Here is a 461,373-nt window from a genome sequence, read left to right on the forward strand (position 1 = left end):
CAGCTTCAGCCGTTATTGGTGCGATTGTCGTGCTATTTATCTACAGGAAGATTAAAAGTTAACGCTTAAATTGCACAAAGGCTGCACACAGGCAGCCTTTGCTATTTTTTAGAGGTGACGTTACCACCATCCCAGCTCAGTGCCGAGTACGACAATAATCGCCACACCCATCATAATAATCGTTGTTTTTTTCATCTTTATGCTCCCGGGGCAGCATAGCAGCCAATAAAAAACCATGCTAAAAATACGACCGCTGTAATGAAGATTACAACCGGAAAAATAATACCGATTCGCATGTTATCACCAATCAAAAGGATGTGAATACGCCTCAGGAATGTAGCGCTGGATGCGCGACAAAAGGTGTTTTCTGTTTGTGTTTTTTCTCCTGATACATCGCAATATCGGCAGCATGCAGGGCACTGTCTGCATCGGTTGTTTCAGGATCGACTTCTACTATGCCAAGACTGGCACCGGGATAATACAAATCAACATCACCTAAGTGATATTCTCCACGTATTTGCTGTTGAATACGTTCTCGCAGCGACGAAATATCCGCATTCTCGTTGTTTAGTGAAACAACCAAAAACTCATCACCACCGAGACGACCAATAACTTCGCCATTTTGCTGGAGCGTATTAAGGCGCTCGCCAACCTGAATGAGAAACAGATCGCCACTATTATGACCAAAACGATCATTGATTAATTTGAAGTTATCCAGATCGATAAACGCGATCATTATCTTATGGTTAAGATGCCGGGCGAGGGAAAACAGCGTCGTCAGATTTTCAAAAATCGCCCGCCGATTCGGTAGCCCGGTTAACGAGTCGGTATACGATTGCGCAATCAGCGCAGCATTGGCTTCGTGCAGCTGTTCAACCAGTGCCTCTTTTTGAATATATTGTGCAATCAGTCCGGCGAATAACTGTAAAACCTGTTCCGCGCGTTCACTCCACTGGCGCTTCTCACTGCTGGCGGCGCAAAGCGTGCCATAGAATGATCCATCCGGTAAGTGAATTGGCGTGCTCAGAAATGTGGTGATGCCAAGATTGCGTGCCGCAATACAGTCGCCCCAACGGTCAGGGACTTCATCGCTGAAAAAGCAGTTTTCATCAATGGCGCGTTTGCATAACGAGTAATCCCACAAGACGGTAAAATTCTCCGGGATGTGCATTTTCTGGCTGTTACGGGCAAACATAATATGCTGCAGGCGCGCTTCGACATCCACTTTGGTCAGGTAGGTTGATTCCATATCAGTGACCATTTCCAGCATCTCCAGAAGCTGTCGGACCAGACTTTCCAGTGACTGTTCTTTGGCAAGGGATTGCGAGACGCGGGCGATAATCTGATCTGACACGGAACAACTCCAGGATACGGCGGGTAAGTGCTGATTATTTAATCTTTGCAGGCATGATAAAACATCATCAACAAAGATGAAACAAGACGTAATATGTTTTGAGTGAATGTAATAAAAATAGTGCTGCAAAACAAAACGATACCGCGATACTCTAAGCTTGGATAAATATGTGAGATCAATAAATGAAAATTATCAGTTTTGTTCTGCCTTGCTTGCTGGTCCTGGCTGGTTGTTCAACCCCTTCTCAGCCAGAAGCACCTAAACCGCCGCAGATTGGTATGGCAAATCCGGCGTCGGTCTATTGCCAGCAGAAGGGCGGGACGCTCATTCCAGTGCAGACAGCGCAAGGGGTCAGCAACAATTGCAAATTACCGGGCGGTGAAACGATTGATGAATGGGCATTGTGGCGACGGGACCATCCGGCTGGTGAAAAATAACCGCCGGATGCCGTACTAAAATCACAAGCTACGTAGCCAGTCGGCCAGCACCAGCGCATGGTTCTGCGTGGTGTTTTTTGCTGCGTAGAGCAGGGTCAGCGGCTGTTTTTTGGCGATGTCCGCCAGCCGCTTTCCTTCTTGCTCGTGTTGCGCCAGTTCTGCGCGATATTGCTCGCGAAAGGTTGCAAAATCGACGACTTCGCCGTGAAAGGCTTTGCGCAGTTCCGTTGACGGCGTGATTTCTTTATCCCACTCATCAAGGGCTAAATCGGTTTTTTTGATACCGCGCGGCCAGAGGCGGTCGACCAGTACGCGATAACCATCGCTCTGTTCAGCCGGATCATAAACGCGTTTGCACTGAATATTCATCGTGTTTGTTCTCCCTTTCACGCAAGATTTGTCACGTCACTATAGCACCGGATATTAGCGAATTTCTTTGTCTCTCCCGGCGCAAAGTCCGAAAATCGCCATCAGTAGTGAAAGTATTGCAACACCCATCAGTGGTACGGACCAGTTACCGTTAGCATCGTGTATTTTACCCATTAGCGGCGGCCCACAGGCTGCCAGCAAATACCCGACGGATTGTGCCATCCCCGAGAGTGCCGCCGCCTGATGCGCAGAACTTGCCGAAGACCAATGAACGTCAACCCCAGTATCATTGTTGCGCCGGAACCAAAACCGAAAAGCAGAGTCCAGGTGATCGCGTGCGCTGGCATAAAGCAGAGCCCAACCGCGCCCACTGCGCACATCAAGGCAACGAACGCTGCAATACCACGCTGGTCTTTCACATGATGTAAGAAAAGTGCGATCAGCAAACCGGGAGCTGCTGTGGCTAGTTGCAGCAAACCATGCAGTGAACCCGCCTGTGCTTCGCTATAGCCGTGACTGATGAGGATCGCCGGAAGCCAGCCAATAATCACGTAATAGACCAGTGAGTTGATCCCAAGAAACAATGTTACCTGCCAGGCAAGTGGCGAACGCCAGATACCCCGAGTATGTAAGGCGCGTGAGGTACTCAAATTTGCATGTTGCTGACTTCGCCACTGTGGCAGCCATAAAAAAAGAGCCAGCAGAGGAAAACACATCAGCATGAACAACGCGCCTTGCCAGCCAAAACCGTTCAAAGCCAGCGGCACGACCATAGCCGATCCCAGTGCCGCTGCAGCTCCCATTGTCAGGGAATATGCGCCGGTAAGTCTGGCGACGGAATGAGGGAAATCGCGTTTAATTAATCCTGGCAGTAAGACATTGCCTAATGCAATCCCACCGCCAATGACCGCTGTACCGCCAAATAATAAGTAAGGCGAAGGGAGAGAACGAATTGCGATACCTGCACAGATCAAAAGTAACGCGGCAAACAGGCTACGTTCCATACCAAAACGTCGCGCCACCGGGGCAGCCAGAGGTGAGATTAGCGCAAAGGCCAATAATGGCAGGGTGGTTAATAAGCCGGTTTGCGCTGTCGTCAGCGAGTAAGCGGAACGAATCGTATCCAGTAACGGCGCTGCGCCGGTAAAGGTGACGCGTAATGTTGTGGCAATCATCAGAATGCCAGCGATAAGGACAATCCTGTTTTTGCCGCTTAATGAAGTTGAACAGGTCATATGCTTCTCATTGTTACAAACGAGGCTGTACCTTACCGTTTTTATTGTTATGTTGAATCAAGCTAAAATGACAAATTATCGCTAAGTTCGGACAAAATGATGCACAGGTTGAATCTCAATGGCTATGAACCCACCGACACCATGAAGCCGCGGTCGCATTTTGTATTCACGCCGGAACGGATGAGTTAACCAGTCCTGTACATCAGCACCGCAAAGGACAGCTGATACTGGCATTACATGGTGCAATTACCTGTACGGTGGAAAATGCTTTGTGGATGGTGCCGCCACAATATGCGGTTTGGATACCGGGCGGGGTGAAGCATAGCAATCAAGTGACAGCTAACGCTGAACTCTGTTTTCTGTTTATCGAACCCAGCGCAGTGACAATGCCGACCATGTTGCACATTGAAAATATCGCCCTTATGCCGGGAATTGATTTTAACCCTGGCAAACAGGACGACGACTCAGCGTGCTGAGCCGATGACCCGCAGATTAATTCAGGTCCTGTTTGATGAACTCCCTCAGCAGCCACAACAACAGCTGCACCTGCCCGTTTCTTCTCATCCTAAAATCCGCACGATGGTGGAGATGATGGCGAAAGGGCCCGTCGAGTGGGGGGCATTGGGGCAATGGGCTGGCTTTTTTGCGATGAGTGAACGCAATCTTGCCCGCCTGATAGTGAAAGAGACGGGGTTGAGTTTTCGCCAGTGGCGTCAGCAGTTACAGCTGATTATGGCGCTTCAGGGATTAGTGAAAGGCGATACTGTACAGAAAGTTGCTCATACGCTGGGGTATGATTCAACAACGGCCTTTATTACTATGTTTAAGAAAGGCTTGGGGCAAACGCCAGGCCGATATATTGCGGGATTAACTACTGTTTCCCCACAATCAGCGAAACCAGACCCGCGGCAATAAGCGGGCCAACCGGTACGCCGCGAAACAGCGCTACGCCTAAAACAGTGCCCACCAGCAGCCCAGCAACCAGTTGCGGCTGGCTGCCCATTAACGTCACGCCGCGCCCACCCAGCCAGGAGACAATAACGCCTACTGCAATTGCCACCAGCGATTTCCAGTTCAGAAACGAGTGAATCAAGGTTGAGGGCGGTAGCGTCCCGCTGGCGATGGGGGCCATAACGCCAATCGTCAGAATGATTATCCCGATACTTAGCCCCTGTTTTTCAATCCACGGGAAAAAGGTGCTTAACGGTGTGACGCGGACAATGATCAACACCAGAATTGAAACGGCGACAGTGGTGTTATGACTGATAAAGCCCAGCGCAGCTAACCCGAGCAGGATCAGCAAAGTGACATCAAACATCGTGGTTTCCTTGCCAAAAAATAATAAGCCTGCTTACTTTATGCTTGCTGCAGGAAGGAAGTAGAAAATCTTTACGTTTTTTGCATAAAAAATCAGGCGAACTGTCATCAAACTGCCATTTGTGCACGCTAACAATAACGTGAAAACAGCTATCTCCCGGGGGCATGCTATGAACGATCAAATGTTCGTCGAGACACTGATTATCACATCATCGTTTTTTGCTATTGCTGTTGTGCTGGTTTTGTCCGTTCTGCTTATTGAACGGATAGGCTAGCTACGCAGTGCGGCGGAAATTGACCAGTTCTGGTTGCGCAATGCGCAAATAATCCGCGGTTTTCAAAATAACGGATTTATCCAGCATCCCTGCATTGAAGGCGATTTCATCAAATCGTTCGAAGAGTAGAGGGTCGGCAACCAGTTTGAGTTTTGGATGGAAGCTGAAAGGGGGGATCGCGCCGAAGACACAGCCTGTGAGTTCATCAACTTCCGCCGGGCTGGCCAACGAAGCGCGTAATCCGCCTATATGGCTGGCGAGTTGGCTCAGATCGGCCTGTTGATCGGCTGCGAGGATCGCCAGAACATGTTGATTTACGCCATTGCCTTTGACTTTACATACCAGTGCCTTAGCACCCTGGCCTAGAGCGGTACCACGAATTTCTGACACCGCTTCACATTTACCTACCGCTTCATGGGTAACGACGCGGAAGTTAGCACCTTCTTGTGATAATAAAGCGATTAACTGCTGATGCGTCACGCTTCCTTTAGCCATTTCAGTCATTTCACGCTCCTGAGATTACAAGCAAACAACCACAGAAGGTTATCATGAACGGCTGTTTTTGTTCTGCTTATTGACATATAAACGCTCATCGGAAGCTTTATACGCATCATGTAACGTAATCGCTAAATCCCCCTCCTGATGACCGAGGGTGTCATTTATTTGCTTTAACTTGTCCATGTCAATTGCAATAAACATCACCGAAGAACCGGATTGCACCAGTTTCTGCAACCGCTGCTCCAGTTCAGGGGTTAAAATTTTGCGATTATACAGTCCAGTCATCGCATCACTAATATTTTCTCGCGACACATTTTGGTATAAACGGAAGTGCATCCGGACCATATTCAGCAAAATTAACGCCGTCAAAATCCAGAACAGAACGCTTTTCCTCGAAGACGTGATAAAGTAAAGAATATCAATGGATAACGAGACACGAATGCCGCCCGGTAAGTCATGGACGTAACTGACATACTGGAACAGATTATCTTCGCTCTGGTTGATGATAATGTCGCGCCCCGAATCGGTATCGGTTAGCGTGACATTGAGAAAACGCCAGAGGAGAGGGCGGTCATGAGTGTAAAAGATATTCCGCAAATTGTTTTTGTTAATATCCAGCAGCACAATCCCTTTTAGCTGCCCTGCGACATATACCGGCGTCAGCAAACTCATCACGTTCTGTTTAGTACGCTGATCCTGGTAAATGCTCGACAATACGGTACGCCCGGTAAATACCTTTTCAATATCTTTGCGATCGATGCCAATACTTCCTGACTGCAGGAAGGACCAGTTATTCATCGCAAAGTATTCAACATTAACCGGCTCATAAAAATAGACATAGCGGTCATTGAGATCGAGATAATAGTGAAATTTCTCTTCGGCCATCCCAAGACCTGAACCGTAATCATCCTGGTGGCGGTTGCCTTCCACTGCCTGATCAAAAGCGGGTAATAGTGCTGCAGCTTCCACAATTGTGTCGCAGTCAGTGGATGCGGTTTGTAGTGTGCCGCGTAAGCCCGGGTATTTATGGGCAGTCAGGTTTAAGCCATGGGTATTATTGGCAGACTCAAAAGCCTCGCAGATGGCGCGCCGCTGTTCTGGCGACACTTCCGACTGCTCAGCAGCGTGAGGTAGCCTGAGTTTAACGGACACTCCTTCCTGAAATAGAATGGCATCAGAAGGAGCTAATAATGAGCAGAAAAACCCAACGTTACTCTAAAGAGTTCAAAGCCGAAGCTGTCAGAACGGTTCTTGAAAATCAACTTTCGATCAGTGAAGGCGCTTCCCGATTATCTCTTCCTGAAGGCACTTTAGGACAATGGGTTACCGCCGCCAGAAAAGGGCTCGGTACTCCTGGTTCCCGCACGGTGGCTGAACTGGAATCTGAAATTCTGCAACTGCGTAAGGCGTTAAATGAAGCTCGCCTTGAGCGAGATATATTAAAAAAAGCAACAGTGTATTTTGCACAGGAGTCGCTGAAAAATACGCGTTAATCGAACAATGGCGACAACAATTTCCCATTGAAGCGATGTGTCAGGTATTTGGTGTATCCAGGAGCGGTTATTACAACTGGGTACAGCATGAACCCTCAGACAGAAAACAAAGTGATGAGCGGCTAAAACTGGAGATTAAGGTGGCACATATCCGCACTCGCGAAACATATGGAACCCGGCGGCTCCAGACGGAGCTGGCAGAGAATGGCATCATCGTTGGTCGTGACCGACTGGCACGTCTTCGTAAGGAGCTGAGGCTACGCTGTAAGCAGAAACGCAAGTTCAGAGCGACTACGAACCCGAACCACAATCTGCCAGTTGCGCCAAATCTGCTGAACCAGACGTTCGCTCCTACAGCACCAAATCAGGTCTGGGTGGCGGACCTGACGTATGTTGCCACACAGGAGGGATGGTTGTACCTCGCTGGCATCAAAGATGTTTATACGTGCGAAATTGTCGGCTACGCCATGGGAGAGCGCATGACAAAAGAGCTGACAGGTAAAGCCCTGTTTATGGCGCTCAGGAGCCAGCGCCCACCTGCCGGGCTAATCCACTACTCTGATCGAGGTTCACAGTACTGCGCATACGATTACCGGGTCATACAGGAGCAGTCTGGTCTGAAAACATCAATGTCGCGTAAAGGTAACTGTTACGACAACGCTCCGATGGAAAGCTTCTGGGGAACGCTGAAAAATGAGAGCCTGAGCCACTATCGTTTTAATAACCGGGATGAAGCCATCTCAGTAATACGGGAATACATTGAGATTTTCTACAATCGTCAGCGTCGTCACTCTCGTCTGGGGAATATCTCCCCGGCAGCCTTCAGGGAAAAATATCATCAGATGGCTGCTTAAAAAAAGAACAAATGGTAGTGTCCGCTATTGCCAGTACACCTCAGTAAACTGAACGACGTCTCTTGCTAAAACACAGCAACTCTCATGCCATTTTATCGACGATGAGAACAACGTGCCCGGTGATACACCTTCAAAATTAAGCGTAGATGGCAAATGGAAAACTTGCCTGCACGGCTTTCTTAATTTCAATGGCATATCAACAACTCATCCATAAATTTTGCATAATTAATGTAAAGACCAGGCTCGCCAGTAACGCTAAATCCATTTGGCTGTAAGCGCGGTGTCATCCGCGGCAGGAAAATTAAACAGTTACTTTAAAAAATGAAAACGTAAAAAGGTTGGGTTTCGATGTATTGACGGGTAAACTTTGTCGCCCGCTAAACATTTGTTTAAGGAATGATTAATTGTGACCAAACTCAAACTTCTGGCACTTGGAGTGCTTATCGCAACGTCTGCAGGCGTAGCGCACGCTGAAGGTAAATTTTCCCTGGGCGCAGGCGTAGGTGTCGTTGAGCACCCATATAAAGATTACGATACCGATGTTTACCCAGTACCGGTAATCAACTATGAAGGCGATAACTTCTGGTTCCGTGGCTTAGGTGGTGGTTACTACCTGTGGAATGACGCAACGGATAAACTTTCAATTACCGCTTACTGGTCGCCGCTTTACTTCAAAGCGAAAGACAGTGGCGATCACCAAATGCGTCACCTGGATGACCGTAAGAGCACCATGATGGCTGGTCTGTCTTATGCTCACTTTACCCAGTACGGTTACCTGCGTACCACCCTGGCTGGCGATACCCTGGATAACAGCAACGGCATTGTCTGGGATATGGCCTGGTTGTATCGTTACACCAACGGTGGCCTGACCGTGACTCCGGGTATTGGTGTGCAGTGGAACAGCGAAAACCAGAACGAATACTATTATGGCGTATCGCGCAAAGAGTCCGCTCGCAGCGGTCTGCGTGGCTATAACCCGAATGACAGCTGGAGCCCTTACCTTGAGCTGAGCGCCAGCTACAACTTCCTCGGCGACTGGAGTGTTTACGGTACCGCGCGCTACACCCGTCTGTCTGATGAAGTTACTGACAGCCCGATGGTGGATAAATCCTGGACTGGCCTGATTTCTACCGGGATCACCTACAAATTCTGATAATGCATCTTTCCAGGGCATTTTGTGCATAAAAACAGGGCGTCACGCCCTGTTTTGCATTACGGTGGTGCAATACCTGGGAGGAAACAATGCAACAAAAAATGATTCAATTTAGTGGCGATGTCTCACTGCCAGCCATAGGGCAGGGAACATGGTATATGGGCGAAGATGCCAGTCAGCGCAAAACAGAAGTTGCTGCACTACGCGCAGGCATTGAACTCGGTTTAACCCTCATTGATACCGCCGAAATGTATGCCGATGGCGGTGCCGAAAAGGTGGTTGGGGAAGCATTAACCGGTCTGCGAGAGAAGGTCTTTCTCGTCTCTAAAGTCTATCCGTGGAATGCTGGCGGGCAAAAAGCGATAAATGCATGCGAAGCCAGTTTACGCCGTCTCAATACTGACTATCTCGATCTCTACTTATTACACTGGTCTGGCAGTTTCGCTTTTGAAGAGACTGTTGCTGCGATGGAAAAATTGATCGCCCAGGGAAAAATCCGTCGCTGGGGCGTTTCTAACCTTGGTTATGCCGATATGCAGGAACTCTGGCAGCTGCCGGGGGGAAATCAGTGTGCCACTAATCAGGTGCTTTACCATCTCGGTTCACGAGGGATTGAGTACGATCTACTCCCCTGGTGCCAGCAACAGCAGATGCCGGTGATGGCTTACAGTCCATTAGCCCAGGCCGGGCGGTTGCGCAATGGACTGTTAAAAAACGCGGTAGTCAACGAAATTGCACATGTCCAACAACATGCAGCTGCGCTTGAGGTCGAACTTTCGTCAGCGGAATTAGCTATGCTGGATAAGGCATATCCGGTACCAAAAGGAAAAACTGCGCTGGATATGGTGTGATGTTGATACGTGCCGGATGCATCGCACCCGGCACACAACATTAACGCAAATTAACGTTTGGCAACGCGAATGGATTGCGCCAGATGTGCAGGTTTCTCTTTGGTGACTTTTTGCGTTTCTGAAGCGTAAGCCGTTTCTACACAAACAAAGGTCTTGTAGCCATCGTCCGGCATGTCGCCCATGCTAACTGAAAGCGCCGGTCCCGGGTTCCAGCCGACAACGTTCAGATGATGCTGGTGGCCTACGGCGATAATACGATTCAGCGCTTCATCATTAATCACGCTGCAATCTTGCGGATTCAGATACACGCGATCGGTACGGTCAGGGAAGGTCTGAATACCGTCGGTCAGTACATCTTCTTTCGCGTCATTCACTTTATCAATGAAGCGATCGCCCAGCCCACTGACGCTTACCTTAGCGATATCACCCACGTTAAAGTAGGTATGCAGGGCAGAGGTGGTTTCAAATTCGCCATGTGATTCAAGATCGATTTCACAGGTTTTACCCACGCGGAAATGCGCTAACAGCGTAAAGTCGTGCGGCCAGAATTTTTTCGTCTCTTCGCTTTGTGTCAATTCAAAAGTCAGCGCTACGCCATCAGCATCTTCATGATGTGATTTCAGCGTCCACGGCAGGTTGCGGGCAAAACCGTGCGCAGGCAGACCTTGTTGTGCCGCCGGACCAAACCACGGCCAGCAAACCGGTACGCCACCGCGAATAGCGACGCCATTTTTGAACGGTGTGTTGTTGCTCAACCACAGAACTTCTTCTTCACCCGCAGGTTTCCACGAGAGAAGGTGTGCGCCCTGTAATGCAAAAGAGGCTTTTACCTGGGGATGATCGACCACAATGAGGTCCAGTTCATCCAGTTTACGACGGGAGAGGACAGGGGAGATTTGTTCGATGACCGGAAGGGCAAAAATTTTCTTAATCATGACGCAGTCCTTTAACTTCATTTTATCAGGTAAAAAAAAGAGCGACCGAAGTCGCTCTTTTTAGATCACAGTGTCATCTCAACTTATTTGGAGATGTGAGCGATCAGGTCCAGAACTTTGTTGGAGTAACCGGTTTCGTTGTCGTACCAGGATACCAGTTTCACGAAGTTGTCGTTCAGAGCGATACCAGCTTTAGCATCGAACACGGAAGTGCAAACTTCGCCGTTGAAATCGGTAGATACTACGTCATCTTCGGTGTAGCCCAGAACGCCTTTCATTTCGCCTTCAGCAGCAGCTTTAACGGCAGCTTTGATCTGCTCGTAAGTTGCAGCTTTTTCCAGACGAACGGTCAGGTCAACTACGGATACGTTCGGGGTCGGAACGCGGAACGCCATACCAGTCAGTTTGCCATTCAGTTCTGGCAGTACTTTACCTACAGCTTTAGCAGCACCGGTAGAGGACGGGATGATGTTCTGGGAAGCGCCGCGGCCGCCGCGCCAGTCTTTGTGAGACGGGCCATCAACGGTTTTCTGAGTAGCGGTAGTAGCGTGAACGGTGGTCATCAGACCTTCGATGATGCCGAAGTTATCGTTGATAACTTTAGCCAGCGGAGCCAGGCAGTTGGTGGTGCAGGAAGCGTTGGAAACGATGTCCTGGCCAGCATATTTGTCGAAGTTAGCGCCTTTAACGAACATCGGAGTGTTGTCTTTAGACGGACCAGTCATAACCACTTTCTTCGCACCAGCGGTGATGTGTTTACGAGCAGTTTCGTCAGTCAGGAACAGACCAGTTGCTTCAGCGACAACGTCAACACCCACTTCGTCCCATTTCAGGTTAGCCGGATCACGTTCAGCGGTAACACGGATTTTTTTACCGTTAACGATCAGATGACCGTCTTTCACTTCAACGGTACCGTCGAAACGGCCGTGAGTGGAGTCATATTTCAGCATGTATGCCATGTAATCAGCGTCTAACAGGTCGTTGATTGCAACGATCTCGATGTCAGAACGTTTCTGAGCAGCACGGAAAACAATGCGACCGATACGGCCAAAACCGTTGATACCTACTTTGATAGTCATATATTCCACCAGCTATTTGTTAGTGAATAAAAGGTTGCCTGTAAAATTACAAAAACCTTACGCAGCGTCAAGCGGAATCGTGTCAATCATTGCGACAAATCAATCCTGTGCCTAAGCATTACGCGACTGACTCGCCTCACTTTTCCTTTGGGCTTGAGACCACATGGGGTCGGCGCCCCGAATTTTAAAGGGCAATTACGATAAAAATGTGATTTTCATCACGATTTAGGTGCAGCCATTTCGTCGAGATCAAGTTTAGGACAAAATTTTGCCAGTTGGTGTTAATGTTTTGTTAGAATCAGTCACGTAATGTGAGCACGATTAAAGTGAGATGTGAGTAAATGGCGAATAAACCTTCGGCAGAAGAACTGAAAAAAAATTTGTCCGAGATGCAGTTTTACGTGACGCAGAATCATGGGACAGAACCGCCATTTACGGGTCGTTTACTGCATAACAAGCGTGACGGCGTATATCACTGTTTGATCTGCGATGCCCCGCTGTTTCATTCCGAAACCAAGTATGATTCCGGCTGTGGCTGGCCCAGTTTCTACGAACCGGTGAGTGAAGAATCCATTCGTTATATCAAAGACTTGTCACATGGAATGCAGCGCATAGAAATTCGTTGCGGTAACTGTGATGCCCATCTGGGGCATGTCTTTCCCGACGGGCCGCAACCAACAGGCGAACGTTATTGTGTTAACTCTGCTTCTTTACGCTTCACTGATGGCGAAAACGGCGAAGAAATCAACGGTTGAAAAAACGATTCAGCAACTTATTCCACAGGAGCGGAAAAATTATGAATCTTGATGACATTATCAACAGCATGACGCCTGAGGTATACCAGCGTTTGTCGACCGCCGTTGAACTGGGGAAATGGCCTGATGGCGTTGCGTTGACCGAGGAACAAAAAGAGAATTGCCTGCAACTGGTGATGCTGTGGCAAGCCCGCCATAATACCGAAGCACAGCATATGACAATTGACACAAATGGTCAGATGGTCATGAAGAGCAAACAGCAGTTAAAAGAAGATTTTGGTATCTCAGCAAAGCCTATTGCCATGTTTAAGTAAGTGGTTCATCCCCTTTTTGCCGCGGCTATGAAGGGGATAGCCAACAATGACCCCACGACTCGTCTCAATTATCTCGACCCGACCTGGCTAAGTCCCAGTCCGATCTCTTGCAGTCGCGTTCACGCCTGAATGACTTCTCCTGAACTTAAGTCTCAGACCTATTTGGCCGGTAATCCCTCTCGAATTTGCTCTTTTTGCGTCCCGCCTTCCACCAACCTGTAACAGACCCAGCCATTTTCTGCGTAATTGTGATTTGAGTTGTAAAATGCAGGTCATTATCTGTGTTGTGCAGATTTAATATTGACCTCAAAAATCATGTGGGTAAGTATGATGGCCATCTAAGCAAAACAAAACACAGAGGATGACGCAATGAAAGCACTGGCTCGGTTTGGCAAGGCCTTTGGCGGCTACAAGATGATTCATGTCCCACAACCCATTTGTGGCCCGGAAGACGTAGTGACTGAAATTAAAGCCGCGGCAATCTGCGGCGCAGACATGAAGCACTACAATGTCGATAGCGGTTCTGATGAGTTTAACTCTATCCGCGGCCATGAGTTCGCAGGTTGTATTGCGCAGGTTGGTGAAAAAGTCAAAGACTGGAAAGTGGGGCAACGCGTCGTGTCGGATAACAGCGGTCACGTTTGCGGCGTTTGTCCGGCCTGTGAACAGGGTGATTTTCTGTGTTGTACAGAAAAAGTAAACCTTGGTCTGGATAACAATACCTGGGGCGGTGGTTTTTCCAAATATTGTCTGGTTCCTGGTGAAATTCTCAAAATTCATCGTCATGCGTTGTGGGAAATCCCTGATGGTGTTGATTATGAGGACGCAGCCGTACTTGACCCTATCTGTAATGCCTATAAATCCATCGCGCAGCAATCGAAATTCCTTCCTGGTCAGGATGTTGTCGTCATTGGCACTGGCCCACTCGGGCTGTTTTCCGTACAAATGGCGCGGATTATGGGGGCGGTAAATATCGTCGTCGTTGGTCTGCAAGAAGATGTGGCGGTCCGCTTCCCGGTTGCAAAAGAACTGGGGGCGACGGCAGTAGTAAATGGTTCTACCGAAGATGTGGTGGCGCGCTGCCAGCAAATTTGTGGCAAAGATAATCTGGGACTGGTGATTGAATGCTCCGGTGCCAATATCGCACTGAAACAAGCCATCGAAATGCTCCGCCCGAATGGGGAAGTGGTACGCGTTGGAATGGGCTTCAAACCTCTTGATTTCTCGATTAATGACATTACCGCCTGGAATAAAAGCATCATTGGGCATATGGCCTATGACTCCACCTCATGGCGTAACGCTATCCGGCTATTAGCCAGCGGCGCTATCAAAGTCAAACCGATGATCACGCATCGTATCGGCCTGTCGCAATGGCGCGAAGGGTTTGATGCGATGGTCGATAAAACCGCAATCAAAGTGATCATGACTTACGACTTTGATGAATAACTACTCTCCTGAAGGAACGTTATCGCATGGAACAGATAACAAAACCGCATTGTGGTGCACGGCTGGATCGCTTACCGGATTGCCGCTGGCATTCGTCAATGTTTGCCATCGTCGCGTTTGGCTTGCTTGTCTGCTGGAGTAATGCCGTTGGTGGCTTGATCCTCGCGCAGCTGAAAGCGTTGGGCTGGACAGATAATTCCACTACAGCCACATTCTCAGCAATCACGACCGCCGGAATGTTTCTCGGTGCGCTGGTGGGCGGCATCATTGGCGACAAAACCGGTCGCAGAAATGCGTTCATCCTCTATGAGGCCATTCATATTGCCTCGATGGTTGTCGGTGCTTTCTCACCGAATATGGATTTTCTTATTGCCTGCCGTTTTGTGATGGACGTTGGGCTGGGAGCTTTACTGGTTACACTGTTTGCTGGTTTCACCGAATATATGCCCGGTAGAAATCGCGGAACGTGGTCCAGTCGGGTTTCCTTTATTGGCAACTGGTCATATCCGCTCTGCTCACTGATTGCGATGGGACTCACGCCGCTGATTAGTGCAGAGTGGAACTGGCGGGTACAACTGCTTATTCCTGCAATATTGTCGCTTATCGCTACGGCGCTGGCCTGGCGCTACTTTCCTGAATCCCCGCGCTGGCTGGAATCGCGCGGACGGTATCAGGAAGCCGAGAAAGTCATGCGGAGTATAGAAGAAGGCGTCATACGCCAGACGGGTAAACCTTTGCCGCCTGTGGTTATTGCTGATGACGGTAAAGCGCCACAAGCGGTGCCGTATTCAGCCTTACTGACAGGAGTATTACTGAAACGCGTGATATTAGGCTCTTGTGTGCTGATTACCATGAACGTTGTGCAGTACACACTAATTAACTGGTTGCCAACAATATTCATGACCCAGGGGATTAATTTAAAAGACTCGATTGTTTTAAATACCATGAGTATGTTTGGCGCGCCATTTGGTATTTTTATTGCCATGCTGGTGATGGATAAAATTCCGCGTAAAACAATGGGTGTGGGGCTATTAATCCTGATTGCGGTGCTCGGATATATCTATTCACTGCAAACCAGTATGTTGCTCATAACGCTGATTGGTTTCTTCCTGATTACTTTCGTCTATATGTACGTTTGCTATGCCTCGGCAGTGTATGTCCCTGAAATCTGGCCGACAGAGGCCAAACTCCGTGGCTCCGGTCTGGCGAATGCGGTAGGGCGAATCAGTGGTATTGCCGCACCTTATGCCGTTGCAGTGCTGCTCAGTAGTTATGGTGTAACGGGAGTCTTTATTCTTCTGGGGGCTGTTTCAAATATTGTCGCAATTGCTATCGCCACCATTGGAATTGAAACCAAAGGTGTCTCCGTTGAAAGTTTAAGTATTGATGCAGTAGCCAATAAATAATACGGGTGGATTCAAAATGAAAAATTCAAAAGCAATATTGCAGGTGCCGGGCACAATGAAAATTATTTCAGCAGAAATACCAGTGCCTAAAGAAGATGAAGTTTTGATTAAAGTAGAATATGTCGGTATTTGTGGTTCAGATGTACATGGTTTTGAATCAGGCCCGTTTATTCCGCCTAAAGACCCAAATCAAGAAATTGGCCTGGGTCATGAATGCGCCGGGACGGTTGTGGCTGTGGGAAGCCGCGTGCGCAAATTTAAACCGGGGGATCGGGTAAATATCGAACCTGGCGTTCCTTGCGGTCACTGTCGTTACTGTCTGGAAGGCAAATATAACATCTGCCCGGACGTTGATTTTATGGCGACACAACCCAACTACCGCGGCGCATTAACGCACTATCTGTGTCATCCGGAGAGCTTTACTTACAAACTGCCCGACAATATGGACACGATGGAAGGGGCGCTGGTGGAGCCTGCCGCAGTCGGGATGCATGCCGCGATGCTGGCAGATGTTAAACCGGGTAAGAAGATAATTATTCTGGGAGCAGGTTGTATTGGTTTGATGACGTTGCAAGCGTGCAAATGCCTGGGCGCAACGGAAATTGCCGTCGTTGATGTACTGGAAAAACGTCTGGCAATAGGGGAACAGCCTGGTGCGACAGTGGTTATTAATGGCGCAAAAGAGGACACTATTGCACGCTGTCAGCAATTTACCGAAGACATGGGCGCAGATATTGTTTTCGAAACAGCGGGTTCTGCGGTCACCGTTAAACAGGCACCTTTAATCTGGTAATGCGCGGCGGTAAAATTATGATTGTTGGTACTGTACCCGGCGATTCGGCAATCAATTTCCTCAAAATCAATCGCGAAGTCACTATCCAGACGGTATTCCGCTATGCCAATCGTTATCCGGTCACGATTGAAGCTATTTCTTCAGGGCGATTCGATGTGAAATCGATGGTGACGCATATTTACGATTATCGGGATGTACAACAGGCATTTGAAGAGTCAGTTAACAACAAACGCGACATTATTAAAGGCGTTATTAAAATTAGCGATTAATTAATACGGGAGAACAGAACATGCTCGCAGATATCAGATATTGGGAAAACGATGCCACAAATAAATATTATGCAATTGCCCATTTTAACGTATGGAATGCAGAAATGTTGATGGGCGTTAAAGACGCAGCCGAAGAAGCGAAATCCCCGGTTATTATTTCTTTTAGTACAGGTTTTGTCGGTAACACCTCATTTGAAGATTTCTCTCACATGATGGTATCAATGGCACAAAAAGCAACGGTGCCGGTAATAACTCATTGGGATCATGGTCGGAGTATTGAGATTATTCATAACGCCTGGACTCATGGTATGAATTCATTAATGCGTGATGCTTCTGCATTTGATTTCGAAGAAAATATTCGTTTAACCAAAGAGGCTGTTGATTTCTTTCATCCGCTGGGTATTCCGGTAGAGGCGGAATTAGGGCATGTCGGTAATGAAACCGTTTATGAGGAAGCGCTGGCGGGCTATCACTATACCGATCCTGACCAGGCGGCTGAATTTGTTGAACGTACGGGCTGTGACTCATTGGCTGTCGCCATCGGCAACCAGCATGGGGTTTATACGTCAGAGCCGCAATTGAACTTTGAGGTCGTCAAACGCGTACGCGATGCTGTTTCTGTTCCGCTGGTTTTGCATGGCGCATCGGGGATCAGTGATGCCGACATTAAAACTGCAATTTCGTTGGGTATTGCGAAAATCAACATTCATACGGAGCTCTGTCAGGCCGCAATGGTAGCAGTGAAAGAAAACCAGGATCAGCCTTTCCTGCATTTAGAACGTGAAGTACGTAAAGCTGTAAAAGAACGGGCATTGGAAAAAATTGAACTGTTCGGTTCTGATGGCAAAGCGGAATAATGATATGGATAATCTCGACGTTATTTGTATAGGTGCCGCTATTGTTGATATTCCATTACAACCGGTCAGTAAAAATATCTTTGATGTAGATTCTTATCCTCTTGAAAGAATCGCAATGAGCACCGGGGGCGATGCAATAAATGAAGCAACAATTATTTCTCGTCTGGGGCATCGTACCGCATTAATGAGCCGCATTGGTAAAGATGCCTCAGGGCAATTTATTCTCGACCATTGTCGCAAAGAGAATATTGATATTCAAAGCCTGAAACAGGACGTCAGCATAGATACATCTATTAACGTTGGACTGGTGACGGAGGATGGCGAGCGGACGTTTGTCACGAACCGTAACGGCAGTTTGTGGAAATTAAATATTGACGATGTTGATTTTGCGCGGTTTCCTCAGGCGAAATTATTATCACTGGCCAGTATTTTCAACAGTCCTCTATTGGATGGTAAAGCGCTAACAGAAATTTTTACGCAAGCGAAAGCCCGGCAGATGATCATTTGTGCCGATATGATCAAACCGCGGTTGAATGAAACGCTGGATGATATTTGCGAAGCATTGAGTTATGTCGATTATCTGTTTCCAAATTTTGCCGAGGAAAAATTACTCACAGGGAAAGAGACACTGGATGAAATTGCTGACTGCTTTCTTGCGTGCGGCGTAAAAACGGTGGTGATTAAAACGGGTAAAGACGGCTGCTTTATCAAGCGTGGTGACATGACGATGAAGGTGCCGGCGGTCGCAGGAATAACCGCCATCGACACCATTGGCGCGGGCGATAACTTTGCTTCAGGTTTTATTGCGGCACTGTTAGAAGGCAAAAATCTGCGTGAATGCGCACGCTTTGCCAATGCAACGGCGGCTATCTCGGTTCTAAGCGTCGGTGCCACCACCGGCGTAAAAAACAGAAAGCTGGTCGAACAATTGCTGGAAGAATACGAAGGATAATGAAGGCAAATGAAAAAGATACCTTTAGGCACGACGGATATAACGCTTTCGCGAATGGGGTTGGGGACATGGGCCATTGGCGGCGGTCCTGCATGGAATGGCGATCTCGATCGGCAAATATGTATTGATACGATTCTTGAAGCCCATCGTTGTGGCATTAATCTGATTGATACTGCGCTAGGATATAACTTTGGCAATAGTGAAGTTATCGTCGGTCAGGCGTTAAAAAAACTGCCCCGTGAACAGGTTGTAGTAGAAACCAAATGCGGCATTGTCTGGGAACGAAAAGGAAGTTTATTCAACAAAGTTGGCGATCGGCAGTTGTATAAAAACCTTTCCCCGGAATCTATCCGCGAAGAGGTAGAAGCCAGCTTGCAACGTCTGGGTATTGATTACATCGATATCTATATGACGCACTGGCAGTCGGTGCCGCCATTTTTTACGCCGATAGCTGAAACTGTCGCAGTGCTTAATGAGTTAAAGGCTGAAGGGAAAATTCGCGCTATAGGCGCTGCTAACGTCGATGCTGACCATATCCGCGAGTATCTGCAATATGGTGAACTGGATATTATTCAGGCGAAATACAGTATTCTCGACCGGGCAATGGAAAACGAACTGCTGCCGCTATGTCGTGATAATGGCATTGTGGTTCAGGTTTATTCCCCGCTAGAGCAGGGATTGTTGACCGGCACTATCACTCGTGATTACGTTCCGGGCGGCGCTCGGGCAAATAAAGTCTGGTTCCAGCGTGAAAACATGCTGAAAGTGATTGATATGCTTGAACAGTGGCAGCCACTTTGTGCTCGTTATCAGTGCACAATTCCCACTCTGGCACTGGCGTGGATATTAAAACAGAGTGATTTAATCTCCATTCTTAGTGGGGCTACTGCACCGGAACAGGTACGCGAAAATGTCGCGGCACTGAATATCAACTTATCGGATGCAGACGCAACATTGATGAGGGAAATGGCAGAGGCCCTGGAGCGTTAAATACTCAACACGATTCACCTCTGTTTCTGTGAAAACTGTGATGAAAATCTGTGATTCAAATAGGTTATTTTGAAAGTAAACATCGGTTATGCGATAATCGCGCTAATGTGATGTAAAAAGATACAGGGGTGTAATCGTGGCGGCAAAAGACAGGATTCAGGCAATTAAGCAAATGGTTGCCAACGATAAAAAGGTGACAGTCTCAAATTTGAGTGGGATTTTTCAGGTAACCGAAGAAACCATTCGCCGCGATCTTGAGAAGCTGGAAGATGAAGGCTTTTTGACCAGAACCTATGGTGGTGCTGTTTTAAATACAGCGGTGTTGACGGAGAATATCCATTTTTATAAGCGCGCTTCATCGTTTTATGAAGAGAAGCTGCTTATTGCACGCAAGGCACTACCCTTTATCGACAATAAAACCACCATGGCAGCCGATTCCAGTAGTACCGTAATGGAATTGCTCAAATTGTTACAGGACCGTAGTGACCTGACGTTGCTAACCAACTCGGCGGAAGCGATTCATGTTCTGGCTCAGTCAGAAATTAAAGTCGTTTCAACGGGTGGGGAACTAAACAAAAATACACTTTCCCTGCAAGGAAGAATTACTAAAGAGATCATCAGCCGCTACCATGTCGATATCATGGTAATGAGTTGTAAAGGTCTTGATATTAACAGCGGCGCGCTGGACTCTAATGAAGCGGAAGCTGAAATCAAAAAGACAATGATCCGTCAGGCGACAGAAGTTGCGTTATTGGTTGATCACTCTAAGTTTGATCGTAAAGCTTTTGTCCAGTTAGCTGACTTTAGTCATATTAATTATATAATAACTGATAAATCACCGGGTGCAGAGTGGATAGCATTTTGCAAAGACAATAATATCCAGCTGGTGTGGTAATTTAAGCACACGTTGTCAATATTATTTGTTCCTGCGACTGGAAATAAAATGATGATAAAGATGCGGCAAGTGAATTTGCCGCAATTGCTACCTTTTATAGCAAATCCGAGGCACCCAATGGAACAATATGATCAAATTGGCGCAAGACTGGACCGCTTGCCTTTGGCCCGGTTTCATTATCGTATATTTGGTATAATAAGCTTTAGTCTGTTATTAACGGGGTTTTTGAGTTACTCAGGTAATGTCGTCTTAGCAAAGCTGGTAAGCAATGGATGGTCAAATAATTTCCTCTATGCCGCCTTTACCTCGGCATTAATGTTTGGTTATTTCATCGGCTCACTTACTGGTGGGTTTATTGGTGACTACTTTGGGCGGCGCAGGGCGTTTCGCATAAATCTTCTCATCGTCGGTATTGCTGCAACAGGGGCCGCTTTTGTCCCTGATATGTACTGGCTCATTTTCTTTCGCTTCCTGATGGGAACAGGAATGGGGGCGCTGATTATGGTTGGCTATGCCTCATTTACGGAGTTTATCCCCGCGACGGTGCGTGGAAAATGGTCCGCGCGGCTCTCATTTGTTGGTAACTGGTCGCCCATGCTGTCTGCGGCGATAGGCGTGGTGGTTATCGCTTTTTTTAGTTGGCGAATAATGTTTCTTCTGGGTGGTATTGGCATACTGTTAGCCTGGTTTCTCTCAGGTAAATACTTTATCGAGTCGCCACGATGGCTGGAAGGGAAAGGGCAAATCGCCGGTGCAGAAAGCCAACTTCGTGAAGTAGAGCAGCAAATTGAAAGGGAGAAGAGTATTCGTTTACCCCAGCTTACTTTGAACCAGAGCAACAGCAAGGTTAAGGTAATCAAGGGTACCTTCAGGCTCCTGTTTAAAGGGGAAATGTTACGACGTACATTAGTTGCGATAACTGTTTTAATTGCAATGAACATTTCGCTTTATACCATTACCGTATGGATACCGACCATATTTGTTAACTCCGGCATTGATGTCGATAAATCAATATTAATGACCGCTGTTATTATGATTGGTGCTCCGGTAGGAATATTTATTGCGGCATTAATTATTGATCATTTTCCTCGTCGATTATTTGGCTCCGCCTTACTTATTATTATTGCCGTGTTAGGCTATATCTATTCAAGTCAGACTACAGAGTGGGCGATTTTAATCTATGGTCTGGTGATGATCTTCTTTTTATACATGTATGTTTGCTTCGCGTCGGCGGTTTATATCCCGGAGCTTTGGCCAACGCATTTACGCCTGCGCGGTTCGGGTTTCGTTAATGCCGTCGGACGGATCGTCGCAGTTTTCACGCCCTATGGCGTTGCGGCATTATTAACACATTATGGGTCGATCACGGTGTTTATGGTGCTTGGTGTCATGTTAGTGCTCTGTGCGCTGGTTCTCTCCATTTTTGGCATCGAAACGCGGAAGGTGTCGCTGGAAGAGATTTCTGAGGTGAATTAAATCTTTCGTTGATGGCATCAATTGCCAGATGTACCACTGACGTGTTTTATTTGGCCTACAATGCCAGTACAGAATTGTAGGCCAGCGTAAAATTACCCCTGCGTCTCTTCCCAGTCTGCCAGCGTATATAGCGTTGCCCCAGCTGCTGACATCTCCATAAACGCGTGTGCACTGTCCTGGGGCTGGATATTCACGCCACGACAGCCATCGGTAATCACGTTTACCTTATAACCTAACTGTAACGCGTCCAGCACGGTAAACTTCACGCAATAGTCAGTAGCCAGGCCCATAACGATCAATTCATCGATTTCATGATCGCGCAACCAGTCATCAAGCGCGGTTTTCTGCCGACGTCCGTTATCAAAAAAGGCACTGTAACTGTCAACTAAAGGATTTTCGCCTTTATGGAACACCGCTGCGATCTCTTTTTGATTCAGTAACGGATGTAATTGTGCGCCTTCACTGTTCTGCACACAGTGTTCAGGCCAGAAAGTTTGCCGCAGGCCGCCGAGTTGGCCTGGCGTATAAGGCTCTACGCCGTGCTGGCTGGCAAAGCTGCCGTGATTCGCCGGATGCCAGTCCTGGCTGGCGATAACCGCTTCTCCGCGCGACTGGCACCAGTCAATAAGGCGGTTAGCAACCTCCACCGTACTGTCACCTTCCGGTACGGCGAGCGCGCCACCAGCACAGAAATCATTTTGTAAATCGACCAGTAACAGGGCGCGATGGGGCATTGCAGTCTCCTTAATCATCCGGCGTCAGTTCGCCGCGCAGGTTTTGGCTCATGGCCTTGCGAATGGTTTCAGTATCCAGTTCCTGGCTCAGCAGGTAATGCAGTTTGGTTAGCGTGGCTTCTACAGTCATATCTGCACCGTCAATAACGCCGGCATGGGCGAGGGCGTTACCGGTGGCATAACCACTCATATTCACTTTACCGGACATACATTGTGTCAGGTTGACCACCACAATACCGCGATCGCTGGCTTCTTGTAATTCCTGCAGGAAGGCTTTGTTTTGTGGCGCATTACCCACGCCATAGGAGCGCAGAATCAATGCTTTCACCGGTTGGCGCAGAAAATTGCGCACGACGTCAGCAGAAATCCCTGGATAAATCGTCACCACGCCAATTGGTTGTGGCGTGATTGGATGAACGATTAATTCCCCTTCACCGTGCGGGGCGGGTGGCGTATTCAAACGACGAATATGGATACCAGCTTCCAGTAACGGAGGAAGGTTTGGAGAGGCAAACGCATCAAAACCATCGGCATGGGCTTTGGTAGTGCGGTTGCCGCGATACAATCGGTTATTGAAAAAGAGCGTTACTTCGTTGATCGGATAATTCGGCGCAACGTACAACGCATTCAGCAGATTAATTTGTCCGTCAGAGCGTAACTCAGCCAGCGGGATTTGTGACCCTGTCACAATGACCGGTTTACCGAGATTCTCGAGCATGAACGACAGCGCAGAGGCGGTATACGCCATCGTGTCGGTACCGTGTAGAATGACAAAACCATCATAGTCGTCATAGTGCGCTTTAATATCTTCAGCAATATGCTGCCAGTCTTCCGGCGTCATATCAGAAGAATCCATCAACGGCGTATATTCATGAATGGTGAAATCTGGCATCTCCGGGCGATGGAATTCCGGCATCAGCGCCAGTTGGCGTTGTAGATGACCTGACACCGGAATATAACCCTGCTCGGAACGCTGCATCCCGATGGTCCCGCCCGTGTAGGCGACGTAAATTGATTTCTTTTGCATGATATTGATATGAATGATATCGAAAGAGCAAAAGTATATACGTGAGGCAGGAGGAGCGCACCTGATACTATGCGGATAAGGAAATATGGGGCGAGACAGCGGGAAGAGGATTCGTCGAGGTAAAAAATAATGTGGCCGACGATCTGTCGGCCACTCAGTACAAGACTTAACGCACGTTGGCGCAGGTCAGGCAAAACGCATAACGGTTTTGTGGGTCGTTAAACGCGGCCAGCTTGTCGCTTTCACTTTTAACGGTAGAGGCTACCGAGGCAAGCGGTGCAGGTAACATGGCCTGGAACGCATCTGGCAACATTGCCCGGACAGAACCAGACATGTTGTCCATCACTTTGTCGAAGAAGGTCGGTTCATCAACGTAGTATTCCAGATGCCACTGTTTCACTTTTGCGAGCTCTGCTGCTTTGGCAACCGCATCATCGAAATCCCCGAGACTATCGACCAGCCCGTTAGCTTTTGCATCCTGACCGGTCCAGACGTGGCCCTGGGCGATTTTATCAATTTGCTCCGGCGTCGAATGACGCGCATCAGCAACCAGCGTGATAAAGCGTTTATAGCCATTCTCAATGCTTAATTGCATCATCTGCTGCGCTTCCGGCGGCAGTGCCCTGGTGATAGAAACATCCGCCAGCGGTGAAGTTGAGACACCATCAGTATGAACACCAATCGAATCCAGACTATTTTCTACGGTGGTGATCACGCCGAAGATACCGATAGAACCGGTCAGGGTGCTGGGGTTAGCCACAATGTAATTAGCTGGCGTGGAAATCCAGTAACCACCAGATGCCGCCATGCCGCCCATCGATACAACCACAGACTTACCCGCTGCCCGGGCTGCTGCCAGTTCAGCGCGAATCACTTCAGACGCGGTAACGCTGCCGCCTGGGCTATTAACACGCAGGACAATCGCTTTCACTTTCGGGTCAAGGCGAGCGTCGCGGATTTGTGCCGCAGTGGTATCACCGCCAACATTCCCCTGAGTTTCCTCGCCATCCATAATTGCGCCATTAGCGAAGACGACACCGATGCTGTCACCGGTATCTGCCGGCGTTTTCAATGCGTAATCGTAATAACTGATGGCGCGATAATTTTTATCAGTCTTACTCCAGCCGAACTCTTTGGTCAGAGCTTTTTCGATTTCGGCACTCGATGCCAGTGCATCGACCAGCTTGTTTTCCAGTGCATATTTCGCGGTATCGCCACCGGTTTTGGTTAAACCCTCAAGCAACCCTTGCGCGCCAGGGAATACCTGCTGAGCAGGGATCTGCCGGTTAGCGGCAACAGTATTCAGATAGTTTTGCCACAGCTCACCAATCCAGCGGCTGTCAGCTTCGCGGGCTGCCGGTGACATATCATCACGAATAAACGGTTCAACGGCAGATTTATACGTACCCACGCGGAACACATGGGTGGAAACTTTCAGCTTATCCAGCAACGATTTGTAGTACAGACCGTTGGTAGCAAAACCGTGCAGATCAACCACGCCTTGCGGTGACAGCCAAATTTTATTGGCGAAACTGGCGAGATAATATTGCCCCTGGCTGTAGTTCTCGCCAACGGCATAAACCGGTTTCCCGCTGTCACGAAACTCTTTCAGGGCTTTGCCGATGTACTGCATAGACGGCTGGTCGCCGCCTGCGAAGTTTTTCAGATCCATCACGATACCGGTGATATTGCGGTCGTCCTTCGCCTGGCGAATGGTGTTGACGATATCAAACAGTGAGTTTTCCTGCAGACGATCGGAACTGGCACCAAGCAGCTGGCGGCTTAATTTACTAAACCGCTGAGAACTGTCTGGTTTATCGACGATCACACCAGAAATGTCCAGCAGCAGTGCGCCACGACTGGCCGTTTCTTTCGAATCACCACCACTGACCTGCATCCAGATCCCCACACCAACCAGTACGAGGAAAATAAAGAACAGGTTAAGTACCATTTCACGGACGAAATTCAGCAGACGCCACGTCCATTTAAAAAATCCGGCAATAAATCGCCAAAGGGTTCGCATGTATTCTCCCAACTTAAGGTCACACCTGTCACAGGCGCAATAGATGTGGTTATCGTAATGACCCAACCGGCACTTGTCAGCAGGAATTGCGGACTGTGCTGTAACAAAATCCACTCTCGTGTTAATTTTGTGAATAAATATCACGACAGGAGTTAATCAAATGGATGCACTCTAACTATTGATCAATCGCCGTAGCGCCTCCCGCCTGGCTGAACCCGCGCCAACGGGTGAACAACTGCAAAACATCCTGCGTGCGGGTATGCGTGCGCCGGACCATAAGTCCATGCAACCGTGGCATTTTTTTGTGATTGAAGGGGAAGGGTGCGAGCGTTTCAGCGCCGTACTGGAACAGGGGGCGATTGCTGCCGGTAGTGATGATAAAGCTATCGACAAAGCCCGTAATGCGCCGTTCCGCGCACCGCTCATCATCACGGTGGTGGCGAAATGCAAAGAAAATCATAAAGTCCCGCGATGGGAACAGGAAATGTCTGCCGGATGCGCGGTCATGGCGATGCAAATGGCAGCCGTTGCCCAGGGATTTGGCGGCATCTGGCGCAGTGGCGCATTAACTGAAAGTCCGGTAGTGCGTGAAGCATTCGGTTGCCGTGAGCAGGATAAAATTGTCGGTTTTCTCTACCTCGGCACGCCGCAGTTGAAAGCATCTACGTCGATTAACGTCCCGGACCCGACGCCGTTTGTAACTTATTTCTGATAATTGTCGCGAAACTGTCTGGATTGTGAGCAAAGGCGCAGGAATTCAGACACTCTCACTTATCACTTCACGGAATGAGGGTTACCATACCCGGATTGCATTGACAGGAGATGTCCATGAGCGAGAACTCGATTCGTTTGACCCAATACAGCCACGGAGCTGGTTGCGGCTGTAAAATTTCCCCAAAAGTGTTGGAAACCATCCTGCACAGTGAGCAGGCGAAGTTTGTTGATCCGAATTTGCTTGTGGGTAATGAAACCCGCGACGATGCGGCGGTGTACGATCTGGGCAATGGCACCAGCGTTATCAGTACCACCGACTTCTTTATGCCGATCGTTGATAATCCTTTCGATTTTGGCCGCATTGCGGCGACTAACGCCATCAGCGATATCTTCGCGATGGGGGGCAAACCGATTATGGCGATTGCGATCCTCGGCTGGCCGATTAACAAACTTTCCCCGGAAATTGCCCGCGAAGTAACCGAAGGTGGACGCTATGCATGCCGTCAGGCGGGTATTGCGCTGGCTGGCGGTCACTCCATCGATGCGCCGGAGCCGATTTTTGGTCTGGCGGTAACGGGGATCGTACCGACCGAGCGGGTGAAGAAAAACAGTACCGCACAAGCCGGATGCAAACTGTTCCTGACGAAACCGCTGGGGATCGGCGTTCTTACCACGGCTGAGAAAAAATCACTGTTGAAACCAGAACATCAGGGACTGGCGACGGAAGTGATGTGCCGGATGAACATCGCAGGCGCGTCCTTTGCCAACATCGAAGGCGTAAAAGCGATGACCGACGTTACGGGCTTTGGTCTGCTGGGCCACTTGAGCGAAATGTGTCAGGGGGCTGGTGTGCAGGCACGCGTCGACTATGAAGCGATCCCGAAACTCCCCGGTGTTGAAGAGTACATTAAGTTGGGCGCAGTACCTGGCGGCACTGAACGTAACTTTGCCAGCTACGGTCATCTGATGGGTGAAATGCCGCGTGAAGTGCGCGATCTGCTGTGCGATCCGCAAACTTCTGGCGGTTTGCTGCTGGCGGTCATGCCGGAAGCAGAAAATGAGGTTAAAACTACAGCCGCCGAGTTTGGCATTGAACTGACGGCGATTGGCGAACTGGTGCCAGCGCGCGGCGGTCGTGCCATGGTTGAGATCCGTTAATTTAATGCGGTTGTTTATTGCCGAAAAACCGAGTCTGGCGCGCGCCATTGCTGATGTCCTGCCCAAACCGCACCGGAAAGGCGATGGCTTTATCGAGTGCGGTAATGGTCAGGTGGTGACTTGGTGTATCGGTCACCTGCTTGAGCAGGCGCAGCCAGACGCCTACGACAGCCGCTATGCGCGCTGGAATCTTGCGGATTTGCCGATTGTCCCGGAAAAGTGGCAATTACAGCCACGACCCTCCGTGACCAAACAACTTAACGTCATCAAACGCTTCCTGCATGAAGCCAGCGAAATCGTTCACGCCGGGGACCCGGATCGTGAAGGGCAATTGCTGGTGGATGAAGTGCTGGACTATCTGCAACTGGCACCGGAAAAGCGCCAGCAGGTGCAGCGTTGCTTGATAAACGACCTGAACCCGCAGGCGGTTGAGCGGGCGATCGACCGTCTTCGTTCCAACAGTGAGTTTGTGCCATTGTGCGTTTCTGCGCTGGCGCGAGCGCGTGCCGACTGGCTGTACGGCATCAATATGACCCGTGCGTATACCATTCTCGGTCGCAATGCCGGTTATCAGGGCGTACTTTCCGTGGGGCGCGTGCAGACACCCGTGCTCGGGCTGGTGGTGCGCCGCGATGAAGAGATTGAAAACTTCGTGGCGAAAGACTTCTTTGAAGTCAAAGCACATATCGTGACACCTGCCGATGAGCGGTTTACCGCTATCTGGCAACCGAGCGAAGCGTGTGAACCGTACCAGGATGAAGAAGGGCGCTTGTTACATCGTCCACTGGCGGAGCATGTGGTTAACCGCATTAGTGGTCAACCGGCTATTGTCACCAGCTATAACGATAAACGGGAATCAGAATCCGCGCCGCTGCCGTTTTCGCTTTCGGCGTTGCAGATTGAAGCGGCAAAACGCTTCGGTCTGAGCGCGCAGAACGTGCTTGATATCTGCCAGAAGCTGTACGAAACGCACAAGCTAATCACTTATCCGCGTTCCGATTGTCGCTATTTGCCAGAAGAACATTTTGCCGGACGCCACGCGGTGATGAATGCCATCAGCGTTCATGCACCGGATCTGTTGCCGCAGCCAGTGGTAGATCCAGATATACGCAACCGCTGTTGGGATGACAAAAAGGTCGATGCGCACCACGCCATCATCCCGACCGCACGGAGTTCTGCGATCAACCTGACGGAGAACGAAGCGAAGGTCTATAACCTGATTGCCCGTCAATACCTGATGCAGTTCTGCCCGGATGCGGTGTTCCGCAAGTGTGTTATCGAACTGGACATTGCCAAAGGCAAATTTGTCGCTAAAGCCCGTTTTCTTGCTGAAGCAGGCTGGCGCACGCTGTTAGGCAGCAAAGAGCGCGATGAAGAAAACGACGGCACGCCATTGCCTGTGGTGGCGAAAGGCGATGAGTTGCTGTGTGAAAAAGGTGAAGTGGTAGAGCGGCAAACCCAGCCGCCGCGCCATTTTACCGATGCAACACTGCTTTCGGCGATGACCGGGATCGCGCGCTTTGTGCAGGACAAAGATCTGAAAAAGGTCCTTCGTGCGACCGATGGTCTGGGGACAGAAGCAACCCGTGCCGGGATTATTGAACTGCTGTTCAAGCGTGGTTTTCTGACCAAAAAAGGGCGCTATATCCACTCCACCGACGCCGGAAAAGCGTTATTCCATTCGCTGCCAGAAATGGCGACGCGACCGGACATGACCGCGCACTGGGAATCGGTGCTGACGCAAATCAGCGAAAAGCAGTGTCGCTATCAGGACTTTATGCAGCCGCTGGTGGGGACGCTATATCAGCTTATTGATCAAGCCAAACGTACGCCGGTGCGGCAGTTTCGCGGCATTGTGGCTCCGGGCAGTGGTGGCAGTGCTGATAAGAAAAAGGCTGCACCGCGTAAACGTAGTGCGAAAAAAAGTCCGCCAGCAGATGAAGCCGGAAGCGGGGCGATAGCGTAAGCGAGCGAATCTTTCGTGCTATTCGAGTCATATTCTGAAATATCCAGCGGATCAAGAAAGTTCGTTGGATATTTTTTTGCATGGATAAAATTATCGCCTCTAAAGTATGTAATAACAGGGAATGTGATGAAAAAAGTTTTATTGCAAAACCATCCTGGGAGCGAGAAGTATTCTTTTAATGGCTGGGGAATATTTAATAGTAATTTTGAACGGGTGATTAAAGAAAATAAGGCCATGCTGCTTTGTAAGTGGGGGTTTTATTTAACATGTGTTGTCGCTGTAATGTTTGTATTCGCAGCGATAACATCCAACGGTTTGAATGAAAGAGGCCTGATTACCGCGGGATGCTCTTTTCTTTATCTATTAATTATGATGGGGCTTATTGTTCGGGCCGGTTTTAAAGCAAAAAAAGAACAACTGCATTATTATCAGGCTAAAGGTATTGAGCCGCTCAGTATCGAGAAGTTACAGGCGCTACAATTGATCGCACCTTATCGATTCTATCATAAGCAATGGTCTGAAACGCTAGAGTTCTGGCCGCGAAAGCCTGAACCTGGCAAAGATACCTTCCAATATCATGTGCTTCCTTTTGACTCGATCGATATCATCAGTAAAAGACGCGAGTCTTTAGAGAATCAATGGGGTATCGAAGATAGCGAAAGTTATTGTGCCTTAATGGAGCATTTTCTTTCTGGCGACCATGGAGCCAATACCTTTAAAGCAAACATGGAGGAAGCCCCAGAGCAGGTTATCGCCTTGTTGAATAAATTTGCTGTTTTTCCCTCAGACTATATCTCTGATTGCGCTAATAATCGCTCCGGTAAATCCTCGGCGAAGCTAATATGGGCGGCGGAATTATCATGGATGATCTCGATATCAAGCACAGCTTTTCAAAACGGGACAATTGAAGAAGAACTGGCCTGGCATTATATAATGCTTGCTTCTCGAAAGGCGCACGAGTTGTTCGAAAGCGAAGAAGATTATCAAAAAAATAGTCTAATGGGATTTCTTTACTGGCATATCTGCTGCTATCGCAGAAAGTTAACGGATGCTGAACTTGAAGCGTGTTATCGTTACGACAAGCAGTTTTGGGAGCACTACAGTAAGAAATGCCGTTGGCCCATAAGAAATGTTCCCTGGGGAGCATCATCCGTTAAATACTCATAAACGCCTGAAATTTTGCCGGGGGCGCTGCGCTTGACCGGCCTACATTAGAGCGTAACTGCAATGAATTGTGCCCATTTGTAGGCCTGATAAGCGTAGCGCCATCAGGCATTTACAACTTAAATCACACCCTGCGCCAGCATCGCATCGGCAACCTTCACAAAACCGGCAATGTTCGCGCCCTGCACGTAGTTGGTTTGCTCACCTTCACCACCATGCTCAACACAGGCATGGTGGATATCCAGCATGATGTGATGCAAACGTGCGTCAACTTTCTCGGCTTTCCAGCCCAGGCGCGCAGCGTTTTGTGCCATTTCCAGGCCCGACGTTGCTACACCGCCAGCATTAGCCGCTTTACCCGGTGCAAACAGTACGCCTGCCTGCTGGAACAGTTCAGTCGCTTCGATGGTGGTCGGCATATTTGCCCCTTCAGCGACGGCTTTAACGCCATTGGCGATAAGCTGATGCGCGGCGTCAACATCCAGTTCGTTCTGGGTGGCGCAAGGCAGGGCGATATCAACCGGTACAGACCACGGCTGTTGGCCTTCGAGATAGACCAGACCAAATTCTTTGGCGTAATCTGCCGCTCGACCATCGCGGCTGGCTTTGATTTCGATAAGACGTGCCAGTTTCTCTTTCGTGAATCCGCTTTCATCAACTACAGTGCCGCTGGAGTCTGACGCAGTGATCACACGAGCACCAAATTCCATCGCTTTTTCGATAGCGTACTGGGCGACGTTGCCGGAGCCAGAAACGGAAACGCTCATCCCTTCAAAACCCATACCGTGGCGTTTTAACATTGCTTCTGTGAAATAAACCAGACCGTAGCCGGTAGCTTCCGGGCGAATAAGACTACCGCCAAATGAAAGGCCCTTACCGGTGAAGACGCAGGCGGTATTGTTGGAGAGCTTTTTCATCATCCCCGCCATAAAGCCGACTTCACGACCACCAACGCCGATATCACCTGCCGGAACGTCGGTATCCGCGCCCAGGTGGCGATACAGTTCAGTCATCAGCGTCTGGCAAAAACGCATCACTTTACCTTCGCTTTTTCCTTTCGGATCGAAATCGCTGCCGCCTTTACCACCGCCCATCGGCAGGGTAGTCAGGGCATTTTTGAAGGTTTGTTCAAAGCCGAGGAATTTGAGAATGGAAAGGTTAACTGACGGATGGAAGCGCATACCGCCTTTGTACGGGCCGATGGCAGAGCTGAACTGCACACGCCATGCACGGTTGACCTGTATCTGGTTGCGATCATCAACCCATACCACGCGAAACTGGATCACGCGCTCCGGTTCAACCAGACGCTCCAGTAATGACTAGACTGGCCCCCTGAATCTCCAGACAACCAGTATCACTTATTTAAGTGATAGTCTTAATACTAGTTTTTAGACTAGTCATTGGAGAACAGATGATTGATGTCTTAGGGCCGGAGAAACGCAGACGGCGTACCACACAGGAAAAGATCGCAATTGTTCAGCAGAGCTTTGAACCGGGGATGACGGTCTCCCTCGTTGCCCGGCAACATGGTGTAGCAGCCAGCCAGTTATTTCTCTGGCGTAAGCAATACCAGGAAGGAAGTCTTACTGCTGTGGCCGCCGGAGAACAGGTTGTTCCTGCCTCTGAACTTGCTGCCGCCATGAAGCAGATTAAAGAACTCCAGCGCCTGCTCGGCAAGAAAACGATGGAAAATGAACTCCTCAAAGAAGCCGTTGAATATGGACGGGCAAAAAAGTGGATAGCGCACGCGCCCTTATTGCCCGGGGATGGGGAGTAAGCTTAGTCAGCCGTTGTCTCCGGGTGTCGCGTGCGCAGTTGCACGTCATTCTCAGACGAACCGATGACTGGATGGATGGCCGCCGCAGTCGTCACACTGATGATACGGATGTGCTTCTCCGTATACACCATGTTATCGGAGAGCTGCCCACGTATGGTTATCGTCGGGTATGGGCGCTGCTTCGCAGACAGGCAGAACTTGATGGTATGCCTGCGATCAATGCCAAACGTGTTTACCGGCTCATGCGCCAGAATGCGCTGTTGCTTGAGCGAAAACCTGCTGTACCGCCATCGAAACGGGCACATACAGGCAGAGTAGCCGTGAAAGAAAGCAATCAGCGATGGTGCTCTGACGGGTTCGAGTTCTGCTGTGATAACGGAGAGAGACTGCGTGTCACGTTCGCGCTGGACTGCTGTGATCGTGAGGCACTGCACTGGGCGGTGACTACCGGCGGCTTCAACAGTGAAACAGTACAGGACGTCATGCTGGGAGCGGTGGAACGCCGCTTCGGCAACGATCTTCCGTCGTCTCCAGTGGAGTGGCTGACGGATAATGGTTCATGCTACCGGGCTAATGAAACACGCCAGTTCGCCCGGATGTTGGGACTTGAACCGAAGAACACGGCGGTGCGGAGTCCGGAGAGTAACGGAATAGCAGAGAGCTTCGTTAAAACGATAAAGCGTGACTACATCAGTATCATGCCCAAACCAGACGGGTTAACGGCAGCAAAGAACCTTGCAGAGGCGTTCGAGCATTATAACGAATGGCATCCGCATAGTGCGCTGGGTTATCGCTCGCCACGGGAATATCTGCGGCAGCGGGCTTGTAATGGGTTAAGTGATAACAGATGTCTGGAAATATAGGGGCAAATCCAATGACATCTGGCGATATTTTGGATTTTGTTCAAGAAAAGGCCAGAGTGTGGTCATTACTTCACGAACGGCTTGCGCGAACTCGGTTTGATTCGGGTCGCGCTTTTGGACATGGTTGAGGAATGACTCCAGAGAATATGTCTGATCCATAGATATAAAAACCTTATATATTAATACGATTGTGCTTATGTTGTTTATGTCATGTGCTTTTGCAGTTTTCGACTATACCATCAAGAATGTGACGGTAAGCAAGAAAAAAATGACCCAGGAAAGCAAATTAATAACGAGAGTAATCTCATAACCAAATGCGATAACTCAGACGCTAAAGTTTTGCCACCCGGCTACCGTTATCAGTAGCAGAGACAATAACGTTAAGGAGTTCCCTGTGAGTCGAGCATTGTTCGCCGTAGTATTAGCATTTCCATTAATTGCACTGGCTAACCCGCATTATCGTCCGGACGTGGAGGTAAACGTACCGCCAGAAGTGTTCAGTTCAGGCGGGCAGTCAGCGCAGCCCTGTACTCAGTGCTGCGTTTATCAGGATCAAAATTATTCTGAAGGGGCGGTAATTAAAGCCGAAGGAATACTGCTGCAATGCCAGCGTGATGACAAAACCCTTAGCACTAATCCGCTGCTCTGGCGGCGCGTAAAGCCATAAACGCCTCTAATAATGGAATGTCAGCAGGGGCCAGCGGATATTGCAGCGCCTCTTCAGGTGAGCACCAGACCAGCGCCTGATGTTCATGTGCCTGTAACGTCCCGTGGAAGTCGGGTACGTGCCAGGCATGAAGATGGATAATCCGGCCCGAAACTTCTCGCTGATGGCTGGCAACATACTCACCCACAGTTGCTTCGATGTCCAATTCTTCGTTTAACTCACGCACCAGCGCCTGCTGCTGGCTTTCATCCAGCTCGACTTTACCTCCGGCAAACTCCCATAATCCCGCCTGATCGCTCTGGGCGGGGCGTTGCGCGAGTAAAATTTTGCCATCACGTTCAATGATGGCGGCAACAACTTCAATCATTTTCATAAATTACACACGGGCAGATAAGCGAAAAATGCCATAATATCCGCACTGTTGCTCAATCAGAAAGGCTTTATATTTAAGGAGTGCCTGTGCTAGACCGCCATCTTCATCCCCGGATTAAACCGTTGTTGCATCAGTGCGTGCGGGTTCTTGATAAACCGGGCATTACGCCAGATGGTTTAACATTAGTGGGATTTGCCATCGGCGTGCTGGCTCTGCCGTTTCTGGCGCTGGGCTGGTATCTGGCGGCGCTAGTCGTCATTTTGTTGAACAGGCTGCTTGATGGTCTGGACGGTGCGCTGGCGCGGCGCAGAGGGCTTACCGACGCGGGCGGCTTTCTTGATATTTCTCTCGATTTTCTCTTTTACGCGCTGGTGCCGTTTGGCTTTATTCTTGCTGCACCGGAGCAAAATGCGCTGGCAGGCGGCTGGTTGTTGTTTGCGTTTATCGGCACGGGCAGCAGTTTTCTCGCCTTTGCTGCACTGGCAGCAAAACATCAGATTGATAACCCCGGTTATGCACATAAGTCGTTTTACTATCTGGGGGGATTAACCGAAGGCACAGAAACGATCTTACTGTTTGTGCTGGGATGTTTATTCCCTGCATGGTTTGCGTGGTTTGCGTGGATCTTCGGTGCGTTGTGCTGGATGACGACCTTTACGCGGGTGTGGAGTGGGTATCTGACGCTGAAGTCGCTCCAGCGTCAGTAATTGCAATGTTATTTGCTACTGCCCGGGCCGCGTTCACCGGTTGCAACCGGATTTTTTGGATCGCTGCTCCATTCGTACCAGCCGCCGTCATACACGGAAACATTCTTCCAACCCATGGCGCGTGCGTACATAAAGGTTTCGGACGCGCGCCAGCCGGTGCCGCAGTAGAATGAAACTTGCTGATCTGGTTTGATATTCCATGCTTTCCACATAGCGGTAATATCATCGGCGCTACGCATGGTGCCATCCGGGTTATAGAAATCTTCCATATGCGTCGAGTCGCTACCAGCGTGTCCCCAACGTGCTCCGGCTATTTCACCTTTTGGTTTAATATAGCTGTAACCGCTGGTCGTACCGATAAATTCTGGCCACGAACGAATGCTCACCAGCGATGCATCCTGGCGATGCAGCAGTCCACGGGCCTGTTCCATATCGAGCATCAACTGCGGTTGTGCCGGGATCTTCACGCCGAAATCCGGTTCCGCTTTCACTTTCGGTGGCGTTCCTCGCTCAACAGGCAGTCCCGCGTCGGACCAGGTTTGCCAGCCGCCATCCAGCAGACGCACATCTTTCACGCCTGCGTAGAGCATAATTTGCGCCACACGCGCTCCAGCGTATACGTCACGCCCGTACAGAATGACCGTGGTGTCATGGCGAATGCCGTGTTTTGCCAGCATCGCTTTTAGTTGTTCATCAGAAACTTTGTTCCACAGCGGTTCGCTTTCCACTTCGTTGGTATCGATGTAGTCAGCGCCAGGAATATGGCTGATAAGGTAAAGCTTAGGAGCGCCCTAGGCCGCTTCAATGACTTTCCAGTCACCGACAGGTTTCGCCGTAACCTCTTTACCTTGTTGCAGGTCATGCAGCCATTGCGGATAAACCAGCTGCTCAAAGTGCGGCAGTTTTTGTAGACGGGAAGGTTCGCTTAGCGCGTCACTCAGAATGGAGATATGCGTAAAACCTGCTTTTTGCAGTCGCGTTTTGACGGCGTCAACATCTTTGCCATTACCGTACAGCGCCACCGGGGCATCGGCTTTCAGGTTATGTTGCTTGATCCACGCGTTGAGCTGTTCGGTGCTCATTTTGTCGAGCCAGCTAGCAGAGAGGTTTAAGGCGGCAGGTTCATGACCAGAAGGGCCATTTAAGGTTTGTGGCCAGCCGTTATAAAACGCGCTGGGGCGAGTATCTATCGCTTTGCCATTTTGTTGCTGAAGTTGGTCAAGTGTAAGAGGCTTCGCCAGTTCAGCGGCCCACGAAGAAGCGCAAGCCAGCCCTAAAGCCATTGCCAGCGCGGTCATTTGAGAAACACGTTTCATCGAAAATCCCGACATTGTAGTTTTGAGTGCGCCATTCTGAACTGACGCATTGAGAAAAACTTTGCGTTATCGCAGTTTGTTGTAATTTTCTGACCACTGCGCCATATCCAGAACAGAACTATCAGCAGGAACATCCTGGAGATCGTGCGTTACCTGAACGACGGGGATCGCCAGGGCGCGAACTTCGCTGAACACCCACTGGCGAAAATTATCGCGCAGAGCCACATCAAGACGGCTGAATGGCTCATCCAGGAGTAACGCTTTTGGCTGGGCGAGAAGGGCGCGTAGTAGAGCAACGCGCGCTCGCTGACCGCCAGACAAAGTGGCAGGATCCTGATGGAAAGCTCCGTCAAGGCCTGAACGCTCAAGTGCATCATTCACGGCATTACGTCGGGCATTCCCCTTAAGTGTCGCCGGTAGCGCCAGCAGTAAATTTTGCCCGACGCTGAACTGGTCAAATAACAGTGCATCCTGAAAAAGAATGCCAATCTGACGCTGTGCGGTGGGTAGCATGTCAATCCGTTGCTCATTGAGCCATAGCTCACCTGTACAAGAAAACTGTCCGGCCAGTGCACCAATCATCCATGAAAACAGAGTGGATTTTCCACAGCCAGACGGCCCCATTAACGTGACGATGTCACCTTTATCAACCGTAAAGTTAACGTTTGTCAGCAAGCGGCTTTCTGGTAAACGTAGCGAAACATTTTTCACGCAGAGCATTAGCGGATTCCTTGTCTGACATAACCTACCCATTTTGCGACTAACGCGGTCAGGGCAAAAATAATAAGCGGTAACAACAGTTGCCATAACGCCTGGGCGGCGAGAATACCGTTGCTGCCGCCGCTGCTTAATGCCACCGCCTCAGTGGTGAGCGTCGGAAAACGCCCCGCGCCCAGCCACAGCGTCGGCATATACTGCGCAATACTGACTGAAAATCCCACCGCGAAGGCAATCAGCACAGGGCGCAACATGAGTGGGCATTTCACGTAAAAGAAGATTTTGGCCCGCGACCAGCCCAGTGTTTGCGCAATCAAAATTAACCGTGAATCAATGCGCTGCCAGGCGGGTTGCAGGATAAACAGCATCCACGGCATTACCCACAGCAGATGCCCCCAGACCACCGCCGTCCAGCTTCCATCCAGGTTCAGCCATAGCGCCAGCGTGTACTGGCCCGCCACCAGTGGCAGAGCGGGCAATAGAATGGGCAACCATAGCCACAACTGGCGACGCTGTGCCCCCCATTCCAGCCACAGCAGTAACAGGAGCAAAGCGATGAATGTTGCTACCAGCCCCATTGTCAGACTGTTGATGAGTGCTTCACTATTGATCGTCGACTGATCCGCGAGGATCGCCAGCAGAACCACACACAGCACACCGGTTAAGGGTAAAAAACTCGCCAGCGTAGTGCCTGGTAATAAAGGTGTGGCAGGCTTGCGAATGCCATCTACGCGGGGAATAGTGCGCCGCCAGCTGCGCCAAAACGTAGGCGGCGAGTAACAGCATCAGCAGCAGACTGGCGAGTGCGCCTTTCGTTTGTTGATCCGCGTCGCCCTGAGTTAACCACTGCCAGCTAATTACTGCCAGCGTCGGTGGATTACCTGGCCCAAGAATAATCGCCACATCCACGACCGAAAGCGACCAGGCAACAATCGCCAGCATCGCCATTGCCAGCGGCTGTAGCCCAGCGAATCCAGCACAATGACCTGCTGCAACAGCCGTTTTTCGCTCAATACTGCCACTAAGATCCACAGCAGAAATGCGCTTTCTTTCACTGCAAGGGTGAGGCCCAGACCGATCCAAATCGGTCCATTGGCGGAGTGAAATACGGGAAATAGTCATATAGCAGCCCTCCGTCAGCAAAGAGCAGCAGGGCGCTGGTGGCAAAAGCCACATGGGGAATGGCGAGCAGCCACGGCAGACGGGCGCACATACGCTGCCATTTCGGCCCAGGCCATAGCGCCACAATCACCAGCAGGGCAATCAACAATGCCCCGACCGCCGCGATGGTTGTCGACACCAGCGTTGCCAGTAATGCCTGCGGTAACTGTGGATCGGCAAATAACGCCTGCCAGCGTGTCAACGACAACGCAGGCGATATCAGCGTGAGAGCTGCCGGGATCAGCGGTGCATAAATCACCGCCACCATCGCCCACAGCAAAAAGATTAATGCGTACCGTAACGGCGTAACCATTCTTGTTCCAGTGCATTCACCCATCCTGCGTGCGGTTCAGCCAGTACCGGCGGCAGATCCTGCGGCATTCTTGATTGCAATATTTCGCGCTGCCCGTCAGGCAGTTTTTGCGGATCGAGAACAGAAGGATCGCCCCAGACAACGGGATCTGCTTTACGCAGTTGCGCATCGGGTGAGAGCAGGAAATTGGCAACTACCTTCGCCGCAGCACTGGCATTCGCGTTGGCTGGAATGGTGACGAAATGCACGTTGCCAATCATCCCCTCGCGAAAGCCAAAACTGTAACTGCTTGCCGGCAAATCGCCGCTGGCGATTTTTTGCTGCGCATGTGCGGGGTTAAAGGTCAGCGACAGGCGCAATGTGCCGGCTTTCAGCAGAGCATCCATCCGCGCGGGCGAAGGCGGGAAATCCTTTCCTTCGCGCCACAAATACGGATGCAGTGCATCAAGATATTGCTACAAGGGCGCAGTGACACGGGCGAAAGTCGCATCGTCCGGCGCTTCTTTTAATGCGGCGGGATCTGGCGTCAGCATAATCAGCAACTGTTCAAGAAACGCCGTGCCGGTAAAGTCCGGTGGGCGCGGATAAGTAACCGTGCCGGGATTGGCTTTAGCAAACTCCAGTAAGGCTTGCGGCGTTTGTGGTGGCTGTGGCGTAACATCGCGGCGGGCGATAAACGTCAGTTGTGCGCCGCCCCAGGGCGATTCCGCACCTTGTGTCGGCACTGAAAAATCTCCCCGCACCGGCAGCTGTGTGTCGACATAGCGCCAGTTGGGCAGAGTCTCCGCCCAGCCCGTTTGTAATAAATTGGCCTCTTTTAAGGTGTAATGCCGATCAGTTAAGGATCAGTTGACCGATCCAGTGGCTGTGTAAGAATCCGGAAACGCTCACTTGTTTCCGGATTCTTTTATGCACATTGGACAGGCTCTTGATCTGGTATCCCGTTACGATTCTCTGCGTAACCCACTGACTTCTCTGGGGGATTACCTCGACCCCGAACTCATCTCTCGTTGCCTTGCCGAATCAGGTACTGTAACGCTACGCAAGCGCCGTCTTCCCCTCGAAATGATGGTCTGGTGTATTGTTGGCATGGCGCTTGAGCGTAAAGAACCTCTTCACCAGATTGTGAATCGCCTGGACATCATGCTGCCGGGCAATCGCCCCTTCGTTGCCCCCAGTGCTGTTATTCAGGCCCGCCAGCGCCTGGGAAGTGAGGCTGTCCGCCGCGTGTTCACGAAAACAGCGCAGCTCTGGCATAACGCCACGCCGCATCCGCACTGGTGCGGCCTGACCCTGCTGGCCATCGATGGTGTGTTCTGGCGCACACCGGATACACCAGAGAACGATGCAGCCTTCCCCCGCCAGACACATGCCGGGAACCCGGCGCTCTACCCGCAGGTCAAAATGGTCTGCCAGATGGAACTGACCAGCCATCTGCTGACGGCTGCAGCCTTCGGCACGATGAAGAACAGCGAAAATGAGCTTGCTGAGCAACTTATAGAACAAACCGGCGATAACACTCTGACGTTAATGGATAAAGGTTATTACTCACTGGGACTGTTAAATGGCTGGAGCCTGGCGGGAGAACACCGCCACTGGATGATACCTCTCAGAAAGGGAGCGCAATATGAAGAGCTCAGAAAACTGGGTAAAGGCGATCATCTGGTGAAGCTGAAAACCAGCCCGCAGGCACGAAAAAAGTGGCCGGGACTGGGAAATGAAGTGACAGCCCGCCTGCTGACCGTGACGCGCAAAGGAAAAGTCTGCCATCTGCTGACGTCGATGACGGACGCCATGCGCTTCCCCGGAGGAGAAATGGCGGATCTGTACAGTAATCGCTGGGAAATCGAACTGGGATACAGGGAGATAAAACAGACGATGCAACTGAGCAGGCTGACGCTGAGAAGTAAAAAGCCGGAGCTTGTGGAGCAAGAGCTGTGGGGTGTCTTACTGGCTTATAATCTGGTGAGATATCAGATGATTAAAATGGCGGAACATCTGAAAGGTTACTGGCCGAATCAACTGAGTTTCTCAGAATCATGCGGAATGGTGATGAGAATGCTGATGACATTGCAGGGCGCTTCACCGGGACGTATACCGGAGCTGATGCGCGATCTTGCAAGTATGGGACAACTTGTGAAATTACCGACGAGAAGGGGAAGGGCCTTCCCGAGAGTGGTAAAGGAGAGGCCCTGGAAATACCCCACAGCCCCGAAAAAGAGCCAGTCAGTTGCTTAACTGACTGGCATTACTCTTTTAAGGTGCGGAAGTTTTCGCCGTTCACCCAGAGCAGATCCACCGAGCCGCCCGTTTTACGACCGGCAGCAGCTTCGGTCTGAATGCGCTTCACCGCGTCTGCGGCATCCGCGAGACGAACAATCTTCAGGTTTATAGCGTAATGGGTTTTCATCTCGCCGCTAACCCAGTCGAGATAGCGGTTAATTGCGGTATCGCCGCCCCAGGCGTTAAACCAGACGGTTTGCCCTTTGGCCTCATTTTTAATTTCCTGCCAGTCACTGGCATGTGTTGCCAAAGAAAACAGCGATAACAATCCCAGCAACCACCCACAATGGCGCATCTTCCCTCCTTAAGAACGTTTTTCCGGAATACGGCACAGCCCCTGAGCGGGAATGTCCATGGCAGAATTAAAACGAGCCGACAGGTTTTGCAGGCCGATCAATGCCGTCAGTTCGGTGAGCGCCTGAGCGTCAAAATGCGCAGCCAGTCGGGTACGCAGGGCATCATCGACTGTTGGCGGTGTGACGCTTGCGGCTTCGGCGTACTCCAGCGCCAGCCGTTCTTCATCGCTAAAGAGCGGGCTTTGCCGCCAGTCAGCCACTGCCAGCAGTTTATCGGTGCTGCCGGTACGCTCGGCGACTTTCATACTGGTGATATCCACGCAAAACTCACACAGGCACATTTGCGCAATGCGCGCGCTGACAAGCGATCGCACTACCGGATCGAGCGGTGAGCGTTTGCGCTCCAGCCACCCACAAACATTGACACCAAATAAAAGATAAACGGGATCCGCCCCCACCAGCGAATCGGGCTTAGCACCTCGCCGTAATGGCGACGATGCAGCCACGCCTGCGGACGTAAAATGAAAGGAATTTTGCTAAGCGGCGGTAAACCCATCAGTCATTCCTCTTCTGGCGCTCAAGCCATATTTTCTTCGCCATAAAAATCACCACGGTCAGGGCAAACAGAATAAACAGTTCGGTGACAAACCAGAAAGTACCGCCTGTTAACATGCTGCCTGCCCAGGAATAAACAATAGTCGCCGGTAATTGACCAAGCCCGGTGGCGATAAAAAACGAGCGAAAACGTATTGAAGTCAGACCGGCAGCATAGCTGATTGGATCGAAAGGGACAAAAGGCAATAACCGACAGACCAGGATGGTGTGTTTGCCGTAGCGAGTGAAAAAGCCGTCCATACTGTCAAGCACGGTTTTGCCGGTTAATTTTTCCACCACTTCGCGGCCCATCACTCTGGCGATAAAAAAGCACAGCGCCGCGCCGGCCATCGAACTGGTCCACGACAGCAAGCCGCCCCAGAACGCGCCAAACAGCGACGCATTGGCAAAGGTGATCAAAAACGCAGGTAGCGGTGCAGCAATGGCCTGTAAAATCATCAACAAGAACGAGACAACTGCCGCCAGTGCGCCGTAAGACTGAATAAAGCGTTCTATACCCTGTTGGTCCACGGCGGCAAACGCCGCAACGCTGCGATTGATAAACTCATGGACGCCGGGAAGCAGCGCCCATGCGAGCAGCATAGCGAACAACAGGATGATGAGGGTTATACGGTAGTACCAGATTTTACGCGATTGTATCTTCATCATCCTTTATCTTGGCTTTATTCGGTGATTTTAAAGGTAACCGTTGCCAGCGTGTTATCCGCCGGGAGAACTGAGGCATTGCCTTTGAATTTCACTTCGCCGTGTTTTTCCACCGCACCATAAGTGTATGTTGCATTGCTGACGATGCCGACCGGGCAGCTATCCAGACACACCAGGCAACCCGTTTTCTTCTCTTCTGCTGCCGTTAAATTACCGCCAAAGCGCATGTCCAGTTTCTTGCCATTACTGTCAACAATCACTTCATCGAAGGAATACGCTTTTGCCGCCCCTTGCCAGTTGACCGAAATATCCAGTTTGCTGCCTGTGACATGAGTCGTTTCTTTATTATCCATCGTCATGTTTTCGCCCGGCGTACCACCTGCCTCTTTCAGGGCTTCATAAAATGCTTTCGGGGGCGCATAAGCCATAAACAGCGATTTATGTCCGTTGGAGCCATCTTTAAACACAATACCGTGACGAGTGTCGTCGGTGAGGAAACGACCATTAATTTGCACCAGCATGGTTACCGTATGGTTATTGGCATCGACGCGCAGCGGTTGGCTGTTCGAAAGTCCGTCGTATTCCACTTTTGCCGCCGCATTCTCTTTTTGATCGCAGCCGCTAAGCCCGGCAACAGCCAGTAAGCAGAGTGCAGCCAGTCCTTTTTTCCATGACACTGAATAATGTTGCGACATCGTTCTATCCTTCATTTTTTGGGTGAGTAAGTGGGCTGCGGCGCGAAGCAGACAGATCCACATGTTTGTGTCGGGCGTAGAGTTTTGCGAGCTGGATGAGAATAAACAGCGCCAGGCCCGCCAGACAGAGTTGTAAAATAAAGCGCAGCGTAATGCCTTCATTGGCGAGATCGCTTGCCATCACGGTATAAATAACAATACCGGGCAGGGTCGTGAGTGCCGAAATAAGGGTATAAGGCCAGAAGGCGATGGTGGTGAATCCGTAAGCGTAATTTTGAATATTGTAAGGAAACAACGGGATTAAGCGGGTCAGAATAAGAAAATCAATACCGTTACGCGCAATGCCTTTTTCAATGGCCTGGAAGGTATGGCTATGGCCCACGTATTTCAGCAGTAAATCACGTCCCAGCCAGCGCGCCAGCAGGAATGAGCACGAGGAGGCCAGCGTTGCGGCAATTAATGAGAGTTGTGTCCCTAAGAGCGGGCCAAAAACTATTCCTCCAGCGATCACCAGTATGCTTCCTGGTAACAGAAAGAGGGGGGCATTGATGAATAACAGAATATAGAGGCTATAACCGAACAATCCGCTCTGGCGAATGAGTGTCTGTAAGTGGGGTAAATCGGTGAGCAGATCGAATAAACCGAAAGCGTGGATAGCGTAAATGACCAGCGCAAAAATAAGACAGGCAAACAGAAAGTTACGCTCAGCGTTCATCGTGGAGTTTCCTATATCAAACTTGATAATAGAGAAGTGGTCAGACAACTAAAAACGCAGTGACGGTATAACAAAGGACGGCAGGCAACAAATCATTACTGACAGTTTGTTGATTTTTCTCAAGGTTAATTCTCCTGACCCAGTTTGAGCCAGGAGAGCTGCTAAATTAGCGGCGGAAGGTCGCCCAGACGGGGGCGTGATCGGACGGTTTTTCCATGCTGCGAATTTCATAGTCGATGCCGGTTTCTACGCAACATTCTGCCAGCGGTTGGCTGGCGAGCAGCAGGTCGATGCGCAGACCACGGTTATCGTCAAAACCTTTTGAGCGGTAATCAAACCATGAGAAACGATCTGCTGTTTGCGGATTAGCATGGCGGAAGGTATCGACCACCCCCCAGCTCATCAGCCTGTCCATCCATTCGCGCTCTTCCGGCAGGAAAGAGCATTTACCGGTACGCAGCCAGCGCTTACGGTTTTCTTCGCCAATGCCGATATCCAGATCTGTAGGGCTGATATTCATATCGCCCATAATCAGTACCGGATTATCACGTTTGAGTTCGGTTTCCAGGTAGTTTTGCAGATTCTGATAAAACTGCGCTTTTGCCGGGAATTTTATCGGATGGTCGCGGCTTTCACCCTGCGGGAAGTAACCGTTGATCACGGTGACATTACCCAGCAGTGAGGGGATTTCCGCCATAATAATCCGCCGCTGCGTCTCTTCGTCGTCACCGGGAAAGCCGCGACGCACGGCAATCGGCGTCTCTTTGGTCAGCAGCGCCACGCCATAATGGCCTTTCTGCCCGTGATAAAACACGTTGTAGCCGAGCTTCGCCACCTCTTCGAGCGGAAACATATCGTCATGAACTTTTGTCTCCTGCAGGCCAATCACATCCGGTTGGTGCTTTTCGACGATGGCTTCAAGCTGGTGAGGTCTGGCGCGCAGGCCGTTGATATTAAAAGAGACAAATTTCATAGTCGCTGCCATTTATTCAGATAAAGAGTGCGTGGATGGTAGCAGAATTTCGCGTTGCTTACCGCCTGTTGTTAAGTGATTTGATCGATGGTTGTTAATGATGTCAACGATGGCGCAAAAAATGCCCGCTTTTGGTGCGCGCTGCGTCAGAATGGCGCAGTAATTTCCAGTAAATTTCGTCAATGATCACAATTCTAGAATTATATTTTACTTCTGCATAACATTGCGTTTTTTATTCTTTTTATTCACCCACATCGCAAACGTATTCACTTTATATGCACTTTAAATGCATATGGTTTGGTTATAACTCCTTGATTTCCAGTTAGCCTCCGCCGTTTATGCACTTTTATCACTGGCTGGCACGAACCCTGCAATCTACATTTACAGCGCAAACATTACTTATTGTTAACATACAAATAACGAATTATTTACTGTAGAGGTCGCTATGTCTCAGCCAATTACGCGTGAAAACTTTGATGAATGGATGATACCTGTTTACGCTCCGGCACCCTTTATACCGGTACGTGGCGAAGGTTCGCGCTTGTGGGATCAGCAGGGGAAAGAGTATATCGACTTCGCGGGTGGCATTGCGGTGAACGCGCTGGGCCATGCGCATCCGGAACTGCGTGAAGCGCTGAACGAACAGGCGAGTAAGTTCTGGCATACCGGCAACGGTTACACCAACGAGCCGGTACTGCGACTGGCGAAAAAATTGATCGACGCCACGTTTGCCGATCGCGTCTTCTTTTGTAACTCCGGTGCGGAAGCCAACGAAGCGGCGCTAAAACTGGCGCGTAAATTCGCTCACGACCGCTACGGCAGCCATAAGAGTGGCATCGTGGCGTTCAAAAATGCGTTTCATGGTCGCACGCTGTTTACTGTCAGTGCGGGTGGGCAGCCAGCCTATTCACAGGATTTTGCGCCACTGCCGGCGGATATTCGTCATGCTGCATATAACGATATTAACTCTGCCAGCGCGCTGATTGACGACGCCACCTGTGCGGTGATTGTCGAGCCCATCTAGGGCGAAGGCGGTGTGGTGCCAGCCAGCAACGCGTTTTTACAAGGTCTGCGTGAATTGTGTGACCGCCACAATGCCTTGCTGATTTTTGATGAGGTACAAACCGGCGTCGGGCGCACTGGTGAGCTGTATGCCTATATGCACTACGGCGTGACGCCCGATCTGTTAACCACCGCCAAAGCGCTGGGCGGCGGTTTCCCGGTCGGTGCGTTGTTGGCAACCGAAGAGTGCGCCCGCGTGATGACCGTTGGCACTCATGGCACCACCTATGGCGGTAATCCGCTGGCCTCGGCGGTAGCAGGCAAAGTGCTGGAGCTCATCAACACACCAGAGATGCTTAATGGCGTTAAACAGCGTCACGACTGGTTTGTTGAGCGTCTTAATACTATTAATCACCGCTATGGTTTGTTCAGTGAAGTTCGCGGCTTAGGTTTGTTGATTGGCTGTGTACTGAATGCCGATTACGCCGGGCAAGCGAAACAGATCTCTCTGGAAGCGGCGAAAGCAGGCGTGATGGTACTGATTGCGGGTGGCAACGTGGTGCGTTTTGCGCCTGCGCTCAATGTCAGCGAAGAAGAGGTGACGACCGGACTGGATCGCTTTGCAGCTGCTTGCGAACACTTTGTTAGCCGAGGTTCATCATGATGGTCATCCGTCCCGTTGAGCGCTCAGATGTCTCGGCGCTGATGCAGCTTGCCAGCAAAACGGGCGGCGGCCTGACGTCGCTTCCCGCCAATGAAGCCACGCTTTCGGCGCGTATCGAAAGGGCAATCAAAACCTGGCAAGGTGAACTGCCCAAAAGCGAGCAGGGCTATGTGTTCGTGCTGGAAGATAGCGAGACAGGCACCGTGGCGGGGATTTGCGCTATTGAGGTGGCGGTTGGGCTGAACGATCCCTGGTACAACTATCGCGTCGGCACGTTGGTTCACGCCTCAAAAGAGCTGAATGTCTATAACGCATTGCCGACGCTGTTTCTTAGTAACGATCACACCGGCAGCAGCGAGCTGTGCACGCTGTTTCTCGACCCGGACTGGCGCAAAGAGGGCAACGGCTATTTGCTGTCGAAATCGCGCTTTATGTTTATGGCGGCTTTTCGCGACAAGTTTAATGACAAAGTGGTTGCTGAAATGCGCGGGGTGATTGACGAACACGGCTATTCACCGTTCTGGCAAAGCCTCGGTAAACGCTTCTTTTCGATGGATTTTAGCCGCGCCGATTTTCTCTGCGGCACCGGGCAAAAGGCATTTATTGCAGAACTGATGCCGAAACATCCGATCTATACCCACTTTTTATCCCAGGAAGCCCAGGACGTCATCGGTCAGGTACATCCGCAAACCGCGCCTGCCCGCGCGGTGCTGGAGAAAGAAGGTTTTCGTTACCGCAACTATATCGACATCTTCGACGGCGGGCCAACGCTTGAGTGTGACATCGACCGCGTGCGCGCCATCCGTAAAAGTCGGCTGGTGGAAGTGGCAGAAGGGCAGCCTGCGCAGGGCGATTTTCCGGCCTGCCTGGTCGCCAATGAAAATTATCACCATTTCCGCGTGGTGCTGGCGCGTACCGATCCGGCAACCGAGCGTTTGATTTTAACCGCCGCACAACTGGATGCCCTCAAATGCCACGCAGGGGATCGCGTTCGTCTGGTGCGCCTGTGCGCAGAGGAGAAAACAGCATGACTTTATGGATTAACGGTGACTGGATAACGGGCCAGGGCGCATCGCGTGTGAAGCGTAATCCGGTATCGGGCGAGGTGTTATGGCAAGGCAATGATGCCGATGCCGCTCAGGTCGAACAGGCTTGTCGGGCAGCCCGTGCGGCGTTTCCGCGCTGGGCGCGGCTCTCATTGGCTGAACGTCAGGTCGTTGTCGAACGCTTTGCCGGATTGCTGGAAAGCAATAAAGCCGAATTAACCGCGATTATTGCCAGAGAAACGGGTAAGCCGCGCTGGGAAGCGGCAACCGAAGTGACGGCGATGATCAATAAAATCGCGATATCAATTAAGGCGTATCACGTTCGTACCGGCGAGCAGCGTAGTGAAATGCCGGACGGTGCGGCGAGCCTGCGACATCGCCCGCACGGCGTGCTGGCGGTGTTTGGGCCGTATAATTTCCCTGGTCATTTGCCGAACGGACATATCGTTCCGGCATTGCTGGCAGGTAACACCATTATCTTTAAACCCAGCGAACTGACACCGTGGAGTGGCGAAGCGGTAATGCGTTTATGGCAGCAGGCTGGCTTGCCGCCGGGCGTGCTGAACCTGGTGCAGGGCGGGCGTGAAACGGGTCAGGCGCTGAGTGCGCTGGAGGATCTCGACGGTTTGCTGTTTACCGGTAGCGCCAATACCGGCTACCAGCTGCATCGCCAGCTCTCCGGTCAGCCGGAGAAAATTCTCGCCCTTGAGATGGGCGGTAATAATCCGCTAATTATCGATGAGGTGGCGGATATCGACGCGGCTGTCCATCTGACCATTCAGTCGGCGTTTGTCACAGCCGGGCAACGCTGCACCTGCGCCCGCCGTTTATTGCTCAAAAGCGGAGCGCAGGGCGATGCGTTTCTTGCTAGTCTGGTTGCCGTCAGCCAGCGATTAACGCCGGGCAACTGGGATGACGAACCGCAGCCGTTTATTGGCGGGCTGATTTCTGAACAGGCCGCACAGCAGGTGGTTACTGCCTGGCAGCAACTGGAAGCGATGGGCGGACGAACCCTGCTTGCGCCGCGCTTATTACAAGCAGGGACATCGTTGCTGACACCAGGGATCATTGAAATGACGGGCGTTGGCGGTGTGCCGGATGAAGAGGTGTTCGGGCCGTTTTTGCGCGTCTGGCGTTATGATACTTTTGATGAGGCGATTCGGATGGCGAACAACACTCGCTTCGGACTCTTTTGCGGTCTGGTTTCCCCCGAGCGGGAAAAATTCGATCAACTGTTGCTGGAGGCGCGGGCGGGGATTGTTAACTGGAACAAACCGCTTACTGGTGCTGCCAGTACCGCCCCATTCGGCGGCATTGGTGCTTCCGGTAACCATCGCCCCAGCGCCTGTATGCCGCAGATTACTGCGCATGGCCTATGGCGAGCCTGGAGTCGGACTCGTTAACATTGCCCGCCACGCTTAACCCCGGGCTGGATTTTTCCGATGAGGTGGTGCGATGAACGCCTGGGAAGTTAATTTCGACGGGCTGGTAGGGCTGACGCATCATTACGCGGGCCTGTCGTTTGGTAATGAAGCCTCTACCCGTCACCGTTTTCAGGTGTCTAACCCGCGACTGGCGGCAAAACAGGGCTTACTGAAAATGAAAGCCCTTGCCGATGCGGGATTCCCCCAGGCCGTGATTCCGCCGCACGAGCGTCCGTTTATTCCGGTGCTGCGTCAGTTGGGATTCAGTGGTAGCGATGAGCAGGTACTGGAAAAAGTTGCACGCCAGGCACCGCACTGGCTTTCCAGCGTCAGTTCCGCTTCGCCAATGTGGGTAGCCAATGCGGCAACGATCGCGCCATCTGCCGATACGCTGGATGGCAAAGTGCATCTCACCGTTGCCAACCTGAACAATAAATTTCACCGTTCGCTGGAAGCGCCCGTCACTGAATCGCTGTTAAAAGCGATTTTTAAGGACGAAGAGAAATTTAGCGTCCATTCGGCGTTGCCGCAGGTAGCGTTGCTCGGTGATGAGGGGGCGGCAAACCACAATCGTCTCGGCGGTCATTACGGTGAACCGGGTATGCTACTTTTTGTCTACGGGCGAGAAGAAGGCAATGATACCCGGCCTTCCCGTTATCCGGCGCGACAGACTCGCGAAGCCAGCGAGGCGGTGGCAAGGCTTAATCAGGTGAATCCCCAACAGGTGATTTTCGCCCAGCAAAACCCGGACGTTATCGACCAGAGCGTTTTTCATAATGACGTGATTGCCGTGAGTAACCGCCAGGTGCTGTTTTGCCACCAACAGGCGTTCGCTCGCCAGTCACAGTTACTGGCACGCGGGTGAACGGTTTTATGGCGATAGAAGTTCCGGCAACTCAGGTTTCCGTGTCGGATGCGGTGTCTACCTATCTGTTTAACAGCCAACTGTTGAGCCGCGATGATGGTTCCATGATGTTGGTGCTGCCTCAGGAGTGTCGGGAACACGCCGGAGTATGGGGTTATCTCAATGAACTCCTTGCCGCTGACAACCCGATTAGCGAACTAAAAGTCTTTGACTTACGTGAAAGCATGGCGAATGGCGGCGGCCCGGCGTGCCTGCGGTTGCGGGTGGTATTGACAGAAGAAGAACGCCGGGCGGTGAATCCGGCGGTGATGATGAACGATACCTTGTTTAATGCGCTCAATGACTGGGTGGATCGTTACTACCGCGATCGTCTTACTGCTGCCGATCTGGCCGACCCGCAATTGCTGCGCGAAGGGCGGGAAGCACTGGATGTATTGAGCCAATTACTGAATCTCGGTTCGGTTTATCCGTTCCAGCGCGAGGGAGGGGGCAATGGATAATTTTCTTGCTCTGACCTTAACGGGTAAAAAACCGGTTATCACCGAGCGAGAAATCAACGGCGTTCGCTGGCGCTGGCTGGGCGATGGTGTGCTGGAACTGACGCCATTAACGCCACCGCAAGGCGCGCTGGTGATTTCTGCGGGGATCCACGGTAATGAGACGGCACCTGTGGAAATGCTGGACGCGTTGCTTGGCGCGATATCTCACGGCGAGATCCCGTTACGTTGGCGGTTGCTGGTGATCCTCGGGAATCCTCCTGCGCTGAAGCAAGGGAAACGTTATTGCCATAGCGATATGAACCGAATGTTTGGCGGTCGTTGGCAGCTATTTGCTGAAAGCGGAGAAACCTGTCGGGCGCGCGAACTGGAACAGTGCCTGGAAGATTTTTATGACCAGGGCAAAGAATCTGTGCGTTGGCACCTTGATCTACATACCGCAATTCGTGGCTCCTTGCATCCGCAGTTCGGTGTATTACCGCAACGCGACATTCCCTGGGACGAGAAATTTCTGACGTGGCTGGGTGCGGCGGGGCTGGAGGCGCTGGTGTTCCATCAGGAGCCTGGTGGTACGTTTACCCATTTCAGCGTCAGACATTTTGGCGCGCTGGCCTGTACGTTGGAACTTGGCAAAGCGTTGCCCTTTGGGCAAAACGATCTTCGCCAGTTTGCAGTAACTGCCAGCGCAATTGCTGCGCTGCTATCTGGTGAGAGTGTCGGTATCGTGAGAACACCGCCGCTCCGTTATCGGGTGGTTTCGCAAATTACTCGCCACTCGCCGTCCTTCGAAATGCATATGGCAAGTGACACGCTGAATTTTATGCCGTTTGAGAAAGGAACATTGCTGGCGCAGGACGGAGAGGAACGTTTTACCGTAACCCATGATGTAGAGTATGTGTTATTCCCTAATCCGTTGGTAGCGTTGGGATTACGCGCGGGATTAATGCTCGAAAAAATAAGCTAATACTTACCCGCAGAAATCATTCTGCGGGTATTAAGTTGCTTTCTTATAAATTAATACAGATTAATCCTGGTTATTTGCTTTATTTATCACCAGTCATCCGGTATAGTTCTTCATAATCTCTGCAAAATCATCGTGTTGTAATATTCTCTCATCACTCTCCATCAAATTTTCTTTTTTTCTCCATAATTGGCGCAAAAGTGTTTTTTACACTTTCATTGTTTTACCGTTGCTCTGATTAATTGACGCTAAAGTCAGTAAAGTTAATCTCGTCAACACGGCACGCTACTTAAGAAAGCCGTAATAAATAACTGAAAGGAAGGATATAGAATATGCGTAAATTAACTGCACTGTTTGTTGCCTCTACCCTGGCTCTTGGCGCGGCTAACCTGGCCCATGCCGCAGACACCACTACCGCAGCACCGGCTGACGCGAAGCCGATGATGCACCACAAAGGCAAGTTCGGTCCGCATCAGGACATGATGTTCAAAGACCTGAACCTGACCGACGCGCAGAAACAGCAGATCCACGAAATCATGAAAGGCCAGCGTGACCAGATGAAACGTCCGCCGCTGGAAGAACGCCGCGCAATGCATGACATCATTGCCAGCGATACCTTCGATAAAGCAAAAGCTGAAGCGCAGATCGCAAAAATGGAAGAACAGCGCAAAGCTAACATGCTGGCGCACATGGAAACCCAGAACAAAATTTACAACATCCTGACGCCGGAACAGAAAAAGCAATTTAATGCTAATTTTGAGAAGCGTCTGACAGAACGTCCAGCGGCAAAAGGTAAAATGCCTGCAACTGCTGAATAATCTTTCAGCCAAAAAACTTAAGACCGCCGGTCTTGTCCACTACCTTGCAGTAATGCGGTGGACAGGATCGGCGGTTTTCTTTTCTCTTCTCAAACAGTTGTAAAAAAAGCCTGATCACCACTAACGTAAATCACCCGAGTTGCCGATAACCATCCACGGTTACCTGAACGATAACAATGAAAAGAACGGGCCGGGAGCGAGTATGGAATACTTTGATATGCGTAAAATGTCGGTGAATCTGTGGCGAAACGCTGCCGGTGAAACGCGCGAAATTTGCACTTTCCCACCGGCAAAACGTGATTTTTACTGGCGTGCCAGCATTGCATCCATCGCGGCGAATGGGGAGTTTTCTTTGTTTCCCGGCATGGAAAGGATAGTGACGTTGCTGGAAGGCGGCGAGATGCTCCTTGAAAGCGCAGACCGCTTTAACCATACCTTAAAACCGTTACAGCCTTTTGCCTTTACGGCGGACCAGGTGGTAAAAGCGAAACTGACGGCAGGGCAGATGTCGATGGATTTCAATATTATGACGCGCCTGGATGTCTGTAAGGCGAAAGTCAGAATTGCCGAACGTACGTTTACTACCTTTGGCTCACGCGGCGGGGTGGTGTTTGTGATTAACGGGGCGTGGCAACTGGGCGACAAACTGCTCACTACCGACCAGGGCGTGTGCTGGTTCGATGGCAGGCACACCCTGCGGCTTTTACAACCGCAAGGTAAACTGTTGTTCAGTGAAATCAACTGGCTCGCTGGTCATTCGCCGGATCAAGTTCAGTAATTTCATAGTTACCGGAAAGCAGCGGCTTACAAAGAATTTTATAACCGTCGTGATCAAACCCGGCGGGTGTCCGAATTAACGTTGTCGCTTCTTCCAGCGAATTAACCGCCCCCAGCCACAGCCAGTTTTGAATAATATGATATTGAGTCATTTCCGGGTGCTGTTCTTTCAGTGCCACCGCACCTTGCCAAGGCCAACACACCACTCGCAAACGCTCCAGAGACTGGCGCAAGCGTAGCGCATGTTCCTCATGGCTCTCTTTACCGCAGCATGCTCCGGCGCAACGTTTTAGCGCTGAACGAAAACATGCACGACCGCGACTTAACGGTTCCAGTCCCAACAGGCCATAACAAAGTTTTTGTTCATCAGCGATGCTCTGCAATGCTTGCAAAGCTGCGCGCCTATTGGCAAACAGGCCAAACAGGTTGGGGGCTCGTGAAAAATCCACCTCTTTGGCATACACCACATCGACGCGCTTTTCATTTAATTGCAGGGCACAGAGCTGGCGATTGCGGCGCAACCGTTTATTAAACAGCGGCTGTTGTTCTTTGATTAATCGCGCTTCAAGGAGCAGAGCGCCGATTTCGCCTGCGGTGCAGATCCAGCTAATTCGCCGGGATTGCCGTAGCATGGCGGCTTCATCCGGGGTGCGTAAATGAGAAAGCACCCGACTGCGGATATTAACGCTTTTGCCGATATAGAGCGGCATGGTGTCACTTTCGCCATGAAACAGATACACCCCTGGTCGGGTGGGTAAGTCATTAAGGAATGAATGTAAATGTTCGGGATATTCATAAATTGCCGCAGCTTCAAATTCGAGCCGCGGAGAAGTTAAACGCCGTACCACTGTTGACTCCGAATGCTGGTTATCTATCCAGTGTAACAGGCGGGAGGCGATTAAAAAAGAGGCGGGTTGATGACAAAGGTTACACCGTCTGACGTGCTACGCCTGTCAGGCCTATTCGACTCCTGCAATGTATTGAATTTGCATAGTTTTGTAGGTAGAATAAGGCGTTCACGCCGCATCCGGCGTGAACAAATTACTCTTTTTCGCACAATCCAATAGGTGCAAATTATTACTTTTTCCAGAAATCATCGAAAACGTTAATTGGCGGACGGCGTTTATGTTCGGTTTTCAGATACCAGTTCTCTATTGTTCTGGCGACCTGTTCAGGTAGGTTTTTCCCTTCCAGATAGTCGTCGATATTGTCATAGGTCACGCCGAGTGCCACTTCATCTGGCAGAGAAGGGCGATCATCTTCAAGATCGGCAGTTGGGGCTTTCTTATAAAGGTGTTCCGGGCAACCTAATGCCGTCAGTAACTGTTTACCCTGGCGTTTGTTGAGACGATACAGCGGATTAATATCCGTACCGCCGTCACCATATTTAGTGAAGAATCCGGTAATGGCTTCTGCTGCATGATCGGTGCCCACCACGACACCGCTGGTCATACCCGCAATGCTATATTGTGCTTTCATCCGCTCACGCGCTTTTTCATTGCCACGGACAAAATCGCTCAGTTCAATGCCTGCTTCCCGCAATGCCTGCTCGCTAGCCAATACCGCGCCCTTGATATTAACGGTTAATACGCGATCCGGTTGAATAAAGGCAATGGCATCCTGGCAATCTTGTTCGTCAGCCTGAACACCATAGGGCAGGCGTACGGCAATAAATTGCAGTGATTCGTTGCGAGTTTCCTGGCGCAGCTCATTAATCGCCATCTGGCACAGCTTTCCGGCAAGCGTGGAGTCCTGACCGCCGCTGATCCCGAGCACCAGTGATTTAATGAACGGATAAGTTTGCAGGTAGCTTTTCAGAAAATCGACACTACGACGAATTTCCTCTTCAGCATTAATCTGCGGTTTTGCGCCCAGCGCCTTTATTATTTGTTGTTGCAATGTCATTGAACCCCTCCAGACAGAAAAGACAAAACTTCCTTAAAGCTAACCCGTTGCTACTGAAACGACAAGCGACAGCGGGCTGAATGGTGGTTAAAACGTCATACAGGAATCCTCTGAAAGCGGAGCCGTTTCGTTCACGGGCTTGAAAAAGCGCCCAATGTATTCCAGGCTTATCTAACACGCTGATAAACAAGAGGACGGAATATGAACAAGAATATGGCAGGAATTCTGAGTGCAGCGGCGGTATTAACCATGCTGGCGGGTTGTACAGCTTATGATCGTACCAAAGACCAGTTTGTACAGCCTGTGGTGAAAGACGTCAAAAAAGGCATGAGCCGGGCGCAGGTTGCACAAATTGCGGGTAAACCTTCGTCTGAAGTGAGCATGATCCATGCTCGCGGTACTTGCCAGACCTACATCCTGGGTCAACGTGATGGTAAAGCAGAAACCTACTTTGTCGCGTTAGATGATACCGGACATGTCATCAACTCCGGTTATCAGACCTGTGCTGAATACGACACTGATCCACAGGCTGCGAAGTAATCAATTCGTCTGAAAGCTTGAGTAACAACGGAAACCGGCCATTGCGCCGGTTTTTTTTGGCCTGAGTTCTTAATTATCTTCGCGAATTATTTGCCCGAAATGTGAAGAGGGTCATAACCACAGGTCAAGGAGAAACAATTTATAAGGTCAAAGAAATACTATTGCTCAGGTCTATACCGTATACTCCTTTCAGCCACAAAAAAAGTCATGTTGGTTTCGCAAGTTACCCAGAGCATGGAAGCAGGTCAAGGCTTGCGGAGTGTCTGGCTGACAGATAATCGTCGATGAGGGCAGTTTTATGGAAAAGAAACACATTTATCTGTTTTGTTCTGCGGGCATGTCTATCTCTTTACTGGTATCAAAAATGCGCGCACAGGCAGAAAAATATGAAGTTCCGGTCATTATTGAAGCATTTCCGGAAACACTGGCTGGTGAAAAAGGTCAGAATGCCGATGTCGTGTTATTAGGGCCGCAGATTGCTTATATGTTGCCCGAAATCCAGCGTTTGTTACCCAACAAACCGGTTGAAGTAATTGACTCGCTGCTTTATGGCAAAGTCGATGGTTTAGGCGTGCTTAAGGCTGCGGTTGCAGCGATTAAAAAAGCCGCAGCAAATTAATTTATTTTAAATTTTCCCGTCAAAGAGTTATTTCATAAATCAATACCGTAATATTTAAATTGCGGTTTTTAAGGGTATTTTTCTATGAGTAATGTTATTGCATCGCTTGAAAAGGTACTCCTCCCTTTTGCAGTTAAAATAGGAAAGCAGCCACACGTTAATGCAATCAAAAATGACTTTATTCGCTTAATGCCGTTAACCCTTGCGGGGGCCATGTTTGTATTAATTAACAACGTTTTTCTAAGCTTTGGGGAGGGGTCGTTTTTTTATTCCTTAGGTATTCGCCTCGACGCCTCAACCATTGAAACACTTAATGGTCTGAAAGGTATTGGCGGCAACGTATATAACGGAACATTAGGAATAATGTCTTTAATGGCACCGTTCTTTATTGGCATGGCGCTGGCAGAAGAGCGTAAAGTCGATGCGCTGGCGGCTGGGTTGTTATCCGTTGCAGCATTTATGACCGTCACCCCATATAGTGTCGGTGAGGCCTATGCGGTTGGCGCAAACTGGTTAGGTGGGGCGAATATCATCTCCGGGATTATTATTGGCCTGGTGGTGGCAGAAATGTTTACCTTTATTGTCCGCCGCAATTGGGTCATTAAACTGCCCGACAGCGTACCTGCTTCAGTATCGCGTTCTTTCTCGGCATTAATTCCCGGCTTTATTATTCTTTCCGTGATGGGGATTATTGCCTGGGCGTTGAATACCTGGGGCACCAACTTCCATCAGATCATTATGGATACCATCTCAACCCCACTGGCATCGTTGGGTAGCGTGGTGGGCTGGGCCTATGTGATCTTTGTTCCACTGCTCTGGTTCTTCGGTATTCATGGCGCGCTGGCGCTGACCGCACTGGACAACGGCATTATGACGCCGTGGGCGCTGGAAAATATCGCGACCTATCAGCAATATGGTTCCGTCGAAGCGGCGCTGGCAGCCGGTAAGACCTTCCATATCTGGGCCAAGCCGATGCTGGACTCCTTTATTTTCCTTGGGGGCAGTGGTGCGACTTTAGGCCTGATCCTGGCTATCTTTATCGCCTCTCGCCGTGCTGATTATCGTCAGGTGGCAAAACTGGCGCTGCCGTCCGGCATCTTCCAGATTAACGAACCGATTCTGTTTGGTCTGCCAATTATCATGAACCCGGTGATGTTTATCCCGTTTGTACTGGTACAACCGATTCTGGCGGCAATCACCCTCGCAGCGTACTACATGGGCATCATTCCTCCGGTGACCAATATTGCACCGTGGACCATGCCAACCGGTCTGGGAGCCTTCTTTAACACCAACGGTAGCGTCGCCGCATTGCTGGTCGCACTCTTCAACCTTGGCATCGCAACGTTAATTTATCTGCCCTTTGTTGTGGTGGCTAACAAAGCACAAAATGCGATTGATAAAGAAGAGAGCGAAGAAGATATCGCTAACCCCTGAAATTTTAATCGATGCCGGTACGGGTAATCTTGCCGGTAAGAAGAGAGAGGAACGATGTATGATGGATCTCGATAATATTCCTGATACGCAAACAGAAGCTGAAGAGCTGGAAGAAGTGGTGATGGGGCTTATCATCAACTCTGGACAAGCGCGTAGCCTGGCGTATGCCGCATTGAAACAGGCGAAGCAGGGCGATTTTGCCGCAGCGAAAGCCATGATGGATCAGTCACGGATGGCATTGAATGAAGCGCATCTGGTACAGACGAAACTGATTGAAGGCGATGCGGGCGAAGGTAAGATGAAAGTGAGTCTGGTGCTGGTCCACGCTCAGGATCATTTAATGACGTCCATGCTTGCGCGTGAACTGATTACTGAATTAATTGAGCTTCATGAAAAACTGAAGGCATAAGGAGTCGATGATGCAGCCAGTGATTAACGCGCCGGAAATTGCCACTGCCCGAGAACAGCAGTTGTTTAATGGCAAAAACTTCCATGTGTTTATCTATAACAAAACTGAGAGTATCAGCGGACTGCATCAGCACGACTATTATGAATTTACTCTGGTATTAACCGGGCGTTATTTCCAGGAGATTAACGGTAAGCGCGTGTTACTGGAACGGGGCGATTTTGTTTTTATTCCGTTAGGTTCGCACCATCAAAGTTTTTATGAGTTTGGTGCCACGCGCATATTGAACGTTGGGATCAGTAAACGCTTTTTTGAGCAGCATTACCTGCCGTTGTTGCCTTATTGCTTTGTTGCTTCGCAGGTATACCGGACCAATAACGCTTTTCTCACCTATGTGGAAACAGTGATTTCTTCATTAAATTTCCGCGAAACAGGGCTGGAAGAGTTTGTTGAGATGGTTACTTTTTATGTCATTAACCGTTTACGTCATTACCGCGAAGAACAGGTGATTGATGATGTACCGTAGTGGCTGAAAAGTACGGTAGAAAAGATGCATGATAAAGAGCAGTTTAGTGAATCGGCGCTGGAGAATATGGTGACGTTGTCAGCCAAATCACAGGAATATTTGACGCGAGCGACTCAACGATATTATGGCAAAACACCAATGCAGATTATTAATGAGATCCGGGTAATGACTCCAACTTACTGATAGTGTTTTATGTTCAGATAATGCCCGATGACCTTGTCATGCAGCTCCACCGATTTTGAGAACGACAGTGACTTCCGTCCCAGCCTTGCCAGATGTTGTCTCAGATTCAGATTATGTCGCTCAATGCGCTGAGTGTAACGCTTGCTGATAACGTGCAGCTTTCCCTTCAGGCGTGATTCATACAGCGGCCAGCCATCCGTCATCCATACCACGACCTCAAAGGCCGACAGCAGGCTCAGAAGACGCTCCAGTGTGGCCAGAGTGCGTTCCCCGAAGACGTGCGCCACAACCGTCCTCCGTATCCTGTCATACGCGTAAAACAGCCAGCGCTGACGTGATTTAGCACCGACGTAGCCCCAATGTTCGTCCATTTCAGCGCAGACAATCACATCACTGCCCGGTTGTATGCGCGAGGTTACCGACTGCGGCCTGAGTTTTTTAAGTGACGTAAAACCGTGTTGAGGCCAACGCCCATAATGCGTGCACTGGCGCGACATCCGACGCCATTCATGGCCATATCAATGATTTTCTGGTGCGTACCGGGCTGAGAGGCGGTGTAAGTGAACTGTAGTTGCCATGTTTTACGGCAATGAGAGCAGAGATAGCGCTGATGTCCGGCAGTGCTTTTGCCGTTACGCACCACGCCTTCAGTAGCGGAGCAGGAAGGACATCTGATGGAAATGGAAGCCACGCAAGCACCTTAAAATCACCATCATACACTAAATCAGTAAGTTGGCAGCATTACCTGAGATCCGTATTAATTTTGCAAAAAAACAACTGGAAATGACCAACTATTCCGTGACGGATATTGCGTTTGAGGCCGGTTATAGTAGCCCGAGTTTGTTTATTAAAACGTTTAAGAAATTAACGTCCTTTACGCCTAAGAGATATCGTAAGAAATTGACTGAATTTAATCAGTAAGTCGTTATACCTGACAATTCACATATCTGTCCTGTTGCTGGATTATTTATGTCCGGGGGGGCAGATATGCCAGATATCAGTATTCTGTACTGAAGGGAGAAATTATGAGCCAGAAATTAAAAGTCGTCACTATTGGTGGCGGGAGCAGCTATACCCCGGAGTTACTGGAAGGATTTATTAAGCGTTATCACGAATTGCCGGTCAGCGAATTATGGCTGGTGGATGTCGAGGGTGGCAAAGCTAAACTGGATATTATTTTCGATCTCTGCCAACGGATGATTGATAACGCTGGCGTCCCGATGAAGCTTTATAAAACGCTGGATTGCCGCGAAGCATTGAAAGATGCTGATTTCGTTACTACCCAACTGCGCGTTGGCCAATTACCGGCGCGTGAACTGGATGAACGTATTCCATTAAGTCATGGTTATCTTGGTCAGGAAACCAACGGCGCGGGCGGTTTGTTTAAAGGTCTGCGTACCATTCCGGTGATTTTTGACATCGTAAAAGATGTCGAAGAACTTTGTCCGAATGCATGGGTGATTAACTTCACTAACCCGGCGGGAATGGTTACTGAAGCCGTTTATCGTCATACCGGATTTAAACGCTTTATCGGCGTGTGTAATATTCCGATCGGCATGAAGATGTTTATTCACGATGTTCTGATGCTGAAAGACAGCGATGATTTATCTATCGATTTGTTTGGCCTCAACCATATGGTGTTCATTAAGGATGTGCTGGTAAATGGCAAGTCGCGCTTTGCCGAATTGCTTGATGGTGTGGCATCCGGGCAGTTAAAAGTATCTGGCGTTAAAAATATTTTCGATCTGCCATTTAGCGAAGGCTTAATTCGTTCTCTGAATCTGTTGCCGTGTTCTTATTTGCTTTATTACTTCAAGCAAAAAGAGATGCTGGCTATTGAAATGGGCGAATACTACAAAGGCGGCGCACGAGCGCAGGTAGTACAGAAAGTCGAGAAACAACTTTTTGAGCTGTATAAAAACCCGGAGTTGAAAGTTAAGCCGAAAGAACTGGAACAGCGCGGTGGGGCTTATTACTCTGATGCAGCGTGCGAAGTGATCAACGCTATCTACAACGACAAGCAAGCTGAACATTACGTTAATATCCCGCATCATGGGCATATTGATAATATTCCGGCAGACTGGGCGGTAGAAATGACCTGTAAGCTGGGGCGCGATGGCGCGACGCCACATCCGCGCATTACGCATTTCGATGATAAAGTGATGGGGCTGATTCACACCATTAAAGGCTTCGAGATTGCTGCCAGCAACGCCGCACTTAGCGGAGAATTTAACGATGTGTTACTGGCGCTAAACCTTAGTCCGTTGGTGCATTCCGATCGCGATGCTGAGCTGCTGGCACGCGAGATGATTCTGGCGCACGAGAAATGGCTGCCAAATTTTGCCGACTGCATCGCAGAGCTTAAAAAAGCACATTAACCGAGGCTGATTATGGAACGCTTACTGATTGTTAATGCCGATGATTTTGGCTTAAGCAAAGGTCAGAACTACGGCATTATCGAGGCCTGTCGCAATGGGATTGTCACATCGACGACGGCGCTGGTGAATGGGCAGGCTATTGACCATGCGGTGCAGTTGAGTCGTGATGAACCGAGTCTGGCCATAGGGATGCACTTTGTCCTTACTATGGGCAAGCCACTGACAGCTATGCCGGGGTTAACCCGCGATGGTGTGCTGGGAAAATGGATCTGGCAGTTGGCAGAAGAAGATGCTTTACCGCTGGAAGAAATTACTCAGGAGCTTGCCAGTCAGTATTTGCGTTTCATTGAGCTATTTGGACGCAAACCTACGCATCTTGATAGCCATCATCATGTGCATATGTTCCCGCAGATTTTCCCGATTGTTGCCAGGTTTGCGGCTGAAGAGGGGATTGCGTTGCGCATCGACCGTCAGCCGCTATCTAACGCTGGTGATTTACCGGCTAATCTGCGCAGTTCGCAGGGATTCAGTAGCGCGTTTTATGGTGAAGAGATTAGCGAGGCACTGTTCCTGCAAGTGCTGGATGACGCAAGCCATCGGGGTGATCCTTCGCTGGAGGTGATGTGTCATCCGGCGTTTATCGATAATACTATCCGTCAGAGTGCTTACTGTTTCCCACGGTTAACGGAGCTGGAAGTGCTGACATCAGCGTCGTTGAAATATGCAATTGCTGAGCGTGGTTATCGGTTGGGTAGTTATCTTGATGTGTAAGTAAGGTGGTAAGGTCACTCCCCAGGGGACGTGACCTTATCCATATTTACGCCGGAATTTTGTCAATCTTAGGAATGCGTGACCACACGCGGTGTTCTGCCATCAGCGTTAACAGTTCATCCATAAAACTACCGTCGGTGCTGTCAGCTTCCACAATCCCTTCTTCACCCTGGTCAGCTACCTTGATTGTTGCTTTAAACTTGCGCGCGTCTCCCGCCAGCGCAATCGGTTTAAGGTGTTTGTAGGCTTCCATCAGATAGTAGTTGGCATCGCCGTTGTCAGCGATATCCGCGATATTGCCGCAAGGGACAATGACCGCATCGACCGTCAGCGAAGGTGCACCGGCAAAGGTAGCGGCTATAGGCAACACCGTACCGTCATCCGCAGTCACTTCACCCATTCGGGAGTAGAGCAGTTTGGCATGAACGCCTTTGGCCTTCATGGCCTTGAGAATGGCCAGAAGGTCTGCCGATCTCACTTCATCATTAAGTAAAATCGCTACCACGCGACCTTTCACATCACCGTCAGGAATGGCGTACAAACTTAAGGATGGATCCTTTTTCAGACCGTTGACGTCCGGAGGTGGGGTGATATTCAGCTGGTCGTCAGTCAGTTCGATACCGAGATTTTTCGCCACCGCCTGGGCCAGAGTGAGATCAATATGCGCCAGCTGGTCAACAACGCGCTCACGAATATACGGACGAACGACTTTGCTTAACTCAAAACTGAAACCATCGACAATATGGCGCTGCTCGAATGGCGTCTGACTTAGCCAGAACAGACGCGGATGGGAATAATATTCGCCAAACGATGGGCTGCGCTCGCGAACTTTATTGCCTTCCACGCGCTCTTGGTATGATTCAAAACCGCCGCGTTTCGGCCCCGGTGGTGTTTCGCGCGGCCAGTTATCGTTGATCGAGTTCGGTTCATAATTCGCCGGGTTAGTGTCGATCCCCATACGATGCATGCCGTCACGCTGGAAATTATGGTAAGGGCAGGTCGGGCGGTTAATCGGAATCTCATGGAAATTCGGCCCACCAAGACGACTGATTTGTGTATCGGTATAGGAGAACAAACGTCCCTGCAACAGGGGATCGTTGGTGAAGTCCAGACCAGGAACAATATGACCTGGATGGAATGCTGCTTGTTCGTTTTCGGCAAAGAAGTTATCCGGATTGCGATTGAGCACCATTTTGCCGACACGCTGAACGGGCACCAGTTCTTCCGGGATCAGTTTGGTTGGATCGAGAAGATCGAAGTCGAACTTGAATTCATCTTCTTCAGGAATCAACTGGAAGCCCAGTTCGTATTCCGGAAAATCGCCTGCTTCAATGGCTTCCCACAACTCGCGGCGGTGGAAGTCCGGGTCACGTCCGGTGAGTTTTTGTGCTTCATCCCAAACGAGTGAGGCTTTACCTGCCAGTGGTTTCCAGTGGAAACGTACAAACGTTGCCTTCCCTTCGGCATTAATCAGGCGGAAGGTGTGAATACCGAAGCCTTCCATGGTGCGGTAACTGCGGGGGATGCCGCGATCCGACATCGCCCACATCACGTTGTGCAGAGTTTCAGGTTGCAGAGAAACATAATCCCAGAAAGTATCGTGGGCACTTTGCCCTTGTGGAATTGCCCAGTGCGGTTCTGGTTTTACCGCATGAACAAAATCGGGGAATTTATGCGCATCCTGGATAAAGAAGATTGGCGTGTTATTGCCAACGAGGTCAAAAATACCCTCTTCAGTATAGAACTTGGTGGCAAAACCACGGATATCACGCACGGTATCGGCAGAGCCAGCGCCACCCTGAACGGTAGAGAACCTAACAAATACTGGGGTGATTTTGTTCGGATCTGAGAGGAAATCCGCTTTGGTGATATCGCTTAAGCTTTTATATGGCTGGAAATAACCGTGAGCTGCTGAGCCGCGTGCATGAACAATACGTTCCGGGATGCGCTCATGGTCAAAGTGGGTGATTTTCTCGCGCAGAATAAAATCTTCCAGCAGCGTTGGACCACGGTTACCGGCACGCAGTGAGTTTTGATCATCGGCGATGCGCACGCCCTGATTAGTGGTCAGCGCATAATTTTCACTGCCTTTGCGTACGTCTTCCAGAGAATTAAGTTTTTCGTTACGTGTATCAGGGGCTTTCAGGCTCCCAGGGGCGGTAGGTTGTGCACCTGGCGGTGTTGGTTCAGCCGCTGGACGATGAGATCCGTCCTCAGGTGCCAGTGAGTCCATCCCCGGTTTCGCTTCGCTGGAATCGTGTAGTGGTGACTGGTGCTGATGTGGGTTCTTTTCGTTATGTTGCGACATTGAACTCGTCTCCTTAATTTATTACTGAAAGGGCCGCTGTTTTGGTCAAAAAACTCTCTAACTATAGACCACCAGCCAGATCCCGCTTCGGAGACTATTCTGGAAACGGTGTTATGAAATACACGCAAAGCGGGACGTACAGGGGCTAAATCGGCTAAACTACAGTTTTTCTAATTTTTAATATGCGTTTAGTGAAGCCAGTAATGAAGAAACCGCTCCGCCAGCAAAACCGCCAGATTATTAGCTATGTCCCACGCACGGAACCCGCGCCGCCAGAACATGCGATAAAGATGGATTCGTTTCGTGATGTCTGGATGCTGCGTGGCAAATATGTTGCGTTTGTACTGATGGGAGAGTCATTTCTGCGCTCACCGGCGTTTACTGTGCCTGAATCTGCCCAACGTTGGGCAAATCAGATCCGCCAGGAAGGGGAAGTGACTGAGTAAGGATTACATACCTCCCGGTTTTGCCGGGAGTTACAGGACCTGAAATTCTGCATTTCGTTGCTACATTCATTCAAACCACCTGTAACAAAAAGCTGCCTTTGACGAGCTATTGCTATAAATAAGAGATCTTTTTTCTTTAATTATTTATTTATTTTAAAATGGTTAAGTTTTGCTAATCATGATGAGTTATTTTTGATAGTTCATCCTGTGGCGTCGCTCTTAAACTTATATTGTAAATGACTTAGATTTAAATAAGATAATAATTTTGTTAACAATATGAGGCGGGAGATGTTTTCTACAAACTTAATACAGAGTAATTATGGTGATTTAAATATTAAAAGCCTGGCTTTCGACTCTTTTAAAGAAAGGCTTGAGTCTACCATGGCGGCACTCACTTTCTTTATATCAACGGGTCAATGTGACTGCGATGAAATAGCAGAGTCGAACTTCAATCGTATGATTGCCTATATGTCTAACATTAACTATGATGCCTCAAAGCTAGGAGCGCCAGCACTTAGTTTTGATACGTATCTGCAGGACAATGTTAAATATAGAGTGATAATTAATAATCTTTATGGCAGTGAGTTTCGGATAAGAGATATTAATGAGAATTTTGTTGGGATGGATTTTACCTGTGAATTCCGACCCGAAAAAATGACGAATTTGATCAATATAAAAAATAGGTTGGTTATTCATTATTTAAGGACTATATACTATGAAAAAAATTATATACATCCTGCCGGGAGCATTTTTGCTGCGATTCAAAAAAATGAGAGTCTCCTAAAGTTTCCTTCGATAATATCAATGCTTAATATCAATCTTCTTTTTAATCCACTAAATCTTCCGGGAATGGGAAGTGGTGTGCTTGAAGATATTATGAGTATTCCAGATAGTTCACTTAGAAAACGTCTCGGGTATGAGGTTTTAAGCTTCTCACTACAGGCACATTCATTGAGCCAGGAATGTATTGATAAGTTGGACATTTTTTTCGCTGACGATCTGTTTAAATATGGGTAATGACTCCAACTTACTGATAGTGTTTTATGTTCAGATAATGCCCGATGACCTTGTCATGCAGCTCCACCGATTTTGAGAACGACAGTGACTTCCGTCCCAGCCTTGCCAGATGTTGTCTCAGATTCAGATTATGTCGCTCAATGCGCTGAGTGTAACGCTTGCTGATAACGTGCAGCTTTCCCTTCAGGCGTGATTCATACAGCGGCCAGCCATCCGGCATCCATACCACGACCTCAAAGGCCGACAGCAGGCTCAGAAGACGCTCCAGTGTGGCCAGAGTGCGTTCACCGAAGACGTGCGCCACAACCGTCCTCCGTATCCTGTCATACGCGTAAAACAGCCAGCGCTGACGTGATTTAGCACCGACGTAGCCCCAATGTTCGTCCATTTCAGCGCAGACAATCACATCACTGCCCGGTTGTATGCGCGAGGTTACCGACTGCGGCCTGAGTTTTTTAAGTGACGTAAAACCGTGTTGAGGCCAACGCCCATAATGCGTGCACTGGCGCGACATCCGACGCCATTCATGGCCATATCAATGATTTTCTGGTGCGTACCGGGCTGAGAGGCGGTGTAAGTGAACTGTAGTTGCCATGTTTTACGGCAATGAGAGCAGAGATAGCGCTGATGTCCGGCAGTGCTTTTGCCGTTACGCACCACGCCTTCAGTAGCGGAGCAGGAAGGACATCTGATGGAAATGGAAGCCACGCAAGCACCTTAAAATCACCATCATACACTAAATCAGTAAGTTGGCAGCATTACCTAAATATGAGTCAGTATGCATCGCCGCGATGGAACATTTAAAAAGTAAAGCAACGGCCCCTATACAAAACGGACCGTTGCCAGCATAAGAATTAACGGTGTGCCAGTTCGGCGTCGTCTTCGCTATCCAGAATGGCTTTATCGGTTTGCTTCAGCCACTGGCTGGTCAGCGTGCCAGCTGTCATCGAGCCACTAACGTTTAGCGCCGTACGGCCCATGTCGATAAGCGGTTCAACGGAGATTAACAGCGCCACCAGGGTTACTGGCAGGCCCATCGCAGGCAGCACAATCAGTGCGGCGAAAGTTGCACCACCACCGACACCGGCAACGCCTGCGGAACTAACGGTAACAATACCGACCAGCGTCGCAATCCACATCGGGTCCAGCGGGTTAATGCCAACCGTAGGCGCAACCATCACCGCAGCATTGCCGGATACAAACCGGCGCAGCCGTTCTGACCAATGGTTGCACCGAAAGAGGCGGCGAAACTGGCGATGGATTCAGGAACGCCCAGACGACGCGTTTGTGCTTCCACATTCAGTGGGATAGACGCAGCACTGGAACGGCTGGTAAAGGCAAACGTCAGCACAGGCCATACCTTACGGAAGTACTTCAGCGGACTCACGCCATTAATGCCCAGCAGAATGCCATGCACAGCAAACATAATCAGCAGACCGAGGTAGGACGCGACAACGAAACTTCCCAGTTTGATGATGTCTTGCAAGTTAGAACCTGCAACCACTTTGGTCATTAGAGCCAGAACGCCGTAAGGGGTCAACTGCATGACAAGGCGAACCAGTTTCATCACCCAGCTTTGTAGGGTATCGATAGCGGTTAAGACGCGTTCCCCTTTCGGCGCATCATCCTTCAGCAGTTTCAATGCAGCTACGCCGAGGAATGCGGCAAAAATTACCACGCTGATAATTGACGTCGGATTGGCTCCGGTAAGATCGGCAAACGGGTTTTTCGGGATAAAGGACAAGACCAGCTGCGGAACGCTCTGATCAGAGACTTTACCAACATAGTTACTTTCAATGGCGTTCAGACGTGCAGTTTCTGCACCACCCTGAACCAGACCTTCAGCCGTCAAACCAAACAGGTTGGTGACCAGCACACCGACCAGCGCCGCAATCAGCGTGGTAAACAAAAGCGTACCGATGGTCAGAAAACTGATTTTGCCTAACTGAGATGCGTTATGCAGACGGGCAACCGCGCTCAGAATAGAGGCGAAGACTAACGGCATAACGATCATTTGCAGCAGTTGAACATAGCCGTTACCAACGATGTTAAACCACTGTACAGAATCTTTAAGTACCTGGCTGTCAGAACCATAAATGGTATGCAGGGCAAGGCCAAAAACCACACCCATCACCAGACCCACCAGCACTTTTTTCGCCAGACTCCACTGTTTATGGCGGGTCTGAGCCAGCGCAAACAGCAGTACAACGAACACCACGATGTTCGCAATTAATGGAAAGTTCATCCCCGTTCTCCTGATCTTATTATTTCTATCACTGCGTAGCAGTCATAGTGTTGGCGCAAGATTAACAGAACTGTGAGCTGGCTCTTATATTCAAATGGAATTGCTTATTCCAGAAAGGTGATTTTTGCCTTTTTAGTATTCAACCTGATGCTTAATAAGCCGATGAAACTGGATCTGCAAGGTATTGATCATTTGCGATGACCAACGAACAGCGCTGTTCTCGGGTAATGAATGGGGCATCCATACCGACCAGACAAATAATGCCATGCAGATAAAACGTTCCAGTTGGTTGCCCTTTTGGGGAACCAGGATAGGCAAGCGGAAACGCCAGCGGCATGGCCAGAGCAGGGGAACACCGGCGGGTGTCAGCATATCGGCAAGTATGTGGCTCAAATAACCCAGCACCATTCCTTGTAGCGCATCAGCCGGAATGAACCAGCCTTCCGGAACCTTAAGGTAAAAGGTTGCCAGCAGCGCAAATACCGCCAGCAGACTGTGGGTAAAACCACGATGCCCAAAAGCGCGGGCGATCGGTTTTGATATCCATTTTAATCGCTGCCCAAGAAACGACTTTGGGTGATCGATGTCCGGTAACAAACACGTCAGGATTGCGGAAGGGACAATATGCCACCAGTCACCCTGTGCCAGCACGGGCGTCAGCTCGGCATTTTTGGCAAATACCGCACAAGCAATAGAAAAGAGAAGGTGACCTTCCGCCGTCATGATAAAACTCACTAAACTGTCGATACGTACAGTATAGGATTTTTATACAGTGCACGGAAGTGGTGACGGTGTAACTCTTTCTCTTAAATTGACGATTAATCCGTCAGTTGAATGCAAATTCAGATAAAGAACCAGGGGCAGCGTGATCACTGCCCCTGGTCATTAACCGAGAAGGTCTTTTGCGGTGAGTTCTGTCAGCGATGAGAGTTTGACGTTTGCTAATACAAAACGTGGATCATTTTGCGCTTCTGGCGCAGGAACGACGATGGAACGCATGCGGGCTGCTTTAGAAGCGATCATGCCATTTACCGAGTCTTCCAGCGCCACGCAGGTCAGTGGGTCAACGCCCAGTTTTGCTGCGCAGTCGAGATATACTTGCGGATGCGGCTTGCTGTAAGGCAGTTTTTCAGCCGAGGCGAGGGCATCGAAACTGTCGCGTAAGTCAAACATGGTCAACACTTTTTCCAGCATATGTAGTGGTGACGCGGAGGCCAGTCCCACCAATAAACCTTGTTCTTTGCATAACGCAACAGCTTCGCGCACGCCTGGTAATAATGGACGTGTCTCTTCAACCAGTGAAATGGCACGGGCAATAACCCGTTCTACTACTTCCTGACGGCTTGGCCCATTCCACGGTTGCCGGGCGTACCAAAGATCGACCACCATATCGATGCGTAAACCTAAGGTGTCCGGCAGCTCGTTACGACGGGAGATATCTACCCCCAGGCTTGCCATCACATCCAGTTCGGCTCGATCCCATAAAGGTTCTGAGTCGATAAGTAATCCATCCATATCAAAAATTGCAGCAAGAATCTGACGCGGGGTTGACATTACAACCTCTCCTTTAGAGCATTATGTGTAAGGTATTAAGCCGTGCTTATGATTAAGCGCCTATCATATCGCCTTTAAAGAATGGGCGAAAACAGATATCTACAGGTAAACTAAGTGAAACGACGCGTCTTAATCAAGGAGAACTCATGACGTATCAACAAGCTGGACGCATTGCTGTTTTGAAAAGGATTTTGGGTTGGGTGATTTTTATACCTGCATTGATCTCTACATTGATTTCTTTGCTGAAATTTATGAATACCCGGCAGGAAAACCAGGAAGGCATTAATGCGGTCATGCTCGACTTTGCTCATGTCATGATCGATATGATGCAGGCGAATACGCCTTTTTTGAATCTGTTCTGGTATAACTCCCCGACCCCTAATTTTAATGGTGGTGTGAACGTTATGTTCTGGGTGATTTTCATCCTGATTTTTGTCGGACTGGCGTTGCAGGATTCCGGTGCCCGGATGAGTCGCCAGGCGCGCTTCTTGCGGGAAGGTGTTGAAGATCAACTCATTCTGGAAAAAGCCAAAGGGGAAGAGGGGCTAACGCGTGAACAAATTGAGTCCCGTATTGTTGTTCCGCACCATACTATTTTCCTGCAGTTTTTCTCACTATATATCCTGCCGGTTATTTGTATTGCTGCAGGTTATGTGTTCTTTTCTCTGCTTGGGTTTATTTAATCAAAAGGCCGCACGGAGCGGCCATTATCCTCAACCCATATCATGCTGCTAATAATCTATCCAATGACTGCTGAGCAATAACCAAATGCTGACCGCCAAATAATCTTGCACGATTTAACAGCGTGTAGAGTTGGTAAACCGGTTGACGTTCAAGGAAATCGGCAGGTAGCGGGGATACTGACTGATAGCCGTCATAGATTTGTGGCGGCTGTTCAGTATGCAGCGGTAACATCGCTAGGTCGCACTCTCGGTCACCCCAGTCGCAGGCAGGGTCGAAAATGTACGGGCCATCCGGACCCAGCGCACAGTTGCCGGACCATAAATCGCCGTGCAACAGAGAAGGCTGCGGTTGATGCGAGGCCAGACGCTGCTGAATATGCTCGACGATGGCGTCGATATTGCCGAAAGCGATCCCTTTCTCTGCTGCCAGTTCCAACTGCCAGCCAATCCGTTGTTCAGCAAAAAACGTTGACCAGCGACGTTGCCAGGTGTTGGGCTGTGGAGTTGTGGAGAGCGAGTTATCAAAATCGAGGCCAAATTGTGGTTGGTCACTCCATTGATGTAAACGCGCAATTTGCTGACCAAGAATAAATGCGCTATGCGCATCCAGCGGACGAGGTGGGAGATAATCCATCACCAGAAAACTGTAGTCACGGTCAGCGCCTACTGCCCAAACCTTAGGCACGGTGACGGTTTTACTACGCGACAGTAACTCCAGTTGGTCGGCTTCGGCGGTAAAACCGGGAAGCAGTTCCCTTTCATCACATTTGACGAAAAAGTCATGTCCTGCATAGCGCAAATGCCATGCGGCATGGACTTCTCCGCCAGGCAGTTCATTACGCAGTTCGATTTCGCCTTCACCTAACTGCTCGCTCAAAAGACGACTGATTGCCTGCCACATGATGTCTCTCCCATGTTGTCTGCCAGATCATAAGGTTAGCGCAAGAATGCGGTGTAAAAACACGAGCTAACGCACACCACAGACTGATTATTGCCCAAAAACCATTTATTTTCTGTTGCTATTCCATTCCTCCCAGGTCGTGATGGTGATTTCAGGATCTTTGCCGGTTGCACTTTGGGTAAGCCCCGAAACCAGTTCTCTAATTTCTTCTTCACTTTGGGTACTGATAAGTCCAAAAGTGTTAGTCCCCAGCTCATGGATATTTCCCTCATCATCCGTCATGGTGAGCAAAAAACCGTCGCGAGTCAGGTAATTATTCAACTCGTTAATTTCAGTCAATGTATCCTCATGCAACATGACGGTTATGACATAATGGACAAGATCGCCACTGGCCATAGTTCACCCCTTTGTTATCACATGACTTTTGAGCATAGTCGGAGAAACGCGTTGCCGACAGGTTGGTGGTGATTCCCCCAATGCTGGGGGAATGTTTTTGTTAGCGGGAAAGGTAAGCGTAAATTTTTTGCGTATCGTCATGGGAGCACAGACGTGTTCCCTGATTGAGTGTGGCTGCACTCCCCGCAGCTACGCCAAAACGGACCATCTCTTCAAGAGAGGCATTTTCTGCCAGTTTCAGTGTCATCGCGCCGACCATGCTGTCACCAGCGCCAACGGTACTCTGGCTTTTCACCGGTGGTGGCACCACCTGAATGCAGTTTTCACTATCGACACCCAGCGCTCCTTGTGGACCAAGGGAAACGACAACCCGTTTGGCCTTGCCGCTATTAACGATTTCCTGCGCGGCTTTGCGGACATCGTCTGGCTGGGTGAGTTCGCGATTCACCAGCGCACTGAGTTCTTTTTGGTTAGGCTTAACCAACTCGATGTTACCAATCGCCAGTGCTGCACTTAACGCTTCGCCAGAACTGTCGATGATGCAGCGGATCCCTTGGTTTTGCGCAGCGGAAATCAGTTGGGTTAATTTTTCCAGCTTCACACCTGGCGGCAGGCTTCCGCTTATGACCAGGATGGCCCCGGATTCAATTTCCAGAACTTGCTCTTCAAGCTGGCGAAACTCATCTTCATTTAATGCCGCGCCTGGCATAACAAAACGATACTGTTCACCGCTTGCTTCCACATGTACGTGTAAATTCTGCCGGGTCCAGTCTTTGGCTTCTACAGTAGCGACGGGGACATTTTCATCCGCCAACAGTGAAACCAGGTGTTCGCCGGTCGCGCCACCCGCCGGGAAGATCGCTGTGGCACTGCCTCCAAGATGGGCAATGGCGCGGGCGACGTTGATGCCGCCGCCCCCGGGTTCGAACACCGGTGCGGTACAGCGCAGTTTTCCTTCGGGATAAATTTGCGGGGTAATTGTTGCGCTATCGAGAGAGGGCGCAAGTGTCAACGTATAGATACGTACCATCATTTCCTCCTATAGGCTGATTTCAGTCTGGCACCGAATCAGCGGAAAGTGAAGAAATTAACAATATGATTTATTAGAGCTTTATTTAAAATTTTGCAGATAAATATATATAAATAAAAATCTGTTTTCGCCACATGCTTATTCAAAAAATGAAATAAGAATACATTGCTAAGTTATTCGCGCCTTTTTATAATTCGTTACCTTTCCAGGGACGCTAATCTTTGATCCTTAAGAAAGTTTCCGGGACCGCGATGGTCTCTTTTTTTGTTGTACGGACTCTTGATAAATGAAGCTTTTGAAGACAGTTCCTGCCATCGTTATGTTGGCGGGGGGCATGTTTGCGTCACTGAATGCAGCTGCCGATGATTCCGTTTTTACTGTCATGGACGATCCTGCCAGCGCTAAAAAACCTTTCGAAGGTAATCTGAACGCAGGATATCTTGCACAATCAGGCAATACGAAAAGCTCCTCACTTACGGCTGACACCACCATGACCTGGTATGGACAAACCACTGCCTGGTCGCTGTGGGGGAACGCCAGTAATACTTCTTCTAATGATGAGCGTTCTTCAGAAAAATATGCGGCGGGCGGGCGTAGCCGCTTTAATTTAACTGATTATGACTATTTATTTGGTCAGGCAAGCTGGCTGACAGACCGTTATAACGGCTATCGAGAGCGCGATGTGTTGACCGCGGGTTATGGTCGTCAGTTTTTGAATGGCCCGGTACACAGTTTCCGCTTTGAATTCGGTCCAGGTGTGCGTTACGACAAATATACCGACAATGCCAGTGAAACCCAGCCGCTGGGCTATGCCTCCGGGGCTTATGCATGGCAGTTGACTGACAACGCTAAATTTACGCAGGGTGTTTCGGTCTTTGGCGCGGAAGACACAACGCTGAACTCCGAAAGCGCATTAAATGTTGCTATTAATGAACATTTTGGACTGAAGGTGGCTTACAACGTCACATGGAACTCTGAACCTCCAGAGTCTGCACCGGAACATACCGACCGTCGGACAACCTTATCGCTGGGCTACAGCATGTAAAATTATCTGCCGGACCGTGTTATGCGGTCTGGCTGTCTTCGTTTGTCACTGCTCAGCCCCAAATCATTGCTGCCCAACGTAGCAACAACATAGCGCCACAGATTGCCAGTAGCACCACCACCATCTTCCAGTGTTTTTTATCAAAGCGTTTAGTCGGCATACCAGTGTCCTGCATATCTCTTGTGCGTGATAACGGAGTGTAACAAAAGGGACAGGCATCAAGGGATTTTTTGTTATTACAGCCGTCGGGTGGCGTTGTGCACATGGTCACTGTTTCTGCGTTTTATGAAAAAAATAAAATTATGTATCGATATATATCGTAAATAGCTGGTTATAAATACGTCTTTATTTCATCAGCACTAAAACTCAGGCTTTGGCTGATGACATTTATAGCAGCATAATATGTTTCTACAGTTTTATAATGCTTATGATGAATGGCTATATGAACAGCTGACATGTTGTCATGATTTTTAGCGGCCAATAGTGTAAATAACTGATGTTGACTAAAAGAATGTTTTTTTGCAAAAGCACCCAGCGTCGATATATAAGATAACACGACGTCTTCATTACCCTTGCTCATGGCGATGTATAATGCAGGGGTTCCCTGTGCTGTAGCTCCTTTTAATAAATCCATGATGTTAGCTTTGCTCAACTTGTATTTAAAGGCGATGCCATTAATTTTAGAGAGGAACCGTGTGACACACAAAGGGTGATTATTTTCCATTGCGGCGTATAATCCTGGCTCACCATCATGTATTTTCATGGCTAAAATACTCATCACCAGTTTTTTGTTTAAAAGCTCTTAGTGCTATTGGAGTGGTTAATGTATTCAGAAAGATATCGATTATTTCATCGAATCCATACAACATGGAGATATAAAGTCCAGGTGTTTCGTTAGCACTTTTAGTTTGCAGTAATTTAACCAGATTATCTTCATGAATGATGTGATTATCTACCAGTGACTGAATTTCTTGCATAAATATTTTCACGTTGTCAGTATGTCCGTTCATCATAGCCAAAAATAAAGCAGGTGTACCAACGCTATTCTGCGCAGTTATTATTTCAATGATTTCTTTTTCAGGGAGTATGGGCAACTGTTTGAATAATGTAATAAGCTGTTGAGTCTGGCCTGTAGCCATTATTAACAACATTGCCGATGGATGTATAGGGGCAAATGGCATTCGTGATGCAATACCCGCGAAAATAGCCCCTAGAACTCCCACAGGTAATAGGGGCAGAATAGCAATTGCACAGTTGCGAACATACCTATCAGCCCAGGTCTGAGCATCGGGGTAATGACTCCAACTTACTGATAGTGTTTTATGTTCAGATAATGCCCGATGACCTTGTCATGCAGCTCCACCGATTTTGAGAACGACAGTGACTTCCGTCCCAGCCTTGCCAGATGTTGTCTCAGATTCAGATTATGTCGCTCAATGCGCTGAGTGTAACGCTTGCTGATAACGTGCAGCTTTCCCTTCAGGCGTGATTCATACAGCGGCCAGCCATCCGTCATCCATACCACGACCTCAAAGGCCGACAGCAGGCTCAGAAGACGCTCCAGTGTGGCCAGAGTGCGTTCACCGAAGACGTGCGCCACAACCGTCCTCCGTATCCTGTCATACGCGTAAAACAGCCAGCGCTGACGTGATTTGGCACCGACGTAGCCCCAATGTTCGTCCATTTCAGCGCAGACAATCACATCACTGCCCGGTTGTATGCGCGAGGTTACCGACTGCGGCCTGAGTTTTTTAAGTGACGTAAAACCGTGTTGAGGCCAACGCCCATAATGCGTGCACTGGCGCGACATCCGACGCCATTCATGGCCATATCAATGATTTTCTGGTGCGTACCGGGCTGAGAGGCGGTGTAAGTGAACTGTAGTTGCCATGTTTTACGGCAATGAGAGCAGAGATAGCGCTGATGTCCGGCAGTGCTTTTGCCGTTACGCACCACGCCTTCAGTAGCGGAGCAGGAAGGACATCTGATGGAAATGGAAGCCACGCAAGCACCTTAAAATCACCATCATACACTAAATCAGTAAGTTGGCAGTATTACCCTGTTCCTGTTCAATATAATCCAGTATGCTTCGCAAATGGTTAGCTTTAATAGGCGTGGTTTCTAGTAATAAGGAAATGATTTCTTTTTTATAGTGTAATGTAATGAGTATATTTTCTGCATGGATGGGTGAAGTGGCAAAGTTAATGGTAAAAAGGGCAGTGGAATAACAATTTTGTGATATTTTCGACAGTTTGCGGTAAATTCCTGAGTAACACAGTATGACAGCATCGAACTTAAGTCAGAGGTATCAAGTAGGGTGATGAGCTGGCGCGCAAATTTATTAATAGGCTCTGATGAAGGTGTTGGTATGTCGCTATCGATGTGCAATCTATGAGGAGACTTATAATGAGTTCTGATAATGATATCGTTTTGACTCATAATCTATTCGCCTTATATATATCTGGAGGTTTTGAGGATGATGATTAATTATTATCGCCAGAACGAAATGTGCACGAAAAATTGTTATAAGAATTGTGTCACTTTTATCATTGTGATATGACCACTTCGTCATTAATCTCATGAGCGTTTAAAATACTACCGCCAAATCACGCAACGAACTTTGCTGGATTCAGTTTATGCTGCTGTAAATCCGCTCGCAGTAAACCTTTCAGACGCACCGTGATGTTATCAGTGGTTCTTTAAGCGTTTTGCTGGTGTACTCACTACAAACGAATTGCGAATCGAATCAATGTGAAACGGAAAGGTACAATCTCCCTTTTTTTAGTGTTAACATCGTTCAACCGGGTGGAAGGTGAGAGGTTAATGTCTTTCATTTGTGTACCTGATTGCGAACCAATTTAGCATTTGTTGGCTAGATGGTTTCGCAATGAACTGTTAATAAACAAATTTTTCTTTGTATGTGATCTTTCGTGTGGGTCACCACTGCAAATAAGGATATAAAATGCCTGTTATAACTCTTCCTGATGGCAGCCAACGCCATTACGACCACGCTGTAAGCCCCATGGATGTTGCGCTGGACATTGGTCCAGGTCTGGCGAAAGCCTGTATCGCAGGGCGCGTTAATGGCGAACTGGTTGATGCTTGCGATCTGATTGAAAACGACGCACAACTGTCGATCATTACCGCCAAAGACGAAGAAGGTCTGGAGATCATTCGTCACTCCTGTGCGCACCTGTTAGGGCATGCGATTAAACAACTTTGGCCGCATACCAAAATGGCAATCGGCCCGGTTATTGACAACGGTTTTTATTACGACGTTGATCTTGACCGCACGTTAACCCAGGAAGATGTCGAAGCACTCGAGAAGCGGATGCATGAGCTTGCTGAGAAAAACTACGACGTCATTAAGAAGAAAGTCAGCTGGCACGAAGCGCGTGAAACTTTCGCCAACCGTGGGGAGAGCTACAAAGTTTCCATTCTTGACGAAAACATCGCCCATGATGACAAGCCAGGTCTGTACTTCCATGAAGAATATGTCGATATGTGCCGCGGTCCGCACGTACCGAACATGCGTTTCTGCCATCATTTCAAACTAATGAAAACGGCAGGGGCTTACTGGCGTGGCGACAGCAACAACAAAATGTTGCAACGTATTTACGGTACGGCGTGGGCAGACAAAAAAGCACTTAACGCTTACCTGCAGCGCCTGGAAGAAGCCGCGAAACGCGACCACCGTAAAATCGGTAAACAGCTCGACCTGTACCATATGCAGGAAGAAGCGCCGGGTATGGTATTCTGGCACAACGACGGCTGGACCATCTTCCGTGAACTGGAAGTGTTTGTTCGTTCTAAACTGAAAGAGTACCAGTATCAGGAAGTTAAAGGTCCGTTCATGATGGACCGTGTCCTGTGGGAAAAAACCGGTCACTGGGACAACTACAAAGATGCAATGTTCACCACATCTTCTGAGAACCGTGAATACTGCATTAAGCCGATGAACTGCCCGGGTCACGTACAAATTTTCAACCAGGGGCTGAAGTCTTATCGCGATCTGCCGCTGCGTATGGCCGAGTTTGGTAGCTGCCACCGTAACGAGCCGTCAGGTTCGCTGCATGGCCTGATGCGCGTGCGTGGATTTACCCAGGATGACGCGCATATCTTCTGTACTGAAGAACAAATTCGCGATGAAGTTAACGGATGTATCCGTTTAGTCTATGATATGTACAGCACTTTTGGCTTCGAGAAGATCGTCGTCAAACTCTCCACTCGTCCTGAAAAACGTATTGGCAGCGACGAAATGTGGGATCGTGCTGAGGCGGACCTGGCGGTTGCGCTGGAAGAAAACAACATCCCGTTTGAATATCAACTGGGTGAAGGCGCTTTCTACGGTCCGAAAATTGAATTTACCCTGTATGACTGCCTCGATCGTGCATGGCAGTGCGGTACAGTACAGCTGGACTTCTCCTTGCCGTCTCGTCTGAGCGCCTCCTATGTGGGCGAAGACAACGAGCGTAAGGTACCGGTAATGATTCACCGCGCAATTCTGGGGTCGATGGAGCGTTTCATCGGTATCCTGACCGAAGAATTCGCTGGTTTCTTCCCGACCTGGCTTGCGCCAGTTCAGGTTGTTATCATGAATATTACCGATTCACAGTCTGAATACGTTAACGAATTGACGCAAAAACTATCAAATGCGGGCATTCGTGTTAAAGCAGACTTGAGAAATGAGAAGATTGGCTTTAAAATCCGCGAGCACACTTTGCGTCGCGTCCCATATATGCTGGTCTGTGGTGATAAAGAGGTGGAATCAGGCAAAGTTGCCGTTCGCACCCGCCGTGGTAAAGACCTGGGAAGCATGGACGTAAATGAAGTGATCGAGAAGCTGCAACAAGAGATTCGCAGCCGCAGTCTTAAACAATTGGAGGAATAAGGTATTAAAGGCGGAAAACGAGTTCAAACGGCGCGCCCTAACCGTATCAATGGCGAAATTCGCGCCCAGGAAGTTCGCTTAACAGGTCTGGAAGGCGAGCAGCTTGGTATTGTGAGTCTGAGAGAAGCTCTGGAGAAAGCAGAAGAAGCCGGAGTAGACTTAGTCGAGATCAGCCCTAACGCCGAGCCGCCGGTTTGTCGTATAATGGATTACGGCAAATTCCTCTATGAAAAGAGCAAGTCTTCTAAGGAACAGAAGAAAAAGCAAAAAGTTATCCAGGTTAAGGAAATTAAATTCCGTCCTAGTACAGATGAAGGCGACTATCAGGTAAAACTCCGCAGCCTGATTCGCTTTCTCGAAGAGGGTGATAAAGCCAAAATCACGCTGCGTTTCCGCGGTCGTGAGATGGCGCACCAGCAAATCGGTATGGAAGTGCTTAATCGCGTGAAAGACGATTTGCAAGAACTGGCAGTAGTCGAATCCTTCCCAACGAAGATCGAAGGCCGCCAGATGATCATGGTGCTCGCTCCTAAGAAGAAACAGTAAGGCCTTCAAGTAGCACTATCTGTGGAGCCTTTGGGCTTCACAGGCATTGTTCGCCTTTGTTTCGTTTATTAACAATGCGAAGTGGAAGTTATTAAAATGCCAAAAATTAAGACCGTACGCGGTGCTGCTAAGCGCTTCAAAAAAACCGGTAAAGGTGGTTTTAAGCACAAGCACGCTAACCTGCGTCACATTCTGACTAAAAAAGCGACCAAACGTAAACGTCACCTGCGTCCGAAAGCCATGGTTTCCAAAGGCGATCTGGGCCTGGTAATCGCGTGCCTGCCGTACGCATAAGCCGTTAACGTTTTTAACTTTTTAATTAGAATATAGATACAGGAGAGCACATATGGCTCGCGTAAAACGTGGTGTTATTGCACGCGCACGTCACAAGAAAATTTTGAAACAAGCTAAAGGCTACTACGGTGCGCGTTCTCGCGTATACCGCGTTGCCTTCCAGGCTGTTATCAAAGCTGGTCAGTATGCTTACCGTGACCGTCGTCAACGTAAGCGTCAGTTCCGTCAACTGTGGATTGCGCGTATCAACGCAGCAGCACGTCAGAACGGTATTTCTTACAGCAAATTCATCAATGGCCTGAAAAAAGCCTCTGTTGAAATCGACCGTAAGATCCTGGCTGATATCGCAGTATTCGACAAAGTAGCGTTCACCACTCTGGTTGAAAAAGCGAAAGCAGCTCTGGCATAAGCCAGTTGAAAGAGGGAGCTAGTCTCCCTCTTTTCGTTTCAACGCCATCAAAACATTGACTTTTATCGCCGTAGCCTTTTCAATAAAGGTCTTTTGAAGAGTACCAAAAGGTAACGCAAGCAATGAATGCTGCTATTTTCCGCTTCTTTTTTTACTTTAGCACCTGAATCCAGGAGGCTAGCGCGTGAGAAGAGAAACGGAAAACAGCGCCTGAAAGCCTCCCAGTGGAGGCTTTTTTTGTATGCGCGTTTTGAAAAATAAAAAGCCAGTCTATCAGGCGTAATTGTCGCAGCCAGTCTGGACACGGCCAGTGCGGAGAAACCGGAGCGTACTTAAGTACGTGAGGATTTCGAGCACTGCCCGGGACCAAAATGGCAAGTAAAATAGCCTGATGGGATAGGCTCTAAGTCCAACGAACCAGTGTCACCACTGACACAATGAGGAAAACCATGTCACATCTCGCAGAACTGGTTGCCAGTGCGAAGGCGGCCATTAGCCAGGCGTCAGATGTTGCCGCGTTAGATAATGTGCGCGTCGAATATTTGGGTAAAAAAGGGCACTTAACCCTTCAGATGACGACCCTGCGTGAGCTGCCGCCAGAAGAGCGTCCGGCAGCTGGTGCGGTTATCAACGAAGCGAAAGAGCAGGTTCAGCAGGCGCTGAATGCGCGTAAAGCGGAACTGGAAAGCGCTGCACTGAATGCGCGTCTGGCGGCGGAAACGATTGATGTCTCTCTGCCAGGTCGTCGCATTGAAAACGGCGGTCTGCATCCGGTTACCCGTACCATCGACCGTATCGAAAGTTTCTTCGGTGAGCTTGGCTTTACCGTGGCAACCGGGCCGGAAATCGAAGACGATTATCATAACTTCGATGCTCTGAACATTCCTGGTCACCACCCGGCGCGCGCTGACCACGACACTTTCTGGTTTGACGCTACCCGCCTGCTGCGTACCCAGACCTCTGGCGTACAGATCCGCACCATGAAAGCCCAGCAGCCACCGATTCGTATCATCGCGCCTGGCCGTGTTTATCGTAACGACTACGACCAGACTCACACGCCGATGTTCCATCAGATGGAAGGTCTGATTGTTGATACCAACATCAGCTTTACCAACCTGAAAGGCACGCTGCACGACTTCCTGCGTAACTTCTTTGAGGAAGATTTGCAGATTCGCTTCCGTCCTTCCTACTTCCCGTTTACCGAGCCTTCTGCAGAAGTTGACGTCATGGGTAAAAACGGTAAATGGCTGGAAGTGCTGGGCTGCGGGATGGTGCATCCGAACGTGCTGCGTAACGTTAGCATCGACCCGGAAGTTTACTCTGGTTTCGCCTTCGGGATGGGGATGGAGCGTCTGACTATGTTGCGTTACGGCGTCACCGACCTGCGTTCATTCTTCGAAAACGATCTGCGTTTCCTCAAACAGTTTAAATAAGGCAGGAATAGATTATGAAATTCAGTGAACTGTGGTTACGCGAATGGGTGAACCCGGCGATCGATAGCGATACGCTGGCGAATCAAATCACTATGGCGGGCCTGGAAGTTGACGGTGTAGAACCGGTTGCCGGTAGCTTCCACGGCGTGGTCGTTGGTGAAGTGGTTGAGTGTGCGCAGCATCCGAACGCTGACAAACTGCGTGTGACAAAAGTGAATGTCGGCGGCGATCGCCTGCTGGACATCGTCTGCGGTGCGCCAAACTGCCGTCAGGGCCTGCGTGTGGCGGTAGCTACCATTGGTGCTGTTCTGCCGGGTGATTTCAAAATTAAAGCGGCGAAACTGCGTGGCGAACCGTCTGAAGGGATGCTGTGCTCCTTTTCTGAGCTGGGAATTTCTGACGATCACAGTGGCATTATCGAACTGCCTGCGGATGCGCCGATTGGCACCGACATCCGCGAATACCTGAAACTCGATGATAACACCATCGAAATCAGCGTGACACCAAACCGTGCCGACTGCTTAGGTATCATTGGTGTTGCGCGTGACGTTGCCGTGCTGAATCAGCTGCCGCTGGTTGAACCGGAAATCGTTCCGGTTGGTGCGACTATCGACGACACGTTGCCGATTACAGTCGAAGCGCCGGAAGCCTGCCCGCGCTATCTTGGCCGTGTGGTAAAAGGCATTAACGTTAAAGCGCCAACTCCGCTGTGGATGAAAGAAAAACTGCGTCGTTGCGGGATCCGTTCTATCGATGCAGTTGTTGACGTCACCAACTATGTACTGCTCGAACTGGGCCAGCCGATGCACGCTTTCGATAAAGATCGCATTGAAGGCGGCATTGTGGTGCGGATGGCAAAAGAGGGCGAAACGCTGGTGCTGCTTGATGGCACTGAAGCGAAGCTGAATGCTGACACTCTGGTCATCGCCGACCACAACAAGGCGCTGGCGATGGGCGGCATCTTTGGTGGCGAACACTCTGGCGTGAATGACGAAACGCAAAACGTCTTGCTGGAATGCGCTTTCTTCAGCCCGCTGTCTATCACCGGTCGTGCTCGTCGTCATGGCCTGCATACTGATGCGTCTCACCGTTATGAGCGTGGCGTTGATCCGGTACTGCAGCACAAAGCGATGGAACGTGCGACCCGTCTGCTGATCGACATCTGCGGTGGTGAGGCTGGCCCGGTAATTGATATCACCAACGAAGCAACGCTGCCGAAGCGTGCAACCATCACTCTACGTCGTAGCAAACTGGATCGCCTGATAGGCCATCATATTGCTGATGAGCAGGTAACTGACATTCTGCGTCGTCTCGGCTGCGAAGTGACCGAAGGCAAAGACGAATGGCAGGCAGTTGCGCCGAGCTGGCGTTTCGATATGGAGATTGAAGAAGATCTGGTCGAAGAAGTCGCGCGTGTTTACGGCTACAACAACATCCCGGATGAGCCGGTACAGGCAAGCCTGATTATGGGTACTCACCGTGAAGCTGACCTGTCGCTCAAGCGCGTGAAAACGCTGCTCAACGACAAAGGCTATCAGGAAGTGATCACCTACAGCTTCGTTGATCCGAAAGTGCAGCAGATGATCCATCCAGGCGTTGAAGCCTTACTGCTGGCAAGCCCGATCTCTGTTGAAATGTCAGCAATGCGTCTTTCTCTGTGGACCGGCCTGCTGGCAACCGTGGTGTACAACCAGAACCGTCAGCAGAACCGTGTGCGCATTTTCGAAAGCGGTCTGCGTTTCGTACCAGATACTCAGGCACCGTTGGGCATTCGTCAGGATCTGATGTTAGCCGGTGTGATTTGCGGTAACCGTTACGAAGAGCACTGGAACCTGGCAAAAGAGACCGTTGATTTCTATGATTTGAAAGGCGACCTTGAATCCGTTCTCGACCTGACCGGTAAACTGAATGAGGTTGAGTTCCGTGCAGAAGCGAATCCGGCACTGCATCCGGGGCAATCCGCAGCGATTTATCTGAAAGGTGAACGTATTGGTTTTGTTGGAGTTGTTCATCCTGAACTGGAACGTAAACTGGATCTTAACGGTCGCACTCTGGTGTTCGAACTGGAGTGGAACAAGCTCGCAGACCGCGTGGTGCCTCAGGCGCGCGAGATTTCTCGCTTCCCGGCGAACCGTCGTGACATCGCGGTGGTGGTCGCAGAAAACGTTCCCGCAGCGGATATTTTATCCGAATGTAAGAAAGTTGGCGTAAATCAGGTAGTTGGCGTAAACTTATTTGACGTGTACCGCGGTAAGGGTGTTGCGGAGGGGTATAAGAGCCTCGCCATAAGCCTGATCCTGCAAGATACCAGCCGTACACTCGAAGAAGAGGAGATTGCCGCTACCGTCGCCAAATGTGTAGAGGCATTAAAAGAGCGATTCCAGGCATCATTGAGGGATTGAACCTATGGCGCTTACAAAAGCTGAAATGTCAGAATATCTGTTTGATAAGCTTGGGCTTAGCAAGCGGGATGCCAAAGAACTGGTTGAACTGTTTTTCGAAGAGATCCGTCGCGCTCTGGAAAACGGCGAACAGGTGAAACTCTCTGGTTTTGGTAACTTCGATCTGCGTGATAAGAATCAACGCCCGGGACGTAACCCGAAAACGGGCGAGGATATTCCCATTACAGCACGGCGCGTGGTGACCTTCAGACCCGGGCAGAAGTTAAAAAGCCGGGTCGAAAACGCTTCGCCCAAAGACGAGTAATCTGATCTAACTAAAAAGGCCGCTATGCGGCCTTTTTTCTTTTCACTGTCGAAGAGTCACCGTAAAATCAACGCCATGACACTTCAGCAGAACGGATACCATGCTGACACTTGCCCGCCAACAACAGCGACAAAATATTCGCTGGTTATTATGCCTGTCAGTTTTGATGCTGCTGGCGCTTCTCTTAAGCCTTTGCGCCGGTGAACAATGGATTTCGCCAGGTGACTGGTTTACTCCTCGTGGCGAACTGTTCGTCTGGCAAATTCGCCTGCCACGTACGCTGGCTGTATTGCTGGTTGGTGCGGCGCTGGCTATATCCGGCGCTGTAATGCAGGCGTTGTTTGAAAATCCTCTGGCAGAACCTGGACTACTTGGCGTCTCTAACGGCGCAGGCGTGGGGCTTATCGCCGCGGTATTGCTTGGGCAAGGGCAACTCCCCAACTGGGCGCTAGGGCTGTGTGCGATTGCTGGCGCGCTTATCATCACTTTAATACTCTTACGTTTCGCCCGTCGTCATCTTTCGACCAGTCGGTTATTGCTGGCTGGCGTTGCATTAGGGATTATCTGCAGCGCACTAATGACGTGGGCTATCTACTTTTCCACCTCTGTTGATTTACGTCAGCTGATGTACTGGATGATGGGCGGTTTTGGCGGCGTAGACTGGCGGCAAAGCTGGCTGATGCTGGCATTGATCCCCGTGTTGTTGTGGATCTGTTGTCAGTCCAGGCCGATGAATATGTTAGCGCTTGGCGAGATCTCGGCGCGGCAACTGGGTTTACCCATGTGGTTCTGGCGCAATGTGCTGGTGGCAGCGACCGGCTGGATGGTTGGCGTCAGTGTGGCGCTGGCGGGTGCTATCGGCTTTATTGGTCTGGTGATCCCACATATTCTTCGGTTGTGTGGTTTAACCGATCATCGCGTATTACTTCCCGGCTGCGCGCTGGCAGGGGCGAGCGCATTGCTGCTGGCCGATATTGTAGCGCGCCTGGCATTAGCTGCCGCAGAGCTGCCTATTGGCGTGGTCACCGCAACGTTGGGTGCGCCGGTGTTTATCTGGTTATTGTTAAAAGCAGGACGTTAGCCGCAAAAAGACGGTCTATGATTAAAAGCTAAGATTTTTACTGACCACACCTAGGAGAAACGATGCAAGATTCCATTCTGACGACCGTAGTGAAAGATATCGACGGTGAAGTGACCACGCTGGAGAAGTACGCCGGTAATGTGCTGTTAATTGTCAATGTCGCCTCAAAGTGTGGCTTAACGCCGCAATATGAGCAGTTGGAGAATATTCAAAAAGCCTGGGCCGATCGAGGTTTTGTGGTGCTGGGATTCCCGTGCAACCAGTTTCTGGAACAAGAACCGGGCAGCGATGAAGAGATTAAAACTTACTGTACCACCACATGGGGGGTGACGTTCCCGATGTTCAGTAAGATTGAAGTTAATGGCGAAGGACGCCATCCGCTGTATCAAAAATTGATTGCCGCAGCGCCGACCACAGTCGCGCCGGAAGAGAGCGGATTCTATGCCCGTATGGTCAGCAAAGGCCGTGCACCGCTGTACCCGGATGATATTTTATGGAATTTTGAAAAATTCCTGGTTGGCAGGGACGGAAAAGTCATCCAGCGTTTTTCCCCGGATATGACGCCGGAAGATCCCATTGTGATGGAAAGCATTAAACTGGCGTTGGCAAAATAATGTCTATTGTGATGCAGTTACAGGATGTTGCGGAATCTACCCGCCTGGGGCCGCTTTCAGGCGAGGTTCGGGCTGGGGAAATCCTGCACCTGGTGGGGCCGAATGGCGCGGGTAAGAGTACCTTACTGGCGCGAATGGCCGGAATGACCAGCGGTAAGGGAAGCATTCAGTTCGCGGGGCAACCACTGGAAGCATGGTCCGCAACAAAACTCGCGCTGCATCGCGCCTATCTTTCACAACAGCAGACGCCGCCGTTTGCAATGCCGGTCTGGCACTACCTGACACTGCATCAGCACGATAAAACGCGTACCGAACTACTGAATGATGTCGCAGGGGCGCTGGCTCTTGATGACAAACTCGGTCGTAGCACCAATCAACTTTCCGGCGGTGAATGGCAACGCGTACGTCTTGCTGCGGTGGTGTTGCAAATCACACCACAAGCCAATCCCGCAGGCCAATTGCTGCTTCTTGATGAGCCGATGAACAGTCTTGATGTTGCGCAACAAAGTGCGTTAGACAAAATTCTGAGCGCGCTGTGTCAGCAAGGACTGGCGATTGTGATGAGCAGTCACGATCTCAACCACACGTTGCGTCATGCGCATCGGGCGTGGTTGCTAAAAGGTGGAAAAATGCTGGCCAGTGGACGCAGAGAAGAGGTGCTCACGCCGCCAAATCTGGCGCAGGCCTATGGGATGAATTTTCGCCGTCTGGATATCGAAGGTCACAGAATGCTGATTTCGACCATCTGATTTCATTAGTATCCCGAAAATCGGGTAATTACGACGCTAAATTAATGCAAGAATAAAAAACAGAGGAACCGTACGGAATGCGTTTCTGCCTTATTTTGATCACAGCACTGTTTCTGGCCGGGTGTAGCCACCATAAAGCACCGCCGCCAAATGCCAGACTTTCTGATTCGATTACCGTTATTGCCGGTTTGAACGACCAGCTACAAAGCTGGCATGGCACGCCGTATCGTTATGGTGGCATGACGCGGCGCGGTGTGGACTGTTCGGGATTTGTGGTTGTGACGATGCGCGATCGTTTCGATTTGCATCTGCCCCGTGAAACCAAACAACAAGCCTCTATTGGCACGCAAATTGATAAAGACGAGTTGCTGCCTGGTGACCTGGTCTTTTTCAAAACGGGTTCCGGACAAAATGGTTTGCATGTAGGTATTTACGATACCAACAACCAATTTATCCACGCCTCTACCAGCAAGGGAGTGATGCGTTCCTCACTTGATAATGTCTATTGGCAGAAAAATTTCTGGCAGGCGAGACGAATCTAGTATGTCGAAAAATTGACGGCGATGATACATCGCCGTCAATTTACTCCTGAATACAGTAGTATTTTGCAGACAAAAATTCCGTAAATGGATTATTCGTTTATAATCAGGATAATCTAAAAAAAGGCCCCCTGAAAAAGTGGTTAACATGGAACAAATGAAAGTTACTCCTTCTGTAATTGTTATGTCTTATGGCCTCATCCCTTTTAGCCGGATACTGAAAAACATCCTTCGAGAGGGACGGTTACCATGAAGATTTTTTTGGAGAATCTTTATCATTCTGATTGCTATTTCCTGCCGATAAGAGATAACCAGCAACTCCTTGTCGGCGTTGAGTTAATTACCCATTTCTCCAGTGAAGATGGCACGGTTCGTATCCCGACGAGTCGGGTTATAGCGCAACTTACCGAGGAGCAACATTGGCAATTATTTTCAGAGCAGTTGGAATTACTAAAATCATGCCAACACTTTTTTATTCAACATAAACTCTTTGCCTGGCTTAATTTAACGCCACAAGTGGCTACATTATTATTAGACAGGGATAATTACGCAGGCGAACTATTAAAATATCCGTTTATTGAGCTGTTGATTAATGAGAATTACCCGCATCTCAATGAAGGAAAAGATAATCGCGATCTTTTGTCCTTATCGCAAATGTATCCCCTTGTGTTAGGCAATTTGGGAGCAGGTAATAGCACAATGAAAGCGGTTTTTGATGGTCTTTTCACCCGCGTAATGCTGGAGAAAGGTTTTATTCAGCAACAAATCACGCATCGCTCCTTCGAACCGTTTATTCGTGCGATCCAGGCGCAAATTTCCCCTTGTTGCAATTGCATCATCGCGGGGGGCATTGATACGCCAGAAATATTGGCACAGATTACCCCCTTCGATTTCCATGCTCTCCAGGGATGCCTGTGGCCTGCCGTTCCTATAAATCAGATAACGACGTTGGTTCAGCGATAACCCTCCTGTTTGCTGGTGTTTAAGACGAGAGTAACCGTCTACACTATCAAACAGATAGGATCTATGACCCTGTCTTTTATTACCCGCTGGCGCGATGAATTGCCAGAAACCTATACAGCACTTTCCCCTACGCCTTTAAATAATGCCCGGCTGATTTGGCATAATACCGAACTCGCTAACACGCTGAGTATTCCATCGTCGCTGTTTAAAAATGCCGCAGGTGTCTGGGGCGGCGAAACCCTACTGCCTGGTATGTCACCACTGGCACAGGTTTACAGTGGTCATCAGTTCGTCGTCTGGGCGGGCCAACTGGGTGATGGGCGCGGCATTTTACTTGGCGAACAACTGCTTGCTGATGGCACTACAATGGACTGGCATCTGAAAGGTGCTGGCCTGACGCCTTATTCGCGAATGGGTGATGGACGGGCGGTTTTACGTTCGACGATACGAGAAAGTCTCGCCAGTGAGGCGATGCATTATCTGGGCATTCCGACGACCCGCGCGTTAAGTATCGTCACCAGCGATTCGCCAGTGTATCGGGAAACGGTGGAGCCAGGCGCGATGCTGATGCGTGTGGCACCAAGTCATCTGCGCTTTGGTCATTTCGAACATTTTTACTATCGCCGCGAGCCGGAAAAGGTTCGTCAGTTGGCTGACTTTGCCATTCGTCATTACTGGTCACATCTTGAAGACGATGAGGACAAATACCGTCTCTGGTTTAACGATGTTGTCGCACGTACCGCGTCGTTAATTGCCCAATGGCAGACGGTCGGCTTTGCACATGGGGTGATGAATACCGACAACATGTCGCTGCTGGGACTGACGCTTGATTACGGGCCGTTTGGTTTTCTTGATGATTACGAACCCGGTTTTATTTGTAATCACTCGGATCATCAAGGGCGTTATAGCTTTGATAATCAACCTGCTGTCGCGTTGTGGAATTTACAGCGTCTGGCGCAGACATTGTCACCATTTGTTGCCGTAGATGCCCTGAATGAGGCCCTGGACAGCTATCAGCAGGTTTTGTTGACGCATTATGGACAACGGATGCGGCAGAAACTGGGCTTCATGACGGAGCAAAAAGAGGATAACGCGCTACTGAATGAATTATTCAGTCTGATGGCGCGAGAGCGCAGCGATTATACCCGCACATTCCGCATGCTGAGTCTGACCGAGCAGCACAGCGCGGCGTCACCGCTACGTGAGGAGTTTATTGATCGTGCGGCATTTGATGACTGGTTTGCCCGTTATCGGGGGCGTTTGCAACAAGACGAGGTTAGCGATAGTGAGCGTCAGCAACTGATGCAAAGCGTTAACCCAGCTCTGGTATTGCGCAACTGGTTGGCGCAACGGGCGATTGAAGCGGCAGAAAAGGGTGATATGATGGAATTGCACCGCCTGCATGAGGCGTTGCGAAATCCTTTCAGCGACAGAGATGATGACTATGTCAGTCGTCCACCTGACTGGGGTAAACGGCTGGAAGTCAGCTGCTCGAGTTAAAGGCTACTTAGTTAACAGCAGCTTGCCAGCCTGAGTTTTACGGAGCAGATATTCTTGCCCGTCATGATCGATAATCAGTTTGCCATCCGGACCTAACAGTGTCTGGCTGGTAATTCGCCGGATGGGCTGCGGGGAAGCGGTCTTGTGATTGGCATCCGTTTCAGGCGTGAGTTTTCTGCTATCCGTATAACGCATAAAAATTAATAATAATTGATATAACAATGATTCCTATTATCAATATTATGGCAGACCAGAGCAAGCAGTAATGTGTTGAGAAGACAACAAGTTGCGCAGAAATGCCCATCCCATCAGGAATGGGCACGCATTCAGAAGCGGGTATCTACCGCAAAGGCGAGTTTTTCGACCAGGCGTTCGGTATCTTCCCAGCCCAGACACGGGTCGGTAATGGATTGACCGTAAGTGAGCGGCTGACCGCCGACGATTTTTTGCGTTCCTTCGCGCAGGAAACTTTCCGCCATAATTCCAGCAATCTCCGTAGAGCCATTGCGGATTTGCTGACAAATATCCTCACAAACTTCTAACTGGCGACGGTGCTGCTTCTGGCAGTTACCGTGGCTGAAATCCACCACCAGATGTTCAGGTAAATCAAACTCGTGCAGCGTATCGCAGGCTGCGGCGATATCATCGGCATGATAATTCGGTTTTTTGCCGCCACGCATAATAATGTGGCCATACGGGTTGCCGCTGGTCTGATAGATGGTCATCTGACCATTTTTGTCTGGCGAGAGGAACATATGGCTGGCGCGGGCTGCGCGGATAGCATCCACGGCAATCCGCGTGTTGCCATCGGTACCATTTTTAAAACCTACCGGACAGGAGAGTGCTGAAGCCATTTCGCGGTGGATCTGACTTTCGGTAGTACGAGCGCCAATCGCGCCCCAACTGATTAAATCAGCAATAAACTGACCGGTTACCATATCGAGGAACTCAGTCGCGGTAGGGACACCCAGCTCATTTACCTGTAAAAGTAATTTGCGCGCCAGCTCCAGACCGTGATTTACCCGATAGCTGCCGTTTAAATCCGGATCGGAGATTAGCCCTTTCCAGCCGACAACAGTTCGTGGTTTTTCAAAATAGGTGCGCATTACGATTTCCAGCCGTGACTGGTACTGGTTGCGCAGCGACTGCAGACGGGTGGCGTACTCCATTGCAGCGGTGAGATCGTGGATCGAGCAGGGGCCAATAATGACCAACAGTCGCTTATCTTCACCATTCAGTATTTTTTCAATTCTGCGGCGGGAGTCGGTGACATGGGTGGCGACGCCAGGCGTTACGGGATACCGTAGCGCGAGTTCGGCGGGCGTTACCAGGCTCTCAATACGCGCAGTACGGAGTTCGTCAGTTCTGTTCATTACAAGTCTCAGAAATTTGTTGCTTCTACGGCAGGACTACCGGAAAGTGATGCGCATCACGATAAACCAATCGCAGCTGATTTCAAGTGCGAGGTGTGTCACACCTCGCCGGGTGGTTAGCATGATAACAAAAAAACAAACCAATGCACTAGTTCTCTAGTACATTCGGCGACTAAGGCCCATGATATCGAGGATCTTGGTGGCAATCTCTTCTACCGAATAATTGGTACTGTTAATCCACGGGATCTGATTTTTACGGTACAAGGCTTCCACTTCCGCGACTTCCATCCTGCACTGACGAAGCGAGGCATAGCGACTGTTCTCCCGACGTTCCTCGCGAATCGCCGCCAGACGTTCCGGGTCGATAGTCAGGCCGAACAATTTATGCTGAAGCGGTTTGAGCGACGCGGGTAGCACCAGATTATCCATATCGTCGGCAATAAAGGGGTAGTTTGCCGCGCGGATACCAAATTGCATTGCCAGATACAGACTGGTGGGGGTTTTACCACAGCGAGAAACACCGAGCAGGATCACCTGAGCCTGATCCAGATTGCGCAACGAAATGCCGTCATCGTGGGCGAGGGTGTAATCAATCGCCGCAATGCGCGCATCATATTTATTGAGATTATTAGGGTTAAGGCCATGGGTACGATGAGCAATCGGCGTTGGATCCAGTTTCATCTCTTGTTGTAGCGGGGCAACCAGCGCCTGAACGATATCCTGGCAAAAGCCTTCACTTTGCAAGATGATGGCGCGAATCTCCGGCAACACGATGGAGTAGAAGACCAGCGGGCGCACGCCTGTCTGGTGATAAATTGCGTCAATCTGATCCTTCACTGCCCGTGCACGGCTCTCATTTTCGACAAACGGCAGCGTGATGCTGCTGATAGTGACGGGAAATTGTGACATTACTGCGTGTCCTAATACCTCCGCAGTTATTGCCGTACCATCAGAAATATAAAAAACGTGGCGATCAACAGCATTATCCATTTTGTTCTTCCCGTGAAGCAGACATAATTCTATGAAAGCATAAATTAAAAGCGCACAGAAGCGTAGGACGTAATGTCTGGTTTATAAAATGAACCTTCATTTTATTTTTTATAAAAACAGCATTTCATTTTTATGGTTTCGTTTATACCGATGGTTTATGTGGAAATTGTCGAATAGAGCAGGTTTGCGCAACGCTGGGATCAGTCTTAAAAAGTAAAAAAATATATTTGCTTGAACGATTCACCGTTTTTTTCATCCGGTTAAATATGCAAAGATAAATGCGCAGAAATGTGTTTCTCAAACCGTTCATTTATCACAAAAGGATTGTTCGATGTCCAACAATGGCTCGTCACCGCTGGTGCTTTGGTATAACCAACTCGGCATGAATGATGTAGACAGGGTTGGGGGCAAAAATGCCTCCCTGGGTGAAATGATTACTAATCTTTCCGGAATGGGTGTTTCCGTTCCGAATGGTTTCGCCACAACCGCCGACGCGTTTAACCAGTTTCTGGACCAAAGCGGCGTAAACCAGCGCATTTATGAACTGCTGGATAAAACGGATATTGACGATGTTACTCAGCTTGCGAAAGCGGGCGCGCAAATCCGCCAGTGGATTATCGACACTCCCTTCCAGCCTGAGCTGGAAAACGCCATACGCGAAGCCTATGCACAGCTTTCCGCCGATGACGAAAACGCCTCTTTTGCGGTACGCTCCTCCGCCACCGCAGAAGACATGCCGGACGCTTCCTTTGCCGGTCAGCAGGAAACCTTCCTCAACGTTCAGGGTTTTGACGCCGTTCTCGTGGCAGTGAAACATGTATTTGCTTCTCTGTTTAACGATCGCGCCATCTCTTATCGTGTGCACCAGGGTTACGATCACCGTGGCGTGGCGCTCTCCGCCGGTGTTCAGCGGATGGTGCGCTCCGACCTCGCATCTTCTGGCGTGATGTTCTCCATTGATACCGAATCCGGCTTTGACCAGGTGGTGTTTATCACTTCCGCATGGGGCCTTGGGGAAATGGTCGTGCAGGGTGCGGTTAACCCGGATGAGTTTTACGTGCATAAACCGACACTGGCGGCGAATCGCCCGGCTATCGTGCGCCGCACCATGGGGTCGAAAAAAATCCGCATGGTTTACGCGCCGACCCAGGAGCACGGCAAGCAGGTTAAAATCGAAGACGTACCGCAGGAACAGCGTGACATCTTCTCGCTGACCAACGAAGAAGTGCAGGAACTGGCAAAACAGGCCGTACAAATTGAGAAACACTACGGTCGCCCAATGGATATTGAGTGGGCGAAAGATGGCCACACCGGCAAACTGTTCATTGTGCAGGCGCGTCCGGAAACCGTGCGCTCACGCGGTCAGGTCATGGAGCGTTATACGCTGCATTCACAGGGTAAGATTATCGCCGAAGGCCGTGCTATCGGTCATCGCATCGGCGCGGGTCCGGTGAAAGTCATCCATGACATCAGCGAAATGAACCGCATCGAACCTGGCGACGTGCTGGTTACTGACATGACCGACCCGGACTGGGAACCGATCATGAAGAAAGCATCTGCCATCGTCACCAACCGTGGCGGTCGTACCTGTCACGCGGCGATCATCGCTCGTGAACTGGGCATTCCGGCGGTAGTGGGCTGTGGAGATGCAACAGAACGGATGAAAGACGGTGAGAACGTCACTGTTTCTTGTGCCGAAGGTGATACCGGTTACGTCTATGCGGAGTTGCTGGAATTTAGCGTGAAAAGCTCCAGCGTAGAAACGATGCCGGATCTGCCGTTGAAAGTGATGATGAACGTCGGTAACCCGGACCGTGCTTTCGACTTCGCCTGCCTGCCGAGCGAAGGCGTGGGCCTTGCGCGTCTGGAATTTATCATCAACCGTATGATTGGCGTCCACCCACGCGCACTGCTTGAGTTTGACGATCAGGAACCGCAGTTGCAAAACGAAATCCGCGAGATGATGAAAGGTTTTGATTCTCCGCGTGAATTTTACGTTGGTCGTCTGACTGAAGGGATCGCGACGCTGGGTGCCGCGTTTTATCCGAAGCGCGTCATTGTCCGTCTCTCTGATTTTAAATCGAACGAATATGCCAACCTGGTCGGTGGTGAGCGTTACGAGCCAGATGAAGAGAACCCGATGCTCGGCTTCCGTGGTGCGGGCCGCTATGTTTCCGACAGCTTCCGCGACTGCTTCGCACTGGAGTGTGAAGCAGTGAAACGTGTGCGCAACGACATGGGGCTGACCAACGTTGAGATCATGATCCCGTTCGTGCGTACCGTAGATCAGGCGAAAGCGGTGGTTGAAGAACTGGCGCGTCAGGGGCTGAAACGTGGCGAGAACGGGCTGAAAATCATCATGATGTGTGAAATCCCGTCCAACGCCTTGCTGGCCGAGCAGTTCCTCGAATATTTCGACGGCTTCTCAATTGGCTCAAACGATATGACGCAGCTGGCGCTCGGTCTGGACCGTGACTCCGGCGTGGTGTCTGAATTGTTCGATGAGCGCAACGATGCGGTGAAAGCACTGCTGTCGATGGCTATCCGTGCCGCGAAGAAACAGGGCAAATATGTCGGGATTTGCGGTCAGGGTCCGTCCGACCACGAAGACTTTGCCGCATGGTTGATGGAAGAGGGGATCGATAGCCTGTCTCTGAACCCGGACACCGTGGTGCAAACCTGGTTAAGCCTGGCTGAACTGAAGAAATAAAATAAATCCCCGGCGGCGTTCAGTCGCCGGGGTTATGTGATCCCCGAAGATGAAACTTATTCAATCTCTTCACAGACATCCTGCGTTAATCGCCGTATAATATCTTTTCTTAACAAAAACTTTTGTATTTTATCTGAGGCAGTGCGCGGTAGTTTTTCGATTACCACGATATGTTCAGGATATTTATATTTTGCGACCCGTTTACGGCTAAAAAAAGCCGCCATCTCTTCCAGCGATAATGAATGATGCGGCGCTTTCAGCACGACATAAGCGCATGATCGTTCACCTAAACGTTCATCGGGCATTGCAACCACACAGGCATCGTGAATTTTAGGATGCTGCAATAAAATATCTTCCACTTCACGGCTGCTAATATTTTCGCCGCCGCGGACAATAATATCTTTTTTGCGTCCGGTAATTTTTATATAGCCAGCCTCATCCATACGGCAGAGATCGCCGCTGTAATACCAGCCTTCTTCATCCAGCGCACGGGCGGTTAATTCAGGTTCATCAAAATACCCCATAAACACATTGGGGCCACGCGATGCTTCTTCACCTTCGCAACCTGGCGGTAAGGTCTTGCGTGCGTCATCGACCACTTTAATCTCTACACCTGCGGCAGCGTAACCATCGGTATGCATAAAGCGCGACAAAGAATTATCGAGATTCACCACCGCATGCGGCGAACTTTCTGTGGAACCATAAACACTTAATAATTTAATGCTGCGCTGCTGGCATTCGCGCGCCACTTTTTTGGGGATTGTGGTACCGCCGCAAAGAAAGAAGCGCAGCGCTGAAAGGTCTGCGGGTTGTTTCTCTAGTAAATTCAAAAGATCATAGACAAACGGCGTTGCGCCTAGCATACAGGTGCAACGCTGCTGCTCAAGCAGCGCGAGACACGCATCAGGAGTGAAAATATCTAACAACACGCTGCGAGCGCCAATTAAGAATGGTGCCGTTACGCCATGCAGAAAGCCCGTTGCGTGACCAAGTGGCGCAGGCATCATAAAGACATCCAGCCAGGTCAGATTCAGCCGCGCGCAATAAGCCCGCTCACTGGCGAGAATATTGTTATGCGTTAGCATCACGCCCTTTGGCAGACCCTCGGTTCCGGAGGTAAACAGCACCGCAGCTAATTCATCGCCGTGGGTCGTTATCGCCGTGGTCAGTGGGATATTGTCGGCGATAATCTGACTTAATGAGAGGGAAGAGGTGGCGGGAGCCAGTTTGTCCACGCCGACAATTTGTTGTAGTTGTGGAAGCTGATTTTGCAGCGGCAGGATTAAATCTACCGGACGCGTTTGTTTAAACAACGTCGGTGCAAAGAACATTTTTGCCTGACACTTATTGAGCACCCACACCAGTTCTGCTTCCCGCCAGGAAGGCAACAGCGGCACGGAAACCGCACCGATTTTCAGGCAGGCAAGATAGATAACGGTAAATTCACACCAGCCAGGCAGTTGAAATGCGATGCGATCGCCTGATTCAATACCCTTCGCTAACATCCAGTTTGCCAGACAGCTCGCGGCGTGATCGAGCGCGCTATAGGTGTACGATGCACCATGATTATCGACCACGGCAATTTTGTCTGGCATCGCACGAGCGGTCTGCTGCCAGTAATCGGCCAGTGAAGCATCGCCCCATAGCCCTTGCTGACGATACGCCGCACGACGTTGTTCGTTAAACGTTAATGTCACTTTCATTTTGGACTCTCGAAACAGAACATCAGGCCCGAGTTGCGGGCCTGTGGGATGCATGATTAGCCGTAGCGAAAATCAATACCGAAGGTGCCTGCGGGATATTGCCACTGTTCGAGAATAGTGTTACCGCACAGCACCCGACAGGTGCCGCACTCCAGACAACCGGCGGGATCAAAATGAATGTTTCCTACGTCATCCTGCTTATAAAGTCCGGCAGGGCAGGCTTTCATTAATTTACGGAATTCATTGATATCGGGATTTTCCGTCAGAATGATATGCGGGTGGCCCTCATCAACATGGAATTTATTGACGCCTAATTTGATGTCGACGTTAACCGTAGCGTTCTGGCTCATAGCGCGGTTGCTCCCTTAATGCCATCTTTCAGCAAGTTGATCAGCCCAATTTTCTTCGCGTGTCCCATGATCATTTTGCGTACCGGCTGGTTTGGTTTGCCGTCAATGGTGAACATCTCGTTCATGATGTCGGCTACCATTCGTGGGTATTGGCTAAACAGGCGCGGGTTTTCCATCAGCGCCGGGATCTTGCGAAAATGCTGCATATCACGCATGACGCAGCTTTGTTCCAGCTCACGTTTGTATTGCGCCAGACTGTTGGCGGAGAAATCCGCGCGTTCTTTGGCGGCGATCACCGTTGTGGCGGCAGCCTGAGCCGATGCAATGGCTAAATCCATGCCGCGGACCGTAAAACCCAAATTCAGGCAGAAGCCTGCGGCGTCACCAACGATCATCACGCCCTCGTTAACCAGTTGCGGCACCATTGCCAGACCGCCTTCCGGCACCATATGCGCGGAATATTCAAGCAGTTTGCCGCCGCTAATCAGCGGGCGAATGGCGGGGTGTTGTTTAAAATCTTCCAGCATTTGCGGCACGCTTTTTTGCGCATGGGCGATATCACCCAATCCACAAACCAGCCCCAAGGATATGGAATCCTTGTTGGTATAGAGAAATCCCCCGCCCATCAGGCCGTCAGAAGGGGAACCGGCAAACAGCCAGGCGGCACCTTCCTCGCCCGTAATATTAAAGCGATCGTTGATCTGTTCTGGTGTGAGGCCAATAACCTCTTTAACACCAACAGCGTAATGATGCGGATCGGAAGCGGGAACCATTCCCAGCGAGCGGCCAAGCATCGAGTTAACGCCATCAGCCAGAATCACCACATTCGCTTCGAGAATATCATCCCCAGCCTGCACGCCAGTGACCTTGTTTCCTTCACGAACCAGCGCGTCGACGCGAACGCCTGGGATAAACTGCGCGCCCGCCTGCTCGGCTTGTTCCATCAACCACGGGTCCAGACGATTACGCAATACGGTATAAGATGCGTGTTGAGGAACATCTGGTTGCTCGCGGTGAAAATCGAGGGTAACGGCGCTTTCTTCGGTTAAGAAGGAGATTTTCTCGCGTGTGACCTTGCGTTCTACCGGCGCTGATACTGCAAAGCCTGGAATGATTGCTTCAAGTGTGTGGGCATAAAGACGCCCGCCGGTCATGTTTTTACATCCGGCACTGTCGCCGCGTTCTATCACCAGGACATCCAGCCCGGCTCGTGCCATGACCAGTGCGGCAACGCTACCAGCAACGCCCGCACCGACCACAATGGCATCAAATTTGTCATCCGACATGCGTTATGCTCCCTTCCTGCTGCGTTTACAGCGGGAGATGTGGTTGAAAGGGGAATTAGCGGCTCAACTGGCTAATCAGGGCAGGGACGACTTTGTAGATATCGCCCACCAGACCGTAGTCGGCATAGTTGAAGATTGGCGCATTTTTATCTTTATTGATGGCGACAATCACTTTTACGCCGTTGCCGCCAACCATATGTTGGATCTGCCCGGAGATCCCCAGCGTCAGGTAGAGATCGGATTTCAGCAACACGCCGGAGACACCGATATAACGTTCACGCTCCATCCAGTTCTCGCCTTCGGCAATTGGACGTGAACAGCCGACTTCAGCATTCAGCACCGCCGCCAGTTCGTGGACCATTTTCAGGTCATCCTGCGCCGCCAGACCACGACCGACGCCAACCACACGTTTTGCTTTGCTCAGGTCCACGCTGCTTGCGGCTTTCGCACGGCGTTCGCGACAGAGAATTTCATGACGCGGAGCAACATAAGGTACCGTTTCTGTCGGGCACTGATGAGAGGTATCACTGGTGCACGGTTCCTGAACACCGGGTGCAAGGGTAATGATCGCCAGCGGGCTGTTGATCTTTTCCTGAGCGAACGCTAACCCGCCATACATCCGGTGTTCGGCGCAAATGTGACCATCGACAATATCCACCGCCGTGGCATCGTTCACCAGCGCCGCATTCAGTTGCACACTTAACCGTGCTGCCAGAGCTTTACCACGTTTCGTCGCGGCCAACAGCAACATAGCGGGGTGTTTATCTTTCAGCAGGGCAGCAATGCTTTCGGCGTAATTTTCAGTGCGTTGCAGCGCGTCGTTTTGCTCAAGAACATAAATACATTTTGGACCATAAGGCATAACTGCCTGCGCCTGGTCGGTATTTTGTACAATGGCATACACCTGTTGGCCCCATTGCTGAGCGCCGCCAAACAGTTCAGCATAACGTTCAGGATTATCGCTAAAGACCCAGACGCTGTTTAATTGACTCATCGTTTCTTCTCCGTAGGCTTCAGTTCAGGGCTTTCTTCAGATGTTCCGCCAGCTCGGCAATGGCCTCCGGCGAATCGTTATCGAGAATGATGTGCTTACGTTCTGTTTGCGGCGGTACGCGAATGCCGACCAGTTCAGCAAGTGGCGCGCTCTGGCTCCAGTCAATATCACTTGCCTGCCACTGATTTACCGGTTTTTTACCCGCGCCGAGAATGGCTTTCATCGAAGGAATGCGTGGCACGTTAATATCGGAGGTGACGCAGAGCACGGCTGGAACAGAGAGTTCAATAACTTCAACATCATCTTCAAGCGTGCGTTCAATCACCAGTGTATTGCCCTGACGCTGAATAGCACTCACTGCATTAATCACCGGAAGTTGCAGAATTTCTCCGACCAGCAAGCCAACCTGCTGGGCATAAAGGTCGCCGGAACCTTCACCAAAGATCAGTAAATCGAAGCCGATCTTTTCAATTGCTGCCGCCAGCGCTTTTGCGGTATCGAGAGGCAGTGCATGTTCAAGTTGCGCATCCTGCACCAAATACAGGCTGTGCGGCCCGCGGGATAGCACGTCTTTGCGCACTTTCGAGTTCTGCAACAATGAGCCGGCAACGGTCAGCGCGGCTATCTCATCGTCATCTGTTGCGAGCTGGCTTGCAGCTTCAATGGCATTGAGATCGAACTGGCTGATTTTGGCGTCGGCATTGTCGAAATTCAGGGTGTATTCTGGAGTGACAACAATGTCCTGTTCTTCAGGCACCAGCTTAAAGCAGGTTATTATTTTCATGATTTCTCCTGTGAGTCGCATACGGAACCATCTCCGATGGAAGGTAAAAATGGCCTGAAAATAGTGTGCGATAGCGGTGCGGGGGGGGGGGGGGCGACGGAGCAAGCTGTTTTCCTTGCCAACAATCTTGCAAAAAAAATGCGATTGCTAAAACAAAAGTGCAATTTGCGGCAATATAGTTATTCCATGACCGTACAATCTTGCATTCAGTGTAAATAATCTTGTTTAGCTCTCGCTAAACGCGGTTGTATAACCGCAATACACGCCGTATTTTATCCGGCATATATTGTTTTTGCTTGCTCATGGAATAGGGAGGTTGTCATGTATCAACGCTGTTTTGATAATGCCAGTGAAACGCTGTTTGTCGCCGGTAAAACGCCACGGCTTTCACGTTTTGCATTTAGCGATGATCCAAAATGGGAGTCTGGACATCACGTTCATGACAATGAAACCGAGCTGATTTACGTCAAGAAAGGGGTTGCAAGGTTTACCATCGATTCTTCGTTATATGTCGCACATGCGGATGACATTGTGGTGATAGAACGCGGCAGGCTGCATGCGGTGGCCTCTGACGTTAACGATCCGGCAACGACGTGTACCTGTGCGCTGTACGGCTTTCAGTTTCAGGGGGCTGAGGAAAATCAGTTACTGCAACCGCATTCTTGTCCGGTAATTGCCGCGGGGCAGGGAAAAGAAGTCATAAAAACCTTATTTAATGAGCTAAGTGTGATTTTGCCGCAAAGTAAAAATAGCCAAACATCTTCGTTATGGGATGCATTAGCCTATACATTAGCAATTCTGGTAATGCTGCCAACTTACTGATTTAGTGTATGATGGTGATTTTAAGGTGCTTGCGTGGCTTCCATTTCCATCAGATGTCCTTCCTGCTCCGCTACTGAAGGCGTGGTGCGTAACGGCAAAAGCACTGCCGGACATCAGCGCTATCTCTGCTCTCATTGCCGTAAAACATGGCAACTACAGTTCACTTACACCGCCTCTCAGCCCGGTAAGCACCAGAAAATCATTGATATGGCCATGAATGGCGTCGGATGTCGCGCCAGTGCACGCATTATGGGCGTTGGCCTCAACACGGTTTTACGTCACTTAAAAAACTCAGGCCGCAGTCGGTAACCTCGCGCATACAACCGGGCAGTGATGTGATTGTCTGCGCTGAAATGGACGAACATTGGGGCTACGTCGGTGCTAAATCACGTCAGCGCTGGCTGTTTTACGCGTATGACAGGATACGGAGGACGGTTGTGGCGCACGTCTTCGGTGAACGCACTCTGGCCACACTGGAGCGTCTTCTGAGCCTGCTGTCGGCCTTTGAGGTCGTGGTATGGATGACGGATGGCTGTCCGCTGTATGAATCACGCCTGAAGGGAAAGCTGCACGTTATCAGCAAGCGTTACACTCAGCGCATTGAGCGACATAATCTGAATCTGAGACAACATCTGGCAAGGCTGGTACGGAAGTCACTGTCGTTCTCAAAATCGGTGGAGCTGCATGACAAGGTCATCGGGCATTATCTGAACATAAAACACTATCAGTAAGTTGGAGTCATTACCGGCGTAAAGTCTGAGAAAGCAACGTTTGTTTTGGTTGCTTTCAGCTTTACATCATCTGCCGCATGAGCAGCAAATGCAGCCATACCAGATGCCAGTATCAAAGATATCGAGGTACTTACGACACTTTTCTTTAATGCAGACTTCATAAATGTTCCTCTTCTTATTGTACTTAATTCCGAAGTAATTTTACGAAGAGAAATAAGTGGATGTAAGTGAAGTTAGTCACATAAAGAGATAGCAGATTTAGCTAAAAAAAGGGAAATAACAGTCCATAAAGCGTTGACATTACTTTCTGTTCTATTAAGTAATTTCTCGCCGATAAACAACTAATTTATTGATATTTAATAAATTATTGCATTTTACTGACAAAATGCCGAATTGAGATCATAAATAATCATGCAACAGGTTATGCAAGTGCATAAATATGTGATGGATGTCACTTATTTATTTCAATAAATATATCGCCTAAAAACAACGCGGGGCAGGGAATGGCTGCCCCATATAATTCTTACGTAGCGTGCGTGGTTGACTACTCGTTAGCAAATAATCAAATAGCTAAAGCACTCATCGTGTTGCCCGTATTCATACCCGTGTGCCTTTGACAACGGTACTCCTTAGAAACTCTCTTCGGACTGTTGCCGAAATGTTTGCGGAACGCATAAATAAAATAAGATGTACTGGCATAACCACATTGTTCGGCAATTTTATTGACTGAACCTTCTACGCGTATCAAATTTTTTGCGTGCTGCATTCTGGCATCTAATAGAATCTGTGAGAATGTCGTTTGCTCTTGCTTTAGTTTTTTCTTCAACAGGCTTTCACTGATGTACAGGCAGTCACAAATATCTTTCAGCTTCCATGGGTGCGCCAGCTTCATGTTGACAATATTTCTCACTTTCCCGGAAACGGATAGCACACCGTTAGTTAATAGTGTAATGAAACCTTTGCATGCGGCAAAAATAGACAGGCAAGAAAAAAGCAAAAGTTCTGAAAAATTATGATGATTGCGTTCTTCCGAGTTGAGATAAGCAATCATTTCATTAAGCAATCCAGTCGGTACATTTGAAGCACGTAAAAACTTCGCAGGAACAGGCACCGTCACTGTCTGGATGTTAGTGCATTGTAGATATTTTTTAATGGTATTTTCATTAAATCCGATTTCTTTAAAATGCCGCTCATAAGGTTCAAAATGTGTACGAACAGCGTTATCTACCATCAGGATCTCGCCGTCGGAGAAGGCGTAATCTTTATCTAAAATGTTAGCGTTGAAAGCATGATGAATAAATATAACAGAACAAACGAGCGACATTTTATCTCCTTAAAACAATAAAGTTTTATCGATACCTTTTAAACATTTCACATTTATAATTTGCTGTTTATTTCCAGTCTTGCAAACTATTGATAATGAAATGTGTAAGATCTCTTGCAATGCGACCCATTTCTGAAATACTCAGCTGATCAATTGCCGAAAAAATGGCTATCAACGTAAGTGTCAGTAATAAGACAACCACAATTACAGACATGATTTCTTTATAGTTATCTCTTTGCGTGATTTTGTTTTTCACTGTGGTCGCATGCATTTCAAATATGTTTATTTAGCGGATAACGTTAAAAGTCGTTAATCAGTATGCTTAATATAACAGGCTGGAGAAAAGAAGAAATAGGACTGGTGCTTCAGTACTGAGCGGAGTTTCTTACAGCTGTAGGCAGAAGTTTATATCTTATAGTATGTAGTTTAATTTAATCCATGTGAGCAAATTGCGCAATAATAGTCAATGAGGAATTCTTCTGCTGTGCGGATGACAGCAGAAGAAATGAGAAGAGGCATTAATTTGATGGTTCTAATTCAACCGGAATACTTTTATAGCCAGGAATACCACTTAATGGATCGTGGTTATCAAGTGTTAGCATGTGATTCGATTCTGGAAAATAGGTCACCAGTGAGCGGTCAGCCATAGGGTAAATGACCACTTTTAATCTATCCATGCGGCGTGAGCTGCGCTTACCGTCTGGCGTAAGCGCAATAAGATTAACTCTTTCGCCGTTTTTTACACGGCAAATTTTAGCTTGTTTAGCACTCATAAAGACCACATCTCGTTGACCGAATACCCCTCGATAGCGATCATCCATACCATAAATCGTCGTGTTGTACTGATCGTGGCTGCGTACTGTCGCCATGACCAGCTTACTGTTAAACGCTGAAGAGGGATCTTCTAACAGCCCTTTGCTGGTAATGAAATTAGCCTTACCTGACGGCGTCATCCAGCGCCTTTCAGCAGCTGCATTTATCAGGTGAAAACCACCGGGATGACGGATGCGCTGGTTATAGTCGGCGAACTCTGGCAGCACAGCTTCAATGTCATTGCGAATGCGATCATAATCTTCCACCAGATACTCCCAGGCTACCACGCTCTGGGGTAGTGCTGCCTGCGCGATTCCCGCGACCACTGCACACTCTGATTTCAGCATTACACCGGCGGGTTTTAACACGCCACGCGAGGCATGAATCATCGACATTGAATCCTCAACGGTTACCGCCTGCGCACCGCTTTTTTGCATATCAATCTCGCTACGCCCCAGAACCGGCAGAATATAGCTATGCCGTGCGGTCAGCAGATGAGAGCGGTTAAGCTTAGTGGCTACGTGTACCGCCAAATCTAATTGCGTTAACGGTACAGCGCTCGCTTCCCGATCTGGCATTGCCAGTGCAAAGTTGCCCCCCATGCAGATCAATGCTCGAGCCTGCCCCGTACATATTGCTTGCATGCTGGCAATTGCAGCATGTCCAGGTGCATGAGGTGGGGGGAAGCCATAGCGCTCACCCAGGCGAGCCAGAAACTCTGCAGACGGTTTCTCGGTGATACCGACGGTTCGGTCGCCCTGTACATTAGAGTGACCACGTAGTGGGCAGATACCCGCACCAGGCTTGCCAATGTTACCTTTCATCAACAGCAAATTGACCAGTTGCTGCACGTTCTGGGTACCATGTTCGTGCTGAGTGATCCCCATTCCGTAACAGATAATGGTGCGTTCGGCAGCGGCATATGCGTCAGCCAGTTCGGCGATTTGTGTCTGACTTAGTCCAGAAATACGTTCGATATCTTTCCACTCGGAATTGAGAACGTCACGGCGTAGCTCGTCAAAGCCGACGGTATGCGTTTGAATAAATTCGTCATCAAGCAATGAGGGCCGACCTGCGGCACTTGCAGCATCATCGCGCTCAATTAACAGGCGCATCATCCCCTTGAGCAACGCCATATCGCCACCAATGCGCACGTTGTAGTAGGCACTGGCCAACTGAGTCTCAGAGTTCGTCAGCATTTCAAACGGGTTTTGCGGTGCGGTAAATCGCTCCAGGCCACGTTCCTGTAGAGGATTGATGGCGATCATTTTCGCTCCCCGTTTCACTAAAGCGCGCAACGAAGTCAGCATGCGAGGGTGGTTTGTACCAGGGTTATGCCCAATGCAAATGACTAAATCGCACTTCTCAAAGTCTTCCAGCAACACGGTCCCTTTACCTACACCGATACTCGCTGCCAAACCCACGCTTGTCGGTTCATGGCACATGTTGGAGCAGTCGGGAAAGTTATTGCTCCCGTATTCACGGGCAAAAAGCTGATAAAGAAAGGCAGCTTCATTGGAAGTGCGGCCCGAAGTATAGAATTCAACCTGATTGGGATCACTATAGCTTTGAAGGCGTGCGCCAATTTCGTCGAAAGCTTGTTGCCAGCTTAATGGCTTGTAACAGTCGCTGACGGCATCATATTTCAAAGGCTGAGTGAGACGCCCCGCAGCCTCAAGCTCGTGATCTCCCCAGGTAAGTAATGATTGAACCGTATTCTCAGCAAAGAAAGAGGCATTTACCTGCTTATCCGTGACTTCCCAAGCGATTGCTTTTGCGCCGTTTTCACAAATGTCGAATGACGCACTGTTCTTAGGATCTGGCCATGCACAACCCGGACAGTCAAAGCCCTCTGGCTTATTCATGTCAAACATGGCAATAACATCATGGCGTATATCCATCTGCTTACGTACTGCATTCGCTACGGATTTAACAGCACCCCAACCACCTGCAGCACCCTGGTAGGATTCAATTTTTTTCTTCATCTACTTATCCTGTGTGGAAATGAATTATTAGGATTTGTAATAGCGATGATGCACAGTACATACAAAGGGATTATCGCCAACATGGATATATAAGAGTAAGGGACTACTCTCTTTCTATTTTTAATCTATTATCGTTAAACAATAGATTAAATACGATAAGTTAAGCATCATCTCTCATAGTGTTTAAATTAACATATTTTCCAATATAAAAAATAAGACTCTGGCTTCAATTGTGCGCGGATTTTCTTACAGGTGTAGGATAATAGCCTTCACAAAATAATTATCCGCGCAATTTTCGTGAATGGAGCGCATAGACTAAGGTCAAAATCACAATTATTCATAGATAAAAGTGACACCAATGACTGACTGGACGGTTCCGGCTGAAACCTTGTTTCCTGTTTGTCCATAGGTTGCGCTTAAACCCAGAGGTACTTTGCTTTTATTTACTGTCCCCAGGGAGACATTTTCTCCCGTAGCCAGTATTTTTCCATTACGCATTAGAGTGACACCCACTCCCGATGCTTTTGTTGCATCAGGTGCTGTGTTAGCAAACACTTGTCGGCTACTGTCAGTGGTGGCACCCGAAAGATAAAATGAGAGCTTTTGTTCGCTTGAGCAATATACGCCAAGGGGTATTTCTGCGCTTCCAGGAAAGTCCGGGAGATCCACGGTGACATTACGACTATCAACGGTGCAGCCGCCTGTTAGCATAACAACACTGTTATTTGAAATAATATTCCACGTAAAATTACGCGGATTTCCGCTTCCTAATGTTGCAATTTTATACATATGAATACGGGCAATGACTTCCCCCGCTTTTATGACAACTCCACCGGCCGCCCCAACTGGGGTAATATAGAGTTTTAACGGTAATGGCATCGGTGTCTTATCACCAATATCCAATACGTTGGTATTTGTCGTCAACGGGAAGGGGTAGGTCACATTATTCCAGTACAGCGATCCTTTATATGACTGTAGGGAGCCTGCGAAAGCTGAGCCTTGTACCAGGTTTATATGATCAGTGTCGTACCAGCCGCCGTAATCATTCCAGCAACTTATATGCTGAGACAAGTCTACAACCAGGGTAATGCTGCCAACTTACTGATTTAGTGTATGATGGTGATTTTAAGGTGCTTGCGTGGCTTCCATTTCCATCAGATGTCCTTCCTGCTCCGCTACTGAAGGCGTGGTGCGTAACGGCAAAAGCACTGCCGGACATCAGCGCTATCTCTGCTCTCATTGCCGTAAAACATGGCAACTACAGTTCACTTACACCGCCTCTCAGCCCGGTACGCACCAGAAAATCATTGATATGGCCATGAATGGCGTCGGATGTCGCGCCAGTGCACGCATTATGGGCGTTGGCCTCAACACGGTTTTACGTCACTTAAAAAACTCAGGCCGCAGTCGGTAACCTCGCGCATACAACCGGGCAGTGATGTGATTGTCTGCGCTGAAATGGACGAACATTGGGGCTACGTCGGTGCTAAATCACGTCAGCGCTGGCTGTTTTACGCGTATGACAGGATACGGAGGACGGTTGTGGCGCACGTCTTCGGTGAACGCACTCTGGCCACACTGGAGCGTCTTCTGAGCCTGCTGTCGGCCTTTGAGGTCGTGGTATGGATGACGGATGGCTGGCCGCTGTATGAATCACGCCTGAAGGGAAAGCTGCACGTTATCAGCAAGCGTTACACTCAGCGCATTGAGCGACATAATCTGAATCTGAGACAACATCTGGCAAGGCTGGTACGGAAGTCACTGTCGTTCTCAAAATCGGTGGAGCTGCATGACAAGGTCATCGGGCATTATCTGAACATAAAACACTATCAGTAAGTTGGAGTCATTACCCAGGAGTCGCTGAAAAATACGCGTTAATCGAACAATGGCGACAACAATTTCCCATTGAAGCGATGTGTCAGGTATTTGGTGTATCCAGGAGCGGTTATTACAACTGGGTACAGCATGAACCCTCAGACAGAAAACAAAGTGATGAGCGGCTAAAACCGGAGATTAAGGTGGCACATATCCGCACTCGCGAAACATATGGAACCCGGCGGCTCCAGACGGAGCTGGCAGAGAATGGCATCATCGTTGGTCGTGACCGACTGGCACGTCTTCGTAAGGAGCTAAGGCTACGCTGTAAGCAGAAACGCAAGTTCAGAGCGACTACGAACCCGAACCACAATCTGCCAGTTGCGCCAAATCTGCTGAACCAGACGTTCGCTCCTACAGCACCAAATCAGGTCTGGGTGGCGGACCTGACGTATGTTGCCACACAGGAGGGATGGTTGTACCTCGCTGGCATCAAAGATGTTTATACGTGTGAAATTGTCGGCTACGCCATGGGAGAGCGCATGACAAAAGAGCTGACAGGTAAAGCCCTGTTTATGGCGCTCAGGAGCCAGCGCCCACCTGCCGGGCTAATCCACCACTCTGATCGAGGTTCACAGTACTGCGCATACGATTACCGGGTCATACAGGAGCAGTCTGGTCTGAAAACATCAATGTCGCGTAAAGGTAACTGTTACGACAATGCTCCGATGGAAAGCTTCTGGGGAACGCTGAAAAATGAGAGCCTGAGCCACTATCGTTTTAATAACCGGGATGAAGCCATCTCAGTAATACGGGAATACATTGAGATTTTCTACAATCGTCAGCGTCGTCACTCTCGTCTGGGGAATATCTCCCCGGCAGCCTTCAGGGAAAAATATCATCAGATGGCTGCTTAAAAAAAGAACAAATGGTAGTGTCCGCTATTGCCAGTACACCTCAGTCAGATATGTCAGCAGCCCAAACAGCAGACTCCCCAGCACGCCTATTGCCGCCCACTGAGACGGGGAAACCCTGTCCAGCAACTGCAGGAACCAGTAGCCCGTTCCCACCGCTGACGTGGTGTATGACACACCTGTTGTGATTTTTTCCATCTGGTCCATACCCCGTCTCCCGTTATCCGGAAGCTGACAACAATAAAAAAGCCACCAGTTAACTACTGATGGCTCTGATAACTCATGCAAGCGTCTCAGACGACCCACTGACACTACCGGTGAGTTTAACGATACCTTCCATTTGACTGGCTCACTTTTTATGATGATGCCGGTGCATTTATCTCCAGCACCAGACTTTCTATCTCAACGCCATACGTTGCATTTTTGGTAATATCCGTCAGCGTCAGTGCATTTAGTCCCACTGCCAGACTGTCTTTTATGGCCTGGAATGCCGGGCCAGTACGATGACGTAGTATCACTCCGGCTCAGTTGCACCACTGACCACCACATCACCTTCTGCTGCAATCGCCTGCATCAGGGTATAAGGGGTTATGGCCACCGGACTACCAAACGGCTGCCAGCCCTCTTTCAGTTTATGTGTCAGCTTTTCCGCAAGATCTGACGGCGGCGCCGCCCTGACAACATCATAGTGTTTAAATGCCATGGTTCTTTCCAACATCTGAAAAATAATTCTTTAAAATACCTGACATGTAATACAGAAAAAACACAAAACCATACCTTAAATAAAAACCTGATTATCAAGCAGATATGCATGGATAAACTACAAGACGAGATATAAACCACCCTGCATTTAAATAAACAATAAACAACATCAGAAAAATAATTCTGTTCTATGGTTTAATTCAAAAATATCATTTATACTTTTCAGAACATCACCAGCAAGGCATAAACAAGGAAACTAAATGAAGTGGATTGTGATTGATACAGTTATCCAGCCATCATGCGGAATATCTTTTTCAGTCATATGGAGTAAAATAAAATTAATAATCTGGTATCAATCGGATGCTTTCTTACCTCCTGAAAGTATATTTACACTGACTCACACAGGCATCATGCTCAATAACAAAGTGCTACCTGTAACCATTTACAACGTAGTACCATTCAATAAAACATTCTGGAATTTAATCAAAAACAGCCAGGAATGCCCTACAAATACAGATAACGTATTGAATGAATGCTTTAATAACCGTTGCACTCTGCAAATATGCCCTTATGGACTAAAACAACAAAGTCCATAAGGAGTTTACTCACATCTGACAAAATCAATATAAACAGCCCCTCCGGAGAGGGGCTGGAGAGTGGCGCTATGTGCCATTCCATGGTGCCGGGTGCCTCCCGGTGAATTCAGTACCAGCACCTGAATCCGCGATTATCCCATATACCTACTCGCTGATTGCCCCTCCGCACAGGGGGATTCACCATGCCAGTTTCTTTTAACAAACTCCCCGCAAACCAGACAACAGTCAACCGCCTGAATTGTGAAGTATTTAAAAATTTCTCCCGCTAACTGATACCCGGCTAACAGTCTGGCGTTTTCTTTTTCAGCAACGGGAAAGCAACAACCACCACACCCGCCACCAGCACACCGTCAGCCGGCACTGACATTATCCGGCTGCTGCAATGCCATTAACAAAAACAGTAAGCAATCACTTTTTACCGTAACAGGTGATAATCCAGATATGTATCTACCCCAGATGAGTAATCCGAAGTTCATCCATACCACAGGTCCTGGCTATTCTGTTGTACTCCTGAACAAGAGCAAATAATTCTGAATTAGCAACCATGAACTCATCGCAAACCCTCTGTATAGCATCACTATTCAGAATAATAACGTCTCTTCCCGAAAGACGATCAGGAGTACAGAACAAAACTGTCAAACGGCTGAAGGCCTTTGCTCGTGCTGCATTGACTATATCAATACGCTGCCTAAGGATGAAACACCCCGACGCCTCATCAATATTCACTCTACCCACACCATATGAATGATAAATACTTAATGCTGAAAAAACCATTAGACCGTATAACAAATACTCAATCAATACTTAACAGAACTTTTATTTTTGACAAATATATAATATTTTCAACAATATCCTGAGCCAGGTATATTTCAGTATAAGGCTCTGCCGGAAGGAATCTGGAAGAATGAATATGGCGCGCTGTACTGGATTCGAACCAGTGACCGATTGCTTAGAAGGCAATTGCTCTGTCCGGCTGAGCTAACAACGCTGAATACCGATAATGGACCGCCATCGGGGACCCGCCCCCCGCACCAACAACCCTGTTATCGTGTCGTCTGCTCTTCCTGATAAGCTAATGGCGGTTTGTGATGGTGGCCCTTGCTGGATTTGAACCAGCGACCTGGCGATTATGAGTCGCTCGCTCTCACCACTGAGCTAAAGGGCCGGGAGCAGAATAATAACGGTCCGTAATTAATTTCGCAATAAAAAAACCCGCTCAGCGGCGGGTTGTAGAAACTCTTCTAACGCCAGGCATAAAACGCCCATCATTATGACGAATTTACCACAGATTCCGGAAAAATCAACCTTGTTACCTAGTTACCTTTTTTAACTGCCGCTCAGCCCATGCTTCTTCAATATCAAACCGGGTCACCAGCGCATCATAAAATTTCTTAACTGTTTTTTCCCATGACGCGCGTGTTATCTGGTTTGTCACCTCGCATATAGCATTAAATGCCTCCGTTGATGGTAGTCTTTCATAGCCACGACCACCACAACGCTGGCAGTCTCTGATAACAGGCATACCACGTTTTACCGACTCTTCACGATGAATGGCGACACCACGCCCACGGCAATCCTTACAGGCGGTGGAAACCTCACCCTTTCCGCCACACTCCGGACAGGCAACTTTTACCACCTCCCTGACTTTTTTCCATTCTTCCCAGTAAAACGGATACACACCTTTCGTACACTTTGCCCATACCGGCGGCTTACCATCCGGATACTGGATCTTGTTTGTAAAAACTATGCTTTCAATAAATTTTTCCCCATAGCAACAAGGGCACTGCTTTTTACTCGCTGCGCTGCGGGCATAATCCTCAAAAGCGTACGAAGCCATAATGCGCATCACTACCGGTTTTATTTCTGCCGGAAGTTTTCTCAACGCCGCCACACGATCGCACCGACTGAGTGCATAATCTGCCAGTAATTCTGTTGCCCGCGCCCTGTCATTCATACTGATGCCCATTTTCCCCAGGAACGCAGAAAAACCCATCTCAGCCCGATTCTGTGTCATGCCCTGCGCGGCCATCACATCAGTGATACTCAGCGCATCTTTTGACGTTGAGGCCGATGCATCGGTCAGGCCAGGGGATTTTGGGGAGTAGTATTTCGGTAAATCTTCCAGTTTCATTTTTTGACCTGCTCTTAATGCATTATGGGGTAAATCTTCACCCCCAGACGTCCACCAGATACTGGCTGACCACGAACGATATTGATTTCATCAAACTGCTCATCGTCCATTAACACTCCCGCATGCGTCAGCGCATCCAGCGGTGCTTTCAGGATATTGTCCAGGTCGCGACGACGCTTATCCGGTGGCTCTGCAATCACCTTTATCGCCAGCCTTCCGGACAGGCTTAATTTCAGCCGCTGCTGGCGAACAATAAGCGCCACAGCCCGGCGATAACGCTTTCCCTCCTCCGAGATAAAATATGTGCTGCCACGGCGTCGCCAGTAAGTGTTCACCGTCGGCGGGTAAGGTAAAACCAAATCTATGAGCATCAGTCACCTCTTTTACCCAGGCACGCCAGTTGCAAAGGCGTGATCAAGAAAACGAAAAATTAAATCAACCTGAGAACCATGCTTTTCTTCGAACGCCAGAGGATCCGCATGAAGCTCGTTGTGATGCTCCCGACACAGCGGTAGCGTGAAAATATCGTGAGATTTGGTCCCCATTCCGCCCTGACCATGACCAATCAGGTGATGGGGATCGTCGGCTGGCTTACCACAACACGCACACGGCTGTGTCTTCACCCAGCGTTTGTATTTCTCGTTAACCCAGCGGCGACGTTTAGGTCGTTTCATGAAAGATTCCGGAGACTCAGGATCAACGGCAATGCTGACCACCGTCTTTTCCTGTTGTGGGTTCTGTTGCTGGTGGGCGTGAGGCAGCGGCGCAAGATTTTTTGTGCGCTGCTTCAGTATGCTGGTGGCGGTCTGCTCTCCCGGCACGATGTCGCTTTCACGGTACATTGAGCGGATTTTTTCCGCACGCAACCCCAGCGAACGACGTAATACCGCTTCCGGTAGCGCGTCCGCCACCTGATTGCGGACCGCCCACCAGGATAATTCAGCCAGAGATAATTCACGCTCCTGCGTACCGCTTATTGCGTGACCGATGACGTCAATCATCCATGCTGACAGGTTTTGATGAGCAAGTTGCTCGAGTGATTCGGATGTCTGGTCACGCAGCTGGTTGTCGCAGTGCCAGCACAATACCATTGCGCCGGTACCATAACGGTGAATGACGGTTTCGCTGTGATGATAATCGCCGTGTGGCCACTGGCAGGATTTAATATGGCGCAACAGCCAGTCAGACAATGCGCCAGCACCACCAGCAGCACGAATCACCCGTGCGTTACTGAAAAACGGCAGCAATGTTTTGTCTTCCACTAGCGGCTGGCGAACGGCAGGAACGACCCCGGACGGCAGATTACGCATGCTTTTCGGTTCCGGCTCCACCAGTACCCGGGTATTGTGGAATACCGGCATGGATTCACGACCGGGCTTAAGGACCACCAGCCCGAGTTCCGGAACCAGAACAGGTCGAAGTAATACCCGCACGTTACCTCCAGATCCGTTGCTGGAATGTGCGGGACGGACGCGGTGGCTGTTCGGAGTAAGGGAGCCTGACGGAGATTATCTAGTGACGGTAGTCGAGGCTAAGGGCTTTTTTAACCTCGCATCCGCGCCTGCGGTAACACTGAATAAGCCATTCGGCCTGTTCTTCAGTGCATGAGGGATGCTGGTACCAGTCTGACTTAAATGCGTGAGAATACCGCTCGTGCGTGTGGGCAAGAACGGTCGAATTATCATGATTGTAATATTTTGCGTTGCGTGCCATCGGTTTTCTCCGGTGGCACGGTGTTACTCAGCGGGAGTTCAGCCCCGCGCAAGATTGTAGATGAGTTTATTCTTCTGAAAAAGCAGAAAAGCCAGCTTTTATTCCGATCTCTTTCAATGCCTGTAATGAAGTGACAAACTCACCGTCGCGCAAGATAAATCCGTCCGTCACTCGGGCATCCACAAAATTAATTAACGCAGCCCCATTTTTTTGCAAACACACAATGCGGTAATGACTAACAATATTTCCATTTTCAACGCACACAGCATAGAGGCCATCTTCACAAAAAATTTTACGCAGTTCTTCGATGTTCATCATCAGAATCCTTCCAGATAAGTAGCACTCCCCTGTTCGGGGTCCATCCCTTTTATCCCTGCGCGCTACTTAAGTATTTTTGATTCTATTCCGGCACCATCCAGAACTTCAAATGCGTTGAAAATAAAAACAAAAACCCGCCGAAGCGGGTTAAGTGCGGGTGCGTTGAGGATGCCTGCCACATCAGAGGTGGCGAGGGATTTCTCACTCGCCGGGTCTCTTACTCCTCAGGTTCGTAAGCTGTGAAGACAGCGACCTCCGTCTGGCCGGTTCGGATTCGTACCTCGCAGAGGTCTTTCCTCGTTACCAGTGCCGTCACTATGACGGTTAAACAGATGACGATCAGGGCGATTAACATCGCCTTTTGCTGCTTCATAGCCTGCTTCTCCTGTCAACGCAAAGCAGAAGTGTCACCTTCGGTGCGAAACAGAGATGTCATGCTTTGGTTCAGAGAATGCGTTTGACCGCCTCGCTATATACTTCCGAGCGTTCTCTTTTCCCAACAGAAATCACGAAAACGACAACTTTCTCGTCTATAACCTGGTATACAAGGCGATAGCCTGAAGACCGGAGCTTAATCTTGTAACAATCAGGCATACCACGGAGCTTGTTTGCTTCAATCCGGGGTGACTCAAGTACTTCAACCAGCTTCTTTTTCAACTGTTCACGTACCGTCGAGCCCAGCTTTCGCCATTCCTTTAGTGCCCGCTCGTCAAAATCCAGAAAATACGCCATCAGAGTTCATCCAGCGTCACACGTACTGGCTTAGGATTACGAAGCCGTTCTTTCACTATCTCCACAAGTTCAGCATCTTCATCACTCAGGAGTGTCTGTTTGAACGGCAAGCGTTCATTGTCAGCGATATACTCGAGCATGAGACGAAGCGCTTCAGAAGGAGTTACACCCATTTTTTCAAGCGCGGCGTAAGAACGCGCTTTAAGTTCATCGTCAATACGCAGGTTAATGCTACCCATGTCTTACACCTCTTGTAATTACAAATGTCATTACAAGTATCGCACTACAACATGCTTAGGGCAAGTCACGAAGGAAGTCAGAAAGTAGTCGTAAGAACGGTGATCACTGTCCGCTTTGTGCCAGGAGCAGCCATTGCTAAGTCCATCCTGTATTGTGCAGGTCAGCTCTTTTTTAAAGAGTCCGGCCATCATCTTACTGGTACAGACACCATATACTTTGTGACGGTCAGGCTACATATGCACAACTCAACTTATTCATCTATTTTTTGCTTTAGCATGTCAGTGAGGTGTACTGGCAATAGCGGACACTACCATTTGTTCTTTTTTTAAGCAGCCATCTGATGATATTTTTCCCTGAAGGTTGCCGGGGAGATATTCCCCAGACGAGAGTGACGACGCTGACGATTGTAGAAAATCTCAATGTATTCCCGTATTACTGAGATGGCTTCATCCCGGTTATTAAAACGATAGTGGCTCAGGCTCTCATTTTTCAGCGTTCCCCAGAAGCTTTCCATCGGAGCGTTGTCGTAACAGTTACCTTTACGCGACATTGATGTTTTCAGACCAGACTGCTCCTGTATGACCCGGTAATCGTATGCGCAGTACTGTGAACCTCGATCAGAGTGGTGGATTAGCCCGGCAGGTGGGCGCTGGCTCCTGAGCGCCATAAACAGGGCTTTACCTGTCAGCTCTTTTGTCATGCGCTCTCCCATGGCGTAGCCGACAATTTCGCACGTATAAACATCTTTGATGCCAGCGAGGTACAACCATCCCTCCTGTGTGGCAACATACGTCAGGTCCGCCACCCAGACCTGATTTGGTGCTGTAGGAGCGAACGTCTGGTTCAGCAGATTTGGCGCAACTGGCAGATTGTGGTTCGGGTTCGTAGTCGCTCTGAACTTGCGTTTCTGCTTACAGCGTAGCCTCAGCTCCTTACGAAGACGTGCCAGTCGGTCACGACCAACGATGATGCCATTCTCTGCCAGCTCCGTCTGGAGCCGCCGGGTTCCATATGTTTCGCGAGTGCGGATATGTGCCACCTTAATCTCCAGTTTTAGCCGCTCATCACTTTGTTTTCTGTCTGAGGGTTCATGCTGTACCCAGTTGTAATAACCGCTCCTGGATACACCAAATACCTGACACATCACTTCAATGGGAAATTGTTGTCGCCATTGTTCGATTAACGCGTATTTTTCAGTGACTCCTGTGCAAAATACGCTGTTGCTTTTTTTAATATATCTCGCTCAAGGCGAGCTTCATTTAACGCCTTACGCAGTTGCAGAATTTCAGATTCCAGTTCAGCCAGCGTGCGGGAACCAGGAGTACCGAGCCCTTTTCTGGCGGCGGTAACCCATTGTCCTAAAGTGCCTTCAGGAAGAGATAATCGGGAAGCGCCTTCACTGATCGAAAGTTGATTTTCAAGAACCGTTCTGACAGCTTCGGCTTTGAACTCTTTAGAGTAACGTTGGGTTTTTCTGCTCATTATTAGCTCCTTCTGATGCCATTCTATTTCAGGAAGGAGTGTCCGTTAAACTCAGGCTACCTCACCCATCTTGCTGGTGACGCTGCGTATTATTCAGGGATTGGGTGCAGGTGCGGAAATTTCCGGTGCCGGTACGATGCTGGCGGAATATGCGCCAAAAGGTAAGCGCGGAATTATCTCCTCATTTGTGGCTATGGGAACTAACTGCGGCACCTTAAGCGCAACGGCAATCTGGGCCTTTATGTTCTTCATTCTCAGTAAAGAGGAACTGCTGGCGTGGGGATGGCGTATACCGTTCCTGGCGAGCGTTGTCGTGATGGTCTTTGCTATCTGGTTGCGTATGAATCTGAAAGAAAGCCCGGTCTTTGAGAAGGTTAACGACAGCAACCAACCGACAGCAAAACCTGCACCTGCTGGTAGCATGTTCCAGAGCAAATCCTTCTGGCTGGCAACAGGGCTGCGTTTTGGTCAGGCGGGTAACTCCGGTTTAATTCAGACTTTCCTTGCAGGCTATTTAGTACAGACGTTATTGTTTAACAAAGCAATTCCAACAGATGCATTGATGATCAGTTCGATTCTCGGCTTTATGACCATTCCGTTCCTTGGTTGGTTATCCGATAAAATTGGTCGCCGGATCCCGTATATTATTATGAATACCTCTGCGATTGTGCTGGCGTGGCCAATGCTTTCTATCATCGTAGATAAAAGCTATGCCCCGAGCACCATTATGGTTGCACTGATTGTGATTCATAACTGTGCGGTGCTGGGATTATTTGCTCTGGAAAACATTACCATGGCAGAAATGTTCGGCTGTAAAAACCGCTTCACCCGGATGGCTATTTCAAAAGAAATTGGTGGTCTTATCGCTTCCGGTTTTGGTCCTATCCTGGCGGGTATTTTCTGCACCATGACGGAATCCTGGTATCCGATCGCCATTATGATCATGGCATATTCAGTGATTGGTTTAATCTCTGCGCTGAAAATGCCAGAGGTGAAAGACCGTGATTTAAGTGCGCTGGAAGACGCTGCGGAAGATCAACCGCGTGTTGTAAGAGCTGCGCAACCTTCCAGAAGTCTGTAAACCCTCAATCCCTTCTCTTACCGGAGAGGGGATTTTTATTCATATAACAAAACATATAGCTTGCCATATTTAAATTTAAGGAATTGTTATGGGAAATAATTTGTTATCAGCAAAAGCGACACTCCCTGTTTATGATCGTAATAACCTGGCCCCAAGAATTGTTCATTTAGGCTTTGGTGCATTTCACCGTGCGCATCAGGGCGTGTATGCCGATATTCTTGCTACAGAACATTTCAGTGACTGGGGATATTATGAGGTCAACTTAATCGGCGGCGAACAGCAAATTGCCGATTTACAACAGCAAGATAATCTTTATACCGTTGCGGAAATGTCGGCCGATGCGTGGACGGCTCGCGTCGTTGGCGTCGTTAAAAAAGCCTTGCACGTACAGATGGATGGCTTAGAAACCGTGTTGGCTGCGATGTGTGAACCGCAAATCGCGATTGTCTCTCTGACAATCACCGAAAAAGGGTATTTCCACTCTCCGGCGACCGGACAGTTAATGCTCGAGCACCCGATGGTCGCTGCCGACGTGCAAAATCCCCACCAGCCGAAAACAGCAACAGGGGTGATTGTTGAGGCGCTGGCTCGCCGTAAAGCGGCAGGACTTCCCGCATTTACCGTCATGTCATGTGACAACATGCCAGAAAACGGTCATGTTATGCGTGACGTTGTCACTTCCTACGCGCAAGCCGTTGATGTAAAACTGGCACAATGGATCGAAGATAACGTGACTTTCCCATCAACAATGGTGGACCGTATTGTGCCCGCAGTGACAGAGGATACGCTGGCGAAAATCGAACAACTTACCGGTGTGCGCGATCCTGCTGGCGTTGCCTGTGAACCTTTCCGCCAGTGGGTTATCGAAGATAACTTTGTAGCCGGACGTCCGGAATGGGAAAAAGCGGGAGCCGAACTGGTTAGTGATGTGCTGCCTTATGAAGAGATGAAGTTGCGCATGCTCAACGGCAGTCATTCATTCCTGGCATATCTGGGTTATCTTGCTGGATATCAGCACATTAATGACTGTATGGAAGATGAACATTATCGTCATGCGGCGTATGGCATGATGTTGCAGGAACAAGCGCCGACGCTGAAAGTGCAGGGCGTTGATTTGCAAGATTACGCTAACCGATTAATTGCACGCTATAGCAACCCGGCGTTACGTCATCGAACCTGGCAGATTGCGATGGATGGCAGCCAGAAATTGCCACAGCGGATGTTGGATTCTGTTCGCTGGCATCTGGCGCATGACAGCAAGTTCGATCTGCTGGCGCTGGGCGTCGCGGGTTGGATGCGTTATGTCGGTGGTGTTGATGAACAGGGAAATCCGATAGAAATCAGTGACCCACTGTTACCTGTTATTCAGAAGGCTGTACAAAGTAGTGCCGAAGGGAAAGCGCGCGTCCAGTCATTGCTGGCGATTAAGGCAATCTTTGGTGATGATTTGCCAGACAATAGCTTGTTTACTGCAAAAGTGACGGAAGCGTACTTGTCTTTATTAGCGCATGGCGCGAAAGCGACCGTGGCGAAATATTCCGTGAAGTAAAAAAAGCAATGCCGCCATCGGCGGCATTCACACACTTAGTTCATGCCGAGACGAATCAGGTCCAGAGGTGCCAGTTTCTCTTCACAACCTTCAACAACTACGGTTTTTCCGCGGCGGATTTGCTCAGCGGTCAGACCTTCAGTATCAATCGACAGGATCTTGCCAGTGTGACCGGTGCCGCTAACCATAACACGGCTGCCAGTGGTGATTGCGTTACGGTTACGATCGTAGGTCGTCATAGGTGTTTTCTCCTTTCTGATTTACAGTCGAAGCCCACGTAACGGGCGCAATATAAATACTCCTGTCGAGTGAAATATTTTTTGTTTTTGATCAAGCTCACATCTTTTTTGATGCATGCATGAGCCGTAAGGCGGGGGGAAAAGCCTCTCATCCCGGATGGGATGAGAGTAAATGAATTACTCTTCGCTAAACCAGTCGCTGTTTTCCTGGCGGATCTGGCGCACGGATTCGCTGATTTCCTGCAAATGTTGCGTCATTGCACGTTCTACCGCATCGCCATCACGTTTTTGCAGGGCAGAGAAAATATCAAGATGCTGGCGTAACAGCATTTCTGGTGGAGAAACATGGTCGAAACTCATATAGCGCACGCGATCAACGGTCGCTTTCAGGTTCTCAATGGTATCCCACGCCAGTTGACAGTCGGCAATCTGCGTCAGGAGTTGATGGAAGTTGTCATCAAGTTCAAAAAAATCATCCAGTTGCTTGCGCTCAATGGCAATGCGTTGCTGGTGAAGATTTTGTTCCAGTTGGTAGCACTGGCTTTCGGTAATCATGCTCGCCGCCCGACGCGCCACCGCGCACTCAATGGCCTGACGGATAAAACTGCCGTTGCGCACCTGGGCCATGGAAATTTTGTTGACGTAGCTGCCACGCTGCGGACGAATTTGAATCAGGCCGTTTTCCGCCAGTTTAATAAAGGCTTCACGAACCGGCTGGCGTGACACATTGAAACGAACAGAAACTTCTTTTTCCGACAACGGTGTGCCTGGTGCAATCAGGCAATGGACAATGTCGCGACTAAGAATACTATACATCTGATGATTGACATGCTGAGTCGGATTAAGTTGCGTCTACACGGTCATTCGTTCTTGCTTGAGAGTGAGTTAACTGCATGAGTCTACCACTTTTTTGTGACAAGCAATAACCCGGCAGTTACGCCGGGTATAAAAATTACTGACGGTGGACATTCAGTCCGGCATAGCTTTGGGTAACCGGCATCATTTCCAGGGTATTGATATTGACGTGAGCAGGCAGCGTTGACACCCACCAGACGGCTTCGCTGACATCTTCTGGCGTCAATGCAACGGTATTTTGATAGGTTTTTTCCGCTTTACCGTCATCGCCTTTAAAGCGGACATTGGAAAACTCGGTGCCACCCACCAGACCCGGTTCGATGTCGGTGACGCGCACCGTCGTACCATGCAGATCCGTACGCAGATTCAGGCTAAACTGACGAACAAACGCTTTCGTCGCACCGTAAACGTTACCACCGGCATACGGCCAGCTGCCTGCCGTTGAGCCAATGTTAATAATATGACCATGATTACGTTCAACCATACCCGGTAAGACGGCGCGCGTCATATATACTAGGCCTTTGTTGTTGGTATCAATCATCGTTTCCCAGTCTTCAACGCTGGCTTTATGCGCAGGCTCCATGCCCAACGCCAGGCCGGCATTATTTACCAGGATATCAATATTGCTCCACTCGGCAGGGAGCGATGCCAGCATCTCTTCAATAGCGGCGCGGTTGCGAACGTCCAGTTGGGCGATATACAGATTATCTCCCAGTTCGTCTGTTAACTCCTGCAACCGCTCCTGGCGACGGCCAGTGGCGATAACTTTATGCCCTTGTTGAATAAAACGACGAGTAATGCATTCACCAAAACCTGCCGTTGCTCCAGTTACTAAAACGATCATCTCACTGTTCCTCAACGCTTTTGTGTGTCAATAACATAGCACGTGATGCTTAAGAGCGGGTAATACTGGTTTGCAAGATTGCACTCCGTTATCAGTAAGCCTACGCTATGGAACACCTCGCGTTCAGGAGAAGAAAATGACAACAATGAATCCTTTCCTTGTGCAAAGCACACTGCCGTATCTGGCTCCTCATTTTGATCAAATTGCCAATCATCACTATCGCCCGGCATTCGATGAGGGAATGCAACAAAAGCGGGCAGAAATTGCTGCCATCGCGCTTAACCCGCAAACGCCTGATTTCAACAATACTATTCTGGCACTGGAACAAAGCGGAGAATTAATTACCCGCGTTACCAGCGTCTTTTTTGCGATGACTGCGGCGCATACCAATGATGAATTACAGCGTCTTGATGAACAGTTTTCCGCTGAACTGGCGGAACTGGCTAATGATATCTATCTGAACGGTGAATTATTCGCGCGGGTAGATGCTGTCTGGCAGCGCCGTGAATCCCTGGGGCTTGATAGTGAATCCATCCGCCTGGTGGAGGTTATTCATCAACGTTTTGTCCTTGCCGGAGCCAAACTTGCACAAGCTGATAAAGCAAAATTAAAAGTACTGAATACAGAAGCTGCGACCCTGACCAGCCAGTTTAACCAGCGGTTACTTGCAGCAAATAAATCCGGCGGTCTGGTTGTGAACGATATCGCGCAGCTGGCAGGAATGAGTGAGCAAGAGATTGCGCTGGCGGCAGAGGCGGCTCGCGAGAAAGGTCTGGATAACAAATGGCTGATTCCGCTGCTGAATACCACCCAACAACCGGCGCTTGCCGAAATGCGCGATCGTGCGACGCGTGAAAAACTGTTTATTGCGGGCTGGACGCGAGCGGAAAAAAATGATGCCAATGATACCCGCGCTATCATTCAACGTCTGGTAGAGATTCGCGCACAGCAGGCGAAACTGCTTGGTTTTCCTCATTATGCCGCATGGAAAATCGCCGATCAGATGGCAAAAACGCCAGAAGCAGCACTCAACTTTATGCGGGAAATTGTTCCAGCGGCGCGTCAACGTGCGAGCGATGAATTAGCCTCCATACAGGCGGTTATCGATAAGCAGCAGGGCGGGTTTAGCGCGCAGCCGTGGGACTGGGCATTTTATGCGGAACAGGTACGGCGGGAGAAATTTGATCTTGATGAGGCGCAGCTCAAGCCATATTTTGAATTAAACACGGTGTTAAATGAAGGTGTATTCTGGACCGCGAATCAGCTCTTCGGTATTAAGTTTGTCGAACGTTTTGATATTCCGGTCTACCATCCTGACGTTCGTGTGTGGGAAATTTTTGATCATAATGGCGTGGGACTGGCGTTATTTTACGGTGATTTCTTCGCCCGTGATTCAAAAAGCGGCGGTGCATGGATGGGCAATTTTGTTGAGCAATCAACGCTTAATGAAACGCATCCGGTAATTTATAACGTCTGCAATTATCAGAAACCCGCTGCCGGTGAGCCTGCGTTGTTACTCTGGGATGATGTAATAACCTTATTCCATGAATTTGGTCATACGCTGCACGGCCTTTTTGCCCGCCAGCGTTATGCCACGCTTTCCGGCACCAACACGCCGCGTGATTTTGTCGAATTTCCGTCGCAAATCAACGAACACTGGGCAACGCATCCGCAGGTATTCGCTCGCTACGCCCGGCATTATCAGAGCGGGGCAGCAATGCCTGACGAACTGCAACAGAAAATGCGTAATGCCAGCCTGTTCAACAAAGGGTATGAGATGAGCGAACTGCTTAGCGCCGCACTTCTCGATATGCGCTGGCATTGCCTGGAAGAAAACGAAGCAATGCAGGATGTCGATGATTTTGAATTGCGGGCGCTGGTGGCGGAAAATATGGATCTTCCTGCTATACCGCCACGCTATCGCAGCAGTTATTTCGCCCATATTTTTGGTGGCGGATATGCTGCAGGTTATTACGCTTATCTGTGGACGCAAATGTTGGCCGATGATGGTTACCAGTGGTTTGTTGAGCAGGGCGGATTAACGCGTGAAAATGGGCAGCGTTTTCGCGAGGCGATCCTTTCCAGAGGTAACAGCGAAGATCTGGAACGCCTGCATCGACAATGGCGTGGTAAGGCTCCTCAGATTATGCCGATGCTGCAACATCGTGGCTTGAACATATAAACACCACCAATGGCTGGCCTGGAGATATCGCCAGGCCAGCCTGGTTATAGCAGTAATTGCAGCAGCTGGGCGAGGGCAAACCTCACCGCTAAAGCTAATACCGTTTCGCAGTCGCCAGCAAAATGCATAACCGCAGTGTAGTTCTGGCCTTTAATATGCCACGCGAACCAGACGGTACCCGCTGGCGTACCATCTTCACCGCCCTCCGGTCCGCCGTAGCCGGTAATGGCAATACTGACATCAGCATCCGCACGCTCTATGGCACCTGTTGCCATTTCTGCTGCCACTTTCTCACTCACCGCAGAATATCGTTCAAGAGACTGCTGGCTTACGCTGAGGATTTTCATCTTTGCCTGATCGGTGAAAGTAACAAAGCCTGCACCGTAAAATTTGGGTGTATCTTCAGCTGCACACAGGGCGCTAGCCAACTTACCGCCGGTGCATGATTCGGCGGTAGTTAAGCGTAATTGATCCGCGATAAGTCTTTGACTCAACGCGGATGTCAGGTTTTCAATAGTGTCGGTATCTGCGAGTTGTACAATTTTATCTTTATTAATGTTCACTGTTTTTTGTCCACGCTATTATATGTAAAGGTGATTTGCTTTTTCTGTATGCTCGTCCAATATAATAATTTTCAAACATATAAATCCGATTATTCTGAAAACATGTTTAAGACTCTTCAATCTTCTTAACTTTAGTGAGTCAAATTCTCTGAATATTTGACAGCTAGTGGGCTGATTTTAAATGCCTTATAACAATTGGCAGTATTCTTATTTGGCAATTATAAAAATAGCAACCAGACTTAATAAGTCAAACCAAACGCAATTAAGGAGTTAGTATGAAATTTCAGTCCATTGTATTAGCAAGTTTTCTTGTCATGCCTTATGCGTTGGCAGATGACCAGGGCGGTTTAAAACAGGATGCAGCGCCACCGCCGCCTCATGCAATAGAAGATGGCTATCGCGGAACCGATGATGCAAAAAAAATGACCGTTGATTTCGCAAAAAACATGCACGATGGCGCTTCGGTTTCACTACGCGGTAATTTGATTTCTCACAAAGGAGTGAGGTAGCCTGAGTTTAACGGACACTCCTTCCTGAAATAGAATGGCATCAGAAGGAGCTAATAATGAGCAGAAAAACCCAACGTTACTCTAAATAGTTCAAAGCCGAAGCTGTCAGAACGGTTCTTGAAAATCAACTTTCGATCAGTGAAGGCGCTTCCCGATTATCTCTTCCTGAAGGCACTTTAGGACAATGGGTTACCGCCGCCAGAAAAGGGCTCGGTACTCCTGGTTCCCGCACGGTGGCTGAACTGGAATCTGAAATTCTGCAACTGCGTAAGGCGTTAAATGAAGCTCGCCTTGAGCGAGATATATTAAAAAAAACAACAGCGTATTTTGCACAGGAGTCGCTGAAAAATACGCGTTAATCGAACAATGGCGACAACAATTTCCCATTGAAGCGATGTGTCAGGTATTTGGTGTATCCAGGAGCGGTTATTACAACTGGGTACAGCATGAACCCTCAGACAGAAAACAAAGTGATGAGCGGCTAAAACTGGAGATTAAGGTGGCACATATCCGCACTCGCGAAACATATGGAACCCGGCGGCTCCAGACGGAGCTGGCAGAGAATGGCATCATCGTTGGTCGTGACCGACTGGCACGTCTTCGTAAGGAGCTGAGGCTACGCTGTAAGCAGAAACGCAAGTTCAGAGCAACTACGAACCCGAACCACAATCTGCCAGTTGCGCCAAATCTGCTGAACCAGACGTTCGCTCCTACAGCACCAAATCAGGTCTGGGTGGCGGACCTGACGTATGTTGCCACACAGGAGGGATGGTTGTACCTCGCTGGCATCAAAGATGTTTATACGTGCGAAATTGTCGGCTACGCCATGGGAGAGCGCATGACAAAAGAGCTGACAGGTAAAGCCCTGTTTATGGCGCTCAGGAGCCAGCGCCCACCTGCCGGGCTAATCCACCACTCTGATCGAGGTTCACAGTACTGCGCATACGATTACCGGGTCATACAGGAGCAGTCTGGTCTGAAAACATCAATGTCGCGTAAAGGTAACTGTTACGACAACGCTCCGATGGAAAGCTTCTGGGGAACGCTGAAAAATGAGAGCCTGAGCCACTATCGTTTTAATAACCGGGATGAAGCCATCTCAGTAATACGGGAATACATTGAGATTTTCTACAATCGTCAGCGTCGTCACTCTCGTCTGGGGAATATCTCCCCGGCAGCCTTCAGGGAAAAATATCATCAGATGGCTGCTTAAAAAAAGAACAAATGGTAGTGTCCGCTATTGCCAGTACACCTTTCATTGAGAAAACTGATGCTACTGTGTCAACGATCCGTTATCAGTGCAGGAAAATGCCTGTTAGCGTAAAAGCAAAACACAAATCTATCCATGCAAGCATTCACCGCCGGTTTACTGGCGGTTTTTTTCGCCGTCATAAAAATCAGGCCCCTTGTACACAACTGTAACAAGGGGCCGGTTAGGTGAGGGATTATCTCCGTTCATTAGTCATCCCATTTGTGGCTGAAATACGCGGCCAGAAAACCAGAAAATAAAATTATTCCCAGTACGGCCATAAAAACATTCATATTACCCAGCATTATTTGCCTCCGTTTATGGTGTGGTGTGTTTCCTCGCTTACCTTAATTTTCATCTCAATGAGAAAGATATTAGCAGAGATAACCTAAACGAAGGCTGAATTAAATTTTTATTGTGTTCGACTTAAATCAACAAAGCGCGGGCTGCCCCCACGGTCTTGCACGAATCCCTTTTAACATCAGCACCCACGCAGCAATGATCACCAACGCTAAGATGACAAACAGCGAGGAAGGCGGCAGGCTGGTTAGCACTACGCCACTCACTAATGGGTTAATCGCGGCACCAAGCCAGCCTAAAGACTGGGCGGAAAAATAGCTGGCTTTCATTCCTGGCGGCGCAATATGGTCAATCAACATATACTCGCCCGGCGCATAAATGATTTCACCGACAGTAAATACCGCAGCTGACATACCCCACAATAGCAGGTTGTTGCCGGAAAAAATAAAACCGACCAGTCCGATGACGAAACAGAGGGTGCCTGCTGTCATCAGCGCGCGGATGTTAGCTGGGTTAAGTCGGCGGCCCACGGAATATTGCAACGTAACCACCATGGCAGCATTCACCGGAAGAACAACCGCGACCACCTTTTCGGCAAAATCCCCATCAGCAATCACCATCACATATTGTGAAATGCATGAAGCAAATGCGCCGCTTACAAAAGAAGCCAGAAAACCAGAGCAGGTAAACCACAACAGTGCTTTATCTTGTAATAAAACTTTCGGCGACCAGACACTGCCTGTTTCCGTGGCGATGATTTTCTCGCTGCGCTTTACCCATATTTGAATGAAAAGCATGGGAAACGCGGAACAGATAGCTGCCAGCCAAAAGGGCAGATTGATGCTCTGCATCACCAACAGCGTGCCGAGCGGCGGACCGATGGTCCAGCCAATGTTTAGCATGGTGTAGTTGATTGAGAAGATTTTCGTTTTGCTGGTGGACGAAAGATTGTCGGCAAACCAGGCTTTCAGCACGGTAGCAAAAACAGAATAGGCGCAGTTAATGAGGGCAAAAAAGAGCACAACCAGCGTCACGTTATTCACTAAAGGAATGGCAATAAAACCGCTGGCGAAGGCGGTAATTGCCAGTAACATATAGCGTTTCTTGTCGAACTTATCCGCCAGGATACCAAAACCGAGGCTAAAAACGACGCCAATAGTGAGCGCAATTGTCATCGCATAACCGATTAGATCGACACTCAGGCTGTACTGGCGACTCAAGTAAATGGTCATAAATGGCAGCGTAGCCATGCTATTTCTTTACATCTCTAAAATAAAACATAACGAAACGCACTGCCGGACAGACAAATGAACTTATCCCTACGACGCTCTACCAGCGCCCTTCTTGCCTCGTCGTTGTTATTAACCATCGGACGCATGGCAAAAATCCGAAGTATAGCGACTTATTTGCGCATTAATGCCGTCGTAACCGGCGACTAACGAATCAACTGTTAAAGAAAAGTAAATTCAGCTAAGTTGATTGCTTACAAAAGATGAAATTCAGAGGCGGTAGAATGTCGCGAAAAGATGGGGTGTTGGCGCTACTGGTAGTGGTCGTATGGGGGCTAAATTTTGTGGTCATCAAAGTGGGGCTTCATAACATGCCACCGCTGATGCTGGCCGGTTTGCGCTTTATGCTGGTCGCTTTTCCGGCCATCTTTTTTGTTGCACGACCGAAAGTACCACTGAATTTGCTCTTGGGGTATGGATTAACCATCAGTTTTGCGCAGTTTGCCTTTCTGTTCTGCGCCATTAACTTTGGTATGCCTGCTGGACTGGCTTCGCTGGTGTTACAGGCACAGGCGTTTTTTACTATCGTGCTTGGCGCGTTTACTTTCGGGGAGCGACTGCATGGCAAACAATTGGCGGGGATCGCCTTAGCGATTTTTGGCGTACTGGTGTTAATCGAAGATAGTCTGAACGGTCAGCATGTGGCGATGCTCGGCTTTATGTTGACCCTGGCTGCAGCATTTAGTTGGGCGTGTGGCAACATCTTCAATAAAAAGATCATGTCGCACTCAACGCGTCCGGCGGTGATGTCGCTGGTAATCTGGAGCGCTTTAATCCCAATCATTCCCTTCTTTGTTGTCTCGCTGATTCTCGATGGTTCCGCATCCATGATTCACAGTCTGGTTACTATTGATATGACCACCATCTTGTCGCTGATGTATCTGGCGTTTGTGGCGACAATTGTTGGTTATGGGATCTGGGGGACGTTACTGGGACGCTATGAAACCTGGCGGGTTGCACCGTTATCGTTACTGGTGCCCGTAGTCGGACTGGCAAGTGCGGCACTATTGTTGGATGAACGCTTAACGGGTCTGCAATTTTTAGGTGCGGTGCTCATTATGACCGGGCTGTATATCAATGTATTTGGCTTGCGGTGGCGTAAAGCGGTAAAGGTGGGAAGTTAATAAGCCCCGAGATGTCGGGGCCAGAACAAACTACATAGCGTGTTGATTATAATAGGGCACGCCGAGCGCATCCGACTTATCACTGCCAGTACCCATGTGATTTAAATCAAACGGTGGTTGTTCCTGCGATGGGGGAACAACCACGACATTGGCACAAGAAGTAACAACTGGCTGCGTGGTTTGTTCCGCAACGCTCTGCGCGGAAAAGAGAATAAGCGCAGCTGCTATTGCGGATGAAAGTGGTTTCATGATTGCCTCAGTGACGTTGTCACGTTATCAACTAGCTGTTGTAATGATTTAATGGATGTAAAAAGCGCGATTCGCCCTGCATATTGGTCATCCGGTATTTATGCGGCGGAACATCAAAGTAATTTTTGAAGGTTCGGGTCAGAGTTTGTTGCGACTCGAAGCCATATCGTTCTGCCAGATAGAGTATCGGCTCGTTACTTTCCTTCAGCTTTTGCGCGATTTCCGTCATCTTACGGCTGCGGATGTATTGGCCTAATGAATGACCGGTTTCTTTTTTAAACATCCGTTGCAGGTGCCATTTGGAGTAACCCGAACGCTCTGACACTTTCTCCAGTGACAGTGGCGATTCCAGGTTGTCCTCGATCCAGTCCAAAATGCTATGAATGGTAATAGCGTCAGTATTGCGTCTGGACATCGTCATACCTCTTTTTTGTTTACGGCAGGACTTTCTTAAGCAAATGCTCAAGTGTTGCAACTTCGTCCGCCGTCAGGTTTTTTGTTAATTCTTGATGCAGGTCCTGGCCAACTAATTGATGGCATTGTTCGCATATTGCCGCGCCGCTGGTGGTAAGTTTTACCAGTACGCCGCGCTTATCATTCGGGTTCGGCAACCTTTCAACCCAGCCTTTACAGACCAGGCGATCCAGCATACGGGTCAGTGCTCCCAGGTCGACCGACAACACTTTTTTCAGTTCAACCGGAGTAATACACGCCGCGCAGCGGATAGAGCAGAGCACCTTAAACTGTGCCGCGGTAATATCCATCGGAGACAGATACTCGTTAAGCAGACGATCTTTCTTCTGATTAACCATATGGATTAAGCGACCCAATGGAATAATTTCATTGAACAGATCGCTGGTACTTTTCACATTAGTTGCCTTGGCAAGTAATTAGTTGTAGGGGGTAATATTGCCCAGGCAAGTATAAGTCAAATGAATGAATTGACCGATGCCACGTTTTGCTAAATCGGTTCAAGTTTTGGTCAATGCGATGCAAGGTTAGCTAAAGAGTGACACTTTATCCTTGTTTACCCCTTATACTTTTCGCTGATAACCCAGATACACAGGATAACAACCACCAATGTTAGATTTGTTTAAAGCAATTGGCCTGGGGCTGGTGGTGTTGCTGCCGTTAGCTAACCCATTAACAACTGTCGCGCTATTTCTTGGCCTGGCAGGCAACATGAACAGTGCCGAACGTAATCGTCAGTCGTTGATGGCCTCGGTGTACGTATTTGCCATCATGATGGTGGCGTATTACGCTGGGCAACTGGTGATGGATACATTTGGCATTTCGATTCCCGGTCTGCGAATTGCAGGCGGCTTAATCGTCGCGTTTATCGGTTTTCGGATGCTTTTTCCGCAACAGAAAGCGATTGATTCACCGGAGGCGAAAAGCAAGTCGGAAGAGCTGGAAGATGAACCCAGTGCCAATATTGCCTTTGTACCACTGGCAATGCCAAGTACCGCCGGTCCGGGAACCATAGCGATGATTATTAGCTCGGCGTCCACAGTGCGTCAGAGTTCAACCTTCGCTGATTGGGTACTGATGGTTGCGCCGCCGCTGATCTTTTTCCTGGTGGCGGTTATTTTGTGGGGAAGCCTACGCAGCTCCGGCGCAATTATGCGGCTGGTGGGCAAGGGTGGCATTGAAGCGATCTCCCGCCTGATGGGGTTCCTGCTGGTATGTATGGGTGTGCAGTTTATTATTAACGGCATCCTGGAAATCATTAAAACGTACCATTAAAAAAGGCCCGAATGGGCCTTTCAACTATTGCGTCTGTTCTTCGAGTGTCACTGGCCAGCGGCGAAATATAATGATTGACCATATTAACGCAGCAAAAGCAGGCACCGCGCCCACATAACCAATCATCTACATTGACCAGGGCAAACTCACCTGATTACCTACCAACGCACCCGCCCCGATTCCAATATTAAATATGCCGGAGAATAGCGCCATCGCGACGTCGGTAGCATCTGGTGCCAGCGCCAGCACTTTAACCTGCATACCAAGCCCGATGATCATCATCGCGATCCCCCAGAAAATACTCAGCACCCCGAGGTGTATTTCACTGTTCGCCGCAGGTAGCAGCAGTGCCAGACACACCAGCAACAGCGCAATCGCCGTACTTACCAACGCAGACGCATATTGATTACCCAGTTTACCGAAAATCACGCTGCCAATAATGCCCGCACCACCGAGTAATAACAGTAATGCCGTGGCAAAGTTGGCGCTGAATCCCGCAATGTTTTGCACAAAAGGCTCGATATAGCTGTATGCCGTGTAATGGGCGGTGACAACCACCACAGTTAACAAATAAATGCTCATCAATGCCGGGCGGCGGAACAATAGCGGGAGGCTTTTCAATGAACCGGAATGCTCACTAGGCAGTAAGGGAAGTAACTTAATCAGGCACAAAAGGGTAACAAGCGCCCCAATACCAATCGCGAAGAAGGTCATTCGCCAGCCGAAATACTGCCCCACAATGCGCCCGAGCGGTAAACCTAAGACCATCGCCAGTGCTGTACCGGTGGCAATTAAACTCAAGGCCTGTGCCCGCTTCCCGGCCGGAGCCATACGGATCGCCAGAGACGCCGTAATCGACCAGAAAATCGCATGTGCAAAAGCCACACCAATGCGACTGATCACCAGAACGGTAAAGCTCCACGATAAAAACGACAGTACGTGGCTGGCAATAAACACCACAAACAGGCAGATCAGTAATTTGCGCCGTTCAACCTGACTGGTCATTAACATAAAAGGCAATGACATTAGCGCTACTACCCATGCGTAAATGGTCAACATGATGCCGACCTGAGCGGTTTGCATGTGAAAACTTTGCGCAATGTCAGAGAGCAGGCCAACAGGGACAAATTCGGTGGTGTTGAAGATGAAGGCGGCGACTGCCAGCGTAACGACCCGTAGCCACGCCACTTTGCGGGAAACAGTGTTTGTTGTCATAACAGATTATCGGGTGAGTTGCGAAAAAGTGATGAAATGATCTTAAAACGGTTAATGATGTGAATACAATGCATTTGTGATCTGGATCGCGTTTTCCGTTTCTCTGACGCTGATTCTGTTCCGAGTCAGAGAGTCGGTAACATCACGGTTTAATGACGTTCAGGGAGGTCTGGCGTTTTGGCGGTTGCGGGTATAGGTGGTCTGACAGGGGAGCGAGGCCTGTTTTTCACCAGGTCTTCGTGAGTAACTTTTGGCGGCGTTTCATTTTTTACAAACAGTTTGAGGGTCCTGCGCGCCATATGTTTGATAATTTTATCATCACTTAATGATGCTGGCATCAACACGTCATTCAGATCACTTTCATTGGGATTCATAAATTGGTGATAGTGCAATAACATATTGGCGAAAAATAAAAACAAGTCCTGAAAATGAGGAGATTCTTGTTCTGCTAAAAGGGATAAGAAGCAGATGCAGACTTCGGGTTGTACATGTTTGTTAGAACCTAATGAATCCATCAGGCTTTGCAATAAATCCTCTTTTAATTCGCTGTCCGTTATGTCGAGAATGGCGGTGATCAAGTTAGGATCTTTATTGACGAACCATCTGTGAACCTCAGAGTTATTCCATAATCGGGGGAGTATGACAAAATTACCGCGAGAGATAAAATTCAGGACAAGCAAATCAAACTGGCGTAAGTAATCTGCAGCGGTATGGTGATCCGGAGGCAGGGGTTCAATATGTGGTGTATGCGCTCTTTTGATGGGGGCGCCAAGGTTGATCATTGGAAATTGTTCAATAAAATCATTCATAAACAGAAAGAGCACACGCTCGACGCCGGTCTGAAATACGCGCCCCATAGTGACAGGCTTTGGGTTGGGAGCGCAAAAAATATTAATTTCTCCATCATGGCGAAAATTATCTAAATAAATAGGGCTTAAATTTATTACTACCTGAAATTCAATATTTTCTTTGTGTCTTCCATTCTTGACAGGATAAGTGAGTTTAAACTGAACCTTTTCATTGTATAGTGTGTCGTTACCCCGAAAAGAAGTCCTCTGAATATATGATAAGTTATCAAGGTTGTTAAATATCTTTTTTGTGGCTGAGTTGGTGTTTAAAGACGTGCGCCACTCTTCATCACATATTATGGTACTGAGTGCATCAATAAAATCCTTTAAAACTTCTTTTACTTGAGGTGCAATATTACGAGCGGGAAAATCATCAGGAAGAGATATGTAATTGCAGATGCTTACTGGCGTAACCATATTTGCCCCATATAGTCATAAGTCATCGGAACATCACTATATAGGGCATTTGAGCTGCAAGAACTATCAAAGGCAGGTGATGCGTGGCGCTGTTCCCATCATTCTTGCAGGTAACGGCTACTTACTTAAACATGCGCCGAATGTGATGGGCTGTGCTCAGCTCATTGCCCAAGTGTTTAAAGATGCGGGAATCCCGCAAGGCGTATATGGCTGGCTGAATGCCGACAACGACGGTGTCAGTCAGATGATTAAAGACTCGCGCATTGCTGCTGTCACGGTGACCGGAAGTGTTCGTGCTGGAGCGGCACTGAAAAAATGCGTACTGGAACTGGGCGGTTCGGATCCATTTATTGTGCTTAACGATGCCGATCTGGAACTGGCGGTTAAAGCGGCGGTAGCCGGACGTTATCAGAATACCGGACAGGTTTGTGCAGCGGCAAAACGCTTTATTATCGAAGAGGGAATTGCTTCGGCATTTACCGAACGTTTTGTGTCAGCTGCGGCAGCCTTGAAAATGGGCGATCCCCGTGATGAAGAGAACGCTCTCGGACCAATGGCTCGTTTTGATTTACGTGATGAGCTGCATCATCAGGTGGAGAAAACCCTGGCGCAGGGTGCGCGTTTGTTACTGGGCGGGGAAAAGATGGCTGGAGCAGGTAACTACTATCCGCCAACGGTTCTGGCGAATGTTACCCCAGAAATGACCGCGTTTCGGGAAGAAATGTTTGGCCCCGTTGCTGCAATCACCATTGCGAAAGATGCAGAACATGCGCTGGAACTGGCTAATGATAGTGAGTTCGGCCTTTCAGCGACCATTTTTACCACCGACGAAACACAGGCCAGACAGATGGCGGCACGTCTGGAATGCGGTGGGGTGTTTATCAATGGTTATTGTGCCAGCGACGCGCGAGTGGCCTTTGGTGGCGTGAAAAAGAGTGGCTTTGGTCGTGAGCTTTCCCATTTCGGCTTACACGAATTCTGTAATATCCAGACAGTGTGGAAAGACCGGATCTGACGCGACATATTCAGCTCTGATATACTCGCAGGTCTTTTCAGACCTGCGGTCCAGGAGTAGAAAGTGGCAGTCGCCATGGATAATGCAATTTTAGAAAACATCTTGCGGCAAGTGCGGCCGCTCATTGGTCAGGGTAAAGTCGCGGATTATATTCCGGCGCTGGCTACAGTAGACGGTTCCCGATTGGGGATTGCTATCTGTACCGTTGACGGACAGCTTTTTCAGGCCGGAGACGCGCAAGAACGTTTTTCCATTCAGTCTATTTCCAAAGTGCTGAGTCTCGTTGTCGCCATGCGTCATTACTCCGAAGAGGAAATCTGGCAACGCGTCGGCAAAGATCCGTCTGGATCACCGTTCAATTCTTTAGTGCAACTGGAAATGGAACAGGGTATTCCGCGTAATCCGTTCATTAATACCGGTGCGCTGGTGGTCTGCGATATGTTGCAAGGGCGACTAAGCGCACCACGGCAACGTATGCTGGAAGTCGTGCGCGGCTTAAGCGGTGTGTCTGATATTTCATACGATACGGTGGTAGCGCGTTCCGAATTTGAACATTCCGCGCGAAATGCGGCTATCGCCTGGCTGATGAAGTCGTTTGGCAATTTCCATCATGACGTGACAACCGTTCTGCAAAACTACTTTCATTACTGCGCTCTGAAAATGAGCTGTGTAGAGCTGGCCCGGACGTTTGTCTTTCTGGCTAATCAGGGGAAAGCTATTCATATTGATGAACCTGTGGTGACGCCAATGCAGGCGCGGCAAATTAACGCGCTGATGGCGACCAGTGGTATGTACCAGAACGCGGGGGAGTTTGCCTGGCGGGTGGGACTACCGGCGAAATCTGGCGTTGGTGGCGGTATTGTGGCGATTGTTCCGCATGAAATGGCCATCGCAGTCTGGAGTCCGGAACTGGATGATGCAGGTAACTCGCTTGCGGGTATCGCCGTCCTTGAACAATTGACGAAACAGTTAGGGCGTTCGGTTTATTAATGCAGTCTCTCGATCCACTCTTCGCGCGTTTATCCCGTTCAAAATTTCGCTCTCGCTTTCGTCTGGGCATGAAAGAGCGTCAGTATTGCCTGGAGAAAGGCGCGCCAGTCATCGAACAACATGCGGCGGATTTTGTCGCTAAACGTCTTGCTCCGGCATTACCGGCTAATGACGGTAAGCAAACCCCCATGCGCGGGCATCCGGTGTTTATCGCTCAGCACGCCACCGCGACCTGCTGTCGCGGTTGTCTGGCTAAGTGGCATAACATTCCGCAGGGTGTTTCGTTAAGCGAAGAACAACAACGTTATATCGTGGCGGTAATCTATCACTGGCTGGTTGTATAGATGAATCAGCCATGAGAATTGCGGAAAACGATAAAATAGCATTCCCAGGGTACCTTTATTTGCCGCCGCTGTTAGCGAACATGCTATCCTTTATGAGAATTTACTTATCACGTTGAGATAATTGCCACCCGCAATTGTATGGACAGATAATTAATGCATGTACACCCCATTTCAACTTTCCGTTTGTTCCAGGAAGGTCATCTGCTACGTAATAGCATCGCTATTTTTGCGCTAACCACGCTGTTCTATTTTATTGGTGCAGAGTTACGGCTGGTTCACGAACTTTCTCTTTTCTGGCCGCTGAATGGCGTAATGGCGGGGGTGTTTGCCCGCTATGTCTGGCTTAATCGACTGCATTACTATGCGATCAGTTATGTGGCGATGCTGGTTTATGATGCCATAACCACCGAATGGGGACTGGTTTCACTGGTTATCAATTTCTCCAATATGATGTTTATTGTTACCGTCGCCTTACTGGTCGTGCGGGATAAGCGTCTGGGGAAAAATAAGTATGAGCCAGTAAGTGCTTTACGGCTATTTAATTACTGTCTGATTGCCGCATTATTATGCGCTATTGTCGGGGCGATTGGTTCGGTCAGTATTGATAGTCTGGATTTCTGGCCTTTGCTTGCGGACTGGTTCAGTGAGCAATTCTCAACGGGCGTGTTGATCGTGCCTTGTATGCTGACGTTGGCTATTCCTGGAGTGCTGCCGCGCTTTAAAGCAGAACAGATGATGCCCGCCATCGCGTTTATTGTGTCGGTTATTGCCTCGGTAGTCATTGGCGGAGCGGGGAGTCTGGCGTTCCCGCTGCCTGCATTAATCTGGTGTGCAGTGCGCTATACGCCGCAGGTAACATGTCTGTTGACCTTTGTCACCGGTGCGGTGGAAATCGTACTGGTGGCAAATTCGGTGATTGATATCTCGGTCGGTTCGCCGTTCTCCATTCCGGAAATGTTCTCCGCACGTCTCGGTATTGCCACGATGGCGATATGCCCAATTATGGTTTCTTTTAGCGTGGCAGCGATCAATTTGCTAATGAAGCAAGTTGCGCTGCGAGCCGACTTTGATTTTCTGACTCAGGTTTACTCACGGTCCGGTCTTTATGAGGCGCTGAAAAGTCCATCGCTGAAACAGACACAACATCTGACGGTCATGCTGCTTGATATCGACTATTTCAAAAGCATTAACGATAACTATGGACATGAATGTGGCGATAAAGTGTTAAGCGTGTTTGCCCGGCATATTCAGAAGATTGTCGGTGATAAGGGGCTGGTGGCGCGCATGGGCGGCGAAGAATTTGCTGTTGCAGTGCCGTCGGTGAATCCTGTCGATGGTCTGCTAATGGCGGAAAAAATCCGTAAAGGCGTTGAACTGCAACCATTCACCTGGCAACAAAAAACGCTTTATCTCACGGTAAGTATTGGCGTCGGTAGTGGTCGCGCATCGTACCGAACGCTGACCGATGATTTTAATAAATTGATGGTCGAAGCCGATACGTGTCTGTATCGCTCGAAGAAAGATGGGCGCAACCGTACCAGCACTATGCGTTACGGTGAGGAAGTTGTCTGACATCTTTATTCATTCCGCGCGATTTGAATGCAATGTGTTCTACCACTTTATGATCCAGGAAAAGGCGTATTTCCTCGATTAAACCATGATCCGCGCCACACTTTTCTCATAAAACTGCTCATTAATCATCAGGAGTTGATCAAAACAGGGGTTCGGCGTATTAAAGTTTGCTAACCTGTCGCACCAATTCAAACGGGTTGTATGACTAATCAGAAGGGAACCCATTGTGAAAACACTAAATCGTCGCGATTTTCCCGGTGCACAGTATCCAGAACGTATCATTCAGTTTGGTGAAGGTAACTTCCTGCGCGCCTTTGTTGACTGGCAAATCGATCTCCTGAATGAGCACACCGATCTGAATTCTGGCGTGGTCGTTGTTCGTCCGATTGAAACTTCATTCCCGCCGTCACTGAGCACGCAGGATGGTCTGTACACCACCATTATCCGTGGCCTGAATGAGAAGGGGGAAGCGGTCAGCGACGCGCGTCTGATTCGCTCGGTTAATCGTGAAATCAGCGTCTACAGTGAATACGATGAATTCCTGAAACTGGCGCACAACCCGGAAATGCGCTTTGTTTTCTCTAACACCACCGAAGCGGGTATCAGCTACCATGCGGGCGATAAATTCGATGACGCGCCAGCGGTAAGCTATCCGGCAAAACTGACCCGTCTGCTGTTCGAACGCTTTAGCCATTTCAACGGTGCGCTGGATAAAGGTTGGATCATCATTCCGTGTGAGTTGATTGACTACAATGGCGACGCGTTGCGTGAACTGGTGCTGCGCTATGCGCAAGAGTGGGCACTGCCAGAAGCATTTATTCAATGGCTGGATCAGGCTAACAGCTTCTGTTCTACGCTGGTGGACCGTATCGTTACCGGTTATCCGCGCGATGAAGTGGCTAAACTGGAAGAAGAACTGGGTTATCACGATGATTTCCTCGACACCGCTGAACACTTTTACCTGTTTGTGATTCAGGGGCCGAAATCCTTAGCGACTGAGCTGCGCCTGGACAAATATCCGCTCAACGTGCTGATTGTTGACGATATTAAACCGTATAAAGAACGCAAAGTGGCAATCCTCAACGGTGCGCACACCGCGCTGGTGCCGGTGGCGTTCCAGGCAGGGCTGGATACCGTAGGTGAAGCGATGAACGATGCTGAAATTTGCGCATTCGTTGAAAAAGCCATCTACGAAGAAATTATTCCGGTACTGGATTTGCCTCGTGATGAACTGGAATCTTTCGCCAGTGCAGTCACCGGGCGTTTCCGTAACCCGTACATTAAGCATCAGCTGCTGTCTATCGCGCTCAACGGTATGACCAAGTTCCGCACCCGCATCCTGCCGCAGCTGCTGGCAGGGCAGAAGGCAAATGGCACACTTCCGGCGCGCCTTACTTTCGCATTAGCGGCATTGATTGCGTTCTATCGTGGTGAGCGTAACGGAGAAACATATCCGGTACAGGACGATGCACACTGGCTGGAACGTTATCAGCAACTCTGGAGCCAGCATCGTGACCGTGTTATCGGTACCCAGGAACTGGTAGCGATTGTGTTGGCAGAAAAAGACCACTGGGAGCAGGACCTGACGCAAGTGCCTGGTCTGGTCGAGCAGGTTGCTAATGACCTGGATGCGATTCTTGAAAAAGGGATGCGCGAAGCTGTACGTCCGTTGTGCTAATAACACCGTTACTTCTGAACCCGGTTTCGACCGGGTTTCTTATTTCACTATGTTAGTTACAACATCCTATATTCCTTTATCATTAACAGGTGTCACATGCAGCGCCTGTTAATGTTGTAAGCTTGACATATAGGAAATTGAAAAACCAGACGATACCGCTGTCCACGCCTTATGCCACGTGAGCTTTTCTGCTTTTCCCTCCACTCCGGTGTTTTCTCTCTCTGCATGGTCGATTCTTATACCGCAACAGGCTGTTTTTTATACTTGCACCGATTCCCGGGCACACTTAGCCTGTGTCAGGCCGGCATATACCTCAGCAGACTGATATCCCGCGCGTTTTTCTTCAGCCCCTCCACATTCAGTCCCGCGATGGCCCGGCGGTATACCATCCGGCCGCCACACAGCACGCATTCGAACGGGTCACGACTCAAGAACTGTTGACCATTTGTGCATAGCACACTTTCGCCACTGGTTCCGGTTTATCCATCCCCAGAGCACGGTACACCTGCCGCAGCTTCTCTTCACACACCCGGTTGGCAAGGAACCCGAAGTACCTCACCATCTTAAAAAACTTCTACGGCATGTGCTGTTTCAGCCTCGCGACCAGCTCACGCTGTGTCAGCGTTTCCGTCGCCGTTTCTCCCGTTTTGTGGTCCAGGTAACGGAAGCTCAGGCTCGCCCCTCCGTTGTAATGTGCCAGCCGGGAGGCCGCTATCGGCGGCTTCTTCAGATAACGACCCAGGTAGCGCGCCGTATTCCTCCCGCCGGCCGTTTTTTTCGACATGTACACATGCCAGTATTTTCCTCCGGCTTTCAGCACCAGGCTTCTCCTCTGTGATTCCGTCGTGATATGTGACAACGACTCCGGCATCGCCAGCCCCTCTGACCACGCTTTCAGAAGCCGTTGCCGCATATTCCACATCCACCGCGAACGCATCGCGTCTTTCAGGAAGCTCAGCTTTTTCCACTGACCATGCTTATTCAGACCTCCACAGGTTACAGACACATGTACATGCGGATGCCAGTTGAGACGACGGCCATACGTGTGGATGGCGCAGAAGATACCGGGTTCCTGCCCCCGTTTCCGGGCGGCATACAGCAGATTCTCCACCGCCAGACGGCACACGTCATTCAGCAGCCACCGGTTGCTTTCGAACACCGGCCACTGCGTGTCCGGCAGGGTGAAGACCAGGTGTACCCAGTCGCAGTCAGGAAGACGATTCAGCTGTGTCGCTATCCACAGGTCTGTGGCCTTTTTTCCGCAGGACGGGCAGGCACGGCTGCCGCATGAGTTAGTGACGTATCTGACGTGGGGGCACTCAGGTTTATCGCAGATGTATTCCTTCACGCCCAGTATCCGCGTGCCGCAGGCCAGCATTTTTGTGACAGCCTCAACCTCGATATCGCGCAGACCGCCCGCATCCAGGAAGGATGTCCAGCACTGGTTGGTTGTGAACAGGCGTTTCAGCGGTCGGGGAGTAAAAGCGGACAACATGAGGACGGATTAACCCCCGGTATGCTGTAGCCGGGTAAGGGCTGCTGTGTCGCCACGGCGCTCCAGGATGGAGGCCGCGACCATCGCAGGTGGTGGGTCCATGGGTTTGAGCATCTTCATCCAGTCCCATTCACGTTGTGAGAGCTTCTCAGCACCAACAGAGAGCAGAACGGTATCTATACTTTTGCGGGTCAACATAAGAGGATGAGTCCTTAATAAAACAGGTCCTCAGAGCATACATATTCTGCGGAGCGTGCGGCAACACCAGGACGAACAGGGGCAGTTTTCAATTTGCAGCCGTCAGGCTGCCGTGGTTCTAGGTAATTTGTAAGTAGCGTCTTGAGAATGTGATCGTAATCACGTTTAATAGGGCGACTTTTCCACGCCTGAAGATAACCATGATTGTTCGTCCACAACAACACTGGCTGCGCCGTATTTTTGTCTGGCACGGCTCAGTATTATCCAAGATATCCTCGCGCTTACTACTCAATTTTCTCTTTTCTATTGCTGTTATATTCATGCTGCCCTGGTACACGCATCTGGGCATCAAATTCACCCTCGCACCGTTCAGCATTCTCGGTGTCGCCATCGCCATTTTTCTTGGTTTTCGTAATAATGCCGGGTACGCCCGTTACGTTGAAGCGCGAAAACTTTGGGGGCAGTTGATGATTGCCTCACGGTCGTTACTGCGAGAGGTAAAAACGACATTGCCGGATTCGGCAAGTGTAAGGGAGTTTGCCAGGCTGCAAATCGCCTTCGCCCACTGTTTACGCATGACATTACGCAAACAGCCACAGGCGGAAGTGCTGGCTCATTATCTCAAGACTGGAGATCTTCAGCGTGTACTGGCTTCGAACTCTCCAGCTAACCGTATCTTGTTAATAATGGGAGAATGGTTGGCGGTTCAGCGCCGCAATGGACAGCTTTCAGATATCCTGTTTATTAGCCTCAACGATCGGCTTAATGATATTTCAGCGGTTCTGGCAGGCTGTGAGCGCATTGCCTACACGCCAATTCCCTTTGCCTACACCCTGATTTTGCATCGTACCGTTTATCTGTTTTGTATCATGCTGCCGTTCGCGCTGGTCGTGGACCTGCATTACATGACGCCTTTTATCTCTGTGCTGATTTCCTACACTTTTATTTCGCTGGATTGTCTGGCGGAAGAACTGGAAGATCCGTTCGGTACTGAAAACAATGATTTACCGCTGGATGCCATCTGCAACGCTATTGAAATTGACCTGTTACAGATGAACGATGAAGCAGAAATTCCAGCAAAAATTCTTCCCGATCGTCATTACCAGCTGACGTGATAATTACTCCGTACGGCGGGCAACAATAAACAGACGCGGAAATGCCAGCAGTATCTGTCCGTTCTCTTGCAGTGGATACTGCTCTTCCAGCATCTGATGGTAGCGCGTAAGAAAAAGCTGCTGTTCGCTCTCGGTCAGATCCTGTAACCACGGACGTAATCCAGTGGCGGTCACCCAATCGATAATCGCCTGGTGCGACGGCATCTGGTGATAGTAAGTGGTTCGCCAGATATCGACCTCACATCCGGCTTCGCTCAAAATATCGTAGTAAGCATGAACGCCAGCCAACGGCTCACGCCCGCGATCCGGGTAGTTTTGTTCCCAAGCAACTTCGCGCATGAGCACATGGGTCGGCTCCAGCCAGTTATCTGGCATCTGTACTGCCAGCACGCCCTGCGGATTAAGTAAAGAAACCAAGTGAGGAAACAATTCGTAGTGGTCGGGCAGCCATTGCAGTGAGGCATTAGCAAAAATCAGATCGAGTGCCTGTTCCGGTTGCCAGTTGCGGATGTCTGCTTCCACGAACTGGCAGTCTGGCAAAGCACTGCGCGCTTCAGCAATCATCGCCGGAGACGAGTCGATGCCTGTTATCCTGGCCGCAGGCCAACGTTGATGCAGCAGGGCGGTGCTGTTACCTGGGCCACAGCCAAGATCGGCAACATATTCGACATTCTCCAGCGGCACTCTGGCAAGCAGCTCCACCGCCGGACGCGATCGTTCAGCGGAAAAGTGCAGATATAAAGAGGGGTTCCAGTCAGACATTTTTTTTACTCCCGTCAGCGCGTTACCCCAATTGTAGCCTCACGGCATCAACCCATTGAACAGACGTTTTTTACGCGGCCCGGTCATTAAAGATTCCAGTTTCGCGACACAGGTTTTGTAGTGAGGCGTGGTTTTATGGAATGCCACTGTGTCTTCATCTTTATAGGCTTCGTAAATATAAAAGCGCGAATTCACTTCCGGGTCCTGTAAGACATCGAAGCGCAAATTACCTTCTTCCTGTACAGAGCCCAGGTGGTTCTGGCGAAAAACTTCGATAAACTCGTCAACCTTGTCTTCATGAACGTTAATTTCAACCAGTGTGACGTGCATAATTCTTCTCCTTAAATCCGCAGTTACTGTTTTTCACTCAGATAGAGTTCATATGCCCGATCAGCCGTTTCGTTATGGTGAACCACCGCCTGTACGGCTTTCATCATCGCCACCGGATGGTCAGACTGGAAAATATTACGCCCCATATCCACACCAGAAGCGCCCTGATCGATAGCCTGCCAGCACATTTCCAGCGTCTCGCGCTCCGGTAATTTTTTACCGCCAGCAATAACAATGGGTACCGGACATCCGGCAACAATCCGTTCAAAACCTTTTTCGACATAATAGGTTTTGATAATTTGCGCCCCCATTTCAGCGGCGATTCGAGTCGCGAGCGAGAAATAACGCTGATCGCGCACCATATCTTTGCCCACGCCAGTCACGGCCATGGTCGGCATTCCCACTTTCATTCCGGCATCGACCAGCTGAATAATATTTTTGATCGACTGATGTTCATATTCGCTGCCGATATAAACCTGCGCCGCCACCGCGCAACTGTTCAGGCGCACGGCATCATCCATCGATAACGCCACGGCTTCATTACTTAATTCCGCCAGAATAGAGTTCGCACCTGACGCCCGCAGTACCACCGGCTTATTGGTCGCCGGGGGAACTACGCTGCGCAAAATGCCGCGCGTACACATTAATACATCGGCATGTTCAAACAGCGGGGCGATATTTATATCAATGCGTTCAAGTCCGATAGTCGGCCCCTGAAAATAACCATGGTCAAAGGCCAGCATCACAGTTTTACCCGTTTTCGGATTAAATATCCACGATAAGCGTGACTGCATTCCCCAATCCAGCTGGATTTGCCCCTATATTTCCAGACATCTGTTATCACTTAACCCATTACAAGCCCGCTGCCGCAGATATTCCCGTGGCGAGCGATAACCCAGCGCACTATGCGGATGCCATTCGTTATAATGCTCGAACGCCTCTGCAAGGTTCTTTGCTGCCGTTAACCCGTCTGGTTTGGGCATGATACTGATGTAGTCACGCTTTATCGTTTTCACGAAGCTCTCTGCTATTCCGTTACTCTCCGGACTCCGCACCGCCGTGTTCTTCGGTTCAAGTCCCAACATCCGGGCGAACTGGCGTGTTTCATTAGCCCGGTAGCATGAACCATTATCCGTCAGCCACTCCACTGGAGACGACGGAAGATCGTTGCCGAAGCGGCGTTCCACCGCTCCCAGCATGACGTCCTGTACTGTTTCACTGTTGAAGCCGCCGGTAGTCACCGCCCAGTGCAGTACCTCACGATCACAGCAGTCCAGCGCGAACGTGACACGCAGTCTCTCTCCGTTATCACAGCAGAACTCGAACCCGTCAGAGCACCATCGCTGATTGCTTTCTTTCACGGCCACTCTGCCTGTATGTGCCCGTTTCGATGGCGGTACAGCAGGTTTTCGCTCAAGCAACAGCGCATTCTGGCGCATGAGCCGGTAAACACGTTTGGCATTGATCGCAGGCATACCATCAAGTTCTGCCTGTCTGCGAAGCAGCGCCCATACCCGACGATAACCATACGTGGGCAGCTCTCCGATAACATGGTGTATACGGAGAAGCACATCCGTATCATCAGTGTGACGACTGCGGCGGCCATCCATCCAGTCATCGGTTCGTCTGAGAATGACGTGCAACTGCGCACGCGACACCCGGAGACAACGGCTGACTAAGCTTACTCCCCATCCCCGGGCAATAAGGGCGCGTGCGCTATCCACTTTTTTGCCCGTCCATATTCAACGGCTTCTTTGAGGAGTTCATTTTCCATCGTTTTCTTGCCGAGCAGGCGCTGGAGTTCTTTAATCTGCTTCATGGCGGCAGCAAGTTCAGAGGCAGGAACAACCTGTTCTCCGGCGGCCACAGCAGTAAGACTTCCTTCCTGGTATTGCTTACGCCAGAGAAATAGCTGGCTGGCTGCCACACCGTGTTGCCGGTTTTCGTATGCAGTGTCTATGCGACAGACACTGCGCTCTTAGCATGGGGCAGGGAATAACCAGGCTATTTCTCCATGCACAGGCCAATTATGAAAGAGGAGAGGCTTAAGTTCTTGAACCCTGAACGAATAACGACTACCAGAAAAGCACTTCGCATCACTCAGACATAATTTAACATAATATACATTATGCGTAGTAATATTGTAGTAGCTAAATTGAGATGTCCGTCTCTGACTAAATAGACATGTCCGCGCTACAGTCTCACCACAGCGATCACTGCTTTCAAAGGATGGGACTCATGACGGCATACGGAACGGAGTAATCGGCAACTGATGCCGGGCCTCGCTGAGCGTGCACTGCTTATTATCCGTGAACGTGCCGCCAAGAACCGCGGTTTGTGCCGGACGCACAACGCCTAACCCAAGGCAACCAAGCTGCACGTCGCCTCCTCCAACGACCACCAGAGTGCCCGCCTTCAGACCGCAGAGTTCCGCCGCTTGTGAACTTACCACGCCCAGCAATGTGCCGGTTTCTTTGACAGGAGAAAGAATATCGGCACGCAGGCCAGCCATATCCAGCAATGCAGGTTTCCAGGCACGGGTGGTTAGATCAAGAAGTCCCGTGGTGCCAGCGTTAGAGGGATCCACCGCCAGTTCGCCGCTGAGCATATAGGCCAGCCAGTCGCTGATCATGGTGATGGTTGATGCCTGACGGTAAATATCGGAACGATGGTGCGCCAGCCAAAGTAATCTGGGGATGGCACTTAAAGCCAGTGTTTGTCCGGTCGCTCGATAAACTTCGTTTTCAAAGGTATTGTTGTGCAGTTCTTTAAGTTCGCTAACTTCGCGTGCCGCTCTGGCATCCACATTGGCGCAGGCCCAGATCGGTGTTCCTTCATTGTTATATAAAACAATGCCTTCACGCATAGAACATGCCGAAACGGCAGCGATATACTCCGGGTCTATGCCGGCGTTGTGCAGCGCCTGGCGCATACACTCACACGCCAGTTGCCAGTTTTTGTTGAGATCAAATTCCATAGAACCAGGAACGTCCGGTACTGCCAGATGCCGCCACTCCGCCTGTCCCACTGCTATTTGATTGCCTTCCAGGTCGAATATCACAGCCCGAATACTTCCGGTGCCTGCATCCAGCGCCATCAGGTAGTACTTTGATTCTGAAGGGGTAAAGAGTCGAGCCATTAGATTATCCTCGGCTTATGCGTTCTGTCTGTTCCTCTATACGTTCTCCATCATTCCCGGTAATAAGGTCATGCAAATTTAACTACGTAAAATCGCCGCTGCTGTGTCCTGATCGGTAACCAGTGCGTTGATATAACCGCCTTTCATTGCAGCGGCAATTGCTTCAGCTTTATTTTCTCCCCCTGCCACGCCAACCCGGACGGGTATGGTCTTCAGCGCGCTTAAAGGTAAGCCAATCAGTTCGTTATGTATTTTGATATCCGTGACAACGTCACCTTTTGCATCAAAAAAGTAGCCTAAAATGTCGCCAACCGCCCCTTTTCGGCCAATCATTAACTGTTCGCCCTGGCTGATATAACCGGAGCGAATGATTGTCGCGTCGTCTTGTTGACTCACGGCTCCAATGCCGACAATCGCCACATCCGCTGCTTGCGCGGCTAGCAGAACATCTTTGACGCAATTTTCATTTTTTAGCGTACGGGCAATGTCAGCGGAGGATGCCCGCAACGGAGCCGGAATAATATTCACACTGCACGCCGCGTTAAGCTGCCCGATACCCGTCATATAAGAACCGACGCCACCGGAGAGCGTGACCAGGCGAATTTGCTGTGACGAAATAAAACCACTTAAGCGTTGCAGCGTATTCATGGTTGCCTCGCCAAAACCAATCGCCAGCATCTGTTGTGGTTGAAGTAAACTCATCAACATATGCGCCGCGCCTATCCCTAGTCGCCCGCCGACATCAGCATCCGCAAGCCCAGGGATCACCCGGACATGTTGCAGCGAAAACTGACGACGTAATTGAGTTTCATATTCCAGACAGCCTTCAAAGCGAGAATTAATCTGTACGCGAATAATGCCGGACTGATGCCCTTTCTCCAGCAAGCGCGACACTTTCAAACGGGTCAGGCCGAGACGATCGCTGATCTCGCTCTGGGTCAGCCCGTCGTGATAGTAAAACCACGCGATCCGCGCGACCTGTTCTTCTTCACACATTCCCTGTTCTGAAATTGCCGAATCGTTGATTGTCATAATTCATTCTTCACTTTGAACATATTTAAATCTTTAATGCAATTGTTCAGTTCTTGCGCATTTATATCTGTGATGGCAACCACAGTTTGACTCTACGAGCATGAACAAACGCAACCGTGAAAATCAAAATAGCATAAATTGTGATCTATTCGTCGGAAATATGTGCAATGTCCACCTAAGGTTATGAACAAATTAAAAGTAGAAATACATTTGTTCAAAACTCACCTGCAAAACTGAACGGGGGAAATATGCAAACGAGTGATACCCGCGCGTTACCGCTACTTTGCGCCCGCTCGGTTTATAAACAGTATTCAGGGGTCAATGTCCTGAAAGGCATCGATTTTACGTTGCATCAGGGGGAGGTCCACGCCCTGCTCGGCGGCAATGGTGCCGGTAAATCGACGTTAATGAAGATTATTGCCGGTATTACCCCTGCTGATAGCGGTACGCTGGAGATTGGGGGCAACAACTACGCCAGATTAACGCCAGTTCATGCTCATCAGCTGGGCATTTATCTCGTTCCCCAGGAACCGCTGCTTTTCCCAAGCCTGTCGATAAAAGAAAACATCCTGTTTGGGCTGGCAAAAAAACAGCTCTCCATGCAGAAAATGAAGAACTTGCTGGCGGCGCTGGGCTGCCAGTTTGATCTGCATAGTCTGGCAGGATCGCTGGATGTCGCCGATCGCCAAATGGTGGAAATCCTCCGCGGGCTGATGCGCGACTCGCGGATTCTGATCCTCGATGAACCTACCGCCTCGCTTACCCCTGCGGAAACCGAACGCTTGTTTAGTCGCTTGCAAGAGCTGCTTGCTACTGGCGTGGGTATTGTTTTTATCTCGCATAAGCTGCCGGAAATTCGCCAGATTGCCGATCGAATTAGCGTGATGCGCGACGGAACCATCGCCTTAAGCGGCAAAACCAGCGAACTGTCTACCGACGACATTATTCAGGCCATCACCCCAGCGGTACGGGAAAAATCGCTCTCTGCCAGCCAAAAATTATGGCTGGAGTTACCTGGTAACCGCCCACAACATGCCGTCGGAACGCCGGTGCTGACACTGGAAAATCTGACTGGCGAAGGCTTCAGGAATGTCAGCCTGACGCTCAATGCCGGAGAAATTCTGGGCCTGGCTGGGCTGGTGGGAGCCGGACGCACAGAACTGGCCGAGACGCTCTATGGTCTGCGTACTTTGCGTGGCGGACGCATTATGCTGAATGGTAAAGAGATCAATAAATTATCCACTGGAGAACGTTTACTGCGCGGTCTGGTTTATCTGCCGGAAGATCGCCAGTCATCCGGACTGAATCTCGATGCTTCGCTGGCCTGGAACGTCTGCGCCCTTACTCATAACCTTCGTGGATTCTGGGCGAAAACCGCGAAAGATAATGCCACCCTGGAACGTTATCGTCGGGCGCTGAATATTAAATTTAACCAACCGGAACAAGCTGCACGGACATTATCCGGTAGCAACCAGCAAAAAATCCTCATTGCCAAATGCCTGGAAGCTTCGCCGCAAGCATTGATTGTCGATGAGCCGACGCGCGGCGTGGATGTCTCGGCCCGTAATGATATCTACCAGCTGTTGCGCAGCATCGCCGCACAGAATGTGGCTGTGCTGTTTATCTCCTCTGATATGGAAGAGATCGAACTGATGGCAGATCGTGTGTATGTGATGCATCAGGGCGAAATTACCCACTCTGCACTGACCGGGCGCGATATTAATGTCGAGACTATTATGCGCGTTGCCTTCGGCGATAGTCAGCGTCAGGAGGCATCATGCTGAAGTTTATTCAGAACAACCGTGAAATCACGGCATTGCTGGCGGTGGTGCTGCTGTTTGTATTACCCGGTTTTCTCGACCGCCAGTATTTAAGTGTGCAAACGCTGACCATGGTTTATAGCAGCGCGCAAATCCTGATCCTGCTGGCAATGGGCGCGACGCTGGTAATGCTTACGCGCAATATTGATGTTTCAGTGGGTTCGATTACCGGAATGTGCGCGGTGCTGTTGGGGATGTTACTGAACGCAGGATATTCACTACCTGTTGCCTGTGTCGCGACTTTACTGCTTGGTTTGCTCGCGGGATTTTTCAACGGTGCCCTGGTCGCGTGGCTAAAGATCCCTGCCATTGTTGCCACCCTTGGCACGTTAGGGTTGTACAGAGGCATCATGTTGCTGTGGACTGGCGGTAAATGGATTGAAGGGTTACCCGCCGAACTGAAACAGCTCTCCGCCCCGCTGCTGCTTGGCATTTCAGCAATTGGTTGGTTGACGATAATTCTGGTGGCATTTATGGCCTGGCTGCTGGCGAAGACGGCGTTTGGACGCAGTTTTTATGCCACGGGCGATAATTTACAGGGCGCTCGTCAACTGGGCGTTCGTACGGAAGCCATTCGCATTGTGGCATTTTCGTTGAACGGCTGCATGGCGGCACTGGCGGGAATTGTGTTTGCTTCGCAGATTGGTTTTATCCTCAACCAGACCGGTACCGGGCTGGAGATGAAAGCAATTGCAGCCTGCGTGCTGGGCGGCATTAGTTTGCTCGGTGGTTCCGGTGCGATCATCGGTGCGGTACTCGGCGCATGGTTCCTGACGCAGATCGATAGCGTACTGGTGCTGTTGCGCATTCCGGCATGGTGGAATGATTTTATCGCGGGTCTGGTTCTGCTGGCGGTGCTGGTGTTTGATGGACGCCTGCGTTGTGCGCTGGAACGTAATCTACGGCGGCAAAAATATGCCCGCTTTATGACGCCACCGCCATCCGTTAAACCCGCTTCGTCAGGTAAAAAACGGGAGGCCGCATAATGCGTATTCGCTACGGTTGGGAACTGGCTCTTGCCGCACTGCTCGTTATTGAGATTGTCGCATTTGGTGCAATTAACCCGCGAATGTTAGATCTCAATATGTTGCTGTTCAGCACCAGTGACTTTATCTGCATTGGCATTGTCGCTCTACCGCTGACGATGGTGATTGTCAGTGGCGGGATCGATATTTCGTTTGGTTCGACCATCGGCCTCTGCGCCATTGCATTGGGCGTACTGTTTCAAAGTGGTGTGCCGATGCCGCTGGCGATACTCCTGACCTTACTGCTCGGCGCATTGTGCGGGCTGATCAACGCCGGATTAATTATCTATACCAAAGTTAACCCGCTGGTGATTACGCTTGGCACGCTGTATCTGTTTGCCGGAAGCGCTCTGCTGCTTTCCGGTATGGCCGGAGCGACGGGGTACGAAGGTATTGGTGGATTCCCGATGGCGTTTACAGATTTCGCTAACCTGGATGTGCTGGGACTCCCCGTTCCGCTGATTATCTTCCTGATATGTCTCCTCGTTTTCTGGCTCTGGCTGCATAAAACCCATGCCGGACGTAATGTGTTTTTGATTGGGCAAAGCCCGCGCGTGGCGCTTTATAGCGCGATTCCAGTTAACCGCACCTTATGTGCGCTCTATGCCATGACGGGGCTGGCGTCTGCGGTCGCCGCTGTGCTGCTGGTATCGTATTTTGGTTCAGCACGTTCCGATCTCGGTGCGTCGTTTCTGATGCCCGCCATCACCGCCGTGGTGCTTGGCGGGGCCAATATTTATGGTGGTTCCGGTTCCATTATCGGCACCGCCATTGCGGTTTTATTAGTGGGATATTTGCAGCAAGGTTTGCAAATGGCAGGAGTGCCAAATCAGGTGTCCAGCGCCCTTTCCGGTGCGCTGCTTATCGTCGTTGTCGTAGGTCGTTCCGTTAGCCTGCATCGCCAGCAAATTAAAGAGTGGCTGGCGCGTCGGGCCAATAACCCATTGCCATAAAGGATATCTTCATGACACTTCATCGCTTTAAGAAAATCGCCTTACTTAGCGCTCTTGGCATTGCCGCAATCTCTATGAATGTGCAGGCCGCAGAGCGTATTGCATTTATTCCCAAACTGGTTGGCGTGGGATTTTTTACCAGCGGTGGCAACGGCGCACAACAAGCGGGTAAAGAGCTGAGCGTTGATGTGACCTACGACGGGCCGACAGAACCCAGTGTTTCTGGTCAGGTACAGTTGATTAATAACTTCGTCAATCAAGGTTATAACGCCATTATTCGTTTCTGCGGTTTCGCCTGATGGCTTGTGTCCGGCACTGAAACGCGCCATGCAACGTGGTGTGAGAGTGCTGACCTGGGACTCTGATACTAAACCGGAGTGCCGCTCTTACTACATTAATCAGGGAACGCCCGCCCAGTTGGGAGGTATGTTGGTGGATATGGCGGCGCGTCAGGTGAATAAAGACAAAGCCAAAGTCGCGTTTTTCTACTCAAGCCCCACCGTTACGGACCAAAACCAGTGGGTGAAAGAAGCGAAAGCGAAAATCGCCAAAGAGCATCCAGGCTGGGAAATTGTCACTACGCAGTTTGGCTATAACGATGCCACTAAATCGTTACAAACCGCAGAAGGAATATTAAAAGCGTATAGCGATCTCGACGCCATTATCGCCCCCGATGCCAACGCCCTGCCCGCTGCCGCACAAGCCGCAGAAAACCTGAAAAATGACAAAGTAGCGATTGTCGGATTCAGTACGCCAAATGTGATGCGCCCGTATGTAGAGCGCGGCACGGTGAAAGAATTTGGACTGTGGGATGTGGTTCAGCAAGGCAAAATTTCAGTGTATGTCGCGGATGTATTATTGAAAAAAGGATCAATGAAAACGGGCGACAAGCTGGATATCCAGGGCGTAGGTCAGGTTGAAGTCTCGCCAAACAGCGTTCAGGGCTATGACTACGAAGCGGATGGTAATGGCATCGTACTGTTACCGGAGCGCGTGATATTCAACAAAGAGAATATCGGCAAATACGATTTCTGATGTGCATTACTTAACCGGAGTAAGTTATGGCAGATTTAGACGATATTAAAGATGGTAAAGATTTTCGTACCGTTCAACCGCAACAAAATATCCCTTTTACCCTGAAAGGTTGCGGTGCGCTGGTAGACTGGCCCCCTGAATCTCCAGACAACCAGTATCACTTATTTAAGTGATAGTCTTAATACTAGTTTTTAGACTAGTCATTGGAGAACAGATGATTGATGTCTTAGGGCCGGAGAAACGCAGACGGCGTACCACACAGGAAAAGATCGCAATTGTTCAGCAGAGCTTTGAACCGGGGATGACGGTCTCCCTCGTTGCCCGGCAACATGGTGTAGCAGCCAGCCAGTTATTTCTCTGGCGTAAGCAATACCAGGAAGGAAGTCTTACTGCTGTGGCCGCCGGAGAACAGGTTGTTCCTGCCTCTGAACTTGCTGCCGCCATGAAGCAGATTAAAGAACTCCAGCGCCTGCTCGGCAAGAAAACGATGGAAAATGAACTCCTCAAAGAAGCCGTTGAATATGGACGGGCAAAAAAGTGGATAGCGCACGCGCCCTTATTGCCCGGGGATGGGGAGTAAGCTTAGTCAAGCTTAGTCAGCCGTTGTCTCCGGGTGTCGCGTGCGCAGTTGCACGTCATTCTCAGACGAACCGATGACTGGAAAGATGGTCGCCGCAGCCGTCACTCAGATGATACGGATGTGCTTCTCCGTATACACCATGTTATCGGAGAGCTGCCCACATATGGTTATCGTCGGGTATGGGCGCTGCTTCGCAGACAGGCCGAACTTGATGGTATGCCTGCGATCAATGCCAAACGTATTTACCGGCTCATGCGCCAGAATGCGCTGTTGCTTGAGCGAAAACTCGCTGTACCGCCATCGAAACGGGCACATACCGGCAGAGTGGCTGTGAAAGAAAGTAATCAGCGATGGTGCTCTGACGGGTTCGAGTTCCGCTGTGATAACGGAGAAAAACTGCGAGTCACGTTCGCGCTGGACTGCTGTGACCGTAAGGCACTGCACTGGGCGGTCACTACGGGCGGCTTCAACAGTGAAACAGTACAGGACGTCATGCTGGGAGCGGTGGAACGCCGCTTCGGCAACGATCTTCCGTCGTCTCCAGTGGAGTGGCTGACGGATAATGGTTCATGCTACCGGGCTAATGAAACACGCCAGTTCGCCCGGATGTTGGGACTTGAACCGAAGAACACGGCGGTGCGGAGTCCGGAGAGTAACGGAATAGCAGAGAGCTTCGTGAAAACGATAAAGCGTGACTACATCAGTATCATGCCCAAACCAGACGGGTTAACGGCAGCAAAGAACCTTGCAGAGGCGTTCGAGCATTATAACGAATGGCATCCGCATAGTGCGCTGGGTTATCGCTCGCCACGGGAATATCTGCGGCAGCGGGCTTGTAATGGGTTAAGTGATAACAGATGTCTGGAAATATAGGGGCAAATCCAGTCCTTGTGATTTAAAGATGTGAATCGCCACGGATAATCTAGACACTTCCGAGCCGTTGATAATACTGGTTTTCATATTCTGTCGGTGACATCTGTTCGCTAGAACCATGCCGACGCTTACTGTTATAAAACATTTCGATGTAATCAAAAATATCACTGCGGGCTTCTTCCCGCGTTCCGTAGATCTTTTTCTTTATCCGTTCACGTTTCAACAACTGGAAAAAACTTTCTGCAACCGCATTATCATGGCAGTTACCGCGACGGCTCATGCTACCCTCCAGGCCGTGTGATTTCAGGAACGACTGCCACTCATGGCTTGTGTACTGACTGCCCTGATCCGAATGAACCAGCACCTGTTTTTCGGGATTACGCCACCATACAGCCATCAGCAGTGCGTTCAGGACAATGTCCTTTGTCATCCGGGATTGCATGGACCAGCCGATAATTTTGCGTGAGAACAGATCAACAACAACGGCAAGATACAGCCAGCCTTCGTGGGTCCTGATGTAGGTTATGTCCGTTACCCAACGCTCATCAGGAGCATCCGGATTGAACTGTCGCTGGAGCCTGTTGGGTGACACGATACTGGCCTCGCCTTTACGTGCCCGCGGGCTTCGGTATCCGACCTGAGCCTTTATTCCGACACGTTTCATCAGTCTCCAGACTCTGTTTACTCCGCACTGTTGCCCGCTGTCACGCAGATCCAGATGGATTTTGCGATAACCATAGACGCATCCCGATTCCAGCCAGAACTGTTTAATCTGTCCTGTCAGTCTCAGGTCTGCCTGATGGCGTTGTGAATGCGGCTGCTGAAGCCAGGCGTAAAAACCACTGGGATGAACATCCAGCACCCGACAGAGCAGGCGAACAGGCCAGCAACAGGAGTTGTCACGGATAAAGGCGTACCTCAGTCGGACAGCTTTGCGAAGTACGCCGCGGCTTTTTTTAATATGTCCCGTTCGTCGGTAACCCGTTTCAGCTCTTTCTGGAGACGGCGGATCTCGGCCTGAGCATCTGACTGTTCTTTATTAGTGGAAGAATCCGGACCGTACTTCTTTATCCAGGCATAAAGGCTGTGGGTGGTGATATCGAGACGTGTTGCAACGCTGGCAACAGAATAACCGCGATCAACAACCTGTTTGACTGCTTCAGTTTTAAACTCTTCGGGATAACGCTTACCGCTCATGGGCACCTCTCTTTAAGCCATCTTAAATGACTCTGAGGTGTCTGTTAAACCCGTGGCGATTCAATTATCTTACTCCTTACCTGTTCCACAGCGTGCCATCTTCCAGACGTGCGACTGGTAGATAAGCAGGTTCATAGGGATATTTCGCCGCCAGCTTTTCATCGAATTCGATACCAAGACCCGGTTTGTCTCCCGGATGCATATAGCCGTTATCGAAAGTCCAGTTGTGCGGGAAGACTTCGAGCATTTGTTCGGAATAACCCATGTATTCCTGGACACCGAAATTGGGGACCCACAGATCAAAGTGCAGCGCCGCAGCCATGCAGACTGGTGACAAATCGGAAGGACCGTGTGAGCCAGTACGTACCTGATACAGCGAAGCAAAATCGGCAATCCGGCGCATACCGGTAATTCCGCCTGCATGGGTCAGCGTGGTGCGGATATAATCGATGAGTTGCTCTTCAATCAGTTGTTTGCAGTCCCAGATGCTGTTGAAGACTTCACCCACTGCGATGGGTGTGACGGTATGTTGGCGAATGAGACGGAAGCATTCTTGGTTTTCCGCTGGCGTCGGGTCTTCCATCCAGAACATGCGATAATCTTCAATGCTTTTACCAAAGCGCGCCGCTTCAATAGGCGTTAAGCGATGGTGCATGTCATGCAGCAAATGTTCATTAAAACCAAACTTGTTACGTACCGCGTCAAACAATTTCGGCATGAAATCGAGGTATTTCTCCGTCGACCACAGCTGCTCTTCCGGCCACTGTCCTTTGGTTGCGGGTTCATAAGCCAGACCTTTACCTTTCGACATGCCGTAGGTGGTTTTCATACCAGGGATTCCGCACTGCACGCGGATGGCTTTGAATCCCAGCTCCTGATGACGGGCATAATCATCCAGAGCTTCATCAATACTGTGACCGGTGGTATGGCAATAAACCATCACCCCTTCACGAGACGCGCCGCCGAGTAACTGGTAAAGCGGCATGTTGGCAGCTTTGGCTTTAATATCCCACAGCGCCATATCAACCGCTGAAATGGCCGACATCGTAACCGGACCGCGACGCCAGTAAGCACCTTTATAGAAAAACTGCCAGATATCTTCGATACGGTGCGCATCGCGACCAATAAGCCGCGGACAAAGATGATCCTGCAAATAAGAGGCCACGGAAAGCTCACGTCCATTGAGGGTGGCATCCCCAAGGCCCGTAATACCGTCCTCAGTGGTGATTTTTAATGTGACGAAATTACGCCCCGGACAGGTAACAAAAACTTCAGCCTTTACGATCTTCATGTTCGATTCCTTGCATCGCTTGTCGTGATGCATGAAATCTACGCAACTGAGCTACTGCCATACAAGTATGAAGATCGAAAAAAGCCGGAGTGATCACAAAAAAAGGCGTATATTTGCGCTGTGAATGGTTGACAAAAGATGAAATAGAATACCTTTTGTCAGCTGACACTTCCTCGTATCTTATTGATAAAATGGATTTATGTTCCTACGTGCGCCCCCAGCCCGCAACAATGATCAACATTCCGCAAAGCGCAATCAACGCACCCGTCCAGTCATAAAGACTTAGTTTCACGCCATCCACAACGCGCAGCCACATCAATGCCGTGCAGACATAAACGCCACCATAAGCCGCGTAAACACGCCCACTCGCCGCAGGATGCAACGTTAACAACCAGACAAACAGCGCCAGTGAAATCCCCGCCGGAAGCAACAGCCAGATACTGGCGTTTCGTTTTAACCACAACCAGGGCAGAAAGCATCCAATAATTTCACACAGCGCAGTAGCAAAAAATAGTAACGTTGTTTTAATCATCTTTGTCACTTATTGACATCATGTATAGTTATAGGGCGACATAATATCATCAATATAAACATCCTCCTGGTACGTTTTGCGTTCGCAGTGGATGGTGTAGAATCACCTTTAATCATTCATACAGGGAATGAATTATGAAAATCACTCTCAGCAAACGAATCGGCCTGCTCGCTTTTCTGCTGCCTTGCGCACTGGCATTGAGCACAACTGTTCATGCCGAAACTAACAAACTGGTGATTGAGTCTGGCGACAGTGCACAAAGCCGCCAGCACGCCGCTATGGAAAAAGAGCAATGGAATGACACGCGCAATCTGCGCCAGAAAGTGAATAAACGCACTGAAAAAGAGTGGGATAAAGCCGACGCCGCTTTTGATAACCGCGATAAATGTGAGCAAAGCGCCAACATCAATGCCTACTGGGAGCCCAATACTTTGCGCTGCCTGGACCGTCGAACTGGCCGCGTTATTACCCCCTAACCTGTTATTGATTTAAGGAATGTAAGGACACGTTATGCCAAGCGCCCACAGTTAAGCTACGCCCGCTGGAGCGTGAAGATTTACGCTATGTACATCAACTCGACAATAACGCCAGTGTGATGCGTTACTGGTTTGAGGAACCCTACGAAGCCTTTGTTGAACTCTCTGATCTGTATGATAAGCGCATATTCACGATCAGAGCGAACGGCGCTTTGTGGTGGAATGTGACGGCGAAAAAGCCGGTCTGGTGGAGCTGGTGGAAATTAACCATGTTCATCGCCGGGCAGAATTTCAGATAATTATCTCCCCGGAGTATCAGGGGAAAGGTCTGGCAACCCGTGCCGCCAAATTAGCAATGGACTATGGCTTCACCGTTCTCAATCTCTATAAGCTGTATCTGATCGTCGATAAAGAGAATGAAAAAGCGATTCACATTTACCGCAAGCTTGGCTTTACGGTTGAAGGTGAATTGATGCATGAGTTTTTTATTAATGGTCAATATCGTAATGCCATTCGCATGTGTATATTCCAGCATCAGTATCTGGCAGAGCACAAAACACCGGGTCAGACTCTCCTGAAGCCGACCGCACAATAGCATTAATAATAATCGATCGTATTTTTGATGGTGTAAACCCGTTCGACGGCGGGTTTTACTCCTTCATCAACAATGATCAGCTGACAGTCCACTGGATTGGCGTGACTGTCATATTCACAGCTCTGTTTTACATTACCAACTCGTTGATTATTTAGTAAAGTAACCGCTGTGTAATCTAATTTTTTGATCGGATCCGTTGATGGCGTGGCGCTGACAGATAATGTTTTGTCGTTACTTTTCGTGGTTTTACCCAGCGGATACCCCTGATCATCATAGCGATATTCCATCTGCATTTGTTTGCTGCTGGCTTTAATCACGAAGCCATTATCATCGGTTTCCCAACTCACCCCGGCAGAAGGTAATTCTGCTAGCTGGCATTTTCCCTGTAAACGTACTCTCTTCTCCAGCGTCTCGGCATCACGGTAATAATTGGCGTCCAGTACCAGAGCGACCACGGTATTATTTTCCAGATCCAGTAATTCGAGTGAATCAAAACAGCCTTCTTCCGACAAAGTCCCAGAAACACGTTTCGTCACTTCACCTTGCTCATCCATTAATGTCTGAGTGAAATCTTTTACCGGACCACGCAGCGGATCAAAATCGAATTCATTAGAGAAACTGGCCATCTCAGGGGTAAATGAAAGTGTTACCTCTGTGCGGTCACATCCTGTGAGGAATATCGCGAGTAAGCATGGTAGTAATTTGTATTTCACAACAGTCACCAGAGAGTAGAGATGATTCTCAATCATAGTAGCAAATACAGTACTTTACACGTTAAATGCTATGCTTAAAGAAGTTATCTTCGCGTAAGGAGCTTATGATGAAACTCTCAACCTGCTGTGCCGCGCTTCTGCTCGCCCTCGCCTCACCCGCGGTACTCGCCGCGCCGGGATCTTGTGAGCGCATACAGAGCGATATATCACAGCGCATTATCAATAATGGCGTACCCGAAAGCAGCTTCACGTTAAGTATTGTACCCAATGACCAGGTTGATCAGCCTGATTCCCAGGTCGTCGGGCATTGCGCTAATGATACGCATAAAATTCTCTACAACCGCACCACCAGCGGTAACGTCTCTGCTCCCGCGCAGTCTACCCAGGATGGCGCGCCTGCCGAACCGCAGTAACACATTATCGACTGAACGCCGGATATGACACATCCGGCGATTTGAACATACAACATAATCTCACCTTATTACTCATACCCTTCTATTGATGTGGATTAATAATTCTTAACCCAAAATGGGTAGACTCCCTCTATTGTTAGCGCGCTAAATATTCAATGTATAAACATTTATATAACAATAAAGAACAGGGAGTGAGTTATGTCCAAAAATGACCGAATGGTGGGCATCAGCCGCAGAACACTCGTTAAATCAACCGCGACAGGTTCTCTGGCGCTGGCTGCAGGCGGTTTTTCTTTACCGTTCACCCTGCGCAGTGCAGCGGCAGCGGTACAACAGGCCAGCGAAAAAGTGATCTGGGGTTCCTGTTCCGTCAACTGTGGTAGCCGCTGTGCACTTCGTCTACATGTTAAAGATAATGAAGTGACCTGGGTGGAAACTGACAATACCGGCAGCGATGAGTACGGCAACCATCAGGGTACGCGCCTGTTTGCGCGGTCGCTCCATCCGCCGGCGTATTAATCATCCCGATCGCTTGAATGACCCAATGAAACGCGTGGGTAAACGCGGTGAAGGCAAATTCGAACGGATTAGCTGGGATGAAGCCCTGGATACTATCGCCAGTAGCCTGAAAAAAACCGTCGAACAATATGGCAATGAAGCTGTATATATTCAGTACTCTTCGGGGATTGTTGGCGGCAATATGACCCGCTCTTCGCCATCAGCCTCGGCGGTCAAACGCCTGATGAACTGCTACGGCGGTTCACTCAATCAGTATGGCTCCTACAGCACCGCGCAAATTTCCTGTGCCATGCCCTACACCTACGGCAGTAATGATGGCAACAGCACCACGGATATTGAAAACAGCAAGCTGGTCGTGATGTTTGGTAACAACCCGGCAGAAACCCGCATGAGCGGTGGTGGCATCACTTATCTTCTTGAAAAAGCGCGCGAGAAATCGAACGCCAAAATGATTGTTATCGATCCGCGATATACCGATACGGCTGCCGGTCGTGAAGAGGAATGGCTCCCTATTCGCCCGGGCACCGATGCCGCGCTGGTTGCGGGTATTGCCTGGGTATTGATTAACGAAAATCTCGTTGATCAACCTTTTCTCGATAAATACTGCGTCGGCTATGACGAAAAAACCTTACCCGCAGATGCACCCAAAAATGGTCACTATAAAGCCTATATTCTTGGTGAAGGTGACGATAAAACAGCAAAAACGCCGCAGTGGGCTTCGCAAATTACCGGTATCCCGGTAGACCGTATCATCAAACTGGCGCGTGAAATTGGCACAACAAAACCCGCTTATATCTGCTAGGGCTGGGGGCCGCAACGCCAGGCAAACGGCGAGCTGACTGCACGCGCTATTGCTATGTTACCTATTTTGACGGGCAATGTCGGCATCAGCGGCGGAAATAGTGGCGCGCGTGAATCGACCTATACCATTACGATAGAACGCCTACCGGTGCTGGATAATCCGGTCAAAACGTCAATCTCCTGCTTCAGCTGGACGGATGCTATCGATCATGGCCCGCAAATGACGGCACTCCGCGACGGTGTCCGGGGCAAAGATAAACTGGATGTGCCCATTAAGTTCATCTGGAACTACAAGGACTTGAAGCGGACCCTTAGTAGGCCTGAGGTCCTGCATTGAGTCAAGACCTTGTGTCATTCTTTGTGCCAGACTTGTGTCATTAGACGGGATGTCTAGACGGCTGGTCAGGACCCTCCGGTGGCCTCGGTCTGGACTTGAGGCGGGCTATGGGGGAAGTCTGCTGGCTTAATGTATTAGATGGTCATTCACATTTTTCTGTCAGAAACCATCGGTCCCACTGTGAGTACAAACCTAAGCCCCCAGAAGCCCACCCACAGCCTTAGACAGAGTGTCGAATACATTCACACCGAGTCGACCGGAGAGGACCATATAGAGGCCCACAGAGAGGAACACGAGTTTATAGACCAGAGTCAGGAGGGACCTTATGTCTTCGGAAGTCATGGACATAAAGCCCCCCCCTATCTTCTATTGCACTACCGCACTAGACAACTAGTACAAAACAAAGGCCCAGACCATTGGTCCAGACCGTAGTTAGTTAATCACAGTGACAAGCCACCACCTGAAGTCCTGCTGATATTCAGTCCAGACTTACCTCTGCTCATGGTCTTACCTCCCTCGGTCTCCTGACCTTGGGTATCGACTACAGCTTGCTGAGCGTCATCTGGAGGAGCTACAGGAGGAGCTACAGGAGGCGGGACCGAAGCCCCACCTTGAGTCCCACCACCACCTGTCAGGCCCTTGGCGATGGACCTGAAGCCTTTACTAATGCTCTTACCCATTGGTCTTACGCTTCGGTCTTGGTGAACTTCAGGCGTTTGACTACAGGCAGGACGGCAGTAGCTGAGCCAGTGCCCATCTTGATGGTCGTAGCAGCTTCAGCGACAACGAACACTTTACCGAGGATTTCCAAGTCGTGGGACTGAGAGTCGCCATCACGTGAAAGGACGACCGTAATATTCTCACCGTCGTGACGGAAGCAGCCGAAGCTCAGGGCCGTGAAGCGTTTAGCCAGCATGAATACACCCTTGTCTTCACCGTTGTAATAGGCGATGTCTGTCCCCAGCATATCGACGATAGCGTCTTCACCGGAGAAGCCTTGCTTAGCAGCCAGACGGGACAGTGCTTTCAGTTGGCTCTCATGAGCGATAATACCGTAGTCAGACACCTCAGAACCGAAAGAAGACTCTGTGTTCTCATACAGAGCGTCCATGATAGCGTCTGCCTTAGCGGTCAGGCTACCAGTCAGGACAGGAAGCTCTACGGTCTTCAGCAGCTTAGAGGATTCCAGAACGTCGACCATGCGAGCGTTGATGGTACGGACCACATTCTCACAGATGTTCATAGCGTCCTGCTGAAGTGTGCCCTGAGTGAATCCGGTGGATGACTTGGCGTCCCAGAGCTTGGTCTGCTCAGAGATGAGAATAGCCTGCTCGATTGGTTCGACCACGATTTCTTGTCCAGACGGAACGGTCACGACTTCAGGTCGCTTGCCACCACGGACAGGAACGACCACAGAGCGGTCAGCCAGAGTGTGAGCAATGATTGGGGTCGGTAAGCTGTTACGGGTCGGCAGGACTTCTACAGGGAACGGGATGTTCTCTTGAGCGTCTTTAAGTACACCGTTCAGCATAGCCTTAACCGTCTTAGCTAACTGGAGGGCATAGACCTGCGGGTCAGCGTTAGTCGGCAGACCTTCATTGACCTGAATGTTGTCGGTATCGGTGATGCGTACTGGCTCAATGCCAAACTGGAAAGCGTCTTTAATCGTAGTCATAATAATCAATCTCCTAAATTAGTTTAAATACTGTGAGTCCTCAAAACTGAGGAGTCCCTAACATCGGGTCAGGGACTGTGTGTTTTACAAGCTGTCCATCCAGTTACCGCCTGACTCAAGGTCAGCGACAATAGCGGCACGGGAGCGACCAGCGGAATGGGTAGCACTGCGGAGGCTCTCACCATAGGTCCGGCGTTCAGCTTTGACCTGTTCGCGGCGCTGTAGCTCTTTCTGCCACTCTGCATCGGTCATGTTCTCTTCACGCATACGCTCAGCCTGAAGTCGTTGCTCTTTAGCGATACGCTCAGCTTCAGCTCGTTTGTTCATCTGGCGGCGACCATAGGCGGTCATCAAGTCATTACTGAAGAAGTTGCCAATGGTCACGCCAGCTTCAGCCAGAGCTTCCAGTAACTCCATTGCCTCGCGGCTGGTAGACGGCAGGCCTGACAGGTAGCCCGGAATGAGGGTCTTGATAGCGAGCGACAGCGGATAGGGCTGACCGTCCAGACTCACAGTGTTTTCATAAAGGTTGATGTCGGTGACTGACAGCTTCCAGTTGTTGTTGTTGAACATCATAGGTAATTCTCCTCTTGAGAGTTGAGACTATCGGTATCGCAGACGCAGTAGCGCCTACGGGTCTCCCCGCATCGGTCATCTCAAAAGGTTTAAAATTAGGTTTGGTATGGTCAGGACTGCTTAGCAAAGGCTCGGCGTAACTGATTGTCTAAATCACGGTCCACCAGCATAGCTATCAGCTCGTCTCGACTGTAGTAAGGGCGCTCAGGGTCTTCGACTCCAAGTCTCAGCAGAGACAGCAGATGACGTGTGGGCAGGCCACGGTAACGAAGGGTCGCTTTGCCGATAGGTGTACGAGGGTCAATCATAGCCATGATTACTTACCTCCACTCACAGCGACCAGCGGTCACAGCTTGATAGTCTGAATACTCAGCCTGTGAGACTTCACGTCCGGCGATGTAGAGGCCTGTGCCATGACGCTGGATGAATTCCTTGGTCTCCGGCTTGATGTCCTCAGCAGACGCTACAGCAGACTGCACGGTGGCGCTGGAGGTCATAGACACGAAGGCTCGGGTTACTGCCAGTCCGTACCCAAGGTCCAACCACCGACCGAACTCTATAGCGGCTACTGGGTCAGCCAGCCACGAGGTCCCTAAGTGACCCATGTTAATCTTTTTAACAAACCCGTTTTCTGGGTTGGTTAGACTTCTACCAGCCTTGGTCCTCATGAAGCGAGCAACCTCGGTACTACGGTTATCTTCTACCTTACCAATCTGAATGCCTACCCGGCGTATCTCATCCAGTCGAAACAATCCGTCCTGACTGGTGATGTCCTGACCGAAGATATGAATGGTGTATTCCTGCTTATTGTCAGAAGTCATAAGAGGCACCTCCCGCCAGAGCTTCGGCAAAGGACTTGAAGCGCTGTTCTTGGTCAGCTTTCGCCTGAAGGCGTTCGGCATCAGGTGGGACCAGCTTATCAAAGGTGCCGTTTTCGTAATCTTCAGTTAGGACCTGAAGGCGGCGGGACCATTTGCTCTCCACCTGCATCATCGCGTTAGAGATGTGCTTCAAGTCGGCATCAGAGCGTGACGCTATCCAATCCATCTCTTCTGAGTCACCCTCACAGGTGTAAGGATTGTTGAAATAGAAGATGTCCTGCAGGCCACGCTTCAGCTCTTCCTCGGTGTGTGTCTGGAGGTATGACTGGATAGGCTCCGCGTACATCTCCCGGATTTTCTCATAGTCCCAGTCTTCCGCCTGGGCATACCATCGGGATAACTTCAGCAGGTCTAAGTTATAGCGACAGCAATCGACACTGGACTCTGCATTGGTCAGCAGGATGATTAAGAACTGGCGGTTAGTTACTGGTAATTCGGTATTCATACAAAGATGCTCCTTTGGTAAAGCACTTTCTGTCTCCACATGGAGTCCGCACCATTCAGACGCATCCTAAACGGACCCATCAGAAAGTGCTTAACGAAAGTGAATGGTTAAATGTTGACGGTCTGGAGTGACCATGTTCTCCATGTACGTATAAAGGTGCGACCGCATGTCAGGACGAGCTGTAAGGACTCCAGATGGTGAGCGGTGATAGACTTAAGCCAATGTAGTGAGTAGACGAGCTACTAACCGAGACGACTAAAGAACGCTAACGAGCTGGAGGTCGATACAGGAGGTCTGTCAGAGGCGGTCACGGGCCTTGATTACTTAGGAGAGATACTTAATGTCGGTTGACCAGATGCTCGCATGTTCTGACGCATCAGACTCAGAGGCGGAGGCTGGTCTCCCTATAGTGATAGTTTAGGGTCCGTAATCATGAACCAGCTTTACTGGCGTGGTACTGGACGGATTTACTGGCGCTGACGACGGTAGCATAGACGTAGCGAGCGTAGCGAGTTGAAACCATAGGTTCACCCAAGGCAACACGCTTACGGCTCAGGGACTCCTGCACAGCGCTTACAGTTAATGTGTCGTGCGTTAGTAGTTGGGTCAGAATCAAGTATGGGCTGACAGGCTTGGTATTGCTTGCCATTGATTCGTTCAGGCGACCAGCACCAGTAAGGACATCATCCAGCCAACCACTCAGGTCGCCCTGACCATCGAATGACAGCAGGTCCCCGCAGTGCTGCTGCAAGTAGGCTTTGGTGAACGTGTTGTCGTGAGTTGCGATTGGTCGTGCCATAGAGTATCTCCTGTAGTTGAATTAGTTGGTTCCCCTATAGTGATAATCAAGTCCATCACTGGTGATGCATACAGTAGCGCGACAGGATGTGACTCACAGGTTGAACCGAATGTCAAGGACTAAAGACGCCTCAGGAATTAAGGAAGTATATATAAAGAGAGACCAGAGGCGACTCACAGTTAAACAGGAATGTCAAGAGGAGACCATAGGGATTTGGAGGGACTGGAGTTTAGGACGCAGTTTAAATAAGACCACAGACAGACTTAGAGTCGGACAGCCGAAGGCGGACCAGTGGGCCTATAGTCAGGAGGGATTATGATTATTATCACCCTCCCTAACTTCAGTCAGACTTCAGTGACCCAAGGTCTCAACCATCAAGCCGTATATGGTCTCCACCTTGGGTCTCCCTACTTAAAGTAAAGCTGTCTTAAGCACATCAGCCAGCCTACCCACAGCGTGTCCTTTCCCGTACAGGTCATACGTAATTGACTGACTGCTGTGACCTAAGATGCCTTGAGCGTCCACCAGATTGACTCCACGCTCTTTCATTCGGGTCGCCAGCCAATGTCTCAGACTGTGGAGAGAGACATCCTGAGAGTCTCCTAGGGCCTCAGTCAGGACCCTTGAGTTAAACCAGCTAGAGTAGGCGCTCGGAGTCATCCCGAAGAGAGGACCCTCATCAGGCTGCATGTCTACCCACGACAGGAAGGACGTCAGGTCAAACCCATAAGCGCCATCGGTTAACGGCACAAGTCGGACTGAATGTTTGTTCTTCACAGACTTCCCGTCCCCATCTTCATTGATGTCGATACAGACCAGTCCATTGTCCAAGGTTACAATGTCACGTTTAGTCAGGTGGCAGACCTCAGCAGACCGAGCGCCAGTGACCACAGACACCAGAGACGCCCATCTACGGGCCTCAGAGGTCGTGTGAGCCGTGTGTCGTGTGAACTGATACTCTGAAGTGGTCAACAAAAACTGGCCACCGAGTTAGAGTTTTTCCAGTATCGATTTTCCGATTCGTTTGGGGGTAACCCACCGTTATATTCGTGCGGTCTTAGTGCACTGTAATATCCAACGATATAGTCCGTTATGGCGTGAGCTGCCTCGCTGAAGCTTACGTAACCCACCACCGGCATCCATTCGTTCTTCAGACTCCTGAAGAAGCGTTCCATTGGGCTGTTATCCCAGCAGTTTCCGCGCCGGCTCATACTCTGTCTGATCTGGTATCGCCACAATAACTGCCGGAACTGCCTGCTCGTATAATGACTGCCCTGATCGCTGTGGAACATCACCCCGCCGGGCTTACCACGGGTTTCCCATGCCATTTCCAGCGCTTTCATGGTGAGCCTGCTGTCCGGCGAGAACGACATGGCCCAGCCCACTGGTTTTCTTGCGAACAGGTCGAGAACAACGGCGAGGTACGCCCAGCGCTTACCCGTCCAGATATAGGTCACATCACCGCACCACACCTGATTTGGCTCGGTCACGGCGAACTGCCTTTCAAGGTAGTTAGGGATAGCAACATGTTCATGACCACCACGTTTATACCGGTGAGTCGGCTGCTGACAGCTGACCAGCCCCAGCTCTTTCATGAGCCTGCCAGCAAGCCAGCGTCCCATCTGGTAGCCTCTCCGGGTTGCCATTGTGGCGATGCTTCTTGCTCCGGCCGAACCGTGGCTGATGCCATGTAGCTCAAGTACCTGACTGCGTAATACAGCCCGTCTGCCGTCTGGTTTTTCAGGACGGTTTTTCCAGTATCTGTAGCTGCTGCGATGAACCCCGAACACATGGCAGAGTGTGACCACAGGATAATGCGCTCTGAGTTTCCCGATTATCGAGAACTGTTCAGGGAGTCTGACATCAAGAGCGCGGTAGCCTTTTTTAATATTTCATTCTCCATTTCAATGCGTTGTAGCTTTTTCCTGAGCTCACGGATTTCAATTTGTTCCGGGGTAATGGGGGAGGCTTTTGGTGTTTTGCCCTGACGCTCATCACGCAGTTGTTTGACCCATCTTGTCATTGTGGAAAGGCCAACATCCATAGCTTTGGCGGCATCTGCCACCGTGTATTTCTGGTCAACAACCAGTTGAGCGGATTCGCGTTTAAACTCTGCGCTAAAATTTCTTTTTTTCATTGGAGCACCTGTGTTGTTCTGAGGTGAGCATATCACCTCTGTTCAGGTGGCCAAATTCAGTGTGCCACTTCACTCAGACTCAACACGGACCAGAAGTCTCTCCAGCTCCTCGTCTGTGAACGCTCTGCGCTTGGAGTCGATATCCTTGGTCAGCTTCATCCGTTCAATAGGGTTGCGGCCCTCAAGTTGCCCATTCATCAGGCCATAATCGAGACACATCTTCGCTTTGGTCAGCAGCTTGTTGATTGTCGATGGTCTCACCTCAGAAGCCAGCATAGAGTCCCTGACAGCCAGCCACCCAGAGCGGGACATCAGGTCCATGTCTTCAGGCAGGAACCGGGAGACAGTATTGAGTGAGGACGAGAGGTCCTTGTAGCTGGATGTCTTCAGGGTCTGGACCTTCTCAGCCAGCAGCGAGGACACTAGGCTTGAAAAAACTACAGATGACTGGCGCTCCTGTGTGAAAACTGCCGGTCTATCCCCCTGCTCATTATTCAGAATTGACGTAGAGTCGCCTATAGTTGAGTCATCAGTAAGGTTATTATCATCAATCAGCTTAATCAGACCAGAGGTATCACCAGTGTCGACTCTCTGCTGTGCTGCGGTCAGGACTTCCAGCGCTAACCTTATGCCCTTCTGCTGGTCCAGACTCAAGGCTTGCGTAGCGGCTAGCTCCTTCAGGTTGGACTTCTCGTCGACCAGAGTAGCGACCTCAAGTCCATTCCAGTAATCGTCACTAGCGTCTGTCAGGAACTGCTCAGCCATAGACCGGAGATGCTCTGTAAGCTCCTGTAGTGAGACTTCAGGCCTATCCAACATGAAGGCCTTAGCGGTGGCTGCAAGCTCTCTCTGACGCATTGTGGCTACTCTCCTGTCTGTGCTGCGGGTCGATACTGAAAGAAACGGTGTGGTCTGTCCCTTGAGTCTGAAGCGGATAGTATATCGACCATTGGCTCTGCGGACTAACTGAGGCTTAGCTACGCTGAGTAGATTGATTTGTGTCAGCCTTGTGTCAGGGCTTGAGGTGTAGACTTGCTGATACCGATAGGGAGACCCAGAGAAAGAACTGGATGGATATACAGTGTTATCATGATTAATGTCAGTCATATCAGGACCTTAAGTAGCATTGAGTCAACTACTTCAAGTCCATCCATCCGTCTGGCAATGGAGTCCATCTGGAACTACGCGGGAAATACCCTCGTTAATCAGCATTCTGACATCAACAAAACGCATGAAATTCTGCAGGACGAATCGAAATGCGAAATGATTGTGGTCATCGAAAACTTTATGACCTCATCGGCAAAATATGCCGACATTCTGCTGGAAGACCTGATGACCGTTGAGCAGGAAGATATTATTCCTAACGACTACGCCGGTAACATGGGATATCTCATTTTCCTCCAGCCAGTCACCAGCGAAAAATTCGAACGTAAACCGATTTACTGGATCCTGAGTGAAGTCGCGAAACGTCTTGGACCTGACGTCTATCAAAAGTTCACAGAAGGTCGCACGCAGGAACAATGGTTACAACATCTGTACGCCAAAATGCTTGCCAAAGATCCGGCGTTACCGTCTTACGACGAACTGAAAAAAATGGGTATCTATAAGCGTAAAGATCCCAATGGCCATTTTGTCGCCTACAAAGCATTTCGTGACGACCCCGAGGCAAATCCACTTAAAACGCCTTCCGGTAAGATTGAAATTTATTCCAGCAAGCTGGCGGAAATTGCCCGTACCTGGGAACTGGAAAAAGATGAAGTGATAAGCCCACTGCCAGTTTATGCCTCAACCTTTGAAGGCTGGGACTCCCCTGAACGTAGAACCTTCCCACTGCAACTGTTTGGTTTCCATTACAAATCCCGTACTCACTCGACCTACGGCAACATTGATGTCCTGAAGGCAGCCTGCCGTCAGGAGGTGTGGATCAACCCTATAGATGCACAGAAACGTGGGATTGCCAACGGCGATATGGTGCGGGTGTTTAACCATCGTGGCGAAGTTCGGCTACCAGCCAAAGTAACACCACGCATTCTCCCTGGAGTTAGCGCTATGGGCCAGGGAGCCTGGCACGAGCCCAATATGTCTGGCGATAAAATCGACCATGGCGGATGTGTGAATACGCTAACCACTCTGCGCCCTTCACCACTGGCGAAGGGAAACCCGCAGCACACTAATCTGGTCGAGATCGAAAAAATATAACCCACTACAACCATAAATTCTGGCATGACATTTTGTTTGAAAAGCAATAAGTGAGTAATGATGAAAATCCATACCACAGAGGCGCTCATGAAGGCTGAAATCAGCCATAGAAGTCTGATGAAAACCTCCGCACTTGGCAGTCTCGCGCTGGCAAGCAGTGCTTTCACTCTGCCATTTTCCCAAATGGTCCGGGCGGCAGAGGCTCCGGTAGAAGAGAAAACGGTCTGGAGTTCCTGCACCGTTAACTGCGGGAGCCGCTGTCTGCTACGTTTGCATGTGAAAGATGACACCGTGTACTGGGTGGAGTCTGATACGACAGGTGACGACGTTTACGGTAATCATCAGGTTCGGGCATGTTTACGCGGGCGCTCTATCCGCCGACGGATGAATCATCCTGACAGGTTGAAATATCCCATGAAGCGCGTCGGCGAGCGCGGTGAAGGTAAATTTGAACGGATAAGTTGGGACGAAGCCCTGGATACCATCAGTGATAATCTTCGGCGGATCCTGAAAGATTACGGCAATGAGGCTGTACATGTCCTGTACGGAACAGGCGTAGATGGCGGAAATATCACCAACTCGAACGTCCCGTACCGTCTGATGAACTCTTGCGGGGGTTTTCTCAGTCGCTATGGCAGCTACAGTACCGCACAGATCAGTGCCGCAATGAGTTATATGTTCGGTGCCAATGATGGCAACAGCCCGGATGATATCGCCAATACGAAACTGGTCGTTATGTTCGGAAATAACCCGGCAGAAACGCGGATGAGCGGCGGTGGTGTCACTTACTACGTCGAGCAAGCCCGCGAACGTTCAAACGCACGCATGATCGTCATCGATCCACGCTATAACGACACAGCTGCCGGGCGTGAAGATGAATGGCTGCCCATTCGCCCTGGCACCGATGGCGCACTGGCCTGTGCGATTGCCTGGGTACTGATTACTGAAAACATGGTCGATCAGCCATTTCTCGACAAATATTGTGTTGGTTACGATGAAAAAACGCTGCCCGCCAACGCACCACGTAACGCGCATTATAAAGCCTATATTCTGGGCGAAGGGCCTGACGGCATAGCTAAAACGCCGGAATGGGCAGCAAAAATCACCAGCATCCCGGCAGAAAAAATTATCCAGTTGGCACGAGAGATCGGTTCAGCAAAACCTGCTTATATTTGTCAGGGTTGGGGGCCACAACGACACTCCAACGGCGAACAAACGTCCCGCGCTATTGCCATGCTTTCCGTTCTTACCGGTAACGTCGGCATAAACGGCGGCAACTCAGGTGTACGCGAAGGTAGCTGGGATCTGGGGGTAGAATGGTTCCCGATGCTCGAGAATCCTGTTAAAACGCAGATTTCCGTTTTTACATGGACAGATGCCATCGACCATGGTACGAAAATGACCGCGACCCGTGATGGTGTTCGTGGAAAAGAAAAACTGGATGTCCCCATCAAGTTTTTATGGTGCTACGCCAGTAACACATTGATCAATCAACATGGCGACATCAATCACACCCATGAGGTGCTTCAGGATGACAGCAAGTGCGAGATGATTGTTGGCATTGACCACTTCATGACGGCCTCGGCTAAGTATTGCGATATCCTGTTGCCTGACCTGATGCCAACAGAGCAAGAAGACCTTATCTCTCATGAATCTGCAGGGAATATGGGCTATGTGATCCTCGCCCAACCCGCAACCTCAGCAAAATTTGAACGCAAACCCATCTACTGGATGCTGAGTGAAGTCGCCAAACCAAAGCGCGTACCCACTCCAGCTACGGCAATATTGATGTGTTACAGCAGGCCTGCCCACAAGAGGTGTGGATCAACCCCATTGATGCTCAGGCACGCGGTATCCGTCATGGCGATACCGTGCGGGTATTTAACAATAATGGAGAAATGCTGATTGCCGCAAAAGTGACTCCGCGTATTCTGCCTGGCGTTACCGCCATCGGGCAAGGTGCGTGGCTTAAAGCGGATATGTTTGGTGACCGGGTCGATCACGGCGGCAGTATCAATATTCTGACCTCTCACCGCCCTTCACCGCTGGCAAAGGGAAACCCGTCGCACAGCAATCTTGTCCAGATCGAAAAGGTTTAAGGAGTAGCCCATGACCACACAATATGGATTTTTTATCGATTCCAGCCGCTGTACTGGCTGTAAAACCTGCGAACTGGCGTGCAAAGATTTTAAAGATCTTGGCCCGGAAGTCAGTTTCCGCCGTATTTATGAATATGCTGGCTGCGACTGGCAGGAAGATAATGGCATCTGGCACCAGAACGTGTTCGCTTATTATCTCTCCATCTCCTGTAACCATTGCGATGACCCCGCATGTACAAAAGTCTGCCCCAGCGGCGCAATGCATAAGCGTGAAGATGGCTTTGTGGTGGTTGATGAAGATGTTTGTATCGGCTGCCGCTACTGCCACATGGCTTGTCCGTACGGCGCACCACAGTACAATGCTGAAAAAGGGCACATGACGAAGTGCGATGGTTGTTATTCGCGCGTCGCCGAGGGGAAACAACCCATATGCGTCGAATCCTGCCCGCTGCGTGCACTTGAGTTCGGTCCAATTGAAGAGCTGCGCCAGAAGCACGGCACTCTGGCTGCCGTCGCGCCACTGCCGCGCGCGCATTTCACAAAACCCAATATCGTTATCAAACCTAACGCCAACAGCCGCCCGACCGGCGATACCACTGGTTATCTGGCTAATCCGGAGGAAGTGTAAAATGGGAAATGGATGGCATGAATGGCCACTGGTTATCTTTACCGTATTGGGTCAATGCGTAGTAGGCGCGCTGATTGTTAGCGGAATTGGCTGGTTCGCCGCCAAAAATGACGCAGACCGTCAGCACATTGTTCGTGGCATGTTTTTCCTCTGGCTGTTGATGGGCATCGGGTTTATTGCCTCTGTCATGCACCTGGGATCGCCACTGCGAGCGTTTAACTCGCTGAATCGAATCGGAGCTTCTGGTCTGAGTAACGAGATTGCTGCCGGTTCCATATTTTTTGCCGTTGGCGGACTATGGTGGCTGGTGGCGGTCATCGGTAAAATGCCGCAAGCGTTGGGGAAACTCTGGTTACTTGTCAGCATGGCGCTCGGCGTCATTTTCGTCTGGATGATGACCTGCGTGTATCAAATCGACACCGTGCCAACCTGGCATAACGGTTACACTACGCTGGCTTTCTTCCTGACGGTATTGTTGAGCGGTCCAATACTTGCTGCCGCAATTCTGCGGGCAGCCCGCGTTACATTTAATACCACACCATTTGCCATCATTAGCGTTCTGGCGCTGATCGCTTGTGCCGAGGTGATTGTGCTGCAAGGTTTGTCTCTGGCGTCTATTCACTCATCCGTGCAACAAGCCAGCGCACTGGTACCAGATTACGCCTCCTTACAGGTCTGGCGTGTGGTATTGTTATGCGCAGGTCTTGGATGCTGGCTTTGTCCGCTCATTCGTCGCCGTGAACCTCACGTTGCCGGACTTGTTCTGGGGCTAATCCTCATACTTGTTGGTGAGATGATCGGGCGTGTGCTCTTTTATGGCCTGCACATGACAGTAGGAATGGCTATTGCAGGTTAACAAATTGGTGCGGGGCAACCCGCACATTTCAGGATGTTAGGAATGACCCATTTTTCACAGCAAGATAATTTTTCTGTCGCGGCGCGCGTGTTGGGCGCGCTGTTTTATTACGCTCCAGAGAGTGCGGAAGCCGCACCTCTGGTTGCGGTACTCACCAGTGACGGCTGGGAAACTCAGTGGCCTCTACCAGAAGCGTCATTAGCGCCGCTGGTGACGGCTTTTCAGACACAGTGTGAAGAGACTCACGCCCAGGCCTGGCAGCGTTTGTTTGTCGGCCCGTGGGCACTGCCGTCTCCGCCGTGGGGGTCGGTCTGGCTGGATCGCGAATCTGTGCTGTTTGGCGATTCAACATTGGCACTTCGTCAGTGGATGCGCGAGAAAGGCATTCAGTTTGAAATGAAGCAAAACGAACCGGAAGATCATTTTGGTTCACTGCTGTTGATGGCTGCGTGGTTGGCGGAGAATGGTCGCCAGACAGAATGCGAAGAATTGCTGGCATGGCACCTTTTTCCGTGGTCAACACGTTTTCTTGATGTTTTTATCGAAAAAGCAGAACACCCTTTCTACCGTGCACTGGGTGAACTGGCTCGCTTAACGCTGGCGCAATGGCAATCACAACTGTTGATTCCTGTCGCGGTTAAACCACTCTTTCGATAGGATCACCGTAATATTGCCGGATGGTGACGATTACGCGCGATTCGGCAATAATACGTTACAATGTCACGTTTTTTTATCTCTTAAAGCACGCACTGCTTTTGCGGTTGGCCTCTTTTGCCGCAAAATAGTCGCCCGTGTTTCATTGCCCATTTCTGCTCATGCATCATCTACACATCTATCCGGATCTGCGCACTATGTTCCGCCGTCTGCTTATCGCAACAGTCGTCGGTATTCTCGCTGTCTTTGCCGTTGCCGGGTTTCGTCATGCGATGCTGCTACTGGAGTGGTTGTTCCTCAATAATGACTCCGGCAGTCTGGTCAATGCAGCGACAAACCTTTCCTCCTGGCGACGGCTGCTAACTCCGGCGCTCGGCGGACTGGCGGCGGGTTTGTTGCTGATGGGCTGGCAGAAATTTACCCAACAACGCCCTCATGCGCCGACCGATTACATGGAAGCGTTGCAAACCGATGGACAGTTCGATTACGCAGCAAGCCTGGTTAAATCGCTTGCCTCGCTGCTGGTAGTAACCAGCGGCAGTGCAATTGGTCGCGAAGGTGCGATGATTCTTTTAGCTGCCCTTGCCGCCTCCTGTTTTGCCCAACGTTTTACGCCACGCCAGGAATGGAAATTATGGATCGCCTGTGGGGCCGCGGCGGGAATGGCTGCGGCCTATCGTGCCCCGCTTGCTGGCAGTTTATTTATAGCCGAAGTGCTGTTTGGCACTATGATGTTGGCCTCTCTCGGCCCGGTGATTATTTCCGCCATCGTGGCATGGCTGGTTAGCAATCTGATTAATCATAGCGACGCGTTACTCTACAACGTACAACTCTCAGTGACGGTTCAGGCTCGTGACTATGCGCTGATTATCAGTACAGGTGTGCTGGCAGGTCTGTGCGGACCACTGTTGTTAACGTTAATGAACGCCTGTCATCGTGGATTTGTGAGTCTCAAACTTGCGCCGCCCTGGCAACTGGCACTAGGCGGGTTGATCGTGGGTCTGCTTTCCCTGTTCACACCTGCAGTGTGGGGCAACGGCTATAGCACCGTACAATCCTTTTTAACCGCCCCACCACTGTTAATGATCATTGCCGGGATCTTCCTTTGTAAACTGTGTGCCGTGCTGGCGAGTAGCGGTTCCGGCGCACCCGGTGGTGTCTTTACACCGACGCTATTTATCGGTCTTGCCATTGGCATGTTGTATGGTCGTAGCCTGGGATTATGGTTCCCTGATGGCGAAGAAATTACGCTTTTACTCGGATTGACCGGGATGGCGACACTGTTGGCGGCAACCACGCACGCGCCGATTATGTCGACGTTGATGATATGTGAAATGACCGGGGAGTATCAGCTACTCCCCGGTTTATTGATTGCCTGCGTAATTGCGTCGGTAATTTCGCGGACGTTACACCGTGACTCTATCTACCGCCAGCACACTGCGCAGCATAGCTAAGCGGATGTATTGCCCCAGTTCACGCTGTTCGGCGCGCGGCAGATAAGGCAGTTCACCAATGAGCGGTGCCGGAAGTTTTTTACCCAGCACATCAATGATTTCCGCATAATGCGCCAGTCCTGGGTTGATTCGGTTAGCCACCCAGCCAATGAGCGGCAGCCCGTCGTTGGCGATCGCCTGAGCTGTTAGCAGTGCATGGTTAATGCAACCTTCCTGAATACCGACAACCATCAACACCGGCAGTTGTTCCTGCACTACCCATTCAGAGAGTGGACGCAAATCATTCATCAGACTGCGCCAGCCGCCAGTCCCTTCTACCACGACATGATCGACTTTATCGGTCAGGTTTGCCAGGCCGTTTGAAATGAGGGTGTAATTGATTGGGCAACTGTGCGCCACGCTACTTTCTTCTTCGCTTAACGCGATAGGATTAACTGCTTCATAAGGCAGTTCGATGGTTGAAACACTCTGCAACACCAAGGCATCTTTATTACGCAGCCCTTCGGGTGTCTCTTTGCTCCCCTTCGCTACGGGTTTATATCCCGCAACCCTTTTTCCCTGGGAGGCTAACGCTTGTAGCAATGCGCGGGAAACCACCGTTTTCCCTACAGAAGTGTCTGTACCGGTAATAAAGAAACGCTTCAGCATCACTAACTCCACCGTTATGCTTCACAAATATAAACTAGGAAAATAATTAACCTTGAAAGTCTAAGTTATGCTTTCCTGGCCCAAATTGAGATAGCGCAAATTTTGGTAGAACAGTTAAAAAATGTTAACCCTGCAACAGACGAATCAACAAAGAACCGTTATACATCGCGTCTTTTACCAGTGCAGCGCCTGCCATCGTGCCCTGGTTAGAAAACTGAGTACTCTCAACGCTAATGTGCTGACTATACGCAGGAAGGGCCTGCTGACGGATGCTGTCTGAGATGACCGGGAAGAGGATATCTGCCGCTTTACTTAACGGTGAGCCAATCAGTATTTTTTGTGGGTTAAATAAATTCACCATGATGGCAAGAATGCGCCCTACATGCGCGCCCACCCCGATAATGATGTCTTTTGCCAGTAGATCGCCGCGCAATGCCGCCTGACACAATGAGTCCACGGTTAACGGTTGCCCATGTAACATCGAGCTCATGGATTGATTGAGACGCAGCTGTGCCAGCTCAAGAATACTGTCCACACTGGCGATGGTTTCGAGGCAGCCGTGGTTCCCGCAATAACAGCGTTTACCATATGGGTCGACCTGTGTGTGGCCTATTTCCACGAGACTACTGCTGCCTGCGTGTAGCAGATGACCATCGGTAATGACGCCCACCCCCACGTTGTGATCGATAACCACCTGAATCACATCGCGCGCCCCGCGTGAGGCACCAAACAAGGCCTCTGCCATCGTCCATGCGCTGATATCATGCTGAATATAAACCGGTACGCCGGTATGCTGCTCCAGCGCCTCGCCGAGCGGCATTTCTTTTACATCCTCGTAGAACGGCATGCGATGTACAATACCATTTTCCGTATCAATAATTCCCGGCAGGGTTATGGCAATCGAAGTTAGACGCTCAAGTTTTTTCTGGTGGCGGATAAAAAACTGATCGATATGGGAAATGATACGATCCAGCAATGGCAAGTCATCTTTTAACGCCAGTTCCTGCGACTCTTCCACCACCAGTTTGCTGCTCAGATCGCGCAGAGCAAGGAAAATCTCCCCGCGACTAATGCGCAGAGAAAGATAGTGCCAGGCTTCAGTTTCAACCACCAGCCCCACCGCCGGACGGCCACGGTTCCCCGCTTCTTTGATTTCCAGCTCTCGCACCAGGTGTGCTTCGAGCATCTCACGGACAATTTTAGTGATACTGGCAGGAGCCAGCTGCGCCAGACGGGAAAGATCGATACGCGAGACTGGACCAAGCTGATCAATCAGGCGATAAACCGCGCCCGCGTTGGTCTGCTTTATTTGATCAATGTGCCCAGGCTGGTTTTCAGCAACCACCGCATACTCCCTATATTTTCGCGCTCCGAAATAATCTGTAGGCTATGGTGAAGCACTTCAATACGTGTCGTCAAATTTTTACTTAGGCATGTGATTAACAGCACATTTTTCGGGCTTTTTCGCTGAAATTTCCCTCACCTGAGAGCATTCAGCAGATGAATACGAAAGTTACGCGCAGCTGGACTTTGTTCATGATGTTTCGGCCAGACCAACCACATTTCAGAAACCGCATCCTCTTCAGCAATCGGCACCCAGCGCATTTCGTTGAGCTGAACACGTTTAAATGACGCAGGCAAAATTGAAACACCCAGACCGGCGGAAACCAGACCGATGATGGTCATTGCCTCGCCCACCTCCTGAGTGATGACGGGCGTCAAATGGTAACGTCGCATCAGTCCGAGAATATCGTCATACAGCCCAGTCCCGACGTGCGGATCAAAAAAGACAAAGGGTTCTTTCGCCAGTTCAGCCAGTTCAGCCAGTGTTACACTCGGATTATTTGCCAGGGGATGATCGTACGGGATCATCGCCATAAGCGGTTCATGGACGATGACTGCGTGTTCAAGCGTCTCCGGTAACGCTGTGTTACGCAGCAATCCCATATCCAGCGTTCCTTCAATGAGCGGAGCGATTTGCTCGCGAGTGTTCATTTCGCGGGTTTGTAAATGGACATCAGGATAATCACGGCGAAACAGCGATAACGTATCGGACACCGCCCGAATAAAAGGAGCGGACGAAGTAAAACCAATACGCAACTCCCCCGCTTCACCCTGATGCAGTCTTTCAGCGCGAGCGGCAGCGTCATCCACCATAGACAGGATTTGCCGACTATCTGCAAGAAACTGTTTTCCTGCTGCCGTCAGCAATACACTGCGATTAGTTCGTGCCAGCAGTCGGGCACCGATTTGTTGCTCCAGTGCCTGAATCTGCTGACTTAGCGGCGGTTGCGAAATATTCAGGCGGGCAGCCGCGCGCCCAAAATGCAGCTCTTCCGCAACAGCAACAAAGTAACGCAGATGACGAAGTTCAATATTCATATTTAAAACATCTTATTTGAGATTATTAATATATTAGACAGAACAATTCGATTTTCCTACCCTATGTATAAGCCTGATCCACAGGCATATTTAGCAAGGATTTCAAGTGAGCCGTACTACAACTGTTGATGGCGCTCCGGCAAGCGACACTGACAAGCAAAGCATTTCTCAGCCAAATCAATTTATTAAACGCGGTACGCCGCAATTTATGCGCGTCACCCTGGCGCTGTTCTCTGCCGGACTGGCAACCTTTGCACTTCTCTATTGTGTGCAGCCTATCCTTCCGGTGCTTTCGCAGGAGTTTGGCTTAACGCCCGCGAACAGTAGTATTTCACTGTCCATTTCCACGGCGATGTTGGCTATCGGTTTGCTATTTACTGGCCCGCTATCCGATGCCATTGGTCGCAAACCAGTGATGGTCACGGCGCTACTGTTGGCCTCCATTTGTACGTTACTTTCGACAATGATGACCAGCTGGCACGGCATTTTGATTATGCGCGCCTTGATTGGGCTTTCGTTAAGTGGCGTGGCAGCTGTTGGCATGACTTATCTTAGCGAGGAAATCCACCCCAGTTTCGTGGCCTTTTCGATGGGGTTGTATATCAGCGGCAACTCAATTGGCGGCATGAGCGGACGCTTAATTAGTGGTGTCTTCACGGACTTTTTCAACTGGCGAATTGCTCTGGCGGCAATCGGTTGTTTCGCGCTGGCCTCGGCGTTGATGTTCTGGAAAATCCTCCCTGAATCACGCCATTTTTGCCCGACTTCGCTGCGCCCTAAGACGTTATTTATCAACTTTCGTCTGCACTGGCGTGACCGGGGATTACCGTTATTGTTCGCAGAAGGCTTTTTGCTGATGGGGTCGTTCGTCACGCTGTTTAATTACATCGGCTATCGGTTGATGCTTTCCCCCTAGCATGTCAGTCAGGCCGTGGTTGGCTTATTATCGCTGGCTTATTTGACCGGTACATGGAGCTCACCCAAAGCCGGAACCATGACCACCCGCTATGGGCGCGGTCCGGTGATGTTGTTTTCGACGGGAGTTATGCCGTTTGGTTTACTGATGACCTTATTTAGCTCGCTGTGGCTGATCTTTGCCGGAATGTTACTCTTCTCAGCCGGATTCTTCGCAGCCCACTCAGTAGCCAGCAGCTGGATCGGCCCCCGCGCAAAACGCGCTAAAGGCCAGGCCTCCTCGCTGTATCTGTTCAGTTACTATCTGGGGTCGAGTATTGCCGGGACGCTGGGTGGTGTTTTCTGGCATAACTATGGCTGGAACGGCGTCGGCGCATTTATTGCTCTGATGCTGGTCATTGCTCTGCTGGTCGGGACGCGTTTGCATCGTCGTCTGCACGCCTGAAAAATAAGTCCGGACTGCGGTAAATACCCGTCCGGACTTATTGCCTGCTCAAACCAACGTTAATAGCCATCCTAAAATAGACGAAGCGCCAGCCAATTCCCGCAGCGCATCTAGCGTCATCAGGATTATAAGTACCCAAATAAACGGATTCATTTTGCTGTGTGTCATTTATTACTGATGCGCAGTTATTCTACCGCTTTGTAAGTAGTATAATAGTTAACCCGATCAAGACTACTATTATTGGTAGCTAAATTTTCCTTAAGTCACAATACGTTATTATCAACGCTGTAATTTATTCAGCGTTTGTACATATCGTTACACGCTGAAACCAACCACTCACGGAAGTCTGCCATTCCCAGGGATATAGTTATTTCAACGGCCCCGCAGTGGGGTTAAATGAAAAAACAAATTGAGGGTATGACAATGAAAAAAGTATTAGCTCTGGTTGTTGCCGCTGCTATGGGTCTGTCTTCTGCCGCCTTTGCTGCAGAGACTGCGACCACACCTGCTCCGACTGCGACGACCACCAAAGCAGCGCCAGCGAAAACTACACATCATAAAAAACAGCATAAAGCAGCACCTGCCCAGAAAGCGCAGGCGGCTAAAAAGCATCATAAAAATACGAAAGCTGAACAGAAAGCCCCTGAACAAAAAGCGCAGGCAGCGAAGAAACACGCCGGGAAACACGGCCATCAGCAACCGGCAAAACCTGCTGCACAACCCGCAGCGTAAGTTTTCAACAGTAATGCTGGCGCGCCCCCTCGCGCCTGAAAATTACGGTGCTAAGCGGGTAACGTTTAGCACCGCCTTTAGCGGAGGGTAGTATGGTGGGCCGTTATCGCTTTGAGTTCATTCTTATCATCCTTATTTTATGCGCACTGATTGCCGCCCGTTTTTATCTTTCCTGACTGTAGTTATCTGATTTTACTCCCACTTTCATCCCGTCCCGTCTATAGTATTTATGAGGGTTTGCTTTTAATAATCATAATTACCCACCAGAGTGTGATATGCGTACAACCATTGCTGTAGTGTTGGGTGCAATTAGTTTGACGTCTGCTTTTGTGTTTGCAGATAAACCAGACGTTGCCAAATCGGCAAACGATGAGGTCAGCACCCTGTTTTTTGGTCATGATGATCGTGTGCCAGTGAATGACACGACCCAATCACCGTGGGATGCGGTTGGGCAACTGGAAACGGCCAGCGGCAATTTATGTACGGCGACGCTGATTGCACCCAATCTGGCATTAACGGCAGGACACTGTTTATTGACGCCGCCTAAGGGTAAAGCGGATAAGGCGGTAGCGCTGCGTTTTGTGTCAAATAAAGGTCTTTGGCGCTATGAGATCCACGACATAGAAGGCCGCGTTGATCCGACACTGGGAAAGCGGTTAAAAGCAGATGGGGATGGTTGGATTGTTCCTCCCGCAGCTGCACCGTGGGACTTCGGATTGATTGTGCTACGTAATCCCCCTTCTGGCATTACACCGTTGCCGTTATTTGAGGGAGATAAAGCCGCGCTTACTGCCGCATTAAAATCGGCTGGTCGTAAAGTGACTCAGGCGGGATACCCTGAAGATCATCTCGATACGTTATACAGTCATCAAAACTGTGAAGTGACTGGCTGGGCGCAAACGTCGGTGATGTCACATCAGTGCGATACCTTGCCGGGTGACAGCGGTTCGCCTCTGATGTTGCATACCGATGACGGCTGGCAATTAATTGGGGTGCAAAGTTCGGCTCCTGCCGCGAAAGATCGCTGGCGCGCCGATAACCGGGCCATTTCTGTTACCGGTTTTCGCGACAAGCTGGATCAACTGTCGCAAAAATAATGTTCAAACGCTGCCCGACAGCGCGGGCAGCGTCTTCATCAGGCAAGTTTCACCATGATCATTCCAGCCAACAGCAAGACCAGGCCAATCCAGCCTTTACGATTTAACCGTTGACCAAACAAGATCCAACCTGCGGCTAACGTGGCGGCAATACCAAACCCGCCCCACAATGCATAAACGACAGACAAGTCGATCCCTTTAACGGCCTGAGAAAGCGCACTAAAGGCCGCCAGCACCGCCGCCAGGGAGAGCAAGCCAAATATTTTGCGACGAAAGCCGTCAGAAAATTTCAAAAAGACGTTAGCAACGATTTCCAGCACGATTGCCAATGCCAGCCAGGCGGCGTGAACCCATTCAAACTGCGCCATGGTTCACCTCCAGTTCAGGTTTACGCGCTTTACGGGTACCTGATTTGATCAACACTATCCCGGCGACCAGGGTGGTTAACCCGGCAATTTTCATCAGCGATAAACTTTCGTCGAATAACAAAACGCTAAACAAGGTAATAAATAAAATACCGATACCTTCCCACAGCGCATAAGCTACGCCTAAGGCGATTTTTTTAACGGCGAAAGAGAGAAATATATACGACAGAGAAATCATCACCAGCATTAAAATAAAGCCGCCATTTCCCTCACTGACGCTCGCCCATTTCATTGACAGCGTACCGGTAATTTCTGTAGCAATAGCCAGACCTAATAAAATCCAATAAATATACATTGTCCTTCTCCTGCAAGAGAACTATTTTAATTTTCGCTTAATTCAGCGAAACCAAAGTAAAGTGGTCAAGCCCTGCGCATAGGGCAAGCTTAGGCAGAAGAAAGGACTAAAGCGCGTTGCGCCAGTGCTGCTCACCTACGAGCAAGATAGTGGATGAGGTACGAAGATGGGTAAATGTAGAAAATAACGTCCTGAACAAATTGTCCATAATATTACAATTATCCGCAGTGTTGCTTCTCGTCATCGCAGATGATAATTGTCCTCGGTAGTTGAACACGCCTGATTTGTATCATAGCTTAAGAATTAACTCAAAATATTTTCACTTCTTTACCTGAGCGGTTTGATTTTCGTTATGATGACGGAGCGAAAAAGACATTATTATTAGCAAAGGAAGAAAAACGGGGACAAGCATGGCAAAGCCGATCATCACGCTCAATGGCCTAAAAATCGTCATTATGTTGGGAATGCTGGTCATTATTCTCTGCGGTATCCGTTTTGCCGCCGAGATCATCGTGCCGTTTATTCTCGCATTATTTATTGCTGTTATTCTTAACCCGCTGGTGCAACATATGGTCCGCTGGCGTGTACCGCGTGTACTGGCAGTGTCGATTTTGATGACAATCATCGTGATGGCGATGGTGTTGCTATTAGCTTATCTGGGTTCCGCGCTCAACGAGTTGACGCGGACGTTACCGCAATATCGCAACTCTATTATGACGCCGCTGCAAGCTCTTGAGCCGTTGTTGCAACGCGTAGGGATTGACGTCTCAGTTGACCAACTGGCGCATTACATTGATCCGAACGCGGCGATGACGTTGCTCACCAACTTATTGACGCAGTTATCTAATGCCATGTCATCAATATTTTTATTGCTGCTGACGGTGCTGTTTATGCTGCTCGAAGTGCCACAATTGCCCGGAAAATTTCAGCAAATGATGGCGCGTCCGGTTGAAGGGATGGCGGCGATTCAACGTGCGATTGACAGTGTTTCTCATTATCTGGTGCTGAAAACAGCCATCAGCATCATCACCGGCCTGGTCGCCTGGGCGATGCTCGCCGCACTCGATGTTCGCTTCGCTTTTGTCTGGGGATTGCTGGCCTTTGCGCTTAATTACATCCCTAATATTGGTTCAGTTCTCGCGGCAATCCCCCCTATCGCTCAGGTACTGGTGTTTAATGGCTTCTACGAAGCGTTGCTGGTGCTGGCGGGATATCTGCTGATTAATCTGGTCTTCGGCAATATTCTGGAGCCGCGCATCATGGGACGTGGGCTGGGGCTTTCGACATTGGTGGTATTTTTGTCGTTGATTTTTTGGGGATGGTTGTTAGGACCGGTGGGTATGCTGCTTTCCGTGCCGTTGACAATTATTGTCAAAATTGCGCTTGAACAAACAGCGGGAGGTCAAAGCATCGCCGTTCTGTTAAGCGATCTCAATAAAGAGTGACGGCCTCCGCAGAGGCCGTCAGGGTTACAGAGCTTTCAGGATTGCATCCACGCTGGCTTTGGCGTCACCAAACAGCATGTGGGTGTTTTCCTTGAAGAACAGCGGGTTTTGCACACCAGCATAGCCAGTGTTCATCGAACGTTTAAAGACAATCACGTTCTGCGCTTTCCACACTTCCAGCACAGGCATACCAGCAATCGGACTCTTCGGATCATCCTGCGCCGCCGGGTTAACCGTATCGTTAGCACCAATCACCAGTACGGTATCGGTATCAGCAAAGTCATCGTTGATCTCGTCCATTTCCAGCACGATGTCATACGGTACTTTTGCTTCAGCCAGCAATACGTTCATATGTCCAGGCAAACGCCCCGCAACCGGGTGGATACCGAAACGCACATTAATACCACGAGCGCGGAGTTTCTCGGTAATTTCAGCGACAGGATATTGCGCCTGCGCGACTGCCATGCCGTACCCCGGAGTAATGATCACTGAATGGGAGTTTTTCAGCAGTTCCGCTGTCTCTTCTGCGGTGATTTCGCGGTGCTCACCCACTTCCTGATCATCGCCAGTAGAAGAGCCGTCGGTGCCGAAACCACCCGCAATAACGCTGATAAAGGAACGGTTCATCGCCTTACACATAATGTAAGAAAGGATAGCCCCCGAAGAACCGACCAGCGCACCGGTCACAATCAGCAGGTCGTTGCTGAGCATAAAGCCCGCAGCCGCAGCCGCCCAGCCGGAGTACGAGTTCAGCATCGACACCACCACCGGCATATCTGCACCACCGATGGAGGCGACTAAATGCCAGCCGAATACCAGCGCAATGGCGGTCATTATCAGCAATGCCAGCACTTGCAGGCCGACGCTGTCCGTGCGAACAAATACAATCAGCAGCAAGAAGGAAACGACCAGAGCCGCCAGGTTCATTTTGTGACGGTTTGGCAGCATCAACGGTTTAGACGAAATCTTGCCACACAGTTTGCCGAACGCCACCACCGAGCCCGTGAACGTTACCGCCCCGATGAAGATACCGAGGAACACTTCCGTCAGGTGAATATTGACCAGAATCGGTGCCATTCCCGCGTCATGATGCAGATAACTGTTAAAGCCAACCAGCACTGCCGCCAGACCCACGAAGCTGTGCAGGATCGCCACCAGTTCTGGCATTTCGGTCATTTCAACTTTCTTCGCCAGCCGGATACCAATTGCCCCACCAATGACCATCGCCAGCAAGATCCAGCCAACATTACCCGTATCCGGTCCAAAAATGGTTGCGATTAACGCAATCGCCATCCCGGCGATACCGAAGTTGTTACCCTGGCGAGACGTTTCATGTTTCGAAAGACCGGCCAGACTGAAGATAAACAGGATCGCGGCAACAATGTATGCAGCTGTAACTAATCCTCCAGACATATGTTACCCCTTAATTTTTGCGGAACATTTTCAGCATGCGCTGAGTCACGGTGAAGCCACCGAAAATATTAATGCTGGCTATAAGCACCGCGATAAAACTAAGGAAGCTAACCCAGCCTCCCTGGCCAATCTGCAACAGTGCTCCGACAACAATAATCCCTGAAATCGCGTTGGTAACCGACATCAACGGTGTATGCAGCGCGTGCGATACATTCCACACCACGTAATAACCGACAACGCAGGCCAGCGCGAAAACGGTGAAGTGCCCAAGAAACTCTTTCGGCGCAACGCTTGACAGCCAACCGAACAGGATGATTGCCAGCGCCATCAACGCGTATTTACGCCACGGTGAGCAGGCACATTTTTCCTCAGTTTTCACTTCCGGTGCCGCTTTTTGTGCCGCCTGCGGCTGAGCTGATACCTGAATCGGCGGTGCCGGCCAGGTAATTTCGCCCGCACGGATCACGGTCACGCCGCGAATCACCACATCATCAAAATCAACAGTGATATTGCCGTCTTTCTCTTTGCACAACAGTTTCAGCAGATTAACGAGGTTAGTACCGTAAAGCTGTGAGGATTGCGTCGGCAGACGGCCCGGAAGATCGGTATAACCAATCACTTTGACACCATTTTCCGTACTGAAGATTTCACCCGGCACGATGTATTCACAGTTGCCACCGTTTTGGGCTGCCAGGTCGACAATCACACTGCCCGCCTTCATGGAGTCAACCATTTCACGGGTAATTAGCTTCGGCGCTGGTTTGCCTGGAATAAGCGCGGTGGTGACAATGATATCGACCTCTTTTGCCTGGGCGGCAAAGAGTTCCATTTCCGCTTTGATGAACGCGTCCGACATCACTTTGGCATAGCCATCGCCGCTGCCCGCTTCCTCTTTAAAATCCAGCTCGAGGAATTCCGCGCCCATACTTTGAACTTGTTCTTTCACTTCCGGGCGGGTGTCGAATGCACGCACAATCGCGCCGAGACTGTTTGCTGCGCCAATGGCGGCCAAACCTGCAACACCGGCACCAATCACCATCACTTTTGCCGGTGGCACTTTCCCGGCCGCAGTGATTTGCCCGGTAAAGAAGCGCCCAAATTCATGTGCCGCTTCAACAATGGCGCGATAACCGGCGATATTCGCCATCGAGCTTAGTGCGTCCAGCGATTGTGCGCGTGAGATACGCGGCACAGAGTCCATCGCCATCACGGTCACGTTACGTTCCGCAAGTTTTTGCATTAATTCCGGATTCTGCGCAGGCCAGATAAAACTCACCAGCGTTGTCCCGGGATTCAGTAACGCAATTTCATCATCTAACGGCGCATTGACCTTCAGAATGATCTCTGACTGCCAGACGCTATTCCCTTCTACAATTTCAGCGCCCGCTTGCACAAACGCTTTATCGTCAAAACTTGCCAGTTGACCCGCGCCGCTCTCTACCGCGACGGTAAAACCCAGTTTCAGCAGCTGTTCCACTGTTTTTGGCGTTGCTGCAACACGGGTTTCATTGGTTAACCGTTCTCTTGGTATGCCAATTCGCATGATATTCCCTTCCATCGGTTTTATTGATGATGGTTTGCCTGTGTCAGGAGCCACACAAGCTGCTCATGTACGAGCTAAATGTTACTCCGTTAAAATAAATTAGTAACAAACGCCCTATAACGTACTGAAAATTATGCCTGTGATCTAGCGCCAAAAATCAGTATTTCGGCGTGAACTCGCAAAATATTAACGATTCAGCCGTGATAGTGGGATAAACACCTTAGAACGCCGGATAAAGACTGATAATTGTCTTCGACGGTCGGGTAAAACGAGACATCGCCCCGGCACGAATCACTACTTAACATTAAATTAACTTATACAATTCAGTTGCTTCAGTAGTAATGATGCTGATACGGCTGTTTTTTAAGCATAGACGGTCATTTGAGCAGGATTAAAATTGGTTTAAGGAATGTGATATGAAAAATGACGCAGACAGTTACACCGTTTAAATGCAATAATCAGCCACGTTTCTCGTTAATAACAATACCAGTACCTGGTTTGCGCAAGGCGAAGGATTATTTTTATGAAGCTTAAGAACACCCTCCTGGCGTCGGCACTGCTTTCTGCTACGGCATTCTCCGTTAACGCAGCAACAGAACTGACACCGGAGCAAGCGGCAGCGGTTAAACCTTTTGACCGTGTAGTGGTTACCGGTCGTTTTAATGCTATTGGCGAAGCGGTGAAAGCCGTTTCTCGTCGCGCAGATAAAGAAGGTGCCGCCTCTTTTTATGTTGTCGACACTTCTGATTTTGGTAACAGCGGTAACTGGCGTGTGGTCGCTGACCTCTATAAAGCCGATGCTGAAAAAGCAGAAGAAACAAGTAATCGCGTAATTAACGGTGTTGTCGAACTGCCGAAAGATCAGGCTGTTCTGATTGAACCGTTTGACACGGTCACCGTCCAGGGCTTCTATCGTAGCCAGCCAGAAGTCAATGATGCCATCACCAAAGCGGCAAAAGCGAAAGGTGCCTACTCTTTCTACATCGTTCGTCAAATCGATGCCAACCAGGGCGGCAACCAGCGTATTACTGCATTCATCTATAAAAAAGATGCTAAGAAACGTATCGTCCAGAGCCCGGATGTGATCCCGGCAGATTCCGAAGCAGGACGTGCAGCTCTGGCTGCCGGTGGCGAAGCCGCGAAGAAAGTTGAGATCCCGGGTGTTGCGACTACCGCATCACCAAGTTCTGAAGTCGGTCGCTTCTTTGAAACCCAGTCATCAAAAGGCGGGCGTTACACCGTCACGCTCCCGGATGGCACTAAAGTCGAAGAACTGAACAAAGCGACAGCAGCGATGATGGTCCCGTTCGACAGCATCAAATTCTCTGGCAACTACGGCAACATGACCGAAGTCTCCTATCAGGTTGCGAAACGTGCCGCGAAGAAAGGTGCTAAGTATTACCACATCACCCGCCAGTGGCAGAAACGTGGTAATAACCTGACCGTCAGCGCAGATCTGTATAAATAACTATTCAGTTACTCCTATAAGGCGGCTTGATGCCGCCTTTCGCATTTTTAGTCACAAATTTCCCCGCGACCATTGCATGCAGACACATCTCTTCGTAAAATCCCGCGCTTCAGTGGCAAACTCCATTTTTATGCGTTTTGCCCTAATATTTATTCTTCTTATCACGTTTTAATCACTGGATATCGATGGAAAAGAAACTGGGACTGAGCGCACTCACCGCGCTGGTATTAAGCTCAATGCTGGGCGCGGGTGTTTTCAGTCTGCCGCAAAATATGGCGGCAGTTGCCAGCCCGGCAGCACTGCTCATCGGCTGGGGTATTACTGGCGCTGGCATTTTATTGCTGGCCTTTGCCATGCTGATCCTCACGCGCATTCGTCCCGAACTTGATGGCGGTATCTTTACCTATGCCCGCGAAGGGTTTGGCGAGCTAATCGGCTTTTGTTCCGCATGGGGATACTGGCTGTGCGCGGTCATCGCCAACGTCTCCTATCTGGTGATCGTTTTTTCCGCGTTAAGCTTTTTTACGGACACGCCGGAATTGCGCCTGTTTGGCGATGGTAATACCTGGCAATCGATAGTCGGTGCATCGGCTTTATTGTGGATTGTTCACTTTTTGATCCTGCGCGGGGTGCAAACCGCTGCCAGCATTAACCTGGTGGCGACACTGGCAAAATTGTTGCCGCTGGGTCTGTTTGTTGTGCTGGCGATGATGATGTTCAAACTGGATACCTTCAAGCTCGACTTCACCGGACTTGCACTTGGCGTACCTGTTTGGGAACAGGTGAAAAACACCATGCTGATCACCCTGTGGGTTTTCATTGGTGTGGAAGGTGCCGTGGTTGTTTCTGCGCGTGCGCGTAATAAACGTGATGTTGGCAAAGCGACACTGCTGGCGGTTCTCTCCGCTCTGGGCGTTTACTTGCTGGTAACGCTGCTTTCGCTGGGTGTGGTGGCACGTCCTGAACTGGCTGAAATTCGTAACCCGTCAATGGCCGGTCTGATGGTGGAAATGATGGGACCATGGGGCGAAATCATCATCGCTGCCGGTTTGATCGTTTCCGTTTGCGGCGCGTACTTAAGCTGGACCATCATGGCGGCAGAAGTTCCGTTCCTGGCTGCCACTCATAAAGCATTCCCACGCATTTTTGCGCGCCAGAACGCACAAGCTGCGCCATCCGCCTCACTGTGGTTGACCAACATCTGCGTGCAAATTTGTCTGGTACTCATCTGGCTGACCGGTTCCGATTACAACACGTTGCTGACCATCGCCTCAGAAATGATTCTGGTGCCCTATTTCCTGGTCGGCGCGTTCTTGCTGAAAATCGCAACCCGTCCACTGCATAAAGCGGTAGGTGTCGGTGCCTGCATTTATGGCTTATGGTTATTGTACGCCTCTGGTCCAATGCACTTGCTGTTATCCGTTGTTCTGTATGCACCGGGGCTGCTGGTTTTCCTGTATGCGCGCAAAACGCATACACATGATAATGTACTGAACCGTCAGGAAATGGTGCTGATTGGCATGCTGTTAATTGCCTCAGTTCCGGCGACCTGGATGCTGGTGGGATAACGTTCATCCCATCGTTGGATAGCAAAGGAGATAACGATGGGTAAAACCCAGCCCTTGCCAATATTAATTACTGGCGGAGGTCGTCGCATCGGCCTCGCCCTCGCATGGCATTTCATTAATCAAAAGCAACCGGTGATTGTCAGCTATCGGACACACTATCCAGCCATTGATGGACTGATTAATGCAGGTGCGCAGTGTATTCAGGCTGATTTTTCGACCAACGACGGTGTGATGGCGTTTGCCGATGAAGTACTAAAAACCACCCATGGTCTGCGTGCTATTTTGCATAACGCCAGTGCGTGGATTGCGGAAAAACCGGGTGCGCCACTGGCCGACGTACTGGCTTGCATGATGCAGATCCACGTTAATACCCCATACCTGCTCAACCATGCGCTGGAAAGATTACTGCGTGGGCACGGACACGCCGCCAGCGATATCATTCACTTTACCGATTATGTGGTGGAGCGCGGTAGCGACAAACATGTTGCGTATGCTGCAAGCAAAGCGGCACTGGATAATATGACCCGCTCGTTTGCCCGCAAGCTGGCACCGGAAGTGAAAGTGAATTCTATTGCGCCATCGCTGATCCTGTTTAATGAACATGATGATGCCGAATATCGACAACAGGCGCTGAATAAATCACTGATGAAAACCGCGCCTGGCGAGAAAGAAGTGATCGACCTGGTCGATTACTTACTTACCAGTTGCTTTGTCACCGGACGCAGTTTCCCACTTGATGGCGGTCGTCATCTGCGTTAATGCAGCTTTATCCAGCATATAATCAACACCCATGCGCTTATCCCCCAACACGCAACAGAACCAACAAAAGCGGCGGGCAAGCGCATCATTCCGGTGAAATACCACAGCGACACCAGGTAAACAAAATAGGGAATAATCGACCACATACTAAAAATGATGGTTGCGCGTAAGGCTTCAATGCCGCGTTCGCTGGCAACAATATAATGCGCGATAAGCGCAAAGGTCGGGAAAAGTGGAATCAGCCCGGCGATATAATAATTTTTCGTTTTTGCTAAAACACCAATCAACAGCACTACCAGCGCACCGAGCGCGGCTTTGATTACCAGCCCCATCTTTTTACCTTAACACTTCCATAACAAGTCATCAGTAGAATACCTGATGAAAACTTGTTTAGAAACGATTGATAGTAAGTAAAAACAGCGCGGTGTATTGTGACGTTTTTATATCTACCGTGAATGTTATGAACACTATCGTATTTGTGGAAGATGATGCGGAAGTCGGTTCACTGATTGCCGCGTACCTGGCAAAACATGATATGCAGGTTACCGTAGAACCGCGCGGCGACCAGGCCGAAGAAACCATTTTGCGAGAAAATCCGGATTTGGTGTTACTCGACATCATGCTACCAGGCAAGGACGGCATGACCATTTGTCGTGATTTACGCGCAAAGTGGTCTGGACCGATTGTTCTTCTAACCTCTCTCGATAGCGATATGAACCACATCCTGGCACTGGAAATGGGTGCCTGCGACTATATTCTCAAAACGACGCCCCCTGCTGTTTTGCTAGCGCGTTTACGTTTGCATTTGCGTCAGAATGAGCAAGCCACACTGACCAAAGGTCTTCAGGAAACGTCTCTTACTCCCTACAAAGCCCTGCATTTCGGCACGTTAACTATCGACCCCATCAACCGCGTAGTCACCCTGGCTAACACTGAAATCTCGCTCTCGACAGCTGATTTCGAATTATTGTGGGAACTAGCTACGCATGCCGGGCAAATCATGGACCGCGATGCATTGCTGAAAAATTTACGCGGCGTCAGTTATGACGGACTGGATCGTAGCGTGGACGTGGCTATTTCGCGGTTAAGAAAAAAACTGCTCGATAACGCCGCAGAACCTTATCGCATTAAAACTGTGCGTAACAAAGGCTATCTTTTTGCGCCTCATGCATGGGATAGTGACAATAAACAATCAGATGACTAATATTTGTTCATCTGAAAAAGAGAACAATTAACGAATTCAATTAATAAGAGCTTATTCAAATTCCAAACCCCCTACATTTGATATGAAAATGAGAAAAAATTTCTCTATAATCGCCTCGTCCCTGCGTCTTATGGCGCAGATTTTTTACAACAAACTCTTTCCGGCATTTCAGGTGCTGAATGAGGCAAGAGGCTTAAAAAACGGTTACAACTTTCACATATATTGTGCTTTTTTTGATCTGCTCATGGGGGATTTTCAAAACGGATCAAAAGAGCGAATCCCTTTCCAAAAGTGTTTTTATCGCGATTTTCCTGGGGGCTATCATTGGTATCTCCCTGCATTTCATTCCTGAGACAAGCAGTGAAACCGTTATCGAATGGTATAATATTGCTGGTAACGGTTATGTTAATTTATTAAAACTTGTTGCCGTTCCACTCATATTCATTTCGATTCTTTCAGCGATTAATAAGCTCGAAAATAGCGCTGGTATTGGCAAGATGTCTTTAACTATTGTTGCCTGTATGTTGTGTTTAGTCATGATTGCAGGTTTAGTTGGCCTGGCTATTGCCAGTGCAATTGGCCTTGATGCCAGCGCCTTTGGTCATATGCAATCCTCTTTAACCAGCGATGACGTCTCGAAAACAGCTGCGGTATCTTTACCGCGACTCATTACGTCATTGATCCCAACCAACCTCTTCCTTGATCTGACCGGGGCAAGAAGTGTTTCGGTTATTGGCATCGTCATCTTTACAATTCTTGCTGGTATTGCGCTGTTAAAAGTAAAGAAAGATGCACCAGCAGAGGGCGAAAAATTGAGCGCGGGGATCAACGCGATTCAAATATGGGTAATGAAAATGGTCCGTATTGTCATTGCGCTGACGCCTTATGGGGTAATGGCACTAATGGCGAAAGTCTTCTCAACGTATCAGCTTTCACAGTTTACCAATTTGCTCGGGTTCATCGTCGCCTGTTATCTGGCCGTTTTTGTGATGTTTATTGTTCACTCGGGCATTTTGCTGTTAATAGGTAAAAACCCCGTTAACTATTACAAGACCGTCTGGCAAGTACTTACCTTTGCGTTTGTTTCTCGCAGTAGTGCGGCTTCAATTCCTCTGGCTATTTCTGCATTGGAAAAATTGGGGGTTCCAAATACGATTGCTAATATTGCAGCGTCTTTTGGTTCCAGCATGGGACAAAATGGCTGCGCTGGGATTTATCCTGCCGTGATGGTGGCGATGATTGCTCCAACAATGGGTATCGATCCCTTCTCATTGCAATTCCTCGCAACTCTTTTACCTGCCATCGCGCTTGGCTCAATAGGGGTAGCAGGCGTAGGTAGTGGTGGGACATTCGCGGCGCTGATTGTCCTTTCAACACTTAATTTCCCTGTCGCATTAGTAGTTATTTTTATTGCCATAGAGCCGATCGTTGATATGGCAAGAACAGCGCTTAATGTGAATGGTTCAATAATGTCCGGTGTAATATCAGCCCGTCTTCTTAAGGATAGAGAGACTAAAGAACAACAAAGCGTCACGTTAAATTAAACCTTAGCATAATAAACAAGCCCCGGTGGAAAATTGAATTTACTGAATATGAATACACCGGGGATACATCCGTCTGTTCCGGACATTATCTTCCAAACAAGGTCTTATCCAGTTGGCGGTTTACATTGCTCCACAGTCGTGAATTAATACGAATAGTATTCTGTTGCGGGCGATGCCAATGAAAAAATTGTTTATCCAGTTTTACCTGTTATTGTTTGTCTGCTTCCTTGTGATGTCTCTGCTGGTTGGGCTGGTGTACAAATTTACCGCCGAACGCGCGGGCAAACAGTCGCTGGATGATTTGATGAACAGTTCGCTGTATCTGATGCGCAGCGAATTGCGAGAGATCCCCCCACACGACTGGGGTAAGACGCTGAAAGAGATGGATTTAAATCTCTCTTTCGATCTGCGTGTCGAGCCACTGAGTAAATACCATCTTGATGATATTTCCATGCACCGACTGCGTGGCGGCGAAATTGTCGCCCTGGACGATCAGTACACGTTTTTGCAGCGTATCCCGCGCAGCCACTACGTGCTGGCAGTTGGTCCTGTTCCTTATCTTTATTACCTCCATCAAATGCGATTGCTGGATATCGCCCTGATCGCTTTTATTGCTATTTCCCTCGCCTTTCCGGTGTTTATCTGGATGCGTCCGCACTGGCAGGATATGTTAAAACTGGAAGCAGCGGCGCAACGATTTGGCGATGGGCATCTCAATGAACGTATCCACTTTGATGAGGGTTCGAGCTTTGAACGACTTGGTATCGCATTTAACCAGATGGCGGACAATATCAACGCCTTAATTGCCAGCAAAAAACAGCTTATTGACGGTATCGCTCACGAACTGCGAACACCGTTAGTGCGCCTGCGTTATCGACTGGAGATGAGCGATAACCTGAGCGCCGCCGAATCCCAGGCGTTGAATCGTGATATCAGTCAACTTGAAGCTTTAATTGAAGAGCTGCTGACTTATGCCCGACTCGATCGCCCACAAAACGAGCTTCATCTTAGCGAACCAGACCTGCCGTTGTGGCTGTCAACGCATCTGGCAGATATTCAGGCAGTAACGCCCGATAAAACGGTACGGATAAAAACGCTCATGCAAGGCCATTATGCGGCGTTGGATATGCGCTTAATGGAGCGCGTGCTGGATAATTTGCTCAATAACGCCCTGCGCTACTGCCATTCAACGGTTGAAACCAGCCTGCTACTGTCGGGGAATAGAGCGACATTAATTGTTGAGGATGATGGCCCAGGGATTGCCCCAGAAAACCGCGAACATATCTTTGAACCTTTTGTTCGCCTCGATCCCAGCCGGGATCGCTCAACCGGCGGCTGCGGGCTGGGGCTGGCAATTGTCCACTCAATAGCACTGACAATGGGCGGTACGGTTAATTGTGACATCAGCGAACTGGGTGGTGCTCGCTTCTCGTTTAGCTGGCCGTTATGGCATAACATCCCGCAATTTACCTCTGCCTGACACTACGCGCACGATGGTCAAGTCACCACGACTGTGCTATAAAATAAGTATGTTGTAACTAAAGTGGTTAATATTATGGCGCGTTACGATCTCGTAGACCGACTCAACACTACCTTTCGCCAGATGGAACAAGAGCTGGCTACATTTGCCGCTCATCTTGAGCAACACAAGCTATTGGTTGCCCGCGTGTTCTCTTTGCCGGAGGTAAAAAAAGAGGATGAGCATAATCCGCTTAATCGTATTGAGGTAAAACAACATCTCGGCAACGACGCGCAGTCGCTGGCGTTGCGTCATTTCCGCCATTTATTTATTCAACAACAGTCCGAAAATCGCAGCAGCAAGGCCGCTGTCCGTCTGCCTGGCGTGTTGTGTTACCAGGTCGATAACCTTTCGCAAGCAGCGTTGGTCAGTCATATTCAGCACATCAATAAACTCAAGACCACGTTCGAGCATATCGTCACGGTTGAATCAGAACTCCCCACCGCGGCACGTTTTGAATGGGTGCATCGTCATTTGCCGGGGCTGATCACCCTTAATGCTTACCGCACGCTCACCGTTCTGCACGACCCCGCCACTTTACGCTTTGGTTGGGCTAATAAACATATCATTAAGAATTTGCATCGTGATGAAGTCCTGGCACAGCTGGAAAAAAGCCTGAAATCACCACGCAGTGTCGCACCGTGGACGCGCGAGGAGTGGCAAAGAAAACTGGAGCGAGAGTATCAGGATATCGCTGCCCTGCCACAGAACGCGAAGTTAAAAATCAAACGTCCAGTGAAGGTGCAGCCGATTGCCCGCGTCTGGTACAAAGGAGATCAAAAACAAGTCCAACACGCCTGCCCTACACCACTGATTGCACTGATTAATCGGGATAATGGCGCGGGCGTGCCGGACGTTGGTGAGTTGTTAAATTACGATGCCGACAATGTGCAGCACCGTTATAAACCTCAGGCGCAGCCGCTTCGTTTGATCATTCCACGGCTGCACCTGTATGTTGCAGATTAACGCCCGGCTTTCATACTGCCGACCATCTGTTCTGGCCGTACCCAGCTGTCAAACTCGGCTTCGCTAAGATACCCCAGCGCAAGGGCCGCAGCTTTTAAGGTCAGCCCTTCTTTATGCGCTTTTTTGGCGATCTCCGCGGCTTTGTCATAACCAATGTGGGTGTTAAGCGCAGTCACCAGCATCAGCGATTCATTGAGTAATTGATTGATTCGCTCACGATTCGGTTCAATACCCACTGCGCAGTGTTTGTTAAAACTTTCCATGCCATCTGCCAGCAAGCGCACCGATTGCAGGAAATTATGGATCACCATCGGACGGAAGACGTTCAGTTCAAAGTTACCGGAAGCGCCACCCATGTTGATCGCCACGTCGTTCCCCATTACCTGACAGCAGAGCATGGTTAATGCTTCACACTGGGTTGGGTTCACTTTCCCCGGCATGATTGAGCTGCCCGGCTCATTTTCCGGGATTGAGATTTCACCAATTCCGCAGCGCGGGCCAGAGGCCAGCCAGCGGACATCATTGGCGATTTTCATCAGTGACGCAGCCAACCCTTTCAACGCGCCGTGCGCCTGAACCAGGGCATCACAGGTCGCAAGCGCTTCAAATTTGTTCGGCGCGGTAACAAACGGTGCACAGGTAATGACTGCCAGTTCATCTGCTACGCGACGCGCATACTCCGGATGGGTATTTAGTCCAGTACCCACCGCTGTACCGCCAAGAGCCAGTTCCGCTACGTGAGGCAGGCTGTATTCGATATGTTTGAGATTATGCTCGAGCATCGCTACCCAGCCGGAAATCTCCTGCCCTAGTGTTAGCGGCGTGGCGTCCTGCAAGTGGGTTCGACCGATTTTGACGATATCGGCAAATGCACGCGATTTTTCACTCAGCGTCTGTGTCAGGGTTTTAAGCTGCGGAATGAGTTGCTTGCGCAGTGCCAGCAGCGCCGCAACGTGCATCGCCGTCGGAAAGACATCGTTGGAACTTTGGCTTTTGTTCACGTCGTCGTTAGGGTGAACTTTACGTTCCATCCCGCGCACACCGCCGAGTAATTCACTGGCCCGGTTAGCCAGCACTTCGTTCATGTTCATGTTACTTTGCGTGCCGGAGCCGGTCTGCCAGATAGCCAGCGGGAATTCGTCGTCATGCTGTCCTGCCAGTACTTCATCCGCCGCCTGCCGAATGGCGCTCGCTTTCTCTTCAGACAACAAGTCTAAATCTTCATTAACTTTTGCCGCTGCGCGCTTGGTTAGCGCCAGCGCATGAATCAGTGAGGTGGGCATTTTCTCCGTCGAAATGCGGAAATGCTCCAGCGAGCGTTGAGTTTGTGCGCCCCACAGCTTATCTGCCGGGACATCAATCGCCCCCATCGAATCTTTTTCGCTGCGTACTGTATTCATGGCCTGCTCCTCACCTGATTAATTTTTTCTTTCTGTTTTGCTTTCGTTAAGCAACTTTTAGCTCACTCATTATTTACTATTTGATAACAAATGTTTGGTCTTTCGTGCCATGTAAAAAAACCGCCCCGAAGGGCGGCTCTGTTTATTTCACACAGCGAGTGCACTGTGTGAGTTGTATCTGCTGGAAGAAGTCATTTCCTTTATCATCCACAAGGATAAACGCCGGGAAATCTTCCACTTCAATTTTCCAGATGGCTTCCATTCCCAGTTCCGGATATTCAACACATTCCAGGCTCTTAATACTTCCCTGCGCCAATACAGCGGCCGGACCACCGATACTGCCAAGGTAGAAGCCGCCGTGTTTTTTACAGGCATCCGTCACCTGCTGGCTGCGGTTGCCTTTCGCCAGCATGATCATACTTCCGCCCTGCGCTTGCAGTTGATCGACATAAGAATCCATCCGTCCGGCGGTCGTTGGGCCAAGAGAACCGGAGGCATAACCTTCCGGCGTTTTGGCCGGACCCGCGTAGTAAATCGGATGATCTTTAATGTATTGCGGCAGCCCTTCACCGTTATCCATCCGCTCTTTCAGTTTGGCGTGAGCAATATCACGACCAACGATAATCGTGCCGTTAAGCGATAAGCGTGTAGAAACGGGATACTGCGACAACTGTGCGAGGATCTCTTTCATCGGACGGTTAAGGTCAACGCGCACCGCTTCGCCTTCTCCCGCTTTACGCAGCTCTTCAGGGATATATTTACCTGGATTATGTTCCAGTTTTTCGATCCAGATCCCCTGACGGTTGATCTTCGCTTTGATATTACGGTCAGCAGAGCAGGAAACACCCATACCAACCGGACAGGATGCGCCGTGACGTGGCAGGCGAATCACGCGGATGTCGTGAGCGAAGTATTTACCACCAAACTGCGCACCCAGACCGAGATTTTGCGCTTCGATCAGTAATTCTTTTTCCAGTTCCACATCGCGGAACGCCTGACCGTGCTCATTCCCTTCCGTTGGCAGTTCATCATAGTATTTCGCGGAAGCCAGTTTCACCGTTTTAAGGTTCGTTTCTGCAGAAGTTCCACCAATAACGAACGCAATATGATACGGAGGACAGGCCGCGGTACCCAGCGTGCGCATCTTCTCAACCAGGTAATTTTTCAGTTTCCCCGGCGTCAGTAACGCTTTGGTTTCCTGATAGAGATACGTCTTGTTTGCCGAACCACCACCTTTTGCGATACAGAGGAATTTGTATTCGTCGCCATCAACGGCATAAAGATCGATCTGCGCTGGCAGATTGGTGCCGGTATTCACTTCTTTATACATATCCAGCGGCGCGTTTTGCGAGTAGCGCAGATTATCTTCGATATAAGTGTTATAGACACCGCGCGCCAGCGCCGCTTCATCACCACCACCGGTCCATACACGCTGCCCTTTTTTACCAACAATAATCGCGGTGCCGGTATCCTGACAGGTTGGCAGAACGCCTTTCGCCGCGATGTCGGAGTTACGCAGGAATTGCAGCGCCACATATTTATCATTTTCGCTGGCCTCCGGGTCACGCAGAATGTCGGCCACCTGTTGTTGGTGAGCCGGACGCAGCATAAACGACGCATCATGAAACGCCTGACGCGCCAACAGAGTTAACGCTTCGGGTGCGACTTTCAAAATCTCCTGCCCTTCAAATTCAGATACGCTAACGTGTTCACTGGTTAGCAGGTAATACTCAGTATCATTTTTTTTGAGTGGAAAAGGAGACTGATAATGAAAGGGTTTGTTTGACATTGTTCTCTCACTTACTGCCTGGTTTGGTTATGCTCTGGGCGGGTGTTCCGTTGCCCTGTTAAAAGCGAGTAACAATATCCTACACAGTTTTTTAACAAAAACTGAGACTAGTACGACTTTTTGCGGCTCCAGGTTACTTCCCGTAGGATTCTTGCTTTAATAGCGGGATTAATTTCCACATTAAAACAGGGATTGATCATGCAAAAACTCATTAACTCAGTGCAAAACTATGCCTGGGGTAGCAAAACGGCGTTGACTGAACTTTATGGTATGGAAAATCCGTCCAGCCAGCCGATGGCCGAGCTGTGGATGGGCGCACATCCGAAAAGCAGTTCACGAGTGCAGAATGCCGCCGGAGATATCGTTTCACTGCGTGATGTGATTGAGAGTGATAAATCGACTCTGCTCGGAGAGGCCGTTGCCAAACGCTTTGGCGAACTGCCTTTCCTGTTCAAAGTATTATGCGCAGCACAGCCACTCTCCATTCAGGTTCATCCAAACAAACACAATTCTGAAATCGGTTTTGCCAAAGAAAATGCCGCAGGTATCCCGATGGATGCCGCCGAGCGTAACTATAAAGATCCTAACCACAAGCCGGAGCTGGTTTTTGCGCTGACGCCTTTCCTTGCGATGAACGCGTTTCGTGAATTTTCCGAGATTGTCTCCCTACTCCAGCCGGTCGCCGGTGCACATCCGGCGATTGCTCACTTTTTACAACAGCCACATGCCGAACGTTTAAGCGAACTGTTCGCCAACCTGTTGAATATGCAGGGTGAAGAAAAATCCCGCGCGCTGGCGATTTTAAAATCGGCGCTCGACAGTCAGCAGGGTGAACCGTGGCAAACGATTCGTTTAATTTCTGAATTTTACCCGGAAGACAGCGGCCTGTTCTCCCCGCTGTTACTGAATGTGGTGAAATTGAATCCTGGCGAAGCGATGTTCCTGTTCGCTGAAACACCGCACGCTTACCTGCAAGGCGTGGCGCTGGAAGTGATGGCGAACTCCGATAACGTGCTGCGTGCAGGTCTGACGCCTAAATACATTGATATTCCGGAACTGGTTGCCAATGTGAAATTCGAAGCCAAACCGGCTAACCAGTTGTTGACCCAGCCGGTGAAACAAGGTGCAGAACTGGACTTCCCGATTCCTGTGGATGATTTTGCCTTCTCGCTGCATGACCTTAGTGATAAAGAAACCACCATCAGCCAGCAGAGTGCCGCCATTTTGTTCTGCGTCGAAGGCGATGCAACGTTGTGGAAAGGTTCTCAGCAGTTACAGCTTAAACCGGGTGAATCAGCGTTTATTGCCGCCAACGAATCACCGGTGACTGTCAAAGGCCACGGCCGTTTAGCGCGTGTTTACAACAAGCTGTAAGAGCTTACTGAAAAAATTAACATCTCTTGCTAAGCTTATTAAAGGCTTATAACACCTTCAGGCGGCCAGTCCGCCTGATTTCATTTTATGGATAATCATTATGAATAAATCGCTGGTAGCGGTAGGCGTCATTGTTGCGCTAGGCGTAGTCTGGACAGGCGGCGCATGGTATACAGGCAAGAAGATTGAAACCCATCTCGAAGACATGGTCGCGCAGGCGAACGCGCAACTCAAACTGACAGCTCCTGAATCCAACCTGGAAGTGAGTTATCAAAACTATCATCGCGGCGTATTCAGCAGCCAGTTGCAACTGTTGGTGAAACCCATTGCCGGGAAAGAAAATCCGTGGATTAAAAGCGGTCAGAGCGTCATCTTCAACGAATCGGTTGATCATGGTCCCTTCCCGCTTGCCCAGCTTAAAAAACTGAACCTGATCCCGTCGATGGCATCAATTCAAACCACGCTGGTTAATAACGAAGTAAGCAAACCACTGTTTGATATGGCAAAAGGTGAAACGCCTTTTGAGATTAACTCGCGCATTGGTTACAGCGGTGATTCCAGTTCCGATATTTCGCTCAATCCACTGAATTACGAGCAAAAGGATGAAAAAGTCGCCTTTAGCGGCGGCGAGTTCCAGTTAAATGCTGACAGAGACGGCAAAGCCATCTCCCTTTCCGGAGAGGCGCAAAGTGGTCGGATAGACGCAGTTAACGAATACAACCAGAAAGTGCAGTTGACCTTTAATAATCTGAAAACCGACGGTTCCAGCACGCTGGGAAGTTTTGGTGAGCGCGTAGGAAACCAAAAACTGTCACTGGAAAAAATGACCATTTCAGTGGAAGGCAAAGAACTGGCACTGCTGGAAGGCATGGAGATCAGCGGTAAATCGGATCTGGTCAATGACGGTAAAACGATCAATAGCCAACTGGATTACTCGCTAAACAGCCTGAAGGTACAGAATCAGGATCTGGGCAGCGGCAAGCTGACTTTAAAAGTCGGCCAGATTGATGGTGAAGCCTGGCATCAGTTTAGCCAGCAATATAACGCGCAAACTCAGGCGCTGCTGGCACAGCCAGAAATTGCCAACAATCCCGAACTTTATCAGGAGAAAGTGACGGAAGCCTTCTTTAGCGCCCTGCCGCTGATGTTGAAAGGCGATCCGGTGATTACTATCGCGCCGCTAAGCTGGAAAAACAGTCAGGGTGAAAGTGCGCTGAATCTGTCGCTGTTCCTGAAAGATCCGGCAACGACTAAAGAAGCGCCGCAAACGCTGGCGCAGGAAGTAGATCGTTCGGTTAAATCTCTGGATGCGAAACTGACCATTCCGGTGGATATGGCAACTGAGTTGATGACTCAGGTAGCGAAGCTGGAAGGTTATCAGGAAGATCAAGCGAAAAAACTGGCGAAACAGCAAGTTGAAGGTGCATCAGCAATGGGGCAGATGTTCCGTCTGACCACCTTGCAGGACAATACCATCACCACCAGCCTGCAATATGCTAACGGTCAGATAACGTTAAATGGGCAGAAAATGTCGTTAGAAGATTTTGTTGGCATGTTTGCGATGCCAGCTCTTAACGTTCCGGCTGTACCGGCAATTCCGCAGCAGTAATTCACGGCCAAAACGCCGGAGAATTTTCACTCCGGCGTTTTCATCTGAAAACAAACCAGAGATTGCCTGATGCGCTACGCTTATCAGGCCTACCTTTTCCTGCAACACTTTGAATTTATGAGTTTTTGTAGGCTGGATAAGGCGTTTACGCCGCATCCGGCATAAAAAACGCGCACTTTGTCAACAATCTGAAACGCCGGAGGTTTTTCTCTCCGGCGTTATTTCTTACTTCAGCATAAAGTCATACTGAATACTCATTTTCACATCCCAGTAATTCAGGCGATCGCCCAGCGTACTGCCATCGCGCTTTTCCCGCCCTTTATCGGCAGCAAGAAAGAAATTCATCCCTTGTAACGGCCCTTCGCTGACCCGATAGGTTCATACCACCTAAGATACCCGCGCCTTCAATCCGCACATCTCGTTTACTGGATTCATAGCCGCGAGTCACAATCGGTGCAAATGTCAGCGTAAATTGCGGAGTTACACGGTAGTTGGCACCTAATTGCCAGGACTGCATTCCTTCACGGTTACGATCAAGACTTAATGAAAAGGGATAGCCAATGTCGGTATCCACCACGGCACCATTCATTGCATGGCGCAAATAACCACCACTGCCAAATACGCTTCCCCACGGCGCATTCCAGGTCAATTGTCCACTAACCAACGCCGTTTCATTGGGCTGGCTGGTATTACGACTTAAACCTTCGAGCTGCGCGTAAAAGCCGAGCAACTCCCCTTTCAACGTATAATTCGGGTCGAGCGGTATGCTTTTCTCGAGAATACTTTGTATCTGATTGGAAACATCTTTCTGTACCGATGCCCCCAGAGAATAGCGACTGGTATCATCATACCAACTGGCGGCTAAAAAAGAACGTGCGCGATGTTTATCGTATTTTCCCGTCTGGCTGTTATACACCCCTTCATCACGAATACCGGTTGTTGAATCAGTCCATAAAAATACTCGTGAACGCCACATTCCCCACAGATCAATATTTGGCGTTAAAGCCCAATAACCTAATGCTCCTTCAGAAACTGTCGGTAATGTACGTTGCGAACTGCCAACCATTAACGGAATACGATAAGGTAAGCTACCATAACTATAATCCGTCCCGAAGCGACCTAATTTAAGCAGGCTATTTTCACTGGGTTTTATTTTTACTGCCCCCAGGGCAAAGCCAAAACTTTTATCACCATCAAGATACCACCGGGTACTCATATCAGCACGAGCACCTAATTTATAAACATAATACGCTCCGCCTTCAACGCCAACAATATTGGAATAATAACCACTATTGAAATCGAGCAATCCTCCCTGTACCCATGCGTAAATATCTCTTCCCGCGCCAGCACTGGGCTTATCAGCCCTGCGCAATTCGTTTTTCAGTCTGATGCGTAGTCCCGCTTCATCGTCAGCCAGTTGCGCCGCGTAAGCAGAGGTAAGGCCAGAGGCAGCCGTCAGGCAAATAACGGCCATGGCCACTATTTTTCTCATAGTTGCACCTTTGATGTTCTGATTATTTTTATTGAATATTAATTAGTGATATCGCTGATTAATTGCTGCTGCACTTTTTTACGATTATCAATTTCAACCACGATTTCTTTGAATTTTTTATCCGTGAGCGGATAAAACCAGATAATAACGAATGCCAGTAGCATAAATCCGCAAGGTACTAAGGCAATTGATGTGCGGATGCCCATAATAACTTCCGGCGTTTACACCTGATTGGCGATATATCCGCTTAATCCCAAAATAAAGGCAGGAATTGAACCTCCGATTGCCTGACCGCATTTACGGGTAAATGAGAATAGTGAATAGGTGAGCCCTTCAATTCGCACGCCGGTCAGGTATTCACCGTATTCTACGGTATCAGCTTCCAGTGCCCACATCACAGTCATAGTAACGCCCTGACCAATTGAAGCGATGGCCAACGCAACCAACGCCACCGGCAGTGACCAGACGGAAACCCAGAAGAATAGCAGATAACCGCAGGTTCCCAGCAAAGCGCCAATCAGGAAGGTATTCTTTTTACCGATCCTCGCGACCATCCCCGGCACAAGCGGTGCCGATGCCACAGTACCAACCAGGTTTTGCACCAGTACCAGCACAGTGAACAGCCCGGTATCATTTAACACATAGCGCACGTAGAACAACGACGAGGCGCTGACCGCGAAGGTCGAAATCAGCACACACAGCGCACCGATGCACAACATAAACAGCGGGCGATTCCGTTTCAGGGTTTGCAAACTGATCTTCAATGACGGCTGCGCCACGATACGTACCACATTTTCACGCGTCGATTTGAAGCAGATGAAGTAAAGCACCATTCCGGCAATCACCAGCACAATCGTCCAGAAATGGTATACCGACACCATCTCTTCCGGGCTGGAGTTCTTAATGCTCGGTCCTATCAGAAATGCCAGGCATACAAAGGTCAATGAAGCGGCAATCCCACGAGCCGCGCCCAGACGGGCGCGAGATTGTGGTTGTTGGGTCATCGCGGTAGCAAGTGAACCATAAGGAATATTCACCAGGCTGTAGCAAAGCCCGAGGCCCATGTAGGTCAATTGTTACCGCCAACGCGCAATATGCCTTGCGAGGTCGCAAAATCGGCGAAATTCCATACCTGTTCACCGACGACGGCGCTGACGCGATCAAAGACGCGGTGATACATATCCAGCCATGCACACTGATACTCTTCACTCCACATGTCGGTGTACATTGAGTGCAGGCCGGCTAACGTATCCACGCCGTATTCGGTGATGATAATCGGCTGATGCAGTTTCTCCTGCCAGGCCAGCAGTTCTTTTTCCAGTACCTTCTCTGCCGTTTCCAAATCGCCGCTTTGGACATACCAACCGTAATAACGGTTCAGGCACAGCACATCAAAGAGATCGCTGATGGTATCGGTGTGAGCGTCGCAGAACATTACATTGACGCAGGTGATCGGACGCGTCGGGTCGAGTTTACGCGTTGCTTCCGCCAGTGGCGCGAAATATTCCCGTGCACCTTGCGGACGGGTATCCGGTTCGTTGGCAATACTCCACATCACCACGCTTGGGTGGTTTTTGTCACGCGCTATCAGCTCTTTAATCGCCTGTAAGTGCGCCTGCTGAGTTTCCCCGTTGCCAGCCTCTTCGCTGTACAGTTCTTTCGGCTTGTTGCCCGCTTCGAAACCAATGCCTAAAGAGAGGTTAAAGCCGACAGCTGCAGTTTCATCAATCACCACGATGCCATGTTCATCTGCCCAGTCGAGCATCTCTTCAGCGTAAGGGTAATGCGAGGTACGGTAGGAGTTGGCCCCAATCCAGTCCATTAATGCGTGATCGTGCACCATCAGCACGTTATCGAATCCTTTGCCTCGCAAATCCGCATCTTCATGACGACCAAAGCCAGTAAAGTAGAACGGTTTGTGGTTAATCAGGAACTGTTCGCCCTTCACTGCCACTGACCGGATGCCGACGCGCAGCGGGTAGATATCACACTCTGTCTGGCTTTTGGCTGTGACGCACAGTTCATAGAGATAACCTTCACCCGGTTGCCAGAGGTGCGGATTCACCACTTGCAAAGTCCCGCTGGTGCCTTGTCCAGTTGCAACCACCTGTTGATCCGCATCACGCAGTTCAACGCTGATATCACCATTGGCCACCACCTGCCAGTCAACAGACGCGTGGTTACAGTCTTGCGCGACATGCGTCACCACGGTGATATCGTCCACCCAGGTGTTCGGCGTGGTGTAGAGCATTACGCTGCGATGGATCCCGGCATAGTTAAAGAAATCATGGAAGTAAGACTGCTTTTTCTTGCCGTTTTCGTCGGTAATCACCATTCCCGGCGGGATAGTCTGCCAGTTCAGTTCGTTGTTCACACAAACGGTGATACGTACACTTTTCCCGGCAATAACATACGGCGTGACATCGGCTTCAAATGGCGTATAGCCGCCCTGATGCTCCATCACTTCCTGATTATTGACCCACACTTTGCCGTAATGAGTGACCGCATCGAAACGCAGCACGATACGCTGGCCTGCCCAACCTTTCGGTATAAAGACTTCGCGCTGATACCAGACGTTGCCCACATAATTACGAATATCTGCATCGGCGAACTGATCGTTAAAACTGCCTGGCACTGCAATTGCCCGGCTTTCTTGTAACGCGCTTTCGCACCAACGCTGATCAATTCCACAGTTTTCGCGATCCAGACTGAATGCCCACAGGCCGTCGAGTTTTTTGATTTCACGGGTTGGGGTTTCTACAGGACGTAACATAAGGGACTCCTCATTAAGATAAAAATACTGGTCAACCTTTAATCTGATTAGTTAACCAATTCTGTGTTGCACACAGTTATCTGTGAGAAACCCATGGAAGAGAAATGGAAATAAAAAGAACTGACACTGCGATCAAAAAACCAAAAACTGCAATACCCACAGCGTGATATGGATCGCATTAATCTTTAAAACAGCGTTGACAGAAGCCATAAAATAAGCAATCGAACGTTCGTTCGAGAGTATTGGGAACGATAAACTCTCATGACATATGGCTACGGTGAATATTTTGGGGGGGAATTCTCCGAACACGGGGAGGATAATTTTTGCACAGAGAAATTACGATATGAAACGCGGGCACAGTTATCACCAGCCCGCGAAATGAGAGGATCAGGATGCGGTTAATATACCGCCAATCATCGCGCGTAATCCCTGAGCAAACGACGCTTCACGCGCCAGGTCTTCCGCTTCGATATCGGCCAGTACACCGTAGGTCAGATCCAGCAGTAAACGTGAAGTCATTGCCGTGTTGATGTCTGGGCTTATCTCGCCTTTTTGCTGGGCATCACGCATCCGCTGGGCAACAAATTCAGTGATCGTCATATGCTTATTTTTAAGCATGGCGGCGACCTGTGGGTTACGCATCCCTTCCGCCATAATTTCGACCACCAGCGCCCGTTGCCCAAAGGCTTCATGGGTGAGAGAGACAATAGACTCGACCATATAGTCAACAAAATGAATCCCTTCAATCGGTTCCCGGAAACGAGCCAGCGCCCTCTCCTGGTCCTGTAAGATAATCGCCTGAATCAAGGCTTCTTTGGAGATGAAATGGTGATAGAGCGTCCCAGGACTAATGGCGCAAGATTTACAGATGGCTTTCATCGAGGCACTGTGAAATCCATTTTCTGAAAAAATCTCTCTGGCAGCATTGAGGATCCGGGTCCGTGTCGGTTGTGCTTCAGTCTGCATGTTATCCATCATTAAACCATTATAGTTAGCGTGAATAACTAGTTTACCGCGTTGTCAGGTGAGCGCCTATCATTGCTGTTGAATAGTGCGAAGGTACACTCTATTCGTATACTTTTCACCCAGCAATTGGTTAACCAATAGCCGTGATTTGGCTGCCAGTTGTTTAGCAGAGACGTTGATGAATTGCACACGCTATCCCGGTAAACAACACATACGACCGTTTACCGGTTCGTTAGTGTATTAATTGAGCTCCTGTACCCCACCACCGGAGACGGTGAGAATTTGTCCGCTTACCCAGCTGGCTGCAGGCGAGCAAAGGAACAGCGCCGCGTTAGCAATATCTTGCGGTTGGCCCAGACGTCTGATCGGCGTGTGCTGTAACATTTTTTGTTCAATTTCTGGGTAATGACTCCAACTTACTGATAGTGTTTTATGTTCAGATAATGCCCGATGACCTTGTCATGCAGCTCCACCGATTTTGAGAACGACAGTGACTTCCGTACCAGCCTTGCCAGATGTTGTCTCAGATTCAGATTATGTCGCTCAATGCGCTGAGTGTAACGCTTGCTGATAACGTGCAGCTTTCCCTTCAGGCGTGATTCATACAGCGGACAGCCATCCGTCATCCATACCACGACCTCAAAGGCCGACAGCAGGCTCAGAAGACGCTCCAGTGTGGCCAGAGTGCGTTCACCGAAGACGTGCGCCACAACCGTCCTCCGTATCCTGTCATACGCGTAAAACAGCCAGCGCTGACGTGATTTAGCACCGACGTAGCCCCAATGTTCGTCCATTTCAGCGCAGACAATCACATCACTGCCCGGTTGTATGCGCGAGGTTACCGACTGCGGCCTGAGTTTTTTAAGTGACGTAAAACCGTGTTGAGGCCAACGCCCATAATGCGTGCACTGGCGCGACATCCGACGCCATTCATGGCCATATCAATGATTTTCTGGTGCGTACCGGGCTGAGAGGCGGTGTAAGTGAACTGTAGTTGCCATGTTTTACGGCAATGAGAGCAGAGATAGCGCTGATGTCCGGCAGTGCTTTTGCCGTTACGCACCACGCCTTCAGTAGCGGAGCAGGAAGGACATCTGATGGAAATGGAAGCCACGCAAGCACCTTAAAATCACCATCATACACTAAATCAGTAAGTTGGCAGCATTACCCAATTTCTGGTGTAATAACGGATTTCAGGGCATCGGTTAATATTGCCCCCGGCGCAATGCTATTCACCCGAATATTTTTTTCACCCAGGTCAAATGCCATATTTCTGACCAGATGACTGGCCGCAGCTTTAGATGATGCATAGGAAGTCATGTTTATATTTTTATTTTCTGCCGCCATAGAAGTGATGGTCAGAATAACGCCACCTCCATTTTTTTCCATTTCTGGCGCAACAAGTTGTGACAGATGGAAAAAAGAAAACACATTCAGTTCATAAGCACGGCGAAAATCTGCCATTGGCATATCAAACGGTTTAGGACCACCGCCACCGGCGTTGTTAACCAGGATATCAACTTTACCCAGATTACTGACGGCAAAGTCTGCCAGTGCAGAGAGTTCCTGTTCGGAAGTAATATCACAACGCCAGGCAAATGCCTGACCATCCAGTTGTTGAATTTCGTCTACAACATGGTTAGCTGCGTCGGCGTTAATATCACTGACCACCACAGATGCGCCAGCTGTCGCGAATGTAATGGCGATTTCTTTACCAATACCTGCACCCGCACCTGTGATGATGGCGCATTTTCCGTCGAGTCTCAGGTTGTCAGAATTAAACACATAAACCTCCTGTGAACTTCAGTAAAAATAAAAGGCACCGCCTGTGTGCCACATTTTTTATCATTAACCTTGAGGAAAGGACACTACCAAGTATAGCAGATAAAGAGAGGATTATTTCGCCGCAATGAGCCGGGCGGGAATAATAAGATTGCGTGAATGCGTCTCTTCATGGGTGATTTTTTGCATCATGCGATCCGCAAGTGTGATACCAAGTTCCCGCGCTGGCGTGCTGGCCCAGGTAACAGGTATATCATCAAGTGTGGTTGGTGTCGCATCGGTAAATGCCGCCAGCGAAACCTGTTGCTCAAAGTAACGATCGACTCCGCTTTCCCCGCTTTGCCGCCCTGCTTTCAGCAAACCAAACCATGCCCCCATCGCAATAGTTTCGTTATAGCAAACCACGGCACTGATGGTCGGGTTATGACGTAAAAGCGCCGTGATAGCTTCCGCGGCTTGCTTCTGGCTGGAAGTGCACTCCAACACCCAATCGCTGTGAAACGGCAGGCCAAATTTTAGTAGAGTTGCACAATAGCCCCCCACCCGTTCTGCACGGGTTAATGAGGAACTTTGCCCTCCCAGCCAGGCGATCCGCTGATGCCCATTGCGAATGAGATGCTCCGTCAACAACTGTGCAGCCTGCATGTTGTCCGGGCGAACCGTATCAACATCATCAAGATAACTGGCACGGGAAGCGAAAATCACCGGGATAGCTTTTTCTTCTGCCATCCGCCGCAGGTCATCGCTGCTTCCTGCAGCCCCGGCAATTACCACACCATCGACACCCTGATTCAGTAACAGTGAAAACCGCTGTGCCAGCTGCTCGCCGTCTTTACCGCCGTGAAGCAAAAAAACCATCCGTCCCTGTGCTTCCAGAGCTTCCGTCAATCCGGCCGTCAATTCGGCGTAAAACGGCGCAGATAAATCACGGACGATCAAACCAATGACGCCGCTTTGCCCGCCGCGCAGCGCCGACGCCTGGCGATTGCGCACAAATCCCAGCTCTTCAATGGCGGCGTTAACGCGTTCTCCTGTGGCGGTAGAGATTCGCCCTTTGCCATTAAGCACCAGCGAAACGGTACTTACCGACACGCCCGCAGCCAGCGCAACATCATGAATGGTTATTTTTTTGGCGGTAGCCATGCAGATGACCTACTCCCTGATTATGTGACAGATAAAACGTTTTACCTTTTATTTATCTTATACCCGCTATTATCGTTGCGTAATGTGATTTATGACTCACTAAAATTTGATAAAACGTTTTATCTTCTCGCGCAATTTACTGAATCCAGATTGTTCTCTACGAGGAGTCGTTTTATGACGGCGAAAACAGCACCGAAAGTCACGCTGTGGGAGTTCTTCCAGCAGTTAGGCAAAACCTTCATGTTACCCGTGGCATTATTGTCGTTCTGCGGCATTATGCTCGGCATTGGTAGTTCTCTTAGCAGCCATGATGTCATAACCCTGATCCCGGTCCTGGGCAACCCCGTGTTGCAGGCTATCTTTACCTGGATGAGTAAGATTGGCTCGTTTGCTTTTAGTTTCCTGCCTGTCATGTTCTGTATCGCCATCCCGCTGGGCCTGGCACGCGAAAATAAAGGCGTAGCGGCATTCGCTGGCTTCGTCGGTTATGCGGTAATGAACCTCGCGGTAAACTTCTGGTTGACCAATAAAGGCATTCTGCCAACCACAGATGCCGCCGTTCTGAAAGCCAATAACATCCAGAGCATTCTTGGGATCCAGTCGATCGATACCGGGATCCTCGGTGCGGTGATCGCCGGTATTATCGTCTGGATGCTGCATGAGCGTTTCCATAATATCCGCCTGCCGGATGCGCTGGCATTCTTCGGCGGTACGCGCTTCGTACCAATTATCTCCTCGCTGGTGATGGGCCTTGTCGGCCTGGTGATTCTATTAGTCTGGCCGATTTTCGCCATGGGTATTAGCGGCTTGGGCCATATGATAAACAGCGCGGGTGATTTCGGACCGATGCTGTTTGGTACCGGTGAACGTCTGCTGTTGCCGTTTGGTCTGCATCACATTCTGGTGGCATTAATTCGCTTTACCGACGCAGGCGGCACGCAGGAGGTCTGCGGTCAAACCGTCAGCGGCGCACTGACCATCTTCCAGGCGCAATTGAGTTGCCCGACCACTCACGGTTTTTCTGAAAGCGTCACGCGTTTCCTTTCGCAAGGTAAAATGCCTGCGTTTCTCGGCGGTCTACCAGGTGCAGCGTTAGCTATGTATCACTGCGCGCGCCCGGAAAATCGCCATAAAATTAAAGGTCTGCTGATTTCTGGCCTGATCGCCTGCGTCGTTGGCGGCACTACCGAACCGCTGGAATTCCTGTTCCTGTTCGTAGCGCCAGTTCTGTATGTCATCCACGCGCTGTTAACCGGCCTCGGCTTCACCGTCATGTCTGTGCTCGGCGTCACCATCGGTAATACCGACGGCAATATCATCGACTTCGTGGTGTTCGGTATTTTGCATGGTCTGTCAACCAAGTGGTACATGGTGCCAGTGGTGGCGGCAATCTGGTTTGTCGTTTACTACGTCATCTTCCGTTTCGCTATCACCCGCTTCAATCTGAAAACCCCGGGGCGCGATAGCGAAGTTGCCAGCTCAATCGAAAAAGCCGTTGCCGGTGCGCCGGGTAAATCAGGTTACAACGTTCCTGCAATCCTCGAAGCATTAGGCGGTGCCGACAATATTGTCAGCCTCGATAACTGCATTACCCGTCTGCGTTTGTCTGTGGAAGATATGTCGCTTGTTAATGTGCAGGCACTGAAGGACAATCGGGCAATTGGCGTAGTACAACTTAATCAACATAACCTGCAGGTTGTTATCGGGCCACAAGTTCAGTCAGTAAAAGATGAAATGGCCGGTCTGATGCATACTGTCCAGGCATAAGGATAAGATATGTTCGATTTTTCAAAGGTCGTGGATCGTCATGGCACATGGTGTACACAGTGGGATTATGTCGCTGACCGTTTCGGCACTGCTGACCTGTTACCGTTCACGATTTCAGACATGGATTTTGCCACTGCCCCCTGCATTATCGAGGCGCTGAATCAGCGCCTGATGCACGGCGTATTTGGCTACAGCCGCTGGAAAAACGATGAGTTTCTCGCGGCTATTGCCCACTGGTTTTCCACCCAGCATTACACCGCAATTGATACGCAGACGGTGGTGTATGGCCCTTCTGTCATCTATATGGTTTCAGAACTGATTCGTCAGTGGTCTGAAACAGGTGAAGGCGTGGTGATCCACACGCCCGCCTATGACGCATTTTACAAGGCCATTGAAGGTAACCAGCGCACAGTAATGCCCGTTGCTTTAGAGAAGCAGGCTGACGGCTGGTTTTGCGATATGGGCAAGCTGGAAGCCGTTTTGGCGAAACCAGAATGTAAAATTATGCTCCTGTGTAACCCACAGAATCCTACCGGGAAAGTGTGGACGTGCGATGAGCTGGAGATCATGGCTGACCTGTGCGAGCGTCATGATGTGCGGGTTATTTCCGATGAAATCCATATGGATATGGTCTGGGGCGAGCAGCCGCATATTCCCTGGAGTAATGTGGCGCGGGGAGACTGGGCGTTGCTGACATCGGGATCGAAAAGTTTCAATATTCCCGCGCTGACCGGTGCTTACGGGATTATAGAAAATAGCAGCAGCCGTGATGCCTATTTATCGGCACTGAAAGGACGTGATGGGCTTTCTTCCCCTTCGGTACTGGCGTTAACTGCCCATATCGCCGCCTATCAGCAAGGTGCACCGTGGCTGGATGCCTTACGCGTCTATCTGAAAGATAACCTGACGTATATCTCAGATAAAATGAACGCCGCGTTTCCTGAACTCAACTGGCAGATCCCGCAATCCACTTATCTGGCCTGGCTTGATCTACGTCCGTTGAATATTGACGACAACGCGTTGCAAAAAGCGCTTATCGAGCAAGAAAAAGTCGCGATCATGCCGGGGTATACCTATGGTGAAGAAGGTCGTGGTTTTGTCCGTCTCAATGCCGGCTGCCCACGTTCGAAACTGGAAAAAGGTGTGGCTGGATTAATAAACGCCATCCGCGCTGTTCGCTAACCCCAATTGCGCAACGTAAAAAATCGTTGCGCAATCGTGGATTTTTACCCTGCTTTGTTTTTATAATGGTGCGCACTTTTATATCCAGAAAAAGAGTGCGACCATGATTGATACCACCCTGCCATTAACTGATATCCATCGCCACCTTGATGGCAACATTCGTCCCCAGACCATTCTTGAACTTGGCCGCCAGTATAATATCTCGCTTCCTGCACAATCCCTTGAAACACTGATTCCCCACGTTCAGGTCATTGCCAACGAACCCGATCTGGTGAGCTTTCTGACCAAACTTGACTGGGGCGTTAAAGTTCTCGCCTCTCTTGATGCCTGCCGCCGCGTGGCATTTGAAAACATTGAAGATGCAGCCCGTAACGGCCTGCGCTATGTCGAGCTGCGTTTTTCACCAGGCTACATGGCAATGGCACATAAGCTGCCTGTAGCGGGTGTTGTCGAAGCGGTGATCGATGGCGTACGTGAAGGTTGCCGCACCTTTGGTGTGCAGGCGAAGCTTATCGGCATTATGAGCCGAACCTTCGGCGAAGCCGCCTGTCAGCAAGAGCTGGAGGCCTTTTTAGCCCACCGTGACCAGATTACCGCACTTGATTTAGCTGGTGATGAACTTGGATTCCCGGGAAGTCTGTTCCTTTCTCACTTCAACCGCGCGCGTGATGCGGGCTGGCATATTACCGTCCATGCAGGCGAAGCTGCCGGGCCGGAAAGCATCTGGCAGGCGATTCGTGAACTGGGTGCGGAGCGTATTGGACATGGCGTAAAAGCCATTGAAGATCGGGCGCTGATGGATTTTCTCGCCGAGCAACAAATTGGTATTGAATCCTGTCTGACCTCCAATATTCAGACCAGCACCGTAGCAGAGCTGGCTGCACATCCGCTGAAAACGTTCCTTGAGCATGGCATTCGTGCCAGCATTAACACTGACGATCCCGGCGTACAGGGAGTGGATATCATTCACGAATATACCGTTGCCGCGCCAGCTGCTGGGTTATCCCGTGAGCAAATCCGCCAGGCACAGATTAATGGTCTGGAAATGGCTTTCCTCAGCGCAGAGGAAAAACGCGCACTGCGAGAAAAAGTCGCCGCGAAGTAACAAAAATGGATGGTGCAAATTGCACCATCCATTTTTCACGCAAGGCACAACGTCGCGCGATGTTTGGCGGATTCGATGCCCAGCTCAATCAACTCCATTACCTGGATTGCCTGGCTTGCCGGAACCGGATTTTCACCATCGCCATTTAACGCATCACGAATCGCCGCATAGTAAGCCGGATAATTCCCAGGCACCGTCAACAGCGTTTCTTCGACACGTTCCTCACCTTCCACGCGGGTAAGTACGCCATCACGCATATCGTAGCCCCAGTCTTCCTGCGGCAGACGCTCGCCATTTTTCAGACGTTCTTCCTGTGGATCGAGGCCATATTTCACATAACTGCCTCGGGATCCATGCACGATATACCGTGCTGACTCAGCGGCTGCCAGCATGGTACCGTGTAAAATGACTCGCCGCTGTGGATAGGACAAGATGGCGTGGAAATAATCGGTCGACTGCGCTCCGGGCCGTAACTGTGCCAAATCTACCGTCATGCTGACCGGTAAACCAAATAGCGTAATGGCCTGATCAAGAAGATGCGGTGCTAAATCGTACCAGATACCGCTGCCTGGGCCGCCCTGTTCACGCCAACGATCGCGCACCTGCGGACGGAAGCGGTCAAAATGAGACTCAAAGTAAGCAACTTCACCCAGCACGCCTTCCGCGAGCAAACCTTTTAGCGTCAAGAAATCGCTATCCCAACGGCGGTTATGGAATACAGACAGCACACGCCCCAGGCTTTTTGCCAGCGCATCCAGCTCTCGCGCTTGTGACAGTGTCACGGTAAAGGGTTTATCAACGACCACATGTTTACCCGCCTCAAGCGCCGCTTTGGCTAACGGGAAATGGGTATCGTTGGGTGTAGGAATGACAATCAGGTCTATGTTGGGATCGTTAAACAGATGCTTCGGCTCAGAGACAACCGTAACCGTTGGCCAGTCGGCTTTTACTTTTGTTTCATCACTGCTGGAGATTACCGCCAGTTCCAGCCCGGGCGTGCCCGCAATCAGGGGCGCATGGAAGGTTTTGCTCGCATAACCATACCCAATCAACCCAACACGGATGTTGTCGCTCATGTCATTGCCTCTCATTGAAGTATGATGGCTATTTGACACTATCCTTTACCCACGCTCAACAGTTTAATAACCTGCCAGCAATAAGGGATGTTGTTTAACTTAAGTCAAAAAAATAGCGAATTTTCCAACGACAAAAGCTAAATATCGCAAAAACCTCAGTAAAAATCTTGCTGGAGCTATTATTGCTAAGTAACATTTACCCCCTGAAGTTAATGGATCAATCAAGAGAGATGTGGGCTGTAATGAATCGTCTTATTGAATTAACAGGTTGGATCGTTCTTGTCGTTTCAGTCATTCTTCTTGGCGTGGCGAGTCACATTGACAACTATCAGCCACCTGAACAGAGTGCTTCGGTACAACACAAGTAAGCTCTGCACTTGTGGAGCGACATGCTGCCCGTCCGGGTGCATGTTTTCACTTGTCGGATATTAAACCAGGAATTTATTATCTTGTTCGATGTTGTTGGTGATTGTCAGGGATAGTAAAGCGCGTTACTCTTTTCAGAGCAGTTTTTCATCCCTGAATATTTGCCATCAGCGCATTCTTATTATTGTAATAACACAAGCGTTCACTTTTGGTGAAATTTTATCATCACTAATAATACCTACCCCTTTGGTATTAATTATTTTATGGACCTTTTATGACTGTTCAGGACTACTTATTAAAATTTCGCAAAATCAGTTCACTCGAAAGTCTGGAAAAACTCTACGACCATCTTAATTACACCCTGACGGACGATCAGGAACTGATCAATATGTATCGTGCTGCCGATCACCGTCGCGCAGAGCTGGTTTCTGGCGGGCGTTTGTTTGACCTCGGCCAGGTACCGAAGTCCGTCTGGCACTATGTCCAATAAAGAAAGTAGCGATCGGTTATAAAAGCCTTATAATAACGCCCCTAAAATTAGATTTGCCTGTTTGCGTCGCTATTCTGGAGAACCTATGACCACCACAACGCCACAACGTATTGGAGGCTGGTTGCTTGGCCCGTTGGCCTGGCTTTTAGTCGCTCTGTTGAGTACGACGCTGGCGTTGTTGCTGTATACCGCTGCGTTATCTTCTCCGCAAACATTTCAAACGCTCGGCGGACAAGCACTGACGACACAAATCTTATGGGGCGTTTCTTTTATTACCGCTATCGCCATGTGGTATTACACACTGTGGTTGACCATCGCTTTCTTTAAACGTCGGCGTTGTGTTCCTAAACACTATATTATCTGGCTGCTTATTTCCGTATTGCTGGCAGTAAAAGCATTCGCTTTTTCACCCGTGGAAGTTGGCATAGCCGTTCGCCAGTTGCTGTTTACTTTGTTGGCAACCGCATTGATCGTCCCCTATTTCAAACGCTCGTCGCGGGTAAAAGCGACGTTTGTGAATCCGTAATAACCTTACAGTTAACCTGTTGTCGCCTGCTCTGGATTAACGGATAATAGGCGGCTTTTTTATTTCAGGCCGAAAAATGACTGACTACCTGTTACTGTTTGTCGGAACTGTACTGGTCAATAACTTTGTACTGGTCAAGTTTCTCGGTCTCTGTCCGTTTATGGGGGTTTCCAAAAAACTGGAAACCGCGATGGGCATGGGGCTGGCAACAACGTTTGTGATGACGCTGACGTCTATTTGCGCCTGGCTTATCGATACGTGGATTTTGATCCCACTTAATCTGATTTACCTGCGCACCCTGGCATTTATTCTGGTGATTGCTGTGGTCGTGCAGTTCACCGAGATGGTGGTGCGCAAAACCAGCCCGGTGCTTTACCGTCTGCTGGGGATTTTTTTGCCGCTTATCACCACCAACTGTGCAGTGCTCGGCGTGGCGTTGCTGAATATCAATCTCGGGCACAATTTCTTGCAGTCGGCGCTGTACGGTTTTTCCGCCGCTGTCGGTTTCTCGCTGGTGATGGTGCTCTTCGCCGCCATCCGCGAACGCCTTGCTGTGGCTGATGTCCCGGCACCTTTTCGCGGTAATGCCATTGCGTTAATTACCGCAGGTCTTATGTCTCTGGCCTTTATGGGCTTTAGTGGTTTGGTGAAGTTGTAATGAATGCTATCTGGATTGCCGTTGCCGCCGTGAGCCTGCTGGGCCTGGCGTTTGGCGCCATTCTGGGTTATGCCTCCCGCCGTTTTGCGGTGGAAGACGATCCGGTCGTTGAGAAAATTGACGAAATCTTACCGCAGAGCCAGTGTGGTCAGTGCGGTTATCCCGGCTGTCGCCCCTACGCGGAAGCCATCAGCTGTAACGGTGAAAAAATCAACCGTTGCGCCCCAGGTGGCGAAGCTGTGATGCTAAAAATTGCCGAGTTGCTTAATGTCGAGCCGCAGCCGCTGGATGGCGAAGCGCAAGAGCTAACGCCTGCGCGGATGGTGGCGGTTATTGATGAAAATAACTGTATTGGCTGCACTAAATGTATTCAGGCTTGTCCGGTAGACGCCATCGTTGGCGCTACCCGTGTCATGCATACGGTAATGAGTGATCTCTGTACGGGCTGCAATTTATGTGTTGATCCGTGCCCGACGCACTGCATCTCGTTGCAACCGGTCGCAGAAACACCTGACTCCTGGAAATGGGATCTGAACACCATTCCCGTGCGTATCATTCCCGTGGAACACCATGCTTAAGTTATTCTCTGCATTCAGAAAAAATAAAATCTGGGATTTCAACGGCGGCATCCATCCACCGGAGATGAAAACCCAGACCAACGGTACCCCCCTGCGCCAGGTACTACTGGCGCAGCATTTTGTTATTCCACTGAAACAGCATATTGGCGCTGAAGGTGAGTTGTGCGTTAGCGTCGGCGATAAAGTATTGCGCGGCCAGCCGCTTACCCGTGGTCGCGGCAAAATGCTGCCTGTTCACGCGCCCACCTCGGGTACCGTTACGGCTATTGCGCCCCACTCTACGGCTCATCCTTCAGCTTTAGCTGAATTAAGCGTGATTATTGATGCCGATGGTGAAGACTGCTGGATCCCGCGCGACGGCTGGGTCGATTATCGCTCTCGCAGTCGCGAAGAGTTAATCGAGCGCATACATCAGTTTGGTGTTGCCGGGCTGGGCGGTGCCGGATTCCCGACAGGCGTTAAATTGCAGGGTGGTGGAGATAAGATTGAAACGTTGATTATCAACGCTGCTGAGTGCGAGCCGTACATTACCGCCGATGACCGTTTGATGCAGGATTGCGCGGCTCAGGTCGTAGAGGGTATTCGCATTCTTGCGCATATTCTGCAGCCACGCGAAATTCTTATCGGCATTGAAGATAACAAACCGCAGGCGATTTCCATGCTGCGCGCGGTGCTGGCGGACTCTAACGATATTTCTCTGCGGGTGATTCCAACCAAATATCCTTCTGGCGGTGCTAAACAATTAACCTACATTCTGACCGGGAAGCAGGTTCCACATGGCGGGCGTTCATCCGATATCGGCGTATTAATGCAAAACGTCGGCACTGCTTATGCAGTGAAACGTGCCGTTATTGATGGCGAGCCGATTACCGAGCGTGTTGTAACCCTGACTGGCGAAGCAATCGCTCGCCCGGGCAACGTCTGGGCACGGCTGGGGACGCCAGTGCGTCATTTATTGAATGATGCCGGATTCTGCCCCTCTGCCGATCAAATGGTGATTATGGGTGGCCCGCTAATGGGCTTTACCTTGCCATGGCTGGATGTCCCGGTCGTAAAGATTACCAACTGTCTGTTGGCTCCCTCTGCCAATGAACTTGGCGAACCACAGGAAGAACAAAGCTGCATCCGGTGTAGCGCCTGTGCTGACGCCTGCCCTGTGGATCTTTTGCCGCAACAGTTGTACTGGTTCAGCAAAGGTCAGCAACACGATAAAGCTACCACGCATAACATTGCCGACTGCATTGAATGTGGGGCTTGCGCGTGGGTTTGCCCGAGCAATATTCCCTTGGTGCAATATTTCCGTCAGGAAAAAGCTGAAATTGCGGCTATTCGTCAGGAAGAAAAGCGCGCCGCAGAAGCCAAAGCGCGTTTCGAAGCGCGCCAGGCTCGTCTGGAGCGCGAAAAAGCGACTCGCCTTGAACGACATAAGAGCGCAGCCGTTCAACCTGCAGCCAAAGATAAAGATGCGATTGCTGCCGCTCTGGCGCGGGTGAAAGAGAAACAGGCCCAGGCTACACAGCCTATTGTGATTAAAGCGGGCGAACGCCCGGATAACAGTGCAATTATTGCAGAACGGGAAGCCCGTAAAGCGCAAGCCAGAGCGAAACAGGCAGAACTGGAGCAAACTAACGACGCAGCAACCGTTGCTGAACCACGTAAAACTGCCGTTGAAGCAGCTATCGCCCGCTCCAAAGCGCGCAAGCTGGAACAGCAACAGGCTAATGCGGAACCAGAAGAACAGGTCGATCCGCGCAAAGCCGCCGTCGAAGCCGCTATTGCCCGTGCCAAAGCGCGCAAGCTGGAACAGCAACAGGCTAATGCGGAACCAGAAGAACAGGTCGATCCGCGCAAAGCCGCCGTCGAAGCCGCTATTGCCCGCGCCAAAGCACGCAAGCTGGAACAGCAACAGGCCAATGCGGAGCCAGAAGAACAGGTTGATCCGCGCAAAGCTGCCGTCGAAGCCGCTATTGCCCGCGCCAAAGCACGCAAGCTGGAACAGCAACAGGCCAATGCGGAGCCAGAAGAACAGGTTGATCCGCGCAAAGCTGCCGTCGAAGCCGCTATTGCCCGCGCCAAAGCACGCAAGCTGGAACAGCAACAGGCTAATGCGGAACCAGAAGAACAGGTCGATCCGCGCAAAGCCGCAGTTGCCGCGGCTATTGCCCGCGTTCAGGCCAAAAAAGCCGCCCAGCAAAAGGTTGTAAACGAGGACTAAATGGTATTCAGAATAGCTAGCTCCCCTTATACCCATAACCAGCGCCAGACATCGCGCATTATGCTGTTGGTGTTGCTCGCAGCCGTGCCAGGAATCGCAGCGCAACTGCGGTTTTTTGGTTGGGGTACTCTCGTTCAGATCCTGTTGGCGTCGGTCAGTGCTCTGTTAGCCGAAGCTCTCGTACTCAAACTACGCAAGCAGTCGGTAGCCGCAACGTTGAAAGATAACTCAGCATTGCTGACAGGCTTATTGCTGGCGGTAAGTATTCCCCCCCTAGCGCCATGGTGGATGGTCGTACTGGGTACGGTGTTTGCGGTGATCATCGCTAAACAGTTGTATGGCGGTCTGGGGCAAAACCCGTTTAATCCGGCAATGATTGGTTATGTGGTCTTACTGATCTCCTTCCCGGTGCAGATGACCAGCTGGTTACCGCCACATGAAATTGCGGTCAACATCCCTGGTTTTATCGACGCCATACAGGTTATTTTCAGCGGTCATACCGCCAGTGGTGGTGATATGAATACGCTACGCTTAGGTATTGATGGCATTAGTCAGGCGACACCGCTGGATACATTCAAAACCTCTGTCCGCGCAGGTCATTCGGTTGAACAGATTATGCAATATCCGATCTACAGCGGTATTCTGGCGGGCGCTGGTTGGCAATGGGTAAATCTCGCCTGGCTGGCTGGTGGCGTGTGGTTGCTATGGCAGAAAGCGATTCGCTGGCATATTCCCCTCAGCTTCTTAGTAACGCTGGCGTTATGCGCAACGTTGGGCTGGTTGTTCTCACCAGAAACACTGGCAGCACCGCAAATTCATCTGCTGTCTGGTGCGACTATGCTCGGCGCATTCTTTATTTTGACTGACCCAGTTACTGCTTCTACGACCAATCGTGGTCGGCTGATGTTCGGCGCGCTGGCGGGCTTATTAGTCTGGTTGATCCGCAGTTTCGGCGGCTATCCTGACGGCGTGGCTTTTGCCGTCCTGCTGGCGAACATCACGGTTCCTCTGATCGATTACTACACGCGTCCGCGCGTCTACGGCCATCGCAAAGGGTAAACCATGCTGAAAACTATCCGAAAACACGGCATTACACTGGCACTATTTGCAGCGGGTTCTACAGGGTTAACTGCGGCCATCAACCAGATGACCAAAACGACAATTGCTGAACAGGCCAGTCTGCAACAAAAGACGTTATTTGATCAGGTGCTGCCAGCCGAACGCTATAACAATGCGCTCGCACAGAGTTGCTATCTGGTAACTGCGCCAGAGTTAGGTAAAGGTGAGCATCGGGTTTACATCGCCAAACAGGATGACAAACCGGTAGCCGCCGTTCTGGAAGCAACCGCGCCAGATGGCTATTCCGGTGCGATTCAGCTGCTGGTGGGAGCCGATTTTAATGGCACGGTACTTGGCACGCGCGTGACAGAGCACCACGAAACGCCAGGGCTTGGCGATAAAATCGAATTGCGCCTTTCTGACTGGCTCACCCATTTTGCGGGAAAAAAAATCAGTGGTGCGGATGATGCGCACTGGGCGGTGAAGAAAGATGGTGGTGATTTCGACCAGTTCACCGGCGCGACGATTACTCCCCGCGCGGTGGTTAATGCGGTAAAACGCGCCGGATTGTACGCTCAGACGTTACCGGCACAACTTTCTCAACTTCCTGCCTGTGGAGAATAAAGCGTGAGCGAAATTAAAGACGTTATTGTTCAGGGGTTGTGGAAAAACAACTCTGCACTGGTCCAACTGCTCGGCCTTTGTCCGCTATTGGCGGTCACATCCACTGCCACTAACGCTCTGGGTTTAGGACTTGCGACTACGCTGGTACTGACGCTGACCAACCTGACCATTTCGACGCTGCGTCACTGGACGCCAGCCGAGATCCGCATTCCCATTTACGTGATGATCATCGCCTCGGTGGTCAGCGCTGTACAGATGCTGATCAACGCCTACGCCTTTGGCCTGTATCAATCATTAGGGATTTTTATTCCGCTGATTGTCACTAACTGTATCGTTGTGGGCCGCGCTGAAGCCTTCGCCGCCAAAAAAGGTCCGGCGCTTTCGGCACTGGACGGCTTTTCAATTGGTACGGGCGCAACCTGCGCCATGTTCGTGCTGGGTTCACTACGCGAAATTATCGGCAATGGCACGTTGTTTGACGGTGCAGATGCGCTGTTAGGTAGCTGGGCAAAAGTATTACGCGTGGAGATTTTCCACACCGACTCCCCTTTCCTGCTGGCGATGCTGCCACCAGGTGCATTTATTGGCTTGGGACTGATGCTGGCAGGAAAATACCTGATTGATGAAAGAATGAAAAAGCGCCGTGCTGAAGCAGCTGCCGAACGTGCATTGCCAAACGGTGAAACAGGGAATGTCTGATGAACAAAGCAAAACGTCTGGAGATCCTCACTCGCCTGCGTGAGAACAATCCTCATCCCACCACCGAGCTTAATTTCAGTTCGCCTTTTGAATTGCTGATTGCCGTACTGCTTTCCGCTCAGGCGACCGATATCAGTGTTAATAAGGCGACGGCGAAACTCTACCCGGTGGCGAATACGCCTGCAGCGATGCTTGAACTAGGCGTTGAAGGGGTGAAAACCTATATCAAAACGATTGGCCTTTATAACAGCAAAGCAGAAAATATCATCAAAACCTGCCGTATATTACTGGAACAACATAATGGCGAGGTTCCGGAAGATCGTGCTGCGCTTGAAGCCCTGCCCGGCGTAGGTCGTAAAACAGCCAACGTCGTATTAAACACTGCATTCGGCTGGCCGACTATTGCTGTCGACACGCACATTTTCCGCGTTTGTAATCGTACTCAATTTGCGCCGGGGAAAAACGTCGAACAGGTAGAAGAAAAGCTACTGAAAGTGGTTCCGGCAGAGTTTAAAGTCGACTGCCACCATTGGTTGATCCTGCACGGGCGTTATACCTGCATTGCCCGCAAGCCCCGCTGTGGCTCTTGTATTATTGAAGATCTTTGTGAATACAAAGAGAAAGTTGACATCTGAAGAAAAGGGGTAACACCGATTACCCCATTGATAACCTTTCTTTATCCTCTTTTAAAACATCTTTTTAACGTCAATGATGCCATTGCTTAGCGTTATCATCAGGTAATCCGTTTGCGGATAACCAAAAATGCAGGTTAATTGTTTTTTTAATAGCGAAATTTTCTATTCATTCGTGATCAAGATCACGATGCTGTGGCAATGTAAAAACATTGCAAGAATCAGGTTAAAATGATTTAAATTTACACACGCAACAAATATTGACCTGCAAAACATTACACTGGCTATTTTTCAGAAACTGGACTATCTCACTAGGAAAAACGCTAAATAGCAGAACATATCGCCGCCAAGCCATCATCCCCCTCTCAATGCAGTGAAAAAATCTGCCGTTACGTTTTTTGAAAAATTTAACGCTGGATAACATTTCCCGGAATGGTTGAATTCCCCGCCTCAGTTATATGTAACAGATTATTACAAAGGACTTGTCTGAAAGTGCAAGATAGTGAACATTACCTGCCGTTTCCCCTCCCACTATAACAATTGCGCGTATGTTTTTTAGACATAACGCGAGAAAGCACCCCCGTTAATATGGGATGTAAAAAAAGAGGTAAAAGTGTCCACTGCAAACCAAAAACCAACTGAAAGCGTCAGTTTGAACGCTTTCAAACAACCGAAGGCGTTCTATCTCATCTTCTCGATTGAGTTATGGGAACGTTTTGGTTATTACGGCCTACAAGGAATTATGGCTGTTTACCTGGTTAAACAACTGGGTATGTCTGAAGCGGATTCAATCACCCTTTTCTCTTCCTTTAGTGCCCTGGTTTATGGTCTGGTCGCTATCGGCGGCTGGTTAGGTGACAAGGTACTGGGTACTAAACGCGTAATTATGCTCGGCGCTATTGTGCTGGCGATTGGTTATGCTCTGGTTGCCTGGTCTGGTCACGACGCCGGTATTGTTTATATGGGTATGGCGGCTATTGCGGTCGGTAACGGCCTGTTTAAAGCTAACCCGTCTTCTCTGCTTTCTACATGCTATGAGAAAAACGACCCACGTCTGGACGGTGCATTCACCATGTACTACATGTCCGTCAACATCGGCTCTTTCTTCTCTATGATAGCCACCCCGTGGCTGGCCGCGAAATACGGCTGGAGTGTTGCGTTTGCGTTGAGCGTTGTAGGCCTGCTGATCACTATCGTTAACTTCGCCTTCTGCCAACGCTGGGTTAAACAGTACGGTTCAAAACCAGACTTTGAACCAGTCAACTACCGTAACCTGTTGCTGACCATTATTGGTGTTGTGGCGCTGATCGCTGTTGCCACCTGGCTACTGCACAATCAGGAAGTTGCGCGTATGGCGCTGGGCGTTGTTGCCTTCGGTATTGTGGTTATCTTCGGTAAAGAAGCTTTCGCGATGAAAGGTGCTGCGCGTCGTAAAATGATCGTTGCCTTCATCCTGATGCTCGAAGCAATCATCTTCTTCGTGCTGTACAGCCAGATGCCAACGTCACTGAACTTCTTTGCGATTCGTAACGTTGAGCACTCCATTCTGGGTCTGGCCGTAGAACCTGAGCAGTATCAGGCACTGAACCCGTTCTGGATCATCATCGGTAGTCCGATTCTGGCCGCTATCTATAACAAGATGGGTGATACCCTGCCGATGCCAACCAAGTTTGCAATCGGCATGGTGATGTGTTCTGGTGCGTTCCTGATTCTGCCGCTGGGTGCGAAATTCGCGTCTGACGCAGGTATCGTGTCTGTCAGCTGGCTGGTCGCAAGCTATGGCCTGCAGAGCATCGGGGAACTGATGATCTCTGGTCTGGGTCTGGCAATGGTTGCACAACTCGTTCCGCAGCGTCTGATGGGCTTCATTATGGGTAGCTGGTTCCTGACCACTGCCGGTGCAAACCTGATTGGTGGTTATGTTGCGGGTATGATGGCTGTGCCGGATAACGTTACCGACCCGCTGATGTCACTGGAAGTCTATGGTCGCGTATTCTTGCAGATTGGTGTCGCTACTGCCGTTATTGCAGTACTGATGCTGCTGACCGCGCCTAAACTGCACCGCATGACGCAGGATGACGCTGCAGACAAAGCGGCGAAAGCTACTGTAGCGTAAAATTCAGGGAAACTCTTTTACAAGCCGCTAACTTTTCGTTAGCGGCTTTTTTTTTGTTCAGCAACGCACTACCATACTTTAAACCACAGACAAAAGGAGTTACCGATGAAATTGTTCTACAAACCGGGCGCCTGCTCTCTCGCTTCCCATATCACCCTGCGTGAGAGCGGAAAGGATTTTACGCTCGTCAGTGTGGATTTAATGAAAAAACGTCTCGAAAACGGTGACGATTACTTTTCCGTTAACCATAAGGGGCAGGTGCCTGCATTGCTGCTGGACGATGGTACTTTGCTGACGGAAGGCGTTGCGATTATGCAGTATCTTGCCGACAGCGTCCCCGACCGCCAGTTGCTGGCACCGGTAAACAGTATTTCCCGCTATAAAACCATCGAATGGCTGAATTACATCGCCACCGAGCTGCATAAAGGTTTCACACCTCTGTTTCGCCCAGATACACCGGAAGAGTACAAACCGACAGTTCGCGCGCAGCTGGATAAGAAGCTGCAATATGTGAACGAGGCACTGAAGGATGAGCACTGGATCTGCGGGCAAAGATTTACAATTGCTGATGCCTATCTGTTTACGGTTCTGCGCTGGGCATACGCGGTGAAACTGAATCTGGAAGGGTTAGAGCACATTGCGGCATTTATGCAACGTATGGCTGAACGTCCGGAAGTACAAGACGCGCTGTCAGCGGAAGGCTTAAAGTAATAGCCATCGGCCCACAGGTCGTTGTGGGCCGAAATGAGATATTTCAGAGCTTTGTTGCGCTGAAGTAATGTTCTGGTTTGGCAATACGATCCTGAGCAGCCACCACTTGCAGCTCATATTCCTGCATTGCTTTGGTGGTCACCATGATTTCGTAGACTGCAGCGGTCACATGTTCCAGGGCCTCCTGCAGCGTTGCCCCCTGAAGCAGTTTCACCAGCAGTAAACCGCTCGTCACATCACCAACACCTACCGGCTGGCGCATACCAAAATCCACCAGTGGACGGCTGATATGCCAGACTTCATCGGCGGTGACCAGCAGCATTTCAAAACGGTCACGGCTGTAGCCAGCTCGCGCCAGGTGTTTAACCAACACAATTTGTGGCCCTTGCTCAATGAGTTCGCGCGCTGCCAGAACCGCTTCTTCGACGTTATTTACCGCATGCTCACAGAGTATTTCCAGCTCAACCAGATTCGGCGCAATGATATCGCTGGCAGGCAAACCGTGCCGCACATGAAACTCTGCGACACCCGGTGCAACGATACAGCCTTTTTCCGGATGACCCATTACCGGATCGCAAAAATATTTCGCCTGCGGATTCGCTGCTTTCACCTGACGGACGATACCGAGGATATGTTCACCCTGCTCCGCCGATCCCAGATAGCCACTTAATACGGCATCACAGGTGTGTAATTTATCAATGGCGGCAATGCCTTGCACAATTTCGGTTAAATGGCTGGGCGGCATCACGCAGCCAGTCCATTTGCCGTATTGGGTGTGATTAGAAAATTGAACGGTGTTCAGCGGCCAGACGTTCGCGCCCAGGCGGCGCATCGGAAACTCTGCCGCACTGTTACCCGCATGACCATAAACAACGTGAGACTGGATAGCGAGAATATTTTTCATCATGTTCCCTGTATAAAAACCAGGGGGAGTGATTTCTCACTCCCCCCTTCCACTGATGCATATTTCCCAGGGGGAGTGATGTCTCACTCCCCCCTTTCCACTTAATGCATTATTTCCAGCAAATCAGACAGTAATTCTTTTTGCCGCGACGCAGTAAGGTAAAACGACCAAACAGACGATCTTCTTCTTTAAAGAAGTATTCAGGATCGGACTGTTTTTCACCGTTAATGGTGATGGCATTGGAGGCGATAGTTTTACGCGCCTGACCACGGGAAGGTTGCAGTTCAGAATCGACCAGCGCCTGCATCAGGTCTGCGCCCTTTTCCATCTCAACCATCGGTACGCCGTCCTGCGCCAGCTGTTCGAAGTCCGCTTCACTCAGCGCACTCAAAGAACCGCTGAACAGGCATTCGGTAATACGTTTTGCCGCCTGTAAACCTTCTTCACCGTGAACCAGACGAGTCACCTGCTCCGCCAGTACATACTGGGCGCGCGGTGCTTTACCGCTGTTTTTATCTTCTTCTTCTAGGGCGTTGATCTCTTCAATGCTCATAAAGGTGAAGAACTTCAGGAAGCGGTAAACGTCGGCATCCGCAGTGTTGATCCAGAACTGGTAGAATTTGTACGGGCTGGTTTTCTTCGGATCCAACCAGACTGCGCCGCCTTCAGTTTTACCAAATTTGGTGCCGTCTCCGTTGGTGATCAGCGGATCGGGCAGACCAAGCACATGATTCTGATGCAGACGGCGGGTCAGGTCGATCTCAGAAGTGATGTTCCACCTCTGGTCAGAACCACCTATTTGCAACTCCACATAGTAGTGTGTGTTCAGACAGGTCCAGTCATATCCCTGCTGCAGGTTGTAGGAAAACTCAGTTATCGACATCCCTTCATCTTCACGGTTGAGACGCTGCTTAACCGCTTCTTTGTTGATCATCTGGTTAACGGAGAAGTGTTTGCCAATATCGCGCAGGAAGGTCAGCACATTCATATTGCCGAACCAGTCATAGTTGTTCGCCGCGATAGCAGAGTTTTCTCCACAGTCGAAATCGAGGAACGGGGCAACCTGCTTACGGATTTTGTCCACCCACTCCTGAACAGTTTCTTCGGTGTTCAGCTTACGCTCGGCAGCTTTGAAGCTCGGGTCGCCAATCAGACCCGTCGCGCCGCCTACCAGCGCAACCGGCTTGTGGCCCGCCTGCTGGAAGCGTTTCAGGCATAACAATGGAACAAGATGCCCCAAATGCAAGCTGTCAGCGGTAGGATCGAAGCCGCAATAGAGCGCGATCGGGCCTTGCGCCAGTCGCTCTGCTAACGCTTCCTCGTCCGTCACCTGGGCTACCAGCCCCCGCTCTTGCAATTGTTTAATCAAGTTACTGCTTGCCATCAAAATCTCCATGTATATAACGACTGCACCTTTGCCGGTACACGACTTTTCGCCAGATGCGAAAGAGACATAGAATAAAGTGCCAGAATCAGGAGTACCAGCGATTAAAGCAAGATTTTTGCATCTTTTCAGGGTGCAAGACGATCAATCTTCCACGCATCATTTTCACGCTGGTACAAAAAGCGGTCATGCAGGCGATGCTCACCGCCCTGCCAGAACTCAATCTGTTCAAGGCTGACGCGAAAACCGCCCCAAAAGCTCGGCAATGGCACTTCGCCCTGTTGAAACTTCTGCTTCAGCTCCAGGAATTTACTTTCAAGGATACCGCGGGCAGAAATGCGACTGGACTGCTTCGAAACCCATGCACCAATCTGGCTATCACGCGGGCGGCTATGAAAATATTTCATCACTTCGAGAGTCGAAAGTCGTTCTGCTTTACCGATCACCATCACCTGGCGTTCAAGGGTATGCCACGGGAACAGCAGGCTAACGCGCGGATTATTTTCAATTTGATGTGCTTTACGGCTACCGAGGTTGGTGTAAAACACCATGCCTTTTTCGTCGTAATGTTTGAGTAAAACGATGCGCTGATAAGGCTGACCATGTTCATCCACGGTAGCGACCACCATCGCGGTAGGGTCCGCCAGTTTGGCTTCACAAGCCTGAGAGAGCCAACGTTCAAAAAGGGTTAATGGATCGGCGGGAAGATCGCGGCGGCGTAACCCGCCTTTGGTGTATTCACGGCGCAGATGCGCGATTTGCTGCAATTCGTCGTTATCAGACATGGTTTTCTTTACGGATTGTCAGTGGGTGACGCTATTGTGCGCCGCCCCTGGAAAAATCTCAACGCTGTGGATTTTGTAACTGACAGTTATTCAAGACGATGCGGTCGCGTTTATAGACAGTCGCTTCCTCACCTTTCGACCAGAAAACATAGATCCCGTCGGAGTAACGCGCGCCAGAGGCTGAAAGGCCCTGTTTGAGATGCAGTAGTTGATTATCGTAAACAAAACTGACTTCCTGGCGCGGATTATTCAGTTTGACCGTCAACGGTTTTTCATCACACTGGTATTCCAGCGTATCGGTTTGCATTCGCTCAACCTGGATTTGCCCCTATATTTCCAGACATCTGTTATCACTTAACCCATTACAAGCCCGCTGCCGCAGATATTCCCGTGGCGAGCGATAACCCAGCGCACTATGCGGATGCCATTCGTTATAATGCTCGAACGCCTCTGCAAGGTTCTTTGCTGCCGTTAACCCGTCTGGTTTGGGCATGATACTGATGTAGTCACGCTTTATCGTTTTCACGAAGCTCTCTGCTATTCCGTTACTCTCCGGACTCCGCACCGCCGTGTTCTTCGGTTCAAGTCCCAACATCCGGGCGAACTGGCGTGTTTCATTAGCCCGGTAGCATGAACCATTATCCGTCAGCCACTCCACTGGAGACGACGGAAGATCGTTGCCGAAGCGGCGTTCCACCGCTCCCAGCATGACGTCCTGTACTGTTTCACTGTTGAAGCCGCCGGTAGTCACCGCCCAGTGCAGTGCCTCACGATCACAGCAGTCCAGCGCGAACGTGACACGCAGTCTCTCTCCGTTATCACAGCAGAACTCGAACCCGTCAGAGCACCATCGCTGATTGCTTTCTTTCACGGCCACTCTGCCTGTATGTGCCCGTTTCGATGGCGGTACAGCAGGTTTTCGCTCAAGCAACAGCGCATTCTGGCGCATGAGCCGGTAAACACGTTTGGCATTGATCGCAGGCATACCATCAAGTTCTGCCTGTCTGCGAAACAGCGCCCATACCCGACGATAACCATACGTGGGCAGCTCTCCGATAACATGGTGTATACGGAGAAGCACATCCGTATCATCAGTGTGACGACTGCGGCGGCCATCCATCCAGTCATCGGTTCGTCTGAGAATGACGTGCAACTGCGCACGCGACACCCGGAGACAACGGCTGACTAAGCTTACTCCCCATCCCCGGGCAATAAGGGCGCGTGCGCTATCCACTTTTTTGCCCGTCCATATTCAACGGCTTCTTTGAGGAGTTCATTTTCCATCGTTTTCTTGCCGAGCAGGCGCTGGAGTTCTTTAATCTGCTTCATGGCGGCAGCAAGTTCAGAGGCAGGAACAACCTGTTCTCCGGCGGCCACAGCAGTAAGACTTCCTTCCTGGTATTGCTTACGCCAGAGAAATAACTGGCTGGCTGCTACACCATGTTGCCGGGCAACGAGGGAGACCGTCATCCCCGGTTCAAAGCTCTGCTGAACAATTGCGATCTTTTCCTGTGTGGTACGCCGTCTGCGTTTCTCCGGCCCTAAGACATCAATAATCTGTTCTCCAATGACAAGTCTAAAAACTGGTATTAAGACTATCACTTAAATAAGTGATACTGGTTGTCTGGAGATTCAGGGGGCCAGTCTACAACCAGTTGATTAAAGGCGCTACAACCGGAGAGAAGGACCGGCAAAATGATAATTAACAGTTTTTTCATAGTCATATCCCGAAGACTTTCCTGGTCCGGAGGGCAAATACCCTCCTTAATCTTCCAAGTGTAACGGCAGACACGATAAGAAAAAATTCAGTTAATTCTGATATCACGAGTTGGCGGGGAAAATAGCCCCCAGTACCGTCTCCTGGCTTGCGCCAGTGACGGAAGGCAGATTTCCTGGTAATCCCGCCAGCGTCCGCCAGGCAAGCCAGGCGAAAGCCAATGCTTCCATGTCATCGCCACTAATGCCAACGGCATCGGTGGTGGTGACTTCTGTGCCTAGCAGTAATACCGCCAGACGCGCCATGAGTAGCGGATTACGACTACCTCCACCACATACCATCAATCGTTCGCAGCCACCGCTCAACAAAACTTGTTCAGAAATGGTCACGGCGGTGAGTTCTGCCAGTGTGGCCTGAACATCACGGGGATCAACACCCGGAAAATGGCGTAAATGGCGCTCCAGCCAGCCGTAGTTAAAGTATTCGCGTCCGGTGCTTTTCGGTGCAGGTTGCGAGAAATACGGGTCGCTGAGCATATTTTGCAGCAGTGGGAGAATAACTTTACCCGCCCGTGCCCACTCGGCATCTTTATCGTAAGGTTTACCTGCCTGACGCCAGATCCAGGCATCCATCAGCATGTTACCAGGACCGGTATCGTAGCCGCCAACCAGCTGCCCAGGAATGAGCAGTGACAGATTGGCGATGCCGCCAATATTGAGCACCATTCGTCGCTCGGTTGGGTGAGCCAGCAAGGCATGATGGAACGCAGGTACCAGCGGTGCGCCTTGTCCTCCCAAGGCAATATCGCGACGGCGAAAATCACCGACAACCGTAATTCCGGTGCGTGCCACAATTTGATTGTTATCGCCAATCTGTAAAGTGTGTGGTGCCACGCCCGTCGGTTCATGCCAGACGGTTTGACCGTGACAGCCGATCGCAACTATATCTCTCGCCTGCAGGTTTTGTTCCTTAAGCAAGGCATTGACCGCATCAGCAAAAAGTCGCCCGAGTTGAGTATCAAGCTGTCCAAACTGCGAAAGTGTAAGCTGCTGGCCCTGGCAAATATCCAGTACAGCCTGTTTCAGAGACACCGGGATCGGCCAGCTCAAGCTTGCCAGCTGTGCGACCCGGTGTTCATCAATTGTCGCCAACACAACATCAACACCATCAAGGCTGGTGCCTGACATAACGCCAATAAAGCGGCCCGATTTCATAGTTCATCCTTTTTCAATCTGACGTTTGCGCACCACTCAAACATAAACTTTTCGTGAATACCATGCGGAATGACCGATTTTTACCGTTGGTAGTAAAACATTATCTTCAAATCAATAATCATCATGAATGTTTTGTTTATAATTGGTTGATCCTACTTTCATTATGATTTGCTCATATTTGGTAGAACATGTAACCATGGATTCACATATGCCATATACTTTGACCATGAGGGATGCTTGCGTGGCGTTTCATGGTGAACAGGAGATTTTTCAATGATTAAACGCGTATTGGTTGTTTCAATGGTAGGTCTGTCTCTTGTCGGTTGTGTTAATAACGACACCCTGTCAGGGGATGTTTATACCGCTTCTGAAGCGAAACAAGTACAGAATGTCAGCTATGGCACCATCGTTAACGTACGTCCGGTACAGATTCAGGGCGGTGATGATTCCAACGTTATCGGTGCAATTGGCGGTGCTGTTCTTGGTGGTTTCCTGGGGAATACTGTTGGTGGCGGAACCGGGCGTTCTCTGGCTACTGCAGCAGGCGCTGTTGCAGGTGGCGTAGCTGGTCAGGGCGTACAGAGTGCAATGAACAAAACGCAGGGTGTCGAGCTGGAAATTCGTAAAGACGATGGTAATACCATCATGGTGGTACAGAAACAAGGCAACACTCGTTTCTCTCCGGGCCAACGTGTCGTACTGGCCAGCAATGGCAGTCAGGTGACCGTTTCTCCGCGCTAAATAAGTTTGCGTGTGGTCAGGTTACTGACCACACGCCCCCTTCATTTCACCCTTTGGCCTGTAACTCAATGATATTATGCTCAAGTTTTGCGATGAGCGTAATCAGTTGCTCCAGTTCCTCTGCGGAGATGCCATGTAATATTTCCGCGCGGGTTTTGTTAATAACAGCTTCCATTTCGCTGATCAGTGGCTCTGCCTTTTCCGTCAGTTTAATACGTTTAGCCCGACGATCGCTGGCACAAGTTTGACGCGAAATTAACCCTTTTTCTTCCAGTTGGTCCAGAGTACGGACCAGTGATGGCTGCTCGATGCCAATCGCTTTTGCCAGTTGAATTTGCGACTGGTCTGGAGGTAACTGATGGATATTGTGTAACGTAACCCAATGGGTTTGTGTTAACTCCAGCGGTTTCAGGCGATGGTCTATCAGAGCACGCCATATGCGCACCAACCGTGCCAGATCAGAACCTAGTGGCGATTCCAATTTCATCTCCTTATAATTAGCTTGCTAAGATATTATGCGGCTTTTATAATAGTGTGCAGCAATTGTATTGCTAAAACAAATGTATTGCTGCATTTGGTTACCGTCAGACATATTTTTCAGAAATTGCGCGTAAATTTTTCGCACTTAAAGAATATTTATTAATCTAACGCAATATATTCGGTCGTAAAGGAATCTACTTTGTGAAGTTTATGCTCAATGCAACAGGATTGCCCTTACAAGATCTGGTGTTCGGTGCGTCCGTCTATTTTCCTCCGTTTTTCAAAGCATTCGCGTTTGGATTCGTCATCTGGCTTGTCGTACACCGACTGCTTCGTGGCTGGATCTACGCCGGCGATATCTGGCATCCCTTGTTAATGGATTTATCGCTGTTTGCGATTTGCGTTTGCCTTGCTCTGGCAATACTGATTGCGTGGTAACTATGTCAATTAAAACAATTAAGTATTTCTCAACAATCATTGTAGCGATAGTTGCGGTTCTTGCCGGATGGTGGCTGTGGAATTATTACATGCAATCTCCGTGGACACGCGACGGGAAAATACGCGCAGAACAGGTTTCTATCACCCCACAGGTGTCGGGACGTATTGTTGAGCTGAATATAAAAGACAACCAACTGGTTAACGCGGGGGAACTTCTGCTCACGATCGATAAAACGCCCTTTCAGATCGCCGAGCTGAACGCACAGGCTCAGCTGGCGAAAGCGCAATCTGACCTCGCAAAAGCCAATAACGAAGCGAATCGTCGTCGTCATCTCTCACAAAATTTTATTTTTGCCGAAGAACTCGATACCGCTAACCTCAATGTTAAAGCGATGCAGGCCAGTGTTAATGCCGCACAGGCGACGCTGAAACAGACACAATGGCAACTGGCGCAAACGGAAATTCGCGCCCCGGTGAGTGGATGGGTGACTAACCTCACTACCCGCATCGGCGATTACGCTGACACCGGGAAACCGCTGTTTGCCCTTGTCGACAGCCACTCGTTTTACGTCATTGGTTATTTTGAAGAAACCAAGTTGCGCCATATCCGCGAAGGTGCACCAGCACAAATTACCCTCTATAGTGATAACAAAACGTTACAGGGTCACGTTTCCAGTATCGGTCGGGCGATTTATGATCAGAGCGTTGAAAGTGACTCAAGCCTTATTCCGGATGTGAAACCTAACGTCCCCTGGGTTCGTCTCGCCCAACTCGTTCCCGTCCGCTTTGCGCTGGATAAAGTTCCAGGCGATGTCACGCTGGTGTCGGGCACCACCTGTAGCATTGCCGTAGGTCAATAATGAACGCATCGTCATGGTCCTTGCGCAATTTGCCCTGGTTCAGGGCCACGCTGGCGCAATGGCGTTATGCGTTACGCAATACCATTGCCATGTGTCTGGCGCTGACGGTTGCCTATTATTTGAATCTGGATGAACCCTATTGGGCGATGACCTCGGCTGCAGTGGTTAGCTTTCCCACCGTTGGCGGTGTCATCAGCAAAAGCCTCGGACGCATGGCTGGCAGTTTACTGGGAGCCATTGCGGCACTGCTTCTTGCCGGACATACGCTCAATGAGCCGTGGTTTTTTCTATTGAGCATGTCGGCGTGGCTTGGCTTTTGTACCTAGGCCTGTGCGCACTTCACGAATAACGTCGCGTATGCATTTCAACTGGCGGGCTACACGGCTGCCATCATCGCCTTTCCGATGGTTAATATTACTGAGGCCAGCCAGCTGTGGGATATCGCTCAGGCGCGCGTTTGCGAGGTGATAGTCGGTATTTTGTGCGGCGGCATGATGATGATGATCCTGCCTAGCAGTTCCGATGCTACTGCCCTTTTAACTGCATTGAAAAACATGCACGCCCGATTACTGGAACATGCCAGTTTACTCTGGCAGCCTGAAACAAACGATGCCATTCGTGCAGCACATGAGGGGGTGATTGGGCAGATACTGACCATGAATTTGCTGCGTATCCAGGCTTTCTGGAGCCACTATCGTTTTCGCCAGCAAAACGCGCGCCTTAATGCGCTACTCCACCAGCAATTACGTATGACCAGTGTCATCTCCAGCCTGCGACGTATGTTGCTCAACTGGCCCTCACCGCCAGGTTCCACGCGAGAAATTCTCGAACAATTGCTGACGGCGCTCGCCAGTTCGCAAACAGATGCTTACACCGTCGCACGTATTATCGCCCCGCTACGCCCGACCAACGTCGCCGACTACCGGCACGTCGCCTTCTGGCAGCGACTACGTTATTTTTGCCGCCTTTATCTGCAAAGTAGTCAGGAATTACATCGTCTGCAAAGCGGTGTAGATGATCATGCCAGACTCGCACGGACATCCGCTCTGGCTCGTCATACCGACAACGCCGAAGCTATGTGGAGCGGGCTGCGTACATTTTGTACGTTGATGATGATTGGCGCATGGAGTATTGCATCGCAATGGGATGCCGGTGCCAATGCATTAACGCTGGCAGCAATTAGCTGCGTACTCTACTCCGCCGTCGCAGCACCGTTTAAGTCGTTGTCACTGCTGATGCGCACGCTGGTGTTACTTTCGCTATTCAGCTTTGTGGTCAAATTTGGCCTGATGGTCCAGATTAGCGATCTGTGGCAATTTTTACTGTTTCTCTTTCCACTGCTGGCGACAATGCAGCTTCTTAAATTGCAGATGCCCAAATTTGCCGCACTGTGGGGGCAACTGATTGTTTTTATGGGTTCGTTTATCGCTGTCACTAATCCCCCGGTGTATGATTTTGCTGATTTTCTTAACTATAATCTGGCAAAAATCGTTGGCGTTGCGCTGGCTTGGCTAGCGTTCGCCATTCTGCGTCCAGGATCGGATGCTCGTAAAAGCCGCCGCCATATTCGCGCGCTGCGCCGGGATTTTGTCGATCAGGTAAGCCGCCATCCAACACTGAGTGAAAGCGAATTTGAATCGCTCACTTATCATCACGTCAGTCAGTTGAGTAACAGCCAGGATGCGCTGGCTCGCCGTTGGTTATTACGCTGGGGTGTAGTGCTGCTGAACTGTTCTCATGTTGTCTGGCAATTGCGCGACTGGGAATCGCGTTCCGATCCGTTATCGCGAGTACGGGATAACTGTATTTCACTGTTGCGGGGAGTGATGAGTGAGCGTGGCGTTCAGCAAAAATCACTGGCGGCCACACTTGAAGAATTACAGCGGATTTGCGACAGCCTTGCCCGTCATCATCAACCTGCCGCCCGTGAGCTGGCGGCAATTGTCTGGCGGCTGTACTGCTCGCTTTCGCAACTTGAGCAAGCACCACCGCAAGGTACGCTGGCCTCGTAATTACTTAATTACACCACAGGCATAGCGTTCACCGCCACCGCCCAGCGGTTTAGGTTGATCGGACATATTATCGCCGCCAACGTGGACCATCAGCGCCTTGTCTTTGATTTCATCCAGTGATTTCAGACGAGGCGCGATGACGGCATCGGTAGCTTTGCCGTCATTATTGACGACCAGTGCAGGCAGATCGCCTAAATGCCCGGTACCTTCTGGCCCTTCATGTTTACCGGTATTTTGTGGATCAAGATGCCCGCCTGCGGATTCCGCGGCGCTGGCTTTGCCATCTTTGGTGGCTGGCTGGCAGCTTCCTTTGGCATGAATATGGAAGCCATGTTCACCGGGGGGTAATGCTTTCAGATCGGGTGAAAACTCCAGACCTTTATCGGTTTCAGTAATGGTGACGCTACCAATTGACTGCCCAACCCCTTGCGACGTGACGAGGTTCATCTCGACTTTTTCACTGGCAGCTTGTGCGCCGGTCGCAACAACCAGCGCCAGAATGGCCAGACTAAAACGTTTCATAGGACCTCCGTTCATTGTGCATTCCTGAATAAGTGTAAACCAGTGACACATTTTTGAACGGCGGCTATTCCTAAAAGTGCTTACGGTACGTCGTACCCCAGTGCAGCTTTACGGATACGAAACCATTGTTGACGGGTCATTTTCAGTGTTTCTGCTTCGACAGCTGCCCGTACGCGCTCAATTTTACCTGAGCCGATAATTGGCAGCGGCTGCGACGGTAAACGTAATACCCAGGCGTAAACCACCTGTTCAATCGAGCCCGCGTTTAACTCCTCCGCCACCACAGCCAGTTCATCACGCAGCGGCTGGAAATAATCATCATTAAACAGACGACCACCACCAAGGCAGGACCACGCCATCGGACGAACACGCAGTTGTTGTAGTTGGTCGAGCGTGCCATCCAGCAGTAACGGCTGATGCACCGGGGATATTTCCACCTGATTAGTGGCAAGGGTAAACGGCAGACGTGATTGCAACAGGGCAAATTGCGCAGGCGTAAAGTTCGATACGCCAAAATGACGCACTTTGCCGCTCTGATGCAGATGTTTGAACGCGTCCGCCACTTCATCGGCATCCATTAACGGGTCTGGTCGGTGGATTAACAGCAGATCCAGATGATCGGTCGCGAGATTAATTAGCGACTGTTCGGCGCTCTTAATGATGTGATTGCGGTCAGTGATGTAATGACCAATGACGTTTTCTTCACGCGCGGTCGTCGCGATACCGCATTTACTGACGATTTCCATCCGTTCACGCAGGTGAGGTGCCAGTTTCAGTGCCTCGCCAAACGCCGCTTCGCACTGATAGCCACCATAAATATCAGCATGGTCCACGGTGGTCACGCCGAGATCCAGATGCTCTTCAATAAAACTGACCAGCTGGCGGGCGGACATATTCCAGTCCATCAATCGCCAGTAGCCCATCACAAAACGGGAAAACTCCGGGCCTTCCGGCGCAATAGTAATACGCTGAACCATAATCGCTTCCTCTTATCAGATATGAGAGGAGTATACGCAAGATTAGGTTCAAAAGAGTGATGGTTGCTCCGGTTCGTCTGATGACGCTGGCTTATTTGCGCGTAATTTGCGCATTAATCGCTGCCGACAAAGGCGCAGCACCTCTTGTTTTTCGCCATCGCTCATTTTATTCCAGTTAAAACGCTCATCCCGACTACGAAAACAGCCGCGACAAAACCCGCGTTCGTCAGACTGGCAAATTCCCCGGCACGGGCTCTGGACGGGAAAGAACTCTAATTGCTCCGCCACCTCGCCCTCCTCAGATAAGATTATTACCATTATTGAAGCTGTTAATGTCCAAAGTAGCAACTTTGCTTGCACTAGACCAACTGGTCTACTACACTCCAACGCATGAACAAACACACCGAACATGATACTCGCGAACATCTCTTGGCGACGGGCGAGCAACTTTGCCTGCAACGTGGATTCACCGGGATGGGGCTAAGCGAATTACTAAAAACCGCTGAAGTGCCGAAAGGGTCCTTCTATCACTACTTTCGCTCTAAAGAAGCGTTTGGCGTTGCCATGCTTGAGCGTCATTACGCCGCATATCACCAGCGACTGGCTGAGTTGCTGCAATCCGGCGAAGGTAACTACCGCGACCGCATACTGGCTTATTACCAGCAAACACTGAACCAGTTTTGCCAACATGGAACCATCAGTGGTTGCCTGACAGTAAAACTCTCTGCCGAAGTGTGCGATCTGTCAGAAGATATGCGCAGCGCGATGGATAAAGGTGCTCGCGGCGTGATCGCCCTGCTCTCGCAGGCTCTGGAAAATGGCCGTGAGAACCATTGTTTAACCTTTTGTGGCGAACCGCTACAACAGGCACAAGTGCTTTACGCACTATGGCTTGGCGCGAATCTGCAGGCCAAAATTTCGCGCAGTTTCGAGCCACTGGAAAACGCGCTGGCCCATGTAAAAAACATTATTGCGACGCCTGCCGTTTAGCAGGCATTTTTTATCACCAGACGACCGGGAGCCTTTATGTCATCTGAAAAACTGTATTCCCCACTGAAAGTGGGCGCGATCACGGCGGCAAACCGTATTTTTATGGCACCGCTGACGCGTCTGCGCAGTATTGAACCGGGTGACATTCCTACCCCGTTGATGGCGGAATACTATCGCCAACGTGCCAGTGCCGGTTTGATTATTAGTGAAGCCACGCAAATTTCTGCCCAGGCAAAAGGATATGCAGGTGCGCCTGGCATCCATAGTCCGGAGCAAATTGCCGCATGGAAAAAAATCACCGCTGGCGTTCATGCTGAAAATGGTCATATGGCCTTGCAGCTGTGGCACACCGGACGCATTTCTCACGCCAGCCTGCAACCTGGCGGTCAGGCACCGGTAGCGCCTTCAGCACTTAGCGCGGGAACACGTACTTCTCTGCGCGATGAAAATGGTCAGGCGATCCGCGTTGAAACATCCATGCCCCGTGCGCTTGAACTGGAAGAGATTCCGGGTATCGTCAATGATTTCCGTCAGGCCATTGCTAACGCGCGTGAAGCCGCTTTTGATCTGGTAGAGCTCCACTCTGCTCACGGTTATTTGCTGCATCAGTTCCTTTCCCCTTCTTCAAACCATCGTACCGATCAGTACGGCGGCAGCGTGGAAAATCGCGCACGTTTGGTACTGGAAGTGGTCGATGCCGGGATTGAAGAATGGGGTGCCGATCGCATTGGCATTCGCGTTTCGCCAATCGGTACTTTCCAGAACACAGATAACGGCCCGAATGAAGAAGCCGATGCACTGTATCTGATTGAACAACTGGGTAAACGCGGCATTGCTTATCTGCATATGTCAGAACCAGATTGGGCGGGGGGTGAACCGTATACTGATGCGTTCCGCGAAAAAGTACGCGCCCGTTTCCACGGTCCGATTATCGGCGCAGGTGCATACACAGTAGAAAAAGCTGAAACGCTGATCGGCAAAGGGTTAATTGATGCGGTGGCATTTGGTCGTGACTGGATTGCGAACCCGGATCTGGTCGCCCGCTTGCAGCTCAAAGCTGAGCTTAACCCACAGCGTGCCGAAAGTTTCTACGGTGGCGGCGCGGAAGGCTATACCGATTACCCGACGTTGTAATCCAACATTGCGAGCGGCGTAAAGCCGCCGCTATACTAAAACAACATTTTGAATCTGTTAGCCATTTTGAGGATAAAAAGATGCGTCTTCTTCATACCATGCTGCGCGTTGGCGATTTGCAACGCTCCATCGATTTTTATACCAAAGTGCTGGGCATGAAACTGCTGCGTACCAGCGAAAACCCGGAATACAAATACTCACTGGCGTTTGTTGGCTACGGCCCGGAAACCGAAGAAGCGGTGATTGAACTGACCTACAACTGGGGCGTGGATAAATACGAACTCGGCACTGCTTATGGTCACATCGCGCTTAGCGTAGATAACGCCGCTGAAGCGTGCGAAAAAATCCGTCAAAACGGGGGTAACGTGACCCGTGAAGCGGGTCCGGTAAAAGGCGGTACTACGGTTATCGCGTTTGTGGAAGATCCGGACGGTTACAAAATTGAGTTAATCGAAGAGAAAGACGCCGGTCGCGGTCTAGGCAACTAATCTCCTGCCGGGCGTGAACTCATCGCGCCCGCATCTTTACTGCATCGACAAGTAATATTTGTCATAATGCGCGCTGCAATTTATCCGTATTAAGAGAATCAGATGTCCGATAACGCTCAACTTACCGGTCTGTGCGACCGTTTTCGTGGTTTTTATCCTGTTGTGATCGATGTTGAAACAGCCGGATTTAACGCCAAAACCGATGCGCTGCTTGAGATTGCCGCCATCACCCTGAAAATGGATGAACAAGGCTGGCTGATGCCGGACACCACATTACATTTCCACGTCGAACCATTTGTCGGCGCAAATTTGCAACCAGAAGCCCTCGCCTTCAACGGCATTGACCCGAACGATCCCGATCGCGGCGCGGTCAGCGAATACGAGGCGCTGCACGAAATTTTTAAAGTTGTACGTAAAGGTATTAAAGCGAGCGGCTGTAACCGCGCCATTATGGTGGCGCACAACGCCAATTTTGATCACAGCTTTATGATGGCCGCCGCAGAACGCGCCTCGCTGAAACGTAACCCGTTCCACCCTTTCGCCACTTTTGACACTGCTGCACTGGCCGGGCTGGCACTCGGACAAACCGTATTGTCAAAGGCTTGCCAGACCGCTGGCATGGACTTCGACAGCACCCAGGCGCACTCCGCGCTGTACGACACCGAACGCACTGCTGTGCTGTTTTGTGAAATCGTCAACCGCTGGAAACGTCTGGGAGGCTGGCCGCTACCTGCCGCCGAAGAGGTGTAATCGAGTCGATGCCTGATGACATGCAATGATTCAGGCATCTATAGTGAGGCTATTCCACGCATCAAGCATGATATTCACAGGGAATAGCGTTAATGGCAGATAATCCAGACCCTTCATCGCTCCTGCCGGACGTGTTTTCACCGGCGACCCGCGACTGGTTTCTTCGCGCCTTTAAACAGCCGACCGCTGTCCAGTCGCAAACCTGGCATGTGGCGGCGCGAGGCGAACATGCGCTGGTGATTGCACCGACTGGCTCCGGGAAAACGCTGGCAGCATTTCTCTACGCCCTCGATCGGCTCTTCCGCGAAGGCGGCGAAGATACCCGCGAGGCGCATAAGCGTAAAACCTCACGCATCCTCTATATTTCACCGATAAAAGCCCTGGGCACCGACGTTCAGCGCAACTTGCAGATCCCGTTGAAGGGTATTGCCGATGAACGGCGGCGGCGCGGCGAAACGGTAATTATTGATGAAGTCCACGCGGTAGCGGGCAGTAAACGTGGTGCGCATCTGGCGTTAAGTCTGGAGCGGCTCGATGCGCTGCTCCACACCTCAGCACAGCGAATTGGCCTTTCTGCCACTGTGCGCTCAGCCAGCGATGTGGCAGCATTTCTTGGTGGCGATCGCCCGGTTACGGTAGTCAACCCGCCCGCAATGCGCCATCCGCAGATACGAATTGTCGTACCGGTCGCCAATATGGATGATGTCTCATCGGTCGCCAGCGGCACCGGCGAAGACAGCCATGCCGGCCGGGAAGGCTCCATCTGGCCATATATTGAAACGGGTATCCTTGATGAAGTGTTGCGCCATCGCTCGACCATTGTCTTTACTAATTCACGCGGGCTGGCGGAAAAACTGACGGCACGATTAAATGAGCTTTACGCCGCACGCTTACAGCGTTCCCCGTCTATCGCCGTTGATGCGGCCCATTTCGAGTCGACCTCCGGCGCAACCTCTAACCGTGTACAAAGTAGCGACGTTTTTATTGCCCGCTCACACCACGGCTCCGTCTCTAAAGAACAACGAGCAATCACCGAACAGGCGCTGAAATCGGGTGAATTACGCTGCGTGGTCGCAACCTCCAGTCTTGAACTGGGGATTGATATGGGCGCGGTGGATCTGGTGATTCAGGTGGCAACGCCGCTTTCTGTTGCCAGTGGGTTACAACGCATTGGTCGCGCCGGACATCAGGTTGGCGGTGTATCTAAAGGGCTGTTTTTCCCCCGTACCCGGCGTGATTTAGTCGATTCCGCAGTCATTGTAGAGTGTATGTTCGCAGGCAGGCTGGAAAACCTGACACCACCGCATAATCCTCTCGACGTCCTTGCGCAGCAAACCGTTGCCGCCGCGGCGATGGATGCATTACAGGTAGACGAATGGTACTCCCGCGTACGCCGTACCGCACCGTGGAAAGATCTGCCAAGACGTGTTTTTGACGCCACGCTGGATATGCTTTCCGGGCGCTATCCCTCTGGCGATTTTTCTGCTTTTCGCCCCAAACTGGTCTGGAACAGGGAGACCGGGATATTGACCGCCCGACCTGGCGCTCAATTGTTGGCGGTTACCAGCGGCGGCACCATTCCGGATCGTGGCATGTATAGCGTGTTATTACCCGAAGGTGAAGAAAAGGCCGGTTCGCGGCGGGTGGGTGAACTGGATGAGGAGATGGTATATGAGTCGCGGGTGAACGACATTATCACTCTCGGCGCTACCTCATGGCGGATCCAGCAAATCACCCGCGATCAGGTGATTGTGACTCCTGCTCCGGGTCGTTCTGCCCAGCTCCCCTTCTGGCGTGGTGAAGGTAACGGACGTCCGGCTGAATTAGGCGAGATGATCGGCGATTTTCTTCATTTACTGGCGGATGGCGCGTTCTTTTCCGGGACTATTCCCCCGTGGCTGGCAGAAGAAAATACGAACGCCAATATTCAGGGGTTGATTGACGAGCAACGCAACGCGACGGGCATCGTTCCGGGGAGTCGCCATCTGGTCCTCGAACGGTGCCGTGATGAAATTGGCGACTGGCGTATTATTTTGCACTCTCCCTATGGAAGACGGGTGCATGAACCCTGGGCGCTGGCGATTGCCGGGCGAATACATGCCCTATGGGGCGCTGACGCGTCTGTGGTCGCCAGTGATGACAGCATTGTTGCGCGCATTCCTGACACTGATGGTAAATTGCCCGACGCCGCGATTTTTTTGTTTTAACCAGAAAAGTTGCTGCAAATTGTCCGCGAGGCGGTAGGCAGCTCGGCACTTTTCGCCGCCCGTTTTCGCGAATGCGCCGCGCGGGCATTATTAATGCCGGGCCGCACGCCGGGCCATCGCACCCCGCTTTGGCAACAACGGCTGCGCGCCAGTCAGTTGCTGGAAATCGCTCAGGGATATCCGGATTTTCCGGTCATTCTCGAAACCCTACGCGAATGTCTGCAAGATGTTTATGATCTTCCCGCACTGGAACGTTTGATGCGTCGCCTGAACGGTGGCGAAATTCAAATATCCGATGTAACGACCACTACGCCCTCGCCTTTCGCCACAAGTTTATTGTTCGGCTATGTCGCGGAATTTATGTACCAGAGCGACGCCCCGCTGGCAGAGCGCCGGGCATCCGTACTGTCGCTGGACAGCGAGTTACTGCGCAATCTACTCGGACAGGTCGATCCGGGGGAATTACTCGACCCGCAGGTCATTCGCCAGGTGGAAGAAGAGTTGCAACGACTGGCTCCTGGTAGAAGAGCGAAAGGTGAAGAAGGATTGTTCGACCTGCTGCGCGAACTGGGGCCAATGACCGTTGAAGACCTGGCGCAACGGCATACAGGCAGCAGTGAAGAGGTTGCGTCGTATCTGGAAAATCTTCTTGCAGTAAAACGAATCTTCCCAGCGATGATTAGCGGACAGGAGCGTCTTGCCTGTATGGATGATGCCGCCAGGCTGCGTGATGCCCTCGGCGTACGGCTACCAGAGTCATTGCCAGAGATTTATTTACATAGAGTCAGTTACCCGCTTCGCGACCTCTTTCTGCGCTATCTCCGGGCTCATGCTCTGGTCACGGCTGAACAACTGGCTCATGAGTTTAGTCTCGGTATTGCCATTGTCGAAGAGCAGCTTCAGCAACTGCGTGAACAGGGTCTGGTGATGAATCTGCAACAAGACATCTGGGTGAGCGATGAAGTATTTCGTCGTCTGCGTTTGCGCTCGCTGCAAGCCGCCAGAGAAGCGACGCGTCCCGTTGCAGCCACGACCTATGCGCGATTGCTGCTGGAACGTCAGGGCGTATTACCCGCCACCGATGGTAGCCCGGCGCTCTTTGCCTCAACATCTCCAGGCGTTTATGAGGGCGTAGATGGAGTGATGCGGGTGATCGAACAGCTTGCCGGAGTCGGTTTACCCGCCTCACTCTGGGAAAGCCAGATCCTGCCTGCCCGCGTACGCGACTATTCGCCAGAAATGCTCGATGAATTACTGGCAACCGGAGCGGTTATCTGGTCGGGACAAAAAAAAGCTGGGTGAAGATGACGGCCTGGTGGCACTGCATCTACAGAAATATGCCGCAGAATCGTTCACTCCCGCCGAAGCGGATCAGGCGAATCGTTCGGCGCTGCAGCAAGCGATAATCGCTGTTCTGGCTGACGGAGGAGCCTGGTTTGCACAACAAATCAGCCAACGGATACGCGATAAAATCGTCGAATCGGTTGATTCCTCGGCACTGCAAGAGGCGTTATGGGCGCTGGTCTGGCAAGGCGTCATTACCAGCGATATTTGGGCACCGTTACGCGCCCTCACCCGCAGCAGTTCCAACGCACGCACCTCAACTCGCCGCAGTCACCGGGCTCGTCGTGGGCGTCCTGTCTATGCACAACCCGTCTCGCCGCGGGTATCTTACAACACACCAAATCTGGCTGGACGCTGGTCGTTATTGCAGGTGGAGCCACTAAACGATACCGAAAGGATGCTGGCGCTGGCGGAAAATATGCTCGACCGCTACGGCATCATCAGTCGTCAGGCGGTGATAGCCGAAAATATCCCTGGCGGGTTTCCATCGATGCAAACACTTTGTCGAAGTATGGAAGACTCCGGGCGAATTATGCGAGGTCGTTTTGTAGAAGGTCTGGGTGGCGCGCAATTCGCTGAACGTCTGACTATTGACCGATTGCGCGATCTGGCGACACAAGCCACGCAAACACGCCACTATACACCAGTGGCGCTCTCCGCCAACGATCCGGCTAATGTGTGGGGAAATCTTCTGCCCTGGGCTGCACATCCGGCAACGCTGGTACCAACGCGTCGGGCGGGTGCGCTGGTGGTCGTTTCTGGCGGCAAATTGTTACTCTATCTGGCGCAAGGCGGCAAAAAAATGCTGGTCTGGCAGGAAAAGGAGGAATTACTCGCCCCAGAGATTTTCCAGGCGCTGACCACCGCACTGCGTCGCGAACCAAGGCTGCGCTTTACGCTAACAGAAGTGAATGATCTTCCGGTCCGGCAAACGCCGATGTTTACGCTGCTGCGTGAGGCGGGATTTTCAAGTTCGCCACAAGGGCTGGATTGGGGATAGTTGACATCCTCCACGCCCTGAAAGACGTGGTTCCCTGCTACGTTCAAGCTGTCGCCTGAATCATTTCGGTGGGTTCCTGCTTCAACGAGCGGCCTGACTGCACCATCTCTCCACAGGCAAGAACGGCGTGCCCCGCCGCTAAAATGTTACGAGCGCCATTTACATCGGCGTTCGCTGTATATCCACATACCTGGCATCTGAATTTACTTTGTGACAGGCGGTTTTCTTTCGCTGTATGACCACAGCACGCGCAACGCTGGCTTGTGTACGCTGGCGGAACAGCAAGCACCTGACCGCCACTCCAGAGCTGCTTGTACTCAAGCTGGCGGCGCATTTCATACCAGCCCTGATCCAGTATCGAACGGTTTAAACCTGATTTTGCCCGGACATTGCGCCCCGGCTGGCTGACCGTACCCGCTGCTGACTTTGACATGTTGCTGACCTTCAAATCCTCAATGACTATCATTGCGTGGTTTTTGCTGACGGTCGTTGTGACTTTGTGAAGGTAGTCCCTGCGGATATTTGCGATACAGGAATGCAGTCGCTGTATTTTGCGTTTCTGCTTCTGCCAGTTGTTGCTGAATTTGACCTTCCGGCTTAACTGTCGCTGAAGTCTCGCCAGCGTCTTCTGGTTTTTCTGAAAACTGTTTACAGGCTCAAAGACTGTGCCATCTGACAGCGTGGCGAGTTTAGCCACGCCAGCATCCAGCCCGACCATTGATGCTGAAGGGTGAGCCGGAGTGGATACTTCACTTTCTGTCTGAATACTGATGTACCACGTACCGCAGGACTGGCTGACAGTGACATTTTTCACAACACCCGTGACCTGACGGCTATTCCGGTAGCGCATCCAGCCCAGTTTCGGCAGAAAAATACGGCTGTTTTCCTGATCGAGCTTAACGCCCTGCGGGTAGCGGAATGCATCATTCTGTCACCACTTTTTGAATCGGGGAAAAGCAGCCCGCTTCCGGAAGAAGTTTTTGTAAGCCCGCTCAAGGTCTTTCAGTGACTGTTGCAATGGCTGTGAGGGAGAATCTTTAAGCCATTGCGTTTCAGTGGCATTTTTCCACTCAACCAGCCAGGAAGCCATTTTCCCGTAAGGGATGTATTTATTACCGGCCTCATGATTCTCATTCTGACGTGCCAGAGCACGATTGAAAACGAAACGACATGCGCCTGCGAAGCGCCTCATTTCACACTCCTGTTGACCACCTGGTCTTAACTGGAATTTAAATGCCTGTAATCGTTTCACAGGTCAAATGATACTTTGGTCTGTGAAAAAAGAAACCGATATCCGGCGTGGAAGGCATTGTGTTTTCCTGATGCATGTTCACCTAGTCTTTGTCACCAGATACCGACGCCAGATTTTTGACCATGACGCGACAGAAAAACTACGCACTTACTTTTCAAATGTATGTGCTTATTTTGAAGCTGAACTGGTTGAAATGGATGGCGAACCAGATCACGTCCATTTGTTAATTAACTAACCTCCCAAACTGGCGATATCCAGTCTGGTAAACAGCCTCAAAGGCGTATCGGGTAGGTTACTGCGACGAGATCGACCAGATATGCAGTCAGGTATTACTACAAAAGGCGTTTTGTGGAGTCCTGGCTATTTTGCCAGTAGCTGCGAAGGTGCGCCAATATCCGTCATCCGCCAGTACATTGAACAACAGCAAACACCTGGTCAGGTGGAAAACCGCGCCTTATATCCCCGCCCTGAAGGACGAGGTTTTACGGCGCACCGGATAAAGGACTGACGGATGCCCGTTCGCATCCGTCAGTATTGCAGGACGGATTATTCCGCGTCCGGCTCTTCAGACTTGTATTTAGCGGCAGTTTCTTTGATCAGCTGCTGCAGTTCGCCACGCTGATACATTTCGATCACGATATCACAACCGCCGACCAGCTCGCCGTCAACCCACAGTTGCGGGAAGGTCGGCCAGTTAGCATATTTCGGCAGTTCCGCACGAATGTCCGGATTCTGCAGAATATCAACATAGGCAAAACGTTCGCCACATGCGGCAAGCGCCTGGACTGCCTGGGCAGAGAAACCGCAGCTCGGCAGTTTCGGTGAACCTTTCATGTACAGCAGGATCGGGTTTTCAGCAATCTGGCGTTGGATTTTTTCGATAGTGGTGCTCATTGTCTTGCTTCCTCAAACTTCTTTACGGCAGTAATCTGACATTGTAGCGGGTCAGTGCGGCATCGGAAAATAACATTTTCATCACGCTTTTGCTATTTTATCCCTTTGCTCTATTTGTTGCATTTCAAATATTCGTTTCTTCTCTGATGCGCGGCAAACTGGCGTATTTATAACCATTTTTAGCTTTCACTGCTGCATTTTTTTGCGCTCGCCAACGAAACGTATTTTTTAACAATAAAAGCTATTAACTTTCTCTTCTTCTATGCATTAGAATCATCAAGTTTTGTAAATCAGACGCAGGCATGATAGACCTGCCTTAACAGAGGGACGCTCAGTGGCGCGGATAAACCGTATTTCGATCACGCTCTGTGCTTTACTTTTTACCACCCTGCCTTTAACGCCTATGGCCCATGCTTCAAAGCAAGCCAGGGAGAGTTCTGCTACCACTCATATCACCAAAAAAGCAGATAAAAAGAAAAGCACGGCAACCACCAAAAAGACCCAGAAAGCCAGCCAGAAAACAGCGAAAAAAGCCGCCAGTAAAAGTATGACCAAAAGCAAAACCGCTTCTTCTGTTAAAAAATCTTCCATTACCGCTTCTAAAAACGCCAAAACTCGCAGCAAACACGCCGTCAATAAAACGGCCTCAGCCAGCTTTACCGAAAAGTGTACCAAACGTAAGGGCTATAAATCGCATTGTGTGAAAGTCAAAAATGCCGCGTCAGGAACCCTTGCCGACGCGCACAAAGCGAAGGTGCAAAAAGCCACGAAAGTGGCAATGAATAAACTGATGCAGCAAATTGGTAAGCCATATCGTTGGGGCGGCAGCTCACCGCGTACCGGTTTTGATTGCAGCGGCCTGGTTTATTACGCTTATAAAGATTTGGTGAAAATTCGTATTCCGCGTACGGCGAATGAAATGTATCACCTGCGTGATGCAGGACCTATCGAACGTAGTGAGCTGAAAAACGGCGACCTGGTCTTTTTCCGTACTCAGGGACGCGGTACAGCCGATCATGTCGGCGTGTATGTCGGCAACGGCAAATTTATTCAGTCACCGCGCACAGGTCAGGAAATTCAAATCACTTCTCTCAGTGAAGACTACTGGCAGCGCCACTATGTTGGCGCTCGTCGGGTAATGACCCCAAAAACACTTCGCTAAAACTTTACCCTGTTGTTACGGCAACAGGGTAAGTTCATCTTTTGTCTCACCTTTTAATTTGCTACCCTATCCATACGCACAATAAGGCTATTGTACGTATGCAAATTAATAATAAAGGAGAGTAGCAATGTCATTCGAATTACCTGCACTACCATATGCTAAAGATGCTCTGGCACCGCACATTTCTGCGGAAACTATCGAGTATCACTACGGCAAGCATCATCAGACTTATGTCACTAACCTGAACAACCTGATTAAAGGTACCGCGTTTGAAGGTAAATCACTGGAAGAGATTATTCGCAGCTCTGAAGGTGGCGTATTCAACAACGCAGCTCAGGTCTGGAACCATACTTTCTACTGGAACTGCCTGGCACCGAACGCCGGTGGCGAACCGACTGGAAAAGTCGCTGAAGCTATCGCCGCATCTTTTGGCAGCTTTGCCGATTTCAAAGCGCAGTTTACTGATGCAGCGATCAAAAACTTTGGTTCTGGCTGGACCTGGCTGGTGAAAAACAGCGATGGCAAACTGGCTATCGTTTCAACCTCTAACGCGGGTACTCCGCTGACCACCGATGCGACTCCGCTGCTGACCGTTGATGTCTGGGAACACGCTTATTACATCGACTATCGCAATGCACGTCCTGGCTATCTGGAGCACTTCTGGGCGCTGGTGAACTGGGAATTCGTAGCGAAAAATCTCGCTGCATAATAACTGATGGCAAATGCAGCATTGCCTGATGCGCTTCGCTTACCATGCCAACGCGGATGAGGCGTTAACAGCGCATTCGGCAAGATAAATCGCACGTTGTCAGCAACTGTAACGCAGAAGGTTATCCTTCTGCGTTTTTGTTTAATTAGCTGTTAGCAACGCAAACTGTTTCAGGTTGTTTTCTGGCTGACATAAACACCAGCAATAATGCCAGTCCCGCGACAATCGCCCCCGTCACCGGCACAAAGCTGTATCCCAGCCCAGCGGAAATTACCGCACCACCAGCAGCTGCTCCCAGCGCATTTCCAAGATTAAAGGCACCAATATTGACTGATGAAGACAGACCTGGCGCTTCACTGGCGACATGCATCACGCGCATCTGTAACGGAGGTACAACCGCAAAGGTTGCTGCGCCCCACACCACCATGCTAATAGCTGCGCCGAACTCATTGCGGGCCAGGAACGGGATTGCCAGCATAATCACCATCAGCAGCAACAAAAAGCCTTTCAACGTGCCGTTAACTGAACGATCTGCCAGTTTGCCGCCGAGATAGTTACCGATAGAGAATCCGACACCAATCAGCACCAGCATTGCCGTGACGAACACCGGTGTTGCGTGGGTAATACTTTGCAGTACCGGAGAGATATAGGTGTAGAGGGTAAACATTGCACCAGCTCCCAGTACCGTCGTCAGCAATGCAGACAGCACCTGCGGACGCATTAATACCGCCAGCTCTTTTTTCACTTCAGGTCGTGCCCCTGTACCACCTTTAGGTAATGAGAAGAACAGACTTACCATTGAAATCACTCCCAGCCCCGCCGTTGCCAGAAATGACATCCGCCAGCCGATGGTTTCACCCAACCAGGTCGCCGCCGGCACGCCACCGATATTTGCCAGGGTTAACCCCATAAACATAGTGGCAACTGCGCTGGCCTGTTTATGTTTTGGCACCACGCTTGCGGCCACGACTGAACCCAAACCAAAAAATGCTCCGTGATTCAGGCTGGTCAAAATACGTGAAAGCATCAGGGTCATATAATCCGGCGCGATGGCGGAAAGAACGTTGCCTAGCGTGAAAATTGCCATCAGGAAAATCAACGCACTGCGGCGGGCACGATGAGAAAGTAGAAGCGTCATCAGCGGCGCGCCCACCATTACGCCAACTGCATAGGCACTGATTAACATTCCGGCAGCGGGAATCGAGACATCCACACCGCGCGCAATGACGGGCAACAAGCCCATTGGCGAGAACTCCGTTGTCCCGATACCAAACGCGCCAATCGCCAGCGCCAGCAACGGATAGTTAATTTTCATGCCTTATCTCCACCTCTTCGCGTCATTACGCGATATTCATTAAAGTGGCGAAAGCATGACAGCAATCACAAAAAAATGAAAATAACAAAAAGAGAAAACACTTTTGCCATTTTGCTAACAAACAGGAAGGAGATGCGAGGGAGAACGCGCTCCCTCGAGAGGAAATCAGTGCAGCGCGGCAGTCAAACCCACGGCTACGATCAAACCGAGGACGATAACCGTTGTTACCAGTGAAAATTTAAGGTCGGTGCTCATCAAGTTTTCTCCTTTTTTATTACCACACAAAAAGTGATATTACGCATTTTTACACACTGTGATGAAAAAATCTCCCGTCATTTATAATGATAAGTGTTTTTACCACTTCCCCTTTTCGTCAAGATCGGCCAAAATTCCACGCTTACACTATTTGCGTACTGGCCATTGACCCCTTCCTGACGCTCCGTGTCGTTTTTCCGGCGTACCGCAACACTTTTGTTGTGCGTAAGGTGTGTAAAGGCAAACGTTTACCTTGCGATTTTGCAGGAGCTGAAGTTAGGGTCTGGAGTGAAATGGAATGGCAACAATAAAAGATGTAGCGAAACGAGCAAACGTTTCCACTACAACTGTGTCACACGTGATCAACAAAACACGTTTCGTCGCTGAAGAAACGCGCAACGCCGTGTGGGCAGCGATTAAAGAATTACACTACTCCCCTAGCGCGGTGGCGCGTAGCCTGAAGGTTAACCACACCAAGTCTATCGGTTTGCTGGCGACCAGCAGCGAAGCGGCCTATTTTGCCGAGATCATTGAAGCAGTTGAAAAAAATTGCTTCCAGAAAGGTTACACCCTGATTCTGGGTAATGCGTGGAACAATCTTGAGAAACAGCGGGCTTATCTGTCGATGATGGCGCAAAAACGCGTCGATGGTCTGCTGGTGATGTGTTCTGAGTACCCAGAGCCGTTGCTGGCGATGCTGGAAGAGTATCGCCATATCCCAATGGTGGTGATGGACTGGGGTGAAGCAAAAGCTGACTTCACCGATGCGGTCATTGATAACGCGTTCGAAGGCGGCTACATGGCCGGGCGTTATCTGATTGAACGCGGTCACCGCGAAATCGGCGTCATCCCCGGCCCGCTGGAACGTAACACCGGCGCAGGCCGCCTTGCCGGTTTTATGAAGGCGATGGAAGAAGCGATGATCAAGGTGCCGGAAAGCTGGATTGTGCAGGGTGACTTTGAACCTGAATCCGGTTATCGCGCCATGCAGCAAATCCTGTCGCAGCCGCATCGCCCTACTGCCGTCTTCTGTGGTGGCGATATCATGGCAATGGGCGCACTTTGTGCTGCTGATGAAATGGGCCTGCGCGTCCCGCAGGATGTTTCGCTGATCGGTTATGATAACGTGCGCAACGCGCGCTATTTTACGCCGGCGCTGACCACGAACGTGCGCACGCGCGCTTCTTACGCCGGCGCTGACCACGATCCATCAGCCAAAAGATTCGCTGGGTGAACAGCGTTCACATGCTGTTGGATCGTATCGTCAACAAACGTGAAGAACCGCACTCCATTGAAGAGCATCCGCGTTTGATTGAACGCCGGTCCGTGGCTGACGGCCCGTTCCGCGACTATCGACGATAATCACCCGTTGCGGGAGTCTGTTCCGGCTCCCGCAGCCACTCCTTATTCAGCGTCTCACTATCGCTGAGATACTCAAGCAGCCAGGTTAACGCAGGCGACATATCATTTTGCTGCCATGTCAGACAACATGCCGAATCCGGGAAGGGGTTTTCCAGTTCAAGTGCTACCCACTTCCCCTCATTAAGCCACGGTTTGGCGAAATGTGTTGGCACCATCCCTATGCATAATCCTGCCGAGATACAGGTTGCCGATGATTCCCAGTCAGGTACGACAAGTCTTTTTTGGTTATCCAGCAACCAGGTAATACGTTTAGGTAGCGTTCGCGAGGTGTCTTCGCGCACCAACGACGGCCAGTTGCGCAACGTATCATCGCTGAACGGGCCATCCATCAACGCCAGCGGGTGGTGACTGGCAACAACGCAACTCCAGCTTAGCATCCCCATATCCCGGAAGGCATAACGACCGCCTACCGGAATCGCGCGTGTTGCGCCAATTGCCAGTTCCACGCGCCCGTCGGAAAGCGCATCCCAGACACCGTTGAACACTTCCTGAAAGACAAGAAGTTCGACATCATCAAAATGGCGATAAAAATCAACGATCATCTGCCGTGTACGTTCTGGCCTGACAATATTATCCACTGCGATAGCTAACTGACCGCGCCAGCCGTTCGCTATCTGCTGACATTGCTGGCGGGTGATCTGCATTTTTTTGACAACAGAGCGCCCTTCTTTGAGAAACCACGCTCCAGCAGCGGTCAGCTCCACATCACGGTGCCGTCGTTCAAAGAGCGGCACCGCCAGCCACTCTTCCAGCTGACGCACGGTATAGCTGACCGCAGAAGGAACGCGATGCAGCTCCTGTGCCGCAGCGCTAAAACTACCATTACGCGCTACCGCATCAACAACTTCGAGTGAATATTCTGACCACATAGTCTGCCTGCAAAATTTTTGAAACCAGTCATCAAATATTACCGTTTCACAACACTAATTTCACTCCCTACACTTTGCGGCGGTGTTTAATTGAGAGATTTAGAGAATATACATGCAACCTGGGAAAAGATTTTTAGTCTGGCTGGCGGGTTTGAGCGTACTCGGTTTTCTGGCAACCGATATGTATCTGCCTGCTTTCGCCGCCATACAGGCCGACCTGCAAACGCCTGCGTCTGCTGTCAGTGCCAGCCTTAGTCTGTTCCTTGCCGGTTTTGCCGCAGCCCAGCTTCTGTGGGGGCCACTCTCCGACCGTTATGGTCGTAAACCGGTGTTATTAATCGGCCTGACAATTTTTGCGTTAGGTAGTCTGGGGATGCTGTGGGTAGAAAACGCCGCCACGCTGCTGGTATTGCGTTTTGTACAGGCTGTGGGGGTGTGCGCCGCGCCGGTTATCTGGCAAGCATTAGTGACAGATTATTATCGTTCACAGAAAGTCAACCGTATTTTTGCGACCATCATGCCGCTGGTGGGTCTGTCTCCGGCACTGGCTCCCCTGTTAGGAAGCTGGATAATGGTCCATTTTTCGTGGCAGGCGATTTTGGCCACCCTGTATGCCATTACCGTGGTAATGATTCTGCCTATTTTCTGGCTCAAACCCACGACGAAGGCCCGTAACAATAGTCAGGATGGTCTGACCTTACCCGACCTGCTACGTTCTAAAACCTATCGCGGCAACGTGCTGATATACTCAGCCTGTTCAGCCAGTTTTTTTGCATGGCTGACCGGTTCACCGTTCATCCTTAGTGAAATGGGCTACAGCCCGGCAGTTATTGGTTTAAGTTATGTCCCGCAAACTATCGCGTTTCTGATTGGTGGTTATGGCTGTCGCGCCGCACTGCAGAAATGGCAAGGCAAGCAGTTATTACCGTGGTTGCTGGTGCTGTTTGCTGTCAGCGTCATTGCGACCTGGGCTGCGGGCTTCATTAGCCATGTGTCGCTGGTCGAAATCCTGATCCCATTCTGTGTGATGGCGATTGCCAATGGCGCGATCTACCCTATTGTTGTCGCCCAGGCGCTGCGTCCCTTCCCACATGCAACCGGTCGCGCCGCAGCGTTGCAGAACACTCTGCAACTGGGTCTGTGCTTCCTCGCAAGTCTGGTAGTTTCCTGGCTTATTAGTATCAGCACGCCATTGCTCACCACCACCAGCGTGATGTTATCAACAGTAGTGCTGGTCGCGCTGGGTTACATGATGCAACGTTGTGAAGAAGTTGACTGCCCGAATCATGGCAATGCCGAAGTCGCTCATAGCGAATCACACTGATCTATATCGATATACTTATACTTAGGCTGCTAACAAAATTTTGTTGTATGATTGAAATTAGCGGCCTATACTAATTTCGAGTTGTTAAAGCTACGATAAATATTATGTTTTTACGGGGACAGGATCGTTCCCGACTCACTATGGATGGTCATTTCGGCAAGGGTTCCTCCTTTCCCTCTGTTCTACGTCGGATTATAGACTCGCGGTTTTTTCTGCGAGATTTCTCACAAAGCCCAAAAAGCGTCTACGCTGTTTTAAGGTTCTGATCACCGACCAGTGATGGAGAAACTATGAGTTCATCGTGTATAGAAGAAGTCAGTGTACCGGATGACAACTGGTACCGTATCGCCAACGAATTACTTAGCCGTGCCGGTATAGCCATTAACGGTTCTGCCCCGGCGGATATTCGTGTGAAAAACCCCGATTTTTTTAAACGCGTTCTGCAGGAAGGCTCTTTGGGGTTAGGCGAAAGTTATATGGATGGCTGGTGGGAATGTGACCGACTGGATATGTTTTTTAGCAAAGTCTTACGCGCAGGTCTCGAGAACCAACTCCCCCATCATTTCAAAGACACGCTGCGTATTGCCGGCGCTCGTCTCTTCAATCTGCAGAGTAAAAAACGTGCCTGGATAGTCGGCAAGGAGCATTACGATTTGGGTAATGACTTGTTCAGCCGCATGCTTGATCCCTTCATGCAATATTCCTGCGCTTACTGGAAAGATGCCGATAATCTGGAATCTGCCCAGCAGGCGAAGCTCAAAATGATTTGTGAAAAATTGCAGTTAAAACCAGGGATGCGCGTACTGGATATTGGCTGCGGCTGGGGCGGACTAGCGCACTACATGGCATCTAACTATGACGTAAGCGTGGTCGGCGTCACCATTTCTGCCGAACAGCAAAAAATGGCTCAGGAACGCTGTAAAGGCCTGGATGTCACCATTTTGCTGCAAGATTATCGTGACCTGAACGACCAGTTTGATCGTATTGTTTCTGTGGGGATGTTCGAGCACGTCGGACCGAAAAATTACGATACCTATTTTGCGGTGGTGGATCGTAATTTGAAACCGGAAGGTATATTCCTGCTCCATACTATCGGTTCGAAAAAAACCGATCTGAATGTTGATCCCTGGATTAATAAATATATTTTTCCGAACGGTTGCCTGCCCTCTGTACGCCAGATTGCTCAATCCAGCGAACCCCACTTTGTGATGGAAGACTGGCATAACTTCGGTGCTGATTACGATACTACGTTGATGGCGTGGTATGAACGATTCCTCGCCGCATGGCCAGAAATTGCGGATAACTACAGTGAACGCTTTAAACGGATGTTTACCTATTATCTGAATGCCTGCGCAGGTGCTTTCCGCGCCCGTGATATTCAGCTCTGGCAGGTGGTGTTCTCACGCGGTGTTGAAAACGGCCTTCGAGTCGCTCGCTAAAGGCTATTCTATCGCCCCCTCTTCGGGGGCGAGTTCAGATCAGGCTTCTGTACCTGGTTGATTCATGGCATTTTCTCGTGCCGCCAGCACACGTTCTACCGTATCTACCACTGCCTGAGTTTGTGGATCGATTTCAATGTTGACGCGTGCGCCAAGTTTTTTCTTCCCAAGAGTCGTGCGTTCCAGTGTTTCCGGAATTAAATGGACGCAAAAACGCGTTGGCGTGACTTCGCCGACGGTCAGGCTAATACCGTCGATGCCAATAAATCCTTTGTACAGGATATATTTCATCAACTGACTATCCTGGACTTTAAACCAGATCTGGCGATTATTTTCCGAGGTTAATATTTTCGCCACTTCAGCGGTGGTCATAATATGACCTGACATTAAGTGTCCGCCAATTTCATCACTGAATTTCGCCGCACGCTCAACGTTTACCCAATCCCCCACTTTTAAATCGCCAAGATTGGTAATGCGTAACGTTTCTTTCATCAGGTCAAAACTGACATGGTTGCCGTTAATTTCCGTCACGGTCAGGCAGCAACCGTTATGCGCCACGGAAGCACCGGTTTCCAGGCCGTCCAGCATGTGGTCGGGTAACTCCACCACATGCGTACGAAAATTTGGTTTCTCGTCAATCGACACCAGTTTTGCGGTGCCCTGTACAATCCCCGTAAACATACTTACAACTCCTGAAATCAGTTAAGACATTCTGTTCAGCACAATAGCAGGTGGAAAACGCCCTTACCAGTGAAGGGGTAAGAATGGCTATTTTTTCACTGGAGAATTAATAAATCCTCGCTACAATAGACTGAATTTCCCCTGCTTCTTCTTTTTGCTGCCCATTCAGGCGGCTTTTTAGTCTCTCATATAACTACAAATAAAAGGTGTTCACGTGCAGAAGTATATCAGTGAAGCGCGTCTGTTATTAGCATTAGCAATCCCGGTGATTCTCGCGCAAATCGCCCAAACTGCGATGGGTTTTGTCGATACCGTGATGGCGGGCGGCTATAGTGCCACCGACATGGCGGCGGTCGCTATCGGTACTTCTATCTGGCTTCCGGCGATCCTCTTTGGTCACGGACTGCTGCTGGCATTAACGCCGGTTATCGCGCAATTAAATGGTTCCGGTCGACGTGAGCGCATTGCGCATCAGGTGCGACAAGGTTTCTGGCTGGCAGGTTTTGTTTCCGTTCTCATTATGCTGGTGCTGTGGAATGCAGGTTACATTATCCGCTACATGGAAAACATCGATCCGGCTCTGGCGGACAAAGCCGTGGGTTATCTGCGTGCGTTGTTGTGGGGCGCGCCGGGATATCTGTTCTTCCAGGTTGCCCGTAACCAATGTGAAGGTCTGGCAAAAACCAAGCCGGGTATGGTAATGGGCTTTATCGGCCTGCTGGTGAACATCCCGGTGAACTATATCTTTATTTATGGTCATTTCGGTATGCCTGAGCTCGGTGGCGTTGGTTGTGGCGTGGCTACTGCGGCGGTGTATTGGGTCATGTTCCTTGCCATGGTTTCTTACATTAAACGCGCCCGCTCCATGCGCGATATTCGTAACGAAAAAGGCACCGCTAAGCCCTGAGAGATCCCCTCATAATTTCCCCAAAACGTAACCATGTGTGAATAGATTTTGAGTAAGCAGGGTTGCAGCCACGAGTGAGTCTTCCCTTGTTATTGTGTAGCCAGAATGCCGCAAAACTTCCATGCCTAAGCGAACTGTTGAGAGTACGTTTCGATTTCTGACTGTGTTAGCCTGGAAGTGCTTGTCCCAACCTTGTTTCTGAGCATGAACGCCCGCAAGCCAACATGTTAGTTGAAGCATCAGGGCGATTAGCAGCATGATATCAAAACGCTCTGAGCTGCTCGTTCGGCTATGGCGTAGGCCTAGTCCGTAGGCAGGACTTTTCAAGTCTCGGAAGGTTTCTTCAATCTGCATTCGCTTCGAATAGATATTAACAAGTTGTTTGGGTGTTCGAATTTCAACAGGTAAGTTAGTTGCTAGAATCCATGGCTCCTTTGCCGACGCTGAGTAGATTTTAGGTGACGGGTGGTGACAATGAGTCCGTGTCGAGCGCTGATTTTTTCGGCCTTTAGAGCGAGATTTATACAATAGAATTTGGCATGAGATTGGATTGCTTTTAGTCAGCCTCTTATAGCCTAAAGTCTTTGAGTGACTAGATGACATATCATGTAAGTTGCTGATAGGTTTCCAGTTTTCCGCTCCTAGGTCTGCATATTGTACTTTTCCTCTTACTCGACTTAACCAGTACCAACCCAGCTTCTCAACGGATTTATACCATGGCACTTTAAAGCCAGCATCACTGACAATGAGCGGTGTGGTGTTACTCGGTAGAATGCTCGCAAGGTCGGCTAGAAATTGGTCATGAGCTTTCTTTGAAATTGCTCTGAAAGCGGGAACGCTTTCTCATAAAGAGTAACAGAACGACCGTGTAGTGCGACTGAAGCTCGCAATACCATAAGCCGTTTTTGCTCACGGATATCAGACCAGTCAACAAGTACAATGGGCATCGTATTGCCCGAACAGATAAAGCTAGCATGCCAACGGTATACAGCGAGTCGCTCTTTGTGGAGGTGACGATTACCTAACAATCGGTCGATTCGTTTGATGTTATGTTTTGTTCTCGCTTTGGTTGGCAGGTTACGGCCAAGTTCGGTAAGAGTGAGAGTTTTACAGTCAAGTAAGGCGTGGCAAGCCAACGTTAAGCTGTTGAGTCGTTTTAAGTGTAATTCGGGGCAGAATTGGTAAAGAGAGTCGTGTAAAATATCGAGTTCGCACATTTTGTTGTCTGATTATTGATTTTTGGCGAAACCATTTGATCATATGACAAGATGTGTATCTACCTTAACTTAATGATTTTGATAAAAATCATTAGGGGATTCATCAGCGCTAAGCCCGAGCCTGCGGTTATGAAACGACTGATTCAACTCGGTTTGCCGATTGCGCTGGCACTGTTCTTTGAAGTGACACTGTTTGCCGTCGTGGCTCTGTTAGTGTCTCCGCTCGGTATTGTTGATGTCGCAGGACACCAGATTGCCCTGAACTTTAGTTCACTGATGTTTGTGCTTCCAATGTCGCTGGCGGCAGCGGTAACTATCCGCGTAGGTTATCGTCTGGGTCAGGGCTCAACGCTGGATGCGCAAACCGCTGCGCGGACCGGGCTTATGGTGGGTGTCTGTATGGCAACCCTGACGGCCATTTTCACGGTTTCACTGCGGGAGCAAATCGCCCTGTTGTACAACGACAATCCCGAGGTTGTAACGCTGGCTGCGCATTTGATGTTGCTGGCGGCGGTATATCAGATTTCTGACTCAATCCAGGTGATTGGCAGTGGGATTTTGCGTGGTTATAAAGATACGCGTTCCATTTTCTATATCACCTTTACAGCTTACTGGGTGCTGGGCTTGCCAAGCGGCTATATTCTGGCACTGACCGATCTGGTCGTTGAACCTATGGGGCCAGCAGGCTTCTGGATAGGCTTTATTATCGGCCTGACATCGGCAGCCATTATGATGATGCTGCGTATGCGGTTCCTGCAACGTATGCCGTCAGCCATCATTCTGCAACGAGCGTCCCGCTAATAAAGACAAGGCGCAACCTTCACGGGTTGCGCCTGTGTTTTTACGCAGGCTGGAGCGTTGCGCCAATCCCGTCTTCGTCTGGCTGTAATTTCAGAGCGTTACACAGAGTTTGCCGACTGGCATCTGTTATCTCAACGCGTATATCCCCGTTAACTTCCCCTTTCACATTGATGAAGTCAGGTGAAATTTCTTTCGCACTGGTTTGCAGGCAAATCGCTCCCTCTCCGCGCAGGCGTTTCACTTTCAGTTGCACATGCGTTGCCGCACCAGTGATCAGCCACAGTTTTCCGCCATTCAGATTGATGTTACCAACAATGAAAGTGACGCTGTCACCTTTTACCGTACTGCCGTCGAGAATCAACACACCGCCCTGCTGTACAGTAATCGTTGATTGTTGCAGCTCTGCGCCATAACCAATAATCATTGAAGCGCCGTCCAGTAATGCAACACTCCCGGTCAGTTCAACCGGTGCGCGATCTTCCTCTACGACAAAATTTTCGTCCGCGCTGGTGGGTGACAACAGGATCACTGTTCCACCTTGTATTACCGCATTTTCCAGCGTACCGGCATGCACTTCAGCCCGCCCCCCCACATTCACCGACAGGTTTTGCGTCTTACCGGAACTGTAGAGCTGAAGGCCATCCGTCCCCAGACGATAAATGGATCCATTCTCAACAATAGTGTCAGAGTCTTCACCACCGAGATTATTCATGGTGCCACCAGCAAGCAACGTATCACTGGCTTTCCCGGCCAGCATAAAAACGCCGCCCTGATTAATCTCACAATTGCTGGCTTCTCCACTTGGATACACCAACAATTCACCACCTTCATCTACCACGACCGCTGAGGTTGTCCCATTAACCAACAGGCCGCCCTCTTGATCGAGAATGATTTTTTCCGCGCGATGTCCTTCCAGTACACGCAGGTTACCGCCATTTTCCAGCAACAAACCGCAGGCATAACCCTGATCAACGCTGAATTCACCTTCGGGATGGCGGCCATTAACCGTAGCGAGCGTAGAGAGACTAATTGCGCCTCCCTCGGACTGAACAATATCTGTGGCAATGGCACCGTCGCTGACCGATAGCGTGCCATTGTTACCGTACTGTGTGCATTTGGCGATCCCACCGGTTGCCACTTTCAACCAGCCAGCCCCCGTGACCACGGTATTTTCGGCTCTTCCGCCAGCTTCAACAATCAACTCGCCTTCAGTAAGTTGCGTCGCGCCAAGGACCTCGCCGGTCTTAACAATTTGCACATTCCCGTCGCTCATCAAGTTTTTGGCATCAGATCCCATAATTTATTCCTGTGCTGCATCTGTGTGCCTTTATTGCTACCTAAGTGTAAAGGCTACGGAGGATTTATCCACGACAGATTTGAGATGGTGGCAAACAACTCTGTTTAAACTCTGATACACGAATTATTGGGTTGTATCAGATGTAAATGCGATCCTGAATAAAAATCGCCCTTGCAAATCAACAAAATATAGCCAATTTGCTTAAAAGCTCTGCAAACGGTCGAAATAGCGCAGAAAATTACGTTTTGCCTCTTGCCACCTTTCCACTCTGCCGCTAATATTCGTCCCCGTTGTCACCTACAACGTTGCGTTCATAGCTCAGTTGGTTAGAGCACCACCTTGACATGGTGGGGGTCGGTGGTTCGAGTCCACTCGGACGCACCAGATTTTCTTAATCTGGTCTTTTCCTTTTTCCCTCTGTTTCTTCTCTGTATCCAATACGTTAAAAGATTTACACTGTCTTCGTACGCGTTATCAGAAGGAGAATCGCTATGGCAACTTTGTTACAACTTCATTTTGCTTTTAATGGCCCATTTGGCGACGCAATGGCTGAGCAGCTTAAACCACTTGCTGAGTCGATTAATCAGGAACCTGGTTTTCTGTGGAAGGTATGGACAGAAAGTGAAAAGAACCACGAAGCCGGTGGGATCTACCTTTTCACTGATGAAAAAAGCGCCCTTGCCTATCTGGAAAAACATACTGCCCGACTGAAAAATCTCGGCGTTGAGGAAGTTGTCGCCAAAGTTTTCGATGTCAATGAGCCACTTAGTCAAATCAATCAGGCAAAACTCGCCTGACAGAATTTAATCAAGGGCGGTTAGCGCCCTTTTCATCCCTGTCTGAAATTTCTCAAATTCTAAAAATCTCAACCAAACTTATCTGATAACACTAAATTCGAAAGAATGCGTACAGGTAAGTAACAATGAAAAAAATTGCTATTGTGGGTGCCGGGCCTACGGGGATCTACACCTTATTCTCGCTTCTACAGCAACAAACTCCACTTTCTATTTCTATCTTCGAGCAGGCTGACGAGGCCGGTGTCGGGATGCCATACAGTGATGAGGAAAACTCAAAAATGATGCTGGCAAATATTGCCAGTATTGAAATACCGCCGATTAATTGTACGTATCTCGAATGGCTACAAAAGCAAGAAGCCAGCCATCTCCAGCGTTATGGCGTTAAAAAAGAAACCTTGCACGATCGTCAGTTTTTACCGCGAATTCTGCTGGGCGAATATTTCCGCGATCAATTTTTACGATTAGTAGACCAGGCACGACAGCAAAAATTTGCAGTGGCTGTTTATGAATCATGCCAGGTTACCGATCTGCAAATTACAAATGCTGGCGTCATGCTCGCTACAAATCAGGATTTACCCAGCGAGACGTTTGATTTAGCGGTGATTGCCACGGGTCACGTCTGGCCTGATGAAGAAGAAGCAACCAGAACGTATTTTCCCAGCCCGTGGTCAGGCCTGATGGAAGCAAAGGTCGATGCGTGTAACGTGGGTATTATGGGAACATCCTTGAGCGGACTGGATGCGGCAATGGCAGTGGCTATTCAGCATGGTTCGTTCATTGAAGATGATAAACAACACGTCGTTTTTCACCGCGATAACGCAAGTGAAAAGCTAAATATTACGTTGATGTCGCGCACGGGTATTTTACCCGAAGCCGATTTCTATTGCCCTATTCCCTACGAGCCCTTACACATCGTCACCGATCAGGCATTAAATGCTGAGATTCAAAAAGGTGAAGAGGGCCTTTTGGATCGGGTATTTAGATTGATAGTAGAGGAAATCAAGTTTGCTGATCCAGACTGGAGCCAACGCATAGCCTTAGAGAGCCTGAATGTCGATTCCTTTGCTCAAGCCTGGTTTGCCGAGCGCAAACAACGCGACCCATTTGACTGGGCAGAAAAAAATCTCCAGGAAGTCGAACGCAATAAACGAGAAAAACATACTGTTCCCTGGCGTTATGTCATTCTGCGCCTGCATGAAGCCGTACAGGAAATTGTTCCTCATCTGAATGAACACGACCATAAACGGTTCAGTAAAGGCCTTGCCAGGGTTTTCATCGATAATTATGCGGCAATCCCTTCAGAGTCTATTCGTCGACTACTGGCCTTACGTGAAGCGGGGATCTGAAATCCCTGATGTTGGCGAAGATTATACGTTACAGCAACCCGAAGATATTCGTGGACGCGTAGCGTTCGGCGCGTTGCCCTGGTTGATGCACGACCAGCCTTTCGTTCAGGGACTTACGGCATGTGCAGAAATTGGTGAGGCGATGGCTCGGGCGGTCGTAAAGCCTGCATCCCGTGCTCGTCGGCGTCTTTCGTTTGATTAAAGGTAAAGCTATCAGCACTCAACAAACTGATGCTGTTCATTAAGACGATAGCGGACTCCGGTTCGAATATTGTTTTCACCTTCAATGGCGACGGCGAAGCGAACTCTTTCGCCGTCATGATATGCCAGTGCGGCGCTTCCCCCTAGCCCGAGAATAATTGAGTCGACCACGCCCGTGCTCACTACCGTTGAATTTTCACCGCTGGCAATGATGTGTACATTGTCGCCGCTGTTGGCAATTCTGGCGTTTGCGCCAAAGCTGGCGATTTGCACCAGGTCACCATTACTGGCGACATGACACCGTTCACCCAATGTACAAACGCGTACTCGCATTCCGGTATTCGCAATCCGACTACTATCTCCAGCGCTGCTTATCCGCGAAGAATTACCGGTTACAGCAACCCGTGCGCGTTCACCGGAGCTGCCAATGTGACTGTTAAAGCCGACACTTCCAATCCGCACGCTATAACCCATACTGGCAATTTGCGCGGCATACCCAGCGGTTGCGATTCGGGCGTTATCCTCACAACAGCCGATGCGAGCATGATCGTCGCTGCGGGCAAACTGACTGCAAAATGGTATCTCTCCGGGGTCTGTGGCCAGTTTTTGCATAGAGGAAACTTCCTGATGCGCGAAGTTTTCATCCGCCAGCCATTTTTTCCACGCATACTCAACCAGACTCTCCGCCCAGTCCGTATATCCTTCCTCAATCAGTGCATGACGAATATCGGCATAACTACCGCCGCGTGGGAAATGGCGCAGGAACCAGCGATACATCACCGCTCCGATACGCCATTCTCGCAGGTCTGCTCGTGTAATGATCATTCGTTAGTGCCGGTGATAGCCATCGACCATGCTTTTAAAGGTTTCGTGTGGCGTACGCCCCGTGGTGCAAAGATAAAGATGACCGAAGATAAAAAAGAGGCTTATAAATGCCAGAGCAAAATGCGCCTGCAATAACCAGTATCTTACGCCAGGAAACACATCTCCCACGGCTTGCGGATAGAGACACAACAGCCCCGTCAATAGTAACAACGGCAGCAATCCATACATGACACCAACATAGGCGACCTGCTGTAAGGGATTAAATTTAGACTGTGTTGTTGCCGGGAAAGGATGTTCTTCCCCCTGCATAATGCCAAACAAATAAAATCGCGTTTGTTTTGCCGCTCGTTCCAGCCACCCCTGACGACGAATGCGATAGTGGTGACCATTATCCCCAACGGCATTGATCAGCACAAAGCCGAGCCAGCATGCCAGTAACAAAAATCCGCAAACTTCATGCACCGCAACCAGACTTTTAACCGCAGTTGCGCCCACCATCGCAAAGTGATTTATCAGCCCACTTGCCAGCAACAATACAAAGAGTAACGCATTCGACCAGTGCCATAATCTGACCGCTTTGCTGTAAAGATAAACCTTCTCACCATGATCGGTGGCTGATTTCTTCACGCCACGAGCACGAAGCAAGGCGTGCAGCCCCAGCACCAACCACATCCCAACCAGCAATACTCCGGCAATGATCAACCACACCGGCCAAAATTCGGGAGTGAACTGTGGCACATAGTTCGCTAACTGGCTCTGAAACTGTTCAGCATGTTGCGACGGGTTCATACATTTTCCTTTTTAATCAAATGTTGACCGAACCGGCGATACAGATGCGGTTTTCCGGCACCAGGTAGCTGATATTGATAGTATTTATTATCCTGCAACCACGCCTGAATTTCTGGGCTATCTTCGCGACCAAAGATCAATGCGTGTTCCGGACAGGCGCTGACGCAAATGGGCGGAAAGCCTTTTTCCAGTCGGGACTCAGCGCAGAAATCACATTTATCTGCCACTTTAGTGACAGGGTTAAGGTAGCGAACCAGGTACGGACAAGCGCCAATGCAATAACTGCAGCCGATGCACTGCGATTTTTCTACCCGCACGATCCCCTGCTCATCACGCCACGATGCCCCCGTCGGGCATACGTCGATGCACGGAGCATCTTCGCAGTGCTGACATGACTGGCGAAAAAAGTGATACTGCGTTTCGTTGTCGTTATCGGTGACTGGAATGTGTGCTATCGATAAACGGCTTCCCTGAGCGGGGACGTGGTTAGTTTTACGGCATGCGCGGGCGCAAATATTACAGCCATTGCACCGTGACTCGTCATGAATCATGGCATACCGAACTTCCTTTTCTTGCCTCGTGTTCGCTAACAGAGAAGACGCAGAACCAGTAAAAAAGATTACTGTTCCCATCCCCAGAACAAATTTGCGTCGAGTGAAGGACATCTGATTATCCCCTAATGCAGTGGCTGCAACTGTCCACCCTATCCATGACATCTCCCTGAAATTTCAGGGGTTCTGAAACTGCTCTACCTCGAACCATTCGCATAAGCCATAAGCCTTGCCATAGGTCATAAATCGCTCGCTAAACAAGTACAACACCGCCGTCGATGACTCCACCTGCCGTATATCGGCATATTCAGGTGCAACATCCATCGCGGCGATCGCGGCTTCAATCTGCGCTTCCTGGAAGTAATATGGCGCTTGCATCAGCATGGCGACTTTGTAAGGACGAGGATACGTCTGGCACTCAAAACGAACGGCGTGTGCAATGGCGCGACAAATGTCCTGCTCCACAACTTGCAAAGACATCGCCGCGTAGTTTTCACTCATGGCCTGCGTTGAGTAATAGTAATCATCCTGACTTCCCGTCATACAAGCGATATCCGCGTAGTCTCCGTTCTGCTTAATGCTTTCCAGCAAAACTGACAGTTCCTCTTCTGCAACCGAATAGGGTGGCGAGAGAAACACGGTGCGCGCCACCAGCTGCCCAGCCGCAGAATGCTGGCGAATGAACTCAGCCAGGATTTCAGCAGGTTCTGGTTCGGTTACCGTATCAACGGGGTGACGCATCCCCTGCAACCATTGCCGCTTCGCCTCGTCAACTTCGCTGACTTTCGCTAACGGCAATTCATCCTGATGGTTCATCTTACCCATTCCTTACGCAGGCAGTAGATTGTGTGCTGCCAGATCGGCGGCAATATCTTCCAGCCCCAGACGCTGCAATGTTTCGCGGGTTGGACAACCAAGCTGTGGGTCCCAGCCCATTTCTTTGTAGAACATCGTGAGCGAAGCATGCATATCGTCACGATCCATTTTGTCAGTACCTTCAGTAAAGACCGGGATCTGCGGATCCTTGTCGAAAACCCAGGAACAGATAAGATCGTGTTCATTACGCATATCTTTGGTTTGCATCGGTTTTACCGTGTAGGCACGATGCAACGTAAAGATACGCTCTGCAGCTAAATCTAATTTTTCCTGAGTCATCTCTTCGCCGGTGATCGCTTTGAAGAATTTGGCTTCAAGCGCCAGATCGCCCCGGTAATTACGGCTTTTCAGCGGCGAAACGGTCATTGGCCAGACCCAGTTGCACAGAGTGACGGCGTTATGCAAACAGACCCGCAACAGCGACCACTTTGCATATTTAATTTTTGCGTCATTGATTGGCGTGTAGTTTTTGGTTTCATCGTAAGCATCTTCAGAACCAAAAAGTTCTTTCGCCACTTCACGTTGCAGTTTCAATGGCAAGCCGGAACCAATAAAGTTGATATGGGTATGCGTCATGCAGTCACGGTTGAACATACACTTAACAATGGAACCGACCTGCGCTGACGCTTCATTGGCATGGTGAACCGGATAGCCAAACGGCGACCAGAGTTTATTTTTCGCGTAGCCCCAGTACTCTTTACCCAAATTCCAGCGTTCTGCGATGGCATATGAACCATCAGCCAGGTGACTCAGCTCACCCACACGATGCGCCAGACGGTAGTAAAAATCTTTAATGAAGTTAACGTCACCCGCTTCCAGTTGATCCCAGCGAATTTCTGCATACTCTTCAGCTGGCAGAACACGCTTGAACACACCTTTGCTGTAACAATAAGTAAAGTCGCGATGCAACTGCCCGTAGTTACACCATAGGCCGTAGTCATCGAACAAATTCAGACCAACCAGGTTACCAATCACACGACCATCGTCTTTATCTTCAAAATCTTTCGGCCCGTTCGGGAAGATGGTGGTATGGACAAAGTTTGCTACACAAGTGTTACCACCTGTGCTGGGCACGCCAAACTCTTTCACCCGAGGAATATTCATTTGGGTCATACAACGGATCGGGCAAGAGTGGCAGCCGCTCATTTTTACTGTGTATTTCTCTGCCGCCGGTCCTAAGTCAAAAACGGATTTATAGGTACGAAAGCCGACCGTATTCTGATTGCCTGGCGGAATTTCACCCGTTTCAATCGGACCACCTTCAGCCGCGCCCCAAAACAGCCCTTTACGTGCTGTCCAGCGTGACTTGGGATCTGAATACTCTGCCCACGATTGTGGCGTACTTGGCACGACATGGTTGTTATTCGCACCAATAAGTTCAGTCATCATGTAATCATTGAGACGCTTCATCTCCTGACGATCGGCAATGTTGACCCCTTTCGTCCCTTCAACCGCAATCGCTTTCAGGTTTTTCGAACCCATTATTGCGCCAGTTCCCGCACCGCCGCTGTGGTTACGGCTATTCAACATGCCAGAGAGAGGAATAAGGTTTTCCCCAGCCTGACCAATAGCCGCCACACAGGTTTCCGGGCTGGTCAATCGACAAATTTCTTCCGTCGTTGCGCGCGTCCCTTTTCCCCATAAGAAATCGGCTTTTTCCAGGCTAACTTTGTCATCTTTAATCTTCAGCCATACCGGTGATTTCGCCTTCCCTTCGATAATAATGACGTCGTATCCAGCGAATTTCATTTGCGCTGCAAAAAAGCCACCCATATGGGCATCGCGACTAAATTTCCTTTGGTAAAAGTAGAAAGTGAGGTGATATTTACGCGAGAACTACAGGGGGCACCAGATCCAGGTAATGGGCCGGTAGCAAAGACTAATTTATTCGCTTCATCGAAAGGTTTCGTGCCTAGCGGTACTTCGTCATACATAATTTTGTAGCCGAAGCCCAGGCCACCGACAAAACTTTTAAACTTACTGGAATCTTCGAGGGTAATATTTCCTGTCGTGAGATTGACTCTTAATATATTACCTGTCCAACCGTTAGCCATGATTTTTTCCTTTGCAAGATTCACACAGTAATATCTTTCCACTCGATAATTTTTAACGCCCCTGTTGGGCAGGCGTTTGCGCATTCACCGCATAACACACATTTCGAGGATTTTTTACTTTCGGTATTTACGGTGGCCATCATCCACGGGCATGCCGTAGTACAGGCGCTACAGCCAATACAACGTTTATGATCGACGGTAATACAGCCTTCTTTCTGCTGCCAGGTAATCGCACCAATCGGGCAGACGTTCATGCATTGCGGCTCTTTGCATTGACGGCAGGTGTCCGCGGTATAGTTGAGATCGCCATACAGGCCGCCGCCAGAGCCAACCCCGTTGTCGCCAAAGAAATAATTGCGATGGATTTTGATACGGGAGAAGAATGTCCCTACTGAGCCATCGTTGAAGTTGGTACAAGAGATTTCACAGCGGTGGCAACCCGTGCATCGCGCTCGCTGGGTCACCAGCACCCCTTTGGGTGTATTTATCAACCCTACTGTGCCGCTATCAATATCTTCCTGTTTGCAACCCAAAAGTGACAGTAACGCAGGGGCAATTGTTAGACCAGCAAGGCCTTTTCCTGATATACGCAAGAATTCTAATCGCGTTAAGCCAATATCTAATAGTGGACGATCAACCGGGTTCATTTATTTCGCATCCTCTTCGCAAACACAGTGCTGACAATTCAGCAGCCTGATATTAAGCATTCAACTAATACGCTGCTGACTCTGTCCCCAACACCAGATATTTTCCCTAACCCGATAGTGTATGAGAAAAGATTTAACGCCGATAAACTAATCCTTTATGGTTAGGAGAAAAAATAATGTGATTATTCTGAGCCCTTAACATTGATCGTTATCAATTAAAATTACAAAGCAAGAAATTATAAGCGAACTGATATTTATTATCATTTGAAATAAATTTAACTTAAGCGACAATCATTTGTGACGTTCATTGCAGAAAATAAAAATAACATTATCGCTATAAATTAAAATACATACCGAAATTCGTATAATTTCAGCAGTTGTTATTTAGAATGATTAACTGGACCGCAACTGAAGCAAGAATATCAGGATGAAGCTTACCGCCTCATCCTGAATGGTCATTTTACCAGTGCGTTAATGACGGTTTCCATCGCCTGCTTTTCCAGCTCACTGCGCTGAATGCGTTTATTGGCTAATGCTGTACGTAATACGCCTGCGATAACAATATGCTTTGGTTCCTGCCCCAGATCGCGCATTTCCAGCACAACTTTACCGACAACTCTGCACATTTCTCGGTACAGTTCATCCTCTTTTGTCCGATTTCCCATTCTTTATACCTATTTATCATGCCAACTATCAGGTAATGCTGCCAACTTACTGATTTAGTGTATGATGGTGATTTTAAGGTGCTTGCGTGGCTTCCATTTCCATCAGATGTCCTTCCTGCTCCGCTACTGAAGGCGTGGTGCGTAACGGCAAAAGCACTGCCGGACATCAGCGCTATCTCTGCTCTCATTGCCGTAAAACATGGCAACTACAGTTCACTTACACCGCCTCTCAGCCCGGTACGCACCAGAAAATCATTGATATGGCCATGAATGGCGTCGGATGTCGCGCCAGTGCACGCATTATGGGCGTTGGCCTCAACACGGTTTTACGTCACTTAAAAAACTCAGGCCGCAGTCGGTAACCTCGCGCATACAACCGGGCAGTGATGTGATTGTCTGCGCTGAAATGGACGAACATTGGGGCTACGTCGGTGCTAAATCACGTCAGCGCTGGCTGTTTTACGCGTATGACAGGATACGGAGGACGGTTGTGGCGCACGTCTTCGGTGAACGCACTCTGGCCACACTGGAGCGTCTTCTGAGCCTGCTGTCGGCCTTTGAGGTCGTGGTATGGATGACGGATGGCTGTCCGCTGTATGAATCACGCCTGAAGGGAAAGCTGCACGTTATCAGCAAGCGTTACACTCAGCGCATTGAGCGACATAATCTGAATCTGAGACAACATCTGGCAAGGCTGGTACGGAAGTCACTGTCGTTCTCAAAATCGGTGGAGCTGCATGACAAGGTCATCGGGCATTATCTGAACATAAAACACTATCAGTAAGTTGGAGTCATTACCAACTATCAGCATATATCAATCTAACCAATTAAACAAAAATCAAACAAAATCAGACAAATAACGCGATAAATTATTTTAACTGTAGCAATTGAGCGATGATATATTTATACACCGGATGAACTTTCACTTATCCTCACACTGACAACTTCGGCACCAGACGTTGCGCAAACAGCGAAGTTTTTGCGTAACCTTTTCCCTGGAACGTTAAATCTTTGATAACAATTTATTGTCTAACAAGTTGTATATTTTTTGAAACGCTGTTTTTGTTTTCCTTTTGGATTAATTTCAGCGTATAATGCGCGCCAATTGACTCTTGAATGGTTTCAGCACTTTGGACTGTAGAACTCAACGACTCAAAAACAGACACTCACGTTGGGCTGAGACACAAGCACACATTCCTCTGCACGCTTTTTCGATGTCACCTATCCTTAGAGCGAGGCACCACCACTTTCGTAATACCGGATTCGCTTTCCGGCAGTGCGCCCAGAAAGCAAGTTTCTCCCATCCTTCTCAACTTAAAGACTAAGACTGTCATGAAAAAGACCAAAATTGTTTGCACCATCGGACCGAAAACCGAATCTGAAGAGATGTTAGCTAAAATGCTGGACGCTGGCATGAACGTTATGCGTCTGAACTTCTCTCATGGTGACTATGCAGAACACGGTCAGCGCATTCAGAATCTGCGCAACGTGATGAGCAAAACTGGTAAAACCGCCGCTATCCTGCTTGATACCAAAGGTCCGGAAATCCGCACCATGAAACTGGAAGGCGGTAACGATGTTTCTCTGAAAGCTGGTCAGACCTTTACTTTCACCACTGATAAATCTGTTATCGGCAACAGCGAAATGGTTGCGGTAACGTATGAAGGTTTCACTACTGACCTGTCTGTTGGCAACACCGTACTGGTTGACGATGGTCTGATCGGTATGGAAGTTACCGCCATTGAAGGTAACAAAGTTATCTGTAAAGTGCTGAACAACGGTGACCTGGGCGAAAACAAAGGTGTGAACCTGCCTGGCGTTTCCATTGCTCTGCCAGCACTGGCTGAAAAAGACAAACAGGACCTGATCTTTGGTTGCGAAAAAGGCGTAGACTTTGTTGCTGCTTCCTTTATTCGTAAGCGTTCTGACGTTATCGAAATCCGTGAGCACCTGAAAGCGCACGGCGGCGAAAACATCCACATCATCTCCAAAATCGAAAACCAGGAAGGCCTCAACAACTTCGACGAAATCCTCGAAGCCTCTGACGGCATCATGGTTGCGCGTGGCGACCTGGGTGTAGAAATCCCGGTAGAAGAAGTTATCTTCGCCCAGAAGATGATGATCGAAAAATGTATCCGTGCACGTAAAGTCGTTATCACTGCGACCCAGATGCTGGATTCCATGATCAAAAACCCACGCCCGACTCGCGCAGAAGCCGGTGACGTTGCAAACGCCATCCTCGACGGTACTGACGCAGTGATGCTGTCTGGTGAATCCGCAAAAGGTAAATACCCGCTGGAAGCGGTTTCTATCATGGCGACCATCTGCGAACGTACCGACCGCGTGATGAACAGCCGTCTCGAGTTCAACAATGACAACCGTAAACTGCGCATCACCGAAGCGGTATGCCGTGGTGCCGTTGAAACTGCTGAAAAACTGGATGCTCCGCTGATCGTGGTTGCTACCCAGGGCGGTAAATCTGCTCGCGCAGTACGTAAATACTTCCCGGATGCCACCATCCTGGCACTGACCACCAACGAAAAAACGGCTCATCAGTTGGTACTGAGCAAAGGCGTTGTGCCGCAGCTGGTTAAAGAGATCACTTCTACTGATGATTTCTACCGTCTGGGTAAAGAACTGGCTCTGCAGAGCGGTCTGGCACACAAAGGTGACGTCGTAGTTATGGTTTCTGGTGCACTGGTACCGAGCGGCACTACTAACACCGCATCTGTTCACGTCCTGTAATATTGCTTTTGTGAATTAATTTGTATATCGAAGCGCCCCTGATGGGCGCTTTTTTTATTTAATCGATAACCAGAAGCAATAAAAAATCAAATCGGATTTCACTATATAATCTCACTTTATTTAAGATGAATCCGATGGAAGCATCCTGTTTTCTCTCAATTTTTTTATCTAAAACCCAGCGTTCGATGCTTCTTTGAGCGAACGATCAAAAATAAGTGCCTTCCCATCAAAAAAATATTCTCAACATAAAAAACTTTGTGTAATACTTGTAACGCTACATGGAGATTAACTCAATCTAGAGGGTATTAATAATGAAAGCTACTAAACTGGTACTGGGCGCGGTAATCCTGGGTTCTACTCTGCTGGCAGGTTGCTCCAGCAACGCTAAAATCGATCAGCTGTCTTCTGACGTTCAGACTCTGAACGCTAAAGTTGACCAGCTGAGCAACGACGTGAACGCAATGCGTTCCGACGTTCAGGCTGCTAAAGATGACGCAGCTCGTGCTAACCAGCGTCTGGACAACATGGCTACTAAATACCGCAAGTAATAGTACCTGTGAAGTGAAAAATGGCGCACATTGTGCGCCATTTTTTTGTCTGCTATTTACCACTACTGCGTCGCGCGTAACATATTCCCTTGCTCTGGTTCACCATTCTGCGCTGACTCTACTGAAGGCGCATTGCTGGCTGCGGGAGTTGCTCCACTGCTCACCGAAACCGGATACCCTGCCCGACGATACAACGCTTTATCGACTAACTTCTGATCTACAGCCTTATTGTCTTTAAATTGCGTAAAGCCTGCTGGCAGTGTGTATGGCATTGTCTGAACGTTTTGCTGTTCTTCTGCTGATAGTGGTCGATGTACTTCAACATAACGCATCCCGTTAGGTTCCACGGAATATTTCACCGGTTCGTTGATCACTTTCACCGGCGTTCCCGTCCGCACGCTGGAGAACAAGGCTTTAATATCCGGTGCATTCATGCGAATACACCCTGAACTGACGCGCAAACCAACGCTGTCCGGCGCACTGGTGCCATGAATGAGGTATTCGCCATTACCATGCGCGAGGCGCAGTGCGTAACGTCCTAGCGGGTTATTTGGTCCGGCAGGAACGACTGGCGGTAATTTAATGCCACGCTCCAGCGAACGCTGACGAATGCCTGCCGTAGGCGTCCAGGTTGGGTTAGGGATTTTCTGCCCAACACGCGTTTCCATCACCGGCGTTTCCAGCCCCTGCAATCCAATACCTATTGGATAAACCTGCACAATATTTTCTCCCGGCGGATAATAATAAAGGCGCAGCTCTGCAAGGTTAACGATAATCCCCTGACGCGGTGCATCAGGTAATAACAGTTGTGAAGGAATAGTTATCGTCGTACCAGGTTTTGGCACCGGGGCGATAGTGTTATTGGCTTCAAGGATCAACATTGCTGCAGTATCAAAACGTCGGGCAATAGCCTGAAGGTTTTTATCCCCTTCTTGCACCGTATACGTTTGATTTTGCCCAACCAGTCGGCTTCCGGTTGGTGGTAGCGGATAATCAACCGCCCAGGCAGCCTGGATGGCGCTAAAAGCGCCGATAAGCGTGAGTGTAAGCAAAGACGCGCGTTTCATTGTAAACCTCCTGTATTTGCCGGAGACTCACGCTGAAACGTCGGATGGTGCTTATGTTCACCTGAAACCAAAACACTCCTGTGCCGGTCAGTGTAAACATTGACCATCCGGCAATGTGAGCCAACCGGATGAAAGCTGTCCCTTTAGTTTAGCTAAGTGCAGCGGCTTTGGCGCGAATTGCGCGAATCATCGCTTCCAGACCTTGTGAACGAGATGGGGTGAGATGTTGGGTGAGCGCCATTTTTTCAAACCACGGACGCACATCGAAATTGACAATATCCTGCGGCGTCATCTGATCGTAGAGAATAAAGACGACCGCAATAAGCCCTTTCACAATCGCCGCATCGCTGTCGCCCTGCAATTCAATAATTCCCTGCGCATTCTGGCGCATGACAATCCACACCTGACTCTGGCAGCCCTGAATGCTATTTTGTGGGCTTCCGTCTTCGGCGCGTAATTCTGGCAGACGCTGGCCCAGCTCAATAATGTAGAGATATTTCTCTTCCCAGTTGGCGCAGCGTAAAAAATTACGCAGCAATTTTTCTTTATCCGGCAATAAAGCCATAGTGCCTCCCTGTTATCCCAGCAGACGGTGAATACGTTGCAGGCCGGTCACCAGACGCTCCACTTCTTCATGGGTGTTATACATGGCCAGCGACGCCCGACACATCGCAGGGACGTTGTAATAGGCCATTAATGGCATAGCGCAGTGATGTCCGGTACGCACAGCAATGCCGTAATTATCGAGAAAACTGCCAACATCATAGGCGTGGTGTTTACCGAGATTAAAAGCAATAACGCCAAGCCTGTTTTGTTGGCCATAGAGAGTGAGATCCGGTACAGATTCCAGCTGTGATAGCGCATAATGCATCAGATTCTGTTCATACTCGGCTATGCTATTAAGCCCCAGCGCCGAAACATACTCCAGCGCCGCGCCAAGACCAATGATGCCCCCGGTATTGGGTGTACCGGCTTCAAACCGCCATGGTGCTTTGGTCCAGGTAGTGCCTTCACTCAGGCTGACGGTGGCGATCATAGAACCGCCCCCTTCCCACGGCGGCATCTCCTGCAACAAGGCTTCTTTCACATAAAGAATGCCAATTCCGGTGGGGCCATACAGTTTATGCCCGGAGAACACGTAAAAGTCGCAATCCAGCGCCTGAACATCCACCGGATGATGCATCACCGCCTGAGCGCCATCCACCAGCACTTTTGCGCCATGCTGGTGCGCAAGCGTGATCATTTCCGCCAGTGGATTTTCTGTGCCAAGCACGTTGGAGACATGAGTAATTGCCAGCAGGCGAGTTTTCTCATCAAACAGCGTAGGCAGCGTCTCCAGTTGCAGCGTACCGTCGGGGTTGAGAGGGATCACACGCAGCTCTGCGCCAACGCGTGCGCAAAGCACTGATGAATCCCCTAATGATTTTTATCAAAATCATTAAGTTAAGGTAGATACACATCTTGTCATATGATCAAATGGTTTCGCCAAAAATCAATAATCAGACAACAAAATGTGCGAACTCGATATTTTACACGACTCTCTTTACCAATTCTGCCCCGAATTACACTTAAAACGACTCAACAGCTTAACGTTGGCTTGCCACGCCTTACTTGACTGTAAAACTCTCACTCTTACCGAACTTGGCCGTAACCTGCCAACCAAAGCGAGAACAAAACATAACATCAAACGAATCGACCGATTGTTAGGTAATCGTCACCTCCACAAAGAGCGACTCGCTGTATACCGTTGGCATGCTAGCTTTATCTGTTCGGGCAATACGATGCCCATTGTACTTGTTGACTGGTCTGATATCCGTGAGCAAAAACGGCTTATGGTATTGCGAGCTTCAGTCGCACTACACGGTCGATCTGTTACTCTTTATGAGAAAGCGTTCCCGCTTTCAGAGCAATGTTCAAAGAAAGCTCATGACCAATTTCTAGCCGACCTTGCGAGCATTCTACCGAGTAACACCACACCGCTCATTGTCAGTGATGCTGGCTTTAAAGTGCCATGGTATAAATCCGTTGAGAAGCTGGGTTGGTACTGGTTAAGTCGAGTAAGAGGAAAAGTACAATATGCAGACCTAGGAGCGGAAAACTGGAAACCTATCAGCAACTTACATGATATGTCATCTAGTCACTCAAAGACTTTAGGCTATAAGAGGCTGACTAAAAGCAATCCAATCTCATGCCAAATTCTATTGTATAAATCTCGCTCTAAAGGCCGAAAAAATCAGCGCTCGACACGGACTCATTGTCACCACCCGTCACCTAAAATCTACTCAGCGTCGGCAAAGGAGCCATGGATTCTAGCAACTAACTTACCTGTTGAAATTCGAACACCCAAACAACTTGTTAATATCTATTCGAAGCGAATGCAGATTGAAGAAACCTTCCGAGACTTGAAAAGTCCTGCCTACGGACTAGGCCTACGCCATAGCCGAACGAGCAGCTCAGAGCGTTTTGATATCATGCTGCTAATCGCCCTGATGCTTCAACTAACATGTTGGCTTGCGGGCGTTCATGCTCAGAAACAAGGTTGGGACAAGCACTTCCAGGCTAACACAGTCAGAAATCGAAACGTACTCTCAACAGTTCGCTTAGGCATGGAAGTTTTGCGGCATTCTGGCTACACAATAACAAGGGAAGACTCACTCGTGGCTGCAACCCTGCTTACTCAAAATCTATTCACACATGGTTACGTTTTGGGGAAATTATGAGGGGATCTCTCAGCGCAAAGCATCTGCCAGGGGACAATGTTAGCGTGGTGCTCCATCTGACTGATGATGATGTTATCGCCCGCCCGCACATTGCTGTTGCCCCAGCTATTGGCGACCAGATTGATCCCTTCCGTCGTGCCGCGGACAAACACCAGCTCTTCCGCCGAACGGGCATTAATAAACAGCGATGCCCGCTTGCGCACGTTCTCCATTTTCTCGGTCGCCTGGGCGCTTAAGGTATGAATACCGCGATGCACCGCCGCGTAGCCATGACGATAAAACTCGGCCTCGGCGTCAATCACCTGGCTCGGTTTCTGTGCACTGGCGGCGCTGTCGAGATAAGCCAGCGGCAAACCGTTTACCTCACGCGAAAGCACCGGAAAGTCGGCCCGCACTTTGTCGACGGAAAAAGTCATCTTGCACCTCCTGGCAGCCGTTGACCGATTCGGGCCAGCACCTGCTGTTTAAGCCCCTCATCACGCAGTGCTTCCGTCAGTTCGGCAGCAAAGGCGTAAATGATCATCTGCTGGGCATCCTGCTGATTGATCCCGCGCGAGCGCAGATAGAACATCTGTTCATCATCAATACGCCCCACCGTCGCGCCGTGGCTGCATTTCACATCATCTGCATAGATTTCCAGCTGCGGTTTTGTATCCACTTCCGCCAGTTTGCCCATCAGCAGATTATTGTTGGTCATCTGACCATCCGTTTTGATGGCGTGCTGCGCGACGTTGATCAAACCGTTAAATACCGCGCGGCCTTTGTCGCTGACGATAGTTTTGTGCAACTGTCGGCTGTTACAAAAACCTTTATTGTGTTCCAGCCAGGTACGGGTATCACACACCTCGTTTTTCACCGGCATCGCCAGGCTATTGATCCGCAGCGTGCTGTTTTCGCCATTGAGTTGCGTACTGGTGTTGTGTCGTAACACTGCGCCACCCAGCAGGAAACTATGGCTAAATGCGGTGGCATCGTCAGCCAGCAACAAATCGTTATGGGCAAAGTGGTGACTGACCGGGTTTTCAAACGCCAGCTTGATATGCTGCAAGTGGGCGTTCGCTGCGACATTGATAGTGAACCGTGCCCCGGTAAAATGACGAGCATCATTAAGGCTGACAAAATGTTCGATCACCGTTGCTTCGGCACCTTCCGCCAGATCCAGATGATGCCGGTAATGGGCAGTGTTCACCTCTTCACCTGCCACGCCCTGGGTGATATGCATTAACAGCAATGGCTTTGCCGGCCGTTGACCGCGCTTCACGGCGATATGCGTCACGCTTTGTGCCAGGCTTTCCGTCAAATGCAGAAACACTTCCGCCTGAATAGCGTCGGGTAACCCCTGACGGTCGTCGTTAATGCTCACTTCATATCCGCTGCCTTCAATTGCATCGCTCAGCGCGGGCACGTAACGTCCATCGACAAACACCAGCCGCACGGCGTCTAACGTTAACGCTAAGGCATCACGCTGCTGTGGGGATATATCTCCCGCAATGCTGACAAACTGACTATTGGTCAGCCCTTCCAGCGGCGTATATTTCCAGTTTTCATGTTTACGTGTCGGCAGTCCGGTACGCAGCAATTGTTGTAAATGCTGCTGTGCTTGCGGTGAGCGTTTTGTCCCTTCAGCTTCAAACAAGTGATGCCACTGTTGCAGCGCATTACTGCTGTTCGGTAAGCCAGCCATAACCCTGCTCCTCCAGTTGTTTGACCAACGTGAAATCGCCGGATTTCACAATTCGTCCCTGATATAGCACATGAACGTAATCAGGCTTGATGTAGTCGAGAATGCGTTGGTAGTGCGTAACAATGATGAATGAGCGCTTGCCATCACGCAGCGAGTTCACGCCATCGGCGACCACTTTTAATGCGTCAATATCCAGCCCGGTGTCCGACTCATCAAGAATGCATAACTCCGGTTCCAGCACCGCCATTTGCAAAATATCGTTGCGCTTTTTCTCGCCGCCGGAAAAACCAACGTTTACCGAACGGGTTAATAAATCTTCCGGCATCTTCAGGAGAGCGATTTTCTCTTCCATCAAATCCTGAAAATCAAAGCGGTCGAGCGTTTCCTGGCCGCGATAGCTGCGCACTGCATTAAGTGCCGTTTGCAGGAAAAACTGGTTACTGACGCCTGGAATCTCCACCGGATACTGGAAGGCCATAAAGATGCCTTCGCCTGCACGATCTTCCGGCGACAGTGCAAGCAAATCTTTGCCTTTGAACTCAACCGTGCCGCCCGTCACTTCATAATCTTCGCGCCCGGCAAGCGTTGCCGATAAGGTACTTTTGCCCGAACCGTTTGGCCCCATAATGGCGTGAACTTCGCCGGGACGAACGTCGAGGCTTAATCCACGCAGGATAGCTTTATCTTCCACGCTGACGTGTAAATCTTTAATACTTAACATGTTTATTCCTTATCCGACGCTGTGTTCAAGACTGATGGCGAGGAGTTTTTGTGCTTCAACGGCAAATTCCAGCGGCAGTTCTGAGAACACGTCTTTGCAGAAACCGTTAACAATCATCGAGATGGCGTCTTCTTCGCTGATCCCGCGTTGCAGGCAGTAAAACAGTTGATCTTCACCAATACGTGATGTCGTTGCCTCGTGCTCCAGTTGTGCGCTGTTATTGCGACATTCGACATACGGGAAGGTATGCGCCCCACAATTAGCGCCAATCAGCATTGAGTCGCACTGAGTGAAATTGCGCGCATTGGTTGCCGTCGGCATGATTTTCACTAAGCCGCGATAACTGTTCTGACTATGTCCGGCAGAGATCCCTTTCGAGATAATGGTCGATTTGGTGTTTTTACCGATGTGGATCATCTTGGTGCCGGTATCCGCTTGCTGATGACCGCTGGTCAGCGCCACTGAGTAAAACTCACCAATGGAGTTATCGCCGCGCAAAATGCAGCTGGGATATTTCCACGTAATCGCTGACCCGGTTTCTGATTGCGTCCATGACATTTTGCTGTTTTCGCCTTCGCACAAAGCACGCTTGGTGACGAAGTTGAGAATACCGCCGGTGTTGTTATCGCCAGGGAACCAGTTTTGTACCGTGGAATATTTCACCTCGGCGTTTTTATGGATGATGACTTCCACCACTGCCGCGTGCAACTGATAGCTGTCACGCACCGGAGCGGAACAGCCTTCAATGTAGCTGACGTAGCTGTCTTCGTCGGCCACCAGAATTGTGCGCTCAAACTGCCCGGTTTTTTCCGCGTTAATGCGAAAATAGGTGGAAAGTTCCATCGGGCAGCGCACGCCTTTAGGCACATAAATAAACGTACCGTCAGAGGCTACCGCCGCATTAAGTGCTGCAAAGAAGTTGTCATTCCCCGGCACCACGGTGCCGAGATATTTACGCACCAGTTCCGTGTGATCGTGGATCGCCTCACCAAAGGAACAGAAAATAATTCCCTGCTCCGCCAGTTTTTCGCGATAAGTGGTGGCAACCGAAACAGAGTCGAAAATGGCATCCACCGCCACCTCTTTGCCTTCCCGCACGGGAACGCCCAACTGCTCAAACGCCGCCTCCACCTCTTTACTTAAAAAGGCGTTCGCGCCAGTTTGCTGCACCGCGCCAGGTTCAGACGCGCAAGTGTCGTCACAATTACCGCACGATGGTGCTGAGTAGTAGCTGTAATCCTGATAATTCAGCTTGTCGTAGTGCGCTTTCAACCAGTGCGGTTCTTCCATCTCCAGCCATGCGCGATAGGCGTTTAGACGAAACTCCAGCATCCACTCCGGCTCATTACGCTTCGCCGAAATTGCGCGCACCACCTCTTCGTTTATCCCCTTTGCCAGCTCATCGGTGGCTAACTGGGTGAAGAATCCTTCTTTATAGTTCAGCGGGCCGCCGGTCCAGGTTTTGACATCGTCAGTTGCTTCAGTATTACGAGACATAGTACCGCCTATACCCTAAAGCTTTCGCCACAGCCACATTCATTCTGGGCTTTAGGGTTGTGAAATTTGAATATCTGATTAAGTCCTTCACGAACGAAATCGACTTCCGTGCCATCAATAAACGGCATCGATTGCAGCGGGACAAACAGCTTCGCGCCGTCGTGTTCAAACAGCAGATCGTCTTTGTCCGGCTCGCTAACACTGTCGAGCACATAGCCAAAGCCCGCGCAGCCCGTTTGCTTCACACCTAAGCGCACGCCGACCATACCTGGCTGCTTTGCCACCAGCTCGCGGATGTGTATCGCCGCTGCGGGTGTCAGCGTTAAGCCTTGCCAGGCGAAATCCTGTGGGTTAAAGGTTCCTGAATGCATGTCCATCTATTTACCTCACTTCATCGCTTTCAGCGTATAACAGCATGTTAGTGATAATGATTATCAGTTCAACCCAGCAAACGCAGGGGCTTTACCGTAAAACATTCTTTTTGCCTGCTTTTAATAAGCATAGCCCCTGATGTGTGGGTTAACAGGCACGCTAAGAATTAGGTATCTCATTGTTAGATAATGGTTATTATCTAAGGAGCATTAAGGCTGTGATGAAAAAGAAAAAGTTGTATTGAAAATGACTATTTAAGAGATAGGTAAAAAAGTGCAGCGTTCAGAAATAAGAAAACCCTTAAGTCTGTGCGACACAGGCTTAAGGGTTTCTACCCCATCCGGCGCTTATCTCCGGCACTCTCAGTGGCTTAGCTCTTGAAGGGGCGATAAGAATAATCTCATAAAGCTAACCCGCCGTTTTAACACAAACTGCGATTAGTATTATTTTTGAACAATATCAGGCGGTAGATAAGCAGTATTAAGAAGGTCATCGAACCTGGACGGAGGTTAATCCAGGTCGATTTGGCGAACTTGCGGCATTAAGTCAGGATCAATGCACGCCCAGACGCCAGGCAAAGTAGATTTCTTCTTTTAATTCAGCAGAAGAGAGAGTAAGCAGGTCAGCAAATTCAAGTTCTAGTTGTTTCAGACGTTTGAGATATTGGGCAGGTGAAAGATTGCTCTGGTCACGGCGTAAAAATTCAATGGCCAGCTGGGTGGGATCAAGTTGAGTAGACATAGCATCCTCGCTTTTAGACAAGACCTGCACAGTATACCACCGTTTACTGTGCAGATAATGACCAAAAGCAATATGCGTCACACTTTTCTGGTGACAACGTCACAAAATGGCGGTCGTCAATCGTGACGAACAGCACAAACGCCCTTTCTCATCGAAGATTTCAATCTGCCAGACCTGGTGACGCGAACCGAGATGCAACGGTTTACATATGCCGCGCACCCGCCCTTCTCGTGCCGAGCGGACGTGATTAGCATTGATTTCCAGACCAACCACTTTTTGCTCACCTTCGGTACATAAATAACCGGCAACGGAACCGATACTTTCGGCCAGTACCACGGATGCTCCTCCATGCAGCAACCCGAAAGGCTGCTTTGTCCGCGAGTCTACTGGCATTGTCGCTTCAAGGGTGTCATCACCAATATGTTCAAAGCGAATATCCAGGAACCCCACCATGTTTCCTTCACCCATAGCATTCAGTGCTTCCAGGGTGATTTTCCGTTTCCATATCATTTAATAATCTCCAGTAAAGCCTGCACAGGATGGCGTACCCCCGTGCCTTCAACCCGTTTTACCTGGCTACGGCAGGAATATCCGGTCGCCAGACAGCGGTTACGCGGCAGTCGCTGCATAGCCTGATGCCAGGATAACTCATAGATCCCGAGCGAATTTTCATGGTTTTTCGCTTCATGTCCGTAAGTCCCTGCCATGCCGCAGCAACCCACGCTGACATTTTCCAGTTTCGCGCCAAAACGGGCAAATATCGCGGCCCATTGTGCTGGCGCGCCCGGCAAAGCGGTAACCTCGGTACAGTGACCAAAGAAATACCATGATTCACCGCTGACTGTAGCCACTGGATGTGACTCAAGTGCGCTTGCCAGCCATTCATTCGCAAGTAAGACGTTAAACTCGCCACGTTCCTCGCCCAGCGCCAGTTTATATTCATCGCGATAACAAAGTACCAGCGCCGGATCGACGCCCACCATTGGCATCCCAAGCTTAGCCATACGGTTGAGGAAATCCGCCGTCTTTTTCGCCGTCTTCGCAAAACGATTAAGAAAGCCTTTGATATGCTGGGCTTTGCCATTTGGCGAAAATGGCAGTAACACAGGCTGGAAACCTAATTTTTCAACCAGACGGACAAAATCCGCCACCACTTGCGCATCGTAATAGCTGGTAAAGGGGTCCTGCACCACCAACACCGTGCGCGCTTTCTGCTCTGCATTGAGAGCTTCAAGCTGTTCCAGCGTCATGTTTGCCGAGCGATGCCCCACCATTTGTTGTTGTAGCGAGGGGACCGACAGCAGTGGCAAATCAACCATGCCGATATGTTTTTCCGAGAGTTTGCGCACCAGCGGCTGGTTAATGAAGAAGTTAAAGGTTTTCGGCGCGCGTGCCATCAGCGGTGCGTAGCTCTCGACCGTAGCAACGAGGTGGTCGCGAAGCGGGCGTAAATAACGGGTGTGATAGAGCTGCAGAAAACGAGAGCGAAACTCCGGCACATCAATTTTGATGGGGCACTGGGTCGAACAAGCTTTACAGGCCAGACAGCCCGACATCGCCTCTTTGACTTCGTGTGAGAAGTCATATTCGCCTTTATTCGCATGCCAGCTATTGCGCGTGCGGGCAATTAACGTCCGCAAACTGACGCCGGATTCAGGCAGTTCTTGTTCCAGTTTGAGTGGGTCAACGCCGCGATCCGCCAACAAGCGCAGCCATTCACGCACCAGCGTTGCGCGCCCTTTCGGTGAATGAATCCGGTTCTGGGTGATCTTCATCGACGGACACATCGGACTACGGGCATCAAAGTTGAAGCATAAACCGTTGCCGTTACACTCCATCGCACCGCGCCACTGCTGGCGTACCGCAATGGGGATCTGCCGATCGAATGTACCGCGCTTCACCGCGTCCACTTTCATCATCGGCGCATCGAGACCTTCTGGCGGGCAAATCTTCCCTGGGTTGAGTCGGTTATGCGGGTCAAATGCCGCTTTCACTTTGCGCAGTTCTGCAAAAAGTTCCTCACCGAAAAACGCCGGGCTGTATTCAGCGCGAAAACCTTTGCCGTGCTCGCCCCACAACAAACCACCGTATTTCGCAGTCAGCGCCACCACGTCATCAGAGATTTGCTTCATCAAAATCTCTTGTTGCGGATCGCACATATCCAGTGCCGGACGGACGTGCAAGACACCTGCGTCGACGTGACCGAACATACCGTAGCTTAAGCCGTGGCTGTCGAGCAGCGCGCGAAATTCAGCAATATAATCGGCCAGATGTTCCGGCGGTACGCAGGTATCCTCAGCAAACGGAATTGGCTTAGCGGCACCTTTGGCATTGCCAAGCAGACCAACGGCTTTTTTGCGCATCGCATAGATACGTTCAACCCCCGCCAGCTCGCGGCACACCTGCCAGCCAATCACACCTGCCTGTTGGCTGGCAATCAGCTCATCAAGCCGCACACAGAGTGCATTAACTCGCTCGTCAATCAGCGCCTCATCATCACCAGCAAATTCCACAATGTTCAGTCCGAGCATCTCTTTGTCAGGCATATCGGTAATCAACTCGCTGACGGAATGCCAGACAATATCTTCCCGCGCCAGATTCAGCACTTTTGAGTCCACCGTCTCTACCGAAAGCGCCCGCGCCTCAACCATAAACGGCGCGTTACGCAGCGCAGAGTCAAAAGAGTCATATTTGACATTCACCAGACGGCGCACTTTAGGCAAGCGCGTAATATCCAGCCGCGCTTCGGTAATAAAGGCCAGCGTCCCTTCTGAACCCGTCAGAATGCGCGTCAGGTCGAACTCGGTCATCTCATCGTTAAAGACATGACGCAGATCGTAACCGGTAAGAAAGCGGTTAAGTTTGGGGAAGTTGTCGATGATTAACTGGCGTTGCTGACGGCAACGTTGATAAACCGTGTTATAAATTCGCCCGATTGTGGTATTGGATTTACCCAGCGTTTCCGCCAGCTCGACGGGTAAAGGTTGCGTATCGAGAATATCGCCCCCCAACAACACCGCGCGTACGCCAAGTACGTGATCTGACGTTTTGCCATAGACCAGCGATCCCTGACCGGATGCATCGGTATTGATCATCCCACCGAGCGTTGCCCGGTTGCTGGTCGAAAGTTCCGGCGCAAAAAAGTAGCCGAACGGTTTCAGGTACTGATTGAGTTGGTCTTTTATCACCCCGGCCTCAACGCGCACCCAGCCCTCTTCAGGGTTAATTTCGATGATGCGGTTCATATGGCGGGACATATCAACAATAATCCCCTGGTTGAGCGCCTGACCGTTAGTGCCGGTGCCGCCGCCGCGGGGGGTAAAGATCAGCGATGAATAGCGTTCCTGCGCGGCAAGACGGGCGATCAGCGCCACATCTGCGGTTGAACGCGGAAATACCACCGCATCGGGGAGAAGTTGGTAAATACTGTTGTCGGTCGACATTGTCAGACGATCGGCATAACTTGTCGCCGCATCGCCGGTAAAACCTTGTTGCTCCAGCTCTTGCAAAAAATTAAGCACCAGTTGAACGACGCCGGGTGCCAGGGAAATCTGTGGAATCATTATATTGACCCTTTCCTGCGGTCTGTGATGTAGGTCGATACACTATTCTTTCAGGCGGCTGCAATAGCGCACTGAAAGGTGATGTTTATTTACTCTATGGATTTCGAGTTGCAGGAAGGCGGCAAGCGAGTGAACTCCAGGAGCTTACAATAGTAAGTGACTGGGGTGAACGAACGTAGCCGCAGCACATGCAACTTGAAATACGACGAGTAAATCGTTTGCGTGTTGCCTGAGTTGTTGTACCACATTTTTTTCTAACACGCCCATCAGAATTAAGGGCAGAATCGGCCTGTTAAAAACCGCTGAAATTGCTCATCATTATGCAGGTGAGTTTCGCGTGTTCACGTCGCGTCGACGATTTGACGCACAAAAAAGGTGAAAAGTAGTTATGGTAAATGTTCGTCAGCCCAGGGATGTCGCACAAATTCTGCTTTCGGTGCTGTTTTTAGCCATCATGATTGTGGCATGTCTGTGGATTGTTCAACCCTTTATTCTCGGCTTTGCATGGGCCGGTACGGTGGTTATCGCCACTTGGCCGGTATTGTTACGTTTGCAAAAGATCATGTTTGGCCGCCGCTCTCTCGCCGTTCTGGTGATGACGCTGTTATTAGTGATGGTGTTTATCATCCCTATTGCTTTGCTGGTTAACAGTATCGTCGACGGCAGCGGCCCGCTAATTAAAGCCATTTCCAGCGGCGACATGACGTTACCCGATCTGGCGTGGCTTAATACCATTCCGGTGATTGGCGCGAAGCTGTATGCAGGCTGGCACAACTTGCTGGATATGGGGGGTACGGCGATCATGGCGAAAGTCCGCCCTTATATTGGCACCACCACCACCTGGTTCGTTGGGCAGGCGGCGCATATCGGGCGCTTTATGGTGCATTGTGCGCTGATGCTTCTCTTCAGTGCCCTGCTGTACTGGCGCGGTGAACAGGTGGCACAAGGCATTCGCCATTTTGCAACCCGTCTGGCAGGCGTTCGCGGAGATGCCGCCGTGCTGCTGGCGGCACAGGCTATCCGCGCGGTGGCGCTGGGTGTGGTGGTGACGGCGTTAGTACAGGCAGTGCTTGGCGGTATCGGCCTCGCCGTATCCGGCGTACCTTATGCAACGTTGCTAACGGTGTTAATGATCCTCTCCTGCCTTGTCCAGCTTGGCCCGTTGCCGGTACTGATTCCGGCGATTATCTGGCTCTACTGGACCGGCGATACCACCTGGGGAACGGTATTGTTAGTGTGGAGCGGTGTGGTTGGCACGCTGGATAACGTCATCCGCCCAATGTTAATTCGCATGGGTGCCGATTTACCGCTGATCCTGATCCTCTCTGGCGTTATTGGTGGTTTGATTGCTTTCGGGATGATCGGTCTGTTTATTGGTCCGGTTCTGTTAGCCGTTTCCTGGCGTCTGTTTGCCGCGTGGGTGGAAGAAGTCCCGCCACCGACGGACCAACCGGAAGAAATTCTCGAAGAACTTGGCGAAATCGAGAAACCGAATAAGTAATTTCTCATCAGGCGGCTCTGCCGCCTGATTGTTAATCACCGCTAATTGATATTTGCTTGCTCTTCCCCATATTTTCCTGCTTACCGCCATTCAGCTGGTAGTACCTGTCGCAAATTCTTTACAGTTTTTAAACTAATGAGACGAATCTGATCGACGCAAAAAGTCCGTATGCCTACTATTAGCTCACGGTTATAAATCAACATATTGATTTATAAGCATGGAAATCCCCTGAGTGAAACAACGAATTGCTGTGTGTAGTCTTTTCCCATCTCCCACGATGGGCTTTTTTTTAACATTTTTCCGCTTCGCTACCTCGCCCCTCACTCTTTCCAATAATGTTGCACAAGATACTGTGACTCTCTTCAAGCCGTCAGCAGGCTGATAATGTTATTTATATTTTATTGTTTATTTCATGCAGCCATTACACGATGAACGCTTATGAACTCCAGGCACTCCGCCATATTTTTGCCATGACTATTGATGAATGCGCGACCTGGATTGCCCAGACCGGTGACAGTGAAAGCTGGCGTCAGTGGGAAAATGGCAAATGCGCCATTCCTGATTGTGTAGTCGAGCAACTGTTGGCTATGCGTCAGCAACGAAAAAAACATCTTCATGCCATCATAGAGAAAATAAATAACCGCATCGGCAACAACACCATGCGTTTTTTCCCCGACTTAACCGCGTTTCAACAAGTCTACCCTGATGGCAATTTTATTGACTGGAAGATCTATCAATCGGTAGCCGCTGAATTATATGCACACGATCTGGAGCGGCTTTGTTAATTTTTCCACAGAAAGGAATTGTCGTTGTTACAACAATAATGAATGGATACTGACACAACATCGCTACACTTTTTAAAGCACCTTTGCTAAGTAGAACCTATGAAAAATCCCTATTACCCTACCGCACTTGGGTTGTATTTTAATTACCTGGTGCATGGTATGGGCGTCATTTTGATGAGCCTGAATATGGCCTCGCTGGAGACACTTTGGCAGACTAATGCCGCGGGTGTCTCGATAGTTATCTCATCGCTGGGCATTGGTCGATTAAGTGTCTTGCTTTTTGCAGGATTATTATCCGATCGCTTTGGTCGCCGCCCTTTTATCATGCTCGGGATGTGCTGCTATATGGCCTTCTTTTTTGACATCCTGCAGACCAATAACATCATTATCGCTTATGTTTTTGGCTTTCTGGCGGGAATGGCAAACAGTTTTCTCGATGCAGGCACTTATCCCAGTTTGATGGAAGCTTTTCCACGCTCACCTGGGACAGCCAATATTTTAATTAAAGCATTTGTTTCCAGCGGACAATTTTTATTACCGCTAATCATTAGCCTGTTAGTGTGGGCTGAACTGTGGTTCGGTTGGTCCTTTATGATTGCTGCAGGCATTATGTTTATTAACGCTCTGTTTTTATACCGTTGTACGTTCCCACCCCATCCGGGTCGTCGCTTACCTGTCATAAAGAAAACCACCAGCTCTACGGAACATCGCTGTTCAATTATCGATTTAGCCAGTTATACCTTATATGGCTATATCTCAATGGCAACGTTTTATCTGGTTAGCCAGTGGCTGGCACAGTACGGACAATTTGTTGCAGGCATGTCATACACTATGTCGATCAAACTACTCAGTATCTACACCGTGGGTTCGCTGCTTTGTGTATTTATTACCGCTCCACTCATTCGTAATACCGTTCGCCCAACAACATTACTGATGCTGTACACCTTTATCTCATTTATTGCTCTGTTTACCGTCTGCCTGCATCCCACATTTTATGTGGTGATAATATTTGCTTTTGTCATTGGTTTTACCTCTGCTGGAGGTGTTGTGCAAATTGGCCTGACGTTAATGGCTGAACGTTTCCCTTACGCTAAAGGTAAAGCTACAGGGATCTATTACAGTACGGGCAGTATTGCGACCTTTACTATTCCGTTGATTACGGCTCATCTGTCCCAAAGAAGTATTGCCGATATTATGTGGTTCGATACTGCCATCGGTTTTTTACTGGCACTGTTTATCGGCTTACGCAGCCGCAAAAAAACGCGGCATCACTCGCTAAAGGAAAATGTCGCTCCGGGTGGGTAATGCAATATTCTTTTCAGGTCATGCAAGATCTTACGGATAAATAACTCTTTCTGCGCTAACTAAGGAAAATCGCGATCAAAAACAAACTATGACATGCAATATTCCTGGAAACATAAACTTTATGCCATGTACCCAGGGAAAATCATCTTCAGTATAGTAATTATGTAAACCGTCGGAGAACAATACGTACGGTAACGAAATTATCTTTCAGCACGCCATTTATCCTGGCTGTTCTTTGTATTTACTTCAGCTATTTCCTGCACGGCATTAGTGTTATTACGCTTGCCCAAAATATGACATCTCTGGCAGAAAAGTTTTCCACTGACAACGCGGGCATTGCCTATTTAATTTCCGGTATCGGTTTGGGGCGATTGATCAGTATTTTATTCTTCGGTGTGATCTCCGATAAGTTTGGTCGTCGGGCGGTGATATTAATGGCAGTAATAATGTATCTGCTATTCTTCTTTGGTATTCCCGCTTGCCCGAATTTAACTCTCGCCTACGGTCTGGCAGTGTGCGTAGGTATCGCTAACTCAGCGCTGGATACGGGTGGCTACCCCGCGCTCATGGAATGCTTTCCGAAAGCCTCTGGTTCGGCGGTCATACTGGTTAAAGCGATGGTGTCATTTGGGCAAATGTTCTACCCAATGCTGGTGAGCTATATGTTGCTCAATAATATCTGGTACGGCTATGGGCTGATTATTCCGGGTATTCTGTTTGTACTGATCACGCTGATGCTGTTGAAAAGCAAATTCCCCAGCCAGTTGGTGGACGCCAGCGTAGCTAATGAATTACCGCAAATGAACAGCAAACCTTTAGTCTGGCTGGAAGGTGTTTCATCGGTACTGTTCGGTGTAGCCGCATTCTCGACCTTTTATGTGATTGTGGTGTGGATGCCCAAATATGCGATGGCTTTTGCTGGTATGTCAGAAGCTGAGGCATTAAAAACCATCTCTTATTACAGTATGGGCTCGTTGGTCTGTGTCTTTATTTTTGCCGCACTACTGAAAAAAATGGTCCGGCCCATCTGGGCTAATGTATTTAACTCTGCGCTGGCAACAATAACAGCTGCCATTATCTACCTGTACCCTTCTCCACTGGTGTGTAATGCCGGCGCCTTTGTTATCGGTTTCTCAGCAGCTGGCGGCATTTTACAGCTCGGTGTTTCGGTCATGTCAGAGTTTTTCCCCAAAAGCAAAGCCAAAGTCACCAGTATTTATATGATGATGGGTGGACTGGCTAACTTTGTTATTCCGCTGATTACCGGTTATCTGTCGAACATCGGCCTGCAATATATCATTGTTCTCGATTTTACTTTCGCGCTGCTGGCCCTGATTACCGCAATTATTGTTTTTAGCCGCTATTACCGCGTTTTTATTATTCCTGAGAATGATGTGCGGTTTGGCGAACGCAAATTTAGCACCCGGTTAAACACAATTAAGCATAGAGGTTAAAGGAGTTAATTATGGATGTTACCGCAAAATACGAATTGATTGGATTGATGGCTTATCCTATCCGCCACAGTTTATCGCCTGAAATGCAGAATAAAGCCTTAGAAAAAGCGGGATTGCCATTTACCTATATGGCCTTCGAAGTGGATAACGATAGCTTTCCCGGAGCAATTGAAGGATTAAAAGCCCTCAAAATGCGCGGAACTGGTGTGTCGATGCCGAACAAACAACTGGCGTGTGAATATGTTGATGAATTAACGCCAGCAGCCAAACTGGTGGGTGCCATCAACACCATCGTTAATGATGATGGCTATCTGCGTGGCTATAACACCGACGGCACGGGCCATATTCGCGCCATTAAAGAGAGCGGTTTTGATATCAAAGGCAAAACGATGGTGCTGTTAGGGGCCGGAGGTGCCTCAACGGCGATTGGCGCGCAGGGGGCAATTGAAGGTTTAAAAGAAATTAAACTCTTTAACCGTCGGGATGAGTTCTTCGATAAAGCCCTCGCCTTCGCGCAGCGGGTTAACGAAAACACCGATTGTGTCGTCACGGATACCGATCTCGCCGATCAGCAAGCCTTTGCTGAAGCCCTGGCTTCCGCCGACATTTTAACCAATGGCACAAAAGTAGGTATGAAACCCTTTGAGAATGAATCATTGGTTAATGATATCAGTCTGTTACATCCGGGACTGCTGGTCACTGAATGCGTGTATAACCCGCATATGACGAAGTTATTGCAGCAGGCACAACAAGCTGGTTGCAAAACGATTGATGGATACGGCATGTTGTTGTGGCAAGGGGCTGAACAGTTCACGTTATGGACTGGCAAAGATTTCCCTCTGGAATATGTTAAACAGGTCATGGGGTTCGGTGCCTGACAGGCTGACCGCGTGCAGAAAGGGTAAAAAATGAAAACCGTAACTGTAAAAGATCTCGTCATTGGTGCGGGCGCACCTAAAATCATCGTCTCGCTGATGGCGAAAGATATCGCCCGCGTGAAATCCGAAGCTCTCGCCTATCGTGAAGCGGACTTTGATATTCTGGAATGGCGTGTGGACCACTTTGCCGACCTCTCCAATGTGGAGTCTGTCATGGCGGCGGCAAAAATTCTCCGTGAAACCATGCCAGAAAAACCGCTGCTGTTTACCTTCCGCAGTGCCAAAGAAGGCGGCGAGCAGGCGATTTCCACCGAGGCTTATATTGCTCTCAATCGTGCAGCCATCGACAGCGGCCTGGTTGATATGATCGATCTGGAGTTATTTACCGGCGATGATCAGGTCAAAGAAACCGTCGCCTACGCCCACGCGCATGATGTGAAAGTTGTCATGTCCAACCATGACTTCCATAAAACGCCGGAAGCCGAAGAAATCATTGCCCGTCTGCGCAAAATGCAGTCCTTCGACGCCGATATTCCTAAGATTGCGCTGATGCCGCAAAGTACCAGCGATGTGCTGACGTTGCTTGCCGCGACCCTGGAGATGCAGGAGCAGTATGCCGATCGTCCAATCATCACGATGTCGATGGCAAAAACTGGCGTAATTTCTCGTCTGGTTGGTGAAGTATTTGGCTCGGCGGCAACTTTTGGTGCGGTAAAAAAAGCCTCTGCGCCAGGGCAAATCTCGGTAAATGATTTGCGCACGGTATTAACTATTTTACATCAGGCATAAGCAATAATATTTCGGCGGAAATACCCTCCCCCGCCGAAATAAAAAAAGTATTTTTAACCGTATTTTGGTAATGACTCCAACTTACTGATAGTGTTTTATGTTCAGATAATGCCCGATGACCTTGTCATGCAGCTCCACCGATTTTGAGAACGACAGTGACTTCCGTACCAGCCTTGCCAGATGTTGTCTCAGATTCAGATTATGTCGCTCAATGCGCTGAGTGTAACGCTTGCTGATAACGTGCAGCTTTCCCTTCAGGCGTGATTCATACAGCGGACAGCCATCCGTCATCCATACCACGACCTCAAAGGCCGACAGCAGGCTCAGAAGACGCTCCAGTGTGGCCAGAGTGCGTTCACCGAAGACGTGCGCCACAACCGTCCTCCGTATCCTGTCATACGCGTAAAACAGCCAGCGCTGACGTGATTTAGCACCGACGTAGCCCCAATGTTCGTCCATTTCAGCGCAGACAATCACATCACTGCCCGGTTGTATGCGCGAGGTTACCGACTGCGGCCTGAGTTTTTTAAGTGACGTAAAACCGTGTTGAGGCCAACGCCCATAATGCGTGCACTGGCGCGACATCCGACGCCATTCATGGCCATATCAATGATTTTCTGGTGCGTACCGGGCTGAGAGGCGGTGTAAGTGAACTGTAGTTGCCATGTTTTACGGCAATGAGAGCAGAGATAGCGCTGATGTCCGGCAGTGCTTTTGCCGTTACGCACCACGCCTTCAGTAGCGGAGCAGGAAGGACATCTGATGGAAATGGAAGCCACGCAAGCACCTTAAAATCACCATCATACACTAAATCAGTAAGTTGGCAGCATTACCCTTACGCCGACTGAATACAGTACCAAAGGAAAGCCAAATATTATCGTACTAACCATGGATGATCTTGGTTATGGACAACTTCCTTTTGATAAGGGATCTTTTGACCCAAAAACAATGGAAAATCGTGAAGTTGTCGATACCTACAAAATAGGGATAGATAAAGCCATTGAAGCTGCACAAAAATCAACGCCGACGCTCCTTTCATTAATGGATGAAGGCGTACGTTTTACTAACGGCTATGTGGCACACGGTGTTTCCGGCCCCTCCCGTGCCGCAATAATGACCGGTCGAGCTCCCGCCCGCTTTGGTGTCTATTCCAATACCGATGCTCAGGATGGTATTCCGCTAACAGAAACTTTCTTGCCTGAATTATTCCAGAATCATGGTTATTACACTGCAGCAGTAGGTAAATGGCACTTGTCAAAAATCAGTAATGTGCCGGTACCGGAAGATAAACAAACGCGTGACTATCATGACAACTTCACCACATTTTCTGCGGAAGAATGGCAACCTCAAAACCGTGGCTTTGATTACTTTATGGGATTCCACGCTGCAGGAACGGCATATTACAACTCCCCTTCACTGTTCAAAAATCGTGAACGTGTCCCCGCAAAAGGTTATATCAGCGATCAGTTAACCGATGAGGCAATTGGCGTTGTTGATCGTGCCAAAACACTTGACCAGCCTTTTATGCTTTACCTGGCTTATAATGCTCCGCACCTACCAAATGATAATCCTGCACCGGATCAATATCAGAAGCAATTTAATACCGGTAGTCAAACAGCAGATAACTACTACGCTTCCGTTTATTCTGTTGATCAGGGTGTAAAACGCATTCTCGAACAACTGAAGAAAAACGGACAGTATGACAATACAATTATTCTCTTTACCTCCGATAATGGTGCGGTTATCGATGGTCCTCTGCCGCTGAACGGGGCGCAAAAAGGCTATAAGAGTCAGACCTATCCTGGCGGTACTCACACCCCAATGTTTATGTGGTGGAAAGGAAAACTTCAACCCGGTAATTATGACAAGCTGATTTCCGCAATGGATTTCTACCCAACAGCTCTTGATGCAGCCGATATCAGCATTCCAAAAGACCTTAAGCTGGATGGTGTTCCCTTGCTGCCCTGGTTGCAAGATAAGAAACAAGGCGAGCCACATAAAAATCTGACCTGGATAACCTCTTATTCTCACTGGTTTGATGAGGAAAATATTCCATTCTGGGATAATTACCACAAATTTGTTCGCCATCAGTCAGACGATTACCCGCATAACCCCAACACTGAGGACTTAAGCCAATTCTCTTATACGGTGAGAAATAACGATTATTCGCTTGTCTATACAGTAGAAAACAATCAGTTAGGTCTCTACAAACTGACGGATCTACAGCAAAAAGATAACCTTGCCGCCGCCAATCCGCAGGTCGTTAAAGAGATGCAAGGCGTGGTAAGAGAGTTTATCGACAGCAGCCAGCCACCGCTTAGCGAGGTAAATCAGGAGAAGTTTAACAATATCAAGAAAGCACTAAGCGAAGCGAAATAACTAAACCTTCATGCGGCGGATTTTTCCGCCGCCTTATTGAGCGAGATAGCGATGCACGTTACAGCCAAGCCCTCCAGTTTTCAATGTAATCTCAAATGTGATTACTGTTTTTACCTTGAAAAAGAGTCGCAGTTTACTCATGAAAAATGGATGGATGACAGCACTCTGAAAGAGTTCATCAAACAATATATCGAAGCGTCTGGCAATCAGGTCTATTTTACCTGGCAAGGCGGTGAACCCACTCTGGCTGGCCTGGATTTTTTCCGTAAAGTTATTCACTATCAACAACGCTATGCAGGCCAAAAACGTATTTTTAATACATTACAAACGAATGGCATTTTATTGAATAATGAATGGTGTGCCTTTCTCAAAGAACATGAATTTCTGGTTGGTATCTCGATCGATGGCCCCCAGGAGTTACATGACCGTTACAGACGCAGTAATTCAGGTAACGGTACTTTTGCAAAAGTGATAGCAGCCATCGAGCGTCTGAAATCATATCAAGTAGAGTTTAATACGTTAACCGTCATTAATAACGTTAATGTCCATTATCCTCTTGAGGTTTATCATTTTTTAAAATCTATCGGCAGTAAACATATGCAATTTATCGAATTGCTAGAAACCGGGACGCCGAATATTGATTTCAGTGGTCATAGTGAGAACACATTCCGTATCATTGATTTTTCTGTGCCTCCCACGGCTTATGGCAAGTTTATGTCAACCATTTTTATGCAATGGGTTAAAAACGATGTGGGTGAAATTTTCATTCGTCAGTTTGAAAGCTTTGTCAGCCGTTTTTTGGGGAATGGGCATACAAGTTGTATTTTCCAGGAGTCCTGCAAGGATAATCTGGTTGTTGAAAGTAATGGAGACATTTACGAATGCGACCATTTTGTCTATCCACAGTACAAAATTGGAAACATTAATAAATCTGAACTCAAAACGATGAACAGTGTACAACTGACAGCGCAAAAAAAACGGATTTCAGCGAAATGTCAGCAATGTGCATATAAACCTATCTGCAATGGCGGTTGTCCTAAGCATCGTATTACTAAAGTAAACAATGAGACTGTTTCTTATTTTTGCGAAGGTTATAAAATCCTTTTTTCAACCATGGTACCTTATATGAACGCCATGGTTGAGTTAGCTAAGAACAGAGTACCGCTTTACCACATTATGGATGTTGCAAAACAAATGGAGAATAATTAATAACGCTCTCTTTTAACTCCATTCTTAGCCTCCTTCTTATGACCTTAACAAGGCACCCGACATAAATTCCTGTCGGGTGTTTCGTCATCATCATCTTCCCTTGCGAAAATCCTGGCTTACGTGGTATGCGTCAGGGCATTAGCAATACCCTTGATTATCAATAGCATAACCATAACCACTGAAAATTAAAAATTTCTATATATTTCATATTGTTAAATGATGCTTAAATAAATTTCATCAGTAAATCATTGCCATAGATAATCATTGGATGGCACAATCAATTTTCGCTAATGATAACCATTCCCATTACGTTTTGTATGTTGATAGCAAAGTATCTCTGTCTGCTGAAGCCCTTTTGGCTGCGTAAGAATAATAAAACTTCAGTGTTGTTAATCATTATTATCCTCGCAATGATCCTTGGCGTGGTTAAAATTCAGGTCTGGTTAAACGACTGGAATAATGATTTTTTCAATGCGCTAAGCCAGAAAGAAACCGATAAGCTTTGGCAGCTCGTTCTTTGGTTCCCTGCCCTGCTGGGGATCTTTGTATTAATATCCGCAAACAAAACATGGTTAATTAAACTACTGACTATTCGCTGGCGCGAATGGTTAACAGATTACTACCTTAATCGCTGGTTTGCAGATAAAAACTACTACTTCACGCAGATCTACGGCGAGCATAAAAATACAGATAACCCTGACCAACGTATCGCTGAAGACATTCTCTTACTGATCAACAAAACGCTCAGTCTTTCATTTGGCTTCATCCAGTCACTTAGCATGCTGATCACCTTTACCGTTATTCTTTGGCAAAGCGCGGGTACGCTCTCATTCACTGTTGGTGGAACAGAATGGAATATCCAGGGGTATATGGTCTATACCGTCGTGCTCATTGTGATCGGTGGAACTTTATTTACCCATAAGGTGGGTAAACGTATTCGTCCGCTTAATGTGGAAAAACAACGTAGCGAAGCGACATTTCGAACTAATCTTGTGCAGCATAATAAGCAGGCAGAACTGATTGCGCTAAGCAATGCTGAGTCTCTACAACGCCAGGAGTTGCGCGACAATTTTCATACCATTAAAGAGAACTGGCATCGTTTAATGAATCGTCAGCGGTGGCTTGATTACTGGCAAAATATTTATTCGCGCTCGCTTAGCGTTCTTCCCTACTTTCTGTTATTGCCGCAGTTTATTAGCGGGCAGATCAATCTGGGCGGACTGATGAAATCGCGCCAGGCATTTATGCTAGTATCGAACAATTTAAGCTGGTTTATTTATAAATATGACGAACTTGCTGAACTGGCTGCGGTTATCGATCGCTTGTATGAGTTCCATCAACTCACTGAATAGCGCCCTACGAATAAGCCTAAAAATTGCCAACATGCGGTACAAGTGGCTAATGCGAGTATTCGTACGCCTGATAATAAGATCATATTAGAGAACTTGAACTTTCATGTTTCGCCAGGCAAATGGCTATTACTGAAAGGCTACTCTGGTGCGGGAAAAACCACACTGCTTAAAACATTATCCCACTGCTGGCCGTGGTTTAAAGGTGATATTTCTTCTCCTGCTGACAGTTGGTATGTGTCACAAACACCGTTAATCAAAAGCGGCTTACTGAAAGAGATTATTTGTAAAGCACTTCCCCTGCCCGTAGACGATAAATCGTTGAGCGAAGTACTGCATCAGGTTGGTCTGGGAAAATTGGCTGCGCGTATTCATGACCACGATCGCTGGGGAGATATTCTTTCCAGCGGCGAAAAACAACGTATCGCCCTGGCACGATTAATTTTACGACGTCCGAAATGGATATTTCTTGACGAAACTACCTCTCATCTTGAGGAACAAGAGGCTATACGCTTACTGCGTTTAGTGCGTGAAAAACTACCCACAAGCGGCGTCATTATGGTTACACATCAACCCGGTGTCTGGAACCTGGCTGATGATATTTGTGACATTAGCACGGTTTTATAACAACAATAAAAGCCCTGCTGTACGGAGATATAAATAAATGAAGCGAGTTCTTATTCCTGGCGTCATTTTATGTGGCGCTGATGTGGCGCAGGCCGTCGATGACAAAAACATGTACATGTATTTTTTTGAAGAGATGACGGTCTATGCTCCTGTCCCTGTACCCGTAAACGGCAACACGCATTACACCAGTGAAAGCATCGAGCGTTTACCGACCGGGAATGGCAATATCAGCGATCTGCTGAGAACCAACCCTGCGGTACGCATGGATTCAACGCAAAGTACCTCGTTGAACCAGGGAGATATTCGCCCTGAGAAAATCTCTATTCACGGTGCGTCGCCCTACCAGAATGCCTATTTGATTGACGGTATTAGTGCAACTAATAACCTGAACCCAGCGAATGAGTCCGATGCCAGTAGTGCAACCAATATTAGCGGGATGTCACAGGGGTATTATCTTGATGTCAGCTTACTGGACAATGTGACGCTTTATGACAGTTTTGTGCCGGTTGAATTTGGTCGCTTCAATGGCGGGGTAATTGATGCAAAGATCAAACGCTTCAACGCTGATGATAGCAAGGTGAAATTGGGTTATCGCACTACGCGTTTGGACTGGTTAACATCGCATATCGATGAGAATAACAAGAGCGCATTTAATCAAGGTTCTTCAGGAAGTACCTATTTCTCTCCAGATTTTAAAAAGAACTTTTATACCTTGTCGTTTAATCAGGAGCTGGCTGATAACTTTGGCGTTACCGCCGGTTTATCGCGCCGCCAGTCTGATATCACCCGCGCGGATTATGTTTCGAATGACGGCATTGTCGCCGGTCGGGCACAGTATAAAAACGTTATCGATACTGCATTGAGCAAATTTACCTGGTTTGCCAGCGACCGCTTTACCCACGATTTAACCTTAAAATATACCGGCTCCAGCCGTGATTATAATACCAGCACCTTCCCGCAGTCTGATCGCGAAATGGGTAATAAATCCTATGGTCTGGCATGGGATATGGATACGCAACTCGCATGGGCCAAACTACGTACCACCGTTGGTTGGGATCATATTAGTGATTATACCCGTCACGATCATGACATCTGGTACACCGAACTTTCATGTACATATGGTGATATTACAGGGCGTTGTACCCGTGGCGGATTAGGACACATTTCCCAGGCTGTAGATAATTACACCTTCAAAACACGCCTGGACTGGCAAAAATTCGCCGTGGGTGATGTTTCGCATCAACCCTACTTCGGCGCGGAATACATCTATTCCGATGCATGGACTGAACGCCATAACCAGTCTGAATCCTATGTGATTAATGCTGCAGGAAAGAAAACTAACCATACCATTTACCATAAAGGTAAAGGCAGCCTGGGAATTGACAACTACACGCTGTATATGGCGGATCACATTAGCTGGCGGAATGTGTCGTTAATGCCCGGTGTGCGTTATGACTATGACAACTATCTGTCAAACCACAATATCTCCCCGCGCTTTATGACGGAATGGGATATTTTTGCTGATCAAACCTCAATGATTACCGCCGGTTATAACCGTTACTATGGCGGGAATATTCTTGATATGGGATTACGTGATATCCGCAATAGCTGGACGGAATCGGTATCAGGTAATAAAACCCTGACGCGTTATCAGAATTTGAAAACGCCTTATAACGATGAACTGGCAATGGGATTGCAGCAAAAAATCGATAAGAACGTTATTGCACGCGCAAGTGAAGCGCATGATCAAATCAGCAAAAGCAGTCGTACCGACAGCGCGACTAAAACCACCATTACTGAATATAACAACGATGGCAAAACCAAAACGCATTCGTTTAACCTCAGTTTTGAACTGGCCGAACCCCTGCATATCCGCCAGGTAGATATTAACCCGCAAATTGTCTTTAGCTATATCAAGAGCAAGGGCAACTTGTCGTTAAACAATGGTTATGAGGAGAGCAATACCGGTGATAACCAGGTGGTTTATAACGGTAATCTGGTCTCTTACGATAGCGTTCCAGTGGCAGATTTTAATAACCCATTAAAGATCTCCTTAAACATGGATTTCACGCATCAACCGAGCGGGTTAGTGTGGGCGAATACGCTGGCCTGGCAAGAAGCGCGTAAAGCTCGCATTATCCTTGGTAAGACAAATGCGCAATACATCAGCGAATACTCAGATTACAAGCAGTATGTTGACGAAAAACTGGATAGCAGCCTGACCTGGGACACCCGCTTGTCCTGGACGCCACAATTTCTGAAACAACAAAACCTGACGATCAGTGCCGATATTCTCAATGTACTGGATAGCAAAACCGCTGTTGATACAACGAACACCGGTGTGGCGACCTACGCCAGTGGCCGTACTTTCTGGCTTGATGTCAGCATGAAATTTTAATAGTTCGGATTTTACTTAACCGGGTAAATTCGCCCGGTTTTCGCATGGAGATAATTATGAGAAACCTCTGTTTCTTACTGACGTTAGTGGCAACTCTGTTGCTCCCCGGGCGGCTGATTGCCGCCGCCTTACCGCAGGATGAAAAGTTAATTACCGGGCAACTGGACAATGACTTGCGATATATGATTTATCCGCATGCTCATCCAAAGGATCAGGTAAATTTATGGCTGCAAATTCATACCGGTTCATTGCAGGGTAATGACTCCAACTTACTGATAGTGTTTTATGTTCAGATAATGCCCGATGACCTTGTCATGCAGCTCCACCGATTTTGAGAACGACAGTAACTTCCGTCCCAGCCTTGCCAGATGTTGTCTCAGATTCAGATTATGTCGCTCAATGCGCTGAGTGTAACGCTTGCTGATAACGTGCAGCTTTCCCTTCAGGCGTGATTCATACAGCGGCCAGCCATCCGTCATCCATACCACGACCTCAAAGGCCGACAGCAGGCTCAGAAGACGCTCCAGTGTGGCCAGAGTGCGTTCACCGAAGACGTGCGCCACAACCGTCCTCCGTATCCTGTCATACGCGTAAAACAACCAGCGCTGACGTGATTTAGCACCGACGTAGCCCCAATGTTCGTCCATTTCAGCGCAGACAATCACATCACTGCCCGGTTGTATGCGCGAGGTTACCGACTGCGGCCTGAGTTTTTTAAGTGACGTAAAACCGTGTTGAGGCCAACGCCCATAATGCGTGCACTGGCGCGACATCCGACGCCATTCATGGCCATATCAATGATTTTCTGGTGCGTACCGGGCTGAGAGGCGGTGTAAGTGAACTGTAGTTGCCATGTTTTACGGCAATGAGAGCAGAGATAGCGCTGATGTCCGGCAGTGCTTTTGCCGTTACGCACCACGCCTTCAGTAGCGGAGCAGGAAGGACATCTGATGGAAATGGAAGCCACGCAAGCACCTTAAAATCACCATCATACACTAAATCAGTAAGTTGGCAGCATTACCCATTGCAGGAAGAAGACAATGAGCGCGGCGTGGCTCATTTTGTAGAACATATGATGTTTAACGGCACAAAAACATGGCCGGGTAATAAAGTCATCGAAACATTTGAGTCAATGGGCCTGCGTTTTGGTCGCGATGTTAATGCCTATACCAGCTATGACGAAACGGTGTATCAGGTGAGTTTGCCGACTACGCAGAAACAAAATCTGCAACAAGTGATGGCAATCTTCAGTGAATGGAGTAATGCCGCAACCTTTGAAAAACTCGAAGTAGACGCTGAACGTGGCGTAATTACTGAGGAATGGCGTGCCCATCAGGATGCGAAATGGCGCACCTCTCAGGCGCGCCGCCCTTTCCTGCTGGCTAATACCCGTAATTTAGACCGTGAACCTATCGGCCTGATGGATACTGTCGCCACGGTCACGCCGGCACAATTGCGCCAATTTTATCAACGCTGGTATCAACCAAATAATATGACCTTTATCGTGGTCGGCGATATCGACAGTAAAGAAGCGCTGGCGCTGATAAAGGATAATTTAAGTAAGCTTCCGGCTAACAAAGCAGCTGAAAATCGCGTCTGGCCGACAAAAGCCGAAAACCACCTGCGCTTTAATATCATTAATGATAAAGAAAACCGGGTGAACGGCATCGCACTCTATTATCGCCTGCCAATGGTACAAGTGAACGATGAGCAAAGCTTTGTCGAACAAGCTGAATGGAGCATGTTAGTTCAGCTGTTCAATCAACGTCTGCAGGAACGCATACAGTCGGGCGAGTTGAAGACTATTTCTGGCGGCACTGCGCGCAGCGTTAAAATTGCACCCGATTATCAGTCGCTGTTTTTCCGTGTAAATGCACGAGACGATAATATGCAGGATGCTGCGAATGCATTAATGGCAGAGTTGGCAACCATTGATCAGCATGGTTTTTCTGCTGAAGAACTCGATGATGTCAAATCTACCCGCCTCACCTGGCTGAAAAATGCGGTTGATCAGCAAGCTGAACGTGATTTACGTATGCTGACCAGTCGCCTGGCATCCAGCTCATTAAATAATACGCCGTTCTTGTCGCCGGAAGAGACATATCAACTTTCGAAACGTCTGTGGCAGCAAATTACCGTGCAAAGTCTGGCGGAAAAATGGCAGCAGTTAAGAAAGAACCAGGACGCATTTTGGGAGCAAATGGTAAACAATGAGCTTGCCGCCAAAAAAGCATTGTCTCCTGCGGCTATCCTGGCGCTGGAAAAAGAGTACGCCAACAAAAAGCTGGCGGCTTACATCTTCCCAGGCAGAAATTTATCGTTAACAGTAGACGCTGACCCACAGGCGGAAATTAGCAGCAAAGAAACGCTGGCTGAGAATCTGACATCATTAACACTTTCCAATGGTGCCAAGGTTATTCTGGCAAAATCCGCGGGTGAAGAGCAAAAGCTACAAATTATTGCCGTATCGAATAAAGGCGATTTAAGTTTCCCTGCGCAGCAAAAATCACTTATCGCGCTGGCAAATAAAGCAGTTAGCGGAAGCGGCGTTGGCGAACTCTCCTCTTCCAGCCTGAAACGCTGGAGTGCGGAAAACTCGGTAACCATGAGCAGTAAAGTCAGTGGCATGAATACGTTGCTCTCCGTTAGCGCGCGGACTAATAACCCTGAACCTGGTTTCCAGTTGATTAACCAGCGAATCACCCACAGCACGATTAACGACAATATTTGGGCATCGCTACAAAATGCTCAAATTCAGGTAATGCTGCCAACTTACTGATTTAGTGTATGATGGTGATTTTAAGGTGCTTGCGTGGCTTCCATTTCCATCAGATGTCCTTCCTGCTCCGCTACTGAAGGCGTGGTGCGTAACGGCAAAAGCACTGCCGGACATCAGCGCTATCTCTGCTCTCATTGCCGTAAAACATGGCAACTACAGTTCACTTACACCGCCTCTCAGCCCGGTACGCACCAGAAAATCATTGATATGGCCATGAATGGCGTCGGATGTCGCGCCAGTGCACGCATTATGGGCGTTGGCCTCAACACGGTTTTACGTCACTTAAAAAACTCAGGCCGCAGTCGGTAACCTCGCGCATACAACCGGGCAGTGATGTGATTGTCTGCGCTGAAATGGACGAACATTGGGGCTACGTCGGTGCTAAATCACGTCAGCGCTGGCTGTTTTACGCGTATGACAGGATACGGAGGACGGTTGTGGCGCACGTCTTCGGTGAACGCACTCTGGCCACACTGGAGCGTCTTCTGAGCCTGCTGTCGGCCTTTGAGGTCGTGGTATGGATGACGGATGGCTGGCCGCTGTATGAATCACGCCTGAAGGGAAAGCTGCACGTTATCAGCAAGCGTTACACTCAGCGCATTGAGCGACATAATCTGAATCTGAGACAACATCTGGCAAGGCTGGGACGGAAGTCACTGTCGTTCTCAAAATCGGTGGAGCTGCATGACAAGGTCATCGGGCATTATCTGAACATAAAACACTATCAGTAAGTTGGAGTCATTACCCAATTGTTGAAACAAATGACGGTAGAGAATGTTAACACTGCCGTTAAACAATATCTTTCTCATCCGGTAAATACTTATACCGGAGTATTATTGCCAAAATAATAACAGCCCCGTCAACACATCGTTGGCGGGGATTTTAGCAATATTCGCTATTTTTATGTAATAATTTTATAAATGCGTTCAAAATAATAACCAAGTACTAATAGTGATATTTTAATGCCTGATTTTTACGTGATAATTCAGGAGGCACAGAAAGCGCATAAAAATAACAACATAAAACACCTTGCCACCACCCAAGAATTCTCTATTACATTGTTTTTAATGAAAAAATATCATTCCAACAATATCTCACGATAAATAACATTAGGATTTTGTTATTTAAACACGAGTCCTTTGCACTTGCTTACTTTATCGATAAATCCTACTTTTTTAATGCGATCCAATCATTTTAAGGAGTTTAAAATGGATAAGAAGCAAGTAACGGATTTAAGGTCGGAACTACTCGATTCACGTTTTGGTGCGAAGTCTATTTCCACTATCGCAGAATCAAAACGTTTTCCGCTGCACGAAATGCGCGACGATGTCGCATTTCAGATTATCAATGATGAATTATATCTTGATGGCAACGCTCGTCAGAACCTGGCCACTTTCTGCCAGACCTGGGACGACGAAAACGTCCACAAGTTGATGGATTTATCCATTAACAAAAACTGGATCGACAAAGAAGAATATCCGCAATCCGCAGCCATCGACCTGCGTTGCGTAAACATGGTTGCCGATCTGTGGCATGCGCCTGCGCCGAAAAATGGTCAGGCCGTTGGCACCAACACCATTGGTTCTTCCGAGGCCTGTATGCTCGGCGGGATGGCGATGAAATGGCGTTGGCGCAAGCGTATGGAAGCTGCAGGCAAACCAACGGATAAACCAAACCTGGTGTGCGGTCCGGTGCAAATCTGCTGGCATAAATTCGCCCGCTACTGGGATGTGGAGCTGCGTGAGATCCCTATGCGCCCCGGTCAGTTGTTTATGGACCCGAAACGCATGATTGAAGCCTGCGACGAAAATACCATCGGCGTGGTGCCGACTTTCGGCGTGACCTACACCGGTAACTATGAGTTCCCGCAACCGCTGCACGATGCACTGGATAAATTCCAGGCCGACACCGGTATCGACATCGACATGCACATCGACGCCGCCAGCGGTGGCTTTCTGGCACCGTTCGTCGCCCCGGATATCGTCTGGGACTTCCGCCTGCCGCGTGTGAAATCGATCAGTGCTTCAGGCCATAAATTCGGTCTGGCTCCGCTGGGCTGCGGCTGGGTTATCTGGCGTGACGAAGAAGCGCTGCCGCAGGAACTGGTGTTCAACGTTGACTACCTCGGTGGTCAGATTGGTACTTTTGCCATCAACTTCTCCCGCCCGGCGGGTCAGGTGATTGCACAGTACTATGAATTCCTGCGCCTTGGTCGTGAAGGCTATACCAAAGTACAGAATGCTTCCTACCAGGTCGCTGCCTATCTGGCGGATGAGATCGCCAAACTGGGGCCGTATGAGTTCATCTGTACCGGTCGCCCGGACGAAGGCATCCCGGCGGTTTGCTTCAAACTGAAAGATGGTGAAGATCCGGGATACACCCTGTACGACCTCTCTGAACGTCTGCGTCTGCGCGGCTGGCAGGTTCCGGCCTTCACTCTCGGCGGTGAAGCCACCGACATCGTGGTGATGCGCATTATGTGTCGTCGCGGCTTCGAAATGGACTTTGCTGAACTGTTGCTGGAAGACTACAAAGCCTCCCTGAAATATCTCAGCGATCACCCGAAACTGCAGGGTATTGCCCAGCAGAACAGCTTTAAACATACCTGATAACGTTTAACGGTAACGGTGTCCCGAAACGAACCCGTTTCGGGATAATTTCCAAAGTCTGTTCACTGGCATTAGCAACGGAAAATATTGTTCTGAATACGCTTCAGAACAAAACAGGTGCGGTTCCGACAGGAATACCGTTTTAGGGGGATAATATGGCTACATCAGTACAGACAGGTAAAGCTAAGCAGCTCACATTACTCGGATTCTTTGCCATAACGGCATCGATGGTAATGGCTGTTTATGAATACCCTACCTTCGCAACATCGGGCTTTTCATTAGTCTTCTTCCTGCTATTAGGCGGGATTTTATGGTTTATTCCCGTGGGACTTTGTGCTGCGGAAATGGCCACCGTCGACGGCTGGGAAGAAGGTGGTGTCTTCGCCTGGGTATCAAATACTCTGGGTCCGAGATGGGGATTTGCAGCGATCTCATTTGGCTATCTGCAAATCGCCATTGGTTTTATTCCGATGCTCTATTTCGTGTTAGGGGCACTCTCCTACATCCTGAAATGGCCAGCGCTGAATGAAGACCCCATTACCAAAACTATTGCAGCACTCATCATTCTTTGGGCGCTGGCATTAACGCAGTTTGGTGGCACGAAATACACGGCGCGAATTGCTAAAGTTGGCTTCTTCGCCGGTATCCTGTTACCTGCATTTATTTTGATCGCATTAGCGGCTATTTACCTGCACTCCGGTGCCCCCGTTGCTATCGAAATGGATTCGAAGACCTTCTTCCCTGACTTCTCTAAAGTGGGCACACTGGTTGTATTTGTTGCCTTCATTTTGAGTTATATGGGCGTAGAAGCTTCCGCAACTCACGTCAATGAAATGAGCAACCCCGGGCGCGACTATCCACTGGCTATGTTACTGCTGATGGTGGCGGCAATCTGCTTAAGCTCTGTTGGCGGTTTGTCTATTGCGATGGTCATTCCGGGTAATGAAATCAACCTCTCCGCAGGGGTAATGCAAACCTTTACCGTTCTGATGTCCCATGTGGCACCGGAAATTGAGTGGACGGTTCGCGTGATCTCCGCACTGCTGTTGCTGGGTGTTCTGGCGGAAATCGCCTCCTGGATTGTTGGTCCTTCTCGCGGGATGTATGTCACAGCGCAGAAAAACCTGCTGCCAGCGGCATTCGCTAAAATGAACAAAAATGGCGTACCGGTAACGCTGGTCATTTCGCAGCTGGTGATTACTTCTATCGCGTTGATCATCCTCACCAATACCGGTGGCGGTAACAACATGTCCTTCCTGATCGCACTGGCGCTGACGGTGGTGATTTATCTGTGTGCTTATTTCATGCTGTTTATTGGCTACATTGTGTTGGTTCTTAAACATCCTGACTTAAAACGCACATTTAATATCCCTGGTGGTAAAGGGGTGAAACTGGTCGTGGCAATTGTCGGTCTGCTGACTTCAATTATGGCGTTTATTGTTTCCTTCCTGCCGCCGGATAACATCCAGGGTGATTCTACCGATATGTATGTTGAATTACTGGTTGTTAGTTTCCTGGTGGTACTTGCCCTGCCCTTTATTCTCTATGCTGTTCATGATCGTAAAGGCAAAGCGAATACCGGCGTCACTCTGGAGCCAATCAACAGTCAGAACGCACCAAAAGGTCACTTCTTCCTGCACCCGCGTGCACGTTCACCACACTATATTGTGATGAATGACAAGAAACACTAACCATGTCTGAATGGTTATAAGACAAGGGAGCGATAATTCATCGCTCCCTTTTTCGTGCTTGCTGTCGTATTGACTTAACCGGGATAAGTACGAGAATGAGCGCACATCTGTTTACCGGAAACCAGCACATATGGATATCTGCTCCCGAAACAAGAAATTAACGATTAGAAGACCAGCGATACTGGTTGCATTGGCACTTTTACTGTGTAGTTGTAAAAGCACGCCTCCAGAGTCCATGGTGACACCACCAGCAGGTTCAAAGCCACCAGCCACGACGCAACAATCGTCACAACCGATGCGTGGCATCTGGCTGGCCACGGTTTCTCGCCTCGACTGGCCACCGGTTTCCTCGGTTAACATTAGTAATCCCACCAGCCGAGCCCGTGTACAACAACAGGCGATGATCGACAAACTGGATCATCTCCAACGTCTCGGCATAAACACGGTCTTTTTCCAGGTCAAGCCGGACGGTACCGCCCTGTGGCCATCGAAAATTTTGCCGTGGTCCGATCTTATGACCGGTAAGATTGGTGAAAATCCGGGTTACGATCCGCTGCAATTCATGCTCGACGAAGCCCACAAGCGTGGGATGAAAGTACACGCCTGGTTTAACCCCTATCGCGTATCGGTTAATACGAAGCCCGGTACTATCAGGGAACTGAATAGCACTCTGTCTCAACAACCGGCGAGCGTCTATGTGCAACACCGTGACTGGATCAGAACGTCTGGCGATCGCTTTGTCCTCGACCCGGGCATCCCTGAGGTTCAGGACTGGATCACATCAATAGTCGCTGAAGTGGTTTCCCGCTATCCGGTAGATGGCGTGCAGTTTGACGACTATTTCTATACTGAATCACCGGGTTCACGGCTAAATGATAACGAAACGTACCGTAAATACGGAGGCGCATTTGCGTCAAAAGCAGACTGGCGGCGCAACAATACTCAGCAGTTAATTGCAAAGGTATCACACACCATTAAAAGCATTAAGCCGGGAGTCGAATTTGGCGTTAGCCCGGCAGGCGTGTGGCGTAACCGATCACACGATCCGCTCGGTTCCGATACCCGAGGCGCGGCAGCCTATGACGAATCCTACGCAGACACCCGTCGATGGGTGGAACAAGGATTGCTGGATTACATTGCTCCCCAAATTTACTGGCCGTTCTCACGGAGTGCCGCGCGTTATGACGTGTTGGCAAAATGGTGGGCGGATGTCGTTAAACCAACCAGGACCCGCCTGTATATCGGTATCGCCTTCTATAAAGTGGGTGAACCTTCAAAGATAGAGCCAGACTGGATGATTAACGGCGGCGTACCGGAACTGAAAAAGCAGCTCGATCTTAACGATGCGGTACCAGAAATTAGCGGCACCATCTTGTTCCGTGAGGACTATCTGAATAAACCGCAGACTCAACAAGCGGTCAGCTATCTGCAAAGTCGTTGGGGCAGTTAAACTACCATGCTTACTTTGTAACAAGCCGGTGCTTTACCCACCGGCTTGTTACACCTTGTGAAATATCCCACTAGTAATCATGCTTACATAAGTCAAATTAACCACGCAATTAACCACACTTAGTTAAACAGCTATAAATCCCTAATAAAAATGTATGAATATGAAAAACCATACGATATTCGCTGTCACCGAAAAATAATTACGATGGGCTATACTCTTCTGAAGAACAGTAGCGTAGATTGAAACTGTCTTAAGTCGCTTATTTCTTTTCAGTATATCTTCATATTTCAGGAGAATATGGTGCAGTTAGTCGATCTCGCACGTTGCGTTTCGTTTTGATTCCGTCTGATTTCCCAGCCTTATAAGGGTGTGAATTATGGAGATGTATTTTAAAAGAATGAAAGATGAGTGGACCGGACTTGTCGAACAGGCAGATCCTCTCATTCGTGCTAAAGCCGCAGAAATTGCCCTTGCGCATGCTCATTATCTGAGTATCGAGTTTTATCGAATTGTCCGCATCGACCCGCATGCCGAAGAATTCTTGAGTAATGAACAAGTTGAGCGGCAGTTGAAAAGTGCGATGGAACGCTGGATTATTAACGTGCTTTCTGCCCAGGTTGACGATGTCGAAAGGCTAATACAAATCCAGCATACCGTCGCGGAAGTGCATGCCCGCATAGGAATTCCGGTAGAAATTGTCGAGATGGGGTTTCGGGTGCTGAAAAAAATCCTCTATCCGGTAATCTTCTCTTCGGATTATTCCGCCGCAGAAAAACTTCAGGTCTACCATTTCTCGATTAACAGTATTGATATCGCGATGGAAGTGATGACCCGCGCGTTTACCTTTAGTGACAGTAGTGCCTCAAAGGAAGATGAAAACTATCGTATCTTCTCGTTACTGGAAAACGCCGAAGAAGAAAAAGAACGGCAAATAGCCTCAATACTTTCATGGGAAATAGATATTATCTATAAAGTCCTGCTGGATTCTGATTTAGGCAGCAGTTTGCCTTTAAGCCAGGCTGATTTTGGCCTGTGGTTTAACCATAAAGGTCGACATTATTTTAGCGGCATTGCCGAAGTGGGCCATATCTCCCGTCTGATTCAGGATTTCGACGGTATTTTCAATCAAACCATGCGTAACACCAGGATTTTGAATAACAGAAGTTTGCGGGTGAAATTTCTATTACAGATAAGAAATACCGTATCGCAGATTATTACCTTGCTGCGTGAATTGTTTGAAGAAGTATCGCGCCACGAAGTCGGTATGGATGTACTGACGAAATTACTTAACCGCCGTTTCCTGCCGACTATCTTCAAACGCGAAATTGCCCATGCCAACCGGACCGGTACACCGCTGTCAGTGCTGATTATTGACGTTGATAAATTCAAAGAGATCAACGATACGTGGGGCCATAACACTGGCGATGAAATTCTGCGTAAAGTCTCATTCCTCTCGCAGAAGAGATTGGTGAAATCGAAAATATTGGGCGCTGGGTCATCGCGGAAGCTTGCCGTCAGTTAGCAGAATGGCGTAGCCAGAATATTCATATCCCGGCGTTATCCGTGAACTTGTCGGCGCTGCACTTTCGCAGTAATCAGCTGCCTAATCAGGTGTCTGATGCAATGCAAGCCTGGGGTATTGACGGCCACCAGCTGACGGTGGAAATCACGGAAAGCATGATGATGGAACACGATACCGAAATCTTTAAGCGCATTCAGATCCTGCGTGATATGGGCGTGGGTTTATCGGTAGATGATTTTGGCACGGGCTTTTCCGGATTATCCCGCTTAGTCAGTCTTCCGGTAACGGAAATCAAAATTGACAAAAGCTTTGTCGATCGTTGTCTGACGGAAAAACGCATCCTGGCCTTACTTGAAGCCATTACCAGCATTGGGCAAAGCCTCAATTTAACCGTCGTGGCGGAAGGGGTCGAAACCAAAGAGCAATTTGAGATGCTACGTAAGATCCACTGTCGCGTTATTCAGGGATATTTCTTTTCCCGCCCCCTTCCCGCCGAAGAAATTCCAGGCTGGATGAGCAGCGTGTTACCGCTGAAAATCTGACAAATTCCTCTCGCCCGCACTCGCGGGTTTTCCTTTAAGGTGACACTGTCACTTAAATACTGTGATTTCAGCTACGATTCCGGGAGATTCCTTCCTTAACTTTCCCTCTTGCACCAAAACTGCACTACGCTGCACAAATGTTGATCAAAAGTTAAAAAATATAACTTTAAGCCAGCATTCTGGCGCTTATCCCGGCATGGCATGAGATCTGCATAAGCGGAAAGCGCAGCAATTTTTGTCTTATACAGGAACCGTTTATGTCGGATACCACCGAACTGGTTGATTTAGCCGTGATCTTCCCTGATCTGGAGATCGAATTGAAATATGCCTGCGTTGATAACATCACAGGTAAAGCTATTTATCAGCAAGCGCGTTGTCTGCTACATAAAGATGCGATTACCGCGCTGGCGAAAAGTATCAGTATCGCCCAGCTGTCAGGCTTACAACTGGTGATTTACGATGCGTATCGCCCACAACAAGCACAGGCGATGTTGTGGCAAGCCTGCCCAGACCCGCAATATGTTGTTGATGTGACGGTCGGTTCTAATCACAGCCGTGGCACGGCGCTCGACCTGACGCTTCGTGATGACGTGGAGGTGGTGAATGATGCTAAGCGAGGAAACGTCCGCCGTACGCCCACAAAAACAAACGCGATTTAACGGTGCAAAACTGGTATGGATGCTGAAAGGCAGTCCGCTCACCGTGACCGGCGCAGTCATCATTGTATTAATGCGACTGATGATGATTTTTTCACCGTGGCTGGCGACGCATGATCCCAACGCCATTGATTTAACCGCCCGCCTTTTGCCGCCTTCTGCGGCGCACTGGTTTGGCACCGATGAAGTGGGACGCGATCTGTTTAGCCGCGTACTGGTCGGCAGTCAGCAATCAATTCTCGCCGGATTAGTGGTGGTCGCCATTGCGGGTATGATTGGTTCGCTACTCGGATGTCTATCCGGTGTGCTTGGCGGACGCGCAGACGCCATCATCATGCGCATCATGGACATTATGCTGTCGATTCCTTCGTTGGTACTGACAATGGCACTGGCTGCCGCTCTCGGGCCGAGTTTATTTAACGCCATGCTGGCGATTGCTATTGTGCGAATTCCCTTTTATGTGCGCTTGGCGCGGGGGCAAGCATTAGTTGTACGCCAGTATACCTATGTTCAGGCGGCGAAAACCTTTGGCGCGTCTCGTTGGCATCTGATCAACTGGCATATTTTACGTAACTCCCTACCGCCGCTGATCGTGTAGGCATCGCTGGATATCGGTAGCGCGATTTTAATGGCCGCCACGTTGGGATTTATTGGCCTGGGTGCTCAACAACCGAGTGCTGAATGGGGCGCGATGGTAGCGAATGGTCGCAACTATGTACTCGATCAGTGGTGGTATTGCGCATTTCCGGGGGCAGCGATTTTGCTTACCTCCGTCGGGTTTAATCTCTTTGGTGATGGTATTCGCGATCTGCTTGACCCGAAAGCAGGAGGAAAGCAGTCATGACCCAACCCGTTCTGGACATTCAACAGCTGCATTTGAGTTTCCCCGGTTTTAACGGTGATGTTCACGCGCTCAACAATGTGTCCTTGCAGATTAACCGCGGCGAAATTGTCGGTCTGGTGGGAGAATCCGGCTCAGGTAAATCAGTCACCGCAATGCTGATTATGCGTCTGCTACCGACGGGCAGTTATTGCGTACATCGGGGGCAGATTTCACTGCTGGGAGAAGATGTTCTTAACGCTCGGGAAAAACAGCTTCGTCAGTGGCGCGGCGCACGAGTGGCGATGATCTTTCAGGAACCGATGACCGCCCTTAATCCGACACGTCGAATAGGTCTTCAGATGATGGACGTAATCCGCCATCATCAACCAATAAGTCGTCGGGAAGCCAGAGCTAAAGCGATTGCACTGCTGGAAGAGATGCAAATCCCGGATGCCGTGGAAGTTATGTCGCGCTATCCGTTTGAGCTTTCAGGTGGTATGCGCCAGCGGGTAATGATTGCGCCGGCATTCTCCTGCGAGCCGCAATTGATTATTGCCGGCGAACCGACGACGGCGCTGGACGTCACAGTACAGTTGCAGGTACTGCGTTTGCTTAAACATAAAGCACGCGCCAGTGGAACTGCGGTACTGTTCATCAGCCATGATATGGCCGTGGTGTCGCAACTGTGCGATAGCGTTTACGTGATGTATGCCGGAAGCGTAATTGAAAGCGGCGGGACGGCAGACGTTATCCATCATCCCCGGCATCCGTATACCATTGGTTTGCTGCAATGCGCACCAGAACATGGAGTACCACGCCAGCCATTACCCGCCATTCCAGGGACGGTACCAAACCTCACCCATTTGCCTGACGGCTGCGCTTTTCGCGATCGTTGCTATGCGGCAGGTGCACAGTGTGAAAACGTCCCGGCGCTGACAGCGTGTGGTGACAACAACCAGCACTGCACCTGTTGGTATCCGCAGCAGGAGGTCATAAGTGTCTGACACGTTATTAACGTTACGCGACGTCCATATCAATTTTCCGGCCCGTAAAAACTGGCTTGGCAAATCTACGGAACATGTTCATGCCATTAATGGTATTGATTTACAGATCCGCCGTGGTGAAACCTTAGGGATCGTCGGCGAGTCAGGCTGCGGCAAAAGCACCCTCGCACAGCTTTTAATGGGCATGCTGCAACCGAGCCACGGGCAGTACATCCGTTCAGGCTCACAACGCATTATGCAGATGGTGTTTCAGGACCCGCTCTCTTCGCTTAATCCGCGCTTACCGGTGTGGCGCATCATCACAGAATCGCTCTGGATAGCTAAGCGTAGTAGTGAACAACAGCGGCGAGCGTTGGCAGAGGAGTTGGCTGTGCAGGTGGGTATTCGTCCGGAGTATCTCGACCGCCTGCCTCATGCGTTCTCCGGCGGGCAGCGGCAACGCATCGCCATTGCCAGAGCACTCTCTTCGCAGCCTGACGTGATTGTGCTTGATGAGCCAACCTCGGCGCTGGATATCTCCGTGCAGGCGCAGATCCTCAATTTGCTGGTAACGCTACAGGAAAATCACGGGCTGACTTATGTGCTGATTTCACACAATGTCTCGGTGATACGTCATATGAGCGATCGGGTGGCGGTGATGTATCTCGGGCAGATTGTAGAACTGGGCGACGCGCAACAGGTGTTGACTGCTTCGGCACATCCATACACCCGATTATTGCTGGATTCCCTCCCCGCCATTGATAAACCGCTGGAGGAAGAATGAGCATTACGTAAAACGGATCTGCCGGGAAACCGCACGTTGCCGCAAGGCTGTTTTTTCTACGAACGTTGCCCTCTGGCAACCCACGGATGTGAAGTCCGGCAATCATTAGCAATAAGGGAGGACGGACGTGACCTCCGGTGCTGGCGGGCGCTGTAGAGATGCTAACAACGCATCAGGCATTCACGCGCCTGACGCGTCATCCGGCAATGCTTTACGATTTCAACTGGTAATCCAGCGTAATTTCCGCTTTCAGTACCTGAGAGACCGGGCATCCTGCTTTTGCTTTCTGGATGATGCCGTCAAAGGTAGAGGCATCAATACCCGGCACCGCAACTTCACTCTTCAGTGCGATTTTCGTAATCGCAAAACCGGCATCCACTTTATCCAGCGACACATCGGCGGTGGTATCAATTGATGTTGGCGTGAATCCCGCTTCCCCCAGCATTAATGAAAGCGCCATTGAGAAACATGCGGCATGCGCTGCGCCAATCAGTTCTTCAGGGTTGGTTCCTTTTTCGCCTTCAAAACGCGTGTTAAATCCATACGGCTGTTGGTTCAGCACGCCGCTCTCGGTGGATACTGTTCCCTTCCCGCGTTTGATATCGCCTTCCCAGTGTGCCTGACCTTTCTTATGGATTGTCATTGTTGCTCTCCTGTGGGCTTAAAAAGGAAATTATAGACTACGTGAGAAACAGCACGAGGATAAGCAGGATATTCCGAATAAAATACGGCGAAAATATTACTTCTGCACTTAAATTAAATTCCCACAATAGATAACCGGGAATATATATCTCAAGAGAGGTAATGACTCCAACTTACTGATAGTGTTTTATGTTCAGATAATGCCCGATGACCTTGTCATGCAGCTCCACCGATTTTGAGAACGACAGTGACTTCCGTACCAGCCTTGCCAGATGTTGTCTCAGATTCAGATTATGTCGCTCAATGCGCTGAGTGTAACGCTTGCTGATAACGTGCAGCTTTCCCTTCAGGCGTGATTCATACAGCGGCCAGCCATCCGTCATCCATACCACGACCTCAAAGGCCGACAGCAGGCTCAGAAGACGCTCCAGTGTGGCCAGAGTGCGTTCACCGAAGACGTGCGCCACAACCGTCCTCCGTATCCTGTCATACGCGTAAAACAGCCAGCGCTGACGTGATTTAGCACCGACGTAGCCCCAATGTTCGTCCATTTCAGCGCAGACAATCACATCACTGCCCGGTTGTATGCGCGAGGTTACCGACTGCGGCCTGAGTTTTTTAAGTGACGTAAAACCGTGTTGAGGCCAACGCCCATAATGCGTGCACTGGCGCGACATCCGACGCCATTCATGGCCATATCAATGATTTTCTGGTGCGTACCGGGCTGAGAGGCGGTGTAAGTGAACTGTAGTTGCCATGTTTTACGGCAATGAGAGCAGAGATAGCGCTGATGTCCGGCAGTGCTTTTGCCGTTACGCACCACGCCTTCAGTAGCGGAGCAGGAAGGACATCTGATGGAAATGGAAGCCACGCAAGCACCTTAAAATCACCATCATACACTAAATCAGTAAGTTGGCAGCATTACCCAATGACGATTAAACACCATTGCCTGCGCAATGGTGTTTTTATCTGCTTTATACTTGGGGACGACGCCCTGGCGGTAAAGCAAAGACGATAAAAGCGTGCCAGGGATGGATATTCAAAAAAGAGTGAGTGACATGGAACCAAAAACAAAAAAACAGCGTTCGCTTTATATCCCTTACGCTGGCCCTGTACTGCTGGAATTTCCGTTGTTGAATAAAGGCAGTGCCTTCAGCATGGAAGAACGCCGTAACTTCAACCTGCTGGGGTTACTGCCGGAAGTGGTCGAAACCATCGAAGAACAAGCGGAACGAGCATGGATCCAGTATCAGGGATTCAAAACCGAAATCGACAAACACATCTACCTGCGTAACATCCAGGACACCAACGAAACCCTCTTCTACCGTCTGGTAAACAATCATCTTGATGAGATGATGCCTGTTATTTATACCCCAACCGTCGGCGCAGCCTGTGAGCGTTTTTCTGAGATCTACCGCCGTTCACGCGGCGTGTTTATCTCTTACCAGAACCGCCACAATATGGACGATATTCTGCAAAACGTGCCGAACCATAATATTAAAGTGATTGTGGTGACTGACGGTGAACGTATTCTGGGGCTTGGTGACCAGGGCATCGGCGGGATGGGCATTCCGATCGGTAAACTGTCGCTCTATACCGCCTGTGGCGGCATCAGCCCGGCGTATACCCTTCCGGTGGTGCTGGATGTCGGAACGAACAACCAACAGCTGCTTAACGATCCGCTGTATATGGGCTGGCGTAATCCGCGTATCACTGACGATGAATACTATGAATTCGTTGATGAATTTATCCAGGCTGTGAAACAACGCTGGCCGGACGTGCTGTTGCAGTTTGAAGACTTTGCTCAAAAAAATGCGATGCCGTTACTTAACCGCTATCGCAATGAAATTTGTTCTTTTAACGATGACATTCAGGGCACTGCGGCGGTAACAGTCGGCACACTGATCGCAGCCAGCCGCGCGGCAGGTGGTCAGTTAAGCGAGAAAAAAATCGTCTTCCTTGGCGCAGGTTCAGCGGGATGCGGCATTGCCGAAATGATCATCGCCCAGACCCAGCGCGAAGGATTAAGCGAGGAAGCAGCGCGGCAGAAAGTCTTTATGGTCGATCGCTTTGGCCTGCTGACGGACAAGATGCCGAACCTGCTGCCTTTCCAGACCAAACTGGTGCAGAAGCGCGAAAACCTCAGTGACTGGGATACCGACAGCGATGTGTTGTCACTGCTGGATGTGGTGCGCAATGTAAAACCAGATATTCTGATTGGCGTCTCAGGACAGACCGGGCTGTTTACGGAAGAGATCATCCGTGAGATGCATAAACACTGTCCGCGTCCGATCGTGATGCCGCTGTCTAACCCGACGTCTCGCGTGGAAGCCACACCGCAGGACATTATCGCCTGGACCGAAGGTAACGCGCTGGTCGCCACTGGCAGCCCGTTTAATCCTGTGGTATGGAAAGATAAAATCTACCCTATCGCCCAGTGTAACAACGCCTTTATTTTCCCGGGCATCGGCCTGGGTGTTATTGCTTCCGGCGCGTCACGTATCACCGATGAGATGCTGATGTCGGCAAGTGAAACGCTTGCTCAGTATTCGCCGCTGGTCCTGAACGGCGAAGGTCTGGTACTACCGGAACTGAAAGATATTCAGAAAGTCTCCCGCGCAATTGCGTTTGCGGTTGGCAAAATGGCGCAGCAGCAAGGCGTGGCGGTCAAAACGTCTGCTGAAGCTTTGCAACAAGCCATTGACGATAATTTCTGGCAAGCCGAATACCGCGACTACCGCCGTACCTCCATCTAAGCCTGCACCCGGTAGTGAAGGCTACCGGGCTATTTCCCTCTCCCTTTTTCAGATCTCATCCATACTGGGTAGTGGCGAATAAATCTCATTTGCCTCACCTGCTATGCAGAACATCATCCGAAAAGGAGGAACTATGAAGACTGCAGTTGTTACGAAGGATCATCATGTTGACGTTACGGATAAAACACTGCGCTCACTGAAACATGGCGAAGCCCTGCTGAAAATGGAGTGTTGTGGTGTATGTCATACCGATCTTCATGTTAAGAATGGCGATTTTGGTGACAAAACCGGCGTAATTCTGGGCCATGAAGGCATCGGTGTGGTGGCAGAAGTTGGCCCAGGTGTCACCTCATTAAAACCAGGCGATCGTGCCAGCGTGGCGTGGTTTTACGAAGGATGCGGTCATTGCGAATACTGTAACAGTGGTAACGAAACGCTCTGCCGTTCAGTTAAAAATGCCGGATACAGCGTTGATGGCGGGATGGAGGAAGAGTGCATCGTGGTCGCCGATTACGCGGTAAAAGTGCCAGATGGTCTGGACTCGGCGGCGCCCAGCAGCATTACCTGTGCGGGGGTCACCACCTACAAAGCCGTTAAACTGTCAAAAATTCGTCCCGGTCAGTGGATTGCTATCTACGGTCTTGGCGGTCTGGGTAACCTCGCCCTGCAATACGCAAAGAATGTCTTTAACGCCAAAGTGATCGCCATTGATGTCAATGATGAGCAGTTAAAACTGGCAACCGAAATGGATGCAGATTTAGCGATTAACTCACGCACCGAAGACGCCGCCAAAATTGTGCAGGAGAAAACCGGTGGCGCTCACGCTGCGGTGGTAACAGCAGTAGCTAAAGCTGCGTTTAACTCGGCAGTTGATGCTGTCCGTGCAGGCGGTCGTGTTGTGGCTGTCGGTCTGCCGCCGGAGTCTATGAGCCTGGATATCCCACGTCTTGTGCTGGATGGCATTGAAGTGGTCGGTTCGCTGGTCGGCACGCGCCAGGATCTAACCGAAGCCTTCCAGTTTGCCGCCGAAGGCAAAGTGGTGCCGAAAGTCGCCCTGCGTCCGTTAGCGGACATCAACACCATCTTTACCGAGATGGAAGAAGGCAAAATCCGTGGCCGTATGGTGATTGATTTCCGTCACTAAGAGGTCTTTGCTGCGACTCCCATGTTCGGGTCGCAGCATCGCACACTCTCCAACATGAAATGGCTAAATGGATTATTGTTGCGTAGGAAGGAACAATAATGATAGTGTTCCCAGAGAAGTAACGCTACTGAGAGTAAAGACACTAATGAAAATGGCCAATCATCCCCGCCCGGGGGACATTATTCAGGAATCACTGGACGAACTTAATGTCAGCCTGCGCGAGTTTGCCAGAGCAATGGAAATTGCGCCCTCAACGGCAAGCCGATTGCTGACCGGAAAAGCAGCTTTGACGCCAGAAATGGCAATTAAACTTTCCGTGGTGATCGGCAGTTCGCCGCAAATGTGGCTGAATCTGCAAAACGCCTGGAGTCTGGCAGAGGCAGAAAAAACGGTGGTTGTGTCGCGATTACGCCGTCTGGTTACGCAATAAAAAATGGCACCCTATAAAGCGCCATTTGAAACTGATGACAAACGCAACATTGCCTGATGCGCTACGCTTATCAGGCCTACACGTTCACTTCAATCTATTGTATTTGAAGGGTTTTCATGCCGGATAAGGCATTCACGACGCATCCGGGATGAACAAAGCCCACGTTGTCTACAATATGAAAATGGCGCCTTTTACAGCGCCATTTTCAGCTTAAAGTTCAAAAGAGATTATATCCCTTCTTCACTCTCTTTTTTCGCTTCTGCCTTCTCGATTTCACGATACCAGCGCGGATGGTGTTTCTTCGCCCAGCGACGGCTCACCTTCCCTTCGATCATCCCTTTAATCGACCCTTTCACCCAGAATGCCATATACATATGGATCAGGATGGCGTGGATCAGGATGATACCCGCAGCCGCGTGGATCAGCAGGCTGTAGCGAACAACCTGCATCGGGAAGTACTGCGCAAAGTACGGACGCCAGATAATCACCCCGGTCACCAGCAGCACGAAAATCATGCTCATGATCGACCAGAACATCATCTTTTGCCCGGCGTTGTACTTACCAACATCCGCCACTTTGTGCTCATTGCCTTTTAATACTTCGACAATGTTCAACAGCCACGGAATATCTTTCTTATCCGGGATGTTGTGATGCACAAAACGCACAAACATAAACATCAGTGCGACGAAAATCGCAATGCCGAAGAAGGGGTGCAAAATGCGTCCCATCTGCGGCGTACCGAAGGTTTGCGTCAGCCATTGCAGCGTCGGGAAGAAGAACGAAATCCCGGACAGCGCCACCAGGAAGAAGCAAATCACCACGGTCCAGTGACAGGCGCGATCAATAAATTTGGTGCGCACAATCATTTTCGACTTACTCATGATGATCCTCCTCGTCATCGTCCACTTCCTTATTCGGGCCAATACCGATGTAGTGGAAAATCAACCCGGCAAAAGTGGCAATAAAGCCAGCCGCTGCCAGCGGTTTCAACGCGCCTTTCCACAGGCTTACCGAGGTGTCGATCTTCGGATCTTTCGGCAGACCGTGATACAGCTCCGGCTGATCGGCGTGATGCAGCACGTACATAACGTGCGTACCACCGACCCCTTCCGGGTTGTAGACGCCAGCATGTTCGTAACCACGCGCTTTCAGTTTCGCCACGCGCTGTTCCGCCAGCTCCAGCATCTCCTTCTTGGTGCCGAAGTGGATAGCCCCGGTCGGACAGGTTTTCACACAAGCCGGTTCCTGGCCGACGCTGACGCGATCGACGCAGAGCGTGCATTTATATACCCGGTTATCCTCTTTGTTGAGGCGCGGAATATTAAACGGACACCCGGCAATGCAGTAACCACAGCCGATGCAGTTTTCCGACTGGAAATCGACAATCCCGTTAGCGTACTGAATGATTGCACCAGCAGACGGGCACGCCTTCAGGCAGCCCGGATCTTCACAGTGCATACAGCCGTCTTTACGGATCAGCCACTCCAGCTTGCCATTCTGTTCGGTTTCGCTAAAGCGCATCACCGTCCAGGACTTGGCGCTCAGATCGGCGGGGTTATCGTAAACCCCGACGCAGTGCCCCACTTCATCACGGATGTCGTTCCACTCCGAACACGCCACCTGACAGGCTTTACAGCCGATACAGGTGGAAACGTCGATAAGTTTCGCGACTTCTGCTTTGTAATCACGCACCTGAGAAGGCGGCGTGATGGAGTTAGTTGCGGACCTTTTGATAATATCCTGCGTTTCCATAGCCATCTGTTCGCCCCCTTACGCCTTCTCGATGTTGACTAAGAACGCTTTATATTCCGGCGTTTGCGAGTTTGCATCACCGACATTCGGCGTCAGAGTGTTAGCGATATAACCTTTACGCGCGACACCCTCAAAGCCCCAGTGGATTGGAATACCCACCGTTTCAACCTGCTGACCGTTTACATTCAGCGGTTTCAGACGGCGCGTTACCACTGCCACCGCGCGGATAAAGCCTCGCTTGCTGGAGACAGTGACACGATCGCCATTATTAATGCCTTTCGCCGCCGCCTGCGTTTCGCTGATTTCCACAAACTGTTCCGGCTGAGCAATTGCGTTGAGCAACGCGTGCTTGGTCCAGGTGTGGAAGTGCTCGGTCAGACGATAGGTCGTACCCACATACGGGAACTGCTCTTTTTTACCCATCCGCAGCGCGTCTTGTTCATACAGACGAACAACCGGGTTAGACACCACGTTCGGATGCAGCGGGTTAGTGCCCAGCGGCGTTTCAATCGGCTCGTAGTGTTCCGGGAACGGACCTTCCGCCATTTTGTTGATGGCAAACAGGCGTCCCATCCCTTCCGGCTGCATAATAAACGGCCCGGTTGGCGTACCCGGTGCGGCATTGCCGAAGTCCGGAATATCGTTACCCGTCCACTTGCTGCCGTTCCACTGGATCAGCATCCGTTTCGGATCCCACGGTTTACCGTTGATATCCGCCGAAGCACGGTTGTAGAGTACGCGACGGTTGAGCGGCCACGCCCAGGCCCATCCCAGCGTATTCCCCAGACCGGACGGGTCGGAGTTATCGCGGTTTGCCATCTGGTTACCCTGCTCTGTCCAGCTACCGGTGTAGATCCAGCAAGAAGATGCGGTTGTACCGTCATCACGCAGATGCGCAAAGCTACTCAGCAACTGACCTTTCTTCGCAATCAGCACGCCATTAGCATCATAGAGATCTTCCAACGCATAGCCGTTGTTCTCTTTAGCTACTTCGTCAGATTGCGGTTCGTGCGGCTGCTTGTAGTTCCAGCTCATCTTCATCAGCGGTTCTACGCCTTTACCACCTTCGGCCTGGTACAACTCGCGCAGATGATGGTAGATACCCGCCAGAATTTCGCCGTCGTTACGCGCTTCGCCCGGCGCGTCCTGACCTTTCCAGTGCCACTGCAACCAGCGACCGGAGTTAGCGATAGAACCATCCTCTTCAGCAAAGCAGGTCGAAGGCAGACGGAATACTTCAGTCTGAATAGACGCCGGATCGACATCGTTCGACTCGCCGTGGTTCTGCCAGAAGGTAGAGGTTTCAGTCACCAGCGGATCGATAACCACCATGTACTTCAGTTTGCTCAGGCAGCTCACCACTTTGTTTTTATCCGGGAAGGACGCAACCGGGTTAAAGCCCTGGCAGAAATAACCGGTAACTTTGCCTTCATCCATCATGTTGAAATACTTGATGACGTCGTAGGTCTGGTCCCACTTCGGCAGCCAGTCATAGCCCCAGTTGTTCTCTTTCTGCGCGGCATCGCCATAGAAAGATTTCATCAGGCTAACGAAGAACTTCGGATAGTTGCTCCAGTAGTTCACCTGATCAGCCAGCGTCGCTTTCGGCGTGTTCGCTTCCAGATACGACTGCAAATCAACCTGTTTTTCTGACGGCAGCGTCAGATAACCTGGCAGGCTGGTAGAGAGCAGACCTAAGTCAGTCAGCCCCTGAATGTTGGAGTGACCACGCAATGCGTTCACGCCGCCACCGGCCATACCCATGTTACCGAGCAGCAACTGGATCATCGCCATAGTACGGATGTTCTGCGCACCCACGGTGTGCTGCGTCCAGCCCAGCGCGTACAGGAAGGTGGTTGTGCGATCCGGTGCGCTGGTGGAGGCCAGCACTTCACACACTTTCAGGAAGTCGGCTTTTGGCGTACCACAGATGTTTTCAACAACGTCCGGCGTGTAGCGGGAAACGTGCGCTTTCAGCAGGTTCCACACACAGCGCGGATGAGTCAGTGTTTCATCGCGTTTCGCATAGCCGTTTTCATCGAACTGATAGTTCCAGGACGATTTGTCGTACTGGCGTTTTTCAGCGTCATAACCGCTGAACAGGCCATCTTCGAAAGCAAAATCATCACGCACCAGTAGGCTGGCGTTGGTGTAATGTTTAACGTATTCGGCGTTGATTTTGTTGTTTTCGATCAGGTAGCGCAAAATGCCAGACAGGAACGTAATGTCCGTACCGGAACGAATAGGTGCGTAAATATCCGCCACAGAAGCGGTACGCGTAAAACGGGGATCGACAACGATCAAGGTTGCATCGTTGTTGTTTTTCGCTTCCATCGCCCAGCGGAAACCGACGGGATGCGCTTCAGCAGCGTTACCGCCCATTACCATTACGACGTTAGCGTTTTTGATATCCACCCAGTGGTTGGTCATAGCACCGCGACCAAATGTTGGAGCAAGACTTGCTACCGTTGGTCCGTGTCAGACGCGCGCCTGGTTGTCTACCGCCAGCATCCCGAGGGAGCGGGCAAATTTCTGGGTCAGCATCCCGGTTTCGTTGCTGGCACCGGAGGCACACAGCATACCGGTAGAAAGCCAACGGTTTACCGTTACGCCCTGCTCGTTCTTTTCAATAAAGTTAGCGTCACGGTCAGCTTTCATCAGCTTCGCAATACGGGAGAATGCTTCTTCCCAGCTAATGCGCTGCCATTTGTCAGAACCTGGCGCACGATATTTCGGGTAGCGCAGACGGTTTTCACTGTTGACGTAATCCAGCAAACCGGCCCCTTTCGGGCACAGCGCACCACGGCTTACCGGATGATCCGGGTCACCTTCAATGTGATAAATCGCTTCTCTGGCGTTTTTTGCGCCATCACCCAGGCTATACATCAATAGCCCGCAACCTACGGAACAGTATGTGCAGGTGTTACGGATCTCTTTAGCGCGTAATAATTTGTAGTTTCGCGCCTGAGCCAGTGCTTGCTTCGGGGCAAAGCCCAATGCCGCTACCGTTGTTCCAGCCATACCGCCCGCGCAGATTTTAAAAAATTGTCTGCGACTGACGTCCATTGCTTTCCTCTTTTTTCAGGGGTATTACTGCGCGAGGAAACTAACAGTAAAATTCTGAATCTTTTTGCGCGAAATCAAAAAGAACACGTGTTTGCCACAAAATAATCCGCCTGCGCAAATTGACCTACCTCAATAGCGGTAGAAAAACGCACCACTGCCTGACAGGCCAGTTAAAAAAATGCTATAAAATTCAGCTTAATTTTTAACGGCAAGAGAGACAAAACAGCGAGCATGACACGACAAAAAGCAACGCTCATAGGGCTAATAGCGATCGTCCTGTGGAGCACGATGGTAGGATTGATTCGCGGTGTCAGCGAGGGGCTCGGCCCGGTCGGCGGCGCAGCTGCTATCTATTCATTAAGCGGGCTGCTGTTAATCTTCACGGTTGGATTTCCGCGTATTCGGCAGATTCCGAAAGGCTATTTACTCGCCGGGAGTCTGTTATTCGTCAGCTATGAAATCTATCTGGCGCTTTCCTTAGGGTATGCGGCGACCCGTCATCAGGCGATTGAAGTGGGTATGGTGAACTATCTGTGGCCCAGCCTGACAATTCTCTTTGCCATTCTGTTTAATGGTCAGAAAACCAACTGGCTGATTGTACCAGGATTATTATTAGCCCTGGTCGGCGTCTGCTGGGTGTTAGGCGGTGAGAATGGGTTACATTATGATGAAATCATCAATAATATCACCACCAGCCCATTGAGTTATTTCCTGGCGTTTATTGGTGCGTTTATCTGGGCAGCCTATTGCACAGTAACGAATAAATACGCACGCGGATTTAACGGAATTACCGTTTTTGTCCTGCTAACGGGAGCATGTCTGTGGATTTACTATTTTCTCACGCCACAACCAGAAATGGTATTTAGCACGCCCGTCATGATTAAACTCATCTCTGCGGCATTTACCTTAGGATTTGCTTATACTGCATGGAATGTCGGTATATTGCATGGCAATGTCACCATAATGGCGGTAGGCTCGTATTTTACGCCTGTACTTTCCTCAGCGCTTGCAGCCGTGCTGCTCAGCGCCCCGCTGTCGTTCTCGTTCTGGCAAGGCGCACTAATGGTCTGCGGCGGTTCCCTGCTCTGCTGGCTGGCGACACGTCGTGGTTAAAATAATTGCCGGGTCTACGGCCCGGCAGTTAATCAGATAAATTCCGACAATATTAAAAAATAAATTTCAAATACCAGTAATTCACCTTATATCTCATTTCGACTTCGATCACATATCGATAAATAATATTATTCTATTTTTCTCATTGTTTTTAATCACCATTCTATTTTAAAAACAGTATGTCATTGGTAATGACTCCAACTTACTGATAGTGTTTTATGTTCAGATAATGCCCGATGACCTTGTCATGCAGCTCCACCGATTTTGAGAACGACAGTGACTTCCGTACCAGCCTTGCCAGATGTTGTCTCAGATTCAGATTATGTCGCTCAATGCGCTGAGTGTAACGCTTGCTGATAACGTGCAGCTTTCCCTTCAGGCGTGATTCATACAGCGGCCAGCCATCCGTCATCCATACCACGACCTCAAAGGCCGACAGCAGGCTCAGAAGACGCTCCAGTGTGGCCAGAGTGCGTTCACCGAAGACGTGCGCCACAACCGTCCTCCGTATCCTGTCATACGCGTAAAACAGCCAGCGCTGACGTGATTTAGCACCGACGTAGCCCCAATGTTCGTCCATTTCAGCGCAGACAATCACATCACTGCCCGGTTGTATGCGCGAGGTTACCGACTGCGGCCTGAGTTTTTTAAGTGACGTAAAACCGTGTTGAGGCCAACGCCCATAATGCGTGCACTGGCGCGACATCCGACGCCATTCATGGCCATATCAATGATTTTCTGGTGCGTACCGGGCTGAGAGGCGGTGTAAGTGAACTGTAGTTGCCATGTTTTACGGCAATGAGAGCAGAGATAGCGCTGATGTCCGGCAGTGCTTTTGCCGTTACGCACCACGCCTTCAGTAGCGGAGCAGGAAGGACATCTGATGGAAATGGAAGCCACGCAAGCACCTTAAAATCACCATCATACACTAAATCAGTAAGTTGGCAGCATTACCTATGTCATTTATAAATGACGCCGTTTAAAATTCGTTTAGAAAATACGTTTAACGATAATTAAAAGGATTCTGTTAAATGAAATTAAAAATAGTTGCGGTGGTTGTAACTGGTTTGTTAGCTGCGAACGTAGCACACGCTGCCGAAGTCTATAACAAGGATGGTAATAAACTCGACCTTTATGGCAAGGTTACCGCTCTACGTTATTTTACTGATGATAAGCGTGACGATGGTGATAAAACTTATGCCCGTCTCGGCTTTAAAGGAGAAACGCAAATCAATGATCAAATGATTGGTTTTGGTCACTGGGAATATGATTTTAAAGGCTATAACGATGAAGCCAACGGCTCGCGCGGCAACAAGACCCGTCTGGCCTATGCTGGTTTAAAAATTAGTGAATTTGGCTCTCTGGACTATGGTCGTAACTACGGTGTCGGCTACGACATTGGTTCATGGACCGATATGTTGCCAGAATTTGGTGGCGATACCTGGAGTCAGAAAGATGTCTTCATGACATACCGTACCACCGGTCTAGCAACCTATCGCAACTACGATTTCTTTGGCTTAATTGAAGGGCTGAACTTTGCCGCGCAATATCAAGGCAAAAATAAACGTACTGACAACAGTCATCTTTATGGTGCTGACGACACGCGTGCCAACGGTGACGGTTTCGGTATCTCCTCAACTTATGTTTATGATGGCTTTGGTATCGGTGCGGTATATACCAAATCCGATCGGACAAATGCGCAGGAAAGAGCCGCAGCTAATCCTCTCAATGCCTCCGGTAAGAATGCAGAACTATGGGCCACAGGTATAAAGTATGATGCCAACAACATCTACTTTGCAGCTAATTACGATGAAACATTAAACATGACCACCTATGGGGATGGTTATATCTCTAACAAAGCACAAAGTTTTGAAGTGGTGGCGCAATATCAATTCGACTTCGGCTTGCGCCCATCACTCGCTTACCTGAAATCGAAAGGCAGAGATCTGGGCCGCTACGCCGACCAGGACATGATTGAGTATATCGACGTTGGTGCGACGTATTTCTTCAACAAAAATATGTCGACCTATGTTGATTATAAAATCAACCTGATTGATGAAAGCGACTTTACCCGTACCGTAGATATTCGCACCGATAACATCGTCGCTACGGGCATTACCTATCAGTTCTAACGTCCTCTCCTGACCAGCCCTTCTCTGGGCTGGTTTTTGATTTAAGTGCTGCTGTATGACTCCTTAAGTAAAAATGAGCAATTCTTGATATTTCTGGTCATTCACCTCAATTAATATTATTCCATATCCTCCGGGGACATCTTACTATAATATTTATTGATGAGTGATTATGACCAATATTAATACAGCTTGTGTAAAAAATAATGCCAGTTATCAACTTAATAACGCATTACCTAACAAAGAAACCATCTCCAGCAATTTTTGTGAACGACTAGAACAATGGGGTAATAAATCGGTTAATAATGGTGAAGAAAGAGCAATTGCCGTGGAGCGAATTAAAGAAGCTTACAATTCGAACATGGCATCTCTTGATTTGTCATATCTTGATTTGAGTGAATTACCGCCTATCCCCTCGACAGTTAATACGTTAAATCTGGAAAACAATTGTCTAACTTGTCTTGACTTAGCTGACAATGCCAGTCTCGTTAATATCAACCTCAGCGTTAATAAAATTAACACGATAACCTTTCCAAAAGAACCAAAACTGGAAAACATTTATATTAATCATAACAATCTGGAAAGTTTAGATTTAAAAAATCAGCATTCATTGGTTAATCTGGAAGCGCAAAATAATAGCCTAAAAAAATGATATTTCTGATAGTTATAAACTGAAATTTCTTAATCTTGATTATAACAAGCTAGCATCGCTGGATGTCTCCCGGCAAGAATCTCTGATTGAGTTAAGTGCCCATCACAATATGATCACTGACCTTATATTACACAATCATCCCAGGATGAAAACAATCACTTTAAACGACAACCATATTGCACATTTAAACGCCAAAAACACTACAAAACTGGAATATTTAAACTTAAGCAATAACAATTTACTGCCAACCAATGACATTGATCAACTAATATCATCAAAACATCTTTGGCATGTATTAGTTAACGGCATCAACAATGATCCACTTGCACAAATGCAGTACTGGACTGCAGTAAGAAATATAATTGATGACACTAATGAAGTGACCATTGATTTATCAGGACTTAATTTAACCACTCAACCACCAGGGCTGCAAAACTTCACCTCTATCAATCTTGATAATAACCAACTCACACATTTTGATGCAACCAACTACGATAGACTCGTAAAGCTAAGTCTGAATAGTAATGCTCTTGAGTCAATAAATTTTCCTCAAGGCAGAAATGTAAGTATTACACATATATCTATGAATAATAATGCTCTCAGAAATATTGATATAGATAGGCTTTCATCAGTTACTTATTTTAGTGCGGCACATAATCAACTAGAGTTTGTGCAATTAGAATCTTGCGAATGGCTGCAATACCTGAATCTCAGCCATAATCAATTAACTGATATTGTTGCAGGTAATAAAAATGAACTCTTACTGCTGGATCTATCCCATAATAAACTAACAAGTTTACACAATGTCTTATTTCCCAACTTGAATACGTTACTTATTAACAACAATTTGCTTTCTGAAATTAAAATATTCTATAGCAACTTCCGCAATGTTCAGACATTAAACGCTGCTAACAACCAGTTGAAATATATAAATCTTGATTTCCTGACTTATCTTCCATCTATCAAAAGTTTAAGACTGGACAATAATAAAATAACCCACATTGATACTAATAATACATCCGATATTGGAACTTTATTCCCCATAATAAAACAGAGCAAAAACTTAAATTTTTTAAATGTTTCTGGGAAGAACAATTGACCTACTATGCAGCTCATGTTATTTAATTTGTTTTCCCCAGCACTTAAGCTTAATACTGGCCTGGCAATTCTTTCGCCTGGTGCATTTGAAGTTCACTCTGACGGAATAGATGCGGATAACGAATTGTTTCACTATACTATTAAAAAAGCATATACCCCATATAATATACACACTTACAAGACAGAGGAAGTTGTAAACCAGAGGAATATAAAAGTTAAAAACATGACCTTAGGGTAATGCTGCCAACTTACTGATTTAGTGTATGATGGTGATTTTAAGGTGCTTGCGTGGCTTCCATTTCCATCAGATGTCCTTCCTGCTCCGCTACTGAAGGCGTGGTGCGTAACGGCAAAAGCACTGCCGGACATCAGCGCTATCTCTGCTCTCATTGCCGTAAAACATGGCAACTACAGTTCACTTACACCGCCTCTCAGCCCGGTACGCACCAGAAAATCATTGATATGGCCATGAATGGCGTCGGATGTCGCGCCAGTGCACGCATTATGGGCGTTGGCCTCAACACGGTTTTACGTCACTTAAAAAACTCAGGCCGCAGTCGGTAACCTCGCGCATACAACCGGGCAGTGATGTGATTGTCTGCGCTGAAATGGACGAACATTGGGGCTACGTCGGTGCTAAATCACGTCAGCGCTGGCTGTTTTACGCGTATGACAGGATACGGAGGACGGTTGTGGCGCACGTCTTCGGGGAACGCACTCTGGCCACACTGGAGCGTCTTCTGAGCCTGCTGTCGGCCTTTGAGGTCGTGGTATGGATGACGGATGGCTGGCCGCTGTATGAATCACGCCTGAAGGGAAAGCTGCACGTTATCAGCAAGCGTTACACTCAGCGCATTGAGCGACATAATCTGAATCTGAGACAACATCTGGCAAGGCTGGGACGGAAGTCACTGTCGTTCTCAAAATCGGTGGAGCTGCATGACAAGGTCATCGGGCATTATCTGAACATAAAACACTATCAGTAAGTTGGAGTCATTACCTGACCTTAGATGAAATAAACAATACTTACTATAATAACGATTATTACAATCAGGCAATAAGAGAGGAACCGATAGACTTTCTGGACAGATCGTTTTCCTCCAATTCATGGCCTTTTTAGTGAATAAATCATCACTAATTCTATAAGTGTCTGGTCTTGTTGAGAATATAGTTAATATGTAACCCTTTAGATTCACGATCTGAAGGGTTGAAACATGACATACGTTCAAAGATTAACCCCCGTTTGAAGGTTAGCTTGTTAGTTACATTTAGTAACACATATCTGGCTACTTAATCCCCATTCTGCCCCCGCGGTTACGCTTTCTTATCTATTCTTTCAATCAGCACTTCACCCAATTCATCCTTAATTCTAATAACTGGCTATTGCGCCTTACCTCCTGTTTTGTCTTTTTTCATTACCAATGTGTGCATATGAGGAACAATATGGCACTGCAAAATGAGAAAAATAGTCGTTATCTTTTACGCGACTGGAAACCAGAAAATCCGGCCTTCTGGGAAAATAAAGGAAAACATATTGCTCGAAGAAACCTCTGGATATCAGTCAGTTGTCTACTTCTTGCCTTCTGTGTCTGGATGCTATTTAGCGCAGTTACCGTTAATCTCAATAAAATCGGTTTTAATTTTACTACCGATCAACTCTTTTTATTAACCGCATTACCCTCCGTTTCTGGCGCATTATTGCGTGTTCCCTACTCCTTTATGGTGCCTATATTCGGTGGACGCCGATGGCCGGTTTTTAGTACTGCAATCCTGATTATTCCTTGCGTCTGGCTCGGAATTGCCGTGCAAAATCCGAATACTCCTTTTGGGATATTTATCGTTATCGCTTTGCTATGCGGTTTTGCAGGTGCAAACTTTGCTTCGAGCATGGGCAATATCAGTTTCTTCTTTCCAAAAGCCAAACAAGGGAGCGCTCTTGGGATTAATGGCGGATTAGGAAACTTAGGTGTAAGTGTAATGCAGCTGGTTGCACCGCTGGTCATTTTTGTACCTGTATTTGCCTTTCTCGGCGTCAATGGCGTACCGCAGGCCGACGGTTCGGTGATGTCGCTGGCGAATGCCGCATGGATTTGGGTACCGCTACTGGCGATTGCCACGATCGCCGCCTGGTCAGGGATGAATGATATCGCCAGTTCACGCGCCTCAATTGCCGACCAGCTCCCTGTCTTACAACGCCTGCATCTCTGGCTGCTGAGCCTGCTTTACCTTGCCACCTTCGGTTCGTTTATCGGTTTTTCTGCGGGTTTTGCCATGCTGGCAAAAACCCAGTTCCCGGATGTGAATATTCTGCGCCTGGCGTTCTTTGGCCCATTTATTGGTGCCATCGCGCGGTCGGTTGGTGGTGCTATTTCCGATAAATTCGGCGGCGTGCGGGTGACGTTGATCAACTTTATTTTTATGGCGATTTTCAGTGCCCTGCTGTTCCTTACCTTACCGGGCACAGGCTCCGGTAATTTCATCGCCTTTTACGCCGTATTTATGGGGCTGTTTCTGACCGCGGGTCTGGGAAGTGGTTCTACTTTCCAGATGATCGCCGTCATCTTTCGCCAGATAACCATTTATCGGGTGAAGATGAAAGGCGGTAGTGATGAGCAAGCTCAGAGAGAAGCCGTCACCGAAACGGCGGCAACGCTGGGCTTTATCTCAGCCATTGGCGCAGTGGGCGGCTTTTTTATTCCGCAGGCATTTGGCATGTCGCTCAATATGACCGGCTCTCCGGTCGGCGCGATGAAAGTGTTTTTAATCTTCTACATCGTTTGTGTGCTGCTGACCTGGCTGGTTTATGGTCGGCGGAAGTTCAGCCAAAAATAAGAGATCGATGCCTGATGTACAACCATGTCGCATCCGACAAGGCATCAGATCCCAATTCATTCCTGGAGCAGGAGTCATGTCATGAGTAAACTTTTGGATCGCTTTCGCTACTTCAAACAAAAGGGCGAAACCTTTGCCGATGGTCACGGACAGGTGATGCATAGCAACCGCGACTGGGAGGACAGCTATCGCCAGCGTTGGCAGTTCGACAAAATCGTGCGTTCCACCCACGGCGTTAACTGTACAGGCTCCTGTAGCTGGAAAATCTACGTTAAAAATGGTCTGGTGACCTGGGAAATCCAACAGACCGACTACCCGCGCACTCGCCCTGACCTGCCCAATCATGAACCTCGCGGCTGCCCGCGTGGCGCAAGTTACTCCTGGTATCTTTACAGCGCTAACCGCCTGAAATACCCGCTCATTCGTAAACGACTGATTGAACTGTGGCGCGAAGCCCTCAAACAACACAGCGATCCGGTACTGGCGTGGGCATCGATTATGAATGATCCGCAAAAGTGCCTGAGCTACAAACAAGTGCGTGGGCGCGGCGGGTTTATCCGCTCCAACTGGCAGGAACTAAACCAGCTGATTGCCGCCGCTAACGTCTGGACCATCAAAACCTACGGCCCGGATCGCGTTGCCGGTTTCTCGCCGATCCCGGCGATGTCGATGGTTTCTTACGCCGCCGGAACGCGTTATCTGTCGCTGCTTGGCGGCACCTGTTAAAGTTTCTACGACTGGTATTGCGACCTGCCGCCCGCCTCGCCGATGACCTGGGGCGAGCAAACCGACGTACCGGAATCTGCCGACTGGTATAACTCCAGCTACATCATCGCTTGGGGGTCTAACGTACCGCAGACACGTACGCCGGACGCCCACTTCTTTACCGAAGTACGCTACAAAGGCACTAAAACCATCGCCATTACCCCTGACTACTCTGAAGTGGCCAAATTGTGCGACCAGTGGCTGGCACCGAAACAAGGCACTGATAGCGCCCTGGCGATGGCAATGGGGCATGTGATTTTAAAAGAGTTTCATCTCGATAATCCCAGCGACTACTTTATCAACTACTGCCGCCGCTACAGCGACATGCCGATGCTGGTAATGCTGGAGCCTCGCGACGATGGTAGCTACGTTCCCGGGCGCATGATCCGCGCATCTGACCTGGTGGATGGACTGGGCGAAAGCAACAATCCGCAGTGGAAAACCGTAGCAGTTAATACCGCAGGTGAATTGGTAGTGCCGAACGGTTCGATTGGTTTCCGCTGGGGAGAAAAAGGCAAATGGAATCTGGAATCCATTGCCGCCGGTACGGAAACCGAATTGTCGTTAACCCTGCTCGGTCAACATGACGCTGTTGCAGGCGTGGCCTTCCCCTACTTTGGCGGCATTGAAAATCCGCATTTTCGCAGCGTAAAACACAATCCGGTGCTGGTGCGCCAATTGCCCGTTAAAAACCTGACGTTAGTCGATGGCAACACCTGTCCGGTGGTCAGCGTTTATGATTTGGTACTGGCGAATTACGGCCTCGATCGCGGGCTGGAAGATGAAAACAGCGCGAAAGATTACGCTGAAATCAAACCGTACACCCCAGCCTGGGGTGAGCAAATTACCGGCGTACCGCGCCAGTATATTGAAACCATCGCCCGCGAATTTGCCGATACCGCCCATAAAACGCATGGGCGCTCAATGATTATCCTCGGCGCAGGTGTTAACCACTGGTATCACATGGACATGAACTACCGCGGGATGATCAATATGCTGATCTTCTGCGGTTGTGTCGGGCAAAGCGGTGGCGGCTGGGCACACTATGTCGGCCAGGAAAAACTGCGCCCACAAACCGGCTGGTTGCCACTGGCCTTTGCGCTCGACTGGAACCGACCACCGCGCCAGATGAACAGCACCTCGTTTTTCTACAATCATTCCAGCCAATGGCGCTATGAAAAAGTCTCTGCTCAGGAGTTACTTTCACCGCTCGCCGATGCCAGTAAGTACAGCGGTCATCTGATTGATTTCAACGTTCGCGCCGAACGTATGGGCTGGCTACCTTCTGCGCCGCAGCTGGGGCGTAACCCGCTCGGGATTAAAGCTGAAGCCGACAAGGCCGGATTATCCCCCACAGAATTTACCGCCCAGGCGCTGAAATCGGGCGATTTACGTATGGCCTGCGAACAACCAGATAGCGGCAGCAATCATCCGCGTAATTTGTTTGTCTGGCGCTCTAACCTGCTTGGCTCCTCCGGCAAAGGCCACGAGTATATACAGAAGTATCTGCTGGGGACCGAAAGCGGGATTCAGGGCGAGGAACTCGGTGCCAGCGACGGGATCAAACCGGAAGAAGTCGAGTGGCAAACTGCGGCGATTGAAGGCAAGCTCGACCTGCTGGTGACGCTCGACTTCCGCATGTCCAGTACCTGCCTGTTCTCCGATATCGTTCTGCCCACCGCCACCTGGTATGAAAAAGACGATATGAACACCTCGGATATGCATCCATTTATTCATCCGCTTTCTGCGGCGGTCGATCCGGCCTGGGAATCACGCAGCGACTGGGAAATCTACAAAGGTATTGCCAAAGCATTTTCGCAAGTGTGCGTGGGCCATCTTGGCAAAGAAACCGACGTGGTATTACAACCACTGCTGCATGACTCTCCGGCAGAGCTCTCACAGCCGTGTGAAGTGCTCGACTGGCGCAAAGGCGAATGCGATCTGATCCCGGGTAAAACCGCGCCGAATATTGTGGCGGTGGAGCGCGACTACCCTGCTACGTATGAACGCTTTACCTCGCTCGGGCCATTGATGGACAAACTTGGCAATGGCGGTAAAGGGATTTCGTGGAATACCCAGGATGAAATCGATTTCCTCGGCAAACTCAATTACACCAAGCGTGATGGCCCGGCACAGGGGCGTCCGCTGATTGACACCGCCATTGACGCTTCAGAAGTGATTCTGGCACTGGCACCGGAAACCAACGGTCATGTTGCAGTCAAAGCGTGGCAGGCGCTGGGCGAGATCACCGGGCGCGAACATACCCATCTGGCGCTGCACAAAGAGGACGAGAAGATTCGCTTTCGCGATATTCAGGCGCAGCCGCGTAAAATTATCTCCAGCCCCACATGGTCCGGTCTGGAAAGCGATCACGTATCCTATAACGCGGGATACACCAACGTTCATGAGTTAATTCCGTGGCGCACGCTGTCGGGACGCCAGCAGCTCTATCAGGATCATCCGTGGATGCGTGCTTTTGGTGAAAGCCTGGTGGCTTATCGCCCGCCTATCGACACCCGTAGCGTCAGTGAGATGCGCCAGATACCGCCAAACGGCTTCCAGGAAAAAGCACTTAACTTCCTGACGCCGCACCAGAAATGGGGCATTCACTCAACCTACAGTGAAAACCTGCTAATGCTGACGCTCTCTCGCGGTGGACCGATTGTCTGGATCAGCGAAACAGATGCCCGAGAACTGACCATTGTCGATAACGACTGGGTGGAAGTATTTAACGCCAACGGCGCGCTGACTGCCCGCGCGGTGGTCAGCCAACGTGTACCGCCGGGCATGACCATGATGTATCACGCCCAGGAACGCATTATGAATATTCCTGGTTCGGAAGTAACTGGCATGCGCGGCGGCATTCATAACTCGGTCACCCGCGTTTGCCCGAAACCGACGCATATGATTGGCGGTTACGCGCAGCTGGCCTGGGGCTTTAACTACTACGGCACCGTCGGTTCGAACCGCGACGAATTCATCATGATCCGCAAGATGAAGAACGTTAACTGGCTGGATGATGAAGGTCGCGATCAGGTACAGGAGGCGAAAAAATGAAAATACGTTCGCAAGTCGGCATGGTGCTTAACCTCGATAAATGTATCGGCTGCCATACCTGTTCGGTGACCTGTAACAACGTCTGGACCGGACGCGAAGGCATGGAGTACGCATGGTTTAACAACGTCGAAACCAAACCGGGCATTGGTTATCCGAAAAACTGGGAAGATCAGGAAGAGTGGCAAGGCGGCTGGGTCCGCGATGTGAATGGCAAGATCCGTCCGCGTCTGGGCAGCAAGATGGGCGTAATAACCAAAATCTTCGCCAACCCGGTGGTGCCGCAGCAGATTGATGATTACTACGAACCTTTCACCTTCGACTACGAACATTTGCATAGCACACCGGAAGGCAAACATATCCCTACTGCTCGCCCGCGTTCACTGATTGACGGCAAACGGATGGACAAAGTGATCTGGGGCCCAAACTGGGAAGAACTGCTGGGCGGCGAGTTTGAAAAACGTGCCCGCGACCGCAACTTCGAGGCCATGCAAAAGGAGATGTACGGGCAGTTTGAAAACACCTTCATGATGTACCTGCCGCGCCTGTGCGAACACTGCCTCAATCCCAGCTGCGTGGCGACCTGCCCAAGCGGCGCTATCTACAAACGCGAAGAAGACGGCATTGTGCTGATTGATCAGGATAAATGCCGTGGCTGGCGTTTGTGCATTAGCGGTTGTCCGTACAAAAAAATCTACTTCAACTGGAAAAGCGGCAAGTCAGAAAAATGTATCTTCTGTTATCCGCGAATTGAGTCAGGCCAACCCACCGTGTGCTCAGAAACCTGCGTGGGTCGCATCCGGTATCTGGGCGTGCTGCTTTACGACGCCGACCGCATCGAGGAAGCGTCGAGCACCGAGCGCGAAGTTGACCTCTATCGAGTAGGCAGCCTGACGGCTGCGGCTTGTCATGGTCTGCAATTACCGTTATAAAAACAGGCAATGTCATTGTCTTTCAGGTGGTTATATGGCCCGTTCAGCTAAACCCCGTAAACGTAAACCCGCCTCTCAAAGAAGCAAACTTCCCCGCTATGTCGTGAAGCTTCACGAAGATGATTTTTTTGACGAAGAAGACGCAGAAGTTCTGCGCTTTGATAGTTTTGACGATGCCGTTGAATGCTGCGCAGACCTGAATATTCCGTTCTTTGTGGATGCGGGAAACAAAAAGCTGGTCTTCTGGTTTGTACGTGTTGATGACGAAGGATATCCGGAAATCGCCCGCTGCACGGAGCGGGAATTTGCGACCATTCTTGCCGGTATCAGCGCCGGCGGTATGTACTGCCCGGAGTGTGGCACGGTTCACTGGCCGGACGGAGTCGCCCCGCCCTTCTGATGCTCCCCCGTTTTGCCGATATTTTTCAGCAGGGAAACCGCTGGCTTAACTGGCTGGAGAAACAACCGGAAGGGGCAGTCCGTCCGGTGGTAATTGAATCAGTGACAAAAATCATGGCCTGCGGGACCACACTGATGGGCTACACGCAGTGGTGTTGTTCATCACCGGACTGTTGCCATACAAAAAAGGTCTGCTTCCGGTGTAAAAGCCGCTCCTGCCCGCACTGCGGGGTGAAGGCTGGCGCACAGTGGATACAGTATCTGCTGAGCCTGGTCCCCTACTGCCCGTGGCAGCATATTGTGTTCACACTTCCCTGCCAGTACTGGTCCCTGGTGTTCCACAACCGGTGGTTACTGGCAGAGATGAGCCGCATTGCAGCGGATGTGATACTGGAAATCTGCCATCAGGCAGATGTGGAGCCGGGGATATTCACGGTGATCCACACATGGGGGCGTGACCAGCAGTGGCATCCGCATATCCATTTATCGACAACTGCCGGTGGTGTGACGTCGGGCCACACCTGGAAAAATCTTCATTTTTACGCCCGTAAGGTGATGAGCATGTGGCGCTACCGGATAACACGGTTGCTGTCACGGAAATACCCTGACCTGGTGATGCCGGATGCGCTGGCAGCAGAAGGAAGCAGTAAACGGGAATGGAATCGCTTCCTGGACACGCATTACCGCCGTGGCTGGAATGTCAACGTATCCCGGGTAATGGATAATGCCACCCATGTGGCGGTGTACTTTGGCTCTTACCTGAAAAAGCCACCGGTGCCGATGAGTCGTCTGGAGCATTATGCCGGTCAGGATGAAATCGGTCTGCGTTACAACAGTCACCGAACAAAACGGGAAGAATACCTGTTGATGAGTGGAGATGAGTTCATGGAAAGGTTCTCCTGGCATGTGGCGGATAAGGGGTTCCGTATGGTGAGGTACTACGGTTTTTTGAGTCCGGCGAAACGGCGGTTACTGGAAGAAGTGGTGTACATCATAACGGAGACAGTGAGAAAAACGGCGATGCAAATCACCTGGAGAGGGATGTATCAGAGGTTACTGAAGGTTGACCCGCTGAAGTGCGTGCTGTGCGGGAGTCAGATGCGTTTTACGGGGCTGAAGCGGGGCTACCGTCTGGCAGAGCAGGTCCTGATGCATGAGCCGCTGGCCCGGATGCGGTGGTGCGGCTGAGAGCCGCAGAGGGGAAGTTGCGTCCATTTTGAGGGAAACGGAGCAAAAAACCGCCATTCATACCCTGAATCAATCAGAGCCATCCAGTTTAATCGTCGGTTCCGTTCATATGGAGCAAAAGTGGTGTTGAAGAAACATCCGTTTTGTGGTGTTTTTTTAATCTTTTTGGGGTTTTAATTCCTATCGATGAACGAAATTATGGTGTCGGCATGAATATTGCGTGGCGATTTGAGTAATTACTTGATGCCCGGTATTTGCCGGGCATTTAATTTAACGATTGTATTGCTGGTATAAAATAGCAATATTTTGTTGCATAATTTCAGCAAGACAATGTTTGCATCCCTCTTTGTCTTTTGCTTTTAACGCAGCGAGTAATAGATGATAGTTTTCTATGCGCTCCCGTAATTCCGCTGGGTTAATCGCTTCATAAAGATAATGTAAAGCAGGTCCCATCCTGATCCACAGTTGCTCAATCATCTCACACAGGATGGGCATATTTGAGCGATGATAAATCGCTAAGCGAAATAGCCTGTTCACATTAATGATTTGTTCCATGTCGCCCTTTTCTTGCGCCTGCTGTAATTTCCCGAGCAATTCCTGAAGTTCTGCTATGTCTTGCGAGGAGAGGTTTTCAACAGCCAGGGCAACTGCCATTAATTCCAGTTCGTAGCGGATCCGATTGATTTCGTCTAACTGACTTTGCCTCACTTCCGGTACTGTAAATGCTTGTGCAGGTGCGACAGAAAGCGCATTCACCGAAACCAGACGTAATAATGCTTCACGCACAGGTGTAATACTCATACCTAATTGCTCCGCCAGATTTTTAGTAATCAGGCGTGCGCCAGGTTTTAATGCGCCAATACTAAGCTGATGTTTCAGGTCGTTCTCAACCTGCAGAGTCAAACTGACATGTTTCATTTTTCCCGTTCCAGGCATTTTAATTCCTTCGCGTGTTTTCTGTCCAACCCTGCCTGCATGGCAGAAGGAGTTCACCTAGTGTATTAAAGTGAATAATCATAAACCACCCACCTTTGTTGTTATTACCAGCAGAACAATGACGTGGTTAGTTAATTAAAACTGAAATTCAGCTTTAATTATTAATTAAAGCTGAAAATAAGCTTTTTGCCTGGATTTTTATGGCGGCTTACGCCGCCGTTGAAACTTTTATCATCACCCGCGACGCGGATCACCACTTTGCCGAAGTTTTTACCCTTCAGCAGGCCGATAAACGTCTGTGGCGCATTCTCTAAACCATCAGTAATATCTTCGCGGTAGTGGATTTTATCCTCTTTCACCCATTGCCCCATCTCCTTCTGAAACTCATGGATGCGGTGACCATAATCCTGAGCGATAATAAACCCTTGCAAGCGAATACGTTTTTTCAGCACCGTTGCCATCAACAGGGGTAAACGATCCGGACCGGGTGGTAGCTCTGTAGCGTTATAGCTGCTCACTAAGCCACAAACGGGAATGCGCGCAGATGTATTAAGTAATGGTAGCACTGCATCAAATACCTTACCGCCCACGTTTTCATAATAGATATCAATACCTTTTGGGCACGCTTTCGCCAGTTGTTCGGCAAAATCGTCCGCGTGGTGATCAAGGCAAACATCGAAGCCTAACACCTCGGTAGCATGGCGGCATTTTTCCGCGCCACCGGCTACCCCCACCACTCTGCAACCTTTAAGTTTGCCGATTTGCCCCACCGTCGCCCCCACTGGTTCTGTCGCCGCAGCTACCACCAACGTTTCGCCCTCTTTAGGCTGACCGATATCCAGCAGCCCCATATAAGCGGTAAAGCCTGGCATCCCCAGCACACCCAGCGACCACGATGGATTTTGCGGATGATCGCCAAGTTTCACCAGGTCATCACCACTGGATATGTCATAGTCCTGCCATCCACTGTAGCCCAGCACCCAGTCGCCAGGCTGATAATCAGGATGATTCGACTCCACGACACGGCTCACCGTACCGCCGACCATCACGCCGCCAATATCAACCGGCGGTGAATAAGATGGCTCATCGCTCATACGTCCACGCATATACGGGTCCAGGGACAAATAAACTGTGCGCAGTAACACCTGTCCTTCACCCGGTGTGGCGACATCATCTTCTTCAAGACGGAAATTCTCCGGAACCGGTGCGCCATGTGGACGCGAGGGCAGAACCCAACGTCGATTACGCTGCTTTTGTTGCCCCATAATGCTCTCCTGTGCTTTTGGCATGAATCCATCAATAGTAGCAGGCTCACGGGATTGGTTTTGTTTGCAGCCGTCACATCCCCTCTGCAACACGCAATAATTTCATCGAGGAATCCGTTGGATTTGCCCCTATATTTCCAGACATCTGTTATCACTTAACCCATTACAAGCCCGCTGCCGCAGATATTCCCGTGGCGAGCGATAACCCAGCGCACTATGCGGATGCCATTCGTTATAATGCTCGAACGCCTCTGCAAGGTTCTTTGCTGCCGTTAACCCGTCTGGTTTGGGCATGATACTGATGTAGTCACGCTTTATCGTTTTCACGAAGCTCTCTGCTATTCCGTTACTCTCCGGACTCCGCACCGCCGTGTTCTTCGGTTCAAGTCCCAACATCCGGGCGAACTGGCGTGTTTCATTAGCCCGGTAGCATGAACCATTATCCGTCAGCCACTCCACTGGAGACGACGGAAGATCGTTGCCGAAGCGGCGTTCCACCGCTCCCAGCATGACGTCCTGTACTGTTTCACTGTTGAAGCCGCCGGTAGTCACCGCCCAGTGCAGTACCTCACGATCACAGCAGTCCAGCGCGAACGTGACACGCAGTCTCTCTCCGTTATCACAGCAGAACTCGAACCCGTCAGAGCACCATCGCTGATTGCTTTCTTTCACGGCCACTCTGCCTGTATGTGCCCGTTTCGATGGCGGTACAGCAGGTTTTCGCTCAAGCAACAGCGCATTCTGGCGCATGAGCCGGTAAACACGTTTGGCATTGATCGCAGGCATACCATCAAGTTCTGCCTGTCTGCGAAGCAGCGCCCATACCCGACGATAACCATACGTGGGCAGCTCTCCGATAACATGGTGTATACGGAGAAGCACATCCGTATCATCAGTGTGACGACTGCGGCGGCCATCCATCCAGTCATCGGTTCGTCTGAGAATGACGTGCAACTGCGCACGCGACACCCGGAGACAACGGCTGACTAAGCTTACTCCCCATCCCCGGGCAATAAGGGCGCGTGCGCTATCCACTTTTTTGCCCGTCCATATTCAACGGCTTCTTTGAGGAGTTCATTTTTCATCGTTTTCTTGCCGAGCAGGCGCTGGAGTTCTTTAATCTGCTTCATGGCGGCAGCAAGTTCAGAGGCAGGAACAACCTGTTCTCCGGCGGCCACAGCAGTAAGACTTCCTTCCTGGTATTGCTTACGCCAGAGAAATAACTGGCTGGCTGCTACACCATGTTGCCGGGCAACGAGGGAGACCGTCATCCCCGGTTCAAAGCTCTGCTGAACAATTGCGATCTTTTCCTGTGTGGTACGCCGTCTGCGTTTCTCCGGCCCTAAGACATCAATCATCTGTTCTCCAATGACTAGTCTAAAAACTAGTATTAAGACTATCACTTAAATAAGTGATACTGGTTGTCTGGAGATTCAGGGGGCCAGTCTATCCGTTGCTTCGGGCTGTTTTCGATAGTATTGATAACATCATCATCATTATTTTATTGAGGCCAGACATGTCCATCCGTTTTGCCCGCAAAGCCGACTGTGCTGCCATTGCGGAAATTTATAACCACGCCGTGTTGTATACGGCGGCTATCTGGAATGACCAAACGGTGGATGCAGATAACCGCATTGCCTGGTTTGAAGCGCGGACCATAGCAGGTTATCCGGTGCTGGTAAGTGAAGAAGATGGCGTAGTTACGGGATATGCCTCGTTTGGCGACTGGCGTAGTTTCGATGGTTTTCGCCATACCGTGGAACATTCGGTTTATGTCCATCCCGATCATCAGGGCAAAGGTCTGGGGCGTAAATTGTTAAGTCGATTGATTGATGAAGCGCGGGATTGCGGGAAGCATGTCATGGTCGCCGGGATCGAATCGCAAAATCAGGCTTCGCTGCATCTGCACCAGTCGCTGGGATTTGTCGTCACCGCACAAATGCCGCAGGTAGGCACTAAATTTGGTCATTGGCTGGATCTGACATTTATGCAGTTGCAACTCGACGAGCGCACTGAACCGGACGCGATTGGATGAATCAGTCGCTCACCCTTGCTTTTTTGATTGCCGCCGGAATTGGTCTGGTAGTCCAGAACACGCTGATGGCGCGCATCACCCAGACCTCCTCTACCATTCTCATCGCCATGTTGCTGAACTCACTGGTGGGGATTGTGCTCTTTGTTTCTATTTTATGGTTTAAACAAGGCATGGCGGGGTTTGGCGAACTGGTGTCCAGCGTGCGCTGGTGGACACTTATACCTGGCTTGCTGGGTTCGTTTTTTGTCTTCGCCAGTATCAGCGGATATCAGAATGTGGGAGCGGCGACAACTATTGCGGTACTGGTCGCCAGCCAGCTGATTGGCGGTCTGGTGCTGGATATCTTCCGCAGTCATGGCGTACCACTACGGGCGTTGTTCGGCCCAATATGTGGCGCAATTTTACTTGTGGTTGGCGCCTGGTTGGTGGCCAGACGCTCATTTTAATCAGAGGATGGTGCCGCCTTTGGTTAACTGTTCGTGGCGCGCTTCCATATCTTCTTTATGCTTGCGACCGTGATGAGCAATAGCGGTGCGCAAACGCTGCTGCTGGGTGTAGCGATCTTCCCGACTTAACTCCGCGTCATCGCTCAGGGCGATTAATAATTCGTTCATATGGGCAATGACGCTCTCTTCAATCGCGGCATCCACGCGCGCGATGACTTCATCCAGATGCGACATACTTTCTCCTTAGCCACTTGTGAAATTTATCGATTAATCCAAATGATATAAGTCTGCGTGGTGCCGTCAAGCCAGTGAGTAAGATTTAAAACAGTGAAAACAACAGCGCCACCGGGAAACTCATCGGCCATGTGGCCCCCACCAGAAAGGCGCTTAAGAAACGGATGCGTTTCTTATCGTGAGAAAGAAACCAGGTGATAAGAAATGCGATTGCTGCCATAACCGCATAAAAAACAAGCATATGTTGATAGAGAAACATGTACGGGCGTCCAGCCATATGAATAAAACGCGCGCAAATATGCGCCATTTTTTGACGTGCATCAAGTTTTTTCACCAGTTTGAGAAAAAATCATCAAACAGCAACTTGCCCTTATCCATCTTCAGAATGAGTATTATTGCGGATTTTCTTAACCCGTACTATACACATAGGGGCAATGATAAAAGGTGGCAAAAATGAATGTTTCCAGTAGAACTGTAGTACTGATAAATGTCTTTGCTGCTGTTGGTTTGTTTACTCTTATCTCTATGAGATTTGGCTGGTTTATTTGATGTAGTGATTTTGCACGCAGCACGTACTGTCAGAGAAATCAACTCTCTGACAGTACGCAAGATCTTCTCATACTCTCCAAGTTTGCAACATTATCCTTAATATTTACTTCTTTTTGCTGGCATCTACATTGAAATGAGTAGAAAACATCCCCCTACTGTCGTCTATACAAACAGCTTACTGATTCAAACGGAATCTTGTTTTCACATTTTTCTATCACGAATACTTTATACGCGCGGGAGTCTATAAATGCTTTATACTTTCAAGGAATAACGTAAATATAAAAAGATGGCGTAAAGTATATGCATGGCAGGATGTTTGCAACCTCCTTGATGACGCTGCCCCATTGAAATTGCAAACCCCGCCCTGGTTATCTTGCCCATTTATCATGCAAAACAGATAATTATAGGCCTCTGAATACCTCAGAAAGATTGAATTTTTTATAGTCCCTCTCTTGAATATTTCCATTTGATATCAATCGATTCATCTCTTCAACAAAATAATTTATATCATCACACTTATTATTATCCGGAAGATCTGAGTAGTTATAATTCCACCATTTTATTCTCAACAGTTCATCAATAACATTTGAATCAAACCTAAATCTGATTATTTTTGCAGGAACTCCTGCAACTATGGCATATGGGGGCACATCTTTGGTAACAACGGAATTGGCAGCAATAACAGCACCATCACCTATTGCGATGCCACCTTTCAATACAACATCATTTCCTATCCAGACATCATTTCCTATAATCGGATTTTCAGGTTTGGTAATGAATGGTTTCAATGTCCAGCTACGTTCAAATTCACTCATAGCAAACTTATCAAATTCACCGTTATAAGTCATCATGTGAGTAGTAAAACGATTCAAAGGATGATTTCCACCCATTATTTTTACATTTGATGCAATACTACAAAATCGACCTATACGTATATTCCCTGAAAAATGGCAGGTCGGAAATGAAAAAGCGCCGACACTGGAGAAATTTTTCACAGGCATTGTTGAATATTCTTCAGCAATAACATTATCTTCAATTGTTATCTTGTCACCTTTTGAGAAAAGAAATAAATTCCTTTCTTTATACGACTTCTTCCCCTTATGATTTAAAAAGATTTTATTATCCATACAAAACTCAAAGTGTTTTTTCGTCCATCTGAAGGTAAGGGTTTTATTTTTATCTTCCGTGAATTTGTACAATTGAACTTTCATTGTTAATACTTCTACTTATAAAGTATTAGTTTAATAACGATACTCTAAAGCCTTATGCTAATCAACTGTGACAGGATGAAAAATCGCCATCAAACATTTAGCCTAATTTTTACGCCAGTTATTAATGTAATCATTCTAATACTTAACCGCCATTAAACTCAGAACCTAAAACGATAGTGGCCGTCCTATAACAGCCACTAACATCTAACTTAATGTTTAACCATGACGTGGCGGACGACGGTGTAATCCTCCAGCCCATAAAGTGACATATCCTTGCCGTAACCAGAAAGTTTCTGCCCACCGTGCGGCATTTCACTTACCAGCATGAAATGGGTATTGACCCAGGTACAACCATATTGCAGCCGTGCGCTGACGCGATGCGCCCTGCCCACATCTTTCGTCCATACCGAAGATGCAAGTCCGTACTGGCTGTCATTCGCCCAGTTCACCACCTGTTCTTCGTTGTCGAAGGGCGTAACACTCACTACTGGACCAAATACCTCTTTTTGCACGATGGCATCGTCCTGTAATGCGCCAGCCAGCAGCGTCGGCGCATAGTAATAGCCATTACCCTTGCGCTTTTCACCGCCAGTGATCACTTTGATGTGCCCTGTCGCTTTCGCCTCTTCTACTGCCTTGCTGACGCGTTCGAGATGCGCCAGCGAGCTTAAAGGTCCAAGCTCCGTAGACTCGTCATCCGGCGCACCAGATTTTAACGTTGCCACCGCAGCACCCAGTTTTTCCACCAGCGTATCGTAAATGCCTTTTTGCGCGTAGATCCGACAAGCCGCAGTACAATCCTGTCCAGCATTGTAATAGCCAAATGTACGTACACCTTCGACCACTGCTTCAATATCCGCATCATCAAAAACAATCACTGGCGCTTTGCCACCAAGTTCCATATGAGTACGCTTAATGGACGACGCGGTATGGCTGATGATGTGCTCGCCGGTGGCGATAGAGCCCGTCAGCGACACCATCCGCACTTTGGGATGACCGGTCAGCGGATCACCCACCGTTTTGCCTCTGCCAAACAGTATGTTAATCACGCCTGCCGGGAAGATATCTTTCGCCAGCTCTGCCAACTTCAACGCGGTCAGCGGGGTAATTTCTGATGGTTTAAGCACTACGCAGTTCCCTGCCGCCAGCGCCGGAGCAAGTTTCCACGCGGCCATCATCAGCGGATAATTCCACGGTGCGATAGAAGCCACGACCCCCAACGGATCGCGACGGATCATCGAAGTATGACCTTCAAGATATTCACCTGCCGCCAGACCATTCAGACAGCGCGCCGCACCCGCGAAAAAGCGAAAAACATCGACAATCGCCGGGATTTCATCATTGAACGCACTATGCAGCGGTTTGCCACAATTACGGGATTCCAGTTCGGCAAAAACCTGACCATTTTCTTCGATAACATCCGCCAGTTTCAGCAGGCATTCCGCACGCGCTTTCGGTGTGGTTTGCCCCCATTCAGCAAATGCTGCATCTGCCGCACGCACAGCAGCATCGACCTGCTCTGCGGATACCTCGGCAATCTCCAGTAAAACGTCCCCCGTTGCCGGATTATAGACAGGCTGTTTTTCCCCTTCGCCGCTAACCCGTTCTCCGTTAATCAGTAACTTATGTTGCATAGCTTATTCCTGTATCAGTGGTTATTGACCATTGTCGCCTTCGCGGGTTAGCCACCAGGCCCCCAGGATCGGCAAGGTTGTTACCAACATAACCAGCAGTGCCACCACGTTGGTTACCGGTACATCACGCGGTCGCCCAAGCTGATTGAGCAACCACAACGGTAACGTTCGTTCATGACCTGCCGTAAAGGTCGTAACGATGATTTCATCGAACGACAAGGCAAACGCCAGCATTCCTCCTGCCAGTAACGCCGAACTGAGATTCGGCAACACTACGTAGCGGAAGGTTTGCCAGCCATTGGCCCCAAGATCCATTGACGCCTCAACCAGACTCCACGAGGTGCGGCGAAAACGGGCGATGACATTGTTAAACACCACCACTACGCAAAAAGTCGCATGACCGACCACGATGGTGAAAAATCCCGGCTCCAGATTGATGGTTTTAAAGGCGGTTAATAGCGCCAGACCAGTGACAATGCCCGGCAGCGCAATGGGCAGCAGCAATAACAGCGAAATGGCGTTTTTGCCGAAAAAGTCTCGTCTCCACAGCGCGGCAGCTGCCAGCGTCCCTAACACCAGCGCAATTAATGTCGCCAGCGCCGCCACTTTAAGTGACAGCGTCACGGCATCAAGAATATCACTACGCTGTGCTGCCACGCTAAACCAGCGCAGCGTCAGGCCCTGCGGTGGAAAACTAAACGCCGCATCTTCAGTGTTAAACGCATAGGCGGCGATTATCAGGATGGGAAAATGTAGGAAAACAACGCCGCCCCAGGCCGCCAGTTTGAGGAAAAACGGTGCGCGTTCAGAGTGCATCGAACGCTCCCAGACGTTTCACGAACGCCAGGTACAGTGCGATGAGAATAATCGGCACCAGGGTGAATGCCGCCGCCATCGGCATATTGCCAATCGCCCCCTGCTGGGAATAAACCATATTGCCGATAAAATATCCTGGAGGACCAACCAGCTGCGGGACGATAAAATCGCCCAGTGTGAGTGAGAAGGTAAAGATAGAGCCAGCGGCAATACCCGGGATTGCCAGCGGCAGCACCACATAGCGAAAGGTTTGTCGTGGACGTGCGCCGAGATCAGCCGACGCCTGCAACAATGACGGCGGCAAACGCTCAAGCGCCGCCTGAACGGGCAGGATCATCGAGTAGGCAGCCTGACGGCTGCGGCTTGTCATGGTCTGCAATTACCGTTATAAAAACAGGCAATGTCATTGTCTTTCAGGTGGTTATATGGCCCGTTCAGCTAAACCCCGTAAACGTAAACCCGCCTCTCAAAGTTCCTGAGTCGTGACCCGTTCGAATGCGTGCTGTGTGGCGGCCGGATGGTATACCGCCGGGCCATTGCGGGGCTGAATGTGGAGGGGCTGAAGAAAAACGCGCGGGATATCAGTCTGCTGAGGTATATGCCGGCCTGACACAGGCTAAGTGTGCCCGGGAATCGGTGCAAGTATAAAAAACAGCCTGTTGCGGTATAAGAATCGACCATGCAGAGAGAGAAAACACCGGAGTGGAGGGAAAAGCAGAAAAGCTCACGTGGCATAAGGCGTGGACAGCGGTATCGTCTGGTTTTTCAATTTCCTATACGTGTACTGCCCGGAGTGTGGCACGGTTCACTGGCCGGACGGAGTCGCCCCGCCCTTCTGATGCTCCCCCGTTTTGCCGATATTTTTCAGCAGGGAAACCGCTGGCTTAACTGGCTGGAGAAACAACCGGAAGGGGCAGTCCGTCCGGTGGTAATTGAATCAGTGACAAAAATCATGGCCTGCGGGACCACACTGATGGGCTACACGCAGTGGTGTTGTTCATCACCGGACTGTTGCCATACAAAAAAGGTCTGCTTCCGGTGTAAAAGCCGCTCCTGCCCGCACTGCGGGGTGAAGGCTGGCGCACAGTGGATACAGTATCTGCTGAGCCTGGTCCCCTACTGCCCGTGGCAGCATATTGTGTTCACACTTCCCTGCCAGTACTGGTCCCTGGTGTTCCACAACCGGTGGTTACTGGCAGAGATGAGCCGCATTGCAGCGGATGTGATACTGGAAATCTGCCATCAGGCAGATGTGGAGCCGGGGATATTCACGGTGATCCACACATGGGGGCGTGACCAGCAGTGGCATCCGCATATCCATTTATCGACAACTGCCGGTGGTGTGACGTCGGGCCACACCTGGAAAAATCTTCATTTTTACGCCCGTAAGGTGATGAGCATGTGGCGCTACCGGATAACACGGTTGCTGTCACGGAAATACCCTGACCTGGTGATGCCGGATGCGCTGGCAGCAGAAGGAAGCAGTAAACGGGAATGGAATCGCTTCCTGGACACGCATTACCGCCGTGGCTGGAATGTCAACGTATCCCGGGTAATGGATAATGCCACCCATGTGGCGGTGTACTTTGGCTCTTACCTGAAAAAGCCACCGGTGCCGATGAGTCGTCTGGAGCATTATGCCGGTCAGGATGAAATCGGTCTGCGTTACAACAGTCACCGAACAAAACGGGAAGAATACCTGTTGATGAGTGGAGATGAGTTCATGGAAAGGTTCTCCTGGCATGTGGCGGATAAGGGGTTCCGTATGGTGAGGTACTACGGTTTTTTGAGTCCGGCGAAACGGCGGTTACTGGAAGAAGTGGTGTACATCATAACGGAGACAGTGAGAAAAACGGCGATGCAAATCACCTGGAGAGGGATGTATCAGAGGTTACTGAAGGTTGACCCGCTGAAGTGCGTGCTGTGCGGGAGTCAGATGCGTTTTACGGGGCTGAAGCGGGGCTACCGTCTGGCAGAGCAGGTCCTGATGCATGAGCCGCTGGCCCGGATGCGGTGGTGCGGCTGAGAGCCGCAGAGGGGAAGTTGCGTCCATTTTGAGGGAAACGGAGCAAAAAACCGCCATTCATACCCTGAATCAATCAGAGCCATCCAGTTTAATCGTCGGTTCCGTTCATATGGAGCAAAAGTGGTGTTGAAGAAACATCCGTTTTGTGGTGTTTTTTTAATCTTTTTGGGGTTTTAATTCCTATCGATGAACGGTTTAAACCTGATTTTGCCCGGACATTGCGCCCCGGCTGGCTGACCGTACCCGCTGCTGACTTTGACATGTTGCTGACCTTCAAATCCTCAATGACTATCATTGCGTGGTTTTTGCTGACGGCCGTTGTGACTTTGTGAAGGTAGTCCCTGCGGATATTTGCGATACAGGAATGCAGTCGCTGTATTTTGCGTTTCTGCTTCTGCCAGTTGTTGCTGAATTTGACCTTGCGGCTTAACTGTCGCTGAAGTCTCGCCAGCGTCTTCTGGTTTTTCTGAAAACTGTTTACAGGCTCAAAGACTGTGCCATCTGACAGCGTGGCGAGTTTAGCCACGCCAGCATCCAGCCCGACCATTGATGCTGAAGGGTGAGCCGGAGTGGATACTTCACTTTCTGTCTGAATACTGATGTACCACGTACCGCAGGACTGGCTGACAGTGACATTTTTCACAACACCCGTGACCTGACGGCTATTCCGGTAGCGCATCCAGCCCAGTTTCGGCAGAAAAATACGGCTGTTTTCCTGATCGAGCTTAACGCCCTGCGGGTAGCGGAATGCATCATTCTGTCACCACTTTTTGAATCGGGGAAAAGCAGCCCGCTTCCGGAAGAAGTTTTTGTAAGCCCGCTCAAGGTCTTTCAGTGACTGTTGCAATGGCTGTGAGGGAGAATCTTTAAGCCATTGCGTTTCAGTGGCATTTTTCCACTCAACCAGCCAGGAAGCCATTTTCCCGTAAGGGATGTATTTATTACCGGCCTCATGATTCTCATTCTGACGTGCCAGAGCACGATTGAAAACGAAACGACATGCGCCTGCGAAGCGCCTCATTTCACACTCCTGTTGACCACCTGGTCTTAACTGGAATTTAAATGCCTGTAATCGTTTCACAGGTCAAATGATACTTTGGTCTGTGAAAAAAGAAACCGATATCCGGCGTGGAAGGCATTGTGTTTTCCTGATGCATGTTCACCTAGTCTTTGTCACCAGATACCGACGCCAGATTTTTGACCATGACGCGACAGAAAAACTACGCACTTACTTTTCAAATGTATGTGCTTATTTTGAAGCTGAACTGGTTGAAATGGATGGCGAACCAGATCACGTCCATTTGTTAATTAACTAACCTCCCAAACTGGCGATATCCAGTCTGGTAAACAGCCTCAAAGGCGTATCGGGTAGGTTACTGCGACGAGATCGACCAGATATTGCAGTCAGGTATTACTACAAAGGCGTTTTGTGGAGTCCTGGCTATTTTGCCAGTAGCTGCGGAGGTGCGCCAATATCCGTCATCCGCCAATACATTGAACAACAGCAAACACCTGGTCAGGTGGAAAACCGCGCCTTATATCCCCGCCCTGAAGGATGGGGTTTTACGGCGCACCGGATAAAAAGCGCCATCTAACGATGGCGCGTCTGGAACTACTTTTTGTTAACGTCAAACATGGTGGCCTCGGTTGGCCATGTTCATCAATAACTTGTTTAATATTTTCGAAAGCCATTGGCGTACTTTCGTTATTCAGGTCTTGACCTTCGCCCTGACGAACGACTTTGATAACCGGTTTATTAGTCGCTGCATCAATCAGCTCACGTTCAAAATAGAGGCGAGTATCCATGGTACGGTGGCCTGTAGCCATTTGGTCCCCGCAACCACTAATGCAACAGGAACCACTTCATAGAATTGCAGCCCTTCTTTGCTGGTATCTACACCGGTAATGGCCCCACGGAAAATCAGACTACGCGGCCCAGCGGTGGTAACCACTGGTTTACGCTGCGCTATCGCTTCTTTCATTTCGGTGTTGGTATAGTTCAAAATTTTATCCAGAACTTTCTGCCCTACCTGGGTAGAAGGTTTTGGTACCGGATAATAAGTGATTGGGTTCCAGACGATGCTGTCATATTTGCTTTGATCAAAACTCGGGTCTACCCAACGTAAAACAGGTTTACCTGTTGCTGAGGTTGTTTCTTTTAAATCAGAGTAATTGTTATATTTATCTGGCTGGGTGATTTTAGAGGCACAACCAGACAGAGCCAACAAGCCGCATAAAGCTGCAACTTTCGCAAATGATGTGGTACGCATGAATAGTTTCCTGAGATGATTATATTACTTTCTAAGTTATAGCAAAAAGCGCCGCTTCGTGTTGTGGCAAAAAAAGTGTTGGTGAAAATAAATTTTTCAGCCCCTTTTCAGACGACATAGTCAATGCCGAAAAAGGGGCTAAGTCAATCATCAGTAGTTAAATTTCAGTAAGTTAAGCTGCTAAAAAACTTCGACTACTGTGATTAATTTCACATCCCTTCGATAAAAAATATGCTTACCGAAAAGAAGAACAGTAAATCATCTCAGCGTGGGGAATTTTCACGCGTTTTGTGCTTACCGGGTCATTTTTTACGTGCCAGCATCGTGGCGAAACGCAGTTTAATACGATTACCGTTGGCGTCGGTGCGGTGCAGCTCGCCGACGTCTTCATTGTATTTCACCCTCTCCCAGCCTTCGTAATATCGACGTAATTCTCCCTCTTTGAAGGCAAACGTGAAGCCGACGGTACATGGATAATCAGCGGTATCCATCGCCGCCACAATCAGGTTGTAACCACCAGGTTTAGTGCAACGTTGCATATTGGCAATCAACCCTGGGATGGTTTTAGCCTCAAGGAACATCAGCACCACAGTCGAAAGAATAAAATCGTACTGTCCATCAAATGTGAGGTTATTCAGATCAACGACCCGGGTGTGTAAATTATCCAGATTTTCAATGGATTTAATGCGCTCGACGTTGGCGATACTCATGGCATTTTTATCCCATGCGTCAACATCATAACCATTGGCTGCCAGGTAAAGACTGTTACGACCATTGCCACAGCCCAGATCCAGCGTTTTACCCGGTTTAACCACTTTCACCGCTTCCAGTACTTCAGAGTGTGTGCGGGTTAATTCATATTTATCAGTAAAATAGTTTTCGTCACGAATGTTCATTCTTTGTCCTCTGCTTTCATTAAAACGGCGCGCTCGGTTCTGACTAACAATTTTCCCTGCATCAGAAGCGCAAAAGTACGGATGAGCAGTATTGCAATAATAAAATTGGTAAAGATAAACAGCGGCACCGCCAGCGTATGGAAAAATCCATTATCGCTGCCACTCCCCAGATGCAAACCGGTGGTTGCCAGTGCAGATACGCCGAACGAGAAACTCCAGAATGAAGCATTAAATGGCTGGGAGAGATACCATGGCATCAGACGTAGCATAAACAGCAGTTGCAGCAGTCCATAACCGAAAAGCATTTTCGCCAGCGTGTCACCCTCGCCGCCGTTGACGCTCAGCCAGGCACTACAGGCCACCAGCGCAGGAGCGAGCTGAATGCCGAGTGATGTCCGCAGTGCCGTGGGTAATTCTCCCGAACTGCGCAGACGCTGCAAGATCACCGGTTCAAGGCTTAGCCATGAGAAAACGCCTGCGCCTAAAAACACCAGACCGGCGTCGGTGTAGCCCAACGCACCACAGGCCATTGCGCTGATAAAGTTGTTGGCAACTGTCGGCAGATACAGTCCAGGCGTGGTAGCTTCTTCAGGGTGAGATCCGCGCCATAATCCCGCAGTTTGCCAGGCGGCATAAGCCAACTGAACCACGACACCAAAACTGAACATGCACACCGCCAGTGGGCGAAACCACGGAACAAAACCAATCGCCACCAGCATCGTCGTTGCCGGAAACAAACTCACAAAACTGCTCAGCACTGGATGGCGAACTTCCGCCAGCACGCTATGCGGAAAGCGTATGAGTCGGGTAATAAATGCGCTAGTCAATAATCCCCAGATGATCATCGCCAGAATCACCAGCCCATCCCCTAACCAGTGGCTGACCTGCCAAACCTGGCTGGCATAGCGCCAGGCAAATCCCATCCCTATCGTCCCCAACACAATACCAAAGTAGCCTGCCGGCAAATTGAGCACTTTATCGCTCTGCATCTTCTTACTCATTTTGTTTAATTTATAAAGTATATTTGAAATGCATTTTATGGAATTTTCTCGAGCATAGCCAGAGCCGCAGAATTTGCTACGGTTATAGTAAGTCACCTGTGGGAAAACGCTATGCGCAAATATCGCCTAAGTGAAGAACAGCGAGCCTTTAGTTATCAGGAAGATGGCACTAAAAAAAGTGTGTTATTACGGCAGATTATCGCCATTAGCGATTTTAACGATGTGATAGCAGGAACCGCTGGCGGCTGGATCGATCGCGAAACGGTGTTAGCACAGGAAGGAAATTGCTGGATTTACGACCAGAATGCTATTGCGTTCGGCGGAACGGTGATTTCCGGTAATACGCGTATCACCGGCACCAGCGTGCTGTGGGGAGAGGTTTACGCAACGGATAACGTCTGGATCGATAATAGTGAAATCAGCCAGGGTGCATATATAAGTGACAGTGTCACCATTCATGACTCATTAGTTTACGTGCAATGTAGAATATTTGGTCACGCCTTAATTGATCAACATTCTATGATCGTCGCCGCACAAGGCTTAACGCCCGACCATCAACTCCTGCTCCAAATTTATGATCGCGCAAGGGTTAGCGCCTCGCGTATTGTCCACCAGGCACAAATTTATGGCGATGCCGTCGTCCGGTATGCTTTTATTGAACATCGCGCCGAAGTTTTTGATTTTGCCAGTGTTGAAGGTAATGAAGAGAACAACGTCTGGCTATGCGATTGCGCTAAAGTCTACGGTCACGCGCAGGTGAAAGCTGGCATAGAAGAAGATGCCATTCCGACGATTCATTACAGTTCGCAGGTGGCGGAATATGCCATTGTGGAAGGTAATTGTGTGTTAAAACATCATGTCTTGATTGGCGGAAATGCCGTGGTACGTGGTGGACCGATTCTGCTCGACGAGCACGTTGTAATACAAGGTGAGAGCCGTATTACAGGTGCGGTGATAATTGAAAACCATGTGGAGTTAACCGACCACGCCGTCGTTGAAGCCTTTGATGGCGACACGGTTCATGTCCGTGGTCCAAAAGTCATTAACGGCGAGGAGCGCATTACGCGAACGCCGCTGGCAGGGTTATTATGAATCGATAATACGCGCGTATAAGTTCACATCATCATAGGCATCATTCAGGAACTCAGCCTGTTTCAGGCAACCTTCAAGGATAAAACCATTGCGCAAAGCGACCTGGTTGCTTTGCGGATTGTCCACCCGACATTTGATCACGAAGCGTCTAAGTTCACCAGACTGAGCGTAATGATGAATCAATGTCTGCAGCGCCTGAGAAATGATCCCCTGCCCCTGATGAGATTCGTCCAGCCAGTAGCCGATTTCAGCAGTTTTATTCAGTGGTTCAATACGATTAAACGAGATAACGCCGATAAGTTCATCTTCTTTGAAAATCATGAACATTTTGGCATAGCCGCGTTGATGCAACATCACATTACCCTGCACCGTTTTTCGCGTGTCCTCTTCACTCTGAACGAACTGCGGCCAGTTTAGCGACTGCTGTAACCAGGTTTTATTTTTACAGATTAACTGATAAAGAGGTGTGACGTGACTTTCCGCAACAGCATGTAATTCAAGTGATTCGCTTACTTTTATCGTTTCAGTCATCTTATCTCCAGTCAATCCATGCTGTTGTTAAAAAAGCCGCCTGGCTGGCGGCTTAGGAAAGTTTACACCTCTTTGACGCTCTCCTGCTGCAGGATTTTGAGCATCTCATCTTTTAACTGTAGCTTTTGTTTTTTCATGCGGACCACTTCCGCATTGTACCCTCGACCGTCGGAACCTTCCTTTCTGGCAATTTCATGATCAAGTTTATTGTGTTTATCGAACAAGGACATAAAGCGAGGATTTTCGTTTTTCAGACGGGATATTAAATCTCGGTATTCTGGAAACATACGCACTCCCTGTTAGTGGCTGACACGGTGTATCTGAAATACACACCATCAGATTACTCATTTAACTTAGGGAAAAATGCGAGCGGGATCGTGTTTAACCAGACGGCACCTCCCGAAGAAGGTGCCGAAGAAAAAACGATTAACTCATCACGCGGTCGTCAACATACTGACGTTTATCCGGCGCTGGCGGGAAATACTGATACAGCCATGTTTCACTGATAGCGTCCCCCTGACAACGTAGATACATCCGCATATCGACCGGATCAGTGGAGTCCGAAGTCGGATACCAGTCAAACTGAATACGATAACCATCGATGGGTTCAATATAGAGAATTTCGATTTGCTTCGCTTCCCCACTGGAAAGCGTAATCACCGGCTCAATGCCTTTTGGCGCGGCAGCTTTCAGATCACCACCAACGAAATCGACGGCAAAACGACGCGCCCATTTTTCGGGATAGTGTTCACCTGGCGCCCAACCTTCCGGGAAACCGCCCATGCCGGTACGCGTCGCCATAACGCGCGCTAATGGGCAATGAACAGGCGGTTGCGCACTCCAGTACAGACGATACTGGAATGCAAACTCATCACCTGCTTTTACAGCTTTTTCTGGCTGCCAGAAGCAGACAATGTTATCCAGCGTTTCGCCCGTTGTTGGGATTTCCATCAGGCCGATGGTGCCCTTACCCCACTTGTTACGCGGTTCCACCCACAGACTTGGGCGTTTGTTATACCAGCCCATAATGTCCTGATAATGGGAGAAGTCACGATCCAGTTGCAATAAACCAAACCCTTTCGGGTTGTTGTCGGTGTAAGCATTGAACTGCAATTTTTGCGGATTATTCAGCGGACGGCAAATCCACTCGCCGTTGCCCCGCCACATGGACAGACGATCAGAGTCATGAATTTGCGGATGAATTGTATCGCACATCCGACGTTCATTAGTACCGCAGCTGAACATACTGGTCATCGGCGAAATGCCCAGCTGTTTAATGTCTTTGCGCGCATACAGGTGATTTTCCACATCCATAATCACCTGACTTTTCTCACAATGGATAGTGAACTTATAGGCACCAGTAATGCTGGCGCTATCGAGCAACGCATAAACGGTAAAGGTAGTTGCCCCCGGTTTTACCGTATCAAACCAGAAGGCGGTAAAGTCGGGGAACTCTTCTTTACTGTCGGTGTAAGTGTCGATCGCCAGGCCGCGGGCCGACAAACCGTATTGATATGTATCATCAACGGCGCGGAAATAACTCGCGCCGAGAAATGATACTACATCACGGCGCGCCAGTTCGGGGGCTTTAAACACGCGAAAACCGGCAAAGCCGAGATCGCTTTGCCCTTCTAATTGTTTGGTATCAACACCTGCATCGTTGTATTTGAACAACTCCGGGCGAAAGTGAATTTCACGCGCCAGATGTGTTGCTGGATCTACAGAAAACATACGAACGCGGCGACGGAATCCCATTCCCATATGGAAGAACTGAGCGTCCAGTTGACGGTTCTCAACGTTATGCCAGAGCGATTTTTCGGCGTCGTATTGAATACTGTTATAAGCCTGCGGCGTCATTGTCGCCAGCGTGTCAGGTAACGGACGAGGCGCACCACGCCACGCTGTTTGCGCTAAGTCGTGCGCCATTGACTGTAGAATGGAGAAGTCAAAACGCTGGGTTTGCCCGTCGGCAATATCAGAATCTGCCGCGAATGCTGCCTGAGAAAAAAGAGAAGCAATGCCGCTGGTACCGCACACGGCGGCCATAGCCATTGAACCTTTAATAAATCGTCTACGATCCATACCTGAAAGTGAGTCCTTCTGGTGTTGTGAATGGTCCCGCGCTGGTCGTTTTCAGCGGCAAGAAAGTGCTTATTTATGACCGCTCACTCTAGACAATATTTATTAATAATCCAATTGTTGAACTGAGAGAATATGCATAAATCGGCATTTTTTTTATGTCGATGGGATGAGCCTGATTCGTTTGTAAAATCAGGCAAATTTTTGCAAAGGCGGATGGTCAGAATTTAAAGCAAACCACAGCGACGTTTACTGCGTTCTTCCGCTTCCTGGTAAAGCTGGAACTCATCCAAAACCGGACAACCCAACGCCTGCTCAAATGCTTCGCGACTGGCATTACCGTGACTGCGTGTCTGCGTTTCATTACCCAGATTTGACTGGAAGATCCCCGCCGCGCTAACGGGCAAGAAATCTTCATAGGTGATGGGTTGCGCCACTACCCAACCACGTTCAATTAAGGGCTGTGGATCGTCTCCAGGATGAATCGCCTGACGATGCGCCTCACCCGAAGGCGTCAGACGGTACCGGAACCATGCCAACCCTTGCTGACGCATTAAAAACTCACTGTCAGGAAAAGTGCGGAAGGTTTCCTGTAAATGCATTTGGTGAGTGAGATTATCCTGCCCGGTTCCAGCGTTACGCAGAAGATCATCATACAGTTGTCGCCCTTTCGGCGTTAATGCCACGCCACGCTGCTCAATTTCACCAAAGCGCGCGGTATGCGTGCCCTGTTTCTGCCCCGCAAACAACACCGTCTCTTCCAGTGCTTTAAAGCTGGTCTGGCGTAGTAAAATCGGTACCTCGCGGCGCGGCGGCCCCTCGATGAGAATTTTGGGTTCAATTCCGCATTCAGGCATCATCGACTGCACCCGGTCAATATCCAGCGTACGTGGCGTCAGGTGGTTGATATGGCATCCAGGAAAACAGACCACATCAGCAATCAACCGATGTTCGTTGTGCAAGGCGCGATAGGTTTCTTCATCTACCGTTGCTAACTGGTGCCAGCGAAACGTTTCCAGGGCTTCCTGCACAAACTCCTGTGCCTGTGTTTCGTTAAAACCGCCCTGCTGCTCATATTCCTCTAACAGTTGTCGACAACGTGGGGTGAAGATATCGCGCTGACGCAGAATCTCCGCCGCTTTCTGGCGCAAAATTTCGTTCTCGATAAGCTCAAGGCGGAGTAAGGATGTAAAAACGCGGAAGGGATTACGCGCCAGAGAAGCATCATCAATGGGCCGAAATGCTGTCGAATGTACCGGCACCCCTGCCTGCGAGAGATCGTAATAGCTCACCGGGTACATCCCCATAATGGCAAACATCCGCCGAAGAGTAGCAAGCTCTTGTGCAGTCCCAACGCGAATCGCCCCATGACGTTCAACATTCAGTCGCGCCAGCTCGTCTGCATTTACCATTTTTTCGTGCAGTTGAGGATTGTTTTCCAGCACAGCCAGATTCACATCAGCTACCAGTTCCAGCAGCGTGCCATATTGCGGAACTTCTTGCTGGTACATGGCTGACATTGCCTGCGAAAACTGTTCCCGAATCTCATCCGCCGTGATGCTGTTCGCCATAGTGTCTGCCTCCAGTGGTCAGTAATCTGGAGTGTAGGTAACCGCATTCACTCTGGCGGGAAGAATTTACAAACTGTGATCTCGCCGCGAAAACATCAATATTATCCATTTTGCTGTAACATAATTGCTTTAATTGTTAATAATATTTTGCAATCAAGTTATCATAATCAAACAACTTCACTTGTCAGCGACACCGCTTCGTTTTTAACATCGCTTATGGAAAAAAATAGTCTGTTTAGTCAGCGCATCCGTTTGCGCCACCTTCATACATTCGTAGCTGTCGCACAACAAGGAACTTTGGGGCGCGCAGCTGAAACCCTTAATTTGAGTCAACCTGCGCTCTCTAATACATTGAATGAACTGGAGCAGCTGACGGGCGCTCGCTTGTTTGAGCGTGGTCGTCAGGGGGCGCAACTTACCTTACCCGGCGAACAATTTTTAACGCATGCAGTCAGAGTTCTTGACGCCATCAACACTGCCGGACAGTCGCTTCATCGTAAAGAAGGTCTTAATAATGATGTCGTCAGGGTTGGTGCACTACCTACTGCGGCACTGGGGATATTACCTTCGGTTATAGGTCAGTTTCATCAGCAACAAAAAGAGACGACCTTGCAAGTTGCGACAATGAGTAACCCTATGATTCTGGCGGGTTTAAAAACCGGGGAAATCGATATCGGCATTGGTCGGATGTCAGATCCTGAACTGATGACCGGGCTTAATTACGAACTGCTGTTTCTTGAATCGTTGAAGCTGGTTGTCCGCCCTAATCACCCGCTACTTCAGGAGAACGTAACGCTAAGCCGGGTGCTGGAATGGCCGGTCGTTGTATCACCAGAAGGCACTGCGCCACGCCAGCATTCAGATGCATTAGTGCAGAGCCAGGGCTGTAAAATTCCTTCGGGTTGTATCGAAACGCTGTCTACTTCGCTATCTCGTCAACTTACCGTTGAATACGATTACGTGTGGTTTGTCCCTTCTGGCGCTGTAAAAGACGACCTGCGTCATGCCACGCTGGTGGCCCTGCCTGTTCCGGGACATGGTGCAGGCGAACCGATTGGAATACTGACCCGCGTAGATGCGACGTTCTCTTCTGGTTGCCAGTTGATGATTAACGCTATTCGAAAATCAATGCCGTTCTGAAAGGTGAAGGGATCTGTCGATCCCTCCTTGAACATTTTCACACCGTAGCGAAACTAACTGGTTCACCCGCTCCGCGAGGTTCTGCCGACACAGAATGTTTGTTCAGACGGAATACGTTCACCGCCTCAGTTAATCGTGCAGCCTGTTCTTCAAGGGACACCGCCGCTGCTGAGGCCTCTTCTACCAGAGAAGCATTCTGTTGCGTCACCTTATCCATTTCAGAAATCGCCTGGCTAACCTGAGTTATGCCTCTACTTTGTTCATCCGAGGCGGCGGCGATTTCCTGCATGATATGTGTGACACTCGCGACGGCATCAACAATAGTGCTCATGGTTTTCCCTGCCGTTGCCACCTCATCCGACCCCAGGTCAATTAACCTGACTGATTCACTGATCAAGCCTTCAATCTCTTTCGCTGCCTGAGCGCTGCGGCTTGCGAGTGTCCGTACTTCGCTGGCGACAACGGCAAATCCACGCCCTTGCTCACCCGCTCGCGCGGCTTCAACGGCAGCATTCAGTGCCAGAATATTCGTCTGGAAAGCAATACTGTTGATGACGGCGGTGATCTCAGAAATTTTCTTCGAACTCGTGGAGATAGCGCCCATCGTTTTTACTACACCGGAAACCGTCTGCCCGCCATCGCTGGCTTTAATAGAAGCCTCTTGCGCCAGTTTGCTGGCATGATGCGCGTTATCCGCATTCTGTTTCACCGTCGCAGTGAGTTGCTCCATGCTGGCGGCAGTTTGTTCGATAGCCGCCGCTTGTTCTTCGGTGCGAGATGACAGGTCCGCATTGCCAGCTGAAATTTCGCTGGTGCCACGATAAATCTCTTCCGCGCCCTGTCGAACAGTCCCTACTGTCATCCCCAGTGAATGCTGCATTTGCTGTAAATGACGACTTAAGCGACCGATTTCATTACGACCCGCCGGTTCATCATTCATCGTCAGATCGCCACTGGCGATTTTTTCAATCCGTTGTGCGGCATGTTGCAGTGGACGAATGACGATCCGACGTAGCACCATAAATGTTATCAGCGTCATGACCAGGGCAAGCACAAACGCGCCAATCATGAACATCCCACCCAGGCGGGTGCGCTGATGGGCCAGTTCCGCCAGTTGGTTGGCTCTGGTGCTACGTATCTTAACGGCTTTGTTCAAAATATCGGTATAAGCATTATCCAGCGGTCGGATCTGCTCACTTTCATGATTGATAATCGCTTCAAACATGCCATTTTTGGCATATTTCAACATAGGTTGCATACCCGTGATATAAGCCTGAAAGCGTTGATTTAATTCAGTGTCGAAGGCTTCATCAGCAGGTGTTTTCACCGGTCGATTCTGATAAGCACGATAACCTTGCTGCGACTGTTTAATCTCCGATTCGGCTTGCGCAATATTTCGCTTCATTGCTTCCATTTCCGCAATACGACTCGCAGCCCCGGCCTGAATCATATTGATCCGGGCTGAACGCAAAAAATCTGAACTGTTCGCTAACCCGGTCCGAATCTCAATCTCCGCAGTAACATCACGCTGATCGCGATCGGCCTGCCAGAGGAAATAGCCAGCCAGAGCAGAACTTAATGCGAATAGAACTAAGATACCGCCAAGAATGCAGGCAAATAACGGAACCAGCCTGATGTGATGCAAAAAACCTAATCGCTGTGAGGGAGTTGTATTCATTACCGTTGTCTCTCGTCCAGGTTTACTCCTGATAGAAAGTCATCGGCACTTGACGGTAATTACTTATGACCAAAAACCTCTTTGCGTCACATTTTTACAACAATTATTGCAGAGAAAATTAATGCTATTGGAATGAAGAGAGTAACGAATGGCTAAACTGGCTAACCCGAATGACGAAAAATTCTGGAAAACAGCACGCAATTTCGTGAAGTGATTATTTTCGTCCCTAAGGAAACCTCATAGGATGCCTGCGGGTGCCTGAGACTTTCTGTTTTCAGGCTAACCGGGAATCAGAAAGACGAAGGCCCCGACCGATATTTCTATCAACTGTACTGCACCCATTTTGTTGGACGATGAAATGGAATAGCCCCTAATATGTCAAAGCCAAAATACCCTTTTGAAAAGCGCCTTGAAGTCGTGAATCACTACTTCACTACTGATGATGGTTACAGGATCATCTCGGCACGTTTTGGTGTCCCCCGAACCCAGGTCAGGACATGGGTTGCCCTCTATGAAAAACATGGAGAAAAAGGTTTAATTCCCAAACCTAAAGGCGTTAGTGCTGATCCAGAGTTGCGTATTAAGGTCGTGAAAGCTGTGATCGAGCAGCACATGTCCCTTAATCAGGCTGCTGCTCACTTTATGCTTGCTGGTAGTGGTTCTGTAGCCAGGTGGCTGAAGGTCTATGAAGAGCGCGGAGAAGCTGGTTTACGCGCGCTCAAGATTGGCACCAAAAGAAACATTGCAATATCAGTTGATCCAGAAAAAGCGGCATCAGCATTGAAGCTGTCAAAAGACCGACGCATTGAGGTGAGGTGTACTGGCAATAGCGGACACTACCATTTGTTCTTTTTTTAAGCAGCCATCTGATGATATTTTTCCCTGAAGGCTGCCGGGGAGATATTCCCCAGACGAGAGTGACGACGCTGACGATTGTAGAAAATCTCAATGTATTCCCGTATTACTGAGATGGCTTCATCCCGGTTATTAAAACGATAGTGGCTCAGGCTCTCATTTTTCAGCGTTCCCCAGAAGCTTTCCATCGGAGCGTTGTCGTAACAGTTACCTTTACGCGACATTGATGTTTTCAGACCAGACTGCTCCTGTATGACCCGGTAATCGTATGCGCAGTACTGTGAACCTCGATCAGAGTGGTGGATTAGCCCGGCAGGTGGGCGCTGGCTCCTGAGCGCCATAAACAGGGCTTTACCTGTCAGCTCTTTTGTCATGCGCTCTCCCATGGCGTAGCCGACAATTTCGCACGTATAAACATCTTTGATGCCAGCGAGGTACAACCATCCCTCCTGTGTGGCAACATACGTCAGGTCCGCCACCCAGACCTGATTTGGTGCTGTAGGAGCGAACGTCTGGTTCAGCAGATTTGGCGCAACTGGCAGATTGTGGTTCGGGTTCGTAGTCGCTCTGAACTTGCGTTTCTGCTTACAGCGTAGCCTCAGCTCCTTACGAAGACGTGCCAGTCGGTCACGACCAACGATGATGCCATTCTCTGCCAGCTCCGTCTGGAGCCGCCGGGTTCCATATGTTTCGCGAGTGCGGATATGTGCCACCTTAATCTCCAGCTTTAGCCGCTCATCACTTTGTTTTCTGTCTGAGGGTTCATGCTGTACCCAGTTGTAATAACCGCTCCTGGATACACCAAATACCTGACACATCGCTTCAATGGGAAATTGTTGTCGCCATTGTTCGATTAACGCGTATTTTTCAGCGACTCCTGTGCAAAATACGCTGTTGCTTTTTTTAATATATCTCGCTCAAGGCGAGCTTCATTTAACGCCTTACGCAGTTGCAGAATTTCAGATTCCAGTTCAGCCACCGTGCGGGAACCAGGAGTACCGAGCCCTTTTCTGGCGGCGGTAACCCATTGTCCTAAAGTGCCTTCAGGAAGGGATAATCGGGAAGCGCCTTCACTGATCGAAAGTTGATTTTCAAGAACCGTTCTGACAGCTTCGGCTTTGAACTCTTTAGAGTAACGTTGGGTTTTTCTGCTCATTATTAGCTCCTTCTGATGCCATTCTATTTCAGGAAGGAGTGTCCGTTAAACTCAGGCTACCTCAAAAAACTAGTATTAAGACTATCACTTAAATAAGTGATACTGGTTGTCTGGAGATTCAGGGGGCCAGTCTAATGAGTTCAGTAATATAAGCGAACTGAAGGATGCTGTTACGGAATATATTGAATACTACAACAGCAGAAGAATTAGCCTGAAATTAAAAGGTCTGACTCCAAATGAATATCGGAATCAGACCTATATGCCTCGTGTTTAACTGTCCAACTTTTTGGGGTCAGTACAAACCGAGGCCAACGAATGAACCAAGCAATTCAGATTGTTAGCCTCTTACCCGCCATCCGGCAAGGAGAAAGGCTATGAAGCGCAACCCTCTGGTGGTGTGTCTGCTCATTATCTGCATTACGATTCTGGCATTCACACTCCTGACCCGACAAACGCTCTACGAACTGCGGTTCCGGGACGGTGATAAGGAGGTTGCTGCGCTCATGGCCTGCACGTCCAGGTAAGGGCAAGCGCGGGGATTTTCCCCGCGCATCTGACTAGCAGATTCATTTTCTCATGGCACCCCTTTTACACTTCAGTTAGTGCATGTTTTTTTCGATGCACTAATAGAACCATCATTACAGACAAATTTGCCGCCTGCCGTACAGTGTGAGATCCCCCCTTTCGAACCAGAACAGGGTTTGCGCCCGGCATCGGCATAAAAGGAAACAAGCGTTCCCATAAACAAAATAAGTGCCAGTTTTTTCATATAACCTCCATGGTTTATCGAATCTTATGTGCGATTTGAACGTTATACGCTGGTTTATTTTGATACCGTTGATGAGATCAAAGATCGGGTGAATTGATTAAAAATAAGCCAGATGGACGTATGGGCAAGGATTATGGTTTTATTTGTCATACAAATAAATATAATAGGCGCTTCCGATGTAGACCCGTATTCTTCGCCTGTACCACGGGTCGGTTTTAGTACAGGCGTTTTCTTTAAATATCCTTCAGGAACGTTTACGCGGCATCATGCGTAGAAGTGTGTTGTCCTTCCAGAAATAGTGGTGTGCCAGTGCAGCCGCAGCGTGCAACCCGATGACAAAATATCCCAGATTCGCCAGCGTCTCATGCCACGACTTTAAGCTATCAACCCGTTCGAAATTGGCCTCTGAAGCGTAAGGCATCGTCAAACCAAACGCAAACCACGGGTTGCCCCGGTTATACATCATCACCAAACCAATCACTGGCAGCGCAATAAACAGGAGATAAATCACCAAATGTCCCAAATGCGCCAGTCCCGTCATCATCGGTTTCGGCTTAGGTATAATCGGCGGGGTTGGGTATTTCAGTCTTAACAAAAGACGAACCACCATCAGCACGAGAATTGAGATGCCACAGGAAACATGAATCATGTTGATGAGCGGCCGATCGCTACGTGGGAAGAAACCACGAAACTCCATTGCGCAATACGCTGCGATAACCAGCAAAAAGACCAGCCAGTGAATGCTGATTTGTAACCTTGAGTATTTATTTTCCATAACATTTCCTGCTTTAACATAATTTTCCGTTAACATAACGGGCTTTTCTCAAAATTTCATTAAATATTGTTCACCCGTTTTCAGTACGTTACGTTTCACTGTAAGAATGGAGATTGCCCATCCCACAATCCTGGTCTAAGCCTGGAAAGGATCAATTTTCATCCGAACGTTCCTGACAGGAGAAAACCATGAGTAAAGTTGGTATTAACGGTTTTGGTCGTATCGGTCGACTGGTGTTGCGTCGTTTACTTGAAGTCAAAAGCAACATAGACGTTGTCGCTATTAATGATCTTACTTCCCCAAAAATTCTCGCCTATCTGCTGAAACATGATTCAAACTATGGTCCGTTCCCCTGGAGCGTTGATTTTACGGAAGATTCACTTATCGTTGATGGGAAAAGTATCGCGGTTTACGCCGAAAAAGAGGCTAAAAATATTCCGTGGAAAGCGAAAGGGGCAGAAATCATTGTCGAATGTACTGGCTTTTATACCTCCGCCGATAAATCGCAGGCGCATCTTGATGCTGGTGCGAAGAAGGTGTTGATTTCCGCTCCTGCCGGTGAAATGAAAACCATCGTTTATAACGTTAATGACGACACTCTGGATGGCAACGACACCATTGTTTCCGTGGCGTCATGCACCACTAACTGCCTTGCGCCGATGGCCAAAGCCTTGCATGACAGTTTCGGGATAGAAGTCGGCACGATGACGACCATTCATGCCTATACTGGCACCCAGTCACTGGTGGATGGCCCGCGTGGTAAAGATTTACGTGCTTCACGCGCAGCGGCAGAAAATATCATTCCCCACACTACGGGGGCGGCAAAAGCCATTGGTCTGGTGATCCCGGAACTGAGCGGCAAACTGAAAGGTCATGCGCAACGCGTGCCGGTGAAAACAGGTTCGGTCACTGAGCTGGTGTCCATTCTCGGAAAAAAGTGACTGCCGAAGAGGTGAATAACGCACTTAAACAAGCAACCACCAATAACGAGTCATTTGGTTATACCGATGAAGAAATAGTCTCTTCCGATATCATTGGCAGCCATTTCGGTTCAGTGTTTGATGCCACGCAAACGGAAATTACCGCCGTGGGCGATTTACAACTGGTGAAAACGGTCGCCTGGTACGATAACGAATATGGCTTCGTCACGCAGCTTATTCGCACCCTCGAAAAATTCGCTAAACTCTGACGCGCACAGGCGGAGGAAAAAACCTCCGCCTCTTTCACTCATTAAGACTGTAAATAAACCACCTGGGTCTGCAGATATTCATGCAGGCCATGTTTACCATCTGCGCCGCCAATACCGGATTTACGCCATCCGGCGTGGAAACCTTGCATAGCTTCGAAGTTTTCACGGTTGATGTAAGTTTCACCAAACTTCAGCCCTTTAATGGCTTTCATCGCGACGTTCAGATTTTGGGTATAGATTGATGAGGTCAGGCCGTAATCACTGTCATTAGCCATTGAGATAGCATCTTCCAGCGTGTCAAATGCGACAACTGGCAGCACCGGGCCAAAGGTTTCCTCATGCATAATCGACATTTCCTGGCGAACATCCAGCAGCAATGTCGGCGGATAATAATATCCTTTCCCCTCTACCGCTTTGCCACCCAACGCCACTCTCGCCCCTTCTTCTACTGCGCGCGCCACTTTTTGCTCAACCCTTTCCAGCGCCGCGGCGTTAATCAACGGCCCCATCGCAATGTCGTTGCGTTCAGCGGGGTTACCAAATTGAACCGCCTGCAACGCTTCACCCAGCAGATTGACGAACTGATCATAAATGCCTTTCTGTACATAAACACGTTCTGCACAGTTACACACTTGCCCACTATTAATGACGCGTGAATCAACGATGGCTTTGACTGCCAGTTCAAGATCGGCATCGTCCATTACGATAGCCGGTGCTTTACCACCCAATTCCAGACACACTTTGGTGATGTTTTTCGCCGCAGTCGCCATGATCTTCTCACCTGCAGAGACGCTGCCTGTCATACTGACCATTGCGACCTTTGGGTTACCCGCCAGTTCTTGCCCAACGGTTTCACCACGCCCCAGTACAAGGTTAAACACGCCGCGCGGAAGGCCTATTTCATCGACGATTTTGGCGAATGCAATCGCATTGTTTGGCGTAAATTCACTGGGTTTAATGACGATGGTATTACCGGTCAAAAGAGCGGGAGCCATTTTGCGGGCAATGAGGAAGAACGGAAAGTTCCACGGCAGAATGCCGGTAGTCACACCAAGCGCACGTTTAAACAGAAGAATATTTTCTCCCGGACGATCGCTTTGAATAATCTCGCCCTCGTAACGCCGTGCCCACTCCGCCATGTAATCGATATAGTCGGCAGTAAAAGCCACTTCGACTTCAGCTAGCTGCTGGATCTTGCCCCCTTCTTCAACAATCAGCGCACTGATTTCACTGGCGCGTTCGCGGATCCCGGCGGAGATTTTGCACAACCAACTGGCGCGTTCAATAGCAGGCAACGCTTCCCATTCTGGTTGTGCACGTTCTGCTGCATCGATTGCCTTACGGGCATCCTCGGCCTGACCATCGGGTATGCGGGAAATGACAGCCTCTGTAGCAGGGTTTACCACATCAATCCATGCGTCTCCACGCCAGGTAACAAACTGTCCATCGATATACATAGGATGTTGAACGGGTACTGACATGGGCGACTCTTGTGATTTATATGTTTGTTTTCGGTGAATATATTGTTAATTAACATCAATCATCAGAGAGACGGCATCGGGAAAGGACAAGTCTGTGGAGGGCTTCATAAAAACAAGTGTAAAAGGAATAAAAGGCAGAAATAAAAGTCAGGAGTCATGCCCGTTTGCAAACAAGTGGTTCACAAACGGGCAATTTTTAACGTAACGAGCGACTTTCCATCGCCTCGATGAGCACCGCATCATGTTTCAGCGTTTGCCATGCATGGATGACTTCTGCCGGAAAATCAACGTGAACGATAAAATCTCGCCCGCGGGGACCGTAGCCATCGCTATCATCGTGTAAACGCGGCAGCTCGCCAGTGAGTAGTGAGAGATAACGCTCAACCGGCCATAATCCTTGTAACTGATTAATAAAGATTACACTGTCTGCGTTATTTCCTAACTGAGGAACGAATCCGGGATAACTTAACCAGCGTGGTGCATCGGGATTGTCCCCGGTCATACGGCGGAACGTTGCCATCGTGCGCCGCTGCATGGTGGGGTCCTGTACAACGATAGCCGTATGAACTCGTTCTACGGCCTGATTCAATAGCGTGATGCTAAAGCGTGCGTTTTCACCGCAGTTTGTTGACTGGTCTTCAATCCAGATTTTTTCATGCGGAATATGCCAGAACTGATGAGCGATATCCACCAGGATGGTCGCTTCTGCTCTGCCAGTGGTGCGGACTGAGGTAGCCTGAGTTTAACGGACACTCCTTCCTGAAATAGAATGGCATCAGAAGGAGCTAATAATGAGCAGAAAAACCCAACGTTACTCTAAAGAGTTCAAAGCCGAAGCTGTCAGAACGGTTCTTGAAAATCAACTTTCGATCAGTGAAGGCGCTTCCCGATTATCCCTTCCTGAAGGCACTTTAGGACAATGAGTTACCGCCGCCAGAAAAGGGCTCGGTACTCCTGGTTCCCGCACGGTGGCTGAACTGGAATCTGAAATTCTGCAACTGCGTAAGGCGTTAAATGAAGCTCGCCTTGAGCGCGATATATTAAAAAAAGCAACAGCGTATTTTGCACAGGAGTCGCTGAAAAATACGCGTTAATCGAACAATGGCGACAACAATTTCCCATTGAAGCGATGTGTCAGGTATTTGGTGTATCCAGGAGCGGTTATTGCAACTGGGTACAGCATGAACCCTCAGACAGAAAACTGAAGTGGCACACTGAATTTGGCCACCTGAACAGAGGTGATATGCTCACCTCAGAACAACACAGGTGCTCCAATGAAAAAAAGAAATTTTAGCGCAGAGTTTAAACGCGAATCCGCTCAACTGGTTGTTGACCAGAAATACACGGTGGCAGATGCCGCCAAAGCTATGGATGTTGGCCTTTCCACAATGACAAGATGGGTCAAACAACTGCGTGATGAGCGTCAGGGCAAAACACCAAAAGCCTCCCCCATTACCCCGGAACAAATTGAAATCCGTGAGCTCAGGAAAAAGCTACAACGCATTGAAATGGAGAATGAAATATTAAAAAAGGCTACCGCGCTCTTGATGTCAGACTCCCTGAACAGTTCTCGATAATCGGGAAACTCAGAGCGCATTATCCTGTGGTCACACTCTGCCATGTGTTCGGGGTTCATCGCAGCAGCTACAGATACTGGAAAAACCGTCCTGAAAAACCAGACGGCAGACGGGCTGTATTACGCAGTCAGGTACTTGAGCTACATGGCATCAGCCACGGTTCGGCCGGAGCAAGAAGCATCGCCACAATGGCAACCCGGAGAGGCTACCAGATGGGACGCTGGCTTGCTGGCAGGCTCATGAAAGAGCTGGGGCTGGTCAGCTGTCAGCAGCCGACTCACCGGTATAAACGTGGTGGTCATGAACATGTTGCTATCCCTAACTACCTTGAAAGGCAGTTCGCCGTGACCGAGCCAAATCAGGTGTGGTGCGGTGATGTGACCTATATCTGGACGGGTAAGCGCTGGGCGTACCTCGCCGTTGTTCTCGACCTGTTCGCAAGAAAACCAGTGGGCTGGGCCATGTCGTTCTCGCCGGACAGCAGGCTCACCATGAAAGCGCTGGAAATGGCATGGGAAACCCGTGGTAAGCCCGGCGGGGTGATGTTCCACAGCGATCAGGGCAGTCATTATACGAGCAGGCAGTTCCGGCAGTTATTGTGGCGATACCAGATCAGACAGAGTATGAGCCGGCGCGGAAACTGCTGGGATAACAGCCCAATGGAACGCTTCTTCAGGAGTCTGAAGAACGAATGGATGCCGGTGGTGGGTTACGTAAGCTTCAGCGAGGCAGCTCACGCCATAACGGACTATATCGTTGGATATTACAGTGCACTAAGACCGCACGAATATAACGGTGGGTTACCCCCAAACGAATCGGAAAATCGATACTGGAAAAACTCTAACTCGGTGGCCAGTTTTTGTTGACCACTTCAGAACAAAGTGATGAGCGGCTAAAACTGGAGATTAAGGTGGCACATATCCGCACTCGCGAAACATATGGAACCCGGCGGCTCCAGACGGAGCTGGCAGAGAATGGCATCATCGTTGGTCGTGACCGACTGGCACGTCTTCGTAAGGAGCTGAGGCTACGCTGTAAGCAGAAACGCAAGTTCAGAGCGACTACGAACCCGAACCACAATCTGCCAGTTGCGCCAAATCTGCTGAACCAGACGTTCGCTCCTACAGCACCAAATCAGGTCTGGGTGGCGGACCTGACGTATGTTGCCACACAGGAGGGATGGTTGTACCTCGCTGGCATCAAAGATGTTTATACGTGCGAAATTGTCGGCTACGCCATGGGAGAGCGCATGACAAAAGAGCTGACAGGTAAAGCCCTGTTTATGGCGCTCAGGAGCCAGCGCCCACCTGCCGGGCTAATCCACCACTCTGATCGAGGTTCACAGTACTGCGCATACGATTACCGGGTCATACAGGAGCAGTTTGGTCTGAAAACATCAATGTCGCGTAAAGGTAACTGTTACGACAACGCTCCGATGGAAAGCTTCTGGGGAACGCTGAAAAATGAGAGCCTGAGCCACTATCGTTTTAATAACCGGGATGAAGCCATCTCAGTAATACGGGAATACATTGAGATTTTCTACAATCGTCAGCGTCGTCACTCTCGTCTGGGGAATATCTCCCCGGCAGCCTTCAGGGAAAAATATCATCAGATGACTGCTTAAAAAAAGAACAAATGGTAGTGTCCGCTATTGCCAGTACACCTCACTTTTAAGGAAATGCTGTAGATAAACATTATTCATCTTGCAGCTGAGAATTGTATTTTTCTGAATTCCTGAATTTTTGTCCTTACCGTTTTAGAATTAATAAAAAACCCGGCGCTAAATGCTTACCGGGTTTTAGATTTATTAGGCAAATAGCAGGGTTAACCGCTAATCTGCTCCATCGCCTGCAAAATACGCTTATCTGAAATCGGATAAGGCGTACCAAGTTGTTGAGCGAAGTAACTAACGCGCAGCTCTTCTATCATCCAACGGATCTCTTTCACGTCTTCATCCTCACGACGTGCAGGCGGCAGTTTGTTGATCCATTGCTGCCACGCCTGCTGGACGTTTTCGACTTTCAGCATCTGTGCACGATCGCGATGTGGATCAACCGCCAGTTTTTCCAGTCGTTTTTCAATCGCCTGCAAATATCGCAGCGTGTCGCCCAGCCGTTTGAAGCCGTTACCAGTGACAAAACCGCGATATACCAACCCGCCCATCTGCGCTTTAATATCAGAAAGCCCCAGTGCCATGGTCATATCCACCCGCCCTTTCAGACGTTTGTTGATATTGAACACCGCAGTGAGGATTTGCTCGACCTGCTTCGCAATATCCACCACCGTGTCATTCAGTTCGGCGCGCACTTTTTCATGCAGCGCAGCAAAGCCTTCTTCCGTCCAGACCGGGCCACCATTGGCGTCGATCAGTTGATCCACACCGCAGGAGATACAGTCGTCGATCAGCTCCAGCACTTTGCCATACGGGTTAAAGTACAGCCCCAGCTTGGCTTTGTTTGGTAACTTCTCATGTAAATACTTGATCGGCGAGGAAATATTTAGCAGCAGTAGACGGCGAAGACCATTCCACATTGCCTGTTTTTGCTCCAGCGGGTTATCAAACAGTTTGATCGTCACGCTGTCGCGTTCATCCACCAGCGCCGGCCACGCCTTCACTTTATAGTTGCCACGCTTCTGTTCGTAACTTTCCGGCAGCTGACCAAAACTCCAGATATGTAAGCCGCTCTGCTCGATACCGTCATCCGCCACCGCGGACAGCGTTTCCTGCACTTTGCCTTTCAGCGCATCTTTCAGATCTTGTAGCGAGCGCCCTTCTTTTAGCTTCTTGTTTTTGTCATCCACCACGCGGAAGGTGATTTTCAGGTGATCGGGCACCTGATCCCAGTGCCAGTCTTCGCGGTCAACGGTAACGCCGGTCATCCGCCGTAACTCGCGCTCAAGGCTGTCGAGCAACGGTAACTCCAGCGGTGTGACGCGGCCTAAAAACGCTTCGGCGTAGTTTGGTGCAGGCACAAAATTACGGCGTACCGGTTTCGGCAACGATTTAATCAGAGCAATCACCAATTCGCGGCGCAGACCGGGGATCTGCCATTCAAACCCGCTTTCCTCAACCTGGTTAAGTAACGGCAGCGGAATATGTACGGTCACACCGTCCGCGTCCGCGCCTGGCTCAAACTGATAGCTCAAACGCAGCTTGAGATTGCCCTGATGCCAGAAGTTCGGGTAATCCAGCTTGCTGATTTTTTCCGCCCCTTCTTTGATCAACATGCTCTTTTCAAAGTTGAGCAAATCAGGCGTTTCGCGGCTGACTTTTTTCCACCAGCTATCGAAGTGACGAGCGGAGATTACATCGTGGCTGATGCGCTGGTCGTAGAACTCAAACAGCGTTTCGTCATCAACCAGAATATCGCGGCGACGTGATTTGTGTTCCAGCTCTTCCACTTCGGCCCGCAGTTTCAGGTTTTCACGGAAGAATGCGTGACGCGTCTGCCAGTCACCTTCCACCAGAGCGTGGCGAATAAAGAGTTCACGACATAACGCCGAATCGATCTGGCTGTAGTTGACCTTGCGCGCAGCAACAATCGGCAAACCATAAACAGTGACTTTTTCCGTTGCCATCACCGCGCCCTGCGCCCGTTCCCAGTGCGGTTCGCTGTAGGTGCGTTTAATCAAATGCTGAGCAACGGGTTCTACCCATTCCGGGTCGATACGCGCAGCAATGCGCCCCCACAGGCGGCTGGTTTCTACCAGTTCCGCCACCATTACCCATTTCGGCGGCTTTTTGAATAAACCAGAACCGGGGAAGATGGAGAAACGCGCGTTACGTGCACCGGTATATTCCTGTTTATCGGCATCTTTCATGCCGATATGGGAAAGCAAACCGGTCAGTAAGGCGATGTGAATTTCACGATACTCCGCCGGTTCGCTGTTGACCGGAATGCCAAGTTCTTTCACCACCTGGCGCAACTGGGTGTAGATATCCTGCCATTCGCGCACGCGCAGATAGTTGAGGTAATCGGTACGACACAGGCGACGGAAGGCGTTGGAAGAAAGCGCCTTTTGCTGCTCGCCAAGATAATTCCACAGATTTACAAACGCGAGGAAGTCGGATTCTTTGTCGTGGAAGCGACGATGTTTTTCGTCCGATGCCTGCTGTTTGTCCATCGGACGTTCGCGCGGATCCTGGATGGAGAGCGCGGACGTGATAATCATCGCCTCACGCACGCAGCCATGTTTTTGCGCTTCCAGCACCATACGCGCCAGACGTGGGTCGACAGGCAACTGCGAGAGCTGGCGACCGAGCGGCGTCAGTTTATAGGCGCTGGCCTGTTCATCCGTGGTGATCGCGCCCAGTTCTTCGAGCAGACGCACGCCATCCTGGATATTGCGTTTATCCGGTGCTTCGACAAACGGGAACGCAGCGATATCGCCCAGCCCCAGCGCGGTCATCTGCAAAATAACCGAGGCCAGGTTGGTACGCAGAATCTCCGGATCGGTAAACTCCGGGCGCGAGAGGAAATCGTCTTCGGAATAGAGACGAATACAGATCCCTTCGGACACACGACCACAGCGGCCTTTACGCTGATTGGCAGACGCCTGCGAAATGGGTTCAATCGGCAAACGCTGCACTTTGGTGCGATAGCTGTAGCGGCTGATACGCGCTGTACCGGGGTCGATGACGTATTTAATCCCCGGTACGGTCAGCGAGGTTTCCGCGACGTTGGTCGCCAGCACAATGCGCCGTCCGCTGTGCGACTGGAACACGCGGTTCTGTTCGCTGTTCGAAAGCCGCGCATAAAGCGGCAAGATTTCGGTATGGCGTAAGTTCAGCTTGTTCAGCGCATCGGCGGTATCGCGAATTTCCCGCTCGCCGCTCATAAAGATCAGAATGTCGCCGGGGCTTTCCTGGCTTAGTTCGTCTACGGCGTCAAAAATCGCCTGCAACTGATCGCGCTCGGTGTCATCGGCTTCTTCAACAATCGGGCGATAGCGCACTTCCACCGGATAGGTCCGACCGGAGACTTCAATAATCGGCGCATTATTAAAGTGGCGCGAAAAGCGTTCCGGGTCGATAGTCGCGGAAGTGATAATGATTTTTAGGTCAGGACGCCGCGGCAGCAACTCTTTCAAATAGCCGAGCAGAAAATCGATATTCAGGCTGCGTTCGTGCGCTTCGTCAATAATGATGGTGTCGTACTGCATCAGCAGGCGGTCTTGCTGGATCTCCGCCAGCAGGATCCCGTCGGTCATCAGCTTGACCATCGTGTTATCACTTACGTGATCGCTGAAACGCACTTTGTAACCGATGCAACCGCCCGGCTCCGTTTTCAGCTCTTCCGCAATACGGTTGGCCACCGTTCGTGCCGCCAGGCGACGCGGCTGGGTATGACCGATCAGCCCTTTAATACCGCGCCCCAGCTCCATACAGATTTTCGGTAGCTGAGTCGTTTTACCGGAGCCGGTTTCCCCGGCGACGATCACCACCTGGTGATCACGAATCGCTTCGAGTATGTCCTGTTTTTTCTGACTAACCGGTAAATTGTCAGGATAAGTGATTTCCGGTCGTGCCGCTTCACGCAGCAGGACTTTCCCTGCCGCCTGGTCAATCTCTTTCGCCATCTCCTGGAAAATGGCCTGTTGTGCATCAGGATTTTTAACCTTCTTAACACAATGCAGACGGCGAGAAAAACGCAGTCTGTCGCGCAGCATCAGCGAATCCAGCCGCTGTTGCAAGGCAGTAAAGGTCAATTTTTGTTGTTCTGTCATAACGTTAGTGGGCAGTAGTCTGCCTGATTAATTTTCTTTTAAATGATAGATATAGAGTACCACATCGCGGCTTTCTATGCGTTGTTCAATAAATTCGAACATAGACTTCGATTTATTGCGCGATCTCTGTGGCAGGATTGTGAATAAAGTGTCAGCAAGCAACGGGGCATCGTCCATTCAAACATCTATAAGGAAACACCATGAGCAAGGTATTAGTTCTTAAATCCAGCATCCTGGCAGGGTACTCTCAGTCTAATCAGTTGTCCGATTATTTTGTTGAACAATGGAGCGAAAAGCACTCCGCTGATGAAATCACCGTTCGCGACCTAGCTGCAAATCCGATTCCGGTACTGGATGGCGAACTGGTTGGCGCTCTGCGTCCGAGCGATGCGCCGCTGACTCCGCGTCAGCAGGAAGCTCTGGCGCTTTCCGATGAGCTGATTGCCGAGCTGAAAGCCCACGACGTTATCGTTATTGCGGCACCGATGTATAACTTCAACATCTCAACTCAGTTGAAAAACTATTTTGACCTGGTTGCACGCGCAGGCGTTACTTTCCGCTATACCGAGAACGGTCCGGAAGGTCTGGTAACGGGTAAAAAAGCCATCGTTATTACCAGCCGCGGTGGGATCCACAAAGATGGACCAACGGACCTGGTGACGCCGTATCTGTCCACGTTCCTCGGCTTTATCGGCATTACCGATGTGAAATTTGTCTTCGCCGAAGGGATCGCATACGGTCCGGAAATGGCAGCGAAAGCACAGTCTGACGCAAAAGCAGCCATCGACAGCATTGTTGCTGCATAACCGGACACGGTCTTGATGTGGACTGTAGATATTCAGTCCACATCTCAATCCACTTACCTGTTTTCCCATAATTTCAACATCGCTTTGTGCTCTTCCTTAAGCACAATATGCGAGCGTCTGGCTCGAATAAAGATAATCGCTTCATCAACTGTTTTACAGTGTCCGTAACATAACAGCCATGCCGCCACTACCAGCGCACTGCGCGATAATCCCAATGCGCAATGGACCAGAACGCTGCCTTGCTCTTCGCGTAATGTTTCCAGCATCGCCACGGCCTGTCGGAGCTCCCCCTCTTCCGGAACCACCAGATCCAACATCGGTACACAGAAATAGAGTCGATCTTTTGTCGCTCGTCCACGAGGGAATTCAAAGGTGACGTCCAGAACCGCATTCTGTGCCGGAATATGTCGTGGAAACGCCCTTAAATAAACACCAGCAGTCATTTTGCTCACCGGCTCCAGGCGACGACAAAACCAACGCATAGATAGCCACATCCCGATGCGCCAGGGCAATGTCAGCCAGTAAACGGCGGGCGGGAGTTTCCCCTGACTATCTTTCCCTGTTGTTATCGCGCCAAGCCCACCGCACCCACGGCCAATAATGAGTAGCGATAATACTGGCCAACATAACCAGACTGACCACCATAACTGAACCATCATCATTAGCTCCATCAACACAATGCACGCGCCTACGACATATGAGGTAGCCTGAGTTTAACGGACACTCCTTCCTGAAATAGAATGGCATCAGAAGGAGCTAATAATGAGCAGAAAAACCCAACGTTACTCTAAAGAGTTCAAAGCCGAAGCTGTCAGAACGGTTCTTGAAAATCAACTTTCGATCAGTGAAGGCGCTTCCCGATTATCTCTTCCTGAAGGCACTTTAGGACAATGGGTTACCGCCGCCAGAAAAGGGCTCGGTACTCCTGGTTCCCGCACGGTGGCTGAACTGGAATCTGAAATTCTGCAACTGCGTAAGGCGTTAAATGAAGCTCGCCTTGAGCGAGATATTTTAAAAAAAGCAACAGCGTATTTTGCACAGGAGTCGCTGAAAAATACGCGTTAATCGAACAATGGCGACAACAATTTCCTATTGAAGCGATGTGTCAGGTATTTGGTGTATCCAGGAGCGGTTATTACAACTGGGTACAGCATGAACCCTCAGACAGAAAACAAAGTGATGAGCGGCTAAAACTGGAGATTAAGGTGGCACATATCCGCACTCGCGAAACATATGGAACCCGGCGGCTCCAGACGGAGCTGGCAGAGAATGGCATCATCGTTGGTCGTGACCGACTGGCACGTCTTCGTAAGGAGCTGAGGCTACGCTGTAAGCAGAAACGCAAGTTCAGAGCGACTACGAACCCGAACCACAATCTGCCAGTTGTGCCAAATCTGCTGAACCAGACGTTCGCTCCTACAGCACCAAATCAGGTCTGGGTGGCGGACCTGACGTATGTTGCCACACAGGAGGGATGGTTGTACCTCGCTGGCATCAAAGATGTTTATACGTGCGAAATTGTCGGCTACGCCATGGGAGAGCGCATGACAAAAGAGCTGACAGGTAAAGCCCTGTTTATGGCGCTCAGGAGCCAGCGCCCACCTGCCGGGCTAATCCACCACTCTGATCGAGGTTCACAGTACTGCGCATACGATTACCGGGTCATACAGGAGCAGTTTGGTCTGAAAACATCAATGTCGCGTAAAGGTAACTGTTACGACAACGCTCCGATGGAAAGCTTCTGGGGAACGCTGAAAAATGAGAGCCTGAGCCACTATCGTTTTAATAACCGGGATGAAGCCATCTCAGTAATACGGGAATACATTGAGATTTTCTACAATCGTCAGCGTCGTCACTCTCGTCTGGGGAATATCTCCCCGGCAGCCTTCAGGGAAAAATATCATCAGATGGCTGCTTAAAAAAAGAATAAATGGTAGTGTCCGCTATTGCCAGTACACCTCAATATGGCAGTGCTATTTTGATTCGACGTTGATCAAGTTTCTGATAATTCCAACGACGGTCGACGGGCACCATCCAGTCAATCAACATACCTACCGCCAGCCCTGTGATGACATCAATAAAATGATGCTGCCATGTCGTCAGCGTCGAAATGGCGATGAGTAAAAACCATCCGCCACAGACTTTACGCCACCTCACAGCCAGATGCTGACGAAAGTGACGCCAAAGTAGCCAGCAGAGAATAATATGCAGCGAAGGAGACTGGTTATAAGGCAGATCAAACAGTTCAAGTTGCGAAAATAGCCATCCTGTCACCCCACTCACTTCAGGACGGATAAAACTAAACTTCAGCGGGTAGAGAAAAAAACCGCAGCAGGCCATTACCGTTGCCAGAATAAGCCGGTGGACAAGTCGGCGTTGTTCGAATGTCGAGCTACAAACGAACAGCGAAAATCCATATAAAAGATCCAGACTCCAGTAAGGAACAATAGTCCAGGGAAGAAAAGGGATCGCCGTTTCCCAACCGAATACCTGACTGGGGATATCATGGCTGTTAAGGTCCTGAACCGCGGTGAACTGATTAAGAGATCCATAGGTGAAGAAGAAAAACGGGGCCAGCAACAATAACCAGCCAGCGCCTTGTAGCAATACGTTCCGACGTTCAGTTATCACGACGCACCGCCATCGAAACCGTAAAAATGCCCCACACATCAATCCGTTGAGTGCATTTATCAAATCCGGCATTACGCACGAGCGAATCCATCTCCCCTTGCGAACGCACGCGCATTACCCACGGTTTACCATCTTTATGACTGGTTAACACCCCGGCAATCAGCTCCAGTTGTGGGTGCCACGGCTGCCCGGTGTAGATGAGAATGCCACCCGGTTCGATGGCATTGGCTAGACCTGCGAGTGAGTTTTTTACCTGCTCATTTTCGGGAAAAAGCTCATATAGGCCAGAGACAATCGCCAGCGTAGGCCGCGGAGTTAACGCGCTGAGTTCCTCCGGGTTAAACGCATCGCCCTGTTCAAAACGCACCCGCCCAGACATTCCCCGTTGGGCAATCATCTCTTGCCCCTGTGCAACATTTAACTCACTGTAATCACGTAACAAAATATCGCTTACGGCAGGCTCGTTTGCCAGCGCATCCAGTACATAGCGTCCATGCCCTGCGGCAATGTCAACCACGCGGACGGCTAAACCTTTGGCGTGGAGATCGGCAACGGCTTGTTTAATCAATATTTGCAAATGGGTTTTGCGCTGGCGAATACCGCGCCATCCAACACTGTTCAGGTAGATTTTGTCGATTAAACGCCCGAATGCGTTACTGCCTTGCGGTTGATTTTGATAGACATAATCCAGGGAACTGCCTGAATCAAAGCCGGTACTCATTCCGAGATGCAGGCCCGCAGAGTGCGCACCGAACAATTTCATCGCCTTTCGCATAAAGCGATACGCTAAATCAACCGGCGATAATGGCACGGGTCCACCAGAAAGGAGCCGCCATCGATCCGCTGATGGTCCTGTGCGGTCTTCATGCTGATAATCAAATTTTTGCGATTTGTTAGCATATAAGCGGCAGATAAAGCTTTGCATTTTTTCAAATGCCTGCGCCCTGTTCTCTTCACCCAATGTGTCGTGATAAAAGCCTGGCAGCAGATGCAGCTCTTTCAGAGGGCTACGTAATCTCTGATAAAAATCAATCTGCGGTTGGCGATGCACCACATAGTCATCACCTGATATCAGAAGTTGCGTGGGGAGCGTAATCGCCGCCGCATCGCTAACAATACGTTCAGACGTTTTATAGAGATCGAGCAAGATATTGACGGCAATCGCCCGTGTGATCAGCGGATCATTATTGAAACTCGCCACCCGTTGCCGATCGTGGGTCAAATAGCGCCCTTTCACATAGGAATTAATAAAAAATAGACCACGCAGACGATGCCATAACGCCAGCGCAGGACGTGCCAGCGGCACATACAATTTAACCTTAAAGGCCGGAGAAGCCAGCACCAGCCCACGAATTGCAGGTGCATAATCATGAACCCATGTGGCAACAAGCACTGCGCCGACGCTTTGCGCGATCACTACCACCTCTTCCAGTCCGACCTGGCTGTCGCTGGCAGCAAAACGGACAAATTCATCGACATCCTGCACTGAGCGCATAAGAGACGGGCTATAACCACGCGGCCCCGAATTTTTTCCATGCCCCCGGGCATCCCAGGCATAAAAAGCAGTATCAGGCATCGCCAGTTCATCAACGAGATGTTGTAGACGACCAGAATGTTCATGCCCGCGATGAAATAAGACGATGACCTTTTTCGCCCCTGGCTGTAAAGTGGGCCAGTGCCGATAATACAATGCTGTATTATCACTGGTGGTAAAAAAATGTTCCCCAGGGATGCGTGAATTTTCCATTTTCTCTATTTTCCTTCAGTAACAGCAGTAGCGAATAAAATAAAAAAATACCGGAGCGGTGAAAATTAATGAGTCAATCCTGTCAAGGAGTCCGCCATGTCCTAGTAATAGTTTTCCACTATCTTTAACACCAATATCTCGTTTGATGGCTGACATCACTACATCGCCGCAAAAACCACTAATACCAATTAACAAACCCGCTAATAATGCCTGTAATGTATTTAGCGGTGTCAGCAACGGTCCAATAATCAGTGACGCAATCATGGTGGTGATTACGCCCCCCAGCAGACCTTCCAGCGTTTTTCCCGGGCTGACTTTGGGGACCACTTTTCTTCTGCCGCAGGATTTCCCCCATAAATACTGTGCAATATCGTTTGACTCGGTTAACGCCAAAAGAAATAACACCAGTAACGCCCCGCCCTGGATATTTATGGTTGGCAACATTAATAGCCAGGCGGCATGACTCAAGGCAAAAACGGTCATTATCCATCCCCAAAAAATGGCGCTCACGGTATGCTGAAAACCGGAGGGGTCACCCACAAAAACTCGCCAGGTGGCTAATATCAGAAACCCAGTCAAAGGTATAAATAACAGAAACAGCTCAAAGCAATTAAAACCGATAAGCAAATAGTTAAGAGGAATAACCCAATATAACCAACGCGAAAAATGTACGGATATAAGCGTACAATATTCTTTCAATGCCAGAAAACTTATCAGCGTAAAAAACGTCAACGTCATCCAGCGTGGGCCTGAAATCACCAGTGAAAAACAAATGACGATGCCCCACCAGGTACGAATACGTAATGTAACTTCATCCCCTTTTCTCTCAGGTAACCGCCATAGCAGAAAACGGTTTATCAGCTTGCTAAAATTAACAACGCGAAAAGTGTTGCCAGAGATTTTTCCAGCATTATCTTTCAGCGCTCATAAGAAGCACACTCCGACAACGATTAATCGCAGTACAGATAAGCAGAATTGAAGCAATGCTCCATAAAAGATTATTCCATTGCATCCACTGTGGATAAATGGCAACGGCCAGACCCCACAGACCAAATATTAACGCGCGATCACTTTTGCCAAATGGACCGGCATAACTGCGAACACCGTTAATCGTCTGCGCGAGTAAACCGCAAAACTCGGTCAATATGGTGCAAAATAACATGAGTATCACGAGTGATGCGTTACTTTCCGGTAAAAATAAAAACGGTAAATAGAGCGCAATATCGGAAATAACATCGCCAGTCTCATTCAAAATCGCCCCCAGACGTGTTTGCTGATTGCACTCACGCGCCAACATGCCATCCAGCGCATTGAGCGCCATACGGATAAAAAGCACGATGGGCAATAGCAAAAAGAGGATGGGTTGTGCCACCAACACCAACAGCAATCCGGTAAAAAGAGAAAGCGCCAGTGCCGTAAGAGTGATGTGATTCGCTGTAACGTGGTGCTTATAAAGCCAAAACATCGTCGGCCTTAACAGCGACTGAAAGAGCGGTTTTATCTGGTAGAGCGTCATTATCAATCCTTGATAATTCGGTTTGCGCTATGGTGCATCAATTCCCCTGACGGAGATATCGCAACACGCCGCTTCATTAAAAATTCAGAATATATCAAGGTATTGGGGGCTCACTGTCAGGAATGATTATCCCCAATAAATCAAGTAGTTAAAAATTATTACGCTGTTATTCAATACAACTCATCAAGTTTCCTCATCGCTTGTTCCCGTATTGCGCGCGTCTTACCGTTAAGCGCCAGCTGGCGGACTAAATCCAGTTCAGGGTTAACAAGCTCTAACGCCAGCAAAGGATCACGTTTCAGCCTCGCCTTCAATACATCAACTGGAAAGCGGGGATTATTCATCGCCACAATCCACCACTCGGGATCAATTTCTGCCGCCAGTGCCGCAGAGGGGGTGTGGCGGTTGCTAAGTGCGCCGAACTTGAAAAATGTGAGATTGCTTTTCGCCAGTGTACTCCACCATATACGATCCGGTTGTTTTGCCAGTACATCCAGTTGTGCTAACGCATCGGGGTCGAGTGCATAATAAACACGTAATGCTTCATCAACCTGCGCACGGGAGCTATTTTCCTGCCTCAGAAAAAACTTCGCCCAAATATCATTGCGTGGCGTGTTTTGCTGTAATTCCTTGAGAACAACAGCGGGTAAATTATCCCAACTAACTAATGCACTCTCTAAAAAGTCCCAGTCTTCCAAACGTATCAGGGCGGCGGCATTTAATAGCATCTGGTCATCAACTTCGCCGTGGCTAATCAGCTCAGACAAAATCATATCAGCGCTGGTTTCATATGCATCTGAATCTGCTTTCGGATTATTTTTCCGATGCGATAAAGCACGTTGCCAAATTTTTTGTTTCATCGACGTGCTCAGATACTGATTTTTCGCCAGATTACTCCACCCCTCAGGATCGTTGAAACGTGTCAATAACCGTTGTAAAGCAGCGTCAGAGTGAATTACCTGCATATCCCGACAGCAAAAGTAGGCAGGGGATTTTTTCTCCATCCTTTTAACAAAATTAAACTGTAAGTTATCTGGCAATGCTAAAAATAACACACGTATTAGATCATCGTCATTCTCGAATTTTTGGTATAAATAGGCTGCAACTTTGTCACTCTCTTGTGGCGTCATCCGCAATAATTGACCATGGTGTTTCATCTCTGCCAGCTTGAACGCTAAGCTTGTGACAACATTGTTTGATGAATCGTTCGCCAACTGCATTGCCTGATTGTAAGTGAGTTGTCCTCCAGCACCGACCTGACGAATAGAGGAATCATCACTGCGGATATAGCCATCAATAATGGATTCGGGCAATAACCACGCATCTTTATAAAGCTCCTGAATGATCATATCCCAATCTCTTTTCGCCAGAGTCATGACGATATCCAGAGGGAGATTTTCACGTAGCGCAAGATTCAACGGACCGACACCATCAGGTAGACGACTCATTCGCGTCATTATTTCGACAGAGAGCGGTTCACGGTCGAGCAACCCCAGAACAACAGGCTGGTAACCCAATTGCTGATCGGTCAACTCCAGAATCTCATTGTCAGGCATATATCTCGCCATACTTTCAATCGTTTGTTCATCATTGCTATTAATAAGTTGTTTGCGTAGGTTAGCTGAAATTCCTTTAAGCCTTGGGAGAGTTCGCATTATGGCAAGATCAAATGTCGCAATATCTCGTCCTTCAAATGCAGCAACGTTGCCTTCATCCAGCATTTGCAATTCCTGCACTAACTCAGGAGAAGGCTTAGGGCGAAACAGCGCTTCTTTTTTCATCTGATTACAGACATTCCCTGCCATGCGAATATTGCTTCGCTTAAAAATTTCTTTCAGAGCATCTTCATCATTTATTAGACCCCAATAATATGCATCAGGATTTATTATCATCAGCGCTTTTTTGACATTTTCAGTGTCATTTTTGTCACTCGCACGGACCATGAATTCACTATTTGTCGAAGACGCAACAACAGGTGCAATTATGTCATTGATAAATACCCCACGCGCATTAATACTCCCCTTAATCGTAGACGGATTATCGTAATATGAGTCGATAAATACCAGTCCACTTGCATTTATCGAACCGGTAATTAACAGTGGTGAATCCGTAACTATATTCGTTGCCGTCACGTTACCGAGAATAACCCATGGATTAGAAAGAGAGAAAGTGGAAATATTACCTTTGACTGTCAAATTGCCAAGAACAATCAATTTTTGATTACTCTCTATATTACCTTCTACCACTAAATCGCCACGATGCACTTTCCAGTCCGATGCAGATAAACCGAAGGGGACAAGATTCACGCTACTGTTGATAGCTTGTTCAACTTGTTGTTTATCTTGGTAATGCTGCCAACTTACTGATTTAGTGTATGATGGTGATTTTAAGGTGCTTGCGTGGCTTCCATTTCCATCAGATGTCCTTCCTGCTCCGCTACTGAAGGCGTGGTGCGTAACGGCAAAAGCACTGCCGGACATCAGCGCTATCTCTGCTCTCATTGCCGTAAAACATGGCAACTACAGTTCACTTACACCGCCTCTCAGCCCGGTACGCACCAGAAAATCATTGATATGGCCATGAATGGCGTCGGATGTCGCGCCAGTGCACGCATTATGGGCGTTGGCCTCAACACGGTTTTACGTCACTTAAAAAACTCAGGCCGCAGTCGGTAACCTCGCGCATACAACCGGGCAGTGATGTGATTGTCTGCGCTGAAATGGACGAACATTGGGGCTACGTCGGTGCTAAATCACGTCAGCGCTGGCTGTTTTACGCGTATGACAGGATACGGAGGACGGTTGTGGCGCACGTCTTCGGTGAACGCACTCTGGCCACACTGGAGCGTCTTCTGAGCCTGCTGTCGGCCTTTGAGGTCGTGGTATGGATGACGGATGGCTGGCCGCTGTATGAATCACGCCTGAAGGGAAAGCTGCACGTTATCAGCAAGCGTTACACTCAGCGCATTGAGCGACATAATCTGAATCTGAGACAACATCTGGCAAGGCTGGGACGGAAGTCACTGTCGTTCTCAAAATCGGTGGAGCTGCATGACAAGGTCATCGGGCATTATCTGAACATAAAACACTATCAGTAAGTTGGAGTCATTACCGTGTTATCGAGTTCATTAAGCTGCGGGTTAGCGCACATCATACGGGTCATTGCCAGCCCTTTGGCTGTCAGTTCACCATTAGACAGTTTGCCTTCACCGCTAAAGCGGTTACACATGCTGCCGGAAATCATCATTTTTTCACCAAAGCTGATTTCTGGCGGATTTTTATCGCTGGTCACGGGCTTACCGTTTACGCTTTCCAGCACAAAGCGATGATGCTGTAGCTGTTCTGGCGTAACAGCAATTTTGTCATTACTTACACATCCCGCCATCAGCAGGCTTAGCGCAACAAACGCGGCTACTTTCTTCATTGTGGTTCTCAATTACAGTTTCTGACTCAGGACTATTTTAAGAATAGAGAATGAAAGGTCATTGGGGATTATCTGAATCAGCTCCCCTGGATTGCAGGGGAGCTGCAAGATTAAACCAGTTCGTTCGGGCAGGTTTCACCTTTTTCCAGATTGCTTAAGTTTTGCAGCGTAGTCTGAGAAATACTGGTCAGAGCTTCTGCTGTCAGGAATGCCTGGTGCCCGGTAAACAGCACGTTGTGGCAGGCAGACAGGCGACGGAATACGTCATCCTGGATCACGTCGTTGGATTTATCTTCAAAGAACAGATCGCGTTCGTTCTCATAGACGTCCATACCCAACGAACCAATTTTCTGATTTTTCAGCGCTTCAATTGCCGCCTGAGAATCAATCAATGCACCGCGACTGGTATTGACGATCATCACGCCATTTTTCATCTGATCGAAGGCGGCTTCGTTCAACAGATGGTAGTTTTCCGGTGTCAGCGGGCAGTGCAGAGAGATAACGTCTGATTCAGAGAACAGGGTTGGCAGATCGACATACTCCACACCGAGTTCCAGCGCCGCTGCACTTGGATACGGATCGAACGCCAGCAGACGCATACCAAAACCTTTCAGAATGCGCAGCATCGCCACACCGATTTTACCGGTACCGATAACGCCTGCCGTTTTGCCATACATAGTAAAGCCGGTCAGACCTTCCAGAGAGAAGTTAGCGTCACGGGTACGCTGATACGCGCGGTGAATACGGCGGTTCAGCGTCATCATCATACCGATGGCGTGTTCAGCAACGGCCTCTGGATCATAGGCTGGAACACGGACTACTTTCAGCCCCAGTTCTTTTGCCGCATCAAGGTCGACGTTATTGAAACCGGCACAGCGCAGGGCGATATATTTAACGCCGTGCTTTTTCAGCTCTTCCAGCACCGGGTGGCTGCCGTCATCGTTTACGAAAATACATACCGCTTCGCAGCCATTGGCAGTTTTAGCGGTTTTTTCCGTCAGCAGAAAGTCAAAAAATTCCAGCTCAAAGCCAAAGGACTCGTTCACCTGTTGCAGGTACTTCTTGTCGTACTGTTTTGTGCTATAAACGGCGAGTTTCATAAGACTTTCTCCAGTGATGTTGAATCACATTTAAGCTACTAAAAATATTTTACAAAATTTCAAATATAATTGAAAGCCATGGCGATATTGAAAAATTCATCAACAACTATGCTTAGTGTAGGCGCAACCTTCAACTGAACGGTTAAACATGCCACAATACCCGTATTGAATGCTTAATTTTTCGCTAAATCAGGATATTAACTACCCATGCTGGGTAAATATAAAGCCGTTCTCGCGCTGTTATTACTGATTATTCTTGTGCCGTTGACGCTGCTGATGACGCTCGGGCTGTGGGTTCCCACGCTGGCGGACATCTGGCTACCGCTCGGGACACGTATTGCATTAGATGAAAGCCCACGCATTACGCGTAAAGGTTTAATCATTCCCGATCTCCGTTATCTGGTGGGAGATTGTCAGCTTGCGCATATCACCAACGCCAGCCTTTCACATCCCAGCCGCTGGTTATTGAACGTCGGCACGGTAGAACTTGATTCTGCTTGTCTGGCGAAATTGCCGCAGACGGAGCAATCGCCAGCTGCTCCAAAAACCCTCGCGCAGTGGCAGTCCATGCTGCCTAACACCTGGATCAATATCGATAAACTGATTTTTTCTCCCTGGCAGGAATGGCAGGGAAAACTCTCTCTCGCATTAACCTCTGATATCCAGCAACTGCGTTATCAGGGCGAAAAAGTTAAATTTCAAGGCCAGCTGAAAGGGCAACAACTTACAGTCAGCGAACTGGATGTCGTCGCGTTTGAAAATCAGCCGCCGGTTAAACTGGTGGGGGAATTTACTATGCCGCTCGTGCCGGATGGACTTCCTGTAAGTGGGCATGCTACTGCGACGTTAAACTTGCCGCAGGAACCGTCACTGGTGGATGCCGAGCTGGACTGGCAGGAAAATAGCGGGCAATTGATCGTGCTGGCACGGGATAACGGCGATCCGTTGCTCGATTTGCCGTGGCAAATTACTCGTCAACAATTGACCGTAAGCGATGGTCGCTGGAGCTGGCTGTATGCTGGTTTTCCTTTGAGTGGCCGACTGGGTGTCAAAGTCGACAACTGGCAGGCAGGGCTTGAGAACGCTCTGGTCAGCGGACGACTGAATGTGCTGACCCAGGGGCAAGCGGGTAAGGGCAACGCGGTGCTTAATTTTGGCCCAGGAAAATTAAGCATGGATAACAGTCAACTGCCTCTGCAGCTGACCGGTGAAGCGAAACAGGCGGACCTCATTTTATATGCCCGTTTACCTGCGCAGCTAAGTGGAAGTCTGTCTGACCCAACGCTGACCTTTGAGCCAGGCGCGTTACTTCGTTCAAAGGGAAGAGTCATCGATTCGCTGGACATCGATGAAATCCGCTGGCCTTTAGCGGGTGTAAAAGTCACCCAACGTGGTGTTGACGGACGTTTGCAGGCCATTTTGCAGGCGCATGAAAATGAACTGGGCGATTTCGTGCTGCATATGGATGGGCTGGCGAATGATTTTCTCCCTGACGCTGGCCGCTGGCAGTGGCGCTACTGGGGAAAAGGGAGTTTTACACCGATGAATGCCACCTGGGATGTCGCAGGAAAAGGTGAGTGGCATGACAGCACGATTACGCTGACCGATCTCTCCACCGGTTTCGACCAGTTACAATACGGTACGATGACGGTAGAAAAGCCGCGATTAATTCTCGACAAGCCCGTCGTCTGGGTACGTGACGCACAGCATCCCTCCTTCAGCGGCGCGCTGTCACTGGACGCCGGGCAAACGCTGTTCACTGGCGGCAGTGTGTTACCGCCATCAACCTTAAAATTTAGCGTCGATGGGCGCAATCCGACCTATTTCCTCTTTAAAGGCGATTTACATGCTGGTGAGATTGGCCCGGTTCGGGTAAATGGTCGCTGGGACGGTATTCGTCTGCGCGGTAACGCCTGGTGGCCAAAACAATCACTGACTGTATTCCAGCCGCTGGTGCCACCCGACTGGAAGATGAACTTACGCGATGGTGAACTGTATGCTCAGGTTGCATTTTCTGCTGCGCCTGAACAAGGATTCCGCGCGGGAGGGCACGGCGTGTTGAAAGGCGGTAGTGCCTGGATGCCAGATAATCAGGTTAACGGTGTCGATTTTGTCCTGCCTTTCCGTTTTGCCGATGGAGCCTGGCATCTGGGGACTCGCGGCCCCGTTACGTTGCGAATTGCCGAAGTGATTAATCTGGTGACAGCGAAAAATATTACGGCTGATTTGCAAGGGCGTTATCCGTGGACTGAAGAAGAACCCTTGCTGTTGACTGATGTTAGCGTCGATGTGTTAGGCGGTAACGTGCTGATGAAACAATTACGTATGCCGCAACATGACCCGGCGCTGTTGCGGCTGAATAATCTCTCATCCAGCGAACTGGTTAGCGCCGTCAATCCGAAACAATTCGCCATGTCCGGGGCATTTAGTGGTGCATTGCCGTTATGGCTAAACAACGAAAAATGGATAGTGAAAGATGGTTGGCTGGCAAATAGCGGGCTAATGACCTTGCGGCTGGATAAAGATACCGCAGATGCGGTGGTGAAAGACAATATGACTGCGGGTTCAGCAATTAACTGGTTGCGCTATATGGAAATTAGCCGGTCATCGACAAAAATTAACTTAGATAATCTCGGTTTATTAACCATGCAGGCCAACATTACAGGTACCAGTCGCGTTGATGGTAAAAGCGGTACGGTAAACCTTAATTACCATCATGAAGAGAATATTTTTACGCTGTGGCGCAGTTTACGCTTTGGCGATAATCTCCAGGCATGGTTGGAGCAGAACGCACGTCTGCCGGGAAATGACTGTCCGCAAGGAAAAGAGTGTGAGGAAAAACAATGAAAATTTTACTGGCTGCGTTGACGTCATCTTTTATGCTGGTTGGCTGTACGCCTCGCATTGAAGTCGCTGCACCTAAGGAACCGATCACTATCAATATGAACGTTAAAATTGAGCATGAGATCATCATCAAGGCAGACAAAGATGTCGAAGAGCTGCTTGAAACTCGTAGCGATCTTTTCTGAGGCGATGATGAAGAAAACATTACTTCTTTGTGCGTTTCTTGTTGGGCTGGTAAGCAGCAATGTAATGGCATTGACTCTGGATGAAGCCAGAACTCAGGGGCGGGTAGGTGAAACATTTTATGGTTATCTGGTTGCGCTGAAAACGGATGCTGAAACAGAGAAATTAGTAACCGAAATTAATGCCGAACGTAAAGCGAGTTACCAACAACGGGCAAAGCAAAATAATGTGTCTGTAGATGATATCGCGAAACTCGCCGGGCAAAAGCTCGTAGCTCGGGCCAAACCGGGGGAATATGTACAAGGGATAAACGGTAAATGGGTGCGAAAGTTTTAATAGCAAAACCGCAATATCGGGATAACGCTACAGGAGAAAGCGATTGATCTATTTTCCTGAAACAAGGTGAATATTCAAAAACTCCTGTCAAATTGCCTTTCGCCCTGAAAAATGCATAGTCAAATATCTGTTTTAACTAATTGGCGTTGCAGTACATGCAACGCCAATTAGTTAGCGGAATTTACGTCGATACTCGCCTGGCGTCATCCCAAAGCGTTGCTTAAATACCGTTGAAAAATGACTCTGGTCAGAAAATCCCCAATGAAAGCCGATGCCTGCCAGTTTTTCATCATCTGCGGCATGGCGAATCGCATCTGCACAAAAATCGAGACGACGGTTACGAATATATTGCGCGACTACCAAACCTTTATCGGCAAACATTCGGTACAAACTACGGGTAATGCTGCCAACTTACTGATTTAGTGTATGATGGTGATTTTAAGGTGCTTGCGTGGCTTCCATTTCCATCAGATGTCCTTCCTGCTCCGCTACTGAAGGCGTGGTGCGTAACGGCAAAAGCACTGCCGGACATCAGCGCTATCTCTGCTCTCATTGCCGTAAAACATGGCAACTACAGTTCACTTACACCGCCTCTCAGCCCGGTACGCACCAGAAAATCATTGATATGGCCATGAATGGCGTCGGATGTCGCGCCAGTGCACGCATTATGGGCGTTGGCCTCAACACGGTTTTACGTCACTTAAAAAACTCAGGCCGCAGTCGGTAACCTCGCGCATACAACCGGGCAGTGATGTGATTGTCTGCGCTGAAATGGACGAACATTGGGGCTACGTCGGTGCTAAATCACGTCAGCGCTGGCTGTTTTACGCGTATGACAGGATACGGAGGACGGTTGTGGCGCACGTCTTCGGGGAACGCACTCTGGCCACACTGGAGCGTCTTCTGAGCCTGCTGTCGGCCTTTGAGGTCGTGGTATGGATGACGGATGGCTGGCCGCTGTATGAATCACGCCTGAAGGGAAAGCTGCACGTTATCAGCAAGCGTTACACTCAGCGCATTGAGCGACATAATCTGAATCTGAGACAACATCTGGCAAGGCTGGTACGGAAGTCACTGTCGTTCTCAAAATCGGTGGAGCTGCATGACAAGGTCATCGGGCATTATCTGAACATAAAACACTATCAGTAAGTTGGAGTCATTACCCGATAACACCATTAGCGAAATGCTGAAAGAAGGTGCACAAGTGGATCTGACCGCGAACCAGTTAACGCTGGCGACCGCGAAACAGACATTAACTTATAAGCTGGCGGATTTAATGAATTAATAGCTGCCACAGCTCCCGGCGGCAAGTGACTGTTCGCTACAGCGTTTGCCGTTGGGTAATGCACACATCCCAATCGCCGTACCATCCAGTTGACGGGCAACAGAAAGCGAACCGCCGATCATTGCACAATTTGCTTCTCCACTACTGGACATCGACGCTTTTAAACTTGGCGCTACGTGCGCCGCAGTCGCCTGCTGAACAGGCTCACTACTACACGCCGACAACAATAAAGCGGCACACCTACCCAAAACGCTGCTCGCATCTCTTCTTCCTCTGATCTTCAAGCCAAACGACACCGCCATAAATAATAGGCAGCACAGAGGGCGGCGTCGAGAGCTGTCCTGCGCGTTGCCCCGCATTTTTACTTTTTTATGGCTATTTTTTTGCCCTCTGTTTGATCAAAACATTCATTACTCTGATGTGGGGGACACAAAAGCGAAAATGCAGAAGAAAGCCATTTGCTAAAATTGAAGGATTACTACTGGGCGCGCAGCAATTTCGTGCGCCCCTCATTTGCGCAATGTAAGGGTGTCATATGATTACTATTGACGGTAATGGCGCGGTTGCTTCGGTGACGTTTCGCATCAGTGAAGTTATCGCCATCTACCCTATTACCCCCAGTTCCACGATGGCAGAACAGGCTGATGCCTGGGCCGGAAACGGCTTGAAGAACGTTTGGGGAGACACACCACGCGTGGTTGAAATGCAGTCGGAAGCGGGTGCTATCGCTACCGTGCATGGCGCTTTGCAGACGGGTGCCCTTTCAACATCGTTTACGTCATCGCAGGGTTTGCTGCTGATGATCCCGACGCTGTACAAACTGGCAGGCGAACTGACGCCATTTGTCCTGCATGTAGCGGCACGTACCGTTGCCACACATGCACTTTCTATTTTTGGCGATCATTCCGACGTTATGGCGGTGCGCCAGACGGGTTGCGCGATGTTGTGTGCGGCTAACGTCCAGGAAGCGCAAGACTTTGCTCTCATTTCGCACATCGCAACGCTGAAGAGCCGCGTGCCATTTATTCATTTCTTTGATGGTTTTCGCACGTCCCACGAAATCAATAAAATTGTCCCGCTGGCCGATGACACTATTCTTGATCTCATGCCGCAGGCCGAAATTGATGCTCATCGCGCCCGGGCGCTCAACCCGGAACATCCGGTGATCCGCGGTACGTCCGCCAATCCTGACACTTATTTCCAGTCTCGCGAAGCCACCAATCCCTGGTACAACGCGGTCTATGACCATGTTGAACAGGCGATGAATGATTTCGCTGCCGCGACAGGTCGTCAGTATCAGCCGTTTGAGTATTACGGGCATCCGCAAGCGGAACGGGTGATTATCCTGATGGGCTCTGCCATTGGCACCTGTGAAGAAGTGGTTGATGAATTGCTAACCCGTGGCGAAAAAGTTGGCGTGCTGAAAGTTCGTCTGTACCGTCCCTTCTCCGCCAAACACTTGCTGCAAGCTCTGCCGGGATCCGTACGCAGCGTGGCGGTACTGGACAGAACCAAAGAACCCGGTGCCCAGGCAGAACCGCTCTATCTGGATGTGATGACCGCACTGGCAGAAGCCTTTAATAATGGTGAGCGCGAAACCCTGCCCCGTGTCATTGGTGGGCGCTATGGTCTTTCATCCAAAGAATTTGGCCCGGACTGTGTACTGGCGGTATTTGCCGAGCTCAACGCGGCTAAACCTAAAGCACGCTTTACGGTTGGTATTTACGATGATGTGACCAATCTGTCACTGCCGTTGCCGGAAAACACTCTGCCAAACTCGGCGAAACTTGAAGCCTTGTTTTATGGCCTTGGTAGTGATGGCAGCGTTTCCGCAACCAAAAACAATATCAAGATTATCGGTAATTCCACGCCGTGGTACGCACAGGGCTATTTTGTTTACGACTCCAAAAAAGCGGGCGGCCTGACGGTTTCTCACCTTCGCGTGAGCGAACAGCCGATTCGTTCCGCTTATCTCATTTCCCAGGCTGATTTTGTTGGCTGCCACCAGTTGCAGTTTATCGATAAATATCAGATGGCTGAGCGTTTAAAACCTAGCGGCATTTTCCTGCTTAATACGCCGTACAGCGCAGATGAAGTGTGGTCGCGCTTGCCGCAGGAAGTTCAGGCCGTGTTAAACCAGAAAAAAGCGCGCTTCTATGTGATTAACGCGGCGAAAATCGCCCGCGAATGTGGCCTGGCGGCCCGTATTAATACCGTCATGCAGATGGCTTTTTTCCATCTGACGCAAATTCTGCCTGGCGATAGCGCCCTCGCAGAATTGCAGGGTGCGATTGCCAAAAGTTACAGTAGCAAAGGTCAGGATCTGGTGGAGCGCAACTGGCAGGCTCTGGCGCTGGCGCGTGAATCCGTAGAAGAAGTTCCGTTGCAACCGGTAAATCCGCACAGCGCCAATCGACCGCCAGTGGTTTCCGATGCCGCCCCTGATTTCGTGAAAACCGTAACCGCGGCGATGCTCGCCGGGCTTGGTGATGCCCTCCCCGTTTCGGCGCTGCCGCCAGACGGCACCTGGCCGATGGGCACCACTCGCTGGGAAAAACGCAATATCGCCGAAGAGATCCCCATCTGGAAAGAGGAACTCTGTACCCAATGTAACCACTGCGTCGCCGCTTGCCCACACTCAGCTATTCGCGCAAAAGTGGTACCGCCTGAAGCGATGGAAAACGCCCCTGCCAGCCTGCATTCGCTAGATGTGAAATCGCGTGATATGCGCGGGCAGAAATATGTCTTGCAGGTGGCACCGGAAGATTGCACCGGTTGTAACCTGTGCGTCGAAGTTTGCCCGGCGAAAGACCGTCAGAATCCAGAGATTAAAGCCATCAATATGATGTCTCGCCAGGAACATGTCGAAGAAGAGAAAATCAATTACGATTTCTTCCTCAACCTGCCAGAAATCGACCGTAGCAAACTGGAACGTATTGATATTCGTACATCGCAGCTGATTACACCGCTGTTTGAATATTCAGGTGCTTGCCCCGGTTGTGGCGAGACGCCGTATATTAAATTGCTGACTCAGCTCTATGGTGACCGGATGTTGATCGCTAACGCCACCGGCTGTTCTTCAATTTATGGCGGTAACCTGCCCTCTACACCGTATACCACCGATGCCAACGGTCGTGGGCCGGCATGGGCGAACTCTCTATTTGAAGATAATGCCGAATTTGGCCTTGGTTTCCGCCTGACGGTCGATCAACACCGTGTCCGCGTGCTGCGTCTGCTGGATCAATTTGCCGATAAAATCCCGGCGGAATTACTGACGGCGTTGAAATCAGACGCTACGCCAGAGGTTCGTCGAGAACAGGTCGCAGCTTTACGCCAGCAACTCAACGATGTTGCCGAAGCACATGAACTTCTGCGTGACGCAGATGCACTGGTGGAAAAATCAATCTGGCTGATTGGTGGCGACGGCTGGGCTTACGATATCGGCTTTGGCGGTCTGGATCATGTATTGAGTTTGACGGAAAACGTCAACATTCTGGTGCTGGATACGCAATGCTATTCCAACACCGGTGGTCAGGCGTCGAAAGCGACACCGCTGGGTGCAGTAACTAAGTTCGGCGAGCACGGCAAACGTAAAGCGCGTAAAGATCTTGGCGTCAGTATGATGATGTACGGTCATGTTTATGTGGCGCAGATTTCTCTCGGCGCGCAGCTGAACCAGACGGTGAAAGCGATTCAGGAAGCGGAAGCGTATCCGGGACCATCGCTGATCATTGCTTATAGCCCGTGTGAAGAGCATGGTTACGATCTGGCTCTCAGCCACGACCAGATGCGCCAACTCACTGCTACCGGCTTCTGGCCGCTATATCGCTTTGATCCGCGTCGTGCCGATGAAGGCAAACTGCCGCTGGCGCTGGATTCACGCCCGCCGTCAGAAGCACTGGAAGAAACGTTACTTCACGAGCAGCGTTTCCGTCGTCTGAATTCGCAGCAGCCAGAAGTGGCAGAACAGTTATGGAAAGATGCTGCAGCTAATTTGCAAAAACGCTATGACTTCCTAGCACAAATGGCCGGAAAAGCGGAAAAAAGCAACACCGATTAAATGCTCTGGATAAGGATTATCCAATTCTAAAAAAAAAGCCCGGACGACTGTTCGGGCTTGTCTTTTTATATGTTGGAAAATCAGTGGCAATGCAATGGCCCAACAGAAAATAAAATCTGTGACAATAAAGGCATATAACCCGCGCAGAATAACGTATAGGAAATTAAAAGTATAATTTTTATTTTGTATGTATTATCTTCGATACATTCACCAGACTTATTATCATTTCAGAGGAATTATTTGATTAAGGTTTTACTTAAGGCGTAACAAATGATATTTATCGGCTAACTGAACTTCTCCTTTAGGATGTTTTCACTCCCCGAAATGGGGATAAAAGGCAAATAAAATAACTAAAGGATTTATTCAATGAAAAGAAAAGTACTGGCACTTTTAATTCCTGCCCTGCTCGCCGCAGGTGCTGCACATGCAGCCGAAGTTTATAATAAAGACGGCAACAAATTAGATCTGTATGGCAAAGTTGATGGCCTGCATTATTTTTCTGATAATTCAGCGAAAGATGGCGACCAGAGCTATGCGCGTCTGGGTTTTAAAGGCGAAACCCAAATTAACGATCAACTTACTGGCTACGGTCAATGGGAATACAATATTCAGGCAAACAACACTGAATCTTCAAAAAACCAGTCATGGACCCGTCTGGCATTTGCCGGACTGAAATTTGCAGATTACGGTTCTTTCGATTACGGACGTAATTATGGCGTAATGTACGACATCGAAGGCTGGACCGATATGCTGCCTGAATTTGGCGGTGACTCTTATACCAATGCAGACAACTTTATGACTGGTCGAGCCAATGGCGTCGCGACTTATCGTAATACTGATTTCTTCGGTCTGGTAAATGGTCTGAACTTCGCGGTGCAGTATCAAGGTAACAACGAAGGAGCCAGTAATGGTCAGGAAGGCACCAATAACGAACGCGATGTTCGTCATGAAAACGGTGACGGCTGGGGTCTTTCCACAACATATGATTTAGGCATGGGCTTTAGCGCTGGTGCGGCATACACCTCTTCTGACCGCACCAATGACCAGGTTAACCATACTGCGGCGGGTGGTGATAAAGCAGACGCGTGGACTGCTGGGCTAAAATACGATGCTAACAATATTTACCTAGCAACCATGTATTCAGAAACGCGTAATATGACCCCGTTTGGCGACAGCGATTATGCAGTTGCGAACAAAACCCAGAACTTTGAAGTTACTAGTACCAGTTTGATTTTTGTCTGCGTCCGGCAGTCTCTTTCCTGATGTCTAAAGGCCGTGACCTTCACGCTGCTGGTGGTGCAGACAACCCGGCAGGTGTTGATGATAAAGATCTGGTTAAATACGCCGATGTTGGCGCGACTTACTATTTCAATAAAAACATGTCCACCTATGTTGACTATAAAATCAACCTGTTGGATGAAGATGACAGTTTCTACGCTGCCAACGGCATCTCTACCGATGATATTGTCGCTTTAGGTCTGGTTTATCAGTTCTAAATCCTCCTGCCCGCTGTTATGGCGGGCTTTTTCTGCTTATTCTTCCTCCTTTGATCTAAATTAAAAATGTGAACTCCGTCATTACACAAAAAGTGTCATCTGGCGTTACACTTTATGCGGATACTAAAACAGGAGGTTTTATGAACAGAACGATTCTTGTCCCTATCGATATTTCAGATTCAGAATTAACTCAACGCGTGATTAGCCACGTTGAGGCAGAGGCAAAGATTGATGATGCAGAGGTTCATTTCCTGACGGTAATACCTTCACTGCCCTACTATGCCTCTCTGGGTTTAGCGTATTCCGCAGAATTACCGGCAATGGATGACCTGAAAGCGGAAGCCAAATCGCAACTGGAAGAGATCATTAAAAAATTTAAACTGCCAACCGACAGAGTGCATGTCCATGTTGAGGAAGGCTCGCCCAAAGACCGCATTCTGGAATTGGCGAAGAAGATCCCCGCTCATATGATCATCATTGCTTCCCATCGACCGGATATCACCACTTATCTGCTCGGTTCCAACGCCGCAGCTGTAGTGCGTCACGCAGAGTGCTCCGTGCTGGTTGTGCGCTGACACTAACGCCCGCACATTGCTGCGGGCTTTTTGATTCATTTCGCAAATGTGCTGACATTTTCCCCTCTAATCCGTACCATACACGCCACAGTTTTTATATCAGATTTCTTATGCTGAGCGTTCCGGCATGACGCATACTCTTCTGATGCCATATAACGAATTGAGTCGCTTTTAAATGTCGCAAAATCAAGAAATTAGTAAGAAAGAACAATACAACCTGAACAAATTACAAAAACGTCTGCGTCGTAACGTGGGCGAAGCCATTGCTGACTTCAATATGATTGAAGAAGGCGATCGCATCATGGTTTGCCTCTCCGGGGGTAAAGACAGCTATACCATGCTGGAGATTCTGCGCAATTTGCAGCAAAGCGCGCCAATCAATTTTTCGCTGGTGGCTGTTAACCTCGATCAAAAGCAACCGGGCTTCCCGGAACACGTTCTGCCCGAGTATCTTGAAAAGCTGGGCGTTGAGTACAAGATTGTTGAAGAGAACACTTACGGTATCGTGAAAGAGAAGATTCCAGAGGGCAAAACCACTTGCTCACTGTGTTCTCGGCTACGTCGCGGTATCCTTTATCGCACCGCAACGGAACTGGGGACGACGAAGATCGCGTTGGGTCACCATCGTGACGATATCCTGCAAACGTTGTTCTTAAATATGTTCTACGGCGGCAAGATGAAAGGTATGCCTCCGAAACTGATGAGCGATGATGGCAAACATATCGTTATTCGTCCACTGGCCTACTGCCGCGAGAAAGATATTCAGCGATTTGCCGATGCAAAAGCGTTCCCGATTATTCCGTGCAACCTGTGCGGTTCACAGCCTAACCTGCAACGTCAGGTGATTGCTGACATGTTGCGTGACTGGGATAAACGTTATCCAGGGCGTATCGAGACGATGTTCAGCGCGATGCAGAATGTGGTGCCGTCGCATCTGTGCGATACCAACCTGTTCGATTTCAAAGGCATTACCCACGGTTCTGAAGTGGTTAACGGGGGTGATCTGGCGTTTGATCGCGAAGAGATCCCACTACAACCGGCGGGCTGGCAGCCAGAAGAAGATGAAAATCAGTTGGATGAGTTACGGCTGAATGTGGTTGAAGTGAAATAACCAGGATAGCGCCCGATGCGCAAGCGTATCGGGCTACTCTTATGGAGGCCGGATAAGACGCGGCCAGCGTCGCATCTGGCAATCCCGAATAAGATGTTTACTCTTGCACCCGGCAATTCAACATTTCATTATTTTAATAACCGCACCCGGCACGTTTTTCCTTTAATCTTCCCGCCCTGTAACTGTTTCCATGCTTTATGAGCAACAGCCTGACGGACCGCGACATAGACATGCGCCGGATGCACGGCGATTTTGCCAATATCTGCGCCATCAAGCCCGATATCTCCTGTCAGTGCACCTAATACATCACCCGGGCGCATTTTGGCTTTTTTCCCGCCATCGATACACAACGTTGCCATTTCTGCTTCCAGCGTCACAATGGAACTATTAGCTGGCGGCGTTTGCCAGTTAAGTTTTATCTGCAACATGTCAGAAATGATATTGGCCCGCTGTGCTTCTTCCGGAGCACAGAAACTGATCGCCAGACCGCTATTTCCTGCACGAGCTGTACGACCGATGCGATGTACATGAACTTCAGGGTCCCACGCCAGCTCAAAGTTCACCACCAGCTCAAGCGATTTAATATCCAGACCACGCGCAGCAACATCAGTCGCAACCAGTACACGGGCGCTACCGTTAGCAAAACGTACCAGGGTCTGATCGCGTTGCTCCAGATCGCCGTGTAACGACAATGCACTTTGCTCTACTTCATTCAGCGCGTCGCAGACAGCCTGGCAATCTTTTTTGGTATTGCAAAACACCACACAAGAGGATGGCTGATGCAAGCTTAATAACCGTTGCAACAGAGGAATTTTGCCTTTACTGGATGTCTCATAAAATTGTTGTTCAATGGGTGGCAAAGCATCTGTTGAGTCAATTTCAATCGCCAAAGGATCGCGTTGCACTCGTCCGCTGATTGCGGCGATGGCTTCCGGCCAGGTTGCCGAAAACAGAAGCGTCTGTCGAGATGCAGGCGCAAAACGGATGACATCATCAATGGCATCGCTAAATCCCATATCCAGCATGCGGTCGGCCTCATCCATCACCAAAGTATTCAGCGCATCCAGTGATACCGTGCCTTTTTGCAAGTGATCCAGCAAACGACCCGGCGTTGCCACGATAATATGCGGCGCATGTTGCAGCGAATCACGCTGCATACCGAACGGTTGACCACCGCACAACGTCAAAATTTTGGTATTTGGCAGAAAACGCGCCAGCCGACGCAATTCACCTGCCACCTGATCCGCCAGTTCACGCGTAGGACACAGCACTAAAGCCTGGGTTTGAAATAGCGACGCATCAATTTGCTGTAACAAGCCGAGGCCAAAAGCCGCCGTTTTGCCGCTGCCGGTTTTCGCCTGCACGCGAACATCTTTTCCGGCAAGGATCGCCGGAAGCGCGGCGGCCTGCACCGGCGTCATGGTTAAATAACCCAACTCATTAAGGTTCGTGAGTTGGGCGGGAGGCAAAACATTCAGGGTAGAAAAAGCGGTCACAATCTATTCTCGTGGTCATCGACGCAAAGTTAGCAGGCGCGTATCCTCGCAGATCTACGCTCACGATGCGACAATTTAATCGGTTCTTCATCGGGTGGTGGGTCAGGCATGGGTTGCGGGCGAGGGATCGGATCGGGCACTGGAACAGGATCGCCAGGAATCGGTTCAGGGACAGGAATTTGCAAATAAATAAGTGTCGTCATATTTCCCTCCGGTCATTGGGTGGACTCTTAAAGGGTAGACGCTGATAAATAACAGGCAAAAAAAAGCCGACTCATCAAAGTCGGCGTCGTACGAATCAATTGTGCTATGCAGTAATTCAAAAAAGGAAGTAAGACAATATGGAGCGCAACGCCCATCGCTTGACGTTGCATTCACCTGCAAGGGAGATATTGCCCTGAATGGGTAGAGAGTTTATTGACTTCGCTCAAACTTTGCGGCGTTTTTGTATACAGACAGCCGGAAAAATTGCTTTTGTTACAACCATTTACTACGGTGCAACCATAAAGCAACACCACCAATAAGAACAACTAACAGAATACAAAAAATTGAAAATCCGAATTGCCACCCGCCGCCAGGGATCCCACCAAGGTTGACGCCAAATAACCCGGTCAGAAAGGTACTGGGTAAAAAGACCATTGCCATCAACGACATTGTATAGGTACGACGAGCTAAATTTTCCTGCATCACCTGAGCGATTTCATCCGCCATCACGCCAGTCCGTGCTATACAGGCGTCGATTTCGTCAAGGCCGCGCCCAAGGCGATCGGCAATATCCTGCATCCGACGGCGTTGGTCATCGCTCATCCACGGCAAACGTTCACTGGCAAGACGAGCATAAACATCACGTTGCGGTGCCATATAGCGACGCATCACAATTAATTGTTTGCGCAGCAGAGCCAGGAATCCACGCGGTGGAATTTGCTGATCAAGGAGATTATCTTCAAGGTCGATAATTTTATCGTGCAGCTGCTCGATAAATTCACTGGAATGATCGGTCAACGCATCGCACACATCCACCAGCCATCCCCCGCAATCGGTCGGACCCGTGCCCTCTTCCAGATCGCTCACCACATCGTCCAGCGCCAGCACTTTGCGTTGTCGGGTCGAAACAATTAACCGCCCGTCCATATATACACGCATGGCGACCAGTTGATCGGGGCGTTCATCGGTGCTGCCGTTTATACAGCGCAATGTAATCAGCGTGCCTTCACCGAAACGGCTGACTCGGGGCCGTGTGCTCTCGCCCGCCAGCGCATCACGTACGTTATTGGGAAGCAGCGGTGTTGTCGCCAGCCATTGGGCGCTATCATGGTGTACATAATTAAGGTGGAGCCAGCAGGGATGCGCTTCATCAATCACATCTGTATTTTCCAGCGGTTTAACGCCGCCTCTACCATCCAGCATCCAGGCAAATACTGCATCCGGGACATTAACGTCCGATCCCTTAATCGCTTCCACTGTGCCTCCATCATCAACGCATTATTTTGTAGTCTAGCCTTCTGGCCCTGTTACGCAACATCTCATCACCCCATTACCCTGAAATGATTAATAAAATTCTGTCTAAATTGAATACAAAAAGCAAAATGCTTTTCCGTATACAAACCGTGTGAAGTGTTAAATAGCGTCTATCATTATCAGAATTATCTGATCATATGACGTGGCTTTTTTGCGATCGGATAGCAACAAAAATTGATAAAAATAACGGGATCTCAATGATTACGCACAACTTCAATACCCTGGACTTACTCACCAGTCCTGTCTGGATTGTTTCGCCCTTTGAGGAACAGTTAATTTATGCCAATAGCGCGGCGCGACTGTTGATGCAAGACCTCACGTTTAGTCAGCTACGAACCTGACCCTATTCCGTCTCCTCACAAAAAGAACTGCCGAAATACCTCTCCGATCTGCAAAACCAACACGATATTATCGAAATCCTCACTGTTCAGCGTAAAGAAGAGGAAACAGCATTAAGCTGTCGGCTTGTTTTGCGAGAGCTGACAGAAACAGAACCGGTGATTATTTTCGAAGGTATCGAAGCGCCGGCAACGCTGGGTTTAAAAGCCAGTCGCTCGGCAAATTATCAGCGCAAAAAACAAGGTTTTTATGCGCGCTTTTTTCTGACTAACTCTGCACCAATGTTGTTGATTGACCCGTCACGAGATGGACAAATCGTCGATGCTAACCTCGCCGCGCTCAATTTCTATGGTTATAACCATGAAACGATGTGCCAGAAACATACCTAGGAAATAAATATGCTTGGGCGTCGCGTCATGCCTATCATGCATGAAATTTCGCATTTACCCGGCGGTCATAACCCTTTGAATTTTGTTCATAAACTGGCGGATGGATCTACTCGTCATGTGCAGACCTATGCCGGACCGATTGAAATTTATGGCGACAAGCTCATGTTATGTATTGTGCATGATATTACTGAGCAAAAACGGCTGGAGGAGCAGCTGGAACATGCTGCTCACCATGACGCGATGACCGGATTACTGAATCGGCGACAGTTTTATCACATTACGGAACCAGGCCAAATGCAGCATCTCGCCATCGCTCAGGATTACAGCTTGTTGCTCATCGACACCGATCGTTTTAAACACATTAACGATCTCTATGGGCATTCTAAAGGTGATGAGGTGTTATGCGCCCTCGCCCGCCCCCTCGAAAGTTGCGCTCGCAAAGGCGATTTGGTGTTTCGTTGGGGAGGCGAAGAGTTTGTCTTATTGCTACCAAGAACCCCACTGGATACCGCGCTTTCGCTGGCTGAAACTATCCGCGTAAGCGTGGCAAAAGTGAGTATTTCGGGCTTACCACGCTTTACCGTCAGCATTGGTGTGGCGCATCACGAAGGAAATGAAAGCATCGATGAACTGTTTAAACGCGTTGATGATGCTTTGTATCGGGCGAAAAATGATGGACGCAACCGCGTGCTGGCGGCATAAGCCGCGGATGCGTCTCGAGATCAACGACTGCGCTTAGCGTGGCGCTCCCAGTTTTCTTGCTTCGCCTGCGCCGTTTTACGTAGTGCGACGTAACACGCCCCGCTGCCGCCATGATGCGGTAGCGCGGTGCAATATGCCTGAACATCATCAAATTCGGTCAGCCAGCGCGCCACATAGCTGCGGACAATATTGGCATGTGATTTATCTTCCCGCCCTTTACCATGAATAATCAGCACATTACGCAAACCATCCGCCAGGGCTTGTTGAATGAAACTGAACACCATTTTGCGGCACTCTTCCACCGGCTGGCGCAAAAGATTCAGGCTCGCCTGTTGCGGATATTTACCACTGCGCAGCTTATCCAGCACCCCATGCTACAACCCTTCCTGCCGAAACTCCAGCGGCTGACTTAGCGGGATGATGTCGAGAAATCCGGTAGTGAGGAAATTATCAAGCTGCAGCGTGTCGATACGCTGCGGCGCACGTTGGTTACGCGTTGGATGCCAGTGGACATCTGTAGCACGTTTCAGCGGCTGGACATCTTCCATGGCGTCAAGAAACAGCGATTTGTCGTCAAGGTTCATGTAACCTCCTATGCACCTTCACACGTCGTGATTCAGACGGGTTAATTGTTCATACTTACTGCATCGTTCCCTTCACAGATTGAAACAATACTCTACTTCATACCTGTGAGTATCTGCGCAGGCGGGGCATTTTATACTAGCCTGTTAGCAGTATCGAACAGTTTAGCCCGAGTTTAATTCAGCACAGGCTCCGATCAGGATGATTTATTCATAGCAGGAACCAACAAAAATGCGATAAATAACAGACCACTGATTAGCAGAAAGGTACCGAAAATGCCATAGTTTGCGCCTCCCTCAGCATCAATTGACTCAATAATTTGGTTGAAGCCAGTATTTCCGATGTCTGGTCACTTCTACTGCGATTAAAAAATAAAGCACTTCTGGAAATGAAGTCATTCACCGTATGGGGAACAGAAACCATTTTTTCACCCATTCTCGAAAAATGAAAATTAGTTCGATTATTGAGAATAGAGCCACACAGGGCAATACCAATCGCGCCCCCAAGATTACGTGTTAAATTAAATACACCAGAGGCTAACTTCAGCCGTTCTTTTGGAATTCCCCCCAGCGTTAATGTTACGATGGGGGCCATCGCAAACTGCTGCGAAATCCCTCTAATTGCCTGTGGAAACAGTAATTCCTGCCATCCCCATTCGTGGGTTATAGGGGTAAAAAGATACATTGAAAACACAAATCCGCCCAGCCCCGCCATCAACAGCCATCGCAGATTTATTTTTTTACTTAACCAGAAGTAAAAGGGAACAGAAAATAACTGGAAAATACCTGTTGTGCAAACGGCAAAACCTATCTCTTCGGCATTTAATCCGCGAATCTGCCCCAAAAACACAGGTATTAAATATACAGTAGAGAATATCCCAACCCCTCCAGAAAAAGAAAAAAAACATCCCAGAGTGAAATTTTTATCCTTAAAAGCATGAAGATCCATTATCGGATTGGATATTGTAAGTGTACGCGCAGCAAATAAAATAAAACTCACCAATGCCAGAACTGATGTCAGCAAAATAGTATTATCATCCAGCCATCCCCAGCGCGCTCCTTCTTCAAGGGTATATTCCAGACATCCCAGAGTCATGGCCAACAGGATAATACTCGGATAATCAGCAACTTTCAGTAAAGAGAGATCAGGTTTATCAAAATTAACCAGAAAAGGAATACTCAAAACTAAATATATGCCAGGTAATATATTGATATAAAATAGCCATCGCCAGTCGAGGTTATCAGTGAGCCAGCCCCCCAGAGTTGGCCCTAGCGTCGGTGACAGTGAGGCCAGCGCACTGACTACCGCAGCAGCCAACCCCAACTCTTTACCCTGGTAATAAATAAACGCCATCGTGAAAACTAAAGGGATCATGGATGCGCCAGCAGCTCCCTGTAAAGCACGAAACAAAATCATGATCTGAATATTCCATGCAAGTCCACACGCGATACTCATTAAAGTAAATATTCCCGCGGATAGAGTAAAAAGCCAACGAGTGGAAAATACCCGTGACAGCCACCCAGAGAGCGGAATAACAATAATCTCAGCAATTAAATAGCTGGTCTGAAGCCAGGCCATTTCGTCTTTACCTGCGGACAGACCACCACCTATTTCATTTAGGGATGACGATACAATTTGAATATCAAGCTGAGCAATAAATAATCCCATACACATACTGGCGAAAGCAATATGTTTACGCATAGACATCATCTCTCATCAACACTGACGGTGACGGACAGTCCCGGGCGAAGAAGTTGCTTTAATTCCTTTGCGTCGTCAAATGCAATCCGTACCGGGACACGCTGAACAATTTTGGTGAAATTGCCAGTGGCATTTTCTATCGGAATCAAGCTGAAACTGGCTCCTGTCGCTGGGGAAAGGCTTTCAATGTGACCGTGAAACACTTCCCCTTTGAGAATATCAGCACGGATCTCAGCCTTCATTCCTGGCTTCATTCCCGCTATTTGGTTTTCTTTATAATTTGCATCAACCCACAACTCACTGACTGGTACTAGTGAAACTAACGATGTGCCGCCTTCCACCCAACTGCCTGTATGGGCGCTGCGGTTTGCGACAATGCCATCAATCGGCGCACGAACCACGGCAGCCTGACGGCTGCAAATTGAAAACCGCCCCTGTTCGTCCTGTTGTTGCCGCACGCTCCGCAGAATATGTATGCTCTGAGGACCTGTTTTATTAAGGACTCATCCTCTTATGTTGACCCGCAAAAGTATAGATACCGTTCTGCTCTCTGTTGGTGCTGAGAAGCTCTCACAACGTGAATGGGACTGGATGAAGATGCTCAAACCCATGGACCCACCACCTGCGATGGTCGCGGCCTCCATCCTGGAGCGCCGTGGCGACACAGCAGCCCTTACCCGGCTACAGGATACCGGGGGTTAATCCGTCCTCATGTTGTCCGCTTTTACTCCCCGCCCGCTGAAACGTCTGTTCACGGCCAACCAGTGCTGGACATCCTTCCTGGATGCGGGCGGTCTGCGCGATATCGAGGTTGAGGCTGTCACAAAAATGCTGGCCTGCGGCACGCGGATACTGGGCGTGAAGGAATACATCTGCGATAAACCTGAGTGCCCCCACGTCAGATACGTCACTAACTCATGCGGCAGCCGTGCCTGCCCGTCCTGCGGAAAAAAGGCCACAGACCTGTGGATAGCGACACAGCTGAATCGTCTTCCTGACTGCGACTGGGTACACCTGGTCTTCACCCTGCCGGACACGCAGTGGCCGGTGTTCGAAAGCAACCGGTGGCTGCTGAATGACGTGTGCCGTCTGGCGGTGGAGAATCTGCTGTATGCCGCCCGGAAACGGGGGCAGGAACCCGGTATCTTCTGCGCCATCCACACGTATGGCCGTCGTCTCAACTGGCATCCGCATGTACATGTGTCTGTAACCTGTGGAGGTCTGAATAAGCATGGTCAGTGGAAAAAGCTGAGCTTCCTGAAAGACGCGATGCGTTCGCGGTGGATGTGGAATATGCGGCAACGGCTTCTGAAAGCGTGGTCAGAGGGGCTGGCGATGCCGGAGTCGTTGTCACATATCACGACGGAATCACAGAGGAGAAGCCTGGTGCTGAAAGCCGGAGGAAAATACTGGCATGTGTACATGTCGAAAAAAACGGCCGGCGGGAGGAATACGGCGCGCTACCTGGGTCGTTATCTGAAGAAGCCGCCGATAGCGGCCTCCCGGCTGGCACATTACAACGGAGGGGCGAGCCTGAGCTTCCGTTACCTGGACCACAAAACGGGAGAAACGGCGACGGAAACGCTGACACAGCGTGAGCTGGTCGCGAGGCTGAAACAGCACATCCCGGAGAAGTTTTTTAAGATGGTGAGGTACTTCGGGTTCCTTGCCAACCGGGTGTGTGGAGAGAAGCTGCCGCAGGTGTACCGTGCTCTGGGGATGGATAAACCGGAACCAGTGGCGAAAGTGTGCTATGCACAAATGGTGAAACAGTTCCTGAGTCGTGACCCGTTCGAATGCGTGCTGTGTGGCGGCCGGATGGTATACCGCCGGGCCATCGCGGGACTGAATGTGGAGGGGCTGAAGAAAAACGCGCGGGATATCAGTCTGCTGAGGTATATGCCGGCCTGACACAGGCTAAGTGTGCCCGGGAATCGGTGCAAGTATAAAAAACAGCCTGTTGCGGTATAAGAATCGACCATGCAGAGAGAGAAAACACCGGAGTGGAGGGAAAAGCAGAAAAGCTCACGTGGCATAAGGCGTGGACAGCGGTATCGTCTGGTTTTTCAATTTCCTATACGTGAACAAGGGTATATTCCAGATCCAGTAGTGCCTGAGTCAAAGCGGCCTGAACTTCTTCGATACTCGCACGTACGTTTTCTTCCTGAGCAGATAAAACTGCCAGCCGTTGCTTCTCCACCAGGAAATCGTTCGCGGCTTTGCGCTCCTTTGCTGCGACCTGCTGGTAGTCAAACCTGGCGTTATCAATAATTTGTTGCGATATTGCCGCTGATTGTGCGAGTTTTTCATAACGTTCAGTATCTCGCAGGCGCTTTTGCTCCTCATGTTTTACTGCCTGCCATGTTTCACTGGCACTTTGAATTATCGACTGCTGCATCGTAATAGTGGCTTGAATGCCTTCGAGATTGGCTTTGCTACTTTTTATTTTTGCCTCAAGCCTGGCGACATTTGCACGATAATCCCGATCATCGAGACGCAGGATAATATCGCCTTTTTTTACGCTCTGATTATCGCGCACCTCTATAGCAGAAATATAACCAGAAACTTTACTTGCCACCGTGGTGATATTACCACCAATGTAAGCATCATCCGTCGTCTGTATAAATCTTCCTTTGCTTACCCTCCAGATAAAAAAGACAACGCCAGTCAAAAGAATACCGATCGCTACCACCCCAATAAGCTGTTTTTTAGAAATTATCATCACTCTTTACACCGTATATATCCGGAAACTTGCATACGTCATATTTAAAATTTAACATGGCTTATTTGATGATTTCTGACAAAATACCTACTGTAAATGACAATTACACTGCAACCCAAAGCATCACCAGGGCATCACATTATCGGACTGGATTCGGAACATCTGAATGGAGGTACAGTTCCCTGGCATAAACATCTCTATGCCCAGTTGCTTTACCCGGCTGAAGGAGTCGTTCGTGTATGGGCTGGAGAAAGCGTCTGGCTAGTCCATGCCAGCAGCGCGCTTTGGCTGCCCCCACAAATGCCGCATAAGTTTGTTGCGACAGGCAACGTACTTTTAAAAACCGTACTGGTTTCAGAAGCGGAAAGTGAAACGCTGGGAACAGTTTGCTTCATGACGGGTATTTCACCCCTGTTAAGGGAATTACTAATTGCAATTAACCAACTTCCACCGTCGCAAAGTACCACAGATAAACAACAGTTACGTTTTTCAGCCCTCGAGACACTGATACTTCAGGAAATAAAAATGGGGGTGAAAATGTCACTTGAACTCCCTTGGCCAAATGATGAGCGGCTACAGCAGCTTTGTGAGAATTTGCTAAACAACCAAGGGTATCTGCCAACACTGGATAATCTAGCGGATAAAATTAACGTCAGTAGCCGTACACTCATGCGCTTATTTGTTAAAGAGACGGGATTAACATTTCGCCACTGGGTTCAGCAAATGCACGTTATTTCTGCAGTGACGCTTCTTGATGATGGATATTCGTTGACCAAAATTGCCCATCGTCTGGGCTATGCCTCAGCTGAATCGTTCGGCAATATGTTTAAGCGTCGAACGGGCTACTCGCCCGGTAAATTTACTCGTCGATTAACGATGCATAATTATGCAATCACAAGACAAATGATTTAACTTATATTTTCGTGAAATCTGTCACTGAAGAAAATTGGCAACGGATGGGTAAAACCGTTATAACACTGTCACCGGTCACCAGGACCCCAGGCCGGATTTAAGACGAGGATGCACTGCTGTGTGTACTGTAGAGTCTGGCGGATGTCGACAGGCTCTATTTTTTTATTCATTTTTTAGCTCTGTAAATAACCACATTCTCGCCGGGATTGGGGAATGAGTGACGAGTTCAGTGGTGTCTGGCGGCTATCACGCCACAGAATCAAATAACAGATAGCCTACGGTAAAATTTCACTGACTGGAATTATCCCACCCTCGATCCATGTGATGGCTTGCCCTCATTTCTTCAGGCAGAAAAATTAAAAAATCGCTTTATGCTATCAGACTGCGACAAACCAGACGCGAAACTGGGTACTTACTATTCGTTAGTCTTGCCCTATCCACTTATCTTTTTGGTGGTATGGCTGCTGATGTTGCTGGCGTGGTATCTTGTCGGTCTGCCGATAGGTCAGGGTATTTACCCACGTTTGTCTTAAGAGAGAACGGATGCTGAGATTACTTGAAGAAAAAATTGCCACGCCACTGGGTCCACTGTGGGTGATTTGCGATGAGCAATTTCGCCTGCGGGCGGTTGAATGGGAAGAGTACAGCGAACGCATGGTGCAGCTGCTGGACATCCATTATCGCAAAGAAGGCTATGAGCGCATTTCTGCCACCAACCCAGGTGGTTTAAGCGACAAGCTTCGTGAATATTTTGCCGGTAATCTTAGCATTATTGATACGCTTCCCACTGCCACGGGGGGGACGCCATTTCAGCGCGAAGTCTGGAAAACACTACGCACTATCCCCTGCGGGCAGGTAATGCATTACGGCCAACTGGCTGAACAATTGGGCCGCCCTGGCGCGGCGCGTGCCGTTGGTGCGGCAAACGGATCGAATCCCATCAGCATCGTCGTACCTTGCCATCGGGTTATTGGCCGAAACGGCACCATGACCGGATATGCAGGCGGAGTTCAGCGAAAAGAGTGGTTATTGCGCCACGAAGGTTATCTTTTGCTGTAAACATTAAACAATTTGTGCCAGCTTGTTCACACTTTTATGTAAAGTTACCCTTGACAACTTAAGGAGTTTCAAATAGATAGACATATATTTACATCTAATATCGGAATTCTCTGCTGTTAAAGTTTGCTTAGACTTACTTGCTCCCTAAAAAGATGTTAAAATTGACAAATATCAATTACGGCTTGAGCAGACCTATGATCCCGGAAAAGCGAATTATACGGCGCATTCAGTCTGGCGGTTGTGCTATCCATTGCCAGGATTGCAGCATCAGCCAGCTTTGCATCCCGTTCACACTCAACGAACATGAGCTTGATCAGCTTGATAATATCATTGAGCGGAAGAAGCCTATTCAGAAAGGCCAGACGCTGTTTAAGGCTGGTGATGAACTTAAATCGCTTTATGCCATCCGCTCCGGTACGATTAAAAGTTATACAATCACTGAGCAAGGCGACGAGCAAATCACTGGTTTCCATTTAGCAGGCGACCTAGTGGGATTTGACGCCATCGGCAGCGGCCATCACCCGAGCTTCGCTCAGGCGCTGGAAACCTCGATGGTATGTGAAATTCCGTTCGAAACGCTGGACGATTTGTCCGGTAAAATGCCGAATCTGCGTCAGCAGATGATGCGTCTGATGAGCGGTGAAATCAAAGGCGATCAGGACATGATCTTGCTGTTGTCGAAGAAAAATGCCGAGGAACGTCTGGCTGCATTCATCTACAACCTGTCCCGTCGTTTTGCCCAACGCGGCTTCTCCCCTCGTGAATTCCGCCTGACGATGACTCGTGGCGATATTGGTAACTATCTGGGCCTGACGGTAGAAACCATCAGCCGTCTGCTGGGTCGCTTCCAGAAAAGCGGTATGCTGGCAGTCAAAGGTAAATACATCACCATCGAAAATAACGATGCGCTGGCCCAGCTTGCTGGCCATACGCGTAACGTTGCCTGATTTTTCCGCATAACTCACTATCCTTCTGTCATATCATTAAATTTTTCTGATTTATTGATCTGGCAGAAGGTTCATCACTGTTTCATTCACCAGATATGGGTTAATCTTTTAATTACAAACTGCGTTGACAGTTGTTGTAAGGAGACCCTGTATGGCTATGTATCAGAACATGCTCGTTGTTATCGATCCTAACCAGGACGACCAACCAGCATTGCGGCGAGCTGTTTATTTACATCAACGGATTGGTGGCAAAATTAAAGCCTTTTTGCCGATCTATGACTTCTCATACGAAATGACCACCCTGCTCTCCCCGGACGAACGTACCGCTATGCGTCAGGGCGTCATCAGCCAGCGTACAGCCTGGATCCACGAGCAGGCAAAATATTATCTCAATGCTGGCGTTCCCATTGAAATTAAAGTGGTCTGGCATAACCGTCCTTTCGAAGCCATCATTCAGGAAGTGATCAGCGGCGGACACGATTTGGTGCTAAAAATGGCGCACCAACATGACCGTCTGGAAGCGGTGATTTTTACGCCAACGGACTGGCATCTGTTACGCAAATGCCCAAGCCCGGTGTGGATGGTGAAAGACCAGCCGTGGCCGGAAGGAGGCAAGGCGCTGGTGGCGGTGAATCTCGCCAGTGAAGAGCCGTATCATAATGCGCTCAATGAAAAACTGGTCAAAGAGACGATCGAACTGGCAGAACAAGTCAACCATACCGAAGTTCATCTGGTTGGCGCTTATCCGGTAACGCCAATTAATATCGCGATTGAACTGCCGGAATTTGACCCGAGCGTTTATAACGATGCCATTCGTGGGCAACATTTGCTGGCAATGAAAGCCCTGCGGCAGAAATTCGGCATTAATGAAAACATGACGCACGTAGAAAAAGGTCTGCCCGAAGAGGTGATTCCTGATTTGGCGGAGCATTTACAGGCGGGAATTGTGGTTCTGGGCACGGTCGGACGCACCGGTATTTCAGCAGCATTCCTCGGCAACACGGCGGAACAGGTGATTGATCATCTTCGCTGCGACCTGCTGGTCATTAAACCTGACCAGTATCAGACACCCGTTGAACTGGATGACGAAGAAGACGATTAACGACTCTTCAATAACTGACAAGGCCCGAGTTATCGGGCCTATTTTTTACTTACTGCTCTTCGCCGCCAAGGAAATAAATTCCCAACGGGATTGCCAGCAACACAGTAAAGACCAGGCTATAAACAAAAATCATCGATGACTAAATCACATACATTGATGTCGTCCACTCAGACAGCGGAATATTGTACTGTTCTATAACGCCGCCGATGGTCGCGCGAGTCACAACCGACGCCGCAATAATGAAAACCGCCAACAAACCAAAGAGAAATTTCTTCCCTTTCGCTGACTTCAGTTTCGCCATAATCATGATGTAATCCTTGTGCAGACAAATTTCTTGTTACCTAAACGTAACAATACCATGACGTTTCACCGTTGTCTGCTCTGAAAACCTCACCTCTTAGCTGGATTTACAATCAACGCATTGATTAGTTAGCTAATGTTGCTACTTCCTTCCCTGACTATTGATGTTCTGAATGAATTGTCGCGGTAAAATAGCCCTGAAGTGGTCAACAAAAACTGGCCACCGAGTTAGAGTTTTTCCAGTATCGATTTTCCGATTCGTTTGGGGGTAACCCACCGTTATATTCGTGCGGTCTTAGTGCGCTGTAATATCCAACGATATAGTCCGTTATGGCGTGAGCTGCCTCGCTGAAGCTTACGTAACCCACCACCGGCATCCATTCGTTCTTCAGACTCCTGAAGAAGCGTTCCATTGGGCTGTTATCCCAGCAGTTTCCGCGCCGGCTCATACTCTGTCTGATCTGGTATCGCCACAATAACTGCCGGAACTGCCTGCTCGTATAATGACTGCCCTGATCGCTGTGGAACATCACCCCGCCGGGCTTACCACGGGTTTCCCATGCCATTTCCAGCGCTTTCATGGTGAGCCTGCTGTCCGGCGAGAACGACATGGCCCAGCCCACTGGTTTTCTTGCGAACAGGTCGAGAACAACGGCGAGGTACGCCCAGCGCTTACCCGTCCAGATATAGGTCACATCACCGCACCACACCTGATTTGGCTCGGTCACGGCGAACTGCCTTTCAAGGTAGTTAGGGATAGCAACATGTTCATGACCACCACGTTTATACCGGTGAGTCGGCTGCTGACAGCTGACCAGCCCCAGCTCTTTCATGAGCCTGCCAGCAAGCCAGCGTCCCATCTGGTAGCCTCTCCGGGTTGCCATTGTGGCGATGCTTCTTGCTCCGGCCGAACCGTGGCTGATGCCATGTAGCTCAAGTACCTGACTGCGTAATACAGCCCGTCTGCCGTCTGGTTTTTCAGGACGATTTTTCCAGTATCTGTAGCTGCTGCGATGAACCCCGAACACATGGCAGAGTGTGACCACAGGATAATGCGCTCTGAGTTTCCCGATTATCGAGAACTGTTCAGGGAGTCTGACATCAAGAGCGCGGTAGCCTTTTTTAATATTTCATTCTCCATTTCAATGCGTTGTAGCTTTTTCCTGAGCTCACGGATTTCAATTTGTTCCGGGGTAATGGGGGAGGCTTTTGGTGTTTTGCCCTGACGCTCATCACGCAGTTGTTTGACCCATCTTGTCATTGTGGAAAGGCCAACATCCATAGCTTTGGCGGCATCTGCCACCGTGTATTTCTGGTCAACAACCAGTTGAGCGGATTCGCGTTTAAACTCTGCGCTAAAATTTCTTTTTTTCATTGGAGCACCTGTGTTGTTCTGAGGTGAGCATATCACCTCTGTTCAGGTGGCCAAATTCAGTGTGCCACTTCACCCCGCCAGGGGTTTCCGGCATGACGACAATTATCTGGAGGAGCCTGATAAAACAATGATCGCTGAACTGTTTACAAATAATGCGCTTAATCTGGTCATTATTTTCGGTAGCTGCGCAGCATTGATTCTGATGAGCTTTTGGTTTCGCCGTGGAAATCGTAAAAGAAAAGGATTTTTATTCCATGCGGTGCAATTTTTAATCTACACCATAATTATCAGTGCTGTTGGTAGCATCAGTAATTATGTTATAGAAAACTATAAACTCAAATTTATCACCCCAGGCGTTATCGATTTTATCTGTACGTCCCTGATTGCGGTTATTCTGACGATTAAGCTATTTCTGCTGATTAATCAGTTTGAAAAACAGCAGATTAAAAAAGGTCGCGATATCACCAGTGCGCGGATTATGTCGCGCATTATCAAAATCACCATTATTGTAGTGCTTGTTCTGCTTTATGGCGAACATTTCGGCATGAGCCTTTCTGGCTTGCTGACCTTTGGTGGTATTGGTGGTCTGGCTGTCGGTATGGCCGGTAAAGATATTCTGAGTAATTTCTTTTCCGGGATCATGCTCTATTTCGACCGTCCTTTCAGTATTGGCGACTGGATCCGTTCACCGGACAGAAATATCGAAGGTACAGTAGCGGAAATTGGCTGGCGAATTACCAAAATTACGACCTTTGATAATCGTCCATTGTACGTACCGAACTCGCTGTTTTCGTCGATCAGCGTAGAAAACCCAGGACGAATGACCAACCGCCGCATTACCACGACCATTGGTTTACGTTATGAGGATGCGGCAAAAGTGGGCGTTATTGTCGAAGCCGTACGTGAGATGCTGAAAAATCACCCGGCCATCGACCAGCGACAAACCTTACTGGTTTATTTCAACCAGTTTGCTGACTCGTCATTGAATATTATGGTTTATTGCTTTACCAAAACCACGGTATGGGCTGAGTGGCTTGCTGCACAGCAAGACGTTTATTTGAAGATTATCGATATTGTACAGTCACACGGCGCGGACTTTGCCTTCCCCAGCCAGACGCTGTATATGGATAACATTACACCGCCGGAACAGGGGCGCTAAATCAGACATCACTGGCGTTATCCACAAGGGTAACGCCAGTTCCCATCACATCAATGCTTCACAATATACATAGTCCGACTGTACGCTACATCTTCAGGGTTATTAATGGGATAACCTTTCAGCCACGGTTTGATTAATCGTCCATTGGTATATTGATAAATTGGTGCAATCGGTGCTTGCTCCATGAGGATTTTTTCTGCCGCGTTGTAATCGGCATTACGCGCTTTAACGGTATTTTCCGTCGATGCCTGGGCCAGAACTTTGTCGTATGCCGGATTGTTAAAGCGTGAAATATTTCCTGAATGCATTGACGTTAATAATGTCAGGAAAGTGGAGGGTTCATTATAATCCCCCACCCATGAGGCGCGGATAACATCAAAATTGCCGGTGTTACGGCTATCGATATAGGTTTTCCATTCCTGATTTTGCAATTTAACATCTACGCCAAGGTTCTTTTTCCACATCGATGCTACAGCAATCGCAATTTTTTGATGGTTTTCTGAAGTGTTATACAAAAGCGTCAGCTTCAGCGGTTTTTGCGGACCATAACCAGCTGCGCTCAACAAAGTTTTTGCCTGCGCATTCAGTTCTTCCTGACTCATTTGTTCAAACGGCGAAGGTTCCGGCGTAAATCCGGCGGTAACATCTGGTATAAAATGCCACGCTGGCTTTTCGCCCGTCCCCAACACTTTTTCGGTCATCAGGCGGCGATCTATCGTCATACTTAATGCCAGGCGAACGCGCTGATCTGCCGTCGGCCCTTTTTGCGTGTTAAAGGCATAATAATAGGTCCCGAGCTGCGGTGGCGTATAAACCTGCCCCGGAATATCCTTCAACAGCTTCTGATACATATTTTTCGGGAAGGATTCGGTGATATCAATATCCCCCGCGAGGTAACGCTTAGTGGCTGCGGATTCCTGATTAATTGGCAGGAAGGTCACTTTTTGCAGCACCGTTTTGGCGTTATCCCAATAATGGGTATTCGGTACCACGACCAGTTTTTCATTGACTACGCGCTCTTTAAGAACATAAGCGCCATTGCCGATCAGATTTCCGGGTTTCGTCCACTCTTTACCGCTTTCTACGTTGGCTTTTTGCACCGGGAAGAAGGCAAAGTTAGCGGTTAAATTCACAAACCACGGCAACGGTTTATCAAGCTGAATTTTCAAAGTATGGGCATCAACTGCGGTGACGCCAAGCTGATCAGGCGTAGCTTTACCATCAATAATCGCCTGTGCGTTGTTGATTCCCGCCAGCGCGGCAAACCATGCAAATGGCGACAATGTTTTTGGGTCCACCAGACGTTGCCAGCTGTAGACAAAATCTTGCGCCGTTACCGGTGTGCCATCCGCCCATTTTGCGTTATCGCGCAGGGTAAAAGTCCAGATACGGTTGTCATTACTTTTCCATTGAGTCGCGACGCCGGGGACAATCTCCCCTTTTTCGTTCTGATTCACCAGACCTTCAAACAGATCGCGAATGACCTGAATCTCTGGCAGGCCCACGGCTTTAGCGGGATCCAGCGACGCAGGCTCATCTTTAATGTGGCGCACCAGCTCCTGCTTCTCTGCCAGTACTGTGCCGCTCGGAACTTCTGCAGCATACGAAAGAGAAATGCTGCTGACCAACAGCGCACAACACGTAACTGAAACAGAGTGCTTCATAAGTTTCCCTCTAACCGACATTAAAATTGATGCGTAATTATTTGTTTCGCCTTAAAGAAATGCAAACAACTTCCATCAAAAAAGTGACAAAGGAAGCATCAAATGTTTTAAGTATCAATATATCAAATCAGATTTAGTGTAAATAATAGACGCCAAAATGTGGCAAAGCACATAGAACACCGAACACTACGTTCGGGCTTCGCACGTTCAAACCAGTTTTCGGTATCATAATCAGCATCTGTCGCCATTGTACGAAGAATAAAAAATAACCAAAACGTTGAAAGGAACTGAGAATACGTTAAGAGAAGAATTAAATTAATGTATCAGCAAGTAGTGCTAAACAGCACCTTTATACTTCAGCCTATCTATAAATAATGAGAATGCCGAGCCAGCATGTCGACGGTGTGGATAGTACAGGTGATAACCGGGTAAATCTGGAGTGAATTTATCCAAAACACGTATCAGTTTTTTTTCTTTAATAGCCCGCTCAACCTGATCATAAGGTAGATACGCCAATCCATGCCCATCAATTGCAGCATCAATGATCAGGTCTATCGTATTCAGTAAAAGCTGACCTTCCATGCGAACACGAACTTCACGTCCACCGCGTATTAATCTCCAGCGATTTGCTGTACCCGATGTGGGAAGATACAAATTAATTGCCTGATGATCTATTAATTGTGACACTGACGTTGGAGCACTTCGACGAGAAAAATAATCCGGTGAGCCAACAATAGCCATTGGTATATCTGGCCCGATTCGAATGGCGATCATATCTTTATCCATCTCCCCACCCAGACGGATGAGGTAGCCTGAGTTTAACGGACACTCCTTCCTGAAATAGAATGGCATCAGAAGGAGCTAATAATGAGCAGAAAAACCCAACGTTACTCTAAAGAGTTCAAAGCCGAAGCTGTCAGAACGGTTCTTGAAAATCAACTTTCGATCAGTGAAGGCGCTTCCCGATTATCTCTTCCTGAAGGCACTTTAGGACAATGGGTTACCGCCGCCAGAAAAGGGCTCGGTACTCCTGGTTCCCGCACGGTGGCTGAACTGGAATCTGAAATTCTGCAACTGCGTAAGGCGTTAAATGAAGCTCGCCTTGAGCGAGATATTTTAAAAAAAGCAACAGCGTATTTTGCACAGGAGTCGCTGAAAAATACGCGTTAATCGAACAATGAACCGCCCCGGGTTTCCTGGAGAGTGTTTTATCTGTGAACTCAGGCTGCCAGATCATCGTTTCCGATGGAAGCATAATAAGCTTTTTCTGCTTCTGCCGGAGGGATGTGGCCCAGCCTTTCCAGCAATCGTCGATTGTTATACCAGTCCACCCACGTTAGTGTGGCCAGTTCCACTTCTGCACGGTTTTTCCAGCTCTTACGGTGTATTACCTCCGCTTTGTAAAGACCATTGATGCTCTCCGCCATCGCGTTGTCATACGAGTCGCCTGTACTTCCTGTTGATGCCAGTAATCCGGCTTCCTTAAGCCGCTGTGTGTAGGCCAGCGATACATACTGAGAACCTTTATCACTGTGATGGACCGTGCCGGACGGTCGACGGGCCCATAACGCCTGCTCCAGTGCATCCAGCACGAATGTCGTTTCCATGGCACCCCACGATGTATCCGGCAAACACATCAATGATGAACGCCACATAGACGAAGCCCCGCCATGTGCTGACGTAAGTAAAATCAGCCACCCACAGCTGGTCAGGTCGTTCTGCCACGAACTGACGGTTTACGCGGTCGCCTGCGGCAACGGCTTTCCGGCTGATGGTCGTACGGACCTTTTTACCCCGGAGAACACCGGCAAGTCCCATAACCGCCATGAGACGTGCCACAGTGCATCTGGCCACTCTGATACCTTCCCGTAACAACTGACGCCAGACTTTACACCGTATACCTTGTGATTTTCATCGTATACGCGCTGTATCTCTTTCTTCAGCCAGTCATCGCGCTGCGCACGGGCACTGCGTTTATCCGGATGATGTCGCTGTTGCTGACAGTGGTAATACGTTGACGGGGCAATATGCAGTTCACTGCATACCGGTCCGACCCCGTACTGCTCACGCAGCTTATCCAGCAGTGGCATTATTTTTTCCAGAGGCGGTCGAACTCCGCCTTTGCAAAATAAGCGGAAGCCAGGCGAAGGATATTGTTACTGCGGCGCAGTTCACGATTTTCACGTTCCGGCTCTTTCAGACGCTGACGTTCAGCGGTGGTGAGCCCTCCATCACCGCCCCCGGTATCCCGCTCATGCTGGCGACCCCAGACACGCAGAGTCTCCGGCGTACAGCCAATCTTTGGAGCAATGGAACAAATTGTCGCCCATTGTGAGTCATATTCGCCCTGACTTTCCAGAACCATACGGACTGCCCGTTGACGGACTTCGGGGGAAAAACGAGTATTTTTAGTCATCCTGTTTACCTCTTTCTCAGGAAGTTTAGTCTCCAGGATTCCCGGGGCGGTTCACAATGGCGACAACAATTTCCCATTGAAGCGATGTGTCAGGTATTTGGTGTATCCAGGAGCGGTTATTACAACTGGGTACAGCATGAACCCTCAGACAGAAAACAAAGTGATGAGCGGCTAAAACTGGAGATTAAGGTGGCACATATCCGCACTCGCGAAACATATGGAACCCGGCGGCTCCAGACGGAGCTGGCAGAGAATGGCATCATCGTTGGTCGTGACCGACTGGCACGTCTTCGTAAGGAGCTGAGGCTACGCTGTAAGCAGAAACACAAGTTCAGAGCGACTACGAACTCGAACCACAATCTGCCAGTTGCGCCAAATCTGCTGAACCAGACGTTCGCTCCTACAGCACCAAATCAGGTCTGGGTGGCGGACCTGACGTATGTTGCCACACAGGAGGGATGGTTGTACCTCGCTGGCATCAAAGATGTTTATACGTGCGAAATTGTCGGCTACGCCATGGGAGAGCGCATGACAAAAGAGCTGACAGGTAAAGCCCTGTTTATGGCGCTCAGGAGCCAGCGCCCACCTGCCGGGCTAATCCACCACTCTGATCGAGGTTCACAGTACTGCGCATACGATTACCGGGTCATACAGGAGCAGTTTGGTCTGAAAACATCAATGTCGCGTAAAGGTAACTGTTACGACAATGCTCCGATGGAAAGCTTCTGGGGAACGCTGAAAAATGAGAGCCTGAGCCACTATCGTTTTAATAACCGGGATGAAGCCATCTCAGTAATACGGGAATACATTGAGATTTTCTACAATCGTCAGCGTCGTCACTCTCGTCTGGGGAATATCTCCCCGGCAGCCTTCAGGGAAAAATATCATCAGATGACTGCTTAAAAAAAGAACAAATGGTAGTGTCCGCTATTGCCAGTACACCTCAGATTATTAAAAATCAACCACACCCGCCAGTATTCTGTATATTTACTGGCGGTCATATCGTGAGAGGTATGGCAATGAATCTTGTGACACTCAAAACGTGGGGAAAACTCAGATATCCGGATAACCCACCATCAATATCAACGCTGAGACGATGGGCAAGGAATGGAAACATTTATCCTGCACCTGAACTACACGGGAGGAGTTACAGGGTGGTTCCGGAGGCTTTCTATATCAACCCAAATAAGGTTGATACCGATATAACACACCATCAGCCTAATGGGCGACAAGGGAGAGACAGTCCGTTAATGGAGAAGTTAAAACATGCAGCGGAAAAAATACGATCCCAATTTGCCTAGAAACTTAACATATCGAAGGAGAGACAAAGCATATTACTGGCGCAACCCTCTGACGAAAGAAGAATTTACACTAGGTAAAATTTCAAGAAGAGATGCAGTAGCGCAGGCAATTGAAGCAAATCATTATATATACAAAAACTACTCTCCTGCTGCCCTAATTGAAAAGCTTAAAGGGGTCGACTCATTTACTATGGCAGGCTGGATTGAACGTTACAAAACGATTCTTATAAGGAGAAAAGCGTCCAGAAATACTTATAAAACTCGGGTAAATCAACTGGAGACAATAAAAGAAAAATTAGGAGGGGTTTTACTGACAGAAATAACCACTCGCCATATCGCCGAGTTTCTTGATTTGTAGATTGAAGGAGGGAAAAACACGATGGCAGGATCAATGCGTTCTGTGTTATCTGATATGTTCCGCGAAGCCATTGTTGAAGGACGTATATCTCAAAATCCAGTAACGCCAACAAGAGCACCGAAAATAGTAGTTACAAGAGAACGGCTGAAACTAAAGACATACAACTGCATCAGGGAGGCAGCAGATCAACTTCCGGCATGGTTCCCATTAGCTATGGACTTAGCCCTTGTAACAGGACAACGTCGCGAAGACATAACGAATATGCGGTTCAGTGATATTTATGATGATCGTCTCCACATCAGGCAAATTAAGACAGGAATGATGATTGCTATCCCCCTGTCACTCAGCCTTCCTGTCGCTGGTTTACGACTTGGTGCAGTAGTTGAACAGTGCCGCATGGTAAGTAGGGGGGATTATCTAATCAGTGCCGGGATTAGAAAAAACAGCCCTGACGGCAGCATTCACCCGGACGGCCTGACAAAGAAATTTGTCGCAGCCAGAAAATTAACAGGTATCACTGTTCAGTGAAAACCCACCAACTTTTCACGAAATCAGAAGCCTGGCTGGACGATTGTACAAAGAAATATGTGGAGAAGAATTTGCTCAGCGTCTACTTGGCCACACATCGGAGAAGACAACAAAAATGTATCTTGATGAGAGAGAAAAAACGTACTTACTGCTCTGATTTTAACGTAAATGGATTGTTAAATGTATTTTGGTTGTGATATAACCAAAAAAGACCGGAATACAGAAATTCGAGTAAATTTCGGGGAATTTCGGGGAGACGTTTGCAACTAATTGATTTTAAATACAATTAAAAAAAGACCGAATACGATTCCTGTATTCGGTCCAGGGAAATGGCTCTTGGGAGAGAGCCGTGCGCTAAAAGTTGGCATTAATGCAGGCTTAGTTGCCTTGCCCTTTAAGAATAGATGACGACGCCAGGTTTTCCAGTTTGCGTGCAAAATGGTCAATAAAAAGCGCGGTGCTCATCAGCTTAAATGTTAAAAACCGCCCGTTCTGGTGAAAGAACTGAGGCGGTTTTTTTATTGGAAATCAAAAGGCTATTTTAGGTAATTAACAGAGTTTTTCAGCTCGTTCTATAAACGGTGCCAGACTCATTTTTTCGCCGGGATTGTTAGGATCATCAATCTGAATCACCGAAATGGGTTGGGCATTGGTCTTCCCACTGGCAACTTCCTTTTGTGCGATATCGTTTAAAGGATACTGCACGAGGGTACTTGGGTTGATGACATACAAAGCATTACCCGGTCGGCAAGTCAGCATTACCTCTTCGCGATTAAACGCCCATTTGTCTTTACCCACTTCAAAACGACTCACGGTTATCACCTGTGGAGCCGCCAGCGCCGCTGCAGAACTGGTGAGTAACAGAAACGCCAGAATACTTTTTTTCATCATTTTCGTAATCCATCAAAAAGGTTCGAGAGTCGCAAGCAGGCTGATGATCACCAGCACTACCGCACCTATCGCCCATTCGAGTTTAGTCATCCACACAAACCAGGGTGCCGCACGATCTTCATCCTGCCTCATGCGCGGTACAAGAACATAACGATTAGCCAGCGCAATGACCACCATAATCATCACCAGGATGGCTTTGAGCAATAAGAGTTGGCCCCAGTAAGTCGTAAGCGTGGGGGGAAATCCGGTAATCAACAATGCATTAAGCACGCCGCTTGCCAGTACGCCGATCACCGCAAAATGCCCGCACCAGGAAAAACGCATCAGCGCCTGAATAGCCTAGTGTCGCCAACGGCCTTTGATGAGTTGCATACACCAGAGCACCGGCAGTAATCCCCCAAACCACGCCGCCGCACAAATCAGGTGAATCGCGTGATTAGTCTGATGGATTTTCGCTGTTACCCCTTCATTCAGCGTCGCATACCCCACTCCCGCCAGCAGAATAAATTGCGCGGTAGTGAGCATAAACAGCAAACGTGGCATATTCCGCGGTTGCATAAGGGCGACGATCAACGTTACGAGGGCGAGAACAATTTGCCATAACCAGACGCCACCAAACTGCGTTTGCAAAACAGCCTGCCAAATGTTTGGCGAAAATACATCTGTCCATCCCGTTCCCATCAACCCGCCCTGAACGGCGAGCATTGCAGTGGCACTGATCAAACTCCAGACGGCAGCGTGCTGTTGTAAACGCAGAGAACGCTTCGTCAGCAAGCGACGAATCATTAAGGGGGCCAGCCAGGCACCATACATTGCAAAGCCAAAGACCAGCATCAACGAGGTGAAATGGATAAATCGCAGCGCGATCCAGGTAAACGCCAGCATGATTTATTTCACGCTAAAGGTGTAGTGTCCTTTCGTTTTATGCCCGTCCACCGAAACAACATGCCAGTCAACGGTGTAGGTTCCGGGTTTCAGCGAATCGGCCAGTGGAACAATCAGTTGCTTTTGGTCCTGCTCATTCCGCTTCGCTGGTAATGTTTTAATATTTTCGTTTTTTGGCCCCGTGATTTTTGCACCACTGAATCCTGTTTCAACGCCTTCCGAGAAGTTTAAAGTGATTGCCTGCGGGGCAGCTGTCACTTGCGCGTTTGCCGCAGGATACTGATGCGTTAAATGCGCATGTGCCCAGACGGAAGGTGTCACCAACGAAGTGGTCAGGATTGCCAGCGCGTAGCGAAGGGAGCGTGCAGTTGAAGCCATATTATCTATTCCTTTTTGTAATAACTTTTTTACAGAGCATAACCTTGTCTAATGTCTGAGTCGAGGATCATCAATTCCGGCTTGCCATCCAGGCTCACTCTTAGTAACTTTTGCCCGCGAATGATGAGGAGATTAAGAATGCTGAAGAATCTGGCTAAACTGGATCAAACAGAAATGGATAAAGTGAATGTCGATTTGGCGGCGGCCGGGGTGGCTTTTAAAGAACGCTACAATATGCCGGTGATCGCTGAAGCGGTTGAACGTGAACAGCCAGAACATTTGCGCAGCTGGTTTCGCGAGCGGCTTATTGCCCACCGTTTGGCTTCGGTCAATCTGTCACGTTTACCTTACGAGCCCAAACTTAAATAAAACTTATACAGAGTTACACTTTCTTACATAACGCCTGCTAAATTATGAGTATTTTCTAAACCGCCCCCATAATTTGCAGTCATTTTGAAAAGGAAGTCATTATGTCGTTCTGGAAAGTTGCAGCAGCGCAATATGAGCCTCGTAAAACCTCACTCACCGAACAGGTAGCTCATCATCTGGAGTTTGTGAGGGCCGCCGCCAGGCAACAATGTCAGCTGTTAGTTTTTCCATCGCTTTCTTTACTGGGGTGTGATTATTCGCGACGTGCCCTTCCTGCCCCACCCGATCTTTCACTGTTAGACCCGCTTTGTTATGCCGCAACGACCTAGCGAATGACCATCATTGCCGGCCTTCCCGTTGAATATAACGATCGCTTTATTCGTGGAATTGCGGTGTTCGCACCGTGGCGAAAAACGCCTGGGAACTACCATCAGAGTCATGGTGCATGTCTGGGCCGTCGTTCCAGAACCATCACGGTGGTCGATGAACAACCGCAAGGTATGGATATGGACCCGACCTGTTCACTGTTTACGACAGGGCAATGTCTGGGAGAACCCGACCTGCTGGCGTCGGCCCGTCGCTTACAATTTTTTTCACATCAGTACTCGATTGCCGTGCTGATGGCAAATGCCCGTGGTAACAGTGCACTATGGGATGAATATGGTCGTCTCATCGTTCGCGCCGATCGTGGTTCATTATTGTTAGTCGGTCAGCGTTCATCACAGGGTTGGCAAGGCGATATCATTCCATTACGCTAGGCTTTTTCGGCCTGGATCATGCCATGTTGCGCATTATCGATACAGAAACCTGCGGTTTGCAGGGAGGGATCGTTGAGATTGCCTCTGTTGATGTCATTGACGGAAAAATCGTCAACCCCATGAGCCTCCTGGTGCGCCCCGATCGTCCTATTAGTCCACAAGCGATGGCGATTCATCGCATCACCGAAGCCATGGTCGCCGATAAACCGTGGATTGAAGATGTGATCCCACACTATTACGGTAGTGAATGGTATGTCGCGCACAACGCCAGCTTTGACCGCCGCGTACTGCCTGAGATGCCCGGTGAGTGGATTTGCACTATGAAACTGGCCCGTCGTTTGTGGCCAGGGCTCAAGTACAGCAATATGGCGTTATATAAAACACGCAAGCTCAATGTACAGACACCGCTGGGCCTGCATCATCACCGCGCGTTGTATGACTGTTATATCACCGCCGCGTTGCTTATCGATATTATGAACACCTCCGGCTGGACGGCAGAACAGATGGCCGATATCACCGGACGTCCGTCGTTGATGACAACCTTCACCTTTGGCAAATACCGTGGCAAAGCGGTTTCCGACGTTGCCGAACGCTATCCGGGCTATCTGCGCTGGTTATTTAATAACCTGGACAGCATGAGCCCGGAGCTGCGTTTAACACTGAAACATTATCTGGAAAATACTTAATCCGCAGGCGTAGCGGGTAATGTTCCCTGCGCCAGCGCGACCAGAAAAGCATATTCCATCGCTACGCCTTCGTACGATTTAAAGCGGCCAGATTTACCGCCATGGCCTGAGTCCATGTCGGTACAGAGCAATAAAAGATGGTCATCGGTTTTCAGCTCGCGCAATTTAGCGACCCATTTTGCCGGTTCCCAATATTGCACCTGAGAATCGTGTAAACCGGTCGTTACCAGTAAATGCGGATAAGCCTGTGCGGTGACGTTGTCATACGGGCTGTAGCTTTTCATGTACTCGTAATATTGCGGATCCTGCGGATTTCCCCACTCTTCAAACTCACCAGTGGTAAGAGGAATTGATTCATCAAGCATCGTTGTTACAACATCAACAAACGGTACCTGGGCGATAACGCCGTGGAATAATTCCGGGCGTTGATTAATTGCAACGCCCATCAACATGCCCCCCGCACTTCCGCCCATCGCATAACAGAGCGAAGGAGAGCCATAGCCCAGTTTTAACAATGCATCGCAGGCATCAAGATAATCATTAAACGTATTTTTCTTCTTCAGAAATTTACCGTCTTCGTACCATTGTTGCCCCAGCTCACCACCGCCGCGAACATGGACAATGGCGTAGACAAAGCCACGATCTAACAAACTCAAGCGGCTAAAACTGAAATCGGCATCAATACTTGCGCCGTAAGAACCATAGCCATACACCAGCAACGGGTTGTGTCCTTTGCGAAAATGTTTGCGATGATAGACCAGCGAAACCGGAACTTCGACGCCATCACGGGCGACTATCCACAGGTGTTCACTGCGGTAATTCGCCGCATCAAAACCAGGCACTTCTGTTTGTTTTAATACACGACGCTCACCGGTATCCATATCCAGTTCAAACAAAGTGTCTGGTGTGGTCATGGAAGAATAACCATAACGCAATCGCGCGGTTTCAGGTTCTGGATTGTAGGCAATCCAGGTCACATAGGCCGGATCATCAAAGGCAATGCCAATGACTTCCCGGGTCTTGCGGTTAATTTGGCGCAAACTGGTTAACCCGCGCTGACGCTCTTCAACCACCAGCCAGTCGGTAAACAGCGTAAACCCTTCCAGCATGATGTTTTCGCGTGGCGGAATTAACTCTTCCCACTGTTGCTCATCACGCATACGGGTACGGTATAAGCCAAAGTTTTTGCCGTGGCGATTGGAACGCAGATAAAAACGATGCTGGTAGTGATCAAGGCTGTATTCGTGATCTTTGCGGCGCGGCAGAAAAACAAACGGCTCGGCATCGGCCATTTCCGCGTCCAGCAGGCGAACTTCACTGGTGGTGGCGCTGGCCAGATGAATGACGACATAGTGCTTCGACGTCGTTTTATGCAGGCTGACATAATAGGTATCGTCTTTTTCTTCGTAGATCAGTGTATCTTGCGATGCTGGCGTACCGATGGCGTGACGCCAGACCTGATAAGGCAGCAGCGTCACCGGATGCTTGCGAACATAGTAGAAAGTCCAGGAGTCATTTGCCCAGACAAAGCTGGGTTCAACGTTATCCAGCAGTTCCGGGTACCAGTTACCTGTTTCCAGATTACGAAAACGAATGCCGTACTGGCGTCGGGAAAGAAAATCTTCTGCCAGCGCCATAATGGTGTTATCGGGCGTAATCGCCATTCCGCCCATCGAATAAAACTCACTATGAGCTGCGCGCTTGTTGGCATCGAGCAATGTTTCCCACTCATCCCACTCTTCGCTGAATGCCGATTGACGCTGGTAGATAGCATATTCACAGCCTGGTTCATAAATATGCCGATAGCGGTAGCCATTTTTTATGTAGGGCGCAGAAACTTCTCTTTGCGGAATGCGGTCGATGATTTCCTTTAAGATGCGATCCTGCAAGGCTTGTTGTGAGGCCATCACCCGATGACCGTAACTATTTTCTTGTTGCAGGTAGTCCAGGACTTTTGGCTGAGAACGCGTATCGTCCCGCAGCCAGTAGTAATTATCGATGCGCGTATCGCCATGAAGCGTCATGGCGTGGGGAATGCGGGCGGCTTTTGGTAGCATGTTATTGTTCTTTCTGGTTGGAAACATCTTATAAGGGTGGCAAAACTCACCGGGGATGCAAGCGAAACAGGGTCGTCATTGCTTAGATGATGACAGGTAATGGCGCGGATATCGAATGTTATGCAGACAGAGAAAATCAGCCTGTTCAAATGGCTGTGCGGTTCTGGATAGCCCGAAATAGTCAACTTCAGGCTATCCAGAGAGCGGAATTATTCCGCCAAAGTGCGTTTTTGCTGTTCGAGATCGCGTTCAATGCCTTCACGAACATCCTGGGGGATTTTCAGCGCGTCACCCAGTGCATTCAGGTAACTGCGTTCCATAAAATGGTCAATATCAATAGCCGCGCAGCTCAGGAAATAGATTTCCAGCGCCTCTTCTTCATTGCGGACCCCGGTAGCCAGGCGTTGTGGATCCAGCGGTTGTTCGATTGCCTGCTCAATGAGTACACGCCCCTGCTCTTCCACGCCGGCTTCACGCAATTGCTGGTCGATTGCCGCACGTTCATTGGCATCAATATGACCATCACTTTTAGCGGCAAAGACCAGCGCAAGGATCAAACGTTCCGTACGCTCATCCAGCGGCGTACTTTGCGCGCCAAACTGCGGTTCGTCCTGATGCGCCGCGCGAATTTTATCTTTGTATTTATTCCACAGCACCGTACCCGCTACCGCTCCGCCGCCAACCAGTAACGCGTTGGTGCCATATTTCGTAAGAAGTTTACGTGCTGATTTATTTGCGACCAGCAGCCCAGCCAGTCCGCCTAATGCGCCTGACACTAACAGTTTGCCCAATCCCTGATCCGCAGACGAGGAGGTAGAAGAACTGCTTTGCCCAAGCAGGGATTGCAGTTGATTTAACCAGTTAGCCATATTTGCTCCTCAATAACCATTTTTAGTGCCTGTAGCATAGCGGATGAGGATGTCAGAAAATGTATATCGAGACAAAAGATGCGCAAATAAGCGGGGCGGTAGGCCGTTATTCAAAGAAATTCGCGCCAGGTAAGGTATTTACTGTATATCAGGTGATAAGGGTATTTTAGGTGAAAGTAGTTTGTCGTTTTGAGTGGCATTGTTTGATGCTGATTGCCCGATGCGACGCTGTTGCGTCTTCTCAGGCCTACGATTGTGGTGCGTTCTGGGACGGACAAGGCACTCGCGCCGCATCCGCCAACGGTCAATCGAATTATCAGAAGCCATTAACGCCGCTGATATTCCGCCATTCCCGCTTTGCAGTCCACGCAGACCTGGTAATGAATATCGGCACTTTTACCACGCACGGTTAGCGGTACTGACCATTTATCATCTTTACCCTGAATGTCCTGCAAACTGACCCAGGCCACGGGATCGGCCTGACCGACAATTTTTTGATCATCTGCCCAGCGCGCCACGCGATTTTGTTGATAATCACGTTTTACGCTCGCGGCAATTCCGGCAGCATCCAGACCTTCACACTTTGGGAAAGTGACCGACTTGCTGGTTTCATTATTGGCAGCGAAAACTGATGCGCAGGCAGAAACCAACAACCGCCCTAAAAACGCCCCTCTTTTTTTCATGTTTTTCTCCATAGCACAATGATTCAGGAGAAAGCATGGTACAAATTGTCAGGAGCGCAAGTTGCTTCAGGCCGCGTGTGAGGCATCTTCCTCTTCGGATTCAGCACCGACGACCTGTGGGGACGGTAATTTGCCGGTTTTCAGAATGGTGCTCAGCACCTCTTTTTGTTCTGCCAGCCATAGCGAAAGGGCTTCACGTTGCTCGTCTTCCATTTGCACTGGAGAATTTGTCAGCTAGGTGTCAAGCAGATCCGCCGTATCAAGCATTTTGTCATAAGCATCGGCTTCCTTTTTGCTGGTAAACGACATTTTCTCTTCGCCCTCACGAATGACTACGTATTTAACTTCAACCGCCATTTGCAGCCTCTCATAATAACTGAGATTTTATACAGTATATTTCTTTTCGGTTGAGAAATCAACATCAGCAATAAAGACACACGCAAACGTTTTCGTTTATACTGCGCGCGGAATTAATCAGGGGATATTCGTTATGACGTTATTAGGCACTGCGCTGCGTCCGGCAGCAACTCGCGTGATGTTATTAGGCTCCGGTGAACTGGGTAAAGAAGTGGCAATCGAGTGTCAGCGTCTCGGCGTAGAGGTGATTGCCGTCGATCGCTATGCCGACGCACCAGCCATGCATGTCGCGCATCGCTCCCATGTCATTAATATGCTTGATGGTGATGCATTACGCCGTGTGGTTGAACTGGAAAAACCACATTATATCGTGCCGGAGATCGAAGCTATTGCCACCGATATGCTGATCCAACTTGAAGAGGAAGGACTGAATGTTGTCCCCTGCGCTCGCGCAACGAAATTAACGATGAATCGCGAGGGTATCCGTCGCCTGGCGGCAGAAGAGCTGCAGCTGCCCACTTCCACTTATCGTTTTGCCGATAGCAAAAGCCTTTTCCGCGAGGCGGTTGCCGCCATTGGCTATCCCTGCATTGTAAAACCGGTGATGAGCTCTTCCGGCAAGGGGCAGACGTTTATTCGCTCTGCAGAGCAACTTGCTCAGGCATGGGAATACGCTCAGCAAGGCGGTCGCGCCGGAGCGGGCCGCGTAATTGTTGAAGGCGTCGTTAAGTTTGACTTCGAAATTACCCTGCTAACCGTCAGCGCGGTGGATGGCGTCCATTTCTGTGCACCAGTAGGTCATCGCCAGGAAGATGGCGACTACCGTGAATCCTGGCAACCACAGCAAATGAGCCCGCTTGCCCTTGAACGTGCGCAGGAGATTGCCCGTAAAGTGGTGCTGGCACTGGGCGGTTATGGTCTGTTTGGTGTCGAGCTGTTTGTCTGTGGTGATGAGGTGATTTTCAGTGAGGTCTCCCCTCGTCCACATGATACCGGGATGGTGACGTTAATTTCTCAAGATCTCTCAGAGTTTGCCCTGCATGTACGTGCCTTCCTCGGACTTCCTGTTGGCGGGATCCGTCAGTATGGTCCTGCAGCTTCTGCCGTTATTCTGCCACAACTGACCAGTCAGAATGTCACGTTTGATAATGTGCAGAATGCCGTAGGCGCAGATTTGCAGATTCGTTTATTTGGTAAGCCGGAAATTGATGGCAGCCGTCGTCTGGGGGTGGTACTGGCTACTTCAGAGAGTGTTGTTGACGCCATTGAACGCGCGAAGCACGCCGCCGGACAGGTAAAAGTACAGGGTTAAACCCGGCAAAAAAACGCTACAAAAATGCCCGATCCTAGATCGGGCATTTTGACTTTTACAGCTTAGCGCCTTCTACAGCTTCACGCGCCAGCTTAGTAATGCGGTCGTAATCGCCCGCTTCCAGCGCATCTGCCGGAACCAGCCAGGAACCACCGATGCACAGCACGCTTTTCAGTGCCAGGTAGTCACGGTAGTTAGCCGGAGAAATACCACCCGTCGGGCAGAAACGGACCTGGGAGAACGGACCCGCGATCGCCTGCAGGGCTTTCACGCCGCCGTTAGCTTCAGCCGGGAAGAATTTGAACTCTTTCAAACCGTAGTCCATACCCAGCATCAGTTCGGAAACAGTGCTGATCCCCGGAATCAGAGGAATAGTCCCTTCGGTAGCAGCTTTCAGCAGCGGCTCGGTCAGACCCGGGCTAATTGCGAACTGTGCACCCGCTTCAGTGACTTCTGCCAGCTGCTGTGGATTCAGCACCGTACCGGCACCCACAATCGCTTCAGGCACTTCTTTGGCGATAGCACGGATAGCGTCAACTGCACACTCGGTACGCAGAGTCACTTCCAGAACGCGCACCCCACCAGCAACCAACGCTTTTGCCATCGGCACCGCGTGTTCCAGTTTTTTTACCACGATAACCGGTACAACCGGGCCGGTGGTCAGGATTGATTCTGCACTTGTTTTCCAGTTTTTCATCAGAGTTTTCTCTCGCCTGATTACAAATTTGTCGTCTTAAAAAGTGATACAGGTTGCGCCCTGTTCGGCACCGGACAGTTTTTCACGCAAGGCGCTGAATAATTCACGTCCTGTTCCCACGCGTGACGCGCTCAGGTCAGGAATGTGCGGTTCGCGAGCAGCCAGTTCCGCTTCGTCTACCAGCAGTGTCAGTTCGCCTGTCTGTCCATTCACACGAATGATGTCCCCGTCGCGCACTTTTGCCAGCAGCCCGCCATCGTAGGCTTCTGGTGTTACGTGGATAGCTGACGGCACTTTACCTGAAGCGCCGGAGAGTCGTCCATCGGTAACTAACGCAATTTTGAAACACCGGTCCAATAATACACCAAGTGGCGGCATGAGTTTATGTAATTCTGGCATTCCGTTCGCTTTTGGCCCCTGATGACGGACAACAACGACACAATCGCGGTCCAGCAAACCCGCTTCAAAGGCCGGCATAACGTCATGCTGGCTTTCAAAAACAACCGCTGGCGCTTCAATCACCTGGTTCTCAACCGGCACGGCAGAGGTTTTCATAACCGCACGGCCCAGGTTACCGCTTAACACTTTTGTCCCACCATGATGAGAGAAAGGTTGTTCGAAGGAAGCGATCACATTGCTGTCGAGTGATTTTTCCGCCCCTTCCCGCCAGTCCAGTTCACCATTATTCAGCCATGGTTCAAGGGTATAACGAGACAGACCAAAGCCTGCCACCGTATTGACATCTTCATGCAGCAGGCCTGCTTTGAGCAGTTCACGCACCAGAACCGGTACGCCACCTGCCGCCTGGAAGTGGTTAATATCGGCCGGACCGTTCGGGTAGAGACGTGCCATCAGCGGTACAACATCAGAAAGGTCAGAGAAGTCATCCCAGTTAATCTGAATACCGGCCGCGCGCGCCATCGCCACCAGGTGCATGGTGTGGTTAGTGGAACCACCGGTCGCCAGCAGTGCAACGATACCGTTCACCACCACTTTCTCATCGATCATCTTACCGATCGGCATCCATTCATTACCATTACCGGTCATGCGTGTAACCTGACGCGCAGCGGCAGCGGTCAAAGCATCGCGCAGCGGAGAATCCGGATGAACAAAAGAAGAGCCTGGCAACTGCATCCCCATAAATTCCACCACCATCTGGTTGGTGTTGGCAGTACCGTAGAAAGTACATGTTCCCGGCGCATGGTAAGACGCGGCTTCTGACTCCAGTAAGGCCATGCGGTCCACTTTACCTTCGGCATAAAGCTGGCGAATACGCACTTTTTCTTTATTTGGCAAACCGCTTGCCATCGGTCCAGACGGCACAAACACCGCAGGCAAATGACCAAACGACAGGGCTGCCATCGTCAGACCCGGGACAATCTTGTCGCACACACCGAGGAACAGAGCACCATCAAACATGTTATGGGACAGCCCCACCGCCGCAGACATCGCTATCACTTCGCGGCTTAGCAGCGACAATTCCATTCCATCCTGCCCCTGGGTGACACCATCACACATCGCCGGAACACCGCCCGCAACCTGACCAACCGCATTCGCTTCATGCAGGGCTTTACGAATGATTTCTGGATAGTGTTCATAAGGCTGGTGCGCGGAGAGCATGTCGTTATAGGAGGTGATGATGGCGATATTGTTACGCAACATGCTTTTCAAAGAGGCTTTGTTTTCTGGCTGGCAGGCAGCGAAACCGTGTGCCAGGTTACCGCATGCCAACTGCGAACGATGAACGGTCGACGTTTTCGCTTGTTCTATCCGGGCGAGATAAGCAGAGCGAGTCTCGCGCGAACGTTCAATGATTCGATTTGTTACGCGTAACAATTGTGGATTCATAAAGTCTCCTGAAATTGAGTTGTCAGAGCAGGATGATTCACAACGCGTTTCATTCAGAGGATTTATGAGTGAAACGCCTGTAACCGGAGCTCATAGGGCAAAAACGTTTCAGTCAGTGTAATAAAAAAAGCCTCGTGGGTGAATCCGCACGAGGCCTGAAAGTGTAAAAATTGTTCTACAATCTGTGCAAGATCATGTTACCGGTAAAATAACCATAAAGGATAAGCGCTGATATTACTCAAACTCATTCCAGGAACGACCATCACGGGTAATCATCGCCACCGAGGCAACGGGTCCCCAGGTTCCGGCCTGATACGGTTTCGGCGCATCATTGTCCATCGCCCACGCCTCAGTAATGGAGTCTACCCATTTCCAGGCTTCTTCCACTTCGTCGCGACGTACAAACAGTGCCTGAATACCACGCATGGTTTCCAGCAGCAAACGTTCATAGGCATCCGCCAGATGCGTCTGATTAAAGGTTTCTGAATAGCTCAGATCCAGCTTGGTGATTTGCAGGTTATGTTTGTGGTCAAGGCCAGGAACTTTATTCAGTACCTGGATATCCACGCCTTCATCAGGTTGCAGACGGATAGTCAGTTTATTCTGCGGCAGATCCTGCCACGACTCTTTAAACAGATTCAGTTCAGGTGTTTTGAAATAGACCACGACTTCAGAACATTTGGTCGGCAGACGTTTACCAGTACGCAGGTAGAATGGCACACCGGCCCAGCGCCAGTTATCAATGTCGACGCGGATCGCCACGAAGGTTTCTGTATTGCTGCTTTTGTTCGCGCCCTCTTCTTCCAGATATCCCGGCACTTTTTTGCCCTGGGCGAAGCCCGCAGTATATTGCCCGCGTACGGTTTTTTCGCGTACGTTGGAGCGGTCGATGCGGCGCAGGGACTTCAGTACTTTCACTTTTTCATCGCGGATGCTGTCTGCGCTCAGGTCAGATGGCGGAGACATCGCAATCATGCAGAGAATTTGTAGCAGGTGGTTCTGAATCATGTCACGCATCTGACCGGCTTTATCAAAATAGCCCCAGCGCCCTTCGATCCCCACTTCTTCTGCCACGGTAATCTCAACATGATCAATGGTGCGATTGTCCCAGTTATTCACAAACAGGGAGTTAGCAAAACGCAGCGCCAACAGGTTCAGCACCGTTTCTTTACCAAGATAGTGGTCGATACGGTAAACCTGGCACTCCTCGAAGTATTCGCCAACCTGATCATTGATTTCCTGCGAGGTCGCCAGCGACGTCCCCAGCGGTTTCTCCATGACTACGCGTGCCGGTTTAGCATTCAGTTTTGCCTCGCCAAGCCCTTTGCAAATTGCGCCAAAAGTGCTGGGCGGCATGGCAAAGTAGTTAATAGTGATACGATTTTTTTGATCCAGCATCGCGCCGAGACGGTTGAATGCAGCAGTGTCATTGACATCGAGATTACAAAAATCCAGACGTGCACTCAGGGTGTCCCATAAACCTTCATCAATGGTTTCTTTCATGAAAGTTTCGAGCGCCTCGCGGACAACTTTGGTATATGCCGCTTTATCCCAGTCAGCACGCCCTACGCCGATAATCCGGGTGTCCGGGTTGAGCTGACCGACTTTTTCCAGTTGATACAGGGAAGGCAGCAATTTACGACGCGCAAGGTCGCCTTTCGCGCCGAAAATGACCAGGTCACAGGCCTGGGCTGTTTGCGTTACCGCCATGTCATTCTCCTTAAGTTAACTAACCCGGTACTTAAGCCAGGGTATACTTGTAATTTTCTTACGGTGCACTGTACTGCTTTTACGAGCTTGCGAAAACTGTAAACGCTTATCCACCCGTGCGATTACGGGAAAAGCGCGCAAAGCGCGGCAAAACTGATAAAAAAATCATCGTTTTCCATTCGGTAAAAATCTGACACTGATCATGTTATGAAAAAAAATAACAACTTTTTTATCTGCTTTTGTCATTAACACGGCACACAGGCGTAATATCTGACAAAACTGCATTTCGATTTCTTTCAGTGCGGAAATCGTCATTACCCGTGAGTCTCTTTACATCATGAATATGCTGGAAAAAATCCAGTCTCAGCTGGAACATTTGAGCAAATCAGAGCGCAAAGTTGCCGAGGTCATTCTGGCTTCGCCCGATAACGCGATCCATTCGAGTATTGCTGCTCTGGCGCTGGAAGCCAATGTTAGCGAACCGACGGTGAATCGTTTCTGTCGCAGCATGGACACGCGCGGTTTTCCTGATTTTAAACTTCATCTGGCACAAAGTCTGGCGAATGGCACTCCCTATGTTAATCGCAACGTCAATGAAGATGACAGCGTTGAATCATACACGGGGAAAATATTTGAGTCCGCAATGGCAACGCTCGATCATGTCCGTCATTCACTGGATAAATCTGCCATCAACCGCGCCGTCGACTTGCTCACTCAGGCAAAAAAAATCGCCTTTTTCGGATTAGGCTCTTCTGCCGCCGTTGCCCACGATGCGATGAATAAGTTCTTTCGTTTTAATGTTCCGGTGGTGTACTCCGATGATATCGTGCTGCAACGCATGAGTTGTATGAATTGTAGCGACGGAGACGTGGTGGTGCTGATTTCTCACACAGGAAGAACAAAAAATCTGGTCGAGCTGGCGCAGCTGGCACGCGAAAACGACGCCATGGTGATTGCCCTCACCTCTGCGGGTACCCCGCTCGCCCGGGAAGCAACGCTGGCAATTACCCTCGACGTACCGGAAGATACTGACATTTATATGCCCATGGTTTCTCGACTTGCACAGCTGACCGTGATAGATGTGCTGGCGACAGGATTTACTTTGCGACGCGGTGCAAAATTCAGAGATAACTTGAAGCGGGTCAAGGAAGCGCTGAAGGAATCGCGTTTTGATAAGCAGTTACTTAATTTAAGTGACGATCGCTAAAAGCGACTGTCACTGTCCTAATCTTATACGACATCCGAATGAGATTAATTTATCGCCATCGCGGCGTTATTTCATTCGGATTTCATGTTCAAGCAACACCTGGTTGTTTCAGTCAACGGAGTATTACATGTCCAAAAGGCTTCGCAGAACAAAAATCGTTACCACGTTAGGCCCAGCAACAGATCGCGATAATAATCTTGAAAAAGTTATCGCGGCGGGTGCCAACGTTGTACGTATGAACTTTTCTCACGGCTCGCCTGAAGATCACAAAATGCGCGCGGATAAAGTTCGTGAGATTGCCGCAAAACTGGGGCGTCATGTGGCTATTCTGGGTGACCTCCAGGGGCCCAAAATCCGTGTATCCACCTTTAAAGAAGGCAAAGTTTTCCTCAATATTGGGGATAAATTCCTGCTCGACGCCAACCTGGGTAAAGGTGAAGGCGACAAAGAAAAAGTCGGTATCGACTACAAAGGCCTGCCTACTGACGTCGTGCCTGGTGACATCCTGCTGCTGGACGATGGTCGCGTCCAGTTAAAAGTACTGGAAGTTCAGGGCATGAAAGTGTTCACCGAAGTCACCGTCGGTGGTCCCCTCTCCAACAATAAAGGTATCAACAAACTTGGCGGCGGTTTGTCGGCTGAAGCGCTGACCGAAAAAGACAAAGCAGACATTAAGACTGCGGCGTTGATTGGCGTAGATTACCTGGCTGTCTCCTTCCCACGCTGTGGCGAAGATCTGAACTATGCCCGTCGCCTGGCACGCGATGCAGGATGTGATGCGAAAATTGTTGCCAAGGTTGAACGTGCGGAAGCCGTTTGCAGCCAGGATGCAATGGATGACATCATCCTCGCCTCTGACGTGGTAATGGTTGCACGTGGCGACCTCGGTGTGGAAATTGGCGACCCGGAACTGGTCGGCATTCAGAAAGCGTTGATCCGTCGTGCGCGTCAGCTAAACCGAGCGGTAATCACGGCGACCCAGATGATGGAGTCAATGATTACTAACCCGATGCCGACGCGTGCAGAAGTCATGGACGTAGCAAACGCCGTTCTGGATGGTACTGACGCTGTGATGCTGTCTGCAGAAACTGCCGCTGGGCAGTATCCGTCAGAAACTGTTGCAGCCATGGCGCGCGTTTGCCTGGGTGCGGAAAAAATCCCGAGCATCAACGTTTCTAAACACCGTCTGGACGTTCAGTTCGACAATGTGGAAGAAGCTATTGCCATGTCGGCAATGTACGCAGCTAACCACCTGAAGGGCGTTACGGCGATCATTACCATGACCGAATCGGGTCGTACCGCGCTGATGACCTCCCGTATCAGCTCTGGTCTACCAATTTTCGCCATGTCGCGCCATGAACGTACGCTGAACCTGACTGCTCTCTATCGTGGCGTTACGCCGGTGCCCTTTGATAGCGCTAATGACGGCGTAGCAGCTGCCAGCGAAGCGGTTAATCTGCTGCGCGATAAAGGTTACTTGATGTCTGGTGACCTGGTGATTGTCACCCAAGGCGACGTGATGAGTACCGTGGGTTCTACTAATACCACGCGTATTTTAACGGTAGAGTAAGTACGTTGCCGGATGCGGCGAAAACGCCACATCCGGCCTATAGTTCAATGATAGTTCAACAGATTTCGAATATTCTGAAGCAAACTTGAACTTATCATCAGGCGAAGGCCTCTCCTCGCGAGAGGCTTTTTTATTTGATGGGATAAAGATCTTTGCGCTTATACGGCTGGATTTCGCCCGGTTTGCGAGTTTTCAGCAATTTTAGTATCCAGGTGTATTGTTCTGGTCGCGGACCAACAAAAATCTCGACTTCTTCATTCATCCGCCGCTCAATCGTATGATCATCCGCCTCTAACAGATCATCCATCGGTGGGCGCACCTGAATCGTCAGACGATGCGTCTTGCCATCATAAATCGGAAACAGCGGTACAACGCGCGCACGGCATACTTTCATCAAACGACCAATCGCGGGCAACGTCGCTTTATAGGTGGCAAAGAAATCCACAAATTCGCTGTGCTCTGGGCCATGATCCTGATCGGGTAAATAATATCCCCAGTACCCCTGACGTACCGACTGGATGAATGGTTTAATACCGTCATTTCTCGCATGCAGACGACCGCCAAAGCGACGACGCACCGTGTTCCAGACATAATCAAAAACCGGGTTGCCCTGATTATGGAACATCGCTGCCATTTTCTGCCCTTGCGAGGCCATCAGCATGGCAGGAATATCGACGGCCCAACCGTGCGGCACCAGAAAGATAACTTTCTCGTTATTACGCCGCATCTCTTCGATGATCTCCAGCCCTTGCCAGCCAACGCGCGGCTGAATTTTCTCCGGCCCGCGTATTGCCAACTCAGCCATCATTGCCATCGCTTGCGGCGCGGTGGCAAACATCTCATCAACAATCGCTTCGCGTTCAGCTTCACTACGTTCTGGAAAGCAGAGCGACAGATTGATTAACGCACGACGGCGTGAGCTTTTTCCCAGTCGTCCGGCAAAACGTCCCAGCCGTGCCAGAATGGGATCACGGAACTTTGGCGGCGTTAAAGCGATACCCGCCATCGCTGCTACACCCAGCCATGCTCCCCAGTAGCGCGGGTGGCGAAAGGATTTATCAAACTCAGGAATGTATTCGCTATTATTTTTTTTCGTTTCCATGCTTTTCCAGTTTCGGATAAGGCAAAAATCAATCTGGTGATAGTGTAGCGGCACAACTTGCCCCGCACCAAATAAAAAAAGCCGGTACTGACTGCGTACCGGCTGCGAATGGATGTTAATTAATCAAACCGTAGCTGCGGCACAATCTCTTTGGCCTGCGCCAGGAATTCGCGACGATCGGAGCCGGTCAGCCCTTCGGTACGCGGCAGTTTTGCCGTCAGCGGGTTTACGGCCTGCTGGTTTATCCATACTTCATAGTGCAGATGCGGCCCAGTTGAACGTCCGGTATTACCGGAAAGCGCGATACGGTCGCCACGTTTCACCTTCTGTCCCGGTTTCACCAGAATCTTGCGCAAGTGCATATAACGCGTGGTGTAGCTGCGACCATGACGAATAGCCACATAATAACCTGCTGCGCCACTGCGTTTGGCAACCACCACTTCACCGTCACCCACTGAAAGCACTGGCGTACCTTGTGGCATGGCGAAATCAACACCTCTGTGTGGTGCAACGCGACCTGTCACCGGATTAGTTCGACGCGGGTTAAAGTTAGACGAGATACGGAACTGTTTCGCCGTCGGGAATCGCAAGAATCCTTTCGCCAGACCAGTACCGTTACGATCGTAGAATTTGCCATCCTCAGCGCGGATTGCGTAATAATCTTTACCTTCTGAACGCAAACGTACGCCCAGCAGCTGGCTTTGCTCACGTTTACCATCAAGCATTTCTCGAGACATTAATACCGCAAATTCATCGCCTTTTTTCAGTTTGCGGAAATCCATTTGCCACTGCATGGCTTTAATCACTGCGCTCACTTCGGCGCTGGTTAAACCGGCGTTTCTGGCGCTGGCAACAAAGCTCCCTCCGACGGTACCTTTCAGCAGATTGTTAACCCACTCTCCTTGCTGCATTTCGCTGGTCATTTTAAAACCGTTAGCGGCAGTACGGTCATAGGTTCGGGTTTCACGACGAGACACTTCCCAGGTGAGGCGCTGCAGTTCGCCGTCCGCGGTTAATGTCCAGGAGAGTTGTTGACCGATTTTCAGGTTACGCAATTCTTTGTCGGCAGCAGCAAGTTGGGTGATATCACCCATATCAATACCATACTGATTGAGAATGCTGCTTAGCGTATCGCCAGTGGAAACAACATATTCATGCACGCCCGCTTCACCGGCGATTTTGTCATCCAGTTCGTCCTGGGGAATGGCTTCATCTTCTTGTGCAGCTTGATCAATCGGCTCACTGGCTTCAGGTAAGAGCGAACGAATTTCGTTCTGTTCCAGCTCAATGGTTTTGACAATTGGCGTGGCATCACGGTGATAAACATAGGGCCGCCAGACAGCGACGGCCAGAGTAAGAACGGTGAGCGACCCCAACATAACGCGGTGTGGTCGCGGTAAATTATTAAACGCCAGGGCGACAGAGCGGGCTATCTGTTGCACGTAATCACTTCCTCATTAATCTCCTTTCAGGCAGCTCGCATACTGGTTGGCTAATTGACTCAGGAATTCTGAATAGCTTGTTTTACCCAGTTTGATATTCGTCCCCAGGGGATCCAACGTTCCCATACGAACGGATGTCCCTCGTGCGACGCTCTCAACGACCGCTGGCCTGAACTGTGGCTCAGCAAAAACGCAGGTTGCTTTTTGCTCAACCAACTGTGTTCTTATTTCATGTAAACGCTGCGCGCCAGGTTGAATCTCAGGGTTAACGGTAAAATGACCAAGCGGTGTCAGTCCGAACTGTTTTTCGAAATAGCCGTAAGCATCGTGAAAAACGAAATAACCTTTCCCCTTGAGCGGCGCGAGCTCGTTACCAACCTGCGTTTCGGTTGAGGCCAATTGTGCCTCAAAATCCTTCAGGTTGGCGTCAAGTTTGGCTCGACTTTGCGGCATAAGTTCCACTAATTTTCCATGGATTGCAACCGCTGTAGCCCGCGCTATCTCTGGGGAAAGCCAAAGATGCATGTTGAAATCGCCGTGATGGTGATCTTCGTCACTTTTTTCCGCGTGGTCGTGATCATCATCATCGCCGTGAATACTTTTCATCAGTAGCGGTTTCACATCTTCAAGCTGCGCAATCGTTACCTGCTTCGCTTCTGGTAATTTGCTTACCGGTTTTTGCATAAACGCTTCCATCTCCGGGCCAACCCAAACGACTAAGTCCGCGTTCTGTAAGCGTTTTACATCCGATGGACGCAGTGAATAATCATGTTCTGAAGCGCCGTCAGGCAGTAAAACCTCCGTTTCTGTTACACCATCAGCAATGGCAGAAGCGATGAACCCAACGGGTTTAAGCGAAGCGACAACGGCGGCATCTGCGGCCTGTGTTGCACCTCCCCAGAGAGCGGTGGATAATGCTGCGAAAAGAAGCGTTTTTTTATGTAACATAATGCGACCAATCATCGTAATGAATATGAGAAGTGTGATATTATAACATTTCATGACTACTGCAAGACTAAAATTAACATGACAAGTCTGGTTTCCCTGGAAAATGTCTCGGTTTCTTTTGGCCAACGCCGCGTCCTCTCTGATGTGTCGCTGGAACTTAAACCTGGAAAAATTTTGACTTTACTTGGGCCAAATGGCGCAGGTAAGTCGACACTGGTACGGGTAGTGCTCGGGCTGGTAACACCCGATGAAGGGGTTATCAAGCGCAACGGAAAACTGCGCATCGGCTATGTACCGCAGAAGCTGTATCTCGACACCACGTTGCCACTGACCGTAAACCGTTTTTTACGCTTACGCCCTGGTACACATAAAGAAGATATTTTGCCTGCACTGAAACGTGTCCAGGCCGGGCACCTGATTAACGCACCGATGCAAAAGCTCTCTGGTGGCGAAACGCAGCGTGTACTATTAGCGCGAGCATTGTTAAATTGCCCGCAATTATTAGTGCTGGATGAACCCACTCAAGGCGTGGATGTAAATGGCCAAGTGGCGTTATATGACCTTATTGACCAGTTGCGTCGTGAACTGGATTGTGGCGTTTTAATGGTTTCTCACGATCTGCATCTGGTGATGGCAAAAACCGATGAAGTGCTGTGCCTGAATCACCACATTTGTTGTTCCGGCACACCGGAAGTTGTTTCCCTGCATCCGGAGTTTATTTCAATGTTTGGTCCTCGTGGTGCTGAACAACTGGGTATCTATCGCCATCATCATAATCATCGTCACGATTTACAGGGACGAATTGTTTTGCGTCGGGGAAATGATCGCTCATGATTGAATTATTATTTCCCGGTTGGTACCCGGGATCATGCTCGCCTGTGCCGCGGGTCCGCTGGGTTCGTTTGTAGTCTGGCGTCGTATGTCTTATTTCGGTGATACGCTGGCTCATGCCTCATTACTTGGTGTCGCGTTTGGTTTGTTGCTGGACGTGAATCCATTCTATGCGGTGATTGCCGTTACGCTGCTGCTGGCGGGCGGTCTGGTATGGCTGGAGAAGCGTCCACAGCTGGCGATCGACACGTTATTAGGGATTATGGCGCACAGTGCCCTGTCGCTGGGCCTAGTGGTCGTTAGTCTGATGTCTAACATTCGTGTTGATTTGATGGCTTACCTGTTCGGTGATTTACTGGCAGTGACGCCAGAAGATCTCATCTCTATTGCGATTGGCGTGGTCATCGTGGTGGCTATTTTGTTCTGGCAATGGCGCAATTTGCTGTCGATGACGATTAGCCCGGATCTGGCGTTTGTTGATGGTGTGAAATTACAGCAAGTGAAATTGTTGTTGATGCTGGTGACGGCATTGACGATTGGTGTAGCGATGAAATTTGTCGGTGCGTTGATTATTACTTCGTTGCTGATTATTCCTGCAGCTACTGCGCGTCGCTTTGCCCGTACGCCGGAACAGATGGCTGGTGTCGCTGTTTTGGTGGGGATGGTGGCAGTAACTGGCGGTTTAACCTTTTCCGCGTTTTACGATACGCCGGCGGGTCCGTCGGTGGTGCTATGTGCGGCACTGTTATTTATTATCAGTATGATGAAAAAGCAGGCCAGCTAATCTATCGCTGAACACATTTGTCGGATGCGGCGCGAGCGCCTTATCCGACCTACGGTTCGCTATCTCTGGCTGGCCTGATAAGACGCGAACAGTGTCGCATCAGACACACTGCCAGTGTCGGATGCGGCGCGAGCGACCAATCCGACTTACGGCATTTCTGGCGGCGTTATGCCAAAGTGATTCCACGCCCGCGTCGTCGCCATACGCCCGCGCGGTGTACGCTGCAAAAAGCCTTGCTGAATCAAATAAGGTTCCAGTACATCTTCAATGGTTTCACGTTCTTCGCCAATGGCTGCCGCCAGGTTATCCAGACCTACCGGCCCACCAAAGAACTTATCGATTACCGCCAGCAACAATTTGCGGTCCATATAATCGAAACCTTCAGCATCGACATTCAACATATCCAGCGCCTGAGCAGCGATATCTGCCGAGATGGTGCCATCGTGCTTCACTTCGGCGAAATCACGCACTCGACGCAGCAGACGGTTGGCAATACGTGGCGTACCGCGAGCGCGACGAGCTACTTCCTGCGCACCGTCATCACTCATCTCAAGCCCCATAAAGCGTGCACTGCGACTGACGATATATTGCAGATCCGGCACCTGATAAAACTCCAGACGTTGCACAATACCAAAACGGTCGCGCAACGGTGATGTCAGCGAACCTGCGCGCGTGGTTGCGCCAATCAGGGTAAACGGCGGCAAATCAATTTTAATGGAGCGTGCCGCCGGACCTTCACCAATCATGATATCCAGTTGGTAGTCTTCCATTGCCGGGTACAGCACTTCTTCAACAACTGGCGATAAACGGTGGATCTCATCAATAAACAGCACGTCATGCGGTTCAAGGTTAGTGAGCATCGCAGCCAAATCGCCCGCCTTTTCCAGCACCGGACCAGAAGTCGTGCGTAAATTAACGCCCATTTCATTGGCGACAATGTTGGCAAGCGTAGTTTTACCCAACCCCGGAGGACCAAAAATCAACAAATGATCGAGGGCATCGCCGCGCAGTTTCGCTGCTTTGATGAAAATCTCCATCTGTGAACGAACCTGCGGCTGACCAACATACTCTTCCAGTAATTTAGGGCGAATGGCGCGATCTGCTACATCTTCCGGCAAAGTGGTACCGGCAGAAATCAGACGGTCTGCTTCAATCATCCTTTACCTCATAACGCGGCGCGTAGGGCTTCGCGAATTAATGTTTCACTGCTGGTGTCAGGGCGAGCGATTTTGCTCACCATGCGGCTTGCTTCTTGTGGTTTATAGCCTAGCGCCACCAGCGCGGCAACTGCTTCTTGTTCAGCATCGTCGGTCGCCGGGCTAGCAGGAGACGTGAGTACCAGGTCGGCGGCTGGCGTAAAGAGATCGCCATGCAAACCTTTAAATCGGTCTTTCATTTCAACAATCAAGCGTTCGGCGGTTTTTTTGCCAATACCCGGCAGTTTCACCAGTGGCCCCACTTCTTCACGCTCAACGGCATTAACGAACTGCTGCGCTGACATTCCGGAGAGGATCGCCAGGGCCAACTTCGGGCCGACGCCGTTGGTTTTGATCAACTCTTTGAACAACGTGCGTTCTTGTTTATTGTTAAAACCGTACAGCAGTTGCGCGTCTTCACGCACCACAAAGTGGGTGAAAACGATCGCTTCCTGACCCGCTTCAGGGAGTTCATAAAAACAGGTCATCGGCATATGCACTTCATAGCCTACGCCGCCCACTTCAATTAACACCAGCGGGGGTTGTTTTTCAATGATGATGCCTCTGAGTCTGCCTATCACATGACGCTCCTGCGTAATGAATCAAAGATAATGCTGTATGATAAAAAAATGCTGGATAGATATCCAGCGAAGGATGAAGAAAACTTGCGAGGTGTCCCGATGATCTGAAAAATGGCACAGTATAATTTATTCAACAGGTTATATTGGAAGCAAATATTTGAATATTACATATTCAGTGAAGAAATGCGTAATAAAAATATACATTGCGACTCCTGAAAAATAATTTTTTATGCTATTACGTATATTTGTATCTATTTCAATGGAATGACAACGTGAATATTAATTACCCTGCTGAATATGAAATTGGAGATATCGTCTTTACATGTATAGGTGCTGCCTTATTTGGTCAAATATCAGCTGCATCAAATTGCTGGAGTAATCACGTCGGGATCATTATCGGTCATAACGGTGAAGACTTCCTGGTTGCAGAAAGCCGGGTTCCCCTTTCAACCATCACCACGCTATCTCGTTTTATTAAACGTTCGTCTAATCAACGCTATGCTATAAAGCGATTAGACGCTGGGCTGACAGAACAACAAAAACAACGAATTGTTGAACAGGTTCCCTCCCGGCTACGCAAACTTTACCACACGGGTTTTAAATACGAATCTTCGCGCCAGTTCTGTTCAAAATTTGTCTTTGATATTTATAAAGAGGCGCTATGTATTCCGGTGGGTGAAATAGAGACGTTTGGACAACTGTTAAATAGCAATCCGAATGCAAAACTCACTTTCTGGAAATTCTGGTTCTTAGGTTCTATTCCGTGGGAGCGTAAAACCGTCACGCCAGCCAGTTTGTGGCATCATCCGGGTTTGGTGTTGATTCACGCGGAGGGAGTTGAAACGCCTCAGCCGGAACTGACCGAGGCGGTATAACTTAACGCAGTCGCCCTCTCGTCAGGTTCAGCCGCGATTCGCTCATCTGCATCGCATTCTGACTAACGTGGCAGTGGGTGATGGCAATCGCCAGCGCATCGGCGGCATCCGCCTGTGGATTAGCGGGCAGTTTCAGCAAGGTGCGGACCATATGCTGCACCTGGCTTTTTTCGGCACTACCCATACCTACCACCGTTTGCTTTACCTGACGTGCCGCGTATTCAAATACCGGCAATTCCTGATTCACCGCCGCAACAATCGCCACGCCGCGCGCCTGGCCCAGTTTCAGGGCTGAGTCAGCGTTCTTCGCCATAAAGACTTGTTCAATGGCGAAATAATCAGGCTGGAACTGGGTGATGATTTCCGTCACGCCCGCATAGATGAGCTTCAGACGAGACGGTAAATCATCCACTTTGGTGCGTATGCATCCGCTACCCAGGTAGGACAGTTGCCTACCTACCTGGCGGATGACGCCGTAGCCGGTCACGCGCGAACCCGGGTCAATGCCGAGAATAATAGCCATCACGCGTCTCCGTTTTGCTGTTTAGCAGGCATCATCAGAGAGTCGCTGCAACCTCATCAGAGATTTCACCGTTATGGTAAACTTCCTGCACGTCGTCGCAATCTTCCAGCATATCGATCAGACGCATCAGTTTCGGCGCGGTTTCTGCATCCATATCAGCTTTGGTGGACGGGATCATGGAAACTTCCGCGCTGTCTGCATTCAGACCGTGCCGCTTCCAGAGCGTCGCGCACTTTACCCATTTCTTCCCATGCAGTGTAGACATCAATCGCGCCGTCATCATATGTCACAACGTCTTCAGCACCTGCTTCCAGATCTGCTTCCATGATGGTGTATTAGTCGCCTTTCTCCAAGGAGATCACGCCTTTTTTGCTGAACAGATAAGCTACGGAACCGTCAGTGCCAAGGTAACCGCCACATTTGCTGAATGCGTGACGCACTTCAGCAACGGTACGGTTGCGGTTGTCAGACAGACATTCAATCATGATTGCCGTGCCGCCAGGACCGTAACCTTCGTAGATGATGGTTTCCATGTTTGCATCATCATCACCGCCCACACCACGTGCAATTGCGCGGTTCAGTGTGTCACGGGTCATGTTGTTAGACAGTGCTTTATCCACCGCCGCACGCAGACGCGGGTTAGCGTCCGGATCGCCACCGCCCAGCTTAGCCGCGGTTACCAGCTCACGAATGATTTTAGTGAAGATTTTACCGCGCTTAGCATCCTGCGCAGCTTTACGATGTCTGGTGTTGGCCCATTTACTATGACCTGCCATAAAAATATCTCCAGATAGCCCTGCCTGTTCAGGCAGCGTTAATTACAAACTGTTCAATCGCCTGCCGGTTGCTCCAGGACTTAGTGAGCGCCGCCGCAGCAGGCGCATCAAGCCACTTGTAAGCCAGATGTTCAGTGAAAACGATCTGCCGCTCGTGCGGAAGCGCAAGACAGAACCATGATTCCGTATTACGCGTCACGCCCGGCGCATAGCGATGACGTAAATGTGAAAAAATTTCAAACTCTACCGTGCGCTGACAGTCAATTAAGGTCAGTTGTTCAGCGACAACATCAATGGTAACCTCTTCCTTTACTTCGCGCATGGCAGCTTGCGGCGCGGTTTCACCCTCTTCCACGCTGCCGGTTACCGACTGCCAGAAATCGGGATCGTCACGCCGCTGCAACATCAGCACCCGTTTCGTATCTTGTGCATAGATGACCACTAAGATCGAAACGGGACGCTTATACACTTTATCCTTCACGCTGCCTCTTCGTTGACTGCCTTCGCTCATCCCATTCACATAGTTATCTATGCTCATGGGAGTTCACTCAGTTGCCGCCTTGATGCAACGCGAATGATTTCGTGTATTTGAGTCATATCAGTTATTCTCAGCCTTCTTCACAACCTGAATGCTCAGCTCAGCCAGTGCAGTCGGGTTAGCAAAGCTCGGTGCTTCAGTCATCAGACACGCTGCCGCCGTGGTTTTCGGGAAGGCGATAACGTCACGGATATTGTCGGTGCCAGTCAGCAGCATGGTCAGACGGTCAAGACCGAATGCCAGACCTGCGTGCGGCGGAGTACCGTATTTCAGGGCGTCGAGCAGGAAGCCGAATTTCTCGCGCTGTTCCTCTTCGTTGATACCCAGAATACCAAACACCGTCTGCTGCATATCACCATTATGGATACGTACTGAACCACCGCCCACTTCGTAACCATTGATGACCATATCGTAAGCGTTCGCCACCGCATTTTCCGGTGCAGCTTTCAGTTCTGCAGCAGTCATATCTTTCGGTGAGGTGAACGGATGGTGCATTGCCGTCAGGCCGCCTTCACCGTCGTCTTCAAACATCGGGAAGTCGATAACCCACAGCGGTGCCCATTTGCTTTCGTCGGTCAGACCAAGGTCTTTACCCACTTTCAGGAGCAGTGCGCCCATCCCGTCGGCAACAATTTTCTTGTTGTCGGCACCGAAGAAAATCATATCGCCATCTTGCGCGGCAGTACGATCCAGGATGGCTTCGATGATTTCTGCATTAAGGAACTTCGCTACCGGGCTGTTGATACCTTCCAGACCTTTCGCGCGTTCGTTAACTTTGATGTAAGCCAGACCTTTCGCGCCGTAGATTTTAACGAAGTTACCGTATTCGTCGATCTGCTTACGGGTCAGCGATGCGCCACCCGGAACACGTAGAGCGGCAACACGGCCTTTCGGATCGTTCGCCGGCCCCGCAAATACTGCAAACTCAACAGATTTCAGCAGATCGGCAACGTCGGTCAGTTCCATCGGGTTACGCAGATCCGGTTTATCAGAACCATAACGGCGTTCTGCTTCCGCAAAGGTCATTACCGGGAAATCGCCCAGATCCACGCCCTTCACTTCCAGCCACAAATGACGCACCAGCGCTTCCATCACTTCACGCACTTGCGGCGCGGTCATGAAAGAAGTTTCCACATCGATCTGAGTAAATTCAGGCTGACGATCAGCGCGCAGGTCTTCGTCACGGAAGCATTTAACGATCTGATAGTAACGGTCAAAACCGGACATCATCAGCAGCTGTTTGAACAACTGTGGGGATTGCGGCAGTGCGTAGAATTTACCTTTGTGCACACGAGAAGGCACCAGGTAGTCACGCGCGCCTTCCGGCGTGGCTTTGGTCAGCATCGGAGTTTCGATGTCGAGGAAGCCGTGGTCATCCATAAAACGGCGCACCAGGCTGGTGATTTTAGCGCGGGTTTTCAGGCGCTGCGCCATTTCCGGGCGACGCAGGTCGAGGTAGCGGTATTTCAGACGCGCTTCTTCGGTGTTGACGTGGTTAGAGTCAAGCGGCAGAACATCTGCGCGGTTGATGATAGTCAGCGAGGACGCCAGCACTTCAATTTCGCCGGTCGCCATATCGCGGTTAATATTTTTTTCGTCACGCGCACGTACGGTGCCCGTAACCTGAATGCAGAACTCATTACGCAGTTCAGAGGCCAGCTTTAACGCGTCCGCACGATCCGGATCGAAAAATACCTGCACGATACCTTCGCGGTCGCGCATATCGATGAAGATCAGGCTACCAAGATCACGACGACGGTTGACCCAACCACACAGAGTCACCTGCTGCCCCACGTGGGACAAACGGAGCTGTCCACAATATTCTGTACGCATGAGATATCCCTTAACTTAGCTGCCGGCGGATGCCCCCTGCTGCGCAGGTGACCAAGTCGCAGCGTTAGCTGTATGTCACAACTGAATGAAAAAAGGCGGCTATTATACTGGAAATTCTGCCGCACCGTAAGAGCCTGGCCCGCGCTGGAACGCCTCGTTACCACTTTATATCGGGCCTGAAATCAGACTCTACGCCAGTTTGCTATAAAGGTGTTGCCCGAACTCATAAAAATTAACAAAATTTGTCGTTCCGCCATCGGCTAATCGCATTAAGGTGTGAGGCACGATTTTGTTTTTTCAGGAGTCAGCATGCTTGAACTTAATGCTAAAACCACTGCGTTGGTGGTGATCGATTTACAAGAAGGCATCTTACCTTTTGCCGGTGGTCCACATACTGCCGATGAGGTAGTTAATCGCGCCGGGAAGCTGGCGGCGAAATTTCGCGCCAGCGGTCAGCCCGTGTTTCTGGTGCGAGTTGGCTGGTCTGCCGATTACGCCGAAGCATTAAAACAGCCGGTTGATGCCCCCGTTACTTTATTCGTACCCCTTATAATGGGGTGTTAGCCAGCCAGACCCGGCATGATTACTGCCCCCAGTCGTCCATGATCCGGGGGGTGATGTCACCGGGTCTGGTGGGGCGCTGGTAACCGCTAATAGGGGTCAGGTCAGGCACTTTTGCCGGGACCGTCTGTAACGTGGATGCCGGTACCTGCTCCCCGTGGTTATCTGGTTAACCCATATACAAGGGAGACAGAATGACCGAATCCAGCGATTACGAATCCGTCCAGGTCTTTATCGGCGTTGATGTCGGTAAAGATACGCATCACGCTGTTGCCATTAATCGTTCAGGTAAACGCCTGTTCGATAAAGCATTACCCAACGACGAAAACAAACTCAGGTCGCTAATATCTGACCTGAAACAACATGGTCAGATACTGCTGGTTGTTGATCAGCCAGCTACCATCGGTGCGTTACCTGTCGCCGTTGCCCGCTCAGAAGGAGTCCTTGTCGGATACCTCCCTGGACTGGCCATGCGCCGCATAGCCGACTTACACGCCGGTGAAGCTAAAACTGATGCTCGTGACGCTGCCATCATTGCCGAAGCTGCCCGTACCCTGCCTCACGCGCTACGCACGCTGAAACTGGCTGACGAGCAAATCGCCGAACTCTCCATGCTCTGCGGCTTCGATGATGATCTTGCCGCACAGACAACGCAGGCCAGCAACCGTATCCGCGGCCTTCTGACCCAGATACATCCGGCACTGGAGCGCGTTCTCGGTCCGAGACTTGAGCACCCGGCGGTACTCGATCTTCTCCAGCGATATCCCTCACCAGAAAAACTCGCTTCGCTGGGTGAGAAGAAGCTGGCAGCCCAGCTCTGCAAACTTGCGCCTCGTCTGGGTAAACGCCTTGCAGCAGACATAGCTCAGGCACTGGCCGAACAAACCGTCGTCGTTCCCGGCACGAATGCCGCTGCCGTAGTACTGCCACGTCTGGCACTCCAGCTCATCACGCTGCGTAAGCAAAGAGACGAGGTGGCGCTTGAGGTAGAACAGCGAGTTCTTGCTCACCCTCTTTACCCGGTCCTGACCAGTATGCCCGGAGTCGGTGTCAGGACCGCAGCCAGACTCCTCACCGAGGTCGCCTGCCGCGCCTTCGCCTCTGCCGCACATCTCGCTGCTTATGCTGGCCTTGCGCCGGTAACTCGGCGATCCGGCTCGTCAATACGCGGTGAGCATCCCTCGCGACGGGGTAATAAAGCTCTCAAACGGGCGTTGTTCCTGTCGGCCTTCACCGCGCTCAGGGATCCGCTCTCCAGGGCTTACTACACCCGCAAAATGAGTCAGGGAAAACGACACAATCAGGCGCTTATCGCCCTGGCGAGACGACGCTGCGACGTTCTGTTCGCCATGATGCGCGACGGGACTTTTTATACCCCGCAGGGGTCATAACATGCTTGACAACTTAATAGGGGCACCCCCCCGCTAAAGTGTTGCCCGAAAACTGGTGGCAACATCCAGCTGCATTAGGTGCAACTGACAGTGATATCGAAATCATCAAACGTCAGTGGGGTGCGTTTTACGGTACGGATCTGGAGTTGCAACTGCGCCGCCGAGGTATCGATACAATAGTGTTATGTGGGATCTCGACCAATATCGGTGTTGAATCCACCGCCCGCAATGCCTGGGAACTTGGCTTTAATCTGGTGATTGCCGAAGACGCCTGTAGTGCCGCCAGCGCCGAGCAACACAATAACAGCATTAATCATATCTACCCGCGCATCGCCCGTGTGCGTAGCGTGGAAGAGATCCTTCACGCGTTATGATTTACATCGGTCTACCGCAATGGTCACATCCTAAATGGGTGCGGTTGGGGATCACCAGCCTTGAAGAGTATGCCCGCCACTTTAACTGCGTGATACGGGATTTTTAAAAATCACTAAAGAACGCCCAAGAGCATGTGTTTTCTTTAGAATAATCAAAGCGTTGGATTGCCATGTCATATGAAAATCGGCAAAGTTCATATGTAACAAAGTGTCCCAATCATGCCCCAAAATGCCCCACAACAAATATTTTTGCCCCATGCATGCCCCAAAAAATCACTTTCCCTCACTCTTGACACTGTTTATCCATACAGTTAAAAATAATACTGTATAAAAACACAGTGTAGAGGGATTTTTATGCGTTTTGAAATCTGCATAGCCAAAGAGAAAATGACTAAAATGCCAACCGGTGCTGTGGATGCGTTAAAGGAAGAATTAACCCGACGCATCAGTAAACGTTATGACGATGTAGAGGTGATCGTAAAAGCCACCAGCAACGATGGCCTTTCTGTTACGCGCACCGCCGATAAAGATTCAGCTAAAACTTTTGTTCAGGAAACTCTGAAAGATACCTGGGAGTCTGCTGACGAGTGGTTTGTTCACTAATTAGCACGTAAAATCAGTAACGGCTGGAAATCATTCAATACTCGCACTATCGGAAGTTCACCAGCCAGCCGCAGCACGTTCTTGCATACGACGTGTCTGCGGTCTCAACTCCGCCCGCCCCCGCCAATCATGATTGGGCAGTACCAGTACAGCACTAGCAAAGACAGGAAATTAGCAGTCTCAGCAAAACACCGACCAGACGGTGAGAAGACAAAAAGATACGCAAAGATGCCGCGGTTCCAGAAGAATAAAAAACCGCTAATGGACAGCCTCCTTAACACAGTTTTTTATATACATGATTCACTGATACCAGTGGCATTAATAGCTATTATATAGCTTCAGCTCCTTTTTTCATACCTTAAGGAAAAATTGCCCCCCCCCCAAAAAGTATCGTTTTTTTACATTAAACCGATCCAGTTTAGGATAGTGTAAAGCAGAAGTTCTTCAATATATAACATATGGAGTTAATATGCTTACACAAACTATATATCCGCCTCCTCCAGAAGTTCCTGTCTACTGCTGAAGGGAACCAATAACATTGCAAAGCAGATAAAAAAGAATCCAACACCTCTCAACATAAAGAATACGCCCTGATATTTATGCTCCCGACAAATAACAATCACAGATTAATTTCAAATTCGTTCTCCACTTATTCAATCGACACTAGCCGCGCATATGAAAATTATCTAACCCATTGGACTGAATGGAAAAATAACCGCATACAAGAAGAACAACGAGACATCGCTTTTCAGCGACTAGTATCATGTCTACAAAACCAAGAGACGAACCTGGACTTGTCTGAATTAGGCCTGACAACATTACCTGAAATCCCCCCGGGAATTAAATCAATTAATATAAGTAAAAATAATTTAAGCTTAATCTCCCCATTGCCTGCGTCCCTTACACAACTTAATGTCAGCTATAACAGACTTATTGAACTGCCTGCTTTGCCTCAAGGACTTAAATTATTGAATGCGTCCCACAATCAACTAATCACACTACCCACACTCCCCATATCTTTGAAGGAGCTTCATGTCTCAAATAATCAATTATGTTCTCTTCCTGTTTTACCAGAACTACTGGAAACATTAGATGTATCATGTAATGGGCTGGCAGTTTTACCACCTTTACCATTTTCTTTACAAGAGATTAGCGCAATAGGGAATCTTCTTAGTGAACTCCCCCCTCTACCTCACAACATTCACTCCATATGGGCAATCGACAATATGTTAACCGATATTCCATACCTGCCGGAAAATTTAAGGAACGGTTATTTTGACATAAATCAGATAAGTCATATCCCGGAAAGCATTCTTAATCTGAGGAATGAATGTTCAATAGATATTAGTGATAACCCATTGTCATCCCATGCTCTGCAATCCCTGCAAAGATTAACATCTTCGCCGGACTACCACGGCCCGCAGATTTACTTCTCCATGAGTGACGGACAACAGAATACACTCCATCGCCCCCTGGCTGATGCCGTGACAGCATGGTTCCCGGAAAACAAACAATCTGATGTATCACAGATATGGCATGCTTTTGAACATGAAGAGCACGCCAACACCTTTTCCGCGTTCCTTGACCGCCTTTCCGATACCGTCTCTGCACGCAATACCTCCGGATTCCGTGAACAGGTCGCTGCATGGCTGGAAAAACTCAGTGCCTCTGCGGAGCTTCGACAGCAGTCTTTCGCTGTTGCTGCTGATGCCACTGAAAGCTGTGAGGACCGTGTCGCGCTCACATGGAACAATCTCCGGAAAACCCTCCTGGTCCATCAGGCATCTGAAGGCCTTTTCGATAATGATACCGGCGCTCTGCTCTCCCTGGGCAGGGAAATGTTCCGCCTCGAAATTCTGGAGGACATTGCCCGGGATAAAGTCAGAACTCTCCATTTTGTGGATGAGATAGAAGTCTACCTGGCCTTCCAGACCATGCTCGCAGAGAAACTTCAGCTCTCCACTGCCGTGAAGGAAATGCGTTTCTATGGCGTGTCGGGAGTGACAGCAAATGACCTCCGCACTGCCGAAGCCATGGTCAGAAGCCGTGAAGAGAATGAATTTACGGACTGGTTCTCCCTCTGGGGACCATGGCATGCTGTACTGAAGCGTACGGAAGCTGACCGCTGGGCGCTGGCAGAAGAGCAGAAATATGAGATGCTGGAGAATGAGTACCCTCAGAGGGTGGCTGACCGGCTGAAAGCATCAGGTCTGAGCGGTGATGCGGATGCGGAGAGGGAAGCCGGTGCACAGGTGATGCGTGAGACTGAACAGCAGATTTACCGTCAGCTGACTGACGAGGTACTGGCCCTGCGATTGCCTGAAAACGGCTCACAACTGCACCATTCATAATCACATCGCATAAACCACAGACCGGACTGACTCCGGAAAAACAGAGGCCCGCCCCCGGGCCTCCCCGGATTCATCCGTTTCTCTGTTCAGCCTGACCGCACACCCCGGCGGCCGGATGACAGACTCCGCCTCGGTAAGCAAAGCGGTCTTCTGTGATTCCGCCAGTTGCGGCTTATTCATTACTTAACGTCAAACGCCCGAATTGAAGCCAAATCATCCAGACTGCTCAGCTCCTCTTTCATCTCCCGCTGACGGCGATAAATCTCATCGTTGCGATCGACCTGCGCCTGCACCATTGCTGCCGCCAGTTCTTCCAGTTCCGGCATCGACAGTTTCACCTGCTGATTATCCGCATCACTCCACACCATATGTGTTTGTGCCGCGACAGATTTTGCCAGCATGACCACCGGGGACAGGCGGGCCACTGACGAGGCGTCAGCGTTCCACGTGCGGCCGTTCCATTCAAACGTGAACGGCTTCGCCTCCTGTTCTGTGCGCCATGCTTCAATTTCCTGACGTCTGGCCTCTCTGGCCGCTTCCAGCATTTCTGGTGTCACAGTGAATGGGGCTATCTCACCCCATTTGCCACTTTGCAGTTCCTGCCAGATTTGCTGACCCGTCGGTGCAACATCATCAGCGGTGGCTGTGTAGGGAACTGCCTGGTCCCTGTCGTCAAAAAAAACGTCACAGTCTACTGCGCCACTTTCGGTATAACGGGGATTAATGATTTTTTTAATTTCCACGGTGCATTCCTCACGATGTGCGAATAAAAAGCCCGGGCATTGCGCCAGAGACATGTGCATCCGGCACCCCGGACAGGGCGCAATATGACCCCGGTAATGAATGCTCTGAACATCCCGTAATGAAAAATTGTGGGGATGCTATATACGTTCCGGTGGGAGTACCGGGCACTGAAATCCCCACCGGTCCCAGTCGTGAGCCTCTGTATGACTGCCCCCTGACAAGTCTGATGACTTTATCACCGTCAGCTTCTCCCTGGTACGCAGCAATAATCAGCCCGCCAATGTCAGGGTCTCCCCATCTGTTGCGGACAGAGCTCGCCACGATTCTGTAAATAATATCTTCTGTGGTTATATTTATTTTCACCCAGTCAGTCTGGATATGGGCCAGTAGCGGTAGCGGGTGTGATAAATGGGGCCGTTAATGCCGTAAAAAGTAAGGGATTTGGCTCTGTACCGCGGTTCTGTTGTCTCAGGGCGTGCATCAGTCCACCGGATGCTGAGCACCCCTTCAAACCGTGTGTCGGGTATGATGATGCCGTAGGGGCCAGCAACGGAATATTCACCTGGCAGCGCATTCCTTACCCAGGCCAGGAAATCACTCTTAGTGTCAAAACGGATAACATCTTCAGGCAGAAAAGCACACCCAAAGCCGAATGCGCCGGGTATCGCCAGACGGCCTTTTGTCCGGTCGTAAATGTCGCTCTGTGCTTCCATCGTGGCCGCACTTTTCAGCCCCAGATTATCCCGGGACTTCTGTTGTGCCTTTTCGCCTGCTGCTGCGATTTCTGACAGATGGTTAGCCATTTTCAGAGTGCCGGTCAGCGCAGCATCAATGTCATTTTTGGCCTGTTCTGCTGCGCGGGCATAACCTGCGGCATCCTGTGCGCTCTGTCCGGCTGCGGCTGCATTTGCTCCTGTGCTTGTCACATCTTCCGCAGTGGCCTTTCTGTCCTCAGCTGTGACGGTTGCATCCTGTCGGGCTTTCTCCGCAAAACGTTGTGCATCATCACGGGCCGTTGCGGCTGCCGCCACATCCTGCGCCGTCTGCTGTGCGTTTCCGGCTGCAGCCCCGGCACTCTGCTGCGCCTGCGCCACCATTTCCTCAAAGCGCTTCATCACCTCCGGACGTAAATCACCATCCTTTGGTGCATTCAGAAACGCGTTCAGTGTCCCCGGTGCATCAGTCGGTGCCACATCAATATCCCCGACACGGGTTGGCTGCCAGCCGTTACAGTGAAGCGCAACCTCGTAATACCCCGGCTCAGCCTCAATCACATAAGCACCGTTATTGTCCGTCACGCAAGTGGCAACAACGTGTGCCACAACGGTCGGACTGGTTCTTCTGGCCCGCAGTTCAATCGCACAATTTACGACAGGTTTACCCGCCCCATCTTTCAGTACACCTGAAATCTTTACTGCCATATTCACCCCACAAAAAGCCCGCCTGAACCAGCGGGCTGTCATAACACTGTGTTACCTGGCTAATCAGAACTTATAACCGACACCCACGATGAAACCGTCAGTGCGCCAGTCGCCACTGCCGGAACCTTCATAAGCAAGGTCAATGGCCACGGATTCGGTCGGGTTAAACTGCACGCCAGCCCCCCACGCCAGAGACGTGTTGCTGTGGCGGTTGTCATCACTCCCGGTCAGCACATCGTGCGTTTTCCCCTTGTTGTCAGTTACGCGGAGATAATCCCCGGAGAAGGTCGACACACGGCTGTAAGCCACGCCCGCCATCGCATACGCGCTGAACCATTCATTCACGCGCACAGACAGCCCCGCCATCACGCTGAACCAGCGGTTACGCACGGAATCCTCATGCCAGCGGGTATCACTGTAATGCGTTTTTTGCTCATCTTCAGCGTTGGCATAGCTGAATGACGTCACCAGCCCCAGCGTGTCCGTAAACTCATAACGGTATTTCACGTTAATCCCGTTCAGATCATCACTGCCGGGAGCGTTCGTCGAGGCATGAAGATACCCCGCGCTCAGCGTGGACCGATGTTCAGACGCCCATGCAGGCGCACCGGATACAGCCAGACAGATGGCTGCGGACAAAATGGCAGCATAAAGTTTACGCATAATTACCTCTCGCTTTTCTGCAATAAAAAAGGCACCATTTCTGGTGCCCGTATCTGGGTTATAAAATTCAGCTGATACTGATACCTGCTGTGGATTTCTTCATCACAACAACCAGCAAATCGCTGATACTTGCTGTGGGATACCAGCCATTTACCAGCCATGCCGATACAGAAAACTCCAGCGTCATGTGACCGTGACCGGCAGGCATATCAATAACACCCGTATATATCAGCGTATTATCCAGGGTCGTTCGGTTATAAATTTCAGCACCGTTTTTCTTCACTATCAGGCGGCATGACGAATAAATATTGTTATTCTTCCGCTCATGTTTAGCACCGCGAAACGCCACCGCGGGAATAACAATTTGCCGATCAAACGGCTGATCGTCATAAACCCTGACGGTAATGGTCCCTGATGGCCACCTCTCCGGTGCCCGGGAGTCCCGTGGGAAAGGTTTGCCCACTGTTTTAACGAGATCGCCTTCAATCTGGTTCGCGGACAATTTTCCCAGAACCCGACAGTTCTTATTAATCGTGACGTTGTTGAGCGTCCCGGAGTTCGCGTTCACGTTACCGCTGATATCGGCATTTTTCGCCGTCAGCCGTCCGCCAGGTGTCAGGGAAAATGCCGGAGGATTACCGCCGCTGGTAATGGTCGGAGCCGTCAGGCGTTTCAGGAACACGTCGTTCATGAATATCTGATCGCCCTGACCAACAAACATCGGCTTTGTGTTGCCATTCGCAGGATTAATCATCGCAATCCTGTCTGCCGCCAGCAGCACCTGACTCTGCATTCCTGCTGGCGTATTCTCAATACCGGCACCGATACCCGCAATATAAAGGCGTCCGTCCTTCATCTGTTGCAGCTTCACAGCCCACATGCTGTTCAGGTTATTATTTGTATCAACCTGAACTTTCTGTATCTGCTGGATTGCAGCACTCTGATTTTCCAGTTTTTTATTGACGGTTTGCGTGATTTCATTGCTGACATTCGTAATGGACGTCCTGATTTCAGTCAGGTCCGGCGCAAGCTGACCGTTATCAATCTGCGTCCACAACTCCTTGCCGAGATGCGTTTTATTGATCAACCCTTTATAAAAACTCAGATAACCTTCCGCATCATCGCTCGCCCGACCGACGGCCTCCACAAATGCCGATTTGCCAACGGTGTTCACACTGCGAACGTAAAAATAATAATCATGGCCCGGCCTGATATTGATACTGGCGGCTATCCAGTACAGCGCCGTGCCAAGATAGCGGGCGCTGGTTTCAACCTGCCTGATATCCGCAATCCGCTTTTCCGAAAACCAGAACTCAAACTGCACCGTCGGGTCATATACAGCCAGTTTCGGGACCACCGTTATCTGAAAATACCCCGGTATCAGTTCAATAGTGACAGGCGCTGCCGGTGCCGCAATCCGGAACGATACCGACGCCGGATCGCCCTGCTGCCCCCGGGCATTTACCGCCCGGACTGTCAGACTGTAATTCCCCAGCGCCAGCTGCCTGAAGCGGTATGTGGTTTCCGTCGTCCTGGCTGTGCTGACCAGCCGCTCACTGCCGTCGTCCGCTGCCACGGTCAGGCGAAGCAGGAAGCTCACACCCTTCACCACCTTCGGCGTGTCCCATCGCGCCAGCACCTGATATTCCCCGCTGTCTGCGGTGACTTCGGCGGTCAGATGCTGCACCGCTGGCGGCGTGACACCATTCACCGTGCCGCGCCGGTCACCGTCAAAGTGTGCCCCGTTATCCACGATGGCCTCTTTTTCCGGCACATGCTGCACGGCGGTGATGGCATACGTGCCGTCGTCGTTCTCACGGATACTCACGCAGCGGAACAGGCGCTGGCGCAGCGTCGGCAGCTTCAGCCCCCACACGCTGTATTCTGCAACGCCGTCAGGAACCCGGCTCACTTTCACCTTCACGCCGTCGGTGACGGACTGAACCTCCACGCTGACCGGATTGCCATTTCCGTCAACCAGGCTTATCAGCGTGGTACCGGAGGACGGCAGCGTGATTTCACGGTCGAGCGTCAGCGTCCGGGTCTGGCTGTTCACCGCCAGTACGCGACCACCGGTGCTGATACCGGCATAATCATCATCGCAGATTTCAATGACATCACCCGGTACATGGCGAAGCCCTTCTGCGCCGACGCTGAAGTCCACGGTCTGCGTTTCCAGCAGTTCCGTTTTAATCAGCCACAGCCCGGCGCGGTGCGCCTGTCCCCGGCTGGTACAGCCAAAGGCATCCATCTTCGTGACGTTACGACCGTAACGGACAATGGCCTGCGTGTCCTCCACAAGCTCTGTCGCCGTCTCATGACCGTTGTCCGGATCAATCCAGTTCACCTCAACGACATTATGGCGGTCCTTCAGGGCGCTGAAGCTGTAGCGGAACGGCGCGCCATCATCCGGCATCACCACATTACTGCGGTTATAGGTCCACACTTTATCCGACGGTCGGTCCTGCACGAACGTCAGCGTCTGCCCGTTCCATACCGGCATACAGCGCATCGCCGAGCAGAAATCACTGAGAACATCCCACGCCTTACGCTGTGTGGTCAGGTAAGCGTTACAGGTGATGCGCGGCTCCGTGCCGCCAAATCCGTCCGGCACTGACTGGTCGCAGTACTGGCCGATGACATACAGCGCCCATTTGTCCACATCTGCCGCACCAAGACGTTTCCCCATGCCGTAGCGCGGATGAGTGAGCATGTCCCACAGACACCAGGCCATGTTGTTGCTGTATGCTGGCTTAAGCGTTCCGTCCCAGATACCGCTGTATTGCCGCGTCTGCGGGTTATAGTTCGACGGCACCTGCAGAATGCGCCCGCGAAGATGATAATTGCGACTCACCTGCTGGTTACCGAACTGCTCTGAATCCACCTGCACGCCGACCAGCGCCGTGTTCGGGTAGCACTGTTTCACATCGATGATTTCGGTGTACGACGACCAGAGCGTTTTGTTCTGCAGCTGGTCTGTGGTGCTGTCCGGTGTCATCCTGCGCATCCGGATATTAAACGGGCGCGGCGGCAGGTTACCCACCACCACCGAGGCCAGATACTGCGAAGTGGTTTTGCCCTTAATGGTGATGTCTTTTTCCGTCACCCAGCCACCGTTACGCTGTATCTGAACCAGCAGGCGGACTTCCGACGGATTCCGGTCCCCCTTTGAGGTGGTTTCCACCAGTGCCTGCACACCGAAGGTCAGGCGCAGACGATCAATGTTTGCCGACGTGATGGTCCGGGTGATCGGCGTGTCGTATTTCACTTCCGTACCCAGCACAGTCTCTGAGCCGGAAGATTCAAACCCCTCCGGCGGTGTCTGCTCCTGCTCGCCGGCGCGGAACACCACCGTAACACCGGAAAAGTTTGTCTTCCCCTCGCTATCCAGGACCGGCGTACCGTTCAGCAGCACGCTTTTTAATCCATCCACCGGACCGTCAACCGGCCCTTCGCTGATGGCATCAATCACACTCAGCAACTGCGTGGATTTCAGGTTGTCCTTCGCTTCGCGCGGGGTATGCCCCTTACTGCTGCCTTTACCCATTCCTCACGCTCCATAAACGACAAAACCGCCCGCAGGCGGTTTCACATGAAACATTTTGCATCAGCGACCAATCACCACAACCTGACCACCATCCCCTTCGTCTGCCGTGCTGATCTCCTGAGATACCACCCGCGACCCCACGCGCATTTCACCGTACAGAACAGGCAGAACATTGCCCTGGGCAACCATGTTATCCAGTGAGGAGAAACAGGTGTTCTGTTTGCCGTTATCCGTTGTCTGTGTACGGGGAGTTCTGGCTTTCGGTGCCAGCATCTGTGCAACACCGCCAAGCGTCATACTGGCACCGAGAGAAAACAGCAGATTACTCGCCATAATTCCTACCCCCGGCATCCATATAGCAACCGCCATAACAGCTGCCCCCAGCACCGCCTGAAACACACCGCCACTTTTAGCTCCCACCAGACGCGGTACTATGTGGATCACTGCACCATTTGCCAGCGGCTCATTAAGACGGGCAGACAATTCGGTTTCACCTGCATCACGCCCGGCAATGCGCACCTGATACCAGCCGTCACTCAGTTTCTGACGAAACGCCGGGAGCTGTGTGGCCAGTGCGCGGATGGCTTCAGCCCCCGTTTTCACACGAAGGTCGATGCGGCGGCCAAATCGTTGCAAATCCCCGTAAAGGCAGATGCGTGCCATTCCCGGTGACGCCAGAGGGAGTGTGTGCGTCGCTGCCATTTGTCGGTATACCTCTCTCGTTTACTCAGTTGTTCAGGAATATGGTGCAGCAGCTCACCATCGCCGCAGTAAATGGCGGCATGATTCGGCACCGATGAACCAAAACAGCACAGCAGCACATCGCCCGGTTGTGCTGATGACAACGGCACCTGATACAGCCCTGTGGCCTCCAGATTATCCAGATAGAGATTCTGACCGTGACGCCACCAGTCATCCCCGCGATGAAAATCCGGCATCTCAATCCCCGCCAGATGATAAGCATCCCGGAACAGCGTGTAACAGTCCGTCACCCCGTGCTCAAAGCGCCGCCCGGTGAGATGCGGCACACAGCGGAACTTGTGAATCGTCCCCCGGCAGACCAGCCACCACGGCAAATCACTCTGCACCTGCAGCCGCCGGTCAGCCTCACTCAGCCAGGGCAGACCACCGGGATGACTGTGGACCAGTGCCACAATCTCACCCTGCATTTGTGCCCGCAGCCAGTCCTCCGGAGCCATCCGGAACCGTTCCTCCGGCTCACCGGAGATATTCTCGCTGGGAAGATACCTGTCTCCCTCCGGCGTTCTCACCACGAAGCCACACGACTCCGCTGGCGCACATCGCCGGGCGTGCGCCAGAATCGCTGATTCTGTCTGTGTCATGGATTTACTGAGAAAGTTTATTGATGGAAAGGAAACCGCCGAAATTACCGGTATTGTTGCGCAACTCACACCCGCGCATACACTTGCTGCATTTGTCCTTCCGGATATCCGTTGTTGGTTTGTCGAACTCGTCAGCCACTGCCCTGCCCGTGTAACCACACTCATCAGAACGGTAAGTCCACATACAGGTATTCGCCAGCATGATACGCCCCGGGAAAACCGCGCCATCCGTCTCCGTTGGTGTGGCCAGCACAAAAGAGGCACTGACCGCGCTCAGTTCGCTGCACTGCTCGATGCGCCAGCGGCTGATCACCTCCTGTTCCGGATCGGCGTCGCTGTTTCCGTTGACGAAGTTCACCGCATCCAGAAAACGGGCGTAAACCTTACGCCGGACCACCGTTCCGCCGACCAGACTCTGCAGATCTTCCGCCATCCCGGTGACCATGCCGTGCAGGTTAGAGACCGTCAGTGTCGGACGGGCAGCACAGCCCCTGCCGTTCAGTTCAAACCCCGACCCCTGAATGGGGTATGCCTGATACTGCCGCCCCTGCCAGGTGACCGGCTCACCTTTTTCGTTCTGCTCATTACAGAAAAAATAACGCTCACCACCGACCTCTGTCAGATCGATTTCCCAGAGCTCCACCCGGGCTGACTGCTCCGCACGGGTGCATTCATTCAGTGTTTCCTGCCGGATATCCTGCATCAGTTCACCACCTGTTCAAAATCGGCCGTTACAGTCACCCATAACGCCCCCACGCTTGCCGACCATTTACGACAAACCACCCTGATCAGTTTCCAGTCATAAGGTGGCGTCCACTGAAATGCGCGGACGCCACCGTGCCGTTCCAGAAAGGCTTTTAAAGATGGGTGTTCACCTTTACGAACACGTATCGTCACGCTGTAAGTCGACAACTGGTTATTCAGTCCCGCCGCACGACGCTGTTCATAACCATCGCCCAGCTTCACTGTCACCACTTTCGGCTCTGATACCACATTCATATCCGGGCGCACTTTCCAGTGAAACGTCTCCATTACCGGTATGCTCCACTTAACCGGCCACCATCACGGGCCTGCTGTTGCATAAAGTCCGCGGCCGCTTTTTTCCCGAGGTCATAAACCACCTTCAGGGCAGCCGGACCTATCTGCCCGTTCGTGCCGTCGTTATTGATCTCAATGTTGTACTGCGGGGCAAACATCACCATGCCTGAACCACCAGTATCCGCCACAACCCCCAGCTTACCATCAGCACCGCGACGCAGTGGCAGAATGGCTTCAGGTCCCGCTTCCCCCATCACACCCGCGCCTTTTGCAAAAGCAAAAAACGTCGGACGGTTAACCACCGTGCCACTGTAGCGACTCAAATCAGCAGACTGGTAAACACCGCCATCAGCATTAGTCGTGAAGCCGAATAAAGAACCGACGCCCTTTACCGCCTGCATCATGGCCATCTGTGCCATAATTCTGGCCATATCTGACAACAGGGAAGAGGTGAAGGATTTAAAATTCAGCTTACCGGTGGTACAGAATGTCGCCAGTGCATTACCGGCACTGCTGAATGCCACTGTAAACATCTGTTCTGCCGTTCCCGCCGCATTATCCGCATCCGCCGTAAAATTCTGAAACGCCCGCATGGCACCGTTTTTCCAGTCGCCCTGCGCCACTTCCAGTTCCTGCCAGTAGCGTTTGTTTTCATTCAGTTGTCGCTTCAGGCTCCCCTTCAGCACCTCCTCAGCCCTCCGGTAGTCCTCCGTCCCGTAAGTGCCTTTCTGGCGACTGTCATTCTCAAGCTGTTGCAACTGTTGCCGGTATTCCTGCCGGATGCGCAACTGTGCCTGGTAGCGCTGCCGCTGCTTATCCCCCATACCTGCAGTGGCAATATCCAGATTGTGCTGCTCACGCAGTGCACGTTCTTTGTCTGCCAGCTGGCTGGTCAGCTGAACCGTTTTTTTTCTCAGGTCGTTAAGCGCTGTCTGTTTCTGCAGCTCCTGCTGTTTCACATCCAGCAGCGTCAGCGCCTGAATCAGCTCATTCTTACGGGCCAGCACACTCTTTTCATCTGCCGTCAGCTTTTTCCCGTCCAGGTCGCTGATGCGCTGCTGCAGGGCCAGAAG

Annotated in this window: 401 protein-coding genes, 3 tRNA genes, 59 pseudogenes, 92 other annotated features and 1 other gene (1 of these 556 running past the window's edge); of the genes and pseudogenes, 231 read left to right on the top strand and 233 right to left on the bottom strand. The window is 49.7% G+C overall.

The window, feature by feature from the left end; all coding sequences use genetic code 11:
• Window positions 1-328: 328 nt before the first annotated feature.
• Window positions 329-1,354 (bottom strand): hypothetical protein, encoded by a 1,026-nt coding sequence (gene yeaP / locus SF1430; protein NP_707323.2) that lies wholly within the window; start codon window positions 1,352-1,354, stop codon window positions 329-331.
• Window positions 1,355-1,536: 182 nt separating this feature from the next.
• Here yeaP and yoaF point away from each other — a divergent pair, with 182 nt between their 5' ends.
• Window positions 1,537-1,791: a hypothetical protein gene (gene yoaF / locus SF1431; RefSeq protein NP_707324.1), complete on the top strand. Its 255-nt coding sequence runs from the start codon at window positions 1,537-1,539 to the stop codon at window positions 1,789-1,791.
• A gap of 21 nt (window positions 1,792-1,812) precedes the next feature.
• Here yoaF and yeaO read toward each other — a convergent pair whose 3' ends face one another.
• Both yeaO and yeaN read right to left on the bottom strand, forming a co-directional pair.
• Window positions 1,813-2,181, bottom strand: coding sequence for a hypothetical protein (gene yeaO / locus SF1432; RefSeq protein ID NP_707325.1), 369 nt, complete (start codon window positions 2,179-2,181; stop codon window positions 1,813-1,815).
• 152 nt (window positions 2,182-2,333) lie between these two features.
• Window positions 2,334-3,395: an amino acid/amine transport protein gene (gene yeaN / locus SF1433; RefSeq protein ID NP_707326.1), complete on the bottom strand. Its 1,062-nt coding sequence runs from the start codon at window positions 3,393-3,395 to the stop codon at window positions 2,334-2,336.
• 96 nt (window positions 3,396-3,491) lie between these two features.
• Window positions 3,492-4,310 (top strand) — a sequence feature (Similar to Escherichia coli K12 ARAC-type regulatory protein gi: 1788091 (274 aa). BLAST with identity of 98% in 273 aa. This CDS ontains frameshift. The sequence has been checked and is believed to be correct.).
• Between yeaN and yeaM the strand changes: the two are divergent.
• A pseudogene (gene yeaM, locus SF1434) lies at window positions 3,492-4,310 on the top strand. Its footprint overlaps the feature before it by 819 nt.
• Here yeaM and yeaL read toward each other — a convergent pair.
• The gene (gene yeaL / locus SF1435; RefSeq protein NP_707327.1) at window positions 4,267-4,713 is read right to left on the bottom strand and encodes a hypothetical protein; all 447 of its coding nucleotides are present in this window, start codon (window positions 4,711-4,713) and stop codon (window positions 4,267-4,269) included. The pseudogene yeaM and the gene yeaL overlap by 44 nt on opposite strands.
• A gap of 121 nt (window positions 4,714-4,834) precedes the next feature.
• Here yeaL and SF1436 point away from each other — a divergent pair, with 121 nt between their 5' ends.
• A complete protein-coding gene (locus SF1436; RefSeq protein NP_707328.1) occupies window positions 4,835-4,987 on the top strand; it encodes a hypothetical protein in 153 nt (50 codons plus the stop codon).
• On the opposite strand, the gene yeaK is transcribed toward SF1436, so the two are convergent.
• Window positions 4,988-5,491, bottom strand: coding sequence for a hypothetical protein (yeaK, locus tag SF1437; protein NP_707329.1), 504 nt, complete (start codon window positions 5,489-5,491; stop codon window positions 4,988-4,990).
• A gap of 42 nt (window positions 5,492-5,533) precedes the next feature.
• Window positions 5,534-6,611, bottom strand: a sequence feature (Similar to Escherichia coli K12 conserved hypothetical protein gi: 1788086 (557 aa). BLAST with identity of 99% in 359 aa. This CDS has been truncated. The sequence has been checked and is believed to be correct.).
• Window positions 5,534-6,611: pseudogene (gene yeaJ / locus SF1438) on the bottom strand. Its footprint overlaps the feature before it by 1,078 nt.
• Window positions 6,612-7,875, top strand: a mobile genetic element.
• Between yeaJ and SF1439 the strand changes: the two are divergent.
• The 4 genes from SF1439 (at window position 6,676) to SF1442 (ending at window position 9,836) form a co-directional block, all read left to right on the top strand.
• A complete protein-coding gene (locus SF1439) occupies window positions 6,676-6,978 on the top strand; it encodes an insertion sequence element IS600 transposase (RefSeq protein ID NP_707330.1) in 303 nt (100 codons plus the stop codon). It overlaps the preceding feature by 303 nt.
• Window positions 7,014-7,832 carry an insertion sequence element IS600 protein gene (locus SF1440; protein NP_707331.1) on the top strand — a complete coding sequence of 273 codons (819 nt, stop codon included), beginning with the start codon at window positions 7,014-7,016 and terminating at the stop codon, window positions 7,830-7,832. Its footprint lies within the feature at window positions 6,612-7,875.
• 363 nt (window positions 7,876-8,238) lie before the next feature.
• A complete protein-coding gene (yeaF, locus tag SF1441; protein NP_707332.1) occupies window positions 8,239-8,985 on the top strand; it encodes a hypothetical protein in 747 nt (248 codons plus the stop codon).
• Window positions 8,986-9,074: 89 nt separating this feature from the next.
• A complete protein-coding gene (locus tag SF1442) occupies window positions 9,075-9,836 on the top strand; it encodes an aldehyde reductase (RefSeq protein NP_707333.1) in 762 nt (253 codons plus the stop codon).
• 50 nt (window positions 9,837-9,886) lie between these two features.
• Here the strand turns inward: SF1442 and yeaD are convergent, their stop codons facing one another.
• Window positions 9,887-10,771 carry a hypothetical protein gene (gene yeaD, locus SF1443; protein NP_707334.2) on the bottom strand — a complete coding sequence of 295 codons (885 nt, stop codon included), beginning with the start codon at window positions 10,769-10,771 and terminating at the stop codon, window positions 9,887-9,889.
• Window positions 10,772-10,854: 83 nt separating this feature from the next.
• On the bottom strand, window positions 10,855-11,850 hold the full coding sequence (gapA, locus tag SF1444) for a glyceraldehyde-3-phosphate dehydrogenase (protein ID NP_707335.2): 996 nt from the start codon (window positions 11,848-11,850) through the stop codon (window positions 10,855-10,857).
• Between the two features lie 341 nt (window positions 11,851-12,191).
• Here gapA and yeaA point away from each other — a divergent pair, with 341 nt between their 5' ends.
• The 10 genes and pseudogenes from yeaA (at window position 12,192) to ydjE (ending at window position 22,003) form a co-directional block, all read left to right on the top strand.
• Window positions 12,192-12,605 carry a methionine sulfoxide reductase B gene (yeaA, locus tag SF1445; RefSeq protein ID NP_707336.1) on the top strand — a complete coding sequence of 138 codons (414 nt, stop codon included), beginning with the start codon at window positions 12,192-12,194 and terminating at the stop codon, window positions 12,603-12,605.
• Window positions 12,606-12,646: 41 nt separating this feature from the next.
• On the top strand, window positions 12,647-12,919 hold the full coding sequence (locus tag SF1446; protein ID NP_707337.2) for a hypothetical protein: 273 nt from the start codon (window positions 12,647-12,649) through the stop codon (window positions 12,917-12,919).
• A gap of 369 nt (window positions 12,920-13,288) precedes the next feature.
• The gene (locus SF1447) at window positions 13,289-14,365 is read left to right on the top strand and encodes an oxidoreductase (RefSeq protein NP_707338.1); all 1,077 of its coding nucleotides are present in this window, start codon (window positions 13,289-13,291) and stop codon (window positions 14,363-14,365) included.
• A 26-nt stretch (window positions 14,366-14,391) separates the two neighbouring features.
• Window positions 14,392-15,771 carry a transporter gene (locus tag SF1448; protein ID NP_707339.2) on the top strand — a complete coding sequence of 460 codons (1,380 nt, stop codon included), beginning with the start codon at window positions 14,392-14,394 and terminating at the stop codon, window positions 15,769-15,771.
• Between the two features lie 16 nt (window positions 15,772-15,787).
• Window positions 15,788-16,833: a sequence feature (Similar to Escherichia coli K12 oxidoreductase gi: 1788073 (348 aa). BLAST with identity of 99% in 349 aa. This CDS contains an in-frame stop codon. The sequence has been checked and is believed to be correct.), on the top strand.
• Window positions 15,788-16,833: pseudogene (gene ydjJ / locus SF1449) on the top strand. It overlaps the preceding feature by 1,046 nt.
• A gap of 20 nt (window positions 16,834-16,853) precedes the next feature.
• On the top strand, window positions 16,854-17,690 hold the full coding sequence (locus SF1450; protein ID NP_707340.1) for an aldolase: 837 nt from the start codon (window positions 16,854-16,856) through the stop codon (window positions 17,688-17,690).
• A 4-nt stretch (window positions 17,691-17,694) separates the two neighbouring features.
• Window positions 17,695-18,642, top strand: coding sequence for a kinase (locus SF1451; RefSeq protein ID NP_707341.2), 948 nt, complete (start codon window positions 17,695-17,697; stop codon window positions 18,640-18,642).
• Window positions 18,643-18,696: 54 nt separating this feature from the next.
• A complete protein-coding gene (locus SF1452; RefSeq protein ID NP_707342.2) occupies window positions 18,697-19,632 on the top strand; it encodes a hypothetical protein in 936 nt (311 codons plus the stop codon).
• A 136-nt stretch (window positions 19,633-19,768) separates the two neighbouring features.
• Window positions 19,769-20,527 carry a DeoR family transcriptional regulator gene (locus tag SF1453; RefSeq protein NP_707343.1) on the top strand — a complete coding sequence of 253 codons (759 nt, stop codon included), beginning with the start codon at window positions 19,769-19,771 and terminating at the stop codon, window positions 20,525-20,527.
• A 117-nt stretch (window positions 20,528-20,644) separates the two neighbouring features.
• Complete coding sequence (ydjE, locus tag SF1454; RefSeq protein NP_707344.2) at window positions 20,645-22,003, top strand: transporter; 1,359 nt, start codon at window positions 20,645-20,647, stop codon at window positions 22,001-22,003.
• Between the two features lie 92 nt (window positions 22,004-22,095).
• On the opposite strand, the gene ydjB is transcribed toward ydjE, so the two are convergent.
• From ydjB to sppA, 3 genes are all read right to left on the bottom strand, one after another.
• Complete coding sequence (ydjB, locus tag SF1455; protein NP_707345.3) at window positions 22,096-22,755, bottom strand: hypothetical protein; 660 nt, start codon at window positions 22,753-22,755, stop codon at window positions 22,096-22,098.
• Window positions 22,748-23,764, bottom strand: coding sequence for a cytoplasmic asparaginase I (gene ansA, locus SF1456; protein NP_707346.1), 1,017 nt, complete (start codon window positions 23,762-23,764; stop codon window positions 22,748-22,750). Before ansA ends, ydjB begins: the two co-directional genes overlap by 8 nt.
• A 166-nt stretch (window positions 23,765-23,930) precedes the next feature.
• A complete protein-coding gene (sppA, locus tag SF1457; protein NP_707347.2) occupies window positions 23,931-25,787 on the bottom strand; it encodes a protease 4 in 1,857 nt (618 codons plus the stop codon).
• Window positions 25,788-25,965: 178 nt separating this feature from the next.
• Between sppA and ydjA the strand changes: the two genes are divergently transcribed.
• The 4 genes from ydjA to ynjI all read left to right on the top strand — a co-directional run bounded on the left by ydjA (window position 25,966) and on the right by ynjI (window position 30,792).
• Window positions 25,966-26,499 carry an oxidoreductase gene (gene ydjA, locus SF1458; protein ID NP_707348.1) on the top strand — a complete coding sequence of 178 codons (534 nt, stop codon included), beginning with the start codon at window positions 25,966-25,968 and terminating at the stop codon, window positions 26,497-26,499.
• Between the two features lie 116 nt (window positions 26,500-26,615).
• Window positions 26,616-27,659, top strand: a complete 1,044-nt coding sequence (gene selD / locus SF1459; RefSeq protein ID NP_707349.2) for a selenophosphate synthetase — start codon at window positions 26,616-26,618, stop codon at window positions 27,657-27,659.
• 4 nt (window positions 27,660-27,663) lie between these two features.
• Complete coding sequence (gene topB, locus SF1460; protein NP_707350.2) at window positions 27,664-29,625, top strand: DNA topoisomerase III; 1,962 nt, start codon at window positions 27,664-27,666, stop codon at window positions 29,623-29,625.
• 15 nt (window positions 29,626-29,640) lie between these two features.
• On the top strand, window positions 29,641-30,792 hold the full coding sequence (gene ynjI, locus SF1461) for a hypothetical protein (RefSeq protein NP_707351.1): 1,152 nt from the start codon (window positions 29,641-29,643) through the stop codon (window positions 30,790-30,792).
• A gap of 116 nt (window positions 30,793-30,908) precedes the next feature.
• On the opposite strand, the gene gdhA is transcribed toward ynjI, so the two are convergent.
• Window positions 30,909-32,075 (bottom strand): glutamate dehydrogenase, encoded by a 1,167-nt coding sequence (gene gdhA / locus SF1462; RefSeq protein NP_707352.1) that lies wholly within the window; start codon window positions 32,073-32,075, stop codon window positions 30,909-30,911.
• Window positions 32,076-32,109: 34 nt separating this feature from the next.
• Window positions 32,110-33,440, top strand: a mobile genetic element.
• Here gdhA and SF1463 point away from each other — a divergent pair.
• The 3 genes from SF1463 to SF1465 all read left to right on the top strand — a co-directional run bounded on the left by SF1463 (window position 32,156) and on the right by SF1465 (window position 34,096).
• Window positions 32,156-32,566 carry an IS2 repressor TnpA gene (locus tag SF1463; protein ID NP_707353.3) on the top strand — a complete coding sequence of 137 codons (411 nt, stop codon included), beginning with the start codon at window positions 32,156-32,158 and terminating at the stop codon, window positions 32,564-32,566. It overlaps the preceding feature by 411 nt.
• Window positions 32,524-33,429, top strand: a complete 906-nt coding sequence (locus SF1464) for an IS2 transposase TnpB (RefSeq protein ID NP_707354.1) — start codon at window positions 32,524-32,526, stop codon at window positions 33,427-33,429. (Lies within the feature at window positions 32,110-33,440.) The genes SF1463 and SF1464 overlap by 43 nt, the downstream gene beginning before the upstream one ends.
• A 383-nt stretch (window positions 33,441-33,823) precedes the next feature.
• On the top strand, window positions 33,824-34,096 hold the full coding sequence (locus SF1465; protein NP_707355.1) for a hypothetical protein: 273 nt from the start codon (window positions 33,824-33,826) through the stop codon (window positions 34,094-34,096).
• Here the strand turns inward: SF1465 and SF1466 are convergent.
• Entirely contained in the window at window positions 34,062-34,469 is a 408-nt protein-coding gene (locus SF1466) for a pyrimidine (deoxy)nucleoside triphosphate pyrophosphohydrolase (RefSeq protein ID NP_707356.1), read from the bottom strand. The two genes, SF1465 and SF1466, sit on opposite strands and share 35 nt — an antisense overlap.
• Before the next feature lie 86 nt (window positions 34,470-34,555).
• On the opposite strand from SF1466, the gene SF1467 reads away from it, so the two are divergent.
• On the top strand, window positions 34,556-35,176 hold the full coding sequence (locus SF1467) for a cytochrome oxidase (RefSeq protein ID NP_707357.2): 621 nt from the start codon (window positions 34,556-34,558) through the stop codon (window positions 35,174-35,176).
• 8 nt (window positions 35,177-35,184) lie between these two features.
• Window positions 35,185-36,507: a sequence feature (Similar to Escherichia coli K12 thiosulfate sulfur transferase gi: 1788054 (441 aa). BLAST with identity of 97% in 440 aa. This CDS contains an in-frame stop codon. The sequence has been checked and is believed to be correct.), on the bottom strand.
• Here the strand turns inward: SF1467 and SF1468 are convergent.
• From SF1468 to SF1472, 4 genes and pseudogenes are all read right to left on the bottom strand, one after another.
• Window positions 35,185-36,507 (bottom strand): annotated as a pseudogene (locus SF1468). Its footprint overlaps the feature before it by 1,323 nt.
• A 51-nt stretch (window positions 36,508-36,558) precedes the next feature.
• Window positions 36,559-37,212, bottom strand: coding sequence for an ABC transporter ATP-binding protein (locus SF1469; RefSeq protein ID NP_707358.2), 654 nt, complete (start codon window positions 37,210-37,212; stop codon window positions 36,559-36,561).
• Window positions 37,212-38,638 (bottom strand) — a sequence feature (Similar to Escherichia coli K12 transport system permease gi: 1788052 (497 aa). BLAST with identity of 96% in 476 aa. This CDS contains an in-frame stop codon. The sequence has been checked and is believed to be correct.). It overlaps the preceding gene by 1 nt.
• A pseudogene (locus tag SF1470) lies at window positions 37,212-38,638 on the bottom strand. (Overlaps the previous feature by 1,427 nt.) The gene SF1469 and the pseudogene SF1470 overlap by 1 nt, the downstream one beginning before the upstream one ends.
• 17 nt (window positions 38,639-38,655) lie before the next feature.
• Window positions 38,656-41,262, bottom strand: a sequence feature (Similar to Escherichia coli K12 conserved hypothetical protein gi: 1788051 (390 aa). BLAST with identity of 97% in 868 aa. This CDS has been disrupted by insertion. The sequence has been checked and is believed to be correct.).
• Window positions 38,656-41,262 (bottom strand): annotated as a pseudogene (locus SF1472). Its footprint overlaps the feature before it by 2,607 nt.
• Window positions 39,508-40,935 (top strand) — a mobile genetic element. (Overlaps the previous pseudogene by 1,428 nt.)
• Window positions 39,575-40,921: an insertion sequence IS4 transposase InsG gene (locus tag SF1471; RefSeq protein NP_707359.1), complete on the top strand. Its 1,347-nt coding sequence runs from the start codon at window positions 39,575-39,577 to the stop codon at window positions 40,919-40,921. (Overlaps the previous feature by 1,347 nt.) The pseudogene SF1472 and the gene SF1471 overlap by 1,347 nt on opposite strands.
• Before the next feature lie 8 nt (window positions 41,263-41,270).
• From SF1473 to xthA, 5 genes and pseudogenes are all read right to left on the bottom strand, one after another.
• A pseudogene (locus SF1473) lies at window positions 41,271-41,818 on the bottom strand.
• Window positions 41,818-42,522 (bottom strand): hypothetical protein, encoded by a 705-nt coding sequence (gene ydjZ / locus SF1474; protein ID NP_707361.2) that lies wholly within the window; start codon window positions 42,520-42,522, stop codon window positions 41,818-41,820. Before ydjZ ends, SF1473 begins: the two are co-directional and overlap by 1 nt.
• 17 nt (window positions 42,523-42,539) lie before the next feature.
• Window positions 42,540-43,379 carry a hypothetical protein gene (gene ydjY / locus SF1475; protein ID NP_707362.2) on the bottom strand — a complete coding sequence of 280 codons (840 nt, stop codon included), beginning with the start codon at window positions 43,377-43,379 and terminating at the stop codon, window positions 42,540-42,542.
• Window positions 43,222-43,932, bottom strand: a complete 711-nt coding sequence (gene ydjX, locus SF1476; protein NP_707363.2) for a hypothetical protein — start codon at window positions 43,930-43,932, stop codon at window positions 43,222-43,224. The genes ydjY and ydjX overlap by 158 nt, the downstream gene beginning before the upstream one ends.
• A gap of 166 nt (window positions 43,933-44,098) precedes the next feature.
• The gene (gene xthA / locus SF1477) at window positions 44,099-44,905 is read right to left on the bottom strand and encodes an exonuclease III (protein NP_707364.2); all 807 of its coding nucleotides are present in this window, start codon (window positions 44,903-44,905) and stop codon (window positions 44,099-44,101) included.
• A 445-nt stretch (window positions 44,906-45,350) separates the two neighbouring features.
• Window positions 45,351-46,571: a sequence feature (Similar to Escherichia coli N-(alpha)-acetylornithine-(delta)-aminotransferase gb: AAB51148.1 (406 aa). BLAST with identity of 99% in 407 aa. This CDS contains an in-frame stop codon. The sequence has been checked and is believed to be correct.), on the top strand.
• On the opposite strand from xthA, the pseudogene cstC reads away from it, so the two are divergent.
• The 7 genes and pseudogenes from cstC to SF1484 all read left to right on the top strand — a co-directional run bounded on the left by cstC (window position 45,351) and on the right by SF1484 (window position 52,960).
• Window positions 45,351-46,571 (top strand): annotated as a pseudogene (gene cstC, locus SF1478). Its footprint overlaps the feature before it by 1,221 nt.
• Window positions 46,571-47,602, top strand: coding sequence for an arginine succinyltransferase (locus tag SF1479; protein NP_707365.2), 1,032 nt, complete (start codon window positions 46,571-46,573; stop codon window positions 47,600-47,602). The pseudogene cstC and the gene SF1479 overlap by 1 nt, the downstream one beginning before the upstream one ends.
• Window positions 47,542-49,020, top strand: a complete 1,479-nt coding sequence (locus SF1480; protein NP_707366.3) for an aldehyde dehydrogenase — start codon at window positions 47,542-47,544, stop codon at window positions 49,018-49,020. Before SF1479 ends, SF1480 begins: the two co-directional genes overlap by 61 nt.
• A 52-nt stretch (window positions 49,021-49,072) precedes the next feature.
• Window positions 49,073-50,406 (top strand) — a sequence feature (Similar to Escherichia coli K12 conserved hypothetical protein gi: 1788041 (448 aa). BLAST with identity of 97% in 445 aa. This CDS contains an in-frame stop codon. The sequence has been checked and is believed to be correct.).
• A pseudogene (locus tag SF1481) lies at window positions 49,073-50,406 on the top strand. (Overlaps the previous feature by 1,334 nt.)
• Window positions 50,407-50,494: 88 nt before the next feature.
• Window positions 50,495-51,367, top strand: coding sequence for a succinylglutamate desuccinylase (ydjS, locus tag SF1482; protein ID NP_707367.1), 873 nt, complete (start codon window positions 50,495-50,497; stop codon window positions 51,365-51,367).
• 329 nt (window positions 51,368-51,696) lie between these two features.
• Window positions 51,697-52,182, top strand: coding sequence for a periplasmic protein (gene spy / locus SF1483; protein ID NP_707368.1), 486 nt, complete (start codon window positions 51,697-51,699; stop codon window positions 52,180-52,182).
• A 202-nt stretch (window positions 52,183-52,384) separates the two neighbouring features.
• Entirely contained in the window at window positions 52,385-52,960 is a 576-nt protein-coding gene (locus SF1484) for a hypothetical protein (RefSeq protein NP_707369.2), read from the top strand.
• Here SF1484 and SF1485 read toward each other — a convergent pair.
• Both SF1485 and nadE read right to left on the bottom strand, forming a co-directional pair.
• Window positions 52,920-53,807, bottom strand: coding sequence for a nucleotide excision repair endonuclease (locus SF1485; RefSeq protein NP_707370.2), 888 nt, complete (start codon window positions 53,805-53,807; stop codon window positions 52,920-52,922). The genes SF1484 and SF1485 overlap by 41 nt on opposite strands.
• Before the next feature lie 229 nt (window positions 53,808-54,036).
• Window positions 54,037-54,864 carry an NAD synthetase gene (gene nadE, locus SF1486; protein ID NP_707371.1) on the bottom strand — a complete coding sequence of 276 codons (828 nt, stop codon included), beginning with the start codon at window positions 54,862-54,864 and terminating at the stop codon, window positions 54,037-54,039.
• A gap of 201 nt (window positions 54,865-55,065) precedes the next feature.
• On the opposite strand from nadE, the gene osmE reads away from it, so the two are divergent.
• The 5 genes and pseudogenes from osmE to SF1490a all read left to right on the top strand — a co-directional run bounded on the left by osmE (window position 55,066) and on the right by SF1490a (window position 58,572).
• Complete coding sequence (gene osmE, locus SF1487) at window positions 55,066-55,404, top strand: DNA-binding transcriptional activator OsmE (protein ID NP_707372.1); 339 nt, start codon at window positions 55,066-55,068, stop codon at window positions 55,402-55,404.
• A gap of 298 nt (window positions 55,405-55,702) precedes the next feature.
• Entirely contained in the window at window positions 55,703-56,023 is a 321-nt protein-coding gene (gene celA / locus SF1488) for a PTS system N,N'-diacetylchitobiose-specific transporter subunit IIB (protein ID NP_707373.1), read from the top strand.
• A gap of 84 nt (window positions 56,024-56,107) precedes the next feature.
• Window positions 56,108-57,457, top strand: coding sequence for a PTS system N,N'-diacetylchitobiose-specific transporter subunit IIC (celB, locus tag SF1489; protein ID NP_707374.1), 1,350 nt, complete (start codon window positions 56,108-56,110; stop codon window positions 57,455-57,457).
• A 58-nt stretch (window positions 57,458-57,515) separates the two neighbouring features.
• Window positions 57,516-57,866: a PTS system N,N'-diacetylchitobiose-specific transporter subunit IIA gene (gene celC / locus SF1490; RefSeq protein NP_707375.2), complete on the top strand. Its 351-nt coding sequence runs from the start codon at window positions 57,516-57,518 to the stop codon at window positions 57,864-57,866.
• A gap of 7 nt (window positions 57,867-57,873) precedes the next feature.
• Window positions 57,874-58,572 (top strand): annotated as a pseudogene (locus tag SF1490a).
• Window positions 57,874-59,493 (top strand) — a sequence feature (Similar to Escherichia coli K12 negative transcriptional regulator of cel operon gi: 1788030 (281 aa). BLAST with identity of 98% in 540 aa. This CDS has been disrupted by insertion. The sequence has been checked and is believed to be correct.). (Overlaps the previous pseudogene by 699 nt.)
• Window positions 58,551-59,318, bottom strand: a mobile genetic element. It overlaps the preceding feature by 768 nt.
• Here the strand turns inward: SF1490a and insB (SF1492) are convergent.
• Entirely contained in the window at window positions 58,566-58,961 is a 396-nt protein-coding gene (insB, locus tag SF1492) for an insertion element IS1 protein InsB (protein ID NP_707376.1), read from the bottom strand. It overlaps the preceding feature by 396 nt. The pseudogene SF1490a and the gene insB (SF1492) overlap by 7 nt on opposite strands.
• A complete protein-coding gene (insA, locus tag SF1493; RefSeq protein NP_707377.1) occupies window positions 58,988-59,263 on the bottom strand; it encodes an insertion element IS1 protein InsA in 276 nt (91 codons plus the stop codon).
• A gap of 104 nt (window positions 59,494-59,597) precedes the next feature.
• Between insA (SF1493) and celF the strand changes: the two genes are divergently transcribed.
• Together celF and ydjC are read left to right on the top strand one after the other, a co-directional pair.
• Entirely contained in the window at window positions 59,598-60,950 is a 1,353-nt protein-coding gene (celF, locus tag SF1494) for a 6-phospho-beta-glucosidase (RefSeq protein NP_707378.1), read from the top strand.
• A 12-nt stretch (window positions 60,951-60,962) separates the two neighbouring features.
• Complete coding sequence (gene ydjC / locus SF1495) at window positions 60,963-61,721, top strand: hypothetical protein (protein ID NP_707379.1); 759 nt, start codon at window positions 60,963-60,965, stop codon at window positions 61,719-61,721.
• A gap of 46 nt (window positions 61,722-61,767) precedes the next feature.
• On the opposite strand, the gene katE is transcribed toward ydjC, so the two are convergent.
• The gene (gene katE, locus SF1496; protein ID NP_707380.2) at window positions 61,768-64,029 is read right to left on the bottom strand and encodes a hydroperoxidase II; all 2,262 of its coding nucleotides are present in this window, start codon (window positions 64,027-64,029) and stop codon (window positions 61,768-61,770) included.
• Between the two features lie 182 nt (window positions 64,030-64,211).
• Here katE and SF1497 point away from each other — a divergent pair, with 182 nt between their 5' ends.
• Window positions 64,212-64,475 carry a cell division modulator gene (locus SF1497; protein ID NP_707381.2) on the top strand — a complete coding sequence of 88 codons (264 nt, stop codon included), beginning with the start codon at window positions 64,212-64,214 and terminating at the stop codon, window positions 64,473-64,475.
• A gap of 276 nt (window positions 64,476-64,751) precedes the next feature.
• Complete coding sequence (ydjO, locus tag SF1498; protein NP_707382.1) at window positions 64,752-65,492, top strand: hypothetical protein; 741 nt, start codon at window positions 64,752-64,754, stop codon at window positions 65,490-65,492.
• Window positions 65,488-66,255: a mobile genetic element, on the bottom strand. It overlaps the preceding gene by 5 nt.
• On the opposite strand, the gene insB (SF1499) is transcribed toward ydjO, so the two are convergent.
• From insB (SF1499) to yniC, 5 genes and pseudogenes are all read right to left on the bottom strand, one after another.
• On the bottom strand, window positions 65,503-65,898 hold the full coding sequence (gene insB, locus SF1499) for an insertion element IS1 protein InsB (RefSeq protein ID NP_707383.1): 396 nt from the start codon (window positions 65,896-65,898) through the stop codon (window positions 65,503-65,505). Its footprint overlaps the feature before it by 396 nt.
• Entirely contained in the window at window positions 65,925-66,200 is a 276-nt protein-coding gene (gene insA / locus SF1500; RefSeq protein NP_707384.1) for an insertion element IS1 protein InsA, read from the bottom strand. It lies within the feature at window positions 65,488-66,255.
• Before the next feature lie 91 nt (window positions 66,256-66,346).
• Window positions 66,347-67,737: pseudogene (locus SF1501) on the bottom strand.
• Between the two features lie 132 nt (window positions 67,738-67,869).
• The gene (locus SF1502) at window positions 67,870-68,460 is read right to left on the bottom strand and encodes a hypothetical protein (protein ID NP_707386.2); all 591 of its coding nucleotides are present in this window, start codon (window positions 68,458-68,460) and stop codon (window positions 67,870-67,872) included.
• 162 nt (window positions 68,461-68,622) lie between these two features.
• Entirely contained in the window at window positions 68,623-69,291 is a 669-nt protein-coding gene (gene yniC, locus SF1503; protein ID NP_707387.1) for a 2-deoxyglucose-6-phosphate phosphatase, read from the bottom strand.
• A gap of 146 nt (window positions 69,292-69,437) precedes the next feature.
• On the opposite strand from yniC, the gene SF1504 reads away from it, so the two are divergent.
• A complete protein-coding gene (locus SF1504; RefSeq protein ID NP_707388.1) occupies window positions 69,438-69,974 on the top strand; it encodes a hypothetical protein in 537 nt (178 codons plus the stop codon).
• 40 nt (window positions 69,975-70,014) lie between these two features.
• Here SF1504 and SF1505 read toward each other — a convergent pair whose 3' ends face one another.
• The 3 genes from SF1505 to pfkB form a co-directional block, all read right to left on the bottom strand.
• Window positions 70,015-70,875, bottom strand: a complete 861-nt coding sequence (locus SF1505; protein NP_707389.1) for a hypothetical protein — start codon at window positions 70,873-70,875, stop codon at window positions 70,015-70,017.
• A 105-nt stretch (window positions 70,876-70,980) separates the two neighbouring features.
• Entirely contained in the window at window positions 70,981-71,271 is a 291-nt protein-coding gene (locus SF1506) for a hypothetical protein (protein ID NP_707390.1), read from the bottom strand.
• A gap of 100 nt (window positions 71,272-71,371) precedes the next feature.
• Window positions 71,372-72,301: a 6-phosphofructokinase gene (gene pfkB / locus SF1507; protein ID NP_707391.2), complete on the bottom strand. Its 930-nt coding sequence runs from the start codon at window positions 72,299-72,301 to the stop codon at window positions 71,372-71,374.
• Between the two features lie 319 nt (window positions 72,302-72,620).
• On the opposite strand from pfkB, the gene SF1508 reads away from it, so the two are divergent.
• Window positions 72,621-73,346: a hypothetical protein gene (locus SF1508; protein NP_707392.2), complete on the top strand. Its 726-nt coding sequence runs from the start codon at window positions 72,621-72,623 to the stop codon at window positions 73,344-73,346.
• A 52-nt stretch (window positions 73,347-73,398) separates the two neighbouring features.
• On the opposite strand, the gene SF1507a is transcribed toward SF1508, so the two are convergent.
• The 4 genes and pseudogenes from SF1507a to insA (SF1511) form a co-directional block, all read right to left on the bottom strand.
• Complete coding sequence (locus SF1507a) at window positions 73,399-73,617, bottom strand: transmembrane anchor protein (RefSeq protein ID YP_008439246.1); 219 nt, start codon at window positions 73,615-73,617, stop codon at window positions 73,399-73,401.
• Between the two features lie 60 nt (window positions 73,618-73,677).
• Window positions 73,678-74,638, bottom strand: a sequence feature (Similar to Escherichia coli K12 conserved hypothetical protein gi: 1788015 (472 aa). BLAST with identity of 99% in 320 aa. This CDS has been truncated. The sequence has been checked and is believed to be correct.).
• Window positions 73,678-74,638, bottom strand: a pseudogene (locus SF1509). It overlaps the preceding feature by 961 nt.
• Window positions 74,638-75,405, bottom strand: a mobile genetic element. Its footprint overlaps the pseudogene before it by 1 nt.
• On the bottom strand, window positions 74,653-75,048 hold the full coding sequence (gene insB / locus SF1510) for an insertion element IS1 protein InsB (protein NP_707393.1): 396 nt from the start codon (window positions 75,046-75,048) through the stop codon (window positions 74,653-74,655). It overlaps the preceding feature by 396 nt.
• The gene (gene insA, locus SF1511; RefSeq protein NP_707394.1) at window positions 75,075-75,350 is read right to left on the bottom strand and encodes an insertion element IS1 protein InsA; all 276 of its coding nucleotides are present in this window, start codon (window positions 75,348-75,350) and stop codon (window positions 75,075-75,077) included. (Lies within the feature at window positions 74,638-75,405.)
• Window positions 75,406-76,308: 903 nt before the next feature.
• On the opposite strand from insA (SF1511), the gene thrS reads away from it, so the two are divergent.
• The 13 genes from thrS to SF1525 all read left to right on the top strand — a co-directional run bounded on the left by thrS (window position 76,309) and on the right by SF1525 (window position 89,071).
• Entirely contained in the window at window positions 76,309-78,237 is a 1,929-nt protein-coding gene (thrS, locus tag SF1512; protein NP_707395.1) for a threonyl-tRNA synthetase, read from the top strand.
• Between the two features lie 111 nt (window positions 78,238-78,348).
• Window positions 78,349-78,783 carry a translation initiation factor IF-3 gene (gene infC / locus SF1513; RefSeq protein NP_707396.1) on the top strand — a complete coding sequence of 145 codons (435 nt, stop codon included), beginning with the start codon at window positions 78,349-78,351 and terminating at the stop codon, window positions 78,781-78,783.
• A 96-nt stretch (window positions 78,784-78,879) separates the two neighbouring features.
• A complete protein-coding gene (gene rpmI / locus SF1514; protein NP_707397.2) occupies window positions 78,880-79,077 on the top strand; it encodes a 50S ribosomal protein L35 in 198 nt (65 codons plus the stop codon).
• 52 nt (window positions 79,078-79,129) lie between these two features.
• The gene (gene rplT / locus SF1515; protein ID NP_707398.1) at window positions 79,130-79,486 is read left to right on the top strand and encodes a 50S ribosomal protein L20; all 357 of its coding nucleotides are present in this window, start codon (window positions 79,130-79,132) and stop codon (window positions 79,484-79,486) included.
• A 449-nt stretch (window positions 79,487-79,935) separates the two neighbouring features.
• Window positions 79,936-80,919, top strand: a complete 984-nt coding sequence (pheS, locus tag SF1517; RefSeq protein ID NP_707400.1) for a phenylalanyl-tRNA synthetase subunit alpha — start codon at window positions 79,936-79,938, stop codon at window positions 80,917-80,919.
• 14 nt (window positions 80,920-80,933) lie between these two features.
• A complete protein-coding gene (gene pheT, locus SF1518) occupies window positions 80,934-83,321 on the top strand; it encodes a phenylalanyl-tRNA synthetase subunit beta (protein ID NP_707401.1) in 2,388 nt (795 codons plus the stop codon).
• 4 nt (window positions 83,322-83,325) lie between these two features.
• Complete coding sequence (gene ihfA / locus SF1519; protein NP_707402.1) at window positions 83,326-83,625, top strand: integration host factor subunit alpha; 300 nt, start codon at window positions 83,326-83,328, stop codon at window positions 83,623-83,625.
• Between the two features lie 100 nt (window positions 83,626-83,725).
• On the top strand, window positions 83,726-84,706 hold the full coding sequence (gene btuC / locus SF1520; protein NP_707403.1) for a vtamin B12-transporter permease: 981 nt from the start codon (window positions 83,726-83,728) through the stop codon (window positions 84,704-84,706).
• Window positions 84,707-84,768: 62 nt separating this feature from the next.
• On the top strand, window positions 84,769-85,320 hold the full coding sequence (gene btuE / locus SF1521; protein NP_707404.1) for a glutathione peroxidase: 552 nt from the start codon (window positions 84,769-84,771) through the stop codon (window positions 85,318-85,320).
• Window positions 85,320-86,069 (top strand): vitamin B12-transporter ATPase, encoded by a 750-nt coding sequence (gene btuD, locus SF1522; protein NP_707405.1) that lies wholly within the window; start codon window positions 85,320-85,322, stop codon window positions 86,067-86,069. The genes btuE and btuD overlap by 1 nt, the downstream gene beginning before the upstream one ends.
• A 77-nt stretch (window positions 86,070-86,146) precedes the next feature.
• On the top strand, window positions 86,147-86,611 hold the full coding sequence (nlpC, locus tag SF1523; protein NP_707406.1) for a lipoprotein: 465 nt from the start codon (window positions 86,147-86,149) through the stop codon (window positions 86,609-86,611).
• Window positions 86,612-86,857: 246 nt separating this feature from the next.
• Window positions 86,858-87,571 carry a hypothetical protein gene (locus SF1524; protein NP_707407.1) on the top strand — a complete coding sequence of 238 codons (714 nt, stop codon included), beginning with the start codon at window positions 86,858-86,860 and terminating at the stop codon, window positions 87,569-87,571.
• 63 nt (window positions 87,572-87,634) lie between these two features.
• Window positions 87,635-89,071, top strand: coding sequence for a hypothetical protein (locus SF1525; protein ID NP_707408.1), 1,437 nt, complete (start codon window positions 87,635-87,637; stop codon window positions 89,069-89,071).
• A 3-nt stretch (window positions 89,072-89,074) separates the two neighbouring features.
• Here SF1525 and SF1525a read toward each other — a convergent pair whose 3' ends face one another.
• From SF1525a to ydiA, 3 genes are all read right to left on the bottom strand, one after another.
• On the bottom strand, window positions 89,075-89,293 hold the full coding sequence (locus SF1525a) for a hypothetical protein (RefSeq protein YP_008439247.1): 219 nt from the start codon (window positions 89,291-89,293) through the stop codon (window positions 89,075-89,077).
• A 104-nt stretch (window positions 89,294-89,397) separates the two neighbouring features.
• Entirely contained in the window at window positions 89,398-90,444 is a 1,047-nt protein-coding gene (gene aroH / locus SF1526; RefSeq protein NP_707409.1) for a phospho-2-dehydro-3-deoxyheptonate aldolase, read from the bottom strand.
• A gap of 156 nt (window positions 90,445-90,600) precedes the next feature.
• On the bottom strand, window positions 90,601-91,434 hold the full coding sequence (gene ydiA, locus SF1527) for a PEP synthetase regulatory protein (protein ID NP_707410.1): 834 nt from the start codon (window positions 91,432-91,434) through the stop codon (window positions 90,601-90,603).
• A 331-nt stretch (window positions 91,435-91,765) separates the two neighbouring features.
• Between ydiA and ppsA the strand changes: the two genes are divergently transcribed.
• Window positions 91,766-94,144: a phosphoenolpyruvate synthase gene (ppsA, locus tag SF1528; RefSeq protein ID NP_707411.1), complete on the top strand. Its 2,379-nt coding sequence runs from the start codon at window positions 91,766-91,768 to the stop codon at window positions 94,142-94,144.
• 56 nt (window positions 94,145-94,200) lie between these two features.
• Here the strand turns inward: ppsA and ydiD are convergent, their stop codons facing one another.
• The 5 genes from ydiD to ydiQ are packed head-to-tail and all read right to left on the bottom strand — an operon-like array spanning window position 94,201 to window position 99,261.
• The gene (ydiD, locus tag SF1529) at window positions 94,201-95,901 is read right to left on the bottom strand and encodes a short chain acyl-CoA synthetase (protein NP_707412.1); all 1,701 of its coding nucleotides are present in this window, start codon (window positions 95,899-95,901) and stop codon (window positions 94,201-94,203) included.
• A gap of 2 nt (window positions 95,902-95,903) precedes the next feature.
• On the bottom strand, window positions 95,904-96,197 hold the full coding sequence (gene ydiT / locus SF1530) for a hypothetical protein (protein NP_707413.1): 294 nt from the start codon (window positions 96,195-96,197) through the stop codon (window positions 95,904-95,906).
• On the bottom strand, window positions 96,194-97,483 hold the full coding sequence (gene ydiS / locus SF1531; RefSeq protein NP_707414.1) for an oxidoreductase: 1,290 nt from the start codon (window positions 97,481-97,483) through the stop codon (window positions 96,194-96,196). Before ydiS ends, ydiT begins: the two co-directional genes overlap by 4 nt.
• A gap of 55 nt (window positions 97,484-97,538) precedes the next feature.
• Window positions 97,539-98,477: an electron transfer flavoprotein subunit YdiR gene (gene ydiR / locus SF1532; RefSeq protein NP_707415.1), complete on the bottom strand. Its 939-nt coding sequence runs from the start codon at window positions 98,475-98,477 to the stop codon at window positions 97,539-97,541.
• 19 nt (window positions 98,478-98,496) lie between these two features.
• The gene (ydiQ, locus tag SF1533; protein ID NP_707416.2) at window positions 98,497-99,261 is read right to left on the bottom strand and encodes a hypothetical protein; all 765 of its coding nucleotides are present in this window, start codon (window positions 99,259-99,261) and stop codon (window positions 98,497-98,499) included.
• 321 nt (window positions 99,262-99,582) lie between these two features.
• Window positions 99,583-100,083: a sequence feature (Similar to Escherichia coli K12 ARAC-type regulatory protein gi: 1787987 (304 aa). BLAST with identity of 98% in 160 aa. This CDS has been truncated. The sequence has been checked and is believed to be correct.), on the top strand.
• Here ydiQ and SF1534 point away from each other — a divergent pair.
• The 3 genes and pseudogenes from SF1534 (at window position 99,583) to insB (SF1536) (ending at window position 100,814) form a co-directional block, all read left to right on the top strand.
• A pseudogene (locus SF1534) lies at window positions 99,583-100,083 on the top strand. It overlaps the preceding feature by 501 nt.
• Window positions 100,062-100,829, top strand: a mobile genetic element. It overlaps the preceding pseudogene by 22 nt.
• Window positions 100,117-100,392 (top strand): insertion element IS1 protein InsA, encoded by a 276-nt coding sequence (gene insA / locus SF1535; protein NP_707417.1) that lies wholly within the window; start codon window positions 100,117-100,119, stop codon window positions 100,390-100,392. Its footprint overlaps the feature before it by 276 nt.
• The gene (gene insB / locus SF1536; protein NP_707418.1) at window positions 100,419-100,814 is read left to right on the top strand and encodes an insertion element IS1 protein InsB; all 396 of its coding nucleotides are present in this window, start codon (window positions 100,419-100,421) and stop codon (window positions 100,812-100,814) included. It lies within the feature at window positions 100,062-100,829.
• A 547-nt stretch (window positions 100,830-101,376) precedes the next feature.
• Here the strand turns inward: insB (SF1536) and SF1537 are convergent.
• The 4 genes from SF1537 to SF1539 form a co-directional block, all read right to left on the bottom strand.
• Complete coding sequence (locus SF1537) at window positions 101,377-102,138, bottom strand: transcriptional regulator YdeO (protein ID NP_707419.1); 762 nt, start codon at window positions 102,136-102,138, stop codon at window positions 101,377-101,379.
• 67 nt (window positions 102,139-102,205) lie between these two features.
• Window positions 102,206-102,409, bottom strand: coding sequence for a two-protein-system connector protein SafA (locus tag SF1537a; protein ID YP_008439248.1), 204 nt, complete (start codon window positions 102,407-102,409; stop codon window positions 102,206-102,208).
• Window positions 102,410-102,656: 247 nt separating this feature from the next.
• Entirely contained in the window at window positions 102,657-104,936 is a 2,280-nt protein-coding gene (locus SF1538) for an oxidoreductase (protein ID NP_707420.1), read from the bottom strand.
• 333 nt (window positions 104,937-105,269) lie between these two features.
• On the bottom strand, window positions 105,270-106,007 hold the full coding sequence (locus SF1539; RefSeq protein ID NP_707421.1) for a minor fimbrial subunit, D-mannose specific adhesin-like protein: 738 nt from the start codon (window positions 106,005-106,007) through the stop codon (window positions 105,270-105,272).
• A 12-nt stretch (window positions 106,008-106,019) separates the two neighbouring features.
• Window positions 106,020-106,787 (top strand) — a mobile genetic element.
• Between SF1539 and insA (SF1540) the strand changes: the two genes are divergently transcribed.
• From insA (SF1540) to SF1542, 3 genes are all read left to right on the top strand, one after another.
• Window positions 106,075-106,350, top strand: coding sequence for an insertion element IS1 protein InsA (insA, locus tag SF1540; RefSeq protein ID NP_707422.1), 276 nt, complete (start codon window positions 106,075-106,077; stop codon window positions 106,348-106,350). (Overlaps the previous feature by 276 nt.)
• A complete protein-coding gene (gene insB, locus SF1541) occupies window positions 106,377-106,772 on the top strand; it encodes an insertion element IS1 protein InsB (protein ID NP_707423.1) in 396 nt (131 codons plus the stop codon). Its footprint lies within the feature at window positions 106,020-106,787.
• Window positions 106,788-107,711: a mobile genetic element (partial), on the top strand.
• Window positions 106,850-107,668 carry an insertion sequence element IS600 protein gene (locus SF1542; RefSeq protein ID NP_707424.1) on the top strand — a complete coding sequence of 273 codons (819 nt, stop codon included), beginning with the start codon at window positions 106,850-106,852 and terminating at the stop codon, window positions 107,666-107,668. (Overlaps the previous feature by 819 nt.)
• Before the next feature lie 310 nt (window positions 107,712-108,021).
• Here the strand turns inward: SF1542 and SF1542a are convergent.
• Both SF1542a and SF1542b read right to left on the bottom strand, forming a co-directional pair.
• Window positions 108,022-108,183 (bottom strand): hypothetical protein, encoded by a 162-nt coding sequence (locus SF1542a; RefSeq protein ID YP_008439249.1) that lies wholly within the window; start codon window positions 108,181-108,183, stop codon window positions 108,022-108,024.
• Complete coding sequence (locus tag SF1542b) at window positions 108,180-108,383, bottom strand: hypothetical protein (RefSeq protein ID YP_008439250.1); 204 nt, start codon at window positions 108,381-108,383, stop codon at window positions 108,180-108,182. The genes SF1542a and SF1542b overlap by 4 nt, the downstream gene beginning before the upstream one ends.
• Window positions 108,384-108,627: 244 nt before the next feature.
• Between SF1542b and ycgW the strand changes: the two genes are divergently transcribed.
• Complete coding sequence (gene ycgW, locus SF1543) at window positions 108,628-108,963, top strand: anti-adapter protein IraM (RefSeq protein ID NP_707425.1); 336 nt, start codon at window positions 108,628-108,630, stop codon at window positions 108,961-108,963.
• A 911-nt stretch (window positions 108,964-109,874) separates the two neighbouring features.
• Here ycgW and SF4467 read toward each other — a convergent pair.
• The 11 genes from SF4467 to SF1551 form a co-directional block, all read right to left on the bottom strand.
• Window positions 109,875-109,951, bottom strand: a tRNA-Arg gene (locus tag SF4467).
• Window positions 109,952-110,052: 101 nt separating this feature from the next.
• Window positions 110,053-110,128: transfer RNA gene (locus SF4468), tRNA-Met, on the bottom strand.
• A gap of 144 nt (window positions 110,129-110,272) precedes the next feature.
• Window positions 110,273-111,094, bottom strand: coding sequence for an antitermination protein (locus SF1544; RefSeq protein NP_707426.1), 822 nt, complete (start codon window positions 111,092-111,094; stop codon window positions 110,273-110,275).
• A 14-nt stretch (window positions 111,095-111,108) separates the two neighbouring features.
• Window positions 111,109-111,465 (bottom strand): endodeoxyribonuclease RUS, encoded by a 357-nt coding sequence (rus, locus tag SF1545; RefSeq protein ID NP_707427.1) that lies wholly within the window; start codon window positions 111,463-111,465, stop codon window positions 111,109-111,111.
• 12 nt (window positions 111,466-111,477) lie between these two features.
• On the bottom strand, window positions 111,478-112,527 hold the full coding sequence (locus SF1546) for a bacteriophage protein (protein ID NP_707428.1): 1,050 nt from the start codon (window positions 112,525-112,527) through the stop codon (window positions 111,478-111,480).
• Between the two features lie 346 nt (window positions 112,528-112,873).
• Window positions 112,874-113,122 (bottom strand): hypothetical protein, encoded by a 249-nt coding sequence (locus SF1547; protein NP_707429.2) that lies wholly within the window; start codon window positions 113,120-113,122, stop codon window positions 112,874-112,876.
• 220 nt (window positions 113,123-113,342) lie between these two features.
• A complete protein-coding gene (locus SF1547a; protein ID YP_008439251.1) occupies window positions 113,343-113,498 on the bottom strand; it encodes a regulatory protein in 156 nt (51 codons plus the stop codon).
• A gap of 71 nt (window positions 113,499-113,569) precedes the next feature.
• The gene (relE, locus tag SF1548; protein ID NP_707430.1) at window positions 113,570-113,857 is read right to left on the bottom strand and encodes a hypothetical protein; all 288 of its coding nucleotides are present in this window, start codon (window positions 113,855-113,857) and stop codon (window positions 113,570-113,572) included.
• Window positions 113,857-114,096 (bottom strand): bifunctional antitoxin/transcriptional repressor RelB, encoded by a 240-nt coding sequence (gene relB, locus SF1549; protein NP_707431.1) that lies wholly within the window; start codon window positions 114,094-114,096, stop codon window positions 113,857-113,859. Before relB ends, relE begins: the two co-directional genes overlap by 1 nt.
• 283 nt (window positions 114,097-114,379) lie before the next feature.
• Window positions 114,380-115,643 (bottom strand) — a mobile genetic element.
• On the bottom strand, window positions 114,423-115,136 hold the full coding sequence (locus tag SF1550) for an insertion sequence element IS600 integrase core domain-containing protein (protein ID NP_707432.1): 714 nt from the start codon (window positions 115,134-115,136) through the stop codon (window positions 114,423-114,425). (Overlaps the previous feature by 714 nt.)
• On the bottom strand, window positions 115,277-115,579 hold the full coding sequence (locus tag SF1551) for an insertion sequence element IS600 transposase (protein NP_707433.1): 303 nt from the start codon (window positions 115,577-115,579) through the stop codon (window positions 115,277-115,279). (Lies within the feature at window positions 114,380-115,643.)
• A gap of 36 nt (window positions 115,644-115,679) precedes the next feature.
• Between SF1551 and SF1552 the strand changes: the two genes are divergently transcribed.
• Together SF1552 and ydfI are read left to right on the top strand one after the other, a co-directional pair.
• Window positions 115,680-116,660 carry a low-affinity transport protein gene (locus tag SF1552; RefSeq protein NP_707434.1) on the top strand — a complete coding sequence of 327 codons (981 nt, stop codon included), beginning with the start codon at window positions 115,680-115,682 and terminating at the stop codon, window positions 116,658-116,660.
• Between the two features lie 88 nt (window positions 116,661-116,748).
• A complete protein-coding gene (ydfI, locus tag SF1553) occupies window positions 116,749-118,209 on the top strand; it encodes an oxidoreductase (protein NP_707435.1) in 1,461 nt (486 codons plus the stop codon).
• Window positions 118,210-118,244: 35 nt separating this feature from the next.
• Here ydfI and SF1554 read toward each other — a convergent pair whose 3' ends face one another.
• From SF1554 to ydfG, 3 genes and pseudogenes are all read right to left on the bottom strand, one after another.
• Entirely contained in the window at window positions 118,245-118,448 is a 204-nt protein-coding gene (locus tag SF1554; RefSeq protein NP_707436.1) for a hypothetical protein, read from the bottom strand.
• A 177-nt stretch (window positions 118,449-118,625) separates the two neighbouring features.
• Window positions 118,626-119,312, bottom strand: a pseudogene (locus tag SF1555).
• A gap of 88 nt (window positions 119,313-119,400) precedes the next feature.
• The gene (gene ydfG, locus SF1556; RefSeq protein ID NP_707438.2) at window positions 119,401-120,147 is read right to left on the bottom strand and encodes a malonic semialdehyde reductase; all 747 of its coding nucleotides are present in this window, start codon (window positions 120,145-120,147) and stop codon (window positions 119,401-119,403) included.
• Between the two features lie 136 nt (window positions 120,148-120,283).
• Here ydfG and dcp point away from each other — a divergent pair, with 136 nt between their 5' ends.
• Complete coding sequence (gene dcp, locus SF1557) at window positions 120,284-122,329, top strand: dipeptidyl carboxypeptidase II (RefSeq protein NP_707439.2); 2,046 nt, start codon at window positions 120,284-120,286, stop codon at window positions 122,327-122,329.
• Window positions 122,330-122,373: 44 nt separating this feature from the next.
• Here dcp and ydeJ read toward each other — a convergent pair whose 3' ends face one another.
• Window positions 122,374-122,892 carry a hypothetical protein gene (gene ydeJ, locus SF1558; RefSeq protein NP_707440.1) on the bottom strand — a complete coding sequence of 173 codons (519 nt, stop codon included), beginning with the start codon at window positions 122,890-122,892 and terminating at the stop codon, window positions 122,374-122,376.
• 501 nt (window positions 122,893-123,393) lie between these two features.
• Window positions 123,394-124,655, top strand: a mobile genetic element.
• On the opposite strand from ydeJ, the gene SF1559 reads away from it, so the two are divergent.
• Complete coding sequence (locus SF1559; RefSeq protein ID NP_707441.1) at window positions 123,796-124,614, top strand: insertion sequence element IS600 protein; 819 nt, start codon at window positions 123,796-123,798, stop codon at window positions 124,612-124,614. (Overlaps the previous feature by 819 nt.)
• A 426-nt stretch (window positions 124,656-125,081) precedes the next feature.
• Here the strand turns inward: SF1559 and ydeF are convergent.
• Window positions 125,082-126,200, bottom strand: coding sequence for a transporter (ydeF, locus tag SF1560; protein ID NP_707442.1), 1,119 nt, complete (start codon window positions 126,198-126,200; stop codon window positions 125,082-125,084).
• Window positions 126,201-126,562: 362 nt separating this feature from the next.
• Between ydeF and ydeD the strand changes: the two genes are divergently transcribed.
• A complete protein-coding gene (gene ydeD, locus SF1561) occupies window positions 126,563-127,363 on the top strand; it encodes an insertion element IS1 protein InsB (protein ID NP_707443.4) in 801 nt (266 codons plus the stop codon).
• Between the two features lie 30 nt (window positions 127,364-127,393).
• On the opposite strand, the gene marB is transcribed toward ydeD, so the two are convergent.
• The 3 genes from marB to marR are packed head-to-tail and all read right to left on the bottom strand — an operon-like array spanning window position 127,394 to window position 128,424.
• Window positions 127,394-127,612, bottom strand: a complete 219-nt coding sequence (marB, locus tag SF1562; RefSeq protein ID NP_707444.1) for a hypothetical protein — start codon at window positions 127,610-127,612, stop codon at window positions 127,394-127,396.
• Window positions 127,613-127,643: 31 nt separating this feature from the next.
• Window positions 127,644-128,027 (bottom strand): DNA-binding transcriptional activator MarA, encoded by a 384-nt coding sequence (marA, locus tag SF1563; RefSeq protein NP_707445.2) that lies wholly within the window; start codon window positions 128,025-128,027, stop codon window positions 127,644-127,646.
• Window positions 128,028-128,046: 19 nt separating this feature from the next.
• A complete protein-coding gene (gene marR / locus SF1564; RefSeq protein ID NP_707446.4) occupies window positions 128,047-128,424 on the bottom strand; it encodes a multiple antibiotic resistance protein in 378 nt (125 codons plus the stop codon).
• A gap of 268 nt (window positions 128,425-128,692) precedes the next feature.
• Here marR and ydeB point away from each other — a divergent pair, with 268 nt between their 5' ends.
• Window positions 128,693-129,358 carry a hypothetical protein gene (ydeB, locus tag SF1565; RefSeq protein ID NP_707447.1) on the top strand — a complete coding sequence of 222 codons (666 nt, stop codon included), beginning with the start codon at window positions 128,693-128,695 and terminating at the stop codon, window positions 129,356-129,358.
• A 24-nt stretch (window positions 129,359-129,382) separates the two neighbouring features.
• Here ydeB and SF1566 read toward each other — a convergent pair.
• Both SF1566 and SF1567 read right to left on the bottom strand, forming a co-directional pair.
• Window positions 129,383-130,573: pseudogene (locus SF1566) on the bottom strand.
• Window positions 130,574-130,722: 149 nt separating this feature from the next.
• Window positions 130,723-131,838 carry a hypothetical protein gene (locus SF1567; RefSeq protein NP_707449.1) on the bottom strand — a complete coding sequence of 372 codons (1,116 nt, stop codon included), beginning with the start codon at window positions 131,836-131,838 and terminating at the stop codon, window positions 130,723-130,725.
• 295 nt (window positions 131,839-132,133) lie between these two features.
• Window positions 132,134-132,853, top strand: a sequence feature (Similar to Escherichia coli K12 aldehyde dehydrogenase gi: 1787805 (471 aa). BLAST with identity of 98% in 240 aa. This CDS has been truncated. The sequence has been checked and is believed to be correct.).
• Here SF1567 and SF1568 point away from each other — a divergent pair.
• The 5 genes and pseudogenes from SF1568 (at window position 132,134) to uxaB (ending at window position 137,437) form a co-directional block, all read left to right on the top strand.
• Window positions 132,134-132,853 (top strand): annotated as a pseudogene (locus SF1568). It overlaps the preceding feature by 720 nt.
• A 63-nt stretch (window positions 132,854-132,916) precedes the next feature.
• A complete protein-coding gene (gene yneH / locus SF1569; RefSeq protein NP_707450.1) occupies window positions 132,917-133,843 on the top strand; it encodes a glutaminase in 927 nt (308 codons plus the stop codon).
• Window positions 133,843-134,202, top strand: a pseudogene (locus SF1570). Before yneH ends, SF1570 begins: the two are co-directional and overlap by 1 nt.
• A 609-nt stretch (window positions 134,203-134,811) precedes the next feature.
• The gene (locus tag SF1571) at window positions 134,812-135,759 is read left to right on the top strand and encodes a hypothetical protein (protein ID NP_707452.2); all 948 of its coding nucleotides are present in this window, start codon (window positions 134,812-134,814) and stop codon (window positions 135,757-135,759) included.
• A 226-nt stretch (window positions 135,760-135,985) separates the two neighbouring features.
• Entirely contained in the window at window positions 135,986-137,437 is a 1,452-nt protein-coding gene (gene uxaB, locus SF1572; protein NP_707453.1) for an altronate oxidoreductase, read from the top strand.
• Window positions 137,438-137,565: 128 nt separating this feature from the next.
• Window positions 137,566-138,914 (bottom strand) — a mobile genetic element (partial).
• On the opposite strand, the pseudogene SF1573 reads toward uxaB, so the two are convergent.
• Both SF1573 and SF1574 read right to left on the bottom strand, forming a co-directional pair.
• Window positions 137,734-138,932, bottom strand: a pseudogene (locus SF1573). It overlaps the preceding feature by 1,181 nt.
• Window positions 138,933-138,941: 9 nt before the next feature.
• Entirely contained in the window at window positions 138,942-139,130 is a 189-nt protein-coding gene (locus tag SF1574; RefSeq protein NP_707455.1) for a hypothetical protein, read from the bottom strand.
• A gap of 149 nt (window positions 139,131-139,279) precedes the next feature.
• Here SF1574 and SF1575 point away from each other — a divergent pair, with 149 nt between their 5' ends.
• On the top strand, window positions 139,280-140,245 hold the full coding sequence (locus SF1575) for a hypothetical protein (RefSeq protein ID NP_707456.1): 966 nt from the start codon (window positions 139,280-139,282) through the stop codon (window positions 140,243-140,245).
• 3 nt (window positions 140,246-140,248) lie between these two features.
• On the opposite strand, the gene SF1576 is transcribed toward SF1575, so the two are convergent.
• The 6 genes and pseudogenes from SF1576 to ydeW form a co-directional block, all read right to left on the bottom strand.
• Complete coding sequence (locus tag SF1576; protein ID NP_707457.1) at window positions 140,249-141,007, bottom strand: trans-aconitate 2-methyltransferase; 759 nt, start codon at window positions 141,005-141,007, stop codon at window positions 140,249-140,251.
• Window positions 141,008-141,046: 39 nt separating this feature from the next.
• Window positions 141,047-141,337 carry an autoinducer-2 (AI-2) modifying protein LsrG gene (locus SF1577; protein ID NP_707458.1) on the bottom strand — a complete coding sequence of 97 codons (291 nt, stop codon included), beginning with the start codon at window positions 141,335-141,337 and terminating at the stop codon, window positions 141,047-141,049.
• Window positions 141,338-141,360: 23 nt separating this feature from the next.
• The gene (locus SF1578) at window positions 141,361-142,131 is read right to left on the bottom strand and encodes an autoinducer 2 aldolase (protein NP_707459.1); all 771 of its coding nucleotides are present in this window, start codon (window positions 142,129-142,131) and stop codon (window positions 141,361-141,363) included.
• Window positions 142,132-142,144: 13 nt separating this feature from the next.
• Window positions 142,145-143,277: a mobile genetic element (partial), on the bottom strand.
• Window positions 142,156-142,995, bottom strand: a complete 840-nt coding sequence (locus tag SF1579; protein ID NP_707460.3) for an IS2 transposase TnpB — start codon at window positions 142,993-142,995, stop codon at window positions 142,156-142,158. Its footprint overlaps the feature before it by 840 nt.
• 375 nt (window positions 143,278-143,652) lie before the next feature.
• Window positions 143,653-144,476, bottom strand: a sequence feature (Similar to Escherichia coli K12 kinase gi: 1787789 (531 aa). BLAST with identity of 98% in 274 aa. This CDS has been truncated. The sequence has been checked and is believed to be correct.).
• Window positions 143,653-144,476: pseudogene (ydeV, locus tag SF1581) on the bottom strand. (Overlaps the previous feature by 824 nt.)
• Window positions 144,477-144,554: 78 nt before the next feature.
• The gene (gene ydeW / locus SF1582) at window positions 144,555-145,508 is read right to left on the bottom strand and encodes a transcriptional regulator LsrR (protein NP_707462.1); all 954 of its coding nucleotides are present in this window, start codon (window positions 145,506-145,508) and stop codon (window positions 144,555-144,557) included.
• A gap of 248 nt (window positions 145,509-145,756) precedes the next feature.
• Between ydeW and SF1583 the strand changes: the two genes are divergently transcribed.
• The 6 genes and pseudogenes from SF1583 (at window position 145,757) to SF1588 (ending at window position 151,794) form a co-directional block, all read left to right on the top strand.
• Window positions 145,757-147,292 (top strand): autoinducer 2 ABC transporter ATP-binding protein LsrA, encoded by a 1,536-nt coding sequence (locus SF1583; RefSeq protein NP_707463.1) that lies wholly within the window; start codon window positions 145,757-145,759, stop codon window positions 147,290-147,292.
• A complete protein-coding gene (gene ydeY / locus SF1584; protein ID NP_707464.1) occupies window positions 147,286-148,314 on the top strand; it encodes an autoinducer 2 ABC transporter permease LsrC in 1,029 nt (342 codons plus the stop codon). Before SF1583 ends, ydeY begins: the two co-directional genes overlap by 7 nt.
• On the top strand, window positions 148,314-149,306 hold the full coding sequence (gene ydeZ, locus SF1585) for an autoinducer 2 import system permease LsrD (RefSeq protein ID NP_707465.1): 993 nt from the start codon (window positions 148,314-148,316) through the stop codon (window positions 149,304-149,306). The genes ydeY and ydeZ overlap by 1 nt, the downstream gene beginning before the upstream one ends.
• Before the next feature lie 11 nt (window positions 149,307-149,317).
• Window positions 149,318-150,341, top strand: a sequence feature (Similar to Escherichia coli K12 LACI-type transcriptional regulator gi: 1787795 (341 aa). BLAST with identity of 99% in 341 aa. This CDS contains an in-frame stop codon. The sequence has been checked and is believed to be correct.).
• Window positions 149,318-150,341, top strand: a pseudogene (locus SF1586). Its footprint overlaps the feature before it by 1,024 nt.
• A 123-nt stretch (window positions 150,342-150,464) precedes the next feature.
• Window positions 150,465-151,805: a mobile genetic element, on the top strand.
• A complete protein-coding gene (locus tag SF1587; RefSeq protein ID NP_707466.3) occupies window positions 150,511-150,921 on the top strand; it encodes an IS2 repressor TnpA in 411 nt (136 codons plus the stop codon). It overlaps the preceding feature by 411 nt.
• Complete coding sequence (locus tag SF1588) at window positions 150,970-151,794, top strand: IS2 transposase TnpB (RefSeq protein ID NP_707467.3); 825 nt, start codon at window positions 150,970-150,972, stop codon at window positions 151,792-151,794. (Lies within the feature at window positions 150,465-151,805.)
• A gap of 38 nt (window positions 151,806-151,843) precedes the next feature.
• On the opposite strand, the gene SF1589 is transcribed toward SF1588, so the two are convergent.
• The 4 genes from SF1589 to SF1592 all read right to left on the bottom strand — a co-directional run bounded on the left by SF1589 (window position 151,844) and on the right by SF1592 (window position 154,814).
• Window positions 151,844-152,656, bottom strand: coding sequence for a hypothetical protein (locus SF1589; protein NP_707468.1), 813 nt, complete (start codon window positions 152,654-152,656; stop codon window positions 151,844-151,846).
• Window positions 152,657-152,712: 56 nt separating this feature from the next.
• On the bottom strand, window positions 152,713-152,997 hold the full coding sequence (locus SF1590; protein ID NP_707469.1) for a hypothetical protein: 285 nt from the start codon (window positions 152,995-152,997) through the stop codon (window positions 152,713-152,715).
• Between the two features lie 70 nt (window positions 152,998-153,067).
• Window positions 153,068-154,282, bottom strand: coding sequence for a bifunctional D-altronate/D-mannonate dehydratase (rspA, locus tag SF1591; protein NP_707470.1), 1,215 nt, complete (start codon window positions 154,280-154,282; stop codon window positions 153,068-153,070).
• 205 nt (window positions 154,283-154,487) lie between these two features.
• Window positions 154,488-154,814: a hypothetical protein gene (locus SF1592; RefSeq protein NP_707471.2), complete on the bottom strand. Its 327-nt coding sequence runs from the start codon at window positions 154,812-154,814 to the stop codon at window positions 154,488-154,490.
• A gap of 134 nt (window positions 154,815-154,948) precedes the next feature.
• Between SF1592 and SF1593 the strand changes: the two genes are divergently transcribed.
• Window positions 154,949-155,290 (top strand): hypothetical protein, encoded by a 342-nt coding sequence (locus tag SF1593; RefSeq protein ID NP_707472.1) that lies wholly within the window; start codon window positions 154,949-154,951, stop codon window positions 155,288-155,290.
• Window positions 155,291-155,324: 34 nt separating this feature from the next.
• Window positions 155,325-155,885, top strand: a sequence feature (Similar to Escherichia coli K12 spermidine N1-acetyltransferase gi: 1787867 (187 aa). BLAST with identity of 98% in 187 aa. This CDS ontains frameshift. The sequence has been checked and is believed to be correct.).
• Window positions 155,325-155,885 (top strand): annotated as a pseudogene (speG, locus tag SF1594). Its footprint overlaps the feature before it by 561 nt.
• Before the next feature lie 2 nt (window positions 155,886-155,887).
• Here speG and ynfC read toward each other — a convergent pair.
• Entirely contained in the window at window positions 155,888-156,634 is a 747-nt protein-coding gene (gene ynfC / locus SF1595) for a hypothetical protein (protein NP_707473.4), read from the bottom strand.
• Window positions 156,635-156,705: 71 nt separating this feature from the next.
• Here ynfC and SF1596 point away from each other — a divergent pair, with 71 nt between their 5' ends.
• Both SF1596 and SF1597 read left to right on the top strand, forming a co-directional pair.
• Window positions 156,706-157,011, top strand: a complete 306-nt coding sequence (locus SF1596) for a hypothetical protein (protein NP_707474.2) — start codon at window positions 156,706-156,708, stop codon at window positions 157,009-157,011.
• A gap of 198 nt (window positions 157,012-157,209) precedes the next feature.
• Window positions 157,210-158,668: pseudogene (locus tag SF1597) on the top strand.
• A gap of 685 nt (window positions 158,669-159,353) precedes the next feature.
• On the opposite strand, the gene SF1599 reads toward SF1597, so the two are convergent.
• The 9 genes from SF1599 to SF1608 form a co-directional block, all read right to left on the bottom strand.
• Window positions 159,354-160,343, bottom strand: a complete 990-nt coding sequence (locus tag SF1599) for a hypothetical protein (protein NP_707477.2) — start codon at window positions 160,341-160,343, stop codon at window positions 159,354-159,356.
• 84 nt (window positions 160,344-160,427) lie between these two features.
• Window positions 160,428-160,919: a hypothetical protein gene (locus SF1600; protein NP_707478.1), complete on the bottom strand. Its 492-nt coding sequence runs from the start codon at window positions 160,917-160,919 to the stop codon at window positions 160,428-160,430.
• Between the two features lie 320 nt (window positions 160,920-161,239).
• Window positions 161,240-161,740: a hypothetical protein gene (locus SF1601; RefSeq protein ID NP_707479.2), complete on the bottom strand. Its 501-nt coding sequence runs from the start codon at window positions 161,738-161,740 to the stop codon at window positions 161,240-161,242.
• Entirely contained in the window at window positions 161,730-162,245 is a 516-nt protein-coding gene (locus SF1602; protein ID NP_707480.2) for a hypothetical protein, read from the bottom strand. Before SF1602 ends, SF1601 begins: the two co-directional genes overlap by 11 nt.
• A gap of 430 nt (window positions 162,246-162,675) precedes the next feature.
• Window positions 162,676-163,044 carry a hypothetical protein gene (locus tag SF1603; RefSeq protein NP_707481.1) on the bottom strand — a complete coding sequence of 123 codons (369 nt, stop codon included), beginning with the start codon at window positions 163,042-163,044 and terminating at the stop codon, window positions 162,676-162,678.
• 411 nt (window positions 163,045-163,455) lie between these two features.
• Window positions 163,456-163,941 (bottom strand): integrase, encoded by a 486-nt coding sequence (locus tag SF1604; protein NP_707482.1) that lies wholly within the window; start codon window positions 163,939-163,941, stop codon window positions 163,456-163,458.
• Window positions 163,942-164,004: 63 nt separating this feature from the next.
• Window positions 164,005-165,253: a mobile genetic element, on the bottom strand.
• A complete protein-coding gene (locus tag SF1605; protein NP_707483.1) occupies window positions 164,013-164,852 on the bottom strand; it encodes an insertion sequence element IS911 integrase core domain-containing protein in 840 nt (279 codons plus the stop codon). (Overlaps the previous feature by 840 nt.)
• Complete coding sequence (locus SF1606) at window positions 164,879-165,217, bottom strand: insertion sequence element IS911 transposase InsN (RefSeq protein ID NP_707484.1); 339 nt, start codon at window positions 165,215-165,217, stop codon at window positions 164,879-164,881. Its footprint lies within the feature at window positions 164,005-165,253.
• A complete protein-coding gene (locus SF1608) occupies window positions 165,251-166,288 on the bottom strand; it encodes an integrase (RefSeq protein NP_707485.1) in 1,038 nt (345 codons plus the stop codon).
• On the opposite strand from SF1608, the gene SF1607 reads away from it, so the two are divergent.
• The 6 genes and pseudogenes from SF1607 (at window position 166,214) to SF1613 (ending at window position 173,071) form a co-directional block, all read left to right on the top strand.
• Window positions 166,214-167,380, top strand: a complete 1,167-nt coding sequence (locus SF1607; RefSeq protein ID NP_707486.1) for an anaerobic dimethyl sulfoxide reductase subunit A — start codon at window positions 166,214-166,216, stop codon at window positions 167,378-167,380. The two genes, SF1608 and SF1607, sit on opposite strands and share 75 nt — an antisense overlap.
• A gap of 57 nt (window positions 167,381-167,437) precedes the next feature.
• Window positions 167,438-169,479, top strand: a sequence feature ('Similar to Escherichia coli K12 oxidoreductase, major subunit gi: 1787871 (809 aa). BLAST with identity of 98% in 681 aa. This CDS contains deletion. The sequence has been checked and is believed to be correct.').
• A pseudogene (locus SF1609) lies at window positions 167,438-169,479 on the top strand. (Overlaps the previous feature by 2,042 nt.)
• 10 nt (window positions 169,480-169,489) lie before the next feature.
• Complete coding sequence (locus SF1610; protein ID NP_707487.1) at window positions 169,490-170,107, top strand: oxidoreductase, Fe-S subunit; 618 nt, start codon at window positions 169,490-169,492, stop codon at window positions 170,105-170,107.
• A 1-nt stretch (window position 170,108) separates the two neighbouring features.
• The gene (locus tag SF1611) at window positions 170,109-170,963 is read left to right on the top strand and encodes a DMSO reductase anchor subunit (RefSeq protein ID NP_707488.2); all 855 of its coding nucleotides are present in this window, start codon (window positions 170,109-170,111) and stop codon (window positions 170,961-170,963) included.
• Window positions 170,964-171,005: 42 nt separating this feature from the next.
• Entirely contained in the window at window positions 171,006-171,620 is a 615-nt protein-coding gene (locus SF1612; protein NP_707489.2) for a twin-argninine leader-binding protein DmsD, read from the top strand.
• Between the two features lie 134 nt (window positions 171,621-171,754).
• Window positions 171,755-173,071 (top strand): chloride channel protein, encoded by a 1,317-nt coding sequence (locus tag SF1613; RefSeq protein ID NP_707490.3) that lies wholly within the window; start codon window positions 171,755-171,757, stop codon window positions 173,069-173,071.
• Here the strand turns inward: SF1613 and bioD are convergent.
• The 3 genes from bioD to ynfL form a co-directional block, all read right to left on the bottom strand.
• Window positions 173,024-173,719: a dithiobiotin synthetase gene (bioD, locus tag SF1614; RefSeq protein ID NP_707491.2), complete on the bottom strand. Its 696-nt coding sequence runs from the start codon at window positions 173,717-173,719 to the stop codon at window positions 173,024-173,026. The genes SF1613 and bioD overlap by 48 nt on opposite strands.
• 124 nt (window positions 173,720-173,843) lie before the next feature.
• Entirely contained in the window at window positions 173,844-175,064 is a 1,221-nt protein-coding gene (gene mlc, locus SF1615) for a NagC-like transcriptional regulator (RefSeq protein NP_707492.1), read from the bottom strand.
• A 134-nt stretch (window positions 175,065-175,198) separates the two neighbouring features.
• Complete coding sequence (gene ynfL / locus SF1616; protein ID NP_707493.1) at window positions 175,199-176,101, bottom strand: LysR family transcriptional regulator; 903 nt, start codon at window positions 176,099-176,101, stop codon at window positions 175,199-175,201.
• 106 nt (window positions 176,102-176,207) lie between these two features.
• Window positions 176,208-177,461: a sequence feature (Similar to Escherichia coli K12 transport protein gi: 1787880 (418 aa). BLAST with identity of 98% in 418 aa. This CDS contains an in-frame stop codon. The sequence has been checked and is believed to be correct.), on the top strand.
• Between ynfL and ynfM the strand changes: the two are divergent.
• The 3 genes and pseudogenes from ynfM (at window position 176,208) to SF1619 (ending at window position 179,290) form a co-directional block, all read left to right on the top strand.
• Window positions 176,208-177,461: pseudogene (gene ynfM / locus SF1617) on the top strand. It overlaps the preceding feature by 1,254 nt.
• Before the next feature lie 396 nt (window positions 177,462-177,857).
• A complete protein-coding gene (asr, locus tag SF1618) occupies window positions 177,858-178,193 on the top strand; it encodes an acid shock protein (protein NP_707494.3) in 336 nt (111 codons plus the stop codon).
• Window positions 178,194-178,468: 275 nt separating this feature from the next.
• Window positions 178,469-179,290 (top strand): hypothetical protein, encoded by an 822-nt coding sequence (locus SF1619; RefSeq protein NP_707495.1) that lies wholly within the window; start codon window positions 178,469-178,471, stop codon window positions 179,288-179,290.
• A 38-nt stretch (window positions 179,291-179,328) separates the two neighbouring features.
• On the opposite strand, the gene SF1620 is transcribed toward SF1619, so the two are convergent.
• Entirely contained in the window at window positions 179,329-179,658 is a 330-nt protein-coding gene (locus SF1620) for a multidrug efflux system protein MdtI (protein NP_707496.1), read from the bottom strand.
• Window positions 179,645-180,010, bottom strand: a complete 366-nt coding sequence (locus tag SF1621; RefSeq protein ID NP_707497.1) for a multidrug efflux system protein MdtJ — start codon at window positions 180,008-180,010, stop codon at window positions 179,645-179,647. The genes SF1620 and SF1621 overlap by 14 nt, the downstream gene beginning before the upstream one ends.
• Before the next feature lie 410 nt (window positions 180,011-180,420).
• Here SF1621 and tqsA point away from each other — a divergent pair, with 410 nt between their 5' ends.
• Complete coding sequence (tqsA, locus tag SF1622; RefSeq protein NP_707498.1) at window positions 180,421-181,455, top strand: pheromone autoinducer 2 transporter; 1,035 nt, start codon at window positions 180,421-180,423, stop codon at window positions 181,453-181,455.
• A gap of 24 nt (window positions 181,456-181,479) precedes the next feature.
• Here tqsA and pntB read toward each other — a convergent pair whose 3' ends face one another.
• Together pntB and pntA are read right to left on the bottom strand one after the other, a co-directional pair.
• Window positions 181,480-182,868: a pyridine nucleotide transhydrogenase gene (pntB, locus tag SF1623; protein NP_707499.1), complete on the bottom strand. Its 1,389-nt coding sequence runs from the start codon at window positions 182,866-182,868 to the stop codon at window positions 181,480-181,482.
• 10 nt (window positions 182,869-182,878) lie between these two features.
• Window positions 182,879-184,426 (bottom strand): NAD(P) transhydrogenase subunit alpha, encoded by a 1,548-nt coding sequence (pntA, locus tag SF1624; protein ID NP_707500.2) that lies wholly within the window; start codon window positions 184,424-184,426, stop codon window positions 182,879-182,881.
• A gap of 508 nt (window positions 184,427-184,934) precedes the next feature.
• Here pntA and SF1625 point away from each other — a divergent pair.
• From SF1625 to ydgB, 3 genes are all read left to right on the top strand, one after another.
• Complete coding sequence (locus tag SF1625) at window positions 184,935-185,879, top strand: hypothetical protein (RefSeq protein ID NP_707501.1); 945 nt, start codon at window positions 184,935-184,937, stop codon at window positions 185,877-185,879.
• 185 nt (window positions 185,880-186,064) lie between these two features.
• On the top strand, window positions 186,065-187,447 hold the full coding sequence (locus tag SF1626) for an arginine/ornithine antiporter (protein ID NP_707502.1): 1,383 nt from the start codon (window positions 186,065-186,067) through the stop codon (window positions 187,445-187,447).
• A 36-nt stretch (window positions 187,448-187,483) separates the two neighbouring features.
• On the top strand, window positions 187,484-188,206 hold the full coding sequence (gene ydgB, locus SF1627) for a dihydromonapterin reductase (RefSeq protein NP_707503.1): 723 nt from the start codon (window positions 187,484-187,486) through the stop codon (window positions 188,204-188,206).
• On the opposite strand, the gene ydgC is transcribed toward ydgB, so the two are convergent.
• Window positions 188,203-188,538, bottom strand: a complete 336-nt coding sequence (ydgC, locus tag SF1628; protein ID NP_707504.1) for a hypothetical protein — start codon at window positions 188,536-188,538, stop codon at window positions 188,203-188,205. The genes ydgB and ydgC overlap by 4 nt on opposite strands.
• 128 nt (window positions 188,539-188,666) lie before the next feature.
• Between ydgC and rstA the strand changes: the two genes are divergently transcribed.
• The 4 genes from rstA (at window position 188,667) to tus (ending at window position 193,439) form a co-directional block, all read left to right on the top strand.
• Window positions 188,667-189,410 (top strand): DNA-binding transcriptional regulator RstA, encoded by a 744-nt coding sequence (gene rstA / locus SF1629; protein ID NP_707505.2) that lies wholly within the window; start codon window positions 188,667-188,669, stop codon window positions 189,408-189,410.
• Window positions 189,411-189,634: 224 nt separating this feature from the next.
• A complete protein-coding gene (locus tag SF1631) occupies window positions 189,635-190,954 on the top strand; it encodes an L-cystine transporter TcyP (protein NP_707507.2) in 1,320 nt (439 codons plus the stop codon).
• Between the two features lie 178 nt (window positions 190,955-191,132).
• Window positions 191,133-192,434, top strand: coding sequence for a sensor protein RstB (gene rstB, locus SF1632; protein NP_707508.2), 1,302 nt, complete (start codon window positions 191,133-191,135; stop codon window positions 192,432-192,434).
• Between the two features lie 75 nt (window positions 192,435-192,509).
• Window positions 192,510-193,439, top strand: a complete 930-nt coding sequence (gene tus / locus SF1633) for a DNA replication terminus site-binding protein (RefSeq protein ID NP_707509.2) — start codon at window positions 192,510-192,512, stop codon at window positions 193,437-193,439.
• Here the strand turns inward: tus and fumC are convergent.
• Together fumC and fumA are read right to left on the bottom strand one after the other, a co-directional pair.
• Entirely contained in the window at window positions 193,436-194,839 is a 1,404-nt protein-coding gene (gene fumC / locus SF1634) for a fumarate hydratase (protein ID NP_707510.1), read from the bottom strand. The two genes, tus and fumC, sit on opposite strands and share 4 nt — an antisense overlap.
• 142 nt (window positions 194,840-194,981) lie before the next feature.
• Window positions 194,982-196,628, bottom strand: coding sequence for a fumarate hydratase FumA (gene fumA, locus SF1635; RefSeq protein ID NP_707511.1), 1,647 nt, complete (start codon window positions 196,626-196,628; stop codon window positions 194,982-194,984).
• Between the two features lie 198 nt (window positions 196,629-196,826).
• Here fumA and manA point away from each other — a divergent pair, with 198 nt between their 5' ends.
• Together manA and ydgA are read left to right on the top strand one after the other, a co-directional pair.
• Window positions 196,827-198,002, top strand: coding sequence for a mannose-6-phosphate isomerase (gene manA / locus SF1636; RefSeq protein ID NP_707512.2), 1,176 nt, complete (start codon window positions 196,827-196,829; stop codon window positions 198,000-198,002).
• Window positions 198,003-198,102: 100 nt separating this feature from the next.
• Window positions 198,103-199,611: a hypothetical protein gene (ydgA, locus tag SF1637; protein ID NP_707513.1), complete on the top strand. Its 1,509-nt coding sequence runs from the start codon at window positions 198,103-198,105 to the stop codon at window positions 199,609-199,611.
• Between the two features lie 225 nt (window positions 199,612-199,836).
• On the opposite strand, the pseudogene SF1638 reads toward ydgA, so the two are convergent.
• The 8 genes and pseudogenes from SF1638 to malI form a co-directional block, all read right to left on the bottom strand.
• Window positions 199,837-201,103 (bottom strand): annotated as a pseudogene (locus SF1638).
• Between the two features lie 38 nt (window positions 201,104-201,141).
• Window positions 201,142-202,176 (bottom strand) — a sequence feature (Similar to Escherichia coli K12 glucuronide permease gi: 1787902 (458 aa). BLAST with identity of 98% in 344 aa. This CDS has been truncated. The sequence has been checked and is believed to be correct.).
• A pseudogene (gene uidB / locus SF1639) lies at window positions 201,142-202,176 on the bottom strand. It overlaps the preceding feature by 1,035 nt.
• Window positions 202,173-203,876 (bottom strand): beta-D-glucuronidase, encoded by a 1,704-nt coding sequence (gene uidA, locus SF1640; RefSeq protein NP_707515.1) that lies wholly within the window; start codon window positions 203,874-203,876, stop codon window positions 202,173-202,175. The pseudogene uidB and the gene uidA overlap by 4 nt, the downstream one beginning before the upstream one ends.
• Window positions 203,877-204,263: 387 nt before the next feature.
• Window positions 204,264-204,854 (bottom strand): uid operon repressor, encoded by a 591-nt coding sequence (uidR, locus tag SF1641; RefSeq protein NP_707516.1) that lies wholly within the window; start codon window positions 204,852-204,854, stop codon window positions 204,264-204,266.
• A gap of 389 nt (window positions 204,855-205,243) precedes the next feature.
• Window positions 205,244-206,011 (bottom strand) — a mobile genetic element.
• On the bottom strand, window positions 205,259-205,654 hold the full coding sequence (insB, locus tag SF1642; RefSeq protein ID NP_707517.1) for an insertion element IS1 protein InsB: 396 nt from the start codon (window positions 205,652-205,654) through the stop codon (window positions 205,259-205,261). (Overlaps the previous feature by 396 nt.)
• On the bottom strand, window positions 205,681-205,956 hold the full coding sequence (gene insA, locus SF1643; RefSeq protein NP_707518.1) for an insertion element IS1 protein InsA: 276 nt from the start codon (window positions 205,954-205,956) through the stop codon (window positions 205,681-205,683). (Lies within the feature at window positions 205,244-206,011.)
• Entirely contained in the window at window positions 206,007-206,627 is a 621-nt protein-coding gene (locus SF1644; protein NP_707519.1) for a 2-deoxy-D-gluconate 3-dehydrogenase, read from the bottom strand.
• Window positions 206,628-206,738: 111 nt before the next feature.
• Window positions 206,739-207,767, bottom strand: a complete 1,029-nt coding sequence (gene malI, locus SF1646) for a DNA-binding transcriptional repressor MalI (RefSeq protein ID NP_707520.1) — start codon at window positions 207,765-207,767, stop codon at window positions 206,739-206,741.
• A gap of 174 nt (window positions 207,768-207,941) precedes the next feature.
• Between malI and malX the strand changes: the two genes are divergently transcribed.
• From malX to add, 3 genes are all read left to right on the top strand, one after another.
• Window positions 207,942-209,534: a bifunctional PTS system maltose and glucose-specific transporter subunits IICB gene (gene malX, locus SF1645; protein NP_707521.2), complete on the top strand. Its 1,593-nt coding sequence runs from the start codon at window positions 207,942-207,944 to the stop codon at window positions 209,532-209,534.
• 9 nt (window positions 209,535-209,543) lie between these two features.
• Window positions 209,544-210,716 (top strand): cystathionine beta-lyase, encoded by a 1,173-nt coding sequence (malY, locus tag SF1647; RefSeq protein NP_707522.1) that lies wholly within the window; start codon window positions 209,544-209,546, stop codon window positions 210,714-210,716.
• 103 nt (window positions 210,717-210,819) lie between these two features.
• Window positions 210,820-211,821: an adenosine deaminase gene (gene add, locus SF1648; RefSeq protein NP_707523.1), complete on the top strand. Its 1,002-nt coding sequence runs from the start codon at window positions 210,820-210,822 to the stop codon at window positions 211,819-211,821.
• 35 nt (window positions 211,822-211,856) lie between these two features.
• Here the strand turns inward: add and SF1649 are convergent, their stop codons facing one another.
• A complete protein-coding gene (locus tag SF1649) occupies window positions 211,857-212,936 on the bottom strand; it encodes a hypothetical protein (RefSeq protein ID NP_707524.3) in 1,080 nt (359 codons plus the stop codon).
• Between the two features lie 128 nt (window positions 212,937-213,064).
• Between SF1649 and SF1649a the strand changes: the two genes are divergently transcribed.
• From SF1649a to gst, 12 genes are all read left to right on the top strand, one after another.
• On the top strand, window positions 213,065-213,265 hold the full coding sequence (locus SF1649a; protein ID YP_008439252.1) for a beta-lactam resistance family protein: 201 nt from the start codon (window positions 213,065-213,067) through the stop codon (window positions 213,263-213,265).
• A 272-nt stretch (window positions 213,266-213,537) separates the two neighbouring features.
• Window positions 213,538-213,753 carry an oriC-binding nucleoid-associated protein gene (locus SF1650; RefSeq protein ID NP_707525.1) on the top strand — a complete coding sequence of 72 codons (216 nt, stop codon included), beginning with the start codon at window positions 213,538-213,540 and terminating at the stop codon, window positions 213,751-213,753.
• 85 nt (window positions 213,754-213,838) lie between these two features.
• Window positions 213,839-214,279: a hypothetical protein gene (locus SF1651; RefSeq protein ID NP_707526.2), complete on the top strand. Its 441-nt coding sequence runs from the start codon at window positions 213,839-213,841 to the stop codon at window positions 214,277-214,279.
• A 76-nt stretch (window positions 214,280-214,355) separates the two neighbouring features.
• Window positions 214,356-214,937 (top strand): electron transport complex protein RsxA, encoded by a 582-nt coding sequence (locus SF1652; RefSeq protein ID NP_707527.1) that lies wholly within the window; start codon window positions 214,356-214,358, stop codon window positions 214,935-214,937.
• On the top strand, window positions 214,937-215,515 hold the full coding sequence (locus SF1653; RefSeq protein NP_707528.1) for an electron transport complex protein RnfB: 579 nt from the start codon (window positions 214,937-214,939) through the stop codon (window positions 215,513-215,515). The genes SF1652 and SF1653 overlap by 1 nt, the downstream gene beginning before the upstream one ends.
• Window positions 215,508-217,730 carry an electron transport complex protein RnfC gene (locus SF1654; protein NP_707529.1) on the top strand — a complete coding sequence of 741 codons (2,223 nt, stop codon included), beginning with the start codon at window positions 215,508-215,510 and terminating at the stop codon, window positions 217,728-217,730. The genes SF1653 and SF1654 overlap by 8 nt, the downstream gene beginning before the upstream one ends.
• Entirely contained in the window at window positions 217,731-218,789 is a 1,059-nt protein-coding gene (rnfD, locus tag SF1655; protein ID NP_707530.1) for an electron transport complex protein RnfD, read from the top strand.
• Window positions 218,790-218,792: 3 nt separating this feature from the next.
• The gene (locus SF1656) at window positions 218,793-219,413 is read left to right on the top strand and encodes an electron transport complex protein RnfG (protein NP_707531.1); all 621 of its coding nucleotides are present in this window, start codon (window positions 218,793-218,795) and stop codon (window positions 219,411-219,413) included.
• 3 nt (window positions 219,414-219,416) lie between these two features.
• On the top strand, window positions 219,417-220,112 hold the full coding sequence (ydgQ, locus tag SF1657) for an electron transport complex protein RsxE (RefSeq protein NP_707532.1): 696 nt from the start codon (window positions 219,417-219,419) through the stop codon (window positions 220,110-220,112).
• A complete protein-coding gene (nth, locus tag SF1658) occupies window positions 220,112-220,747 on the top strand; it encodes an endonuclease III (RefSeq protein NP_707533.1) in 636 nt (211 codons plus the stop codon). The genes ydgQ and nth overlap by 1 nt, the downstream gene beginning before the upstream one ends.
• 610 nt (window positions 220,748-221,357) lie before the next feature.
• Complete coding sequence (gene tppB / locus SF1659) at window positions 221,358-222,860, top strand: tripeptide transporter permease (protein ID NP_707534.1); 1,503 nt, start codon at window positions 221,358-221,360, stop codon at window positions 222,858-222,860.
• A gap of 105 nt (window positions 222,861-222,965) precedes the next feature.
• Window positions 222,966-223,571: a glutathionine S-transferase gene (gene gst, locus SF1660; protein ID NP_707535.1), complete on the top strand. Its 606-nt coding sequence runs from the start codon at window positions 222,966-222,968 to the stop codon at window positions 223,569-223,571.
• 43 nt (window positions 223,572-223,614) lie between these two features.
• On the opposite strand, the gene pdxY is transcribed toward gst, so the two are convergent.
• From pdxY to anmK, 7 genes are all read right to left on the bottom strand, one after another.
• Window positions 223,615-224,478 (bottom strand): pyridoxamine kinase, encoded by an 864-nt coding sequence (gene pdxY / locus SF1661; protein ID NP_707536.1) that lies wholly within the window; start codon window positions 224,476-224,478, stop codon window positions 223,615-223,617.
• A gap of 106 nt (window positions 224,479-224,584) precedes the next feature.
• Window positions 224,585-225,859 carry a tyrosyl-tRNA synthetase gene (gene tyrS, locus SF1662; protein ID NP_707537.2) on the bottom strand — a complete coding sequence of 425 codons (1,275 nt, stop codon included), beginning with the start codon at window positions 225,857-225,859 and terminating at the stop codon, window positions 224,585-224,587.
• Window positions 225,860-225,987: 128 nt separating this feature from the next.
• Window positions 225,988-226,644: a pyridoxamine 5'-phosphate oxidase gene (pdxH, locus tag SF1663; protein NP_707538.1), complete on the bottom strand. Its 657-nt coding sequence runs from the start codon at window positions 226,642-226,644 to the stop codon at window positions 225,988-225,990.
• Window positions 226,645-226,702: 58 nt separating this feature from the next.
• A complete protein-coding gene (gene ydhA, locus SF1664) occupies window positions 226,703-226,951 on the bottom strand; it encodes a hypothetical protein (RefSeq protein ID NP_707539.1) in 249 nt (82 codons plus the stop codon).
• A gap of 10 nt (window positions 226,952-226,961) precedes the next feature.
• Window positions 226,962-228,292 (bottom strand) — a mobile genetic element.
• Complete coding sequence (locus tag SF1665; protein ID NP_707540.1) at window positions 226,973-227,878, bottom strand: IS2 transposase TnpB; 906 nt, start codon at window positions 227,876-227,878, stop codon at window positions 226,973-226,975. Its footprint overlaps the feature before it by 906 nt.
• Window positions 227,836-228,246: an IS2 repressor TnpA gene (locus SF1666; protein ID NP_707541.1), complete on the bottom strand. Its 411-nt coding sequence runs from the start codon at window positions 228,244-228,246 to the stop codon at window positions 227,836-227,838. (Lies within the feature at window positions 226,962-228,292.) The genes SF1665 and SF1666 overlap by 43 nt, the downstream gene beginning before the upstream one ends.
• Window positions 228,293-228,465: 173 nt before the next feature.
• Window positions 228,466-229,575 (bottom strand): anhydro-N-acetylmuramic acid kinase, encoded by a 1,110-nt coding sequence (gene anmK, locus SF1667; RefSeq protein NP_707542.1) that lies wholly within the window; start codon window positions 229,573-229,575, stop codon window positions 228,466-228,468.
• A 273-nt stretch (window positions 229,576-229,848) separates the two neighbouring features.
• On the opposite strand from anmK, the gene slyB reads away from it, so the two are divergent.
• Window positions 229,849-230,316 (top strand): hypothetical protein, encoded by a 468-nt coding sequence (slyB, locus tag SF1668; RefSeq protein NP_707543.1) that lies wholly within the window; start codon window positions 229,849-229,851, stop codon window positions 230,314-230,316.
• A gap of 46 nt (window positions 230,317-230,362) precedes the next feature.
• Here slyB and slyA read toward each other — a convergent pair whose 3' ends face one another.
• The gene (gene slyA / locus SF1669; protein NP_707544.3) at window positions 230,363-230,803 is read right to left on the bottom strand and encodes a transcriptional regulator; all 441 of its coding nucleotides are present in this window, start codon (window positions 230,801-230,803) and stop codon (window positions 230,363-230,365) included.
• Window positions 230,804-230,997: 194 nt separating this feature from the next.
• Here slyA and SF1670 point away from each other — a divergent pair, with 194 nt between their 5' ends.
• The 3 genes and pseudogenes from SF1670 to SF1672 all read left to right on the top strand — a co-directional run bounded on the left by SF1670 (window position 230,998) and on the right by SF1672 (window position 234,102).
• Complete coding sequence (locus SF1670) at window positions 230,998-231,234, top strand: hypothetical protein (protein NP_707545.1); 237 nt, start codon at window positions 230,998-231,000, stop codon at window positions 231,232-231,234.
• A complete protein-coding gene (locus SF1671; RefSeq protein NP_707546.1) occupies window positions 231,228-232,094 on the top strand; it encodes a hypothetical protein in 867 nt (288 codons plus the stop codon). The genes SF1670 and SF1671 overlap by 7 nt, the downstream gene beginning before the upstream one ends.
• Window positions 232,094-234,102 (top strand) — a sequence feature (Similar to Escherichia coli K12 conserved hypothetical protein gi: 1787933 (671 aa). BLAST with identity of 98% in 670 aa. This CDS contains an in-frame stop codon. The sequence has been checked and is believed to be correct.). It overlaps the preceding gene by 1 nt.
• Window positions 232,094-234,102 (top strand): annotated as a pseudogene (locus SF1672). (Overlaps the previous feature by 2,009 nt.) Before SF1671 ends, SF1672 begins: the two are co-directional and overlap by 1 nt.
• Before the next feature lie 4 nt (window positions 234,103-234,106).
• On the opposite strand, the gene sodC reads toward SF1672, so the two are convergent.
• The 3 genes from sodC to SF1675 all read right to left on the bottom strand — a co-directional run bounded on the left by sodC (window position 234,107) and on the right by SF1675 (window position 236,031).
• A complete protein-coding gene (gene sodC / locus SF1673; RefSeq protein NP_707547.2) occupies window positions 234,107-234,643 on the bottom strand; it encodes a superoxide dismutase in 537 nt (178 codons plus the stop codon).
• Between the two features lie 65 nt (window positions 234,644-234,708).
• The gene (locus tag SF1674) at window positions 234,709-235,605 is read right to left on the bottom strand and encodes a hypothetical protein (RefSeq protein ID NP_707548.1); all 897 of its coding nucleotides are present in this window, start codon (window positions 235,603-235,605) and stop codon (window positions 234,709-234,711) included.
• A 48-nt stretch (window positions 235,606-235,653) separates the two neighbouring features.
• Window positions 235,654-236,031, bottom strand: a complete 378-nt coding sequence (locus SF1675) for a hypothetical protein (protein NP_707549.2) — start codon at window positions 236,029-236,031, stop codon at window positions 235,654-235,656.
• Here SF1675 and SF1676 point away from each other — a divergent pair.
• From SF1676 to lhr, 5 genes and pseudogenes are all read left to right on the top strand, one after another.
• Window positions 235,996-236,595 carry a hypothetical protein gene (locus SF1676; protein NP_707550.2) on the top strand — a complete coding sequence of 200 codons (600 nt, stop codon included), beginning with the start codon at window positions 235,996-235,998 and terminating at the stop codon, window positions 236,593-236,595. The genes SF1675 and SF1676 overlap by 36 nt on opposite strands.
• Before the next feature lie 36 nt (window positions 236,596-236,631).
• Window positions 236,632-237,729: an N-ethylmaleimide reductase gene (gene nemA, locus SF1677; protein ID NP_707551.1), complete on the top strand. Its 1,098-nt coding sequence runs from the start codon at window positions 236,632-236,634 to the stop codon at window positions 237,727-237,729.
• A gap of 80 nt (window positions 237,730-237,809) precedes the next feature.
• Window positions 237,810-238,217: a glyoxalase gene (gene gloA, locus SF1678; protein ID NP_707552.1), complete on the top strand. Its 408-nt coding sequence runs from the start codon at window positions 237,810-237,812 to the stop codon at window positions 238,215-238,217.
• Window positions 238,218-238,319: 102 nt separating this feature from the next.
• Entirely contained in the window at window positions 238,320-238,967 is a 648-nt protein-coding gene (gene rnt, locus SF1679) for a ribonuclease T (RefSeq protein ID NP_707553.1), read from the top strand.
• Between the two features lie 92 nt (window positions 238,968-239,059).
• Window positions 239,060-243,518 (top strand) — a sequence feature (Similar to Escherichia coli K12 member of ATP-dependent helicase superfamily II gi: 1787942 (1539 aa). BLAST with identity of 98% in 1486 aa. This CDS contains an in-frame stop codon. The sequence has been checked and is believed to be correct.).
• Window positions 239,060-243,518 (top strand): annotated as a pseudogene (gene lhr, locus SF1680). It overlaps the preceding feature by 4,459 nt.
• 47 nt (window positions 243,519-243,565) lie before the next feature.
• Window positions 243,566-244,770 (bottom strand) — a sequence feature (Similar to Escherichia coli K12 virulence protein gi: 1787702 (403 aa). BLAST with identity of 98% in 401 aa. This CDS contains an in-frame stop codon. The sequence has been checked and is believed to be correct.).
• Here the strand turns inward: lhr and SF1681 are convergent.
• Together SF1681 and ydhD are read right to left on the bottom strand one after the other, a co-directional pair.
• Window positions 243,566-244,770: pseudogene (locus SF1681) on the bottom strand. (Overlaps the previous feature by 1,205 nt.)
• Window positions 244,771-245,316: 546 nt before the next feature.
• Window positions 245,317-245,664: a glutaredoxin-4 gene (gene ydhD, locus SF1682; RefSeq protein ID NP_707554.1), complete on the bottom strand. Its 348-nt coding sequence runs from the start codon at window positions 245,662-245,664 to the stop codon at window positions 245,317-245,319.
• Window positions 245,665-245,998: 334 nt separating this feature from the next.
• Between ydhD and ydhO the strand changes: the two genes are divergently transcribed.
• A complete protein-coding gene (ydhO, locus tag SF1683; RefSeq protein ID NP_707555.2) occupies window positions 245,999-246,826 on the top strand; it encodes a lipoprotein in 828 nt (275 codons plus the stop codon).
• Window positions 246,827-246,953: 127 nt separating this feature from the next.
• Window positions 246,954-247,535 carry a superoxide dismutase gene (gene sodB, locus SF1684; RefSeq protein NP_707556.1) on the top strand — a complete coding sequence of 194 codons (582 nt, stop codon included), beginning with the start codon at window positions 246,954-246,956 and terminating at the stop codon, window positions 247,533-247,535.
• Window positions 247,536-247,680: 145 nt separating this feature from the next.
• Here sodB and SF1685 read toward each other — a convergent pair whose 3' ends face one another.
• On the bottom strand, window positions 247,681-248,850 hold the full coding sequence (locus SF1685) for a transporter (protein NP_707557.1): 1,170 nt from the start codon (window positions 248,848-248,850) through the stop codon (window positions 247,681-247,683).
• Window positions 248,851-249,403: 553 nt separating this feature from the next.
• On the opposite strand from SF1685, the pseudogene SF1686 reads away from it, so the two are divergent.
• Window positions 249,404-250,339, top strand: a pseudogene (locus SF1686).
• A gap of 115 nt (window positions 250,340-250,454) precedes the next feature.
• On the opposite strand, the gene ydhB reads toward SF1686, so the two are convergent.
• The gene (gene ydhB, locus SF1687) at window positions 250,455-251,396 is read right to left on the bottom strand and encodes a DNA-binding transcriptional regulator (protein NP_707559.1); all 942 of its coding nucleotides are present in this window, start codon (window positions 251,394-251,396) and stop codon (window positions 250,455-250,457) included.
• A 112-nt stretch (window positions 251,397-251,508) separates the two neighbouring features.
• Between ydhB and ydhC the strand changes: the two genes are divergently transcribed.
• Both ydhC and cfa read left to right on the top strand, forming a co-directional pair.
• Window positions 251,509-252,720 (top strand): transporter, encoded by a 1,212-nt coding sequence (gene ydhC / locus SF1688; RefSeq protein NP_707560.1) that lies wholly within the window; start codon window positions 251,509-251,511, stop codon window positions 252,718-252,720.
• Between the two features lie 290 nt (window positions 252,721-253,010).
• Window positions 253,011-254,159, top strand: a complete 1,149-nt coding sequence (gene cfa, locus SF1689; protein NP_707561.1) for a cyclopropane fatty acyl phospholipid synthase — start codon at window positions 253,011-253,013, stop codon at window positions 254,157-254,159.
• Window positions 254,160-254,198: 39 nt separating this feature from the next.
• Here cfa and ribE read toward each other — a convergent pair whose 3' ends face one another.
• Window positions 254,199-254,840 (bottom strand): riboflavin synthase subunit alpha, encoded by a 642-nt coding sequence (gene ribE / locus SF1690; protein NP_707562.1) that lies wholly within the window; start codon window positions 254,838-254,840, stop codon window positions 254,199-254,201.
• Window positions 254,841-255,054: 214 nt separating this feature from the next.
• Window positions 255,055-255,737 (top strand) — a sequence feature (Similar to Escherichia coli K12 transport protein gi: 1787953 (458 aa). BLAST with identity of 99% in 228 aa. This CDS has been disrupted by insertion. The sequence has been checked and is believed to be correct.).
• Between ribE and ydhE the strand changes: the two are divergent.
• Window positions 255,055-255,737 (top strand): annotated as a pseudogene (gene ydhE / locus SF1691). It overlaps the preceding feature by 683 nt.
• A gap of 6 nt (window positions 255,738-255,743) precedes the next feature.
• Window positions 255,744-257,071: a mobile genetic element, on the bottom strand.
• 734 nt (window positions 257,072-257,805) lie between these two features.
• Here the strand turns inward: ydhE and SF1694 are convergent.
• Complete coding sequence (locus SF1694) at window positions 257,806-259,062, bottom strand: hypothetical protein (protein ID NP_707565.1); 1,257 nt, start codon at window positions 259,060-259,062, stop codon at window positions 257,806-257,808.
• A gap of 307 nt (window positions 259,063-259,369) precedes the next feature.
• Between SF1694 and SF4469 the strand changes: the two genes are divergently transcribed.
• The 3 genes and pseudogenes from SF4469 to SF1696 all read left to right on the top strand — a co-directional run bounded on the left by SF4469 (window position 259,370) and on the right by SF1696 (window position 261,407).
• Window positions 259,370-259,446: transfer RNA gene (locus SF4469), tRNA-Val, on the top strand.
• A gap of 107 nt (window positions 259,447-259,553) precedes the next feature.
• Window positions 259,554-259,859, top strand: a complete 306-nt coding sequence (locus SF1695; RefSeq protein NP_707566.1) for a monooxygenase — start codon at window positions 259,554-259,556, stop codon at window positions 259,857-259,859.
• A gap of 125 nt (window positions 259,860-259,984) precedes the next feature.
• Window positions 259,985-261,407 (top strand) — a sequence feature (Similar to Escherichia coli K12 conserved hypothetical protein gi: 1787957 (535 aa). BLAST with identity of 98% in 474 aa. This CDS contains deletion. The sequence has been checked and is believed to be correct.).
• Window positions 259,985-261,407, top strand: a pseudogene (locus tag SF1696). (Overlaps the previous feature by 1,423 nt.)
• 11 nt (window positions 261,408-261,418) lie before the next feature.
• On the opposite strand, the gene SF1697 reads toward SF1696, so the two are convergent.
• The 7 genes from SF1697 to SF1703 all read right to left on the bottom strand — a co-directional run bounded on the left by SF1697 (window position 261,419) and on the right by SF1703 (window position 267,813).
• Window positions 261,419-262,231: a hypothetical protein gene (locus SF1697; RefSeq protein NP_707567.1), complete on the bottom strand. Its 813-nt coding sequence runs from the start codon at window positions 262,229-262,231 to the stop codon at window positions 261,419-261,421.
• A 3-nt stretch (window positions 262,232-262,234) separates the two neighbouring features.
• Window positions 262,235-263,020, bottom strand: a complete 786-nt coding sequence (gene ydhU, locus SF1698) for a thiosulfate reductase cytochrome subunit B (protein NP_707568.1) — start codon at window positions 263,018-263,020, stop codon at window positions 262,235-262,237.
• The gene (locus tag SF1699; protein NP_707569.1) at window positions 263,017-263,736 is read right to left on the bottom strand and encodes an oxidoreductase, Fe-S subunit; all 720 of its coding nucleotides are present in this window, start codon (window positions 263,734-263,736) and stop codon (window positions 263,017-263,019) included. The genes ydhU and SF1699 overlap by 4 nt, the downstream gene beginning before the upstream one ends.
• 12 nt (window positions 263,737-263,748) lie before the next feature.
• Window positions 263,749-264,387 carry a hypothetical protein gene (locus SF1700; RefSeq protein NP_707570.2) on the bottom strand — a complete coding sequence of 213 codons (639 nt, stop codon included), beginning with the start codon at window positions 264,385-264,387 and terminating at the stop codon, window positions 263,749-263,751.
• A 12-nt stretch (window positions 264,388-264,399) separates the two neighbouring features.
• The gene (gene ydhV, locus SF1701) at window positions 264,400-266,196 is read right to left on the bottom strand and encodes a hypothetical protein (protein ID NP_707571.1); all 1,797 of its coding nucleotides are present in this window, start codon (window positions 266,194-266,196) and stop codon (window positions 264,400-264,402) included.
• 325 nt (window positions 266,197-266,521) lie between these two features.
• Window positions 266,522-267,148: a hypothetical protein gene (locus SF1702; RefSeq protein NP_707572.1), complete on the bottom strand. Its 627-nt coding sequence runs from the start codon at window positions 267,146-267,148 to the stop codon at window positions 266,522-266,524.
• A gap of 455 nt (window positions 267,149-267,603) precedes the next feature.
• A complete protein-coding gene (locus SF1703; protein ID NP_707573.1) occupies window positions 267,604-267,813 on the bottom strand; it encodes a hypothetical protein in 210 nt (69 codons plus the stop codon).
• 31 nt (window positions 267,814-267,844) lie between these two features.
• Window positions 267,845-268,612 (top strand) — a mobile genetic element.
• Between SF1703 and insB (SF1704) the strand changes: the two genes are divergently transcribed.
• From insB (SF1704) to lpp, 3 genes are all read left to right on the top strand, one after another.
• Window positions 268,094-268,597, top strand: coding sequence for an insertion element IS1 protein InsB (gene insB / locus SF1704; RefSeq protein ID NP_707574.1), 504 nt, complete (start codon window positions 268,094-268,096; stop codon window positions 268,595-268,597). It overlaps the preceding feature by 504 nt.
• 533 nt (window positions 268,613-269,145) lie before the next feature.
• Window positions 269,146-270,558 carry a pyruvate kinase gene (gene pykF, locus SF1705; RefSeq protein NP_707575.2) on the top strand — a complete coding sequence of 471 codons (1,413 nt, stop codon included), beginning with the start codon at window positions 269,146-269,148 and terminating at the stop codon, window positions 270,556-270,558.
• A gap of 311 nt (window positions 270,559-270,869) precedes the next feature.
• The gene (lpp, locus tag SF1706) at window positions 270,870-271,106 is read left to right on the top strand and encodes a murein lipoprotein (RefSeq protein NP_707576.1); all 237 of its coding nucleotides are present in this window, start codon (window positions 270,870-270,872) and stop codon (window positions 271,104-271,106) included.
• 62 nt (window positions 271,107-271,168) lie between these two features.
• Here the strand turns inward: lpp and ynhG are convergent, their stop codons facing one another.
• The 3 genes and pseudogenes from ynhG to SF1710 form a co-directional block, all read right to left on the bottom strand.
• A complete protein-coding gene (ynhG, locus tag SF1707) occupies window positions 271,169-272,173 on the bottom strand; it encodes a hypothetical protein (RefSeq protein ID NP_707577.1) in 1,005 nt (334 codons plus the stop codon).
• 148 nt (window positions 272,174-272,321) lie between these two features.
• Window positions 272,322-272,738, bottom strand: a complete 417-nt coding sequence (gene ynhA / locus SF1708) for a cysteine desufuration protein SufE (protein NP_707578.1) — start codon at window positions 272,736-272,738, stop codon at window positions 272,322-272,324.
• A gap of 12 nt (window positions 272,739-272,750) precedes the next feature.
• Window positions 272,751-275,309, bottom strand: a sequence feature (Similar to Escherichia coli K12 conserved hypothetical protein gi: 1787970 (407 aa). BLAST with identity of 98% in 852 aa. This CDS has been disrupted by insertion. The sequence has been checked and is believed to be correct.).
• Window positions 272,751-275,309: pseudogene (locus SF1710) on the bottom strand. It overlaps the preceding feature by 2,559 nt.
• Window positions 273,578-274,906 (top strand) — a mobile genetic element. (Overlaps the previous pseudogene by 1,329 nt.)
• Window positions 273,685-274,893 carry an insertion element iso-IS10R transposase gene (locus SF1709; protein NP_707579.1) on the top strand — a complete coding sequence of 403 codons (1,209 nt, stop codon included), beginning with the start codon at window positions 273,685-273,687 and terminating at the stop codon, window positions 274,891-274,893. Its footprint overlaps the feature before it by 1,209 nt. The pseudogene SF1710 and the gene SF1709 sit on opposite strands and share 1,209 nt — an antisense overlap.
• The 7 genes from ynhC to ydiJ all read right to left on the bottom strand — a co-directional run bounded on the left by ynhC (window position 275,306) and on the right by ydiJ (window position 283,471).
• Complete coding sequence (gene ynhC, locus SF1711) at window positions 275,306-276,577, bottom strand: cysteine desulfurase (protein NP_707580.1); 1,272 nt, start codon at window positions 276,575-276,577, stop codon at window positions 275,306-275,308.
• A complete protein-coding gene (gene sufC / locus SF1712; RefSeq protein NP_707581.1) occupies window positions 276,552-277,298 on the bottom strand; it encodes an ABC transporter ATP-binding protein in 747 nt (248 codons plus the stop codon). The genes ynhC and sufC overlap by 26 nt, the downstream gene beginning before the upstream one ends.
• A 9-nt stretch (window positions 277,299-277,307) precedes the next feature.
• The gene (ynhE, locus tag SF1713; protein NP_707582.1) at window positions 277,308-278,795 is read right to left on the bottom strand and encodes a cysteine desulfurase; all 1,488 of its coding nucleotides are present in this window, start codon (window positions 278,793-278,795) and stop codon (window positions 277,308-277,310) included.
• A gap of 8 nt (window positions 278,796-278,803) precedes the next feature.
• The gene (gene sufA, locus SF1714; RefSeq protein NP_707583.1) at window positions 278,804-279,172 is read right to left on the bottom strand and encodes an iron-sulfur cluster assembly scaffold protein; all 369 of its coding nucleotides are present in this window, start codon (window positions 279,170-279,172) and stop codon (window positions 278,804-278,806) included.
• Between the two features lie 547 nt (window positions 279,173-279,719).
• A complete protein-coding gene (locus SF1715; protein NP_707584.1) occupies window positions 279,720-279,989 on the bottom strand; it encodes a hypothetical protein in 270 nt (89 codons plus the stop codon).
• 18 nt (window positions 279,990-280,007) lie between these two features.
• Complete coding sequence (locus SF1716) at window positions 280,008-280,418, bottom strand: acyl-CoA esterase (protein NP_707585.1); 411 nt, start codon at window positions 280,416-280,418, stop codon at window positions 280,008-280,010.
• Entirely contained in the window at window positions 280,415-283,471 is a 3,057-nt protein-coding gene (gene ydiJ / locus SF1717) for an oxidase (RefSeq protein NP_707586.1), read from the bottom strand. Before ydiJ ends, SF1716 begins: the two co-directional genes overlap by 4 nt.
• Window positions 283,472-283,859: 388 nt before the next feature.
• On the opposite strand from ydiJ, the gene SF1718 reads away from it, so the two are divergent.
• The 6 genes from SF1718 (at window position 283,860) to aroD (ending at window position 290,183) form a co-directional block, all read left to right on the top strand.
• Complete coding sequence (locus tag SF1718) at window positions 283,860-284,972, top strand: hypothetical protein (protein NP_707587.1); 1,113 nt, start codon at window positions 283,860-283,862, stop codon at window positions 284,970-284,972.
• 428 nt (window positions 284,973-285,400) lie between these two features.
• The gene (locus tag SF1719) at window positions 285,401-285,757 is read left to right on the top strand and encodes a hypothetical protein (RefSeq protein ID NP_707588.2); all 357 of its coding nucleotides are present in this window, start codon (window positions 285,401-285,403) and stop codon (window positions 285,755-285,757) included.
• A gap of 159 nt (window positions 285,758-285,916) precedes the next feature.
• Window positions 285,917-287,062, top strand: a complete 1,146-nt coding sequence (locus tag SF1720; RefSeq protein ID NP_707589.2) for a transport system permease — start codon at window positions 285,917-285,919, stop codon at window positions 287,060-287,062.
• 293 nt (window positions 287,063-287,355) lie between these two features.
• On the top strand, window positions 287,356-288,516 hold the full coding sequence (locus SF1721) for an amino acid/amine transport protein (protein NP_707590.1): 1,161 nt from the start codon (window positions 287,356-287,358) through the stop codon (window positions 288,514-288,516).
• 11 nt (window positions 288,517-288,527) lie between these two features.
• Window positions 288,528-289,394 carry a quinate/shikimate dehydrogenase gene (aroE, locus tag SF1722; RefSeq protein ID NP_707591.1) on the top strand — a complete coding sequence of 289 codons (867 nt, stop codon included), beginning with the start codon at window positions 288,528-288,530 and terminating at the stop codon, window positions 289,392-289,394.
• A 30-nt stretch (window positions 289,395-289,424) separates the two neighbouring features.
• Window positions 289,425-290,183, top strand: coding sequence for a 3-dehydroquinase (gene aroD / locus SF1723; protein NP_707592.1), 759 nt, complete (start codon window positions 289,425-289,427; stop codon window positions 290,181-290,183).
• Window positions 290,184-290,249: 66 nt separating this feature from the next.
• Window positions 290,250-291,017 (bottom strand) — a mobile genetic element.
• On the opposite strand, the gene insB (SF1724) is transcribed toward aroD, so the two are convergent.
• Window positions 290,265-290,660 (bottom strand): insertion element IS1 protein InsB, encoded by a 396-nt coding sequence (gene insB / locus SF1724; RefSeq protein ID NP_707593.1) that lies wholly within the window; start codon window positions 290,658-290,660, stop codon window positions 290,265-290,267. (Overlaps the previous feature by 396 nt.)
• Entirely contained in the window at window positions 290,687-290,962 is a 276-nt protein-coding gene (gene insA, locus SF1725; protein ID NP_707594.1) for an insertion element IS1 protein InsA, read from the bottom strand. Its footprint lies within the feature at window positions 290,250-291,017.
• Before the next feature lie 54 nt (window positions 291,018-291,071).
• Between insA (SF1725) and ydeN the strand changes: the two genes are divergently transcribed.
• From ydeN to yddB, 4 genes and pseudogenes are all read left to right on the top strand, one after another.
• Complete coding sequence (gene ydeN / locus SF1726) at window positions 291,072-292,562, top strand: sulfatase (protein ID NP_707595.1); 1,491 nt, start codon at window positions 291,072-291,074, stop codon at window positions 292,560-292,562.
• A 51-nt stretch (window positions 292,563-292,613) separates the two neighbouring features.
• Window positions 292,614-293,771: a hypothetical protein gene (locus SF1727; RefSeq protein ID NP_707596.2), complete on the top strand. Its 1,158-nt coding sequence runs from the start codon at window positions 292,614-292,616 to the stop codon at window positions 293,769-293,771.
• Window positions 293,772-294,061: 290 nt separating this feature from the next.
• Window positions 294,062-295,747, top strand: a sequence feature (Similar to Escherichia coli K12 ATP-binding component of a transport system gi: 1787772 (562 aa). BLAST with identity of 98% in 562 aa. This CDS contains an in-frame stop codon. The sequence has been checked and is believed to be correct.).
• Window positions 294,062-295,747 (top strand): annotated as a pseudogene (gene yddA / locus SF1728). Its footprint overlaps the feature before it by 1,686 nt.
• Before the next feature lie 37 nt (window positions 295,748-295,784).
• A complete protein-coding gene (gene yddB, locus SF1729; RefSeq protein NP_707597.1) occupies window positions 295,785-298,145 on the top strand; it encodes a hypothetical protein in 2,361 nt (786 codons plus the stop codon).
• A 254-nt stretch (window positions 298,146-298,399) separates the two neighbouring features.
• Window positions 298,400-299,167 (bottom strand) — a mobile genetic element.
• On the opposite strand, the gene insB (SF1730) is transcribed toward yddB, so the two are convergent.
• A complete protein-coding gene (insB, locus tag SF1730; protein ID NP_707598.1) occupies window positions 298,415-298,918 on the bottom strand; it encodes an insertion element IS1 protein InsB in 504 nt (167 codons plus the stop codon). (Overlaps the previous feature by 504 nt.)
• On the opposite strand from insB (SF1730), the pseudogene SF1731 reads away from it, so the two are divergent.
• The 12 genes and pseudogenes from SF1731 (at window position 298,993) to SF1742 (ending at window position 311,984) form a co-directional block, all read left to right on the top strand.
• Window positions 298,993-300,924, top strand: a pseudogene (locus SF1731).
• Window positions 300,903-301,670, top strand: a mobile genetic element. Its footprint overlaps the pseudogene before it by 22 nt.
• Window positions 300,958-301,233, top strand: coding sequence for an insertion element IS1 protein InsA (insA, locus tag SF1732; protein ID NP_707600.1), 276 nt, complete (start codon window positions 300,958-300,960; stop codon window positions 301,231-301,233). Its footprint overlaps the feature before it by 276 nt.
• On the top strand, window positions 301,260-301,655 hold the full coding sequence (gene insB / locus SF1733) for an insertion element IS1 protein InsB (RefSeq protein ID NP_707601.1): 396 nt from the start codon (window positions 301,260-301,262) through the stop codon (window positions 301,653-301,655). Its footprint lies within the feature at window positions 300,903-301,670.
• Window positions 301,671-302,132: 462 nt before the next feature.
• Window positions 302,133-303,533 carry a glutamate decarboxylase gene (gene gadB, locus SF1734; RefSeq protein ID NP_707602.2) on the top strand — a complete coding sequence of 467 codons (1,401 nt, stop codon included), beginning with the start codon at window positions 302,133-302,135 and terminating at the stop codon, window positions 303,531-303,533.
• A 155-nt stretch (window positions 303,534-303,688) separates the two neighbouring features.
• Entirely contained in the window at window positions 303,689-305,224 is a 1,536-nt protein-coding gene (gene xasA, locus SF1735; protein NP_707603.2) for an acid sensitivity protein transporter, read from the top strand.
• Window positions 305,225-305,354: 130 nt separating this feature from the next.
• Window positions 305,355-306,674 (top strand): hypothetical protein, encoded by a 1,320-nt coding sequence (locus tag SF1736; protein ID NP_707604.1) that lies wholly within the window; start codon window positions 305,355-305,357, stop codon window positions 306,672-306,674.
• A gap of 376 nt (window positions 306,675-307,050) precedes the next feature.
• Window positions 307,051-308,196: a hypothetical protein gene (yddV, locus tag SF1737; RefSeq protein ID NP_707605.1), complete on the top strand. Its 1,146-nt coding sequence runs from the start codon at window positions 307,051-307,053 to the stop codon at window positions 308,194-308,196.
• Window positions 308,121-308,738 (top strand) — a sequence feature (Similar to Escherichia coli K12 enzyme gi: 1787765 (808 aa). BLAST with identity of 98% in 206 aa. This CDS has been truncated. The sequence has been checked and is believed to be correct.). (Overlaps the previous gene by 76 nt.)
• Window positions 308,121-308,738, top strand: a pseudogene (locus SF1738). It overlaps the preceding feature by 618 nt. Before yddV ends, SF1738 begins: the two are co-directional and overlap by 76 nt.
• A gap of 257 nt (window positions 308,739-308,995) precedes the next feature.
• Window positions 308,996-309,327 (top strand) — a sequence feature (Similar to Escherichia coli K12 conserved hypothetical protein gi: 1787763 (194 aa). BLAST with identity of 97% in 111 aa. This CDS has been truncated. The sequence has been checked and is believed to be correct.).
• Window positions 308,996-309,327 (top strand): annotated as a pseudogene (locus SF1739). It overlaps the preceding feature by 332 nt.
• Before the next feature lie 14 nt (window positions 309,328-309,341).
• Window positions 309,342-310,238, top strand: a sequence feature (Similar to Escherichia coli K12 transport protein gi: 1787760 (299 aa). BLAST with identity of 98% in 299 aa. This CDS ontains frameshift. The sequence has been checked and is believed to be correct.).
• Window positions 309,342-310,238 (top strand): annotated as a pseudogene (locus tag SF1740). It overlaps the preceding feature by 897 nt.
• Complete coding sequence (locus SF1741; protein NP_707606.1) at window positions 310,235-311,221, top strand: ABC transporter ATP-binding protein; 987 nt, start codon at window positions 310,235-310,237, stop codon at window positions 311,219-311,221. The pseudogene SF1740 and the gene SF1741 overlap by 4 nt, the downstream one beginning before the upstream one ends.
• The gene (locus SF1742; RefSeq protein NP_707607.1) at window positions 311,214-311,984 is read left to right on the top strand and encodes a peptide ABC transporter ATP-binding protein; all 771 of its coding nucleotides are present in this window, start codon (window positions 311,214-311,216) and stop codon (window positions 311,982-311,984) included. The genes SF1741 and SF1742 overlap by 8 nt, the downstream gene beginning before the upstream one ends.
• A 211-nt stretch (window positions 311,985-312,195) precedes the next feature.
• Here SF1742 and osmC read toward each other — a convergent pair whose 3' ends face one another.
• From osmC to insA (SF1745), 3 genes are all read right to left on the bottom strand, one after another.
• Window positions 312,196-312,627: an osmotically inducible protein gene (gene osmC, locus SF1743; RefSeq protein NP_707608.1), complete on the bottom strand. Its 432-nt coding sequence runs from the start codon at window positions 312,625-312,627 to the stop codon at window positions 312,196-312,198.
• A 157-nt stretch (window positions 312,628-312,784) separates the two neighbouring features.
• Window positions 312,785-313,552: a mobile genetic element, on the bottom strand.
• Window positions 312,800-313,195, bottom strand: coding sequence for an insertion element IS1 protein InsB (gene insB, locus SF1744; RefSeq protein ID NP_707609.1), 396 nt, complete (start codon window positions 313,193-313,195; stop codon window positions 312,800-312,802). It overlaps the preceding feature by 396 nt.
• Complete coding sequence (gene insA / locus SF1745; protein ID NP_707610.1) at window positions 313,222-313,497, bottom strand: insertion element IS1 protein InsA; 276 nt, start codon at window positions 313,495-313,497, stop codon at window positions 313,222-313,224. (Lies within the feature at window positions 312,785-313,552.)
• Window positions 313,553-313,684: 132 nt before the next feature.
• Between insA (SF1745) and sfcA the strand changes: the two genes are divergently transcribed.
• The 3 genes from sfcA to yddM all read left to right on the top strand — a co-directional run bounded on the left by sfcA (window position 313,685) and on the right by yddM (window position 316,956).
• Window positions 313,685-315,382 carry a malate dehydrogenase gene (sfcA, locus tag SF1746; protein ID NP_707611.2) on the top strand — a complete coding sequence of 566 codons (1,698 nt, stop codon included), beginning with the start codon at window positions 313,685-313,687 and terminating at the stop codon, window positions 315,380-315,382.
• A 133-nt stretch (window positions 315,383-315,515) separates the two neighbouring features.
• Window positions 315,516-316,526: an ethanol-active dehydrogenase/acetaldehyde-active reductase gene (gene adhP, locus SF1747; RefSeq protein NP_707612.1), complete on the top strand. Its 1,011-nt coding sequence runs from the start codon at window positions 315,516-315,518 to the stop codon at window positions 316,524-316,526.
• 67 nt (window positions 316,527-316,593) lie between these two features.
• The gene (yddM, locus tag SF1748; RefSeq protein NP_707613.1) at window positions 316,594-316,956 is read left to right on the top strand and encodes a hypothetical protein; all 363 of its coding nucleotides are present in this window, start codon (window positions 316,594-316,596) and stop codon (window positions 316,954-316,956) included.
• A 227-nt stretch (window positions 316,957-317,183) separates the two neighbouring features.
• Here the strand turns inward: yddM and fdnI are convergent, their stop codons facing one another.
• The 3 genes from fdnI to fdnG are packed head-to-tail and all read right to left on the bottom strand — an operon-like array spanning window position 317,184 to window position 321,774.
• The gene (gene fdnI, locus SF1749) at window positions 317,184-317,837 is read right to left on the bottom strand and encodes a formate dehydrogenase-N subunit gamma (RefSeq protein NP_707614.2); all 654 of its coding nucleotides are present in this window, start codon (window positions 317,835-317,837) and stop codon (window positions 317,184-317,186) included.
• Complete coding sequence (fdnH, locus tag SF1750) at window positions 317,830-318,714, bottom strand: formate dehydrogenase-N iron-sulfur subunit beta (protein NP_707615.1); 885 nt, start codon at window positions 318,712-318,714, stop codon at window positions 317,830-317,832. The genes fdnI and fdnH overlap by 8 nt, the downstream gene beginning before the upstream one ends.
• 12 nt (window positions 318,715-318,726) lie before the next feature.
• Window positions 318,727-321,774 carry a formate dehydrogenase-N subunit alpha gene (gene fdnG, locus SF1751; protein ID NP_707616.1) on the bottom strand — a complete coding sequence of 1,016 codons (3,048 nt, stop codon included), beginning with the start codon at window positions 321,772-321,774 and terminating at the stop codon, window positions 318,727-318,729.
• A gap of 231 nt (window positions 321,775-322,005) precedes the next feature.
• Between fdnG and yddG the strand changes: the two genes are divergently transcribed.
• On the top strand, window positions 322,006-322,887 hold the full coding sequence (gene yddG / locus SF1752; protein ID NP_707617.1) for an aromatic amino acid exporter: 882 nt from the start codon (window positions 322,006-322,008) through the stop codon (window positions 322,885-322,887).
• Window positions 322,888-323,074: 187 nt separating this feature from the next.
• Window positions 323,075-323,842, bottom strand: a mobile genetic element.
• On the opposite strand, the gene insB (SF1753) is transcribed toward yddG, so the two are convergent.
• Together insB (SF1753) and insA (SF1754) are read right to left on the bottom strand one after the other, a co-directional pair.
• The gene (gene insB / locus SF1753) at window positions 323,090-323,485 is read right to left on the bottom strand and encodes an insertion element IS1 protein InsB (protein NP_707618.1); all 396 of its coding nucleotides are present in this window, start codon (window positions 323,483-323,485) and stop codon (window positions 323,090-323,092) included. (Overlaps the previous feature by 396 nt.)
• Entirely contained in the window at window positions 323,512-323,787 is a 276-nt protein-coding gene (gene insA, locus SF1754) for an insertion element IS1 protein InsA (protein ID NP_707619.1), read from the bottom strand. It lies within the feature at window positions 323,075-323,842.
• A 76-nt stretch (window positions 323,843-323,918) precedes the next feature.
• Between insA (SF1754) and SF1755 the strand changes: the two genes are divergently transcribed.
• From SF1755 to SF1764, 10 genes and pseudogenes are all read left to right on the top strand, one after another.
• Window positions 323,919-325,019: a porin gene (locus SF1755; protein ID NP_707620.1), complete on the top strand. Its 1,101-nt coding sequence runs from the start codon at window positions 323,919-323,921 to the stop codon at window positions 325,017-325,019.
• A gap of 163 nt (window positions 325,020-325,182) precedes the next feature.
• Window positions 325,183-325,668, top strand: a complete 486-nt coding sequence (locus SF1756) for a hypothetical protein (RefSeq protein ID NP_707621.1) — start codon at window positions 325,183-325,185, stop codon at window positions 325,666-325,668.
• 109 nt (window positions 325,669-325,777) lie between these two features.
• Window positions 325,778-327,004, top strand: a pseudogene (locus SF1757).
• Window positions 327,000-327,767 (top strand) — a mobile genetic element. Its footprint overlaps the pseudogene before it by 5 nt.
• Complete coding sequence (insA, locus tag SF1758) at window positions 327,055-327,330, top strand: insertion element IS1 protein InsA (RefSeq protein NP_707623.1); 276 nt, start codon at window positions 327,055-327,057, stop codon at window positions 327,328-327,330. It overlaps the preceding feature by 276 nt.
• Complete coding sequence (insB, locus tag SF1759; protein NP_707624.1) at window positions 327,357-327,752, top strand: insertion element IS1 protein InsB; 396 nt, start codon at window positions 327,357-327,359, stop codon at window positions 327,750-327,752. Its footprint lies within the feature at window positions 327,000-327,767.
• A gap of 442 nt (window positions 327,768-328,209) precedes the next feature.
• Window positions 328,210-329,598 carry a nitrate/nitrite transport protein NarU gene (narU, locus tag SF1760; protein NP_707625.2) on the top strand — a complete coding sequence of 463 codons (1,389 nt, stop codon included), beginning with the start codon at window positions 328,210-328,212 and terminating at the stop codon, window positions 329,596-329,598.
• Window positions 329,599-329,622: 24 nt separating this feature from the next.
• Window positions 329,623-333,420: a sequence feature ('Similar to Escherichia coli K12 cryptic nitrate reductase 2, alpha subunit ref: NP_415985.1 (1246 aa). BLAST with identity of 100% in 1266 aa. This CDS contains an in-frame stop codon. The sequence has been checked and is believed to be correct.'), on the top strand.
• Window positions 329,623-333,420, top strand: a pseudogene (gene narZ / locus SF1761). (Overlaps the previous feature by 3,798 nt.)
• The gene (locus SF1762; RefSeq protein ID NP_707626.1) at window positions 333,417-334,349 is read left to right on the top strand and encodes a nitrate reductase 1 subunit beta; all 933 of its coding nucleotides are present in this window, start codon (window positions 333,417-333,419) and stop codon (window positions 334,347-334,349) included. Before narZ ends, SF1762 begins: the two are co-directional and overlap by 4 nt.
• Window positions 334,296-336,124, top strand: a mobile genetic element. Its footprint overlaps the gene before it by 54 nt.
• Window positions 334,327-334,749, top strand: a complete 423-nt coding sequence (locus tag SF1763; RefSeq protein ID NP_707627.1) for an insertion sequence IS91 protein — start codon at window positions 334,327-334,329, stop codon at window positions 334,747-334,749. (Overlaps the previous feature by 423 nt.) The genes SF1762 and SF1763 overlap by 23 nt, the downstream gene beginning before the upstream one ends.
• The gene (locus tag SF1764; RefSeq protein NP_707628.1) at window positions 334,749-335,936 is read left to right on the top strand and encodes an insertion sequence IS91 transposase; all 1,188 of its coding nucleotides are present in this window, start codon (window positions 334,749-334,751) and stop codon (window positions 335,934-335,936) included. Its footprint lies within the feature at window positions 334,296-336,124. The genes SF1763 and SF1764 overlap by 1 nt, the downstream gene beginning before the upstream one ends.
• A gap of 82 nt (window positions 336,125-336,206) precedes the next feature.
• On the opposite strand, the gene SF1765 is transcribed toward SF1764, so the two are convergent.
• From SF1765 to SF1768, 4 genes are all read right to left on the bottom strand, one after another.
• On the bottom strand, window positions 336,207-336,929 hold the full coding sequence (locus SF1765; protein NP_707629.1) for a colanic acid/biofilm transcriptional regulator: 723 nt from the start codon (window positions 336,927-336,929) through the stop codon (window positions 336,207-336,209).
• Window positions 336,930-337,033: 104 nt separating this feature from the next.
• Window positions 337,034-338,230, bottom strand: coding sequence for an oxidoreductase (gene yncB, locus SF1766; RefSeq protein NP_707630.1), 1,197 nt, complete (start codon window positions 338,228-338,230; stop codon window positions 337,034-337,036).
• A 25-nt stretch (window positions 338,231-338,255) separates the two neighbouring features.
• Window positions 338,256-339,586, bottom strand: a mobile genetic element.
• The gene (locus tag SF1767; RefSeq protein NP_707631.1) at window positions 338,267-339,172 is read right to left on the bottom strand and encodes an IS2 transposase TnpB; all 906 of its coding nucleotides are present in this window, start codon (window positions 339,170-339,172) and stop codon (window positions 338,267-338,269) included. Its footprint overlaps the feature before it by 906 nt.
• Window positions 339,130-339,540 (bottom strand): IS2 repressor TnpA, encoded by a 411-nt coding sequence (locus tag SF1768; protein NP_707632.3) that lies wholly within the window; start codon window positions 339,538-339,540, stop codon window positions 339,130-339,132. Its footprint lies within the feature at window positions 338,256-339,586. The genes SF1767 and SF1768 overlap by 43 nt, the downstream gene beginning before the upstream one ends.
• Before the next feature lie 67 nt (window positions 339,587-339,653).
• Between SF1768 and SF1769 the strand changes: the two genes are divergently transcribed.
• Window positions 339,654-340,172, top strand: coding sequence for a resistance protein (locus tag SF1769; protein ID NP_707633.2), 519 nt, complete (start codon window positions 339,654-339,656; stop codon window positions 340,170-340,172).
• Window positions 340,169-340,618, top strand: a complete 450-nt coding sequence (locus SF1770; RefSeq protein NP_707634.1) for a hypothetical protein — start codon at window positions 340,169-340,171, stop codon at window positions 340,616-340,618. The genes SF1769 and SF1770 overlap by 4 nt, the downstream gene beginning before the upstream one ends.
• Here SF1770 and SF1771 read toward each other — a convergent pair whose 3' ends face one another.
• The 6 genes and pseudogenes from SF1771 to SF1776 all read right to left on the bottom strand — a co-directional run bounded on the left by SF1771 (window position 340,619) and on the right by SF1776 (window position 345,399).
• On the bottom strand, window positions 340,619-340,852 hold the full coding sequence (locus SF1771; RefSeq protein ID NP_707635.1) for a hypothetical protein: 234 nt from the start codon (window positions 340,850-340,852) through the stop codon (window positions 340,619-340,621). It abuts the gene before it with no gap.
• Between the two features lie 85 nt (window positions 340,853-340,937).
• A complete protein-coding gene (locus tag SF1772) occupies window positions 340,938-341,186 on the bottom strand; it encodes a hypothetical protein (RefSeq protein NP_707636.1) in 249 nt (82 codons plus the stop codon).
• Between the two features lie 616 nt (window positions 341,187-341,802).
• Window positions 341,803-342,612: an acetyltransferase gene (locus tag SF1773; protein ID NP_707637.1), complete on the bottom strand. Its 810-nt coding sequence runs from the start codon at window positions 342,610-342,612 to the stop codon at window positions 341,803-341,805.
• A gap of 209 nt (window positions 342,613-342,821) precedes the next feature.
• Window positions 342,822-344,246, bottom strand: coding sequence for a gamma-aminobutyraldehyde dehydrogenase (locus SF1774; RefSeq protein NP_707638.1), 1,425 nt, complete (start codon window positions 344,244-344,246; stop codon window positions 342,822-342,824).
• A gap of 21 nt (window positions 344,247-344,267) precedes the next feature.
• Window positions 344,268-345,062 (bottom strand): ABC transporter permease, encoded by a 795-nt coding sequence (locus tag SF1775; RefSeq protein ID NP_707639.1) that lies wholly within the window; start codon window positions 345,060-345,062, stop codon window positions 344,268-344,270.
• Window positions 345,052-345,399 (bottom strand) — a sequence feature (Similar to Escherichia coli K12 transport system permease gi: 1787713 (314 aa). BLAST with identity of 100% in 115 aa. This CDS has been truncated. The sequence has been checked and is believed to be correct.). (Overlaps the previous gene by 11 nt.)
• A pseudogene (locus SF1776) lies at window positions 345,052-345,399 on the bottom strand. It overlaps the preceding feature by 348 nt. The gene SF1775 and the pseudogene SF1776 overlap by 11 nt, the downstream one beginning before the upstream one ends.
• Window positions 345,400-345,525 (top strand) — a mobile genetic element (partial).
• A gap of 7 nt (window positions 345,526-345,532) precedes the next feature.
• Window positions 345,533-345,843: a mobile genetic element (partial), on the top strand.
• On the opposite strand from SF1776, the gene SF1777 reads away from it, so the two are divergent.
• The gene (locus SF1777; protein NP_707640.1) at window positions 345,742-347,088 is read left to right on the top strand and encodes an insertion sequence IS91 transposase; all 1,347 of its coding nucleotides are present in this window, start codon (window positions 345,742-345,744) and stop codon (window positions 347,086-347,088) included. (Overlaps the previous feature by 102 nt.)
• Window positions 345,843-347,276 (top strand) — a mobile genetic element (partial). Its footprint overlaps the gene before it by 1,246 nt.
• Window positions 347,277-348,169 (bottom strand) — a sequence feature (Similar to Escherichia coli K12 virulence protein gi: 1787702 (403 aa). BLAST with identity of 98% in 297 aa. This CDS has been truncated. The sequence has been checked and is believed to be correct.).
• Here SF1777 and SF1778 read toward each other — a convergent pair.
• A pseudogene (locus tag SF1778) lies at window positions 347,277-348,169 on the bottom strand. (Overlaps the previous feature by 893 nt.)
• Before the next feature lie 7 nt (window positions 348,170-348,176).
• On the opposite strand from SF1778, the pseudogene SF1778a reads away from it, so the two are divergent.
• A pseudogene (locus SF1778a) lies at window positions 348,177-348,683 on the top strand.
• Here SF1778a and SF1779 read toward each other — a convergent pair.
• The 3 genes and pseudogenes from SF1779 to tehA form a co-directional block, all read right to left on the bottom strand.
• Window positions 348,652-349,358: pseudogene (locus SF1779) on the bottom strand. The pseudogenes SF1778a and SF1779 overlap by 32 nt on opposite strands.
• Before the next feature lie 302 nt (window positions 349,359-349,660).
• Window positions 349,661-350,254 (bottom strand): tellurite resistance protein TehB, encoded by a 594-nt coding sequence (tehB, locus tag SF1780; protein ID NP_707642.1) that lies wholly within the window; start codon window positions 350,252-350,254, stop codon window positions 349,661-349,663.
• Window positions 350,251-351,243: a potassium-tellurite ethidium and proflavin transporter gene (tehA, locus tag SF1781; protein ID NP_707643.2), complete on the bottom strand. Its 993-nt coding sequence runs from the start codon at window positions 351,241-351,243 to the stop codon at window positions 350,251-350,253. The genes tehB and tehA overlap by 4 nt, the downstream gene beginning before the upstream one ends.
• A gap of 123 nt (window positions 351,244-351,366) precedes the next feature.
• Between tehA and SF1782 the strand changes: the two genes are divergently transcribed.
• On the top strand, window positions 351,367-352,347 hold the full coding sequence (locus SF1782; RefSeq protein ID NP_707644.1) for a hypothetical protein: 981 nt from the start codon (window positions 351,367-351,369) through the stop codon (window positions 352,345-352,347).
• Here the strand turns inward: SF1782 and rimL are convergent.
• The 4 genes from rimL to SF1787 form a co-directional block, all read right to left on the bottom strand.
• Complete coding sequence (gene rimL / locus SF1783) at window positions 352,342-352,878, bottom strand: ribosomal-protein-L7/L12-serine acetyltransferase (protein NP_707645.2); 537 nt, start codon at window positions 352,876-352,878, stop codon at window positions 352,342-352,344. The two genes, SF1782 and rimL, sit on opposite strands and share 6 nt — an antisense overlap.
• A 62-nt stretch (window positions 352,879-352,940) precedes the next feature.
• Window positions 352,941-353,108 carry a hypothetical protein gene (ydcH, locus tag SF1784; protein ID NP_707646.2) on the bottom strand — a complete coding sequence of 56 codons (168 nt, stop codon included), beginning with the start codon at window positions 353,106-353,108 and terminating at the stop codon, window positions 352,941-352,943.
• A gap of 196 nt (window positions 353,109-353,304) precedes the next feature.
• Window positions 353,305-354,960 carry a glucan biosynthesis protein D gene (gene mdoD / locus SF1786; protein ID NP_707648.1) on the bottom strand — a complete coding sequence of 552 codons (1,656 nt, stop codon included), beginning with the start codon at window positions 354,958-354,960 and terminating at the stop codon, window positions 353,305-353,307.
• A gap of 224 nt (window positions 354,961-355,184) precedes the next feature.
• The gene (locus tag SF1787; RefSeq protein ID NP_707649.1) at window positions 355,185-356,528 is read right to left on the bottom strand and encodes a hypothetical protein; all 1,344 of its coding nucleotides are present in this window, start codon (window positions 356,526-356,528) and stop codon (window positions 355,185-355,187) included.
• Between the two features lie 75 nt (window positions 356,529-356,603).
• Between SF1787 and SF1788 the strand changes: the two genes are divergently transcribed.
• Window positions 356,604-357,668 carry a LysR family transcriptional regulator gene (locus tag SF1788; protein NP_707650.1) on the top strand — a complete coding sequence of 355 codons (1,065 nt, stop codon included), beginning with the start codon at window positions 356,604-356,606 and terminating at the stop codon, window positions 357,666-357,668.
• A 37-nt stretch (window positions 357,669-357,705) separates the two neighbouring features.
• On the opposite strand, the gene trg is transcribed toward SF1788, so the two are convergent.
• Window positions 357,706-359,346: a methyl-accepting chemotaxis protein III gene (trg, locus tag SF1789; protein ID NP_707651.1), complete on the bottom strand. Its 1,641-nt coding sequence runs from the start codon at window positions 359,344-359,346 to the stop codon at window positions 357,706-357,708.
• 328 nt (window positions 359,347-359,674) lie between these two features.
• Window positions 359,675-360,157 (top strand) — a mobile genetic element (partial).
• On the opposite strand from trg, the gene SF1790 reads away from it, so the two are divergent.
• Window positions 359,722-360,204 (top strand): insertion element IS150 protein, encoded by a 483-nt coding sequence (locus SF1790; protein ID NP_707652.1) that lies wholly within the window; start codon window positions 359,722-359,724, stop codon window positions 360,202-360,204. It overlaps the preceding feature by 436 nt.
• Window positions 360,158-361,421, bottom strand: a mobile genetic element. (Overlaps the previous gene by 47 nt.)
• Here the strand turns inward: SF1790 and SF1791 are convergent.
• Both SF1791 and SF1792 read right to left on the bottom strand, forming a co-directional pair.
• Window positions 360,201-361,019, bottom strand: a complete 819-nt coding sequence (locus SF1791; RefSeq protein NP_707653.1) for an insertion sequence element IS600 protein — start codon at window positions 361,017-361,019, stop codon at window positions 360,201-360,203. Its footprint overlaps the feature before it by 819 nt. The two genes, SF1790 and SF1791, sit on opposite strands and share 4 nt — an antisense overlap.
• On the bottom strand, window positions 361,055-361,357 hold the full coding sequence (locus SF1792; RefSeq protein YP_008439253.1) for an insertion sequence element IS600 transposase: 303 nt from the start codon (window positions 361,355-361,357) through the stop codon (window positions 361,055-361,057). It lies within the feature at window positions 360,158-361,421.
• A gap of 70 nt (window positions 361,422-361,491) precedes the next feature.
• Window positions 361,492-361,657 (top strand) — a mobile genetic element (partial).
• A gap of 74 nt (window positions 361,658-361,731) precedes the next feature.
• Between SF1792 and SF1792a the strand changes: the two genes are divergently transcribed.
• A complete protein-coding gene (locus tag SF1792a) occupies window positions 361,732-361,881 on the top strand; it encodes a protein HokB (protein ID YP_008439254.1) in 150 nt (49 codons plus the stop codon).
• Between the two features lie 71 nt (window positions 361,882-361,952).
• Here the strand turns inward: SF1792a and ydcA are convergent, their stop codons facing one another.
• Both ydcA and cybB read right to left on the bottom strand, forming a co-directional pair.
• On the bottom strand, window positions 361,953-362,126 hold the full coding sequence (ydcA, locus tag SF1793; protein ID NP_707655.1) for a hypothetical protein: 174 nt from the start codon (window positions 362,124-362,126) through the stop codon (window positions 361,953-361,955).
• A 244-nt stretch (window positions 362,127-362,370) separates the two neighbouring features.
• Window positions 362,371-362,937: a cytochrome b(561) gene (gene cybB, locus SF1794; protein ID NP_707656.3), complete on the bottom strand. Its 567-nt coding sequence runs from the start codon at window positions 362,935-362,937 to the stop codon at window positions 362,371-362,373.
• 152 nt (window positions 362,938-363,089) lie between these two features.
• On the opposite strand from cybB, the gene SF1795 reads away from it, so the two are divergent.
• Both SF1795 and gapC read left to right on the top strand, forming a co-directional pair.
• Window positions 363,090-363,842, top strand: a complete 753-nt coding sequence (locus tag SF1795; RefSeq protein NP_707657.1) for a glyceraldehyde-3-phosphate dehydrogenase — start codon at window positions 363,090-363,092, stop codon at window positions 363,840-363,842.
• Window positions 363,839-364,090 carry a glyceraldehyde-3-phosphate dehydrogenase gene (gene gapC / locus SF1796; protein NP_707658.1) on the top strand — a complete coding sequence of 84 codons (252 nt, stop codon included), beginning with the start codon at window positions 363,839-363,841 and terminating at the stop codon, window positions 364,088-364,090. The genes SF1795 and gapC overlap by 4 nt, the downstream gene beginning before the upstream one ends.
• A 41-nt stretch (window positions 364,091-364,131) precedes the next feature.
• Here the strand turns inward: gapC and aldA are convergent, their stop codons facing one another.
• Window positions 364,132-365,571, bottom strand: coding sequence for an aldehyde dehydrogenase (aldA, locus tag SF1797; RefSeq protein NP_707659.1), 1,440 nt, complete (start codon window positions 365,569-365,571; stop codon window positions 364,132-364,134).
• Window positions 365,572-365,767: 196 nt separating this feature from the next.
• Window positions 365,768-366,297 (bottom strand) — a sequence feature (Similar to Escherichia coli K12 conserved hypothetical protein gi: 1787683 (267 aa). BLAST with identity of 98% in 176 aa. This CDS has been truncated. The sequence has been checked and is believed to be correct.).
• Window positions 365,768-366,297: pseudogene (gene ydcF / locus SF1798) on the bottom strand. It overlaps the preceding feature by 530 nt.
• A 1-nt stretch (window position 366,298) precedes the next feature.
• Window positions 366,299-366,773, top strand: a mobile genetic element (partial).
• Window positions 366,774-368,022: a mobile genetic element, on the top strand.
• Between ydcF and SF1799 the strand changes: the two are divergent.
• From SF1799 to SF1801, 3 genes are all read left to right on the top strand, one after another.
• On the top strand, window positions 366,846-367,148 hold the full coding sequence (locus tag SF1799; protein ID NP_707660.1) for an insertion sequence element IS911 transposase InsN: 303 nt from the start codon (window positions 366,846-366,848) through the stop codon (window positions 367,146-367,148). It overlaps the preceding feature by 303 nt.
• A complete protein-coding gene (locus SF1800; RefSeq protein ID NP_707661.1) occupies window positions 367,175-368,014 on the top strand; it encodes an insertion sequence element IS911 integrase core domain-containing protein in 840 nt (279 codons plus the stop codon). It lies within the feature at window positions 366,774-368,022.
• Window position 368,023: 1 nt before the next feature.
• Window positions 368,024-368,815, top strand: a mobile genetic element (partial).
• The gene (locus tag SF1801; RefSeq protein NP_707662.1) at window positions 368,059-368,772 is read left to right on the top strand and encodes an insertion sequence element IS600 integrase core domain-containing protein; all 714 of its coding nucleotides are present in this window, start codon (window positions 368,059-368,061) and stop codon (window positions 368,770-368,772) included. It overlaps the preceding feature by 714 nt.
• A gap of 157 nt (window positions 368,816-368,972) precedes the next feature.
• On the opposite strand, the gene hrpA is transcribed toward SF1801, so the two are convergent.
• Window positions 368,973-372,818, bottom strand: a complete 3,846-nt coding sequence (gene hrpA, locus SF1802; RefSeq protein ID NP_707663.2) for an ATP-dependent RNA helicase HrpA — start codon at window positions 372,816-372,818, stop codon at window positions 368,973-368,975.
• Window positions 372,819-373,075: 257 nt separating this feature from the next.
• Between hrpA and acpD the strand changes: the two genes are divergently transcribed.
• Window positions 373,076-373,681 carry an azoreductase gene (gene acpD / locus SF1803; RefSeq protein ID NP_707664.1) on the top strand — a complete coding sequence of 202 codons (606 nt, stop codon included), beginning with the start codon at window positions 373,076-373,078 and terminating at the stop codon, window positions 373,679-373,681.
• 53 nt (window positions 373,682-373,734) lie between these two features.
• On the opposite strand, the gene SF1803a is transcribed toward acpD, so the two are convergent.
• The gene (locus SF1803a; RefSeq protein ID YP_008439255.1) at window positions 373,735-374,343 is read right to left on the bottom strand and encodes a phosphatase; all 609 of its coding nucleotides are present in this window, start codon (window positions 374,341-374,343) and stop codon (window positions 373,735-373,737) included.
• Window positions 373,735-376,288 (bottom strand) — a sequence feature (Similar to Escherichia coli K12 enzymes gi: 1787679 (431 aa). BLAST with identity of 98% in 850 aa. This CDS has been disrupted by insertion. The sequence has been checked and is believed to be correct.). Its footprint overlaps the gene before it by 609 nt.
• Window positions 374,380-375,643, top strand: a mobile genetic element. Its footprint overlaps the feature before it by 1,264 nt.
• Between SF1803a and SF1804 the strand changes: the two genes are divergently transcribed.
• The gene (locus SF1804; protein ID NP_707665.1) at window positions 374,444-374,746 is read left to right on the top strand and encodes an insertion sequence element IS600 transposase; all 303 of its coding nucleotides are present in this window, start codon (window positions 374,444-374,446) and stop codon (window positions 374,744-374,746) included. Its footprint overlaps the feature before it by 303 nt.
• Entirely contained in the window at window positions 374,782-375,600 is an 819-nt protein-coding gene (locus tag SF1805) for an insertion sequence element IS600 protein (RefSeq protein ID NP_707666.1), read from the top strand.
• Here the strand turns inward: SF1805 and SF1807 are convergent.
• From SF1807 to ydbD, 5 genes and pseudogenes are all read right to left on the bottom strand, one after another.
• Window positions 375,641-376,351, bottom strand: coding sequence for a hypothetical protein (locus SF1807; RefSeq protein ID NP_707667.1), 711 nt, complete (start codon window positions 376,349-376,351; stop codon window positions 375,641-375,643).
• Complete coding sequence (locus SF1808; protein ID NP_707668.1) at window positions 376,302-378,059, bottom strand: hypothetical protein; 1,758 nt, start codon at window positions 378,057-378,059, stop codon at window positions 376,302-376,304. Before SF1808 ends, SF1807 begins: the two co-directional genes overlap by 50 nt.
• Before the next feature lie 15 nt (window positions 378,060-378,074).
• A pseudogene (locus tag SF1809) lies at window positions 378,075-378,970 on the bottom strand.
• Window positions 378,970-379,575, bottom strand: a complete 606-nt coding sequence (locus tag SF1810; protein NP_707670.2) for a hypothetical protein — start codon at window positions 379,573-379,575, stop codon at window positions 378,970-378,972. Before SF1810 ends, SF1809 begins: the two are co-directional and overlap by 1 nt.
• A 170-nt stretch (window positions 379,576-379,745) precedes the next feature.
• Complete coding sequence (ydbD, locus tag SF1811; protein NP_707671.3) at window positions 379,746-382,055, bottom strand: hypothetical protein; 2,310 nt, start codon at window positions 382,053-382,055, stop codon at window positions 379,746-379,748.
• Window positions 381,920-382,687, top strand: a mobile genetic element. (Overlaps the previous gene by 136 nt.)
• Here ydbD and insB (SF1812) point away from each other — a divergent pair.
• Complete coding sequence (gene insB, locus SF1812; RefSeq protein ID NP_707672.1) at window positions 382,169-382,672, top strand: insertion element IS1 protein InsB; 504 nt, start codon at window positions 382,169-382,171, stop codon at window positions 382,670-382,672. It overlaps the preceding feature by 504 nt.
• Window positions 382,666-383,010: a sequence feature (Similar to Escherichia coli K12 heat shock protein hslJ ref: NP_415897.1 (140 aa). BLAST with identity of 99% in 114 aa. This CDS has been truncated. The sequence has been checked and is believed to be correct.), on the bottom strand. It overlaps the preceding gene by 7 nt.
• On the opposite strand, the pseudogene hslJ (SF1813) reads toward insB (SF1812), so the two are convergent.
• A pseudogene (hslJ, locus tag SF1813) lies at window positions 382,666-383,010 on the bottom strand. Its footprint overlaps the feature before it by 345 nt. The gene insB (SF1812) and the pseudogene hslJ (SF1813) overlap by 7 nt on opposite strands.
• A gap of 98 nt (window positions 383,011-383,108) precedes the next feature.
• Window positions 383,109-384,098, bottom strand: a complete 990-nt coding sequence (gene ldhA, locus SF1814; protein NP_707673.1) for a fermentative D-lactate dehydrogenase — start codon at window positions 384,096-384,098, stop codon at window positions 383,109-383,111.
• Window positions 384,099-384,305: 207 nt separating this feature from the next.
• Here ldhA and ydbH point away from each other — a divergent pair, with 207 nt between their 5' ends.
• The 6 genes and pseudogenes from ydbH (at window position 384,306) to hslJ (SF1820) (ending at window position 388,746) form a co-directional block, all read left to right on the top strand.
• Window positions 384,306-386,945: a hypothetical protein gene (ydbH, locus tag SF1815; protein NP_707674.1), complete on the top strand. Its 2,640-nt coding sequence runs from the start codon at window positions 384,306-384,308 to the stop codon at window positions 386,943-386,945.
• Window positions 386,942-387,127 carry a hypothetical protein gene (gene ynbE, locus SF1816; RefSeq protein NP_707675.1) on the top strand — a complete coding sequence of 62 codons (186 nt, stop codon included), beginning with the start codon at window positions 386,942-386,944 and terminating at the stop codon, window positions 387,125-387,127. The genes ydbH and ynbE overlap by 4 nt, the downstream gene beginning before the upstream one ends.
• A 4-nt stretch (window positions 387,128-387,131) precedes the next feature.
• Entirely contained in the window at window positions 387,132-387,461 is a 330-nt protein-coding gene (gene ydbL / locus SF1817; RefSeq protein ID NP_707676.2) for a hypothetical protein, read from the top strand.
• A gap of 396 nt (window positions 387,462-387,857) precedes the next feature.
• Window positions 387,858-388,625, top strand: a mobile genetic element.
• Entirely contained in the window at window positions 387,913-388,188 is a 276-nt protein-coding gene (gene insA, locus SF1818; RefSeq protein ID NP_707677.1) for an insertion element IS1 protein InsA, read from the top strand. It overlaps the preceding feature by 276 nt.
• Window positions 388,215-388,610, top strand: a complete 396-nt coding sequence (gene insB, locus SF1819; RefSeq protein NP_707678.1) for an insertion element IS1 protein InsB — start codon at window positions 388,215-388,217, stop codon at window positions 388,608-388,610. It lies within the feature at window positions 387,858-388,625.
• Window positions 388,626-388,746: a sequence feature (Similar to Escherichia coli K12 heat shock protein hslJ gi: 1787644 (141 aa). BLAST with identity of 99% in 40 aa. This CDS has been truncated. The sequence has been checked and is believed to be correct.), on the top strand.
• Window positions 388,626-388,746: pseudogene (hslJ, locus tag SF1820) on the top strand. It overlaps the preceding feature by 121 nt.
• On the opposite strand, the gene SF1821 reads toward hslJ (SF1820), so the two are convergent.
• Entirely contained in the window at window positions 388,743-389,105 is a 363-nt protein-coding gene (locus tag SF1821) for a hypothetical protein (RefSeq protein ID NP_707679.1), read from the bottom strand. The pseudogene hslJ (SF1820) and the gene SF1821 overlap by 4 nt on opposite strands.
• 176 nt (window positions 389,106-389,281) lie before the next feature.
• Here SF1821 and ydbK point away from each other — a divergent pair, with 176 nt between their 5' ends.
• The 4 genes and pseudogenes from ydbK (at window position 389,282) to ydaO (ending at window position 395,988) form a co-directional block, all read left to right on the top strand.
• The gene (ydbK, locus tag SF1822) at window positions 389,282-392,806 is read left to right on the top strand and encodes an oxidoreductase, Fe-S subunit (RefSeq protein NP_707680.1); all 3,525 of its coding nucleotides are present in this window, start codon (window positions 389,282-389,284) and stop codon (window positions 392,804-392,806) included.
• A gap of 366 nt (window positions 392,807-393,172) precedes the next feature.
• Window positions 393,173-394,282: pseudogene (locus SF1823) on the top strand.
• Window positions 394,283-394,370: 88 nt separating this feature from the next.
• Window positions 394,371-394,877 carry a universal stress protein F gene (gene ynaF / locus SF1824; RefSeq protein ID NP_707682.2) on the top strand — a complete coding sequence of 169 codons (507 nt, stop codon included), beginning with the start codon at window positions 394,371-394,373 and terminating at the stop codon, window positions 394,875-394,877.
• Between the two features lie 175 nt (window positions 394,878-395,052).
• Entirely contained in the window at window positions 395,053-395,988 is a 936-nt protein-coding gene (gene ydaO / locus SF1825) for a tRNA 2-thiocytidine biosynthesis protein TtcA (protein NP_707683.1), read from the top strand.
• Between the two features lie 128 nt (window positions 395,989-396,116).
• Here the strand turns inward: ydaO and dbpA are convergent, their stop codons facing one another.
• Together dbpA and zntB are read right to left on the bottom strand one after the other, a co-directional pair.
• A complete protein-coding gene (dbpA, locus tag SF1826) occupies window positions 396,117-397,484 on the bottom strand; it encodes an ATP-dependent RNA helicase DbpA (RefSeq protein NP_707684.2) in 1,368 nt (455 codons plus the stop codon).
• Between the two features lie 477 nt (window positions 397,485-397,961).
• Window positions 397,962-398,945 carry a zinc transporter gene (gene zntB / locus SF1827; RefSeq protein NP_707685.1) on the bottom strand — a complete coding sequence of 328 codons (984 nt, stop codon included), beginning with the start codon at window positions 398,943-398,945 and terminating at the stop codon, window positions 397,962-397,964.
• Window positions 398,946-399,139: 194 nt separating this feature from the next.
• Window positions 399,140-400,432, top strand: a sequence feature (Similar to Escherichia coli K12 conserved hypothetical protein gi: 1787603 (431 aa). BLAST with identity of 98% in 431 aa. This CDS ontains frameshift. The sequence has been checked and is believed to be correct.).
• Here zntB and SF1828 point away from each other — a divergent pair.
• Window positions 399,140-400,432 (top strand): annotated as a pseudogene (locus SF1828). (Overlaps the previous feature by 1,293 nt.)
• Window positions 400,433-400,452: 20 nt before the next feature.
• Window positions 400,453-401,016 (bottom strand) — a sequence feature (Similar to Escherichia coli K12 conserved hypothetical protein gi: 1787602 (188 aa). BLAST with identity of 98% in 187 aa. This CDS ontains frameshift. The sequence has been checked and is believed to be correct.).
• On the opposite strand, the pseudogene ydaL reads toward SF1828, so the two are convergent.
• Both ydaL and SF1830 read right to left on the bottom strand, forming a co-directional pair.
• Window positions 400,453-401,016, bottom strand: a pseudogene (gene ydaL, locus SF1829). It overlaps the preceding feature by 564 nt.
• Window positions 401,017-401,269: 253 nt before the next feature.
• Window positions 401,270-402,724, bottom strand: coding sequence for a multidrug resistant protein-like protein (locus SF1830; RefSeq protein ID NP_707686.1), 1,455 nt, complete (start codon window positions 402,722-402,724; stop codon window positions 401,270-401,272).
• Window positions 402,721-405,440: a sequence feature (Similar to Mesorhizobium loti probable secretion protein ref: NP_103897.1 (367 aa). BLAST with identity of 46% in 906 aa. This CDS has been disrupted by insertion. The sequence has been checked and is believed to be correct.), on the bottom strand. It overlaps the preceding gene by 4 nt.
• On the opposite strand from SF1830, the gene SF1831 reads away from it, so the two are divergent.
• From SF1831 to ydaA, 7 genes are all read left to right on the top strand, one after another.
• Window positions 403,229-403,417, top strand: coding sequence for a hypothetical protein (locus SF1831; RefSeq protein ID NP_707687.1), 189 nt, complete (start codon window positions 403,229-403,231; stop codon window positions 403,415-403,417). (Overlaps the previous feature by 189 nt.)
• The gene (locus tag SF1832; protein ID NP_707688.1) at window positions 403,427-404,626 is read left to right on the top strand and encodes an IS1294 transposase; all 1,200 of its coding nucleotides are present in this window, start codon (window positions 403,427-403,429) and stop codon (window positions 404,624-404,626) included.
• Window positions 403,445-404,797 (top strand) — a mobile genetic element (partial). Its footprint overlaps the gene before it by 1,182 nt.
• Window positions 405,441-405,533: 93 nt before the next feature.
• Window positions 405,534-406,349, top strand: coding sequence for a hypothetical protein (locus SF1834; protein NP_707689.3), 816 nt, complete (start codon window positions 405,534-405,536; stop codon window positions 406,347-406,349).
• 329 nt (window positions 406,350-406,678) lie between these two features.
• Entirely contained in the window at window positions 406,679-406,882 is a 204-nt protein-coding gene (locus SF1834a; RefSeq protein YP_008439256.1) for a hypothetical protein, read from the top strand.
• 10 nt (window positions 406,883-406,892) lie between these two features.
• On the top strand, window positions 406,893-407,408 hold the full coding sequence (ogt, locus tag SF1835) for an O-6-alkylguanine-DNA:cysteine-protein methyltransferase (protein ID NP_707690.1): 516 nt from the start codon (window positions 406,893-406,895) through the stop codon (window positions 407,406-407,408).
• A 194-nt stretch (window positions 407,409-407,602) separates the two neighbouring features.
• Window positions 407,603-408,355, top strand: coding sequence for a fumarate/nitrate reduction transcriptional regulator (gene fnr / locus SF1836; protein ID NP_707691.2), 753 nt, complete (start codon window positions 407,603-407,605; stop codon window positions 408,353-408,355).
• 151 nt (window positions 408,356-408,506) lie between these two features.
• Entirely contained in the window at window positions 408,507-409,457 is a 951-nt protein-coding gene (ydaA, locus tag SF1837; protein ID NP_707692.2) for a universal stress protein UspE, read from the top strand.
• A 498-nt stretch (window positions 409,458-409,955) separates the two neighbouring features.
• Window positions 409,956-411,204, bottom strand: a mobile genetic element.
• On the opposite strand, the gene SF1838 is transcribed toward ydaA, so the two are convergent.
• Window positions 409,964-410,803, bottom strand: a complete 840-nt coding sequence (locus SF1838; RefSeq protein ID NP_707693.1) for an insertion sequence element IS911 integrase core domain-containing protein — start codon at window positions 410,801-410,803, stop codon at window positions 409,964-409,966. Its footprint overlaps the feature before it by 840 nt.
• Window positions 410,830-411,132: an insertion sequence element IS911 transposase InsN gene (locus SF1839; RefSeq protein ID NP_707694.1), complete on the bottom strand. Its 303-nt coding sequence runs from the start codon at window positions 411,130-411,132 to the stop codon at window positions 410,830-410,832. (Lies within the feature at window positions 409,956-411,204.)
• 55 nt (window positions 411,205-411,259) lie before the next feature.
• On the opposite strand from SF1839, the gene SF1840 reads away from it, so the two are divergent.
• Complete coding sequence (locus SF1840; protein ID NP_707695.1) at window positions 411,260-412,291, top strand: hypothetical protein; 1,032 nt, start codon at window positions 411,260-411,262, stop codon at window positions 412,289-412,291.
• Window positions 412,292-412,341: 50 nt separating this feature from the next.
• Here SF1840 and SF1841 read toward each other — a convergent pair whose 3' ends face one another.
• Together SF1841 and ycjZ are read right to left on the bottom strand one after the other, a co-directional pair.
• Entirely contained in the window at window positions 412,342-413,976 is a 1,635-nt protein-coding gene (locus tag SF1841) for a transport protein (protein NP_707696.1), read from the bottom strand.
• Window positions 413,977-414,291: 315 nt separating this feature from the next.
• Window positions 414,292-414,758: a sequence feature (Similar to Escherichia coli K12 transcriptional regulator LYSR-type gi: 1787589 (300 aa). BLAST with identity of 99% in 155 aa. This CDS has been truncated. The sequence has been checked and is believed to be correct.), on the bottom strand.
• Window positions 414,292-414,758: pseudogene (gene ycjZ / locus SF1842) on the bottom strand. (Overlaps the previous feature by 467 nt.)
• Window positions 414,759-415,135: a mobile genetic element (partial), on the top strand.
• Here ycjZ and SF1843 point away from each other — a divergent pair.
• Window positions 414,823-415,125, top strand: coding sequence for an insertion sequence element IS600 transposase (locus SF1843; protein NP_707697.1), 303 nt, complete (start codon window positions 414,823-414,825; stop codon window positions 415,123-415,125). (Overlaps the previous feature by 303 nt.)
• Window positions 415,134-415,564: a mobile genetic element (partial), on the bottom strand.
• Here SF1843 and SF1844 read toward each other — a convergent pair.
• Both SF1844 and SF1846 read right to left on the bottom strand, forming a co-directional pair.
• Window positions 415,176-416,045, bottom strand: a pseudogene (locus tag SF1844). Its footprint overlaps the feature before it by 389 nt.
• Window positions 415,565-416,425, bottom strand: a mobile genetic element (partial). It overlaps the preceding pseudogene by 481 nt.
• Window positions 416,045-416,371 carry an insertion sequence element IS629 protein gene (locus tag SF1846; protein NP_707700.1) on the bottom strand — a complete coding sequence of 109 codons (327 nt, stop codon included), beginning with the start codon at window positions 416,369-416,371 and terminating at the stop codon, window positions 416,045-416,047. Its footprint overlaps the feature before it by 327 nt. The pseudogene SF1844 and the gene SF1846 overlap by 1 nt, the downstream one beginning before the upstream one ends.
• Window positions 416,425-417,317: a mobile genetic element (partial), on the top strand.
• Between SF1846 and SF1847 the strand changes: the two genes are divergently transcribed.
• Window positions 416,456-417,274 carry an insertion sequence element IS600 protein gene (locus SF1847; protein ID NP_707701.1) on the top strand — a complete coding sequence of 273 codons (819 nt, stop codon included), beginning with the start codon at window positions 416,456-416,458 and terminating at the stop codon, window positions 417,272-417,274. It overlaps the preceding feature by 819 nt.
• Before the next feature lie 320 nt (window positions 417,318-417,637).
• Window positions 417,638-418,558: a sequence feature (Similar to Salmonella enterica subsp. enterica serovar Typhi integrase ref: NP_456439.1 (358 aa). BLAST with identity of 96% in 307 aa. This CDS contains an in-frame stop codon. The sequence has been checked and is believed to be correct.), on the top strand.
• Window positions 417,638-418,558 (top strand): annotated as a pseudogene (locus SF1849). (Overlaps the previous feature by 921 nt.)
• 549 nt (window positions 418,559-419,107) lie before the next feature.
• On the opposite strand, the gene SF1850 reads toward SF1849, so the two are convergent.
• The 3 genes and pseudogenes from SF1850 to SF1852 form a co-directional block, all read right to left on the bottom strand.
• Complete coding sequence (locus SF1850; RefSeq protein NP_707703.1) at window positions 419,108-419,449, bottom strand: hypothetical protein; 342 nt, start codon at window positions 419,447-419,449, stop codon at window positions 419,108-419,110.
• A gap of 12 nt (window positions 419,450-419,461) precedes the next feature.
• Window positions 419,462-420,334: a sequence feature (Similar to Escherichia coli K12 resistance protein gi: 1788145 (291 aa). BLAST with identity of 98% in 290 aa. This CDS contains an in-frame stop codon. The sequence has been checked and is believed to be correct.), on the bottom strand.
• A pseudogene (locus SF1851) lies at window positions 419,462-420,334 on the bottom strand. (Overlaps the previous feature by 873 nt.)
• Before the next feature lie 3 nt (window positions 420,335-420,337).
• A complete protein-coding gene (locus tag SF1852) occupies window positions 420,338-420,712 on the bottom strand; it encodes a hypothetical protein (RefSeq protein ID NP_707704.1) in 375 nt (124 codons plus the stop codon).
• Between the two features lie 138 nt (window positions 420,713-420,850).
• Between SF1852 and holE the strand changes: the two genes are divergently transcribed.
• The 3 genes and pseudogenes from holE (at window position 420,851) to SF1855 (ending at window position 422,525) form a co-directional block, all read left to right on the top strand.
• Window positions 420,851-421,081 carry a DNA polymerase III subunit theta gene (holE, locus tag SF1853; RefSeq protein NP_707705.2) on the top strand — a complete coding sequence of 77 codons (231 nt, stop codon included), beginning with the start codon at window positions 420,851-420,853 and terminating at the stop codon, window positions 421,079-421,081.
• A 101-nt stretch (window positions 421,082-421,182) separates the two neighbouring features.
• Window positions 421,183-421,839 (top strand) — a sequence feature (Similar to Escherichia coli K12 conserved hypothetical protein gi: 1788148 (219 aa). BLAST with identity of 99% in 219 aa. This CDS ontains frameshift. The sequence has been checked and is believed to be correct.).
• A pseudogene (locus tag SF1854) lies at window positions 421,183-421,839 on the top strand. Its footprint overlaps the feature before it by 657 nt.
• A gap of 23 nt (window positions 421,840-421,862) precedes the next feature.
• Complete coding sequence (locus tag SF1855) at window positions 421,863-422,525, top strand: exodeoxyribonuclease X (RefSeq protein NP_707706.2); 663 nt, start codon at window positions 421,863-421,865, stop codon at window positions 422,523-422,525.
• On the opposite strand, the gene ptrB is transcribed toward SF1855, so the two are convergent.
• From ptrB to yebF, 3 genes are all read right to left on the bottom strand, one after another.
• Complete coding sequence (gene ptrB / locus SF1856) at window positions 422,522-424,582, bottom strand: protease 2 (protein NP_707707.1); 2,061 nt, start codon at window positions 424,580-424,582, stop codon at window positions 422,522-422,524. The genes SF1855 and ptrB overlap by 4 nt on opposite strands.
• A gap of 209 nt (window positions 424,583-424,791) precedes the next feature.
• The gene (gene yebE / locus SF1857; protein ID NP_707708.1) at window positions 424,792-425,451 is read right to left on the bottom strand and encodes a hypothetical protein; all 660 of its coding nucleotides are present in this window, start codon (window positions 425,449-425,451) and stop codon (window positions 424,792-424,794) included.
• Between the two features lie 326 nt (window positions 425,452-425,777).
• Window positions 425,778-426,134 (bottom strand): hypothetical protein, encoded by a 357-nt coding sequence (gene yebF, locus SF1858; RefSeq protein ID NP_707709.2) that lies wholly within the window; start codon window positions 426,132-426,134, stop codon window positions 425,778-425,780.
• A gap of 490 nt (window positions 426,135-426,624) precedes the next feature.
• Here yebF and purT point away from each other — a divergent pair, with 490 nt between their 5' ends.
• Window positions 426,625-427,803, top strand: coding sequence for a phosphoribosylglycinamide formyltransferase 2 (gene purT / locus SF1859; protein NP_707710.1), 1,179 nt, complete (start codon window positions 426,625-426,627; stop codon window positions 427,801-427,803).
• A gap of 55 nt (window positions 427,804-427,858) precedes the next feature.
• On the opposite strand, the gene eda is transcribed toward purT, so the two are convergent.
• The 4 genes from eda to SF1862a all read right to left on the bottom strand — a co-directional run bounded on the left by eda (window position 427,859) and on the right by SF1862a (window position 432,373).
• Window positions 427,859-428,500, bottom strand: coding sequence for a keto-hydroxyglutarate-aldolase/keto-deoxy-phosphogluconate aldolase (gene eda / locus SF1860; protein ID NP_707711.1), 642 nt, complete (start codon window positions 428,498-428,500; stop codon window positions 427,859-427,861).
• A 36-nt stretch (window positions 428,501-428,536) separates the two neighbouring features.
• Window positions 428,537-430,348, bottom strand: a complete 1,812-nt coding sequence (edd, locus tag SF1861; protein ID NP_707712.1) for a phosphogluconate dehydratase — start codon at window positions 430,346-430,348, stop codon at window positions 428,537-428,539.
• 234 nt (window positions 430,349-430,582) lie between these two features.
• Entirely contained in the window at window positions 430,583-432,058 is a 1,476-nt protein-coding gene (zwf, locus tag SF1862) for a glucose-6-phosphate dehydrogenase (RefSeq protein ID YP_004797676.1), read from the bottom strand.
• A 165-nt stretch (window positions 432,059-432,223) separates the two neighbouring features.
• Window positions 432,224-432,373, bottom strand: coding sequence for a hypothetical protein (locus tag SF1862a; protein ID YP_008439257.1), 150 nt, complete (start codon window positions 432,371-432,373; stop codon window positions 432,224-432,226).
• A gap of 22 nt (window positions 432,374-432,395) precedes the next feature.
• Between SF1862a and yebK the strand changes: the two genes are divergently transcribed.
• Both yebK and pykA read left to right on the top strand, forming a co-directional pair.
• A complete protein-coding gene (gene yebK / locus SF1863) occupies window positions 432,396-433,265 on the top strand; it encodes a DNA-binding transcriptional regulator HexR (protein NP_707713.1) in 870 nt (289 codons plus the stop codon).
• 127 nt (window positions 433,266-433,392) lie between these two features.
• Window positions 433,393-434,835, top strand: a complete 1,443-nt coding sequence (gene pykA / locus SF1864) for a pyruvate kinase (protein NP_707714.2) — start codon at window positions 433,393-433,395, stop codon at window positions 434,833-434,835.
• 130 nt (window positions 434,836-434,965) lie between these two features.
• Here the strand turns inward: pykA and msbB are convergent, their stop codons facing one another.
• The 3 genes from msbB to yebL all read right to left on the bottom strand — a co-directional run bounded on the left by msbB (window position 434,966) and on the right by yebL (window position 438,453).
• Window positions 434,966-435,937 (bottom strand): lipid A biosynthesis (KDO)2-(lauroyl)-lipid IVA acyltransferase, encoded by a 972-nt coding sequence (msbB, locus tag SF1865; protein ID NP_707715.1) that lies wholly within the window; start codon window positions 435,935-435,937, stop codon window positions 434,966-434,968.
• Window positions 435,938-436,056: 119 nt separating this feature from the next.
• Complete coding sequence (yebA, locus tag SF1866; protein NP_707716.1) at window positions 436,057-437,379, bottom strand: peptidase; 1,323 nt, start codon at window positions 437,377-437,379, stop codon at window positions 436,057-436,059.
• 15 nt (window positions 437,380-437,394) lie between these two features.
• Window positions 437,395-438,453 carry an adhesin gene (gene yebL / locus SF1868; protein ID NP_707717.3) on the bottom strand — a complete coding sequence of 353 codons (1,059 nt, stop codon included), beginning with the start codon at window positions 438,451-438,453 and terminating at the stop codon, window positions 437,395-437,397.
• On the opposite strand from yebL, the gene znuC reads away from it, so the two are divergent.
• Window positions 438,406-439,161 carry a high-affinity zinc ABC transporter ATPase gene (gene znuC, locus SF1867; RefSeq protein NP_707718.1) on the top strand — a complete coding sequence of 252 codons (756 nt, stop codon included), beginning with the start codon at window positions 438,406-438,408 and terminating at the stop codon, window positions 439,159-439,161. The two genes, yebL and znuC, sit on opposite strands and share 48 nt — an antisense overlap.
• Window positions 439,158-439,942, top strand: an annotated gene (locus SF1869). Before znuC ends, SF1869 begins: the two co-directional genes overlap by 4 nt.
• Before the next feature lie 146 nt (window positions 439,943-440,088).
• On the opposite strand, the gene ruvB is transcribed toward SF1869, so the two are convergent.
• Both ruvB and ruvA read right to left on the bottom strand, forming a co-directional pair.
• Window positions 440,089-441,099 carry a Holliday junction DNA helicase RuvB gene (ruvB, locus tag SF1870; RefSeq protein ID NP_707720.1) on the bottom strand — a complete coding sequence of 337 codons (1,011 nt, stop codon included), beginning with the start codon at window positions 441,097-441,099 and terminating at the stop codon, window positions 440,089-440,091.
• A gap of 8 nt (window positions 441,100-441,107) precedes the next feature.
• A complete protein-coding gene (gene ruvA, locus SF1871; protein NP_707721.1) occupies window positions 441,108-441,719 on the bottom strand; it encodes a Holliday junction DNA helicase RuvA in 612 nt (203 codons plus the stop codon).
• A gap of 203 nt (window positions 441,720-441,922) precedes the next feature.
• Here ruvA and SF1872 point away from each other — a divergent pair, with 203 nt between their 5' ends.
• The gene (locus tag SF1872; protein NP_707722.3) at window positions 441,923-442,594 is read left to right on the top strand and encodes a hypothetical protein; all 672 of its coding nucleotides are present in this window, start codon (window positions 441,923-441,925) and stop codon (window positions 442,592-442,594) included.
• Window position 442,595: 1 nt separating this feature from the next.
• On the opposite strand, the gene ruvC is transcribed toward SF1872, so the two are convergent.
• The 4 genes and pseudogenes from ruvC to aspS form a co-directional block, all read right to left on the bottom strand.
• Window positions 442,596-443,117, bottom strand: a complete 522-nt coding sequence (ruvC, locus tag SF1873; protein ID NP_707723.2) for a Holliday junction resolvase — start codon at window positions 443,115-443,117, stop codon at window positions 442,596-442,598.
• 34 nt (window positions 443,118-443,151) lie between these two features.
• Window positions 443,152-443,893: a sequence feature (Similar to Escherichia coli K12 conserved hypothetical protein gi: 1788171 (247 aa). BLAST with identity of 97% in 247 aa. This CDS ontains frameshift. The sequence has been checked and is believed to be correct.), on the bottom strand.
• A pseudogene (gene yebC / locus SF1874) lies at window positions 443,152-443,893 on the bottom strand. Its footprint overlaps the feature before it by 742 nt.
• 28 nt (window positions 443,894-443,921) lie before the next feature.
• Window positions 443,922-444,404, bottom strand: a complete 483-nt coding sequence (gene ntpA, locus SF1875) for a dihydroneopterin triphosphate pyrophosphatase (protein ID NP_707724.2) — start codon at window positions 444,402-444,404, stop codon at window positions 443,922-443,924.
• A gap of 87 nt (window positions 444,405-444,491) precedes the next feature.
• A complete protein-coding gene (gene aspS, locus SF1876) occupies window positions 444,492-446,264 on the bottom strand; it encodes an aspartyl-tRNA synthetase (RefSeq protein ID NP_707725.1) in 1,773 nt (590 codons plus the stop codon).
• 276 nt (window positions 446,265-446,540) lie between these two features.
• Window positions 446,541-448,590 (top strand) — a sequence feature (Similar to Escherichia coli K12 conserved hypothetical protein gi: 1788174 (200 aa). BLAST with identity of 96% in 719 aa. This CDS has been disrupted by insertion. The sequence has been checked and is believed to be correct.).
• Between aspS and yecD the strand changes: the two are divergent.
• A pseudogene (yecD, locus tag SF1877) lies at window positions 446,541-448,590 on the top strand. Its footprint overlaps the feature before it by 2,050 nt.
• Window positions 446,792-453,662: a sequence feature (ipaH island III), on the top strand. Its footprint overlaps the pseudogene before it by 1,799 nt.
• Window positions 446,874-448,247, bottom strand: a mobile genetic element. (Overlaps the previous feature by 1,374 nt.)
• Entirely contained in the window at window positions 447,020-448,216 is a 1,197-nt protein-coding gene (locus SF1878) for an insertion sequence element ISSfl2 transposase (RefSeq protein NP_707726.1), read from the top strand. Its footprint overlaps the feature before it by 1,197 nt. Before yecD ends, SF1878 begins: the two are co-directional and overlap by 1,197 nt.
• Window positions 448,945-449,193, top strand: coding sequence for a bacteriophage protein (locus SF1879; protein ID NP_707727.1), 249 nt, complete (start codon window positions 448,945-448,947; stop codon window positions 449,191-449,193).
• The gene (gene ipaH_4 / locus SF1880) at window positions 449,793-451,544 is read left to right on the top strand and encodes an invasion plasmid antigen (RefSeq protein NP_707728.1); all 1,752 of its coding nucleotides are present in this window, start codon (window positions 449,793-449,795) and stop codon (window positions 451,542-451,544) included.
• Here ipaH_4 and SF1881 read toward each other — a convergent pair.
• The 9 genes and pseudogenes from SF1881 to SF1889 form a co-directional block, all read right to left on the bottom strand.
• Window positions 451,724-452,347, bottom strand: a complete 624-nt coding sequence (locus SF1881; protein NP_707729.1) for a prophage CP-933K tail protein — start codon at window positions 452,345-452,347, stop codon at window positions 451,724-451,726.
• Window positions 452,426-453,709: pseudogene (locus tag SF1882) on the bottom strand.
• A 63-nt stretch (window positions 453,710-453,772) precedes the next feature.
• On the bottom strand, window positions 453,773-454,372 hold the full coding sequence (locus SF1883; protein NP_707731.1) for a membrane protein: 600 nt from the start codon (window positions 454,370-454,372) through the stop codon (window positions 453,773-453,775).
• A 67-nt stretch (window positions 454,373-454,439) separates the two neighbouring features.
• Window positions 454,440-457,919, bottom strand: coding sequence for a host specificity protein (locus SF1884; protein ID NP_707732.1), 3,480 nt, complete (start codon window positions 457,917-457,919; stop codon window positions 454,440-454,442).
• Between the two features lie 60 nt (window positions 457,920-457,979).
• Window positions 457,980-458,522, bottom strand: a complete 543-nt coding sequence (locus SF1885) for a phage tail protein (protein NP_707733.2) — start codon at window positions 458,520-458,522, stop codon at window positions 457,980-457,982.
• Window positions 458,519-459,118 carry a tail assembly protein gene (locus tag SF1886; RefSeq protein NP_707734.2) on the bottom strand — a complete coding sequence of 200 codons (600 nt, stop codon included), beginning with the start codon at window positions 459,116-459,118 and terminating at the stop codon, window positions 458,519-458,521. Before SF1886 ends, SF1885 begins: the two co-directional genes overlap by 4 nt.
• 148 nt (window positions 459,119-459,266) lie before the next feature.
• Entirely contained in the window at window positions 459,267-459,965 is a 699-nt protein-coding gene (locus SF1887; RefSeq protein NP_707735.1) for a minor tail protein, read from the bottom strand.
• A complete protein-coding gene (locus tag SF1888; RefSeq protein NP_707736.1) occupies window positions 459,965-460,294 on the bottom strand; it encodes a minor tail protein in 330 nt (109 codons plus the stop codon). Before SF1888 ends, SF1887 begins: the two co-directional genes overlap by 1 nt.
• On the bottom strand, window positions 460,294-461,373 hold the 3' end of the coding sequence (locus SF1889; protein ID NP_707737.1) for a tail length tape measure protein. The gene runs 1,962 nt beyond the window's last position; 1,080 of the gene's 3,042 nt are visible here — the last part of the coding sequence; the start codon falls outside the window, past its right edge; the stop codon is at window positions 460,294-460,296. The genes SF1888 and SF1889 overlap by 1 nt, the downstream gene beginning before the upstream one ends.

Source organism: Shigella flexneri 2a str. 301 (assembly GCF_000006925.2).
Lineage (GTDB): Bacteria > Pseudomonadota > Gammaproteobacteria > Enterobacterales > Enterobacteriaceae > ECMA0423.

Coding starts and splice junctions, on each gene's coding strand:
- ydaO (NP_707683.1), top strand. CDS start 395,053: ATGTCGCAAAATCAAGAAATTAGTAAGAAAGAACAATACAACCTGAAC.
- SF1709 (NP_707579.1), top strand. CDS start 273,685: ATGTGCGAACTCGATATTTTACACGACTCTCTTTACCAATTCTGCCCC.
- SF1700 (NP_707570.2), bottom strand. CDS start 264,387: ATGAACCATCAGGATGAATTGCCGTTAGCGAAAGTCAGCGAAGTTGAC.
- SF1583 (NP_707463.1), top strand. CDS start 145,757: ATGCAAACGAGTGATACCCGCGCGTTACCGCTACTTTGCGCCCGCTCG.
- slyB (NP_707543.1), top strand. CDS start 229,849: ATGATTAAACGCGTATTGGTTGTTTCAATGGTAGGTCTGTCTCTTGTC.
- SF1447 (NP_707338.1), top strand. CDS start 13,289: ATGAAAGCACTGGCTCGGTTTGGCAAGGCCTTTGGCGGCTACAAGATG.
- nth (NP_707533.1), top strand. CDS start 220,112: ATGAACAAAGCAAAACGTCTGGAGATCCTCACTCGCCTGCGTGAGAAC.
- SF1653 (NP_707528.1), top strand. CDS start 214,937: ATGAATGCTATCTGGATTGCCGTTGCCGCCGTGAGCCTGCTGGGCCTG.
- SF1608 (NP_707485.1), bottom strand. CDS start 166,288: ATGACTGACATTAATCATGATAACACTGTATATCCATCCAGTTCTTTC.
- add (NP_707523.1), top strand. CDS start 210,820: ATGATTGATACCACCCTGCCATTAACTGATATCCATCGCCACCTTGAT.
- SF1524 (NP_707407.1), top strand. CDS start 86,858: ATGAAGATTTTTTTGGAGAATCTTTATCATTCTGATTGCTATTTCCTG.
- SF1504 (NP_707388.1), top strand. CDS start 69,438: ATGACGTATCAACAAGCTGGACGCATTGCTGTTTTGAAAAGGATTTTG.
- SF1727 (NP_707596.2), top strand. CDS start 292,614: ATGCACGTTACAGCCAAGCCCTCCAGTTTTCAATGTAATCTCAAATGT.
- SF1840 (NP_707695.1), top strand. CDS start 411,260: ATGATCGCTGAACTGTTTACAAATAATGCGCTTAATCTGGTCATTATT.
- SF1466 (NP_707356.1), bottom strand. CDS start 34,469: ATGAAAATGATTGAAGTTGTTGCCGCCATCATTGAACGTGATGGCAAA.
- xthA (NP_707364.2), bottom strand. CDS start 44,905: ATGAAATTTGTCTCTTTTAATATCAACGGCCTGCGCGCCAGACCTCAC.
- SF1578 (NP_707459.1), bottom strand. CDS start 142,131: ATGCAGTCACGCTTATCGTGGATATTTAATCCGAAAACGGGTAAAACT.
- celB (NP_707374.1), top strand. CDS start 56,108: ATGAGTAATGTTATTGCATCGCTTGAAAAGGTACTCCTCCCTTTTGCA.
- pntB (NP_707499.1), bottom strand. CDS start 182,868: ATGTCTGGAGGATTAGTTACAGCTGCATACATTGTTGCCGCGATCCTG.
- slyA (NP_707544.3), bottom strand. CDS start 230,803: ATGAAATTGGAATCGCCACTAGGTTCTGATCTGGCACGGTTGGTGCGC.
- marB (NP_707444.1), bottom strand. CDS start 127,612: ATGAAACCACTTTCATCCGCAATAGCAGCTGCGCTTATTCTCTTTTCC.
- SF1878 (NP_707726.1), top strand. CDS start 447,020: ATGACCGAATCCAGCGATTACGAATCCGTCCAGGTCTTTATCGGCGTT.
- SF1847 (NP_707701.1), top strand. CDS start 416,456: ATGTGTCAGGTATTTGGTGTATCCAGGAGCGGTTATTACAACTGGGTA.
- SF1479 (NP_707365.2), top strand. CDS start 46,571: ATGGTCATCCGTCCCGTTGAGCGCTCAGATGTCTCGGCGCTGATGCAG.
- fdnH (NP_707615.1), bottom strand. CDS start 318,714: ATGGCTATGGAAACGCAGGATATTATCAAAAGGTCCGCAACTAACTCC.
- SF1652 (NP_707527.1), top strand. CDS start 214,356: ATGACTGACTACCTGTTACTGTTTGTCGGAACTGTACTGGTCAATAAC.
- SF1554 (NP_707436.1), bottom strand. CDS start 118,448: ATGACGACCTACGATCGTAACCGTAACGCAATCACCACTGGCAGCCGT.
- cybB (NP_707656.3), bottom strand. CDS start 362,937: ATGTTAACGGAAAATTATGTTAAAGCAGGAAATGTTATGGAAAATAAA.
- SF1695 (NP_707566.1), top strand. CDS start 259,554: ATGGCAACTTTGTTACAACTTCATTTTGCTTTTAATGGCCCATTTGGC.
- pfkB (NP_707391.2), bottom strand. CDS start 72,301: ATGGTACGTATCTATACGTTGACACTTGCGCCCTCTCTCGATAGCGCA.
- SF1600 (NP_707478.1), bottom strand. CDS start 160,919: ATGATGTTCAACAACAACAACTGGAAGCTGTCAGTCACCGACATCAAC.
- SF1839 (NP_707694.1), bottom strand. CDS start 411,132: ATGAAAAAAAGAAATTTTAGCGCAGAGTTTAAACGCGAATCCGCTCAA.
- ldhA (NP_707673.1), bottom strand. CDS start 384,098: ATGAAACTCGCCGTTTATAGCACAAAACAGTACGACAAGAAGTACCTG.
- ynfC (NP_707473.4), bottom strand. CDS start 156,634: ATGATTGAGAATCATCTCTACTCTCTGGTGACTGTTGTGAAATACAAA.
- yoaF (NP_707324.1), top strand. CDS start 1,537: ATGAAAATTATCAGTTTTGTTCTGCCTTGCTTGCTGGTCCTGGCTGGT.
- rus (NP_707427.1), bottom strand. CDS start 111,465: ATGCTCATAGATTTGGTTTTACCTTACCCGCCGACGGTGAACACTTAC.
- sufA (NP_707583.1), bottom strand. CDS start 279,172: ATGGACATGCATTCAGGAACCTTTAACCCACAGGATTTCGCCTGGCAA.
- ydjC (NP_707379.1), top strand. CDS start 60,963: ATGGAACGCTTACTGATTGTTAATGCCGATGATTTTGGCTTAAGCAAA.
- celF (NP_707378.1), top strand. CDS start 59,598: ATGAGCCAGAAATTAAAAGTCGTCACTATTGGTGGCGGGAGCAGCTAT.
- sppA (NP_707347.2), bottom strand. CDS start 25,787: ATGCGAACCCTTTGGCGATTTATTGCCGGATTTTTTAAATGGACGTGG.
- SF1799 (NP_707660.1), top strand. CDS start 366,846: ATGAAAAAAAGAAATTTTAGCGCAGAGTTTAAACGCGAATCCGCTCAA.
- nemA (NP_707551.1), top strand. CDS start 236,632: ATGTCATCTGAAAAACTGTATTCCCCACTGAAAGTGGGCGCGATCACG.
- SF1855 (NP_707706.2), top strand. CDS start 421,863: ATGTTGCGCATTATCGATACAGAAACCTGCGGTTTGCAGGGAGGGATC.
- SF1650 (NP_707525.1), top strand. CDS start 213,538: ATGACTGTTCAGGACTACTTATTAAAATTTCGCAAAATCAGTTCACTC.
- ydbL (NP_707676.2), top strand. CDS start 387,132: ATGATGAAGAAAACATTACTTCTTTGTGCGTTTCTTGTTGGGCTGGTA.
- SF1773 (NP_707637.1), bottom strand. CDS start 342,612: ATGAAAGTTCAATTGTACAAATTCACGGAAGATAAAAATAAAACCCTT.
- ydiT (NP_707413.1), bottom strand. CDS start 96,197: ATGAGCCAGAACGCTACGGTTAACGTCGACATCAAATTAGGCGTCAAT.
- aldA (NP_707659.1), bottom strand. CDS start 365,571: ATGTCAGTACCCGTTCAACATCCTATGTATATCGATGGACAGTTTGTT.
- pdxH (NP_707538.1), bottom strand. CDS start 226,644: ATGTCTGATAACGACGAATTGCAGCAAATCGCGCATCTGCGCCGTGAA.
- rpmI (NP_707397.2), top strand. CDS start 78,880: ATGCCAAAAATTAAGACCGTACGCGGTGCTGCTAAGCGCTTCAAAAAA.
- SF1834 (NP_707689.3), top strand. CDS start 405,534: ATGACAATTACACTGCAACCCAAAGCATCACCAGGGCATCACATTATC.
- SF1502 (NP_707386.2), bottom strand. CDS start 68,460: ATGACGGCGGAAGGTCACCTTCTCTTTTCTATTGCTTGTGCGGTATTT.
- SF1592 (NP_707471.2), bottom strand. CDS start 154,814: ATGATTAAAACAACGTTACTATTTTTTGCTACTGCGCTGTGTGAAATT.
- xasA (NP_707603.2), top strand. CDS start 303,689: ATGGCTACATCAGTACAGACAGGTAAAGCTAAGCAGCTCACATTACTC.
- celA (NP_707373.1), top strand. CDS start 55,703: ATGGAAAAGAAACACATTTATCTGTTTTGTTCTGCGGGCATGTCTATC.
- SF1881 (NP_707729.1), bottom strand. CDS start 452,347: ATGCACATGTCTCTGGCGCAATGCCCGGGCTTTTTATTCGCACATCGT.
- SF1782 (NP_707644.1), top strand. CDS start 351,367: ATGCGCAAATATCGCCTAAGTGAAGAACAGCGAGCCTTTAGTTATCAG.
- tehB (NP_707642.1), bottom strand. CDS start 350,254: ATGAACATTCGTGACGAAAACTATTTTACTGATAAATATGAATTAACC.
- tyrS (NP_707537.2), bottom strand. CDS start 225,859: ATGGCAAGCAGTAACTTGATTAAACAATTGCAAGAGCGGGGGCTGGTA.
- SF1862a (YP_008439257.1), bottom strand. CDS start 432,373: ATGACGATTTCCGCACTGAAAGAAATCGAAATGCAGTTTTGTCAGATA.
- SF1599 (NP_707477.2), bottom strand. CDS start 160,343: ATGACTACGATTAAAGACGCTTTCCAGTTTGGCATTGAGCCAGTACGC.
- thrS (NP_707395.1), top strand. CDS start 76,309: ATGCCTGTTATAACTCTTCCTGATGGCAGCCAACGCCATTACGACCAC.
- znuC (NP_707718.1), top strand. CDS start 438,406: ATGACAAGTCTGGTTTCCCTGGAAAATGTCTCGGTTTCTTTTGGCCAA.
- SF1439 (NP_707330.1), top strand. CDS start 6,676: ATGAGCAGAAAAACCCAACGTTACTCTAAAGAGTTCAAAGCCGAAGCT.
- btuC (NP_707403.1), top strand. CDS start 83,726: ATGCTGACACTTGCCCGCCAACAACAGCGACAAAATATTCGCTGGTTA.
- SF1596 (NP_707474.2), top strand. CDS start 156,706: ATGAAACTCTCAACCTGCTGTGCCGCGCTTCTGCTCGCCCTCGCCTCA.
- hrpA (NP_707663.2), bottom strand. CDS start 372,818: ATGCTGCGCGACAGACTGCGTTTTTCTCGCCGTCTGCATTGTGTTAAG.
- ptrB (NP_707707.1), bottom strand. CDS start 424,582: ATGCTACCAAAAGCCGCCCGCATTCCCCACGCCATGACGCTTCATGGC.
- ipaH_4 (NP_707728.1), top strand. CDS start 449,793: ATGCTCCCGACAAATAACAATCACAGATTAATTTCAAATTCGTTCTCC.
- SF1883 (NP_707731.1), bottom strand. CDS start 454,372: ATGCGTAAACTTTATGCTGCCATTTTGTCCGCAGCCATCTGTCTGGCT.
- nadE (NP_707371.1), bottom strand. CDS start 54,864: ATGACATTGCAACAACAAATAATAAAGGCGCTGGGCGCAAAACCGCAG.
- SF1621 (NP_707497.1), bottom strand. CDS start 180,010: ATGTATATTTATTGGATTTTATTAGGTCTGGCTATTGCTACAGAAATT.
- marA (NP_707445.2), bottom strand. CDS start 128,027: ATGTCCAGACGCAATACTGACGCTATTACCATTCATAGCATTTTGGAC.
- SF1843 (NP_707697.1), top strand. CDS start 414,823: ATGAGCAGAAAAACCCAACGTTACTCTAAAGAGTTCAAAGCCGAAGCT.
- SF1832 (NP_707688.1), top strand. CDS start 403,427: ATGTTGTCCGCTTTTACTCCCCGCCCGCTGAAACGTCTGTTCACGGCC.
- SF1755 (NP_707620.1), top strand. CDS start 323,919: ATGAAATTAAAAATAGTTGCGGTGGTTGTAACTGGTTTGTTAGCTGCG.
- fdnI (NP_707614.2), bottom strand. CDS start 317,837: ATGAGTAAGTCGAAAATGATTGTGCGCACCAAATTTATTGATCGCGCC.
- narU (NP_707625.2), top strand. CDS start 328,210: ATGGCACTGCAAAATGAGAAAAATAGTCGTTATCTTTTACGCGACTGG.
- SF1808 (NP_707668.1), bottom strand. CDS start 378,059: ATGGAAAATTCACGCATCCCTGGGGAACATTTTTTTACCACCAGTGAT.
- edd (NP_707712.1), bottom strand. CDS start 430,348: ATGAATCCACAATTGTTACGCGTAACAAATCGAATCATTGAACGTTCG.
- SF1787 (NP_707649.1), bottom strand. CDS start 356,528: ATGGCGAACAGCATCACGGCGGATGAGATTCGGGAACAGTTTTCGCAG.
- SF1775 (NP_707639.1), bottom strand. CDS start 345,062: ATGCACTCTGAACGCGCACCGTTTTTCCTCAAACTGGCGGCCTGGGGC.
- ydcA (NP_707655.1), bottom strand. CDS start 362,126: ATGAAAAAACTGGCACTTATTTTGTTTATGGGAACGCTTGTTTCCTTT.
- SF1810 (NP_707670.2), bottom strand. CDS start 379,575: ATGACGCTCTACCAGATAAAACCGCTCTTTCAGTCGCTGTTAAGGCCG.
- sfcA (NP_707611.2), top strand. CDS start 313,685: ATGGAACCAAAAACAAAAAAACAGCGTTCGCTTTATATCCCTTACGCT.
- SF1741 (NP_707606.1), top strand. CDS start 310,235: ATGACCCAACCCGTTCTGGACATTCAACAGCTGCATTTGAGTTTCCCC.
- gst (NP_707535.1), top strand. CDS start 222,966: ATGAAATTGTTCTACAAACCGGGCGCCTGCTCTCTCGCTTCCCATATC.
- ydjY (NP_707362.2), bottom strand. CDS start 43,379: ATGAAGGCATTACGCTGCGCTTTATTTTACAACTCTGTCTGGCGGGCC.
- katE (NP_707380.2), bottom strand. CDS start 64,029: ATGTCGCAACATAACGAAAAGAACCCACATCAGCACCAGTCACCACTA.
- yddB (NP_707597.1), top strand. CDS start 295,785: ATGAAGCGAGTTCTTATTCCTGGCGTCATTTTATGTGGCGCTGATGTG.
- ruvC (NP_707723.2), bottom strand. CDS start 443,117: ATGGCTATTATTCTCGGCATTGACCCGGGTTCGCGCGTGACCGGCTAC.
- SF1716 (NP_707585.1), bottom strand. CDS start 280,418: ATGATATGGAAACGGAAAATCACCCTGGAAGCACTGAATGCTATGGGT.
- ydjX (NP_707363.2), bottom strand. CDS start 43,932: ATGAACGCTGAGCGTAACTTTCTGTTTGCCTGTCTTATTTTTGCGCTG.
- SF1886 (NP_707734.2), bottom strand. CDS start 459,118: ATGGCTCCGGAGGACTGGCTGCGGGCACAAATGCAGGGTGAGATTGTG.
- ydiS (NP_707414.1), bottom strand. CDS start 97,483: ATGTCGGATGACAAATTTGATGCCATTGTGGTCGGTGCGGGCGTTGCT.
- SF1771 (NP_707635.1), bottom strand. CDS start 340,852: ATGTCGCATCTGGATGAAGTCATCGCGCGCGTGGATGCCGCGATTGAA.
- SF1497 (NP_707381.2), top strand. CDS start 64,212: ATGCGTTTAGTGAAGCCAGTAATGAAGAAACCGCTCCGCCAGCAAAAC.
- ydhU (NP_707568.1), bottom strand. CDS start 263,020: ATGAACCCGTCGCAACATGCTGAACAGTTTCAGAGCCAGTTAGCGAAC.
- SF1762 (NP_707626.1), top strand. CDS start 333,417: ATGAAAATACGTTCGCAAGTCGGCATGGTGCTTAACCTCGATAAATGT.
- SF1795 (NP_707657.1), top strand. CDS start 363,090: ATGAGTAAAGTTGGTATTAACGGTTTTGGTCGTATCGGTCGACTGGTG.
- SF1593 (NP_707472.1), top strand. CDS start 154,949: ATGAAAATCACTCTCAGCAAACGAATCGGCCTGCTCGCTTTTCTGCTG.
- ydeF (NP_707442.1), bottom strand. CDS start 126,200: ATGGCTACGCTGCCATTTATGACCATTTACTTGAGTCGCCAGTACAGC.
- SF1676 (NP_707550.2), top strand. CDS start 235,996: ATGAACAAACACACCGAACATGATACTCGCGAACATCTCTTGGCGACG.
- SF1770 (NP_707634.1), top strand. CDS start 340,169: ATGAATCAGTCGCTCACCCTTGCTTTTTTGATTGCCGCCGGAATTGGT.
- yddM (NP_707613.1), top strand. CDS start 316,594: ATGGATTATTGTTGCGTAGGAAGGAACAATAATGATAGTGTTCCCAGA.
- rstB (NP_707508.2), top strand. CDS start 191,133: ATGAAAAAATTGTTTATCCAGTTTTACCTGTTATTGTTTGTCTGCTTC.
- SF1542 (NP_707424.1), top strand. CDS start 106,850: ATGTGTCAGGTATTTGGTGTATCCAGGAGCGGTTATTACAACTGGGTA.
- ydgC (NP_707504.1), bottom strand. CDS start 188,538: ATGGGGCTGGTAATCAAAGCCGCGCTCGGTGCGCTGGTAGTGCTGTTG.
- msbB (NP_707715.1), bottom strand. CDS start 435,937: ATGGAAACGAAAAAAAATAATAGCGAATACATTCCTGAGTTTGATAAA.
- ydbD (NP_707671.3), bottom strand. CDS start 382,055: ATGTCCGGCAGTGCTTTTGCCGTTACGCACCACGCCTTCAGTAGCGGA.
- yeaK (NP_707329.1), bottom strand. CDS start 5,491: ATGACTGAAATGGCTAAAGGAAGCGTGACGCATCAGCAGTTAATCGCT.
- SF1611 (NP_707488.2), top strand. CDS start 170,109: ATGGGAAATGGATGGCATGAATGGCCACTGGTTATCTTTACCGTATTG.
- ynhA (NP_707578.1), bottom strand. CDS start 272,738: ATGGCTTTATTGCCGGATAAAGAAAAATTGCTGCGTAATTTTTTACGC.
- ynbE (NP_707675.1), top strand. CDS start 386,942: ATGAAAATTTTACTGGCTGCGTTGACGTCATCTTTTATGCTGGTTGGC.
- dcp (NP_707439.2), top strand. CDS start 120,284: ATGACAACAATGAATCCTTTCCTTGTGCAAAGCACACTGCCGTATCTG.
- ydiQ (NP_707416.2), bottom strand. CDS start 99,261: ATGAAAATAATAACCTGCTTTAAGCTGGTGCCTGAAGAACAGGACATT.
- SF1721 (NP_707590.1), top strand. CDS start 287,356: ATGACATCTCTGGCAGAAAAGTTTTCCACTGACAACGCGGGCATTGCC.
- SF1577 (NP_707458.1), bottom strand. CDS start 141,337: ATGCACGTCACACTGGTTGAAATTAACGTTCATGAAGACAAGGTTGAC.
- trg (NP_707651.1), bottom strand. CDS start 359,346: ATGAATACAACTCCCTCACAGCGATTAGGTTTTTTGCATCACATCAGG.
- ydgA (NP_707513.1), top strand. CDS start 198,103: ATGAATAAATCGCTGGTAGCGGTAGGCGTCATTGTTGCGCTAGGCGTA.
- SF1769 (NP_707633.2), top strand. CDS start 339,654: ATGTCCATCCGTTTTGCCCGCAAAGCCGACTGTGCTGCCATTGCGGAA.
- SF1601 (NP_707479.2), bottom strand. CDS start 161,740: ATGACTTCTGACAATAAGCAGGAATACACCATTCATATCTTCGGTCAG.
- yeaL (NP_707327.1), bottom strand. CDS start 4,713: ATGTTTGATGTCACTTTGCTGATCCTGCTCGGGTTAGCTGCGCTGGGC.
- topB (NP_707350.2), top strand. CDS start 27,664: ATGCGGTTGTTTATTGCCGAAAAACCGAGTCTGGCGCGCGCCATTGCT.
- anmK (NP_707542.1), bottom strand. CDS start 229,575: ATGAAATCGGGCCGCTTTATTGGCGTTATGTCAGGCACCAGCCTTGAT.
- ydeD (NP_707443.4), top strand. CDS start 126,563: ATGCTGGCCGGTTTGCGCTTTATGCTGGTCGCTTTTCCGGCCATCTTT.
- ihfA (NP_707402.1), top strand. CDS start 83,326: ATGGCGCTTACAAAAGCTGAAATGTCAGAATATCTGTTTGATAAGCTT.
- eda (NP_707711.1), bottom strand. CDS start 428,500: ATGAAAAACTGGAAAACAAGTGCAGAATCAATCCTGACCACCGGCCCG.
- SF1674 (NP_707548.1), bottom strand. CDS start 235,605: ATGGTTCAGCGTATTACTATTGCGCCGGAAGGCCCGGAGTTTTCCCGT.
- SF1774 (NP_707638.1), bottom strand. CDS start 344,246: ATGCAACATAAGTTACTGATTAACGGAGAACGGGTTAGCGGCGAAGGG.
- SF1719 (NP_707588.2), top strand. CDS start 285,401: ATGAACGCTTATGAACTCCAGGCACTCCGCCATATTTTTGCCATGACT.
- pykF (NP_707575.2), top strand. CDS start 269,146: ATGAAAAAGACCAAAATTGTTTGCACCATCGGACCGAAAACCGAATCT.
- ydjO (NP_707382.1), top strand. CDS start 64,752: ATGAGGCGGGAGATGTTTTCTACAAACTTAATACAGAGTAATTATGGT.
- nlpC (NP_707406.1), top strand. CDS start 86,147: ATGCGTTTCTGCCTTATTTTGATCACAGCACTGTTTCTGGCCGGGTGT.
- marR (NP_707446.4), bottom strand. CDS start 128,424: ATGGTTAATCAGAAGAAAGATCGTCTGCTTAACGAGTATCTGTCTCCG.
- ntpA (NP_707724.2), bottom strand. CDS start 444,404: ATGAGCGAAGGCAGTCAACGAAGAGGCAGCGTGAAGGATAAAGTGTAT.
- SF1440 (NP_707331.1), top strand. CDS start 7,014: ATGTGTCAGGTATTTGGTGTATCCAGGAGCGGTTATTACAACTGGGTA.
- tehA (NP_707643.2), bottom strand. CDS start 351,243: ATGCAGAGCGATAAAGTGCTCAATTTGCCGGCAGGCTACTTTGGTATT.
- rnfD (NP_707530.1), top strand. CDS start 217,731: ATGGTATTCAGAATAGCTAGCTCCCCTTATACCCATAACCAGCGCCAG.
- ynhC (NP_707580.1), bottom strand. CDS start 276,577: ATGGCTGGCTTACCGAACAGCAGTAATGCGCTGCAACAGTGGCATCAC.
- SF1651 (NP_707526.2), top strand. CDS start 213,839: ATGACCACCACAACGCCACAACGTATTGGAGGCTGGTTGCTTGGCCCG.
- relB (NP_707431.1), bottom strand. CDS start 114,096: ATGGGTAGCATTAACCTGCGTATTGACGATGAACTTAAAGCGCGTTCT.
- btuE (NP_707404.1), top strand. CDS start 84,769: ATGCAAGATTCCATTCTGACGACCGTAGTGAAAGATATCGACGGTGAA.
- SF1574 (NP_707455.1), bottom strand. CDS start 139,130: ATGTTGACCCGCAAAAGTATAGATACCGTTCTGCTCTCTGTTGGTGCT.
- zwf (YP_004797676.1), bottom strand. CDS start 432,058: ATGGCGGTAACGCAAACAGCCCAGGCCTGTGACCTGGTCATTTTCGGC.
- spy (NP_707368.1), top strand. CDS start 51,697: ATGCGTAAATTAACTGCACTGTTTGTTGCCTCTACCCTGGCTCTTGGC.
- ydeY (NP_707464.1), top strand. CDS start 147,286: ATGCTGAAGTTTATTCAGAACAACCGTGAAATCACGGCATTGCTGGCG.
- ynhG (NP_707577.1), bottom strand. CDS start 272,173: ATGAAACGCGCGTCTTTGCTTACACTCACGCTTATCGGCGCTTTTAGC.
- ydjE (NP_707344.2), top strand. CDS start 20,645: ATGGAACAATATGATCAAATTGGCGCAAGACTGGACCGCTTGCCTTTG.
- ydgB (NP_707503.1), top strand. CDS start 187,484: ATGGGTAAAACCCAGCCCTTGCCAATATTAATTACTGGCGGAGGTCGT.
- malX (NP_707521.2), top strand. CDS start 207,942: ATGACGGCGAAAACAGCACCGAAAGTCACGCTGTGGGAGTTCTTCCAG.
- osmE (NP_707372.1), top strand. CDS start 55,066: ATGAACAAGAATATGGCAGGAATTCTGAGTGCAGCGGCGGTATTAACC.
- ydbK (NP_707680.1), top strand. CDS start 389,282: ATGATTACTATTGACGGTAATGGCGCGGTTGCTTCGGTGACGTTTCGC.
- fumA (NP_707511.1), bottom strand. CDS start 196,628: ATGTCAAACAAACCCTTTCATTATCAGTCTCCTTTTCCACTCAAAAAA.
- gadB (NP_707602.2), top strand. CDS start 302,133: ATGGATAAGAAGCAAGTAACGGATTTAAGGTCGGAACTACTCGATTCA.
- ydeZ (NP_707465.1), top strand. CDS start 148,314: ATGCGTATTCGCTACGGTTGGGAACTGGCTCTTGCCGCACTGCTCGTT.
- gapA (NP_707335.2), bottom strand. CDS start 11,850: ATGACTATCAAAGTAGGTATCAACGGTTTTGGCCGTATCGGTCGCATT.
- SF1702 (NP_707572.1), bottom strand. CDS start 267,148: ATGAACCCGGTTGATCGTCCACTATTAGATATTGGCTTAACGCGATTA.
- SF1887 (NP_707735.1), bottom strand. CDS start 459,965: ATGCAGGATATCCGGCAGGAAACACTGAATGAATGCACCCGTGCGGAG.
- ydfG (NP_707438.2), bottom strand. CDS start 120,147: ATGATCGTTTTAGTAACTGGAGCAACGGCAGGTTTTGGTGAATGCATT.
- yebF (NP_707709.2), bottom strand. CDS start 426,134: ATGAAAAAAAGAGGGGCGTTTTTAGGGCGGTTGTTGGTTTCTGCCTGC.
- aroH (NP_707409.1), bottom strand. CDS start 90,444: ATGAACAGAACTGACGAACTCCGTACTGCGCGTATTGAGAGCCTGGTA.
- yebE (NP_707708.1), bottom strand. CDS start 425,451: ATGGCTAACTGGTTAAATCAACTGCAATCCCTGCTTGGGCAAAGCAGT.
- SF1792 (YP_008439253.1), bottom strand. CDS start 361,357: ATGAGCAGAAAAACCCAACGTTACTCTAAAGAGTTCAAAGCCGAAGCT.
- rplT (NP_707398.1), top strand. CDS start 79,130: ATGGCTCGCGTAAAACGTGGTGTTATTGCACGCGCACGTCACAAGAAA.
- fnr (NP_707691.2), top strand. CDS start 407,603: ATGATCCCGGAAAAGCGAATTATACGGCGCATTCAGTCTGGCGGTTGT.
- SF1675 (NP_707549.2), bottom strand. CDS start 236,031: ATGTTCGCGAGTATCATGTTCGGTGTGTTTGTTCATGCGTTGGAGTGT.
- pdxY (NP_707536.1), bottom strand. CDS start 224,478: ATGATGAAAAATATTCTCGCTATCCAGTCTCACGTTGTTTATGGTCAT.
- ydhV (NP_707571.1), bottom strand. CDS start 266,196: ATGAAATTCGCTGGATACGACGTCATTATTATCGAAGGGAAGGCGAAA.
- SF1803a (YP_008439255.1), bottom strand. CDS start 374,343: ATGATGATGGTTCAGTTATGGTGGTCAGTCTGGTTATGTTGGCCAGTA.
- ydiD (NP_707412.1), bottom strand. CDS start 95,901: ATGCATCCCACAGGCCCGCAACTCGGGCCTGATGTTCTGTTTCGAGAG.
- bioD (NP_707491.2), bottom strand. CDS start 173,719: ATGCTGAAGCGTTTCTTTATTACCGGTACAGACACTTCTGTAGGGAAA.
- SF1830 (NP_707686.1), bottom strand. CDS start 402,724: ATGATGTCTATGCGTAAACATATTGCTTTCGCCAGTATGTGTATGGGA.
- ydhB (NP_707559.1), bottom strand. CDS start 251,396: ATGTGGTCAGAATATTCACTCGAAGTTGTTGATGCGGTAGCGCGTAAT.
- sodC (NP_707547.2), bottom strand. CDS start 234,643: ATGAACGGAGGTCCTATGAAACGTTTTAGTCTGGCCATTCTGGCGCTG.
- SF1551 (NP_707433.1), bottom strand. CDS start 115,579: ATGAGCAGAAAAACCCAACGTTACTCTAAAGAGTTCAAAGCCGAAGCT.
- SF1538 (NP_707420.1), bottom strand. CDS start 104,936: ATGAAGAAAAAAATTGAATCCTACCAGGGTGCTGCAGGTGGTTGGGGT.
- btuD (NP_707405.1), top strand. CDS start 85,320: ATGTCTATTGTGATGCAGTTACAGGATGTTGCGGAATCTACCCGCCTG.
- tqsA (NP_707498.1), top strand. CDS start 180,421: ATGGCAAAGCCGATCATCACGCTCAATGGCCTAAAAATCGTCATTATG.
- ydbH (NP_707674.1), top strand. CDS start 384,306: ATGCTGGGTAAATATAAAGCCGTTCTCGCGCTGTTATTACTGATTATT.
- SF1852 (NP_707704.1), bottom strand. CDS start 420,712: ATGGCTTCAACTGCACGCTCCCTTCGCTACGCGCTGGCAATCCTGACC.
- SF1821 (NP_707679.1), bottom strand. CDS start 389,105: ATGCGGGGCAACGCGCAGGACAGCTCTCGACGCCGCCCTCTGTGCTGC.
- SF1469 (NP_707358.2), bottom strand. CDS start 37,212: ATGCTCTGCGTGAAAAATGTTTCGCTACGTTTACCAGAAAGCCGCTTG.
- ydhA (NP_707539.1), bottom strand. CDS start 226,951: ATGCAAACCGATACGCTGGAATACCAGTGTGATGAAAAACCGTTGACG.
- SF1879 (NP_707727.1), top strand. CDS start 448,945: ATGCGTTTTGAAATCTGCATAGCCAAAGAGAAAATGACTAAAATGCCA.
- SF1736 (NP_707604.1), top strand. CDS start 305,355: ATGGATATCTGCTCCCGAAACAAGAAATTAACGATTAGAAGACCAGCG.
- SF1718 (NP_707587.1), top strand. CDS start 283,860: ATGGTAAATGTTCGTCAGCCCAGGGATGTCGCACAAATTCTGCTTTCG.
- SF1610 (NP_707487.1), top strand. CDS start 169,490: ATGACCACACAATATGGATTTTTTATCGATTCCAGCCGCTGTACTGGC.
- SF1559 (NP_707441.1), top strand. CDS start 123,796: ATGTGTCAGGTATTTGGTGTATCCAGGAGCGGTTATTACAACTGGGTA.
- SF1506 (NP_707390.1), bottom strand. CDS start 71,271: ATGGCCAGTGGCGATCTTGTCCATTATGTCATAACCGTCATGTTGCAT.
- SF1831 (NP_707687.1), top strand. CDS start 403,229: ATGTTGACCCGCAAAAGTATAGATACCGTTCTGCTCTCTGTTGGTGCT.
- SF1654 (NP_707529.1), top strand. CDS start 215,508: ATGCTTAAGTTATTCTCTGCATTCAGAAAAAATAAAATCTGGGATTTC.
- mdoD (NP_707648.1), bottom strand. CDS start 354,960: ATGGATCGTAGACGATTTATTAAAGGTTCAATGGCTATGGCCGCCGTG.
- SF1576 (NP_707457.1), bottom strand. CDS start 141,007: ATGTCTGACTGGAACCCCTCTTTATATCTGCACTTTTCCGCTGAACGA.
- ydhD (NP_707554.1), bottom strand. CDS start 245,664: ATGAGCACCACTATCGAAAAAATCCAACGCCAGATTGCTGAAAACCCG.
- SF1697 (NP_707567.1), bottom strand. CDS start 262,231: ATGATCATTACACGAGCAGACCTGCGAGAATGGCGTATCGGAGCGGTG.
- SF1841 (NP_707696.1), bottom strand. CDS start 413,976: ATGTCGGTTAGAGGGAAACTTATGAAGCACTCTGTTTCAGTTACGTGT.
- rimL (NP_707645.2), bottom strand. CDS start 352,878: ATGACTGAAACGATAAAAGTAAGCGAATCACTTGAATTACATGCTGTT.
- malY (NP_707522.1), top strand. CDS start 209,544: ATGTTCGATTTTTCAAAGGTCGTGGATCGTCATGGCACATGGTGTACA.
- SF1484 (NP_707369.2), top strand. CDS start 52,385: ATGGAATACTTTGATATGCGTAAAATGTCGGTGAATCTGTGGCGAAAC.
- ydiR (NP_707415.1), bottom strand. CDS start 98,477: ATGAGTCAATTAAACAGCGTCTGGGTCTTTAGCGATAATCCTGAACGT.
- ydiA (NP_707410.1), bottom strand. CDS start 91,434: ATGGATAATGCTGTTGATCGCCACGTTTTTTATATTTCTGATGGTACG.
- SF1547 (NP_707429.2), bottom strand. CDS start 113,122: ATGAACATCGAAGAACTGCGTAAAATTTTTTGTGAAGATGGCCTCTAT.
- SF1703 (NP_707573.1), bottom strand. CDS start 267,813: ATGGGAAATCGGACAAAAGAGGATGAACTGTACCGAGAAATGTGCAGA.
- yddV (NP_707605.1), top strand. CDS start 307,051: ATGGAGATGTATTTTAAAAGAATGAAAGATGAGTGGACCGGACTTGTC.
- SF1804 (NP_707665.1), top strand. CDS start 374,444: ATGAGCAGAAAAACCCAACGTTACTCTAAAGAGTTCAAAGCCGAAGCT.
- SF1505 (NP_707389.1), bottom strand. CDS start 70,875: ATGTGGCAGGCAATCAGTCGTCTTTTGAGCGAGCAGTTAGGTGAAGGC.
- ppsA (NP_707411.1), top strand. CDS start 91,766: ATGTCCAACAATGGCTCGTCACCGCTGGTGCTTTGGTATAACCAACTC.
- ydcH (NP_707646.2), bottom strand. CDS start 353,108: ATGTCCTTGTTCGATAAACACAATAAACTTGATCATGAAATTGCCAGA.
- ydjB (NP_707345.3), bottom strand. CDS start 22,755: ATGATTAAGGAGACTGCAATGCCCCATCGCGCCCTGTTACTGGTCGAT.
- aroD (NP_707592.1), top strand. CDS start 289,425: ATGAAAACCGTAACTGTAAAAGATCTCGTCATTGGTGCGGGCGCACCT.
- yeaA (NP_707336.1), top strand. CDS start 12,192: ATGGCGAATAAACCTTCGGCAGAAGAACTGAAAAAAAATTTGTCCGAG.
- rstA (NP_707505.2), top strand. CDS start 188,667: ATGAACACTATCGTATTTGTGGAAGATGATGCGGAAGTCGGTTCACTG.
- SF1791 (NP_707653.1), bottom strand. CDS start 361,019: ATGTGTCAGGTATTTGGTGTATCCAGGAGCGGTTATTACAACTGGGTA.
- rnt (NP_707553.1), top strand. CDS start 238,320: ATGTCCGATAACGCTCAACTTACCGGTCTGTGCGACCGTTTTCGTGGT.
- yeaN (NP_707326.1), bottom strand. CDS start 3,395: ATGACCTGTTCAACTTCATTAAGCGGCAAAAACAGGATTGTCCTTATC.
- ydfI (NP_707435.1), top strand. CDS start 116,749: ATGGGAAATAATTTGTTATCAGCAAAAGCGACACTCCCTGTTTATGAT.
- SF1764 (NP_707628.1), top strand. CDS start 334,749: ATGCTCCCCCGTTTTGCCGATATTTTTCAGCAGGGAAACCGCTGGCTT.
- selD (NP_707349.2), top strand. CDS start 26,616: ATGAGCGAGAACTCGATTCGTTTGACCCAATACAGCCACGGAGCTGGT.
- uidA (NP_707515.1), bottom strand. CDS start 203,876: ATGTTACGTCCTGTAGAAACCCCAACCCGTGAAATCAAAAAACTCGAC.
- SF1790 (NP_707652.1), top strand. CDS start 359,722: ATGTCAAAGCCAAAATACCCTTTTGAAAAGCGCCTTGAAGTCGTGAAT.
- SF1884 (NP_707732.1), bottom strand. CDS start 457,919: ATGGGTAAAGGCAGCAGTAAGGGGCATACCCCGCGCGAAGCGAAGGAC.
- cfa (NP_707561.1), top strand. CDS start 253,011: ATGAGTTCATCGTGTATAGAAGAAGTCAGTGTACCGGATGACAACTGG.
- SF1619 (NP_707495.1), top strand. CDS start 178,469: ATGCGTACAACCATTGCTGTAGTGTTGGGTGCAATTAGTTTGACGTCT.
- SF1850 (NP_707703.1), bottom strand. CDS start 419,449: ATGATGAAAAAAAGTATTCTGGCGTTTCTGTTACTCACCAGTTCTGCA.
- pheS (NP_707400.1), top strand. CDS start 79,936: ATGTCACATCTCGCAGAACTGGTTGCCAGTGCGAAGGCGGCCATTAGC.
- pheT (NP_707401.1), top strand. CDS start 80,934: ATGAAATTCAGTGAACTGTGGTTACGCGAATGGGTGAACCCGGCGATC.
- SF1508 (NP_707392.2), top strand. CDS start 72,621: ATGTTGGCGGGGGGCATGTTTGCGTCACTGAATGCAGCTGCCGATGAT.
- malI (NP_707520.1), bottom strand. CDS start 207,767: ATGGCTACCGCCAAAAAAATAACCATTCATGATGTTGCGCTGGCTGCG.
- SF1451 (NP_707341.2), top strand. CDS start 17,695: ATGGATAATCTCGACGTTATTTGTATAGGTGCCGCTATTGTTGATATT.
- yeaD (NP_707334.2), bottom strand. CDS start 10,771: ATGATTAAGAAAATTTTTGCCCTTCCGGTCATCGAACAAATCTCCCCT.
- adhP (NP_707612.1), top strand. CDS start 315,516: ATGAAGACTGCAGTTGTTACGAAGGATCATCATGTTGACGTTACGGAT.
- osmC (NP_707608.1), bottom strand. CDS start 312,627: ATGACAATCCATAAGAAAGGTCAGGCACACTGGGAAGGCGATATCAAA.
- SF1452 (NP_707342.2), top strand. CDS start 18,697: ATGGGGTTGGGGACATGGGCCATTGGCGGCGGTCCTGCATGGAATGGC.
- holE (NP_707705.2), top strand. CDS start 420,851: ATGCTGAAGAATCTGGCTAAACTGGATCAAACAGAAATGGATAAAGTG.
- gloA (NP_707552.1), top strand. CDS start 237,810: ATGCGTCTTCTTCATACCATGCTGCGCGTTGGCGATTTGCAACGCTCC.
- yniC (NP_707387.1), bottom strand. CDS start 69,291: ATGTCAACCCCGCGTCAGATTCTTGCTGCAATTTTTGATATGGATGGA.
- SF1777 (NP_707640.1), top strand. CDS start 345,742: ATGCAGAGAGAGAAAACACCGGAGTGGAGGGAAAAGCAGAAAAGCTCA.
- SF1626 (NP_707502.1), top strand. CDS start 186,065: ATGGAAAAGAAACTGGGACTGAGCGCACTCACCGCGCTGGTATTAAGC.
- ydiJ (NP_707586.1), bottom strand. CDS start 283,471: ATGATTCCACAGATTTCCCTGGCACCCGGCGTCGTTCAACTGGTGCTT.
- SF1450 (NP_707340.1), top strand. CDS start 16,854: ATGCTCGCAGATATCAGATATTGGGAAAACGATGCCACAAATAAATAT.
- SF1544 (NP_707426.1), bottom strand. CDS start 111,094: ATGAAACTGGAAGATTTACCGAAATACTACTCCCCAAAATCCCCTGGC.
- SF1792a (YP_008439254.1), top strand. CDS start 361,732: ATGAAGCGCAACCCTCTGGTGGTGTGTCTGCTCATTATCTGCATTACG.
- insB (NP_707574.1), top strand. CDS start 268,094: ATGTCGCGCCAGTGCACGCATTATGGGCGTTGGCCTCAACACGGTTTT.
- ynfL (NP_707493.1), bottom strand. CDS start 176,101: ATGAATATTGAACTTCGTCATCTGCGTTACTTTGTTGCTGTTGCGGAA.
- insB (NP_707672.1), top strand. CDS start 382,169: ATGTCGCGCCAGTGCACGCATTATGGGCGTTGGCCTCAACACGGTTTT.
- purT (NP_707710.1), top strand. CDS start 426,625: ATGACGTTATTAGGCACTGCGCTGCGTCCGGCAGCAACTCGCGTGATG.
- SF1542b (YP_008439250.1), bottom strand. CDS start 108,383: ATGTTGGAAAGAACCATGGCATTTAAACACTATGATGTTGTCAGGGCG.
- SF1694 (NP_707565.1), bottom strand. CDS start 259,062: ATGGGATCTGATGCCAAAAACTTGATGAGCGACGGGAATGTGCAAATT.
- SF1888 (NP_707736.1), bottom strand. CDS start 460,294: ATGGAGACGTTTCACTGGAAAGTGCGCCCGGATATGAATGTGGTATCA.
- SF1620 (NP_707496.1), bottom strand. CDS start 179,658: ATGGCGCAGTTTGAATGGGTTCACGCCGCCTGGCTGGCATTGGCAATC.
- ydhC (NP_707560.1), top strand. CDS start 251,509: ATGCAACCTGGGAAAAGATTTTTAGTCTGGCTGGCGGGTTTGAGCGTA.
- SF1807 (NP_707667.1), bottom strand. CDS start 376,351: ATGTGTGGGGCATTTTTACGGTTTCGATGGCGGTGCGTCGTGATAACT.
- SF1442 (NP_707333.1), top strand. CDS start 9,075: ATGCAACAAAAAATGATTCAATTTAGTGGCGATGTCTCACTGCCAGCC.
- ydeW (NP_707462.1), bottom strand. CDS start 145,508: ATGACAATCAACGATTCGGCAATTTCAGAACAGGGAATGTGTGAAGAA.
- ynhE (NP_707582.1), bottom strand. CDS start 278,795: ATGTCTCGTAATACTGAAGCAACTGACGATGTCAAAACCTGGACCGGC.
- ydeN (NP_707595.1), top strand. CDS start 291,072: ATGGATGATCTTGGTTATGGACAACTTCCTTTTGATAAGGGATCTTTT.
- aspS (NP_707725.1), bottom strand. CDS start 446,264: ATGCGTACAGAATATTGTGGACAGCTCCGTTTGTCCCACGTGGGGCAG.
- ogt (NP_707690.1), top strand. CDS start 406,893: ATGCTGAGATTACTTGAAGAAAAAATTGCCACGCCACTGGGTCCACTG.
- asr (NP_707494.3), top strand. CDS start 177,858: ATGAAAAAACAAATTGAGGGTATGACAATGAAAAAAGTATTAGCTCTG.
- SF1763 (NP_707627.1), top strand. CDS start 334,327: ATGGTCTGCAATTACCGTTATAAAAACAGGCAATGTCATTGTCTTTCA.
- SF1525 (NP_707408.1), top strand. CDS start 87,635: ATGACCCTGTCTTTTATTACCCGCTGGCGCGATGAATTGCCAGAAACC.
- SF1685 (NP_707557.1), bottom strand. CDS start 248,850: ATGAAAATTAACTATCCGTTGCTGGCGCTGGCGATTGGCGCGTTTGGT.
- ruvB (NP_707720.1), bottom strand. CDS start 441,099: ATGATTGAAGCAGACCGTCTGATTTCTGCCGGTACCACTTTGCCGGAA.
- manA (NP_707512.2), top strand. CDS start 196,827: ATGCAAAAACTCATTAACTCAGTGCAAAACTATGCCTGGGGTAGCAAA.
- ydjZ (NP_707361.2), bottom strand. CDS start 42,522: ATGAAGATACAATCGCGTAAAATCTGGTACTACCGTATAACCCTCATC.
- SF1699 (NP_707569.1), bottom strand. CDS start 263,736: ATGTCATGGATAGGGTGGACAGTTGCAGCCACTGCATTAGGGGATAAT.
- insB (NP_707598.1), bottom strand. CDS start 298,918: ATGTCGCGCCAGTGCACGCATTATGGGCGTTGGCCTCAACACGGTTTT.
- SF1625 (NP_707501.1), top strand. CDS start 184,935: ATGAAGCTTAAGAACACCCTCCTGGCGTCGGCACTGCTTTCTGCTACG.
- lpp (NP_707576.1), top strand. CDS start 270,870: ATGAAAGCTACTAAACTGGTACTGGGCGCGGTAATCCTGGGTTCTACT.
- rspA (NP_707470.1), bottom strand. CDS start 154,282: ATGAAGATCGTAAAGGCTGAAGTTTTTGTTACCTGTCCGGGGCGTAAT.
- SF1603 (NP_707481.1), bottom strand. CDS start 163,044: ATGGCACGACCAATCGCAACTCACGACAACACGTTCACCAAAGCCTAC.
- SF1805 (NP_707666.1), top strand. CDS start 374,782: ATGTGTCAGGTATTTGGTGTATCCAGGAGCGGTTATTACAACTGGGTA.
- yddG (NP_707617.1), top strand. CDS start 322,006: ATGACACGACAAAAAGCAACGCTCATAGGGCTAATAGCGATCGTCCTG.
- yebK (NP_707713.1), top strand. CDS start 432,396: ATGAATATGCTGGAAAAAATCCAGTCTCAGCTGGAACATTTGAGCAAA.
- sodB (NP_707556.1), top strand. CDS start 246,954: ATGTCATTCGAATTACCTGCACTACCATATGCTAAAGATGCTCTGGCA.
- SF1446 (NP_707337.2), top strand. CDS start 12,647: ATGAATCTTGATGACATTATCAACAGCATGACGCCTGAGGTATACCAG.
- ansA (NP_707346.1), bottom strand. CDS start 23,764: ATGCAAAAGAAATCAATTTACGTCGCCTACACGGGCGGGACCATCGGG.
- SF1720 (NP_707589.2), top strand. CDS start 285,917: ATGGGCGTCATTTTGATGAGCCTGAATATGGCCTCGCTGGAGACACTT.
- SF1537a (YP_008439248.1), bottom strand. CDS start 102,409: ATGCATGCGACCACAGTGAAAAACAAAATCACGCAAAGAGATAACTAT.
- uidR (NP_707516.1), bottom strand. CDS start 204,854: ATGATGGATAACATGCAGACTGAAGCACAACCGACACGGACCCGGATC.
- ribE (NP_707562.1), bottom strand. CDS start 254,840: ATGTTTACGGGGATTGTACAGGGCACCGCAAAACTGGTGTCGATTGAC.
- tus (NP_707509.2), top strand. CDS start 192,510: ATGGCGCGTTACGATCTCGTAGACCGACTCAACACTACCTTTCGCCAG.
- aroE (NP_707591.1), top strand. CDS start 288,528: ATGGATGTTACCGCAAAATACGAATTGATTGGATTGATGGCTTATCCT.
- pntA (NP_707500.2), bottom strand. CDS start 184,426: ATGGAAGGGAATATCATGCGAATTGGCATACCAAGAGAACGGTTAACC.
- relE (NP_707430.1), bottom strand. CDS start 113,857: ATGGCGTATTTTCTGGATTTTGACGAGCGGGCACTAAAGGAATGGCGA.
- fumC (NP_707510.1), bottom strand. CDS start 194,839: ATGAATACAGTACGCAGCGAAAAAGATTCGATGGGGGCGATTGATGTC.
- celC (NP_707375.2), top strand. CDS start 57,516: ATGATGGATCTCGATAATATTCCTGATACGCAAACAGAAGCTGAAGAG.
- SF1567 (NP_707449.1), bottom strand. CDS start 131,838: ATGGTTACGCCAGTAAGCATCTGCAATTACATATCTCTTCCTGATGAT.
- acpD (NP_707664.1), top strand. CDS start 373,076: ATGAGCAAGGTATTAGTTCTTAAATCCAGCATCCTGGCAGGGTACTCT.
- SF1602 (NP_707480.2), bottom strand. CDS start 162,245: ATGAATACCGAATTACCAGTAACTAACCGCCAGTTCTTAATCATCCTG.
- SF1480 (NP_707366.3), top strand. CDS start 47,542: ATGCCACGCAGGGGATCGCGTTCGTCTGGTGCGCCTGTGCGCAGAGGA.
- ycgW (NP_707425.1), top strand. CDS start 108,628: ATGAAGTGGATTGTGATTGATACAGTTATCCAGCCATCATGCGGAATA.
- SF1448 (NP_707339.2), top strand. CDS start 14,392: ATGGAACAGATAACAAAACCGCATTGTGGTGCACGGCTGGATCGCTTA.
- SF1537 (NP_707419.1), bottom strand. CDS start 102,138: ATGTCGCTCGTTTGTTCTGTTATATTTATTCATCATGCTTTCAACGCT.
- ydaA (NP_707692.2), top strand. CDS start 408,507: ATGGCTATGTATCAGAACATGCTCGTTGTTATCGATCCTAACCAGGAC.
- SF1656 (NP_707531.1), top strand. CDS start 218,793: ATGCTGAAAACTATCCGAAAACACGGCATTACACTGGCACTATTTGCA.
- SF1612 (NP_707489.2), top strand. CDS start 171,006: ATGACCCATTTTTCACAGCAAGATAATTTTTCTGTCGCGGCGCGCGTG.
- ydeB (NP_707447.1), top strand. CDS start 128,693: ATGTTAGATTTGTTTAAAGCAATTGGCCTGGGGCTGGTGGTGTTGCTG.
- pykA (NP_707714.2), top strand. CDS start 433,393: ATGTCCAAAAGGCTTCGCAGAACAAAAATCGTTACCACGTTAGGCCCA.
- sufC (NP_707581.1), bottom strand. CDS start 277,298: ATGTTAAGTATTAAAGATTTACACGTCAGCGTGGAAGATAAAGCTATC.
- SF1547a (YP_008439251.1), bottom strand. CDS start 113,498: ATGAAGCAGCAAAAGGCGATGTTAATCGCCCTGATCGTCATCTGTTTA.
- SF1846 (NP_707700.1), bottom strand. CDS start 416,371: ATGACTAAAAATACTCGTTTTTCCCCCGAAGTCCGTCAACGGGCAGTC.